Origin of the sequence: Salipaludibacillus sp. HK11 (genome assembly GCF_047795645.1) — a bacterium.
Classification (GTDB): domain Bacteria; phylum Bacillota; class Bacilli; order Bacillales; family Salisediminibacteriaceae; genus Salipaludibacillus.
The window spans coordinates 3517961-3979333 of the sequence record NZ_CP181045.1 but is presented as its reverse complement, the minus strand read 5'-3'; the positions used below and the strand labels follow the sequence as shown (position 1 = coordinate 3979333).

439 protein-coding genes, 18 tRNA genes, 12 rRNA genes, 1 other RNA gene, 4 pseudogenes and 5 other annotated features (2 of these 479 only partly in view) are annotated in these 461373 nt (G+C 38.9%); of the genes and pseudogenes, 193 read left to right on the top strand and 281 right to left on the bottom strand.

All coding sequences use genetic code 11. The features are described from left to right. Positions 1 to 644: the 3' portion of a polysaccharide deacetylase family sporulation protein PdaB gene (gene pdaB, locus ACM26V_RS18825; RefSeq protein WP_416148263.1), read on the top strand. It extends 124 nt beyond the left edge of the window; 644 of the gene's 768 nt are visible here — the last part of the coding sequence; its start codon lies beyond the left edge, outside the window; it ends in the stop codon at positions 642 to 644. Between the two features lie 39 nt (positions 645 to 683). On the opposite strand, the gene ACM26V_RS18820 is transcribed toward pdaB, so the two are convergent. Next, positions 684 to 1361 carry a KinB-signaling pathway activation protein gene (locus ACM26V_RS18820; protein ID WP_416148262.1) on the bottom strand — a complete coding sequence of 226 codons (678 nt, stop codon included), beginning with the start codon at positions 1359 to 1361 and terminating at the stop codon, positions 684 to 686. Between the two features lie 183 nt (positions 1362 to 1544). Between ACM26V_RS18820 and gerD the strand changes: the two genes are divergently transcribed. Then, the gene (gerD, locus tag ACM26V_RS18815; protein ID WP_416148261.1) at positions 1545 to 2195 is read left to right on the top strand and encodes a spore germination lipoprotein GerD; all 651 of its coding nucleotides are present in this window, start codon (positions 1545 to 1547) and stop codon (positions 2193 to 2195) included. A 66-nt stretch (positions 2196 to 2261) separates the two neighbouring features. On the opposite strand, the gene ACM26V_RS18810 is transcribed toward gerD, so the two are convergent. From ACM26V_RS18810 to ACM26V_RS18800, 3 genes are all read right to left on the bottom strand, one after another. Continuing rightward, a complete protein-coding gene (locus ACM26V_RS18810; protein WP_416148260.1) occupies positions 2262 to 3314 on the bottom strand; it encodes a P-loop NTPase in 1053 nt (350 codons plus the stop codon). Positions 3315 to 3436: 122 nt separating this feature from the next. After that, positions 3437 to 4156 carry an N-acetylmuramoyl-L-alanine amidase CwlD gene (gene cwlD, locus ACM26V_RS18805; RefSeq protein WP_416148259.1) on the bottom strand — a complete coding sequence of 240 codons (720 nt, stop codon included), beginning with the start codon at positions 4154 to 4156 and terminating at the stop codon, positions 3437 to 3439. Between the two features lie 66 nt (positions 4157 to 4222). Beyond that, positions 4223 to 4666, bottom strand: coding sequence for a DUF2521 family protein (locus ACM26V_RS18800; protein ID WP_416148258.1), 444 nt, complete (start codon positions 4664 to 4666; stop codon positions 4223 to 4225). Between the two features lie 315 nt (positions 4667 to 4981). On the opposite strand from ACM26V_RS18800, the gene ACM26V_RS18795 reads away from it, so the two are divergent. Beyond that, positions 4982 to 6805: a UbiD family decarboxylase gene (locus tag ACM26V_RS18795; protein WP_416148257.1), complete on the top strand. Its 1824-nt coding sequence runs from the start codon at positions 4982 to 4984 to the stop codon at positions 6803 to 6805. Between the two features lie 106 nt (positions 6806 to 6911). Here ACM26V_RS18795 and ACM26V_RS18790 read toward each other — a convergent pair whose 3' ends face one another. The 28 genes from ACM26V_RS18790 to tnpB all read right to left on the bottom strand — a co-directional run bounded on the left by ACM26V_RS18790 (position 6912) and on the right by tnpB (position 31911). Further along, entirely contained in the window at positions 6912 to 7895 is a 984-nt protein-coding gene (locus ACM26V_RS18790; RefSeq protein WP_416148256.1) for an acryloyl-CoA reductase, read from the bottom strand. 218 nt (positions 7896 to 8113) lie between these two features. Further along, entirely contained in the window at positions 8114 to 9553 is a 1440-nt protein-coding gene (locus ACM26V_RS18785) for an OmpA family protein (protein ID WP_416148255.1), read from the bottom strand. Between the two features lie 852 nt (positions 9554 to 10405). Further along, positions 10406 to 10531: a hypothetical protein gene (locus tag ACM26V_RS18780; protein WP_416148254.1), complete on the bottom strand. Its 126-nt coding sequence runs from the start codon at positions 10529 to 10531 to the stop codon at positions 10406 to 10408. Positions 10532 to 10547: 16 nt separating this feature from the next. Beyond that, entirely contained in the window at positions 10548 to 11165 is a 618-nt protein-coding gene (locus tag ACM26V_RS18775; RefSeq protein ID WP_416148253.1) for a hypothetical protein, read from the bottom strand. Positions 11166 to 11248: 83 nt separating this feature from the next. After that, on the bottom strand, positions 11249 to 13006 hold the full coding sequence (locus ACM26V_RS18770; RefSeq protein WP_416148252.1) for an OmpA family protein: 1758 nt from the start codon (positions 13004 to 13006) through the stop codon (positions 11249 to 11251). 191 nt (positions 13007 to 13197) lie between these two features. Next, positions 13198 to 13521: a hypothetical protein gene (locus ACM26V_RS18765; RefSeq protein ID WP_416148251.1), complete on the bottom strand. Its 324-nt coding sequence runs from the start codon at positions 13519 to 13521 to the stop codon at positions 13198 to 13200. Between the two features lie 304 nt (positions 13522 to 13825). After that, positions 13826 to 15250, bottom strand: coding sequence for a VWA domain-containing protein (locus tag ACM26V_RS18760; RefSeq protein WP_416148250.1), 1425 nt, complete (start codon positions 15248 to 15250; stop codon positions 13826 to 13828). A 135-nt stretch (positions 15251 to 15385) separates the two neighbouring features. Further along, positions 15386 to 16204: a hypothetical protein gene (locus ACM26V_RS18755; protein WP_416148249.1), complete on the bottom strand. Its 819-nt coding sequence runs from the start codon at positions 16202 to 16204 to the stop codon at positions 15386 to 15388. A gap of 415 nt (positions 16205 to 16619) precedes the next feature. Continuing rightward, positions 16620 to 17021 (bottom strand): hypothetical protein, encoded by a 402-nt coding sequence (locus ACM26V_RS18750; RefSeq protein ID WP_416148248.1) that lies wholly within the window; start codon positions 17019 to 17021, stop codon positions 16620 to 16622. 27 nt (positions 17022 to 17048) lie between these two features. Next, positions 17049 to 17501, bottom strand: coding sequence for a hypothetical protein (locus tag ACM26V_RS18745; protein WP_416148247.1), 453 nt, complete (start codon positions 17499 to 17501; stop codon positions 17049 to 17051). 66 nt (positions 17502 to 17567) lie between these two features. Next, positions 17568 to 17849, bottom strand: a complete 282-nt coding sequence (locus ACM26V_RS18740; protein ID WP_416148245.1) for a hypothetical protein — start codon at positions 17847 to 17849, stop codon at positions 17568 to 17570. Positions 17850 to 17871: 22 nt separating this feature from the next. Continuing rightward, positions 17872 to 19347, bottom strand: coding sequence for a hypothetical protein (locus ACM26V_RS18735; RefSeq protein ID WP_416148244.1), 1476 nt, complete (start codon positions 19345 to 19347; stop codon positions 17872 to 17874). Positions 19348 to 19401: 54 nt separating this feature from the next. After that, positions 19402 to 20142, bottom strand: a complete 741-nt coding sequence (locus tag ACM26V_RS18730) for a pilus assembly protein TadG-related protein (protein ID WP_416148243.1) — start codon at positions 20140 to 20142, stop codon at positions 19402 to 19404. A gap of 30 nt (positions 20143 to 20172) precedes the next feature. Further along, positions 20173 to 20571: a TadE/TadG family type IV pilus assembly protein gene (locus tag ACM26V_RS18725; RefSeq protein WP_416148242.1), complete on the bottom strand. Its 399-nt coding sequence runs from the start codon at positions 20569 to 20571 to the stop codon at positions 20173 to 20175. A 29-nt stretch (positions 20572 to 20600) separates the two neighbouring features. Next, on the bottom strand, positions 20601 to 20843 hold the full coding sequence (locus ACM26V_RS18720; protein WP_416148241.1) for a hypothetical protein: 243 nt from the start codon (positions 20841 to 20843) through the stop codon (positions 20601 to 20603). A 97-nt stretch (positions 20844 to 20940) separates the two neighbouring features. Beyond that, positions 20941 to 21885, bottom strand: coding sequence for a type II secretion system F family protein (locus tag ACM26V_RS18715; RefSeq protein WP_416148240.1), 945 nt, complete (start codon positions 21883 to 21885; stop codon positions 20941 to 20943). Positions 21886 to 21889: 4 nt separating this feature from the next. Next, complete coding sequence (locus tag ACM26V_RS18710; protein WP_416148239.1) at positions 21890 to 22819, bottom strand: type II secretion system F family protein; 930 nt, start codon at positions 22817 to 22819, stop codon at positions 21890 to 21892. Beyond that, a complete protein-coding gene (locus tag ACM26V_RS18705; protein WP_416148238.1) occupies positions 22816 to 24150 on the bottom strand; it encodes a CpaF family protein in 1335 nt (444 codons plus the stop codon). Before ACM26V_RS18705 ends, ACM26V_RS18710 begins: the two co-directional genes overlap by 4 nt. A 47-nt stretch (positions 24151 to 24197) precedes the next feature. Then, the gene (locus tag ACM26V_RS18700; protein WP_416148237.1) at positions 24198 to 25337 is read right to left on the bottom strand and encodes an AAA family ATPase; all 1140 of its coding nucleotides are present in this window, start codon (positions 25335 to 25337) and stop codon (positions 24198 to 24200) included. 3 nt (positions 25338 to 25340) lie between these two features. Next, positions 25341 to 26141: an SAF domain-containing protein gene (locus tag ACM26V_RS18695; RefSeq protein ID WP_416148236.1), complete on the bottom strand. Its 801-nt coding sequence runs from the start codon at positions 26139 to 26141 to the stop codon at positions 25341 to 25343. Continuing rightward, entirely contained in the window at positions 26134 to 27006 is an 873-nt protein-coding gene (locus ACM26V_RS18690; protein ID WP_416148235.1) for a hypothetical protein, read from the bottom strand. The genes ACM26V_RS18695 and ACM26V_RS18690 overlap by 8 nt, the downstream gene beginning before the upstream one ends. Positions 27007 to 27860: 854 nt before the next feature. Continuing rightward, on the bottom strand, positions 27861 to 28256 hold the full coding sequence (locus ACM26V_RS18685) for an Hsp20/alpha crystallin family protein (protein WP_416148234.1): 396 nt from the start codon (positions 28254 to 28256) through the stop codon (positions 27861 to 27863). Positions 28257 to 28697: 441 nt separating this feature from the next. After that, the gene (locus ACM26V_RS18680) at positions 28698 to 29147 is read right to left on the bottom strand and encodes a spore germination protein GerPE (RefSeq protein ID WP_416148233.1); all 450 of its coding nucleotides are present in this window, start codon (positions 29145 to 29147) and stop codon (positions 28698 to 28700) included. A 13-nt stretch (positions 29148 to 29160) separates the two neighbouring features. After that, positions 29161 to 29337, bottom strand: a complete 177-nt coding sequence (locus ACM26V_RS18675; protein WP_416148232.1) for a spore gernimation protein GerPD — start codon at positions 29335 to 29337, stop codon at positions 29161 to 29163. 1 nt (position 29338) lies between these two features. After that, positions 29339 to 29965, bottom strand: coding sequence for a spore germination protein GerPC (gene gerPC, locus ACM26V_RS18670; RefSeq protein ID WP_416148231.1), 627 nt, complete (start codon positions 29963 to 29965; stop codon positions 29339 to 29341). 32 nt (positions 29966 to 29997) lie between these two features. After that, a complete protein-coding gene (locus tag ACM26V_RS18665) occupies positions 29998 to 30219 on the bottom strand; it encodes a spore germination protein GerPB (protein WP_416148230.1) in 222 nt (73 codons plus the stop codon). 12 nt (positions 30220 to 30231) lie between these two features. After that, positions 30232 to 30453, bottom strand: a complete 222-nt coding sequence (locus ACM26V_RS18660; RefSeq protein WP_416148228.1) for a spore germination protein — start codon at positions 30451 to 30453, stop codon at positions 30232 to 30234. 285 nt (positions 30454 to 30738) lie between these two features. Continuing rightward, a complete protein-coding gene (gene tnpB / locus ACM26V_RS18655; RefSeq protein ID WP_416148227.1) occupies positions 30739 to 31911 on the bottom strand; it encodes an IS200/IS605 family element RNA-guided endonuclease TnpB in 1173 nt (390 codons plus the stop codon). A 163-nt stretch (positions 31912 to 32074) separates the two neighbouring features. Between tnpB and ACM26V_RS18650 the strand changes: the two genes are divergently transcribed. Next, positions 32075 to 32293 carry a spore germination protein gene (locus tag ACM26V_RS18650; protein WP_416148226.1) on the top strand — a complete coding sequence of 73 codons (219 nt, stop codon included), beginning with the start codon at positions 32075 to 32077 and terminating at the stop codon, positions 32291 to 32293. 80 nt (positions 32294 to 32373) lie between these two features. Here ACM26V_RS18650 and ACM26V_RS18645 read toward each other — a convergent pair whose 3' ends face one another. Further along, positions 32374 to 32808: a hypothetical protein gene (locus ACM26V_RS18645; protein WP_416148225.1), complete on the bottom strand. Its 435-nt coding sequence runs from the start codon at positions 32806 to 32808 to the stop codon at positions 32374 to 32376. 70 nt (positions 32809 to 32878) lie between these two features. Beyond that, positions 32879 to 33199, bottom strand: coding sequence for a DUF2325 domain-containing protein (locus ACM26V_RS18640; protein ID WP_416148224.1), 321 nt, complete (start codon positions 33197 to 33199; stop codon positions 32879 to 32881). Between the two features lie 203 nt (positions 33200 to 33402). Here ACM26V_RS18640 and ACM26V_RS18635 point away from each other — a divergent pair, with 203 nt between their 5' ends. The 5 genes from ACM26V_RS18635 to ACM26V_RS18615 all read left to right on the top strand — a co-directional run bounded on the left by ACM26V_RS18635 (position 33403) and on the right by ACM26V_RS18615 (position 38892). After that, on the top strand, positions 33403 to 34335 hold the full coding sequence (locus ACM26V_RS18635; protein ID WP_416148223.1) for a DMT family transporter: 933 nt from the start codon (positions 33403 to 33405) through the stop codon (positions 34333 to 34335). A 141-nt stretch (positions 34336 to 34476) separates the two neighbouring features. After that, on the top strand, positions 34477 to 35916 hold the full coding sequence (gene treP, locus ACM26V_RS18630) for a PTS system trehalose-specific EIIBC component (protein WP_416148222.1): 1440 nt from the start codon (positions 34477 to 34479) through the stop codon (positions 35914 to 35916). A 39-nt stretch (positions 35917 to 35955) separates the two neighbouring features. After that, positions 35956 to 37638: an alpha,alpha-phosphotrehalase gene (gene treC, locus ACM26V_RS18625; RefSeq protein ID WP_416148221.1), complete on the top strand. Its 1683-nt coding sequence runs from the start codon at positions 35956 to 35958 to the stop codon at positions 37636 to 37638. Between the two features lie 13 nt (positions 37639 to 37651). Next, positions 37652 to 38362: a trehalose operon repressor gene (treR, locus tag ACM26V_RS18620; RefSeq protein WP_416148220.1), complete on the top strand. Its 711-nt coding sequence runs from the start codon at positions 37652 to 37654 to the stop codon at positions 38360 to 38362. 32 nt (positions 38363 to 38394) lie between these two features. Beyond that, the gene (locus ACM26V_RS18615; RefSeq protein ID WP_416148219.1) at positions 38395 to 38892 is read left to right on the top strand and encodes a PTS sugar transporter subunit IIA; all 498 of its coding nucleotides are present in this window, start codon (positions 38395 to 38397) and stop codon (positions 38890 to 38892) included. Between the two features lie 87 nt (positions 38893 to 38979). On the opposite strand, the gene rnjA is transcribed toward ACM26V_RS18615, so the two are convergent. Both rnjA and ACM26V_RS18605 read right to left on the bottom strand, forming a co-directional pair. Continuing rightward, a complete protein-coding gene (gene rnjA, locus ACM26V_RS18610) occupies positions 38980 to 40644 on the bottom strand; it encodes a ribonuclease J1 (RefSeq protein ID WP_416148218.1) in 1665 nt (554 codons plus the stop codon). Positions 40645 to 40961: 317 nt separating this feature from the next. Continuing rightward, complete coding sequence (locus tag ACM26V_RS18605; protein ID WP_416148217.1) at positions 40962 to 41816, bottom strand: LysR family transcriptional regulator; 855 nt, start codon at positions 41814 to 41816, stop codon at positions 40962 to 40964. Positions 41817 to 41942: 126 nt separating this feature from the next. On the opposite strand from ACM26V_RS18605, the gene ACM26V_RS18600 reads away from it, so the two are divergent. Beyond that, a complete protein-coding gene (locus ACM26V_RS18600) occupies positions 41943 to 42527 on the top strand; it encodes an NAD(P)H oxidoreductase (protein ID WP_416148216.1) in 585 nt (194 codons plus the stop codon). Further along, complete coding sequence (locus ACM26V_RS18595) at positions 42528 to 43085, top strand: flavodoxin family protein (RefSeq protein WP_416148215.1); 558 nt, start codon at positions 42528 to 42530, stop codon at positions 43083 to 43085. A 335-nt stretch (positions 43086 to 43420) separates the two neighbouring features. On the opposite strand, the gene rpsI is transcribed toward ACM26V_RS18595, so the two are convergent. The 131 genes from rpsI to metG all read right to left on the bottom strand — a co-directional run bounded on the left by rpsI (position 43421) and on the right by metG (position 158113). Further along, positions 43421 to 43813 (bottom strand): 30S ribosomal protein S9, encoded by a 393-nt coding sequence (gene rpsI / locus ACM26V_RS18590; RefSeq protein ID WP_416148214.1) that lies wholly within the window; start codon positions 43811 to 43813, stop codon positions 43421 to 43423. A gap of 20 nt (positions 43814 to 43833) precedes the next feature. Continuing rightward, complete coding sequence (gene rplM, locus ACM26V_RS18585) at positions 43834 to 44271, bottom strand: 50S ribosomal protein L13 (RefSeq protein WP_416148213.1); 438 nt, start codon at positions 44269 to 44271, stop codon at positions 43834 to 43836. Positions 44272 to 44423: 152 nt separating this feature from the next. Beyond that, positions 44424 to 45200 (bottom strand): tRNA pseudouridine(38-40) synthase TruA, encoded by a 777-nt coding sequence (gene truA / locus ACM26V_RS18580; RefSeq protein WP_416148212.1) that lies wholly within the window; start codon positions 45198 to 45200, stop codon positions 44424 to 44426. A 14-nt stretch (positions 45201 to 45214) separates the two neighbouring features. Beyond that, positions 45215 to 46018 (bottom strand): energy-coupling factor transporter transmembrane component T family protein, encoded by an 804-nt coding sequence (locus ACM26V_RS18575; protein WP_416148211.1) that lies wholly within the window; start codon positions 46016 to 46018, stop codon positions 45215 to 45217. 2 nt (positions 46019 to 46020) lie between these two features. Then, on the bottom strand, positions 46021 to 46893 hold the full coding sequence (locus ACM26V_RS18570) for an energy-coupling factor transporter ATPase (RefSeq protein ID WP_416148210.1): 873 nt from the start codon (positions 46891 to 46893) through the stop codon (positions 46021 to 46023). Next, positions 46869 to 47708, bottom strand: a complete 840-nt coding sequence (locus tag ACM26V_RS18565; protein WP_416148209.1) for an energy-coupling factor transporter ATPase — start codon at positions 47706 to 47708, stop codon at positions 46869 to 46871. The genes ACM26V_RS18570 and ACM26V_RS18565 overlap by 25 nt, the downstream gene beginning before the upstream one ends. 257 nt (positions 47709 to 47965) lie before the next feature. Further along, entirely contained in the window at positions 47966 to 48328 is a 363-nt protein-coding gene (gene rplQ, locus ACM26V_RS18560; protein WP_416148208.1) for a 50S ribosomal protein L17, read from the bottom strand. Positions 48329 to 48391: 63 nt separating this feature from the next. After that, a complete protein-coding gene (locus ACM26V_RS18555; protein WP_416148207.1) occupies positions 48392 to 49336 on the bottom strand; it encodes a DNA-directed RNA polymerase subunit alpha in 945 nt (314 codons plus the stop codon). A 180-nt stretch (positions 49337 to 49516) separates the two neighbouring features. Further along, positions 49517 to 49909: a 30S ribosomal protein S11 gene (gene rpsK / locus ACM26V_RS18550; RefSeq protein ID WP_416148205.1), complete on the bottom strand. Its 393-nt coding sequence runs from the start codon at positions 49907 to 49909 to the stop codon at positions 49517 to 49519. A 23-nt stretch (positions 49910 to 49932) separates the two neighbouring features. Further along, entirely contained in the window at positions 49933 to 50298 is a 366-nt protein-coding gene (rpsM, locus tag ACM26V_RS18545; protein WP_416148204.1) for a 30S ribosomal protein S13, read from the bottom strand. A gap of 21 nt (positions 50299 to 50319) precedes the next feature. Next, positions 50320 to 50433, bottom strand: a complete 114-nt coding sequence (gene rpmJ, locus ACM26V_RS18540; protein ID WP_003322638.1) for a 50S ribosomal protein L36 — start codon at positions 50431 to 50433, stop codon at positions 50320 to 50322. A 47-nt stretch (positions 50434 to 50480) separates the two neighbouring features. After that, positions 50481 to 50699: a translation initiation factor IF-1 gene (gene infA, locus ACM26V_RS18535; protein ID WP_069657660.1), complete on the bottom strand. Its 219-nt coding sequence runs from the start codon at positions 50697 to 50699 to the stop codon at positions 50481 to 50483. 4 nt (positions 50700 to 50703) lie between these two features. Continuing rightward, on the bottom strand, positions 50704 to 51006 hold the full coding sequence (locus ACM26V_RS18530; RefSeq protein WP_416148202.1) for an RNA-binding protein: 303 nt from the start codon (positions 51004 to 51006) through the stop codon (positions 50704 to 50706). Positions 51007 to 51026: 20 nt separating this feature from the next. Next, positions 51027 to 51776 carry a type I methionyl aminopeptidase gene (map, locus tag ACM26V_RS18525; protein ID WP_416148201.1) on the bottom strand — a complete coding sequence of 250 codons (750 nt, stop codon included), beginning with the start codon at positions 51774 to 51776 and terminating at the stop codon, positions 51027 to 51029. Beyond that, on the bottom strand, positions 51773 to 52426 hold the full coding sequence (locus ACM26V_RS18520; RefSeq protein ID WP_416148200.1) for an adenylate kinase: 654 nt from the start codon (positions 52424 to 52426) through the stop codon (positions 51773 to 51775). Before ACM26V_RS18520 ends, map begins: the two co-directional genes overlap by 4 nt. A gap of 57 nt (positions 52427 to 52483) precedes the next feature. Next, entirely contained in the window at positions 52484 to 53776 is a 1293-nt protein-coding gene (secY, locus tag ACM26V_RS18515; protein WP_416148199.1) for a preprotein translocase subunit SecY, read from the bottom strand. Continuing rightward, entirely contained in the window at positions 53776 to 54216 is a 441-nt protein-coding gene (gene rplO, locus ACM26V_RS18510) for a 50S ribosomal protein L15 (protein ID WP_416148198.1), read from the bottom strand. Before rplO ends, secY begins: the two co-directional genes overlap by 1 nt. Before the next feature lie 27 nt (positions 54217 to 54243). Then, complete coding sequence (gene rpmD, locus ACM26V_RS18505) at positions 54244 to 54432, bottom strand: 50S ribosomal protein L30 (RefSeq protein WP_416148197.1); 189 nt, start codon at positions 54430 to 54432, stop codon at positions 54244 to 54246. 13 nt (positions 54433 to 54445) lie between these two features. Further along, positions 54446 to 54943, bottom strand: coding sequence for a 30S ribosomal protein S5 (rpsE, locus tag ACM26V_RS18500; RefSeq protein ID WP_416148195.1), 498 nt, complete (start codon positions 54941 to 54943; stop codon positions 54446 to 54448). A 26-nt stretch (positions 54944 to 54969) separates the two neighbouring features. Continuing rightward, the gene (rplR, locus tag ACM26V_RS18495) at positions 54970 to 55332 is read right to left on the bottom strand and encodes a 50S ribosomal protein L18 (protein ID WP_416148193.1); all 363 of its coding nucleotides are present in this window, start codon (positions 55330 to 55332) and stop codon (positions 54970 to 54972) included. 33 nt (positions 55333 to 55365) lie between these two features. Further along, complete coding sequence (gene rplF, locus ACM26V_RS18490) at positions 55366 to 55902, bottom strand: 50S ribosomal protein L6 (RefSeq protein WP_416148192.1); 537 nt, start codon at positions 55900 to 55902, stop codon at positions 55366 to 55368. Positions 55903 to 55932: 30 nt separating this feature from the next. Further along, entirely contained in the window at positions 55933 to 56331 is a 399-nt protein-coding gene (gene rpsH / locus ACM26V_RS18485) for a 30S ribosomal protein S8 (RefSeq protein WP_416148191.1), read from the bottom strand. Between the two features lie 28 nt (positions 56332 to 56359). Continuing rightward, positions 56360 to 56545: a type Z 30S ribosomal protein S14 gene (locus ACM26V_RS18480; protein ID WP_110611226.1), complete on the bottom strand. Its 186-nt coding sequence runs from the start codon at positions 56543 to 56545 to the stop codon at positions 56360 to 56362. 30 nt (positions 56546 to 56575) lie between these two features. Continuing rightward, positions 56576 to 57115 carry a 50S ribosomal protein L5 gene (gene rplE, locus ACM26V_RS18475; RefSeq protein ID WP_416148190.1) on the bottom strand — a complete coding sequence of 180 codons (540 nt, stop codon included), beginning with the start codon at positions 57113 to 57115 and terminating at the stop codon, positions 56576 to 56578. A 29-nt stretch (positions 57116 to 57144) separates the two neighbouring features. Further along, positions 57145 to 57456: a 50S ribosomal protein L24 gene (rplX, locus tag ACM26V_RS18470; RefSeq protein WP_416151915.1), complete on the bottom strand. Its 312-nt coding sequence runs from the start codon at positions 57454 to 57456 to the stop codon at positions 57145 to 57147. Positions 57457 to 57519: 63 nt separating this feature from the next. After that, positions 57520 to 57888: a 50S ribosomal protein L14 gene (rplN, locus tag ACM26V_RS18465; protein ID WP_416148189.1), complete on the bottom strand. Its 369-nt coding sequence runs from the start codon at positions 57886 to 57888 to the stop codon at positions 57520 to 57522. A gap of 44 nt (positions 57889 to 57932) precedes the next feature. Beyond that, positions 57933 to 58196, bottom strand: a complete 264-nt coding sequence (rpsQ, locus tag ACM26V_RS18460; protein WP_416148188.1) for a 30S ribosomal protein S17 — start codon at positions 58194 to 58196, stop codon at positions 57933 to 57935. Between the two features lie 20 nt (positions 58197 to 58216). Continuing rightward, a complete protein-coding gene (rpmC, locus tag ACM26V_RS18455) occupies positions 58217 to 58420 on the bottom strand; it encodes a 50S ribosomal protein L29 (RefSeq protein WP_416148187.1) in 204 nt (67 codons plus the stop codon). Next, positions 58410 to 58844: a 50S ribosomal protein L16 gene (gene rplP, locus ACM26V_RS18450; RefSeq protein ID WP_416148186.1), complete on the bottom strand. Its 435-nt coding sequence runs from the start codon at positions 58842 to 58844 to the stop codon at positions 58410 to 58412. The genes rpmC and rplP overlap by 11 nt, the downstream gene beginning before the upstream one ends. Before the next feature lie 2 nt (positions 58845 to 58846). Beyond that, positions 58847 to 59506, bottom strand: coding sequence for a 30S ribosomal protein S3 (gene rpsC, locus ACM26V_RS18445; protein WP_416148185.1), 660 nt, complete (start codon positions 59504 to 59506; stop codon positions 58847 to 58849). 2 nt (positions 59507 to 59508) lie between these two features. Further along, positions 59509 to 59850 carry a 50S ribosomal protein L22 gene (gene rplV, locus ACM26V_RS18440; protein ID WP_416148184.1) on the bottom strand — a complete coding sequence of 114 codons (342 nt, stop codon included), beginning with the start codon at positions 59848 to 59850 and terminating at the stop codon, positions 59509 to 59511. Between the two features lie 21 nt (positions 59851 to 59871). Next, on the bottom strand, positions 59872 to 60144 hold the full coding sequence (gene rpsS / locus ACM26V_RS18435) for a 30S ribosomal protein S19 (RefSeq protein ID WP_416148183.1): 273 nt from the start codon (positions 60142 to 60144) through the stop codon (positions 59872 to 59874). 63 nt (positions 60145 to 60207) lie between these two features. Then, the gene (gene rplB, locus ACM26V_RS18430) at positions 60208 to 61038 is read right to left on the bottom strand and encodes a 50S ribosomal protein L2 (protein WP_416148181.1); all 831 of its coding nucleotides are present in this window, start codon (positions 61036 to 61038) and stop codon (positions 60208 to 60210) included. 30 nt (positions 61039 to 61068) lie between these two features. Beyond that, positions 61069 to 61359 carry a 50S ribosomal protein L23 gene (gene rplW / locus ACM26V_RS18425; protein WP_416148180.1) on the bottom strand — a complete coding sequence of 97 codons (291 nt, stop codon included), beginning with the start codon at positions 61357 to 61359 and terminating at the stop codon, positions 61069 to 61071. Further along, a complete protein-coding gene (gene rplD / locus ACM26V_RS18420; RefSeq protein ID WP_416148179.1) occupies positions 61359 to 61982 on the bottom strand; it encodes a 50S ribosomal protein L4 in 624 nt (207 codons plus the stop codon). The genes rplW and rplD overlap by 1 nt, the downstream gene beginning before the upstream one ends. Positions 61983 to 62008: 26 nt before the next feature. After that, positions 62009 to 62638 carry a 50S ribosomal protein L3 gene (gene rplC / locus ACM26V_RS18415; RefSeq protein WP_416148178.1) on the bottom strand — a complete coding sequence of 210 codons (630 nt, stop codon included), beginning with the start codon at positions 62636 to 62638 and terminating at the stop codon, positions 62009 to 62011. 36 nt (positions 62639 to 62674) lie between these two features. Beyond that, positions 62675 to 62983: a 30S ribosomal protein S10 gene (rpsJ, locus tag ACM26V_RS18410; RefSeq protein WP_416151914.1), complete on the bottom strand. Its 309-nt coding sequence runs from the start codon at positions 62981 to 62983 to the stop codon at positions 62675 to 62677. 782 nt (positions 62984 to 63765) lie between these two features. Next, positions 63766 to 64956: an elongation factor Tu gene (gene tuf, locus ACM26V_RS18405; protein ID WP_416148177.1), complete on the bottom strand. Its 1191-nt coding sequence runs from the start codon at positions 64954 to 64956 to the stop codon at positions 63766 to 63768. Between the two features lie 115 nt (positions 64957 to 65071). Further along, positions 65072 to 67150, bottom strand: a complete 2079-nt coding sequence (gene fusA, locus ACM26V_RS18400; protein ID WP_416148176.1) for an elongation factor G — start codon at positions 67148 to 67150, stop codon at positions 65072 to 65074. 131 nt (positions 67151 to 67281) lie between these two features. After that, positions 67282 to 67749, bottom strand: coding sequence for a 30S ribosomal protein S7 (gene rpsG, locus ACM26V_RS18395; RefSeq protein ID WP_416148175.1), 468 nt, complete (start codon positions 67747 to 67749; stop codon positions 67282 to 67284). A gap of 62 nt (positions 67750 to 67811) precedes the next feature. Then, on the bottom strand, positions 67812 to 68225 hold the full coding sequence (rpsL, locus tag ACM26V_RS18390; protein WP_416148174.1) for a 30S ribosomal protein S12: 414 nt from the start codon (positions 68223 to 68225) through the stop codon (positions 67812 to 67814). A gap of 114 nt (positions 68226 to 68339) precedes the next feature. Continuing rightward, positions 68340 to 68588 carry a 50S ribosomal protein L7ae-like protein gene (locus ACM26V_RS18385; RefSeq protein WP_416148173.1) on the bottom strand — a complete coding sequence of 83 codons (249 nt, stop codon included), beginning with the start codon at positions 68586 to 68588 and terminating at the stop codon, positions 68340 to 68342. A gap of 83 nt (positions 68589 to 68671) precedes the next feature. Next, positions 68672 to 72283, bottom strand: a complete 3612-nt coding sequence (gene rpoC, locus ACM26V_RS18380) for a DNA-directed RNA polymerase subunit beta' (RefSeq protein ID WP_416148172.1) — start codon at positions 72281 to 72283, stop codon at positions 68672 to 68674. A 36-nt stretch (positions 72284 to 72319) separates the two neighbouring features. After that, positions 72320 to 75865: a DNA-directed RNA polymerase subunit beta gene (rpoB, locus tag ACM26V_RS18375; RefSeq protein ID WP_416148171.1), complete on the bottom strand. Its 3546-nt coding sequence runs from the start codon at positions 75863 to 75865 to the stop codon at positions 72320 to 72322. A 450-nt stretch (positions 75866 to 76315) separates the two neighbouring features. Beyond that, positions 76316 to 76930, bottom strand: a complete 615-nt coding sequence (locus tag ACM26V_RS18370) for a class I SAM-dependent methyltransferase (protein ID WP_416148170.1) — start codon at positions 76928 to 76930, stop codon at positions 76316 to 76318. Positions 76931 to 77161: 231 nt separating this feature from the next. Next, the gene (gene rplL, locus ACM26V_RS18365) at positions 77162 to 77521 is read right to left on the bottom strand and encodes a 50S ribosomal protein L7/L12 (RefSeq protein ID WP_416148169.1); all 360 of its coding nucleotides are present in this window, start codon (positions 77519 to 77521) and stop codon (positions 77162 to 77164) included. A 60-nt stretch (positions 77522 to 77581) separates the two neighbouring features. Then, positions 77582 to 78091, bottom strand: coding sequence for a 50S ribosomal protein L10 (gene rplJ, locus ACM26V_RS18360; protein ID WP_416148168.1), 510 nt, complete (start codon positions 78089 to 78091; stop codon positions 77582 to 77584). Between the two features lie 125 nt (positions 78092 to 78216). Further along, positions 78217 to 78362, bottom strand: a sequence feature (ribosomal protein L10 leader region). 40 nt (positions 78363 to 78402) lie between these two features. Next, positions 78403 to 79095, bottom strand: coding sequence for a 50S ribosomal protein L1 (gene rplA / locus ACM26V_RS18355; protein WP_416148167.1), 693 nt, complete (start codon positions 79093 to 79095; stop codon positions 78403 to 78405). Between the two features lie 125 nt (positions 79096 to 79220). After that, positions 79221 to 79646, bottom strand: coding sequence for a 50S ribosomal protein L11 (rplK, locus tag ACM26V_RS18350; protein ID WP_416148166.1), 426 nt, complete (start codon positions 79644 to 79646; stop codon positions 79221 to 79223). Positions 79647 to 79855: 209 nt separating this feature from the next. Next, positions 79856 to 80389, bottom strand: a complete 534-nt coding sequence (nusG, locus tag ACM26V_RS18345) for a transcription termination/antitermination protein NusG (RefSeq protein ID WP_416148165.1) — start codon at positions 80387 to 80389, stop codon at positions 79856 to 79858. Positions 80390 to 80455: 66 nt separating this feature from the next. Next, positions 80456 to 80650: a preprotein translocase subunit SecE gene (secE, locus tag ACM26V_RS18340; protein WP_416148164.1), complete on the bottom strand. Its 195-nt coding sequence runs from the start codon at positions 80648 to 80650 to the stop codon at positions 80456 to 80458. Positions 80651 to 80675: 25 nt separating this feature from the next. Further along, positions 80676 to 80825, bottom strand: coding sequence for a 50S ribosomal protein L33 (rpmG, locus tag ACM26V_RS18335; RefSeq protein WP_416148163.1), 150 nt, complete (start codon positions 80823 to 80825; stop codon positions 80676 to 80678). 300 nt (positions 80826 to 81125) lie between these two features. Beyond that, positions 81126 to 81782, bottom strand: coding sequence for an RNA polymerase sporulation sigma factor SigH (gene sigH, locus ACM26V_RS18330; protein ID WP_416148162.1), 657 nt, complete (start codon positions 81780 to 81782; stop codon positions 81126 to 81128). 138 nt (positions 81783 to 81920) lie between these two features. Next, positions 81921 to 82433, bottom strand: a complete 513-nt coding sequence (locus ACM26V_RS18325; protein WP_416148161.1) for an NYN domain-containing protein — start codon at positions 82431 to 82433, stop codon at positions 81921 to 81923. A gap of 1 nt (position 82434) precedes the next feature. Beyond that, positions 82435 to 83190, bottom strand: coding sequence for a 23S rRNA (guanosine(2251)-2'-O)-methyltransferase RlmB (gene rlmB / locus ACM26V_RS18320; RefSeq protein ID WP_416148160.1), 756 nt, complete (start codon positions 83188 to 83190; stop codon positions 82435 to 82437). Further along, a complete protein-coding gene (locus ACM26V_RS18315; protein WP_416148159.1) occupies positions 83183 to 83605 on the bottom strand; it encodes a Mini-ribonuclease 3 in 423 nt (140 codons plus the stop codon). Before ACM26V_RS18315 ends, rlmB begins: the two co-directional genes overlap by 8 nt. Before the next feature lie 3 nt (positions 83606 to 83608). Further along, on the bottom strand, positions 83609 to 85006 hold the full coding sequence (gene cysS / locus ACM26V_RS18310) for a cysteine--tRNA ligase (RefSeq protein ID WP_416148158.1): 1398 nt from the start codon (positions 85004 to 85006) through the stop codon (positions 83609 to 83611). Positions 85007 to 85021: 15 nt separating this feature from the next. Beyond that, positions 85022 to 85684, bottom strand: a complete 663-nt coding sequence (gene cysE, locus ACM26V_RS18305) for a serine O-acetyltransferase (protein ID WP_416148157.1) — start codon at positions 85682 to 85684, stop codon at positions 85022 to 85024. A 73-nt stretch (positions 85685 to 85757) separates the two neighbouring features. After that, positions 85758 to 85995: a binding site (T-box leader), on the bottom strand. A gap of 10 nt (positions 85996 to 86005) precedes the next feature. Then, the gene (gltX, locus tag ACM26V_RS18300; RefSeq protein WP_416151913.1) at positions 86006 to 87463 is read right to left on the bottom strand and encodes a glutamate--tRNA ligase; all 1458 of its coding nucleotides are present in this window, start codon (positions 87461 to 87463) and stop codon (positions 86006 to 86008) included. 94 nt (positions 87464 to 87557) lie between these two features. After that, the gene (gene ispF / locus ACM26V_RS18295) at positions 87558 to 88040 is read right to left on the bottom strand and encodes a 2-C-methyl-D-erythritol 2,4-cyclodiphosphate synthase (protein ID WP_416148156.1); all 483 of its coding nucleotides are present in this window, start codon (positions 88038 to 88040) and stop codon (positions 87558 to 87560) included. Beyond that, a complete protein-coding gene (ispD, locus tag ACM26V_RS18290) occupies positions 88037 to 88735 on the bottom strand; it encodes a 2-C-methyl-D-erythritol 4-phosphate cytidylyltransferase (protein WP_416148155.1) in 699 nt (232 codons plus the stop codon). The genes ispF and ispD overlap by 4 nt, the downstream gene beginning before the upstream one ends. A 25-nt stretch (positions 88736 to 88760) precedes the next feature. Beyond that, complete coding sequence (locus tag ACM26V_RS18285) at positions 88761 to 89858, bottom strand: PIN/TRAM domain-containing protein (RefSeq protein ID WP_416148154.1); 1098 nt, start codon at positions 89856 to 89858, stop codon at positions 88761 to 88763. Between the two features lie 199 nt (positions 89859 to 90057). Continuing rightward, positions 90058 to 91140, bottom strand: a complete 1083-nt coding sequence (disA, locus tag ACM26V_RS18280; RefSeq protein WP_416148153.1) for a DNA integrity scanning diadenylate cyclase DisA — start codon at positions 91138 to 91140, stop codon at positions 90058 to 90060. Further along, positions 91115 to 92521, bottom strand: coding sequence for a DNA repair protein RadA (radA, locus tag ACM26V_RS18275; protein WP_416148152.1), 1407 nt, complete (start codon positions 92519 to 92521; stop codon positions 91115 to 91117). The genes disA and radA overlap by 26 nt, the downstream gene beginning before the upstream one ends. A 167-nt stretch (positions 92522 to 92688) precedes the next feature. After that, positions 92689 to 95160, bottom strand: coding sequence for an ATP-dependent protease ATP-binding subunit ClpC (clpC, locus tag ACM26V_RS18270; protein WP_416148151.1), 2472 nt, complete (start codon positions 95158 to 95160; stop codon positions 92689 to 92691). Continuing rightward, complete coding sequence (locus ACM26V_RS18265) at positions 95157 to 96254, bottom strand: protein arginine kinase (RefSeq protein ID WP_416148150.1); 1098 nt, start codon at positions 96252 to 96254, stop codon at positions 95157 to 95159. Before ACM26V_RS18265 ends, clpC begins: the two co-directional genes overlap by 4 nt. A gap of 2 nt (positions 96255 to 96256) precedes the next feature. Then, a complete protein-coding gene (locus tag ACM26V_RS18260; protein ID WP_416148149.1) occupies positions 96257 to 96796 on the bottom strand; it encodes a UvrB/UvrC motif-containing protein in 540 nt (179 codons plus the stop codon). 21 nt (positions 96797 to 96817) lie between these two features. Then, positions 96818 to 97294: a CtsR family transcriptional regulator gene (locus tag ACM26V_RS18255; RefSeq protein ID WP_416148148.1), complete on the bottom strand. Its 477-nt coding sequence runs from the start codon at positions 97292 to 97294 to the stop codon at positions 96818 to 96820. Between the two features lie 852 nt (positions 97295 to 98146). Continuing rightward, entirely contained in the window at positions 98147 to 98875 is a 729-nt protein-coding gene (locus ACM26V_RS18250) for an MgtC/SapB family protein (protein WP_416148147.1), read from the bottom strand. A 1179-nt stretch (positions 98876 to 100054) separates the two neighbouring features. Further along, positions 100055 to 100171, bottom strand: a 5S ribosomal RNA gene (gene rrf, locus ACM26V_RS18245). Positions 100172 to 100252: 81 nt separating this feature from the next. Next, positions 100253 to 103209: ribosomal RNA gene (locus tag ACM26V_RS18240) — 23S ribosomal RNA — on the bottom strand. A 151-nt stretch (positions 103210 to 103360) separates the two neighbouring features. Continuing rightward, a tRNA-Ala gene (locus tag ACM26V_RS18235) sits at positions 103361 to 103436 on the bottom strand. Between the two features lie 15 nt (positions 103437 to 103451). Continuing rightward, positions 103452 to 103528: transfer RNA gene (locus tag ACM26V_RS18230), tRNA-Ile, on the bottom strand. A gap of 110 nt (positions 103529 to 103638) precedes the next feature. Next, positions 103639 to 105205, bottom strand: a 16S ribosomal RNA gene (locus ACM26V_RS18225). A gap of 152 nt (positions 105206 to 105357) precedes the next feature. After that, positions 105358 to 105433, bottom strand: a tRNA-Ala gene (locus tag ACM26V_RS18220). 9 nt (positions 105434 to 105442) lie between these two features. Further along, a tRNA-Pro gene (locus ACM26V_RS18215) sits at positions 105443 to 105519 on the bottom strand. Positions 105520 to 105534: 15 nt separating this feature from the next. Further along, positions 105535 to 105611: transfer RNA gene (locus ACM26V_RS18210), tRNA-Arg, on the bottom strand. A gap of 18 nt (positions 105612 to 105629) precedes the next feature. Beyond that, positions 105630 to 105718, bottom strand: a tRNA-Leu gene (locus tag ACM26V_RS18205). A gap of 36 nt (positions 105719 to 105754) precedes the next feature. Continuing rightward, positions 105755 to 105829, bottom strand: a tRNA-Gly gene (locus tag ACM26V_RS18200). 4 nt (positions 105830 to 105833) lie between these two features. Then, a tRNA-Leu gene (locus ACM26V_RS18195) sits at positions 105834 to 105918 on the bottom strand. A gap of 7 nt (positions 105919 to 105925) precedes the next feature. Then, a tRNA-Lys gene (locus ACM26V_RS18190) sits at positions 105926 to 106001 on the bottom strand. Positions 106002 to 106087: 86 nt separating this feature from the next. Then, positions 106088 to 106163: transfer RNA gene (locus ACM26V_RS18185), tRNA-Thr, on the bottom strand. Between the two features lie 23 nt (positions 106164 to 106186). Continuing rightward, positions 106187 to 106262, bottom strand: a tRNA-Val gene (locus tag ACM26V_RS18180). Between the two features lie 9 nt (positions 106263 to 106271). Then, positions 106272 to 106388, bottom strand: a 5S ribosomal RNA gene (gene rrf / locus ACM26V_RS18175). A gap of 82 nt (positions 106389 to 106470) precedes the next feature. Beyond that, positions 106471 to 109427 (bottom strand): 23S ribosomal RNA (locus ACM26V_RS18170). A gap of 283 nt (positions 109428 to 109710) precedes the next feature. Further along, positions 109711 to 111277, bottom strand: a 16S ribosomal RNA gene (locus ACM26V_RS18165). The 16S, 23S and 5S rRNA genes sit together here with 11 tRNA genes alongside, the layout of an rRNA operon. Before the next feature lie 660 nt (positions 111278 to 111937). Further along, the gene (gene lysS, locus ACM26V_RS18160; protein ID WP_416151912.1) at positions 111938 to 113416 is read right to left on the bottom strand and encodes a lysine--tRNA ligase; all 1479 of its coding nucleotides are present in this window, start codon (positions 113414 to 113416) and stop codon (positions 111938 to 111940) included. Between the two features lie 394 nt (positions 113417 to 113810). Further along, the gene (gene dusB, locus ACM26V_RS18155; RefSeq protein ID WP_416148146.1) at positions 113811 to 114803 is read right to left on the bottom strand and encodes a tRNA dihydrouridine synthase DusB; all 993 of its coding nucleotides are present in this window, start codon (positions 114801 to 114803) and stop codon (positions 113811 to 113813) included. 18 nt (positions 114804 to 114821) lie between these two features. Further along, the gene (locus tag ACM26V_RS18150; RefSeq protein WP_416148145.1) at positions 114822 to 115028 is read right to left on the bottom strand and encodes a helix-turn-helix domain-containing protein; all 207 of its coding nucleotides are present in this window, start codon (positions 115026 to 115028) and stop codon (positions 114822 to 114824) included. Next, the gene (folK, locus tag ACM26V_RS18145) at positions 114980 to 115510 is read right to left on the bottom strand and encodes a 2-amino-4-hydroxy-6-hydroxymethyldihydropteridine diphosphokinase (protein ID WP_416148144.1); all 531 of its coding nucleotides are present in this window, start codon (positions 115508 to 115510) and stop codon (positions 114980 to 114982) included. Before folK ends, ACM26V_RS18150 begins: the two co-directional genes overlap by 49 nt. A 6-nt stretch (positions 115511 to 115516) precedes the next feature. Next, complete coding sequence (gene folB / locus ACM26V_RS18140; protein ID WP_416148143.1) at positions 115517 to 115879, bottom strand: dihydroneopterin aldolase; 363 nt, start codon at positions 115877 to 115879, stop codon at positions 115517 to 115519. Positions 115880 to 115898: 19 nt separating this feature from the next. Further along, entirely contained in the window at positions 115899 to 116732 is an 834-nt protein-coding gene (folP, locus tag ACM26V_RS18135) for a dihydropteroate synthase (RefSeq protein ID WP_416151911.1), read from the bottom strand. A 50-nt stretch (positions 116733 to 116782) separates the two neighbouring features. After that, positions 116783 to 117640 (bottom strand): aminodeoxychorismate lyase, encoded by an 858-nt coding sequence (pabC, locus tag ACM26V_RS18130; protein WP_416148142.1) that lies wholly within the window; start codon positions 117638 to 117640, stop codon positions 116783 to 116785. Next, the gene (pabA, locus tag ACM26V_RS18125) at positions 117625 to 118221 is read right to left on the bottom strand and encodes an aminodeoxychorismate/anthranilate synthase component II (RefSeq protein ID WP_416148141.1); all 597 of its coding nucleotides are present in this window, start codon (positions 118219 to 118221) and stop codon (positions 117625 to 117627) included. The genes pabC and pabA overlap by 16 nt, the downstream gene beginning before the upstream one ends. Next, positions 118218 to 119672 (bottom strand): anthranilate synthase component I family protein, encoded by a 1455-nt coding sequence (locus ACM26V_RS18120; RefSeq protein WP_416148140.1) that lies wholly within the window; start codon positions 119670 to 119672, stop codon positions 118218 to 118220. The genes pabA and ACM26V_RS18120 overlap by 4 nt, the downstream gene beginning before the upstream one ends. Before the next feature lie 420 nt (positions 119673 to 120092). Beyond that, the gene (cysK, locus tag ACM26V_RS18115) at positions 120093 to 121025 is read right to left on the bottom strand and encodes a cysteine synthase A (protein WP_416148139.1); all 933 of its coding nucleotides are present in this window, start codon (positions 121023 to 121025) and stop codon (positions 120093 to 120095) included. A 90-nt stretch (positions 121026 to 121115) separates the two neighbouring features. After that, positions 121116 to 122003, bottom strand: a complete 888-nt coding sequence (gene hslO, locus ACM26V_RS18110) for an Hsp33 family molecular chaperone HslO (protein ID WP_416148137.1) — start codon at positions 122001 to 122003, stop codon at positions 121116 to 121118. A 41-nt stretch (positions 122004 to 122044) separates the two neighbouring features. Further along, entirely contained in the window at positions 122045 to 122812 is a 768-nt protein-coding gene (locus ACM26V_RS18105; protein WP_416148136.1) for a type III pantothenate kinase, read from the bottom strand. A gap of 301 nt (positions 122813 to 123113) precedes the next feature. Next, complete coding sequence (ftsH, locus tag ACM26V_RS18100; RefSeq protein ID WP_416148135.1) at positions 123114 to 125117, bottom strand: ATP-dependent zinc metalloprotease FtsH; 2004 nt, start codon at positions 125115 to 125117, stop codon at positions 123114 to 123116. Between the two features lie 69 nt (positions 125118 to 125186). Beyond that, positions 125187 to 125726, bottom strand: a complete 540-nt coding sequence (gene hpt / locus ACM26V_RS18095; protein ID WP_416148134.1) for a hypoxanthine phosphoribosyltransferase — start codon at positions 125724 to 125726, stop codon at positions 125187 to 125189. 58 nt (positions 125727 to 125784) lie between these two features. Further along, positions 125785 to 127185, bottom strand: a complete 1401-nt coding sequence (gene tilS / locus ACM26V_RS18090) for a tRNA lysidine(34) synthetase TilS (protein WP_416148133.1) — start codon at positions 127183 to 127185, stop codon at positions 125785 to 125787. After that, a complete protein-coding gene (locus ACM26V_RS18085) occupies positions 127169 to 127618 on the bottom strand; it encodes a threonine/serine exporter family protein (RefSeq protein WP_416148132.1) in 450 nt (149 codons plus the stop codon). The genes tilS and ACM26V_RS18085 overlap by 17 nt, the downstream gene beginning before the upstream one ends. Positions 127619 to 127630: 12 nt before the next feature. Continuing rightward, the gene (locus tag ACM26V_RS18080) at positions 127631 to 128389 is read right to left on the bottom strand and encodes a threonine/serine exporter family protein (RefSeq protein ID WP_416148131.1); all 759 of its coding nucleotides are present in this window, start codon (positions 128387 to 128389) and stop codon (positions 127631 to 127633) included. A 57-nt stretch (positions 128390 to 128446) separates the two neighbouring features. After that, a complete protein-coding gene (locus ACM26V_RS18075; protein WP_416148130.1) occupies positions 128447 to 129433 on the bottom strand; it encodes a serine/threonine protein kinase in 987 nt (328 codons plus the stop codon). Then, the gene (locus ACM26V_RS18070; RefSeq protein ID WP_416148129.1) at positions 129399 to 130133 is read right to left on the bottom strand and encodes a hypothetical protein; all 735 of its coding nucleotides are present in this window, start codon (positions 130131 to 130133) and stop codon (positions 129399 to 129401) included. The genes ACM26V_RS18075 and ACM26V_RS18070 overlap by 35 nt, the downstream gene beginning before the upstream one ends. Positions 130134 to 130234: 101 nt before the next feature. Beyond that, positions 130235 to 132715, bottom strand: coding sequence for a stage II sporulation protein E (spoIIE, locus tag ACM26V_RS18065; protein WP_416148128.1), 2481 nt, complete (start codon positions 132713 to 132715; stop codon positions 130235 to 130237). Positions 132716 to 133286: 571 nt separating this feature from the next. After that, positions 133287 to 133709: a S1 domain-containing RNA-binding protein gene (locus ACM26V_RS18060; protein WP_416148127.1), complete on the bottom strand. Its 423-nt coding sequence runs from the start codon at positions 133707 to 133709 to the stop codon at positions 133287 to 133289. Positions 133710 to 133784: 75 nt separating this feature from the next. Continuing rightward, positions 133785 to 134168, bottom strand: coding sequence for an FtsB family cell division protein (locus tag ACM26V_RS18055; protein ID WP_416148126.1), 384 nt, complete (start codon positions 134166 to 134168; stop codon positions 133785 to 133787). A 14-nt stretch (positions 134169 to 134182) separates the two neighbouring features. After that, positions 134183 to 134767, bottom strand: a complete 585-nt coding sequence (gene yabQ / locus ACM26V_RS18050) for a spore cortex biosynthesis protein YabQ (protein WP_416148125.1) — start codon at positions 134765 to 134767, stop codon at positions 134183 to 134185. After that, complete coding sequence (gene yabP, locus ACM26V_RS18045) at positions 134764 to 135057, bottom strand: sporulation protein YabP (protein WP_416151910.1); 294 nt, start codon at positions 135055 to 135057, stop codon at positions 134764 to 134766. Before yabP ends, yabQ begins: the two co-directional genes overlap by 4 nt. A gap of 90 nt (positions 135058 to 135147) precedes the next feature. Next, positions 135148 to 135411: an RNA-binding S4 domain-containing protein gene (locus tag ACM26V_RS18040; RefSeq protein ID WP_416148124.1), complete on the bottom strand. Its 264-nt coding sequence runs from the start codon at positions 135409 to 135411 to the stop codon at positions 135148 to 135150. Further along, a complete protein-coding gene (gene mazG, locus ACM26V_RS18035) occupies positions 135412 to 136908 on the bottom strand; it encodes a nucleoside triphosphate pyrophosphohydrolase (RefSeq protein WP_416148123.1) in 1497 nt (498 codons plus the stop codon). Positions 136909 to 136935: 27 nt separating this feature from the next. Further along, entirely contained in the window at positions 136936 to 138531 is a 1596-nt protein-coding gene (locus tag ACM26V_RS18030; RefSeq protein WP_416148122.1) for a putative polysaccharide biosynthesis protein, read from the bottom strand. A gap of 255 nt (positions 138532 to 138786) precedes the next feature. Continuing rightward, a complete protein-coding gene (gene spoVT, locus ACM26V_RS18025; RefSeq protein ID WP_416151909.1) occupies positions 138787 to 139326 on the bottom strand; it encodes a stage V sporulation protein T in 540 nt (179 codons plus the stop codon). A gap of 207 nt (positions 139327 to 139533) precedes the next feature. Continuing rightward, on the bottom strand, positions 139534 to 143082 hold the full coding sequence (gene mfd / locus ACM26V_RS18020; RefSeq protein ID WP_416148121.1) for a transcription-repair coupling factor: 3549 nt from the start codon (positions 143080 to 143082) through the stop codon (positions 139534 to 139536). 326 nt (positions 143083 to 143408) lie between these two features. Continuing rightward, positions 143409 to 143636: an anti-sigma-F factor Fin gene (locus tag ACM26V_RS18015; RefSeq protein ID WP_416148120.1), complete on the bottom strand. Its 228-nt coding sequence runs from the start codon at positions 143634 to 143636 to the stop codon at positions 143409 to 143411. 228 nt (positions 143637 to 143864) lie between these two features. Next, on the bottom strand, positions 143865 to 144425 hold the full coding sequence (pth, locus tag ACM26V_RS18010; RefSeq protein WP_416151908.1) for an aminoacyl-tRNA hydrolase: 561 nt from the start codon (positions 144423 to 144425) through the stop codon (positions 143865 to 143867). A 226-nt stretch (positions 144426 to 144651) separates the two neighbouring features. Next, a complete protein-coding gene (locus ACM26V_RS18005) occupies positions 144652 to 145287 on the bottom strand; it encodes a 50S ribosomal protein L25/general stress protein Ctc (RefSeq protein ID WP_416148119.1) in 636 nt (211 codons plus the stop codon). Between the two features lie 148 nt (positions 145288 to 145435). Then, positions 145436 to 146383 carry a ribose-phosphate diphosphokinase gene (locus tag ACM26V_RS18000; protein ID WP_416148118.1) on the bottom strand — a complete coding sequence of 316 codons (948 nt, stop codon included), beginning with the start codon at positions 146381 to 146383 and terminating at the stop codon, positions 145436 to 145438. Between the two features lie 42 nt (positions 146384 to 146425). After that, positions 146426 to 147787: a bifunctional UDP-N-acetylglucosamine diphosphorylase/glucosamine-1-phosphate N-acetyltransferase GlmU gene (gene glmU, locus ACM26V_RS17995; protein WP_416148117.1), complete on the bottom strand. Its 1362-nt coding sequence runs from the start codon at positions 147785 to 147787 to the stop codon at positions 146426 to 146428. Positions 147788 to 147935: 148 nt separating this feature from the next. Beyond that, a complete protein-coding gene (spoVG, locus tag ACM26V_RS17990; protein WP_416148116.1) occupies positions 147936 to 148226 on the bottom strand; it encodes a septation regulator SpoVG in 291 nt (96 codons plus the stop codon). A gap of 216 nt (positions 148227 to 148442) precedes the next feature. After that, positions 148443 to 149279, bottom strand: coding sequence for a pur operon repressor (gene purR / locus ACM26V_RS17985; RefSeq protein WP_416148114.1), 837 nt, complete (start codon positions 149277 to 149279; stop codon positions 148443 to 148445). Between the two features lie 76 nt (positions 149280 to 149355). Beyond that, positions 149356 to 150222 carry a 4-(cytidine 5'-diphospho)-2-C-methyl-D-erythritol kinase gene (ispE, locus tag ACM26V_RS17980; RefSeq protein WP_416148113.1) on the bottom strand — a complete coding sequence of 289 codons (867 nt, stop codon included), beginning with the start codon at positions 150220 to 150222 and terminating at the stop codon, positions 149356 to 149358. A 142-nt stretch (positions 150223 to 150364) separates the two neighbouring features. After that, positions 150365 to 150535, bottom strand: coding sequence for a small, acid-soluble spore protein, alpha/beta type (locus ACM26V_RS17975; RefSeq protein ID WP_416151907.1), 171 nt, complete (start codon positions 150533 to 150535; stop codon positions 150365 to 150367). Between the two features lie 213 nt (positions 150536 to 150748). Further along, complete coding sequence (locus ACM26V_RS17970) at positions 150749 to 151003, bottom strand: Veg family protein (RefSeq protein ID WP_416148112.1); 255 nt, start codon at positions 151001 to 151003, stop codon at positions 150749 to 150751. A gap of 146 nt (positions 151004 to 151149) precedes the next feature. Beyond that, complete coding sequence (gene yabG / locus ACM26V_RS17965) at positions 151150 to 152058, bottom strand: sporulation peptidase YabG (RefSeq protein WP_416148111.1); 909 nt, start codon at positions 152056 to 152058, stop codon at positions 151150 to 151152. Positions 152059 to 152109: 51 nt separating this feature from the next. Continuing rightward, complete coding sequence (gene rsmA / locus ACM26V_RS17960; RefSeq protein WP_416148110.1) at positions 152110 to 152985, bottom strand: 16S rRNA (adenine(1518)-N(6)/adenine(1519)-N(6))-dimethyltransferase RsmA; 876 nt, start codon at positions 152983 to 152985, stop codon at positions 152110 to 152112. Continuing rightward, on the bottom strand, positions 152985 to 153566 hold the full coding sequence (rnmV, locus tag ACM26V_RS17955) for a ribonuclease M5 (protein WP_416148109.1): 582 nt from the start codon (positions 153564 to 153566) through the stop codon (positions 152985 to 152987). Before rnmV ends, rsmA begins: the two co-directional genes overlap by 1 nt. Before the next feature lie 178 nt (positions 153567 to 153744). Further along, a complete protein-coding gene (locus tag ACM26V_RS17950) occupies positions 153745 to 154980 on the bottom strand; it encodes a ubiquitin-like domain-containing protein (RefSeq protein WP_416148108.1) in 1236 nt (411 codons plus the stop codon). A 220-nt stretch (positions 154981 to 155200) separates the two neighbouring features. Then, positions 155201 to 155968 (bottom strand): TatD family hydrolase, encoded by a 768-nt coding sequence (locus ACM26V_RS17945; RefSeq protein WP_416148107.1) that lies wholly within the window; start codon positions 155966 to 155968, stop codon positions 155201 to 155203. A 135-nt stretch (positions 155969 to 156103) separates the two neighbouring features. After that, on the bottom strand, positions 156104 to 158113 hold the full coding sequence (gene metG, locus ACM26V_RS17940) for a methionine--tRNA ligase (RefSeq protein ID WP_416148106.1): 2010 nt from the start codon (positions 158111 to 158113) through the stop codon (positions 156104 to 156106). Between the two features lie 111 nt (positions 158114 to 158224). After that, positions 158225 to 158503, bottom strand: a binding site (T-box leader). Positions 158504 to 158989: 486 nt separating this feature from the next. Between metG and ACM26V_RS17935 the strand changes: the two genes are divergently transcribed. Continuing rightward, entirely contained in the window at positions 158990 to 159274 is a 285-nt protein-coding gene (locus ACM26V_RS17935; RefSeq protein ID WP_416148105.1) for an AbrB/MazE/SpoVT family DNA-binding domain-containing protein, read from the top strand. 53 nt (positions 159275 to 159327) lie between these two features. Here the strand turns inward: ACM26V_RS17935 and rsmI are convergent, their stop codons facing one another. From rsmI to ACM26V_RS17885, 10 genes are all read right to left on the bottom strand, one after another. Next, positions 159328 to 160215: a 16S rRNA (cytidine(1402)-2'-O)-methyltransferase gene (gene rsmI / locus ACM26V_RS17930; protein ID WP_416148104.1), complete on the bottom strand. Its 888-nt coding sequence runs from the start codon at positions 160213 to 160215 to the stop codon at positions 159328 to 159330. After that, a complete protein-coding gene (locus ACM26V_RS17925) occupies positions 160181 to 160480 on the bottom strand; it encodes a GIY-YIG nuclease family protein (RefSeq protein WP_416148103.1) in 300 nt (99 codons plus the stop codon). Before ACM26V_RS17925 ends, rsmI begins: the two co-directional genes overlap by 35 nt. After that, positions 160470 to 161216, bottom strand: coding sequence for a tRNA1(Val) (adenine(37)-N6)-methyltransferase (locus tag ACM26V_RS17920; protein WP_416148102.1), 747 nt, complete (start codon positions 161214 to 161216; stop codon positions 160470 to 160472). The genes ACM26V_RS17925 and ACM26V_RS17920 overlap by 11 nt, the downstream gene beginning before the upstream one ends. 149 nt (positions 161217 to 161365) lie before the next feature. Further along, on the bottom strand, positions 161366 to 161731 hold the full coding sequence (yabA, locus tag ACM26V_RS17915) for a DNA replication initiation control protein YabA (protein WP_416148101.1): 366 nt from the start codon (positions 161729 to 161731) through the stop codon (positions 161366 to 161368). 15 nt (positions 161732 to 161746) lie between these two features. Next, positions 161747 to 162574, bottom strand: a complete 828-nt coding sequence (locus ACM26V_RS17910; RefSeq protein ID WP_416148100.1) for a PSP1 domain-containing protein — start codon at positions 162572 to 162574, stop codon at positions 161747 to 161749. A 1-nt stretch (position 162575) separates the two neighbouring features. Next, the gene (gene holB, locus ACM26V_RS17905; protein ID WP_416148099.1) at positions 162576 to 163568 is read right to left on the bottom strand and encodes a DNA polymerase III subunit delta'; all 993 of its coding nucleotides are present in this window, start codon (positions 163566 to 163568) and stop codon (positions 162576 to 162578) included. Between the two features lie 33 nt (positions 163569 to 163601). Then, positions 163602 to 163931 carry a cyclic-di-AMP receptor gene (locus tag ACM26V_RS17900; protein WP_416148098.1) on the bottom strand — a complete coding sequence of 110 codons (330 nt, stop codon included), beginning with the start codon at positions 163929 to 163931 and terminating at the stop codon, positions 163602 to 163604. Between the two features lie 126 nt (positions 163932 to 164057). Further along, entirely contained in the window at positions 164058 to 164696 is a 639-nt protein-coding gene (gene tmk, locus ACM26V_RS17895; protein WP_416148097.1) for a dTMP kinase, read from the bottom strand. A 3-nt stretch (positions 164697 to 164699) separates the two neighbouring features. Next, positions 164700 to 166202 (bottom strand): aminotransferase class I/II-fold pyridoxal phosphate-dependent enzyme, encoded by a 1503-nt coding sequence (locus ACM26V_RS17890; protein ID WP_416148096.1) that lies wholly within the window; start codon positions 166200 to 166202, stop codon positions 164700 to 164702. Between the two features lie 105 nt (positions 166203 to 166307). Beyond that, positions 166308 to 166532, bottom strand: a complete 225-nt coding sequence (locus ACM26V_RS17885; RefSeq protein WP_416148095.1) for a sigma factor G inhibitor Gin — start codon at positions 166530 to 166532, stop codon at positions 166308 to 166310. A gap of 292 nt (positions 166533 to 166824) precedes the next feature. Between ACM26V_RS17885 and ACM26V_RS17880 the strand changes: the two genes are divergently transcribed. Both ACM26V_RS17880 and ACM26V_RS17875 read left to right on the top strand, forming a co-directional pair. Beyond that, on the top strand, positions 166825 to 167946 hold the full coding sequence (locus ACM26V_RS17880; protein WP_416148094.1) for a YecA family protein: 1122 nt from the start codon (positions 166825 to 166827) through the stop codon (positions 167944 to 167946). A 537-nt stretch (positions 167947 to 168483) separates the two neighbouring features. Then, positions 168484 to 168606: a hypothetical protein gene (locus tag ACM26V_RS17875; protein ID WP_416148092.1), complete on the top strand. Its 123-nt coding sequence runs from the start codon at positions 168484 to 168486 to the stop codon at positions 168604 to 168606. Positions 168607 to 168946: 340 nt separating this feature from the next. Here the strand turns inward: ACM26V_RS17875 and rrf (ACM26V_RS17870) are convergent. The 11 genes from rrf (ACM26V_RS17870) to tadA all read right to left on the bottom strand — a co-directional run bounded on the left by rrf (ACM26V_RS17870) (position 168947) and on the right by tadA (position 179491). After that, positions 168947 to 169063: ribosomal RNA gene (rrf, locus tag ACM26V_RS17870) — 5S ribosomal RNA — on the bottom strand. A gap of 81 nt (positions 169064 to 169144) precedes the next feature. Further along, positions 169145 to 172101, bottom strand: a 23S ribosomal RNA gene (locus tag ACM26V_RS17865). Positions 172102 to 172384: 283 nt separating this feature from the next. Continuing rightward, positions 172385 to 173951: ribosomal RNA gene (locus ACM26V_RS17860) — 16S ribosomal RNA — on the bottom strand. Positions 173952 to 174365: 414 nt separating this feature from the next. Then, complete coding sequence (locus ACM26V_RS17855; protein WP_416148091.1) at positions 174366 to 174632, bottom strand: pro-sigmaK processing inhibitor BofA family protein; 267 nt, start codon at positions 174630 to 174632, stop codon at positions 174366 to 174368. 171 nt (positions 174633 to 174803) lie between these two features. Next, the gene (locus ACM26V_RS17850) at positions 174804 to 175019 is read right to left on the bottom strand and encodes a YaaL family protein (protein ID WP_416148090.1); all 216 of its coding nucleotides are present in this window, start codon (positions 175017 to 175019) and stop codon (positions 174804 to 174806) included. A 54-nt stretch (positions 175020 to 175073) separates the two neighbouring features. Continuing rightward, positions 175074 to 175670, bottom strand: coding sequence for a recombination mediator RecR (gene recR, locus ACM26V_RS17845; protein ID WP_416148089.1), 597 nt, complete (start codon positions 175668 to 175670; stop codon positions 175074 to 175076). A 210-nt stretch (positions 175671 to 175880) separates the two neighbouring features. Further along, positions 175881 to 176192 (bottom strand): YbaB/EbfC family nucleoid-associated protein, encoded by a 312-nt coding sequence (locus ACM26V_RS17840; RefSeq protein WP_416148088.1) that lies wholly within the window; start codon positions 176190 to 176192, stop codon positions 175881 to 175883. Positions 176193 to 176224: 32 nt separating this feature from the next. Further along, entirely contained in the window at positions 176225 to 177964 is a 1740-nt protein-coding gene (gene dnaX, locus ACM26V_RS17835) for a DNA polymerase III subunit gamma/tau (RefSeq protein ID WP_416148087.1), read from the bottom strand. Positions 177965 to 178306: 342 nt separating this feature from the next. Continuing rightward, positions 178307 to 178572: signal recognition particle sRNA large type (ffs, locus tag ACM26V_RS17830), an RNA gene on the bottom strand. A gap of 205 nt (positions 178573 to 178777) precedes the next feature. Next, complete coding sequence (locus tag ACM26V_RS17825; protein WP_416148086.1) at positions 178778 to 178942, bottom strand: YycC family protein; 165 nt, start codon at positions 178940 to 178942, stop codon at positions 178778 to 178780. A gap of 48 nt (positions 178943 to 178990) precedes the next feature. Further along, on the bottom strand, positions 178991 to 179491 hold the full coding sequence (tadA, locus tag ACM26V_RS17820; protein WP_416148084.1) for a tRNA adenosine(34) deaminase TadA: 501 nt from the start codon (positions 179489 to 179491) through the stop codon (positions 178991 to 178993). 224 nt (positions 179492 to 179715) lie between these two features. Here tadA and ACM26V_RS17815 point away from each other — a divergent pair, with 224 nt between their 5' ends. Beyond that, a complete protein-coding gene (locus tag ACM26V_RS17815) occupies positions 179716 to 180939 on the top strand; it encodes a YeeE/YedE family protein (RefSeq protein ID WP_416148083.1) in 1224 nt (407 codons plus the stop codon). Positions 180940 to 181097: 158 nt separating this feature from the next. Here the strand turns inward: ACM26V_RS17815 and serS are convergent, their stop codons facing one another. The 5 genes from serS to guaB all read right to left on the bottom strand — a co-directional run bounded on the left by serS (position 181098) and on the right by guaB (position 187496). Further along, positions 181098 to 182375, bottom strand: coding sequence for a serine--tRNA ligase (serS, locus tag ACM26V_RS17810; RefSeq protein ID WP_416148082.1), 1278 nt, complete (start codon positions 182373 to 182375; stop codon positions 181098 to 181100). Between the two features lie 102 nt (positions 182376 to 182477). Continuing rightward, positions 182478 to 182706: a binding site (T-box leader), on the bottom strand. A 43-nt stretch (positions 182707 to 182749) separates the two neighbouring features. Continuing rightward, positions 182750 to 183334, bottom strand: a complete 585-nt coding sequence (gene pdxT, locus ACM26V_RS17805) for a pyridoxal 5'-phosphate synthase glutaminase subunit PdxT (RefSeq protein ID WP_416148081.1) — start codon at positions 183332 to 183334, stop codon at positions 182750 to 182752. Between the two features lie 64 nt (positions 183335 to 183398). After that, positions 183399 to 184286: a pyridoxal 5'-phosphate synthase lyase subunit PdxS gene (gene pdxS / locus ACM26V_RS17800; protein WP_416148080.1), complete on the bottom strand. Its 888-nt coding sequence runs from the start codon at positions 184284 to 184286 to the stop codon at positions 183399 to 183401. 169 nt (positions 184287 to 184455) lie between these two features. Beyond that, positions 184456 to 185850: a D-alanyl-D-alanine carboxypeptidase family protein gene (locus tag ACM26V_RS17795; RefSeq protein WP_416148079.1), complete on the bottom strand. Its 1395-nt coding sequence runs from the start codon at positions 185848 to 185850 to the stop codon at positions 184456 to 184458. A gap of 188 nt (positions 185851 to 186038) precedes the next feature. Next, positions 186039 to 187496 carry an IMP dehydrogenase gene (gene guaB / locus ACM26V_RS17790; RefSeq protein WP_416148078.1) on the bottom strand — a complete coding sequence of 486 codons (1458 nt, stop codon included), beginning with the start codon at positions 187494 to 187496 and terminating at the stop codon, positions 186039 to 186041. Positions 187497 to 187673: 177 nt separating this feature from the next. Between guaB and ACM26V_RS17785 the strand changes: the two genes are divergently transcribed. The 3 genes from ACM26V_RS17785 (at position 187674) to ACM26V_RS17775 (ending at position 190251) form a co-directional block, all read left to right on the top strand. Beyond that, on the top strand, positions 187674 to 188618 hold the full coding sequence (locus ACM26V_RS17785; protein ID WP_416148077.1) for a YaaC family protein: 945 nt from the start codon (positions 187674 to 187676) through the stop codon (positions 188616 to 188618). 476 nt (positions 188619 to 189094) lie between these two features. After that, positions 189095 to 189295 carry a hypothetical protein gene (locus ACM26V_RS17780; RefSeq protein ID WP_416148076.1) on the top strand — a complete coding sequence of 67 codons (201 nt, stop codon included), beginning with the start codon at positions 189095 to 189097 and terminating at the stop codon, positions 189293 to 189295. A 230-nt stretch (positions 189296 to 189525) separates the two neighbouring features. Then, entirely contained in the window at positions 189526 to 190251 is a 726-nt protein-coding gene (locus ACM26V_RS17775; protein ID WP_416148075.1) for a TraR/DksA C4-type zinc finger protein, read from the top strand. A gap of 873 nt (positions 190252 to 191124) precedes the next feature. Here ACM26V_RS17775 and rrf (ACM26V_RS17770) read toward each other — a convergent pair. The 11 genes from rrf (ACM26V_RS17770) to dnaA form a co-directional block, all read right to left on the bottom strand. Further along, positions 191125 to 191241 (bottom strand): 5S ribosomal RNA (gene rrf, locus ACM26V_RS17770). 81 nt (positions 191242 to 191322) lie between these two features. Continuing rightward, positions 191323 to 194279 (bottom strand): 23S ribosomal RNA (locus ACM26V_RS17765). A 282-nt stretch (positions 194280 to 194561) separates the two neighbouring features. Continuing rightward, positions 194562 to 196128 (bottom strand): 16S ribosomal RNA (locus ACM26V_RS17760). Between the two features lie 515 nt (positions 196129 to 196643). Further along, the gene (locus ACM26V_RS17755) at positions 196644 to 197744 is read right to left on the bottom strand and encodes an HD-GYP domain-containing protein (RefSeq protein WP_416148074.1); all 1101 of its coding nucleotides are present in this window, start codon (positions 197742 to 197744) and stop codon (positions 196644 to 196646) included. 355 nt (positions 197745 to 198099) lie between these two features. Beyond that, complete coding sequence (gene gyrA / locus ACM26V_RS17750; protein WP_416148073.1) at positions 198100 to 200691, bottom strand: DNA gyrase subunit A; 2592 nt, start codon at positions 200689 to 200691, stop codon at positions 198100 to 198102. Positions 200692 to 200946: 255 nt separating this feature from the next. Then, entirely contained in the window at positions 200947 to 202857 is a 1911-nt protein-coding gene (gene gyrB, locus ACM26V_RS17745; RefSeq protein ID WP_416148072.1) for a DNA topoisomerase (ATP-hydrolyzing) subunit B, read from the bottom strand. Positions 202858 to 202992: 135 nt separating this feature from the next. Next, complete coding sequence (gene remB, locus ACM26V_RS17740; RefSeq protein ID WP_416148071.1) at positions 202993 to 203259, bottom strand: extracellular matrix regulator RemB; 267 nt, start codon at positions 203257 to 203259, stop codon at positions 202993 to 202995. Between the two features lie 4 nt (positions 203260 to 203263). Further along, positions 203264 to 204385, bottom strand: coding sequence for a DNA replication/repair protein RecF (gene recF, locus ACM26V_RS17735; RefSeq protein WP_416148070.1), 1122 nt, complete (start codon positions 204383 to 204385; stop codon positions 203264 to 203266). A 12-nt stretch (positions 204386 to 204397) separates the two neighbouring features. After that, complete coding sequence (gene yaaA, locus ACM26V_RS17730; RefSeq protein WP_416148069.1) at positions 204398 to 204610, bottom strand: S4 domain-containing protein YaaA; 213 nt, start codon at positions 204608 to 204610, stop codon at positions 204398 to 204400. Between the two features lie 325 nt (positions 204611 to 204935). Then, entirely contained in the window at positions 204936 to 206078 is a 1143-nt protein-coding gene (dnaN, locus tag ACM26V_RS17725; RefSeq protein WP_416148068.1) for a DNA polymerase III subunit beta, read from the bottom strand. Between the two features lie 211 nt (positions 206079 to 206289). Then, on the bottom strand, positions 206290 to 207648 hold the full coding sequence (gene dnaA / locus ACM26V_RS17720) for a chromosomal replication initiator protein DnaA (RefSeq protein ID WP_416148067.1): 1359 nt from the start codon (positions 207646 to 207648) through the stop codon (positions 206290 to 206292). Positions 207649 to 208322: 674 nt separating this feature from the next. Here dnaA and rpmH point away from each other — a divergent pair. The 13 genes from rpmH to ACM26V_RS17655 all read left to right on the top strand — a co-directional run bounded on the left by rpmH (position 208323) and on the right by ACM26V_RS17655 (position 220928). Further along, positions 208323 to 208460: a 50S ribosomal protein L34 gene (rpmH, locus tag ACM26V_RS17715; protein ID WP_416148066.1), complete on the top strand. Its 138-nt coding sequence runs from the start codon at positions 208323 to 208325 to the stop codon at positions 208458 to 208460. Between the two features lie 420 nt (positions 208461 to 208880). Next, positions 208881 to 209234, top strand: a complete 354-nt coding sequence (rnpA, locus tag ACM26V_RS17710; protein WP_416148065.1) for a ribonuclease P protein component — start codon at positions 208881 to 208883, stop codon at positions 209232 to 209234. A gap of 17 nt (positions 209235 to 209251) precedes the next feature. Next, positions 209252 to 209497, top strand: coding sequence for a membrane protein insertion efficiency factor YidD (gene yidD / locus ACM26V_RS17705; protein ID WP_416148064.1), 246 nt, complete (start codon positions 209252 to 209254; stop codon positions 209495 to 209497). Positions 209498 to 209615: 118 nt separating this feature from the next. Continuing rightward, on the top strand, positions 209616 to 210416 hold the full coding sequence (gene spoIIIJ, locus ACM26V_RS17700) for a YidC family membrane integrase SpoIIIJ (protein WP_416148063.1): 801 nt from the start codon (positions 209616 to 209618) through the stop codon (positions 210414 to 210416). Continuing rightward, positions 210413 to 211030: an RNA-binding cell elongation regulator Jag/EloR gene (gene jag / locus ACM26V_RS17695; RefSeq protein ID WP_416148062.1), complete on the top strand. Its 618-nt coding sequence runs from the start codon at positions 210413 to 210415 to the stop codon at positions 211028 to 211030. Before spoIIIJ ends, jag begins: the two co-directional genes overlap by 4 nt. A gap of 515 nt (positions 211031 to 211545) precedes the next feature. After that, complete coding sequence (mnmE, locus tag ACM26V_RS17690) at positions 211546 to 212922, top strand: tRNA uridine-5-carboxymethylaminomethyl(34) synthesis GTPase MnmE (protein WP_416148061.1); 1377 nt, start codon at positions 211546 to 211548, stop codon at positions 212920 to 212922. A gap of 37 nt (positions 212923 to 212959) precedes the next feature. Continuing rightward, positions 212960 to 214858 (top strand): tRNA uridine-5-carboxymethylaminomethyl(34) synthesis enzyme MnmG, encoded by a 1899-nt coding sequence (gene mnmG / locus ACM26V_RS17685; protein ID WP_416148060.1) that lies wholly within the window; start codon positions 212960 to 212962, stop codon positions 214856 to 214858. 32 nt (positions 214859 to 214890) lie between these two features. Beyond that, positions 214891 to 215607: a 16S rRNA (guanine(527)-N(7))-methyltransferase RsmG gene (gene rsmG, locus ACM26V_RS17680; protein WP_416148059.1), complete on the top strand. Its 717-nt coding sequence runs from the start codon at positions 214891 to 214893 to the stop codon at positions 215605 to 215607. A gap of 471 nt (positions 215608 to 216078) precedes the next feature. Further along, positions 216079 to 216942: a nucleoid occlusion protein gene (noc, locus tag ACM26V_RS17675; RefSeq protein ID WP_416148058.1), complete on the top strand. Its 864-nt coding sequence runs from the start codon at positions 216079 to 216081 to the stop codon at positions 216940 to 216942. A gap of 333 nt (positions 216943 to 217275) precedes the next feature. Further along, positions 217276 to 218037: a ParA family protein gene (locus ACM26V_RS17670; protein WP_416148057.1), complete on the top strand. Its 762-nt coding sequence runs from the start codon at positions 217276 to 217278 to the stop codon at positions 218035 to 218037. Next, complete coding sequence (locus ACM26V_RS17665) at positions 218030 to 218878, top strand: ParB/RepB/Spo0J family partition protein (RefSeq protein ID WP_416148056.1); 849 nt, start codon at positions 218030 to 218032, stop codon at positions 218876 to 218878. The genes ACM26V_RS17670 and ACM26V_RS17665 overlap by 8 nt, the downstream gene beginning before the upstream one ends. 177 nt (positions 218879 to 219055) lie before the next feature. Beyond that, the gene (locus tag ACM26V_RS17660) at positions 219056 to 220210 is read left to right on the top strand and encodes an aminotransferase class V-fold PLP-dependent enzyme (protein WP_416148055.1); all 1155 of its coding nucleotides are present in this window, start codon (positions 219056 to 219058) and stop codon (positions 220208 to 220210) included. Between the two features lie 10 nt (positions 220211 to 220220). Further along, positions 220221 to 220928: a DUF554 domain-containing protein gene (locus tag ACM26V_RS17655; RefSeq protein WP_416148054.1), complete on the top strand. Its 708-nt coding sequence runs from the start codon at positions 220221 to 220223 to the stop codon at positions 220926 to 220928. Positions 220929 to 220982: 54 nt separating this feature from the next. Here the strand turns inward: ACM26V_RS17655 and yyaC are convergent, their stop codons facing one another. Then, positions 220983 to 221609 carry a spore protease YyaC gene (gene yyaC, locus ACM26V_RS17650; RefSeq protein ID WP_416148053.1) on the bottom strand — a complete coding sequence of 209 codons (627 nt, stop codon included), beginning with the start codon at positions 221607 to 221609 and terminating at the stop codon, positions 220983 to 220985. An 86-nt stretch (positions 221610 to 221695) separates the two neighbouring features. Here yyaC and ACM26V_RS17645 point away from each other — a divergent pair, with 86 nt between their 5' ends. From ACM26V_RS17645 to rlmH, 26 genes and pseudogenes are all read left to right on the top strand, one after another. Continuing rightward, the gene (locus tag ACM26V_RS17645; protein WP_416148052.1) at positions 221696 to 222724 is read left to right on the top strand and encodes a hypothetical protein; all 1029 of its coding nucleotides are present in this window, start codon (positions 221696 to 221698) and stop codon (positions 222722 to 222724) included. Positions 222725 to 222804: 80 nt separating this feature from the next. After that, entirely contained in the window at positions 222805 to 223011 is a 207-nt protein-coding gene (locus ACM26V_RS17640) for a DUF951 domain-containing protein (RefSeq protein WP_416148050.1), read from the top strand. A 216-nt stretch (positions 223012 to 223227) separates the two neighbouring features. After that, complete coding sequence (gene ychF, locus ACM26V_RS17635) at positions 223228 to 224328, top strand: redox-regulated ATPase YchF (RefSeq protein ID WP_416148049.1); 1101 nt, start codon at positions 223228 to 223230, stop codon at positions 224326 to 224328. 216 nt (positions 224329 to 224544) lie between these two features. Continuing rightward, complete coding sequence (gene rpsF / locus ACM26V_RS17630; RefSeq protein WP_416148048.1) at positions 224545 to 224832, top strand: 30S ribosomal protein S6; 288 nt, start codon at positions 224545 to 224547, stop codon at positions 224830 to 224832. 27 nt (positions 224833 to 224859) lie between these two features. Then, on the top strand, positions 224860 to 225423 hold the full coding sequence (gene ssb / locus ACM26V_RS17625; RefSeq protein WP_416148047.1) for a single-stranded DNA-binding protein: 564 nt from the start codon (positions 224860 to 224862) through the stop codon (positions 225421 to 225423). Positions 225424 to 225470: 47 nt separating this feature from the next. Further along, positions 225471 to 225701: a 30S ribosomal protein S18 gene (gene rpsR / locus ACM26V_RS17620; protein ID WP_416148046.1), complete on the top strand. Its 231-nt coding sequence runs from the start codon at positions 225471 to 225473 to the stop codon at positions 225699 to 225701. A 460-nt stretch (positions 225702 to 226161) separates the two neighbouring features. Then, positions 226162 to 227100 (top strand): YybS family protein, encoded by a 939-nt coding sequence (locus ACM26V_RS17615; protein ID WP_416148044.1) that lies wholly within the window; start codon positions 226162 to 226164, stop codon positions 227098 to 227100. A gap of 12 nt (positions 227101 to 227112) precedes the next feature. Beyond that, on the top strand, positions 227113 to 229074 hold the full coding sequence (locus ACM26V_RS17610; RefSeq protein WP_416148043.1) for a DHH family phosphoesterase: 1962 nt from the start codon (positions 227113 to 227115) through the stop codon (positions 229072 to 229074). Positions 229075 to 229078: 4 nt separating this feature from the next. Further along, entirely contained in the window at positions 229079 to 229525 is a 447-nt protein-coding gene (gene rplI, locus ACM26V_RS17605; RefSeq protein WP_416148042.1) for a 50S ribosomal protein L9, read from the top strand. Between the two features lie 85 nt (positions 229526 to 229610). Continuing rightward, on the top strand, positions 229611 to 230975 hold the full coding sequence (gene dnaB / locus ACM26V_RS17600; RefSeq protein WP_416148041.1) for a replicative DNA helicase: 1365 nt from the start codon (positions 229611 to 229613) through the stop codon (positions 230973 to 230975). Positions 230976 to 231519: 544 nt separating this feature from the next. After that, positions 231520 to 232025 (top strand): annotated as a pseudogene (locus tag ACM26V_RS17595) (DoxX family protein). Positions 232026 to 232347: 322 nt separating this feature from the next. Then, on the top strand, positions 232348 to 233634 hold the full coding sequence (locus ACM26V_RS17590; RefSeq protein WP_416148039.1) for an adenylosuccinate synthase: 1287 nt from the start codon (positions 232348 to 232350) through the stop codon (positions 233632 to 233634). A gap of 268 nt (positions 233635 to 233902) precedes the next feature. After that, a tRNA-Lys gene (locus ACM26V_RS17585) sits at positions 233903 to 233978 on the top strand. Positions 233979 to 233997: 19 nt separating this feature from the next. After that, positions 233998 to 234072 (top strand) — tRNA-Glu (locus ACM26V_RS17580). Positions 234073 to 234200: 128 nt separating this feature from the next. Further along, a tRNA-Met gene (locus tag ACM26V_RS17575) sits at positions 234201 to 234277 on the top strand. Positions 234278 to 234401: 124 nt separating this feature from the next. After that, positions 234402 to 234477: transfer RNA gene (locus ACM26V_RS17570), tRNA-Asp, on the top strand. Between the two features lie 63 nt (positions 234478 to 234540). Next, positions 234541 to 234616: transfer RNA gene (locus ACM26V_RS17565), tRNA-Phe, on the top strand. A gap of 10 nt (positions 234617 to 234626) precedes the next feature. After that, a tRNA-Thr gene (locus ACM26V_RS17560) sits at positions 234627 to 234702 on the top strand. 463 nt (positions 234703 to 235165) lie between these two features. After that, entirely contained in the window at positions 235166 to 235873 is a 708-nt protein-coding gene (yycF, locus tag ACM26V_RS17555) for a response regulator YycF (RefSeq protein WP_416148038.1), read from the top strand. Between the two features lie 2 nt (positions 235874 to 235875). Continuing rightward, the gene (walK, locus tag ACM26V_RS17550) at positions 235876 to 237702 is read left to right on the top strand and encodes a cell wall metabolism sensor histidine kinase WalK (protein ID WP_416148037.1); all 1827 of its coding nucleotides are present in this window, start codon (positions 235876 to 235878) and stop codon (positions 237700 to 237702) included. Next, positions 237699 to 239051, top strand: a complete 1353-nt coding sequence (locus ACM26V_RS17545; RefSeq protein ID WP_416148036.1) for a YycH family regulatory protein — start codon at positions 237699 to 237701, stop codon at positions 239049 to 239051. The genes walK and ACM26V_RS17545 overlap by 4 nt, the downstream gene beginning before the upstream one ends. Beyond that, a complete protein-coding gene (locus ACM26V_RS17540; RefSeq protein WP_416148035.1) occupies positions 239038 to 239832 on the top strand; it encodes a two-component system regulatory protein YycI in 795 nt (264 codons plus the stop codon). The genes ACM26V_RS17545 and ACM26V_RS17540 overlap by 14 nt, the downstream gene beginning before the upstream one ends. 18 nt (positions 239833 to 239850) lie before the next feature. After that, entirely contained in the window at positions 239851 to 240645 is a 795-nt protein-coding gene (locus ACM26V_RS17535; protein WP_416148034.1) for an MBL fold metallo-hydrolase, read from the top strand. 178 nt (positions 240646 to 240823) lie between these two features. After that, the gene (locus ACM26V_RS17530) at positions 240824 to 242077 is read left to right on the top strand and encodes a S1C family serine protease (RefSeq protein ID WP_416148033.1); all 1254 of its coding nucleotides are present in this window, start codon (positions 240824 to 240826) and stop codon (positions 242075 to 242077) included. A 338-nt stretch (positions 242078 to 242415) separates the two neighbouring features. Further along, on the top strand, positions 242416 to 242583 hold the full coding sequence (locus ACM26V_RS17525; protein WP_416148032.1) for a CxxH/CxxC protein: 168 nt from the start codon (positions 242416 to 242418) through the stop codon (positions 242581 to 242583). Between the two features lie 244 nt (positions 242584 to 242827). After that, positions 242828 to 243307: a 23S rRNA (pseudouridine(1915)-N(3))-methyltransferase RlmH gene (rlmH, locus tag ACM26V_RS17520; RefSeq protein WP_416148031.1), complete on the top strand. Its 480-nt coding sequence runs from the start codon at positions 242828 to 242830 to the stop codon at positions 243305 to 243307. A gap of 127 nt (positions 243308 to 243434) precedes the next feature. Here the strand turns inward: rlmH and ACM26V_RS17515 are convergent, their stop codons facing one another. Both ACM26V_RS17515 and ACM26V_RS17510 read right to left on the bottom strand, forming a co-directional pair. Then, on the bottom strand, positions 243435 to 243530 hold the full coding sequence (locus ACM26V_RS17515) for a YjcZ family sporulation protein (RefSeq protein ID WP_416148030.1): 96 nt from the start codon (positions 243528 to 243530) through the stop codon (positions 243435 to 243437). Positions 243531 to 243664: 134 nt separating this feature from the next. Further along, on the bottom strand, positions 243665 to 244840 hold the full coding sequence (locus ACM26V_RS17510; protein ID WP_416148029.1) for a pyridoxal phosphate-dependent aminotransferase: 1176 nt from the start codon (positions 244838 to 244840) through the stop codon (positions 243665 to 243667). 265 nt (positions 244841 to 245105) lie between these two features. Between ACM26V_RS17510 and ACM26V_RS17505 the strand changes: the two genes are divergently transcribed. The 8 genes from ACM26V_RS17505 (at position 245106) to ACM26V_RS17470 (ending at position 254289) form a co-directional block, all read left to right on the top strand. After that, complete coding sequence (locus ACM26V_RS17505; protein WP_416148028.1) at positions 245106 to 245897, top strand: carbon-nitrogen family hydrolase; 792 nt, start codon at positions 245106 to 245108, stop codon at positions 245895 to 245897. A gap of 319 nt (positions 245898 to 246216) precedes the next feature. Then, positions 246217 to 246393, top strand: a complete 177-nt coding sequence (gene fbpA / locus ACM26V_RS17500) for a Fur-regulated basic protein FbpA (protein WP_416148027.1) — start codon at positions 246217 to 246219, stop codon at positions 246391 to 246393. Between the two features lie 220 nt (positions 246394 to 246613). Then, positions 246614 to 247120, top strand: coding sequence for a ferritin (locus tag ACM26V_RS17495; RefSeq protein ID WP_416148026.1), 507 nt, complete (start codon positions 246614 to 246616; stop codon positions 247118 to 247120). Between the two features lie 254 nt (positions 247121 to 247374). Beyond that, a complete protein-coding gene (locus tag ACM26V_RS17490) occupies positions 247375 to 248418 on the top strand; it encodes a fatty acid desaturase (protein WP_416148025.1) in 1044 nt (347 codons plus the stop codon). Positions 248419 to 248539: 121 nt separating this feature from the next. After that, a complete protein-coding gene (locus ACM26V_RS17485; protein WP_416151906.1) occupies positions 248540 to 249679 on the top strand; it encodes a histidine kinase in 1140 nt (379 codons plus the stop codon). A gap of 5 nt (positions 249680 to 249684) precedes the next feature. After that, positions 249685 to 250284 carry a response regulator gene (locus ACM26V_RS17480; protein WP_416148023.1) on the top strand — a complete coding sequence of 200 codons (600 nt, stop codon included), beginning with the start codon at positions 249685 to 249687 and terminating at the stop codon, positions 250282 to 250284. 153 nt (positions 250285 to 250437) lie between these two features. Continuing rightward, positions 250438 to 250668, top strand: a binding site (T-box leader). Positions 250669 to 250736: 68 nt separating this feature from the next. Continuing rightward, positions 250737 to 252419: an arginine--tRNA ligase gene (gene argS, locus ACM26V_RS17475; RefSeq protein ID WP_416148022.1), complete on the top strand. Its 1683-nt coding sequence runs from the start codon at positions 250737 to 250739 to the stop codon at positions 252417 to 252419. 160 nt (positions 252420 to 252579) lie between these two features. After that, positions 252580 to 254289: an ABC transporter ATP-binding protein gene (locus ACM26V_RS17470; protein ID WP_416148021.1), complete on the top strand. Its 1710-nt coding sequence runs from the start codon at positions 252580 to 252582 to the stop codon at positions 254287 to 254289. A 113-nt stretch (positions 254290 to 254402) separates the two neighbouring features. Here the strand turns inward: ACM26V_RS17470 and ACM26V_RS17465 are convergent, their stop codons facing one another. After that, positions 254403 to 256088: a BCCT family transporter gene (locus ACM26V_RS17465; protein ID WP_416148020.1), complete on the bottom strand. Its 1686-nt coding sequence runs from the start codon at positions 256086 to 256088 to the stop codon at positions 254403 to 254405. Positions 256089 to 256641: 553 nt separating this feature from the next. On the opposite strand from ACM26V_RS17465, the gene ACM26V_RS17460 reads away from it, so the two are divergent. After that, positions 256642 to 258117, top strand: coding sequence for a restriction endonuclease subunit S (locus ACM26V_RS17460; RefSeq protein WP_416148019.1), 1476 nt, complete (start codon positions 256642 to 256644; stop codon positions 258115 to 258117). 165 nt (positions 258118 to 258282) lie between these two features. On the opposite strand, the gene ACM26V_RS17455 is transcribed toward ACM26V_RS17460, so the two are convergent. The 4 genes from ACM26V_RS17455 to ACM26V_RS17440 form a co-directional block, all read right to left on the bottom strand. Beyond that, positions 258283 to 259716 carry an NAD(P)-binding domain-containing protein gene (locus ACM26V_RS17455; RefSeq protein ID WP_416151905.1) on the bottom strand — a complete coding sequence of 478 codons (1434 nt, stop codon included), beginning with the start codon at positions 259714 to 259716 and terminating at the stop codon, positions 258283 to 258285. Between the two features lie 539 nt (positions 259717 to 260255). After that, a complete protein-coding gene (gene tenI, locus ACM26V_RS17450) occupies positions 260256 to 260864 on the bottom strand; it encodes a thiazole tautomerase TenI (RefSeq protein WP_416148018.1) in 609 nt (202 codons plus the stop codon). 166 nt (positions 260865 to 261030) lie between these two features. Next, positions 261031 to 262068 carry an STAS domain-containing protein gene (locus ACM26V_RS17445; protein WP_416148017.1) on the bottom strand — a complete coding sequence of 346 codons (1038 nt, stop codon included), beginning with the start codon at positions 262066 to 262068 and terminating at the stop codon, positions 261031 to 261033. Positions 262069 to 262666: 598 nt separating this feature from the next. Further along, entirely contained in the window at positions 262667 to 263224 is a 558-nt protein-coding gene (locus tag ACM26V_RS17440) for a hypothetical protein (RefSeq protein WP_416148016.1), read from the bottom strand. A 218-nt stretch (positions 263225 to 263442) separates the two neighbouring features. Between ACM26V_RS17440 and ACM26V_RS17435 the strand changes: the two genes are divergently transcribed. Both ACM26V_RS17435 and ggt read left to right on the top strand, forming a co-directional pair. Next, a complete protein-coding gene (locus ACM26V_RS17435) occupies positions 263443 to 264228 on the top strand; it encodes an aldo/keto reductase (protein WP_416151904.1) in 786 nt (261 codons plus the stop codon). Between the two features lie 166 nt (positions 264229 to 264394). Then, the gene (gene ggt, locus ACM26V_RS17430) at positions 264395 to 266047 is read left to right on the top strand and encodes a gamma-glutamyltransferase (protein ID WP_416148015.1); all 1653 of its coding nucleotides are present in this window, start codon (positions 264395 to 264397) and stop codon (positions 266045 to 266047) included. Between the two features lie 65 nt (positions 266048 to 266112). Here the strand turns inward: ggt and ACM26V_RS17425 are convergent, their stop codons facing one another. Beyond that, entirely contained in the window at positions 266113 to 266295 is a 183-nt protein-coding gene (locus tag ACM26V_RS17425; protein WP_416148014.1) for a hypothetical protein, read from the bottom strand. Between the two features lie 170 nt (positions 266296 to 266465). On the opposite strand from ACM26V_RS17425, the gene ACM26V_RS17420 reads away from it, so the two are divergent. Both ACM26V_RS17420 and ACM26V_RS17415 read left to right on the top strand, forming a co-directional pair. After that, positions 266466 to 267533, top strand: a complete 1068-nt coding sequence (locus tag ACM26V_RS17420) for an ABC transporter substrate-binding protein (protein ID WP_416148013.1) — start codon at positions 266466 to 266468, stop codon at positions 267531 to 267533. Positions 267534 to 267538: 5 nt separating this feature from the next. Continuing rightward, positions 267539 to 269560 (top strand): iron ABC transporter permease, encoded by a 2022-nt coding sequence (locus ACM26V_RS17415; protein WP_416148012.1) that lies wholly within the window; start codon positions 267539 to 267541, stop codon positions 269558 to 269560. A 62-nt stretch (positions 269561 to 269622) separates the two neighbouring features. Here ACM26V_RS17415 and ACM26V_RS17410 read toward each other — a convergent pair whose 3' ends face one another. The 3 genes from ACM26V_RS17410 to ACM26V_RS17400 form a co-directional block, all read right to left on the bottom strand. After that, positions 269623 to 270405: a (2Fe-2S)-binding protein gene (locus ACM26V_RS17410; protein WP_416148011.1), complete on the bottom strand. Its 783-nt coding sequence runs from the start codon at positions 270403 to 270405 to the stop codon at positions 269623 to 269625. A 3-nt stretch (positions 270406 to 270408) separates the two neighbouring features. Continuing rightward, a complete protein-coding gene (locus ACM26V_RS17405) occupies positions 270409 to 271245 on the bottom strand; it encodes an ABC transporter ATP-binding protein (protein ID WP_416148010.1) in 837 nt (278 codons plus the stop codon). A 244-nt stretch (positions 271246 to 271489) separates the two neighbouring features. Next, positions 271490 to 272209 (bottom strand): 3-ketoacyl-ACP reductase, encoded by a 720-nt coding sequence (locus tag ACM26V_RS17400; RefSeq protein ID WP_416148009.1) that lies wholly within the window; start codon positions 272207 to 272209, stop codon positions 271490 to 271492. A gap of 158 nt (positions 272210 to 272367) precedes the next feature. Here ACM26V_RS17400 and ACM26V_RS17395 point away from each other — a divergent pair, with 158 nt between their 5' ends. Beyond that, complete coding sequence (locus tag ACM26V_RS17395) at positions 272368 to 272961, top strand: nucleotidyltransferase family protein (RefSeq protein WP_416148008.1); 594 nt, start codon at positions 272368 to 272370, stop codon at positions 272959 to 272961. Between the two features lie 42 nt (positions 272962 to 273003). Here the strand turns inward: ACM26V_RS17395 and ACM26V_RS17390 are convergent, their stop codons facing one another. Genes ACM26V_RS17390 through ACM26V_RS17380 form a run of 3 tightly spaced genes read right to left on the bottom strand, consistent with a single transcriptional unit; the run spans position 273004 to position 274971 of the window. Continuing rightward, positions 273004 to 273723 carry a hypothetical protein gene (locus ACM26V_RS17390; protein WP_416148007.1) on the bottom strand — a complete coding sequence of 240 codons (720 nt, stop codon included), beginning with the start codon at positions 273721 to 273723 and terminating at the stop codon, positions 273004 to 273006. Between the two features lies 1 nt (position 273724). Then, on the bottom strand, positions 273725 to 274597 hold the full coding sequence (locus ACM26V_RS17385; protein WP_416151903.1) for an ATP-binding cassette domain-containing protein: 873 nt from the start codon (positions 274595 to 274597) through the stop codon (positions 273725 to 273727). A gap of 5 nt (positions 274598 to 274602) precedes the next feature. Continuing rightward, positions 274603 to 274971, bottom strand: coding sequence for a GntR family transcriptional regulator (locus tag ACM26V_RS17380; protein ID WP_416148006.1), 369 nt, complete (start codon positions 274969 to 274971; stop codon positions 274603 to 274605). A gap of 41 nt (positions 274972 to 275012) precedes the next feature. On the opposite strand from ACM26V_RS17380, the gene ACM26V_RS17375 reads away from it, so the two are divergent. Continuing rightward, the gene (locus ACM26V_RS17375) at positions 275013 to 275444 is read left to right on the top strand and encodes a hypothetical protein (RefSeq protein WP_416148005.1); all 432 of its coding nucleotides are present in this window, start codon (positions 275013 to 275015) and stop codon (positions 275442 to 275444) included. A 409-nt stretch (positions 275445 to 275853) separates the two neighbouring features. Here ACM26V_RS17375 and ACM26V_RS17370 read toward each other — a convergent pair whose 3' ends face one another. From ACM26V_RS17370 to ACM26V_RS17360, 3 genes are all read right to left on the bottom strand, one after another. Continuing rightward, positions 275854 to 276642: a VanZ family protein gene (locus tag ACM26V_RS17370; protein ID WP_416148004.1), complete on the bottom strand. Its 789-nt coding sequence runs from the start codon at positions 276640 to 276642 to the stop codon at positions 275854 to 275856. 72 nt (positions 276643 to 276714) lie between these two features. Further along, on the bottom strand, positions 276715 to 277488 hold the full coding sequence (locus ACM26V_RS17365; protein ID WP_416148003.1) for an HAAS domain-containing protein: 774 nt from the start codon (positions 277486 to 277488) through the stop codon (positions 276715 to 276717). Between the two features lie 22 nt (positions 277489 to 277510). Further along, positions 277511 to 277837, bottom strand: a complete 327-nt coding sequence (locus ACM26V_RS17360) for a PadR family transcriptional regulator (RefSeq protein ID WP_416148002.1) — start codon at positions 277835 to 277837, stop codon at positions 277511 to 277513. Between the two features lie 286 nt (positions 277838 to 278123). Here ACM26V_RS17360 and ACM26V_RS17355 point away from each other — a divergent pair, with 286 nt between their 5' ends. The 6 genes from ACM26V_RS17355 (at position 278124) to ACM26V_RS17330 (ending at position 284493) form a co-directional block, all read left to right on the top strand. After that, positions 278124 to 279194, top strand: coding sequence for an inorganic phosphate transporter (locus ACM26V_RS17355; protein WP_416148001.1), 1071 nt, complete (start codon positions 278124 to 278126; stop codon positions 279192 to 279194). Between the two features lie 21 nt (positions 279195 to 279215). Continuing rightward, on the top strand, positions 279216 to 279959 hold the full coding sequence (locus ACM26V_RS17350; protein ID WP_416148000.1) for a phosphoadenylyl-sulfate reductase: 744 nt from the start codon (positions 279216 to 279218) through the stop codon (positions 279957 to 279959). A 5-nt stretch (positions 279960 to 279964) separates the two neighbouring features. Then, on the top strand, positions 279965 to 281104 hold the full coding sequence (sat, locus tag ACM26V_RS17345; protein ID WP_416147999.1) for a sulfate adenylyltransferase: 1140 nt from the start codon (positions 279965 to 279967) through the stop codon (positions 281102 to 281104). Then, entirely contained in the window at positions 281101 to 281712 is a 612-nt protein-coding gene (gene cysC / locus ACM26V_RS17340; protein ID WP_416147998.1) for an adenylyl-sulfate kinase, read from the top strand. Before sat ends, cysC begins: the two co-directional genes overlap by 4 nt. A gap of 147 nt (positions 281713 to 281859) precedes the next feature. Next, on the top strand, positions 281860 to 282486 hold the full coding sequence (locus ACM26V_RS17335; protein WP_416147997.1) for a precorrin-2 dehydrogenase/sirohydrochlorin ferrochelatase family protein: 627 nt from the start codon (positions 281860 to 281862) through the stop codon (positions 282484 to 282486). A gap of 273 nt (positions 282487 to 282759) precedes the next feature. Continuing rightward, positions 282760 to 284493 carry a methyl-accepting chemotaxis protein gene (locus ACM26V_RS17330; RefSeq protein ID WP_416147996.1) on the top strand — a complete coding sequence of 578 codons (1734 nt, stop codon included), beginning with the start codon at positions 282760 to 282762 and terminating at the stop codon, positions 284491 to 284493. A gap of 91 nt (positions 284494 to 284584) precedes the next feature. Here ACM26V_RS17330 and mgrA read toward each other — a convergent pair whose 3' ends face one another. Then, a complete protein-coding gene (mgrA, locus tag ACM26V_RS17325; protein ID WP_416147995.1) occupies positions 284585 to 285574 on the bottom strand; it encodes an L-glyceraldehyde 3-phosphate reductase in 990 nt (329 codons plus the stop codon). A gap of 213 nt (positions 285575 to 285787) precedes the next feature. On the opposite strand from mgrA, the gene ACM26V_RS17320 reads away from it, so the two are divergent. Further along, positions 285788 to 286135: an ASCH domain-containing protein gene (locus ACM26V_RS17320; protein WP_416147994.1), complete on the top strand. Its 348-nt coding sequence runs from the start codon at positions 285788 to 285790 to the stop codon at positions 286133 to 286135. A gap of 153 nt (positions 286136 to 286288) precedes the next feature. On the opposite strand, the gene ACM26V_RS17315 is transcribed toward ACM26V_RS17320, so the two are convergent. Next, complete coding sequence (locus ACM26V_RS17315; RefSeq protein ID WP_416147993.1) at positions 286289 to 287194, bottom strand: LysR substrate-binding domain-containing protein; 906 nt, start codon at positions 287192 to 287194, stop codon at positions 286289 to 286291. 366 nt (positions 287195 to 287560) lie between these two features. On the opposite strand from ACM26V_RS17315, the gene gdhA reads away from it, so the two are divergent. The 6 genes from gdhA (at position 287561) to rarD (ending at position 293679) form a co-directional block, all read left to right on the top strand. Then, positions 287561 to 288928: an NADP-specific glutamate dehydrogenase gene (gdhA, locus tag ACM26V_RS17310; protein WP_416151902.1), complete on the top strand. Its 1368-nt coding sequence runs from the start codon at positions 287561 to 287563 to the stop codon at positions 288926 to 288928. 222 nt (positions 288929 to 289150) lie between these two features. Further along, positions 289151 to 289828 (top strand): hypothetical protein, encoded by a 678-nt coding sequence (locus ACM26V_RS17305; protein ID WP_416147992.1) that lies wholly within the window; start codon positions 289151 to 289153, stop codon positions 289826 to 289828. A 107-nt stretch (positions 289829 to 289935) separates the two neighbouring features. Next, positions 289936 to 290136 carry a hypothetical protein gene (locus ACM26V_RS17300; protein ID WP_416147990.1) on the top strand — a complete coding sequence of 67 codons (201 nt, stop codon included), beginning with the start codon at positions 289936 to 289938 and terminating at the stop codon, positions 290134 to 290136. A 316-nt stretch (positions 290137 to 290452) separates the two neighbouring features. Continuing rightward, entirely contained in the window at positions 290453 to 291391 is a 939-nt protein-coding gene (locus ACM26V_RS17295) for a TRM11 family SAM-dependent methyltransferase (RefSeq protein WP_416147989.1), read from the top strand. 144 nt (positions 291392 to 291535) lie between these two features. After that, positions 291536 to 292453: a protease HtpX gene (gene htpX / locus ACM26V_RS17290; protein ID WP_416147988.1), complete on the top strand. Its 918-nt coding sequence runs from the start codon at positions 291536 to 291538 to the stop codon at positions 292451 to 292453. A 299-nt stretch (positions 292454 to 292752) separates the two neighbouring features. Further along, entirely contained in the window at positions 292753 to 293679 is a 927-nt protein-coding gene (rarD, locus tag ACM26V_RS17285; RefSeq protein WP_416147987.1) for an EamA family transporter RarD, read from the top strand. A 142-nt stretch (positions 293680 to 293821) separates the two neighbouring features. Here rarD and ACM26V_RS17280 read toward each other — a convergent pair whose 3' ends face one another. Beyond that, complete coding sequence (locus ACM26V_RS17280) at positions 293822 to 295003, bottom strand: dicarboxylate/amino acid:cation symporter (RefSeq protein WP_416147986.1); 1182 nt, start codon at positions 295001 to 295003, stop codon at positions 293822 to 293824. 19 nt (positions 295004 to 295022) lie between these two features. On the opposite strand from ACM26V_RS17280, the gene ACM26V_RS17275 reads away from it, so the two are divergent. The 8 genes and pseudogenes from ACM26V_RS17275 to ACM26V_RS17240 all read left to right on the top strand — a co-directional run bounded on the left by ACM26V_RS17275 (position 295023) and on the right by ACM26V_RS17240 (position 301657). Next, positions 295023 to 295367: a peptidylprolyl isomerase gene (locus ACM26V_RS17275; RefSeq protein WP_416147985.1), complete on the top strand. Its 345-nt coding sequence runs from the start codon at positions 295023 to 295025 to the stop codon at positions 295365 to 295367. 483 nt (positions 295368 to 295850) lie between these two features. Then, complete coding sequence (locus ACM26V_RS17270) at positions 295851 to 296438, top strand: hypothetical protein (protein WP_416147984.1); 588 nt, start codon at positions 295851 to 295853, stop codon at positions 296436 to 296438. Between the two features lie 351 nt (positions 296439 to 296789). Continuing rightward, a complete protein-coding gene (locus ACM26V_RS17265) occupies positions 296790 to 297215 on the top strand; it encodes a hypothetical protein (RefSeq protein WP_416147983.1) in 426 nt (141 codons plus the stop codon). Positions 297216 to 297398: 183 nt separating this feature from the next. After that, a complete protein-coding gene (locus ACM26V_RS17260; protein ID WP_416147982.1) occupies positions 297399 to 297707 on the top strand; it encodes a 3-isopropylmalate dehydrogenase in 309 nt (102 codons plus the stop codon). 77 nt (positions 297708 to 297784) lie between these two features. Then, positions 297785 to 298245: pseudogene (locus tag ACM26V_RS17255) on the top strand (SRPBCC family protein). A 307-nt stretch (positions 298246 to 298552) separates the two neighbouring features. Then, positions 298553 to 299611, top strand: a complete 1059-nt coding sequence (locus tag ACM26V_RS17250) for a hypothetical protein (RefSeq protein WP_416147981.1) — start codon at positions 298553 to 298555, stop codon at positions 299609 to 299611. A 317-nt stretch (positions 299612 to 299928) separates the two neighbouring features. Beyond that, complete coding sequence (locus ACM26V_RS17245) at positions 299929 to 300312, top strand: SecDF P1 head subdomain-containing protein (RefSeq protein ID WP_416147980.1); 384 nt, start codon at positions 299929 to 299931, stop codon at positions 300310 to 300312. Between the two features lie 170 nt (positions 300313 to 300482). Continuing rightward, positions 300483 to 301657 (top strand): annotated as a pseudogene (locus ACM26V_RS17240) (IS256 family transposase). An 854-nt stretch (positions 301658 to 302511) separates the two neighbouring features. Here ACM26V_RS17240 and ACM26V_RS17235 read toward each other — a convergent pair. After that, complete coding sequence (locus ACM26V_RS17235; protein WP_416147979.1) at positions 302512 to 303480, bottom strand: NAD(P)H-dependent flavin oxidoreductase; 969 nt, start codon at positions 303478 to 303480, stop codon at positions 302512 to 302514. A gap of 383 nt (positions 303481 to 303863) precedes the next feature. Here ACM26V_RS17235 and ACM26V_RS17230 point away from each other — a divergent pair, with 383 nt between their 5' ends. Next, positions 303864 to 304139, top strand: coding sequence for a phosphocarrier protein HPr (locus ACM26V_RS17230; protein WP_416147978.1), 276 nt, complete (start codon positions 303864 to 303866; stop codon positions 304137 to 304139). Positions 304140 to 304410: 271 nt separating this feature from the next. Next, the gene (locus ACM26V_RS17225) at positions 304411 to 306456 is read left to right on the top strand and encodes a methyl-accepting chemotaxis protein (RefSeq protein WP_416147977.1); all 2046 of its coding nucleotides are present in this window, start codon (positions 304411 to 304413) and stop codon (positions 306454 to 306456) included. 69 nt (positions 306457 to 306525) lie between these two features. On the opposite strand, the gene ACM26V_RS17220 is transcribed toward ACM26V_RS17225, so the two are convergent. Together ACM26V_RS17220 and ACM26V_RS17215 are read right to left on the bottom strand one after the other, a co-directional pair. Then, a complete protein-coding gene (locus ACM26V_RS17220) occupies positions 306526 to 307683 on the bottom strand; it encodes a serine hydrolase domain-containing protein (RefSeq protein WP_416147976.1) in 1158 nt (385 codons plus the stop codon). A gap of 91 nt (positions 307684 to 307774) precedes the next feature. Further along, the gene (locus ACM26V_RS17215; RefSeq protein WP_416147975.1) at positions 307775 to 308584 is read right to left on the bottom strand and encodes a uroporphyrinogen-III synthase; all 810 of its coding nucleotides are present in this window, start codon (positions 308582 to 308584) and stop codon (positions 307775 to 307777) included. 225 nt (positions 308585 to 308809) lie between these two features. Between ACM26V_RS17215 and ACM26V_RS17210 the strand changes: the two genes are divergently transcribed. Further along, positions 308810 to 309934, top strand: coding sequence for an NAD(P)/FAD-dependent oxidoreductase (locus ACM26V_RS17210; RefSeq protein ID WP_416147974.1), 1125 nt, complete (start codon positions 308810 to 308812; stop codon positions 309932 to 309934). Positions 309935 to 310028: 94 nt separating this feature from the next. On the opposite strand, the gene ACM26V_RS17205 is transcribed toward ACM26V_RS17210, so the two are convergent. The 3 genes from ACM26V_RS17205 to ACM26V_RS17195 form a co-directional block, all read right to left on the bottom strand. Further along, complete coding sequence (locus ACM26V_RS17205; protein ID WP_416147973.1) at positions 310029 to 310478, bottom strand: DinB family protein; 450 nt, start codon at positions 310476 to 310478, stop codon at positions 310029 to 310031. Positions 310479 to 310586: 108 nt separating this feature from the next. Continuing rightward, positions 310587 to 310772, bottom strand: coding sequence for an H-type small acid-soluble spore protein (locus tag ACM26V_RS17200; RefSeq protein WP_416147972.1), 186 nt, complete (start codon positions 310770 to 310772; stop codon positions 310587 to 310589). A 17-nt stretch (positions 310773 to 310789) separates the two neighbouring features. Continuing rightward, the gene (locus ACM26V_RS17195) at positions 310790 to 310975 is read right to left on the bottom strand and encodes an H-type small acid-soluble spore protein (protein ID WP_416147971.1); all 186 of its coding nucleotides are present in this window, start codon (positions 310973 to 310975) and stop codon (positions 310790 to 310792) included. 220 nt (positions 310976 to 311195) lie between these two features. Here ACM26V_RS17195 and ACM26V_RS17190 point away from each other — a divergent pair, with 220 nt between their 5' ends. Further along, entirely contained in the window at positions 311196 to 312197 is a 1002-nt protein-coding gene (locus tag ACM26V_RS17190) for a hypothetical protein (RefSeq protein WP_416147970.1), read from the top strand. A gap of 97 nt (positions 312198 to 312294) precedes the next feature. On the opposite strand, the gene ACM26V_RS17185 is transcribed toward ACM26V_RS17190, so the two are convergent. Beyond that, positions 312295 to 312645, bottom strand: coding sequence for a DUF4870 domain-containing protein (locus tag ACM26V_RS17185; RefSeq protein ID WP_416147969.1), 351 nt, complete (start codon positions 312643 to 312645; stop codon positions 312295 to 312297). 287 nt (positions 312646 to 312932) lie between these two features. Between ACM26V_RS17185 and ACM26V_RS17180 the strand changes: the two genes are divergently transcribed. Next, positions 312933 to 313304 (top strand): STAS/SEC14 domain-containing protein, encoded by a 372-nt coding sequence (locus tag ACM26V_RS17180; RefSeq protein ID WP_416147968.1) that lies wholly within the window; start codon positions 312933 to 312935, stop codon positions 313302 to 313304. Positions 313305 to 313413: 109 nt separating this feature from the next. Here the strand turns inward: ACM26V_RS17180 and ACM26V_RS17175 are convergent, their stop codons facing one another. The 5 genes from ACM26V_RS17175 to ablB form a co-directional block, all read right to left on the bottom strand. After that, positions 313414 to 314088, bottom strand: coding sequence for an SOS response-associated peptidase (locus ACM26V_RS17175; protein ID WP_416147967.1), 675 nt, complete (start codon positions 314086 to 314088; stop codon positions 313414 to 313416). 210 nt (positions 314089 to 314298) lie between these two features. Then, on the bottom strand, positions 314299 to 316275 hold the full coding sequence (locus ACM26V_RS17170; protein ID WP_416147966.1) for a hypothetical protein: 1977 nt from the start codon (positions 316273 to 316275) through the stop codon (positions 314299 to 314301). A gap of 113 nt (positions 316276 to 316388) precedes the next feature. After that, entirely contained in the window at positions 316389 to 317732 is a 1344-nt protein-coding gene (locus tag ACM26V_RS17165) for an ATP-grasp domain-containing protein (protein ID WP_416147965.1), read from the bottom strand. Then, complete coding sequence (locus ACM26V_RS17160) at positions 317719 to 317844, bottom strand: hypothetical protein (RefSeq protein ID WP_416147964.1); 126 nt, start codon at positions 317842 to 317844, stop codon at positions 317719 to 317721. The genes ACM26V_RS17165 and ACM26V_RS17160 overlap by 14 nt, the downstream gene beginning before the upstream one ends. Positions 317845 to 318126: 282 nt before the next feature. Next, positions 318127 to 318984, bottom strand: coding sequence for a putative beta-lysine N-acetyltransferase (ablB, locus tag ACM26V_RS17155; protein ID WP_416147963.1), 858 nt, complete (start codon positions 318982 to 318984; stop codon positions 318127 to 318129). 326 nt (positions 318985 to 319310) lie between these two features. Here ablB and ACM26V_RS17150 point away from each other — a divergent pair, with 326 nt between their 5' ends. Together ACM26V_RS17150 and ACM26V_RS17145 are read left to right on the top strand one after the other, a co-directional pair. Next, positions 319311 to 319469 (top strand): hypothetical protein, encoded by a 159-nt coding sequence (locus ACM26V_RS17150; protein WP_416147961.1) that lies wholly within the window; start codon positions 319311 to 319313, stop codon positions 319467 to 319469. Positions 319470 to 319550: 81 nt separating this feature from the next. Continuing rightward, positions 319551 to 319832 carry a hypothetical protein gene (locus ACM26V_RS17145; RefSeq protein WP_416147960.1) on the top strand — a complete coding sequence of 94 codons (282 nt, stop codon included), beginning with the start codon at positions 319551 to 319553 and terminating at the stop codon, positions 319830 to 319832. Between the two features lie 82 nt (positions 319833 to 319914). On the opposite strand, the gene ACM26V_RS17140 is transcribed toward ACM26V_RS17145, so the two are convergent. Then, positions 319915 to 320433 carry an acyl-CoA thioesterase gene (locus ACM26V_RS17140; protein ID WP_416147959.1) on the bottom strand — a complete coding sequence of 173 codons (519 nt, stop codon included), beginning with the start codon at positions 320431 to 320433 and terminating at the stop codon, positions 319915 to 319917. 107 nt (positions 320434 to 320540) lie between these two features. Here ACM26V_RS17140 and ACM26V_RS17135 point away from each other — a divergent pair, with 107 nt between their 5' ends. Continuing rightward, positions 320541 to 320876, top strand: a complete 336-nt coding sequence (locus ACM26V_RS17135; protein ID WP_416147958.1) for a CHY zinc finger protein — start codon at positions 320541 to 320543, stop codon at positions 320874 to 320876. A 41-nt stretch (positions 320877 to 320917) separates the two neighbouring features. Here the strand turns inward: ACM26V_RS17135 and ACM26V_RS17130 are convergent, their stop codons facing one another. The 3 genes from ACM26V_RS17130 to ACM26V_RS17120 form a co-directional block, all read right to left on the bottom strand. Further along, the gene (locus tag ACM26V_RS17130) at positions 320918 to 322366 is read right to left on the bottom strand and encodes a carbon starvation protein A (protein WP_416147957.1); all 1449 of its coding nucleotides are present in this window, start codon (positions 322364 to 322366) and stop codon (positions 320918 to 320920) included. A 145-nt stretch (positions 322367 to 322511) separates the two neighbouring features. Then, positions 322512 to 323261, bottom strand: coding sequence for a LytR/AlgR family response regulator transcription factor (locus ACM26V_RS17125; RefSeq protein ID WP_416147956.1), 750 nt, complete (start codon positions 323259 to 323261; stop codon positions 322512 to 322514). 124 nt (positions 323262 to 323385) lie between these two features. Further along, on the bottom strand, positions 323386 to 325125 hold the full coding sequence (locus ACM26V_RS17120) for a LytS/YhcK type 5TM receptor domain-containing protein (RefSeq protein WP_416147955.1): 1740 nt from the start codon (positions 325123 to 325125) through the stop codon (positions 323386 to 323388). A gap of 358 nt (positions 325126 to 325483) precedes the next feature. Here ACM26V_RS17120 and ACM26V_RS17115 point away from each other — a divergent pair, with 358 nt between their 5' ends. From ACM26V_RS17115 to ACM26V_RS17075, 9 genes are all read left to right on the top strand, one after another. Then, positions 325484 to 326179, top strand: a complete 696-nt coding sequence (locus ACM26V_RS17115; RefSeq protein WP_416147954.1) for a TVP38/TMEM64 family protein — start codon at positions 325484 to 325486, stop codon at positions 326177 to 326179. Positions 326180 to 326217: 38 nt separating this feature from the next. Next, complete coding sequence (locus ACM26V_RS17110; RefSeq protein WP_416147953.1) at positions 326218 to 327459, top strand: ABC transporter substrate-binding protein; 1242 nt, start codon at positions 326218 to 326220, stop codon at positions 327457 to 327459. Next, positions 327416 to 328336: an ABC transporter permease gene (locus tag ACM26V_RS17105; protein WP_416147952.1), complete on the top strand. Its 921-nt coding sequence runs from the start codon at positions 327416 to 327418 to the stop codon at positions 328334 to 328336. Before ACM26V_RS17110 ends, ACM26V_RS17105 begins: the two co-directional genes overlap by 44 nt. Continuing rightward, a complete protein-coding gene (locus ACM26V_RS17100) occupies positions 328333 to 329136 on the top strand; it encodes an ABC transporter permease (protein ID WP_416147951.1) in 804 nt (267 codons plus the stop codon). The genes ACM26V_RS17105 and ACM26V_RS17100 overlap by 4 nt, the downstream gene beginning before the upstream one ends. Before the next feature lie 23 nt (positions 329137 to 329159). Then, positions 329160 to 330164, top strand: a complete 1005-nt coding sequence (locus tag ACM26V_RS17095) for an ABC transporter ATP-binding protein (RefSeq protein ID WP_416147950.1) — start codon at positions 329160 to 329162, stop codon at positions 330162 to 330164. A gap of 21 nt (positions 330165 to 330185) precedes the next feature. After that, the gene (locus ACM26V_RS17090; protein WP_416147949.1) at positions 330186 to 330767 is read left to right on the top strand and encodes a CDP-alcohol phosphatidyltransferase family protein; all 582 of its coding nucleotides are present in this window, start codon (positions 330186 to 330188) and stop codon (positions 330765 to 330767) included. 140 nt (positions 330768 to 330907) lie between these two features. After that, positions 330908 to 331309: a rhodanese-like domain-containing protein gene (locus ACM26V_RS17085; RefSeq protein ID WP_416147948.1), complete on the top strand. Its 402-nt coding sequence runs from the start codon at positions 330908 to 330910 to the stop codon at positions 331307 to 331309. Positions 331310 to 331475: 166 nt separating this feature from the next. Beyond that, positions 331476 to 332093 carry an FMN-dependent NADH-azoreductase gene (locus tag ACM26V_RS17080; protein ID WP_416147947.1) on the top strand — a complete coding sequence of 206 codons (618 nt, stop codon included), beginning with the start codon at positions 331476 to 331478 and terminating at the stop codon, positions 332091 to 332093. 30 nt (positions 332094 to 332123) lie between these two features. Then, positions 332124 to 332486: a hypothetical protein gene (locus ACM26V_RS17075; RefSeq protein WP_416147946.1), complete on the top strand. Its 363-nt coding sequence runs from the start codon at positions 332124 to 332126 to the stop codon at positions 332484 to 332486. 96 nt (positions 332487 to 332582) lie between these two features. On the opposite strand, the gene ACM26V_RS17070 is transcribed toward ACM26V_RS17075, so the two are convergent. Then, positions 332583 to 334112 carry a BCCT family transporter gene (locus tag ACM26V_RS17070; protein WP_416147944.1) on the bottom strand — a complete coding sequence of 510 codons (1530 nt, stop codon included), beginning with the start codon at positions 334110 to 334112 and terminating at the stop codon, positions 332583 to 332585. A gap of 138 nt (positions 334113 to 334250) precedes the next feature. On the opposite strand from ACM26V_RS17070, the gene ACM26V_RS17065 reads away from it, so the two are divergent. Further along, the gene (locus tag ACM26V_RS17065; protein WP_416147943.1) at positions 334251 to 334427 is read left to right on the top strand and encodes a hypothetical protein; all 177 of its coding nucleotides are present in this window, start codon (positions 334251 to 334253) and stop codon (positions 334425 to 334427) included. A gap of 66 nt (positions 334428 to 334493) precedes the next feature. Here ACM26V_RS17065 and ACM26V_RS17060 read toward each other — a convergent pair whose 3' ends face one another. Continuing rightward, a complete protein-coding gene (locus tag ACM26V_RS17060; RefSeq protein WP_416147942.1) occupies positions 334494 to 335273 on the bottom strand; it encodes a helix-turn-helix domain-containing protein in 780 nt (259 codons plus the stop codon). Positions 335274 to 335411: 138 nt separating this feature from the next. Here ACM26V_RS17060 and ACM26V_RS17055 point away from each other — a divergent pair, with 138 nt between their 5' ends. The 5 genes from ACM26V_RS17055 (at position 335412) to ACM26V_RS17035 (ending at position 341011) form a co-directional block, all read left to right on the top strand. Next, positions 335412 to 336170, top strand: coding sequence for a sugar phosphate isomerase/epimerase family protein (locus tag ACM26V_RS17055; RefSeq protein WP_416147941.1), 759 nt, complete (start codon positions 335412 to 335414; stop codon positions 336168 to 336170). A 16-nt stretch (positions 336171 to 336186) separates the two neighbouring features. Then, positions 336187 to 337215 carry a Gfo/Idh/MocA family protein gene (locus ACM26V_RS17050; RefSeq protein ID WP_416147940.1) on the top strand — a complete coding sequence of 343 codons (1029 nt, stop codon included), beginning with the start codon at positions 336187 to 336189 and terminating at the stop codon, positions 337213 to 337215. Positions 337216 to 337260: 45 nt separating this feature from the next. Next, entirely contained in the window at positions 337261 to 338229 is a 969-nt protein-coding gene (locus ACM26V_RS17045; RefSeq protein ID WP_416147939.1) for a sugar phosphate isomerase/epimerase family protein, read from the top strand. Between the two features lie 18 nt (positions 338230 to 338247). After that, complete coding sequence (locus tag ACM26V_RS17040; protein WP_416147938.1) at positions 338248 to 339321, top strand: Gfo/Idh/MocA family protein; 1074 nt, start codon at positions 338248 to 338250, stop codon at positions 339319 to 339321. 322 nt (positions 339322 to 339643) lie between these two features. Continuing rightward, the gene (locus ACM26V_RS17035; RefSeq protein ID WP_416147937.1) at positions 339644 to 341011 is read left to right on the top strand and encodes an aspartate kinase; all 1368 of its coding nucleotides are present in this window, start codon (positions 339644 to 339646) and stop codon (positions 341009 to 341011) included. Between the two features lie 312 nt (positions 341012 to 341323). Here the strand turns inward: ACM26V_RS17035 and ACM26V_RS17030 are convergent, their stop codons facing one another. Together ACM26V_RS17030 and ACM26V_RS17025 are read right to left on the bottom strand one after the other, a co-directional pair. Continuing rightward, positions 341324 to 342127: a hypothetical protein gene (locus ACM26V_RS17030; protein ID WP_416147936.1), complete on the bottom strand. Its 804-nt coding sequence runs from the start codon at positions 342125 to 342127 to the stop codon at positions 341324 to 341326. Positions 342128 to 342895: 768 nt separating this feature from the next. Beyond that, positions 342896 to 345409 carry an N-acetylmuramoyl-L-alanine amidase gene (locus ACM26V_RS17025; RefSeq protein WP_416147935.1) on the bottom strand — a complete coding sequence of 838 codons (2514 nt, stop codon included), beginning with the start codon at positions 345407 to 345409 and terminating at the stop codon, positions 342896 to 342898. Between the two features lie 962 nt (positions 345410 to 346371). On the opposite strand from ACM26V_RS17025, the gene ACM26V_RS17020 reads away from it, so the two are divergent. The 6 genes and pseudogenes from ACM26V_RS17020 (at position 346372) to ACM26V_RS16995 (ending at position 352787) form a co-directional block, all read left to right on the top strand. After that, positions 346372 to 346938 carry a hypothetical protein gene (locus ACM26V_RS17020; RefSeq protein WP_416147934.1) on the top strand — a complete coding sequence of 189 codons (567 nt, stop codon included), beginning with the start codon at positions 346372 to 346374 and terminating at the stop codon, positions 346936 to 346938. 4 nt (positions 346939 to 346942) lie between these two features. After that, positions 346943 to 347113 carry a YvrJ family protein gene (locus ACM26V_RS17015; protein ID WP_416147933.1) on the top strand — a complete coding sequence of 57 codons (171 nt, stop codon included), beginning with the start codon at positions 346943 to 346945 and terminating at the stop codon, positions 347111 to 347113. 18 nt (positions 347114 to 347131) lie between these two features. Then, positions 347132 to 347389, top strand: a complete 258-nt coding sequence (locus tag ACM26V_RS17010; protein ID WP_416147932.1) for a helix-turn-helix domain-containing protein — start codon at positions 347132 to 347134, stop codon at positions 347387 to 347389. A gap of 194 nt (positions 347390 to 347583) precedes the next feature. Further along, positions 347584 to 348483, top strand: a pseudogene (locus ACM26V_RS17005) (aspartate kinase); the annotation flags it as partial. 1261 nt (positions 348484 to 349744) lie between these two features. Beyond that, positions 349745 to 351100 carry an IS1182 family transposase gene (locus ACM26V_RS17000; RefSeq protein WP_416147931.1) on the top strand — a complete coding sequence of 452 codons (1356 nt, stop codon included), beginning with the start codon at positions 349745 to 349747 and terminating at the stop codon, positions 351098 to 351100. A 319-nt stretch (positions 351101 to 351419) separates the two neighbouring features. Continuing rightward, entirely contained in the window at positions 351420 to 352787 is a 1368-nt protein-coding gene (locus ACM26V_RS16995) for a transposase (protein WP_416147930.1), read from the top strand. 415 nt (positions 352788 to 353202) lie between these two features. Here the strand turns inward: ACM26V_RS16995 and ACM26V_RS16990 are convergent, their stop codons facing one another. Next, a complete protein-coding gene (locus tag ACM26V_RS16990; RefSeq protein ID WP_416147928.1) occupies positions 353203 to 354660 on the bottom strand; it encodes an alpha-amylase in 1458 nt (485 codons plus the stop codon). 92 nt (positions 354661 to 354752) lie between these two features. Further along, positions 354753 to 355667, bottom strand: coding sequence for a homoserine O-acetyltransferase MetA (metA, locus tag ACM26V_RS16985; protein ID WP_416147927.1), 915 nt, complete (start codon positions 355665 to 355667; stop codon positions 354753 to 354755). A gap of 193 nt (positions 355668 to 355860) precedes the next feature. On the opposite strand from metA, the gene ACM26V_RS16980 reads away from it, so the two are divergent. The 6 genes from ACM26V_RS16980 to ACM26V_RS16955 all read left to right on the top strand — a co-directional run bounded on the left by ACM26V_RS16980 (position 355861) and on the right by ACM26V_RS16955 (position 360192). Next, complete coding sequence (locus tag ACM26V_RS16980) at positions 355861 to 356637, top strand: Cof-type HAD-IIB family hydrolase (protein WP_416147926.1); 777 nt, start codon at positions 355861 to 355863, stop codon at positions 356635 to 356637. A 153-nt stretch (positions 356638 to 356790) separates the two neighbouring features. Beyond that, positions 356791 to 356867 (top strand) — tRNA-Arg (locus ACM26V_RS16975). Between the two features lie 140 nt (positions 356868 to 357007). Then, complete coding sequence (locus ACM26V_RS16970) at positions 357008 to 357973, top strand: tyrosine-type recombinase/integrase (RefSeq protein WP_416147925.1); 966 nt, start codon at positions 357008 to 357010, stop codon at positions 357971 to 357973. Positions 357974 to 358164: 191 nt separating this feature from the next. Then, complete coding sequence (locus ACM26V_RS16965; RefSeq protein ID WP_416147924.1) at positions 358165 to 358344, top strand: hypothetical protein; 180 nt, start codon at positions 358165 to 358167, stop codon at positions 358342 to 358344. A gap of 26 nt (positions 358345 to 358370) precedes the next feature. Further along, the gene (locus tag ACM26V_RS16960; protein WP_416147923.1) at positions 358371 to 358553 is read left to right on the top strand and encodes a hypothetical protein; all 183 of its coding nucleotides are present in this window, start codon (positions 358371 to 358373) and stop codon (positions 358551 to 358553) included. A 679-nt stretch (positions 358554 to 359232) separates the two neighbouring features. Next, positions 359233 to 360192 carry a hypothetical protein gene (locus tag ACM26V_RS16955; RefSeq protein ID WP_416147922.1) on the top strand — a complete coding sequence of 320 codons (960 nt, stop codon included), beginning with the start codon at positions 359233 to 359235 and terminating at the stop codon, positions 360190 to 360192. Between the two features lie 64 nt (positions 360193 to 360256). On the opposite strand, the gene ACM26V_RS16950 is transcribed toward ACM26V_RS16955, so the two are convergent. The 3 genes from ACM26V_RS16950 to ACM26V_RS16940 all read right to left on the bottom strand — a co-directional run bounded on the left by ACM26V_RS16950 (position 360257) and on the right by ACM26V_RS16940 (position 362312). Next, entirely contained in the window at positions 360257 to 361618 is a 1362-nt protein-coding gene (locus tag ACM26V_RS16950; RefSeq protein WP_416147921.1) for a DNA cytosine methyltransferase, read from the bottom strand. 234 nt (positions 361619 to 361852) lie between these two features. Continuing rightward, positions 361853 to 362014 (bottom strand): hypothetical protein, encoded by a 162-nt coding sequence (locus ACM26V_RS16945; RefSeq protein ID WP_416147920.1) that lies wholly within the window; start codon positions 362012 to 362014, stop codon positions 361853 to 361855. A 10-nt stretch (positions 362015 to 362024) separates the two neighbouring features. After that, complete coding sequence (locus tag ACM26V_RS16940) at positions 362025 to 362312, bottom strand: hypothetical protein (RefSeq protein ID WP_416147919.1); 288 nt, start codon at positions 362310 to 362312, stop codon at positions 362025 to 362027. 1167 nt (positions 362313 to 363479) lie between these two features. Between ACM26V_RS16940 and ACM26V_RS16935 the strand changes: the two genes are divergently transcribed. From ACM26V_RS16935 to ACM26V_RS16915, 5 genes are all read left to right on the top strand, one after another. Continuing rightward, entirely contained in the window at positions 363480 to 364544 is a 1065-nt protein-coding gene (locus ACM26V_RS16935; protein ID WP_416147918.1) for a hypothetical protein, read from the top strand. A gap of 18 nt (positions 364545 to 364562) precedes the next feature. Further along, entirely contained in the window at positions 364563 to 365564 is a 1002-nt protein-coding gene (locus ACM26V_RS16930; RefSeq protein WP_416147917.1) for a hypothetical protein, read from the top strand. A gap of 191 nt (positions 365565 to 365755) precedes the next feature. Then, positions 365756 to 366112 carry a hypothetical protein gene (locus ACM26V_RS16925; RefSeq protein ID WP_416147916.1) on the top strand — a complete coding sequence of 119 codons (357 nt, stop codon included), beginning with the start codon at positions 365756 to 365758 and terminating at the stop codon, positions 366110 to 366112. A 71-nt stretch (positions 366113 to 366183) separates the two neighbouring features. Continuing rightward, positions 366184 to 366396, top strand: coding sequence for a hypothetical protein (locus ACM26V_RS16920; protein ID WP_416147915.1), 213 nt, complete (start codon positions 366184 to 366186; stop codon positions 366394 to 366396). Between the two features lie 199 nt (positions 366397 to 366595). Next, positions 366596 to 367027 (top strand): hypothetical protein, encoded by a 432-nt coding sequence (locus ACM26V_RS16915; RefSeq protein ID WP_416147914.1) that lies wholly within the window; start codon positions 366596 to 366598, stop codon positions 367025 to 367027. Positions 367028 to 367202: 175 nt separating this feature from the next. On the opposite strand, the gene istB is transcribed toward ACM26V_RS16915, so the two are convergent. Together istB and istA are read right to left on the bottom strand one after the other, a co-directional pair. Continuing rightward, on the bottom strand, positions 367203 to 367961 hold the full coding sequence (gene istB / locus ACM26V_RS16910; RefSeq protein ID WP_416147913.1) for an IS21-like element helper ATPase IstB: 759 nt from the start codon (positions 367959 to 367961) through the stop codon (positions 367203 to 367205). After that, positions 367958 to 369484, bottom strand: coding sequence for an IS21 family transposase (gene istA / locus ACM26V_RS16905; protein WP_416147912.1), 1527 nt, complete (start codon positions 369482 to 369484; stop codon positions 367958 to 367960). The genes istB and istA overlap by 4 nt, the downstream gene beginning before the upstream one ends. A gap of 57 nt (positions 369485 to 369541) precedes the next feature. Between istA and ACM26V_RS16900 the strand changes: the two genes are divergently transcribed. Both ACM26V_RS16900 and ACM26V_RS16895 read left to right on the top strand, forming a co-directional pair. Then, the gene (locus tag ACM26V_RS16900) at positions 369542 to 370855 is read left to right on the top strand and encodes a hypothetical protein (RefSeq protein WP_416147911.1); all 1314 of its coding nucleotides are present in this window, start codon (positions 369542 to 369544) and stop codon (positions 370853 to 370855) included. Then, positions 370845 to 371177 carry a hypothetical protein gene (locus ACM26V_RS16895; RefSeq protein WP_416147910.1) on the top strand — a complete coding sequence of 111 codons (333 nt, stop codon included), beginning with the start codon at positions 370845 to 370847 and terminating at the stop codon, positions 371175 to 371177. Before ACM26V_RS16900 ends, ACM26V_RS16895 begins: the two co-directional genes overlap by 11 nt. Before the next feature lie 50 nt (positions 371178 to 371227). On the opposite strand, the gene ACM26V_RS16890 is transcribed toward ACM26V_RS16895, so the two are convergent. Beyond that, a complete protein-coding gene (locus ACM26V_RS16890) occupies positions 371228 to 371917 on the bottom strand; it encodes a hypothetical protein (RefSeq protein ID WP_416147909.1) in 690 nt (229 codons plus the stop codon). A 121-nt stretch (positions 371918 to 372038) separates the two neighbouring features. Here ACM26V_RS16890 and ACM26V_RS16885 point away from each other — a divergent pair, with 121 nt between their 5' ends. From ACM26V_RS16885 to ACM26V_RS16790, 20 genes are all read left to right on the top strand, one after another. Then, complete coding sequence (locus tag ACM26V_RS16885) at positions 372039 to 372425, top strand: phBC6A51 family helix-turn-helix protein (protein WP_416147908.1); 387 nt, start codon at positions 372039 to 372041, stop codon at positions 372423 to 372425. Positions 372426 to 373537: 1112 nt separating this feature from the next. Beyond that, entirely contained in the window at positions 373538 to 375130 is a 1593-nt protein-coding gene (gene terL, locus ACM26V_RS16880; RefSeq protein ID WP_416147906.1) for a phage terminase large subunit, read from the top strand. Positions 375131 to 375151: 21 nt separating this feature from the next. After that, positions 375152 to 376492, top strand: a complete 1341-nt coding sequence (locus tag ACM26V_RS16875; protein ID WP_416147905.1) for a phage portal protein — start codon at positions 375152 to 375154, stop codon at positions 376490 to 376492. Positions 376493 to 376494: 2 nt separating this feature from the next. Then, positions 376495 to 377463: a phage minor capsid protein gene (locus ACM26V_RS16870; protein ID WP_416147903.1), complete on the top strand. Its 969-nt coding sequence runs from the start codon at positions 376495 to 376497 to the stop codon at positions 377461 to 377463. 55 nt (positions 377464 to 377518) lie between these two features. Further along, positions 377519 to 378094, top strand: coding sequence for a hypothetical protein (locus tag ACM26V_RS16865; protein ID WP_416147902.1), 576 nt, complete (start codon positions 377519 to 377521; stop codon positions 378092 to 378094). A gap of 78 nt (positions 378095 to 378172) precedes the next feature. Continuing rightward, positions 378173 to 378928: a hypothetical protein gene (locus ACM26V_RS16860; protein ID WP_416147901.1), complete on the top strand. Its 756-nt coding sequence runs from the start codon at positions 378173 to 378175 to the stop codon at positions 378926 to 378928. An 86-nt stretch (positions 378929 to 379014) separates the two neighbouring features. Beyond that, on the top strand, positions 379015 to 379149 hold the full coding sequence (locus ACM26V_RS16855; RefSeq protein ID WP_416147900.1) for a hypothetical protein: 135 nt from the start codon (positions 379015 to 379017) through the stop codon (positions 379147 to 379149). Then, positions 379142 to 379498, top strand: a complete 357-nt coding sequence (locus ACM26V_RS16850; RefSeq protein ID WP_416147899.1) for a hypothetical protein — start codon at positions 379142 to 379144, stop codon at positions 379496 to 379498. Before ACM26V_RS16855 ends, ACM26V_RS16850 begins: the two co-directional genes overlap by 8 nt. After that, positions 379495 to 379788 carry a hypothetical protein gene (locus tag ACM26V_RS16845; RefSeq protein ID WP_416147898.1) on the top strand — a complete coding sequence of 98 codons (294 nt, stop codon included), beginning with the start codon at positions 379495 to 379497 and terminating at the stop codon, positions 379786 to 379788. The genes ACM26V_RS16850 and ACM26V_RS16845 overlap by 4 nt, the downstream gene beginning before the upstream one ends. Then, on the top strand, positions 379788 to 380189 hold the full coding sequence (locus tag ACM26V_RS16840) for a hypothetical protein (RefSeq protein WP_416147897.1): 402 nt from the start codon (positions 379788 to 379790) through the stop codon (positions 380187 to 380189). Before ACM26V_RS16845 ends, ACM26V_RS16840 begins: the two co-directional genes overlap by 1 nt. Then, complete coding sequence (locus ACM26V_RS16835) at positions 380186 to 380698, top strand: hypothetical protein (RefSeq protein ID WP_416147896.1); 513 nt, start codon at positions 380186 to 380188, stop codon at positions 380696 to 380698. Before ACM26V_RS16840 ends, ACM26V_RS16835 begins: the two co-directional genes overlap by 4 nt. Then, entirely contained in the window at positions 380691 to 381080 is a 390-nt protein-coding gene (locus ACM26V_RS16830) for a minor capsid protein (protein WP_416147895.1), read from the top strand. Before ACM26V_RS16835 ends, ACM26V_RS16830 begins: the two co-directional genes overlap by 8 nt. 47 nt (positions 381081 to 381127) lie before the next feature. Next, positions 381128 to 381637, top strand: coding sequence for a hypothetical protein (locus ACM26V_RS16825; protein ID WP_416147894.1), 510 nt, complete (start codon positions 381128 to 381130; stop codon positions 381635 to 381637). Between the two features lie 52 nt (positions 381638 to 381689). Next, positions 381690 to 382067, top strand: coding sequence for a hypothetical protein (locus ACM26V_RS16820; RefSeq protein WP_416147893.1), 378 nt, complete (start codon positions 381690 to 381692; stop codon positions 382065 to 382067). A gap of 35 nt (positions 382068 to 382102) precedes the next feature. After that, the gene (locus ACM26V_RS16815; RefSeq protein WP_416147892.1) at positions 382103 to 382426 is read left to right on the top strand and encodes a hypothetical protein; all 324 of its coding nucleotides are present in this window, start codon (positions 382103 to 382105) and stop codon (positions 382424 to 382426) included. 77 nt (positions 382427 to 382503) lie between these two features. Continuing rightward, on the top strand, positions 382504 to 385551 hold the full coding sequence (locus ACM26V_RS16810) for a phage tail tape measure protein (RefSeq protein ID WP_416147891.1): 3048 nt from the start codon (positions 382504 to 382506) through the stop codon (positions 385549 to 385551). Between the two features lie 79 nt (positions 385552 to 385630). After that, positions 385631 to 386047, top strand: coding sequence for a holin family protein (locus ACM26V_RS16805; protein ID WP_416147890.1), 417 nt, complete (start codon positions 385631 to 385633; stop codon positions 386045 to 386047). 110 nt (positions 386048 to 386157) lie between these two features. Then, the gene (locus ACM26V_RS16800) at positions 386158 to 386340 is read left to right on the top strand and encodes a hypothetical protein (protein ID WP_416147889.1); all 183 of its coding nucleotides are present in this window, start codon (positions 386158 to 386160) and stop codon (positions 386338 to 386340) included. Between the two features lie 199 nt (positions 386341 to 386539). Next, positions 386540 to 387847 carry a hypothetical protein gene (locus ACM26V_RS16795; RefSeq protein WP_416147888.1) on the top strand — a complete coding sequence of 436 codons (1308 nt, stop codon included), beginning with the start codon at positions 386540 to 386542 and terminating at the stop codon, positions 387845 to 387847. Positions 387848 to 387939: 92 nt separating this feature from the next. Continuing rightward, positions 387940 to 388116, top strand: coding sequence for a hypothetical protein (locus ACM26V_RS16790; RefSeq protein WP_416147887.1), 177 nt, complete (start codon positions 387940 to 387942; stop codon positions 388114 to 388116). A 449-nt stretch (positions 388117 to 388565) separates the two neighbouring features. Here ACM26V_RS16790 and thrB read toward each other — a convergent pair whose 3' ends face one another. The 3 genes from thrB to ACM26V_RS16775 are packed head-to-tail and all read right to left on the bottom strand — an operon-like array spanning position 388566 to position 391875. Then, positions 388566 to 389516 carry a homoserine kinase gene (thrB, locus tag ACM26V_RS16785; RefSeq protein WP_416147886.1) on the bottom strand — a complete coding sequence of 317 codons (951 nt, stop codon included), beginning with the start codon at positions 389514 to 389516 and terminating at the stop codon, positions 388566 to 388568. Between the two features lie 2 nt (positions 389517 to 389518). Then, on the bottom strand, positions 389519 to 390577 hold the full coding sequence (thrC, locus tag ACM26V_RS16780; RefSeq protein ID WP_416147885.1) for a threonine synthase: 1059 nt from the start codon (positions 390575 to 390577) through the stop codon (positions 389519 to 389521). Further along, on the bottom strand, positions 390574 to 391875 hold the full coding sequence (locus ACM26V_RS16775; protein ID WP_416147884.1) for a homoserine dehydrogenase: 1302 nt from the start codon (positions 391873 to 391875) through the stop codon (positions 390574 to 390576). The genes thrC and ACM26V_RS16775 overlap by 4 nt, the downstream gene beginning before the upstream one ends. Positions 391876 to 392171: 296 nt before the next feature. Between ACM26V_RS16775 and ACM26V_RS16770 the strand changes: the two genes are divergently transcribed. The 8 genes from ACM26V_RS16770 to yidC all read left to right on the top strand — a co-directional run bounded on the left by ACM26V_RS16770 (position 392172) and on the right by yidC (position 403066). After that, positions 392172 to 393167: a Gfo/Idh/MocA family protein gene (locus tag ACM26V_RS16770; RefSeq protein WP_416147883.1), complete on the top strand. Its 996-nt coding sequence runs from the start codon at positions 392172 to 392174 to the stop codon at positions 393165 to 393167. 176 nt (positions 393168 to 393343) lie between these two features. Then, positions 393344 to 394990: a response regulator gene (locus tag ACM26V_RS16765; RefSeq protein ID WP_416147882.1), complete on the top strand. Its 1647-nt coding sequence runs from the start codon at positions 393344 to 393346 to the stop codon at positions 394988 to 394990. Next, positions 394990 to 396036, top strand: coding sequence for a hypothetical protein (locus ACM26V_RS16760; protein ID WP_416147881.1), 1047 nt, complete (start codon positions 394990 to 394992; stop codon positions 396034 to 396036). Before ACM26V_RS16765 ends, ACM26V_RS16760 begins: the two co-directional genes overlap by 1 nt. Beyond that, positions 396036 to 397454 (top strand): glycosyltransferase family 2 protein, encoded by a 1419-nt coding sequence (locus tag ACM26V_RS16755; RefSeq protein ID WP_416147880.1) that lies wholly within the window; start codon positions 396036 to 396038, stop codon positions 397452 to 397454. Before ACM26V_RS16760 ends, ACM26V_RS16755 begins: the two co-directional genes overlap by 1 nt. A 10-nt stretch (positions 397455 to 397464) precedes the next feature. Continuing rightward, positions 397465 to 397836: a response regulator transcription factor gene (locus ACM26V_RS16750; RefSeq protein WP_416147879.1), complete on the top strand. Its 372-nt coding sequence runs from the start codon at positions 397465 to 397467 to the stop codon at positions 397834 to 397836. Beyond that, the gene (locus tag ACM26V_RS16745; protein WP_416147878.1) at positions 397833 to 401096 is read left to right on the top strand and encodes an ATP-binding protein; all 3264 of its coding nucleotides are present in this window, start codon (positions 397833 to 397835) and stop codon (positions 401094 to 401096) included. The genes ACM26V_RS16750 and ACM26V_RS16745 overlap by 4 nt, the downstream gene beginning before the upstream one ends. Positions 401097 to 401909: 813 nt before the next feature. Then, positions 401910 to 402266 (top strand): hypothetical protein, encoded by a 357-nt coding sequence (locus tag ACM26V_RS16740; protein WP_416147877.1) that lies wholly within the window; start codon positions 401910 to 401912, stop codon positions 402264 to 402266. Then, positions 402218 to 403066, top strand: coding sequence for a membrane protein insertase YidC (yidC, locus tag ACM26V_RS16735; protein ID WP_416147876.1), 849 nt, complete (start codon positions 402218 to 402220; stop codon positions 403064 to 403066). The genes ACM26V_RS16740 and yidC overlap by 49 nt, the downstream gene beginning before the upstream one ends. A 158-nt stretch (positions 403067 to 403224) precedes the next feature. Here the strand turns inward: yidC and queF are convergent, their stop codons facing one another. Beyond that, positions 403225 to 403713 carry a preQ(1) synthase gene (gene queF, locus ACM26V_RS16730; RefSeq protein WP_416147875.1) on the bottom strand — a complete coding sequence of 163 codons (489 nt, stop codon included), beginning with the start codon at positions 403711 to 403713 and terminating at the stop codon, positions 403225 to 403227. Then, positions 403703 to 404365, bottom strand: a complete 663-nt coding sequence (locus tag ACM26V_RS16725; protein ID WP_416147874.1) for a queuosine precursor transporter — start codon at positions 404363 to 404365, stop codon at positions 403703 to 403705. Before ACM26V_RS16725 ends, queF begins: the two co-directional genes overlap by 11 nt. A 342-nt stretch (positions 404366 to 404707) precedes the next feature. Here ACM26V_RS16725 and ACM26V_RS16720 point away from each other — a divergent pair, with 342 nt between their 5' ends. From ACM26V_RS16720 to ACM26V_RS16710, 3 genes are all read left to right on the top strand, one after another. Then, positions 404708 to 405895 carry a class I SAM-dependent rRNA methyltransferase gene (locus ACM26V_RS16720; protein WP_416147873.1) on the top strand — a complete coding sequence of 396 codons (1188 nt, stop codon included), beginning with the start codon at positions 404708 to 404710 and terminating at the stop codon, positions 405893 to 405895. A gap of 177 nt (positions 405896 to 406072) precedes the next feature. Next, on the top strand, positions 406073 to 407722 hold the full coding sequence (locus ACM26V_RS16715) for a glutamine--tRNA ligase/YqeY domain fusion protein (protein WP_416147872.1): 1650 nt from the start codon (positions 406073 to 406075) through the stop codon (positions 407720 to 407722). Between the two features lie 245 nt (positions 407723 to 407967). Continuing rightward, complete coding sequence (locus tag ACM26V_RS16710) at positions 407968 to 408249, top strand: hypothetical protein (RefSeq protein WP_416147871.1); 282 nt, start codon at positions 407968 to 407970, stop codon at positions 408247 to 408249. Between the two features lie 17 nt (positions 408250 to 408266). Here the strand turns inward: ACM26V_RS16710 and ACM26V_RS16705 are convergent, their stop codons facing one another. From ACM26V_RS16705 to ACM26V_RS16695, 3 genes are all read right to left on the bottom strand, one after another. Then, positions 408267 to 408617: a PilZ domain-containing protein gene (locus ACM26V_RS16705; RefSeq protein WP_416147870.1), complete on the bottom strand. Its 351-nt coding sequence runs from the start codon at positions 408615 to 408617 to the stop codon at positions 408267 to 408269. Positions 408618 to 408682: 65 nt separating this feature from the next. Further along, positions 408683 to 409855 (bottom strand): M20 family metallopeptidase, encoded by a 1173-nt coding sequence (locus tag ACM26V_RS16700; protein ID WP_416151901.1) that lies wholly within the window; start codon positions 409853 to 409855, stop codon positions 408683 to 408685. A 104-nt stretch (positions 409856 to 409959) separates the two neighbouring features. Next, positions 409960 to 411504, bottom strand: coding sequence for an FAD-dependent oxidoreductase (locus ACM26V_RS16695; RefSeq protein ID WP_416147869.1), 1545 nt, complete (start codon positions 411502 to 411504; stop codon positions 409960 to 409962). 271 nt (positions 411505 to 411775) lie between these two features. On the opposite strand from ACM26V_RS16695, the gene ACM26V_RS16690 reads away from it, so the two are divergent. The 9 genes from ACM26V_RS16690 to ACM26V_RS16650 all read left to right on the top strand — a co-directional run bounded on the left by ACM26V_RS16690 (position 411776) and on the right by ACM26V_RS16650 (position 420420). After that, positions 411776 to 412543, top strand: a complete 768-nt coding sequence (locus tag ACM26V_RS16690; RefSeq protein WP_416147868.1) for an SDR family NAD(P)-dependent oxidoreductase — start codon at positions 411776 to 411778, stop codon at positions 412541 to 412543. A 146-nt stretch (positions 412544 to 412689) separates the two neighbouring features. After that, on the top strand, positions 412690 to 414153 hold the full coding sequence (locus tag ACM26V_RS16685; RefSeq protein WP_416147867.1) for a circularly permuted type 2 ATP-grasp protein: 1464 nt from the start codon (positions 412690 to 412692) through the stop codon (positions 414151 to 414153). Beyond that, positions 414143 to 415093 carry an alpha-E domain-containing protein gene (locus ACM26V_RS16680; protein WP_416147866.1) on the top strand — a complete coding sequence of 317 codons (951 nt, stop codon included), beginning with the start codon at positions 414143 to 414145 and terminating at the stop codon, positions 415091 to 415093. Before ACM26V_RS16685 ends, ACM26V_RS16680 begins: the two co-directional genes overlap by 11 nt. 36 nt (positions 415094 to 415129) lie before the next feature. Further along, on the top strand, positions 415130 to 415984 hold the full coding sequence (locus ACM26V_RS16675; protein WP_416147865.1) for a transglutaminase family protein: 855 nt from the start codon (positions 415130 to 415132) through the stop codon (positions 415982 to 415984). 253 nt (positions 415985 to 416237) lie between these two features. Next, complete coding sequence (gene coaA / locus ACM26V_RS16670) at positions 416238 to 417194, top strand: type I pantothenate kinase (RefSeq protein ID WP_416147864.1); 957 nt, start codon at positions 416238 to 416240, stop codon at positions 417192 to 417194. A gap of 351 nt (positions 417195 to 417545) precedes the next feature. Beyond that, entirely contained in the window at positions 417546 to 418268 is a 723-nt protein-coding gene (pxpB, locus tag ACM26V_RS16665; protein WP_416147863.1) for a 5-oxoprolinase subunit PxpB, read from the top strand. Between the two features lie 24 nt (positions 418269 to 418292). Beyond that, entirely contained in the window at positions 418293 to 419060 is a 768-nt protein-coding gene (locus ACM26V_RS16660) for a LamB/YcsF family protein (protein WP_416147862.1), read from the top strand. After that, positions 419060 to 420022 (top strand): biotin-dependent carboxyltransferase family protein, encoded by a 963-nt coding sequence (locus ACM26V_RS16655; RefSeq protein WP_416147861.1) that lies wholly within the window; start codon positions 419060 to 419062, stop codon positions 420020 to 420022. Before ACM26V_RS16660 ends, ACM26V_RS16655 begins: the two co-directional genes overlap by 1 nt. A gap of 17 nt (positions 420023 to 420039) precedes the next feature. Then, positions 420040 to 420420 (top strand): RidA family protein, encoded by a 381-nt coding sequence (locus ACM26V_RS16650; protein ID WP_416147860.1) that lies wholly within the window; start codon positions 420040 to 420042, stop codon positions 420418 to 420420. A 201-nt stretch (positions 420421 to 420621) separates the two neighbouring features. Here the strand turns inward: ACM26V_RS16650 and ACM26V_RS16645 are convergent, their stop codons facing one another. From ACM26V_RS16645 to ACM26V_RS16615, 7 genes are all read right to left on the bottom strand, one after another. Next, the gene (locus ACM26V_RS16645; RefSeq protein ID WP_416147859.1) at positions 420622 to 421992 is read right to left on the bottom strand and encodes a YjiH family protein; all 1371 of its coding nucleotides are present in this window, start codon (positions 421990 to 421992) and stop codon (positions 420622 to 420624) included. A 467-nt stretch (positions 421993 to 422459) separates the two neighbouring features. After that, complete coding sequence (locus tag ACM26V_RS16640) at positions 422460 to 423692, bottom strand: aminopeptidase (protein WP_416147858.1); 1233 nt, start codon at positions 423690 to 423692, stop codon at positions 422460 to 422462. Positions 423693 to 424570: 878 nt separating this feature from the next. Then, positions 424571 to 425491, bottom strand: coding sequence for an ABC transporter permease (locus ACM26V_RS16635; RefSeq protein ID WP_416147857.1), 921 nt, complete (start codon positions 425489 to 425491; stop codon positions 424571 to 424573). A 17-nt stretch (positions 425492 to 425508) separates the two neighbouring features. Then, complete coding sequence (locus tag ACM26V_RS16630) at positions 425509 to 426510, bottom strand: ABC transporter permease (RefSeq protein ID WP_416147856.1); 1002 nt, start codon at positions 426508 to 426510, stop codon at positions 425509 to 425511. Between the two features lie 187 nt (positions 426511 to 426697). Next, on the bottom strand, positions 426698 to 428392 hold the full coding sequence (locus ACM26V_RS16625; protein WP_416147855.1) for an ABC transporter substrate-binding protein: 1695 nt from the start codon (positions 428390 to 428392) through the stop codon (positions 426698 to 426700). A gap of 54 nt (positions 428393 to 428446) precedes the next feature. Beyond that, positions 428447 to 429439 (bottom strand): ABC transporter ATP-binding protein, encoded by a 993-nt coding sequence (locus ACM26V_RS16620; protein WP_416147853.1) that lies wholly within the window; start codon positions 429437 to 429439, stop codon positions 428447 to 428449. Then, entirely contained in the window at positions 429432 to 430448 is a 1017-nt protein-coding gene (locus ACM26V_RS16615) for an ABC transporter ATP-binding protein (RefSeq protein WP_416147852.1), read from the bottom strand. Before ACM26V_RS16615 ends, ACM26V_RS16620 begins: the two co-directional genes overlap by 8 nt. 707 nt (positions 430449 to 431155) lie before the next feature. On the opposite strand from ACM26V_RS16615, the gene ACM26V_RS16610 reads away from it, so the two are divergent. After that, positions 431156 to 432949 carry an LTA synthase family protein gene (locus ACM26V_RS16610; RefSeq protein ID WP_416147851.1) on the top strand — a complete coding sequence of 598 codons (1794 nt, stop codon included), beginning with the start codon at positions 431156 to 431158 and terminating at the stop codon, positions 432947 to 432949. A 219-nt stretch (positions 432950 to 433168) separates the two neighbouring features. Continuing rightward, entirely contained in the window at positions 433169 to 433687 is a 519-nt protein-coding gene (locus tag ACM26V_RS16605; protein ID WP_416147850.1) for a hypothetical protein, read from the top strand. 74 nt (positions 433688 to 433761) lie between these two features. Here the strand turns inward: ACM26V_RS16605 and bshB2 are convergent, their stop codons facing one another. Beyond that, positions 433762 to 434421 (bottom strand): bacillithiol biosynthesis deacetylase BshB2, encoded by a 660-nt coding sequence (bshB2, locus tag ACM26V_RS16600; protein ID WP_416147849.1) that lies wholly within the window; start codon positions 434419 to 434421, stop codon positions 433762 to 433764. An 87-nt stretch (positions 434422 to 434508) separates the two neighbouring features. Continuing rightward, positions 434509 to 434859: a YojF family protein gene (locus tag ACM26V_RS16595; protein ID WP_416147847.1), complete on the bottom strand. Its 351-nt coding sequence runs from the start codon at positions 434857 to 434859 to the stop codon at positions 434509 to 434511. A 341-nt stretch (positions 434860 to 435200) separates the two neighbouring features. Here ACM26V_RS16595 and ACM26V_RS16590 point away from each other — a divergent pair, with 341 nt between their 5' ends. Beyond that, positions 435201 to 437201 carry a methyl-accepting chemotaxis protein gene (locus tag ACM26V_RS16590; protein ID WP_416147846.1) on the top strand — a complete coding sequence of 667 codons (2001 nt, stop codon included), beginning with the start codon at positions 435201 to 435203 and terminating at the stop codon, positions 437199 to 437201. Between the two features lie 201 nt (positions 437202 to 437402). Continuing rightward, the gene (locus ACM26V_RS16585) at positions 437403 to 438356 is read left to right on the top strand and encodes an aminoimidazole riboside kinase (protein ID WP_416147845.1); all 954 of its coding nucleotides are present in this window, start codon (positions 437403 to 437405) and stop codon (positions 438354 to 438356) included. Positions 438357 to 438477: 121 nt separating this feature from the next. Here the strand turns inward: ACM26V_RS16585 and ACM26V_RS16580 are convergent, their stop codons facing one another. Continuing rightward, the gene (locus ACM26V_RS16580; protein ID WP_416147844.1) at positions 438478 to 438840 is read right to left on the bottom strand and encodes a response regulator; all 363 of its coding nucleotides are present in this window, start codon (positions 438838 to 438840) and stop codon (positions 438478 to 438480) included. Positions 438841 to 439068: 228 nt separating this feature from the next. Here ACM26V_RS16580 and ACM26V_RS16575 point away from each other — a divergent pair, with 228 nt between their 5' ends. Beyond that, positions 439069 to 439743 (top strand): uracil-DNA glycosylase, encoded by a 675-nt coding sequence (locus ACM26V_RS16575; protein ID WP_416147843.1) that lies wholly within the window; start codon positions 439069 to 439071, stop codon positions 439741 to 439743. 27 nt (positions 439744 to 439770) lie between these two features. Beyond that, positions 439771 to 440646: an NAD(P)-dependent oxidoreductase gene (locus ACM26V_RS16570; RefSeq protein WP_416147842.1), complete on the top strand. Its 876-nt coding sequence runs from the start codon at positions 439771 to 439773 to the stop codon at positions 440644 to 440646. A gap of 286 nt (positions 440647 to 440932) precedes the next feature. Here the strand turns inward: ACM26V_RS16570 and ACM26V_RS16565 are convergent, their stop codons facing one another. Further along, a complete protein-coding gene (locus ACM26V_RS16565) occupies positions 440933 to 441175 on the bottom strand; it encodes a hypothetical protein (RefSeq protein WP_416147841.1) in 243 nt (80 codons plus the stop codon). Between the two features lie 430 nt (positions 441176 to 441605). Here ACM26V_RS16565 and ACM26V_RS16560 point away from each other — a divergent pair, with 430 nt between their 5' ends. From ACM26V_RS16560 to ACM26V_RS16525, 8 genes are all read left to right on the top strand, one after another. Further along, entirely contained in the window at positions 441606 to 443780 is a 2175-nt protein-coding gene (locus ACM26V_RS16560; RefSeq protein WP_416147840.1) for an ATP-binding protein, read from the top strand. Between the two features lie 205 nt (positions 443781 to 443985). Then, entirely contained in the window at positions 443986 to 444660 is a 675-nt protein-coding gene (locus ACM26V_RS16555) for an NAD(P)H-binding protein (RefSeq protein ID WP_416147839.1), read from the top strand. Between the two features lie 43 nt (positions 444661 to 444703). After that, positions 444704 to 446533, top strand: coding sequence for a M3 family oligoendopeptidase (locus ACM26V_RS16550; protein ID WP_416147838.1), 1830 nt, complete (start codon positions 444704 to 444706; stop codon positions 446531 to 446533). A 22-nt stretch (positions 446534 to 446555) separates the two neighbouring features. Further along, positions 446556 to 447017 (top strand): DUF5327 family protein, encoded by a 462-nt coding sequence (locus ACM26V_RS16545; protein WP_416147837.1) that lies wholly within the window; start codon positions 446556 to 446558, stop codon positions 447015 to 447017. Between the two features lie 454 nt (positions 447018 to 447471). Continuing rightward, positions 447472 to 447774, top strand: coding sequence for a hypothetical protein (locus tag ACM26V_RS16540; RefSeq protein WP_416147836.1), 303 nt, complete (start codon positions 447472 to 447474; stop codon positions 447772 to 447774). 106 nt (positions 447775 to 447880) lie between these two features. Beyond that, the gene (locus ACM26V_RS16535) at positions 447881 to 448192 is read left to right on the top strand and encodes a hypothetical protein (protein WP_416147835.1); all 312 of its coding nucleotides are present in this window, start codon (positions 447881 to 447883) and stop codon (positions 448190 to 448192) included. Between the two features lie 137 nt (positions 448193 to 448329). Then, positions 448330 to 448701, top strand: coding sequence for a DUF423 domain-containing protein (locus ACM26V_RS16530; RefSeq protein WP_416147834.1), 372 nt, complete (start codon positions 448330 to 448332; stop codon positions 448699 to 448701). 138 nt (positions 448702 to 448839) lie between these two features. Further along, positions 448840 to 449604: a DUF2087 domain-containing protein gene (locus ACM26V_RS16525; RefSeq protein WP_416151900.1), complete on the top strand. Its 765-nt coding sequence runs from the start codon at positions 448840 to 448842 to the stop codon at positions 449602 to 449604. Positions 449605 to 449675: 71 nt separating this feature from the next. On the opposite strand, the gene ACM26V_RS16520 is transcribed toward ACM26V_RS16525, so the two are convergent. The 7 genes from ACM26V_RS16520 to ACM26V_RS16490 all read right to left on the bottom strand — a co-directional run bounded on the left by ACM26V_RS16520 (position 449676) and on the right by ACM26V_RS16490 (position 455968). Continuing rightward, complete coding sequence (locus ACM26V_RS16520; RefSeq protein WP_416147833.1) at positions 449676 to 450203, bottom strand: YsnF/AvaK domain-containing protein; 528 nt, start codon at positions 450201 to 450203, stop codon at positions 449676 to 449678. 166 nt (positions 450204 to 450369) lie between these two features. Then, a complete protein-coding gene (locus ACM26V_RS16515) occupies positions 450370 to 450867 on the bottom strand; it encodes a YsnF/AvaK domain-containing protein (RefSeq protein WP_416147832.1) in 498 nt (165 codons plus the stop codon). 188 nt (positions 450868 to 451055) lie between these two features. Next, on the bottom strand, positions 451056 to 451610 hold the full coding sequence (gene gerQ / locus ACM26V_RS16510; protein WP_416147831.1) for a spore coat protein GerQ: 555 nt from the start codon (positions 451608 to 451610) through the stop codon (positions 451056 to 451058). Positions 451611 to 451640: 30 nt separating this feature from the next. Further along, the gene (locus ACM26V_RS16505; RefSeq protein WP_416147830.1) at positions 451641 to 452072 is read right to left on the bottom strand and encodes a cell wall hydrolase; all 432 of its coding nucleotides are present in this window, start codon (positions 452070 to 452072) and stop codon (positions 451641 to 451643) included. Between the two features lie 252 nt (positions 452073 to 452324). Beyond that, entirely contained in the window at positions 452325 to 453068 is a 744-nt protein-coding gene (hemQ, locus tag ACM26V_RS16500) for a hydrogen peroxide-dependent heme synthase (RefSeq protein ID WP_416147829.1), read from the bottom strand. 215 nt (positions 453069 to 453283) lie between these two features. Beyond that, positions 453284 to 454021 (bottom strand): enoyl-CoA hydratase/isomerase family protein, encoded by a 738-nt coding sequence (locus ACM26V_RS16495; protein ID WP_416147828.1) that lies wholly within the window; start codon positions 454019 to 454021, stop codon positions 453284 to 453286. An 18-nt stretch (positions 454022 to 454039) separates the two neighbouring features. Continuing rightward, the gene (locus ACM26V_RS16490) at positions 454040 to 455968 is read right to left on the bottom strand and encodes an FAD-dependent oxidoreductase (RefSeq protein ID WP_416147827.1); all 1929 of its coding nucleotides are present in this window, start codon (positions 455966 to 455968) and stop codon (positions 454040 to 454042) included. Between the two features lie 486 nt (positions 455969 to 456454). Between ACM26V_RS16490 and pta the strand changes: the two genes are divergently transcribed. Further along, positions 456455 to 457432, top strand: a complete 978-nt coding sequence (pta, locus tag ACM26V_RS16485; RefSeq protein ID WP_416147826.1) for a phosphate acetyltransferase — start codon at positions 456455 to 456457, stop codon at positions 457430 to 457432. A gap of 129 nt (positions 457433 to 457561) precedes the next feature. On the opposite strand, the gene ACM26V_RS16480 is transcribed toward pta, so the two are convergent. Further along, on the bottom strand, positions 457562 to 458122 hold the full coding sequence (locus ACM26V_RS16480) for a CBO0543 family protein (RefSeq protein ID WP_416147825.1): 561 nt from the start codon (positions 458120 to 458122) through the stop codon (positions 457562 to 457564). Positions 458123 to 458355: 233 nt separating this feature from the next. On the opposite strand from ACM26V_RS16480, the gene ACM26V_RS16475 reads away from it, so the two are divergent. Both ACM26V_RS16475 and ACM26V_RS16470 read left to right on the top strand, forming a co-directional pair. Continuing rightward, entirely contained in the window at positions 458356 to 458487 is a 132-nt protein-coding gene (locus ACM26V_RS16475) for a hypothetical protein (RefSeq protein WP_416147824.1), read from the top strand. Between the two features lie 142 nt (positions 458488 to 458629). Further along, the gene (locus ACM26V_RS16470) at positions 458630 to 458809 is read left to right on the top strand and encodes a hypothetical protein (RefSeq protein ID WP_416147823.1); all 180 of its coding nucleotides are present in this window, start codon (positions 458630 to 458632) and stop codon (positions 458807 to 458809) included. 70 nt (positions 458810 to 458879) lie between these two features. On the opposite strand, the gene ACM26V_RS16465 is transcribed toward ACM26V_RS16470, so the two are convergent. Further along, positions 458880 to 460727, bottom strand: coding sequence for a DNA ligase D (locus ACM26V_RS16465; RefSeq protein WP_416147822.1), 1848 nt, complete (start codon positions 460725 to 460727; stop codon positions 458880 to 458882). Positions 460728 to 460833: 106 nt separating this feature from the next. Between ACM26V_RS16465 and ACM26V_RS16460 the strand changes: the two genes are divergently transcribed. Further along, on the top strand, positions 460834 to 461373 hold the 5' portion of the coding sequence (locus tag ACM26V_RS16460) for a Ku protein (RefSeq protein WP_416147821.1). The gene runs 303 nt beyond the window's last position; 540 of the gene's 843 nt are visible here — the first part of the coding sequence; the start codon lies at positions 460834 to 460836; its stop codon lies off the right edge, out of view.

Sequence of the window (461373 nt, the reverse complement as noted above, 5' to 3'; positions counted from 1 at the left end):
ATGACGGCGATGGACCTGTCGCAATTCATCGAGTCGAGGCCGAGCGACCAGAATTGGCACTTACTTTTGACATTAGCTGGGGCGAACAGCAACTTGATCCCATCCTTGAAATTCTCGAAGAAAAGAAAGTAGAACAAGCAACATTTTTCGTCTCAGCCGCTTGGGCAGAACGACACCCTGATCTTTTGCAAAATATCGTTGATGCTGGATTTGAAATCGGTAGCCATGGTTACCGTCATGAACATTACACTAGTTGGGAAGAAGATCAGATAAAAAAAGACATTCAGCAGGCACACAACATTCTATCAGAATTGACAGAGAAATCTCCACAGTATTTGCGTCCTCCCAATGGCAGTTTTGACAAACGAGTTTTAGAAGTAGCCGATTCTTTGAATTACGATGTCATTCACTGGAGTATTCATTCACACGATTGGGAAAATCCTGGAGTTGACGCCATCGTCGAAAATACGACGACGAACATCTCCAACGGCGATATCTTGCTTTTTCATGCCTCTGACTCAGCAAAACAAACACCAGAAGCCTTACCGTTGGCATTGGATAAACTAGAAAAAGACGGTTATTCATTTGTTTCCATCTCTCAATTAATGACAGGGGTAGAAATGGATGCAGAAGAAATTGACTAAAATATAATTATACCTTTCCGCTAAAAAAACTCAGTCCGATTATTTACGGGACTGAGTTTTTTTATTTCTTGTTTGCTGATTCGCTTGTCTTTCCTTCTCATTGACTGCTTCTACTCCCGGTTGCTTGCCATTAGGTTGCCTGTGTAAATGATGCAAGACAAGGATTTGCCACGTATTTGCTACGAGTAGCGGGACAATCGCCGTAAGTAGAAACGTATAATCATTTTCTCTTAAGGCCGGGATCCACTCAATTAGTGTAACAACTACGATAAAAAAGACCGTAGGAATAAACGCTGATCGATTCGTGTCTTTACTTTTAATTGCAGCGACAATCAACCCGTAGCCTAGCAACAATAATGGAAATATTGCATAGCCTAACATCGACTCCCCTTCACTTGCAAAGAAAAAATGCCTAAAAAACATTAAGTCAAAGAGAGCAAATGCGATAAGTACGACTTGAACTTTATTCCATAGCTTGACCGACTTAAAAATTCCTAAGCCAAACCGATGAATCGTTAAGTAAGCAAAAAACCCCATTTGTGCAATGACAGTCCAAATAGCTGATGTGATAATCACCATAGCCACACCGCCAAAACTAAGGTTACTCAAATCATTCATATGTGTTTGCCAGTCCAAAGTCATTCCAATGATAAAACCAGCAGTTGTTCCGATTAAAAACGTTGAATAAAATAAAAAAACGACTTTTCTAGAGTTCACTTGTTTTTCCTCCCACTACGTTTCATCCATCGCTATTGTATCAAAGTTTTAATTTATAACGCCAGTTTTTTGCAAGTAATTCTAGAAATTCCACTGAATATGCCTTATTACGTACCAAACTGAATAAAAAACCCCTCCAACTCTCATATTAAAGATAGTGAACTGAAAAGGGGACGATTGTATATGAAAAAAATAGCAATTATTATTATCATACTGCTTTTTCCATCATCTATTACCGGTTGTGGTGCCCTTGAAAATACGGAAGCATCCCAGCCCGAATATGAAAAGACGAAGGAAATGGTTGTTGATATGCTACAAACAGAAGATGGCAAAAAAGCGATACAGGAAGTTTTGAAAGAAGATAAAGTGAAAGAGCAACTCCTTATGGAACAGGACTTTATCAAGGATACTATTGAGAAAACTTTGGCTTCTGAAGAAGGTAAAGAATATTGGCAAGAAGTACTGAAAGATCCTGAATTTGCAAAAACATTTGCTGAAAGTGTACAAAAAGAAAATGAAAAATTATTAAAGGATTTAATGAAAGATCCTGAATATCAAGGGATGATGATAGATATTTTAAAGGACCCTGAGATGGAAGAACAGTATGTAGAGCTTACGAAGTCAAAGGATTATCGAAAAGAAATTACCACCATCGTGACCGAGGCGATGGAAAGCCCTCTCTTTATTGCGAGAGTTAACAAATTATTGACTGACATTGCCAAACAGGAGTTGCAAAGTCCTGAGTCTGGCGAAGGGGGCGGCGGTGGAAGTGAAGAAGATGAAGGTGGAAAAGAGGAAGGTGGATCTGAAGAAGAGGATGAATTAGGGTCCTAACTCAATGAAACACCATTGAAAAACCCCGTTCAGAATGGTTTTCTCCACTCTAAACGGGGGTTTTTATTATTCTTCTGTTTTCTTGATTATTTTCTCTGCCATCTCTGTGTAAATCTTCCCGATAGGATGATTTTGATCGTAAACAGATGGTGCAAAGTTTTCTTTATCAATCTCAGGCTGACCTAATGGGATTCGCGAAAGGATTTCTGTTTGCAATTCTTCTGCAAGCTTATCTCCTCCACCTGTACCAAAGACATACTCTTTTTCATTTGTTAATTTACTTTCAAAATATGCCATGTTTTCCACCACACCTAGAATTTCATGCTCCGTTTTCAATGCCATCGCCCCTGCTCTTGCAGCGACGAACGCCGCAGTTGCGTGAGGTGTCGTCACAACAATTTCCTTCGAATGAGGAAGCATCGAATGAATATCTAATGCAACATCGCCTGTACCAGGAGGTAAATCTAACACTAAGTAGTCTAATTCATCCCATTCAACTTCATTGAAGAAGTTATTCAACATTTTCCCAAGCATTGGGCCACGCCATATGATTGGGGAATTATCTTCAACAAAGAATCCCATGGAAATAACTTGAACATCAAAACGAGTCACAGGGTAAATGCGTTGCCCTACTACTTTCGGCCGCTCTTCAATTCCCATCATATCAGGAACACTGAAACCATAAATATCTGCATCAATAATTCCTACTTTTTTTCCTTGTCGAGCTAATGACGTAGCAAGGTTGACGGATACCGTTGATTTTCCTACGCCACCTTTTCCACTAGTAACAGCAATAAATGTCGTATTCTTGTTATCGAGAAGCGACTTGCCTTCTTCATCCTCTTGAGTCCCTGCACCGTGTTTTTCCAATTCTTCGTCGGACAACTTCTCGAAACGAAGGCCAACGGAATCAGCACCGGCACCTTTGATTGCAGTAACTACTTCCTGTTGTAACTGCATTTGTTCAGCAGTTCCAGGTTGCGCAATCGCCAGCTTCAAACTCACGAGCTTTTCTTTAATTTTCACTTCTTTGACCGCATCTATTTCCAACAACGGCTTTTTCAAATGTGGGTCTTGAACAGATTCTAACGCCTTTAACACTTCTTCTTCTGTTAACATGGAGACACCATCCTTTATATAATCATTTATGTATTTGTTTTCCACTACACTACGTGGATATTATAACATACATTAACCCTGGTTATGTTGATCTAGGTCACACTCCAAAGAGAAAAGAAAGCCTATCCTGCTTCATCAGGAAAAGGCTCGTTGTTTGTATATCTTAACAGTCCATTGTATATGGAGGCTGCGATTTTTTGTTGATAATCCTCTGTCGCAAGTGCTGCTGCTTCCTCGGGGTTGGAAAGAAAGCCAACTTCAACGAGAGCTCCTGGAATCGCTGCTTGCTGAATGAGATAAACATTGTGAATCGGCTTTGCTAGCCGTGTCGTGTTCTCTAAATTTCTTACTAGTTCATTTTGAACGTGCTTAGCTAACGCTTCATTCTCTTCGATGGCGCGATTATAAAACGTTTGTGCCCCGCTCCATCTTGGCTCCCCAATGGCATTTAAGTGCAGGCTGATGTAGAAATCAGCATCCGACTCATTTATTAGGCTAACTCGTGCTTTTAAATCCTCCACCTTACGAGAACGGACTTGTTTCGTGTCAGAAGCGGCCAAATCCTTATCTTCTTCCCTTGTCATGACTACCAATGCTCCCGCTTCTTGCAAAAAATCGCGAAGATGGAGGCTAATTTCAAGGCTAACGTCTTTTTCTAATAGTCCCGATTTTGAGCTTGCTCCACCATCGATACCTCCGTGCCCCGGATCGAGTATCATCATTTTTCCTGAAAGTGGCAATCCATAACCTGTTGAATCTTCCGTTGTTATAAACAAAGGAGTTAAAACCATACCTACCGCAATGATAAAGGCTATCCCAAGCAATCCCCACCATTTTTTCATCTTGTCCCCTCCTTGCCTGTACTATATATATGGGACAATGGGAAAAATATGTGTGAATTACTTGCTCTAATGAAGTTTTAACTGATATCTTTTCTTTCCTTCATCAAAACCTTGGCGCCACCATTCGTAAATATAGCCTGTAGCTACATCTTTATAAACGTTTGCTTGCGCTTCATCCAAATTCAACCAAGCAGTAAATTGCGCTACCGTCTGATCAATTTGTGCATTAATTTCTTCCGGACATCGTTGCATAACCTTATATTCCGATTCACCATAATAACCAAAACGAGCAAATTCTGCACCTAACAGGAACGTATCAATTCCCATATCAAGGCAAAAATCCTGCAAGTAAAGTTGCGAAACTGTCTCTTCTCCCTCATGAGCGAAAAATCGTCGCTGAACATCTTTTTTCATGTCGTTTATCGATAACGTGCGGAGCATGCTCCGTTGATATTTCCATTGTTTCTCTTTACGTTTTTCTCCTAGTGTAAAATCGACATTCATCCCCATTCGAGCACTCCTTTGTGATACAAATTCATACCCTTAGTGTTGATGGAATGAGCTTTTTCATAAGGACAAATATATGGTATCAGAGGGAAGAACCAAATTAGGATGTTTCAGCATAGAACCTTTGTTTTTGTGCAAAGAGTGACAGAAATCCAGCATAAAACGTAACGTTTGTGCAAACACAACACTTTTTTGTGCAAAAAGCCTCCATTTCAGCATTTTTCCCTAAAATGACGTACAATAGTTGATATATACGACTTAAATTAACTAATAATGTACGTTTTCATACAAATTTACAAAGATTGGAGTCCTTCATTTATGTACCGTCACCTGGAAGAATGTATTATTGATCTGGAAAAACACGGTCACCTGATTCGTATTAAAGAAGAGGTCGATCCTGACCTTGAAATGGCAGCGATTCATTTGAAAGTGTATCAAGCGCGTGGTCCTGCATTGCTTTTTGAAAATGTGAAGGGATCGAAATATTGTGCTGTTTCCAATTTATTTGGAACTGTCGAGCGTAGCAAATTTATTTTTCGCAAAACATGGAACTCCGCGCAAGATGCAATCGCAGTCAGAAATGACCCGATGAGTGTTATTAAACACCCATTAAAAAATATTAGTACAGGATTTGCTGGAGCAAAAGCATTGCCACTTAAGGGGCGCTCATACAAAGGGAAAGAAATTAATATATCAGACATTCCGCAAATTAAATCTTGGCCGATGGATGGCGGTGCATTTATCACTCTGCCTCAAGTGTATACAGAAGATCCTGACAAATCAGGAATCATGAATTCCAATTTAGGGATGTATCGTGTCCAGCTAAGTGGGAATGACTATAATGAAAATGAAGAAATCGGCTTACATTACCAAATTCATCGTGGAATTGGCATACACCAAAGCAAAGCAGTAAAAAAAGGTGAGCCACTGAAAGTAAGTATCTTCGTTGGTGGACCTCCTTCGCATACATTAGCTGCTGTCATGCCGCTTCCTGAAGGATTGAGTGAAATGACCTTTGCCGGGTTACTGGCTGGACGTCACTTCCGTTATAGCTACATCGATGGTTATTGCGTGAGTCATGATGCTGACTTTGTGATTACGGGCGACATTTATCCGAATGATACGAAACCAGAAGGACCGTTTGGTGACCATCTCGGTTACTACAGTTTGACGCATGAGTTTCCAGTGATGAAGGTGCACAAAGTATATGCCAAGGAGAATGCGATCCTTCCATTCACCGTCGTCGGTCGTCCTCCACAGGAGGATACGTCTTTCGGTGCAGTCATTCACGAAATGACTGGTGAAGCGATAAAGCAAGAAATTCCAGGTGTACAAGAGGTACATGCCGTGGATGAAGCAGGTGTTCATCCGTTATTGTTTGCAATTGGTAGCGAACGTTATACGCCATTTGAAAACGCAAAACGACCTGCTGAAATTTTAACGATTGCAAATCGAATTTTAGGTACGAACCAACTTAGTTTAGCTAAATTTCTTTTTATAACTGCTGAACAAGACGAGCCGCTTGACACACACAAAGAAGCAGATTTTTTAGCATATATTCTTGAACGTCTCGACTTACATCGTGACCTTCATTTCCAAACGAACACAACGATCGATACGCTTGATTATTCAAGCAAAGAATTAAATAGCGGAAGCAAAGTGGTTATTGCTGCTTACGGAGATAAAAAACGCGAATTGTGTACGGATGTTCCAGACGTCTTAATGAATGTATCAGCATTCAGCAATGCACAACTCGTCATGCCAGGTGTTATTGCATTGCAAGGACCTGAATTTAAAGATGAAGCAACTACGGAACAACAAATGCAAAAGCTATCTGACGAGGTGCAAGCAAGTGGCACGCTTGATTCTTGTCCCTTAATTATTGTCTGCGACGACAGTTCCTTTATGAGTAAAACGATCAGTAATTTTCTGTGGGCGACGTTTACACGAAGCAATCCGTCACATGACATACACGGCGTGAACAGCTTTTTCAAAAATAAGCATTGGGGCTGCGACAACATGATTATCGACGCTCGCATCAAACCACATCATGCTCCACCTCTAGTCGAAGATCCCACAGTTGACCATAGGATTGAGCGTTTCTTTGCATATGGCGCTAGTTTGGGTGACTTGAATGTGTAAAGAGTTGTCATTGGATAAGATTTTTTTGGATGTCAAAATAATTTTCAAAAACAAGTAAATAAAAAGCCCTCCTAGGCAGAGGGCTTTTATCAATGTTTTAGTTCACTTATTCAAATGTAACGAGCGTTCTTCCCTTCATTTGACCGGCTAATAATTTCGGGAACACTTCCGTTAACTCGTCTATGCCGACTTCATTAGCAATTGACTCAAGATTGTCTAGTTTAAGGTCTGTTGCTAAGCGATTCCACGCTTGCTTTCGCTTCGGCATGTCACATGTGACCGAATCAATTCCTAGCCAATTGACACCTCGTCCGATAAATGGAATCACATTTGTTTCTACATCGCTGCCTGCCGTAAATCCACTTGTCGCAACAGATCCGCCTCTTTTCAGCGTGCTCAGGATATAAGCGAGAGTTTGCCCACCTACGGGATCGACTGCACCCGCCCATTGTTGAGCACGAGTTGGTTTATTTTCAGAGGAGGTTAACTCTTCGCGACTTATCACATTTTTTGCACCCAACTCATATAAGAAGTCGTGCTCCTCTTTTTTGCCAGTGCTCGCTGTTACGTCGTATCCTCGTTTCGCTAACATTGCAACAGCAAGGCTACCAACGCCTCCAGTTGCTCCAGCTACAACAACAGGTCCACTCTCCGGAGTCAACCCATTATCCTCTAACCTTTGAATCGAAAGTGCTGCTGTTAATCCAGCAGTTCCGAGTATCATTGATTCTTTTAATGTTAGTCCGTCTGGAAGCGGGACAACCCAATCAGCGGGAACACGAGCAACTTCACTGAAACCGCCATGGTGACCTGTTCCTATTTTATAACTCGTTGCGATTACCGCATCGCCATCCTTGAAACGTGAATCCTTCGACGAGACAATCGTACCTGCCAAGTCTATACCTGGAATTAACGGATAGAAATTAGCTAATTGGCCTAATTGACCGACGATTGCATCTTTATAATTCACACTCGAATAGGATACTGCTATTGTCACTTCCCCTTCTGACAGCATCGACTCTTCCCACGTCTCCACTCCAGATGTAAGGTTATCATCTTCTTTTCTAATTACAAATGCTTTAAAACTCATTTGATATTCCTCCTTCAAATCGGTTGAACCAATTTGATTTTATTTGTAGATTTTCTATTGTTCACTTAATCACAAATAGTCAGCTGATAAGTTATTCAACGTCACAAATTCAACCTTTATTAGCCCTATACATCCATAATACTTAATTTATCGTTAAAAGTAAAAAATTAAAAGGATGATAGGATCTTAAGCTTTGTTCTCCTATCATCACAACTATTCTAATCGTTCGGATTAATAACAATCTCTACGCGACGATTTTTTTGTCTACCCTTAGAGTCCTCGTTAGACTCCACCGGTTGTGTTTCACCATACCCATGTTTTTCGATACCCAGGGATCCGATATCTCCATTCTTCTCGAGATAATTTTTCACTGACTCGGCTCGCTCTTCAGATAATCCCATATTATAATCTGGATCACCCTCATTGTCTGTATGACCGTTGATAAAAACTGTTGTACCTTCAGCCAATTCCTCTAGAATCTCGATAATCTCTGAAAGTACTTCTTCTGCATCCTCTTTCAACTTGCTTTCATCATAATCAAATAATACATCGTCAGGCACCTGGACTTTCGTTTCATCACCATAAGCAGTTACCATCGCTGACTCTGGAGCAGTCACACCAGGTACATCTGGGTGCAATATCATCTCTATTTTATTTTCACCGTCATCACTTATGACATGTTCCCCTGTCATTTTTTCGAAGCCCTCACCATAAATCAGTTCCGAATTATTGCTTAAAGTATGCAAGCTAGATTGCCAAGAACTCAATTTAATGTATCCCTCTTCCTTTAAATCTAAATAACGAGTCGTTAAGTAAAAGGTGCCATCAGGTTCAACCCTTGTACGAAAATTACCTCCTATACTTAATTGAGGCAAGTGTGAATCAGGTCCTCCGTAGTACATCCCATCTAGAACTGTTCCTTCGAGTAAATTCGTCTTACCTTCTAGATAAAAATACTTGTGATCATTTGTCACTTCTACGTCAATCCATACTTCCGTTTCACCATAGTCTTCAGGTACTTCTTCTCTGTCTGGCGCAGTTATTTGAAATTCCGTTAATTCGTCCTCAAAATAAAAAACCTTAGAGAGCCTAGCCCTATGCAGAATATTATCGGATCTGATTTCCTCACGTTTATATGTAAGTGGGCCTCGGATGTTCTCACCAGATTCACCATAAATTTCGTCTAAATCACCATATTGAGAGGTTGGACTTACCGTTATTTCAATCTCATAAAACCCTTGATCGCTAGCTGGATGATTAAACTCAAACAAGAAAGATCCATCATGATTCACATTTTCTCGATCAAAAACCCCCATTGGAGCTCGAATTCTAAATGGATTATTATACATCTGCCCATCGATAGTGTTTCCTTCTAGAAGATTACTCTGACCGTTTACAACAATTTTATCATCTGTAATCTCAACTGAAGCTTCCATCATCACCTCTTCCGTAAATTCCTCTACAACTTCCTCGTTCATATTCTCTTCATTATTTAGGTTTTCTTGATTCGTTTCCTGTTTAATTTCATAGATGTCATTCTCATTTTCTTGTTCATTTTCATCTTCGTTTTGTATTGACTCGGTCTCCAATGACTCTTCATTATTTGAACACCCAATCACTAGTGCTAGAAAAAGTAATATATAAAGTTTCCGTATCAAAGTACTCACCCCATTAGATAATCTGAAAATCATTTTTATTTCGTTTGTCTAAGTAGAAGCTATCGACAGCAATTTTGAGAAAAATAAATTTCTATCTTCTTATTAACCTTTAGCTTTATTGTCGTTTCTCTTACTTTCATTTTCTTTAACATCTTCCCCTTTGATAATTCTCCATCCCCCTGTAAATATTAAATTAAAAAAAATAAAAATAAATATGGCTGCTATTTGAGAGCGCATTTGCGTGATTTCCACCCCATAAACTTGTTCACTAAGTTGTATTGAAGCATAAGATGCACCGGCTGAGACGAATGTTCCGATAATTAGAAGAACGCCTATTAGATTAAATATCCTCTTATGTTCAGTGCCCTTCCCTCCCCATATCGCTTCAAAAAACTCTTTGCGATATATATGGAATCCAAGTTGAAGAAAGGTATAATCCGAGGAGAGCGATTCCTAAAAATGTAGTTTCTCCAAAATCCCTCCAAACGCTGACAAAAAGCAAACCACTACCAAGATAGCAACATATAAGTATGTAGAGGTTTATCCAACCAATAAATTCCCATTTTTTCATTATATATCCATAAACTGTCCACAATACCATCGCACCAAATAGAATCACGCCGACCTTTTGGTATACAGAGGGCTCATCAACTTCCCCCGCAACAAACGTAGTCCAGCAAGAGGAATAATTAAAAAACTTGAGAACAATTTACTGGCCTGCTCCAATTGTTTAGGAATATACCTTTTCTCCTTCATGATAACCCTCCATTAATTAAATAACCCACCTTTTAGTGAGTAGAAATCTCCACTTAAAAATACTTAGAATTACTCATTGAAATAATATTAGAAGTGCTAGTTAATTTCGTTGTTTTCCAAATTATTCTCTAGTGCTAATACTTCTACTTCATTTCCATTATTTTTTTTTGAACACTCGGCTAACAGCACAAATAAGATAAATATGAATCGATTAAAATTCATTACTTCATTCTTATTTTCATGATTTTAAGTTAATCTCACCTTTGGCCATAGTCCAAAATCCAGAAAAAAACAAATTTAAAAATATACTAACAAAAATACCAGCAAAGCTATAGCGGAGTTGCGAAATTTCTTCACCATATAAGCGCACGCTCGCTAACATTGCTCCATATGAGCTACCACCTGCAATCAATGCTGCTAGACAAAACACGCTAAAGATAAGAGGAAATAATTTTTTATTTCCTCCGCGCCCCCACATTGCATCAAAAAATTCTTTCCGGTAGATGTATGGAATGATAGTAGAAGAAAGGTAGATGATAAGAAACAGGACACCGATAGAACTAATTGCTCCAAAGTATCTCCAAATTCCAACTAAAAGCAAACCAGTCCCCACATGGTTGCAAATAATACAATGAAGTTGAACCCAACCAATTATTTTCCACCTATTCATTATTCTTCCGTAAATTGTCCATAGAATGAGTAGGCCGACCAAAATGAGACTTGCTGAGCCATAGATAATTGATGGCTCAGGATTCGTAGTAGCAAGTGCTCCCCCAATAATAGGCAAGAATAACATCGCCCAAAATCCATGAAGAGTTGCCTCCGCTTCTTTAGCAATATATTTTTTTTCCCTCATTTAAAATCCTCCATTAATTAAACAATCCTCCAAAGAAATTACTACGGTATCAGGCCCTAGTGATTTTAATAAACACCTCATCATTAATGCTGTTCAATCCACACCTCGACTCTCCGATTTTTCGCACGACCTTCTTCCGTCTCGTTATCTGCTGTCGGTCGCGTTTCACCAAAACCTTCTTTCGTAAATGTCACATTATTCAATCCATCTTCACCTTCAAAAAATTCTTTCACCGCTTGCGCTCTTCGTTCAGATAACCCTTGATTGTATTCCGCATCCCCTTCGCTATCTGTATGACCATGGATATCTACATCTGCTCCTTCTAACTTAATCAGTGCATCCGTTATCTCATCCAAAACGTCCTCCGCTTCTGGTTTTAATGTATCGTCATCATAGTCAAATAAGAATGTCTCATCGATTTCAAGCATGACAAATTCGTCCTCTTCTTCAATGACAACTGGCTTGCCTGGTAATGCAAATTGATCGGCTATTTGTCCTAATACCGATCTGTAATTATGCTCATTTTCTACTGTTAATCTCTCCATTTCAATGTCTCTTATCCTATTAATACTATCTTCTCTCTCACCTTTTTTATCGTTTAGAAACCTTCTTAATGGACTATCAATATAGTCATCACTTGATAGTTTCTCTATAATTCGATTTATTTTCAACGACTCGATTGATTGACTAGCTCTCCAACTGTTACTAAATCCCGTGATATTTAGGTCATTGTCCCTTTTAAGCAAAAATGCAGCCCTCTCTTCTTCTACTTCCCACTTGTCCCAATCATAGGAAAATTCACTTGTTCTAGTTAATCCTTCTTCCACCTCTTCTTCAGAGGATCCTGGAATATAAATCCCTCCACCGAATTCAGCGACTTTTTCCAAAACTCTCTGATCACCCTCACTTACATTAATACCAATCACGTTCAAGACCATATCTGAATCAGCCTTGCTCCACACGTCTTCGAACTCTTCAAACAGGTCACTGTCACAGGAACCTATACTATTCGTGACAAGATAAATAACATTTGTATGTTCTTCTGATGGATAATCTGCAAAATCTTCTATCGCCACTTCCAACGCATACGATAGCGACGCTTCTCCACCAATAGAGACCTCACTCAAGGCATCGGGCAATTTACTATAGTGCTTATATTCACCAAATTCGTATATAAGCTCCGTATTTTCACATTCAGATTCCCTTCCTCCTGTTGTACGAACCCCAAACTGAGATCTAACAGGCCTAGGGAGCGCCAAAGCCAAAGTCTCAATTGATTGTGTAGCAATAGCCATTTCATCTTCACTCAATTGTTCACCTATATTTAATACGGTAAGAACATTCAAATGATCTTTCATCATATACCAGACACCCTCAACGTCCGAATCAAATTCCCCCAATTCGTATTTTTCGATTAGATCATCTGTTGCCATATACTCTTCCATTGTTAAATACAACAAAGCTTCCCAATAATATTGCATTTCCACCTCTGTTGCATCTTGTAAAGAAGGAAGCCTATCTTTAACAACCTCCATCATTTCTTCTTCGTCCTCATCTCGATCTAAATGAGCTAATTCGCCCTCTCCATAAGCGATCACATCTTCATAGGTTTCTGGTTCTGACGGTGCTTCAGCAATGAACGGATTCCCACCATCATTTGCTTCCGGCAAATCGTTTTCAGAAGACGATTCGTCAACATCTTCTGAAACATTATTTTCATTCTCACTATTCGTATTATTTTCTACATCGTCATTTTCGTCTCTTTCACATCCAGCTAAAAAGAATGTGATAATACACATAAGATATAGAACTGATTTTTTTACACTTATAGAATAAGTCATCGGAATGCTCCTTAAATAGTTTTTATTCTCTTTGCCAATTTCTTCAGCTGTGACATGACGGAGGCATTTGCACCGTCTTTTAATCTAGCTAATCTAGCAAATATGAATATCTTCTTTAATATCTTTATAACGAACAATCAGATAAAAGGTTCCCACTCGTTTAGATTAAATGTTGTTTCATATATTAGTCATCATTTAGACCTGTAATCTTGAGCTCGCCACTCAGGATTTTTGAGTTTGATAACGAGAGGATGCCAAAATACGATAAAAAATAGGGCAAAAGATATAAATCCTAAAGACATCATCACATTCATAACTTCAAGCCCACCTGTAGCTTCCCTTAGTTGCATACTTCCATAAGAAGCTGGCATGAAAGTAAAAGTTAAAATGGTAATTGTAATGAACGTTAAATTCGTAAATTTTGAGTCCCACTCAGGATAACTAAGGGCTATGACACCCCAAAATACAGGAAACATGAAAAAGCACATTGTTATTAATTTCAAGTTAGGTCTCATAATGTCCTCCAAAAAAATCTTTAAAACGATCTAACTATAAATTTATATGTAAAAGAAGCAACCGCGCTGATCTAATACCAACAGAGTTACTTCTCAATTACTGCTTATTAGGAAGAGCCTAATCAGCTTGCTTTATTCCAATTATCACCTATACTCTCACTTCTAGCGTTTTCTTAACACCATTCTGAATCCTGTTTGTGATTGTCTACCCGCATGAAGAAAAATGCCAGTTGCGATGTGTGGCTTTTCATCGTATTGTTCTTTGAAAGAACTTAGTTTCCAGCTCTACGATCTTGGATCTCTATCAATCTGTCTCTTGTTCCTCGTATAATTCTTCCATTTGCTCTCGCATTTTACTGTGATTTTCTTTATTATCGTCGTAAAGTAGCCCATAAACTTCTTCACCCATATCATAGATTGCTCTATAGCGATCATTTACCATATCATAGGCTTTCTTTCGTTGTTCTTCAGTTAATTTTTCACCTGATTTTAAATAACTCATTATTTCTGAACCAGAAATTCTTTCGTCTTGTATTTTTTTTCTCCAACTGTTGCGCTCTTCGATTATTTCATTCGCTTGTTCGCCTCTAGTAACAGATATTTCAGTGCCCATTTCTCCCTTCCACTGCAACCAAGCACTCGCCATTTCGTTTCCTCGGCTCAGTTCTTCTTTTAACTGATCTTGGTCATCCGCCACTGCGTATACACCCTCCGCCGCTGATGCCATATCCTTCAACTGTTGTTGTTCATCACTTGGTACATCGAATCCAATAATGTTCACAATCGGCATAATCTCAGATTGACCTAATTCCTCTGCCGCCTTAACCGGATCCCCACCGCACGTTTCAATCCCATCACTAACAAGATAAATGAGATTCGTGTTCTCTTCGCCACTTAAGTCTTGATAGTCCTCATGGGTATCTTCGACTGCTTTCGCTATTGGCGTCCATCCATTCGGGAAAAACTCCTCCAAAGTTTCCCCAAATGCCTCCTCCTCGTACGGTTGGAGGTCGTACACTCGATCCACCCGTTCACATGAGACTTCTTGACTTTCTCCAATATGCCCATATACTCGTAGCGATACATTTGCCTCTTCTGGCAACTCCTCCACAAACTCAGTGATCGCTTCTTTCGCTATGTCCATCTTAGGCGTTCCATCAATTTCTTCACTCATACTCCCACTTGAATCAAGAAGAATTTCTACGTTTAAATTCTCTTTCATCTCGTATCGAGAGTCCTCCTCCACTTCCGGAGTTCCAAATGACAACTGTTCCCAACGATTAATGAGTTGTCTTGGATCAGGATAATTTGCTGCATACAAACTCACTACTTGATATATGTAATTTTCCAGTTCTTCTTCACTTGCTTCTTCATGCAGAGACGGTAAAGCATCAACTTCTTCCATAAACGCTTTATTATCTTCACTAAACGATTCACCCTCGAATTTCCCCACTGGAAAATCCATCACTTCTTGAATATTGTTCGGGAGGAGTTCTGCATTCATATCAACTAATTGAAATGTTTCTTCTTCATAGTTGTTTTCGGCGATCTCGTTAATTTCGTTGTTTTCAGAATTATTTACTTCTTTGTTTTCGTTGTTTTCCAACTGATTTTCTGTCGCTGAATCTTCTATTTCATTTTCTTCTGCTAATTGATTATTTTCATTTGAACACGCTGCTAACAGGACAATTAAGATTAATATAAATCGAATAACATTTCGTTGCTTCATTTTCTTGCCTCCTCAGAAACCCTCTATCGTTATAACTCACTATAACCACTCAACTTACTATCTCTTTCAATATTGTTTTCATATCCAATCTTTCTCATTTGAATAAGCTCTTTTACTCTCTGATCCATATATTTACTAGTTCCTTAATAATTGCATGTTCTGAGAATATTTTTCTCTTTCGACTTCATTTCTTTTCTGAATAAATTCTTTCACTCTCGCTTCTACCTCACTTTGTTGTAAAGGTGGTACATCTTTTTCAAATTTTTCAACAGAAGTTTTAAGGGGATGAAGTACTATACTCTTTATGGATTCTTTCAATAGCTTTTCAGACTTAGTTAAATATTGTAAATCAGATCCAACGTATGATTCCTTATTAACAGTAATCCAATTTAAAAGGTTTTTCCGTGAACTTGTTGTATAATCCATTAGTAATGCTTGTTTATAAACTGTTTCAGCAAACTTATTTTCTAGAAAGTTCATATTTTGCGAGATTTCGAGTGTCAACACACTAGTTTTTTTTACTAGATCAATTTTTTCATCCATTTCTTTTCGGATTTGATCTAACTTTTCTTGCCCTTCCTGATGATAAGAGAATGCATTATAAATTTGTAATATTTCTTCTTGTACCTTTACATCGAGTCCATTTATCAACTTGACACTACTTAACAATTTCGTCATTTCATGAGGAAGTTTATCTTCTTTTTGTCTCATTAAATCTAGTTTTGGTGCATTTAACAAACTACTTGTGAAGGGTAATAAGATACCCGTAACTCTTTTGGCTAGATTTCTTTCAACAACGCCCCCTTGGTTATCTAATACCAAGGCATCTGTCGGTTTATTAAACCGAAAATATTGAATAAAGGAATAAGTACTCTCATCTAATTCCGTTTCATAACTAAATAGTTGATGAGTTTCGAGAAATTTTTTATGTTTTTTTATACTACTTTTAAACATGATCATCCTCCAAAAATAATTTTGCACTCTTAAATAAATTGGCAGCTCCATCTACAACATTTTTATTAGTTAATGGTCAAGGTTTTGATAAGATTTTGGAGATTTCCCCCTTCGTGAGCCAAGACTGCTTCAATTATTTAACTAGAATGATAATGAAGAACATACGAAAAAACCGCTTTTTACCGATTTTAAAAGCAGTTATTATCAATTCTCATACAGGTTTGTTTCTTATATTGGCTAAATAAGGGCAGAAAAAGTATAAAAAAGGAGTTTCTGAAACAATTGTCTGCCCCTTTCTAAATCTCCATTTAAAAAGCGAATAAGCGGAATTTGACCCATCATTAAGAAGGCATTTACACTACTTAGCGCAATCATCAACATATAAAATCTATGTAAAAATCGAAAGTTACAATTCCTAAACCCCTAGTTGTTCCTTTTTTTCTAACGCTCGCCATACTTTATCCAAGGTATCTTCCAACTGTCCTTTACCAGCCAATAAGACTGCTTCAGCTTCTTTTTTGTTGTCATATGTAAGGATCCACTGACCTTTAACTAGAAGACTTCCCAAGGTTTCTGTTGTTTCTTCATCCGTGTGCTGGTCGTATTCCAACGTTACTTTGTAATCTGAATCGCTTTCTTTCACAAACTTCGGTTTCTTTGAACGAAACGTCCACTGATCAAATAAGTACGCATGCTTTTGAAATGTCCAAGCCGCCTTTTCGTCAAGCCAATCCAGATGAATCACAAGGAGATATTGTTCGCTTTCTTTCCGGTCAATGAGGGATTCTATGTTTAAGTCATAAATAGGTTTAGACATTTTCAACCTCCAATCAATGATTTTCTGTCATTTAAAACCATAGCGAAAGTAAGCATCCCTAGAAAACTCCTTCAATTCTTGGACAAGTAACTTCGCTGATTTTGTAACAGCTTCTTGCGCCATGTCTTCCTGTTTAAATTGCAATCGATACTTCCCTGTTATAAGAAAATCAAGCATCGTATCCAGTACTTCATATTCTCCTGTAAACTCACTCAAATTTTCACGTCTTTGATTTGTGTCAGCCAATTTATCTAATTCCATAAATGACATGAAATATTTCCCTTTACTTTTAGAGAATAATCTGGGAAACGTCCGGTCAACAGAAAGAAATTGCTTCTTGTAATTCACGGCAAGACTGATAGCCATTTTTTCAAAATCCTTGTTCTCAAACTCAATTTCATTGACAACTACATAGGAATATTCTCCCCCCTGCCTCCGCATTTCCTTCGTGGTAATTTCAAATAATCCTTTGACCCTCATCCTCCGCCCCCTCCCTTTCATTCTTCACCTTTCCATTGTCATGGCCTTCTAAAAATCGCTCCCATATTAACTTCTTGCAATCGCTCCTAGAATAAGGATAGATATGACAGTTATGAATGATTGTAAGTGTGTTTTTTTATCAGTTTTTCCAGTAGATATACTGATTTGTGCTAAAACCGCTACATAAAAACCCGATATTATTATTAAAACAGTAGACCACCTGTAAATTGGGTTGCTCACCAGGATATGGTCTACCTTTCCACCTGTAACCCAAAAGATTAAGAGAATTCCTGGTATTAATATTGCAACTATAATAATTTGAATCATCGTCCATTTTTTTTTATTCAATTTCTAGCACCCGCTTTTAAGTTTATTTTGAATAATACTTTTTCTCCATCTGTTTTTCGATTTCTAGATGCTCTCCTACTTTCAATTCCTCTCCCTTTAATTTTGATTTGAAAAAGGAATCCGTATGAGAACTAATAAAATCAATAGTGAAATTAAGACCAAACATTTCTGAATTATTCCTATTTCCCATAGACATTTTTATATTACCAATTTTTTTAGCTACACTGAAAAGTGGCCCAAACACTGCTCCTACCGCCGCCCCAATTAAGAAATTCGACATTTCGAAACTCCCGGTATTAAAATATCCTCTGAATAGCTCCATAGTTCCAAAAACTCCTCCACTATATGCTGCCCATCCAAGTTTTCCCCCTAATGACGTAAAAATATAGCCTTTTGCAAGGCCGAATGTTAGTGCTGAAGCAACACCTGTAAATAAAGAATCCGTTATTACTTGACTGACAGGTTTTTCTATCCCTAATACATAAAAGTTAATACCGTCTATAATTAAAGATGCCGCTATGCCTCCAAAAAATAGCTTAGCCGCTCCTCCTGCTACTGTTTTTGCAAAACCTAATGCTCCCAACTGTTTCATGCCTAAGTGAACATTTCTTAACCACATCATTTGTAATCCACCTCGGGCCCAAATAAATGCTTTGCCCAAAGCCTTTGCTCCTGCTACAATTCCTCCCATACTTTGAGCAACACCGCCTAACAAGCCTCCTCCTGCTGCCCACAAAAAGGAATGACCCCAGTTAAATGAGTCCGATCCTCCGTTTATTGCGAAGTATATACCAGCAAATAATGCTGCACCTCCAATAGCTACTAATGCAACAGGCCATGTAACAAGTCCAATTAGAACAATTCCTACTGCGATGGCAGCAACACCAAGAACAGACACAATGGTTTTAACTAGGTCCTGTCCCAAGTCTCCAAGAGAATCCCATTTGTCGGCGATCCATTCTCCCGCTGAGTTCAGCCAATCAAGTGAGCTTTCCCATAAGCTACTAGTTTTTGCCACAGTATCATCCCATAATTCCCCGGCATTTTCCATACCACGTTTACCTTGTTCTTTCATGAAGTCCCAAGTTATTTCTCCCCCGTTACGAATACCGTCCCAAGCTGTCTCAAAACCGTCCCTAAGACTCTCTCCTAAATCTCCCCAAAAACCTCGGTCTTTGTCGTCACCGTTTGGATCAGAATGATTTGGATCAGGGTTGTTCGTGCCTGGACCTCCGGGGTTTGAACCTTGCTCAGGAATACCTCCAGGGATAAAGCCACCTGGTGCATCTGGCCCCCAATTTCCACCGCCTGATCCGTTACCGGATGTACCGCTTGTCGCATCCGTATCAACAAGACGAAAAGGCTCCTCATCAGGCATGATAAACCCATCATCGTCATCTGAAGCATAGGATGCATGTGTGAAGGACAAAAGTGTTCCTAACATGATCACGATAAATATGCTTATAGTCCATTTATACTGCTTATGAAACTGTATCAAATTTCATTCCTCCCTTCTTCTATTCTCTTCTTCTCTCCGTTATTAAGCTAAAGGTTACATTCCGCCTGTGCAGCGGCTCGGCATAAACTCAAATCCCGGAATACCACCGACATCCGCTGCCGCTTCAGCAAAAATATCATTGTTCAGTACATCTTCCTTATCAATGGTGACATAATCCGGATTACGTTTAGTGAATACCTGAATTTTGAATTCATTGTCGTAAGGAAAGCGAACGACAATATCATTGTTTGATTCATGAACCGCCCCGTTTTTTACTGCGAAGTAGATTGCTGCCTCTTCAATCTCATTCCATTCATTGGATATCCCATAACAGGCAATAGCAGTCACATCCCCATCATCATCAAAAAAGAAATCCAATGCCTCTTCAAAGTCTATATCTGCTGTTGGGTCGTTTAGACGATCGACGATGGAATCCGGAATATCTAAATCATCAATAATATTCTCTAGATACTCCTCTTCATCAAATTCCGGAGGATCTTCTTCTTCATCAATATCTGCTAGAAAGTCCTCTTCTTCATCTTCTAATAAGTCTCCTATTTCTTCCTCGAGATCCTCTAAACGATCCACCACTTCTTCTAGCAATGCCTCTCGTGAAGCATGACGAGCTTCTTTTGCCGCAGCAAGAACTCCGGAATCGGCTCCCGTCTGACTTACACGTTTATTTGCAAAGGTTGTAAACAAGTCAAAAAACATAAAGGCCATAAAAATAGAAGCCATCAAAATAGCCATAATCATGATCAAAGTACTTCCTTGTTCGTTTTTCAAGACCTTCATTACCCTAACCTCCCTGTCCCATCCTTTGCACTAAATGTCTTCTTCTTCGCCTTCATACGGCATCGTGGCGTTAGAAGTTATAGTTTGTTCAATATTTTTAATAAACGGCATTTGTATAACCGGTACTTTTGTTTCTACCGTAATGGTTACTTCCTCTCCATAAGAGGAAGACCCTAAAGACATTTCAGGTTCATTTACAATATCCAATCCATATGCAGACCGCTCTATCACCGTTCGGTAGTCGCCGTTTACAGAGGCTGTTCTCGCACCATCCCTGGCTGCTGCTTCAGTGACCACAATGGCATAAGCAACTAGCGCAATTTGCCAGATCAATAAAAATGATAAAATAATGAGAGGAAAGATGGCCACAAACTCAATTGTCTGTGACCCTTTTTCGTTTTTTACATAACGTTTGCATATTTTTTGCATCTTCGTTCAATCCTCTCCTATTAAGAATTTTATCCTTCACCTCCACCACCAGAACCAATCTGTTCAACAAGGTTACCAATTGTGTCAATTATTCTTTCAGCGATATCATTTCCACCATCAGCTTGAAGGTATGTGACAATAGCCGAAATAAACACAATAACCAGCAATCCTAGTGCTACCCATTCCAGAGATAGTGCCCCTTTTTCTTCTTGGAGGGTATCCATAACTTCTTCCTTTTTCTGAACCCACAACGTATAGATTTTTTTAAACATAATAAATCTCTCCTTTTTAATGTAATTTGTCTCTTTGTAACATAGTGTTTTTAAGAAAATCTAATATGAAAATAGACGAAATTGAATTGCCAAAGATCTAATTAAAGAAAACATCCAACCCGAAGGCACCAGGGTTATACATTAAATTCAGTACCATTAAACCTACAATAAGTAAAAGTACCGATGGCGCAACAAAAAATGTTGTTACTAATGTGATTTGCGGACTTGCTTTTGCTGCTTTTTCTTTTGCCTTATATCCTCGTGTTTGACGTAAATCACTTGCTTGAACGTTAAAGGTCTGAGCAATTGGCACCCCCAATTCGTCGCCTTGAATCAAAGAATGAACAAGATTTTCTAATTCCTTGGATGTATTTCGATCTAATAACTCCTTAAATGCTTTCTTCCTCGGAACCCCTAGGCTTGTCTCTCGTGTATACCGACTTATTTCTTCACTGAGCGGACCTTCCATTTTACTCGAAACTTGCCTTAACGCTCCTTCAAGAGAAGCGCCCGCTCTTAAAGAGATACTTACAATATCCATAAAGTCTGGCATAGAGGCACTTATGACCTCTTGTCTGTCTTTCGCTTTGTATCTTATCCATAGATTTGGAACTAAAAATCCTAGAACAGGCATAATAATCAGTGCAAGATTTCCATAGGGCATGCCTATAAGCTGATATGGCCAAAATATAATCAACGAACCAAAACCAAGTACGTAACGAAGACCATAAAATTTTTGTAAATCCAATCCTAATGGATTACCCGCATAGGTCAAAAAACGCTCATCACGATCTTCTTTTGCAAAAAATGGATACTTCATAGCTGTTGGTCCCACATATTCCGCTCCCTTTAACAAAGGCCCTGATATCCGCTCACCAAAAGAGCGCTTATGTCTTTTTTTCTTTCCGCCATCACCTACATATGAAAAGAACTTTTGCTTTTTAGCTACATAAATCCATATATATATAAATCCAAGTAAGATGAACAACAGTATGGAACCTATAAAGAGTGAGACTAATGTTAGTAAGGCATCGTCATTCATAACATCACACCCTTATTCTTGTAATTTGCTTTATCATGAAATAAGCGACAAGCTGGAGGCTAATAAAAACTACTAGTAAAACCAACCCTAATGCAGTGAACAACGGATTTAAAAATCCAGGAATGACCATGTTCATGATAACGGCCATGAAAACTGGAAGAAGTGGAAGTATAAGGGCGATGTATTTCGACTCCGCTGTTATCGTGGTTATCTCTTTATTTACTCTCGCCCGTTCTTCCAATGTTTCCGCCATCATGCTTAGAACTTCAACGAGATTCCCGCCTACTCTTCGTTGAATAGAAATCGTATTGACAAATATTTTTAATTCTTCACTTGCAATCTTCTTTGTGAGCCCATTCATAACTTCATCAAAATTACTCCCCAGGTTCAACTCCTGATTCATCTCTTGAAACTCCCTTTTGGCTGGGTCCGGCAGTTCCTTTTCAACAATACTAATGCCTTGATGAAGCGTCATTCCAGCTTTTACAGCATTACTCATCATCCGGCATATTTCCGGAAGCTGTCTATTAAACTCGACAGACCGCTTGCTTTTTCTCGAGTTCAAGAAAAATTTCGACCCAATCCAAACGAGAAAATACGCTAATACCACATCAAGTGGAAAGAGCAATTGAAGAATAAAATGATTCATTAACCATAGAGCAGCAAAAAGTGACAGACAGATCGCTACATATTCCGAAGCTTTCATCGATAAATCAGCTTGTAAAAGCCGTTCTCTCAGAGACTCAGACAATTCAGACCTGTCAAACTTGTCACCAAAAAGGTAAATGAAACTCCTCCGTTTCTTTTCATCCTCATTTTCAAACCATAATTGGGCTCGTTTGGCTGCTTTCTGAGATTGAAAGCTTTGCCAGTAAAAATAGCAGGCTATGAAAAATGTAAGCAACATTCCACTCATTGATAGAAGTATCATCATGATAAGCACCTCTTGTTAAACAACGTTTCATCGAGTTCAATGCCGAATCCTTGAATTCTATTATAGACATGCGGAACGTAGCCAGTAGCTTCGAAATTTCCTATTACTTTTCCATCATCACTTGTTCCTTTTCTATTAAAATGAAAGATATCTTTTATCAGTACTTCACCATTTTCTTCCACTACTTCAGAGATTTTAACAAGTTTTCGACGACCATCAATGAGCCTTTCACTTTGAACAATAATGTCTAATGCTCCTACAAAATATCCTCGGATAACATCAACAGTTAATGGGAGACCAGACATGATAACCATGGCTTCCAACCTTCCGAGTGCATCTTTCGGAGTGTTGGCGTGGACAGTAGTAAGCGATCCTTCATGACCTGTGTTCATAGCCTGAAGCATATCAATGGCTTCCGTTCCCCTTACTTCTCCGACAATGATCCGGTCAGGCCTCATTCTCAACGCATTCTTTACAAGGTGTCGAATCCCAATCTCTCCTGAACCTTCCATGTTTGCTGGTCTTGCTTCCATGCGGACAAGATTCTCGTAGCCAAAACGTAATTCTGCCATATCCTCAATCGTTACAATCCGTTCTCCACTTGGAATGGCTGCAGACAACACGTTTAGTAGCGTAGTTTTTCCACTTCCTGTACCACCTGATACGAGAATGTTGCATTTCGCTTTTACTAGAGCTGTTAAAAACTCCCCCATAATGGGATGGAAAGATTCTAATTCGATAAGTTCTCTCATAGAAAATGGATCGGCTTTAAATTTTCTTATAGAAATGACAGGTCCATCTAAACTGACAGGTGGAATGGCTGCGTTCACTCGACTTCCATCATGAAGTCGTGCGTCAACCATCGGTGAACTTTCGTCAATTCTTCGACCTAAAGGTGCAATTATTCGGTCAATAATATGACGTATATGCTCTTCATCTTTAAACCTTACACTAGTCCTCTTTAATTTCCCCTTACGCTCAATGAAGATTTCATTAGGACTGTTCACCATAATCTCGGTTATATCATCTTGCTGTAGGAGAGACTCCAGCGGACCATAACCGACCGATTCATTTATAAGCTGATTGATAATTTCGTGCATGACATTCGCAGGAATTATAACACGCTCTTCTTCAATCATTTTGGAAATGAGTCGTTCTATCGTATATTTTCTTTCCTGAGGATCTAATGTCGTAATAGACTCTAGATCAGCTTCTTTAATGAGTCTATCTTTATAATGTCGGACCCATTTATCTACTTCATCTTCCTGTATAAGACTCGTTTTCGCATTAGTGCTAGTATTTCTTTGTTTCACTTTTTGGACCCAAGACATTTTTTCCACCTGCCTTATTTAAAAATGTTATAACATTATTAGTTCCTTTACTTTTTGATGATTGGTACTATTTGTTTCTCCACAAATCTATCGATATCTTTTGTAACTTTCGACTTTGCCTTTTTTCCGTTTGGTAAGAAAAAGGGGATACCCATATTTAGCATTGGTTGAATCCCATAGTAATCAGCACGAATATTGCCTTCCACAGGGATGTCAATGATTTTTTTTACGTCTGCTTCCGTCATCTCATCTTTTTTCCCTGTGCGATTTAGAATTAGAGATAGTCCTTGTTTTTTACCTATTTGAAAGCGATCGAATAAAGCAAGACTATGCTTCAAAGCTCGAAGACTTAGGCTATCAGGTGTAACAACGTAATAAATGTGGCTAGCTTCGTTTAAACCAGTGAAGCTTAATGACGATACTTGGCTTGGCATATCAATCAAAACGTAGTCATAGTGTTCTTTCAAGACACGAATCATTCTGGAAATTAGTTCATCTTCCATTTCTTCTGCCTGTTCAGGGTTTGATGGCCCAAGAATCACATCTACACCCGTTTCTTCATGTGTCACTGCAATGTTATGAATATGATGGATCGCTAGTTCCTCTAGTACTGGCTTCAAATCATAATAAGATCTCTGATGGTCTAACCCCATCAAAACGTCTATCCCTCCAAACTGGGCGTTTAAGTCCAGAAGGGCAACTTTTTTATCATGCTGAGTTTGAAGACATTGAGATGATAGTGTGGCAAGAATACTCTTACCGGCACCTCCTTTAGAACTATAAAATACGAGCACATTTCCTCTTGAGTTGAAACTATCACCTGTACTTGCCAACAACATCTCCTGATTTAGCTTGTCATGAAGATGGTTTATTATATCAACAACCCGTTCGTCTTCCTCCTCAGGCAATAAGACGTCATAAATACCAAACTTCATTAAGTCTCTCACTTGATCGAATGACTTTTGTTTAGTGAGAATAATAATGTACGTTTGAGAGGCAGTCCATAACGTGGATTCCATCTCCACAAATGCTTCATCTACAAATATAAGATTGTAACCTTGTTGAAGAAATTCTTCACTCCAATCGTTTTCCGACACTGCGATCATCTGTTTTTTTTCAAGATGATCGCAAAGTTTTTGACGAGTCTCTTCGTCTTTCGTTATGATTAACGCGCGTAGCTCAGTCATTGTCTACTCATCCTCATCTTCATCGTTATCTTCGTTAACGTCCTCACCCAATTCATTAGAATCGCCTTCTTCATTTGATTCTTCTCCCTCAGGCTCTCGATCATTATCTTCTAGGTCTTCAACTCCCTCGGATTCTCCGATTACTTCCCTATCTGGTAATTCTTCTTCAACAGTATTTTCCTCTTGACCTGGTTGTTGAACTTGGTTTGATAAAAGGATTCTTATAGAATCTGCTGTGTTTTGGAAATGTATAAACTTTTCTGCCTCTATAATTGGTAGAGAAATTTTAATGTTGGATAGTTCTTCTCCTATCTCTTCCCTTTGAATCACATCCACCTGTTTAAACAATCTAGTTGTCGTAAGAGCCGAATCTTCAGGCGTATAGGTTACAATGATGTCGATTGTATCACCCGCAGCTACAGGCTGATCTAGTACGACGTTGCTTGTGGCATTAAGCCATACTATACGATGATTTTCAGGAATCTCAGTAGCAGTGCGTAAAATGTTCGACGTGAGCAAATCTCCGTCTTGAAGATTCACGATTGAAATCGCTCCCTCTAGCTCACTCATATCTCGTACAAATGACCCAAGGTTCTCCACTTGTGGGATTTCAACCCAATCAATCATATCTTCAGTTATTTCCGAGTAAGTTTGAATATTGCTAGCTGCAACTGCTACTTCTGTTCTTTCACCGAGTGAATCTTGAGCTGCTCTTATTTGGTCTAAAACCAGAACACTTGTAATAATCGCTAAAATAAATGCAACAATTAGAAATATCATTGCTTTGCGTTTCGCATCAATCATGTACCTTCAACTCCGTCTTTTGTTCATTCACTTTCTCTTCTCTTTTGTTCCCTTGTTCAATCATTGGTTGAATAAACTGTATATAAGGTAAATTTGCTGGAACACTATATTGTTGGATATCTAACATTTCTAAATATTCATCAACTTGAAAGGCATCGTGGGTTAGATTTTTTTTTGCCCCATATAAAGGAGCGTCTTCCGCTTTCACGATCATTTTCGATAAACAATGAGAAATAGGGCCGCTATCACTGGTTATCCACTCTCCTATTTTTGGGTTATAATGATGCAAATAATAATCTTTATACTCTTTTGAAGGCTTGAATACCCACTTTTTTCTCTGAAGTATAGATGGTTTTTTAAAAGGCGTGATCATCCATAGAGAGCTCGTTTGTATGATCTTATTCACCTCATCTCGAACTTCTTTTGAAGCATTTACACCTTCTCTATAAATAGTTAAGAGACGTTGATAGTTATGGATAATGAGATAACTATCTAAAAATGCTACCATTGGTCGCACACTCACCGAGATTAAATCCACTTCAGGGAGAAGCCAGTTTCTTATCCTTAATAGTTGATCCATCTTAGTTACATCAGGATCAAACAAATACAAAATGACGTTCCGTTCCCCTGTCTCAGATTTATTTTTTCGGTAATTTTGAAAATATTCTAATTCCCCTTGCAAATTATTTTGTTTGAGCTTCAATTTTCTTTTAAAAATGGAAGGGACATTGTTTTCTATATAATCTGAAATACTGACACTACTTCTCACCTCATATGATGGCTTTACTGTCAATTGAGTATTATTCAGTAGCTCTTCCCCTAATCTTTCTGTCATTCCAATCGTCTCGTCCAAAATTAAATCCATTTGACAACCGCCTTTAATTCGTTTGATGAAACAGGTTTTTTTAAGTTTATTTCGGATGGTTTTTCCTAATTTAACAGTCCTTAGTTTTGCGTTTCATTTATTATAACTATTTGTAATGAGATAGGTATTCTCACCTTTGGTTAACTTGTAAATGGCAATGGCTATTTTACATAATTCAGTTGTACAATCAATAAGGTAAGAAGATAACAGAACACACTAACATGTAATAAAATACCATGTTTTTGTCCTTTAGGCTAATCTCCCTATACCTTTCAATTAGGACAATATTTATAGGTATGTTAAATAAAATAATGTAATTTTTTAGTGATTTCTGTTAATTTTAAAGTGATATAGTCGTTAGGACCTATTATCGAAAAATCACTTTTTTTGTACTTGTTTCATTCTAAATTCCTTAGTCTTACGCCTTCTACAAACTTTTCTTAAACCAAAATAATTAAGTAACATTACATTTGTCAGTTACTTTCTATTCATTTTTTAAACCATTTTTACACTATAACTATAGTATTAACTAGTCATTTTCATGATTATAAGCTAATAAAGCCTGTCATATCAGTATTATCCCCACTTTAAGAGGATTGACGTTTTATGTCGAACAGGTGTAATTCGTCCTTTTCCCAACGAAATTAAAATAGATTTATTGCCTAGTTTTATTCAATATTTAGAAATAATTCTACCAAGTTTATAAATGCCAATCCTGAATTCAGCCAATTTCGCGCTTTTTCATCAATAGAAAAAACCTTCACTCGATCGTAAGATCGCTCAAAGGTCTTTCTTCCATTAACGTTGTGATAAAAACTAACTTATCATCGCTCACACCGTTGTTTTGACTAACTTCACTCGTCATCTCGAATGACTACTCCATTATTGCTTTTCTTATCTGTAATTAATCGATATAAATGAACCGTTAATATCCCTCGTTTAAACGTAGCATCGCTTTTATCTTGACGAACCAAGTATGGTAGTTCCATGATACGTTTAAATTCGCCTTGATAAACTTCTTCTTGCGTTATGCGAAATCCCTTGAATTCAAGCCGAGAAGTCCCTCTCACTTCTAGCGTTCTTTCATTAATAGTCAGATCGATATCTTCTACATTTTGGATACCAGGTAAGAAAATCGCGCATATTACTTCATTTTCAGACTCATATACATTTGCTCTTGGTTGCTGAACCATCCCATTAAAAAAACTATTAAAATTACCTAGAAAATCATCTTCAAAGAATTTTTTCAAAGGTTTGTTCCATTCATGTGAGTAATAATCCAAAACATTTCACCACTTTCAAGTTTGAAGATTATGTTGTTCAAAAATGACTATTCAGAAGTGTTTTATCTACTCAAACCCCGCTAGATTTATCCCCTACTTCCTTTTCTTCTCCTCGCTTCGGCTCAAACCCCGCTAGATTTACTCCCTACTCTCTTTTCTTCTCCTCGCTTCAGCTCAAACCCCACTAGTTTTACCCCCTACTTCCTTTTCTTCTCCTCGCTTCGGCTCAAACCCCACTAGTTTTACCCCCTACTTCCTTTTCTTCTCCTCGCTTCGGCTCAAACCCCACTAGTTTTACCCCCTACTTCCTTTTCTTCTCCTCGCTTCGGCTCAAACCCCGCTAGTTTTACTCCCTACTCTCTTTTCTTCTCCTCGCTTCAGCTCAAACCCTACTAGCTTCACTCCCTACTACTTTTCCTTCTCATCGGGATCGGCTCGAACTCCACTAGCTTCTCCAACATCGGAAGTGGAAGTGCCGCTCCTTCCATCAGAGTCATTTAGCAGTTGCCTGATATGCTTTATTCTTGCTTCTGCATTAATCGTTTCCGTTGAGCCGATGTGCAATACACTAGATGTTGAGACGCTAATCACATCAATATGATTGACATTAATAATGAATGATTCATTGTATTTATTAAAGTTGACTGAGCGATTAATCGTCGGCTCAGGTAAAGGCTTCGTAAATATTGGAAAAGCATCTAAATTACCCTCGTCAGAATAAAATTGTTCATACTTTCGCTGCACCGCTAATACTTTAGTACGTGGTGTGATATGACGTGTGTCACCTACTTCAAAAATAGAGTTACTTAATACATCTCTCACCTTGATCGTTTTGACGATTGATGTTCTTTTATACAATTTAGTAAACTCCTTACGTACGGGCCAGTGGAACAAATGGGCCGATAATTAAAGATTCCGGTGGTGTATCAAATACAGATGATAAGGCAATAGAATCCGCATCACCAACTAAAAATATAGAGGAACTCGCTACACCTAAAACACGAACATTATCTACACTTATTTCTTTATTTACGACTGTAAAATTCATTTTAAGGTTCGTTCTCCTTTCGTGGTAATTGTCTAATAAATTCTTCGTATGTTTTGTGAATATCTTCTTTCATTTTTCGAGTCGCCATTTCCTGAGTTTTTAATAAATCATCTGAGTTCAAACCATTCAGATTAATTTGACTTAAATAATGACGTATTCGGTTATCTACCTGCTTTCTAATATCTTCTATAATATACTGACGATACTGGTTATCTATTTGATAATTATTTTGTTGTTCAATATATGCAATGTCTTGGTAACATTCTTCGTTAAGATACTCATGAACTCTCTCTTGTATTCCCTCAAAAACTTGGGAGTTTTGTTGATTACTTTGTGGGGAATTTAAACCCTGATTATTAACTGCAAAGTCCTCAATCGAACTCCCACTGCCATTATTAGGAGTTATCCCAATATTCAAGGTTCCTTCTAACTTTTCAACTTTTAATTGATCAAATTTATACTCGATTTTTTCAATAGTAGAAGTTTGTTTCTCCTCTTTTAAACTGTTAATTTGATTTTGCAGTTGCTGAATGTTTGCTTCTAATTTACCGATTTTTTCGTTCTGTGCATTTAGATGTCCATATAGTTGTTGGATATGTTGCGCCATATTTGGATTGTTATAATTCATTCACCCTCCTCCTACATGACATCATTTTTTTCCTAGCTAATACCTGTCGGCGGAGTTAACGGGACAAACGGGACAGATGCATCGTCTGGTGCGTCCCCTGCTTCTGGTGCCGGTTCTGTAAAACCACCAGTATTATAAAGATTTGCTGAGGGGGTAATGCTACCTGCACTTCCAATTTGTAAAACAGAAGAGTTACTTATTCCATTTATTCTTAAGTTGTGTATTGTGATATGTTGATTAATATGGAAATTCATTTGGCTCTCCTTTTATATAACTGAATTTATATTTGAATCAGCTAGATCACTGTCATACGTGTTTGTTGAACTGTAGTTGTTTCTTACTCTTAAATTATCACCAGTATTAAAAGAACCCGCTCCAGCAAATGTTTTTGCTGTACTCGTCGGTGCAACGTTAAAAATATCTCCAATATTAAAAATACCATTACTACCAATACTAATTACTTTTACTGCGCCTACAATTGCTGGCATAAACATCACCCTTTTTCCCATTCAGTCACTTTATAATAGCCTATGTTTCTTTCTCATACATGTTCATGTTCTATAAAAAAAATCATAAGAACGTATCACGTGCTCCGTTCTAGGATCGCGAAATTACTAATAAAAATCACTAACCTCTGACTGTGTTTATGCATACGTTAAATAACACAGTATCTTTTGGAGAGTTTATCATTGAACTACCCGCCACTTAACTGCTCTTGCGAACTGTTTGAAGTGGGGGATTCCTAAGAACACCTTCGTAACCGAAAGTTTTGATTAGGCTAGCCCCGTCGCACCGACGGTTAGAAGCCTTATAGCTTCATGTTTGAGATTTAATCCTGCGTTCATATCGCGGTCGTGATGCATGCCACAAACACACGTCCACTCACGCACATTCAGATCTTTCACGTCTTTGTTTTTATAGCCGCAACGTGAATAACGTTGTGAGCTAGGGAAGGTTTTGCTCACTTCCACCACCGTCTTCCCGTACCATTTAGCTTTATATTTCAACAGGCTCTTAAATTGAGACCAAGATACATCAGCGATTGATTGAGCTGTTTTCTTATTTTTCATCATGTTCGATACTTGCAGACTCTCCATTCCGATAATATCGTGGTTTTTGATGATATCCGTCGAGGTCTTATGCAAGAAATCTGTCCGCTTGTTTTCAATCTTTTCGTGAATTCGAGCGACCTTGATTCGTTGCTTGTTCCAGTTGCTAGAACCAATAACTCGCCTTGATAGAACTTGTTGAGCCTTTGCTACCTTTTGTTCTAACGACTTAAAATAACGATGGTTTCTATATCTTGTTCCATCTGCAAGGATAGCGAAGTCTTTTAGTCCTAGATCAACGCCTGTACAGGTGTTTGTCTTCGGCATCTCAACGACGTCTGTTTCAGCTAAGATTGACACAAAGTACTTACCACTTGGATTGCGTCGTATGGTCACATTTATGATTCGCCCATCCACGTCACGACTTTTAGAAAACCGAACAAGACCAAGCTTCGGCAACTTGATGTGTTTACCTAAAATAGCGATATTTCCATTGGTGTGCTTCGTGACATAGGACTGTATCTTGTTCTTTTTACTTTTAAACTTAGGAGCTTTGTTTTGTTTTTTATAATACCTTTGGTAAGAATCAGCGAGGTTTTCAACGGACTTTTGCAAGGAAATACTATCCACTTCTTTTAAAAAAGGGTAATGCTCTTTTAATTGGCGAACCGCCTTAACTGACGCGTATTTGTTGAAAAACTCTCCTTTCCAGTTATTTGAAGGGAGATGACCGTTTTGCACCATCTCTTCGACGATGTACCAGTAAGCGTCTTTTTGCTTCTGCTTACTGAGGAAGAAATTGAACACGAATCTTGAACAACCGAGCGTTTTATGAATGAGCTCGACTTGTTTCGGATTAGGAAAAATACGAAATTTGAACGCTTTTTTTACTAACATGACATCACCTCATTTGCGAACGTATGTTTCAATCATATCATGAGGTGAGTCTGTTGGCTATCGCCAACCGCCATGGCTAAAAGCCCTTCTCGCGATGGAAGAGGGAGTCTTCTGGCGGAAAACGATAAAAAGTGATGAATAACTACAGAAAAGGGGGATAACTATGCCTTCAATTGTATATGGACCATTCAAAATAAATTCTAATAATGGCGTTCTTAATTTTGGTGACACACTGAATATTTCACCTAAATCAACAACGAAAGCAGTAAGTGGATCAGGCGGTGGGAATACGGGGGACTTCATCATCACCAATAACGGAATAAATTTAAATAATACGTTAGATCCAGATGTTTCTGATCAAAATATCGCCGGTCTCGCTTAATAAAAAAAGATCTTTCTCGATTGCTTTTACCTCACGGTGCGATCGAAAAAGATCCTTTTTTTGTCCTCATAACGTCTCCACTATTTCCACTGAGAAAATTGAAACAACTTTGTCATATCGCCATCTTCCATGCAGTAAATCAAGCATGCCCAAGATCCGGTGAAAGTTTCATTTAAGACTTCCCTAAGTTCAATTAAAAATTTCGGGTCCTCCTTTGTTGCGGACGATAAGAACACCCACGCTTCATTTTGAGATTGGTTTTCCCCTAAAAATATGTACGTGTCTTTCAGTACAAGCGATCTGTAGAAATCACAAGTTTGTAATTTCGAAACAATTTGAATCGTATAATCGGTAATAGCAGAGATTCTTACTAAGAAGTCCCCAGAAGAAGAGAATACTTCTGTGACACAAGGGTGGCACTCCTTATATATAACATTTAATGCGTCTAGTTTACCGTACTTTTTTTGCACAATAATATGGTTCATTAAGCGATTAATTAACGCTTGAATCGTCATTTTCTTCTGCGTTCCAATAGTAGTTGCATGATAGTTTTTTTACGCATTTTATCACCCTTGGGAAAATTTATTACTGACTATTTTTTAAAAATGGGCATTGCTGACAGGCTTCTTCACAGGAATATATCGTTTTTGATATTGCACACCAAGATCGTCTTGAATAGCAAATCGGTATTTTTCTTTTTTCTGCACGTCCTTTTATCTTTTTTGCCAAATTATGATTAATAAAGTCTGTAAGAATAAGGATGAGGTCAATATTTTCCGGAATTTCCTTTTTGATCGTTCTCGTTTTTTTACCATCAATATGAACAATGTTGTCGAAACCGATGTTTTCAAGATGTTTAGGAATAGCCCCTAGTTGATCCCCACCATAAATTAATAAAGACGCCATATTATTCAAACCTCCCTCGCTATTATGATAATGATAATCATTATCATTTGATTAAAGTATAATCTACCTCCTCTCTTTTTTCAATCCTAATTTTTGAAAAACTTGTTAGTTTATTTAACAATCTAAAAGTTATCCTCATTTAGCACATAAATTTCACGTTATTCCTCACCCTAGTCAGATAGAGAAAAAGGGAGGATAACTCAATGAAACTGAGAAAGAATAAATCTTTTGCTCATCTTTTCATTCTTTTGGGTGCGTCCTTTTGGGGTGTAACTGGACTCTTCGTCGAAAACCTGTACCAATTTGGCTTCACACCTTGGCAAGTAGTATCTGTTCGCTTAACGATATCGAGTCTTATTTTATTCGGTGTACTTGTCGCAATCGGAAGACGTTACTTAAAGATTAAATTGACCCACCTTCCATACTTTATTGGTTTAGGCGTAATAAGCATCGCTTTATTTAATTGGTGCTACTTTGAAGTGATGAATAGAGCTTCCCTCTCGATTGCTGTCATATTTGTTTACATTTCCCCGATATTCACCGCTATCATCGCCAGTTTATTATATAAAGAGAAAATCACTTTTCAAAAAGGTGTCGCGATTTTCTTTACGATTCTTGGTTGTGGATTAGTGATTGAGTTTTTTCCGATCGGTGGAGTCTCCGTTAATGGTTTTACGATCGTTCTCGGTACGCTTTCTGGTTTGTTTTGTTCTTCCTTCAGTATTATTGGAAAGGTAATAGGCGGAATGTATCATCCGTTAACACTTACCGTCTATTCATTAATTTCCGGTAGTGCATTTATGATTCCAACAAGTTCTATATGGGAGCAACGTGAATTATTTATGATCCAAGAAGTATGGCTATATATTTTAGGATTATCAATTTTCTCGACGATCTTTGCCTATCTTCTTTTCACACTAGGACTTTCATATATGGAATCGAGTAAAGCGTCTATTTTATCTTCATTTGAACTAGTCGTATCTGCAATCGTCGGTCTCGTATTACTAAATGAAACATTAACCAGATGGCAGGTTTCCGGGTTCGCCTTCGTTTTTTTATCTTTATTTCTAACCGTTTTTTCTTTCCGCAAAAAATGGCTCAAACGCTGCTTCTACAAAGAAGCGCCCATCAAATAATCTTCCTAACTTAAAATTTCTTATTGACACACTTGTATATACAAGGTTACAATGAAAACGTAAACAAAACTTGTATATACAAGATGACCGATCGGAAGTAAGGAACTACTATTACTGATAAAAGACAAGGAGGATAACAAAATGAGTAAATTTACGGATCCAGCTAAGGAATTACTGGAACACATCGGGGGTAGTGACAATGTTTCTGTTGTCACACATTGTGCAACAAGAATGCGCTTCGTGCTCAATGACCCTGACAAAGCGGATAAAGAAAAAATTGAAGAAATTGATCTCGTCAAAGGTACCTTTACAAACGCAGGACAATTTCAAGTAATCGTTGGTAACGATGTCGCTTCTTTTTATAATGAGTTTACGAAAATTGCCGGTGTTGGCGATACGTCAAAAGATGAAGCGAAAGTTGCTGCTAAACAAAATATGAGTTTTATCCAACGAATGATCTCTCACCTTGCTGATATCTTTACACCACTTATTCCAGCACTCGTCGTCGGCGGTCTTATCTTAGGTTTTAGAAACGTTATCGGTGAAATCGGCATGATGGGTCCAGACAATAACTTAACATTAGTCGAGGTTTCTCAATTTTGGGCTGGTGCCCATGAGTTCTTGTGGTTAATTGGCGAAGCGATATTTCACTTCTTACCAGTCGGGATAACCTGGGCGATTGCAAGAAAGATGGGAACAACACAGATTCTTGGTATCGTATTAGGTATTACGCTCGTTTCTCCTCAACTCCTTAATGCTTACGGCGTTGCAGGTGGAGAATCTATCCCGTTTTGGGACTTTGGTTTCGCCCAAGTCGATATGATTGGTTATCAAGCACAAGTGATTCCAGCGATCTTCGCAGGTTTTGTCTTATCTTATCTTGAATTGGGCTTACGAAAAGTAATTCCGAATGTGATTTCAATGATCTTTGTTCCATTCTTTGCGCTCATTCCTGCAGTGCTTATCGCACACGTCGTTCTAGGTCCTATCGGTTGGACAATCGGCTCTTGGATCTCTGAAATTGTCTATTCAGGATTGACTTCTACATTTGGCTGGTTATTTGCGGCGATCTTCGGTTTTGCTTATGCACCACTTGTTATTACAGGTCTGCATCATATGACCAATGCAATTGATTTACAATTAATGAGTGAATTTGATGGGACGAATCTATGGCCAATGATTGCCCTATCGAATATTGCACAAGGTTCCGCCGTTGTTGCGATGATCTTCTTAAATAAAAAAGACGAAAAAGAGCAGCAAGTTTCTGTCCCAGCCGCAATTTCTTGTTATTTAGGTGTTACCGAACCTGCGATGTTTGGGATTAACTTAAAATATACCTTCCCATTCTTAGCTGCAATGATTGGTTCTTCGATTGCAGCGATGATTTCAGTAGGTGGTGGTGTTATGGCTAACTCTATTGGTGTTGGTGGTATTCCAGGATTTCTTTCGATTCAATTTCAATTCTGGATCATTTTCTTCATTGCAATGGCTGTAGCAATTGCGGTTCCATTCTTCTTGACCATTGCACTATCAAAAACCAAAATGGGTATTAATGCATACAAACGTCTCGGGAAAAAATAAAATATAAACAGAGCATAATGACATAGGTAGGTGTTCAACATGAATCAACGATGGTGGAAAAAAGCTGTTGTTTATCAAATTTATCCAAAAAGTTTTAACGATACAACGGGAAATGGGACGGGTGACATTCAAGGAATTATCGAAAAGCTAAGTTACTTGAAAGAACTTGGCGTCGATGTTCTTTGGTTAACGCCAATTTACGATTCGCCACAACGAGATAACGGCTATGATATTCGTGACTATTACAACGTTTACGAGCAATATGGCTCAATGGATGATTTTGATCAACTTTTAGAAGAAGCCCATAAGCTCGATCTAAAAATTATTATGGATATCGTCATTAACCATACATCAACAGAGCATGAATGGTTCCAGCAATCGATGTCTTCTAAAGATAATCCTTACCGAGATTTTTATATTTGGAAAGATGGCGAAAATGGCAATAAACCAACTAATTGGGGCTCAAAATTTGGAGGATCAGCTTGGCAATACGATAAAACGACTGGGCAATATTATTTACACTTGTTTGATGTTACCCAAGCTGATTTGAATTGGGAAAACGAAGCGATGCGGAAAGCTGTCTATCAGATGATGGATTTCTGGCTTAATAAAGGAGTCGATGGTTTTCGCCTTGACGTGATCAACTTAATTTCAAAAGATCAGCAATTCCCGGACGATGATGGTAGTGTCTCTCCTGGAGATGGACGGAAATTCTATACGGATGGACCGAGGGTTCACGAGTTTTTCCGAGAGATGAATCAGCAAGTCTTCTCGAACTACGATATTATGACCGTCGGTGAAATGTCGTCAACAACGATAGAGAACTGTATTAAATACACGAATCCTGAGCGAAAAGAGCTAGACATGTCGTTCAACTTTCACCATCTAAAAGTAGATTACCCGAATGGGGAAAAATGGACGAAAGCCGATTTTGATTTTCTTGAATTGAAACGGATCTTATCCACTTGGCAAACCGAAATGAATAAAGGTGGAGGCTGGAATGCACTGTTTTGGTGCAATCATGACCAACCCCGTGTCGTGTCAAGATTTGGCGACGATGGACTGTATCATAATTACTCTGCAAAAATGTTAGCAACGACGATGCATATGATGCAAGGAACTCCTTACATTTATCAAGGAGAAGAGTTCGGAATGACAAATCCTGCATTTGATGATATTAATCAGTATCGCGATGTCGAATCGCTTAACATGTACAACGAAAAGAAAGAAGCAGGCATGACAGACAGAGAGATTATTGAAATACTCAAGCAGAAATCACGCGATAACTCAAGGACACCAGTTCAATGGGATTCTAGTAAAAATGCTGGATTTAGTACAAATACACCATGGATTGCTACCGCAAAAAATTATAAAGAAATAAATGCGGAACAAGCAGTTGCTGACGCAAATTCAATCTATTACCATTACCAGAAATTAATTAAACTTAGAAAAGACTATGATATCATCACTAGTGGAGACTATCAGTTGCTTTTGGAACAGGATAATGATATTTTTGCCTATATACGTAGCAACGGCACAGAGAAACTACTCGTGATTAGTAACTTTTACCCGGAAGAAACAACCTTTATACTCCCGAATACAGTTGACTTAGAAGGATATACACAAGAGTGCTTATTGTCGAATTACCCTGATTCACCAGATGACATTCAACAATTTAAACTAAGACCGTATGAATCGATTATTTATCATTTTACAAAATAAATGGGGATGCTGAATGAAAAACAAGTATTTATCAATTTACGACGACATTGCTAAACAGATTACAATGGGGGAATTTGAACCTGACACCTTTCTCCCTTCCGAAAATGATATGACAGTGCTATATGATACTTCAAGAGAAACGATCCGAAAGGCGTTAAATCTCTTGTCGCAAAATGGTTTTATACAAAAAGTTAGAGGCAAAGGGTCGATTGTGATAGACATTAATAAATTTGATTTTCCTGTATCCGGTCTTGTCAGTTTCAAAGAACTTTCGCAAAAAATGACTGATGTTAGAACAATTGTTCATGAATTATTTCTAGTAAAACCTAATGCGTCCATTAAACGTCAGTTAAATATGACTAGAAGTCAACCTGTTTGGCAAGTAGCAAGAGTTAGGGAAATTGGCGGAGAAAAAATAATCTTAGATAAAGATTATCTGATGGAAGAGTTCGTTCCTGGATTAACAGAAGAAATTTGTACTGACTCGATTTACGACTACATTGAAAATGACTTACATTTAACAATTAGTTTTGCAAAAAAAGAAATTGTTGTTGTTGAACCGACCGATGAGGACCGAGATTTACTTGACCTTGATGGCTTCCATAATGTCGTTGTCATCAAAAACCACGTCTACTTGGATGATGCTACTCTATTTCAGTACACAGAGTCTAGACATCGACCTGACAAATTTCGCTTTGTAGATTTTGCCCGTAGAAACCATTAGTCATAAATACTTTTTTACAAAGGAATGATTTGATGCTTAAAAAATTATTTGGCAAAAAGGAAACTGTCGTCGAACGGATCACAACACCAATTAACGGAAATATCGTAGACATTACGGAAGTTCCGGATCCAGTATTCTCTCAAAAAATGATGGGTGAGGGAATTGCCATTGAGCCTAGTGACGGAGAAGTTGTAAGTCCAGTCGATGGAGAAGTAGTCCAGGTTTTCCCGACGAAACATGCTGTTGGGTTAAAAACAAAATCTGGTCTAGAATTACTCATCCACATTGGCTTAGAAACTGTCAATTTAGATGGCGAAGGATTCGAAGCTTTTGTAAAAGCTGGTGACAAAGTAAAGCGTGGAGATACATTGGTTAGCTTTGATCTTGACATCATTAAAGAAAAGGCTACAAGTACCATCTCACCTTTAATTATCACAAATATGGATGAAGTTGTTGAAAGTGTCGAGAAAGTGTTACAAGACTCTGCAAAAACTGCGGAAACAGAAGTGCTTACTGTAACGCTTAAATAGTTAACTAGACTTAAAGTAAATCGCAACAAACGTAAAACAACACAACGGAATAAAAATCCCGGGGTGTTGTTTTTTGTTATCTTGTGTTTAATTTTCCATAATAATTGGGAGAATGATTGGCCTACGTTTTGTTTTCGCATATAAAAATGGTGCGAGCAGACTTGAAATTTCATTCTTAATTTCAGATCTCTTGGTTGTTTTCTCTTCCATTAATTCATTCAGACGAACACTTACCTTTCGTTGGGCTTCATGAATTAAATCTCCAGATTCACGCATATAGACGAATCCACGAGAAATAATATTTGGTCCAGCAGAGACCTTATACTCTTCCATGTTTATCGTAACAACGACAACGACAAGACCTTCTTCTGAAAGAACCTGTCGATCTCTGATAACAATGTTGCCAATATCGCCAATTCCACTTCCATCAATATACACGGATCCTGATGGAATTTTCCCTGCAAGCCCACCTTCATTCTTATCAAGCGCTAGCACTTCTCCATTATCCATGATATAACAGTTTTCTTCTAAAACATCGCATTCGACAGCTAATTTCACGTGTTGTTTCAACATACGATATTCCCCGTGAATCGGTAGGAAGTATTTGGGTTTCATTAATCGAAGCATAAGTTTCTGTTCTTCTTGTCCACCATGCCCTGATGAGTGAATATTATTTAATGAACCGTGGATAACTTCTGCACCCATTCGGTACAATTGGTTAATTGTTTTATTGACGCTTAACCCATTCCCTGGGATTGGTGATGCAGAAAAGATGACCGTGTCCCCAGGAATAATCTCAATTTGACGGTGTGTACCAAAAGCAATCCGAGATAAAGCTGCCATCGGTTCTCCTTGGCTACCAGTACATAGGATGGTTACTTTCTCTGGTGACATTCTATTTAATTGCGATGACGTAATAAATGTGTCTTCAGGTGCTTGAATATACCCTAATTCTAATCCGATTTTTATTGCGGATTCCATACTTCGTCCAAAAACAGCCACTTTACGACCGTATTTAACTGCCGCTTCGACAGCTTGCTGTAGTCGGTAAATATTTGATGCAAACGTCGCAAAAATAATTCTTCCGTCAACAGAGCGGAAAATTTGATCAATATTCTCGCTTACCTTACGTTCAGATAACGTAAACCCTGGAACTTCGCTGTTTGTACTATCAGATAATAAGCAAAGAACACCGTCTTCACCTATTTTGGCCATTTTCGACAAATTTGCTTGGTCTCCAACCGGGGTAAAATCAAATTTAAAATCACCCGTATGAACGATGCTACCAGCAGGAGTTTTCACAACGATACCGTATGAATCAGGAATACTGTGTGTCGTTCTAAAAAATGAAAGAGATGTTTTTTGAAACTTTACAATCTCATCTTCTTTAATTTCTCGCAGATCTGCTTGGCGTAATAAGCCGTGTTCCTCTAACTGATTACCGATTAGAGCCAAGGCTAATTTCCCTCCGTAAACTGGCACATTTAATTGACGTAGTAAGTATGGGATACCTCCAATATGATCCAAGTGACCATGAGTGATAAAAATCCCTTTTACTTTATCTGCATTCTTAACTAAATACGTATAATCCGGGATAACTAAGTCAATCCCTAATAATTCATCGTCCGGAAATTTCACTCCGGCATCAATAATAATAATTTCGTCTTGAAATTGCACTCCGTACATATTCTTCCCGATTTCGCCCATTCCTCCGAGGGCAAAAACCGATGCTTGATGATTTTTAACTTTCATAATGTATAGTCTCCAATTTTAATTTTTGTCTTTTTCTAATATGATTTACGAACTTGTAATTGCCTTTTGTATTATTCTTATAAGATATTAACTGATCCACTATCCTCCTTTGATTTTTATGGTGCTTCTAACCATTATCGCCTTTATAGAAATACATATATACTATGCAGGTTGTCCCATAAATTTATATTTTAATGTTCTTACGGTTAATTATACACTATTTGAACTAATTGCTAGTTGTTTCTGGAGAAAATAGGGATCAAAGGATGGAAGATCACTACGAGACTGTTTTTTTCTTTGCGAATTTCGCTCTGTTGCTATTCTTCCCATTTTTTCACGAACTCAAGAAACTCTTTTAAATTGGGAGATAACCACTTATCAGAATGAACTGCAGAATAAATCCCTATTTTCTGATGTTTATCTCGTAAAGATCTTCCGTCAAGTTCTTGCTTTTCTATTTCGTCTTTAACAACAAAAGTTGGAAGAATGGAAGAGCCAAGACCACAGATTACGCATTTTTTAATCGCCTCAATGCTTGGAAGCTCAATTTTATGAACATTGTTCGTATTTGTTTTCAAGTAGTTCTCAACAATCGGGCGCCAACTGCATGAATATTCTGTGACTAGCATTTTTTCTGAAAGTGTAGAATTGTAAGAATTAACAGCTTTTATGACAGACAGCGATTCGTTTCTTAAGTTAGTCGCTGTTAATCTAGATGGCTTCCAGTCGTGGGTTTCAACTAATAATGCTGCATCAATGTGTCCCTTCTTTAATTGCGCTTCTAGGTTATCGTAATGGAGAGATTTTAATGTTAGTTCTACTTTTGGGTACTTTTCCGTAAAAGACAAAATGATTTCCGGTAGCCAGTAGATCATCAATGATTCACTTGCACCTATCGTGAGTTGACCAGTTGGTCCCTCATCGCTTATTACTTCTTTCGATTTGGAATATAAGCTAATTATATCCGAGGCATAAGGAAGAAAGCTCTTTCCGGCTTGTGTCAGAGAAATAGTCTTTCCCATCCGGTCAAATAAAGGCTTTTCTAGTTCCCGTTCTAATTCTTTCACATGGGCTGTCACAGATGATTGAGCATATCCTAATTCATCTGCAGCTTTCTTAAATCCTCCTGCCTCGACAATGGTACGAAACGTTATCAGATGTCGAAGTTCCATTATTCTCCCCCTATTATCATAAATACTGAATATAATTATCAAAACTATCTATTTTACTGATTTCATATTCTATTTTAAACTTATATTAGAGCTTCTTCAAGTACATTTAAAAAGGGGTAATTTAAAATGAAGGTACTTACGATTGTTACTCATCCAAGAACAGATTCATTAACTCATCAAGTAGCCAAATACTTTATTTCCGGTCTGAAAGAGGCGGGACACGAAACAGACGTTATCGATTTGTACCGTCACGACTTTAATCCAATCCTTACAGAGAAAGATGAGCCGCAATGGAATTCTCCACATCAACACTATTCTAAAGCTGTACATGTTGAAATGGAGCGAATGAAAAATTATGATGGATTGGCTTTTGTGTTTCCGCTTTGGTGGTGGAGTATGCCTGCCATGATGAAGGGATATATTGACAGGGTATGGAATTACGACTTTGCATACGGGCCTAATAAGCTTCACCACGAACATGTCCTTTGGCTATCCCTTGCCGGTGCACCAATAGAAAGATTTAAAAAAAGAAAATACGATCAAATGATGGAACATTATTTTAATATTGGCCTCGCTGAATATTGCGGAATTAAATCTTCTAGATTCGAACTGTTATATGAAACGATACGTGTCACCGATAACACCGCGCAAATCCTATTTGATAATGCCTTCAAATCTGGCTTGCATTATGCTGAAAGGAGAGATAATTAGATGAATATTATGGCAATATTAGGAAGTTCGAGAAGAAATGGAAATACAGAATATTTAGTTGATCGTGCCTTAAGTGGTGTGGCTTTTAAAAAGAGATTTCTACTTGATTATCAAATAAATCCAATTATTGATAAAAGGCATACCTCAGAAGGATTTTCCAAAGTTGATGATGACTACGAAAGGTTATTTGCAGAATTTATGAAACAAGACATTATTATTTTCGCAACACCATTATATTGGTTTGGGATGTCTGGCCAATTGAAGCTCTTCTTTGACAGGTGGAGTCAATATATGAGGGATGATAAATATGATTTTAAACACTTAATGAGTAGAAAAAAAGCATATGTTATCGTTACCGGGGACAATCCCAATCCAAAAATAGCTGCTCTGCCTCTTATACAGCAGTTTCAACATATTTTCACTTACACAGGTGTTCAGTTTGCGGACTACATCATTGGCCAAGGCAATAAACCCGAAGAGATAAAAAACGACTCGTTTTCCTTACATACCGCCACTTCTTGGAATAAGGAATTCACCGAAGTGACAAAACTAAAGTAAAAGACGAAAGAGTAGCTTCTCTTAAAATCTGTCAAGACCATCATCTAGTGAACCGTTAGTAGAAAAGACAAAGCGCGATCTTCTCTTATGTATGATCGATAGGGGAGATCGCGATCTTTATCTTAAGTATGTAATCTCGTTTCTCGTTTTTAAAAAAACCTTTGTTTCGTCACTAAATTTCCAGAAATACGACATTTCAATGCTATTCTAGACCATTCATCGCACCTTAACAGTAGCTTTTTAACAAGCCAATAATTAACCAAAACAAATAAAAAACTCTTTTTAATCCAAAAAACCCCCAACCATAATGGCTGAGAGTCTTTGAGACGTTGTTATTAACGCTTTGAGAACTGAGGAGCACGACGTGCACCTTTAAGACCGTATTTCTTACGTTCTTTCATTCTAGAGTCACGAGTCAAGTAACCTGCTTTTTTAAGTGAATCCCGGAATTCTGGATCTGCTTTAAGAAGCGCGCGTGCAACACCGTGTCGGATTGCGCCTGCTTGACCTGTGTAACCTCCACCGTCTACATTTACAAGGACATCATATGTGCCCTCTGTTTGAGTTTCATTAAGTGGTTGTTTAACAATAACTTTTAATGTTTCAAGGTCAAAGTAATCGTTGATGTCTCTCTTGTTGATCATGATTTTACCGTCTCCAGGTACTAGACGTACACGAGCAACGGAGTTTTTACGACGACCTGTTCCATAATATTCAACTTGTGCCAAGAAAATTCCCTCCTTCTATATTAACCGCGTAATTCGTAAACTTCTGGCGTTTGTGCTTCATGTGGGTGCTCGCTTCCAGCATACACATTTAGTTTTCTGTAAATCTGGCTACCTAAAGGACCTTTAGGTAACATTCCTTTGATTGAAAGCTCAATTAATCTAGCTGGCTTTTTGGCGCGCATTTCACCAGCAGAAGTTGCTTTCAATGAACCTGGATATTGGCTGTGACGGTAGTACATTTTATCCGCTAGCTTATTTCCAGTTAAATGAATTTTCTCTGCATTAATGATGATCACATGATCACCTGTATCCATATGTGGTGTAAATGTTGGTTTATGTTTCCCGCGAAGAAGGCTAGCAACTTCAGTCGAAAGACGACCTAATGTTTTACCTTCTGCGTCGACCACGAACCATTTGCGTTCAATTTCACTTGGTTTTGCCATATATGTCGTACGCATGTTTGTTTCCCTCCTAATAAAAACTATCCAATGAATTTCCTACATTTCAACGATTCGTATCCGTACCCGGGGCTAGTGGGTATAGAATACCATAGACCATCATATAACATCTGATACGTGCTGTCAACAGTATGTTACACCCGAATGCGTTGTTATTGAATTTTTTTTAAGTAATCTTCTATTTTTGTCTGCTCATAAAAAACGTGTGATAAATATAATCCGCATGCCGGCGCTGTTATTCCTGCAAGTGCTCGATTTTTCGCGTGTATGATGTCGATTATTTCGTTTGCTTGCCGCTTTCCTTGGCCAACCTCAAGGATCGTTCCTACCATCACTCGAACCATTTGATATAAAAACCCACTGCCAATAAATCGGAAAGTCCAATCATCCCCATCATTGTTAATCTCAATTGCATAAATCGTACGAACTTTATCGACGACATGAGTTTTTGGAGATGAAAAACTAGTGAAATTATGAGTTCCAATTAAATGAGTTGCAGCTTTATTCATAGACCCGAGATGTAATTTTTTCGGTAAGTGATGTTCGTAGTGACGTTTAAACACATTGCGCTGTGAAGATGTATTTACGAGATATACATATTCTTTACCTACAGTGTCGTACCGTGCGTGAAACGTCGCTGGGACGTACTGACAGCACGTGACATGGATATCATCAGGCAATAGGCTATTTAACGCACTTGGCCACCGTTCTTCAGGAATGGATAGGTTTGTATCAAACTGCACAGGTTGGCGAATTCCATGGACGCCGGCATCGGTTCTTCCAGAAGACATCGATGGCCAGGAGTCTGCTTTATGAATCTTTCGAAGCGCTCTTTCAACTTCTCCTTGTACGGAGCGGTCATTTGTCTGCCTTTGATAACCATGGAACTGAGCTCCGTCATAAGATATCGTTACTAAGACTCTTTGCATAAGCTCTCTCTCCCTTAGTCGATGATTTGAAAGACAATGGTAAGCATGGCGAATATCACAAATATCCCCACTCCAATGGAGTCAATCGATTTCCATGATAGAACTCTAAATTTGGTACGTCCTTCTCCCCCGCCATAACCTCTAGCTTCCATTGCAGTAGCTAAATCCTCTGCCCGTTTAAAAGATTGCACGAAAAGTGGGATCAAAATTGGGATTAGTGATTTCATTCGTTTCCATAATGACCCTTCTGAAAAATTTGCTCCGCGCGCCATCTGAGCTTTAATGATTTTCGAGGTCTCCGCAAGTATTGTTGGTATAAACCTGAGAGAAATCGACATCATCAACGCCAATTCGTGCGTTGGAACCCTGATCTTCTTCAGAGGTTTCATCAACAATTCCATCCCATCTGTTAAATCAATCGGTGTCGTTGTCAACGTCAACAGAGACGCCATCATTACTAACAGGAAGAGCCGTAGAGCTATCAGACTTCCCTCAATGAGTCCTCCTGAATAGATAGTCAACCAAGGCCAATCAACAAGAATCGTCCCTTCTCGTGTCATAAAAAGGTGCAATATAAAAGTAAAAAAGATTAAGATAGCAATAAATCTCATCCCTTTTATGTAATAACGGAAAGGAATTTTAGCAAGAATAAACGTGGTACCCGTCAATAATACGGCCAACGATAATATGACTGGGTGGCGACTAATAAATAAAAAAATCATAAATAAAAAAATTGCTAGCAGTTTTGCTCTTGGGTCTATTTTATGAACAATTGATTTTCTTGGGACGTATTGACCAATAATCACGTTATCGAACAAGGTTAGTCACGCCCCTTTTCTTGTAGAAAAGTTAAAATACGTTCGACAGTCTTATCGTTCGTGAAAGCGGCAGTATCTATCAATTTTCCCGATTGAGCTTGTAGTTCTGTTAGCAAATGAACCGACTCTGGAACCGATAGCCCAACATTTTCGAGCCTTTCCTTATTAGCATAAATTGCTTCTGGTGTGCCACGATCAATTACAGTACCCTGGTCCATTACAAGAATTTCATCAGAGTAACGTGCCGCATCTTCCATTTGGTGTGTGACGAGAATAATCGAGCGGTCTTCTTTTTCTTGATACCACTGGTAGAAAAGTTGCATCATTGTTTCTTGTCCTTCAGGATCAAGTCCAGCTGTTGGTTCGTCCAACACAAGTAGCTCAGGGTTTAAAGCGAGAACGCCTGCTATAGCTACTCGACGCATCTGTCCTCCACTCAGATCAAACGGTGAACGGTCAAATAACACTTCATCAATACCGACATCAACCAGACATTTTCTTGCTAGACTTTCTGCTTCTGTCTTTGAAAAACCAAAGTTCATCGGTCCGTACGCAACGTCTTGAAGAACCGTTTCATGAAACAACTGCTGTTCTGGAAATTGAAAGACCATCCCTATGTGACGGCGCAAAGTATAAAGTTGCTTCTGCTTTGTCTCGTGACGTATCGTCCAATGACCAATCGTTAATGACCCTTCTGTTGGTTTTAATAGACCATTAAAGTGTTGGATCAACGTTGATTTTCCCGACCCTGTATGTCCAATAATTGAAGTGAACTGTCCACTAGGAATCGTAACATCTATACAGTCCAATGCATTTTTTTCAAATGGCGTATTTTTCATGTACGTGTACGTTAAGCGATTGGCTTGTATTTGCATAATGACGAGACCAACTCCTCATGAGATAACACACCCTCCGGTAAAGGGACGTCATGTCTTCTTAGCTCATTGGCAATTTGTACAATAAACGGAGCCCTTAGTCCAACTTTACCCAGAGATGCTTCATCAGTAAATATCTGATTCGGAACCCCTTCATGTACAATGGAACCTTCAGCTAAAATGATAATCCGATCACTCAGTAGCGCTTCGGTTACATCATGTGTAATCATGATGATTGAAATGTTCTCCTCAACTCTCAACTTCTCTAATATTGATAATACTTCTTTTCTACCAGTAGGATCAAGCATGGATGTAGCCTCATCTAATACAAGTACTCTTGGACGAAGGGCTAGTGCACCAGCGAGAGCTACTCGTTGCTTTTGACCACCGGATAGCCGGTGTGGCTCTTGCTTTTCTAATCCACTTAGTCCTAGTTTATTAATACTGTTATACACTCGATCTCGCATATCTTCGTATGGAACACCTGCATTTTCCAACCCAAAGGCAACATCATCTTCTACAGTCGGGGCTACAATTTGATTATCTGGATTTTGAAAAACCATTGCAACGTTCCTGCGAATATTTATCCATTCATCAGCAGTCTTTGTATTTATACCACAAGCGACCACATCACCCTTAGAAGGGACATTAAGAGCGTTAAAAAACTTTGCCAAAGTAGACTTACCTGAACCGTTATGGCCTAATATTGTCAGCCACTCCCCCTGCTTAACCGTTAATGAAATATCATTTAACACATAGGGGCTCTGCTCATGGTAACGAAAAAAGAGATTATCAACTGTAATTTCATTTGCCATTATAGATAGACCTCCCTATTTAAACAGACTAAGTTCGAGCTATCGGCAACTTTTTCTTCTACCCATTTTTTTTGTGTGCACAGCTAGCGCTCTTAAAAACTACGGTAACTCTAGTTCCCTTTCTTTCTAAAGGGTGCAGTCTCACTCGTAAGCCCGGGCAGCACTACTTAAAAAAAGGTACAAAAAAAGGGCATAGAACCAGAATCTGTTGCCAGACCCGGTGTCTCGCCCTTTGATGAAATCATAATGTCATGAGTTTATACTAGCTCAATAATAGCCATCTCTGCACCGTCACCACGGCGAGGTCCTAGCTTAAGAACTCTTGTATATCCACCTTGACGATCATCGTAGCGCTTTGCTACATCATCAAAAAGTTTTTGAATAGCATCTTGTCCTGTTTCTGTATCAGCAACTTCTTTACGAACAAAAGATGCAACTTGACGGCGAGCATGTAAATCTCCACGCTTACCTAAAGTGATCATCTTTTCAGCGATTGAACGAAGTTCTTTAGCCTTTGGTTCTGTTGTTTCAATGCGCTCGTTAATGATTAGATCAGTGGTTAAGTCACGGAATAATGCTTTACGAGCACTGCTGTCGCGACCTAATTTTCTGTATCCCATGTTGGTCCCTCCTTCTCAGGTGAAAATCTATCTATATTCAATTTGAATATTCGTATAGATAGTTTATTCTTCGTCTCGAAGCCCAAGACTCAGTTCTTCAAGTTTTTCTTGAACCTCTTCTAATGATTTACGTCCAAGGTTACGAACTTTCATCATATCTTCTTCAGACTTTTGCGTTAGCTCTTGTACGGTGTTAATTCCTGCACGCTTCAAGCAGTTGTAGGAACGAACAGACAAGTCTAATTCTTCAATCGTCATCTCAAGAACTTTTTCTTTTTGGTCTTCTTCTTTTTCAACCATAATCTCTGCATGTTGTGCTTGATCGGTTAGACCAACAAAGATATTTAAATGCTCAGTAAGAATTTTCGCGCCAAGTGATACTGCTTCTTCAGGGCGAATACTTCCGTCTGTCCATACATCCAACGTCAATTTATCAAAGTTGGTAATTTGACCAACGCGTGTGTTCTCAACTTGAAAGTTTACACGAGTTACTGGTGTGTACATGGAATCAACCGGAATAACCCCAATTGGTAGATCGTCTGAGTTATTTCCTTCAGCAGGAACATAACCTCGACCACGATTGGCAACTACTTTCATTTGAAATTGAGCACCTTTAGAAAGAGTCGCAATATGAAGATCCGGGTTTAAGACTTCCACGTCACTATCATGCATAAAATCAGCAGCAGTGATAACTCCTTCTCCTTGAGCATCAATTTCCAACGTTTTCTCTTCTTCTGAGTAAATCTTCAATGCAAGTTTCTTAAGATTGAGAACAATAGATGTGACATCTTCAACCACACCTTCAATAGTAGAAAACTCATGTAGTACTCCGTTAAACTGGACGCTTGTTACAGCAGATCCAGGTAAAGACGAAAGTAAGATACGACGGAGAGAATTTCCCAAAGTCGTTCCATATCCGCGTTCAAGGGGTTCTACGACAAATTTTCCATAGGTTGCATCTTCGCTCATTTCGACAGCTGCAATTTTCGGCTTTTCTATCTCGATCATAAACAAACCCTCCTTCAAAACGTCGAAACCCCGGTTGTGATTTAGGCACAACCGGAATTCCTCATTGGGCACACCTCGACCTGTCACGAAACCGTCAATACATTTCTGTATCCATTTACATGGATCTAGGTTCTTACACCATTATTGACACGGGTATGATTATTCATACCTCTGATGCGACTATACTCTACGACGTTTTGGTGGGCGGCAACCGTTATGCGGAACCGGTGTGACGTCTTTAATCATATTCACTTCTAATCCAGCAGCTTGAAGTGAACGAATGGCAGCTTCACGTCCAGCTCCAGGACCTTTAACTGAAACTTCAACAGACTTCATCCCGTGCTCCATTGCAGATTTAGCTGCAGTTTCAGCTGCGGTTTGCGCTGCGAATGGTGTAGATTTACGTGAACCTTTAAAACCAAGAGCTCCAGCACTTGCCCAGGATATGGCGTTCCCTTGTGGGTCAGTTATCGTTACGATCGTGTTATTGAAAGTAGAACGAATGTGTGCAACTCCGGACTCAATATTTTTGCGTTGGCGACGCTTTGCACGAGTTGTTTTTGGTTTAGCCATAATCAAACATGACCTCCTTTACTTTACTTTTTCTTATTCGCTACAGTCCGACGAGGACCTTTACGTGTACGAGCATTATTCTTAGTCTTTTGACCACGGACTGGTAGTCCGCGACGATGACGAACACCGCGATAAGATCCGATTTCGATCAGACGCTTAATATTTAAAGAAACTTCTCTACGAAGGTCCCCTTCAACTTTAATACCGTTAACTACTTCACGAACTTTTGTTAATTCATCTTCAGTTAAATCGCGTACGCGTGTGTTTTCAGAAACACCAGCTTCTTTCAGAATATGACTAGCTTTTGACTGGCCAATTCCGAAAATGTACGTGAGTGAGACGACGACTCGCTTATCACGAGGAATGTCGACACCTGCAATACGTGCCATGCTTTTACACCTCCTATGTTTTTACCCTTGCTTTTGCTTGTGCTTAGGATTTTCGCAAATTACCATGACGGTACCTTTTCGGCGAATAACTTTGCATTTCTCGCAAATCGGTTTCACTGATGGTCTTACCTTCATGCTTTCTACCTCCTTATAGTGCGGAGTGACTATCATAACTTGTTGATTTATTTATATCGATACGTGATACGACCACGAGATAGGTCATACGGAGATAATTCTACAGTAACCTTGTCCCCAGGTAAAATTCGAATAAAATGCATGCGGATTTTACCTGAAACATGGGCCAAGACCTTATGTCCGTTTTCTAGTTCAACACGAAACATCGCATTAGGAAGCGGCTCAATGACCGTTCCTTCTACTTCAATTACATCTTCTTTGGCCATGAATTTACTCTCCTTCCTTCAGTAAATTATCATCAATATATGTTGAAATTGCAAACCGCAATTTAGCATTGGTTACACGGCCCGTTTCGATAATGCTATTCTTGACTTCCGGAGCAATGATATTCGTTCCTTCAATGTGTAGAACGTTCTTCCGTTTTGCTCGGTCAACTTTCCTTTTATCCCCGTCAGCAATATGGACAAAACGTTCATCCAACACGTCAATAACAAAAGCGAATTGATCTTTGTCTCTTCCGTTCAAAATTCGCACAAGTTCTCCAACTTGTGGATTTGAGTCAGGATCTTTCATTTGATGACCACCTTCTAAGTTCATTGGGCTTTTGTCAAAATTTTATATCCTGTATCAACAATAGCAATTGTGTGTTCGAAATGGGCACACATTTTTCCATCAGTCGTCACTACGGTCCAATTATCTTTCAATGTCCGTACATGTCGGCTTCCAGCGTTTACCATCGGTTCAATAGCTAAGACCATTCCTTCTTTCAGTCTTGGCCCCTTTCCAGGCGGGCCAAAATGAGGAATTTGTGGGTCTTCATGTAGACTTCGACCAACACCATGACCGACATATTCTCTCACTATTGAAAACCCTTCGGCTTCCACATAAGTTTGAATTGCATGAGAGATATTAGATAGTCTTTCACCTGGCTTGGCTTCAGCAAGCCCTCTATAAAGCGACTCTTCAGTGACTTCAAGAAGCTTACTCGTCTTTTTATCAATCGTCCCCACAGGATACGTCCATGCCGAGTCCCCATGATAGCCTTGATAGTTGGCACCAATATCAATACTGATAATGTCGCCATTTTCAAGAACGTGGTTTCCCGGAATTCCGTGTACCAATTGATCATTCACTGAAGCACAGATACTTCCAGTAAATCCATTATATCCTTTAAAAGATGGAATCGCATCAAACGATCGAATAAATGTGTCTGCAATTTGGTCTAATTCTATCGTTGTGATTCCAGGCTTAATATGTTTTTGAAGTTGTTGGTGAGTCAAAGCAACGATTTCTCCTGCATGACTCATGATATCCAGCTCACGCTGAGTCTTACAAATGATCATTGATGGCTTCCTTTCAGAAACTCGTCAAGATCTTCAAAAACCTTCTTAATGTCTTGTTGACCATCAATGTTTCGCAGGTAGCCCTTTTCACTGTAGAAATCAACTAAAGGTTTTGTTTGTCCCATGTTAACTTCTAAACGCTTTTCAACCGTTTCAGGCTTATCATCTTCTCGTTGAATCAAGTCACTTCCGTCTTTATCACATTTTTCTTTTACTGCTGGAGGATTATAAATCTCATGGTAAGTAGCACCACATGTAGGGCAGATCCACCGACCAGTGAGACGTTTAGTTAGATCCTCTTTTGGTACTTTAATATATAATACATGGTCCAATTGGCGATCAAGACTTTCCAAAATATCTTCAAGTGCTGACGCTTGGGCAACAGTCCGAGGAAATCCATCAAGTAAAAATCCGTCTTTACAGTCATTAAGACTTAAACGCTCTTTAACAATTCCAACAGTAACTTCGTCTGGAACAAGATTACCCTCATCCATAAACGCTTTGGCCTTTAGACCCAACTCCGTACCATTTTTAATAGCTGCACGAAACATGTCTCCTGTTGAAATGTGCGGAACGCCATACTTTGCGACGATTGTTTCTGCTTGTGTTCCTTTTCCTGCACCTGGAAGTCCCATTAAGATTAAATTCATCTTTTTCCCTCCATCGTTCTAATCTTCAATCAAAGGCAAAAGGGAGAATGCTCCCTTTTATTTAATAAAACCTTTATATGATCGTTTAATTAGTTGACTTTCAATTTGCTTCATCGTGTCTAATGCTACACCAACAACAATCAATAATCCCGTACCTCCAATTTGTATAGCTGGAGGAAGACCCGCGACTTGTGTGAAGAAGACAGGTATAGTTGACACTGTTGCCAGGAATAGAGCTCCGACGAATGTCAAACGATAAAGGATACGAGTAATATAGACTTGCGTTGTTTTACCGGGACGGATGCCAGGAATATAGCCACCTTGTTTTTTAAGGTTATCTGCCATTTGTTCTGGATTAACCTGAACAAATGTGTAGAAATACGTAAACCCGATAATTAACGCCGCATAGGCAACAAGGCCAAACGGTTGTGTATAATCAAAGTTCGTTGTAATCCAACCAGCTATCGCATTGTTATCTCCGAAAAATCCAGCCACTGTTGGCGGAAAGATAAAGAGAGACATTGCGAAGATAACTGGAATAACCCCGGCTGAGTTAACCTTCAACGGCAAGTGAGTCGATTGACCACCCTGCGGTTTTCCAGCAACCAATCTTTTAGCATATTGAACAGGAATTTTTCTGAGAGCTTGCTGTACAAAAATTACTCCTACAACAATCGCTATAAGTGCCAAGAGTAATAATAGTACGGTAACGATGTTAATAAACAAGGCATCTCCTGCGTCTTCGAATTGAGTCACATAAATTTGATTAACTCCATTCGGAATCCCAGCAGCAATCCCCGCAAAGATCATTATCGAGATCCCGTTTCCAACACCATTAGCAGTAATCTGTTCACCTAACCAAAGTAAGAATGCAGTTCCTGCTGTTAGGCTTAGTGCAATTAGTAAGTACGTCGATACACTTGGATCAGGAACGAGTCCTGTAAATAAGTTATTAAATCCAATCGACATACCTAACGCTTGAATAAACGCAATCCCAATCGTACCGTACCTCGTTACTTGTGCTAACTTTTTGCGACCTGCTTCCCCTTGCTTAGCCCATTCGGCAAACTTAGGAACGACATCCATCCGTAAAAGTTGTACGATAATGGATGCGGTAATATACGGCATAATCCCTGTTGCAAAAATGGAGAAGTTCTCAAGTGCTCCACCGCCAAAAGTATTTAAAAAACCAAAGGCATTCATTTCTCCACCAAAATCTAAAACATCTGCGTCAACACCAGGTGCTGGAATATGTGCACCGATGCGAAAGACGATCAACATCATTAAGGTGAAGAAAATCTTTTTCCTTAAATCACCAACACGAAAAATATTGGAGATTGTCTGAAACATTAAACCACCTCAGTCGTTCCGCCGGCAGCAACAATCGCTTCCTTTGCTGATCCTGAGAATTTATGAGCTTTCACTGTGAGTTTACGCTCAAGTGAACCATTACCCAAAACTTTAATTCCATTTTTACTATTTTTCACTGCACCAGTCTCTACAAGCAATGCAGGTGTAACTTCAGTACCTTCGTCAAATAGATTCAACGTGTCAAGGTTCACGATCGCGTATTCTGTACGATTCGGGTTCTTAAATCCACGTTTAGGTAAGCGACGGAAAATCGGCATTTGACCACCTTCAAAACCTGGTCGAACACCACCGCCTGAACGAGCGTTTTGACCTTTGTGACCTTTACCAGCTGTTTTACCATTACCGGTACCAATCCCTCGTCCTTTACGCTTACGTTCTTTACGTGATCCTACCGAAGGTTTTAATTCGTGAAGTTCCATATTGACACCTCCTCAACTGTTTATCGATTACGCTTCTACTTCCTTCACACTGACGAGATGGGAAACTTTGTTTACCATTCCGCGCATTGCGTCGTTATCTTCTTGAACGACAGTGTGATTAACTTTACGAAGACCTAAAGTCTTCACAGTAACGCGCTGATCTTCTGGACGTCCGATCAGGCTTCGTGTGAGGGTAATTTCAATTTTCTTTGCCATGCCAAATCCCTCCTTAACCTAGCAACTCTTCTACAGATTTGCCGCGTAGTTTTGCAACCTGCTCTGGACTTTTCAAACTCTCAAGCCCTTGGATTGTTGCACGTACCATGTTAATTGGGTTGTTAGATCCCAAGGATTTAGATAGGATATCGCCGACACCAGCCAATTCTAATACCGCACGAACTGGTCCACCAGCGATAACTCCAGTACCTTCTGATGCTGGTTTTAATAGTACATTTCCAGCACCAAATTCTCCATTGATTTGGTGAGGGATTGTAGTTCCTTGGATTGGTACGTGAATCATGTTTTTCTTGCCTTCTTCAATTGCCTTACGGATTGCTTCAGGTACTTCAAGTGCTTTACCCATTCCGAAGCCTACGTGTCCATTTTTATCTCCAACGACAACGAGTGCTGCAAAGCGGAAACGACGTCCCCCTTTAACAACCTTTGCTACTCGGTTGACGTTTACAACTCTTTCTTCAATCTCCAATTTAGTTGGATCGATACGCAATGTATTTCCCTCCTTTTTCGCCTTGATTAAAACTTCAGACCTGCTTTACGAGCACCATCTGCTAGTTCTTGTACGCGACCGTGGTAGAGGTAACCGCCACGATCAAATACTACGGATTCATGACCCTTTTCAAGGGCTCGCTTTGCCACAAGTTCGCCAACTTGACGTGCTGCTTCTTTGTTCCCGCCATTGTCAACACTAAGTTCTTTATCTAAGCTTGAAGCACTTGCTAATGTTACTCTTGCAACATCATCAATTAACTGTGCATAAATATGCTTAGTAGAACGGAAAACATTCAAGCGAGGACGTTCAGCAGTTCCTGTGATCGAACGACGAACGTGGGCGTGTCTTTTCTTACGAACCGCGTTCTTGTCAGTTTTCGTGATCATCGAACGTCATTCCTTTCTTTCCGTTATTAGGGTTTATTTCCCTGTTTTACCTTCCTTGCGTCGTACATATTCGCCTTCATATCGTACACCTTTACCTTTGTAAGGTTCTGGTTTTCTTGTCGAGCGGATGTTTGAAGCAAGTGCACCTACGCTTTCTTTATTGATACCCTTAACGGTAATTTGCGTATTTGTCGGTACGTCAATTTCCAAACCATTCTCTTCAACAAATTCTACTGGGTGAGATAGACCAACATTTAAGATTAACTTATTTCCTGTCTTTTGTGCTCTATACCCAACACCTACAAGCTGAAGTTTCTTTTCAAAGCCTTTCGTAACACCTTCAATCATGTTGTTGATGATGCTACGAGTAGTACCATGAAGTGAACGATGTTCTTTATGATCAGAAGGACGCTCAACTGTGATCGTGTTATCTTCTTGTTTTACAATCATAGCGTGGTGAAGTTCTCTTTGAAGCTCACCCTTAGGTCCTTTAACTGTAATTGTAGTATTGTCGATTTTCACTTCTACTCCAGAAGGAATCTCAACTGGTTTTATACCAACTCGAGACATGCCTTACACCTCCATTCTGTTACGTTCTTATTACCAAATATAAGCGAGTACTTCTCCGCCTACTTGTTGTTGACGAGCTTCTTTATCAGTGATTACTCCAGTTGAAGATGAAATAATCGCAATTCCTAATCCACCTAGTACACGTGGAAGTTGATCTGCCTTCGTGTAAACGCGTAAACCTGGTTTACTGATTTTCTTAAGTCCAGTGATAACTTTTTCGTTATCTGCACCGTACTTAAGGAAAATACGAAGAATTCCTTGTTTACTGTCCTTAATATATTCATAGTCGCGAATAAAACCTTCACGCTTCAAAATATCAGCTAGTTCTTTTTTTAGGTTTGAAGCTGGAAGCTCCAAACTTGTGTGACGTACTGTATTTGCATTACGAATACGCGTAAGCATATCAGCAATAGGATCTGTCATGGTCATCGTATTTACCTCCTTCCTTTAAACGGAATTACCAGCTAGCTTTTCTTACGCCCGGAATTTGACCTTTATGTGCAAGTTCTCGGAAGCAGATACGGCAAAGTTTAAATTTGCGGATGACACTGTGAGGGCGTCCACAGCGTTCGCAACGAGTGTATTCCTGTACGTTAAACTTCTTCGTACGCTTCTGTTTCGCGATCATTGATTTTTTCGCCAAGGTCTTCACTCCTCTCTTTTGGCAAACTTTTTATTTTTGAAACGGCATGCCCATTTGAGTGAGTAGTTCACGCGCTTCTTCGTCACTATTAGCAGTTGTTACAATGACGATATCCATTCCACGAACTTTGTCTACATTGTCATACTCAATTTCAGTAAAAATTAATTGTTCTTTAATTCCCATTGTGTAATTTCCACGACCGTCAAATGCTTTTTTAGAAACACCTCGGAAGTCACGTACACGTGGTAAAGAAACAGAAATTAGCTTATCTAGGAAATCATACATACGCTCACCGCGCAATGTTACTTTTGCACCGATTGGCATACCTTCACGAAGTTTAAAACCCGCAATGGATTTCTTCGCTTTTGTAATTAATGGCTTCTGACCTGAAATAAGTGTAAGCTCTTCGACAGCTTTATCAAGAACTTTTGAGTTCTGAACAGCGTCACCGACACCCATGTTAATAACGATCTTCTCCACGTGTGGAACTTCCATCACGGAAGTGTAATTAAATTTGTCAGTTAATACAGGAGTAATCTCCTTATTGAACTTTTCCTTCAAACGACTCATTGAGTGATCCTCCTTTCAGCCACTGGCCCTTACTTATCTAGAGATTCGCCAGATTTTTTCGCGATACGTACTTTTTTACCTTTTTCTTCTTTATAACCAATACGGGTTGGTTCTCCCGTTTTAGGGTCGATTGGCATCACGTTTGAAACGTGAATTGGAGCTTCCTGATTAAGAATTCCACCTTGTGGATTTGATTGGGATGGTTTCGCATGTTTTTTTACCATGTTTACGCCTTCCACAAGCACACGGGAATCATTCGGGTATGCTTCAAGGATTTTACCTTCCTTGCCTTTGTCTTTGCCAGTGATAATTTTAACGTTATCGCCTTGTTTGACATGCAATTTTGGTTGAGACATGAGGGCACCTCCTCTTAAGACGTATATTTCTGTTCATTTGATCTATCATTAAAGTACTTCAGGAGCTAAAGAAACAATTTTCATGAACTGGTTTTCACGAAGTTCTCGTGCAACTGGTCCGAAGATACGTGTTCCTCTTGGTCCTTTATCGTCACGGATAATCACCGCTGCGTTTTCATCAAACTTAATGTAAGAGCCATCTTTACGACGAGCGCCAGTCTTTGTACGAACAATGACTGCACGAACAACTTCACCCTTCTTGACAACGCCACCAGGTGTTGCTTGTTTGACAGTACAGACAATAACGTCTCCAATATTAGCTACTTTACGCCCGGAACCTCCGAGAACTTTAATACAAAGTACTTCACGCGCTCCTGAGTTATCGGCAACTTTTAAACGGCTTTCTTGCTGGATCATAGACTTCTTTACCTCCCTTCAGGTAAGCAAACATATACTTGAAGTTAAACGATGACTGATTCTTCAACAATTTCGATGATACGGAAACGCTTGTCTTTAGATACCGGACGAGTTTCCATGATTTTTACAACATCACCTAATTTAGCTGAGTTATTCTCATCGTGCGCTTTAAGCTTTTTAGAATATTTTACACGCTTTCCATAGAGAGAGTGTGTTTTATACGTTTCGACAACAACTGTAATGGTTTTGTCCATCTTATCAGATGTTACTCGACCAACATAGCTTTTGCGATTATTACGTTCTTCCACTGTGCAAACCTCCTCTCAGCCTATTCGTTCGTGATTCCGAGTTCTCGTTCACGTAATACTGTTTTTGCACGAGCAATACCTTTTTTCACTTCGCGAATACGGGCTGGATTATCTAACTGCCCAGTCGCAAGTTGAAAGCGAAGATTGAAAAGTTCTTCTTTCAATGTCTTCGTTTTTTGTTCGACTTCTGCAGTGGTTAGGTTGCGAATCTCATTAGCTTTCATTTGCGTCACCACCCACTTCTTCACGTTTTACAAATTTCGTTTGAATTGGTAGCTTGTGTGAAGCTAAACGTAATGCTTCGCGAGCTACTTCTTCTGATACACCTGCTATTTCAAATAAAATTTTCCCTGGTTTTACTACAGCAACCCATCCTTCAGGCGCACCTTTACCGGAACCCATCCGAACTTCTAAAGGTTTAGCCGTATAAGGCTTATCGGGGAAAATTTTAATCCATACTTTACCTCCACGTTTCATGTAACGTGTCATGGCAATACGTGAGGACTCAATTTGACGATTTGTGATCCACGAAGCTTCAAGAGCTTGTAAACCATATTCACCGAATGATACTTCTGTTCCACCCTTCGCACGACCGCGCATCTTACCACGGTGTTCGCGACGGAATTTCACACGTTTAGGCATTAGCATGATTATTTTCCTCCTTCCTCTTGGTTCGTTCCTTTCGTTGGAAGGACTTCACCTTTGTAAATCCACGTTTTTACACCAAGTTTACCGTAAGTAGTGTCTGCCTCAGCAGCACCATAGTCAATGTCAGCTCTTAATGTGTGTAGTGGAACAGTTCCTTCGCTATATGATTCATCGCGAGCGATATCAGCACCACCAAGACGACCAGAAACTTGCGTTTTGATCCCTAGTGCGCCAGATCGCATTGTGCGTTGAATAGTTTGTTTCATCGCACGACGGAAAGAAATACGATTTTCTAATTGACGAGCAATATTTTCAGCAACAAGCTTTGCATCAAGATCTGGTCTCTTGATTTCGTTGATGTTAATGTGTACTCGCTTACCGCTTAATTGATTTAGAGCTTTACGTAATGCTTCGACTTCAGATCCACCTTTACCAATAACCATTCCTGGTTTGGCAGTGTAAATCGTTACGTTCACACGACTAGCCGCACGTTCGATTTCGATCGTGGAGACTGAAGCTTCACTTAGACGCTTCTCCAAGTATTCACGAATTTTAATATCTTCGTGAAGTAGGTCAGCATAATCTTTATCAGCGTACCATTTTGACTCCCAGCCGCGAATAACGCCTACACGAAGTCCATTAGGATTTATTTTTTGACCCACACTTATCCCTCCTTCTTTTCTGATAGAACGAGCGTAATATGGCTCGTACGTTTGTTAATTCGGCTCGCACGTCCCATAGCACGTGGTCGGAATCTCTTTAATGTAATACCTTCGTCTACAAATACTTTACTAACAACTAAATTGTCAGGTTCCATTTCATAGTTATGCTCTGCGTTCGCAATGGCTGAGTTCAAAAGTTTCTCCACTACTGGAGATGCTTTTTTAGGTGTGAGTTTCAAAATTGAAACTGCTTCACCGACTGCTTTACCACGGATCAAGTCTACAACTAAGCGAACTTTGCGAGGAGCAATACGCACTTGTTTTGCAACTGCTTTTGCTTCCATGAATAGTACCTCCCCTCTTTATTAACGTCGTGTTTTCCTATCGTCTGCATGACCTTTATACGTTCGTGTTGGTGCAAATTCACCAAGCTTATGTCCAACCATATCTTCAGAAACAAATACTGGTACATGTTTACGACCGTCATACACTGCAATTGTGTGACCAATGAATTGTGGGAAAATCGTTGAGCGACGTGACCAAGTTTTAATAACTCTTCTGTTTTCCGTATCCATCGCTTCTACTTTCTTCATCAAATGATCATCGACAAAAGGTCCTTTTTTCAAGCTGCGACCCATAGTTGTACCTCCTTCTTCATGATTGACTCACGGTTCCTATCAGAGAACCGTATCGCAATCGCGTTATTTTTTACGTCGACGCACAATATATTTATCCGTGCTTTTATTCTTTTTACGAGTCTTATAACCAAGAGTTGGTTTACCCCATGGTGACATCGGCGACTTACGACCAATTGGAGCTTTACCTTCACCACCACCGTGTGGGTGATCATTAGGGTTCATAACAGAACCACGAACAGTTGGTCGTTTACCTAACCAACGTGAACGGCCGGCTTTACCGATCGTCACAAGCTCATGCTCTACGTTACCAACTTGACCAATTGTCGCACGACAAGTTGCTAAGATTAAACGCGTTTCACTTGAACGCAAACGAACAAGAACATAAATGCCTTCTTTACCTAAAACTTGTGCTTCAGCCCCAGCAGAACGTACTAACTGTCCACCTTTACCAGGTCGAAGTTCTACGTTATGAATAATTGTACCTACTGGAATGTCTTTTAGTTCAAGTGCGTTACCTACTTTGATATCCGCATCTTTACCAGACATGATCATTGTGCCTACTTTAATATTTTTAGGAGCAAGAATGTAACGTTTTTCTCCATCCGCATAGTTTACAAGTGCGATATTCGCAGAACGGTTTGGATCATACTCAATTGTAGCAACGCGGCCTGGAATTCCATCTTTGTTGCGTTTGAAATCAATAATTCGGTATTGACGTTTGTGTCCGCCACCTTGATGACGTACTGTCAATCTACCTTGATTGTTACGTCCACCTCTACCATGTAGTGGAGCTAACAAGGATTTTTCCGGTTTATCTGTTGTAAGGTCTTCGAAATCTAAACTAGTCATAAATCGTCGACCATTTGTGGTTGGTTTATACTTTTTAATAGCCATCAGTTTTTCCCTCCTTCACTTATAAATTTTTTACGCGCCTTCAAAGAACTCTAGTTCTTTGCTGTCCGCTGAAAGTTGAACAATGGCTTTTTTGCGCTTGCGAGTATAGCCTGAATGACGTCCAAAACGCTTGAATTTACCTTTGTAGTTCATTGTATTTACTTTAACTACAGTCACACCAAAGATTTCTTCAACTGCATCTTTAATTTGTGATTTATTTGCTCGAGGATCAACCTCAAACGTGTATTTCTTATCAGCCATTAAATCCGCTGTACGTTCTGTAATGATCGGGCGCTTAATGAGATCTCTAATATCTGCCATTATGCAAGCACCTCCTCTACCTGTTTGACAGCATCTTGAGTAATGATTAGCTTCTTATGGTTAAGAAGATCGAGAACATTAACTCCGTCTGCTGTTACAAATTTTACTCCCGGAAGGTTACGAACAGATAAAGCAACGGCATCGTTGTAATCTGCTGTAACAACAAGTACTTTTGCATCTGCTGATAATCCAGCTAAGACTTGCTTTATTTCCTTTGTTTTTGGTGTTTCTAGACTCAATCCTTCCAATACGTAAATGTTTTCATCATTTACCTTAGAAGAAAGAGCTGATTTTAGCGCTAAACGACGTTGTTTCTTAGGCATCTTATAGCCATAGCTGCGAGGTGTCGGACCAAATGTAACACCACCACCTACCCAAATCGGGGAACGGATTGTACCGTGACGTGCACGTCCAGTTCCTTTTTGTCGCCATGGTTTTTTTCCACCGCCGCGAACTTCTCCGCGAGTTTTTGTTGAATGTGTACCTTGTCGTTGAGATGCTTGTTGCATCACAACTGCTTCATATAGAACACTTTCATTTGGAACAACGCCAAAAACGTTGTCTGAAAGTTCAATATCGCCTACTTGCGAGCCAGCTTGGTTAAACAAAGTAACTTTAGGCATCTGGGCTCCTCCTTTCTTCTTCAATATTAGTCAGCTTTAACCGCTGATTGAATAGTTACGAAACTTCTTCTTGCTCCAGGTACATTACCTTTTACGAGAAGAATGTTATTTTCTGAATCTACTTTTACAATTTCGAGGTTCTGAACGGTTACTTGTTCTCCACCCATGCGTCCAGGGAGCAACTTACCAGGGCGTACGTGGTTTGGATCAACAGGACCCATTGAACCAGGACGACGGTGATAACGTGAACCGTGAGTCATTGGCCCTCGAGATTGGTTATGACGCTTAATAGCACCTTGGAAACCTTTCCCTTTTGATTTCCCAGTTACATCGACTGAGTCTCCTTCAGCAAATGTGTCAACTTTGACTTCTTGACCAATTTCATAGTCCGCTACATTCAATGAACGGAGCTCTTTAACGAAGCGCTTAGGGGTTGTCTTCGCTTTTTCTGCGTGACCTTTTGCAGGTTTGTTTTGTCTGTTTTGCTTTGTATCAGAAAACCCTAATTGGATCGCTTCATAGCCTTCACCTTCAATAGTTTTCTTTTGAAGAACAACGTTTGGTTCAGCTTGGATCGCAGTAACCGGAATTGCCTCTCCAGTTTTAGAGAATACTTGGGTCATACCTAATTTTTTACCTAAGATTCCTTTGGTCATGAGTCACACCTCCTATAATTCTTTTCATTTTATTATTTATAGTTTGATTTCAATATCAACGCCTGATGGCAGATCTAATCGCATTAAAGCATCGACCGTTTGTGGTGTTGGCTCAACGATATCGATTAGACGCTTATGAGTACGCATCTCGAACTGTTCGCGAGAGTCTTTGTACTTGTGCACCGCACGAAGAACTGTGTAGATAGATCTTTCTGTTGGTAGCGGGATTGGACCGGATACCGAAGCACCTGATCGTTTTGCCGTATCAACAATCTTCTCTGCAGATTGATCAAGAATTCTATGATCATAAGCTTTTAATCGAATGCGAATTTTTTGTTTTGCCATTTGAATACCTCCTTTTTCGCCCATTTTTGGAAATAGACTTGCTCCTCGGAAATTTTCACACACCGCCCCATGGCAAAGGGGCCTGGCGTGTCAGCAACCTCCCGGATCAACGCCTGTCAGTGACCAACATTAGATATTATACACGAATGGAAATGTGTATGCAAGTTTTTTTATAATATATATGTCGTAATCACACTTTGCCTATTATACAAGGTTGTATCAATAATATCAAGAAGTAATTTCACAAGAATAATTTGGGTTAATAGTAGACGTTAAGTTAACTTAAAACACTCTTAATTAAGTGCTTTTAGGAAATAACTATGCATCTATGATTTCAACTTTCTTTACTTCTATCATCAAAACACTTCACACTATAACCTACTAGATAATTGTATGAATGATTTTGCGTATATTTGTCATTAATATAATTCAAGTGATCGGTTCTGGTTACTTCTTTGTTTGCTTTCTATTTGAAGCGGACTACCTAACGATGCTTTTTAGCTGGTTTCATATGTTACATATTATATAATCTCTTATGGTTATAATTTGCTTCTGCTTTATTCCCCTTTTCTTACTCGCTTACTGTATAAGTTCCTTTGTCTTGTTTTTTATTTTCTCTTACTCTACTCGCCTACTACACAAGTTCTCTCTTCTTCTGTTTTATCTTTTCACCTCAAATGACAATCCGATTTCGGTTTCGATTTCTCCATAAATAAAAAAGGCTGACCCAGTGGATGATACATCCAACGGATCAGCCTTTGAAATTCGCTTACAATCAAAGATTACTCAGTAATTGTTGCAACAACACCAGCGCCTACAGTACGTCCACCCTCACGGATAGAGAACTTCGTACCTTCTTCGATAGCGATTGGAGCAATAAGTTCAACAACCATTTCTACGTTGTCACCAGGCATAACCATTTCAACGCCTTCAGGCAAATAAGTTACACCAGTTACGTCCGTAGTACGGAAGTAGAACTGTGGACGATAGTTAGTGAAGAATGGAGTGTGACGTCCACCTTCTTCTTTAGATAGTACATAAACTTCTGCTTTAAATTTAGTATGTGGAGTAATTGTACCTGGCTTAGCAAGTACTTGTCCACGGTTAATATCATCACGAGCAACACCACGTAGTAGTGCTCCAATGTTGTCACCAGCTTCAGCATAGTCAAGAAGCTTACGGAACATCTCAACACCTGTAACAGTTGATTTGCTAGACTTCTCTTCAATACCGATGATTTCTACTTCGTCACCAACATTTAATTGGCCACGCTCAACACGTCCTGTAGCAACAGTACCACGGCCAGTGATTGAGAATACATCCTCAATTGGCATCATGAAAGGCTTATCCTTGTCGCGGTCTGGAGTTGGGATGTAATCATCTACTTGCTGCATTAACTCAAGGATTGCTGCTTCGTGGTCAGCATCTCCTTCAAGAGCTTTAAGAGCAGAACCTTTAACGAAAGGAATGTCATCACCAGGGAAGTCATACTCAGAAAGGAGATCACGAACTTCCATTTCTACTAATTCAAGTAGCTCTTCATCGTCTACTTGGTCAGTCTTGTTTAAGAATACCACGATTGATGGTACACCAACTTGACGTGAAAGTAAGATGTGCTCACGAGTCTGTGGCATTGGGCCATCAGCAGCGGATACTACTAAGATTGCTCCGTCCATTTGCGCAGCACCTGTGATCATGTTTTTAACATAGTCTGCGTGTCCTGGGCAGTCAACGTGTGCGTAGTGACGAGAATCCGTTTCATACTCAACGTGTGCAGTGGAAATTGTGATTCCACGCTCGCGCTCTTCTGGTGCTCCGTCAATCTGGTCATATGCCATTGCAGTTCCCTTACCTGATTTTTTGTGTAGCACGTGAGAGATAGCTGCAGTTAATGTTGTTTTACCGTGGTCGACGTGTCCAATTGTACCAATGTTGGCATGTGTTTTGGAACGATCAAATTTTTCTTTTGCCATGATCGAAATCCTCCTTATGTTTATAAATATTTTTATTTTTGTAGAAAGATGAAAAATGTTACTTCTTCACCCTTCCAAGCTTACAACAAAATTTTCTTAGAAACAATCTTTCCTACTATTGTCCTGAAGTTTTCTTAATGATTTCTTCACCAATACTCTTCGGAACTTCTTCATAGTGGTCAAAGTGCATGGAGTACTGTCCACGACCTTGCGTGTTAGAACGTAGAGACGTGGCATAACCGAACATCTCAGCCAAAGGAACCATTGCACGAACTGTTTGCGCGTTTCCTCTAGCTTCCATTCCTTCTACACGTCCACGACGAGATGTAATGTCACCCATGATGTCACCCATATACTCTTCTGGAATAACAACTTCTACTCTCATGAGTGGTTCAAGTAAAACTGGTTTACATTTGTTTTTAGCTTCTTTGAAAGCCATAGAGGCTGCTACCTTAAACGCCATCTCGTTAGAGTCAACGTCATGATAAGAACCGTCATATAATCTTGCTTTTACATCGATAACTGGGAATCCTGCAAGCAGTCCATTATCTAGTGATTCTTTTACTCCGGCGTTAACTGAATTAATATATTCACGTGGTACAACCCCACCGACTACATTATCAATAAATTCATATCCAGCGCCTTCTTCGTTAGGTGTAAATTCAATCCATACGTGACCGTACTGACCTCGTCCACCTGACTGTCGAACAAACTTACCTTCACATTTGGCCTCTTGGCGAATTGTTTCGCGGTAAGATACTTGCGGTGCACCAACATTTGCTTCCACTTTAAACTCACGCTTCATACGATCAACAATGATATCAAGGTGAAGTTCACCCATACCAGCAATGATTGTTTGACCCGTTTCATCGTCCGTGTGTGTTTTAAATGTTGGATCCTCTTCTGCAAGTTTAGCTAACGCCATACCCATCTTATCTTGGTCAGCTTTTGACTTTGGTTCAACTGACAAAGAAATAACTGGATCAGGGAAATCCATGGACTCAAGAATAACAAGATTCTTTTCATCGCATAAAGTATCACCTGTTGACGTATCTTTAAGACCAACACCTGCTGCAATATCACCAGAGAAACATGTTGGAATTTCTTCACGGTGGTTCGCATGCATTTGAAGAATACGTCCCATTCGCTCACGTTTACCTTTTGATGAGTTACGAACATACGATCCTGATTCAACTTTCCCAGAGTACACTCGGAAGAAAGTCAGTTTACCAACAAATGGATCAGTTGCTACTTTAAAAGCTAAAGCAGCGAAAGGTTGATCGTCGCCAGCTTTACGAGTAACAATCTCCTCTGTTTCTGGAACATGCCCTTGAATAGAAGCAACATCTGTTGGTGCAGGAAGATATGCAATAACTGCGTCTAGAAGCAATTGCACCCCTTTATTTTTGAAAGCAGAACCACAAATAACTGGGTAGAATTCCACATCACACGTCGCTTTACGGATAGCCGCTTTAAGCTCAGCTTGTGAAATTTCTTCTCCTTCTAGATACTTCATTGTAAGATCTTCATCTAATTCAGAAACTTTCTCGATAAGAATTTCACGATGCTCTTCCGCTTGAGCTTTGTACTCATCCGGAATTTCGCGAGCTTCTGTTCGTGTCCCTAAATCATCAGTATAGAAGAATGCTTCCATTGTAATAAGGTCAATGATTCCTTCAAAATCATCTTCAGCACCAATTGGTAATTGAATAGCTGCTACATTTGCACCTAATCTATCTTCTAGTGTCCCTAGAGAATAGATGAAATCAGCACCTAATTTATCCATCTTGTTTACAAAGACAATACGAGGAACACCGTATGTTGTTGCTTGGCGCCACACTGTTTCTGTCTGTGGCTCAACACCTGATTGTGCATCAAGAACTGTTACTGCACCATCTAGTACTCGAAGTGAACGCTCAACTTCAACTGTGAAGTCCACGTGCCCTGGAGTGTCGATGATATTAATTCGATGCCCTTCCCATTGTGCTGTTGTTGCTGCGGACGTAATTGTGATACCACGCTCTTGCTCTTGGTCCATCCAGTCCATCTGAGAACCACCATCGTGAGTTTCACCAATTTTATGAATGCGGCCTGTATAGAAAAGAATTCGCTCAGTCGCAGTTGTTTTTCCGGCGTCAATATGAGCCATGATCCCAATATTTCGGGTCTTTTCTAAGGAGAACTCTCTTGCCATTGGTAATTTCTCCTTCCTATTTGTCAAGATGTTAGTTGTATTAATCAGGTGTTCAAATCAAAAAGTCATTTAATGACTCTTTAGATTGAACCCTGTATTTCAAGACAATTATATAATGAATTTGCTTAGTTTTACCAGCGATAATGAGCGAATGCTTTGTTAGCTTCAGCCATTTTGTGAGTATCCTCACGCTTCTTAACTGCTGAGCCTGTATTATTCGCTGCATCCATAATCTCATAAGCTAAACGTTCTTCCATCGTTTTCTCTCCACGAAGACGTGCATAGCTTACTAACCAACGAAGCCCTAAAGTCGTACGACGCTCAGGTTTTACTTCGATTGGTACTTGATAGTTTGCACCACCTACACGGCGTGCTTTTACCTCAAGTACTGGCATGATGTTTTTTAAAGCTTCTTCAAATATTTCTTGTGGATCATTACCTTTTTCACGAACAATATCAAATGCTCTATATAGAATAGTTTGCGCTTTTCCTCTCTTACCATCAACCATAATACGGTTAATGAGACGAGTAACTAGCTTCGAATGATAAATCGGGTCAGCTAGAACGTCTCTGCGAGGAATAGGTCCTTTACGAGGCATTGAAATCCCTCCTTTCAGATTTTATTCGAGTCTGTTAAACATACTCAATTGTAATTTAGTTACTACTTTTTTGTTCTTTTCGTTCCGTACTTCGAACGACCTTGCATGCGTTTTTCAACACCTGCTGTGTCAAGAGCTCCACGTACGATATGATAACGAACACCCGGTAAATCTTTCACACGTCCGCCACGAATAAGTACAACACTGTGTTCTTGAAGGTTGTGCCCAATTCCTGGGATATATGCCGTAACTTCGATTTGATTTGTCAAACGAACACGTGCATATTTACGAAGTGCCGAGTTTGGTTTCTTTGGTGTCATCGTACCTACACGAGTACAAACTCCACGTTTTTGTGGTGAATCCTCATCTGTTTGTACTTTTTTGAAACTATTGTATCCTTTGTTTAAAGCTGGAGAGTCGGATTTCTTTCCTTTTGATTGACGACCCTTTCGCACTAATTGATTAATTGTAGGCATGGTTTTTCCTCCTCTCTTTAATGAAATAGCAAGCCCACTGGTCCAGGTGGTTCATAAATGGCTAAAAGGAAAGCTCTCACCAATAACGACGGATCGTTATTGGTAAAAACTATTTTACTTTTTAATAGCTACGATTGCTGCATTTACGTCGATCCCACATGCTTTCCCAAGTTTTTTCATAGAATCAACCGGATGAACGGAGACCCCTTTTCCTTGGGCAATCATTAAAGCTTTTTCCAAAACTTTACGATCGGCATCTTCAGCAACAATCAGTTCTTTAACCTGTTCGTTTTCCAGTGCTTTTAATGTCTGCTTCGTGCCTACGACTTTATTAGCTGCCTGGGCTACTTTTTCATAAGACATTTGTCATCCTCCAAAGCATCAGGTATTTGGCACACTTTGATATAGTATCACCATGATTGTTGCTTTGTCAACAATTTTTTTGATTATTCGTTAACTGTCACTTCTCCAATGGGCCCTTCTTGCTTAGGATCTTCTTTATCTGCTGCTGACATTTGGCGGTACCGTTGCATCCCTGTACCTGCTGGGACCAATTTACCGATAATGACATTTTCTTTAAGTCCGACGAGTTCATCACGTTTTCCTTTGATTGCTGCATCTGTAAGAACTCTCGTCGTTTCTTGGAAAGAAGCGGCTGATAAGAAAGAGTCAGTTTCCAATGAAGCTTTAGTAATCCCTAATAGTACTGGACGACCAGAGGCTGGACGACCATTTCGGAGCAAAATATCACGATTTGCTTCAGTGAATTGGTGAATTTCCACAAGTGATCCTGGTAAAACTTTTGTATCACCAGCATCAATGACGCGAATTTTTCTCATCATTTGTCTAACCATTACTTCAATGTGCTTATCACCAATTTCTACCCCTTGCATACGATAAACTTTTTGCACTTCTCTGAGAAGATATTCCTGAACGCCTTGAACACCCGAGACTACTAATAATTCTTTAGGATCTATTGACCCCTCAGTAAGTTCTTGACCAGGCTGGACTTCGTCTCCTACATTTACTTTAAGCCTTGATCCATATAGAGTAGGGTAATTTCTTGTTTCAATTGCACCTTGAACGACAATTTCTTTCTTGTCATTCACATCTTTGATTTCAGTTACTTTACCTACAATTTCAGAGATAATCGCCAAACCTTTCGGGTTACGTGCTTCAACAACCTCTTGAATTCTCGGTAAACCTTGTGTGATATCGTTTCCGGCTACCCCACCTGTATGGAAGGTACGCATTGTTAACTGGGTACCAGGTTCACCAATTGATTGGGCTGCAATAATTCCAACAGCTTCGCCCACTTCAACTTCTGTTCCAGTAGCTAGGTTTCGACCGTAACACATCTTACATACACCATGATTTGTATCACAGGTGAAAGCAGATCGAATAATAACCTTCTCTATACCAGCGTCTTCAATGATTTTCGCCATTTCTTCATTAATATCTTGGTTTCGTTCAACGAGAACTTCTTTTGTCTTTGGATGATAAAGACGTTGGTAAGATACACGACCAACCAATCTGTCATAAAGACTTTCAATCACTTCATTCCCTTCTTTAATTGCTTTGACTTCCAAACCACGGTCTGTACCACAGTCATCCTCTCGAATGATGACGTCTTGGGCAACGTCAACTAAACGACGTGTTAGATAACCTGAGTCGGCAGTTTTAAGTGCTGTATCCGCTAGACCTTTACGAGCACCGTGAGTAGAAATAAAGTACTCTAGCACTGTTAACCCTTCTCGGAAACTGGACTTAATCGGAAGTTCAATAATGCGACCAGATGGATTGGCCATCAGTCCTCGCATACCTGCAAGTTGTGTGAAGTTTGATGCGTTACCTCGGGCCCCAGAGTCACTCATCATGAATATTGGGTTCGTCTTATCCAACGTGCCTAAAAGCTTTGTCTGAATAACGTCTTTTGACTTACTCCATATTTCAATCACTTTGTCATAACGCTCTTCTTCCGTGATTAAACCACGACGGAATTGCTTCATGACTTTCTGAACTTTTTCTTCCCCGTCATCAAGGATGTCTTGTTTGTCTTTTAATACGACGATGTCAGATACCCCAATGGTAATTCCAGCTCTTGTAGAATGATAGAACCCTAAGTCCTTCATTTTATCTAACATGACAGAGGTTTCTGAAATCTTAAATTTCTTAAACACTTCTGCAATGATATCTCCTAAAAAGCCTTTTTTGAATGGAAGAACTAGATCTCTACTTTGAATCTCTTTCTTTATGTCGGTTCCCTTAGGTACAAAGTATTTATCTGGCGTTTCAATTTCCAAATTAAATGTTGATGGTTCGTTTATATATGGAAAAGAATCCGGTAAAATTTCATTGAAAATTATTTTACCTACAGATGTGACAATCATGTGGTCTTCAAACTTTTCTTTAAAATTTGATTTATTTAATGATAATACTGGAACAGCAATTCGAGTGTGCAAGTGAACATAACCGTTTTGAAGTGCTGTTAACACCTCATCCGGCCCATAGTAGACCCCACCTTCACCAATTGCACTTTCTCTTTCAAGCGTTAAGTAATAGTTACCTAGTACCATGTCTTGAGATGGTGTAACAACCGGTTTACCATCTTTAGGATTCAATATATTTTGTGCTGCAAGCATTAATAGTCGAGATTCTGCTTGAGCTTCCGCTGATAGTGGAACATGAACCGCCATTTGGTCTCCATCAAAGTCTGCGTTGTACGCTGTACATACGAGAGGATGAAGCTTAATAGCGCGGCCTTCAACTAACGTTGGCTCAAAAGCTTGAATACCAAGTCTGTGTAATGTCGGTGCACGGTTTAAAAGAACAGGATGTTCTCTAATCACTTCTTCAAGAACGTCCCAAACTTCTGGGTGCACTCGCTCCACTTTTCGTTTTGCGCTCTTAATGTTGTGAGCAAAGCCTTTTGCGACAAGCTCTTTCATAACAAAGGGCTTGAAAAGCTCTAGTGCCATTTCTTTAGGCAATCCACATTGATACATTTTCAAGTGAGGACCTACAACAATAACAGAACGACCTGAGTAGTCGACACGTTTTCCTAGTAAATTTTGACGGAAACGCCCTTGCTTCCCTTTTAACATGTGCGAAAGAGACTTCAATGGACGGTTTCCTGGTCCTGTAACCGGACGACCACGTCGTCCGTTATCAATCAGAGCATCTACCGCTTCTTGAAGCATTCGCTTCTCATTCTGAACAATAATGTTCGGCGCTCCTAAATCCAACAATCGCTTAAGACGATTGTTACGGTTAATTACGCGACGATACAAATCATTCAAGTCGGAAGTGGCAAAACGCCCTCCATCTAATTGAACCATTGGACGAAGTTCTGGTGGAATAACCGGAAGGACATCCAAGACCATCCAAGAAGGATCATTGCCTGAATGACGGAACGCTTCAAGTACTTCCAGACGTTTGATTGCTCTAGTACGACGCTGTCCCTGAGCTGTTTCCAGCTCTTCTTTTAGAAGAGTCGCTTCTTTATCCAAATCAATATCTTCTAATAGTTTTCGGATAGCTTCTGCACCCATTTTTGCGTTAAAAGAACCGCCATATTTCTCTCGATACGTTCGATATTCTTTTTCAGAAAGTAATTGTTTTACTTCTAGCGGTGTGTCACCAGTCTCGGTCACAACATAAGACGCAAAGTAAATTACTTCTTCTAATGACCGTGGAGACATGTCTAGTACAAGTCCCATTCGACTCGGGATCCCTTTAAAATACCATATATGGGAAACAGGAGCAGCTAATTCGATATGTCCCATGCGCTCGCGCCGAACTTTCGATCGTGTTACTTCTACTCCACAACGATCACATACAACACCTTTGTACCGAACTCGTTTGTATTTCCCACAATGGCATTCCCAGTCCTTTGTAGGTCCGAAAATGCGCTCGCAGAACAAACCGTCTTTTTCAGGTTTAAGTGTACGATAGTTGATCGTTTCAGGCTTCTTCACTTCTCCTCTAGACCAGGAACGAATTTTATCTGAGGATGCAAGACCTATTTTCATATACTCAAAATTATTCACATCGATCAAGGGGCTAACCTCCCTTTCATCATTCAAGTTCTTCCGTTAACCGTTTGATTCTCCACTTTGCTCCAAGTTTAGATTCAACTTGTCATTCGATTGATCATCATCATCGTCCATTTCAAGCATATCAATCTCTTCATCGTTACTCGAAAGCATTTTCACGTCCATACCAAGGCTTTGAAGCTCTTTAATTAGAACCTTAAATGACTCCGGAACACCAGGTTCTGGTACATTTTCACCTTTGACAATCGCTTCATATGTTTTCACACGTCCGATTGTGTCATCTGACTTTACGGTCAAGATTTCTTGCAAGGTATACGCAGCACCATAAGCTTCAAGTGCCCATACTTCCATTTCACCAAATCGTTGTCCACCAAATTGCGCTTTACCACCCAACGGTTGTTGCGTGACTAAAGAATAAGGTCCTGTAGAACGAGCATGAAGTTTATCATCAACCATGTGAGCAAGTTTGATCATATACATGATCCCAACAGATACTCGGTTATCAAATGGTTCACCTGATCGACCGTCATACAAAACAGTTTTTCCATCTCTTGACATGCCTGATTCTTCAATCGTGCTCCATACGTCTTCCTCTCGAGCACCATCAAAAACTGGTGTCGCAATATGGATGCCAAGTTTTCTTGCTGCCATTCCCATGTGCAGTTCAAGAACTTGCCCAATGTTCATACGAGACGGAACACCTAGTGGGTTAAGCATAATGTCAATTGGCGTGCCATCTGGCATATATGGCATATCTTCTTCAGGAAGGATTTTGGAAATAACACCTTTGTTTCCGTGTCGTCCAGCCATCTTGTCACCTTCGTGAATTTGACGCTTCTGAACGATATATACACGAACAAGCTGATTCACACCAGGAGGTAGCTCATCGCCGTCCTCACGGTTAAATACCTTCACATCAAGTACTATGCCATCGCCACCATGCGGTGATCGTAAAGAAGTATCTCGAACTTCACGGGCTTTCTCACCAAAGATAGCGTGGAGAAGACGCTCTTCAGCAGTTAACTCGGTTACCCCTTTAGGTGTAACTTTACCAGCAAGGATATCTCCGTCCTTCACTTCAGCACCTACACGAATAATTCCACGTTCATCCAAGTTCCGCAGTGCATCTTCCCCTACGTTTGGAATATCACGAGTAATCTCTTCAGGCCCTAATTTCGTGTCTCGAGCTTCTGATTCATATTCTTCAATATGAATAGATGTATACACGTCATCCTTTACAAGGCGTTCACTTAAAATGATCGCATCCTCGTAGTTGTATCCGTCCCATGTCATAAAACCAACAAGGACATTTTGGCCCAAAGCCATTTCTCCTTTTTCCATGGAGGACCCATCGGCAAGAATTTCACCTTTATCAACAATCATTCCTTCACTTACGATAGGACGTTGGTTATAACAAGTCCCTTGGTTAGAACGATCAAATTTCGTTAAATTGTATCGTTGAATGTCACCTTCTACTTCATTACCATTTACTTCTTCAATGACACGTACTTCAACAACTTTCGAAGTCACTCTTTCGACACGACCTTTGTTACTTGCGACGATCGCAGCACCAGAGTCTTTTGCCGAAACATATTCCATCCCTGTACCCACAAGTGGTGAACGTGGCTCAAGAAGTGGAACAGCTTGACGTTGCATATTTGCACCCATTAACGCACGGTTTGAATCATCGTTTTCCAAGAAAGGAATACATGCTGTAGCCGCTGAAACAACTTGTTTAGGAGATACATCCATATAATCGACTCGATCTTGAGGAACGATAATGTTTTCCCCACGGAAACGGCAAATGATATTTTCTTCAGTAAATGAACCATCTTCTTCTAGCTTAGCATTTGCTTGAGCTACAACATAAAGATCCTCTTCATCTGCTGTCAAGTAATCAACTTGAGTGGAGACTTTCCCTGTGTCATGATCCACCTTGCGATAAGGTGTCTCAATGAACCCAAATGGATTAACCTTTGCGAAACTTGATAAAGAGTTAATCAAACCAATGTTTGGTCCTTCAGGAGTTTCAATTGGACACATACGACCATAGTGAGAATAATGAACGTCACGCACCTCAAAACCTGCACGTTCACGAGTCAAACCACCGGGTCCAAGAGCCGATAAACGACGCTTGTGTGTTAATTCAGCAAGTGGATTTGTTTGGTCCATAAACTGAGAAAGCTGTGAGCTTCCGAAGAACTCTTTTATCGACGCGATGACTGGCCTAATGTTGATCAAGGCCTGCGGCGTGATCATGTTTGCATCTTGTATCGACATACGCTCACGCACGACACGCTCCATACGTGAAAGACCAATACGGAATTGGTTTTGTAGTAGTTCACCAACCGAACGAAGTCGGCGATTCCCTAAATGGTCAATATCATCTGTATTTCCAACACCATGAAGGAGGTTAAAGAAATAACTAATTGATGAAATGATGTCAGCAGGAGTAATATTTTTAATTGATTTATCTATCTGGCCGTTCGCAATTACTTTAATTGTCTGGTCTTGCTCAGACGGTTTCTGAGAATAAATTAAGATTGATTGAATCTCAACGTCTTCATCGTCAATTACCCCACCCTGAAGGTTAAGATGACGGAAACCTACATCATTTTCTAAATAAGGAAGTAATTTATCGAGTAAACGTCGGTCAATTAAAGATCCAGCTTCAGCTAAAATCTCACCAGTTTCCGGATCTACTAATGTTTCAGCTAACACTTGATTAAATAAACGGTTCTTTATATGGAGCTTTTTGTTCATTTTATAACGACCCACATTTGCTAAATCATATCGCTTTGGATCGAAAAAGCGAGACACTAGCAAGCTCCTTGCACTTTCTACTGTCGGAGGTTCCCCCGGGCGTAGACGCTCATAGATTTCCAGGAGCGCTTTTTCAGAATTGTCGGTATTATCTTTTTCTAGTGTATTACGTAAGTATTCATCTTCTCCTAGTAAATCAATGATCTCTTGATCAGTGCCAAATCCAAGCGCACGTAATAAAACCGTTGCAGGAATTTTGCGCGTACGATCGATTCGAACATACACGACATCTTTCGCATCGGTTTCAAGTTCCATCCAGGCTCCACGGTTAGGAATGACCGTTGTTCCAAAGCCTCGCTTTCCGTTCTTATCTATCTTCTGACTAAAATACACACTTGGTGAACGAACAAGCTGTGAAACAATGACACGCTCTGCACCATTTATAACGAATGTACCTGTGTCAGTCATGAGAGGGAAATCTCCCATAAACACTTCTTGTTCTTTAACTTCGCCCGTCTCTTTATTAATAAGACGAACCTTGACGCGAAGTGGCGCAGAATATGTTACATCTCGTTCTTTTGATTCATCTACAGGGTACTTTGGGTCTCCTAAGTTATAATCGATAAACTCAAGAACTAAGTTTCCTGTAAAATCTTCAATTGGTGAAATGTCTTGAAACATCTCGCGTATACCCTCATCAAGAAACCATTGATAAGAAGCTGTTTGAATTTCAATTAAGTTCGGAAGATCCAGAACTTCATTGATTCGCGCATAACTTCTTCTCTGGCGGTGGCGTCCATACTGAACTAGTTGACCTGTCAACTTATTCACCCCTCAAACCTAACGTTTTTATCATCAAAAGGACCGCAGGAAATTGTGCGTTATCCTTTGACAGATACGTAATTGGATCTTTCTTTTCTTCTATTACTCCATTTCTTTTCGGGAAAAGAGAGTAATGTTTTTAAACAAAAAAGGATTTCTTAGAAGTATTATAGAATGTCTTATTAAATACGTAGTAAAAAATCTTAGAAGTTACATCCTAATTCTTTCAAAATAAAAATAACTAAAAAAGGGTTACCTAACCTTTTATCTTATCATGCATAAAAGATGTTCATAGTTTGTCCAATTCACCCTTTTTTTAAACAATTAAATTTATCCATCTTTACTTCTCACTCCAAAAAATGCCACGTAATCTAACCTTTTAGTAATATTAGAGCATAAAAACCCTATTATCATTTTCATGTTCATACGCATTAAACAACACTATCACAACTAATCGCTCGAGTCAATCTTTTTTCCACGGAAGATCAGATAACCTTTTTGTTTGTTTTCAACTGTCAGTTCAAAACCTAGTTCTTCAAGTTTTTGTTTCGTTGAAGCAGCACCTTGTTTCTTCTGAATAACAACCCATAATTCTCCATGATTCATTAACATTCGATCCGCTTGTTCATAAATTGCAAACACTACATCTTTTCCAGCTCGAATCGGAGGGTTCGTTAAAATTGCAGCAAACGACCCTTCTTTGAATCCATTTAATAGATTGTTTTGTGAAATAGATACGTTACTTACTTTGTTTAACTGTGCATTTTGTTGAGATAGAAAAACAGAACGTTCATTAATATCGACCATGACAATATGACGTTCAGAATAATTGTAGGCTAGACTTATTCCAATCGGCCCCCACCCACATCCAACATCAGCAATTTTCCCTTCTACCTCAGGTGACCGGAATGTTTCAATCAGTAACCTAGTTCCATAATCAAGTCCTTCTCTTGAAAAAACTCCTCGATCAACTTGAAATGTGAAAGAATGATTCAGTATGTTTTCACTTATTTTTTTTTGTGAGCTTTTTGTCGTTGGTTTCTCTGAATAATAGTGGTCAGACAAGATTCATCTTCCTTTCTATGTCTTTTTGAACACTTTATCCTACATAATACAGATGATATACCGTTATAAACTTATTTAATGTATTAGAAAAACTTGGCTCGTCGCCAAGTCCTTCAAGGCGAAAGCCTTAGTTTATCTTATACTTTAATCCTTTAGCAAAGTTAAATATTCTTAAAGTATAAAGAAAACTCGCTTTGTGTACCAAAGCGAGTTTCCCAAATTTATTTGTAATTACTTAACTTCTACAGAAGCTCCTGCATCAGTAAGTTTACCTTTGATTTCTTCAGCTTCTTCTTTATTTACGCCTTCTTTAACTGGAGCTGGAGCACCATCAACAAGTGCTTTTGCATCCTTAAGACCAAGACCAGTGATTTCGCGAACCACTTTAATAACACCAATTTTAGCAGATCCAGCAGATTCAAGAACTACGTCAAATTCAGTTTGCTCTTCAGCTTCTTCAACAGCGGCACCTGCTGCTGCAACTGGAGCTGCAGCTGTAACGCCGAATTCTTCCTCAATTGCTTTTACTAAATCATTTAATTCTAATACTGACATTTCTTTAATCGCGTCGACCATTTCTTGCTTTGTCATGATTAAATTCCTCCTATTAATAATAGTTATGCTGTTAGGCATTTATTTTTTATCGTGTGCTTACGCACCTTGCTCTTCTTGTTCTTCTTTTTGTTCTGCAACGGCTTTTGTAGCCAATGCAAAGTTACGGATTGGAGCTTGCATAACATTAAGCAACATAGACAATAGTCCATCGCGGGATGGAAGAGTTGCTAATGCTTTCACTTCCTCTAGAGAAGCTACGCGACCTTCAATAATTCCTGCTTTTAATTCTAACGCTTCATGCTTTTTCGCAAAATTGTTTAAAATCTTTGCTGGAGCAATCACATCGTTGTTACTGAAAGCAATTGCAGTAGGGCCGACAAGTTGTTCGTCGATTCCTGTCAATTCAGTTGCTGCAGTAGCACGACGGACCATAGAGTTCTTGTACACTTTAAAGTCTACATCCGCTTCACGAAGTTCCTTACGGAGTTCTGTTATCTCAGAAACAGTCAACCCACGATAGTCAACAACAATTGTTGATTGACTATCATTAAGTTTCGCTGTAATCTCATCAACAACTTTCGTTTTCTTTTCAATCACTGTGCTCATTCTGACACCTCCCATTGAAGAATTCCATACCGTTTGCGAGCTATTATTAGGGGAGCTAAACTCATCGCCCTTATAAAACGAAAGCATTCGCTCCCTTATACTACCAACAACCATGATGTATGATCTGTTAATAATAAAAAGCCCCCGCGCATAGACACGGAGGCAGTATAATCTATTCCCTATGAATCATAGGTCTTCGACGCTACAAACCTCGGCAGGCAATTAAGCCACATTTGGCACCTACTGTCTACGGTATGATCAATTAAATTTACAAAATTAAGTGTAACTTCCTTTACAAAGGAAGTCAATTATTATTTATAGCTAGATACATTCACTTTCAAGCCAGGGCCCATTGTTGAAGCAAGAGAAACATTACGTAAGTACGTTCCTTTTGCAGCAGAAGGTTTCACTTTTACTAATGTGTCCATCATAGCTTTAAAGTTATCAACTAGTTTGTCATTATCAAATGACGCTTTACCAAGTGGAACATGAAGGTTCCCAGATTTATCAACACGGTATTCTACTTTACCTGCCTTGATTTCGTTGACAGCTTTTTCGACGTCAAAAGTTACAGTCCCTGTCTTCGGGTTAGGCATTAACCCTTTAGGTCCTAATACTCGTCCTAGCTTACCAACTTGAGCCATCATGTCTGGAGTTGCGACAACCACATCAAAGCCCAACCAACCTTGAGTGACTTTGTTTATCATGTCTTCTTCTCCAACGAAATCTGCTCCTGCAGCTTCCGCTTCTTTCGCTTTCTCTCCCTTAGCAAAAACAAGGACTGATTGTGTTTTCCCTGTTCCGTGAGGAAGAACGACCGCTCCTCGGATTTGTTGATCTGCTTTCTTAGGATCAACACCTAATCGAGCTGCTAGTTCAACACTTTCATCAAAGTTAGCAGTTGCTGTCTTTTTCACTAGTTCAATCGCCTCTTCAGCGCCATAAAACTTTTCACGATCAATTTGCTTTAGAGCATCTTGATACTTTTTTCCTTTATTAGCCAATGTTGTTTCCTCCTTATTGTGGTTTTAGCGGTTAGACCTCCCACTAATAAAGGTTGCGACCCCGACAGACAGGCAAGGATATTTATCCTTTACTCGCAACCTCCATCTTCCTGCATGGGATGAAATTAGTCTTCAATAACGATTCCCATGCTACGGGCAGTACCTTCTACCATACGCATCGCAGCTTCTACATCAGCTGCGTTTAAGTCAGGCATTTTTGTTTCCGCGATTTCTTTAACTTTATCACGTTTCAGTGTAGCAACCTTGTTTCGGTTAGGTTCACCAGAACCACTTTCCAGTCCAGCTGCCTTCTTGAGAAGAACGGCTGCAGGTGGAGTTTTTGTGATAAATGAAAATGAACGGTCTTCAAATACCGTGATTTCTACAGGGATGATTAAGCCCGCGTCTTCTTGCGTACGAGCGTTGAATTCCTTACAGAACCCCATGATATTAACACCTGCTTGACCTAATGCGGGCCCAACTGGTGGCGCTGGATTCGCTTTCCCAGCAGGAATTTGTAATTTAACTACTTTTATGACTTTTTTAGCCACGCGACACACCTCCTTAAGTCCGTGATGTGGTATACCGAGCGTTTCCGCTCTCCCACTCAATTGCGCATACTATCGCCCTATTAGCAGCAGTGATAGTATAATCCCTGCATTTTTGCAGGAAAAAACGTGAACATCATGTCCACGTTAATTAACAACATTCAAATTTTATCACTTCAGTGACAAGATAGCAAGAAATTTTTCTAACTGAATTAAAGTTTCTCTACTTGATTGAATTCTAGCTCAACTGGCGTTTCCCGGCCGAACATGTTGACGTGTACTTTTAATTTTTGTTTTTCCGCAGAGATACTTTCGATTGAACCTATGAAATTTGCAAATGGTCCTTCTTTTACTTTCACAGATTCTTTCAATTCAAAATCAACTTCTGCTCTCGGTGTTGCAACACCCATTTGACGTAAAATTGATTCAACTTCTTCTGGAAGGAGCGGTGTTGGCTTAGCTCCACCACCTGAGGAGCCAATGAAACCTGTAACACCCGGTGTGTTTCGAACAACGTACCACGAGTCATCGGTCATCACCATTTCCACTAGGACATAACCAGGGAAAATTTTCTTCGTAACTTGTTTTGATTTACCATCTTTAATTTCAGTTTCTTCTTCTACTGGAACGAGGACTCTAAATATTTTATCCGCCATTCCCATCGATTCTACTCTTTTTTCTAAGTTCATTTTCACTTTATTCTCGTAACCAGAATAAGTGTGAACGACATACCAATTATTCTCCATGATTGATCAGGACTATGATGTCCTTCCCTCCTCTAACGGAAACATATTTTCATTTTATAAAATTAATTATCCAGTAATTAGACGAATAAGAGCTGAGATCCCAAGGTCTGAAATAGCGAAGAAAATCGCCATAAAAATTACTGTAGCCGATACAACTATCGTGTATTTCGTTAATTCTTTGCGGTTCGGCCAGGACACCCGCTTCATTTCCGTTGACACTTCTTTTATAAACTTAACCGGTTTTTTTACTGCTTCTGCCATGTTACACACACCTCCAACCTATTCACTACTTTGCTTCCAAATGTGTTGTATGCTTTCCACATGTACGACAATATTTATTTATTTGAAGTCGCTCAGAACGATTTTGAACGGTTTTCGTCGTCGAGTAATTTCTTGAATGACAATGATCGCAAGCAAGGACCACTTTCTGTGACATAGCGAATCCTCCCTTTTTATTACCTAGACACTTTACATACTAGTAAAATTTATCATAATGATAGCTTTGATGTCAATGGCACGCCCTATTTAGTATAGTCATCCAAGTTACTTTTCATAATAAAGACTTAATATTCACAGCAAAGAAAACTAGATTGACTATAAAGTGACCTTCCACTAAGTTATGCAGGCTTCAAAACGAAACAAGATTAGCTCCGACCTTCCCCACATTACTCACATATCGGTTCCGGTTAAACGATGTAATGCGTAAAAAAACAGGGATTATCCCTGTTTTAGATATCTATGATAATTTGACACCACGTAATTCTACATATCTTTCGAGCTTTCGTTTTACTCTTTGCAAGGCATTGTCTATTGATTTCACATGCCGATCAAGATCTTCAGAGATTTCTTGGTAACTTCTGCCGTCTAAATAATGCATTAACACTTTGCGTTCCAAATCACTCAAAATTTCTCCCATTTTCAATTCAATATCATCAAATTCTTCTTGATTAATTAGAAGTTCTTCAGGATTACCTACTTTTGAACCACAGATGACATCTAAAAGCGTTCGATCAGATTCCTCATCATAAATCGGCTTGTCCAAAGATACATATGAATTTAACGGGATGTGCTTTTGACGCGTTGCGGTCTTAATTGCGGTAATTATTTGTCTTGTTATACACAATTCTGCAAATGCTTTAAATGAGGATTGCTTGTCGCTTTGAAAGTCACGAATGGCTTTGTATAAACCAATCATCCCTTCTTGTAAAATGTCTTCATGATCCGCTCCTATCAAAAAATAGGATCTTGATTTTGCACGAACAAAGTTCTTGTATTTCGTAATCAAATACTCTAGTGCCGCACTATCGCCTTCTCGCACGTATTCAACGAGACTTTCATCTTTTGATTGGCGAAATTTTTCATGTAGTCCATTCTCGATGAGGTTTACAGCCACCGCAATCCCTCCAACCCTCTCTTTTTCTCATGGTGAAAAAGCTAGTTACTTTCATTTCAACAATGAAAGCGTAACAATAAAAGAATTGTCTAAATATAACATATAGTATACAGGAAGAAATTCACAAGCGTCAAGCAGTCATCTATCTCCGCGACGCCATTTTTCAAAAATTTCTGCCATTTCTTCTGTTATAGGGAGTTTGGTTTTCGTTTTTGCTTTTTTTGTCTGTAATACCTCTTTTTCAATACCTCGTTCAATTTGTTTCATTTCTGTAAGAAGTTCTCTAGCAGATTTTCGATAGGCTCCACTCGCAAAGATGACCCTTTGTTCAACAAAATCTGAGGTCGCAACGTAGATTTGTCTGTCGATTCGCTTTAACTCTATGACCATTCTTTCGATTCGCTCATCTGCGGTCTCTTTTTCACGTGTGTAAATAATATTCAAATCATAGTTTTGATAATTCTTACCAAGGCCCACAACCATATGAGCATCAAATATAACCGTTACTTCCGTTCCAGTATATGCTTGATACTCAGCCATTTTTTCAACTAGAAGATCTCTTGCTCCTGCTAAGTCTGTCATTTGGAGTTCTCTTAATTCCGGCCAGTCTCCAATGATGTTGTAGCCGTCCACTAACAACACCTTTCTCATACTAATTCAACTCCGCAGAAGGGCGTCGCCTAAGTACCTCGTACATTAACAAGCTCGCAGCTACGGAAGCATTCAAGGAGGTCACTTTGCCCATCAATGGGATGCGCACGAGAAAATCACATTTTTCTTTTACAAGTCGGCTTATCCCTTTTCCTTCGCTGCCAATAACAAGACAAACACCCATATCGACGTCTACTTTTCGATAATCATCTTGACCTTCGGCATCCGTTCCAATAAACCATAAATTATCTTTCTTCAGCTCGTCCATCGTTCGAGCTAAATTTGTTACTCTAGCAACTGGAACGTGTTCAATTGCTCCCGCCGAAGCTTTCGCAACTGTTGATGTTAATCCAACTGCTCGACGTTTAGGAATAATCACGCCATGAGCACCTGTTGCATCAGCAGTTCTTAAAATCGATCCGAGGTTATGTGGATCCTCTAACTCATCTAACATTACCAAAAAAGGTGCCTCACCCTTTTCAGCCGCTTTTCCCAGCATTACCGATATGTCTTGGTAATCATATGCTGCGATTGAAGCGACAACACCTTGGTGGTTTGAAGTGGATACCAGTTGATCGAGTTTCTGTTTTGGCACGAATTGAACTTGAATTTGTTTTTGTTTCCCCAGTGCTACCACAGTTGTCATTTGACCTTTTTGTGATCCTTCTGCGATCCAAATTTTATTGATTGTAGTACTTCCTTTTAAAGCCTCTATTACTGGGTTTTTTCCATATAAAAAATCTTCATTTTCAGCCATTTTCCTCCTCCTTTCTTTCAATGATGGCAAAACTTTTAGCAATGATTTCGTCCATCCGGCTTTCTTCCTCAGTAACGTATAAAAAACCAATTAACGCTTCATAAGCTGTACTGTAACGATATGTTGCACCATCGGTGTTTTTCGGAATAGTACCTGATTTCGCATTTCTACCTCTTTTGACAACACTTACTTCTGAGTCAGTTAGGAATCCATCGTCCATTAACTGTCGTAAGACGCGCGCTTGCGATTTAGCTGATACATATTTCGTCGCTTCTTTGTGCAATTTGTTAGGGCGCACTTGGCCCTGGGAAATCAGGCGATAACGAACATACATATCTAGTACCCCATCCCCCATATAAGCCAAAGCGAGCGCATTTAACTGTTCAGGCTCACGGATCACTTCATTCAATTTCATTTGCTATCCCCTCTTCCAACGGGTGCCTTGAGGCGTGTCTTCTAGGATAATATCTTTTTCTTTAAGTTCGTCTCGGATTTTATCTGCCCTCGCGAAGTCACGATTTTTTCTTGCTTCGATTCGTTCCTCAATTAATTTTTCAACTTGTTCGTCTAATAATGACTCTTCACTAAGTTGAAGTCCGAGGACAAACGCCATATCGTCAAATTTATCGAGAAATGCTTGCAGTATTGTTGAAGTCGTATGTTTCTCTTGCAGATATTGATTTGCAACTCTGACTAAATCAAACATAATAGAAACAGCATTAGCACTGTTGAAATCATCATCCATCGCTTCAATAAAACGCTCTTGATGATCTTTAATTTCCGTCAACCATTTTTCTGATTCTTCCCCCAATTCAGCCGTTTCCGCTAATCGATGGGTAATATTCAAATACGTAGTTTTTATTCGCTCTAAACTACTCGCCGCACTCGTTAATTGATCATCACTAAAGTTAATCGGACTCCGGTAATGCGCATTTACAATAAAAAACCGCACGACATCTGGCGAAAATTGGCGAATAATATCATGAACGAGAATGAAATTCCCGAGTGATTTTGACATTTTTTCATTGTCTATATTAATATAACCATTATGAATCCAGTAATTAGCCATTTTCTTGTCATTTAAGGCTTCCGATTGCGCAATTTCATTTTCGTGATGAGGAAACGATAGGTCTTGCCCACCGGCATGGATATCAATCGTATCTCCAAGGTATTTTTTCACCATAGCTGAACATTCAATATGCCATCCTGGTCTTCCTTTTCCCCAATTACTGTCCCATGAAATCTCCCCTTCTTTGGCTGTTTTCCAAAGAACAAAATCCAAGGGATCTTCCTTTTTTTCACCTACTTGAACGCGTGAACCTGATTGTAGATCATCAATTGATTGATGTGAGAGCTTTCCATAACCATCAAATTTCCTCGTCCTAAAGTAAACATCCCCTGATGATGCATAAGCATAACCTTTCTCTACAAGCCTTTCAATAAACTCGATAATTTCAGGCATTGTATCGGTCACTCGCGGATGTTCGTCAGCAGCTTTAACACCTAATGCTCTTGTATCTTCATAGTAAGCCTCAATAAACCTCTCGGCAATGGTCGTCACGTCTTCGCCCATTTCCTCTGCAGCTTTAATAATTTTGTCGTCTACATCCGTGAAATTAGATACGTATTGAACATCGTATCCACGATATTCAAAATATCGTCGAACCATGTCAAAAACAACTGCTGGACGAGCGTTTCCTATATGAATGTAGTTATAAACCGTTGGACCACACACGTACATTTTAATTTTTCCTTCTTCCATTGGTTGGAAGAGTTCTTTTTGTCTAGTCAATGTGTTATATAGCTGGATCGCCATATCGATGTTTCCTCCTCAATATTTCACTTCTTTTTCTTTTTGAACGTTTTTCAGCTCTTTTAACTCTTTTTTTACACGAATAAGATCTTGCTCCAATGCACGAAATTTGTCCGATACTGGATCAGGAAGATTGATATGATCTAAATCGTTTTGCACTTTCACTCCATCTTGAACAACAATTCTTCCTGGAATACCAACAACAGTTGAATTAGGTGGGACTTCTTTTAACACTACTGAACCCGCACCAATTCTTGAATTTCTACCTATCCTCATCGAACCGAGTACTTTAGCTCCTGTGGCCACAAGGACATGGTCTTCCAATGTTGGGTGCCGCTTACCTTTTTCTTTTCCTGTACCGCCTAACGTTACTCCTTGAAAGATTGTTACATCATTTCCTATCTCACATGTTTCTCCGATAACAACGCCCATCCCATGATCAATAAATAACCGTTGACCAATTTTAGCGCCTGGATGTATTTCAATTCCTGTGATGAAGCGACTAATTTGAGAAAAAAAGCGTGCTAGAAAAAATAACTTTTTATTCCACAACCAATGATTTATTCGATGAGACCATACTGCATGAACTCCTGAATAATTTATCATCACTTCCAAACGATTTCTTGCAGCTGGGTCTTGCTCTAACACAACATCTACATCATTCTTCAACGTTTTAAACAAAAGAAAGCCCCTCCTTTCCGAAAATGGAGTTATAAAAAGTAAATAAAAAAAGCGTCTTTGTGCCCTAAAAGGACACAGAGACGCTTTTTAGCGCGGTTCCACTCTGTTTGAGCAATGTGTCATACAATGCTCCGCTTTGAAAGATAACGGTCTTTCATCCGCCGTTCCTACTAAGGGAAATCAACTAACCCGTTTGGATATGGACTCAGAGGGGCATTTCAAAAGGGATCTTATTTAAGTCACTTTCAGCCTTGGTGACTCTCTCTTTAAAAAAGAATACCCTTTTTACTTATCCTCATCAACGTTCCAACATATTATTTTCTATTTCAATAAATAATCTACTCGTTTATTTATAACTTCCCGGCCCAATAATGCGATCGTCTGAGGTAAATCAGGTCCATGCATTTGTCCAGATACTGCTACACGAACAGGCATAAATAATTTTTTACCTTTATGTCCTGTCTCTTTTTGCACAGCTTTAATCGCCTTTTTCACTTGATCTGGGGCAAAAACTTCAAGCTGGTTTATTTTCTCTTTGAATGCTCGAAGTACTTCTGGCACTTGTTCTTCTGCGAGAATTTCTTTTGCTTCTTCATTATAATCGATTTCATCTCTAAAGAACAACTCTGTTAACTCAATAATTTCAGCTCCGTAACTCATTTTCTCTTGATGGAGAACTATTAAGTCATATGCCCACTGCTTTTGCTTATCAGTCATAAGCTCAGGTAAACGACCTGCTTTGATTAAATGAGGAAGCGCAAGCCAAACGACCCTATCTTCATCTGCTTCCTTCATATATTGATTATTCATCCACGCGAGTTTTTGTGTATCAAAAACTGCTGGTGCTTTAATTACCCGCTCTAAACTAAATTGATCAATCAACTGATCTTTTGTCAAAATTTCCTCTTCGCCGCCTGGAGACCAACCGAGAAGCGCAATAAAATTGACGATCGCTTCTGGCAAGTAACCTAGATCGCGGTATTGCTCTACAAACTGAATGATTGATTCATCTCGTTTGCTCATTTTTTGCCGATCGTCGTTTAATATTAAAGACGCGTGAGCAAATTTAGGCGCTGTCCAACCGAATGCTTCATATAATAAAACTTGTCTTGGCGCATTCGATAAATGTTCTTCGCCACGGATGACATGAGTGATTTCCATTAACTGATCATCAATAACAACTGCAAAGTTATAAGTCGGAATACCATCTTGCCTAACAATGACAAAATCACCTATTCCTTCAGACTCAAACGTTACTTTCCCTCGGACCGCATCGTCTACAACGATTTCTTGCGTTTCAGGTACAAGAAAGCGGACAACTGGTTTACGACCTTCAGCTTCATGGGCTTGTTTTTGCTCATTTGTTAAATGGCGATCTCGACCGCTGTATTTCGGAGTTTCTCCACGAGACCGCTGCTCTTCACGCTCCGCTTCAAGTTCTTTCTCCGTCATATAGCAATGGTACGCCTTCCCGTCTTTAATTAACTGGTCTACATGATCTTTGTAAATATCTAGCCTCTCCATGCTTTGATATGGAGCGTGTGGTCCTCCTTGGTCGACGCTTTCATCCCATTCAATACCTAACCACTTTAAACTTTCCATTAATTTCTCTGTTGCTGTTTCTACGTTTCTAGCTTGATCTGTATCTTCAATTCGAACGATAAATTTTCCATTTTGATTTCGAGCAAAAAGATAGTTAAATAGCGCAGACCGCGCTCCACCTATATGCAAATGGCCTGTCGGACTTGGAGCAAATCTCACTCGTACTTGTTGGCTCATCATTTGACACCACCCATTCATTTTGTTCATTATTTTTTTATTCTATCATTTTCTAGTTTTTTTTGAACAATATATTAGATAAAATTGCATTTTCTCATGAATCGTTTGCGTTTATCAATAAAACTACAGCTTGTGATGCAATTCCTTCTTCTCTACCAGTAAATCCTAATTTTTCAGTCGTCGTTGCTTTTACATTGATTTGAGTTGCTTCCGCTTCAAGCAAAGACGCAATCCTATCCTGCATCAATTGAATATACGGAGCCATTTTTGGTTTCTCTGCCATGATCGTACAATCGAGATTTCCAAGCTGATAACCTCGTTGTTTAACGAGACCCCATACGTGAACAAGCAACTCTGCAGAATCTAGATCCTTATATTTTTCATCAGTATCTGGAAAGTGTTTTCCAATATCTCCCTCACCGATCGCCCCTAAACAAGCGTCAGCAATTGTATGTAACAAGACATCTGCATCTGAATGTCCTAATAAACCTTTGTGATGAGGAATATCAATCCCACCTAGAATCAGGCGTCTTCCTTCTACTAATTGATGAACATCAAATCCTTGTCCAATTCTCATTTGTTTGACTCCCCCTTCCGCTTCTGGATAATCGCTTCGGCAAATAACAAATCTTCAGGCGTCGTTACTTTGAAATTTTCATAATCGCCTTCAACAATCGCAACTGGAAGGTTTAAATTTTCCATTAAGCTAGCATCATCTGTCACAGCGAACTGGTTTTGAATTGCTAGTTGGTGCGCATGAATAATCTCATCAAGATGAAAAGCTTGTGGGGTTTGAATAGACCACAAGCTAGAACGATCAACCGTTGCAGTAATTTTGTTTTTTTGAACTTGTTTAATCGTATCTTTGACAGGCACGCCTACCACCGCTCTTCTATCTTGCTCCAAAGTAGCAATCAAACGATGAACCGTCTCAATACGTATAAATGGTCTAGCACCATCGTGAATAAGTACAATTGGGTTGCCTTGAATAGCCTTCAACCCCTCATAAACACTTTGTTGACGCTCTTTCCCACCAGTGACAATTTTCCCTACTTTTGTTATCTCGTAATCTTCAATCAGTTTCTTTATAACCTTTACCTCTGATTCATTAACAGACAAAATAATTTCTGAACATAGAAGATCCTCCTCAAACACACGTAACGTGTGAATAAGGAGGGGAACTTGATCTATCATTAAAAATTGTTTGTTCTTACCTGCATTCATTCGCTTACCCTGTCCAGCTGCCGGGATGACTACATGATAGTTATGCATAATAATACCGTTCCTTTTCTTCGGTCTAAAGTGCTTTTTCCAACAGTTTCGGTTTAGCAAATATCATCCGTCCTGCTGATGTTTGTAAAACACTTGTGACAACAACATCGATATTTTTACCAATATAATTTCTGCCTTCTTCTACTACAATCATTGTACCATCATCTAAATAAGCAATCCCTTGTTTTTGTTCTTTACCATCTTTAATAACTTGAACTTTCATTTCTTCTCCTGGCAGAACAACAGGTTTTACTGCATTTGCTAGATCGTTGATATTTAACACATCAACCCCTTGCAAATCACATACTTTATTTAAATTAAAATCGTTTGTTACAACATAGCCATTCATCACTTTAGCAAGTTTAACAAGCTTACTATCTACCTCATGAATATCTTCAAAATCACCTTCATAGATCTCGACACCTACAGCTAATTCTTTCTGAATCTTATTCAAGATATCTAGCCCTCTTCGACCGCGATTTCTTTTTAAGACATCGGAGGAATCAGCAATGTGCTGTAATTCTTCAAGAACAAACTCAGGAATGATTAACGTTCCTTCTAAGAAACCGGTTTGACATATATCAGCGATTCGCCCATCTATAATCACACTAGTATCTAAGATTTTTAATTTCCCACGCTCATATTCATGTTCGCCATCTTCATTTTTCTTAGAATCTTTAGGATTTTTCGGGCCTGGAAATAACCCCATAATTTCGTCTCTTTTTTGGAAACCGACTTGAAATCCTAAATATCCAAAAAATAATGTGAGGATTAACGGGAGAATGGAACTTAAAATCGGAATCTCGACATTATTTAATGCAACAGTAATTAAGAATGCAAGCATTAGTCCAATTACTAGCCCTAGGGTGCCGAAGATAAGGTCTGTAACTGGAAACTTAATCAATCTTTCTTCAATTAAACGGATAAAATTCAATATATTATCCACAAACCAATAAAGTGATATATATAGTATAAGTGCGCCTAAAATGGCACCGGTATAGCCGTTAATAAACCAATCTGGTGCAGTATTAAAACCAATTACTTGAATAAGTTCAGGAATATAAATATACCCAATAGTACCACCAGTAAACAATATGACCAACTGTATGATTTTTCGTAGCATACACTTCACCTCCTTTAATCATTATAGACAACTGTACAAATTACAAACATAAAAAACTAAAATTCACAAAAAGTTACACATTCATTTATATTCAAACAATACCACCGAGATTTATAATTGTCAATTATAGTAAACGTTCAATTATATCGTCCTTATATCTATACGTCAATAGTTGATTTATTTCGACACGCTCGTTCGTTTAAATATGTCTATCAATAAATAGTTGTTCTTGAATTCTTGTTAACCCATCTTTGATCTTCTTAGCTCTCGCTTCTCCTATTCCATCTACCTCATCTAACTCCTCAATGGTGGCACGCAAAATATGCGACAACTCTTGGAATTTCCCGACTAAATTTCTGACAACAATTGGTGGAATTCGTGGAATTTTATTCAGAATTCGATATCCACGAGGACAAACTGGTTGTTCGGGTAAATTAGTAATTTTACCGTGACCGAGTAATTTGACAATGACTTGGTCATCTAACAATTCATCTTTAGACAGACGCTTAAGTTTTTTTAATACATTTTTAGGGTCTTGCTTTGCATCTTTCATATAATCTTTGATAAGTAGTGTTGCCTCATCCTCTGTATTTAATACTAGTTCTTCTAATTGCATGGAAATGAGCCGTCCTTCGTTTCCTAACTCATTCACATAGTTCAAAATTTCAGTTTTAATCCTTAGCACCATTTCAATTCGATGCATGACTTGGGAAACTTCTTGGAATGTAACCAATTCCTCAAATTCCAGAGCCCCCAGGTTAGTTGTACTTTGATCAAGTACCGATTTATATTTTTCTAATGTCTGAATCGCTTGGTTTGCCTTGGTTAGAATCACACCTATATCTTTAAGAGCATAACGATATTCTCCTTGGTATAGAGTAATTACATTTCTTCTTTGCGAGATCGAAATAACTAAATTACCAGTTTGCCTTGCAACACGTTGTGCCGTCCGATGACGAATCCCCGTTTCCGTTGATTCAATCGTATTTTCAGGTACTAATTGCGTGTTAGCATACAATATTCGGCCGCCATCTTCACTTAAAATAATAGCACCATCCATTTTTGCTAACTCATATAAATAAGCAGGAGAAAAATCACTGTTGATAAAAAAACCACCATCAACTAAAGACATCATTTCGTTATTATACCCTAGTACAATCAGACCTCCCGTATTAGCCCGAAGGACATTATCGATCCCTTCTCTTAAGGCTGTTCCTGGTGCCACAAGTTTCAGTACAGTACTTATAAAGTTTGTATCATAATTCGAACGTTGGTGATCCACTTGACACCCCTCCTAACGAGACTTTAATTGCTTCACTAACATTTTCGACCCCAATTACTTCAATTCCATCTGGAAAAGTCCACCCGCCTATATTTCTTTTCGGGATGATTACTCGTTGAAAACCAAGTTTTACCGCCTCCATCACTCGTTGCTCGATACGAGCTACGCGACGCACTTCACCAGTGAGTCCCACTTCACCAATAATCACATCAGCAGGCGCTGTCGGGACATCACGAAAACTTGAAGCGATAGATACGGCAATAGATAAATCTACGGAAGGCTCATCTAAACGAACACCCCCAGCAACTTTCACATATGCATCATGATTTTGCAGCATCAAACCGACTCTTTTTTCAAGCACAGCAATAATTAATGAAATTCGATTATGGTCTAAACCTGTCGCCATCCTTCTCGGATTGCCAAAACTTGTTGGTGAAATCAACGATTGAATTTCAACGAGAACTGTTCGCGTCCCCTCCATTGAAGCGACAATGGCTGATCCTGCAGCTCCGGATGAACGTTCTTCAAGAAAAATTTCTGACGGATTTAAGACTTCCTCTAATCCGAGTTCTTTCATTTCAAAGATACCGATTTCATTTGTCGAACCAAACCGATTCTTTACTGCTCGAAGTATTCGGAATGTATGATGTCTCTCCCCTTCAAAATAAAGCACACAGTCGACCATATGTTCTAATATTCTCGGACCTGCAATCGATCCTTGTTTCGTTACATGACCGACTAAAAAAATAGCAATCCCTTTAGTTTTTGCAATTCTCATAAACTGAGAAGTAGACTCTCTCACTTGTGAAACACTTCCTGGTGCACTCGTCACCCCATCAAGATAAACAGTTTGAATCGAATCAATAATCACAACAGCAGGGTTCAACTCTTCAATCACTTTTTCAATTAAATCAACATCGGTTTCCGCTAATACATATAGCTCGTCATTTCCAATCCCTAATCGATCTGCTCTTAACTTCGTTTGTTTAACAGATTCTTCCCCTGATATATAAAGCACACGCTTTTTATTCTCAGAAAGAGTCGCCGATACTTGTAAAAGGAGGGTAGACTTACCAATACCCGGGTCTCCCCCAACTAAAACCAAAGACCCTGGTACAACTCCGCCACCAAGCACACGATTTAATTCATTAATATGAGTGCTAATTCGCTGTTCATTTGTCCGTTCAATTTTCGTTATTGGTTGAGGTTTTGCAACGTATTCTCCTGCCGAAGTGACAAAGCTTCGTTTTTGGCTTGCGGATTCTGCCTCAATTTCTTCTACTAAAGAATTAAAACTATCACAGCCTGGGCATTTCCCCATCCATTTCGTTGATTGATATCCGCAATCTTGACAAACAAATTTTGTTTTTCGTTTTGCCATATAATCGTCTCCTCTTTGATGATCCTATCCTTTATTTTAGCAGAAAGATTCTATTATGGAAAAAACAAAAAAATTTCCCTCTCGGATCGATCTTTTAAACAGAAAAAGGAGAAGCCTGGTGCATTCAGTGACTTCTCCCCATTCTTATTTATATGTTCCTTTTTTACTTAAATTTCATTTCTTTCTTTTTCTTTACTATTCTCATTCTTTTTAGACGTCACAACATATTCACCGTCTTTTAAGCTTATCTTCACTGATTGTCCTTTTTTAATGTTTCCACGCAGAAGTTCTTCTGACAATCGATCTTCCACTTGTTTTTGCAATGCACGACGAAGAGGACGGGCACCGTATTCAGAATCAAAACCATCATCGGCAATTTTCATCTTCGCTTCTTCTGATAATTCAAAATCAATATCCTGCTCAGACAGACGCTTTTTTAATTCATTTGCCATCAGCGAAACAATTTGCTGGATATGACTCTTCTCGAGGGAATGAAATACAATGATTTCATCAATACGGTTTAGGAACTCGGGACGGAAACTTTTCTTCAATTCCCCCATGACTTTCCCTTTCATATCTTTGTAACCCTCTCCATCTCGTTGTGCAGTAAACCCAAGGTTTTTTTCTTGTCTCAACGCACTTGCCCCAACGTTCGATGTCATAATGATCGCTGTATTTCTGAAGTCAACTCTACGGCCCTTTGAATCGGTTAAAAATCCATCTTCAAGTACTTGAAGCAAAATGTTAAACACTTCAGGGTGAGCCTTCTCTACTTCATCTAGAAGGATAACAGAATACGGCTTTCGGCGAACTTTCTCTGTAAGCTGCCCTCCATCTTCATGACCGACATATCCTGGGGGGGAGCCAACCAAACGACTCGTCGTGTGTTTTTCCATATACTCTGACATATCAATACGAATAATCGCTTCTTCATCACCGAACAAGGATTCCGCTACAGCTCTAGCCAATTCCGTTTTACCAACACCTGTTGGACCAAGGAAAATAAATGAGCCAATTGGTCGTTTCGGATCCTTCAACCCTGCCCGCGCACGTCGAACTGCTTTCGAGACTGCTTTTACGGCTTCTTCTTGACCAATAACTCGGTTGTGAAGGATATCTTCCATTCGTAAAAGACGATCCGTTTCCTCCTCGGCTAGTTTACTGACAGGAATTCCTGTCCACGTCGCTACAATAGAAGCTATATCTTCTGTTGTTACTTCAGAATCTTCCTGACCTTGTTTTTCTTTCCACTGATCTTTCATTTTCTCAAGCTCTTCGCGAAGTTTCTGTTCTTTATCACGAAGCGAAGCTGCTTTTTCGAACTCTTGACTTTGAACGGCTGCATCTTTCTCCTTACGTAAGTCATCCAAATTTTGCTCTTTTTCTTTTAAGTTCGGTGGTGCCGTATAAGAGCGTAAACGAACTTTCGACCCTGCTTCATCAATTAAGTCAATTGCTTTATCTGGTAAAAATCGATCGGAAATATAACGATCCGATAACTCTACGGCAGATTTGACTGCCTCATCAGTAATCGTTACACGATGATGTGCTTCATACCGGTCTCTTAACCCTGTCAAAATTTGTATAGACTCCTCAACGGTCGGCTCATCAACTTGAATTGGTTGGAAACGACGCTCAAGTGCCGTATCTTTTTCGATATATTTTCTAAATTCATCAATTGTTGTTGCACCAATGCATTGTAATTCGCCTCTTGCTAGAGATGGTTTTAAGATGTTCGATGCATCAATCGCACCTTCAGCGCCACCAGCACCAATCAACGTGTGTAACTCATCAATAAACAATATCACATTATTTGCTTGGCGAATCTCTTCCATAACTTTCTTCAGACGGTCTTCAAACTCTCCACGATATTTTGTACCAGCGACAACTGTCCCCATATCAAGTGTCATAACACGCTTACCACGAAGGGTTTCTGGTACTTCATTATCAACTATTTGCTGAGCTAATCCTTCAGCAATCGCCGTTTTACCAACACCCGGTTCACCGATTAGTACTGGGTTATTCTTCGTGCGCCGACTAAGAATTTGAATGACTCGCTCAATTTCCTTGGCACGGCCGATAACTGGATCAATTTGATCTTCTTTTGCAATCGCCGTTAAGTCTCTTGCCAAGCTATCCAACGTCGGTGTGCTAGCATTAGAGCTACCACTGCCTGCTGCTTGCTGTTGACTGTTTGCAGATTCATTGGAACCTAATAGTTGTAACACTTGTTGCCTAGCTTTATTTAAACTTACTCCCAGGTTATTTAACACACGAGCAGCTACGCCTTCTCCTTCACGGATCAAACCAAGAAGAATGTGCTCCGTGCCAACATATGAGTGACCAAGCTTTCTTGCCTCATCCATTGATAATTCAATCACTTTTTTCGCTCTTGGAGTATAATGAATTTGCTTTGAATTTTCCTCGCCTCTACCAATAAGATTTTCAACTTCAGACTGGATTTTTTCAGCTCCTAGTCCTAATGCCGTCAAAGCCTTAGCTGCAATTCCTTCTCCTTCGCTAACTAACCCTAACAAAATATGTTCTGTACCTATATTACTGTGCCCTAACCTTCCTGCTTCATCTTGTGCTAATGCCAATACTTTCTGCGCGCGTTCAGTAAATCTTCCAAACATCATGCCTCTCCACCTCCGTCAAATAATTCACTACTACATTCTAATTTAAATCTTTCGCGTATTAATGTTGCTCTTCGTTGGTCACGCTGTTCTGCAGTAAGACTCTCACCTGCGTACTGTTGCAAAAATCCAGGCTGCGTCACAATCATCAATTCATTTAGAATATTACCTTTTATGTCTTCAATTAACCCCATATCAATTCCCATTCTCACATCGGATAATCGTTGCATCGCTTCTTTTGACTCCATTCGCCGACTATATGCAAGGATTCCATAGGAGCGATATATTCTGTCTTCCAACTGAATTTGCGACTGTTGCAGGAGCGTCTCTCTTGCTGAACGTTCATGAGCAATCAATTGCGTAACAACACTCTGAAGGTCATCGACAATATCTTTTTCTGATTTCCCCAAAGTCATTTGGTTCGAAATTTGAAACAGATTTCCTAGTGCTTCACTACCTTCACCATATATGCCCCGAACTACCAATCCCAGTTGGTTAATAGCAGGTAATATTCGATTAAGTTTCTTCGTCAAAACAAGTGCTGGTAAATGCATCATTACAGAAGATCTCAATCCCGTTCCTACATTGGTTGGGCAACTTGTTAAATATCCGCGATTCTCATCAAATGCAAAATCCATTTCTCCTTCTATCCAGTCATCCATTCCATTGGCAAACTCTAACCCCTTATCTAGTTGAAAGCCAGACAACAAACATTGAATTCGAAAGTGATCTTCTTCATTAATCATAATACTCAATGATTCGTCTTCACTAAGGAGGACGCTACCTGCTTTCGATTCATTCGATAGCGTTGGACTAATTAAGTGCTTTTCTACCAAGACTTGTTTTTCGTTTTCAGCTAACTCATTCATTTTTAAAAACTCTAATTGTCCAAACTCCCCATGTGTTTTTCCTGTAAATGTTCGATCGACTTGATCGTTAATTTTAGCTAACTGTTCCTTATTGGCTGCCATCGGAAACGGGATACTTTGCAAATTCCGCGCCAATCTGACTCTACTACTAATAACAATATCTGCGTCAGGTCCTTGATTTTTCATCCAAGGACTTATCGCCTCGTTCATAAACGATTCCAAAGACATGATTACGTCCCCCCTTTTCCTTGCAAGTTATTTTCTAAGGAGCGAATCTGATCCCTTGTTTTTGCAGCTTCTTCAAACTCTTCTTCCGCAATTAGTTTCTTTTGCTGTTCTTTTAAATCCTCAATTTCACGATGAATGTGTAAATCTTTTCCCTTACGCTTTGGAATTTTGCCAGAGTGTGTCGCATTTCCTCCGTGAATTCTTCGAAAAATTGGATCAAGTTTCTCTTCAAAACTTCGGTAGCACTCCGCGCAGCCAAATTTCCCGATCTCCGCAAACTGTTGATAAGACATACCGCAGTTAGAACACTTTAATTCTGGCTGTATTTTTTCATATGATTTGTTCGTCGTTGATGAAAAAGGCTGATCATCCTCCAACAATCCTGATAACAATTGGTGGATCGAGAAACTATTAGAACCTGGAATATATTCCCCTTTATCCTTGGCACAAATTTCACAAATATGAAATTCTGTTTTCTCGCCATTAATAATTTTTGTGAAATGCAGACTAGCTTGTCGCTGTTGGCATTCTTGACAGAGCATCAGAACCTCCTCCTTCTATTGTTATCTTTCCTTCCATTCTTTATATTTTAGTGTAGATAACATTGCCTTTAAAATATTTGCTCTCAACTCATCCCTGTAAGGAAGTTGGATAGAAATCACTTCGCGGTCAATAACACTTTGCATAAGGTTAGCTTCTCGTTTTGTGATTGCATCCTCTTCAAGTAAACGAATAATCATATTATTCGCTGCTAATTGCGGAATTTCATTTCCAACTAGCTCAATCAACTGATCATATAATGCAAGCTGGTTATCAGCTTTGACTCTAATGATCCGAATGTATCCGCCGCCTCCACGTTTACTTTCTACCATGTAACCTTTTTCAACTGTAAAACGTGTGCGTATAACATAATTTATTTGGGAAGGAACACAATCAAATTGTTCTGCTAATTCACTTCTTTTTACTTCAATCAGTTCTTGCCCATTTCCTGAGATCACTTGTTTCAAATAGTGTTCTATAACATCCGATATATTTCTCAACGCATCCCCCTCCTTTACTACACAAAGTAGATGCAACTATTACCTGTTTCAAAAATTCAATAACATCTAAATTAATTCATCGAGGCTTATGTAAATCATTTTATATGATGCATAGCGATACATTTACTACCTCTTCAGACTTGCAAATTTGTCAGCAAGTAAATTTTACTGACTTTGACTATATTTGACTTTAACTACATTATATCTTTTTTTACGAATGGTGCAACTATTTTGTATCAATATTTTCGTCATATATACAAAGATGAATGCAATCGTATTTCAATCGGAATTTTTTGTATATTCGAGAACTAATTTCACACTCTCTTTTTTATATTCCACAATTAATCGATATTCAACCATAAGTTTTTATATAAATTTTACTTATTTGCTTTGATAACTCATGTGTTTCAATAATCAAAAATCAGTACTTCGCTTACAGCGGGCTCGATATTTTTTTTATGCATTAGAAAGGTTGAATTTTTGCCTCTAAAGTGAAATTTTCACTTCTAGAATTAATTATTTTTTCTGATTCGACAGTATTAGTAAACTTAGAACTTATATAGACTTATCTTATTAGTCTTCTTGATATATATGCGTGAGGTAAATTCGATGCTTCTGTTATTGATGTTTAGTTATTTTGAATATGCCAAAGTTGCAATATTAAGGTAAGCCGTAAGGGCATACATTTATTTTAAAGGAACGAACGACACTCATTCTGGATTTATAATGTCGTTCGCCATTTATCAAGGTAGGTGTTGTCTGCTTTCATGATGGTTCTTCAGTAAGAGCTCGAAGGTTTTTACATCTGTTGGGGTAAGAGGAACTATAAGTCAATTTCCTATTTTCGTCATATTACCAAGTTTCATGTGAGTTTTTTTCCACCCTTATTTTTTTCACAAATGGGATTCGATGTAATTTGTCAATCACTTTATTCATACCACTCTCTTCTTTATATTCTATAATTAATTGGTATTCAACCATCGGATTTCCATCAGATGCAGTTTTTTTCTTTGATTTAATACCTTTTGGAAACATTTCCTGTTCCTCAAAAATTCTCATCACTTTATTTAGTTCGGCTGTTTCTTCTTCAACCACAATGGTAATCTTATTTCTTTCTTGTTGCATGCCAAAACGAAACGTGATTCTCCCTAAAAACAATAAACTTAAAATAACAATAATCGTAGCAACCATGGCGGCAACATACATCCCAGCTCCAACGGTTAAACCTATCGCTGCCACAACCCAAATCGATGCTGCTGTTGTTAATCCTCTTACCGTGTAACCTTGAACAAGAATTGTACCTGCCCCTAAAAAACCAATCCCGGAAACAACATAAGCGGCTAAACGAGAAGGGTCAAATGTGACTACATCTTGATTTTCTGCAATATAATCTTGAAATCCATAAAAAGCTAACAGCATAATTAAACTTGACCCTACACTTACTAATAAATGCGTTCGAAATCCTGCCGGATGATGGTGAAACTCTCTCTCAATCCCCACCAAACCACCAAGTATTGCAGCAAGCAATAGCCGACTCGTGATTATTACTAACTCATTTTCCATAAACATTGACCACTCCAAACTTACCACCTCCTCATTTTATTTTCGTGAAAAATCGTGCTTAAATATGAAGTCAAGAAGTTTATTATATGCCTTTTTACTCTCAAGGTAACTACCCCATCTTTGGAATTTAAAAACTATCATAACTCTTTTTTTATGTGTGTGGCAAGTATTTCCTATTTAACCTCATTGGTAACGATTTATTAATAAATGCAGAACTACTACTAGAGATCGCCTTTTAAATTCAATCTAATTAAAGGTTAGTGAATAGCTATAGTGTAAGTACTTTGCTGTGTTTATTAGACGGCAACATCAATAGATAAAAATATTCTTACCTGTTTTCTCTTTCTCAAATATAGGAGAGTATCTAGATTTTAATGATAGTGGCACTTTATAAAACTTCATTATATGCGTTTTGGTTTAACTTTTAACAACAGTATATTTAGTTATTTACTTCTCTAGTTCTTCATGAATAATAATATCATTAAATAATCTCAATAAATTTCTTTGTCAAGAAACCTAACGCAAATTAACTTAACTCTAATAACATAAGTTATGATAGTAAAAAGAACAAAAGGAGGGGTAAAAAATGAAGAAAATTAAATTGTCCCTATATACGGAAGAAGAAATTCACTGGGCTATCTATCAAAACAAACAAGCAATAAAGAATAGGAAATAGTATTGATAAATGTTTTGGAAGTAAATTTTATTAACGTGAGAAAAAAGCTTTAATAGTAATGCGAATGCTAACTCGACCACTCGCATTACTTTTTAATATTTTTTTATTCAGTCAATGTCTTCATTAAATTTTTCAAGGGAATAGGTGGCTTTCTATTCCCCCCCCAGTCTCTCTGGTTCATATTCCTTCGCCTTCTATCTTTTACGTCATACAAAATAGACATCCTCATTTATAAGAAGGTTTTTTCATTTCCCAGTTGCGTCCTACTTTTAAGAGGGAAGATTCCCTAATTATGGGCGATTTTGTGCCTCGCGGCGAGTTATTTTGGGGTGCATTGGTCACAAGCAGTGATGACTTGTGCCCCTTAGTGAGTCATTCTGCAAAACAAAGGTCACTTTACTTGTCACTCGCTTGTTTCCTCCTCGTGCCCCTCTTCTTTTTTCCTTGTCCTGCTAACTTCAGTTCCCACCATTTAAAACACAAAAAAGACACCCTCAAATATGAGAATGTCTTTCTTCTTTGCCCAGCGACGTCCTACTTTCACAGGGGGAGATCCCCCAACTATCATCGGCGCTGGAGAGCTTAACTTCCGTGTTCGGCATGGGAACGGGTGTGACCTCTCCGCGATCGTCACTAGACATATGAAATTGATCGGTCATATTGACCTCTCAAAACTGGATAACGATGGTATATGAATGAATCGTCTTCGAATCAAAGCATTGGTTAAGCCCTCGATCGATTAGTATCTCTCAGCTGCGCATGTCGCCATGCTTCCACACGAGACCTATCAACCTCATCTTCTCTGAGGGATCTTACTCACTTGCGTGATGGGAAATCTCATCTCGAGGGGGGCTTCATGCTTAGATGCTTTCAGCATTTATCCCTTCCACACGTAGCTACCCAGCGATGCTCCTGGCGGAACAACTGGTACACCAGCGGTGTGTCCATCCCGGTCCTCTCGTACTAAGGACAGCTCCTCTCAAATTTCCTGCGCCCGCGACGGATAGGGACCGAACTGTCTCACGACGTTCTGAACCCAGCTCGCGTGCCGCTTTAATGGGCGAACAGCCCAACCCTTGGGACCTACTTCAGCCCCAGGATGCGACGAGCCGACATCGAGGTGCCAAACCTCCCCGTCGATGTGGACTCTTGGGAGAGATTAGCCTGTTATCCCCAGGGTAGCTTTTATCCGTTGAGCGACGGCCCTTCCATACGGTGCCGCCGGATCACTAAGCCCGACTTTCGTCCCTGCTCGACCTGTATGTCTCGCAGTCAAGCTCCCTTATGCCTTTGCACTCTACGAATGATTTCCAACCATTCTGAGGGAACCTTTGGGCGCCTCCGTTACTCTTTAGGAGGCGACCGCCCCAGTCAAACTGCCCACCAGACACTGTCCCTGAACCGGATCACGGTTCGAGGTTAGAATTCCAGTACAGCCAGGGTAGTATCCCACCAATGCCTCCACCGAAGCTAGCGCTCCGGTTTCCAAGGCTCCTACCTATCCTGTACAAGCTGTACCGAAACCCAATATCAAGCTACAGTAAAGCTCCATGGGGTCTTTCCGTCCTGTCGCGGGTAACCAGCATCTTCACTGGTAATATAATTTCACCGGGTCTCTCGTTGAGACAGTGCCCAAATCGTTGCACCTTTCGTGCGGGTCGGAACTTACCCGACAAGGAATTTCGCTACCTTAGGACCGTTATAGTTACGGCCGCCGTTTACTGGGGCTTCAATTGAGAGCTTCTCCCGAAGGATAACCCCTCCTCTTAACCTTCCAGCACCGGGCAGGTGTCAGCCCCTATACTTCGCCTTGCGGCTTCGCAGAGACCTGTGTTTTTGATAAACAGTCGTTTGGGCCTATTCACTGCGGCTCTCTCGGGCTTGCACCCTAATAGAGCACTCCTTCTCCCGAAGTTACGGAGTCATTTTGCCGAGTTCCTTAACGAGAGTTCTCCCGCGCGTCTTAGAATTCTCTTCCCGCCTACCTGTGTCGGTTTGCGGTACGGGCACCAGTTTCCTCGCTAGAGGCTTTTCTTGGCAGTGTAGGATCAGGAACTTCGGTACTAAAATTTCCCTCGCGATCACAGCTCAACCTTAAGACAAGCGGATTTTCCTACTTGTCAGCCTCACTGCTTCGACGCACATATCCATCAGTGCGCTTACCCTACCTTCCTGCGTCCCCCCTTCACTCAAACGGAAACGTGGTGGTACAGGAATTTCAACCTGTTTGCCATCGCCTACGCCTTTCGGCCTCGGCTTAGGTCCCGACTTACCCTGAGCGGACGAGCCTTCCTCAGGAACCCTTAGGCTTTCGACGGAGGGGATTCTCACCCCTCTTTTCGCTACTCATACCGGCATTCTCACTTCCAAGCGCTCCACATGTCCTTCCGGTCATGCTTCAGCGCCCTTGGAACGCTCCCCTACCACAGACACCCGAAGGTGTCTATCCATAGCTTCGGTGATACGTTTAGCCCCGGTACATTTTCGGCGCAGAGTCACTCGACCAGTGAGCTATTACGCACTCTTTCAATGATGGCTGCTTCTAAGCCAACATCCTGGTTGTCTAAGCAACTCCACATCCTTTTCCACTTAACGTATACTTTGGGACCTTAGCTGATGGTCTGGGCTGTTTCCCTCTTGACTACGGATCTTAGCACTCGCAGTCTGACTCCCGAGGAGTAAGTCATTGGCATTCGGAGTTTGACTGAATTCGGTAATCCTGTAGGGACCCCTAGTCCAATCAGTGCTCTACCTCCAAGACTCTACCCTCGAGGCTAGCCCTAAAGCTATTTCGGGGAGAACCAGCTATTTCCGAGTTCGATTGGCATTTCACCCCTACCCACACCTCATCCCCGCACTTTTCAACGTGCGTGGGTTCGGGCCTCCATCCAGTGTTACCTGGACTTCACCCTGGACATGGGTAGATCACCCGGTTTCGGGTCTACAACCACGTACTCATTCGCCCTATTCAGACTCGCTTTCGCTGCGGCTCCGTCTCTTCAACTTAACCTTGCACGTAATCGTAACTCGCCGGTTCATTCTACAAAAGGCACGCTGTCACCCGTTACTTTCCCGAAGGAAAATCATAGGGCTCCAACTACTTGTAGGCACACGGTTTCAAGATCTCTTTCACTCCCCTTCCGGGGTACTTTTCACCTTTCCCTCACGGTACTGGTTCACTATCGGTCACTAGGGAGTATTTAGCCTTGGGAGATGGTCCTCCCAGATTCCGACGGGGTTTCACGTGTCCCGCCGTACTCAGGATACACTCCGGAGGAGTGAACGTTTCGACTACAGGGCTTTTACCTTGTCTCGCGGACCTTTCCAGATCGCTTCGCCTACGCTCACTCTTTGTAACTCCGTATGGAATGTCCTACAACCCCAAGAGGCAAGCCTCTTGGTTTGGGCTGTTTCCGTTTCGCTCGCCGCTACTCAGGAAATCGCATTTGCTTTCTCTTCCTCTGGGTACTAAGATGTTTCAGTTCCCCAGGTCTGCCTTCTCACACCCTATTGATTCAGATGTGGATCTTATCCCATTACGGATAAGGGGTTCCCCCATTCGGATATCTCCGGATCAAAGCTTACTTACAGCTCCCCGAAGCATTTCGGTGTTCGTCCCGTCCTTCATCGGCTCCTAGTGCCAAGGTATTCACCGTGCGCCCTTTCTAGCTTAACCATTTTAAATCAATGGACGTGTTGCTCGGTCTTTCTTGGCTTTACATTCTAAGACACTCGGTTCACTCTTCCATGAATCCGAAGATTCATTTCTGTGTCAAACCGGTGATTCATTCATTTATCGTTATCCAGTTTTCAAAGGTCAAAAAAATTGGTGGAGCCTAGCGGGATCGAACCGCTGACCTCCTGCGTGCAAAGCAGGCGCTCTCCCATCTGAGCTAAGGCCCCCAAAAAAATCCAATATGGTGGGCCTGAGTGGACTCGAACCACCGACCTCACGCTTATCAGGCGTGCGCTCTAACCAGCTGAGCTACAGGCCCATATTGAATAAATAATATAATAATTTGGATTTGAAAGATTGACCTTTCAAAACTAAACAAAAAAGCCAAAGCAAAGTTCGATTCAATAAGTTGAGCTTAGAGCTCCTTAGAAAGGAGGTGATCCATCCGCACCTTCCGGTACGGATACCTTGTTACGACTTCACCCCAATCATCTGTCCCACCTTCGGCGGCTGGCTCCAAAAGGTTACCTCACCGACTTCGGGTGTTACAAACTCTCGTGGTGTGACGGGCGGTGTGTACAAGGCCCGGGAACGTATTCACCGCGGCATGCTGATCCGCGATTACTAGCAATTCCGGCTTCATGCAGGCGAGTTGCAGCCTGCAATCCGAACTGAGAATGGCTTTATGGGATTGGCTTGACCTCGCGGTCTTGCAACCCTTTGTACCATCCATTGTAGCACGTGTGTAGCCCAGGTCATAAGGGGCATGATGATTTGACGTCATCCCCACCTTCCTCCGGTTTATCACCGGCAGTCACCTTAGAGTGCCCAACTGAATGCTGGCAACTAAGATCAAGGGTTGCGCTCGTTGCGGGACTTAACCCAACATCTCACGACACGAGCTGACGACAACCATGCACCACCTGTCACTCTGTCCCCCGAAGGGGAAAGGCTAGTCTCCTAGCTGTTCAGAGGATGTCAAGACCTGGTAAGGTTCTTCGCGTTGCGTCGAATTAAACCACATGCTCCACTGCTTGTGCGGGCCCCCGTCAATTCCTTTGAGTTTCAGCCTTGCGGCCGTACTCCCCAGGCGGAGTGCTTAATGTGTTAACTTCGGCACTAAGGGCATCGAAACCCCTAACACCTAGCACTCATCGTTTACAGCGTGGACTACCAGGGTATCTAATCCTGTTTGCTCCCCACGCTTTCGCGCCTCAGCGTCAGTTGTAGGCCAGAAAGTCGCCTTCGCCACTGGTGTTCCTCCACATATCTACGCATTTCACCGCTACACGTGGAATTCCACTTTCCTCTCCTACACTCAAGTCTCCCAGTTTCCAATGACCCTCCACGGTTGAGCCGTGGGCTTTCACATCAGACTTAAGAGACCGCCTGCGCGCGCTTTACGCCCAATAATTCCGGACAACGCTTGCCCCCTACGTATTACCGCGGCTGCTGGCACGTAGTTAGCCGGGGCTTTCTCGTGAGGTACCGTCAAGGTGCCGCCCTATTCGAACGGCACTTGTTCTTCCCTCATAACAGAACTTTACGATCCGAAAACCTTCATCGTTCACGCGGCGTTGCACCGTCAGGCTTTCGCCCATTGCGGATGATTCCCTACTGCTGCCTCCCGTAGGAGTCTGGACCGTGTCTCAGTTCCAGTGTGGCCGATCACCCTCTCAGGTCGGCTACGCATCGTTGCCTTGGTAAGCCATTACCTTACCAACTAGCTAATGCGCCGCGGGCCCATCTCGTAGTATGAGGATTGCTCCCCACTTTTACATTCGAATCATGCGATTCAAATGGTCATCCGGTATTAGCTCCGGTTTCCCGGAGTTATCCCAGTCTACAAGGCAGGTTGCCCACGTGTTACTCACCCGTCCGCCGCTCATTCCACAAGCATCACCCCGAAGGGATCTGCTTGCTTCCTGCGCTCGACTTGCATGTATTAGGCACGCCGCCAGCGTTCGTCCTGAGCCAGGATCAAACTCTCCGATAAAGTATGATGACTTTTCATCAAGTTTGATGTCCATGACATCAAAACCAAACTTTCGTCTGGCGTTTCTTGCTTGGTGTTACTTTGACGGGATATTTTAATATATCCCACTTCGCTTGGCTTTTTGTTTAGTTTTCAAAGGTCAAAATAAATTTTGGTGGAGCCTAGCGGGATCGAACCGCTGACCTCCTGCGTGCAAAGCAGGCGCTCTCCCATCTGAGCTAAGGCCCCTTGTGAAAATGGTCGGGAAGACAGGATTCGAACCTGCGACCCCTTGGTCCCAAACCAAGTGCTCTACCAAGCTGAGCTACTTCCCGATTTTTTGGAAATAATGGTGCGCCCTGAGAGATTCGAACTCCCGACCTTTTGATTCGTAGTCAAACACTCTATCCAGCTGAGCTAAGGGCGCATCTATATTTATTTAAAATGGTGCCGAGAGCCGGACTTGAACCGGCACGATAATTACTTACCGCAGGATTTTAAGTCCTGTGCGTCTGCCAATTCCGCCATCCCGGCAAGGACTTTCTATATTTTAACTATTTATAATAAATTTGGAGCGGAAGACGAGATTCGAACTCGCGACCCCCACCTTGGCAAGGTGATGTTCTACCACTGAACTACTTCCGCATTATGGTACGGGTGAAGGGACTTGAACCCCCACGTCCGAAGACACTAGATCCTAAATCTAGCGCGTCTGCCAATTCCGCCACACCCGCATAAAAATGGTGAGCCATGAAGGATTCGAACCTTCGACCCTCTGATTAAAAGTCAGATGCTCTACCAACTGAGCTAATGACTCGCAAGTTTTCAATGATAATTACTTACGATTAATACATTTTTTGTTACCTTATTTCTTGCATGAATCGTCTAACAAATCAATGGAAATGGTGCTGGCCAGAGGACTTGAACCCCCAACCTACTGATTACAAGTCAGTTGCTCTACCAATTGAGCTAGGCCAGCAAATGTTATTTTCAACAAAATAATGGTGGAGGATGACGGGCTCGAACCGCCGACCCCCTGCTTGTAAGGCAGATGCTCTCCCAACTGAGCTAATCCTCCATAACATTTGCCCAGCGACGTCCTACTTTCACAGGGGGAGATCCCCCAACTATCATCGGCGCTGGAGAGCTTAACTTCCGTGTTCGGCATGGGAACGGGTGTGACCTCTCCGCGATCGTCACTGGACATATAAAATTGATCGGTCATATTGACCTCTCAAAACTGGATAACGATGGTATATGAATGAATCGTCTTCGAAATAAAAACATTGGTTAAGCCCTCGATCGATTAGTATCTCTCAGCTGCGCATGTCGCCATGCTTCCACACGAGACCTATCAACCTCATCTTCTCTGAGGGATCTTACTCACTTGCGTGATGGGAAATCTCATCTCGAGGGGGGCTTCATGCTTAGATGCTTTCAGCATTTATCCCTTCCACACGTAGCTACCCAGCGATGCTCCTGGCGGAACAACTGGTACACCAGCGGTGTGTCCATCCCGGTCCTCTCGTACTAAGGACAGCTCCTCTCAAATTTCCTGCGCCCGCGACGGATAGGGACCGAACTGTCTCACGACGTTCTGAACCCAGCTCGCGTGCCGCTTTAATGGGCGAACAGCCCAACCCTTGGGACCTACTTCAGCCCCAGGATGCGACGAGCCGACATCGAGGTGCCAAACCTCCCCGTCGATGTGGACTCTTGGGAGAGATTAGCCTGTTATCCCCAGGGTAGCTTTTATCCGTTGAGCGACGGCCCTTCCATACGGTGCCGCCGGATCACTAAGCCCGACTTTCGTCCCTGCTCGACCTGTATGTCTCGCAGTCAAGCTCCCTTATGCCTTTGCACTCTACGAATGATTTCCAACCATTCTGAGGGAACCTTTGGGCGCCTCCGTTACTCTTTAGGAGGCGACCGCCCCAGTCAAACTGCCCACCAGACACTGTCCCTGAACCGGATCACGGTTCGAGGTTAGAATTCCAGTACAGCCAGGGTAGTATCCCACCAATGCCTCCACCGAAGCTAGCGCTCCGGTTTCCAAGGCTCCTACCTATCCTGTACAAGCTGTACCGAAATCCAATATCAAGCTACAGTAAAGCTCCATGGGGTCTTTCCGTCCTGTCGCGGGTAACCAGCATCTTCACTGGTAATATAATTTCACCGGGTCTCTCGTTGAGACAGTGCCCAAATCGTTGCACCTTTCGTGCGGGTCGGAACTTACCCGACAAGGAATTTCGCTACCTTAGGACCGTTATAGTTACGGCCGCCGTTTACTGGGGCTTCAATTGAGAGCTTCTCCCGAAGGATAACCCCTCCTCTTAACCTTCCAGCACCGGGCAGGTGTCAGCCCCTATACTTCGCCTTGCGGCTTCGCAGAGACCTGTGTTTTTGATAAACAGTCGTTTGGGCCTATTCACTGCGGCTCTCTCGGGCTTTCACCCTAATAGAGCACTCCTTCTCCCGAAGTTACGGAGTCATTTTGCCGAGTTCCTTAACGAGAGTTCTCCCGCGCGTCTTAGAATTCTCTTCCCGCCTACCTGTGTCGGTTTGCGGTACGGGCACCAGTTTCCTCGCTAGAGGCTTTTCTTGGCAGTGTAAGATCAGGAACTTCGGTACTAAAATTTCCCTCGCGATCACAGCTCAACCTTAAGACAAGCGGATTTTCCTACTTGTCAGCCTCACTGCTTCGACGCACGTATCCATCAGTGCGCTTACCCTACCTTCCTGCGTCCCCCCTTCACTCAAACGGAAACGTGGTGGTACAGGAATTTCAACCTGTTTGCCATCGCCTACGCCTTTCGGCCTCGGCTTAGGTCCCGACTTACCCTGAGCGGACGAGCCTTCCTCAGGAACCCTTAGGCTTTCGACGGAGGGGATTCTCACCCCTCTTTTCGCTACTCATACCGGCATTCTCACTTCCAAGCGCTCCACATGTCCTTCCGGTCATGCTTCAGCGCCCTTGGAACGCTCCCCTACCACAGACACCCGAAGGTGTCTATCCATAGCTTCGGTGATACGTTTAGCCCCGGTACATTTTCGGCGCAGAGTCACTCGACCAGTGAGCTATTACGCACTCTTTCAATGATGGCTGCTTCTAAGCCAACATCCTGGTTGTCTAAGCAACTCCACATCCTTTTCCACTTAACGTATACTTTGGGACCTTAGCTGATGGTCTGGGCTGTTTCCCTCTTGACTACGGATCTTAGCACTCGCAGTCTGACTCCCGAGGAGTAAGTCATTGGCATTCGGAGTTTGACTGAATTCGGTAATCCTGTAGGGACCCCTAGTCCAATCAGTGCTCTACCTCCAAGACTCTACCCTCGAGGCTAGCCCTAAAGCTATTTCGGGGAGAACCAGCTATTTCCGAGTTCGATTGGCATTTCACCCCTACCCACACCTCATCCCCGCACTTTTCAACGTGCGTGGGTTCGGGCCTCCATCCAGTGTTACCTGGACTTCACCCTGGACATGGGTAGATCACCCGGTTTCGGGTCTACAACCACGTACTCATTCGCCCTATTCAGACTCGCTTTCGCTGCGGCTCCGTCTCTTCAACTTAACCTTGCACGTAATCGTAACTCGCCGGTTCATTCTACAAAAGGCACGCTGTCACCCGTTACTTTCCCGAAGGAAAATCATAGGGCTCCAACTACTTGTAGGCACACGGTTTCAAGATCTTTTTCACTCCCCTTCCGGGGTACTTTTCACCTTTCCCTCACGGTACTGGTTCACTATCGGTCACTAGGGAGTATTTAGCCTTGGGAGATGGTCCTCCCAGATTCCGACGGGGTTTCACGTGTCCCACCGTACTCAGGATACACTCCGGAGGAGTGAACGTTTCGACTACAGGGCTTTTACCTTGTCTCGCGGACCTTTCCAGATCGCTTCGCCTACGCTCACTCTTTGTAACTCCGTATGGAATGTCCTACAACCCCAAGAGGCAAGCCTCTTGGTTTGGGCTGTTTCCGTTTCGCTCGCCGCTACTCAGGAAATCGCATTTGCTTTCTCTTCCTCTGGGTACTAAGATGTTTCAGTTCCCCAGGTCTGCCTTCTCACACCCTATTGATTCAGATGTGGATCTTATCCCATTACGGATAAGGGGTTCCCCCATTCGGATATCTCCGGATCAAAGCTTACTTACAGCTCCCCGAAGCATTTCGGTGTTCGTCCCGTCCTTCATCGGCTCCTAGTGCCAAGGTATTCACCGTGCGCCCTTTCTAGCTTAACCATTTTAAATCAATGGACGTGTTGCTCGGTCTTTCTTGGCTTTACATTCTAAGACACTCGGTTCACTCTTCCATGAATCCGAAGATTCATTTCTGTGTCAAACCGGTGATTCATTCATTTATCGTTATCCAGTTTTCAAAGGTCAAAGCACGGCAATTATGTGCTGGTCATTCTCTTCTTTCTTCCATTAGAAGAAAAGAAGTCTTGAGAGTATAACCTCTCAAAACTAAACAAAAAGGCCAAAGCGAAGTTCGATTCAATAAGTTGAGCTTAGAGCTCCTTAGAAAGGAGGTGATCCATCCGCACCTTCCGGTACGGATACCTTGTTACGACTTCACCCCAATCATCTGTCCCACCTTCGGCGGCTGGCTCCAAAAGGTTACCTCACCGACTTCGGGTGTTACAAACTCTCGTGGTGTGACGGGCGGTGTGTACAAGGCCCGGGAACGTATTCACCGCGGCATGCTGATCCGCGATTACTAGCAATTCCGGCTTCATGCAGGCGAGTTGCAGCCTGCAATCCGAACTGAGAATGGCTTTATGGGATTGGCTTGACCTCGCGGTCTTGCAACCCTTTGTACCATCCATTGTAGCACGTGTGTAGCCCAGGTCATAAGGGGCATGATGATTTGACGTCATCCCCACCTTCCTCCGGTTTATCACCGGCAGTCACCTTAGAGTGCCCAACTGAATGCTGGCAACTAAGATCAAGGGTTGCGCTCGTTGCGGGACTTAACCCAACATCTCACGACACGAGCTGACGACAACCATGCACCACCTGTCACTCTGTCCCCCGAAGGGGAAAGGCTAGTCTCCTAGCTGTTCAGAGGATGTCAAGACCTGGTAAGGTTCTTCGCGTTGCGTCGAATTAAACCACATGCTCCACTGCTTGTGCGGGCCCCCGTCAATTCCTTTGAGTTTCAGCCTTGCGGCCGTACTCCCCAGGCGGAGTGCTTAATGTGTTAACTTCGGCACTAAGGGCATCGAAACCCCTAACACCTAGCACTCATCGTTTACAGCGTGGACTACCAGGGTATCTAATCCTGTTTGCTCCCCACGCTTTCGCGCCTCAGCGTCAGTTGTAGGCCAGAAAGTCGCCTTCGCCACTGGTGTTCCTCCACATATCTACGCATTTCACCGCTACACGTGGAATTCCACTTTCCTCTCCTACACTCAAGTCTCCCAGTTTCCAATGACCCTCCACGGTTGAGCCGTGGGCTTTCACATCAGACTTAAGAGACCGCCTGCGCGCGCTTTACGCCCAATAATTCCGGACAACGCTTGCCCCCTACGTATTACCGCGGCTGCTGGCACGTAGTTAGCCGGGGCTTTCTCGTGAGGTACCGTCAAGGTGCCGCCCTATTCGAACGGCACTTGTTCTTCCCTCATAACAGAACTTTACGATCCGAAAACCTTCATCGTTCACGCGGCGTTGCACCGTCAGGCTTTCGCCCATTGCGGATGATTCCCTACTGCTGCCTCCCGTAGGAGTCTGGACCGTGTCTCAGTTCCAGTGTGGCCGATCACCCTCTCAGGTCGGCTACGCATCGTTGCCTTGGTAAGCCATTACCTTACCAACTAGCTAATGCGCCGCGGGCCCATCTCGTAGTATGAGGATTGCTCCCCACTTTTACATTCGAATCATGCGATTCAAATGGTCATCCGGTATTAGCTCCGGTTTCCCGGAGTTATCCCAGTCTACAAGGCAGGTTGCCCACGTGTTACTCACCCGTCCGCCGCTCATTCCACAAGCGTCACCCCGAAGGGATCTGCTTGCTTCCTGCGCTCGACTTGCATGTATTAGGCACGCCGCCAGCGTTCGTCCTGAGCCAGGATCAAACTCTCCGATAAAGTATGATGACTTTTCATCAAGTTTGATGTCCATGACATCAAAACCAAACTTTTGTCTGGCGTTTCTTGCTTGGTGTTACTTTGACGGGATATTTAAAATATCCCACTTCGCTTGGCTTTTTGTTTAGTTTTCAAAGGTCATATCATTTTGCCTGCCCATAAAATAAATTAAATAATATTAGCTTTTATTTTTTATTTTTTGAACAACCTTTATGAGTTAATGTCGTTTTTGGCGACTCAATAAATATACCATCTTTATCGTTCCCCGTCAACAACTTTTTATAAAACATTTAAATTGTTTTTTATTAAGCTATTGTCCTGTTTGGAGCGACGCCTAATAATATACCACGATTTAAAAAGATAATGCAACACTTTTCATAAAATAAATATTAATTTTATAATTACCTCTATGAACACTCCCCTCTATTAGGAAAGTGCCCTCTCAGCTTTTTATGATAGCCTCCGCAAATATCCTTATACAACCTTTTCAACATCAGCTCTTCACCTAAACTAATTAGTAAATTATTTACCGTAACTTCATTATAACGACCGTCAATATCTCGCACAACATATTTAGATGAATTTGAAATCTGAAGACTCTTTCTTTAAACAAAAAAACTCTGCCCATATAAATAAGGTACAGAGTTTTGTTACTACACTTTACTTTTCATCTTGATTAGCTCCACGCTGACGCATTTGCGGGAATAATAAGACATCGCGGATCGACTGCGAATTTGTCAACAACATCACAAGACGATCAATTCCAATCCCTAACCCTCCCGTTGGAGGCATGCCGTATTCAAGAGACTCTACGAAGTCTTCATCCATCATATGAGCTTCTTCATCACCCTGCTCACGTTCAACTAGTTGCGCTTCAAATCGCTCACGTTGGTCAATTGGGTCATTTAACTCTGTAAAGGCATTAGCATGCTCACGCCCTACAATAAACAACTCAAAACGATCTGTAAATCGCGGATCGTCTTCATTCTTCTTCGCTAACGGAGAAATGTCTAACGGGTGACCGTATACAAATGTTGGTTCAATCAACTTCTCCTCAACGAATGTCTCAAAAAATTCATTCACTACGTGTCCATACTTCATTGTTTTTTGAACTCGTACTCCGTGTTTTTCAGCTAGTTGATGGGCTTCCTCATCAGACATTTCAGTCCAAAAGTCTACCCCCGTGTGTTCTTTAATCGCATCAACCATGTGGATTCTTTTCCATTTAGGTTCTAAATCGATCTCTTTCTCCCCGTACTGAATTTTTGCGGTTCCTAAAACTTCTTTAGAAATATGTGCAACAAGATTTTCCGTTAAAGCCATGATGTCTTCGTAATCTGCGTATGCTTCATACAATTCTATCATCGTAAACTCGGGGTTATGTCGAGTTGATATTCCTTCATTACGGAAGACTCGCCCAATTTCGTATACTTTCTCCAGTCCACCTACAATCAATCGCTTCAAATGAAGTTCAATTGCAATTCGCATGTAGAGAGTCATGTCTAATGCGTTGTGGTGCGTAACAAAAGGTCTGGCTGAGGCCCCTCCAGGAATAGAATGCATCATTGGTGTTTCCACTTCAAGATAGCCATTGTCATCTAAATAACGGCGCATTGATTGTAGAATTTTACTTCGCAAGACAAAAGTATCTCGAACTTCTGGGTTGACGATTAGATCCAAATATCGCTGACGATATCGCTGTTCTACATCTTTTAATCCGTGATATTTATCTGGTAGTGGTCTGAGTGACTTTGCTAAAATTTGTAGGTCTTGAGCTTTAACAGAGAGTTCTCCTACTTTGGTTTTAAAAATAACGCCAGTAATACCAACGATATCACCGATGTCCGCACTGGTGAACAAGTCATACTTTTCGTCACCAACTTGATCCTTCCTAACATAAATTTGCATTTGACCAGATAAATCTTGAATATGAGCGAAACCTGCTTTTCCTTTTCCTCGTTTCGTCATCATACGACCAGCAATTGTTACTGGGATATCTTTATCAGCTAGCGCATCCTTCTCAATCTCTTCATATGTTTCTGTAATCGTCCTCGCATCATGAGAACGCTCGAAACGTGATCCGAATGGATCAATCCCTAAATCACGAATATTATTTAACTTTTCACGACGTACTTGCATCTGATCTGTGCCATCAAATTCTTGAGTCAACTCTATCATCTCCTATTAAATTTAGTTTTGATTGCCCTTAGTAAAAACATGTATGTATATTCTTATACAAAACGCACAATTGCTCCTATGTTTACTTTAAAGGAGCAGAGCCTAAAAAACAAATTGAATTTTGCAATAGCAACGAATCAGTCTTATCCGGCTTAACACGCTCCCTGTTACTTCTTTTTTAGTATAGACTTCTACTGAATGACTCAATCTATCATAATCATCTTGGGAAATTCGTATTAACAGATTATGAAGATCAGCATTCATAACTTTATTTTTGAAGAAAACTGTCAGTATACTACTGACAGTTTCAGATAATCTCAATGGTATTATAAAATAGTTCACTTTTATAGTAAACTTATACCTTTTGAACTGCTTTTTCCCTAAGAATACCAGATAAATCTGTAAGTGCTTCAGCCATATCATCCCGAGTAGACAACTGGTTTATGACATCACGAACACGTGCTGAGCCGCTAAGACCTTTAATGTACCACGAAGCATGTTTCCGCATCTCCCTCACCGCGATAGCTTCACCCTTGAGCTGAACTAACCGATCCATATGAAGAATACAAACGTCCATTTTTTCCTGCGGGGTTGGTTCAGGAATGTTATCGCCTGTTTTCAAATAGTGAATCGTACGGTATAACATCCAAGGGTTACCGAGAGCGGCACGCCCGATCATGACTCCATCAACACCCGTTTCATCCATCATTCTTTTTGCATCTTCTGGTGTCTCAATGTCTCCGTTTCCAATAACAGAGATATTAACTGCTTCTTTCACTTGGCGGATAATATCCCAATCGGCCTTCCCCTCATACATTTGGTATCTCGTACGTCCGTGGATTGAGACCGCCTTTCCTCCTGCCGCTTCAACAGCCTTTGCATTTTCAACAGCATAGATATGGTCGTCATCCCAGCCTGTCCGCATTTTCACCGTTACTGGTTTATCCGCCAAACTTACTGCATAGGAGACCATTTCATATATTTTATCGGGATCTAGTAACCATTTGGCCCCTGCATCAGACGAGGTTATCTTTGGAACTGGGCACCCCATATTAATATCAATAATATCAGCGTTCGTCTGTTTATCGACTACTTTTATCGCTTCACCAAGTGTTTCTTTCGTTGCACCGAATATTTGTAAACTCAATGGTTTTTCCCTTTCATCTACGTAAAGCATTTTCAGCGATCTTTCGTTTTTATGAAGAATAGCTTTATCACTAACCATCTCTGCACATACGAGACCAGTTCCGAATTCCTTAGCAATTAGACGAAAAGCTACGTTACAAACTCCTGCCATTGGCGCGAGAACAACTGGGTTGTTCATCGACACGTCACCTATTTTTAACATCAGCTTTCACCTCTAATCTCATTTAATAGATGTCAGCTCATCGTACGTGACATTCAACTCTTTTGTCACACGTTGTAACAAACTTTCTTCTGGTTTTCGGGTTCCACGTTCAATTTCCCCTAAGACAGACACAGAGACACCGAGCATTTTTGCCAAATCCTCTTGCGTATAGCCTTTTAACTTTCGAAACGCGCGAATCCTTCTCCCCCAAATGAGCTCTTCCATTTACGTACACCTTCTTTATCGGTTAGTTGATTTATATACTCATCAATGCTTCGGCCAGCATTCAACCGTAAGTGAGGCTCCACTTCTTTTAATGGTAATAATACGAATCCCCGCTCCAACATACGAGGATGCGGTACTTGTAGTGTTTCCAATTGTATATTTTCGTCGTTCAATAGTAAAATGTCAAGATCAATTGTCCTTGGTCCCCAAGTCCCTTTTCCCACACGACCACCCATTTGTTCTACCTTTTGTGTAACTTTTAGTAGCTTTACCGGGTCCAGTGACGTCTCAAACTTCACAACCATATTTAAAAAAGCAGGCTGATCTGTAACGCCAACGGGATCTGTTTCATAGATCGATGACGCTTTAACTATCGAGATATCTGTTTCTTCTTCTAGTTTAACAATTGCATTCTCTAGGTGACTTTCTCTATCACCTTGATTTGACCCTAGGGCAAGGTACCCAATCGTCTCTTTTGTCATGGCGCCTTAACCCCGCTCCCTTCTAATCTCAACTGCAACGTGATCATAATGGCCAGGGATAGGCGGATCTGGTTTGATCACTTTCACAACACAAGCCTCAATCACTTCAAAGCGATCGAGTAACTCACGAGCTAACCGATGAGTAAGAGTTTCAACTAACTTGACTGGTTCTCCTTCAATAATTTCTTTAGCGACTTTGTACACAGTCGCATAATTAACGGTTTTATCAAGATCGTCGCTAACACCCGCAGGCTTTGTATCTAATTCCAACGTCACATCTGTAACAAAACGCTGTCCTAGTTTATTTTCTTCGGGAAATGCCCCGTGATAACCGTAAAATTTCATACCATGCACATAAACTTTATCCATCGTGCATCCGCCTCCTCTTTTACATCGTTTGACTTAATGGGATATCGCCTTTGCCAATCATCGCATCCATCATTTTTGCCATCCGACTCATCTCTAAGACATCGTGCACTCGAATCATCTCACAACCCTTTTCAATTCCTAGACATACTGTCGCACCTGTTCCTTCCACTCGTTCATTAACTGGAAGCTCCAATGTTTTTGCGATCAGTGACTTTCTTGATGTCCCCAATAAAACTGGGTATCCAAGTGTTGTAAACTCTTCAAGGTTGCGCATTACTTGAATATTATCTTGATACGATTTAGCGAAACCAACTCCAGGATCGAGAATAATTCGTTCATCACGTACACCTGCTTGATGACAAAGGTGAATACTCTCTGCAATATCTGCTTTCATATCTTCAATAAGGTTTTTATAGTCTGCATTTTCTCGGTTATGTGTAAGGACAATAGGTACATCATAGTGTGCAGCAACCGACGCCATGTTCGGGTCTGCCTTACACCCCCAAACATCATTAATAATATTTGCACCTGCCTCGATCCCTCGTTCAGCAACCCCTGCTTTATACGTATCAATCGATATTGGGACATTAACAGCATTTCTTACTGCCTTCAGTGGTTCGATAACACGACGCAGTTCTTCTTCCTCTGAGATAGAAACTGCACCTGGGCGTGTTGACTCTCCACCGATATCAATCAGATGAGCCCCTTGTAATATCATATTTTGTGCTCTTTCCGCCGCTTTTATCGCTTCTTTATAAATACCGCCATCAGAAAACGAATCGGGAGTCACATTCAATATCCCCATTACGAAAGTCTTTTTTGAAAAATCCAGCCGGTATTGATCCCATTCCATCAGCGTAGTTTTCGCCACATTGATCACCTTTTTCAGTTTGAGTTGATATCTTAAAGTTCTTGTTTACTCCATAGACATGAAGCCTGTTGTTGATATTGTTCGTTTGCCCAACGGAACCAATTCCCTTTATTTCCTGGGAAAACCTTAGATTCCCATTGGTTTATTGGAACAAGTCCTTGAACAGAATTCGTCACCATCACCTCATCAGCATCGATAGCCATTTCTACTGGGTACCTTCCCATTTCTACAGAAATTCCTTGTTTTTCAGCAAGAGCAATTAAAAACTGGCGGGTAATACCATTCAAGCATCCGCAAGATAAATCAGGTGTAAATAATTTCTCGTTTTTCAACCAAAAGATATTTGAAACGAGACCTTCACTAAGGACATTCTCTGCCGTCAAAAATATCCCTTCTTCACCTGGAGCATCCCCTAATTCTCGTTTCCCGAGAATATTATTTAAATAGTGGTGAGACTTTAAGCGAATTTCTCCTTCAGGTGAATTTCTTCGTATCGTTAGCGTCCTAGCTTTTTTTTCCGTGTTGACTGCTAATGATAAAGGTTTTACGTATATGATGGTATTAGGTTGCTCATACTGGTCTGTCGACAACCCAATATTTCGTTCTCCAGCAGAAACGTTCCAACGAAAATAAGCATCTTCCATATTATTTAATCGAAGTAGTTCTTCAATAATTTCTTTTGTTTCATCTCTGTTATACTTCGGCATGTTTATGTTCATCGTTTCCGCACTTTCAGTCAACCGTTGAAAATGGTCATCCAATAAAAATGGATGACCTTTATATGTGCGAAACGTTTCAAACAATCCTAATCCATACATAAACCCGTGGTCAAAAGGCGATATTTGTATATCTTCTTTTTTCGTAAAAGAACCATTTATGAAGAGGTACATGCACGGTCATACTCCTTATATAAATCTAGGAAATTTCTCAATAATCGTTTACCAACGTCCGTCATAATTGACTCCGGATGAAATTGAACCCCTTCAATCGGCAATGTCTTGTGACGCAATGCCATAATCTCTCCTTCTTCTGTTTCTGCGGATATTTCAAAACAATCTGGCAACGTCGACCGCTTCACAATTAAAGAATGATACCTTGTTGCTACAAATGGGTTTTCAATGTTTTCAAAGATACTTCGACCATCATGATTCACTTCCGATGTCTTTCCATGCATCAATCGTTCTGCTCGAACAACATCACCACCGAAAACTTGCCCAATCGATTGATGACCTAAGCACACACCGAAAATTGGGATTTTCCCCGCAAAAGCTTTAATTGCTTCCATGCTAATTCCAGCCTCATTCGGACTACAAGGCCCAGGTGATATCATTAAGTAATCTGGCGACATCTCTTCTATCTCCGCTATGGTTACTTGGTCATTACGGCGAATCACCAATTCTTGTCCCATTTCTCCTAAATATTGCACGAGGTTATACGTGAATGAATCGTAATTATCAATCATTAAAATCATACTTTATTCCTCCTCTGCTCTTCTTCACTCAACTCTGTCGCTTTCCATAATGCTTTTGCTTTCTTTAATGATTCTTTATACTCTGCTTTCGGGTCAGAGTCAATAACAATGCCTGCCCCCGCCTGCACATGACCTATGCCATCTTTGACCACCATTGTTCGAATCGTAATGTTTAATTCCATATCTCCTTGAAAACCAATCCAACCAAATGATCCGGTGTACGCCCCTCTTCTAACAGGTTCTAATTCCTCAATAATTTGCATTGTGCGGATTTTCGGAGCTCCTGTAATCGTCCCACCAGGAAAAGTCGCTGCAATTACGTCGAGAGCGTCGAGTTCTTTATTTTTTTTACCTTTGACATTTGAAACAATGTGCATCACATGGGAGTACTTTTCAATTACCATTAGTTCATCGACTTCAACAGAACCGTATTGACAGACACGTCCCAAATCATTTCTCTCAAGATCGACTAACATGATGTGTTCCGCTCGCTCTTTTTCATTATTTAGCAATGTCTTTGCGAGCGCTTGATCCTCTGCTTCATTGTTACCTCTTGAACGGGTACCAGCAATCGGTCGAGCATTTACGTCATCACCTTTGACTTTTACGAGTAATTCCGGAGAAGCACTGACGTATTGTATATCTGGCATATGCATGTAACCCATATAAGGAGAGGGATTTATTCTCCTAAGGCTCTGATAAATATGAATTGGCTCCGTGTAGAGGGAACGGGATTCACGAACAGACAAGTTGACTTGGAAAACATCGCCCGAGCGGATATACTGTTGCGTCTTTTCAACAGCCTCTTTAAAGGCGTCTTCATCGAACGATCTTTTAACCTCGCTACTTTCTCTTTTTTCTAAAACTGATTCTTTTTCTTTGTTTCGATCAACAGATGGATTACTTTTTTTGGCTTCTCGCCATCGCAAGATCATCCGCGAAATTTTTTTATTACTCAATAAAATATTTTCGTCTGGAACAATCACGATAAACCATATCGTCTCTTGATGATGATCTATGACATATATCTCATCAAACGCAAGTAAACAGAGATCGTTAGTGTCCAAATCATCCTGCGAACCTTCTGGGATTTTTTCAATTTCTCTAATTAAATCATAACTAAACTGTCCAATTAGACCCCCTTGAAATTCCGGAAGCTCAGGGTTCGCTTCCATTTGATAGGAAGAGAGCCAATCTCTTAAAGACGACAATAACGGACCATCAAAATACTCATTATCATCGCTCGTCGATACAGTCATATGCTTATTTTTACCCTTGATGACAGCCCAAGGTGTTAATCCAATGATCGAATACCTTCCACCTCGACCACTTTCAAGTAAAACATGATGTTGTTCATTTGCTGATAAAGACGTATATGTTTGAAACCAATCAATTGTTATTTCTTGTAACTTCATTTCTTTGCCAAAAGATTTTCGTTTAGTTACTGTCATTATCAAGTCACCTCACGCTAACTCTAACGTTTCATTTCTTCCACTCATTATACGGTGCTTACAAAGAAGTCGCAATAATAATAACAGTTCTTATTGAAAACTAAAACAAGCAATCGCTAGTGATAGTGATTCCTTTTCTACTCTATATAAAGCTTGAGATGGAGAAAACTTGTGACATTGGGCGGTTAAAATTTGGTTCATTGTTTATCAGAGTGCTAGTATACTTAGTCTTTGGCACAACTTACCCCCTCTTGTTACCTTTCTTCGCTTTTCCCTCTTCCTTTAGGGCGCATTAGTCACATTTAATCCCAACCCAGAAATAAAAGATTGCCTCGAAAGTAGTGAACACAGCCAAACTCTATCTTTTCTAGTTCTATAAACAAAAAAAGAGCCGATTTAACATCGACTCTCCCGAAATTTTTACTCTTCTTCTTCAAACTGGTATAACGGCGTGCTCAAGTAACGCTCACCATTACTTGGAATGACTACTACTACTTTTTTACCTTTACCTAATCGTTTTGCTACTTCCAACCCTGCATAAATCGCAGCGCCTGAGGAAATACCACCTAATATACCTTCTTCTCGGGCAGCACGACGAGCATACTCGAAAGATTGCTCTGCTGATACAGTCATTACTTCATCATAAAGATCCGTATCTAAGATATCAGGAATGAAGCCAGCACCAATTCCTTGAATTTTGTGCGGTCCTTTTTTCCCACCTGATAAAATCGGAGAATCTGAAGGCTCAAGGGCAATTAACTTCATATCTGGGAATTTCTCTTTGAGAACTGATCCTGCACCGGTGATTGTTCCACCTGTACCAATTCCAGAAACAAATGCATCTAATTGATCGCCAACTTGCTCAAGTAGTTCTTTTCCTGTAGTTTCACGATGAACTTTAGGATTTGCTTCATTTTCAAATTGCTGTGGCATGAAATAACCATGCTCTTTTTGCAATTCACCAGCTTTTTGGATTGCGCCTCCCATACCGGCTGGACCTGGCGTTAGTACAAGTTCAGCACCATATGCACGTAATAAATTGCGTCTCTCCATACTCATCGTTTCAGGCATTACTAGTATCGAACGATAGCCTTTCGCAGCTGCTACCATTGCCAAACCGATCCCTGTATTTCCACTAGTAGGCTCAACAATTGTATCACCTGGCTTTAGCGTCCCCTTTTGTTCTGCATCTTCGATCATTGCTAATGCAATTCGGTCTTTAACACTACTTCCAGGATTCATAAATTCTAGCTTTAAGTAGACATCCGCATGCTCATCTGTAACAAGTCTTTGAAGTTTCACCAAGGGCGTTTCACCAATTAAATCTGTAATTGAATTTACAACTTTTGACATGTTCATTCTCCTCCTTAAAACCAAGTAATTTCATTGGATTAATTTAGATTAATCATACCAACAATGTAGAAGACGGTCAAGCAAAAATGGTTATTTTTGTTTTAACTTATCTTCCAATAGCTCTTCAAGCTCTTTTTTTGAAAATACATACACTTCATTGCAAAAATGGCACGTTGTTTCTGCGCCTTCGTCTTCATCAATCATCGCTCGGATGTCTTCTTCCAACAATCCATAAATTGCATTCACCATTCTTTCTTTTGAACAGTGACATTGGAATGCCGTTTCTACCTTTTCTACTAATCGATAATTCCCTTTCCCTGTTAGTTTCTCTACAATCTCCTCAGGTGTATGGCCCTCCTGAATCAATGTAGAGATGGGTGGGATTTGTTTCAACCGTTGTTCAATGTCATCAATCGTTTTGTCTGATGCTCCTGGCATCATTTGCAAAATAAATCCACCCGCACCTTCGACAACATCTCCCTTGCCAATCACGACTCCAAGCCCAACAGAAGATGGTGTTTGCTCAGAAGAAGCAAAGTAATATGTGAAATCCTCGGCAAGTTCTCCAGAAACAATAGGTACACTACCTGTAAAATAATCTTTCATTCCTAAATCCTTTACTACAGATAAAGTCCCTTGATTTCCTACTACTGCTGAAACATTTAGTTTGCCACTGTCTTTACGTTCTGGATCAAGGCTCTTCTCGGTCACATACCCTCTCGCTGTACCATCGGCATTTGCGTCAACAATAATTGGACATGCTGGCCCATTTCCTTCAACTTTAATCGTTAATTTTTCTTTCCCTTTGAGCATTGTGCCCATCATCGTACCTGCAGTAAGTGCACGACCTAACGCAGCAGTTACCGTTCTCCATGTCCCTTGTCGCTTGGCCGCTTCTTTCACCATTTCAGTCGATTGAATTGCATATACTCTTACCGTATCCTCATAAGCTAATGCTTTAACTAAATAATCCTTCATTTCTTCTTAACTCCTTTTACTATCGGTCATTTCAGACTCGTTTAATTTTTATTTCGATCGTATACCAACTGTAAACCTTTTAAAGTCAACCACTCGTCTACGTGATCAATCAGATCTGTCTCTTGAGCGATAACATTTGCCATCTCACCGGTTGCAACTACAGTTGGTTCGTTTTTTATTTCATGTTTCATTCGCCCAACTATTCCTTCTATTTGACCAACAAATCCATAAAGAAACCCCGATTGCATAGCATGAATCGTATTTTTACCGATGACACTTTTCGCTTTTATCGTCTCTATTTTTGGTAGCTTTGATGCACGTTTGTAAAGTGCTTCCATAGAAATGTCCATGCCAGGAGCAATAGCCCCTCCAACATATTGTTTTTTTTCATTGATATAACAAAAAGTTGTTGCAGTTCCCATATCAATTATAATTAAAGGCGCACTAAATTGATGAATACTAGCAACAGCATTGACAATTCTATCTGATCCGACTTCTCTTGGATTTTCATAAAGTATATTTAATCCCGTTTTGATCCCAGGACCAATAAACATCGGTGTAAAGTGAAAATATATTTGACACATTGTTTTTAAACATTGATCCATCGTTGGAACGACAGACGAAATAATCCCACCGCTAACATCTTCAAGATTCAACCCCTCGAATTGGAAAAGATTGTTGATTAATATTCCGTATTCGTCCACGGTTTTAAAAGTGTCTGTTTGAACTGTCCAATTATACTGCAGTTCTCCAAGATCATATACCCCTATAGCGATTTTCGTATTCCCAACATCCATAACAAGATTCATTCACTTTCCCACCTTAAAATAAGCGTCTTTTAACAGTTGCTTTTGTTATTATAATCTTTTTATTCAGATGAATTGAACTTCGTGAGACTCGAACTTACCGGCTGGATGAAGTTCCTTGAAAATGCAACTCCCCTTGCTTTTACGAACGCCTAAATAAAGTATTTCTATGTAAAAAGGGTGTCCAAAGCATCGTATCAACCACGACATCAACCAATTATTAGTGAATCATTCAAACAACGAACAATTTTCTAATAGTGATTGATGACCAGTATGCAGACACATGCAAGACACCCTCAATTATTTACTCATCTTTTTTTCTATCTTCATTATCTTTGTTTTCTGTTTCACCATTTGACTCGGTTCCTAAGAAATCAGCCATCGCATCTTTCTCTTTCTTACTTTGGATATTAACTTTAACATCCTCATCCTTAGACTTCTTTTCCCCGTTCATCTTTTTCGTGTAATGATGATCGTCAGGAAGTTTTCCGTCTTCAATAAGTGAACGAATTTGTTCTGCATCCAACGTTTCAATCTCAAGAAGCGTTTGGGCAACTAGTTCGAGACTCGCTTTGTTCTCTTCAAGAATTATTCGGCACCGCTCATGTGATTCTTTTAGAATACGCTGAACTTCTAAATCAATTTCATAAGATATTGCCTCACTAAAGTTTTGTTCACTGTTCATGTCACGGCCTAGGAACACTTCTCCTTGACCACTACCAAATTGAATTGGTCCCAGTTTATCGCTCATTCCATATTCCATAACCATCTTACGAGCAATGCCAGTCGCTCGTTGGAAGTCATTATGAGCACCTGTGCTCACTTCATTAAACATCACTTCTTCAGCAACACGTCCCCCAAGAAGGCCGACAATCTTGTCAAGAAGTTCAGGTTTCGTCATGAAGTAACGGTCTTCTTTCGGTAACATCATTGCATATCCACCCGCTTGACCACGTGGAACAATGGTTACTTTATGAACTAAATCTGCACTTTCCAATTTGACACCAACAACTGTATGTCCAGCTTCATGGTGTGCAACAATACTGCGTTCTTTTTTAGAAATGACTCGGTTCTTCTTAGAAGGACCTGCAACAGTTCGGTCAATTGCTTCCTCAACAGATTCCATATTGATTTTTGTCAGATTTGTACGAGCAGCCACAAGTGCTGCTTCATTTAATAAGTTTTCCAAGTCAGCACCTGAGAAACCAGGTGTACGTTGAGCAATCGCTTTTAAGTCTACATCATCTTCAAACGGTTTCCCTTTAGCGTGAACATCGAGTATCGCTTCACGGCCTTTTACATCAGGACGTCCAACCATAATTTGTCGGTCAAAACGACCCGGACGTAACAATGCAGGGTCAAGAATATCTGCACGGTTTGTCGCTGCAATCAAGATTATTCCTTCATTCACACCGAAACCATCCATTTCAACAAGCAATTGATTTAATGTTTGTTCTCTCTCATCGTGTCCGCCACCTACACCAGCACCACGACGGCGACCGACTGCGTCAATTTCATCAATAAATATAATACAAGGTGCATTCTTCTTCGCATTTTCGAATAAATCACGAACTCGTGACGCACCGACACCAACAAACATTTCAACGAAGTCCGAACCACTGATCGAGAAGAACGGAACTCCAGCTTCCCCGGCAACAGCTCGAGCAATCAATGTTTTACCTGTACCTGGTGGTCCAATGAGAAGAACCCCTTTAGGAATTCTAGCACCAATATCTGCAAATTTACTTGGTTCTTTCAAGAAATCGACAACTTCAATTAATTCCTGCTTTTCCTCATCTGCTCCTGCTACATCTTTGAAACGGGCTTTCTTCTTATCTTCGCTCACAAGTTTCGCTTTGCTCTTTCCAAAGTTCATGACTTTACTTCCGCCACCTTGTGATTGGCTCAACAGGAAGAAAAATAAGATGAAAATAATCACAAATGGAATAACGGCTACAAAGAAGTTCACCCATCCACTTGGTTCTTCTGCTTGATCAAAGACCAATTCATCAATACCTTGTTCACCTGAAGCAGTGACAACTTCCTCTAAGAATACCTGAAGATCTGGAACGTTAACGGTGAAGTATACATCCTCTTCAGCACCTCTAAGTTGTCCTCTCGCTGCATATACATCTAATTTCGGTTGAATCGATAAAGATTCAATATTATCATTTTCTAGTTCTTCACGGAATTCATTTAATGACATCTCCGTTGTCTCGTCTGGATCAGCCTGAAAAATGCTAACAATCCCTACAATAACCAAGAATATCAATAAATAAAATATCGTATTTCGAAATATTCGATTCATCCTGAACCTCCTCCCACGTCAAATACACTTAGGTTATACTATCATACAAATGTAACCAATCACAATCAATTAACTCTGATAAATTTCAGGTTTCAAAACTCCTACATAAGGGAGGTTCCGATAGCGTTCAATATAGTCCAAACCATATCCTACGACAAACTTGTCCGGTATAACAAATCCACTAATATCTGGATAAATATCGACCGTTCGTCCTTCCGGTTTATCTAACAGCGTTACAATCTTAACTGATTTAGCTTTCCGGTAATGAAAAAGCTTCACCAAATAACTCAGAGTTAATCCGCTATCAATAATATCTTCAAGCACTAGAACATCGCGACCTTCTACCGAAGTATTTAGATCTTTGACGATTTTCACTTCTCCCGAGGAAACTGTTTCGTGACCGTAGCTAGATACGTCCATTAAATCATACTCAAGATGAACATCCATTTTTTGAATTAAATCCCCCATAAATGGGAGAGATCCCTTGAGAATTCCGACAACTAAAGGAAACCTACCTTCATATTCTTCCGTTAATTGCGTTCCTAATTCAGAAATTTTCTTTTGAATTTCTTCTTCCGTAATCAGTACCTCTTCAATGTCTTCTCTCATAATTAGTTCATGAGCCTCCTAAAATATATGAATATTTTATCGTTTGCTTTCTGATCACCTATGTATGAATATCATACGTCATCTGAATAACACGAGTTGACGTTTCACCAACCACCGCTTCAGCTGATCGTTTCAAAAACGGGACCCATAATATTATATCATGACTGTCGGTTACAATGGGCCAAAGATCACGATCTCTTTTGGGAATTTTGCCATCAATAAACAAATCTTTAAGCTTTTTTGTCCCTTCTCCCCCTAAATAAGACATACGGTCTCCTTTTTTTCTTGAGCGAAGGATTAATGGTAGCGTGACTTTATCCAGATCGAGAGACAAGCTTCCGTTCCCATGAGGGGTTTTCCAGTCTTTTATAGACTCATGCAAAGTTAGTTTACCACGAGGTAAATTTACAACTCCTGGAATTTCTAAAACCTCTGTTACGATCACATCGTCTTTTCGTTCAGATACATACGTGCTGTTTGAAAAAATAATTTGTTCATAAGAACGTTCAACCAACATTCTATCTGGTAAATGAAGGATGGAGGAAGGATTTTTTTTCTTCAAAAGATCTTGAATTGCTTTAATATGGTGCCTATCTAATAGCAACTTCTCGGACCCTGAAAGATAATTTAATATTAGTTGAATGACTCTTCTTTGTAAAGCGTGATGAATTTCTAGAAACTTTTGCTGATTTATTGACAGGAAATTTGTTTCTTTGCAATCAATCACCTCTTTTAAAGCTGCTTCAGATTGCAATTGCATCCATTGGTCCTCTTCCGCGAACACCTCTGATTGAAATTGAAAAATTTCATGCACTTTTGGATTTTCTTGTTTCATAAATGGAATCAGGGACTTTCGGATCCTGTTTCTTTGATAGTTACCTTCTTGGTTCGATAAATCTATCCTAAAAGGAACGTCGTGTTCCTCGCAATAATCAATCAAATAAGATTTTTCCACACATAGAAATGGACGAATAATTAGACCTTGGGAAAACGGACGTTTAAGTGGAATTCCCTTTCGTCCAGTTAAACTTCCACGAATTTGCCGCATTAACATCGTCTCAATTTGATCATCTCCATGATGGGCTAGGACGAGTTTATCTGCCTTTATTTTGGGCATCATAGTTTCAAACCATTCATACCGACAAAGTCTTGCTGCTTCTTGTGTTCCTAGCCCGTCTAACTCTTTACGTGCCTTGACATCCGGCTTATGCAGATAAAAAGAAATTCCTTGAGATCGACAATATCCTTCAATAAATGCAGCATCCTTGAGCGAATCTTCGCCTCTCAGTCCATGCTCGACATGAACAACCGTTAACAAGAGACGAGCTGTCGACTGTCTGTTTTGAAAAAACTTTAACATCGCCATACTGTCTGGCCCACCAGATACAGCAAGCATTAAATGATCACCCGACTGTATTAACTCGTGTTTTGAGATGAAATCATCAATGACCTGTTTCATATCTATTTCCTATCCCTTTCCCAAATGAAAAGATTGATAAGGCCAAGACAAGTCCTGCTGCAATTGCTCCGGCTTGCAGCATTGTTTCCACACCATATTCAAGCCCTTGAAGATAGTCACCATCTACAAACGCAAGCATTGTAAAATAGGCTCTACTACCAGGAACTAGGGGGAGAATACCTGGTATAGACAAGGTTGTAACGGGAATTTTTATTTTTTTAGCCAACAGATGGGCAATGGTTGCCGCAGTTAAGGAAGCTATAACAGTCGAGAAAATGGCACTCCCACCAAAATTAATTCCTGTTTGAAGTACAAACCACGTGACGACTCCAATTCCACCACCTAATAGAAGTGCTCGTTTTGGAACACTGAAAATGACCCCGAATCCAATAATTGCTGCAAACGTTATAAATAATTCAATGATAAGATCCATAATGAGCCTCCTTTACATGAACAGCGAAATCGATAATGCGATTCCGCTAGCAATAGATAGTGACGTTAACAAAGCTTCAACTCCTCGACTCATCCCCGCTAATAAGTCACCTGATAACAAATCCCGGACCGCGTTTGTCAATGGAACCCCAGGTACAAGTGGCATGAGTGAGCCAATAATAATTTGATCTAAACTCACCCCTAAACCTATAAAGACAAGGAGGATCGCGATAGAACCACCTATAAAAGCGGCTGCTAACTCAGCTGCAAACCTGACCTTTAAATATCGTTCGAATTCGACAAGTGTCACACTTGCGACAACTGCAGCAATATATGCTGGTAATAAATCCTGTAATCCGCCACCGAATAAGTAAGAAAAACCACTCCCAGCAACGCCAGCAGCAAGATGAATCAACCAAATAGGATAATGAATTGGTGCTTTGTGAATTTCTTTAAGTCGCTCATTAGCTTCGTCGACAGTCAATTCCCCCGCAGTGAATTCTCGTGAAACTTGATTCACCTCAGCTACTTTATTTAAGTCTTGCATCCGATCGTCAATCCTGACCATTTGCATTAAATCTTCTTTTCCTTTCCTCTCTTCAAATGAAAGGAATATACCTGTAGTCGTTGTAAAGCAATGCACATTTGTAAAACCAGAAGCCCTTGCCATTCTCTCCAACGTCTCTTCAACACGATACGTTTCAGCACCATATGTCATCATGATTTCACCTGCCAACAGGCATATATCCATGACTTCATCTGCAGCTTTCATCCACTTCGCCTCCAATCATCTTGGCGATCTTCTATTTCAATCATCCAGTCGATTCTTTTATCCCACCAAGTATAGAATATATACTACAAGAAGAAAAGAGGCAAAAATGGTTGTTTCTAAGACCCCTCTGTATTTCATTTCTTTTCCGGATTGTTTTTGCTGTTTCATTAATGATCCCGTATTATTTGTGTTATAAATATTTCTTTTTTTCACTCTCGACGGTGCTGTCTGTTTATTTTCCGTTTGCAACACCTCCATTAAGTCATTTTTCATCTGATAAGCGTTGGCGTAACGTTGTTCAATCCCTTTACGAATTACTTTATCGAAAGGTAAAAGGATCGGTTGTTGCTTCATTTTCTCCAATAACTGCATTTTTCCATCACTCCCCACCTTTTGAAAACGACTTGAGTAACCCTTGTTCATTATTAACATCGCAACGGAAAATAGATCATAGCTAGGTTCTGCTTTCCGATCACCTAACCCCCAATAGCCTCGATCAAAAAACTCGGTATACTCTTTAATTGAACGACCAATTTTCGTCATTCCTCCGACATCAATCCACCTTACATTGTGGTGGTTTGTCACAATTAAATTTTCTGGTTTTAAATCTCCAAAAACCCAACCAGATTCGTGTAACTTTGCTAAGTCTCCTAGTAATTGAATCAGAAAAAGTCCAATCCACTCACTACCTTTTTGTTTGACGAAAGGAAGAAACGGTTCACCCTCTATATATTCCATCACATAAAACGATGTCGAGCCATTGGATAAGGAAACGTCATCCATGTCGATAAAAAAAGGGCCAAGAGAGACCCCTTCGACCTTTGAAACCTCCCTTAAGGCTCGGACTTCCGATGAGATTGACATAGATTCTCGAGCAACTTTGATCGCCACTAATTGATCTATTTTTTTGGCCAAGTAGACTTTACCAATCGCACCTTCTCCTATTAGTCTTAAAATCCGGTAGTGATTTCCATGCCAGCGACCCGTGATATTTTGTCCAGGGTGAAAGCTACATACCTGCTTCTTCGATGTCGGCTCTCTCATCACTCGTAGACCCTTTCTTCATTCGCTTGGAATAGACTTTAATCGCTTCCATAATTGCAGGGCCAGTTGGAGTCACCCCAGAAGATGACATCTTTTTAAAAGCACCCTTTAACGAATCTAATTCAGGTGTCCAAGATAGTATTTTTTCTACTTGTTTTCTTTTCCCAGGAAATGAGTACAGACAGAAATGGTTATCTCCTGACCGAGAACGAAGACTTATTGACAAATCTAGTAAAGCTTCTTGCACCCTTGGTATCTTGTTTTTCATACTTGCGCTCGTATCTACGAGGATAAGTATATCAAGGCTCGCTGTCTCTCCCAATTCATCAACGACTTCTGTAAGTTCCTCTCTTTTCTCCGGTTCAAGATCTTCTATTTCTTGCTTCGTACCGAGAATTTGCTGAATTTCTCGGTTCACTACTCCATGGATCGTCTGTGTCATCGCTTTTTTTGTGACCATTTGCACAGTTTGTGAGAGCTGTCTTGCATAAACAATCTCACTCATACCACCGCCAGTTCTCGCAATATGCTCAACTTCTGTCATTCCTCGTTCATCTTCATCTCCTTCATCCATAATGCCAATCACGTTTACCGATAACCCATCCTCTTTTGCTAGGGCAGACATCGCTATTGGATCTTCACCTGCATTGGAACACCCATCTGTGATCAATAAAATCTGCCTTATTGTTGCACGACTCATATAGCACTCTCCTTATCTTGTCTATAGAAAGCTTTTACTTTCTAATAGATTTTCTACTATCTTTTACAAGATTCAGAGGTCTTATACATCGTGAGTCGTTACTACGCCCAGTTTTTTGTAGGAATCGAAATTGTTGCCCACTTCGGAGCAAAGTGATCGACTTTTGCAACTAACACGGTCATGTCGTCATGAATATCTCCGCCACACTCGCGTATCATCCGTTCCATGATTAAATCGGCAATTTGTTGAGGATCGGTTGGTTTTATTTCTCGAATCATCCGCTTCATCCAAACATCGATATTTTCAATCTGAAGAGGTGCCTCATAGATACCATCACTCATCATAATTAACCAATCACCCGCTTTAAGTTGCTCTGAGACAACATCAACATCGACTTCTTTGATCATACCAATCGGCAAATTACCTGATTCGACTGCAATAACTTGTGTTCCTCGTTTGATATAACTTGGCGTTGAGCCTACTTTTAGAAACTTCGCTTGCCCATCTTGTAAGTCAACTATCGCTAAATCCAAGGTCGAAAATACTTCCTCGCTGGACCGAAGAGATAATACAGAATTAATAGATTTAATTGCAACTGTTTCTCCGATGCCTGAATGCAGGATTCGTTTTAACAAATCAATTGTCTCTTGGCTTTCAATATGGGCTCTCCTTCCATTTCCCATCCCATCACTGATCGCCATCGCGTATTTCCCTTCCCCTAATTCCATCGTTGAATAACTATCGCCAGATACCCACTTCCCTCCTTTGGCCGTATGAGCAACACCTTCTTCAATTACAAACGCTTTTGTTGAACCAAATAGTACTTTTGCTTCAACACCAGAATCAGATAACAAGTCTACATGCTTCACTACCACTGCTTCATCTAATATGTTCGATAATAATGGTGCTACGACTTTTTCGGCTTCATTATATTGATTCGATGGCAAAATCACCTCTAAATCGATATCACCTGGCTCCAAACCATAAATTTCTACTAGATCTACATCTACCCCTATTTCGATCAACGCTTCTTTTATTTCTTCTTCTTGTTGGTCATGGACCTTCTTTTCTCTTTGAATGTCTCGAGCAAAATCTCCCATCACTTGCGAAACGCCGATTAGTTGATCGGCAACTAACTTCCTACTTTCAATCAACTGGTGCTTCAACCTATCTTCCACATCTCTCTCTATTAATTTTTCTTGCACGACTTTTATAACTCTACTATCAACAAGACAATGTTTTTTCCACCCCACTAAAAGAGCTCTACTTTTCACCTCACCATTTATTTCGCACTCTTTCATAATTTCCTCCATGTAGGAGTAAGTTTTTTCAAAATCTTTAGACCAACACTGCGTCTTCTTCACACACATTTGACACGTATTTTCCGTCACATCACTTAAGAACAAATCTATTTGTTTTTCCTTTTCAGCTTCTCCTTCTTTATTTTCATTAAAAGTGAAACTACGTGAGAGGCTAAGAAATAAATCAGAAAACTGCTCAACTTTACCGGCAGTAATATCCCTAATTTTCCGCAAATACTTCTGTTGTTCTTGTGCATGCTCCGGTGTTCCAGGTATGTAGCTAGATAACTTTTCCGTCCATGCTTTTGGTGTCATAAAAAACAAGGCAACTGCAAAAAGACTTTCGTATAAAGTAATTTGAAGTGGCGCTTGGTTATCTGCATACATAGCCATCAGTAGACTTGCAACTATCAACCCCGCTGCCACTGAGATTTTCTTTCCTTCTTTTAAAAGTCCCCCTAACAAACCAGAAAACGCAAGCAGACTCATTGAGAATAAGTGAGCTACGTTCGCCAAGGAGAGAATTAACCCCATAATCACTCCTACCGTAGATCCAATCGTAGCACCACCCACAAAAGCGAAAATCAACACAATGTAACGAGCGACGATGTGCTCGATTGAAAGCTGAAATACAAGCCAACCTACCGTCCCAGTCAGTAACGATCCCAATAAAATGACGAGGCAAACGACTTCTTCATGTTTCAAAGTCATATGTCGGCGCCTTTCTAGAAATAATGGAACGCTTTGAAAGAAAATCAATGTAATTACTAAGGCCAAAGCTCCTTCTACTGATGCGGTCAATCCATGATATAGAGAATGTTCTCCTTGAATGACGAGACTAGAATATCGTGTCATTGCGACAGTTGCAAACACAGTAATTGGCAAATAAACCTCCTGCTTATCAACCTTCTGCATGACACTCTGTAATAAAAAGTAAACGAGGATAGCAACCGTTGTATGACCTGCATACGAAAAAGATAAACTTGTCGATCCTGCAATAAGCGCAAAAGCTGCCGGCAATGTCATATTCCTTTTCCACTTGAAAATAACAGCTAAGAATGGAATCGTAAACGGTAATAGTTGTAGCAAAATGACCGCTCTCCCAAGTAAAAAGCCAATTCCTATTACCATAAGCAAACGTTGCCAGGTAGTGAACTTCTTCGTCGTATAGGTTTTCTCCCTATTAAAATTCTTATTTTTTAACCAATTCCATGTATTTGCATCTCCCAAGGACGAAACAGCTTGTCCACTCATTTTCATTAGAACACTTCGATCCATCATGTTATCACCACTCCTCCTGTCAAAAGTTCGTCCTCCTATTAAAACATGATAGAGATACATAATTTGTCAAATAACAAGAGTGAACAAAAAAAACTCTTCGACCAATATCTACGGAAAACGTCTGTGGATCAGAAGATGATACACAATGCTCGATCACTCGTCCAAGACCTAAAATATTGACCCATCAAGTTAAGGATCAATTGGAGCCGCTTTTATCAACGTTATCGTGTTTTATATTCGATTGGATTAACCAAATAAGCTTGTCTATTTTTTGTCACTTTATACGGTTATACGGTGTTTTCTTTTTCATATTTTAATTTTCGGCAGAAATTGAAATATTTTCGATTAGCTACATCGATTTTTAGCTTTTCTTATTACCTTTTTCAAACATAAAAAAACTTGGCTTGTCGGTAAGTCCTTCATAGCGAGAGCCTTAGTTTATCTTATACTTTATTCCTTTAGCGAAATTAAACATCCTTAAAGTACAAAAAAAGCCTCACTCCAAATCGCCTTCGCGATAAGTTAATGATGGCTCATTCTAAAACTATATTTATCAGCACAACAGCAAGCTTTAATTTCGTTTGGAGTTTCGACCTCCACGCTTCGCTTCTGTATTACGTTTCAATGATGACAATCTTTCTTCACTATCTTTTAAGAAACGACTCATTTTATCTTCAAAAGAAGCAGGTCGCTGATCTCTTGGCTTAGACTTCGTAGATTTACGTGGCTGACGTTTCTCTAATGATTTGGAGTTCGTTTGTTCTTTCGCTTTTCTAATAGAAAGACCAACTTTCCCGTCTTTCTCCACATTCAAGACTTTAACAGTCACTTCATCACCAATACTTAAAAATTCATTGATGTTTTTCACATAACTATCAGCAACTTCACTAATATGAACAAGTCCTGTGGATCCACCCGGCAATTCAACAAAAGCTCCAAAATTAGTTATTCCAGTCACTTTCCCTTGATATTTGCTGCCTACTTCAATGGACATTGTTAAAGAAGCTCCTCCTTCATGGACCTCGAAATATATAATTTTTTATATGATACCGATTGAGCGAGCTCTGCGTCAATCACTCGGCGTCCCAGATCGAGGTAGTTGAAACAGCGTTTCTCCAGGTTTAGTTAGAAAGAAATCTCTTCGCGCTAACTCAGCGATGTACTCGGGATCATGCAACCATTCAATTTCCTGCTTCAGTCTCACCTCTTCTTTCTCTAGGTGAACGAACTCTTCTTCCATCTGCTCAATTTGAGTATTTTGTGCTTGAATTGATGCTTGTTGTTGGAAGATAGTAACACCGACAAATGAAAGGAAGATAACGGCACAGAATGTAAACACAGACAAACGGCGAATCAATCCTTTTCGTCGTCTTCTTCGCTGTTCCTCTAACAACGCTTGTCTTTCCATGTACTCGGATGTTAATTGACGAATTTTCTTATTGCCTTGTTCCATTCTATCACCTCTCCTCACTTGTTTTTTCGGTTATATGAAATACGCTTTAGTAAGTTATTTATTCTGTTTACGATTATAGTTCGCTGCTTTATAAAAGGTTGTCCAATCTTTCTGTCAACATATTTTACCATAAGATAAATAGGTTTAAAGACCCAATAAATAAAAGTTGATACAATTATCCAACATGTTGTTACTACAATCATACTTAAGCGATACAGTAGTTTCAATAATCCTTTTGTCGGGTTTATTACAAATGCATAGGTAATACGAACTAATATGTGAACCAATCGATTACCTGTATAAAGAAGTTGTTCTAATATTTTTCGATATGTTCGCTCAAATAATGCACGGTATATTGCATAACCAAGAAGTACAGCGAGCACTAAATAGAAGCGCACCTCTCCGTGATTCATAAACAACAGTACGCCGAAGTATATGAGCGCTTGAGCAATCCAAAATAGAAAATCATTAATCATTCTTAACCAGGTAAAAGATGTTCTCTTTCCTAATATTCGCTCATACGTATCCAAAGATCCCGCTAAACCGATCCCCATCAGTGTACTTGCAAGCAAGGAAGCCATTTGAACATCTAAGCTCACTTAAATAACTTCCCAAACAACCCTTTAGACTTCTCGCCGTCGTGCTGGTCCAAATACACAAGATCATCGATTCTGCCTTTAATTGAAACCTGCCCTTCATCTACGTCCAAGTTTATCATTTGTAAATTATGACCGCGAATTGATAAAAAACCCATCTCCGTTTCTAAGAGAAATTCTTCACTGTCAAAACTCTCAACATGCTTGACTCCTGTAATTTCCAGAACCTTTCGGGAATTGAGAACAAGTTTATGCTCTCGATTTTTCCCCCCAAGCCCTGGGCCTGGCTGCATATAGTCATATGATCGCTCCATCCCCATCCTCCTTCTAAACATCTTTATCCTAACTGTATGTCCAAGGAGGAATAAAAAGAACAAGCTACCCTAGTCATTATTAATTTTCTCTTCTGATAAAATAGTATAAAAAGTCGCAGCATCTTCTTTTTTCGCCTTTTCTTCAATCCTATCAATGCGAAGATTTACGTGTTTTTGACCGAATAACACGTCTAATTCATCACCTAATTTCACTTCAGTACCTGCTTTTGCTTTTTGACCATTGATTTTTACTCTGCCTTGATCAGCAACCGCCTTAGCCATCGTTCGTCGTTTGATCAAACGTGATACTTTCAAATATTTATCTAACCGCATTTATATTCCCCCCTTATTGTTCTTTTCTTCTTCTTTTGCTTTATCCCAGAGAGCATTAAGTTCAACTAATGATTGTTCATTAAATACATCTCCCCGTTCGTCTATTGCTTGCTCGATATATCGGAACCTCCGAGAAAATTTTTCATTTGTCTGCCTTAATGCTTCTTCTGGATCAATCTGATGGTAACGAGCCAAATTAACAAATGCAAACAAGACATCACCAAACTCTTCGACAGCAGTATCATAAGATCCTTCTTTCATTTCGTGCAACCATTCAGCAATCTCTTCTTGAAGCTTCATCCACATTGGCGCTTCTTCTCCCCAATCAAAACCAACCTTTGCCGCCTTCTTTTGCAATTTGAAGGCTTTTAGAAGACTAGGTAGTGTCGCTGGAATACCATCGAGTGCTGAAACCCGAGCATCTTCGTATCTACCCGCTTCACTTTTTTCTTGCTTTTTAATATCTTCCCAATTTGAAACGACTTCATCTTCATTATCAGCATGACCATTTGCAAACACGTGAGGATGCCTTCGCACCATTTTCTCTGTCAATCGTTTGATCACGTCTTCTACGTTAAAATAGCCATTGTCTTCACCAATTTGCGCATGGAGGAGTACTTGCAATAACACATCGCCAAGTTCTTCGACAAGGTGCTCATCATCTTGTTCGTCGATCGCTTCTAACAATTCGTACGTCTCTTCAACAGCATATTGCTTTAATGATTCATGCGTTTGCTTTCGGTCCCACGGACAGCCGTTCGGGCCTCGCAGCGTCTTGATGACTTGACGAAGTTTAGAAAAATCACGATACAACAGTTCTTCACTTTGCACAGGTGGGAGATACACAGCCGTTAAATTACTTAGCGTCGCTACACGATCTAGATCATAAAGTGGAACATATTCAATCGATTCCTGTTCACTTCCAGCGGCGGTAACTACCACCACTTCATAATCATCAGGCAGACGCTCCATCAATGCTAATTTAACTTCAGAAGCACTTAATTGATCATACACTTGTCCGATAATAACATGCTGAGTTAGGATAAGGTTTTCAGGTTGAATCGTTACCCCATCAACGAGCTGGAACCCTTCAATCGGATCAATCTTCAAAGCGCTAAACATCGCATCTAAAAAACTTTGTCCCCCTTCAACAACGACATCAACTTCGTCTGTTTGCTGTAATAAACTTTGAACAGTAGCCTCTGCTACCATTGGGTGTCCTGGAACTGCATAAACAATCGATGTTTTTTCAGCGACTTCTTCAAGTAGTCTCTCAACAATTTTTTTGTAGACATCTTCAAATTGATCATGATCCTCATAAATAAAATCAAAACTAGTAAATCTCATTCCTTCCAATCTTAAATCTTCTATCACTGGATGATCCTCTGTTCGGACAAACATGTGATCACGATTTTCCTTCAACTTTCGATAAACTCCTAAGGGCAACTGATTAATATCCCCCGCACCTAGGCCAATGATATGTATCGTTTTATTCAATGCGTGTTCCTCCCTTTAGTCTGTGATTTATTTAGCTCTATAAGGAAACCAACGTCCAATTTTCGGTAGGTGATCCCATTCTTGTTTCGTGAACAGACGAAAGTAATAAATAAGCCATAAATAGATCGCTGCACCAAGACTCGCAGATGATAATGAAAGAATCGCCTCTGCTCCTCGCCCATTTGGCAAAAGCCTTTCCATTCCTGCTTGATAAATACTTAGGAATACAATCATTCCAAAAAGACTTAACAACCATTTCCACCAAAAATGGAAGGATTCAGGTTTCCAAAGTGACAAGCGGATGAGTACTCCGAGTGAAACGAGAGCCATAATAACAAAAGGCATTACTGATGCTAAAGCGGCTCCAAAAATTCCGTAAGCTGGAATGAATGCAAAATTAAACGAGATCTTTAGTAAAATACCGCCTATCAATATATATACAGACACAACAGCTTTTCCTACAGCATGAAGCAAACCTGCAACCGTCATAAATATCGCACCAAAGAAAACAACCGAGGTTATTAATTGTAACGTCATCGTACCTTGATAATCAGTGAACATCATTTTGTTTAATGACGGCATGATCATTACTATTCCCATTGCAGCTGCACCACCAAACACAAAACACACCTTAACCGAGCGACGAATTTCTTCTTTCGCATCAAACAGGCGACCAGCCTCATATGCGCGAGCAATATGTGGGATTGCGGCATACGAAAACACTGTCGTAATAACTGCACCGAATTGTATAAGTGGCCAACCACGATCATAAACTCCTTTTTCGATGGCTGCCTTAGCCATCGACCAGCCACTTGACTCAAGTAGCCGAAAAATCATCAAGGAATCAATTAGTTGAAAAATTATCAAAGCCATTGCACTGATTGAAACAAATGTACCTGCTACGAGCAAGGTCTTCAAGTCTTTCCACCAACCATTTGGCAAAGACCAGTTAAATGACTTTACTAAAAAGATATCGCGGTTTTTCTTCCACATCACGTAAAGAACAGTCACCCCTGCTAAACTGCCAAAAGATGCTCCAATTCCAGCCGATGTCCCCGCTAAGTAAGGGTTGTTTCCTTGCATCGCCCAAATAGCAACGACTAAAATGACAGAGACTCGAATCACTTGTTCAGCAACTTGTGAAATAGCTGTTGGAATTAATTCGCCTACTCCTTGATAAGCACCTCTGCCAATCGCCAGAAATGGAATTAAGAAAAAAGGAGCAGCCATCCATCTAACCGCTAGTGCTAACTGGGCATCTCCCATCATCTCGGCAATACCATCTGCAGTTGCAATGATGATAATCCCTAGACTTGCATGAATGAAGAATAAACATAGAAAAAGAAATGTCAATCTTTGCATCATGTATGACAAATCCCCTGGTTTATCTCCGTCATTAGCAGCTACTATTTTTGCGATGACAAGTGGAAAGCCATAAGCTCCCAACACGAACACAACGCCATATAATGGATAAACTTGTTGATATACATAGAAACCAATATCCCCTGTGATGTTTTGATAAGGAATTTTGTACACAGCGCTTAACAACTTGACCACGAACGCTGCTAGCGAGAGATACAATGCTCCCCTTAACCATGTTTGCTTTTGACGACTCTCTATCATGATTAATTTCCTCTCTATACCTAATAATCCCTTGTTATTATAGCATGTTAGAACCCCTCCATCATTAAAGCAGCACCTACAATTCTATGTAGGTGCTACTTTTACCTTATATTTGGTTTGCTATGCTAAGTATCCCAGCTTTTCTCCTCCCTTTCGTGAAAATTCTCGACAGGTCTCGTCGAGCGGGTTCATAGCTGCAGTCTAACGAAGCAAGAGAGAAAAATAAACATCAATCAACTTTTACCAGAGTATTTGTTACTGCTCCATTTGCCTTGCTAGAAAACCAGCCGCCGTTTCTGACAGCTTTTCTTCGACATCACCAACTTTGCCGCTCCCTTTACTTAATAAAATAACAGCACCAATCGGATCTCCATTCGCAATAATTGGAGAAATGCAATAACCTTCGATCGATTCGCTCATCTCTCCAGCAATTGTATACTCTCCTTGTTTCGATTGAATAACAGTATTCCTTTCTTCCATCGATTTTTCTACAATTTCTCCAATTGGTTTATTATGATATTCTTTTTTAGACCCTCCAGCCACAGCAATAAACGTATCTCTGTCGGCGATGAGGACGATATGATTTAAACTATCGTAAAGAGCTTCCGCGTATTCCTTTGCAAAATCCCCTAGTTCAGAAATAGGTGAGTATTTTTTTAAGATTACCTCACCATCCCTATCGACGAAAATTTCTAATGGATCTCCCTCTCGTATGCGAAGAGTTCTTCTTATTTCTTTTGGAATTACCACGCGACCTAAATCATCAATACGACGAACGATGCCTGTTGCTTTCATCACATATATTGCCTCGCTTTCTTTGTTTAATCTAAGATGTCTCGAAACATTTTACATGGATCAGAACCTTGTCCTTATTATTTGATTTAATAAAAAGAACTATTCACCAATTCAAGAATAAAGTTCTCTAATTTCCTATAAAACGCATTTGTAGCACCTATGATTTCCCATAGGTGCTACATTTCATAAAGCTTTTAATGAAATAACTTATACATTCGCTACTTCATCTTTTTTGACATCTTCTAACTTTGAAAGAACTTGTTCGAGAATTTTCATGTATTCGCCATCTTCTAACGACTTTGTTTTCAGATGAATCGCAAGTTGACTCCCTATCATCGACAAATGTAACTTCGGTGATATTTTATTTACAACCGTAAATAACTTGGCCCCATCTATTCGGTCCGTCGCCTCTTCACTAAAAATCACCTTGCATTGTTGATTCTTCTCAGATATTGATTCTACCTTCTCTTGTTTTGATAGCAACTTGATTTTCGATACAGAAAAAAGATAACTGACCTCCGCTGGATAATTACCGAAACGATCGATCATCTCATTTTGTAAATCCAATAAATCACGCTGAGAGCCAAGCATTTTAAATCGTTTGTACATATGAATTTTCTGCTTAGAATCAGGAATGTATGAGGCAGGAATATAAGCATCCACTTTCACATCTAGTTCAATTTCCGGTTCAACTTCCTGTTTTGGCTCACCATTTCTCTCAATCGACTCTTTTCGTTCATCGATTGCATCTTTCAACATTTGTGAGTAGAGGTCAAAGCCGACCGAAGCGATAAACCCATGTTGTTCCGCACCTAATAAATTTCCTGCTCCGCGAATAGACAAGTCACGCATGGCAATTTTAAACCCTGACCCAAGTTCGGTGAATTCTTTAATCGATTGTAGACGTTTTTCAGCTACCTCTGTGAGCACTTTATCTCGCTGATGAGTGAAGTAAGCATAAGCGACTCTATTCGACCGTCCGACTCGTCCTCTAAGCTGATAGAGCTGAGAAAGACCCATTCGATCTGCATTATGAATAATCAACGTGTTCACGTTTGGAATATCTACTCCTGTTTCAATAATCGTCGTCGTTACGAGAACCTCTGTCGTTCCTTCAAGGAAATCTAGCATCACCGTTTCCAACTCACCTTCGGTCATCCGACCATGAGCAAACTTGACATTCGCTTCAGGGACAAGCGTGGAAATTTTATCGGCCATCGATTCAATATCCTCTACGCGATTATATAAAAAGTAAACTTGACCCCCTCTAGCCAACTCACGTTCAATCGATTCTCTAACGAGAGATTCATTATATTCCACCACATACGTCTGCACTGGGAAACGATTCTCCGGTGGCGTTTCAATAACCGATAGATCTCTGACACCAAGCATCGACATGTGGAGAGTCCTTGGAATCGGAGTCGCTGTTAATGTCAGCACGTCGACATTCGCTTTCATCCGTTTAATCTTCTCTTTATGCGTTACACCAAAGCGTTGCTCTTCATCAACAATCAACAAACCTAAATCCTTAAACGTAACGTCTTTAGAAAGAAGTCGATGCGTTCCAACAACAATGTCACAATGACCGTTTTTCAGCTCATCTGAGGTTTGCTTCATTTCTTTCCGAGTGCGAAATCTGCTCAATAAACCAATGTTGACAGCAAAATCTTGAAAACGTTCACGAATCGTTTCGTAATGCTGTTGCGCCAAAATTGTCGTCGGAACCAATAATGCTACTTGCTTTCCATCCATGATTGCTTTAAAAGCTCCACGAAGGGCTACTTCTGTCTTCCCATAACCGACATCACCACATAATAGCCGATCCATCGGTCGTTCTAGCTCCATATCGTGTTTGATTTCTTCGATCGATTGGCTTTGATCTTCAGTCTCTTGGTATGCAAATGATGCTTCAAATTCCTGTTGCTCAGGGCCATCTTTTGCAAAGGCATGCCCTTTGCTTCGCTCTCGCTCTGCGGATACTTTGATCAAGTCTTCAGCAATATCCTCAACAGAAGACTTCACCTTTTTCTTCACTTTTTTCCAGTCACTTCCACCTAATGCATATAACTTTGGATCTTTATTTTCAGAACCAACATATTTTTGCACTTGATCTATCTGTTCTACAGGTACATAGAGTTTGTCATTACCAGCATACGATATGTGCATATAATCTTTATGAATATCCCCGACTTTTAACGTATCGATACCTAAGTACTTTCCTATCCCATGATTAACATGAACTACCCAATCGCCAACTTTTAGTTCAGAATAGCTTTTAATTCGTTCGGCGTTTGATAGTTTTCTACGTTTGGGTCTTCGTGTTTTTTTGGTGAAAACTTCTTCCTCGGTAATAACGATTAGACGTTGTAAAGGAAGTTCAAATCCTGACATAAAGTTTCCAATTGTAATTTGCGCCTGCCCTTTGACTGGAAGGTATTCACTTCCAACAATGGCAGCTTCAATCTCGTAATCTTCTAACACCTGTTTCATTCGTTTAGCGCGGTCTTCATTTTCACATACAAACGATATCGAATACCCCGCTTCTTTCCAACGAACAATTTCATTTTTAAGTAAATGAAGCTGACCATGAAAATTCTGCATTGTTTTGCTTTGAATATTTACAATATTTTGAGGGTTTGTTGTAGGAACATGACGTAAAAATAAGCTTAAGTAAATCATCGGTGCTACGGAATTCTGAAGAATATCCTCCCATGATTGAGACATCTGTAAGTCAGAAACTGCACCACCTTGAGAAAGCATCGTCGTCTGCCAGTCTGCTTCTTCTCTTTCTAGGCTTTGCACCATTTCTTGGACCCGACTGATCTCATCAACAAAAACAGCCCCTTGCGCTGGAATGTAATCAATCAACGTATGGTTCTTCTCGTAGTACATTGACATATATTTGTACATTACATCGAACATTGTACGTTCTTTAAGCCAGTCAATCTCAGCCCCTACTTGCTCTGCTAACTTTTCTTTAACAACTTCATTTTTTATCTTTTTTAAACTCACCGCTAATTGTTCTTCCAACTTTGCCGCGCCTCGTTGAAAATGTTCTTCGTCTAGTAATATTTCTTTAGCCGGCCCTATTGTCACATGTTTTTCTTGTGAGATCGACCGTTGCGTCTCCACGTCAAAGAAACGGATTGAATCAACTTCCGTATCAAATAATTCTATACGAATAGGGTGTTCTTCTGTTAACGGATAAACGTCAATAATTCCTCCTCGTACACTGAGATGCCCAGGTGCAGAAACCATTTCAACCCTTTGGTATCCCATTGAAATGCATTGATTTAACATAGATGATAATTCTAATTCCTCACCGCATCGAAAGGTAATTTGTCGCCCTTCCCACATGGCGGGCGGGGGGAGTAATCGTCTAACTCCGGCAATCGGTGAAATCACAATTGCTTCCTTGTTTGACGTCCATCGATTAAGCGCCTCGAGCCTTTGTCCTCTCATCTCCGGACTAGCAACGGCTACCTCAGAAGAAATCAATTCATTAACTGGATATAAAAAGACATGCTCTTCACCTAAAATCGTAACAAGATCATCAAATAACTTTTGCGCCTGAAATAAATTATGAGTAACGACTAACTGTGAGTGTCCCGTTTTCTTGTATATGGCCGCAAGCATCAACGAACGCGCTGAACCTGTTAGACCAGAAACCATCTGTTCAGATAAGTTTGCTTCAAGACCTTCGACAATACTGGAGACATCATCACCATCATAAATTGTTCTAATTAACCCTTCCAAGGTCTTCCCCACCTTCTTGTAAATCATCTTTTAGTTTTTCATTATCCAAAAAAGTCTTCACATTTATCTATTTTATCTAAATTACAATCACTTTTTCTACCAGAAACATGCGATAATTTTTCTATTGCAAACAAAGTCTACTTTTACTAACACACTACGTCTCTTACGTCTCTCTAATTAATAAAGCTAAATACTAATTGAAAAGCACAAGACGCTTTTAAGATAACGTCTTGTCTAATAGTTATAATAAGTGAAATAATTACTATCCTTTTAACTTACTAGAAAAACGCTTTGGCGAAACTTGCCAAAGCTTGTCGAACCTCATTTTAGTGAAGAAAGGATTCTTGTTCATGGTAAGTCGGATGGTCTTTTAATGTTTGTTCGCAGTCTTCACAAATGGTTCGTATGTGAACATGACCTTCTTTATCATATTCAATCATTTCTTGCTTATCTTGTTCATTCAATTGCTCGAGTCCTAGCTGTCGAGTATCCACATTAGCTTCAATCGACCCTACCTTCTGTTGACAATGCCGACAATAATAATGTACAGACATTTTTGTCCCCTCCTTATCAAACACAAGACTGTCCATTTAGTATGAACAAGCTTCGATTGAAGTATTCAAGGGTACTTACAAACCAGTAAGGTCTTTTCGTGAAATTTGTTGATATTTTAATGTTAGAGAAAGGATCGAATGGTCCTTCAATAATCAAATTACCGTTCATTCGAGTGACACTAGAAATTTAATCAACATTCTGAATTAAAACAGCTATTTAGTATCACTCTACTGATTAAAGTCATTCATGACTTTCAAGAAATCTTTTTCTGTCCATGCTTCCACAGCTTTTGCTGCTTTTTCTAAGGACTCCTCAACGTTTTGTCGATCATCTGGTGGAAAAGTACCTAACACATAATCAGGAACTGACATGCCAGGATCTGGGCGCCCGACTCCAATTCGGATACGATTAAATTGATCGGTCCCTAAATGTTGAATGATCGAGCGCACGCCATTATGTCCCCCGTGACTTCCCTTTTGCCGCAAACGAATTTTACCAGGGGGTAAGTCTAAATCATCATAAACGATTAATAAATCTTCTTGATCAATCTTGAAGTAATTCATAAGCGGCACGATTGATTCCCCAGACAGATTCATATACGTAAGTGGTTTAAGTAAAAACACTTTCTTTCCGCCAGCTCGTGTAAATCCGTAGGATCCTTTGAATTTCGCCTGATCCAATTCAATTTTTAATCGTTCCTGACACTTATCAATCACCTCAAAGCCTACATTATGCCTTGTACGTTCATAATTTTTCCCTGGGTTACCGAGTCCGACGACGAGCTTCATTGGTACGTTCTCTCCTTCTTGATCTTCTGCCCTCCGTTGGAAAAGCTTCTTAAATAACATCATATTCTCTCCTTGCATGATAATGTGACATTTCTTATTATACTGCAATTTGCCTTGAAAGTTAACTTCCTATTTGGAGAAGTTAATGATGCTAAGCCCATTTATGTCTAGCAAGAAGTCATATGTTTAAAGGGTATAACCTATACGGTTATACCCTTTATTTTAATTATTTATCTTCCTCTGACTCTTCATCTTTCTCAGCACCAACCAATTCAGGCTCGGCAGCTTCCTCTGTTTCTGGCTCTTCAGGCTCCTCATCTGGAGGTAGAACTGCAACAACGACTTCTTCCGGATCATTGTTAAATTCAAATTTAGCTCCACTTTTAAGGTCTTTTACTTGAAGCGAATCATTCACATTAAGTTCAGATACTTCAACTTCAATTGAATCTGGTAAATTAGCTGGTAAAGCACGGACAGATAGCTCATAAACTGCTTGCTGTAAAACTCCGCCGTCTTTAACACCAACTGAATCACCCACGACATGAACAGGAACATCGGCATCCATTTCCTCTTTCATATTCGCTGCATAGAAGTCTACGTGAACAACATCATTTTTAATGACATCATATTGTAAGTCGTAAATCATTACATCTGTTTGCGTGCCCTCAATATCAAGCTTAAAAACACCTGTTTTTCCTTCTGAACGAAGTGTTTTAATAAATGCAATTTGATTCACGGCAACCGGTTTATTACCAAATGCTTTTCCGTATACTACAGCAGGGATCTTCCCTTCTGAACGTATTTTAGATAATTTCGACCCTTTTAAATCTTCTCTTACTGACGCTTGTAAAACTGTAGCCATATCCATTCACCTCATCATTTTTTGGGGTATTCCTATGTTTTTCCCAACGAAAGTTGGATTGAAACCTGTTATTATTCGGGAGCGTAAGTGGCCTCACCTAAACCTTTAGAAACTTCATGAATCTCTAGTATATAACAAATGTACTATCTTAATCAAATAAACGGCTAACAGATCGCTCTTCGTGAACATACATAATCGCTTTGCCGAGCAATGGTCCAACCGATAATTGCGTTATTTTATCAATTATCTTCTCCTCTGGAAGTCGAATCGAATTGGTTACAACAAGTTCTTTTATTTTAGAGGATTCGATTCTTTCAATAGCTGGTCCTGATAAAACGGGGTGAGTACTACATGCATATACTTCTTTTGCCCCTCTCTCAATCATCGCGTTTGCTGCCAATGTCATCGTACCAGCTGTATCAATGATATCATCAATGATGATTGCTGTTTTACCTTCGATATCACCAATGATATTCATTACTTCCGATACATTCGGCTTCGGGCGTCGTTTATCAATAATCGCAATCGGCGCTTTGAGACGATCAGCCATCTTTCTAGCCCGCACAACTCCACCATGATCCGGAGAGACTACTACAATATCGGAAAGGTTTTTCTCTTCAAAATAGCTTGCTAAGATCGGCACGCCAACAAGCTGATCAACTGGAATATCGAAGAACCCTTGAATTTGTGTTGCATGAAGATCCAATGTAATAACACGTGTTGCTCCAGCAGTTTCCAGAAGATTTGCAACTAACTTCGCCGTAATCGGTTCACGAGAGCGGGCCTTTCGATCTTGGCGAGCGTAGCCATAATAAGGCAAAACAACGTTGATGTTATTTGCCGACGCACGTTTCAATGCATCAATCATAATTAATAATTCCATAATATGCTCATTTGCTGGAGAACTAGTAGACTGGATTACAAAAATATCACATCCACGAATACTTTCTTCAATATTAATTTGAATTTCTCCATCACTAAATCTTTGCACCGAACTCTTTCCCATTTCGATGCCGATTTCCTTAGTAATCTCATGCGCTAATGTAGGATTCGAATTTAGTGTAAACACCTTTAAATTGCGATCATTGTACGGCATTGTGTTGATAACCTCCATTAAAATTTACTTTCTTCGTGTGTATTACTTTTTCTTTACATAACCTTCTTTATTCGACTGACGCTCGCGAGCAATAGCTAATGATTCTTGCGGGACATTATCAGTAATCGTTGATCCAGCCGCTACATATGATCCTTTTCCAACCGTTACTGGAGCAATCAAATTAGAATTGCAACCAATAAAGGCACCATCCTCTATTTTCGTTAAATACTTTTTCTCACCGTCGTAGTTAACCGTAATCGAGCCGCATCCAACATTAACACTTGCGCCTATTTCCGCATCACCCAGATAACTCAAGTGAGAAGCTTTGCTGCCTTGTCCCATTGACATTTTCTTCAATTCTACAAAATTTCCTACACGAACGTGATCTGCTAATGTTGTTTCAGGACGAAGATGAGAAAACGGTCCGATCGCGACCCAATTTCCTACTAAGCTAGAATGAACAACAGACTGTTTAACTACTGTCTCGTCACCAATCTTGCTATTCTTCACCTCAGTATGAGGACCAATCTGACAACGCTCACCAATAATCGTTTCCCCTAACAAGACTGTTCCTGGATGTAGCGTTGTATCTTTACCTATTGTAACATCTGGAGAAATGTACGTTTGCTCTGGATCAATGAAAGAAACACCTTCACGCATCCATTTTTCATTAATCCGTTTTTTCATCCATTTTTCTGCTTGACTTAATGCTACTCGGTCGTTGACACCTATCGTTTCATGAAAGTCCTCTGTTTGATAGGCAGCTACAATTTCACCGTCTTTTTGTAAAATTTCAATCACATCTGGTAAATAGTACTCCCCTTGAGTATTATTATTACCTACTCGCTTCAATGCTTCAAAAAGCGTTTCGTTATCAAAGCAATAAGTCCCCGTATTAATTTCTTTGACCTGCTTCTCAACTTCTGATGCATCTTTTTGCTCAACTATTTTCTCTACTGTTCCTGCGGAGTCTCTCAGGACACGGCCATATCCCGTCGGTTCATTTGTATATGCCGTTAGAATCGTTGCTTTTGCGTTTGTCGACTCGTGGTGTTCGATCAGTGCATCCATCGTTTCTCTAGTAAGTAACGGGGTATCTCCACACACGACCATCGTAATCCCTTGTTTATTTTTCAACATTTGTTCAGCTTGCATCACAGCATGTCCCGTTCCCAGTTGTTCGGCTTGCAAGGCATACTGAGTCCTTTCACCAAGATGACCTTTCACTTTTTCGGCTCCATGTCCGACAATTGTCACCATTTCATCTATCTGACATTGTTCAAGCTGATCTACAATGTGTTGAACCATTGGTTTACCACAAACAGGGTGAAGTACCTTATATAGGTCTGATTTCATCCTTGTTCCTTTTCCAGCTGCTAATACGATTGCAAATCGCTTTATCATTTAATAACCTCCATGGCCTGTTTTTCCATTACGAATATATCTCATATTAGTGTTTATTTCAAGATAATAGACAATAAATCATCGATAAGTTAAAAAAAATAAACCCAGCCTATAAATATTCAAGGCTGGGCTAGTTAAAAATAAATAATTATGACGCTCCTGCTTCTTCATACGATTCTACCTTGTCACCAACTCGATCATACTCTGTTAACACTGCCGATTGAATCTTCTCACGAGTTTTCGATGAAATTGGATGAGCAATGTCCCTGAACTCTCCATCTGGTGTTCGCTTGCTCGGCATTGCAACGAACATGCCATTATTGCCGTCGATGACTCTAATGTCATGAACAACAAACTCCTCATCGATGGTAATAGATGCGATTGCTAGCATACGACCTTCCGTATTTACACGGCGAAGTCTCACATCTGTTACTTCCATATCTGCCACCACCTTTTTGCAATGAAATACCTTCTTACTTAACTCGATTCGCTATAAATTGGAATAATCCTTCTTTTTTGAATAAAAAAACCTTAAAAATGTAATCGCTTAAATATATTTATCAAATTTAACGTCATCCAGAATTATTCATAAAGCATCTAAATACAAACAAACCGCAGCCTCTTTTATCGATTAGCAACGGTTTGTTCATTTTATTCAGTTATCTTTTGCAAACAGACTTTGAAAAATATTCCCACGTTCCACTTCAATAGCTTTATTCTTTACATCTACATGGGAAAGCTTCGTCAATGACGTATAATCACCCACAAGTTTTTCTTCTTCATGAACAGCTTCAGTCAACACACCAACCCCTGCAACCGTTGATTGGAATTCTTCAACTAAATCCATCATACCGCGAACTGTCCCGCCAGCTTTCATAAAATCGTCAACGATAAGTACATGAGACTTCGGTTTCAAACTTCTTCTTGCTAGTGACATCGTTTGAATTCGTTTCGTTGAACCTGATACATAGTTAATGCTCACGATTGATCCTTCTGTAATCCGTTGCTCATGTCGGACGATGCAAACTGGCACGTGTAGGTGAGCTGCGACTGCATAAGCTAATGGTATTCCCTTCGTAGCCATTGTCATGACAGCATCGATTTTTTCAGCCCGGTAATACGAGGCAAAGATCCTTCCTAATTGCTGCGAAAGAGACGGGTCTCCGATAATGTCCATCATATATAAATATCCACCAGGAAGCAGCCTACTTGGGTCTTGTAATTGACTACAAAGACGATCAACCAATTGTTCAGCTTCTTCAAGGTCAACAGTCGGAACAAACGTCACTCCACCTGATGCACCGGCTGATGTTGCCAATCTGCCTAGTCGTTTTGTTTCAAATACTTCCTTCACAATACCGATATCTTCACTAATCGACGATTTTGCCGATTCATAGCGCTGTGAAAAAAACGTTAAAGGAATCAGTTGGTGTGGATGAGATAATAAATATTGGGTCATATCCACTAAACGACCACTACGTCGATACTTCATACGGCACCTCCAGTAAATCCGAATATTATAAACGTAATATATCATTTTTATACGGATCTAACAAGAAGTACAGTAATTATATTTGATATCTACTTCCTAAAAGACGAACAACAAACACATCATCCATGAAACCTTTTAAACCATTATAAAGTCTATATGCTTTTGTTTCACTACTAGTCAGTGAAAATACAGTTGGGCCGCTCCCACTCATCACAGTTCCTTCTGCACCAAATTGAATCAAACGTTGCTTTATATTTTTTACTTCTGGAGCAAGTTCAAATGTTGCGGTTTCCATTACATTTTCTAGTTTTTTACATATACCTGAAAAATCTCCAGTTTCGATAGCTTCTTTCATCCCTTGAGTATCAGGATGCTTCATTTTATTTAGGTCAAGTCGTTGGTATATGTCCTTTGTCGAAACACCTAATGACGGTTTCGCTAACACAATCCAGCAAGGTGGTGGTGTAGGAATAAACGTCAACGTTTCTCCACGCCCCTTGGCTATTGCAGTACCCCCATGAACACAAAAGGGAACGTCTGAACCAATCGTTAGACCAATCTCAGCCAACTCCTCTAGAGAAAGTCCTAAAGACCACATCTCATTTAAACCTCTTAATACAGCAGCAGCATCTGTGCTGCCACCGGCTAAGCCAGCTGATACAGGGATATGTTTATCGATATTTATCGACACCCCACTTGTTATTGAGTAGCGATCCTTTAATACTTTGGCCGCTTGATACGCAAGGTTATGCTTATCATTCGGAACATGTCCAATATTAACTTCTATATTTATCTGATCTTCTTTTATGAGAGAGAGTTGTATCCTGTCAGCTAAATCTACAGTTGTCATAATCATTTCAACTTCATGATAGCCGTCGCCCCTCTTTCCGACAACATCAAGCGTTAAGTTTATTTTTGCTGGTGCTTTTACCACCTTTATCATGCTACCACCTGCTTCTTTAAGTTCCATACCTTTTCTTTATTCTAGCATTTGTTCACACTAGATAATACCTTGTTTTATGACATAAGAAAAGACCAGAGTTATGGACTCTGGCCAAATAAGTGCCGCAATGGGGTAAAGTTGTCTAGCTTTTTAATCGACCTTCAGCTAGTTCAATGGCTCGTTTCACCATATTACCAGCATCTCGCGAACGTATACCGCCCCAGCCTTCCTGTTTAACGGTATCATAAAAGCCGAGTTCTTTTGCCAGTTCCTCTTTAAACTGATCTGACATAACCCCTCTTCTTCTACTCATCGGCAACCTCTCCTTTATAACCATTGCGACAAGTATAGCTTCCCCCACGACAATAAGATTTACGTTAGAAATAATTGGTTCCACAAAGGCAAATGATAACTAGACACCAACAAAATTGTTTATACGTTCAACCTAAAAAAACGATTACCCAACAAACAATCAACACTAAAAGTGAGTGATTAGATCATTTGTTGAGTAACCGTAGTATTTCTATTATGCTTCTTTTGGGATTTCATCTCGCATTGTGAGCTTGACTGTTTCCGTCAAGACGTCTGTGTAGCTATAAGAAAGTCTTTCTACAGAATGTTCATTACGATCTAGTTTCACTGTGAAAACAGCTGGATAGATTCCCTCTAAGAGACCAGAACGTTCAATCATTTTCTTTCTTCCACCATTTGCTTGGACTGTTACTTTCTTTCCTACATTGGCTTCAAGAATTTTTTTGATTTCCAATAATGTTTTTGCCATTCCACCACACCTCACTTAGAAATAAGTATAGCACAGACTTGGACACAAGTCAAATCAAATCTAAAATTATAACAATGCTGTTTGTCTGTGTCAATACATTTTTCATTATTTTTCATATTCGTTAGGCTGACCCATTTACCTCCGAATTATGTGAGAATGTCATGGTTGTTTTTATTGCCTTCTTCTTCTTCATTTGGATTGTCATAAAAAGGAATGCCACGTCTTAATGAGCCGATTGTCTCCAATCCACCAAGTCCTTTTTCGCCTGATAACGTCGTCTTAAGAATATCCCACATGCTTAGCTGTTCGGAATAAGGTGTCAAACTAACTTTGGCGACAACATACACAGGATCTAACGCGTGAATATTCACGCGCTCAGGGGAACTAGCAAAGTTTGCTCCTGATTTAAGAATCGATTGAAAATGGGATTGGCATGCACCTGCAAAAATCATTAAATGGTCCTTATAAGGAATTACCTTACGCGCCTCACGAACCGTATCCGCAAAATTTTTTGAATTCCGATACGCCTTTAGTTCTGATTTAGATCCTCTTGACTTGGTATATGCATCGTGTCCTGTAATAACAAGCAAATCAGGTCGCACCATTTCAACTAAGGAAGCGACCTGCTCTGCCATCTCATTTTCAGGGAGATGAACCCCATACACAGGAACCCCTAATCGGTCATAAACAGCTGTACACTTCTTTAAATATAAAGGATCGCCGTCAAGATGAAGCACTCTTCCAGGCACTTCAAAATAGGCGTTTTTTTTTGTGTAACCTGACGTTATATCGTAATCAGTTTTTTCTCGAACCAGTTTTCTTTCCTGGCGAAACAAATGGTAACAACTTTCTTCTTGTAGCTTTTGCTCTCGCTTTCTAATTTTCCTATCTTCTTCTTCAATTACGGTGAGATCATCTAAAGGCGCATCTGCCACAAGTCGAACTTCCTCTCCGAAGAGCTCTGCCTCCCCCCCATGAATCCGATGCACACGAAATAAGACATCACAATCATATGACAAACGTCCGACGATTTGACCGGCTTTGATCTCAGTCATTCATCACGCCTCCTTCTACGCTACTTTATGCAAGAAGGCGGTCACATGCTACTAACGTTTGTCTCCATAAAATCTGTTACATATTTGAGCAAATTCGTTTATTGATAGAGATTCAGCTCTTCTTTTAGGATCAATATCCATCTTCGATAACATATCTGCAACTTGAGATTTAAGGAAGGACTCTTCAAAAAACTTTGCCAAATTATTCAGTAATGTTTTTCTTCGTTGTACAAATGAGGCTTGCACAATTTCAAAGAAAAATGACTCATTTTTTACATCAACTGGTGGTGAACTTCGTTTCGTTAATCTCAAAATCGCAGAATCAACATTTGGTTGAGGAACAAAGACTGTTTTCGGAACAGTGAAAATAGTCTCTGCCTCGGCATAATATTGAGCAGCAATCGAAAGTGATCCATAAGCTTTTGAGCCAGGTTTTGCTGCGATCCTTTCCGCTACCTCTTTTTGTAACATAACAACAATTACTCGAACTGGAACCTTATCTTCTAGTAATTTCATCAAGATAGGTGTCGTCACATAATAAGGTAAATTGGCTACAACAGCCAAGTCTTGTCCTTCTTCGAAAAATTCATCAATCTCATTTTTTACATCTGTCTTCAATACATCTTGATGCATGATTTTCACATGCGGATAAGGTGACAATGTTTCCGCAAGAATTGGTATTAATCGTTGATCGATTTCGTAAGCTAAAACTCTCTCGGCCACTTTAGCCAACTGCTCTGTTAGAGCTCCAATTCCAGGACCAATCTCAATTACACCAGATTTTTCTGACAGATTTGCAGCCCGAACAATCTTAATAAGAATGTTTGGATCGATTAAAAAATTTTGTCCAAGACTTTTTTTAAATGAAAACCCGTATTGATTCAATATTTCTTTCGTTCGTTTAGGTGTTGCAATGTCTTTGTCCATTAGCTGCGTAACTCCTTTTCCACCTTTTCGGCTGCTCTCTGAAATTCCTCTTTTGTCACGCGAAATTGTTTTAGACGTTTATATAACTGTTTACCATTTGTGTAGCCAATATTTAATTCATCGCCTAGCCTTTCTCGCTTTTGCTTTGCGGAACTGCCGGCAATCAATCCTAGATGAATCAATTCCTCTTTCGTTATCTCTTCCACACTGTGAATACCTTCATGTTCTACAAACGAAGATTTTGCAGCCATTAGAGCTTCTCGAAGATCTCCTTGATTGGCATGTTCAATCCCAATTTTATTTCTACGGTAATCAATCGCCGCATCCTTTGCTAAGAACGCATGTTTACATCCAGGGACGTATCGATCGATTGTTTTACGGATTTTCTCACCAGGATAATCTGGATCTGTAAACACGATTACACCTCTTCTTGATAAAGCAAACCGGATTTTTTCCAACGTTCGTTCGGAAATAGCTGAACCGTTTGTTTCGATCGTATCACACGTAAACGACCGTCTTAACGTGTGAGTATCATTCTTCCCTTCGACAACAATCATTTCTTTTATTGTATCCCGTTCCATAAAACTTACCTCTCTCACTAACAATAGATTCGTGGGACCTTTTTTGATTGTCCCTAAAAAAACAAGAATATTTCAAGATATTTGGAACCTTTTTTGAAGTTACTACGTCTAATAGTATAAAGAATAAATAGAAAAAAGCACAGAGGCAATCTCCCCTGTGCAAGATACATAACATTTGTTAATCTAATACCCTAATTTCAACAGACTTGCGCCCAAAAGCACGGACCTTATCTTTATCTGGGATAAATATATCAATTTTCCGACCTTTAATAGCTCCACCTGTGTCTCCAGCTGTGTAGGTACCATAACCTTTCACTTCGACAGTTGAGCCAAGTGGAATGACACTTGGGTCGACGGCAATGACATTCGCACTCGGGTTAGCACGCAAATCAATTCCTGTAGCCGTTACGCCAGAACATCCATTACAAAAAGCTGTGTATGAAGTAGCTGTGAACGTTTGCCAAGAGCCACCAGAACTTGTTGACGAACCAGAAGACGTAGAAGACGAATTTGATGACTCCGACGGGCTTGATCCCCTTGATACTGTTGGCGTTGGTTCTTTTGTACCAACAACAACAATTCTGTCTTCACTCTCCGTAACAACTTCTTCTTTTAGAAGTTCTCGAGAGACTTCTTCTCCATCTTCCAAAACGACTTCGTAATGTCTTTCAATTCTGCCTTCTTTTCCTTGCTCTTTCACTTGTTCAGAACCTTGTTCTAGCGACGAATCATTTTGAGTTACCGTCCCGTAGTCGACTTTTTCTTCCACAACATCGGTCACCTTTTCCACGCGAACAATGTTAACTTCTACTTCCTCAAGAATTTTTTCTTCTTCAGCAGGTTCCACGCGATCCAAATCGCCTAACTCAATATCTTCTGATTCTAATAAATCAGCAACTGTTTTTGAAGTGGTCCAAACCTTTTCTTCTTCACCTTCTAATTGCAAGGTAATTTGAAAAGCAGATTCAAACGTCACTTCCGTAGTTAACGCTTCTTCTAAAGACGGTTCGATGAGATCATGTTCAGATACTTCTATGTCCAATTCATCCATAAATTCTCCTACCGTTTCAACGGTAGTCCAAACCGTTTGTTGATCGTCATCAATATGAGCAACAATTTGCTGCGCAGGTTTATACTCTATAGTCATTGCTTCTCTGATCGCTGTGTCTGCTGATGGTTCGACTAAATCATGTCTCCCCATATCAATATTCTGTTCTTCCAACACCTCTTTAACTGTTGATGCGTGAGTAAATACAGATATCTCTTCATCATCCGCGTTTACGATTACTTCTGCCTTTGTCACTTCATAAATCGCAAAAGTTAAAATACTCATCAATGTTATTAGTCCGACGCTGGAAACGGCCAGCTTTCTCAATGAAAAACCTGAGATAAGCTGCTTCATCCATAGTATCATGGTTGAACCCCTCCTTCACGAAACCGAATTATACGCTGTCCCTCCCTCAGTGTCAATAAATAAATTGTGAATACTTTCCATGCCATTATGAAACCTATGGTCTTAAAAGGAAAGATATTCTTCTCGACATTGATACTTTATGTAAGAGGCGGACAATGTAGAACTTCGGACAAGCATAGAAGGTACGACACGGTTCGTCGACATTAATTATCTTTTTATGTCAGCTAATCCCGAAAAGTTTTTTTGCATTTAAGCTTGTTTGCTTTGCAATATCTTCGTAACTGACTTCTCTAAGCTCTGCAATTTGTTCAGCAATCAGTTTCACATAACCAGGTTCGTTTCGCTTTCCCCTAAATGGGTGAGGTGCTAAAAAGGGCGCATCGGTTTCAATAAGAAGTCGTTCCAAAGGAACCTCTTTCACTACTTCTTTCGGACGTATTGCATTTTTAAACGTTACCGGACCTCCAAATGAAAGATGAAAATTCATCTTCAAGCATTCTTGGGCAATTTCAATACTTCCACCGAAACAATGCATGATCCCTCCCACATCTTCAGCTTTTTCTTCTTTTAGAATATCAACAATATCTTGATGAGCTTCCCTATCATGAATAATGATCGGTAAATTGACTCGCTTCGCTAAATGAATTTGCTTTCGAAACGCTTCTTTCTGTACGTCTTTCGGTGACTTATCCCAATGATAGTCCAAGCCGGTTTCCCCAATTGCAACCACTTTAGGATGAGATGCTAACTCTTCAATCCAATTGAGATGCTCTTCTGTTAAGTCAATCGCATCGACCGGGTGCCATCCTACAGCTGCATACAAAAAATCATGAGTTTCGACGAGATTTATCGCTTTTTTTATTGTTTTTTCGTCAAATCCAACAACAACCATGTTCTCTACTCCCGCTTCTTGTGCACGAGCAATCACTTCTTCAAGGTCATCTTCAAACTGCTCAACATTCAAATGTACATGTGTATCAAATAACATAATCTCATGTCCTCTCCTTTTTTTAATTAAGGCTACGTATAGGTAACATTTATGATAGAATCTCCGACATTCAGAAGGCCTAGCTATAGAAATGCCTTTCCATCTTAAAAGTCGGAAAGGCATTTTATTTAATATTTATTTCACCTGTGAACCATTTGGTAAATCTGATGCAACCGTAGCTAATGTCAACTGATTTCCAGTTGATCCTGCCAAAATCATTCCCTGCGATAATTGCCCTCGCAGTTTTACTGGTTTTAAGTTGGTCACACAAATGACCTTCTGTCCCACTAGGTCATCCGGCTGATAATGCTCCGCAATACCTGAGACAACTTGTCGTTTTTCGTAGCCTAAATCTAATTGAATTTTTAATAATTTATTTGTTTTTTTGACTTTTTCACAAGCAATAATTTCGGCAACTCTTAAGTCTACTTTTGAAAAATCATCAATCGTAATTTCATCGACTTCTGGAACATCCAAGTTTAGATCTTGTTGGGGATCCGAACTTCCTTCATTGTCCGCAACCACCGTCCCCCCCATCATTTTGACGATTTCCGCTACTTCCTCCTTGAAGTCTAAGCGAGGGAAAAGCGGTATTCCTTTTGACACAACCTTTGTATTAGCAGAAATTTGACCAAATGTTTTCAACGATTCCCATGTTGTTAGTTCTTCACTAATTCCAAGCTGACTCCATATCTTTTTCGGTGTAGCAGTCATAAATGGTTGCAACATGATTGAGACTTGTCGGAGTGATTCAGCAAGATGATGCATCACAGACCCTAATTGATCTTTCGCCGTTTCATCTTTCGCTAAAATCCAAGGCTGCGTTTCATCAATATATTTATTTGTTCGGCTAATCAACTGACCTATCGCGGCCAACGCAACAGAAAATTGCATTTCTTCCATTGCTGTCTCTACTTTATCAACAGTTGCTTCGACTAAGTCTACAAGCGTTTCATCATAAGGAGTTGCATTTTTTACGTAATTTGGAATCGAACCGTCAAAATATTTGTTAACCATCGCTATCGTGCGATTAAGCAAATTGCCTAAATCGTTAGCTAAATCGTAATTGAGACGATCGACAAATCCTTCAGGAGTAAATACACCATCAGAACCGAACGGAACTTCACGTAATAAGTAGTAACGTAAGGCATCTAACCCATAGCGATCTATTAATGGAACAGGGTCAACAACATTGCCCTTCGACTTCGACATCTTTCCATCTTTCATTAAAAGCCACCCATGACCAAAAACTTTCTTTGGAAGTGGTAGGTCAAGTGCCATCAACATAATAGGCCAATAAATCGTGTGGAATCGTACAATTTCTTTTCCAACAAGGTGTACATCTGCCGGCCAGTATTTTTGATAATTTGTATCGTCTTCACTACCATATCCAAGGGCAGTAATATAATTGGATAGCGCATCAATCCATACATAAACGACATGCTTTGGATCTTTATTGACTCTTACACCCCAGTCAAATGACGTACGAGAGACAGCAAGATCTTCAAGACCCGGTTTAATGAAATTATTAATCATTTCATTTTTACGAGAATCAGGTTGGATGAATTCCGGATTTTCTTCATAAAACTTAAGTAAACGATCAGCGTATTTGCTCATTCGGAAAAAATAAGACTCCTCAAAAACTTTTTCCACTGGGTGTCCACTATCTGGACTTTTACCACCGATAACGTTTCCGTCTTTATCACGCTCTACATCCTCAAGTTGAAGTGCTGTATAAAATGTTTCATCAGAAATAGAATACCAACCTTCATATTCTCCAAGGTAAATATCCCCCTGCTCTAACAGTTGATCAAATATTTTCGCAACAATCTTTTTATGACGATCTTCAGTCGTACGGATAAAATCATCATAAGATATATCTAGTTTATTCCATAAACTTTGGATGCCTGCCACGACCTCGTCAACAAACTCCTGCGGATCAATCCCTTTATCCATCGCTTTTTGCTCGATTTTTTGCCCATGTTCATCTGTTCCCGTCAAGTACCTTACATCATACCCTCTTAATCGTTTATACCTGGCCATTGCATCACCCGCGACCGTTGTGTAAGCGTGACCGATATGCAATTTATCACTAGGATAATAAATCGGGGTCGTAATATAAAATGATTTCTTTTCACTTGCCATTTCTATTCCTCCTCTTATTACATATATTTATTATGAAATTTTCTCTTGAACGGAATCCATTCTTTTTACCCTTAACTCTCAAAAATACGACAAAAAACTCCCGTCCGCAAAAATTGGGACGAGAGTTAACCTCACGTGGTACCACCCAGATTTATTAACCACAGCGCTGAGCTGCTAGTTAACCTCTAAGATGCTGCATATAAACCGTAAAATCGGTTTGCAACAAACTGTGTAACGGCCAGCACCGTGTTTCTTTCACTTAAAAAATTAAGCTCAAAAAACAGTCCCTCACAAGACCATCTTCGACAATTCCACTTATGCTGGTTTTCAGCTTTTGCCAGCTCTCTGTCTATAAGCATCCTTATCTACTCATCCCATCATCGGAAACTTGGTTATTCATTCGTATGCAATAGTATTCCCATTCTTCAAAATATACATAATCTACCCGTTTATGTCAAACCTAGAACGATGATTATATTTTATTAAAAACTGTAATTTTGTTACATTATTACCTTAAACGGGTAAGGTATTCATACATTAGCTTTTCTTACTTGAAAATTAGTTTAAAAATGTCGTAAAAAGGGAGAGGGTCGATCAAAAAATTAATCAATGTTCATGTCCATTTTTGTCGAATTTATTTTTTGTGCAAACTGATTCATCGTAAATGAGGAAACTTCAGTCATATTTTCATTATCTCTCGAACACTGATATATCAATATCTATCGAACTATTTAAAATTATAACTATGATTCAGGACAATTTTAATTGACTTCTTTTGGAAGACTTGGTATTCTAAGTTTAAGAGAATTTTGTCGAATCTTGACAAGATGCATTTTTAAAATAGACAATAACAACAAATGGAGAGGAGCATATCTCATGAAATCTACAGGTATTGTTCGTAAAGTTGATGAATTAGGAAGAGTAGTTATTCCAATTGAATTACGCCGCACGTTGGACATCGCAGAAAAAGATGCGTTGGAAATCTATGTTGACGATGACCGTATTATCTTGAAAAAATACAAGCCTAATATGACTTGCCAAATTACTGGTGAAGTATCTGATGATAATTTATCAATTGCAAATGGTAAAATCATCTTGAGCCCAATAGGCGCGAAAGAAATTATTAATCAACTTGAAGATTATATTACGAAACAAGGTTAATTATCCTTGAATACAAGGTTCCATAGGCTGTCAGAAGCCTTATGGAACTTTTTTTATTCATTCACATGATATGTCTGGTAGACGTCTCTTTTAGGCATGCCTCTGTCCTTTGCTACTTGCTTAATCGCCTCTTTTGATGATTGTCCTTGATCGATGTAAGCCTGCACGTGCCCATCGACTGTCAATCCTTCAAACCATGGTAATTCTTCCATTGCTGACCTCTCTTCTTCACTAGCCCCCTCGACAACAACGACGCACTCTCCTTTAATACCATATTCATCAATCCATTCTTGCAGTTCATGAACCGTGCCCCGCAAGATCGTTTCATAATGCTTCGTCAACTCCCTACAAAGTGCTATTTGACGATTACCGAACACACTCTCTACCGTTTTTAACATTTCCTTCAGTCTATGAGGCGCCTCATAGAATATCAATGTCGACGAGTGTCCACGCCACTGGTCTAATTGTTCTTTGCGATTCTTTTTATGTCGATCAAGAAACCCGACAAATGTAAAAGACTCTGTCGGCAAACCCGACGTAATTAACGCTGTTACAGCAGCATTGGCACCCGGCAAGGCAATAACGGGTAGCGTTTCTTCTATAAATCGTTTCACTAAATCTGCTCCAGGGTCAGAAATGGCAGGCATACCAGCATCGCTAACTAGCGCCACCGTTTCACCTGAAGCGACACGATTTACAAGTTCTTGCTCTCGTTCGCGTTTATTATGCTCATGATAGCTGATTAGCGGTGTATCTACCTCAAACACGTGACACAACTTCTTGGAATGGCGCGTGTCCTCTGCAGCAATCACATCTGCTTGTTTTAATATATCAACTGCTCGAAAAGTCATATCTTGCAAATTTCCGATTGGAGTAGGAACGAGATAAAGTGCCCCTACAGCTTCTTCATTTTGTTTCGGAAAGCTCCGCTGTTCCTTCATCACTTTCGTCCCCCTTTTTCTTGATTAATGTTTCTTTTTGTTTGCGGCTCATTCTTTTAATTACGATTTCTCTTCTTAACGCTTCACTTTTCGTTTCAAGGTGCTCCTCATATACAAGCGAAAATGGCCCGCGTCCTCTCGTATACTTGGCTCCTTTATCGTCCTCATGAACTTTTAACCTTCGCTTCACATCGATTGTGTAGCCTGTATAAAACGTTTCGTCCTTGCAGCGTAACATATACACATAATGATTTTTAACACTCATAGTGGTCTTTAAACTCCTTCGTATAGTGTTGACTATCTTCATATACTATCCACGGCGGTAACGTGTTCAAGCCAGGGTTTCCTTCTCGCACTGCTTCAATTAACACCATGTTGGCCTGTTTATCTTTTTTCGGGTGAACGTATTGAAGTCGTTTTGGCTCTAAACGATACTTTTTCATCGTTGCGAAAATTTCAACAACCCGCTCCGGACGATGAACCAATGCTATCCGAGCTTTTTGCTTCATCAATTTAGCTGATACTCGAATCACGTCATCTAATGTACAGGCAATTTCGTGCCTAGCAAGAGAGACATGTTTATTTTCATTCTTCCCTTTTTCCGACGTGACGGAGAAATAAGGGGGATTACACGTTACGACATCATAGCTTTCCCAAGTTACTTGGGTGTCTAGTGCCAATAAATCTGCTTCAATGATCCGAACTTGCTCATCAATATCATTCTCTTTCATCGTCCTTTTTGCCAACTCAACTAAGAGAGGTTGTAACTCTACGCCATCAATCTTCGCTTTTGTCCTCAACGTCATCATCAATGGCACAGCTCCATTTCCAGCACAAAGATCGATGATTTTGCCGTTTTCAGATGGAATAGGAGCAAACTTAGCTAACAATACTGCATCCATTGAATAGGAAAAGACATTGCTTCTTTGAAAGATCGTCCGCTGTCCTCCCGGCATATAGTCCAGCCTTTCCTCTGTCGTTTCATCCGTATACTTCATCATCCACTCCCCTAATAATGGGTCATCGTAAAATGATGCCCTATATTCACTCTAGTAAAATCCATCTTCACACACGTATGTGAGAAGATGCAACAACCATTTATGTACTTCAAAAAAAGCCTTCCCGCTATGCAGGAAGACTTCGCCAATCCTCATTTTTTATTTAAAAACGAAAGGCAGAACAGGCAATCTCCTTCTTTACGAATACTTCCATAATGTAAATTACAAATATGAAACCCTTCTTCATAAAGCCGCGCAAGATTATCATAACCTTCTCCAAAACCTGGTTGGATTCTATCTTTCATTTCTTCAGTATCAGATGAGGAAGACATTGTTCTTTGTTTTTCTTCCGCTTCCCTCGTGATCCGCTCACGCAAATGGTCATTTTCCATTTGCAAATGGGTGTTTTCCTCTAAGAGCATCGCTAATTGATCCTTAAGTTCCCCTAACTCATGGTGAAGACCACCAATCCGCTCTTCCATTTGACTAACGCGAGTAAATATTTCATTCTTATTCACGATTCCCACACCTCATTATTTCGTGGTTTCCGCGGCTATCGCCCCTTGTTCCATGAGCTCATCCAGAGTAAATTCAACCACCTGTGACGATTCAAAAATCTCAACCTGTACGAGTCTTTCCAACATATTCAAGCCAACAACTTTGCCTCTTCCATAACTCGTATCCATTTTCTCATTCACATCAGGCAACTCTTTCTTAGCCGATTCATACATGTCATTTTCATACTTCAGACAGCACATCAAACGGCCACATAAACCTGAAATCTTTGTTGGATTGAGAGACAAATTTTGATCTTTTGCCATCTTAATAGAAACTGGTTCAAAGTCCCCTAAAAATGTCGAACAGCACAACATTCGACCACAAGGCCCAATTCCACCAAGCATTTTCGCTTCATCACGAACACCGATCTGGCGCAATTCAATCCTCGTACGAAAAACAGAAGCCAAATCCTTCACTAGTTCTCGAAAGTCTATTCGACCATCCGCAGTGAAATAAAACAACACTTTATTTCGATCAAACGTATATTCGACGTCTACAAGTTTCATCTCCAAGTTATGCTCAGTGATTTTTTCCTGACAGACACTAAAAGCTTTTTGAGATTCTTTTTTGTTCTCTTGGACGATAAGCTTGTCTTTTTCCGTCGCTAGACGAAGAACGTTCTTCAAAGGTAGAACCACGTCTTTCTCTTCTACTTCCTTCACTCCAATCACTATTTTGCCGAATTCAATGCCACGCGCTGTTTCGACAATGACGTAATCATGAAGTTTTATATCAAAATGATCCGGAGAAAAATAATAAATTTTCCCGGCTTTTTTAAATCGAACACCGACTACTTGATGCACGTTATCCCTCCTGTAACCTAAGGAGCAATTGCTCCATTAATAGCTGGGGTGCGGTATTTGCATCCAATCGACGCTTCGCATCCATCACCGCCTGGAGGTTAGTTCCCAGCTTGCTTTGTGACAACTTCAACGCTTGATCCTGAAGCTTGTCTTCTTGATCAATATAAACAATCTGATCCGTCTGATCAACTTGCATACGAATCACATCCCTATACCATAGCATCAGTAAATCAATGCCGAGCTGCACATCTTTTTTATCCTTGAAAAAAGGTATCCACTCTTCCTGCAGCGTAATGAATGCGTACCTCGGACGCAAAGAAAGATCATCTATTAATTGTATCACTTTGTTTCTCGCTTGTGCAATCCAATCCTCTTGGCAAAGTTGAAGGGCTCCTTGTAAATCCGAAGTAATTCGCGATACTACAAGGGCATCTTTCTCATTGATCCCGTCATTTACCAGCTTTTTTACAAGAAGTTCTGATGAAAGAGGGGCAAATGATAAAATTTGTGACCTGGAAACAATCGTCTTTAATAGACGATGAACCTGTGTTGTCACAAGTACAGCGAGCGCGTCTCCCTCCGGTTCTTCCAGAAACTTTAACAAACTATTTGCCGCAGAATCAGTCATTTTTTCTGCTTCCTCAACAATATATACTTTTTTCCCTGATTCAAGACCACGCATGCTAAACTCTTTTTTTAAATCTCGAATTTGATCGACTTTAATAGATGCACCATCTGTTTCAATCACATGTATATCTGGGTGATTTCCCGAATCAATCCTCTTACAGTCACGGCAGGATTGGCAAGGTTCAACGCCATTGTTATGATGGCAAAAAAATGATTTTGCCAAAAGCATCGCAGTTTCTTTTTTTCTCGTACCTCGACCACCTTCAAAAACATACGCATGCGCTAAGCGATCTTTCGCAAGGCTGTTCGTCAGCATTTTCACAATTGTCGGTTGTGTATTTTCTAATTTTTCCCAATTTGTCATCATCGATACTCCTCGGATTGCCTCTTTGCCTTTTCGTTAAAACTTTTCAAACTGCTCCACTGGGAGGATAAATACCGTTGCTCCTCCAACCTGCACTTCAACAGGATAAGGCACATACGAATCTGCATTTCCACCCATCGGTGAAATTGGTGCGACTAGTTGTTCTCTCGACTTGCAATTATCTTTAATAATTTCTAGTACATGATCGACATCTTTATCTTTCACACCGATCATAAACGTCGTGTTCCCTGCCTTTAAAAAACCACCAGTACTTGCCAGCTTCGTTGCTTGATATTCTTTATCGACCAATGCATCTGACAAACGGTTACTATCTTTATCCTGAACAACAGCCATAATCAATTTCATTGTCATTGCCTCCTCATGGAAAAATAATATATTAAAATAAATGATAACAGCTTATTCATTCTGTCTAGCTTGAGCGCAACCCGCGCTTTTCTTTCTATATTGTATTATAACAAGAAATAAATGTTCTTACGTTGTTTTTTTCTCCATAAAGGCTTGAATCTCCTGCAAACTTTTCGTCAAAACATCTCCAATTTGCTCAGACGCATCAATTGTATGGATTCTTTTAGGTTCTCTCTCTTGAAGATGGAGGTATGCCTTTCTAACCTTGTGATGAAACGCAATCGACTCTTGATCAAGACGATTAAATTCCCGTCCTTTATGTTCTGCTATTCTTGCTAGTCCCACTTCTGGTTTCACATCAAAATATAACGTAAGATCCGGCATCATTCCTTCCGTCGCAAACAGGTTTAATTGAAGGACTTCGTCGATCCCAATCCCTCGAGCTACCCCTTGATAGACGAGACTGCTATCAACAAATCGATCGCAGAGAACAATCCCGCCTTTTTTGACATGAGGTATTACCGTTTCCACCAAGTGTTGTCTTCTTGCAGCCGCATACAATAGCGCCTCTGTTCGCGCATCCATCTCCGTGTGGAGTGGATCAAGAATCACATCTCTCACCTTTTCAGCAATCACACTACCTCCTGGTTCACGTGTCGCAATTACCTGCATACCATCTTGTTCAAACTTTTCTTTCACCTGTTGAAGAACCGTTGTTTTTCCCGCTCCTTCTCCACCTTCAAATGTGATGAATAATCCACTCATACATCAATCTCCTCTATCTATAAAAATAGTCATCCCTTGCTGAATCCAATTCGTTCCTGTTTGAAAGAAAGCACCTTCTTGTACAAGGTGTTTCAATTTGCTGAGATGAGTCGATCTAATTCTCTCACCTTTTAGAATCAGCGGAATCCCCGGAGGATAAGGTGTGATTGTCTCTGCTCCTACAAAGCCTTCACATTTTTCCCACGGTTGCCGCTGCACTGCTAGTTGCTTCATGTCTTCAAATGAAAAAACTAATTCAGTTGCATGAAGTTTATTAGCCTGTTCTTGTAATATCGGCTGTTTAAAAAAATTGCATTGCTGTTGTTCCGATAAACAAAGAATTTTCTCTAACCTAGGCACCCACTCTTTATCGTCAATTGCCTCATTATACAATGGAAGTGTAAGTAGAAGGTGTTGGGGCGATACGAGTTCAGGATAAACCGCTTCTTGTTCAAGACGCTTCTGCCACTCATATGCTGCCCCCACATAAGGCGTGGCAAATGCAACCTTCAAGGGATCTTGTAGATAATTTCCCGTTATCTGAGCAGATCGCTTCCACCCCGGTCCACTTACTAATTGATTTTTAAACTTACTAATGTTCTCCGTTATCTGCCACCAATCGGATAATGTTAACGATGCAAGATACGCCCGTGCAACATCAAGTGAAGCCATTAACGGATAAGACGGACTACTCGATTGAAGCATCCGCAAATAGTTCCTGAGCTTTACTTTGTCGACTTTTTGACTGTTTATATGTATATATGAAGCCATCGTCATCGCTGGTAGAACTTTATGTGCTGATTGTACGACGATATCAGCTCCTGCCTTCAAAGAACTTCTCGGCCACACCGCATCGCCATCATCATGAATCAAGTGTGCTCCATGAGCCTCATCAACACAAACCATCATCCCTGCCTGGTGAACGAGCTCGACATGACGCGCTAGATCTTGACCGTATCCCTCGTACGAAGGATGAGTTAAAAAAACAGCTTTCGCTTCAGGATAGTTTATCACTCCGTATTCTAGTGTCTCACGGGCAACACCTAGCGCCAAGCCGAGATGATCATCCCATTCTGGCTCAAGAAACACTGGTCGTAAACCCGCTAGCTCCAAACCATGAAATACAGACTGATGGCTATTACGCTGGACAAGTACCGTTTCACCACGTTCGGCAACAGTCATCATCATCGCAATATTGCCAACCGTTGAGCCCCCAACCAAAAAATGGGTCGCTTCCACCTGATATAAATCTGCCGCCAAATGTTGCGCTTCTGCAATGATACCCGTTGCTCCATGCAAATCATCCAAACCACTTATCTCCGTTTGGTCAATCGTTAAAATTCGTTCAAATGTTGCCTTCGCTGCCTCCAAAAATACTTGTCCATTTTTATGTCCTGGTACGTGAAAGGAATATGGTGAAGATTGCTGATGTTGATAAAGTCTTGTAAATAGAGGCGTCTTCGTTTGATTCATTCCAACCCAACTTTCAACCGATATATTCTCCATTATAACGAATCATTTACGACTTTACCTTAATAATTAAGAACTCTCAACCATTCAACTAACGCTAGCACTTTCTGAACGATCGCAATCCAAATAAAAAAGACAGGTTCACTTTGGAACCTCCCCCGTTTTATTTACATTCAATGAATCTCTAACTCTTCGTAACTTACGAACATACATCGAATACTGCGGATCACCTACATCGACATCGACAAGCTCCCCCTCACAATTGCTACAAATAAATAAATCAAGCAGATGAATTCCCTCTTCTGATGATGAGGAACAAATCAAGCAATCTTTTAAAGTCTTATTCTCATTTAACAACCGATTCATATCGTCAGCACCTCCTACTCACAGTATGTCCGAGCGAACATCTATTTAACCCTGACCTAAAGACCACGTGCTTTACTATATGCAGATAATACTGTCCTTGTTCCGCTGAAAATCTCCCATCAATCCGACAACACCTTTGGCGAAAAATCTAGTATCTATTTTATAAAACATGCTGTTACTTCTTCTCAGTCGGTTTTAACACAACCAAAATGGTTAATAATGTAAAGAGTGTTCCAATCAAGTTGATAGTTCGCTATTCTAATCATAATATTACTAGACGGGAGTTGATATCATGTTGAAAAGCCAAAGAAATGATCCTTGTCCATGTGGAAGTGGCAATAAATATAAGAAATGTTGTGGAAAAAATAACGTCGTTACTTTCCCCACCCACATTATAGAAAATGAACTAAAAGTAATCCAAAACGAGATTTTTGATTTCACCATGCAAAACTACGAAAAGGATATCGAAGACTTGTTTCATGAATCATTTCATACCTTGTCAGATATTGAAAAATTGAACTCATCACTCGCTTTTTTATCGACAATATGGGCCGTCTTCCATGAACCATTCGGGCAAAATGGTAAAACAATTTTTGACGACTATTTAAATCGGAACATTGCCAAAATCAAGCGAACACAAACTAGACATATTGTCAGGGAATGGAAAGGACTAAAACCCTCTGTTTTCCGAGTAATCAAGGATCACTCTGATGACCTGCTTGTTGAAATGAAAAATATCGTTACAGAAGAGATCGTCTTTGTTACGTTGAATGCAGAAGAGATTTTTATGAAAGACCAGTTTATTATTGCGTATTCTTATAAAATAAACTCCCAAAAACACGATGTTTTTATTAGTCATCTTTCAATACCGGCTGCACTAAGTATAGAAACAGAGGTGAACATAGAGAAAAGTTTAGCTGTTATGAATGAGTTGATCGATAAGCCAATAAATTTAGAAAAGTATATTGAAGAATACTTCACTGAATTTTTACTAGATGTACTTGTACTCCCAGCATTAGCAGACGATTTTACAGATTTACCTAAGATAGAAGGTCTTAACTGGCATGATCCTCGCCACGAACTCGTTGCAATTCACTTGGCGAATCATATGCAAGACGAGTATCAAAAAGAAGTCATCACTATCGCTCAGATGCTTTGGTTCGTTTACTGTAAAAAAGTTGATCCTCAACCGAACAAACTCGGTTTATATGCTGGTGCCATCGAGTATTTAATAAATGAGTTTAATATCGGTAAAATAAATTATTATACACAAAAAGCTTTAGCAAAGAAATATGCTGTCAACTCGTCAACTTTATCAATTCGAATTAGAGAAATTCGCGAAGTCCTCTCAGACGAAATGGAAAGGTTTGACCAAATTGGTATAGATGAGTTTAAAGAGGACATCAAATTTTAAATATTAAGTATTCGCAACATCACTAGGAGAAAGTTTTATCTATAATGCTATGGAGTGTAGTGGAAAAAACAAAACAAATTCATAGGTGAAGTTCTTAATCGGACAATCGCTCAATGCCTATGCCTTGCGTTTCCATTCGTCCGTCGAGATCTTTTATTCCTATTCCAAACCAACTCCCTGAGTAGATTACTTTGGTGATGAGTCAGAGTCCCAAGAATATAAAAAGCAGACATTTATGGAATGAACATAAACCTGTACTAGTACGGCTACGAGAATGGTCTAGGTATCGTTTTATCTCCTACCTTACGCTGGTATAAATATGCGACATGAACACCTTCAATATTTGATATATCATAATAGTAATATAATCGATAAAGACGTAGCTTTATAGTCATAAATTTAAATGGTTCAATGAGAAAGTTTACGCTTCTGAAGGAATTATTTATTATATTTCAATGTTATAAAACCTCACGCTATTTAACTGTACTTAAGAAACTTAGGTTATGATATAAAAAAGCACAAAAGGAGGGATATAAATTGAAAAAAATTAAATTGTCCCTATACACAGATGAAGAATTACATTGGGCATTATACCAAAACGAGCAAATGAAAAATAATACCGAATATAACGTTGTAAATACCCTTAAAAATCTTCGTTAATTTCTTAATACTTTCTACTTTTCAAGAGACTGTCCCAAAAGAATTTTTGGTGACAGTCTCTTTATTTATGGGAAAATGGGGAGTTTGATAGTTTTGTTCATATCAGGGCACAAGAGCCAACTTATTGTGCCTTTTAGCGTGTCTTTCTGGAATGCAAAGGTCACAAGTCATGACATCTTCTCCCCATTAGCGAATCATTCTGCTATAGAAGGGCATTTTACGTCTCACTCGCTTGTTTCCTCCTCGTGCCCTCTTCGTTTTCCTTGTCCTGCTAACTTCAGTTCCCACCATTTTAAACACAAAAAAGACACCCTCAAATATGAGAATGTCTTTCTTCTTTGCCCAGCGACGTCCTACTTTCACAGGGGGAGATCCCCCAACTATCATCGGCGCTGGAGAGCTTAACTTCCGTGTTCGGCATGGGAACGGGTGTGACCTCTCCGCGATCGTCACTGGACATATGAAATTGATCGGTCATATTGACCTCTCAAAACTGGATAACGATGGTATATGAATGAATCGTCTTCGAATCAAAGCATTGGTTAAGCCCTCGATCGATTAGTATCTCTCAGCTGCGCATGTCGCCATGCTTCCACACGAGACCTATCAACCTCATCTTCTCTGAGGGATCTTACTCACTTGCGTGATGGGAAATCTCATCTCGAGGGGGGCTTCATGCTTAGATGCTTTCAGCATTTATCCCTTCCACACGTAGCTACCCAGCGATGCTCCTGGCGGAACAACTGGTACACCAGCGGTGTGTCCATCCCGGTCCTCTCGTACTAAGGACAGCTCCTCTCAAATTTCCTGCGCCCGCGACGGATAGGGACCGAACTGTCTCACGACGTTCTGAACCCAGCTCGCGTGCCGCTTTAATGGGCGAACAGCCCAACCCTTGGGACCTACTTCAGCCCCAGGATGCGACGAGCCGACATCGAGGTGCCAAACCTCCCCGTCGATGTGGACTCTTGGGAGAGATTAGCCTGTTATCCCCAGGGTAGCTTTTATCCGTTGAGCGACGGCCCTTCCATACGGTGCCGCCGGATCACTAAGCCCGACTTTCGTCCCTGCTCGACCTGTATGTCTCGCAGTCAAGCTCCCTTATGCCTTTGCACTCTACGAATGATTTCCAACCATTCTGAGGGAACCTTTGGGCGCCTCCGTTACTCTTTAGGAGGCGACCGCCCCAGTCAAACTGCCCACCAGACACTGTCCCTGAACCGGATCACGGTTCGAGGTTAGAATTCCAGTACAGCCAGGGTAGTATCCCACCAATGCCTCCACCGAAGCTAGCGCTCCGGTTTCCAAGGCTCCTACCTATCCTGTACAAGCTGTACCGAAATCCAATATCAAGCTACAGTAAAGCTCCATGGGGTCTTTCCGTCCTGTCGCGGGTAACCAGCATCTTCACTGGTAATATAATTTCACCGGGTCTCTCGTTGAGACAGTGCCCAAATCGTTGCACCTTTCGTGCGGGTCGGAACTTACCCGACAAGGAATTTCGCTACCTTAGGACCGTTATAGTTACGGCCGCCGTTTACTGGGGCTTCAATTGAGAGCTTCTCCCGAAGGATAACCCCTCCTCTTAACCTTCCAGCACCGGGCAGGTGTCAGCCCCTATACTTCGCCTTGCGGCTTCGCAGAGACCTGTGTTTTTGATAAACAGTCGTTTGGGCCTATTCACTGCGGCTCTCTCGGGCTTGCACCCTAATAGAGCACTCCTTCTCCCGAAGTTACGGAGTCATTTTGCCGAGTTCCTTAACGAGAGTTCTCCCGCGCGTCTTAGAATTCTCTTCCCGCCTACCTGTGTCGGTTTGCGGTACGGGCACCAGTTTCCTCGCTAGAGGCTTTTCTTGGCAGTGTAGGATCAGGAACTTCGGTACTAAAATTTCCCTCGCGATCACAGCTCAACCTTAAGACAAGCGGATTTTCCTACTTGTCAGCCTCACTGCTTCGACGCACATATCCATCAGTGCGCTTACCCTACCTTCCTGCGTCCCCCCTTCACTCAAACGGAAACGTGGTGGTACAGGAATTTCAACCTGTTTGCCATCGCCTACGCCTTTCGGCCTCGGCTTAGGTCCCGACTTACCCTGAGCGGACGAGCCTTCCTCAGGAACCCTTAGGCTTTCGACGGAGGGGATTCTCACCCCTCTTTTCGCTACTCATACCGGCATTCTCACTTCCAAGCGCTCCACATGTCCTTCCGGTCATGCTTCAGCGCCCTTGGAACGCTCCCCTACCACAGACACCCGAAGGTGTCTATCCATAGCTTCGGTGATACGTTTAGCCCCGGTACATTTTCGGCGCAGAGTCACTCGACCAGTGAGCTATTACGCACTCTTTCAATGATGGCTGCTTCTAAGCCAACATCCTGGTTGTCTAAGCAACTCCACATCCTTTTCCACTTAACGTATACTTTGGGACCTTAGCTGATGGTCTGGGCTGTTTCCCTCTTGACTACGGATCTTAGCACTCGCAGTCTGACTCCCGAGGAGTAAGTCATTGGCATTCGGAGTTTGACTGAATTCGGTAATCCTGTAGGGACCCCTAGTCCAATCAGTGCTCTACCTCCAAGACTCTACCCTCGAGGCTAGCCCTAAAGCTATTTCGGGGAGAACCAGCTATTTCCGAGTTCGATTGGCATTTCACCCCTACCCACACCTCATCCCCGCACTTTTCAACGTGCGTGGGTTCGGGCCTCCATCCAGTGTTACCTGGACTTCACCCTGGACATGGGTAGATCACCCGGTTTCGGGTCTACAACCACGTACTCATTCGCCCTATTCAGACTCGCTTTCGCTGCGGCTCCGTCTCTTCAACTTAACCTTGCACGTAATCGTAACTCGCCGGTTCATTCTACAAAAGGCACGCTGTCACCCGTTACTTTCCCGAAGGAAAATCATAGGGCTCCAACTACTTGTAGGCACACGGTTTCAAGATCTCTTTCACTCCCCTTCCGGGGTACTTTTCACCTTTCCCTCACGGTACTGGTTCACTATCGGTCACTAGGGAGTATTTAGCCTTGGGAGATGGTCCTCCCAGATTCCGACGGGGTTTCACGTGTCCCGCCGTACTCAGGATACACTCCGGAGGAGTGAACGTTTCGACTACAGGGCTTTTACCTTGTCTCGCGGACCTTTCCAGATCGCTTCGCCTACGCTCACTCTTTGTAACTCCGTATGGAATGTCCTACAACCCCAAGAGGCAAGCCTCTTGGTTTGGGCTGTTTCCGTTTCGCTCGCCGCTACTCAGGAAATCGCATTTGCTTTCTCTTCCTCTGGGTACTAAGATGTTTCAGTTCCCCAGGTCTGCCTTCTCACACCCTATTGATTCAGATGTGGATCTTATCCCATTACGGATAAGGGGTTCCCCCATTCGGATATCTCCGGATCAAAGCTTACTTACAGCTCCCCGAAGCATTTCGGTGTTCGTCCCGTCCTTCATCGGCTCCTAGTGCCAAGGTATTCACCGTGCGCCCTTTCTAGCTTAACCATTTTAAATCAATGGACGTGTTGCTCGGTCTTTCTTGGCTTTACATTCTAAGACACTCGGTTCACTCTTCCATGAATCCGAAGATTCATTTCTGTGTCAAACCGGTGATTCATTCATTTATCGTTATCCAGTTTTCAAAGGTCAAAGCACGGCAATCATGTGCTAGTCATTCTCTTCTTTCTTCCATTAGAAGAAAAGAAGTCTTGAGAGTATAACCTCTCAAAACTAAACAAAAAGGCCAAAGCGAAGTTCGATTCAATAAGTTGAGCTTAGAGCTCCTTAGAAAGGAGGTGATCCATCCGCACCTTCCGGTACGGATACCTTGTTACGACTTCACCCCAATCATCTGTCCCACCTTCGGCGGCTGGCTCCAAAAGGTTACCTCACCGACTTCGGGTGTTACAAACTCTCGTGGTGTGACGGGCGGTGTGTACAAGGCCCGGGAACGTATTCACCGCGGCATGCTGATCCGCGATTACTAGCAATTCCGGCTTCATGCAGGCGAGTTGCAGCCTGCAATCCGAACTGAGAATGGCTTTATGGGATTGGCTTGACCTCGCGGTCTTGCAACCCTTTGTACCATCCATTGTAGCACGTGTGTAGCCCAGGTCATAAGGGGCATGATGATTTGACGTCATCCCCACCTTCCTCCGGTTTATCACCGGCAGTCACCTTAGAGTGCCCAACTGAATGCTGGCAACTAAGATCAAGGGTTGCGCTCGTTGCGGGACTTAACCCAACATCTCACGACACGAGCTGACGACAACCATGCACCACCTGTCACTCTGTCCCCCGAAGGGGAAAGGCTAGTCTCCTAGCTGTTCAGAGGATGTCAAGACCTGGTAAGGTTCTTCGCGTTGCGTCGAATTAAACCACATGCTCCACTGCTTGTGCGGGCCCCCGTCAATTCCTTTGAGTTTCAGCCTTGCGGCCGTACTCCCCAGGCGGAGTGCTTAATGTGTTAACTTCGGCACTAAGGGCATCGAAACCCCTAACACCTAGCACTCATCGTTTACAGCGTGGACTACCAGGGTATCTAATCCTGTTTGCTCCCCACGCTTTCGCGCCTCAGCGTCAGTTGTAGGCCAGAAAGTCGCCTTCGCCACTGGTGTTCCTCCACATATCTACGCATTTCACCGCTACACGTGGAATTCCACTTTCCTCTCCTACACTCAAGTCTCCCAGTTTCCAATGACCCTCCACGGTTGAGCCGTGGGCTTTCACATCAGACTTAAGAGACCGCCTGCGCGCGCTTTACGCCCAATAATTCCGGACAACGCTTGCCCCCTACGTATTACCGCGGCTGCTGGCACGTAGTTAGCCGGGGCTTTCTCGTGAGGTACCGTCAAGGTGCCGCCCTATTCGAACGGCACTTGTTCTTCCCTCATAACAGAACTTTACGATCCGAAAACCTTCATCGTTCACGCGGCGTTGCACCGTCAGGCTTTCGCCCATTGCGGATGATTCCCTACTGCTGCCTCCCGTAGGAGTCTGGACCGTGTCTCAGTTCCAGTGTGGCCGATCACCCTCTCAGGTCGGCTACGCATCGTTGCCTTGGTAAGCCATTACCTTACCAACTAGCTAATGCGCCGCGGGCCCATCTCGTAGTATGAGGATTGCTCCCCACTTTTACATTCAAATCATGCGATTCAAATGGTCATCCGGTATTAGCTCCGGTTTCCCGGAGTTATCCCAGTCTACAAGGCAGGTTGCCCACGTGTTACTCACCCGTCCGCCGCTCATTCCACAAGCGTCACCCCGAAGGGATCTGCTTGCTTCCTGCGCTCGACTTGCATGTATTAGGCACGCCGCCAGCGTTCGTCCTGAGCCAGGATCAAACTCTCCGATAAAGTATGATGACTTTTCATCAAGTTTGATGTCCATGACATCAAAACCAAACTTTCGTCTGGCGTTTCTTGCTTGGTGTTACTTTGACGGGATATTTAAAATATCCCACTTCGCTTGGCTTTTTGTTTAGTTTTCAAAGGTCAGAATGTTTTAAGTCGTTTTTGGCGACTCAATTAATATACCATACATTGATTAATCAAGTCAACAACTTTTTAATTTTCTTCGCTAAATTGTTTGTCTAAGTGACTTGCTCATTTGCGACAGGAATAAATATACCATGTGGAGGAAATTGAGTCAACACTTTTAAATAAAATAAATGAATTCTTTTATTAGGTTCATTTATAATTAACACGTTCATCCTACTTAGTGACTTTACCAAATAACCTTGCAACTAACCCTCAATAATGAGTCATACTTTATCGAACGATTAATAAGTCCGTAAAGATAAGGGCGACAATACCCGGAACACCAAGAAATCCAGAGACAGAAGCAGTGAAAATATTAATCGGTAAGTGGTAATCGAATAAAGTTCCAAACGTATTTAAGAAAAAAAGTAACAAAGCTCCTACCAAAAGTCGAATCGCTCCGCTTCCTAACCACTTTATTGATTTAACAGGAGCCCCAACAATAAGTAATAAAAAAACGAGAGCGGCAAGTAAAGATAAAACAACAATAGGTTCCATGTGTGTAACATCTCCTTTATTTTAATAACCAACCAAACCATTACTTAAAATTGAAACGATTGACGCCTGTCCATTCTTTTTTGGTCTAAAGAGGGTTCGGTTTAATGTATGTCCACACAATGATAAAAAGAACCAATTATCGCATCGTTAGCAGCTTAATAAAAATATTCTTTAAGAAAAAGTTGTCTGTCTAGCTCTTGCTTCTCTTAATAAAAATAAATACTTTGCCCTTTCTAAACGGACGATACTTTCGACATCTCCACCGTAATGAATCGAATTTTTTAGATACGATTCCTGTTGGTCGGCTTTATCTTTTATATGGTCTAATGTGGTAATCAGTTCTTCATCACTTTGCCGACGAAGTTTCCTCTTTTTTTTCTTTAACATCTGATATCACACCTTATCGTTGTTTTTGTGGAATTTCGCACTTCCAATAGTTGATTAGATTTCACGCCTGCCTTCAATTGCTTTGGATAAAGTCACTTCATCGGCATACTCAAGATCTCCGCCAACAGGAAGACCGTGTGCGAGTCTAGTTACTTTAATACCAGTTGGTTTAATTAGACGAGAAATATACATTGCGGTTGCTTCCCCTTCAATATTAGGATTCGTCGCAATAATCAATTCTTGAACAGTGTCATCTTGGAGTCGTTTTAATAGATCGGCAATATAAATATCTTCGGGACCTATCCCATCTACAGGTGAGATGGCTCCGTGTAAGACATGATAAAGACCACCAAATTCCTTCATTCTTTCCATAGCAATGACGTCTTTTGATTCTTGTACGACACATATCATCGATTGGTCTCTTGACTGATCATCACAGATGCGACATGGATCGGTATCTGTAATATGATGGCATATCTTGCAATAAGTCAGTTCCCGTTTTGCATTAACAAGTGCTTTGGCAAAGTCCAGTACATCTTCTTCTCTCATATCTAAAACGTAAAATGCTAATCTCCCTGCTGTTTTGGGACCGATGCCCGGTAACCTCATAAATCCTTCTATTAATTTGGAAATTGGTTGCGGGTATTGCATAGGTGATGGTCCTCCTCTATCTTTTTTGAAACTTTTGCATGTTTATAAATCAAACAGTAAGCTGTTCACAATGATTAATACTATAGAAAAGACTTGGTATGATCACCAAGTCTTTTCAACATCAAATGAGCAGTCCATTTAAGTAATTTTAACTTTACTACCATAACAATAAAGGATTCACTTCTAATACAAAACTCTTTTTGTATAACACTACATCATTCCAGGTATATTCATCCCTTTAGTGTATTTACCCATTCTCTCATTTACTAGTTCATCTACTTTTGTAATTGCTTCGTTTGTTGCCGCCAAAACTAAATCCTCTAACATCTCAACGTCATCTGGGTCGACTGCTTCTTCATTGATTTGAATATCAAGAATACGCTTGTCGCCACTCGCGATCACTTTAACCATACCGCCACCTGCTGTAGCTTCAATCGTTTCATCCTTTAATTTGTCTTGCTCCTTTGCCATGTCTTTTTGCATCTTTTGCATTTGCTTCATCATATTACCCATGTTCTTCATTGTATGATCTTCCTCTCTTTTATTGAAATTAATTAATCTTTTATCTCCAGTAAATCTCTGCCGACTAATTTAACAGCTTCATCGATCAACGGGTTCTCGTTTTCTGGTTGTTCAGAATTCCCTTCTCCGGATGATCCATCGCTTCCACCTTGCTTTTGCTCTTTTACGAACGCTTCCTTTACTTGCTCCCATTGGGAAACTAACAACGTTAGCATTGTCATATCTCGCTGTAAAGCAGTAGTAGCCGCTTCCTCTACCATTTCACGAAATTTGTCATCGACCATGTCGCGATGCATCTCGTTACGGAAAGCCAACACAAACTCACCTTCGGAACACGCCACTGGTTTGCAATCATTTAGCCAAGCTGAGGCAGGAACACTCTTTTGTTTCACTAATTCAATAATTTGCCCCCAACTAGAAGAAATTTCCTGAAGTTGTGGCTTCGTCGCATTGTGAAGCATCTCTTTCACTTTATTCACATAAGCTCGACTCTTTGCATTATTAGGTGATTGTCTCGTTTTAGGTCTGCTCTGCTCAGTACTTTGAGTATTCTTTTGATTTACCGACGTTCCTTGCGTTTGCATTTTTACTAACGTCTTTTCTAACTCTTTCACTTGTTTTTGTAACGTTTTAATCGTTTCGTTTTCTTCTAGCGAAACAGTAGCTCCATCTGTAGTAGACGCTGGCTTCGCTTTTTGACAAGCCTGTACGATAAACATTTCTAAAAAAACTTGAGGATGACTCGCCCACTTCATTTCATGTTGAAAATGATTGAGTCGATCCATCATTGCAAAAATCCACGCTTCATCAAGTTGATTAACTACTTCTTGAAAAGTCTCGTCACCAATGATTCGATCTTGCGACTCATCAAGTTGAGGTGCCGCTTTGACCATTAAAATGTCTCTGAAAAAGAAAATTAAATCTTCAATAAACCGATTAGCATCTTTTCCTTCTTTCATTAGTGTATCAATTGCAGATAGACCATCTCCAACTTGACCAGAATAAATCGACTGCACAACTTCATGAATCAATTGTTGTGATACCGCACCGATAATTGATAATACATCGTCAGCAGTAACCGACTCATCAGAATAAGAGACTGCTTGATCCAACAAGCTTAATGCATCCCTCATACCTCCCCCAGATGCTCTTGCAATAAGGGATAGTGCATCTTCATCTACCCGCATTTCTGTCGCAGCAATAATTTCATGCATTCTTTCAATCATTGAGTGGGCAGATATTCGTTTGAAATCAAAACGTTGACACCTTGAAATGATTGTTAACGGAATTTTATGTGGTTCTGTTGTTGCAAGAATAAAGATCACGTGCCTTGGTGGTTCTTCTAACGTTTTTAACAAGGCATTAAATGCTCCAGTTGAGAGCATATGCACTTCGTCAATAATATACACTTTATAACGCGCTGCACTTGGGGCAAACTTAACTTTATCTCGAATGTCACGAATTTCGTCGACCCCATTGTTGCTCGCCGCATCAATTTCTATCACATCAACAATGCTACCATCCTGTATCCCCTTACACGTATTACATTGATTACAAGGTTCATCGACTGGCGCTTGTTCACAATTAATTGCTTTTGAAATAATTTTCGCCGCACTTGTCTTTCCTGTCCCACGAGGACCTGTGAAAAGATAGGCGTGAGAGAATTTGTCTTGAAGCAATGCGTTTTTCAATGTTTTCGTAATGTGCTCTTGCCCGACCACATCTGTTAACTGTCTTGGACGCCACACACGATATAAAGCTTGATAACTCATATCTCTCAACCTTCCTTCTTCCACTAACCTCTGACACACACATCCGATATTTTAATAATAATAAAAAAAATGCTCATCTATTCAATTCATTCTTATTATACCGATTCATAGCAGTTTTTTCAAAATGAATCTGCTATAAATCAAATGAAATTGTTGAATTTATTTAAATCCGTAAAAAATGACTGCGAAAACAATTAGATAAACTTGGCTTGTCGCCAATTCCTGCAAGTCGAAAGCTTTAGTTTATCTTATACTTAATCCTATAGCGAAGTTAAACATTCTTTTAGTACAAAAAAAGCCATCCAAATTGGATAGCTTATAAAGCAATATAAAAATTAAATGCCGTGCACCTTTCTTCGATCACAACTCCCCAAGCGTTACCTGAGCAGTTTGCTCGAACCAGGCAACTCCGCGGCACACGGAATGACCCACTTACTGCTGCTTCCTTCCGGACCTGACAGGATTCATAGGATTCCATTGCGCGGAACCCGGTTGTCAACACCACTTACTCAGGGCAGACCAAGAGAAGTTGTAACCTCAGAAAGGGATTCGGCCTCGCTATAGCGGATTGCGAGTACAGGGCACCGCTACCTCCCCGCTTAGCACGACAAAGTTAATAATAAATTTAGGCGCCAAAACAGCGACGCAAATATTAGTATAGTGGTTTTTTAGTATAATTGCAATAGATACTACCAAAACGAATCGTAACAAATTTACCCAAATAATAAATCGATCTATTTATCAAAATATATCTTTGATATAAACCATCTAACTTAGATATCTCCATATTCTATTTTAAATAGTTTTTACACTTTATTCTTTCCCTTCATCGCTTTCTTCAGATCCTTCATTCTCTTCAACCAACTTTAATTTTTCCATTAAGATATGAGGGGGTGTATGCATGACATGTTCTAAAGGCATCTTCAATTTTTTGGATATCATTTGCGCAGTTTCCAATGATATTTGATTCGGTCTCATATTTATCCCTCCATTTTTTATGTTTGATGATTAATCAACTATACCCATCTATCGTTCAGAACTAATCCTATTGTTTTTTTTCGCTACTCGAATTTTCTGAAAAAAAGCTGTTAACAAATGTCCTGTCTCTTCAGCAAGTACGCCACTTTTCACAGGACATCGATGGTTGAACCGAGGTTCATCAAGAAGATTCATCAACGTCCCACAGCACCCTGCTTTCGAATCTAATGCGCCATAGACGACTCGATCTATACGTGATTGAACAATAGCCCCTGCACACATCGGACAAGGTTCGAGCGTCACATACAATGTGCAACTCTCCAATCGCCAGCTCCCTACAGCACGACACGCCTCTTCAATTGCTAAAAGCTCCGCATGAGCAGTTGCAGATTGATTTTTCTCTCGATGATTATGCCCTCGGGCAATTACGTCTCCATTCTTAACGATCACAGCACCAATTGGGACTTCCCCTAACTCTTCCGCTTTCTTAGCTTCTATAATAGCTTCCCTCATATAATAAATATCCTCTTGCTCCTTTATTGTATCCATTCACTCACACCCTTTTTCTTTCACCCCAGCAAGAAAATTGTACGATGTTTTTCACTTTAAGGCAAATCGATACAAGTTTATTACGCTAAATTTTGCTCCATTTTGTACAGTTTTCTTCACATTTACTACAACCACAAAAAAACATAATTGAATCAATAGTTTTTCTATCAAATAGGGAATAACTAAAGGGCAATGAAAGTTTGAAATCAAAGGAGTGTTCTTTTGTGAAATCAAGCCACCAACAGTCAAACACAACACCTATTTATAAAAATCTCCAAAATACCTTAACGATAATAGGCATAATACTAGCACTACTTATCGGATTCTTCTCATACCAATATTCAGGAACACAATACGTTGTATTATTTATTACTGGAATATTAATAGGTTTTACGTTGTTTCATGCTAGATTTGGTTTTTCTTCTGTCTACCGGCAAATCGTTGAAGATGGAAATACAGAAATGCTTCGCGGCCATATGCTCATGCTTGGGGCTTCAGCTACTTTTTTTGCACCAATTTTTATCTTTGAACTAGGTTTTTTTGGATCTTTTCCTGCTCCAGCTTTGTCACCGATTAGTTTTGGACTTATTGTTGGTTCGTTTCTTTTTGGATTTGGTATGGAAGTAGGTAGTGGCCTAGCCCCAGCATCTTTATATAAAGTCGAAGGTGGAAGGACAGCAATGATCTTTACGCTGTTTGGATTTACTGTGGGCGCTACATTGGGAGCCGCACACTTTGGGTTTTGGAATGAAACCCTTCCTTCTGCTTCGCCTTTCTCACTGGCTACTGATTCCCCTCTTGGTTATTCTGGAGCTTCGGTGTTGCAAAACTCTGTCTTCGCTTTCATTGCTTTTGGGAGCTATTTGTACAAAAAAAAGAAAAGACCACCTGCGCTGCCATCTATGCCTTCAGGTACAAATTGGAGGCAAATTCTTTTTGGGTTCTGGCCTCTATGGATCGGTGCCTTAATCCTTGCAGCTTTGAATGCCCTCACACTCCTTATTCGTGGAGAACCATGGGTACTTACCGCCGCATTTAGTCTTTGGGGCTCAAAAATCGCGATGTTCTTCGGCCTTGATGTTAATACGTGGGGTTACTGGGGAGCACAAGAAGACTTTCAGTCGCTTCACTCATCAGTATTTGAGAGTTCTACTAGTGTCCTGAACTTCGGAGTCATCATTGGTACATTTATCACCCTTACTCTTGGTGGTTTGATCCGCTTTGCGAAAATTTCTTTTCGCATCTGCCTGATTGCACTAATAGGTGGTACCTTGATGGGCTACGGGGCTACACTTGCATTTGGTGCAAACGTTGGTGCTTATTTTAGTGGTATAGCTTCATTCAGTCTTCATGCATGGATATGGGCTATCTTTGCCATTACTGGTGTTTATGTTGCTTATTACCTTGAAAAAAGATTTGATTTTAGACGCGTTCAATCAAAAAATTAAAATCACTTTTTTTATAAATCTGTGTAAAAGAAAGACAGCTTTGTGAAAAATACTGTGCTTCGGATTTTTCAACTCTTCCAATCGGTGACCAATACATTTAATTTTTGTAGCTAAACGGAAATAAAACCCCTTCACAAAGACGAAGGGGCTACTAATTTCTATTTTTTAATTGTATCTTTTCCGCCCATATATGGACGAAGTACTTCAGGTATTTCAATAGAACCATCTTCTTGTTGATAGTTTTCTAAGATAGCTGCAACCGTACGTCCAATCGCAAGACCAGATCCATTAAGAGTATGAACATACTCAGCTTTTGCTTTTATATCTCGTTTAAATCGAATATTTGCACGCCTTGCCTGAAAAGATTCAAAGTTACTACAAGAAGAAATTTCTCGATACGTTCCGTTACTCGGGATCCAAACTTCTATATCATATTTTTTCGCAGCAGTGAAACCTAAATCTCCTGTGCACATATTCAAGACACGATACGGTAATTTAAGAAGTTGGAGAACTTTTTCCGCCTGTGACGTTAATAGTTCCAACTGTTCATAAGAGTCTTCAGGTTTTACGAAGCGGACAAGCTCAACTTTATTAAACTGGTGCTGACGGATCAGTCCTCTTGTATCACGACCAGCAGATCCCGCTTCAGAACGGAAACAAGCACTATAAGCCGTATAAGCCTTTGGTAAGTCTTCAATCGGCATAATCTCATCTCGGTGCATGTTCGTCACTGGTACTTCGGCAGTAGGAATAAGAAAATAATCTTCTTCATGTATTTTAAATGCATCCTCTTCAAATTTAGGTAACTGCCCCGTACCTGTCATACTGTCACGGTTGACTATGTACGGTGGCATCACTTCCATATATCCATGTTTGTCTTCGTGCAAATCCATCATAAAGTTTATTAATGCCCGTTCCAATCGAGCACCCAGCCCTTTATAAAATACAAAACGGCTTCCTGTAACTTTAGATGCTCGTTCGAAATCCAAGATATCAAGCTCTGTGGCGAGATCCCAATGTGCTTTTTCTTGAAAAGAAAAGCTTCGGATATCTCCCCATGTACGTACTTCTTCGTTATCTTCTTCATCAGCACCAACAGGAGCACTTTCATGAGGGATATTCGGGATTGTTAATAAAAGATGATTCAATTCTTCATCAACTTCTCGCAAACTCTCATCAAGTTTCTTAATTGCTCCAGACACTTGCTGCATCTCTTCAATAACAGAACTTGCATCCTTTTTCTCTCGCTTCATCTGAGATATTTCCTGGGAAACCTTATTACGACGGCTTTTTAACTCTTCTACTTCTTGAATCGTTTCCCTACGTTTTTCGTCTAACGCCCCGAACTGGTCTAGAGCTGAAATATCCTCATTACGTTCCGCTAACTTCCCTTTAACTTCATCAAATTGATTTCGTAACAATTTTACATCTAACATCTAATAAACCTCCTTTAGGTTTTGGAAAAAATAACTAGAAAAAGCATAATAATAGGAGTCTTGGTCCTACATATAAAAAAACTCCCGTCCCTGAATGAGTCATTCAGGGACGAGAGTTACCCGCGTTGCCACCCTGGTTAAAATGAGCCAACATTCTCTCATTTCCACCTTATTCTTATTAACGGTTAAGATCCGAACCAGTCTACTTTACATTCCGAGTTCAACTGATTTGCTCAAGGATGGATTCACGAGTCGTTTCCACCAGTTTACAGCAGCCACTGGCTCTCTAAAGAAAACAATTATCGATACTAGTTCCTATCTTCGCAAAAATATTAAAATTTGTATTCTTAACATACCGAATTTTTTATAAAAAATCAAGCATGTAATGCTGGCTCTCGAACCATTTTCACAAAATATTGATGCATTCGGTAATCATCTGTTAATTCAGGGTGAAATGAGCAAGCTAAAAATGGTCCTTGCTGGGCTGCAACAATATCTCCATCATACGTAGCTAATACGTCTACAGATGGACCAACCTTATTGATAATTGGCGCACGTATAAATACTGCCTCTATATCTTCACCAATCCGGTTCATATTTAATCGTGCTTCAAAACTTTCCCGCTGACGGCCAAAGGCATTTCGTTCGACTGTCATATCCATCACGGATAAATGCGGTTCTGTTTGTCCAACGATTTCGTTAGCCATTAAGATTGCACCAGCGCATGTCCCAAAAACTGGTTTACCGTTTTTAGCAAACGCCTTTAACGGTTCAAAAAATCCATATAGATTAATTAACCGGCGCATCGTTGTACTTTCTCCACCCGGAAAAACAAGACCATCTATATGATCTAACTGCTCCGCTTTTTTTACGATTGTTACATGGACATCAGGCGCTTGTAATGCTTTTACATGCTCTCTTACGGCGCCTTGTAACGCCAACACACCAATGTTGATCATGATGTCTCACCTCTTTCGTCAAACCATTCTTATTGGGTCATTTATCGGAAGAAAAACTTAAAATTTACCATCCACGCTCTTGCATACGATCCTTTTGTTCAATGGAAGATATTTCAATACCTTTCATCGCTGGTCCTAAATTTTTAGATAGCTTAGCAATCAAGTCATAGTCTTGATAGTGTGTTGTTGCTTCAACAATTGCTTTCGCAAACTTCCCTGGATTTTCTGACTTAAAAATACCTGATCCTACAAAGACACCATCAGAACCTAATTGCATCATTAAGGCAGCATCTGCTGGAGTTGCGATCCCACCTGCGGCGAAGTTTACAACTGGTAGTCGACCGTTTCGCTTAATATCAAGCAATACTTCGTAAGGCGCTCCTAAATTCTTTGCTTCAGTCATAAGCTCGTCCTCAGACATGCTAATAACTTTATTAATTTGTCCTTGGATAAGTCGCTGATGACGAACCGCTTCAACAATATTTCCAGTCCCTGGTTCACCTTTCGTACGAAGCATAGAAGCCCCTTCACCGATACGACGAGTCGCTTCTCCAAGGTCTTTAGCACCACAAACAAAAGGTACTGTATAGTCACGCTTGTTCAAGTGGTACACTTCATCTGCTGGAGTTAATACTTCACTCTCATCAATGTAATCGACACCAAGCGATTCTAAAATACGAGCTTCAACGATATGACCAATACGTGCTTTGGCCATGACTGGGATCGACACAGCATTTTGGACTTCCTCGACAATTGATGGATCAGCCATACGGGCTACTCCACCTTCTGCGCGAATATCGGATGGTACACGTTCAAGTGCCATAACCGCTACAGCACCAGCCTCTTCAGCAATTTTTGCTTGCTCTGCGTTCACCACATCCATGATGACGCCACCTTTTTGCATTTCTGCCATACCTCTTTTTACGCGATCCGTTCCTACATGTTTTTCCATGATGATGATCCCCCTTTATTTATTACGCTTTATTTTGGTAGATAAAGATGTTTTTCATACCAAAGCATTCATACAATCCATTATAACGAAAAAACCTATTCGATTGGTAGGAATTTATCCATTAAATTCAGAAATAGTTTTAAAAGATGTATTTTTACTTATCTAATCCTTAAAACCAACCACGAACTGTCTCAGCAACACTCGTCCAAATGCCAGAGAAGAAGTCACCAATTCCTTTCATCGTTAATGAAAACCAACCCGCTCTCTCTACTTCACCTGTCGTAACGATATCTATAGAAGTAACTCGATCGTCTTGTCCAGGTAAATATGATATCTCGTTGTCTCCATCATAATCAATCACAAGTTGACCGACAACCATTCCAGGCTCAATCGGGGCTTCTAACTCACCATTTTCACTCAGTTGAGCTTCATCTAATTGAACAGAATAGGAATATGAGTCTATATCATCCTCATGAATAACCATGGAAATAGCTTCTGTAGAAGCAATCGTGACTTCCTCTTCTTTCCCTTTTTTAACAGGGAGTGTTTCATAATCATCCAGCGTCATATCAGCTGGAAAAAGTTCTTGCACAGAAAAGTTTTCAAATCCCCAATCCATCAGTCGGGCTGTTTCATTAAAACGTTCTACTTCAGAATCCGCTCCCATGACAACACTCACTAATCGTTGTCCATCTCTTTCAGCGGTTCCAGTAAACGTATAGCCTGCTGCATTCGTATGCCCTGTCTTTAGTCCATCTACATCTTCATTATCTAAATCAGGTAATTGGGTTCCTTCGATCATCCAATTCCAATTTTGCATCGTTATTGCATCATCGGTACCTTCTCTGAAAACTTTCTCAGCAATACTTGCCGATTCAAGAACCTCAGGATAGTCATTAACTAGATGAAAAGCGAGAACAGCCGTAGCATATGCTGACATGTAATTGTCTTCATTCTGCCCTGTTCCTTCTGGATGATTGCCATCTTCCAAAAGTCGATTCGGTAAGCCCGTTGAATTTACAAATTGAAAGTCTCCTAATTGTTCTTCAGCAATTTCTGCTAAACTACCTTCGCCAGCTTCACGAAGCGTTGTCCCCATGCCTAATTCGGTACCTCTTTCATTCATTTTTTCAACAAATGCGCCTTCAGAACCCGAAATTAATTCAGCTAAAGCCATCGTTCCTGAATTATTCGAATAAATTGCCACTGAATCATACAGTTCTTCCACCGTATAATCTGCATTAATTCTCATTGGTACGTTTGACAGTCCTGGTCTATGAGATAAACCTGCCAAATATTCACTAACAGGAACAATCGTGTCCCATGAGATATCTCCATCATTTATTGCTTCTAAAATAAGATATTCACTCATCATTTTCGTCATACTTGCAGGTGGCAAAGGTACTTCTGCATTTTGTTCGTATAAAATTCTTCCACTCTCTGCATCGACCAAAATAACGGTATCTACATTTGGTTCATAAGATGCTGACGCCGTTCCAGTAAAAGTAAAAACACCGGAAAAGAACACCATTAATATGAGCATCCAAACACTAACTTTTTTCATGAAATCCACCTCTCCCCATCCATCTTTCTTATCTATATAAACACGTAACCTGTGATTTCTTTTTTATTCACCACGCCCTTATCTCAGCAAGGAACAAACGTCATTTTACCACAACTTATCCAAAAAAAATAGATAGGGGAGTCCCCTATCTATAGTAGTATTTTCTACCATAAGTTCAGATACGGCATTTATATTGAGTAATTCGGTGATTCTTTCGTAATTTGTACATCATGAGGGTGGCTTTCCCTCAAGCCAGCTCCGGTAATTCGTATAAACTCAGCATCATTTTGTAATGACGTGACATTCGCTGTACCACAATAACCCATACCAGCGCGTAAACCACCGATCAATTGATGAATTGTATCTTGCAACGGTCCTTTGTAAGGTATGCGCCCCTCAATTCCTTCAGGAACTAGTTTTTGCTCATTTTCTTGGAAATAACGGTCCTTACTTCCTTTTTCCATTGCCCCGATAGAACCCATCCCTCGATACACTTTAAATTGGCGCCCTTGGAAAATTTCACGATCTCCAGGACTTTCTGTCACACCAGCGAGAATACTTCCAAGCATGACAGCATGTCCACCAGCAGCTAATGCTTTTGTGATTTCACCAGAATATTTTATACCACCGTCAGCAATGATTGGAATGCCATGTTTCCTTGCCTCCGTCGCACAGTCATATATTGCAGTAACTTGCGGAACGCCAATTCCTGCCACTATCCGAGTAGTACAAATTGATCCAGGACCAATCCCAACTTTAATAATGTTTGCCCCTGCTTCTATTAAATCTTTTGTTGCTTCTGCAGTCGCTACGTTTCCAGCAACAATATTCAAATCAGGGTACAGCTCTCGTATTTGACGAACTTTTTCAATGACACCTCGTGAATGACCGTGTGCAGTATCAATAACAAGTACATCAACTTCTGCATCAACAAGAGCTTTCGTTCTGGCATCTGAATCTGCGCCAACACCAACAGCTGCTCCTACGAGGAGACGCCCTGATGAATCTTTGGCTGAATTTGGAAACTCAATTGCTTTTTCAATATCTTTAATTGTAATGAGTCCTTTTAATTTCCCATCATCATCAACTAATGGTAATTTTTCAATGCGATGTTTCTGTAGCGTCTTTTGCGCTTGTTTCAATGTCGTTCCAACTGGCGCTGTCACAAGACCTTTGCTAGTCATCACATCTTTAATTGGAATCGAATAGTCTTCAATAAAACGAAGGTCGCGATTTGTAATAATACCAACAAGTTTATTATTTTCATCGGCAATCGGCACACCAGAAATTCGATATTTACTCATTAAGTGTTCTGCATCAAACACTTGGTGATCTTCTGTCAAATGGAAGGGGTTCGTAATGACACCACTTTCAGACCGTTTCACGCGGTCAATGTTCTCTGCTTGCGCTTCAATGGACATGTTCTTATGAATAATACCTAGTCCGCCTTCACGGGCAATTGCAACCGCCATGCTCGCTTCTGTTACCGTATCCATCCCAGAACTAATAATTGGAATGTTCAAATGAAGCGTATCGGACAATTTTGTTTTTACTGAAACGTCCCGCGGCAGAACATCTGACATCGCAGGAGACAACAATACATCATCAAATGTTAAACCTTCTTTTTGGAACTTATTTTCCCACATGTACCCATTCCCCTTTCACATTTACGAAAAAATATTATTAGTAGATTAACAATAGGACAAACTACTGTCAAGGTTAGAAAATTAGTTTAATAATTCAGTCTATTGGTAAGTGTATATTTATATGGAAATACCCATCCTAAAATACTCACATAAAAATAGACAGAAAGGACGTGTATTGTGGAGCAAGAGCCATCATTTACAACCATATTTCAATCAACACCACACGTAAAAAAGTATTTAAAACAAAAATATCAATATTTTTCGATTGGAAACCCTTCTGAAAAAGCATTTCAAAATAGTTATTCATTTGTCTATTATATTCAAATTGGAAACCATTATTTTCAACAAGGAAAGCAGGCCCCGATTGCTATTAAACCGATGTTACTTTTTTACGGATTAAGTCACTGGCTTAAGGCTGCTCTTTTAACTATTGACACTGATTATCCTTCGACTACACAAGTTCTTGCTCACGGCTTGTCCACGCGAAAGCGTAAGAAACAAGGATACCAGTTTCTTTCAGACGATGTTCGTATTCAAAAAGATGGATTCTTTCCCTATTTGTCAGAAGTTCTGTTTCATGTGAAACAATTAACGGGTGAAAAACTTACGATGCGCAAACTGCTATTTAACTTACCAGAAATGCAACCTATATTAAAAACGTTAGTCGGTGAAACCGGGTTAGTCCGATTAAATCGAATCAATGACGATCATTTTACTATATTAATGATTAAGTTAAAACAATGGAACGATCCAATTCAAAGTTGGATTAGGCAGCTTTCTTCCGACGTTCACAACGAACTATCATCACAACAGATTGACGAAGAAATTCAATTATCATTTAAACCACCTAATCGAAATGATTCGCTTTTGTTCAGACATGGCATTGACCAACACTTATACGCTCCAGTTGAGCGGTCGTTAATCATTAACCTTCCAGAACTTCTCATACATTACGCTTTATTGTATCAACTTAGCATGATTTGCCGTTATGAAGCAGAGTGGTGGGGGGAGCTTATCTATTCTTTTTCAGCAGACGACTTACCTATTATCACTAATTACTTGCATACGTCACAATTAAAATGTCCATGGCTATTACATTCATTTTTTCTCGGTGAAAACTAACTTAGCGCTTATTTTATATAGCATTTAGTTAACATTTAAAATAAGTAAAATGCAAGTTGTCAATATAGTTTCCTTTTGCTTTTAACGAATTCTTATATTGTAAAATTGCTGGGCAAGATATATACATTTATAACGCTCAATGATAGCTTCGACTTAACCAACATTCAACATTTCCCACAAAAAAGCAATTTTGTTTAGATCTAAAATAAAAGTATAGTTAATTTCATTATACTCGTAAAACAATGCACTGTCGAAGTGTTCTTTTATTTATTCGCGAATGTATTTTTCAATACATTCCTTTATAAAGGGTAAACTTGGCTTGTATGATCGTTTTTTTATTTGGTAATTACTACTTTTAGGTGATTTATTAAGGTTTCATTAAAAGAAATTAACCGATGATCTACTAAATTTTCTAACACAAATGAATACTCGTTAATGCAAAACAATAAATAATAAAAAGTGGGGAGTTATTTAATATGAGCACGCATAAAACATTTGCAAGAAAAAAACCAACGATAACGTACTCACCCAAAAATGAAGAGGTCACATTTTCTTCGGGTGGACAACATGTTCAAGCAGACTTATTCGATAAAAATACAGAATTAAAGGACGTAAGTGTCGATGTATCTAAAGGTCAATTTCATCAACATAATGAAAATAATTCTTTTAAGAATTAGCATTTAATAGTTGTTTTGATTATATCTAAATTCGTGACAGTGGAGTAGTAATCGGCTTGTCCTCTTTTTACTAGCAACACTTTTCTGGATATAAATTATTTGATAATTATTGGAAGGTCATATCTTGCTAAAGATCGGTTTAGCACTTTCCAAAATATTTGCAGTGAATTCCTTCAAGATGAAGGCAAACTACTACTGAAAACAACTTTATAAAATGGGGAGGTGCAACATTGTTAACGAATCAACAACTACAAGCAATAAAATCAAATTTGATACAAACAAAAAATGATTTACAAACACGCTTAGACCCACAACATTATGGAAGAGAACTTGAATTTCCTAAAAACTCGGTCAGTGAATTATCAAATAATGATAATCACCCTGGAGATTTAGGAACAGAATTATTTGAAAGAGAAAAAGACATTGCTTTAAACGAGCACAGTGAACACCTTTTACAAGAAATCGACAAATCATTAAAGGAAATAGACATTGGGAAATACGGTAAATGTGAAATTTGTAGTGAACAGATCCCTTATGAGCGGTTAGAGGCAGTTCCTACTGCTCGACGCTGTATGGAACATACAGAGCAAAACAAAATCACCAACAATCGACCAGTAGAAGAAGACGTCCTCTCGCCACCATTCGGAAAATTCGATTACGATGAAAGTAAACGTAATGAAACATTCTTTGATGCTGAGGATTCATGGCAAGCTGTGAGCGTATATGGAACGTCAGAAACACCTTCTGACTTCAGTAATAATGAGAATAAAGATTATAATAACATGGTTGTCGAATCAGAGGAACCAGTAGGAATAGTTGAAGAAGTAGAGGGCGTTCTCACAGCTGATATTGAAGGGAATTATTCAGGAGTAAGTGTCGATCACAAAAAATATGAAAAATATTTAGATGAAAATAATGTAACATCCGTATTAGATGAAAATAATGAAGAAGAATAATTACAGATACCCTATTCCTTAAATATTTGAATAGGGTGTTTTTATTGTAACTGTACCAATTCTTCATTTCCCTCAAGACATACATATATTCGGTTATCGATATTTTTCCACGACTTATTTACATCTTGTGACTCTCAACGAGCAGTCTTTTAAAGGTAAGGGGACACAAGTATTGTCGTCTTATTACCCTTAGCTAGCTTTTCTAGAATGGTAAGGTCACAAGCTGTGGCATCTCGTTACCTTAAACGTGCTATTTTGAAAAAGTAAGGGTACAAGTGATAGTATCTTGTCACCCTTAGCTAGCTTTTCTGAAATGCATTGGTTACAAGCTGTCGCGTTTTGTTACCTTAAACGTGCTATTTTGAAAAAGTAAGGGCACAAGTGATAGTATCTTGTCACCCTTAGCTAGCTATTCTGGAATGCATTGGTTACAAACTGTCGCGTTTTGTTACCTTAAACGTGCTATTTTGAAAAAGTAAGGGCACAAGTGATAGTATCTTGTCACCCTTAGCTAGCTTTTCTGAAATGCATTGGTTACAAGCTGTCGCGTTTTGTTACCTTAAACGTGCTATTTTGAAAAAGTAAGGGCACAAGTGATAGTATCTTGTCACCCTTAGCTAGCTATTCTGGAATGCAAAGGTCACAAGTAGTGGCGTCTTGTGCCCCTTGGTGTGTCTTTCTGGAATAGATCGGTCACAAGTCATGACATCTTCTCCCCATTAGCGAGTCATTCTGCTAAAGAAGGGCATTTCACGTATTTCTCGCTTGTTTCCTCCTCGTGCCCTCTTCGTTTTCCTTGTCCTGCTAACTTCAGTTCCCACCATTTTAAACACAAAAAAGACACCCTCAAATATGAGAATGTCTTTCTTCTTTGCCCAGCGACGTCCTACTTTCACAGGGGGAGATCCCCCAACTATCATCGGCGCTGGAGAGCTTAACTTCCGTGTTCGGCATGGGAACGGGTGTGACCTCTCCGCGATCGTCACTGGACATATGAAATTGATCGGTCATATTGACCTCTCAAAACTGGATAACGATGGTATATGAATGAATCGTCTTCGAATCAAAGCATTGGTTAAGCCCTCGATCGATTAGTATCTCTCAGCTGCGCATGTCGCCATGCTTCCACACGAGACCTATCAACCTCATCTTCTCTGAGGGATCTTACTCACTTGCGTGATGGGAAATCTCATCTCGAGGGGGGCTTCATGCTTAGATGCTTTCAGCATTTATCCCTTCCACACGTAGCTACCCAGCGATGCTCCTGGCGGAACAACTGGTACACCAGCGGTGTGTCCATCCCGGTCCTCTCGTACTAAGGACAGCTCCTCTCAAATTTCCTGCGCCCGCGACGGATAGGGACCGAACTGTCTCACGACGTTCTGAACCCAGCTCGCGTGCCGCTTTAATGGGCGAACAGCCCAACCCTTGGGACCTACTTCAGCCCCAGGATGCGACGAGCCGACATCGAGGTGCCAAACCTCCCCGTCGATGTGGACTCTTGGGAGAGATTAGCCTGTTATCCCCAGGGTAGCTTTTATCCGTTGAGCGACGGCCCTTCCATACGGTGCCGCCGGATCACTAAGCCCGACTTTCGTCCCTGCTCGACCTGTATGTCTCGCAGTCAAGCTCCCTTATGCCTTTGCACTCTACGAATGATTTCCAACCATTCTGAGGGAACCTTTGGGCGCCTCCGTTACTCTTTAGGAGGCGACCGCCCCAGTCAAACTGCCCACCAGACACTGTCCCTGAACCGGATCACGGTTCGAGGTTAGAATTCCAGTACAGCCAGGGTAGTATCCCACCAATGCCTCCACCGAAGCTAGCGCTCCGGTTTCCAAGGCTCCTACCTATCCTGTACAAGCTGTACCGAAATCCAATATCAAGCTACAGTAAAGCTCCATGGGGTCTTTCCGTCCTGTCGCGGGTAACCAGCATCTTCACTGGTAATATAATTTCACCGGGTCTCTCGTTGAGACAGTGCCCAAATCGTTGCACCTTTCGTGCGGGTCGGAACTTACCCGACAAGGAATTTCGCTACCTTAGGACCGTTATAGTTACGGCCGCCGTTTACTGGGGCTTCAATTGAGAGCTTCTCCCGAAGGATAACCCCTCCTCTTAACCTTCCAGCACCGGGCAGGTGTCAGCCCCTATACTTCGCCTTGCGGCTTCGCAGAGACCTGTGTTTTTGATAAACAGTCGTTTGGGCCTATTCACTGCGGCTCTCTCGGGCTTGCACCCTAATAGAGCACTCCTTCTCCCGAAGTTACGGAGTCATTTTGCCGAGTTCCTTAACGAGAGTTCTCCCGCGCGTCTTAGAATTCTCTTCCCGCCTACCTGTGTCGGTTTGCGGTACGGGCACCAGTTTCCTCGCTAGAGGCTTTTCTTGGCAGTGTAGGATCAGGAACTTCGGTACTAAAATTTCCCTCGCGATCACAGCTCAACCTTAAGACAAGCGGATTTTCCTACTTGTCAGCCTCACTGCTTCGACGCACATATCCATCAGTGCGCTTACCCTACCTTCCTGCGTCCCCCCTTCACTCAAACGGAAACGTGGTGGTACAGGAATTTCAACCTGTTTGCCATCGCCTACGCCTTTCGGCCTCGGCTTAGGTCCCGACTTACCCTGAGCGGACGAGCCTTCCTCAGGAACCCTTAGGCTTTCGACGGAGGGGATTCTCACCCCTCTTTTCGCTACTCATACCGGCATTCTCACTTCCAAGCGCTCCACATGTCCTTCCGGTCATGCTTCAGCGCCCTTGGAACGCTCCCCTACCACAGACACCCGAAGGTGTCTATCCATAGCTTCGGTGATACGTTTAGCCCCGGTACATTTTCGGCGCAGAGTCACTCGACCAGTGAGCTATTACGCACTCTTTCAATGATGGCTGCTTCTAAGCCAACATCCTGGTTGTCTAAGCAACTCCACATCCTTTTCCACTTAACGTATACTTTGGGACCTTAGCTGATGGTCTGGGCTGTTTCCCTCTTGACTACGGATCTTAGCACTCGCAGTCTGACTCCCGAGGAGTAAGTCATTGGCATTCGGAGTTTGACTGAATTCGGTAATCCTGTAGGGACCCCTAGTCCAATCAGTGCTCTACCTCCAAGACTCTACCCTCGAGGCTAGCCCTAAAGCTATTTCGGGGAGAACCAGCTATTTCCGAGTTCGATTGGCATTTCACCCCTACCCACACCTCATCCCCGCACTTTTCAACGTGCGTGGGTTCGGGCCTCCATCCAGTGTTACCTGGACTTCACCCTGGACATGGGTAGATCACCCGGTTTCGGGTCTACAACCACGTACTCATTCGCCCTATTCAGACTCGCTTTCGCTGCGGCTCCGTCTCTTCAACTTAACCTTGCACGTAATCGTAACTCGCCGGTTCATTCTACAAAAGGCACGCTGTCACCCGTTACTTTCCCGAAGGAAAATCATAGGGCTCCAACTACTTGTAGGCACACGGTTTCAAGATCTCTTTCACTCCCCTTCCGGGGTACTTTTCACCTTTCCCTCACGGTACTGGTTCACTATCGGTCACTAGGGAGTATTTAGCCTTGGGAGATGGTCCTCCCAGATTCCGACGGGGTTTCACGTGTCCCGCCGTACTCAGGATACACTCCGGAGGAGTGAACGTTTCGACTACAGGGCTTTTACCTTGTCTCGCGGACCTTTCCAGATCGCTTCGCCTACGCTCACTCTTTGTAACTCCGTATGGAATGTCCTACAACCCCAAGAGGCAAGCCTCTTGGTTTGGGCTGTTTCCGTTTCGCTCGCCGCTACTCAGGAAATCGCATTTGCTTTCTCTTCCTCTGGGTACTAAGATGTTTCAGTTCCCCAGGTCTGCCTTCTCACACCCTATTGATTCAGATGTGGATCTTATCCCATTACGGATAAGGGGTTCCCCCATTCGGATATCTCCGGATCAAAGCTTACTTACAGCTCCCCGAAGCATTTCGGTGTTCGTCCCGTCCTTCATCGGCTCCTAGTGCCAAGGTATTCACCGTGCGCCCTTTCTAGCTTAACCATTTTAATCAATGGACGTGTTGCTCGGTCTTTCTTGGCTTTACATTCTAAGACACTCGGTTCACTCTTCCATGAATCCGAAGATTCATTTCTGTGTCAAACCGGTGATTCATTCATTTATCGTTATCCAGTTTTCAAAGGTCAAAGCACGGCAATCATGTGCTAGTCATTCTCTTCTTTCTTCCATTAGAAGAAAAGAAGTCTTGAGAGTATAACCTCTCAAAACTAAACAAAAAGGCCAAAGCGAAGTTCGATTCAATAAGTTGAGCTTAGAGCTCCTTAGAAAGGAGGTGATCCATCCGCACCTTCCGGTACGGATACCTTGTTACGACTTCACCCCAATCATCTGTCCCACCTTCGGCGGCTGGCTCCAAAAGGTTACCTCACCGACTTCGGGTGTTACAAACTCTCGTGGTGTGACGGGCGGTGTGTACAAGGCCCGGGAACGTATTCACCGCGGCATGCTGATCCGCGATTACTAGCAATTCCGGCTTCATGCAGGCGAGTTGCAGCCTGCAATCCGAACTGAGAATGGCTTTATGGGATTGGCTTGACCTCGCGGTCTTGCAACCCTTTGTACCATCCATTGTAGCACGTGTGTAGCCCAGGTCATAAGGGGCATGATGATTTGACGTCATCCCCACCTTCCTCCGGTTTATCACCGGCAGTCACCTTAGAGTGCCCAACTAAATGCTGGCAACTAAGATCAAGGGTTGCGCTCGTTGCGGGACTTAACCCAACATCTCACGACACGAGCTGACGACAACCATGCACCACCTGTCACTCTGTCCCCCGAAGGGGAAAGGCTAGTCTCCTAGCTGTTCAGAGGATGTCAAGACCTGGTAAGGTTCTTCGCGTTGCGTCGAATTAAACCACATGCTCCACTGCTTGTGCGGGCCCCCGTCAATTCCTTTGAGTTTCAGCCTTGCGGCCGTACTCCCCAGGCGGAGTGCTTAATGTGTTAACTTCGGCACTAAGGGCATCGAAACCCCTAACACCTAGCACTCATCGTTTACAGCGTGGACTACCAGGGTATCTAATCCTGTTTGCTCCCCACGCTTTCGCGCCTCAGCGTCAGTTGTAGGCCAGAAAGTCGCCTTCGCCACTGGTGTTCCTCCACATATCTACGCATTTCACCGCTACACGTGGAATTCCACTTTCCTCTCCTACACTCAAGTCTCCCAGTTTCCAATGACCCTCCACGGTTGAGCCGTGGGCTTTCACATCAGACTTAAGAGACCGCCTGCGCGCGCTTTACGCCCAATAATTCCGGACAACGCTTGCCCCCTACGTATTACCGCGGCTGCTGGCACGTAGTTAGCCGGGGCTTTCTCGTGAGGTACCGTCAAGGTGCCGCCCTATTCGAACGGCACTTGTTCTTCCCTCATAACAGAACTTTACGATCCGAAAACCTTCATCGTTCACGCGGCGTTGCACCGTCAGGCTTTCGCCCATTGCGGATGATTCCCTACTGCTGCCTCCCGTAGGAGTCTGGACCGTGTCTCAGTTCCAGTGTGGCCGATCACCCTCTCAGGTCGGCTACGCATCGTTGCCTTGGTAAGCCATTACCTTACCAACTAGCTAATGCGCCGCGGGCCCATCTCGTAGTATGAGGATTGCTCCCCACTTTTACATTCGAATCATGCGATTCAAATGGTCATCCGGTATTAGCTCCGGTTTCCCGAAGTTATCCCAGTCTACAAGGCAGGTTGCCCACGTGTTACTCACCCGTCCGCCGCTCATTCCACAAGCGTCACCCCGAAGGGATCTGCTTGCTTCCTGCGCTCGACTTGCATGTATTAGGCACGCCGCCAGCGTTCGTCCTGAGCCAGGATCAAACTCTCCGATAAAGTATGATGACTTTTCATCAAGTTTGATGTCCATGACATCAAAACCAAACTTTCGTCTGGCGTTTCTTGCTTGGTGTTACTTTGACGGGATATTTTAATATATCCCACTTCGCTTGGCTTTTTGTTTAGTTTTCAAAGGTCAGAAAATGTCACAATCTGTTTGTTGCGACTTATATATCATATCAAATGATCACTTCGCCGTCAACAACTATTTTAATATTTGGTAAATTGATTTTGCTAAGTAAAGAATTAATCTTTTTTCAGCAACGTTTTACAATATACCATATATAAAAGAACCAACGCAACAATTAATTGGCATGACAATATATTTCCATATCAAAAAAGAGAATCCATTTGTAAACACTAGGAATCTCTTTCCTTATTTCAAAATCACGAAAAATATTTCTGAATAAATATTTCCAATAACTCTCTTTCATTCACTAATTATATGCAGAGAAACTGCGACAAGTATATTCCCATTATCAATTGTGCTAAAAATTGATCTAGGCATAACATCAAACTTCTTCATAATCTAATGGCAACTCTTCTTCTATAAATATTTCTGGATTTTTTTCTAAATTAAAATTGTTTTCTCCATCGATTTTGACAATCGGTCTAGTCGGATATTGCACATTATGATAAATTACCTCACCAATCATGCCGTTATTTAATCTCACCTTCCGGCCAATTGATAAGTCTAACATAAGCTGGATAAAATGATTTAACAGTTTGTGGTCAAGTTTTCCGAACTCATCAATTTTCAGGGATTCTATTACTTTATAAGGTGACTGCTTAATTCGATAATTTCTTTCTGATGTCATCGCATGAAATACATCAGCTATTGCAATGATTTTTGAATAGAGGTGAAGTTTATCCTCCTTAACATGAAGAGGATAGCCACTGCCATCCTCTCTTTCGTGATGCTGGATGATACCTAACAATGCACTTTTTGAAAAACCCGGAACATCTTCGATCATTCTATAACCTAAAATAGGATGCTTTTTTACTTCCTCAAATTGTTCAGCAGTTAATGAGCCCTTTATGTTAAATACGTTTAATGGAAGTTTAGACATTCCACAATCAGATAGTAAAGCTGACAAACCCAGCTGAATAATCTCGCCGTTATTTATACCAGTACTTTTCCCAAGTAAGTAGCTAAACACACTGACAGCAACCGAATGAAAATATATATAATCTTGTTTTGACGAGTAATGATGTAGTTGCATTAGTTCATCTTTTGTTGGTTCTATTTCATATAAGGGCAAAAATACTTTCCGCACCGCAAAGGCATCGACCTTTGTGCCACCTTGCCAATCTATGAAGAGTTTCTTATATTGTTGCACCGCATTCAAATATCGATCCATAAATGAATTCTTATGTATTGTCTCGGAATTACTGTTAATTTTTTCATCACGAATAACGTGACTCGGTTTAAACACTTCCCCATTAACAAGTTTCGGCTCAACGAATACATTATCTACTAAGAAGATATTTAACACTCGTATATGTTCATCTGTAAGAACTGTATTTTTCCTTATTAGTGGTGTATTGGATTTTTTCCATACATCATTTGTTAGAATACACCCTGGCTTTAATTCTTGTATTTTCACATTCATTTTGATGGCTCCTTTTATCTTGTTACTTCTATTGGAAAGAATAATAGGACAAAAGTCAATGCTTTCTCTTAAATTGATTAAATTATCATAAATTCTAAATGACTCAACTAACGTTTACCGGCGCCAAACCCTAAAATATAGTTTAGAAAGTTCCAAACACCTCCAAGAAGTAGCAAGCATCTTCTGTCTAGTAATTGGATGCACTAAAAGGTATTTACAGAAGCATTGCCGTTAAACATCTAAAGAATCCAGTTGGAAAAGCAATTACTTAGTATCCCACAGTGACAAGTGAGCCCGCGCCTACGATCATAAAAAAGAAAAGACCTGGAAGACTAAACTTCCAGGTTTTGTTTTTCTAATTTTCCTCTATTGGATCATTTTCATCTTTTTCGTCGTTTTCATCACTCTCTATATTTTCTTCAGTTAATTCTTCTTCCTCTGATATTGATATGCTATTGGTTTCAGAGTCATTGTTTGTTACTTCTTTCATTTCTCCTTCAATTTCCTCGTCAACTTCATCGACATCATCGACATTTACGCGAGCAACGGTCGAAACAAATTCTTGATCGGCAACACGAATGAGTCGCACACCTTGCGTACTTCGTCCCGTTTGTGAAATTTCGCCAACATGCATACGGATAATTACACCATTTGTTGTAATGACCATTAGATCATGATCATCTGCTACAACTTTTAATGATATAAGTTCTCCGTTTTTATCAGTAATATTACATGTTTTGATTCCTTTACCTCCACGCGTTTGTTGACGATATTCTTCAATTGGCGTTCGCTTACCAAACCCTTTTTCCGTAACGATCAAAATATCATGCCCGGCTTCTATAATATCCATCCCGACAACTTCATCGTCCTTCTTAAGGTGAATCCCTTTTACACCAGCTGCCGTTCTTCCCATTAATCTCACATCATTTTCATGGAAACGAATCGACATCCCTTTCCGTGTTCCAGCGATTAACTCTTTAGAACCATCGGTAAGTCGTACTCCGTGCAACTCATCATCCTCACGCAATTTGATTGCAAACAATCCACCGCGGCGTATTTTAGAAAAAGCTTTAAGTGCTGTACGCTTTGATACACCGTATTTCGTCATGAAGAATAGCGATTGTTCATCGTTAAAATCAGAAATAGGAATGACGGTACTTATATATTCATCCTTTTCAATTTGCAGAAGGTTAATAATCGGAATTCCTTTTGACGTGCGCTTTTGTTCAGGAACTTCGTAACCTTTCATATGATACACTTTTCCTTTGTTTGTGAAAAACAACAAATGATCATGGGAATTTGTCACAAACAGATGACGCACAAAATCTTCGTCGTGGGTTCCCATCCCCTGTACACCACGCCCACCACGCTTTTGACTACGATACGTAGAGACTGGTAACCTTTTAACATACCCATGATGAGAAACAGTTATAACGACGTTTTGGCGTGGAATAAGATCTTCATCTTCCATGCTATCTTCACCAAATGTGATCACCGTACGACGCTCATCACCAAATCTATCACGAATATCAATTAACTCTTCGCGAATAATTTCAAGTACTTTCTCTTCATTAGCTAGGATTGCTTTAAGTTCAGCAATTTTGTTCATTAATTCTTCATATTCTGTTTCTATTTTATCTCGCTCTAACCCTGTAAGGCGTTGGAGACGCATATCTAAAATTGCCTGAGCTTGATCGTGCGTAAGTTCAAACTTTTCTATTAAACCATTTCGAGCAATTTCCGCCGTTTGAGACCCTCGAATCAAAGCGATAACTTCATCTAAATGATCAAGTGCAACGCGCAGTCCTTCAAGAATATGCGCTCTCGCTTCGGCTTTTCTCAGTTCAAATTCCGTTCGCCGGCGTATGACGACTTTTTGGTGCTCAAGATAATGATAAAGAACTTGCTTCAACGAAAGCACTTGGGGACGTCCATTTACAAGTGCGAGCATATTGATACCAAAGCTTGATTGAAGAGATGTTTGCTTATACAAATTGTTTAATAAAACATCTGCATTTACATCACGACGACACTCAATAACAATTCTCATACCAGTACGGTCGGATTCGTCACGAAGATCTGTAATACCATCTATTCTTTTATCACGAACAAGTTCAGCGATTTTTTCAATTAAACGCGCTTTATTAACTTGATATGGGAGTTCATTGACAATGATTCTTGGTTTCCCATTTACCTCATCAATTTTTGCTTTTGCTCGAATAATAATTGATCCTTTGCCAGTTTCATAAGCGCGACGAATTCCTGAAACACCTACAATTTCTGCTGAAGTTGGAAAATCAGGTCCAGGAATATGTTCCATCAATTCAGCAACTGTAATCTCTGGATCTTTGCTTAAAGCAAGGACCCCATCAATTACTTCTGATAAATGGTGTGGAGGAATGTTTGTTGCCATACCAACGGCAATACCTGATGTACCATTCACAAGTAGATTAGGGAATTTCGCTGGCATAACAATTGGTTCTGTCTCTGAACCATCGTAGTTCTCTTGGTAATCAATCGTATCTTTGTTAATATCTCTAACTAATTCCATTGATATTTTCGACATTTTTGCTTCTGTATAACGCATTGCTGCTGCCGCATCACCATCAACAGAACCAAAGTTCCCATGTCCATTGACGAGCATATAGCGATAACTGAAGTCCTGTGCCATCCGAACCATTGTTTCATATACAGCTGAGTCACCATGAGGGTGATACTTACCTATTACTTCACCTACGATACGAGCAGATTTTTTATAAGTTTTATCAGCAGTAATTCCCAGTTCGTTCATTGCATATAAAATACGACGGTGAACCGGCTTCAACCCATCTCGAACATCAGGAAGAGCACGACTGACAATAACACTCATCGCATAGTCCATGAACGATGTTTTCATTTCCTGACTTATATTAATTTCTTTTACTTTAGATTCTTCTTGATCAGACATTCCTTGTACCTCCGTTCACCAAATTCCAACTGACCCCACTAGCCTTTTCAATGCATAGATCCATATCGGCTTGTAAAAAGCAAGTAATCGCTTATTGCATATAATTTTATTTATGTATGGATATAGCAAAGATTAAAATCAATCTTCGTTTTAGTATTACTTATTTTATCTTCCTTCGAATCGCATGACGTCTTAGTCGATTGAAGTATCAACCATGCAAGTTGATTCTCTGCATGGTTGAACTTCCTGCTAAATTTATATATCTAAATTCTTTACGTAATGGGCATTCTCATGAATGAAATCTCTTCGTGGTTCCACACGATCACCCATTAGCGTATCAAATACTTCATCTGCTAACATCGCATCGGTTAAAGTCACTTGCAAAAGCGTCCTCATGGATGGATCCATCGTTGTTTCCCACAATTGAGTTGGATTCATTTCCCCAAGACCCTTGTAACGCTGAAGTCCAGGTTTTGGTGATGCTGATAATTCAGCAAAAATACGGTCCTTCTCTTTATCATTATAGGCGTAATGAATCGCTTTACCTTGTTGGATTTTGTATAGCGGTGGTTGTGCAATGTATATATACCCTTCTTCAATAATCGGGCGCATATAACGATATAAAAACGTTAATAATAGCGTACGAATATGGGCACCATCAACATCAGCATCCGTCATGATAATAATTTTATGATATCTTGCTTTAGAAATATCAAATTCTTCGCCAATTCCAGTACCAAGTGCTGTGATCATCGCACGAATTTCATTGTTTGAAAGAATTTTATCTAATCTCGCTTTTTCAACATTAATGATTTTCCCTCTTAGTGGTAATATCGCTTGGAAATGACGATCTCTACCCTGTTTAGCTGAACCACCTGCTGAGTCACCCTCAACGACGTATATTTCACTGATAGAGGCATCTTTTGTTGAGCAGTCTGCTAGTTTCCCTGGTAATGAGCTAATTTCTAATGCCGATTTGCGTCTCGTTAATTCACGCGCTTTTTTAGCAGCATCTCTTGCTCGTGATGCCATTAAACCTTTTTCAACGATCTGCCTAGCTATTGTTGGATTCTCGCCCATGAATTTAGACATGTGCTCTGAAAATAACGAATCCGTTATTGTTCTTGCTTCACTATTTCCAAGTTTTGTCTTCGTTTGTCCTTCAAATTGGGGATCTGGAATCTTAACTGAAACAATCGCTGTCAATCCTTCACGAACATCATCACCAATTAAATTGGCGTCAGCTTCTTTAAACAATCCATTTTTTCTTGCGTAATCATTGATAACTCTAGTCAGCCCAGTCTTAAATCCAGATTCATGTGTACCGCCTTCATGCGTGTTGATATTATTAGCAAATGAGTAAAGATTACTTGAAAACCCGTCGTTATACTGCATCGCTACTTCAACTGAGATACCTTCCTTTTCTCCTTCAATAAAGACTGGAGGCTCGTGGAGAGCTGTTTTTGTTCGATTTAAATGTTCAACAAATGACTTGATTCCACCTTCATAGTAATACTCAGCTGTTTTTCCACCTTCACGCTTGTCCTTAATGTAAATACGGAGACCTCGGTTTAAGAAAGCTAACTCACGTAAACGGGTTGCAAGAATATCGTACTCATATTCGGTTGTTTCAGTGAAAATCTCTTCATCCGGTTTAAAGCGAATAATCGTCCCCGTTTTATCCGTGTCACCGACCACTTTTAAATCAGCATCCGGAATTCCACGAGTAAATTCTATTAAATGTTTTTTTCCGTCTAAATGAACTTCTACTTCTAAATGGCTTGAAAGAGCATTTACGACAGAAGCCCCTACACCGTGTAATCCACCGGAAACTTTGTAACCTCCCCCGCCAAATTTACCACCTGCATGAAGGACAGTCATGATTACTTCTACAGCTGGACGACCCATTTTTTCATGAATACCTACAGGGATCCCGCGACCGTTGTCTTCAACTGTAATCGAATTATCTGTTTCGATTGCTACATGGATTTCATCACAGTGTCCGCCCATTGCTTCATCAATGCTATTATCGACAATTTCCCAGACGAGATGATGAAGCCCTCGTGAACTCGTCGATCCGATATACATCCCAGGGCGTTTTCTAACGGCCTCTAAACCTTCTAATACTTGAATTTGACTTTCATCATAGGAATGTTCCAATGTCACTATTCTTCACCTACACTTCTCCTAGCAAATAATTGCTAAGTATTCTAAATCGATGTCTCTTAATAAAAGGAATTTCACTTTAAATCTTTCACTCTCGTTAGATAATACTGTTCAATTAGCTGTACTTGACTGCATCTATTCTTCTTCAGAGACAATCGTTGATGTTTCTGCTCGCCGTTTTAATGTATGAGAGGAAATAGGAGATAAATAAACGTCATCTTCGGTAATTACGAAAGATTTCGGAGTGTCCTCTGTTACTTTCACCGTTGATTTTTGTTTCTTTTTATATTTTAAGAATTCTTGATTTTCGACAGATGAACTATAGCTATGATGATCAACAATGGCCACGATTCTGTCTGCATTTAAAACCATGTCTCCGCCTAAATGGATAAACAACATCATCACCTCAATCTTTTTGCTGAATGTTTCCCTCTTCTACATAAAATGTATCAGCATCCCTCAACATTTCATGATCAAGTCCGTCAACGCTTGTTGTCGTGACAAATGTCTGCACTTTTCCTTTAATTGTATTTAATAAGTGAGTTTGTCGATAATCATCTAACTCTGACAATACATCATCCAACAGTAAAATTGGATACTCCCCTGTTTTTTCTTGAATCAATTCAATTTCAGCAAGCTTTAACGACAATGCCGTTGTTCTTTGTTGTCCTTGTGAACCATAAGTTTGAATGTTTCGTCCATTTACAAAAAAGGATAAGTCATCTCGATGTGGACCAATTAATGTTGTTCCTCTCTGCATTTCACGCTCTTCAACTTTTGCATAATTATCTTTTAACGCTACCATCATTGTTGTCAAATCCATCTCTTCTGATACGTTACAGGAAGGGACATATACAATTTTCAAATGCTCTTTTCCACGACTAATTTGATGATGGATTGGTTCCGCCCAAGATTGCAGTTTATCGAGAAAAGCATATCTTTTCGTTATGACATGTGCCGCTGATTGCAACAATTGTTCTGTCATGACCCCAAGCATAGCTTGATCTGCTCTCACTTTCTTTTGTTGAACATCTTTTAACCACTGATTTCGCTGCTTAAGTATCTTATGGTATTGAGAAAGATGATAGAGGTAAATGGAGTGAATTTGTCCCATTTCCATATCGAGGAAACGACGTCTAACTTGCGGACTCCCTTTCACTAATGTGAGGTCCTCAGGGGCAAACATGACAATATTACAATACCCTATATAGTCACTAAGACGCTTTTTTTCAATATGGTTAAGTTTTACTTTCTTTCCTTGATTAGAAAACACCACTTCCATGTGAAGTGGTCCATTTCGGTTTGTTAAGTGACCTTCGACTTTAGCAAATGGTTCATCCCAGCGAATTAGCTCCTTATCTCTAGGAGTTCTGTGTGACTTAGCCATAGCCAATACATAGATAGCTTCGACGAGATTCGTTTTACCTTGAGCATTTTCACCAAGAATGACATTAACTCGATTTTGAAAGGTTAGTGTTCCTTGAGCATAGTTCCGATAATTTTTTATTGTTAGTTGATCTATGTGCAACGTAATCCCTCTTTATCGGTCATCTCTGGTAATCATAAAGGTACCGTGATCTTGGATGGTCACTTGGTCACCAGGGTAAAGCTTACGTCCACGCCTATTTTCTTCTTCATCATTTACCCAAACGGGAATTTCAGCCAAGAACCATTTTGCTTGTCCACCTGAATCAATTACTGCTACTTCTTTCAATGCTTGGCCAAGTGTAATAAATTGGTCTTTGATCTTCATTTGCTCTTCCAAGATGAGATCACTCACTTTCTAAAAATAACTTTTTATCTAGGGAAAGGATGGCTATTTCCGATATAACTATCAAGGTAAGTGTGGTAACCACTACAACACTTATTCCTTTATTTCTACGCACACAAATTCTATCACTCTACATTGTACTAAAAACTTTCAATAAACGCCAATCGAATTATAAAATGATTTTAAAAGTAGTGAAATACTTCACCACAAATAAAGCAGCATCAATGAATTTTCAAAGAGCTGCTCTATTATTTCGATTTTTAAAGTAGATAAGAAAATCAAGATGTTTGTAAACTTATTTGAATAATTAGTAAGTACGAACAGGTGAGAATAAATGGAGCATATGATCTCTTTCAGCTGGTCTCATCACAAACGGACTCATTGCACCTGTGAAATCAATACTCACTTCTGTTGATTCAATAACTTTTAAAGCATCAATGATATTTTTACCGTTAAATGAAATCCTCAATTCTTCTCCTGTGTATTCAAGACTTTCAACATCCTCTGTTACTTTTCCTACTTCCGGTGTAACTGAAGTAATCTCCAATTGATTATTCTCAATTGTTTTAACATTCACTACATTATTTTTCCCTTCCTTCGACAGTAAAAGGGCGCGCTCAATGGCATCAAGTAATTTTTTTGCAGTTAGCTTAACTGTCGTTTTCGAATGTGTAGGAATCATATTTTTCGTTGCTGGGTAATTTCCTTCTAACAACCGAGAGAAAAATAATAAATGTGTTGATTTAAACAGAATTTGGTTATCTGTCACGATAATGTCAATCCAATCATCTGTATCATCAATAATTTTATTTAGTTCATTGAGGCTCTTTCCTGGAATAACGACGTTCGAAAATTCTAAATCTATTGTATTCGTTTCTACCTCTGCTTGACGCATTGCTAACCGGTGACTATCTGTTGCAGTGCAAGTGAGTTGTCCCTTCTCTAGCGACCAATGAATTCCCGTTAATATTGGTCGTGTTTCCACTGTTGATACAGCAAATGCGGTTTGCCGAATAATACTTTTTAATAAATCTTTTGGCAATTTAAATGAATTTTCTTCTTCAATTTCTGGCAATCGTGGATATTCTTCAGGGTCAAGACCATTTAAGTTAAATACAGAAGATCCTGATTTTAATTGGGTGACTAATTGATCTCCAACCATAATTTCGACTGTATCTTCAGGTAGTTTTTTAACAATATCAGCGAAAAAACGAGCTTGAAGAACAATAGACCCTTCGATTTCTAAATCAACAAGTTGATGGTCACCTTCTTCAGTTGGAATAAAAGATTCTATCGAAATATCAGAATCACTGCCTGTTAATGTCACACCATCATGTGAAGCCTCTATTTTGATACCAGTTAAAATTGGAATCGTAGTTCTAGAAGAAATGGCTTTTGAAACGTTCTGAACACTTTGTACAAATCGATCTCGTTGAATACTAAATTTCATTGTTTTTGTTCCTCACTTTCAGAAATGAATTTTGCTAGAATGTTTTGTTCTAAATAACAGTACATATATATTTTTTATTAATTATTTATAGAAGTAATCGTAGTAAGGCCTGTGAATATGTGGATAACTAATATTTAGCCAGTTGTACCAAGTTATCCACCTGTGGACAGGTTGTGCATAAGATTACTGGAGTTATTCACATTTTTTACAGCTACTTTTTTAATTCCTCTTTTATTTCTTGAATTTGTTGCTGTAATTCCTGTTCAGTTGCAAACAATTTTTCAATTTTATGATGAGCATGAATGACTGTTGTATGATCTCTACCACCAAATTCAGTACCTATTTTAGGTAAAGAATTATCTGTTAACTCACGTGATAAATACATTGCAATTTGTCGTGGATATGCGACAGTTTTGGTTCGTTTCTTCGCTTTTAAATCATCAACTTTCACCTGGAACGCTGCAGCAACACATCTTTGCACATCTTGAATTGTTATTTTTTTAGGTTTCGAATTCGGAATAATATCTTTTAAAGCTATTGCTGCGAGGTCCGCATTCATATCCTGGTTAATTAGAGATGAATACGCAACAACCCTTATTAATGCCCCTTCTAGTTCACGTATGTTTGTGTCAATTTGATTGGCAATATAATGCATGACTTCGTTCGGAATATCTAAATTATCTGCCTTTGCTTTTTTTCTTAGGATAGCAATTCTTGTTTCTAAATCAGGTGGTGTAATATCGGTAATTAATCCCCATTCAAACCTTGATCGGAGACGATCTTCCAATGTTGGGATTTCCTTTGGTGGACGATCACTTGATATGACAATTTGTTTCCTTTCCTCGTGAAGAGAATTAAATGTATGGAAAAATTCTTCTTGCGTTTGTTCTTTTCCAGCTAAAAACTGAATATCGTCAATTAATAGCACATCAACGTTACGATATTTATTTCTAAAATTGACTGCTTTGTTATCGCGTATAGAATTAATAAACTCATTTGTAAATTTTTCTGAAGACAAATAAACAACTTTTGCTCCAGGGTTATGATCCATTACATAATGGCCGATTGCATGCATTAAATGAGTTTTTCCTAGCCCAACACCACCATAAATAAATAGGGGATTGTATGCTTTAGCAGGTGCTTCTGCGACAGCGAGTGAAGCAGCATGTGCAAAACGATTACCACTACCGATGACAAATGTATCAAAAGAATATCTAGGGTTAAGCATATGTTTAGGTATGTTTTCGATTTCTTGAGCTTGAGGTTTTGGCCGTTGTTTCCCTTTTTCAAATAATTCTAGATCATCCTTTTTGTCATCTTGCGGTAAAATAAACCGGGCTTCGAGCTCAGCTCCGGTTAATTCGTTCAATGTTTCAGTGATAATACCAAAATAACGATTTTCTAACCAATCTCTCGCAAATTCATTTGGAGCAATGACGGTAATCGTATTCGAACTTTGATCTATCGAATCAGCTTTCGTAAATTTAAACCACGTATCATAACTAGGTTTACTTACTTTTTCTTCGATTTTTGTTAAAGCTTGTTCCCATAAATCATTTAAATTTTCCAATCTTTGACCCTCCCTTGCCAGGTGCTGTCCCATAACAGTATAGCAAATCCGATGATAAATTCGCTTTTTGTACAACGAATGTATAACTGCAATGAATAGCAATGAATAAATATAATTACTAGTCTAATGTGGATAAGTATATATATAGGTAGTAATGCATTCTGTTAACTATATTAACAACTATGTGGATAAACCTATACAGATGGTTGAACAACTATCCACAAAGTTGTACACATCTGTGGATAGTTTTTATTTTACCACAGGTTCTCCACGATAAAAATCAAGAATATAATAACAAACAAAAAGAGGAAGGACAACGACTAGAAAATGTTATCCACATGATTCAAGGGGTTGTGTCTAAAACTTGTCCACAACACAAGATAATGTGTAAAACTTGTGTTGGTCGTTGTGGAAAGGTGTAAAAAATTGGCGAAAGTTGTCCACAAGAGAGTAAGAAAAAATATTTTTGTAATTTTTCTATTGACTGGATAACTTTAAAAATGGAATGAAAATTAAACGATTGTGATCCGGGCTTGACATTAGTGTGTGGGTCTCATATAATTTACAGGAATGTCAATCTCGTCGTTTAAATTTGTGAAGAAAACTTGTAACGTCGAGTTTATTAGATTGAATTGCGATTTTGATGAAATGATCAACCTCAGGAGGTGGAATAGATGGGTAAACCAACATTTAATCCAAATAACAGAAAGCGCAAAAAGAATCATGGTTTTCGTGCGCGTATGGCTACAAAAAACGGTCGAAAAATTCTTTCGAATCGTCGTCGTAGAGGAAGAAAAGTATTGTCCGCGTAATGAGACCACTGTCTGATCAGTGGTCTTTTTTAATGATCATAGTGTAAATAAATGATGTTAAAGGGATCTAATTTCAGATAGAAGAGAATGACGAGAAACCAGATCAATTCTTAATCTTTCATAATAAGAGAGAGTAGTGATCTGGTTTTTCTTTTGTACATATTATTCATTTTTAATAGAATTGGTTTGAATTTTCGTAGGTTGGACAAGATGAGAAAAAATGCTCTTTTAGTCTATTATGCGTTTGTTAACTCGTTTAGAATTGAAATAAAGATAGAATGTTTCCAATTTCTCTATAAATGATATGTTTTTAAATTGTTCGTAGAATATATGGCGATTTAAGCGAAAGTTCTTTATAATATAGATTGGGTTTGTCTTTGGCGGCCTGTTCAAGGCAGACCACTTAGATGAGGTGCAGGAATGAAGAGGCAGTACAGCTTGAAAAAGAATGAAGATTTTCAAAATGTTTTCAAACATGGGAAGTCAGTTGCAAATCGTCAATTTGTTGTCTATCAGTTGGTAGGTGATGAGAAGGCATCGATTCGTTTTGGTTTATCTGTAAGTAAAAAAATAGGGAATGCAGTGATGAGAAATCGGATAAAAAGATTAATGAAAGAGATATTGCGAGAGCTATCTCCAGAAATGTATCAAAACCGTGATATCGTCATCATTGCTAGAAAACCTACTGCGGATATGGATTATTATCAAATGAAAAAATCACTTACCCATGTGATGAAAGTGGCCAAGCTTTTTCGAAAAAAATCCCATGTATAACCTTGAGGTGGAATAACATGAAATCGATAGCAATTGGAATCTTACGCTTTTATCAAAAATGGATTTCAAGATTTACTCCGCCAACGTGCCGGTTTTATCCGACATGTTCTCATTATGGTATTGAAGCAATTAATCGTTTTGGTATCCTAAAAGGAAGTTGGTTAACGATACGGAGGATAGTAAAATGTCATCCCTTTCACCCTGGTGGAATTGATCTCGTCCCTGATAAATCAAAAAATAGCATAAAGTTAGAAGAAAAGTAATCGTTATTTCGGTTGTTCTATCGAGGTTTATAAACTAGTAATATAGAATGAAAATTGATAAATCTTGATAGGGTGACGTTTTATATATTCTTGATAGGAAGAGATAGGAGGACCTAGAGTGGCAAGGAAATTAGGTTTAATTGGATTACTAATTGGATTGATGGTCGTAATGACCGGTTGTTTTAGCATTGATCAACCGATTAAGGTTGAAAATGATGGTTTTTGGGATTCCTTTTTCGTATATCCACTGTCATGGCTCATTACAACCATTGCAGAAGCGTTAGGGAACAGTTACGGTTTGGGGATTATTTGTGTTACTATTATACTTCGAATAGTAATTTTACCCTTAATGATTAAACAAACGAAGAGTACGAAAGCAATGCAAGCATTGCAACCTCAAATGAAAGAAATTCGTGAAAAATACAGTGCGAAAGATCAGGCAACACAGCAAAAATTACAAAAGGAAACAATGGCGCTTTTCCAGGAGCATAGCGTTAACCCTCTTGCTGGTTGTTTACCGATTTTTGTTCAAATGCCAATATTAATCGCTTTATACCATGCGATTATTCGAACACCGCAAATTAATCCGGATGTGGATCCGACGTATACAGGCGCTCCACAAGACTTTTTATGGTTTGAATTAGGAAGTGCAGATCCGTATTTTATCTTACCGCTTGTTGCGGGTGCAACAACATTTATTCAACAAAAAATGATGATGGTGCAAGATAATCCACAAATGAAAATGTTGTTGTATATTATGCCAATTATGATCATTGCATTTGCAGCATTTTTCCCATCGGCATTGGCACTTTACTGGGTAATCGGTAACTTATTTATGATTGTTCAAACTCACTTTATTACTGGACCGAATGTTGGAAAGGTTAAAGATGCTAAAACAGGGGGAGCGAATAAGAAGTGAAAAAAGTGACTGTATCAGGGAAAACGATAGATGAGGCTGTGGAGTTAGGCTTGCAAAGACTTGGAGTAGATAAAGATCAAGTAGAAATTCAAGTGATCGAAGAACCTCAAAAGGCTTTCTTAGGATTAATTGGTGGCAAACCTGCTGTTGTAGAGATGAAGGTTAAGCCTGAACCGATAAAAGAAGCAATTCTTTTTTTACGGGATACAATTGATAAAATGGGAATTTCAGCTAGCGTGGAAAAAGAAGAACGTCATGAAGGAATTTACTTGAACATTTCAGGAGTAGATATGGGCGTCTTAATTGGCAAACGCGGTCAAACTTTGGATTCACTTCAATACCTTGTTAATCTAGTAGCCAATCGGCAGTCAGAAAATTATCTCCGCATTCATCTTGATGCAGAAGGATATCGTGAGCGACGAAAGGAAGCCCTTGAAACATTGGCTGAACGTCTCAGCAGTAAAGCGGTGCGCACCAAACGTGAAGTACGTTTGGAACCGATGAACGCTCATGAACGAAAGATAATTCATACTGCGCTGCAAAACGTAAAAGGTGTCTCCACATATTCTGATGGAGCTGAACCTCATAGACGAATTGTCGTTGTACCAAAATGATTCAGTCAACTTAGATAAACGACGCAAAATAATTTACAGAACCAGGTTGCATCGGATTAATACTCTGATGCAACTTTTTTTGTACTTTATAGATCCTTCTCTTATTTTTAAGTTATCCACATTTTTTTAAAAAATACTTTTTTAAAATGATTATATTAAATATATTGCCTTTTAGAAACTATCCACATGTGGGTAAAAAAACTTATAAATATCGGTGTTTTTTATATTTATGTGGATAACTATCTATAAAATGGACGATAAGAGAAATGATTCCCTTTCTTATGTTACATTTTTATGGTATTCTGTTCATTTGTAATCAAGAATTAAATTCAGATAATAATTGACAATTATTTCTATTATAATTTTATAGAAGAGATAGCATTTTAATGGGTTTCATTAATGTTGATAAGTTGTTGTAATTACTGAGGATGTAAAACGCTTTTCGTGAGTAAAACAATTTATATAACATATCAACAAGAATATAAACAGATTTTATTATGAAAGGAGGATGACTTATGGAGATGGATACAATTGCAGCGATATCGACTCCAGTGGGCGAAGGAGCTATTGGGATCGTTCGTATAAGTGGTGATGATGCGATGGAAGTAGCAGACCACATATATAAAGGGAAGTATCATTTAGTCGATGTAGCAAGTCATACGATAAATTACGGTCATATTTGTGATCCAAAATCAGGAGAGATTACAGAAGAAGTGATGGTGTCTGTTTTAAAAGCACCGAAAACGTATACGAAAGAGAACATGGTGGAAATCAATTGTCACGGTGGTCTTACTTCTGTTAACCGCGTTCTTCAACTTGTTCTGAATGAAGGTGCACGACTTGCAGAACCAGGTGAATTTACGAAGCGAGCTTTTTTGAACGGAAGGATTGACCTTTCTCAAGCTGAAGGTGTTATGGATTTGATTAGAGCAAAAACTGATCGTGCAATGAATGTAGCAATGAATCAAGTGGAAGGTAAGTTATCTAAGCGAATTCAAAAGTTGAGACAAACATTGCTTGAAACTGTGGCTAATGTGGAAGTGAATATTGATTACCCCGAATTCGATGCAGACGAAATGACATTAGAAATCCTTCAAGAAAAAGGGACTTTTGTAATAAATGAAATTGATCGTCTTTTGCAAACTGCCGAGCAGGGGAAAATTCTTCGTGAGGGCTTATCTACTGTTATTATCGGTCGTCCAAATGTCGGAAAATCCTCCTTATTAAATAGTCTCGTGCATGAAAATAAGGCGATTGTTACAGAAGTTGCTGGAACGACGAGAGATGTCATTGAAGAGTATGTGAATGTTCGTGGTGTTCCATTAAGACTTCTTGATACAGCGGGAATCCGCGATACGGAAGATATTGTTGAAAAGCTCGGTGTGGAGAGGTCGCGTAAAGTAATTAAAGATGCCGAGCTTGTCCTGCTCGTGCTAAACTATAATGAACCGTTGACAGAATCGGACAAGGAATTATTCGAGTTAGCAGAAGATCATGATACGATTATCATCGTTAACAAAACTGATTTAGAAGATAAAATTAACATGGATAAAGTGCGTGATTTAGCAGGAGGCGGACCTGTCGTAGGTACATCTCTTCTTAGAGATGAAGGTGTTGACGAATTAGAAGTTGCAATTAAAGATATGTTTTTCCAAGGTAATCTCGAAACAGGAGATATGTCATACGTCTCTAATTCCCGACATATCGCCTTGTTGAACCAAGCGAAAAAGGCAATAGAAGATGCTCTAAAGACAGTATCAGACGGGATGCCGGTTGATTTGGTGCAAATAGATATTACGAAATCATGGGAACTACTTGGTGAAGTTATCGGCGATAGTGTTCATGAAAGTTTAATTGATCAGTTATTTGCGCAGTTTTGTCTTGGTAAATAGAATGTCGAGTTTTGATAATAAAAAGGAGGAATCTACGATGAGTTACCATGGTGGAGATTTTGATGTCATCGTCATCGGAGCGGGTCATGCAGGAGTTGAGGCTGGGTTAGCATCGGCGCGTATGGGTGCAAATACGTTGATGTTAACATTGAATTTAGATGCAGTCGCTTATATGCCTTGTAACCCTTCCGTGGGTGGTCCGGCAAAAGGGATTGTTGTAAGAGAAATGGATGCATTGGGCGGCGAGATGGCGCGTAATATTGATAAAACTCACATTCAAATGCGTATGCTAAATACAGCAAAAGGCCCTGCGGTTCGCGCATTGCGAGCACAAGCGGATAAATTTTCTTATCAGCACGAAATGAAACAAACAATTGAAGAAACAGATAACTTATTGCTTCGTCAAGGTATGGTTGAAAAACTTATCGTTGAAGATGGAGAAATCAAAGGAGTCATTACACAAACGGGTGCGGAATACCATTCGAAAGCAGTCGTCGTAACGACTGGAACCTACTTGCGTGGAAAAGTTATACTCGGTGATCTTTCATATGAAAGTGGGCCAAATAATATGCAACCATCTGTGAATCTTTCTTATCATATGCAAGAGTTAGGTTTTGAGATGGTTCGATTTAAAACGGGAACTCCTCCTCGTGTCAATGGACAGACGATTGACTATGATCAAACGGAAATTCAACCAGGAGATGATCAACCAAGAGCATTTTCATTTGATACGACAAAATTTATTACTGATCAGTTACCTTGTTGGTTGACTCACACGAATAGTGAGACACATGACTTGATTAATAATAATTTAGATCGTTCACCAATGTATTCTGGAATGATTGAAGGAACAGGGCCTAGGTATTGTCCTTCTATTGAAGACAAAGTGGTACGATTCAATGATAAACCACGGCATCAAATTTTTCTTGAACCAGAAGGTCGAAATACGAAAGAAGTTTATGTTCAAGGGTTGTCGACAAGCCTTCCAGAAGATGTCCAACATAATATTCTGAAGACAATCCCAGGTTTGCAAAATGTGAAAATGATGCGACCAGGTTATGCGATTGAGTATGATGCAATTGTACCTACGCAACTATGGCCATCATTGGAAACAAAAAAGATTAGTGGTTTATTTACTGCTGGACAAATCAATGGTACGAGTGGCTATGAAGAAGCGGCAGGACAAGGGTTAATTGCTGGTATTAATGCAGCAAGAAAGGTTCAAAAAGTAGAACCGCTGATCCTAGAGCGTTCTGAAGCGTATATTGGTGTGTTGATTGATGATTTAGTGACGAAAGGAACAAATGAACCTTATCGCCTCTTAACATCACGAGCAGAATACCGTTTGTTATTGCGCCACGACAATGCAGATCTTCGTCTCACAGAAAAAGGATATCAAATTGGGTTGATTTCAGAAGATCGCTATCGTCGATTTACGCTAAAGAAAGATGCGATTGCAGCTGAAATCAAGCGATTGGAAAATACGATGATTAAAGTAACAGAAGAAGCGCAACAAATTATGGAAGAAAAAGGTGCCTCAGCTTTGAAAGAAGCTTATCATGCTGATGTGTTGTTAAAGAGACCTGAGTTAACTTATGCTGATTTAGTTAAATTAACCCCAGCAGACAAGGTTCTTGATGAAGATGTTGCTGAACAAGTGGAAATCCAAGTGAAATATAAAGGATATATAGCAAAACAACTCGAACAAGTAGAAAAGGTCAAAAAAATGGCTGAGAAAAAACTTCCTGAAGATTTAGATTACATGGCTATTAAAGGAATTGCTATGGAAGCGAGACAAAAGCTTTCCGAAGTTCGGCCATTGTCAATGGCACAAGCATCTCGAGTTTCAGGTGTGAATCCAGCAGATATTTCTGTGTTACATGTCTATATGCAACAAGGAAAACTTCAAAAAGTTAATTTAGCTGAAATAGTGTGATGAATGTGTCGCAATGAGAGGTGATTAGTGAAATGAATGAAGAAGTGTTTCGTGTATCCTTAGAAAAAAAGGGGATTACGTTAACAGATGTTCAAATGAATCAATTCGAACGTTATTATGAAGTATTGGTCGATTGGAATGAACGAATGAATTTAACGGCGATTACTGAGAAGAAAGATGTATATTTAAAACACTTTTATGATTCTATCTCAGCTGCATTTTATGAAAAATTTCATGAACCAATTCGTGTTATTGATATTGGAGCAGGGGCTGGTTTTCCTAGTCTTCCTTTGAAAATTTGCTTTCCTCAAATCAATGTGACGATTGTTGATTCTTTGAATAAGCGAATTACTTTCTTACAAGCACTTGCTGACCATTTGAACCTTAAGGGTGTTTCTTTTTACCATGAACGAGCAGAACAATTTGCAAAGAAGAAAGAACAGCGTGAACAATTTGATCTCGCAATATCTCGTGCGGTTGCTAGGTTGCCGGTTTTGACGGAATTGTGTTTACCATTTGTAAAGAAAAACGGTCAATTTATCGCAATGAAGGGATCTGGGGCTAGCGATGAGTTAGCGCAATCAAAGAAGGCAATCACGATGTTAGGTGGAAGATTAGAGAACAAGTACGATTTCCAATTACCGATGGAGGGTAGTGAGCGGTCCATCATTGTTATTCGAAAGGAAAAAGCTACACCAAAATCTTATCCAAGAAAGCCAGGAACACCAAACAAGCAACCTCTTGTCTAGTTATTAAAGCTACACGTACACTTACTTGACTATATAATAGTAAAGCCACCATAATTTATGGTGGCTACTACGCTTTATAATGTTTTAAGTGAAGATATCACTGTTTAAACTGATACATATTGATGTTAAAAAACTGCAATATACCATGTAACAAACATTTATATGTAATTTAGTTATTTTTTTATAGAAGAATTGTCCAATCTCACGTATACTATATATGCGAGGAAATTTTAGCAGTATGTACTTATTTATATATCGATCTTCATATTGATTGTTTCACGTGAAACAATTATGGTTCAGTGACAAGTAATATCATTTCTTTATTCTAAGAAGACGAGTAATGAAAATCTGCTGCTACATCGATTATGAGGTAGTTGATAAAGAATCAAGTTCATTGTATGGTTCAGAGTGATTTTCAACGTTTGTTTTTTCTTGGGAAATAAGAGGTAGTTTTCTGAAGGTGGTGCCACCATGAAACAATCATTTTCAAAACTTTTTGGTTTAAATGAGAAAAACGAAGAAGAAACAGAGGGAAATGAAGAGAGTATTAAAATTCAAAACGAAGAAGTTAAACAAATTGCTATTATTGATATTGTTCCAAACCGCTATCAACCAAGAACAGTCTTTGTGGATGATAAAATCAATGAACTAGCGCGGACAATTCAAACCCATGGAATTATTCAACCTATTGTAGTACGAGAACGTAACGAGAAATTTGAAATAATTGCAGGGGAAAGACGTTGGCGAGCAGTCACAAAGCTTGGCTGGGAAACGATTCCTGCTGTTATTAAAGATTTTGATGATACGAAAACAGCGTCCGTTGCATTAATAGAAAACTTGCAACGAGAAGGCTTAACAGCGATTGAAGAGGCAAAAGCTTATTCCAAATTACTTGAGCTACATGGGTTGACTCAGGAAAGTTTAGCTCAGCGGCTTGGAAAAGGTCAGTCGACGGTAGCAAATAAATTAAGATTGCTCCATCTTCCTACTTCTGTTCAGGATGCCCTGTTAAACCGACAAATTTCGGAACGTCATGCGAGAGCGCTAATTGGATTAAAAGATCTGGACAAACAAGAAAAATTACTTTCTCGGATTATTGAAGAAGAATTGAATGTTAAACAAACAGAAGAAGCCATTAGAAAATTAACAGAAGACGAGGGGCTCACTAAGAAAAAGAAACCTTTTCGTAAGGCTGTTTCAAAGGATACTAGGTTAGCTATGAATACTATCCGTAAATCAGTTGATATGGTAGCTCAAACTGGAATGACAATTAACACAGATGAAGAAGAGCACGAGGATTATTTTCAGTTTACAATTCGAATTCCAAAGAAGTAATTTGAATAAATACAATAGAAAAAGCCGTATTCGCATACGTAGCGACTGCGGCTTTTTTCTATCACTTTGGCACTGCTAGTCAACATTTAATAAAGTAAGTCACAATTGAAAGATATTGAACGAAGTCTTTATATGTGATTAAAGATTCTATTCCGCTTTAGTAGACTGAAATACTAAGAAAATAATGGCACTTTATAAGGCTAAGGTAGTGAAAAATAATTTTTTACGATTCGTTTTAATCTATGATTCATTTTTCATGATAGAATAAAAGAGAAGGATCATTTGTATAAATATGACGATAAAAATTAAGTATGTAGTTAGGTAGGTGACAAGATGGGGAGAGTCATAGCCATCGCTAATCAAAAAGGCGGGGTAGGTAAAACAACAACATCAGTCAATTTAAGTGCATGCCTCGCCCACGAGGGTAAAAAAGTTCTTATTATTGATATCGATCCACAAGGGAATACGACTAGTGGCATCGGGATTGATAAAGGAGATGTCGACGAATGTATTTACAATGTACTTGTTGAAGATCAAAAAGCAAAAAATGTCATTGTTCCAACAGCAGTAGAAAATTTATTTATACTTCCATCAACGATTCAATTAGCGGGCGCGGAAATTGAATTAGTACCAACAATATCTCGCGAGGTGCGATTAAAGCGCGCAATAGATTCAATTAAAGCAGATTATGATTACTTAATTATTGATTGTCCACCATCATTAGGATTATTGACTATCAATTCATTAACAGCAGCTGATTCTGTACTGATCCCTGTTCAGTGCGAGTATTACGCACTTGAAGGATTAAGTCAATTACTGAATACTGTCCGCCTAGTACAAAAACATTTGAATCAAGAATTGGAAATTGAAGGCGTTTTGCTCACGATGCTCGATGCAAGAACTAATTTAGGTATTCAAGTGATCGAGGAGGTAAAAAAGTATTTCCGAGAAAAGGTTTTTCAAACCATTATTCCGAGAAACGTTCGATTAGGAGAAGCACCGAGTCATGGAAAGCCGATCATTACATATGATCCTAAATCCAGAGGAGCAGAAGTATATTTAGAGTTAGCAAAGGAAGTGATGACTCATGGCTAGAGGGCTAGGAAAGGGAATTGGAGCTTTTTTTCCTGAAGCTTCGGAAGAGGTGGAAGACAAAGTTCAGGATGTCAAGATTGCGGACCTTCGACCTAACCCTTATCAACCAAGGAAAGTATTTGAGAAAGAAGCCATCGATGAATTAAAAATCTCTATTGAACAACATGGTATTCTACAACCATTAATTGTACGTAAAAGTATTAAAGGTTATGAAATTGTTGTCGGTGAACGTAGATTTAGAGCTGCCAAAGAAGCTGGATTAAATGTTGTTCCTGCCGTTGTTAAAGAGCTAACCGAAGATGAAATGATGGAAATTGCGTTGATTGAGAATTTGCAACGTGAAGACTTAAATCCATTAGAGGAAGCAAAAGCATATCAAAAATTAATGGAACATTTGCAAGTGACTCAAGAAGAACTTTCAAAACGGTTAGGCAAGAGTCGTCCTCACATTGCTAATTATGTTCGGTTGTTACAATTACCTCAAATTGCACAACAATACTTATCTGAGGGTAAATTATCTATGGGGCATGCACGTGCCTTGTTGGGATTGAAAAATCGTAATCAGTTGACATCGTTGATCCAAAAGGTATTAAAAGAGCGAATGAGTGTGCGTCAGTTAGAAGAATGGATTCAACGCACGAATGAAAATGTTTCACGTGGAACATCTAAAAAAAGCTTATCACCATTCTTAAAAGACAGAGAGTCATCTTTAAAAACATACTTTGGCACAAATGTACAAATTAAAAAAGGACGGAATAAAGGTAAAATTGAAATTGACTTTTTTACTGACGAGGATTTAGAACGAATTCTTGAGTTAATTCATCAGTCGGAAGAAGAATAAGATACTGTCACACCAATTAATATGGTCGATAGCCTAAAAATAAAGATGATTTTCCATTGATGGGGGATCGTCTTTTGTTTTTTGTTTCGGTAAAATAGAAGATAATATAGTCACATCCTCTAAAGGATGTGATGACACAGTGATAATACGGTGAAAAAATGTTAGGAGAGGAAATATATGATTTATTTCGATCAGGCAGCGTCAAGCTTTCCAAAGCCAACTACCGTGGCTTTAGCTATGACTGAAGCAGTAAATGAATATGCAGCTAATCCAGGCAGGAGTGGTCATCATTTAGCTCAACGTGCAAATAAGGTAATTGAGGAAACACGTAAAAAATTACAAAAAATGTTCCGAAATGAATCGACGAATCGTATTATTTTTTCATTGAACGCAACAACGGCTTTAAATCAAGCGATTGAAGGAATATCATGGGAAAGTGGAGATCACGTGATTGCGACATCGTTTGAACATAATTCAGTAAGACGTCCGTTGGAACGACTAAAATTAGAGAAAGAAATTGAAGTTGACTATGTGAGACCTGGAGAAAATGAGAGTGAGTGGACCTCTATAATTTCAAGGAAGTTGACTGAAAAAACTAAACTTGTGATGGTCACGCATGGGTCAAATGTAACTGGCGAGATCATTCCAATTGATCTAATTGGAAAGTTGTTGAAAAAACACAAAGCAATGTATTGTGTTGATGCGTCACAAACTGCGGGTGTATTACCGATTAACATGACCGAAATGAATATAGATTTATTAGCTTTTCCTGGCCATAAAGGCTTAATGGGCCCACAGGGTGTTGGTGTTCTTCTTGTGAAAAATCACGTAACTTTGAGACCAATAAGTGTAGGTGGGACAGGAAGTTATTCAGAAGATCGGAAACAACCGAAAGTATGGCCAGAAGGTTGGGAAAGTGGGACCTTAAATACTCCTGGAATTGCTGGGTTACTCAAAGGGATGGAAGAAGTTGAAAAAAAGGGACTATCTAAAATTTTTGAACATGAAAAAATGCTAGCTTTTCGTACCATAAATGGATTAACTAAGGTGGAGGGTGTTCGAATAATTGGTCCTAAAGGAGAAGAAGATCGCTTAGGGGTTGTGGCATTTTTTATAGAAGGTATAGATGGTCAAGAAATTGCAATGATTTTAGATCAACATTATGATATAGCAGTTAGAGCGGGATTACATTGTGCTCCGATGACACATGATTTGTATGAAACGACAGATAAAGGTGTCATTCGCGTTAGTTTTGGATTGTATAATACGGAAAGCGAAGTTGATAAATTTTTAGTAGCAATTAATGAGATAAGGGATGGATTATTAGAATAGGAGAATACATATGGTTTTATTTGGGACGATTGTGAATGGTTTAGCGATCGTATTAGGAGCATGGTTGGGCGTTCGCTTGAAGCATTTTCCTTTTGAAATGAAAGAAACAGTAATGAAAGCAATTGGTTTAGCTGTTATTGTTCTTGGATTTACGATGGCGTTAGAAGGACAGGAGTTTTTACTTATTATTTTCAGTCTCGCAATCGGAGGAGTGTTAGGAGAACGTTGGAACATTGAAGGGAAGTTAAATAGGGCAGGGAACTGGTTAGAACGGAAAATGAAGAGACAAACGGAAGGGAAATTAGCGGAAGGGTTTGTTGCTGCAACACTGTTATTTGTCGTTGGGGCAATGGCGATCATAGGCGCACTAGACAGTGGATTTAGGCAAGACCATTCCGTATTGTTAACAAAATCAATGCTCGATGGATTTTCATCAATTGTCTTTGCTGCAACAATGGGGATCGGTGTCATGTTTTCCGCTGTACCCGTCGTATTGTATCAAGGCTCGATTGCATTGGCAGCGACGTTCATTGTTAAATGGTTACCTGAAGAGTGGTTGGACTTGGTTATTAGCGAAATTACCGCAGTTGGTGGAATCATGATAATTGGAATTGGATTAAACTTGCTAGGTATTCCGAAAATAAGAATTGCAAATTTGTTACCTGCAATTATTCTTACAGTCATGCTGGTTTTAATTTACAGTCAGTGGTTTAACTGAATAATAGAATAAGTTAAGTCGGAATTAATGCGTGTACTATAAATAGTACACGCATTAATTATTTTGTGGAAGTTTCTTTTCGCTAGGACTACGCAATACGTTTTGCCTATTTTCAAGCCAACAAGCAGAACGCCAGAGTGCTCTTGACATAGAATCAGCCATATTCATGACCAAAGATAGTCGGGTGTTCTGTAAGACGAGCATTTCCATATAACCAGAGACATTAACAATTCCAGTTAAATGGATGTTACCAATCGGTGGAAGGTTTTTTCTGACTGCCACACCTGGAAATACTGGACCGTTGCTAACCGTCATAAAACCAACGCTTTCGGTCCGACCTAAGCAAGCATCAATGGCAATAATCCAAGGTTGATTCAGATCTTGATTAATAGTATCAATGGTTTCGTGAAGGTTTTTCGCATGGACAGGCGAGTTTAGTGATCCATAAATAGAGAAAATTGGGCAGCGTTTTTCCAGTAGTTTTGATCCAATAAGTGGACCGAGTGAATCACCTGTTGAACGATCACTGCCAATACATACAACCGCAATCGAAGGATTTGGTGATGTAGGCAAAAAAGAAAATATCGCTTTTGACAACTGTTGTACTGCTAAAGGTTCATCAAGGTGGACTCGATAAGAAGGTTGATACTTTTCTTGAAAAACTTGTCCTAAAACCATCATATAAACCTCATTTCTAAAATAGTAGTAACAGTATACGAATCAAAATGAATATCTATACGTCATAAATTAGAAAAAGAGGGATGATTTTGTGGATATCAGGGTTGAAATGGATGTTTTTGATCATCGGTACAATGATCGGGGCAGGATATGCTTCAGGTAGGGAGTTATGGGAATTTTTTGGATATGAAAGTGGACTTGCCATTCTGTTATTTGCGTTACTGTTTTTTGTTTGTTGTTATGTAATCATGGACATTAGCCATAAACAAAAATCAGAACACTATATCCCCGTATTAGAGAAACTGATGGGTAAAAGGTTAACCAGTTTGTATGATAGCTTAATTGTTTTGTACTTGTTTTCAACAACAGTAATTATGATTGCTGGTGGAGGAGCAACACTAGAAGTACTGCACATTCCTTATTGGTATGGAGTGATGATTATTTCAGCATTGCTAATTATTCTATTTGTTTGGGGACTAAATGGGATGACGTCAATGAACTCAATTCTTATTCCGATATTAATTTTATTTCTTGTTGGTACACTTCTCGTGTTTCAATATACAACAGGTTTTAATGATGATTTTGCTCTGAATAAGCAGTCAAATTGGCCATCTGCTTTTACGTTTACAGCACTAAATATCTTGCCGCTAGTTGCTGTTATTGGTGCAATTGGTAAAAAGATTGCTCATCGTGGGGAGATATGGATTGCCAGTATAGGAAGTGCAACCATATTGGGGGTTGTATCGTTATTATATAATCAATCATTGATTACAGTTGCACAAGAGGTGATGGTTTATGAAATTCCTTTGTTTGCAATTTTGCAAAATTATCCTTATTTTATGGTGTTAATTATGTCTGGATTGTTGTGGGGAGCTATCTACACGACAGCTGCATCAGGATTGCTAGGGCTGTGTACACGGTTTAAGGCTTATATTAACGTGCCGTTTTGGCTGTTGTCGTTCATGTTCATTATATTAATGATTCCACTGACGACAATAGGTTTCTCGAAATTAATTAGTATCTTATATCCTCTATATGGTTTAGTGAATCTTTATATATTAGCTGCGATCATGCTTTATCCGATCGTACATAGATTCGATGACAAGGCAACAATTTAATAGATAGAGAGACTGGAGTACTTGAAGCATTATCATGTATAATAAAAATACTATATACGTAGTAGAGGGGGAGAAGAATCATGAGTGAGAAGTCTTATGAACTTTTTGATGTAGTAGAGATGAAGAAATCTCATCCATGTGGAGAAAATAAATGGAAGATCATTCGTATGGGTATGGATATTCGAATTAAATGTCTAGGATGTAACCATAGTGTGCTAATTCCAAGAAAAGAATTTTCCAAAAAAATGAAGCGAATATTGGAAAAATCACCAGAAGCAAATAAGTAGAGCCCTTTCACCGATAAGGAAAAGGGCTTTGTTTCTGTACATTGAAACTTGAATGTTGTGTGGTTGCCATTTGGCTGATAAGTCTTTATAATTAATAAGGATGTAATTAGAATGATAAAATCTATTAGGAATTAAAGTTAGAGTAAAGAAAAATCTGTGTCTCGGTTTTTTAAATAGAGACATACAGAGTTTTTTACCATAAAGGGAGTATGATGTATGGCATTAACAGCTGGAATTGTTGGTCTTCCGAACGTCGGAAAATCCACATTATTTAACGCAATTACTCAAGCGGGAGCAGAATCAGCGAATTATCCATTTTGCACGATTGATCCGAACGTGGGAATCGTTGAAGTACCTGATACGCGATTAGATACTTTAACCAAATTAGTAGTACCGGACAAAACGGTACCGACAGCATTTGAATTTACCGATATCGCAGGAATCGTTGAAGGTGCAAGTAAAGGTGAAGGGCTAGGAAATAAATTCCTTTCTCATATTCGTCAAGTCGATGCTATTACACACGTTGTTCGATGTTTTAATGATGATAACATTACGCACGTTTCTGGAAGTGTTGATCCGCTTAGAGATATTCAAATTATAAACTTAGAGTTAATTTTAGCTGACTTAGAAACGGTTGAGAAACGAATTTCTAAAGTTGAGAAGATGGCAAGGCAAAAAGATAAAGATGCTATGGCTGAGTATGAAATACTGACAAAACTTCAAGCTGCATTCGAAGAAGAAAAACCAGCTCGAAGTGTGGAGTTTACAAAAGAACAGGCTAAGCACGTAAAAGGCTTACACTTACTAACATGGAAGCCAGTTTTGTATGCTGCAAACGTTAGTGAAGACGAGTTATTAGATGCAGAGGCGAATCCTTATGTCCAACAAGTAAAAAAATTCGCTAAAGAGGAGAACTCGGAAGTCATCGTCGTTTGTGCCAAAATTGAGTCAGAGATTGCTGAACTTGATGGAGATGAAAAGGACGAGTTTTTGCAAGACTTAGGCATTGAAGAATCAGGATTAGATCAACTAATTAAAGCGGCATATAACTTGCTCGGCTTGGAAACGTATTTTACAGCAGGAAAGCAAGAAGTACGTGCGTGGACGATTAGCCATGGAACAAAAGCTCCCCAGGCGGCGGGAGTAATTCATACAGACTTTGAACGAGGATTTATCCGTGCTGAAGTGGTTTCTTACGATGACCTTATATCAGCGGGATCAATGAGTATAGCAAAGGATCAAGGGAATGTTCGCTTAGAAGGCAAAGAATATATTGTTAAAGATGGTGATGTTGTTCACTTCCGCTTTAACGTATAATTTGCATTCTTCCATGAGGAGAAAAGTAGTCAATAAAAGTATTCATAGAAAAACTGACCTTCAGAGGTTGGTTTTTTTCTTGTTTATCTCAATCTAACCTTGTGCCTAACTAGAAGTTCTGCTATAATTAAAACTTGCGAGCAAAAGGAAATAGATGCTTGCTCCTTGCTCTTTTCAATTAAGAAGAGGGCCTAGACCAAAAGGAGGTGACAGAATATGCGCAAATATGAAATTATGTACATTGTACGTCCGAACTTGGAAGAAGCGGCGACGAAAGAATTGATCGAGCGTTTCAACAAGATTTTAACGGACAACGGCGCAGAAGTGACTGAAACGAAAGAAATGGGTAAGCGACGTCTTGCTTATGAAATCGAGGATTTCACTGAAGGTTTCTACGTTTTACTTAAATTAAACGCAGAAAAAGTAGCGCTTGATGAATTCAACCGTTTAAGTTCAATCAATGATAACATTATACGTTCACTTACTGTACGTGAAGAAGAATAGAGATAAAGGTTCCGAGGAGGAGTTCGGATGATTAACCGTGTCGTTTTAGTTGGACGTCTAACTAAAGACCCAGAATTACGCTATACAGCCAACGGAATTGCAGTTGCATCTTTTACACTAGCTGTAAATCGCCCATTTTCAAATGCACAAGGACAGAAGGAAGCAGACTTCATCAACATTGTGGTTTGGAGGAAGCAAGCCGAGAACGTTGCTAACTATCTGAAAAAAGGTAGCCAAGCTGGCGTAGACGGACGTATTCAAACGCGTAGCTTCGATAATAACGAAGGACGTCGTATTTTCATGACTGAAGTAGTTGGTGACAGCGTTCAGTTTCTAGAACCTCGTGGTTCGGGTGGAACTGGCGGTGGTGGAAACCAATATGCAGGACAGGGTGCTGATCAAGCTAGCTCTGGTCAGCGAAATGACAATAACGGTTTTCCAAATAATCCGAATCCAAACTCCGGACAAGGTAGTCCTGCTCAAGGAAATCAGAATCAACCAAATCAAGGCGGTCAAGGGAATCAAAATGATGATCCGTTTGCTAGTGATGGAAAACCGATTGATATTAATGATGATGACTTACCGTTTTAAATTGATTTTGAATTAGTTATAAAATTTAAATTGAAGGAGGGATATTTATGGCACGACGTGGTCGACCAAAGCGGCGTAAAGTTTGTTACTTTACAGTAAATAAGATTACTAAAATTGACTATAAAGATACAGGGTTATTAAGCAAGTTTGTCTCTGAGCGTGGAAAAATTCTTCCTCGCAGAGTAACTGGAACTTCTGCAAAGTATCAACGCCAATTAACTCGCGCAATCAAACGATCTCGTACAATGGCTTTATTGCCGTTCGTTACGGGCGAGTAATTTAATGAAACACAGTAGCTAAAGAGCTACTGTGTTTTTTACTGTCTTATTTTCTAATAGAATAGGTAAGTTGAAAGTACTGTTTTTCAGAAGGTTAGCTTCATTTTAATACATAATTATGGATGACTGAGTAACTTAGGTCTTTGTATGGATGGTACTATTTTTATTGACCGGATTGCTTTTTTTAGAGGAAGTTAAATACTTAAAAATCCATTCAATTTCTCGTCCGTGGAAAGGGAGCGGAAATTTTCTATTCGATTAAGAAGATAAATCGCAATCCTGAAATGCCATCTTTTCAATATTCTGAGCTAATGACTCAATCATTTTTTTAGATCCTCTGTTTAGTAATGGCTTAGTGAAAAAAAAGCTAAGGCAAATCAATGAATTTTTGTTGTTTATCAGTTGTTCATGCTAAAATATAAATTGACGGTTTTTAAATGGTGAAATGAGGGACGAATAGATGGAAGATAGATCTAGATTAATGAAAGAGGGAGCATTTTATTTAGGGGGATATATGTTGCTAATTCTCCTAGTTATATTAGTTCCTGTCATTGGGCTAATTAGCTTGTTTTTATTATCAATCCCTTTTATATTTTTTACAAAAAAGCACGGTCTGTTGGCTGGTGGGACATTAGCGGTGCTATCATTTTTATTACTATTTGTCATACTAGGACCCTTCTCATTGCCATTGTCACTTGCATTTGCTGTGAGTGGTGTCGTGATTGGTGAATGTTACCGTCGAAAAAAAGATGCTTTTGGAGTATTGTTAGGCGGGGCTTTAAGTTATATCATTGCATTTGTGGTTATCTACGTTGGAAGTATCGTCATATTGGATGTAGATCCGGTTGAGAGCTTTCAGGAAGTAATGATCGAATCGACAGAAATGGCAGATGATTTGCTATTTTTAGTCGGGGATGATGGTGATGCCGCCTTAGAAATAGCATTAGAATATATTGAGGGCTTAACATTGATAGCGCCAGCATTAATAATTATGATGGGTGTCATATTTGCTTTTATAGTACAAATCATTGCTGGTTTTTTGTTAAGAAAACAGAAACAGGATGTTGTTCGATTTCCGCCACTAAGAGAGTGGGGTTTTCCGAAAGCTTTTATATGGTATTATTTATTTACCTATATTTTCATATTAATAGGTGTAGAAGAAGGAAGCCCTATGTTCACTGTTTTAGCTAATCTTACGCCAATTTTAGATATGGTTATGGTGATTCAAGGGTTTGCTCTAGTTTTTTATTATTTTTATCAGAAGCGATTGAACGTTGCGATTCCCGTAATTCTCGTTGTGATTTCATTTCTTTTTCCTATTTTCCATCATATCGTAAGAATCTTAGGTATAATTGATTTAGGTTTTGACTTGAGGAAGCGGATGAATGCGCTAAAGTAGGAGTTGTGAAGAATGCCGAAATCTCTGTTAAGAAAGTGGCATGGTTATCACGTCATTGCCCTGTTGAGCGTTGCTGTGATATTTATAGGAATATTAACGTATTATCAATGGCAAATAGGTCTCTTAGGGTTTGTCGGTTTAGGGTTCGTTCTTTACTTGATTATTCGAGCAAGATTAGAGTTCGAAAGGGAACTAACTGAATATATATCTACCATAACTTATCGGGTAAATCATGCAGGAGAAGAAGCGATGAATCAATTGCCGATCGGTATTCTCCTATACAATGAGAATCATGATATTCAGTGGAACAACCCTTATTTAACAAAGTTAGCCGATAAAAATGTACTAGGAGAGCAGTTGTCAATTTTTTCTAAGCAACTCATTAATGAAGTGGGGGATGGGAAAAAAAGATTCCTAGTAGAAATGCGTGACGAAAAGTACCGTGTATTTCATTACCCTGATGAAGGTTTGCTGTATTTTATCAATGTGACGGATGAACAGGAATATAAATATTTATTTGAACGTGAAAAAACGGTGGTTGGACTAATTTATTTGGATAACTATGATGAAGTTACACAAGGAATGGACGATCAAATCCGTAGCAAATTATTAACACATGTAACAGATTCATTGAATCAGTGGTCCAAAAAGTATGACATCTTTATCCGTAGAACCGCTTCGGATAGATTTATTGCTGTTTTCAACGAAGGTACTCTAAAAGCATTAGAAGAGAATCGTTTTACCGTACTTGATGAAATTCGTGATAATACAACGAAAGAAAAAGTGCCGTTAACTTTGAGTGTAGGGATTGGCAGTGGTGAACCCTCATTGAAAGAGCTTGGCAGTTTAGCTCAATCTAGCCTAGATTTGGCTTTAGGGCGAGGTGGCGATCAGGTGGCTATCAAAGAAAAGAATGGTAAAGGAAGATTTTACGGTGGCAAGTCCAATGCAATGGAAAAACGCACAAGAGTACGTGCTCGAGTGATTTCTCATGCAATTCGTGATTTTGTAAAAGAAAGTGACAAAGTATTTGTAATGGGGCATAAAAATCCCGATATGGATTCAGTTGGGGCTGCAATTGGTATGTTAAAAATTGCCGAAGCAAATGGGAAAGACGGATTTATCATTTTGAACCCTAATGAAGTAAATCTAAGCGTCCATAAATTACTGGAAGAAATAGAAGGTCATAATGATTTATGGGCCCAATTTATCACTCCTGAAGAAGCTAGAGAAGAAGCGACAGATGATACATTGATGGTTGTCGTTGATACCCATAAGCCATCGTTAGTGATGGATCCAAAGTTATTGGAAAAAATGGATCGAACAATTGTGATCGATCACCATCGACGTGGAGAAGACTTCATAGAAGATGCTGTCCTTGTTTATATGGAGCCTTACGCTTCATCGACAGCGGAGTTAATCACAGAGCTACTAGAATACCAACCTTCGCGACCTAATTTAGGTGTCTTAGAATCAACTGCTTTGTTGGCTGGCATTGTTGTCGACACAAAAAGTTTTGCTATTCGTACAGGATCACGTACATTTGATGCGGCGTCATACCTTCGCAGTCGTGGAGCTGATACGACCCTCGTGCAAAAACTATTGAAAGAAGATTTTGATCAATACGTAAAGCGTTCAAAGTTAATAGAAAAAGCATATATTTATCCTGGCGGAATGGCAATTGCTAGAGGATATACAGAAGAAACTTATGGTCAAGTACTGATTGCACAAGCGGCAGACACATTATTAACTATGAATAATGTCGTTGCATCATTTGTGATTTCTAAACTAGAAGACGGCCGTATAAGTATTAGTGCTCGTTCTCTTGGTGAAGTGAATGTTCAAATTATCATGGAAATGATGGATGGTGGCGGACATTTAACAAATGCAGCTACACAGATAGAAGGTTCAACCATTGAGGAAACAGAAGAAACGTTGAAAGAGAAAATTGATGAATATTTCAAAGGGGGATAAAACGATGAAAGTAATTTTTCTAGATGATGTAAAAGGAAAAGGGAAAAAAGGTGAAGTGAAAAACGTATCTGAAGGATATGCAAGAAATTATTTATTAAAAAATAACCTTGCAGTTGAAGCTAACAAGGGTAATATGAAATCACTTGAGAAGAAACAAGAGAGTGAAGGTCGTCAAGTGGAAAAAGAACTGGAACGTGCAGAAAAATTCAAATCTGATTTGGAAAACTTGACGATTGAATTGACTGCTAAGGCTGGAGAAAATGGACGATTATTTGGGGCTGTGACTAACAAACAAATTGGCGAACGTTTGAAAAAAATGGATCTGAAAATTGATAAGCGAAAAATTGAGATGGATGAACCAATTCGTTCACTTGGTTACACGAATGTAAAGGTAAAGGTTCACCCTAAAGTAACAGCCACATTAAAAGTACATGTTGCAGAAGAAAAATAAATGAGTGCGGTGTTGGAATTTTGGTTCTGACATCAAATCCGCTCAAATTGCATTCAATTTATGCGGGAAATGAGGGAGTATAATCATGTCTGACTTATTTGCCGATCGAACACCACCACAAAATATTGAAGCCGAGCAGGCGGTGCTAGGAGCAATCTTCATTGAGGATCAAGCTCTCGTCACCGCCTCTGATTGTTTAATTCCTGAGGACTTTTACCGGCCTGCACATGAACGGATTTTTACGGTAATGCTTGACCTCTCTGAAAAAGGAGAGCCGGTAGATATCGTCACGGTAACTTCGGAATTACAAACCAAGAAGTGGCTAGAAGAAATTGGCGGCGTGTCATATTTAAGTGATCTAGCCAATGCAGTACCAACTGCGGCAAATGCAAGGTACTATAGTGAGATCGTAGAAGAAAAATCATTATTACGTAGATTGATTCGAGTAGCTACAAATATTGCATCTGAAGGTTATGCAGCTGATGAAGATGTAGATTCAATTTTGAATGATGCGGAGAAATCGATTCTAGAAGTTGCTCACAAAAAAAACTCAGGAGAATTTGTCGATATTAAAGATGTACTAGTTGAGGCATTTGATAAAATCGAAATGCTTCAACACACAGCTGGTGATGTAACTGGAATTCCAACTGGATTTACAGAATTAGACCGAATTACAGCTGGATTTCAGAAAAATGATCTAATCATTGTGGCAGCTCGTCCATCGGTTGGTAAAACAGCATTTGCATTAAATATTTCGCAAAATGTCGCAACCAAAACAGATGAAAATATCGCTATCTTTAGTCTCGAAATGGGGGCAGACCAGCTTGTTATGCGTATGCTCTGTGCTGAAGGAAATATTGATGCTCAAAGACTTCGTACTGGGAAATTAGAGGATGAAGACTGGCAACGTTTAACGATGGCAATGGGGAGTCTATCTAAAGCGGGAATTTTTATTGATGATACGCCAGGTATTAAGGTGAAAGATATCCGGTCAAAATGCCGAAAGTTAAAACAAGATCGTGGTCTTGGTATGATAATGATTGACTATATGCAATTAATTCAAGGGGATGCTAGAAGTGGCGAGGGAAGACAACAAGAAGTGTCGGAAATTTCCCGAGAATTAAAAGGACTGGCTCGTGAATTGGAAGTACCTGTTATCGCATTGTCACAACTTTCTCGTGGGGTAGAATCACGTCAAGATAAGCGACCAATGATGTCGGATATTCGTGAATCAGGAAGTATTGAACAAGATGCAGACATCGTAGCATTCTTGTACAGAGACGACTATTACGATCAAGAGTCAGAGCAAAAAGATATTATAGAAATTATTATTGCAAAACAACGTAATGGTCCAGTCGGAACTGTCGAGTTGGCATTTATCAAAGAATACAATAAGTTTGTTAACTTAGAGCGAAGATTTGATGAAGGCGATATGCCTCCTGGTGCATAATATGTTTGTTTCCTATCGCAAAACTATAATTTTTAGCAGAAAATTAAAACAAAAATGTTTAAGTAATTGCACCGTATTTGCGGTGCTTTTTGTATGTTTTAGCAAAACGGTTTTGATTGTTATTTTATTTAAATAGGATGGTTATTTTTCTAATAACCAAAAGTGAAAATAAACCTGTTACCGCAAAAAAATATTAAATAGATGACAAAAGGTATACAACTCCAAAAGCGATTCAACCTTTGTGCATATGTTCACAAATTGGTCATTAGATTGCAACGAACTGTTCACAGTTACAACGGTCACGGTCGAGGAATCCATATTATACTAAGACTATAGAAAGTTAGTTAGTGGTCACACACATTAGAAAAACTTGGCTAGTCGCCGAGTCCTTCATGGCGAAAGGCTTAGTTTATCTTATACTTTAATCCTTTTGCGAAGTTAAACATTCTTAAAGTATACAAAAACAACCAGCATTCATTTTTTTTGATACAAGTGATCAACCAACTCTCTATAAAAAACTTACATTTCTGAGGAGGAATGAATCATGTTTATGGAATTCTTACGAAATAACAAGATTGCAGCCGGAGTTTTAACAATTTTAAGAGTATATATTGGATGGCAGTGGCTTACTGCTGGCTGGGGAAAAGTAACAGGTGGTTTTATGCAAGTGGTTATTTAAATGGTGTTGTTAACAACGAAGCGGTCATTGAACAGTACCCAACGTATCATGCATTTATTGAAAATTTCGCTTTACCAAGTGCTGATGTTTTTAGTTTCATGGTCGCATGGGGCGAATTACTCGTTGGACTTGGCTTGATTGTCGGCATATTAACAACAGCAGCCGCATTCTTTGGCATCATGATGAATTTTGCTTTTATGTTCGCCGGTACGGTTTCTTCTAATCCATGGCTCGTATTGCTCACAATCTTTATTCTTGCTGCTGGATACAATGCAGGTAAGTTTGGTGGCGACCGATGGGTGATTCCATATATCCGCACTGTCATTTTTAAAGATAAGTTTACACCATTAGCTAATAAACAAGTCGCATAACCTGGTATAATAAAGTTTGAAGTAAAGTAACGCTCCTTGTGATTTGCGGGAGCGTTTTTTGTTGAGTAATGTATATAATGACTTCAGCCTTATAGCCGCATATGAAGATATCATATCCTTTCAATAACCTTAATAATTTTGAAAAAATCTATAAAACAAGGGAATAAACGAATGAAAATATAATATATGCTAATATTGTTCGGGATATAGTTGACTACAGTAGCTTTAACTGATAAACTAACGTTGGTCGATTTGATAAAAACAAATGATAGAAATATCAAAAAAATACATGAAAGTAAATACACTTGGAGGTGCTCGATTCATGCCATCAGTTGTTGTGGTAGGTACGCAATGGGGAGACGAAGGAAAAGGAAAAATTACCGATTATTTATCAGAACAATCAGAACTAATTGCCCGTTATCAAGGTGGAAACAATGCAGGTCATACAATTGTATTTAATGGTACGACGTATAAATTGCATCTAATACCATCGGGGATTTTTTACAAGGATAAAACTTGTGTTATTGGAAACGGAATGGTTATCGATCCGAAAGCTCTCGTTAAGGAATTGGCATACTTGCACGACAAAGGTGTGGACACGAGTAATCTTCGTATAAGCAACCGAGCACATGTGATCCTTCCATATCACTTAAAATTAGATATCGTTGAAGAAGAAAGTAAAGGTACAAACAAGATCGGTACGACTCGAAAAGGTATTGGTCCAGCATATATGGATAAAGCGGCTCGTGTTGGTATACGCATCGTTGATTTGTTAGACAAAGAAACATTTAAGGAAAAACTTGAGGTAAATCTTCGCGAAAAAAATCTTTTATTAGAAAAGGTTTATGAAGTCGAAGGATTTAAAATTGAGGACATCCTTGAAGAATATTATGAATATGGGCAACAATTCGCTCATCTCGTAGCGGATACATCTGTCATTTTAAATGATGGACTAGATGCAGGGAAGCGTGTCCTTTTTGAAGGTGCTCAAGGGGTAATGCTTGATATAGACCAAGGAACATATCCATTTGTTACCTCATCTAACCCGATTGCAGGAGGCGTCACGATTGGTTCAGGTGTTGGTCCATCAAAAATCGATCATGTTGTAGGTGTTTCTAAAGCATACACGACTAGAGTCGGAGACGGACCTTTCCCAACTGAATTAAATAATGAAATTGGTGAGAAAATCCGCGATGTAGGGAACGAATACGGAACAACTACTGGACGACCACGACGGGTAGGTTGGTTTGATAGTGTTGTTGTCCGTCATGCTCGCCGCGTCAGTGGTATTACTGATTTATCTTTAAATTCAATTGATGTCCTTACGGGGATCGAATCATTAAAGATATGTGTTGCCTACAAATATCGTGGTGAAATCATGGAAGAATTTCCTGCTAGTTTGAAGGTTCTCGCTGAATGCGAACCTGTGTATGAAGAACTTCCCGGTTGGACGGAAGATATTACAGGGGTGAAGTCGTTACATGATCTCCCTCGAAATGCCCTCTTCTATATCGAAAGGATATCTCAACTGACAGGCATTCCGTTAACTATTTTTTCTGTAGGTCCAGACCGCACTCAGACGAATCTCATTCGCGGTGTTTTTGCATAAAACTAATAAATTTTGCGACTAAAAGGAGAGCTCTGCAATTTTTTTTGCAGAGCTCTTGATTTTTACTGAGAACTTCGTTAAAGTAAGATAGGTTCAGCAAAGGAACTAAAAAATATTTCGCTTTTTATAAAAAGATGTTGTCTTTCTTTTTATTAAGTGTTATGATTTATCTTGTCGCCGAAAAGGTAATCAATAATTGATTATTACTTTGACTTTAAAGAAAAGCATTATCCGTAAGCATCGTGATTAGACATCATTGAAAAGCTGCGAGTCATTAGCTCAGTTGGTAGAGCATCTGACTTTTAATCAGAGGGTCGAAGGTTCGAATCCTTCATGGCTCACCATTTTTTATAATATAAACACGGCCCGTTGGTCAAGTGGTTAAGACACCGCCCTTTCACGGCGGTATCACGGGTTCGAATCCCGTACGGGTCACCAAAAAAAAGATATTGACTTTATTAATCTAATCAAGTATAATTAATTCTGTTGTCCCTCATACTAAAAAGGAAACAGTTAGTCATTATCAAAATTAAAGAAAGTGACATTTCTTTGATATATAATATTAACGCGGGGTGGAGCAGTCTGGTAGCTCGTTGGGCTCATAACCCAAAGGTCGGTGGTTCAAATCCGCCCCCCGCAACCAATTTTAATCGTTTTATCTTGTATAAGATGGATTAAGTATAAAAGTAGTAAAACTATGATAAATACATATTAAATCATCTGGGGATCGTTCTTAGAAATTATATTTTAACAATTTAGTAATTGAAGGTCCCGTGGTGTAGCGGTTAACATGCCTGCCTGTCACGCAGGAGATCGCGGGTTCGAATCCCGTCGGGACCGCCATTTTATTTTTGAAAAATTAGACAATTTATTATACAAAGTGCAGAAGATATTTTACATTATTCTGGCTCAGTAGCTCAGTCGGTAGAGCAACGGACTGAAAATCCGTGTGTCGGCAGTTCGATTCTGTCCTGAGCCACCATCTTTTGAGTGCTGGCCTAGCTCAATTGGTAGAGCAACTGACTTGTAATCAGTAGGTTGGGGGTTCAAGTCCTCTGGCCAGCACCACACATAGTTAAATTATTACCTTTCCATAGTAATGGATAGGTTTTTTTGTTGTTTTAGAAGAATAAATCCTAATAAAAAATAAAATAGAGTTATCTTGTAGCCCTAATTGGCGGAGAGATTCCTCAACTAAGATTTTCGCATTTTTGGACCTTTTAATGAATAAGATGAGGTTTTAACAATTTTAAACGGTATGGGAGAATACATTGTTAGATATTTTCTTTTGATTATAGGGTAACGTAGGAGTATATGCTTTTAAAAATCCTTTAAGAAAGTAGTCGAAATTTGTTAGAAAACATCATTTCCTAGGAAATAACCGTTTGAAAATGAAAAATACGGATATTGATTCTTTTAATTATCTAAATTTAAGTGAATTTCAATAAACTTCCTGTTCTAAGGCTAGAGATGTGAAAATCCTATGTGATAGAATAGAAGAAGTGAATCACAAAGAGGAGCTGGTCAGAGAATGGATAAGAAAAAAATTCTAGTAGTTGATGATGAAAAACCGATTGCGGATATTATAAAATTTGGTTTAGAGAAAGATGGATTTGATGTAGTGTGTGCGTATGATGGGAACGAAGCACTTGAAAAAGTGAAAGAATACGTGCCAAATTTAATTTTATTAGACATCATGCTTCCATTTAAAGATGGATTAGAAGTGTGCCGTGAAGTTCGAAAAACGTATGATATGCCAATTATTATGTTGACAGCGAAGGATTCAGAAATTGATAAAGTATTAGGGTTGGAATTAGGTGCCGATGATTATGTGACAAAACCGTTTAGTACCAGAGAGTTAATAGCTCGTGTAAAAGCGAACCTTCGAAGAAACGAAAAAGTCCAAGAATCTGACACAGAGAAGAAAAATATTGAAATTGGCCCGTTACTCATTCAACCGGATGCTTATATGGTAACAAAGCGAGGAGATCAGATTGAATTAACTCATCGTGAATTTGAGTTAATTTATTACCTTGCTCGTCATATTGGACAAGTTATGACACGAGAGCATCTGTTACAGTCTGTATGGGGATATGATTATTTTGGAGATGTTCGCACCGTCGATGTAACTGTTCGGAGGCTTCGTGAAAAAGTTGAAGATAATCCAAGTAGTCCTGCGTGGATTGTGACACGTCGTGGAGTTGGATATTACTTACGGCAGTCTGATCAGGAGAATTAATTATGAAAAAAATTCGCCTTTATAAATCAATCCACGTAAAAATTGTGGTGATTTACGTGTTATTGATTCTGATCGCGATGCAAGTCATTGGCGTGTATTTTACTAGACAGCTTGAAGAACAACTTATAGAAAATTTTAATTCAACTCTAAACGAAAGAGCTGATCTTGTTGCCTTAAATGTCGGGCAGGAGATGATGAGAGAGGAAGAGGAAGAAGAGATTCCGCTTAAATCACGAATTGATCTTCTACTGACGCAACTGTTTAATATGGATAATGTCGATGTACAAGTCATTGATCAGCAGCAAATTGTCATCACTGCAACAGATAGTGCACACCAAATTTATGAGGGACAACGAACGACGAAATCGCGTGTCAAACAGACATTGGCTGGAATTGACGATCCAGGGGAGATCTTACTTAATACGAGTACAGGTCAACCAACACAAGTTTTTGCTGTTCCTATAGAAACGGAAGAAAGTCAAATTATTGGAGTAATATATATTGAAGCATCGATGGGTGAGATTTATGACCAGATGCAAGAAATAAATCAAATTTTGTTAACAGGAACTGTTATTGCACTTATATTAACTGCTGCTTTAGGTATTTTTCTGTCGCGAACAATAACAAGGCCGATCGTAGATATGAAAAGACAGGCAGTAGTCATGGGGGAAGGCGATTTCTCTAGAAACGTACGAGTCTATGGATACGATGAAATCGGACAACTGGCATCGACTTTCAATGAACTTACGAATAAGCTTGAAGATGCAAACGCAACGACAGAAGGTGAAAGAAGAAAGCTATCATCAGTCTTGACACATATGACTGATGGTGTTGTCGCAACAGATAGTAAGGGTAAAATTATTCTTATGAATCGTCGTGCAGAAGAAATGTTAGGTCAAAGTCAAGAGAAAGCTATGGACACAGAAATTATGAAAATGCTAAATTTAGATAAATTTATGAGACTTAATGACCTTTATAGGATGGTAGACCCGATTTTATTAGATTTCGACAACGTTCAAGAAGAAATAATTCTTGAAGCTCATTTTTCTGTTATTGAAAAAGAAAATGGCGAAGAAAATGGTTTAATCGCCGTTCTACATGATGTGACTGAGCAGGAAAAAGTCGAGGAAGAAAGACGGGAATTCGTTGCGAATGTTTCTCATGAATTGCGAACACCTCTTACTTCAATGAAAAGCTATTTGGAAGCATTGGCGGATGGCGCGTTGGAAGACCCTGAAGTCGCACCGCACTTTATTCAAGTTACTTCCAATGAAACAGAGCGGATGATACGTCTTGTTAATGATTTATTACAGTTATCAAAGATGGATAGCAAAGACTATCAAGTGATTATGGGAAGTATTAATGCAACGACTTTTGTTAATCAAGTTATTGATAGATTTGAGATGGCTACTAAAAATCAAGATATTCAATTTATCCGGCGCATACCTGATAAGAGTATTGCTGTGAGCGGTGATCGTGACAAATTAACACAGTTACTTGATAATATTGTATCAAACGCAATTAAGTACTCCCCTGAAGGTGGAAAAATAACTTGCACACTAAAAACCGAAAAAGAACGAATCGTGATAAGTGTTAAGGATGAAGGGGTTGGGATCCCGAAAGATAATCTTTCTCATGTATTTGATCGTTTCTATCGAGTCGATAAGGCTCGTTCAAGAAATCTAGGTGGAACAGGCTTAGGATTGGCCATCGCTAAAGAAATTGCTGAGGCTCACGGAGGTAGTATTTGGGTTAGTAGTGAGTGGGGAAAGGGAACAATGTTTTCATTTACTTTGCCTTATCATAATGAAGAGAGGGATGGGACATGATTATAGAAAATATAAAAACAGCCATCCTCTGGATTCTTATTTTAACAAGTGTTGGATTAACTTGGGAGATTTGGACATATACGCCTGCTTATAATGAGCTAGAAGAGTCTGGGGAAGGTTATGTGGAAATTGAAGCTATTGGCGATTCGCGTAGCTTGTTAGATGTTCTTTATCCAAATGAAGTTCTCGTTCATAATGAAGAACAGATATATCTTATACACCCCACCAAAGAAAACTATGAAGAACTGGATGATCTACTAGAGTCGGTTAATATTGAATTTATTAATCCTGTAGCAGAACCTTCATCTAGAGCACCTTCGTTGGATAGGTTTTACAATGGGATTGAAATTGTTTTTGATCAAGCAATTAAAGGTGATTGGCTAAATCAACTGTTTACTGTTGAAGAAGAAAATATCCCGATCGAGTATGTTAATCGCATCATATTTATGGAAAATAATTATGGTGACGAAGTAAGGTTACAGTTCGTGGACACTGAAAACGAAGAAATATATGAGTCTGCTAGGTCTATATCAAAGACTGATTTGGAAGCTTTTTATAATGACACTGAAAATGATCGTGCATCTGTTGAAAAAAAAGTTTTTCAACAGAAAGATAATAGCGAATTCCAACCAGTTCGCTATGTGGTGACAGAACCGATGACTTTGAGGAAGTTTACTTATGAATCTCAAGATCTGTCCGTTCAAGCTTTTTCACAAATTCTTTTTCCAGAGCCGGAGTTTGTAAGGCGTATTCCTCAAGGCAGACAAGGGGAAACATTCACGGATGGAAAACGAATGATGACAATCCAAGAGAGTGGATCGATATTAAAATTTGAACGACCGGATAGCGGAGGTCAACAAACGCCAATGTTAGAAGACGGGTTGGAGTTTATTAATAGCCATTCTGGGTGGACAGGGGACTATTACGCAGAGCGATGGAGAGAATCTAGTGCTACAGGTGAAGCAACGTTTCGTCTCCATGTAGGTGGCTTTCCCGTGTTAGGTTCAAATATGAACGACGATCAATTGTATACTATTCATGTGTCGCGTGCAGATAGTAATCAGATTACCGAGTATACTCGACCTATGTTTAAATTAGGAGAAAATCCATTTGAAATTGAATCAAATGTCAGATTACAACCTTTTGATGTACTTGAACAACACATTTTTGAGAATGAGATTTTTGATATGGATTCTGTAGAAGATATAAAAATAGGACATAACATGATTCGTGAACGCTCTTTTGCCACTTTTGAACCAGCTTGGTATGTGAAGGTTCGAGGAAGATGGACACAGGTAGATATTTCGTCTGAGTTGTCTCAAGGGGGAATAGAAAATGGATTGGAGTAGAGCGAAGATGATCTTCATTGTAACTTTCCTATGCCTAAATCTGTTTCTAGGTTATCAATTACACGAAAAGCAAGAACAAGCAAAACTCAATGCCATGACGCATGCAACAATACAGGAGCGTTTGGAAGATAACCGGATTGAAGTAGAAATAGAAAATGCAGAAGAAGTGAATGAAGGTGCACCAATTACTGGGACTGTTCGACAGTTTCAAGAAGAACTGTTTGAAGAACTCTTTGGAGAAACTCTTGAACGGCAGACGCTTACATTAATAGATGATACTACCCTGCGAGCTGAGTTTGAAAATCCATTTTCGTTAAATGCTGCCAATTTAACAGCTACCGTTAGCGCGTTTTTGCAGCAGTTTGTCTATGAAGGCGAAATGTATCAAATCGCTAAATATAATGAAGAAGAGCAGTATATTGGCTTATATCAGACATATAGAGATAGGAAAATTGACCAATACGAGCGAGAAGATTTCCATCTGAAGTTGTATGTCACAGACGACTTAGAAGTCGATTCCTATGAGCAAACCTTTATAACGGTAAACGAACAGGAAGGTCGTGAACAAGAGTTGTTGTCTCCATTAAAGGCTTTGGAAACATTGATGAACGATCACTATATTCCACCAGATACAGTTATTGAAGAGCCCGAACTCGGTTATTATAGTTTGATTCAGTTAGAGGCAAACTTTCAAATGTATTCCCCTGTGTGGAGATTCAAAGTTAATGATGAATATTATTTCGTCGATGCACTTAACGGAGAAATTCAAACGATTAGTTAAGTGGGAGAGGATAAATATATGAGTTTAAAGTTTAGTGTACTGGCCAGTGGAAGTACAGGTAACGCAATTTATGTGGAGACAGAAAAGCAAAAATTACTTATAGATGCAGGTCTTAGCGGCAAAAAAATTGAGCAATGTTTTATGCAAATTGGCGTATCTCCTGCGGATTTAGATGGAATCTTAGTCAGTCATGAGCACAGTGATCACATTAAAGGAGTCGGAATTCTTGCACGAAGGTTCAAGATTCCGATTTATGCAAATGATAAAACATGGAACGCGATGGAAAAAGGAATTGGTGTTATTCCACTAGATCAGAAGTTTACCTATCAACGGGGCGAAGTGAAGTCGTTTGCTGATATTGAAGTTGAATCTTTTGGTGTCTCACACGACGCCGCTGATCCTATGTTCTTTTCATTTCATCACGGTGGAAGACAACTGACAATATTAACGGATACTGGTTATGTCAGTGATCAGATGGTGGGAATTACGAAAGGTTCAGATACGTTGATCTTCGAATCAAACCATGATACAGATATGCTCAGGATGGGAAAGTACCCGTGGACAATTAAACGACGAATACTCGGAGATGAAGGGCACGTATCCAATGTTGATGCAGGAATTGCTTTAGCAGATATATTGAGAGAATCAAAAGCTGATGTGTATTTAGCACATCTTAGTCTTGATAATAATATGAAAGACTTAGCTCGTATGACTGTGCAACAAACGCTTGAGGCACAAGGTATTGAGGTTGGGCGACAAGTAAAGTTGTATGATACTGATCCTGTCGTACCAACCCAATTGAAGGTTGTATAAGTAGGATTTAGGGTTTATAACGTTTATCTTTTCTTTTTGTGGGAAATTATATGTATATATGAAAGAACATCACATTTAATTCAAAATGATAGACGTTAGCCATAAAAATGACTAAAATGAGTAGAAAATAATGAAAAAGGTCAACTTTGTTATCTTGTTATTAAAGGGGGGGACAAATATGGGCTATTATGATAATCACTCGCCTTCTTCGATCGAGAAGCGTTCCGTGAAAAAAAGAACAAACCGATCACGTTCTGGACTCGTAGGCTTTATGGGTGCGGTACTTGGTGCACTGATTGTAGTGTTTTCAATCCCACTACTGGCTAATAACGGTTTTCTTCCTTATGAAGTAGTTCCAAAAAATGAATCGTCTACTGATCAAGAAGTAATGAGTAATGATGATGTTGAAGAAGATCAATTGGCTTCAGAAACATTGAATTTACAAACAACTTCTGAAGTGATTGAAGCAGCAGGGAAAGTTTCTAATGCAGTTGTCGGCATTGTGAATATGGAGCAGTCTTCTGGATTGTTTGGAGAAGGATTTGCTGGCGGAACAGGTTCAGGAGTTATTTACAAGATTGATGGAGATCGTGCTTTCATTGTAACGAATCAACATGTTGTTGAGGGAGTGGGGCGTGGTTCTAGTAATCTTGATGTGACTCTTAATGATGGTTCACGTGTCTCTGCCGATGTTGTAGGTGGAGACGATTTAACCGATTTAGCTGTTTTGACAATTGACTCTGACGGGATCGAGACAGTTGCAGAATTCGGAAATTCTGATAGTTTGCAAGCTGGTGAACCCGCAATAGCAATTGGTAATCCACTGTCATTTGAAGGTTCTGTGACGTTAGGTATTATTAGTGCAGTGGAACGTAGTATACCTATTGACTTAACAGGTAATGGACAAACAGATTGGAATGCAGAAGTTCTTCAAACGGATGCAGCTATTAACCCAGGAAACAGTGGAGGGGCATTGCTAAATATTCAAGGAGAAGTAATTGGAATTAATTCAATGAAGATTGCTCAGCAAGAAGTGGAGGGAATCGGTTTTGCGATCCCATCTTCTATTGTGTTGCCGGTCATTGAGGATATAGAGGAATATGGTGAAGTCCAGCGACCACAAATGGGAATCATGCTTCGTTCACTACAAGAGATTCCAAGCATGCACTGGCAAGATACACTAGGTTTGCCAGAGGATATCAAAGGTGGCGTTTATGTCGAAGGTGTTGAACCGAATACACCAGCAGACCAAGCGGGCTTACAAGAAGATGATGTTATCACTAAATTGAACGATAAGGAAATTAATGACTCTCATGATTTACGTCGATTCCTCTATACTGATGTTAGTATAGGCGAAACAATAACAGTTACTTTCTATCGAAATGGTGATGAACAATCGGTTGAACTTACATTAGATAAACAAGTTTTCTAAACTAATCAGGAGGGAGAATCAATCCCTTCTGATTTTTAATATTTGATGAGAGTGTATAATAGTAGTAAAAGTCTGTAAAAATTTTATCTGTTGGTATAATAGCGGTATCGCATGTGGATGGTTACAAAAGTAGAAAACTGAGGTAACCTATTCTAAAAACTAAAGTAGGCATGGTGGAAAATTATTATTTATTAAAACAACAGATTATAATGATTTTGAGAGGCAGTAATTTTATTAAAAGTTATTCACAAAAGAATGTGGATAAAATTAGTATTAAGATTGGACTAATGTTTTTTTATTGTGAAGATAGATAAATTAACTGAGAGTGAGGGATAAAAATGATTTATAGTTGTTATGAGCATGCAGAAGAAGCAATTGAAGAAGCCTTAGAAGACGGGGGATTACCACCGATTTTTGAAAAAATGTCACCTGAAATAACTATACAAAGAAAATGTTTCCTCTGTAAAAAAAATGCGGTATACCAAGTGACTCCACTTTCATCATAACTGTGGATAAGCCAGTAGACAATCGCAATATAATCACTCCTTATTAGAAAGTTATCCACAGAAAAGAGTGAAACAAAAGGAATGATTACATAAAGAAATTATTTTCTCCACAGTGAACAAACCTTAAGAAACTAATAAAAGTAATATTTATTATTCACATTTTATCGTCTTGCAAAAGCTATAAGAGTATAGGTTGTGTATATGTGGATAAGTTTTGGGGATAACTCTAAAAAAGGAGCGGAAAATGAACATTTCGATTATTGCCGTTGGTAAGTTAAAAGAAAAGTATTTAAAGCAAGGAATTGATGAGTACATAAAGCGTTTATCATCATATACCAATATCCATATGATTGAAGTATCAGATGAGAAAGCGCCTGACAACATGAATGAAGCGGATATCAAGCAAGTAAAGGAGAAGGAAGGTGAGCGAATTTTAGCGAAAATTAGTGCGGATACCCATGTCATAGCTCTCGTTATTCAAGGAAGTAAATGGAGTTCAGAACAGATGGCAAAGGAATTAGAACAATTAGCAACTTACGGGAAAAGCAAAGTTGCTTTTATTATTGGAGGATCGGTTGGACTGAGCGATACGGTTCTACGACGAGCTAATTCGCAATTATCATTCTCAAACATGACGTTTCCACACCAACTAATGCGTTTAATTTTAACTGAGCAAGTTTATAGATCATTTCGTATCATTAAGGGACATGCGTACCATAAGTAAACACTATGAAAATGTAAGAACACGAGGAAATTGGAATTGAGCTGATGATGCATCTTTAGCGAAGAAATAGAACTGGAGAGAAAAAATTGAAGGGTGCCAAATAGACACCCTTTTATTCAATTCCTAATTAATATCCTGAATATGAAGCTCCGATAATAACTAGAAGGATAAACAACACGACGAGTAACGCAAAGCCTGACCCTAATCCTTGAGTATGAGACATTACACATACACTCCTTTTTCATTCATTGTGGAATAACCCACTTAAAATTAATGTATGCAAAGGGAAAGAAATGAGATTGGACTTTTGCTGATATTTTCTTAATGTTTATTTTTGTTCTATTTCAAAGTTAAGTTTTAAAACAGGTCAAGTTTTCTAATTCTTAAAGCAGCTTCACGTAGTCGGCTTTCAGTTGCTATGAGCCCAATGCGAACAAACCCTTCCCCGTATTCTCCGAAACCAATCCCTGGTGCGACTACAACATGGGCTTTTTCCAAGAGAATGTTTGCAAAGTTTTGTGATGTATACCCGCTTGGAACAGCAAGCCAAGCAAAAAATGTTCCAGACGGCGCCTGAACATCCCACCCAGCATCGACTAATTGATTAATCAACACATTACGCCTCATTTCATATGTCTTAGCCAGTTTAAGAACATCATCTTGGGGACCGAGGAGTGCATGTGCGGCTGCTTGCTGGATTGCCCCAAATATGCTCATGTACATATGGTCTTGAATTAAATTAATATTTTCAATGACAGAAGCATTACCAACAGCAAATGCTACACGCCAACCGGCCATATTAAATGTTTTCGATAAGGTATACATCTCAATTCCGACGTCTTTTGCCCCATCAGACTGCAGAAAACTTCTTGGTTTTTCCCCGTCAAAACCAATTGCAGCATAGGCGAAGTCATGGCAAACACAAATGTTGTGTTTTTTAGCAACTGAAACCGTTTCATCAAAAAAATCTTTTGTAGCCATTGCAGCGGTAGGATTATTTGGATAGTTTAGAAACATTAATTTAGCCTGATTGAGCGTAGACTGATTTAATTCATCATAGTTTGGAAGAAAATTATTTTTCTTTTGCAGCGGCATGAACGCTGTTTTTGCATGTGCTAAGGCTAAGCCAGAAAGGTAATCTGGATAACCAGGATCTGGAAGTATTGCGAGATCACCTGGATTCAACAGGCACTGGCTTAATTCAACGAGCCCTGTTTTAGAACCTGACAGAATTGCAACTTCACGTTCAGGATCAAGATCGACATCATATTCTCGCTTGTAGAACTGACTGATGGCATCTTTAAAAAAAGCTTGTCCACGAAAAGGAGAGTATTTGTGATAGACTGGATTTGAAGCAGCACGTTTTACTTCTTCGACTATGTGCGGCGGTGTTGGAAGGTCAGGGTTTCCTTGCCCTAAATTAATAACGTCATGACCATCGTGCATTAACTGCTGTGCTTTTTTTACGAGATTTGCGAAAAATTGTTCTGGCAAGCGTTGTAAAGCAGTTGAAGGTTTAAAATTAATTTCCATAAGAATATGTACACCTCAAATTTCCTATTATGTGTTAACAATGATAGTGAATGTGGCGTATTTTGTAAAGGTTATAATTATATAATTCTGAATCTTGACATAACAAGATTCTAGTGTCATAATTTCCTCATTTCATAAATAGGAAAGTATATAAAATTTTGGCTAGAAGATCCTTTGTTGCTAGGGTTACTATCTGATAAAAACGTCTCCATACAAATATGTAATTTGTTCAGTAGACTTTAATTATGCAAAGGAAGTGTAGTGCGTGAGTTTAAATATTGCATTAATTCAAATGAATATTGCGTTCGGTGATCCTATAAAGAACTTTAATAATGTAGAGAGTCGAATGAAACAGGCCGTTCGTGAAGGAAACGTAGATGTGATTGTTCTACCGGAGTTATGGTCGACGGGATATGATTTAACTTCTTTAGACAAGATTGCCGATGTAGAAGCGAAAAAAAGCATGGCTTTCCTTTCAAAGTTGGCAAAAGAGTACAATGTTAACTTAGTAGCTGGATCTGTTGCGAAAAGATCGGAAGAAGGTTTTACTAACACGATGCTCGTGATTAATCGCAACGGAGATCTAGTTAAAGAGTACAGCAAAGCACACTTGTTTCGATTAATGGACGAAGAAAAATATCTTGTTCAGGGGAATAGTGACGGTCTCTTTCAACTGGAGAATGAGTTATGTGCAGGAGTGATCTGTTATGATATACGTTTTCCTGAGTGGATTCGTACCCATATGCTTGATGATACGAAGGTGTTATTTGTAGTCGCTGAATGGCCGAAACCACGGATTGATCACTGGAGGGCATTATTAATTAGCCGGGCAATAGAAAATCAATGTTACGTAGTTGCTTGTAATCGGGTGGGCGAAGATCCAAATAACGAATTTGGAGGTCATTCGATTATTGTAGGACCATGGGGAGAAGTAATCGCAGAAGCTGAAGAAGAAGAAACGATTTTATTTGGAAAAATTGATATGGCTGAGGTGGACAGAGTCAGACAGACAATTCCAATTTTTACAGATCGACGTACAGACCTGTATCGTCTATAAACTGATGTCATTTTAAAAACAGGAACCCTTTTGTTAGGATACCTGTTTTTTTAGTGTGCTTTTCATCTCTTTCTTAATGACTTGTTTAATTCGAACAGTTTTGACAAGATGATGAACTTCTAAAATGTCTTTGTATGAGACGTAGCGAACTGGAATGACAAAGAAGCACTATAAACATACAATTATCGATAGTTTGACAATTTAACTTGAAATTATTACATGTAATATATATAATGATAATGATTATCATTATCATTTGATTGATGTTTAGGAGAATAATTGCTTCGTTTTCTTAATCACATAGTTGGGGTGAGGTTGAATGAAAGAGCTCAAGGGTATAGATTTCAATTGTCAACGCGATTGCATTATAGAGACACTTTTGGATAAAGGCGTTTATAAATGTAGGGATTGTCAATTGTATGAATGTTCAACTTCAACGTTAAAAAAGTTATTAGAAGAAAAAAAGAAGACTCCAAAAGATGAAGGGGGACTATGATTTTTTGAAGGTAAGCGTTAAACAATAAAAAGAATTTCAGAAAAATCCTCACTAATAAATTTTCGAATCTTCCACATTGCCATGGTTGAATACTTTGTATTTAAATGGCAAGAGAGGAATCAGTTAGTGTATGATTAGGCATAGGTATACGTATAATGTTATGCTTAGTTTAAAGTAAGATCGTTAAGAAACTATAAAATCTAAAGGGTTGGTGATTAATATGGTCACGAAAGAGTTAGCTAAAGGATTAAATGATCAAATGAATTATGAATTTTATTCTGCACATGCGTATCTCGCTACAGCAGCTTATTGTTCCGGTGAGGGGCTCGATGGTTTTGCAGATTTCTTTCTAACACAAGCGGAAGAAGAACGATCTCATGCGATGAAATTTTACAATTTTATTAATGATTTAGGTGAGAGAGCGATAATAACTAGTATGCCAACACCTAATAATGACTTTTCATCTGTTTTAGATTCCTTTGAAAAATCACTAGAACATGAAAAAGAAGTGACAAAGCGAATTTATAAGCTTGCTGACATGGCTTTAGACCAACGTGAGCATGCAACGATGACATTCTTAAACTGGTTTATTGAAGAACAAGTCGAGGAAGAAGCAACATTTGATAACTTGATCCAAAAGCTTCAGCGAATTGAAAATGATAGCAACGCCTTTTATATGTTGGAAGCTGAGCTTGGTAAGCGAAGATTTGATGCGAGTGAAAACTAGGAACGTAATGTTATAAATTTTAAAAGCAATGGAGTGTGCGACTTGCTCACTCCATTGCTTTTTTTGGCCTGAAATAATGGGAGGAAACAGTAATGATATTATCACAATACTTATATGACATTTGTCATACTCATTTTTTGACGTTTATGACTTACTAGGTTGTCTGAGATTTATTACAATTCATATTATAGAATGATGAAATCATGAATTGTAAAATAAAAATAGTGACACATGAACTTAGGAGGCTCGTTTTTATGAGTAAATCAAGTATTGCGCAGTTAAAAAAAGAGGTCGCTCCATATGCAAAAACAGATCAAAGTGCTAGTATAAAACAAGTATTAAATACAATTGTTCCATTAATAATGTTATGGTATATCGCGTATTTAACTCTTTCCATATCTTATTGGATTACCTTACCAATTTTGATTGTCACAGGTGGATTTTTGGTGCGGACGTTTATTATCTTTCATGATTGCTGCCACCAATCATTTTTCAAAAGTCGAAAAGCGAATGATATATTAGGGACAATCACTGGTGTTTTAACTCTTGTTCCTTATGAACAGTGGAAAAATAGTCATAATACTCACCATGCAACGAGTAGTAACTTAGATAAACGAGGAACTGGTGACATGTGGCTATTGACTGTTGATGAATACAAAGAAGCATCCAAATGGACAAAGTTAAAGTATCGAATTTATCGTCACCCAGTCATGATGTTGGGTATAGGTCCAATTGCCGTATTTATGATTCAATATCGTCTAAATACAAAAGGAGCAAAACGTAAAGAAAGAATCAACACATATGTGACAAATCTTTCTATCGTTGGTTTATATACTATATTGGGCTTAATCATTGGTTGGCAAACACTTTTTATTATGCAGTTTCCAGTGTTTCTTGTATCTGGGATGCTAGGGATTTGGTTATTTTATGTGCAACATCAATTTGAAGACTCTTATTTCGAGCACGATGATGAGTGGAGTTTTGTTCAGGCAGCGGTAGAAGGAAGTTCCTATTATAAATTGCCTAAAGTGTTGCAATGGATATCTGGAAACATTGGTTTTCACCATGTGCATCACTTAAGCCCGAGAGTTCCGAACTATCACTTGGAAAAGGCACACGAAGCAGCACCACCTTTGCAAAAAGCGACAACAATTACGCTTGCTACAAGTTTCAAGTCGCTCAGCTACCGGCTATGGGACGAACAGTCAAAAAGATTTGTTTCGTTTAAACAGGCAAAGAAAATCCTGCACTCGTCTGTTGATAATTTAAAGGAACAAGAAAGTATCAGAACTAATTAATCAGTGAAATTAAGCGCGACCGATAAAAGGGTTACGTCAATCTTTTAGGGGTAACACTCCTGTCTGATTGACGTTTCATTTTGTGCTAAACTATCAACAAAGAAGTTTGAAGAAACGAGGGATGATAAGGATGGTAGAAAAATGGAATTGGAAAGTTCGCAAAAACACCGGGCTCAGTCCCTATGTTTGGGTAGTTTTTTACATCCTCCCTTTTTATTTTATTGTTCAAGACTCATCTACACCTGAAATCAGCCTTGGGGTTGCGATGGTTCTTGGTTACTTTCTTTGTTACGTGTTGTCGTTTGCCTCTCATGGATGGCTTGTCTACTTAGGTGCAAGTTTGCAAATAGCAATATCAACCGTGATGAGTTTACTGTTTGGTTACATATATTTCTTTTTGTTTCTAGCCTTTTTCATCGGTACATTAAGAAAGTGGTCTGCCTTCTTGACTTTATACATTATTCTACTAGTTGCCACATTCGCTACAAGTACATATGGTTTCTTCTTTCACACCAGTGTATTTATCACGCAACTACCTTTTGTTTTTCTGAGTATGATTGCGGTGATTCTTCTACCCGTGAGCACATATAATAAGAATAAAGAAGAGAAACTTCAAGGGCAATTAAAGGATGCGAACAAAAGAATTTCCGAATTAGTTAAGCTAGAAGAACGACAACGAATCTCACGAGATTTACATGACACTCTCGGTCAGAAACTTTCATTAATTGGATTGAAAAGTGATTTGGCAGCAAAACTGATTAATAAACAGCCAGATAAAGCTAGAGATGAAATAAAAGATGTGCAAATAACAGCAAGAACTGCCTTGAAAGAAGTGCGTGAACTGGTGACGGAGATGCGTGGAACGAAACTAGAAGATGAAATTCAACGAGTCGAACAAATATTACAAGCGGCTAATATTGAGTTTAAATTTGAAGGATCATTGCAATTGCCAAATACGTCGTTGATCGCAGAAAATGTTGTCAGTATGTGTGTGAAAGAAGCAGTTACCAACATAGTTAAACATAGTGGAGCTTCATCTTGTTCGATTATAGTTGAACCAGGGGATACGGGCCTTGCTGTAAAAGTTTATGATAACGGTATTGGGATAGGCGCGACGAAAGACCGTAAAAAAAAGAGCGGGATAAAAGGAATGAAAGAAAGACTCGAATTTGTAAATGGAAATCTTGATATACATGCCGAAAATGGCACCACACTTGTAATTAATGTTCCTGGGGATCATCAAAATAAAGACAGGAGGTAGGAAAGATGATTCGAATTGTCATTGCTGAAGATCAGAAAATGCTATTGGGGGCTCTTTCTTCACTCCTTGATTTAGAGGAAGATATGACTGTCGTAGGCAGTGCAGCCAATGGTGAAGATGTGGTAACTTTGGTTCGTGAGCAAAAGCCGGATGTTTGTATTATGGATATTGAAATGCCGAAAAAAAGTGGACTAGATGCAGCAGAAGAGTTGAAAGGCGAAAGCGACTGTAAATTCATGATCTTAACGACGTTTGCTAGGTCAGGTTACTTTCAAAGGGCCGTAAAAGCTGGAGTGAATGCATATATGTTAAAGGATAGTCCAAGTGAAGAACTTGCAAGTGCGATTCGAAGCGTGATGAATGGTCGACGAATTTATGCACCAGAACTTGTGGATGAGTTTTATAGTCCGCAGAATCCTTTGACTGATCGGGAAAGTGAAGTGTTAAAGTTAATGTCAGAAGGTAAAAGTACAAAAGAAATAGCTAATCAACTTTACCTCACGAACGGTACTGTCCGAAATTATATTTCCTCTATTCTTGAAAAACTTGAAGTGAGCAATCGTATCGAAGCAATCACTGTGTTCAAAGAAAAAGGCTGGTCTTAGTATGCTGAACATAGAAATCCTAGCACCTGCGTAGCATAAATGTAGGTGCTAATTTTATTTACTAGCTAGTAAGTCAGTAAAAAACTTTAGCATCTCTTCTTGATTATCAATAAAATCGTGATATGATTAAAAATAATATTTTAATATTATAAATAAACATCGATGACAAAGAGAGTAGTGATCTGGGGTGGCTTAGCGAATTGGGGATGGTGGGAGCCCGATACCAAGCAGATCATGAACCGCACTTTGGAGATGCTTTCTTGAACAAGTACGAAGTAGGGAGAGCCGGGATGAACCTCGTTAGCAATGCCAAGTGGTTTCTATCGGTGGATAGAAGCAATTAGAGTGGTACCGCGGGATTATATTTATACTCTCGCCTCTTTCAATATGAAAGGGGCGGGAGTTTTTTGATGTTTGCCCCTAATGTGGAAATTACAATAGGAGGTAAAGTGATGAAGGTAAAAGATGATGTAGCGCAGTTGATTGATAAGAAATTAGAGGGAAAACTGGAGCGTAGAAAAATCAATATGATGATTGAAGAGCCAAAACATGACCATATGGGAGACTTAGCATTTCCATGCTTTGAATTGGCAAAATTGTTTAGAAAGTCACCAGTAATAATTGCAAGTGAGCTCGCAAATAAGTTATCAGCAGCTTATATTGAGAAAGTCGAGCCGGTTGGTGCATATGTAAATATATTTTTGAAAAGAAAGGAAGCTACAGCCCAAGTTATCTCAGAGGTCATAGAGTTTAAGGATCGTTTTGGTGATGTTGAACTAGGTCAGGGTGATACTATTACGCTTGATTTTTCATCACCAAATATCGCTAAGCCTTTTTCAATGGGACATTTAAGGTCCACGGTCATTGGTTATTCACTTTCATTAATCGCCGAAAAATGCGGCTATAAAACAGTAAAGATCAATCATATAGGTGATTGGGGTACTCAGTTTGGAAAACTAATTACTGCTTATCGGTTATGGGGAAACGAGACCGAGGTAAAGCAAGAGCCGATTAAAGAGTTGTTGAAACTGTATATTATGTTTCACGAAAAGGCAGAAGATGATCCAGACTTGAATGATCAAGGACGTGAGTGGTTCAAGAAATTAGAAGAGGGTAATGAAGAAGCACATGCTTTATGGGAATGGTTTCGAGAAGAATCACTTAAAGAGTTCTCGGAAATATATCGAAAACTAGGAATTACGTTTGATTCGGAACATGGGGAAGCCTTTTATAACGATAAGATGGAGCAAGTGGTAGACCTTTTGCAAAATCAAGGAATCCTCAATGAGTCGGAAGGGGCACATGTCGTCCCACTAGAAGGTCTGCCACCTTGTTTGATTAAGAAGCAGGACGGATCAACACTCTATGCAACTCGTGACTTAGCGGCAGCAATATATCGTCAAAAAACGTATGGTTTTACCAAATCACTTTACGTCGTTGGAAATGAGCAAAGTCTGCATTTCCAACAGTTATTCGCTGTTCTATCAGAAATGGGCTACAGTTGGACGGAAGGAATGGCTCATGTTTCGTTTGGAATGATCTTGAAAGAAGGCAAGAAAATGTCTACTCGTAAAGGGAAAATTGTCTTGTTAGATGAAGTTCTGAAAGAGGCTGTATCTCTCGCTATGAAAAATATTAATGAAAAAAATCCCAGTCTTGAAGAAAAAGAGGAAGTCGCACGTCAAGTAGGTATAGGAGCAATTATCTTTCATGACTTAAAACATCATCGTCTTAACGATATTGAGTTTTCCCTTGAGGATATGCTTAGGTTTGAAGGAGAGACCGGGCCGTACGTTCAATACACGCATGCTAGAGCATCGACGCTTCTACTCAAAGGTCAGTTTGTAATAACAAATTCGAGTGGCATGATCGAAGATGACCAAGCATGGCCTATTGTGAAACAGCTTATGGCATTCTCAGATGTAATTAAACGTTCTTTTGAAACGTACGATCCGTCACAAATTGCCAAGTACGTCGTCGAACTTTCAAGGGTGTTTAATCAGTTTTATGGATCGGTTAGAGTGTTGGACGATTCAGAATATATACAAGCTCGATTGTCTCTCGTTTATTCGGTTAAAATCGTCTTGAAGGAAGGTTTAAGGTTACTAGGATTAAAAGCTCCTGAGAAAATGTGACGTATCTTCTAATTTGGCAAAATGATTAAATACTATTGTAAAATGTAATAAACAACGATACAATTGATAATGAATATCATTATCAATTGTATCGTTATGAATATCTCTATTGACTGAATATATTAATATATTCAGTCGTTCGTTTAAAGGAGGAAATAGATTGATAGCTCGTTTTTTTTCATATTATAAGCCTTATAAAGGTCTGTTCATTCTTGATTTTTCGTGTGCTGTATTCGTCGGACTTTTGGAACTGTCGTTTCCATTGGTTGTCAATCAAGTGATTGATAGGTTACAACATGGTGAAAGTTGGACCGTCATTTTTTGGATGTGTGTTGGTTTACTTTTCATTTACATGTTAAATACGTTTATGCATTACATTGTCACCTATTGGGGTCATATGTTAGGGATTAACATTGAAACCGACATGAGAAGGAAGTTGTTTGAACATTTGCAGAAGCTATCCTTCGGTTATTTTGATAATAGCAAAACGGGACATTCCATTTCTAGGTTGACAAAAGATCTTGAAGAAATAGGTGAAGTCGCTCACCACGGTCCTGAAGATGTGTTCGTTGCGATCATGACACTAGTAGGTTCCTTTGCAATTATGATGACGATAAATTGGCGACTTGCCGTGATGATTTTTATTCTCGTTCCACTTATTGTCGTGTTTGCAATTTATTTCAACAAAAAAATGACTCATACGTTTAGGCGAATGTTCAAAGATGTGGCAGATATTAATGCTAGAGTAGAGGATAGTATCGGCGGTATTCGTGTCGTTAAAGCCTTTGCTAATGAAAAATTTGAGCAAAAGCAATTTGCCCAAAATAATGACCGCTATCGACTTACCAAGTTAGCTTCTTATAAAATCATGGCTCAGAATGTGACAGCCAATTATATGCTTATGAGACTTATCACATTGCTGACACTTTTGTTTGGAACATGGTTCGTCATATCTGGAGACTTAACGTTTGGAGAGTTTGTGGCATTTATTTTAATTTCAAATATTTTAATTGGCCCAATCCAGAAGATTAATGCAGTCATTGAAAGCTATCCGAAAGGGATTGCTGGTTTCAAAAGATATACAGAAGTACTTGATATTGAACCGGATATTCAAGATGCAAAAGATGCTTTAGATATAAATGTAATCGGAAATATATCATACCAAGATGTCACGTTTGGTTATCAAGGTCTTGAAAAAGTACTCAATCATATTAATTTGAACATTCATGCAGGAGAAACAGTTGCATTTGTAGGACCTTCGGGAGCAGGAAAAACAACCTTGTGCAGTTTGCTGCCGAGATTTTATGAAGTCGATGATGGAACAGTCATGGTCGATGGAGTTGATATCCGCAAGGTTAAAATGGAATCGTTGCGCAGCCAAATCGGGATTGTTCAACAGGAAGTATTTTTGTTTTCGGGGAGTATTAAAGAAAATATTTCATACGGAAATTTGAGTGCCACGGACGAAGAGATTATGGAAGCTGCTACTAAAGCAAGGCTAGCTGATTTCATTTATAATCAACCTGATGGATTAGAAACACTTATTGGTGAACGTGGTGTTAAATTATCTGGTGGTCAAAAACAACGCTTGTCGATTGCACGTATGTTCTTGAAAAATCCACCCATATTAATCTTGGATGAAGCAACTTCTGCTCTAGACACAGAAACAGAAATCGCTATTCAAAAATCGTTGACAGAGCTGTCTAAAGGCCGCACTACGCTTGTTATTGCGCATAGACTAGCAACGATTAAAAATGCAGACCGGATTGTAGTTGTCACACCAGAAGGCATTGCTGAACAAGGAAACCATGACGAATTAATCCAATCTGAGGGTGTGTACAGTCGTCTACATTACGCACAGTTTGGCTAGATGAAGAAATTAATTGTACAGTAGTTTGCATTTTAGTTCCCTAGTGTTTCTAAACCGGCTATTTTAGTAGTCACAAATAAAACCCTCACCAAAGTGCTGGTGAGGGTTTATTGTTATTTTTCTTCTTTCTCTTCATGTTTCACTTCTTCGTCTCCATTTTCACCTTCAATTACCCATTCATCTTCATTTTCATTTATAACGTCATCTTGAATCCTGTGCTCAGTCCGTAGGTCTTCTAACGCGGCATAGATGCGCTGACGCTCCATCGGTAACGAACCATCAGACAGTTCTGTAAACAACGCTTTGATCAGACAATATATCATAAACAACATAATAATCATAAACGGAAAACCACCAACAACAGCTGCAGTCTGTAATGCGGCTAACCCACCAGACAATAGTAATACGGCTGCAAAGGCACCTTCCAATACCCCCCATGTTACACGCAATTGAATCGGGGGATTCATGTTTCCTTTTGATGTTAGCATTCCGATTACGTAAGTCCCAGAATCGGAAGAAGTTATGAAAAAGACGGTTAAGGAAAGCATCGCAATAACGATAAGCAGGTTTGCAAACGGAAACCCTTCAAGCATTGCGAAAAATCCAAGTGCCTCGTCTTGTAAAACGACGTCAAGAATACTTGAGTCAGGAATAAAGTGCTCTCTAAACAGCGCAGTTCCACCGAAGACACTGAACCACACCATACTAACGACCGTTGGTACGAGTAAAACACCAATTGAAAAACTACGAATTGTTCGCCCTCTAGAGACACGAGCAATAAATGAGCCTACGAAAGGGGCCCATGAAATCCACCAAGCCCAATAGAAGATTGTCCAAGCATCATACCAACCGTTTGTCCCTTCTCCTGCTGCATCAATACCAAACGACATTGATAATAGATTTTGTAAGTAAGAGCCGGTTGAATGCGTAAAAGCATTCAAGATAAAAAGCGTAGGCCCCAAAATTAACACAAACAGTAAAAGTAATCCTGCAACACCAAGGTTGATTTGGCTCAACCACTTAATTCCTTTATCAATTCCCGTTGTCGTTGAAATTATTGCTAAAGTTGTGACGATAACAATGATGACGAGCCAAAGGGCCGTGTTATTTGGAATTCCGAGTAGAGTTTCTATTCCTCCACCAATTTGCATGACACCAAGTCCAAGTGACGTAGAAATACCAAAGAGCGTTGCAACAACACCAATAATATTTACGGTATTTCCCCATCCACCGTTCAAGTTATCTCTACCGAGAATTGGTTCTAATGTTGAACTTAACAGCATCGGCAATCCTTTTCTGTAAGTGAAATAAGCTAATGATCCAGCTACTACAGCATAAATAGCCCAAGGGTGCAGTCCCCAGTGAAAGAATGAATATTGCAAAGCCATATGGATGGCTTGTTCTGTTCCGCCTTCGCCCATAGCTGGCCAATCGTAGTGATTAATTGGTTCTGATACACCCCAGAATAATAGACCAATACCCATACCTGCACTGAATAGCATTGCAAACCAGGCAGGAGTCGAATACTCCGGTTCCTCACCATCACCACCTAACCTAATTTCACCGAGAGGACTAATTATCAGGAAGAGTGTAATGATTAAGAAAACACTGCCTCCAAGGATAAACGTCCAACCTAAATTTGTTACGATCCAAGCAAAAGTATTGTCCATATATACATCGAAGTCCGGTAAAAGACTTCCAACTAATACAAATGTAACGGCAAAAATAAGCGAAATCATAAAGACAGGTGTTTTTAACGAGTCACGAAATGAGGTCAATCCTTTTGGTTTTGCTGACATATATATCCTCCTTAACGATAATTTAGCTCAATTGATCCAGCCATAGAAAAAATAATGTGAAAATGAAAATTGAAGAAAAACTGCGTAAAATCAACTTTTTTGCAGGAAAAGATACTGTTTAGAACACTATCATAATGCAAGTCATTAAACAAGTTAAGTATAGTTCTAAATACCTTAAACCTAGTCGAAAAGAAGTATATTATTACATATATCAACAAAAAAACACAATAAAGTCTATTATTATAGTTATTAATACCTAGTAAAACAACTTCAGATCTAATAGGTTTAACACAGTTAGAGTTAAGTAGTTCTGGTCCAACATTCGACCCTCGAATTTACATTGCTCCGCCTTTCGGTCATTGGTTATACTAGTCATATAGGAGAGCCCATACCATAGAAGGGACAAAAGTAATATATGGTTAACCAAGAGGTTTTTCATAAAAAATATGGAATATGCGTAACTTATCATTTGACGATGGAGCTACATAATTAGTATTTCACACAATTAACTTTTTTATAAAAGTAAGGCTAGAAACGTTTGGGGTGGTTAGTAATGAATAACAAACAAAGAGAGCAAATACCAGAAAAAAAAGTATTTGAAGAAGCAATCGTACCAGAATATGAGCAGCCATATGAGATACCTAGCAATTGGGCTTGGACAAAGGTAGGGAGGCTATCAACGATTATTAGGGGTGTCTCTTATAAAAAACATCAAGTTACGAATTATTTATCAGATGAAGATGCCTTTATTATAAGAGGTGGTAATGTCCAAGATGGTCACCTTGTCAATAAAGCAGATAACGTGTATGTATCTAGAGAACTCGTGAAAGAAGAACAGTTTGTAAAACAAGGGGATGTCGTCATTGTTTCTTCGACGGGGAGTTCGAAGGTGATTGGAAAACCAGCGCTGATTACTAAAACGGAACCAGCGATTAGCTTTGGTGCTTTTTTAACGATGTTAAGACCTAATCAAGCAGTAGATCCGAACTACTTTGGTTTGTTTTTTCTGTCTCATTTATATAAAGAGAGAATTGTTTCGTTAGCAAAAGGGAGTAACATAAATAATATTAAAAAAGACCATCTAGAAGGATTAAATATTCCTTTGCCAAACATCTCTGAACAAACAAGAATCGCACAAAAAGTTGAACGTTTGTTTCGGAAAATTGAAGAAGCAAATCGATTAATTGATCAGGTTGAAAAAACGTTCGATTTTCGGCGCGCGGCATTATTGGATAAAGCTTTTCAAGGCAAGTTGACAAGGGAATGGAGACAAGAATACCTAGCAGTAGGAACTACCGATGATTGGATTGAGGAGATAAATCTTCTAGGAAAGGGTGAACAAACAAAAAAGAAAAAAGAAGCAGTCTTCGCTGATCTTTCGGATGTCCCTTTTGATATACCCGTAGGATGGAAATGGATCAAATTTCAAGATTTAGTGAAAGAAATGAAATTAGGCTTAGTGAAAAGCAGTAAAGAACAAAGTTCACAGGCTCAACACTTATATCTTAAAATGAATAACATAACCAACAGAGGCGAGCTTGATTTAATAAAAACGACACGAGTTGATCTTGAGGAAGATAAACTCGACGGATTTAAGTTAGAGGAAGGAGACTTTCTTTTTAATACAAGGAACAGCAGTGAGCTTGTAGGGAAAAGTGCAATTTATGATATCAAAAGTGAAGAACCTGTGCTGTTTAATAATAATATTTTAAGAATAAGGTTCCATCATGGCATAAATTCGAGACTAATTAATTACTATTTTAATTCTTTTACCGGTAAAGCAATGCTTAACACGCTAAAAAGTTCGACAACGAATGTCGCAGCAATTTATGCGAAAAACCTCAATAAAATGATAATCCCTATTCCGCCTCAAGAGGAACAGGGGAAAATTGTAGGAATTATCGACCGTATTGTCGAGCATGAAAAACAAGTAAGTATGTGCACGTATCAACAACAGAATTTAGATGCATTAAAACAGAGCATTTTAAATAAAGCTTTCCGTGGTGAACTTGGAACGACGAGCGAGTGATCACATGATAATTATTGTAATATCAGCAAAGGACGAACATGTTTTCAGCATATTTCAGGAAATTTGTGCATACGACGCTCATATTTTAGCATACTCCCACCAAGTTTGTGCATACGAGACTACATAACTCCCTGTCTTTTTATTGGTATAAAACGTAAAATCTTGTTAAGACTTAAGTGCTTTCTTTCCTATCCATTCACCGGTGAATTCCGTCTCACTATAAGTAAAGAAGTTCCCTAATATCTCATCTCGGTCATCGAGAAATAGTTGATCTGATACAGCTGACACCAATTTCGGGATGCCAAACCTCATACCTGAAAGAGCAGATGCGGAAATACCACAACTAATCAAAGCAGAATAATTGAAAGCAAAAAGACCATATACACTTTTTTTGTCCTTTTCAGCGCGACTTAAAAAAGCAAATCCGGGGCTAAGGTACGGGTGTGCATCGAGCACTGGACTAGCTAACTCTCTCGGAGCTTTATAGAAATCCCCCCAGCGAGCGATATGACGTTCAATCAACTTTAACTCAGGTCGTAAAGCGGGATCCGTTATTAGACCCGTGCTTATAACAAGAAAATCAAAGTTAAAGGTACCTTGAGGAGTTGTTACTCTTGCACCGCCTTCATCATTGGTGTCGACATCGAGCCATGGAGAACCTAAGTGAAGGTCAAAGCCAGGCCATGACGTTGCACGTTCAAATGTATCGTTGGTAGGTGGCTGGTTATGCTTAAAAAAATGGGCAATAGTTGCGTATTTATCCGCATCTTTCAGAGCATGAAAACGTTCGATCATACCTGAACTCTCCATTTGACGAATAGGGTTTATCCGAGGGAGTTCGTTACGGCGGACAAAGACATGAGCTTGTTCGACGCCTGCTGACAAGGCAAAATTTGCATTATCAAACGCGGAGGCTCCACCACCCAAAATGGCGATTTTTTCCCCCTTAAGTTTTTCAAAATCAATGGTTTCAGAAGTATGTGAATAGAGATGACTAGGTAAATTCTCAGTGATCATAGAAGGTACATGCCATTCGCCACCACCTTGGATGCCAGTTGCAAGGATCACTTTGCGTGCCAATAGTACTGGTGATGGTGCAGCAGGTCCCTCAATGTGCAGTCGGTGAATCCCTTCTTCAACAGGATCTATTAACTGGAGCTTCACTTCATTCATGACAGGAAGGTTAAGAACTTCGCGATACCATCGCAAATAATTCATCCAGTCACCCCGTGGAATTTTATCTACTGCTTCCCATCCTTTTGGTCCGAATTGTGATTCCCACCATGAACGGAAGGTTAGAGAAGGAATTCCTAGATCAATAGAAGTAAGCTGCTTAGGTGTTCGCAGAGTGACCATACGCGCATACGTTTCCCAGGGTCCCTCTAGACCTTCCGGATTTTCATCGATGACGAGAATATTGGATACTCGCTCACGCAAAAGACCGAATGCCGTTCCTAAACCACTTTGGCCACCACCAACAATCACTACGTCATAGACGTGACCATCAGGATGATCGATTGAGCGACACCAATCATCTCCCCCGAAAGAAAGATAGGAAAGATCGGTTTTCACTTGTTCGTTTAAATCCTCTAAGCTCATCATGAACCCTCCCTTTCCAATTCGCATTAATAAGATATTTTTTCAAGTATTCTGTGATAAAAAGTAACGTTGTCTAAGATTATATTATCACTCGCAATAAAACTATGTCATGTTCAACGTAACCGAAAATGGAACAGTAGATTAGTTATATTGACTGATGCATCTAATTATTTCGCTTTAGAAGTGAAAAGGGAAAACATACACATGAGCAAATATTAAGGAGAACTAGGATGAGCAACAAAAGCTTACAGTTATAAAGCGTAAGTATGTCAGTGTTAGGAGATTTTACAAGGATTATGTTCTACGGTTTTGCATTTGATCGAACAAAGCTTTTTATTAATAAATTGTTGGAATTTCAAACGTATCGAATTCTGCTGTGATGATTCTCCACAGAAGATACATTGCGTTGTTTGGCCGGGATGCCAGCGCCCGTGCCTAGAAAAGGTAGTTTTAACGGTTTCCCTCCTTAATTTGTTTTCAACAATTCCACCTGGGGATAAATTAACAGATCCTAGGAACATAGCTTCTCCAAATAAAATTTATAATTCCTGTTGCTGATATGCTTTGACGGATTCTACAGGATTAGATGAACTAAAAACCCCGGACATCACTGCGAATCCACTTGCTCCTGTCGCTAAAATTTCTTTAACATGATAAGGTTGAATTCCTCCGATTACAATTACTGGAACAGTTACCTGCTCTATAATCTTAGCTAGTTCGAGTAATCCTCTTGGCTGCTTCCCTGGCTTGCATGTGCTAGTGTAAATATGCCCGAAAAGAAGGTAGTCAGCGCCTTCATTCTCTGCCTCTTTCGCTTCTTTGAGGGAATGTATCGACTTTCCGATTCGGATCTCAGGATATGTTTTTTTCACTACTGGCACGTCAAGACTGTGATAGGCAAGTTGAACACCTGCTGCGTTCGTGGCTTTAGCAACATCTACTCGGTCGTTTACGATGATTTTGGAGGAGGGGACGCCACAATCTAGAAGAAGGTTAATAATTTTGTATAACTCTGCTGCTGTTTTCCTTTTTTCTCGTAAATGAATGTAATCTACATAGGGAGCTAATAAGGATACCTTATTTACTATCTCCTCTACAGAGTGAAGACCATCCGTTATTATGTGAAATTCCACTCGTTTATTTTCCATCACCATCAACTCCCTTTATTATGCTAGCATTTGTCAATTTTTCATTACTCTTTGATATCCAATGCTACTGAACGTAAAAGTTACCATTGTCAACGCATAAAAAATGTCGGTGCTTTATAAAAAGAGCACCGAATTCCTTATTCTAATGAAAACTGACCAAGACAACCTACAAAAGCTGCTTACCTTCTTGCGAGAGGGCATACATAATCGCGTGCTTCAAGGTGGAGTAACTACTGATATTTGATTCACTCGAATTGAAATCAGCTTTCGTCATCTCAATGCTCAGTTTTGGGGAAATCCCTACCAAAATACTCTTTGACCCTAAAAGCGCGGTAGCTTGCGTCATTTTCAGAATTAACGAAATCATATACTCATCGACGTCTTCGCTGATTCCAGTCATATCTAAGATGACATACTTCGCTTTATATTCAGGCAGTTTATCCAACGTTTTTTGAAGTAATTCATCGGCTCGTATCTCATCGTACGTTCCCATTAACGGGATGACGACAATACCATCAAGAACAGGAATGATCGGAGAAGAAATTTCACTTACTAAATCCCTTAATTCTTTCGTGCGCTCGTCAACCATTTTTTCCAGTTTATAGATTTCATGTTGTTCCTGGTGTCGTGTCAGTTCATGAATGTTTTGCTTTGGTGTCATTTTAGAAGGAGAGAATCGATATTCACTATATTCAGCTCCTTCAAGTTGACTTTTTACCATAGTATACCAAATATTTTGCTCGGATAAATTTGTAAGAAGACCTGCAAAGTGCCCTGCTAGAAACGAGGATTCTTCTTTTCTACCCTGTTTTTTATTTACGCGGTATTCCCAAGAATCTTTAATTTGCAAAACGGCAGTATTGTTTTCAGCCGAATATTCTTTTAACGTAATATGTCCCCAGCCGGCAGCACGATAAACGCGTAACAGCGTTTCAAACATACCGTTTATCTCATCCGTTTTGAAAAAATCACTGACAATCTCACCCATCCGATATCCCGCTGTTTCAAGCACCAAGTCTGCCACCTGACAGCCTGAAATTTCTTGAATCGTATCAAGAAAGCTTTTCATGGCCGTCTCAACCCACATAACCATTGCAAATTGCCCTGAGAACCGCATGTTGCCACTCTCTTGTTCCCACTCAATATCAATTCCGTAAACTTCTTTTTTTAGATTTTCTAATTCTTCTTTATTAGAAAAGTCCATCCAATCCCACCCCTTGTAAAAAAAGTTTTAAAAGAACTAGATAATAGTTTTATAAAATAAAAAATGGCTATATTAATCTTCTCTAGGAACTAATCAGTCTTTTCTGCGACAAGAAACTGTATTTTCAATTATCAATATCATTAGCTCAGAATAATTAAAAGTATGGGTTAAAAAAAGGGGGACGAGACTCTACCTTCCGTACAACGAAGTACTTACATTACGAGGTCCCGACTAAATCGAGCACCGTAGTGAGTTTCGTGGAACTTTCTAACCAGCTATTTTGATTCTGAACAAGAGGATACTCATTTAAATTAATTAAGTAAATTATACCGTTATTTCAAAAGAAAATCAGCAAAATCATAGTTACCGATCAATCAATAACATATGTCATTGAATTAATTTCATCCTTCTAATCCCTTGTCGGCGAAGATATTTAAGAGATAAAAAGGTGTCCCCCCCAATTTTTCATTGGTCATAATGAATTCTGCATTTTTGAACAAATCTCAAATTATTTACAAATACAAAAAGCACCGTTAAAAAATTCGGTGCAGTTAGTGGGTTTTCATTTGCGATTCCTGTTAATATTTAGTCGCCATCTTTATAATATATTCTGATCGATTTTATTTATAGTGATTAATACAGAATGGCCAAAATTTTCAATAGACTTATAAACGATCATTGCGGTAACTAGACTACCAATTGCAGGTAAAAAGTTCCCAAATAGACCAAGCTTTGTTCTTATTCTAACACTACCTAATATGACCTTTCTTGAAGTCTCCACTTTTTTCTTTGTTTCATCAAGATGATTTACCATTTCACTCTCTAACTTCAATCTAAGATCGCTTTCATTTATTTGATATAAGAAAGCTAAATCACGTATCACTTGCTCATTAGCTTTTCGAATGTACCTGCTATCAGTCACCATAGACATCGTTTCATTTACAACCTGGCTAGGGATGAGCGCAGTTCCAGTTGTCACTGCAGTAAAAATCCATGAGCTTAAATCAAATGCAGATGACGTAAGAAAAGATTTCAACATACTTTTCTTTGCAATATTTTTAACAACTGATTTCTGTTCTTGAAACGTTGGATTGGCATTAGTTCCACGGAAAAGATTAACCTTCATCCGTTTTTCGTCGTCATGTGTGACTCTCATTGAAACACCCCCATGTCTAAGTTTATCATGAAAATAGCCTCTTAATATATTTTCGCAGAACAACACCTATCAGATATCGTCATTATCTATAAAACGGTAAGCGTTTTCCTTTATTTAATTCTAATTATAGTCCAAAATAAGAAATATAACGGTAAAGGAGAGTGAACAAATTGACGAATAACTTACAAAGTTATACGACATTACATAATGGTGTAAAGATGCCATGGTTTGGTTTAGGTGTATTTGAGGTTGAAGAAGGGGAAGAAATTGTTGCCACTGTGCAAAATGCTCTTGAAGTCGGTTATCGTAGCATTGATACAGCGGCCGGTTACAATAACGAAGAAGGTGTTGGACGAGCAATAGCAGAATCAGCTGTTCCTCGCGAAGATATCTTCGTAACATCAAAGCTTGCTAATCCTGATCAAGGGTATGAAGCAGCACTCGAAGCTTTTGAAGTAACAATGAAAAAATTAGGATTAAATTATCTCGATTTGTACTTAATACATTGGCCACTTCCTGCTAAAGGCAAATATAAAGAGACGTGGAAGGCGTTTGAAAAGCTATATAAAGACGGTCGTATTAAAGCGATTGGAGTTAGTAATTTTAAAGAAGCACATTTAGAAGATTTAATGGCTGACTGTGAGATTAAACCGATGGTAAATCAGGTAGAATATCACCCACGATTAACGCAAAAAGAATTAAAAGTCTATTGTGAAAAACATCATATTCAATTGGAAGCTTGGTCACCACTTATGCAAGGAAGGCTTCTGAAAGAGCCTGCGTTAGTAAAAATTGCAGAAAAATATCAGAAGACGACTGCTCAAGTGATCTTGCGATGGGACTTGCAAAACGAAGTGATTACAATACCAAAGTCTGTCAAACCTGAACGTATCGCTGGAAACGCAGATATCTTTAACTTTGAACTAAGTGAAGAAGATATGATAGAAATTAACAACTTAAATGAGAACAAACGAATTGGACCAGATCCAGATGAATTTAATTAATAATGAAAGTTGCCAGGCACTTAAAGTGTCTGGCATTTTTGATTACATAAAGTGACTCATATTTATGGCGAAGCAGAACAGGACATCTATTTACTATTGTCAGAATATAGTGTAAATTTATACTCAATGATTATTTTTGTACTGATTATAAGGAGTTGTTACATAAATGGGAAACAAACAGGAAACCGGACGTCCAACAGTTATGGCTCCAAAAGCTATGGTAACATCCCCTCATTATCTAGCATCTCAAGCAGGTGTAGATATCTTAAGAAGCGGGGGAAACGCTGTAGATGCTGCGATTGCTATTGCATCGACTTTAGCTGTTGTTTATCCTCATATGAATAGTATAGGCGGAGACAATTTTTGGTTGATTCATAATAGCAAAACGAAAGAAACACATGGACTTAATGCTAGTGGTAGAGCTGTCAATAAAGCAACGATCAAATATTATAAAGAACAGGGATATATGAAAATTCCCGCAAGAGGTTACCTATCAGCAAATACAGTTCCTGGAGCTGTTCATGGATGGGGAGAGGCCCATCGTTATGCCGCAAGCGCTATGTCTAAAACGTTAAACTGGAACGAACTTTTTTCAGATGCGATCAACTATGCAGAAAATGGATTTGCCGTAACACCAAGTCAAAACCAATGGACCGAAACTAATAATGATAAAAGTGATCAAGAGTTCAGGGATCTAGGAAGATTTGAAGAGTTTTCGAAAATTTTTTTAAAACAAGGGAACTTGCCATATAATTCGGAGGAATTATTCAAACAACCAGATTTAGCTGTATCGATGAAAGAGATTGCTAAAAAGGGAGCAGAGACTTTTTATCAAGGAAATATTGCCGGAAAAATTGTCGAGGACGCTAAACAGAAAGGTGGTATGATAACTGCTACTGACCTACAAAACCATACCTCTACATGGGTTAAGCCAATCACTACATTATATAGAGATTACACGGCGTATAATTTGCCTCCGAATACGCAAGGATTTGCGTCACTATCAATTTTAAATGTCCTGAATCATCTAGATTTACAAGAAGTAGAAGAGGGATCATTTACATACTATCACTATATTATTGAGGCAACAAAAGCTGCATTTAAAGACCGGGATACATGGCTTTCCGATCCTGCATTCGTAGATATTCCACTAGACGATCTGCTGTCACCTAAATATGGGAAGCAAATTGCGGGAAAGATCCAAAAAAACGAAGATATTGTCATGAACAATCGACTTGATCCTAAAGGTGATACCGTTTCATTTAGTGTTGTTGATAATGAGGGGAATGCGGTATCAGTTATTCAAAGTATTTACCATGATTTTGGTTCAGGTATCATTCCTTCAGGAACCGGAATTCTCTTGCAAAATAGAGGTAGTTTTTTCTCTTTGGATGAAAATCACGTGAACTCCTTACAGCCTGGGAAACGAACATTCCATACACTAAATCCAGCGATGTTATTTAAAGGGGATAATCCATATCTTGTTTATGGCACGATGGGTGGAGAAGGACAACCGCAAACTCAAGCAGCTCTTATTACGAGGGTAATTGATTATGGATTTAGTGTTCAAGAGGCTATTGAAGCACCGAGGTGGTTGTATGGAAGAACGTGGGGTGCTGCAAGTAATAGTTTGAAAGTAGAAAGTAGGATACCGCAACATGTTATAACAAAATTACAAAAAATATACCCGGAATTAGAGAAGCTAGGAAATTGGGAAGATACGATGGGACATGCTGGAATGATTTTAATAGATGATAAAACGAACATGAAACATGGAGGAGCAGACCCAAGAGGGGACGGAGCTGCTATCGGATATTAAAGATATTCAGGAACTATGGAAAGCCAATAAATGAAAGAAGCATGCTCACATTTTTAAAATGGCATCTATTGTACTTCAACACTTCCAGTTACTTCACTATTATTAGATAATTCTGCAGAAGCTTCAAATTCATCGCTTGCAAAATAGATATTACCATCAACAGTTAACGTATAGGAATTGGTAATATTGCGGTCTTCGCCTTGATCATATAAAGCTAATTTTCGAGCGATCTTAACTCTATAAGGCATTTAATGGTGATCAGGGAACGTTAACTGATCTATCGTTAGGTGTCTTTATTAATTTAAAGAATAATATCCTTCCTTTTTCATAAAATAGGTTGACTATCTCATCCTAATTGATTACCATTATCATTGGGAATGATAATTGTTCTCAATAAAACTTCGGAGGTAACCTAGACATGAAACGTTTGTATTTATTATTAATTACTTGTTCACTTTTATTTTTGACCGCTTGCGGTGGTGTAAGTGAAAACGCAAATAACGAAGAAAATAATGAAATTGAAAATAATGAAATAGAGAGCAACGAAGAAGAAGCGGATACATCAGAAGAAAATGCCACAGAAAACGAAGTGCCAGAAAATTCAGAAGCTACTTATCCACTAACGATCGAACATGAGGTTGGCGAAACGACATTAGAAGAGAAACCGGAAAAAATTGTTGTCTTAGAATGGGTTTATGGGGAAAATTTATTAGCATTAGGTTTAGAGCCAATTGGTATGGCTGATATTGAAGGATACAATGCTTGGGTAAATGTGGAACCAGAACTTTCGGAAGAGGTCGTTGATATTGGTACTCGACAGGAACCAAGCCTTGAAGAAATTGCTAGACTTGATCCAGATTTAATCATAACAGCATCGTTCCGACATGAAGGGATTCAAGATCAGTTGGAGAATATAGCACCTACGTTGATGTTCAACCCATATCCTGAAGAGGGAGAAGATCAATACGAAGAGATGGTATCAACCTTTGAAACGATGGCAACAGCGTTAGGTGAAGAAGAAAAGGCGGAAGAAGTTCTCGCTAATTTAAATTCTGCTTACGATGAAGTTGCTGCAGGATTAGAACAAAATGGTAATGATGGTCTTGATTTTGTCCTCACTCAAGCTTTTAGTGCAAATGAGACCGCAGCCCTTCGATTGTTTACTGATAATGCAATGGCTGTTCAGATTGTGGAAAATATTGGATTATCCAATGCTTTTGATGCAAGTGATTTCGAGTTGTATGGTTATACTGAAACTTCAGTGGAAAGTTTACAACCATATCAAGATGCACATTTTATCTATATCGTCCAGGACGATGATAATGTATTTGAAAATCAATTAGCTGGAAATCCAGTGTGGGAAGGGTTATCATTTGTTGAAGAAGAAAGAACCTATGGTTTACCAGGAGATACATGGGTATTTGGTGGACCACTAGCTGCAGAAGTTTTCGCAAAGGAGATACTTCATCTATTTAGTGAGGAGTAATATCATTGCATACATTGTTAAAAGCTGTTCTCATCTTTGGAGGGGGAACAGCTCTCTTACTTTTATTTTCACTTTTACATATTCAACAAGGTTCCGTTGACATTACGGTCCAGATTATTATCGAAGCTATTTTTAAAGACGGCAATGATTTGGAACATGAAATTATCCGGACGCTTCGGTTGCCGAGAATTGTCGTTGGTGTTATGGCTGGGGCTGCACTTGCTTCAGCGGGTGTCTTATTTCAAACATTAACGAAAAACCCATTAGCATCGCCAGCAACATTAGGGGTAAATGCAGGAGCTTATTTCTTTGTGATTCTGGGTGCAGTATTTCTTCCAACTGGTATCTCAGTAAATGGATTTTTTCTTGCATTTGCAGGTGGGTTGATTGCGGCAATTCTTGTATTTGCTATATCTGGCGGAAGTCGTGCAACTCCAATACGGATGGCACTTGCAGGCATGGTCTTAACGTTGACGTTCTCTGCATTCACTTCAGCAATTCAAATATTTTTTGAATATGAGACTGCTGGGTTATTTTTATGGGGCAACGGTACGCTTGTTCAAAACGACTGGAGCGGTGCACGCTTCATGGTTCCAGGAATTCTCGCTATCTTAACTTTCTTACTGTTTTTCTCGAAAAAATTTGATGTTCTTTTTATTGGTGAAGAACACGCGAAGGGTTTGGGAGAAAATGTCGGCTTAATTCAATTTATTATGTTCATAGGAGCTGTTACATTAACGGCTATAAGTGTTAGTGTTGTAGGTCCGATAGGATTTATTGGGCTTATTGCACCACACCTTATTAGACTTATGGGGTTACAAATACATGGTTGGTTATTAAGTGCTTCGATGTTATGGGGAGCAGTGATATTGGTCGGAGCAGATGTCGTTGGAAGATGGATTGATCCATCTTTAACGGAACTTCCGGTAGGTTCAGTGACTGCTCTAATAGGTGCGCCTTGGCTAATCTGGCTAATCTGGAAGCACCGTGGAACATTCTTCCGTATGTCGAGTAAAGAAGGGTTGAGTGGTAACTCTTCTAAAAATAATATACCATACAGTGTCATTATTGTTGGTGTAAGTATTTTTACAGTGTTAGCTATTATCTTTGGAGTTAATGTCGGAAGCCAAGGGATTGAAATTCAAAATACGTGGCTTGCTTTAACTGATCCAGAAGAAACGTCTCTGCGGTCTCTCATCATCGATTTAAGACTTAGTAGAGTTCTTGTTGCACTCGTTGCCGGCATGCTTCTCGCTATTAGTGGTTTATTATTTCAAGGGGTTCTTCGCAATCCGTTAGCAGATCCTTCCGTCATTGGAGTGACTTCAGGTGCTGGCGTAGGTGCAATGACGATTTTATATGTACTACCAGCTTTATCGGTTGCTTGGATTCCCGTTGGCGCGATTATTGGCGCTTTTATTGCAGTTGCAATCGTGATGGTATTATCATTTAAAACAAATTTTCAGCCTGCTGTCATGGCATTAATGGGGATTGGAATTTCTGCAGTAGGGTCCGCTATTATTCAAATTTTGATCGTACGGTTTAACCTTAATGCTGCAGTTGCCTTAACTTGGTTATCGGGTAGTACCTATGCGCGTGGATTTCACGAACTTCAATGGTTTTTAATAGGACCACTTATCATCGTTGTACCAATAGCATTTTATTTGATTAGGCAGATTGATTTTCTAGCGTTGGGCGATGAAACGGCTATTGGCGTAGGGTTAAACGTTACTTTCACACGTTGGTCTATGATCTTTCTTGCGACAGTCATTGCCGCATGTGCTGCGGCGGCAGCGGGAACGATCGGTTTCGTTGGACTTGTTGCCCCTCATATGGCAAGAATGCTTGTAGGGCATAGTAATAGGAGAATATTCCCAGTAAGTTTGCTTTTAGGTGGAGGGTTCCTTGTTTTTGCTGATGCCTTAGGTCGCTTAGTACTCGCACCTAAGGAAATACCGTCCGGAATTGTTGTGGCGCTAATCGGTGCTCCGTTCTTTCTATGGTTAATGAAGCAAAAAAAGGTGTAGATGAAGAGCAGAGAGGCTGGTCCAAAAATGATACTTTGGGACCGGCCTCTCTTTAACAAAACCTATTGCTTTTTTATTAATACGTCATACTTCTCCTGTCGCTTTGCAGGCGTAAGTCTTGGGCAACTATAACAATAGTTGCCACTCAGTTTAAAGTACAAGCAACAAGCAGCTTTCGTTTGCATCGGTACAGCTGCATTCTTAGGGTTTGCGATTTCTAAGCTTCTGTAAGGAAAGGGATTCTTCTCTTCCAGAAACACATGTGCAGGAGCTGTTTCTTTCATGTACTCCCAACTCGATGTGATAGTTTCAGCCATAACCTCACTTTCAAACTTCGAGACTTCCTTTAAAAAATACGGAATACTTTGAACGAGTTGGCCCCACAACATCGACGACTTTATTTCACAAACATTAGCAACTGTATGAATCATCGGACTCAAGTAATTCTGATAGAAATCATGCAACTGCACATTTTTGTCGCCGTTGTCTTCGGGGTGAAATGCTACCATTTTGACAACATAGTGTATCGAGGGTTCTCTGCTTGCTTCGTTTTTTAAATATAATATATCAATATCCCAATCTTGTTCGAGCGTTATTCCTCGTGAGATACACCAATGAACAAATGCAACATATCTACCGAGACGACTTGCCCAAAAGGTACCAACCACATCAAAAGAAGGAGCATCTACTGCAATCGCGTACCAATTGCAATAGGATTCTACACCATTTCGTGTGCGGAATGAAGAGGTGTGAAGGCTATATTGAGAATGTTGGTTCATTTCACCCGATCGAATTCCGAATATTTTACGTTGTTCCTCACTGACAATTTCATTAATATGTGGCATACGTTACACTCCCAACAAATCTCCCGCTGCATTTTTTAGTGGGGGTGCCTCTTCTTCTTGTAAGAGATTGTAGGTAATACAAACTGGTTTATCGGTGCGGGGATCTCTGCCAATATACGCATCAATATGAAAAATTTCTTTTAGCACTGGTGGGCAAATAATATGATACGGGTCCCCATTAAAAAGAAGCTGTCCGTCTTTAAGTGCGATTAAATGATCAGAAAAGCGGGCAGCATGATTAATATCATGAATGACCATAACAATCGTTCGACCTTCTTCACGGTTTAATCGTTCGAGTAATTCTAGTACTTCCATCTGGTGCGCCATATCTAAGTAAGTTGTTGGTTCATCTAAAAATAGTAATTCTGTTTCCTGAGCAAGTGCCATAGCAATCCAAGCACGCTGGCGTTGACCGCCGGATAAAGCATCGACTGGACGATCACGAAATTCAATTAAATTAGTATTTTTAAGAGCTTCGTTTACCGCTTCTCTATCCTTCTTCGTAAAGCGTTGTAACCCATTTTGATGTGGATATCGACCATAGGACACAAGTTGTTCGACTGTGAGCCCTCCTGGTAATTCCGGTGCCTGTGAAAGGATTGCGAGTTTTTTAGCAACGTCTTTAGTTTTCATTTTATGAATATCTTCACCTTGTAAGTATGCAATGCCATTATGTGGCTTTTTAATTCGGGAAATAGCTTTAAGAAGCGTTGATTTTCCACATCCATTTGGTCCGATAATGGATGTTATTTTTCCTTCAGGAATCTCAACATTCATTTCTTTGACAATTACGTTTTTGTCGTAAGCAACAGACAACTCATGTGCAGATATATAGGACATAGAGAAAAATCCCCTTCCAATCTTGTTTAAGTAATAATGATAATCGTTATCAGTTAAATTATAACGGTCTCATCTATGAAATGCAACGACAATTTCATATAAATGTGTGTGAAAGGAGAAGTATTTTATTGAAAGAAGCCCGTAGCTTTTTGGAAATTTAATAAAAAATTAAAGAAAGGACTAAGATTAAGAAATATCCTAACCTCAGCCCTTATTAAAAAGTTTTAATATATTTTTTCAGTGTTTAAAACGGATTTGTTCCCCACTGAGCGGAAGTCTTGATAAATGTGCGTTGCTCTAGTTTTAGTAGGCTAACCATATATTCCGCTAAGTCCTCTGCTTGGGTATATTTTTTAGGATTTCGTTTGTCGGAACCTTTTCCGCGGACTAAGTCAGTTTCAACAAGGCTTGGTGTCAATACACTGACGCGAATGTTGTTGCGGCGAACTTCTTGCATGAGTGATTCACTTAAACCGATCACGGCGAATTTTGATGCGCTATAGGCACTCGATCCAGCTGTCCCTTTTAATCCTGACATGGAAGAAATATTGATAATGTCCCCGTGATTTTTATTGATCATATCAGGTAGGATAGCTTTCGTGACGTGAACTGTTCCCATGACATTTGTATCAAGTACTTTTTTCCATTCATCGGTGGAAGTTTCTTGAAAATTGCCGTACGTTCCAACTCCTGCATTGTTGATCAGAATATCAATATCACCTAAGTGATCGCGAATGTTTTTGACTGCTCGCTCCACGTTACTTTCTTGTGATACGTCTGCAACGGCAGTGACGAAGGTTGCACCAAGATCGGTTAATTCTTTTCGAATTGATTCAAAGCTTTCTTCGGAGCGGGCGATAAGCCCAAGTTCCACGCCTTCCTTTGCGAGCGCAATCGCTGTTGCTCCACCAATGCCTCTACTACCGCCTGTAATGAGTGCTTTCTTTCCTTGTAATGATTGCATAACGACCATCCTTTCGAATAAATATTTCTCTTATATCTATTCACCTAAAAGCTCTGAAAGAAACATCATCTGTTGAGGGGAATTTTTAACTATCAACCCTTAAACAGTGCTTATGTTAAAATAGAACGAACATTCGATTCAGGGCGGTGGTTATTATTATGAAAAGTGAAGAGGACGTTATTCAATTAGTTAAAGAAGATCAATGGATGATGGGAATACTTACAGTGGCAAACTCACTAAACCTTCCGGATTGGTGGGTGTGTGCAGGTTTTGTACGAACAAAAATTTGGGATAAGTTACACGGATATCACGAAAGAACACCTTTGGCGGATGTTGATGTGATTTATTTTGATAGAGGCAACGTCAATAAATCAGAGGAAAAGAAGTTAGAAAAGCAACTTACTGAAATTCTTCCAAATGTTCCGTGGTCCGTTAAGAATCAGGCGAGAATGCACATGATTAATAACCTTCCACCCTATATATCTTCTGTCGATGCGATAGCGAAGTTTCCGGAAACAGTAACAGCATTAGGAGTGAAGCTAGATAAAGATGAACGAGTTGTTCTGACAGCACCTTACGGGATTGAGGATGTAATTGATATGGAAGTAAGACCAACTAATTTTTTCAAAAGAACGAATGAACGTATTGATGTTTATGAACAGCGAATGATGAAAAAGAACTGGAAGGCAAAGTGGGATAAGGTAAACGTGCACCATATTGAGAGCATAAAAAGGGAGCGTGCTAGAAGTTGACTTAGCTACGCTCTCTATTGAATTTGTAACCTGCTAATTGCTTTACTCTACTTTAATCGGAATTCTTTTTGTTGTTGCTCGAATGATCCATAGGCCGATAGAAATGAAGATTAGTGCCCCGATGAAAGAGATAGGAATTGCTAATTGTGACATGTTCAGGTTCAGCCATGAAGCCCAAGGATGAGATGCTTCGGCTTCCCACAAAACATCGGTAAGAGTTGTGAAGACTAGGGCTATAGCAATAAAGCCCATGCCACCCCAACCACCATACCGGTAAAAGCCAACGCCAATTAACCAACCAGCTACATAGTAAGAAGTAAGAATCAGACTGAATGCAATGACAGGTATGAACCAGTCAGATTGAGTGTTCAAGAACGTGGACGTGTTGATATCGGATAGGAAATTTACGTAAGACCCGATAAAAAATAGGATTGCGGCAACGATGGCAATAATAATCATCATTACAATAGCCATTCCCACTGCAGCTATTCCTGTCCCTTTAAAATAATCTTTCCGAGTAATCCCCTGTCTGACATAATAGGAAAGAAAAGCAAACACGGAAATGATCCCACAGACGAGCATAAATATTTTGGCTGGTTCAAAAGCAAACGATAAAAAACTCATTTCGTTGACGTCTGCATCTGGCAGGAACCAGAGCACACCAAGATAAAGTATGAAGATGATGGGCAGAAACCACATCGCCCATTTCATTTGTAGTGAGAATAAGTCGATGCCTAATTTTGATGCTGTTTTAGAAATCATATTATTCCTCCTCCCTTGTTAAATGAATAAATAATTCTTGTAGTGATACTGGGCCTATCTCGAGGCCAATTTGATCGGCTTCGAATTGTTTCGCATCTGATATCTCACCGTAAACCATTACAGACCTTGTATCTCCTAGTTGCTGTGTATTTAACTTCTCCATTTCGCTGGTAAAGGTATCAACGTTCTTAGATGCACCAGTGATCGTTGCCCCTCGGCTAATCAATGCTTCGAACGATTCATGAAGCAAAAGTTTCCCTCGATCAAGGATTAACACGTCGTCAAATAAATAATCCATTTCTGATACGAGGTGAGTGGACAAAATCATTGTGCGCGGATGGCGAGATTGTTCATCCAACAATTCTTTATAAAACAACTCCCGTGTTGGAGCATCCATGCCAAGGTAAACTTCGTCAAAAATTGTAATGGGACTGCGGTTAGCGAGGCCGAGTGTCACATTTAAAGCAGATTGCATACCACTTGATAATTCTTTAATAGGCTTATCTAACGGCAATTTAAAGAGTTTAATAAGTTTATCTGCATATTCCGGGTCAAAATTCGGGCGATAACGCTCGGCTGCTTCAAGATAATCTGTTATTGGCTCATACTCATCTGCATAATCTGTTTCATGAGTGAACGACACGTGCGGCATCATATTTGCATTTTCAAACGGAATCTCACCAGCGATAGTGATTGTGCCTTCCGTTGGTTCCTGATAGGAAGCTAATAACGAAAGGAAGCTCGTTTTTCCAGCGCCATTTCTGCCAATTAACCCATAAATTTTTCCGTATTCAAGTTTAAAAGTTAAGTCTTTTAGTGCTTCGAATTTTTTATATTTCAAACTTATCTGGTTGACATCTACATCGTAATTCATCATGATCACGTCCTTTTTAATTTATTAATTAATGCGGTTATTTCACTATTTGACAACCCTAATTTATCAGCTTCTTGAATCATTGGTAGTACAAATTCCTCTGCGAACACCTCTTTGCGTTGTTGGAGTAGCTTTTCTTTTGCACCTTCAGCGACGAACATCCCGACACCTCTTTTCTTGTAAATAATTCCTGCTTCTACGAGTAACGTTATACCTTTTGAAGCCGTCAGGTGATTCACCTTATAAAAATGAACGAGTTGGGTTGTTGAAGGGATCTGATCATGTTCCTTTAACTGGTCGTTGACAATTTGGTCGGCCAATCGATCTTTGATTTGTAAAAAAATTGGTTTTTTATCGTTAAATGATTTACTCAATGGGAAATCACCACCTCTTTATGTTATATGGTTATATAGTTATGTATATAACCATAATAGATAAAATTATTTTTGTCAATGGGCAAGATGGAAATGAGTTTCTTGAAGACTTATATGGTGGGGGAGTAGTGGTAGGTATGATTGTGAAGAGGAAAAATAGCTCAAGCGGACGTAACTTGAGCAGTTACTCTGCATATCTGCTAAGGAAACTGTTCAAGTTGCTGCCTCTTGAGCAGTTACTTGAGTGTGATTCGGACAAGATAGGAGATTTGAAATGGGAAGCGGTCCGAAAGAGAGAGCTATCCGGACAGATAGAAAAATGGAAATGGGAAAAGGTCCGATCCAGAAGACAATTCAGACCGAGGTTTTTTTCAGGTACATTTTTTAAAATCGAGCTCCTATTTCCCGTGCAGAAGTATTATTCAAAGACAGAGGAGGAGTTTGAAAATGAAACAAACGAAGAATATTCTTAATGGCGAGTTAGCATTTTCAGAAGAAAAAGATATGTAAATGTTGAGCAAATATGCTAAAAAAGGCTGGTTGTTTGACAATTTTAGTTTTGGTGGTTTTTGTTATAAGTTAGTCAGAGGTGAACCGCAACAGCTCCAAAGGGAACAAAACCTATTTACTCAGATACCGAAACACTCGTTCAAAAGTATGAGAAACAGAAAAAATTCTTTTGCAAAGGTGCTCTGATATCTTTCATTCTAATGATTACTTTGGACTTGTTATTATTGATAATGGACGCAACAGTGATATCGATTGTTGTCCTTGTTTTACAGATGTTAGCAGTTGTTGTGTTTGTTTTTACAGCAATGCCGTGCGTCGCATACGTAAACAGGCTGAGGAAACTTTATAAGGCTAGGTAGACATGCTCCCTTCCTAGCCCAACCATTTCGAAACTATTTTCTTTAACCAGCCCATACTTATGCCAAAAATCCCGCCTGCAGTATCTAAGATGACATCTTCAATCAATCCCGATCGTGAAGGGATAAAGGTTTGCCGGTATTCATCAAGAGCAGCATAGGCAATAACGGTGACAAGGGAAACAATAAATGAAGCCAATGATTTGTCGCTTAATTTGTACATCGCTAAGAATACGAAAAACCCAAGCAGAGCAAATAAGAAAAAGTGCGCAGACTTTCTTAGAAAGAAATTCATTAAGCCATCGACACCGTGTGTTTGAAGGTTCACTGTGGAACCGGCATAGGTAATATCGATTCGTTGTAATAACCATCTGATTTGCTCCATGGAAGCTTGATTTCTCAAGATTTCAATGACAGTGTCGCTTTTAAACAAGAATAAAACTGTAGCAAAAAAGAAGAAGATCATACTTGTATACACAAATGTTTTGACGACTTTTTTAGCTGTACTCTCGGAGGATTTGAATAATCGAAAGAAAACGATGGCAACGATCACAGCAAGAGCACCGATGAAAATAAGTATGATAAGTGGGTAGCTTGCTACGACAGAAATTGCCCGATCGGCGACGAGATTGACTCGTTCCATGATTGAGCTAATCAATCCTCTCAAACTATTTTGATCGGACACCCGGTCCAAAATGGGACTGATATCTTGCTGTTCAGACGTTTGCGAAGATGCGATAAAAATCGTTGCCATGACGATTATAATTGGGATAAAATTTATGATGAAAAACTTCGAATATTTCATTATTTCCCCCTAACACCAACGGCTTTTCTATTTATCTAATAATATCTTAAATTAACGATCCGTCAACCTCGGTTAATGGTTTGGTGATTCTTCCTTCGTGTTTTTAAATGAAATATAAATATAAATCGCGATACTAGCATAGCTGATAAACAATCCAACCGTCATCTGTGTCATTTCTTGCATCGTTGAAAAACCAAGTAAGTATTCAGGCAAGAACAATAAGATTAAAAGAATTGGAAGGACAGCTGTCTTTGCCCACCAAGAGATTAAAAGTACTAATATAACTGCTAAGCTTGCAATGATGATTGTCCCCGTAGTTCCAAAATGAATCACTGGTGTTTCAAGTGATCGATTTAAGTAAATCAATCCGATAAACAAACCCATGTGTAACGTTACGACGGGGAATAACACCATTATTTGTTGTGAATTAGAAAGTCCTCGACCAGAAATAAATTTGAAGGAAGCAAAGGTGGTCACAATAAAAATGAGGGCAATCGCTAAGAAACCAAATAGCTCGAGAAGCGAGTAAGAAAGGTTTCCATTAACAAGGTCACCGATAATTTTAAAAGAAAAACCGCCCAAAATAATGAAAGGAATATACTTAGCCCACCCCTTGACATCAACTGTCATTTCACTAGACAATTGATTCATATAGTCTTTAGGTGAATCACCAATAATTTTATCAATTGGTTTTCCGTTTCTTTCAGCCTCAAGCAAATGAACTTCTAATTGCTCTACGATATCGTCAATATCTTCTGATTTTTTCCCACTTGAAAACAAATAAACGCGCAAATCTCCGAGAAATGTTTTGCTTCGCTCTGACAGATCCTCATGAAATTGTGTCATAAAATCAGCTCCTTAAAATTAATTATTTTGCTTCATGGTTAATAACTCTGTTCACATTGCTTTGTACATAGTCCCAACGTTCGATAAAATTTATTAATTCCTGCTCTCCTTTATCAGTTAAAGAATAATACTTCCTTTTCGGTCCTGCTGTGGATTTTTTATACGTCGAGGAGACGAGCTCTTCTTTTTGCATGCGGATCAGTAACGGATAGATCGTGCCCTCGCTCAATGAGTCGAAGCCATATTTCTCCATCTTCTCAGCCAATTCATATCCATATACTTCGTTATCTTTAATGATTGCAAGTAAACAACCATCAAGAATACCTTTCATCATCTGAGTTGTAGACAAATGATTCACCTCTTCCTTTATCTTGCATTACAAGGTATACAAGAAGTGTAATATATTATGTCATGTAATGCAAGGTAGTGATTGGATAATTTATTCAATTTCTGATTTCGGAATTGTGTTTAAATCGCTAATACAAAGGGATTTCATAGCGTTGTCAAAAAAAATCAGCCTATTTTTATAGTATTCCTGTTGACCTTTTCTCCGTATCATTATATAATTCCAAGTAAATCAATAGGTTTTATGAAAATTGTAAGGATTAAGTTTATTCGCTAAGGGGGTGTGAGTGATGATATTGGCATATATAACGATAGCAATTGCTTTGTTTTTTGCGATGAATATTGGTGCAAGTGGCGCCGCAGCTACAATGGGGCCTGCTTATGGGAGCGGTGCAGTCAAGCAAAAGAGGCTCGCATTGCTTATTGCTGGAATAGGGGCTTTGTTAGGTGCTGTCATTGGTGGAGGTGAAGTCGTCAAAACCGTTGGCGAAGGAATTATCCCTTCAAGCGTATTTTCATTGGAAGTGGCTCTAGTTATTTTGCTATCTGCCACTCTCACACTCTTCTTGGCGAATATGATTGGCATTCCATTGTCAACAAGTGAAGTGACGATTGGTGCAGTCGTTGGAGTTGGAATCGCCTTTCAAGCACTGAATGTTAACAATGTCCTTTTTATTGTTTCGTTCTGGCTAATCATTCCAATAGTTGCTTTTAGTGTATGTTTTATTTTTGGGAAAATCATTCAAGTATTAGAGCGTCGATGGCCACAACTGACCGGTAAGGGTGTTTGGAAAAAATGGTTAGCAGCTTTACTAGTCTTTACTGGATTCGTTGAAGCCTTCTCAGCCGGCATGAATAATGTCGCTAATGCGATCGGTCCACTTGTTGGAGCTAGTTTAATTGAACAAACTTCAGGTATTTGGTTGGGTGGAATCTTCGTAGCATTAGGAGCTTTATTGTTTGGTGGAAAAGTTTTAGAAACAAACGGTAAAAAAATTATTAACTTTTCGCTGCTTGAAGGCACGGCCGTATCGGGAACCGGAGGCGGACTTGTAATCATAGCTTCAATATTCGGTATTCCAGTACCATTAACGCAAGCGACAACTTCCGGAATTGTTGGGATTGGTTGTGCTAGAGAAGGGTTTCAACTATGGCAAAAAGATGTGATTAGAAAGATAGTTAAAGTTTGGGTCGTTTCTCCAGTCCTTTCTTTGGTAATGTCGTATAGTTTGATTCATGTTTTCTTACACCCAAATCCATATATGATTGTTATTGTCATCGCGATTATCGTAGCGACAATGGGATCTTTGAGTTTATATAAATCTGTCAAGTTAGAGCAACAGACTATTCATGAATCATAAAGATAGAAAGGGAGTCCTGATATGACTGAGCAAATCAAAAAAACGCCTTATCAAACGTTTACCGACAGTGACTATCGTTTTTACCAAGAAAAATTGAAACATGCAAAAGCGGAAGAAGTCATTGAGTGGGCCTATGAATTATTTAACGACGACCTTGTTTACGCCTGTAGCTTTGGTGCAGAAGGAATTGTCCTTGTTGATATGATTGCTAAAATCAAAAAAGACGCGCGTATCGTGTTCCTTGATACTCATGTCCATTTCAAAGAAACGTACGAATTGATTGAAGATGTTAAACAAAAATATCCAGATCTCAACATTGACATGGTTCAGCCAGATTTGACGCTTGAAGAACAAAAAGAAAAACATGGCGATAAATTGTGGCAAAGACAGCCAGATTTATGTTGTGATATTCGCAAAAATAGACCCTTGAGGAAAGCTTTACAAGGAAATACAGCATGGCTTTCAGGATTACGAAGAGAGCAGTCGCCCACTCGAGCAAATACGGAGTTTGTCAATCAAGATAATAAATTCGAACTCATTAAAGTGTGTCCGCTTATTCATTGGAGTTGGGATGATGTATGGGAGTATATTAAGGAAAACGAACTTCCTTATAACCCACTTCATGATCAAGGTTATCCAAGTATTGGCTGTGAACCATGTACTTTTGCAGTGAAAAAAGGAGATGACCTACGAGCAGGACGCTGGTCTGGCATTGAAAAAACAGAGTGTGGCCTTCATATGAAACCAAAATCAAGCAAGGAGTGATCGACATGACAAAGAGCCTTCCTCATGGAGGAACATTAATTAATCGCACAAATGAAAACTTAGACTATTCAGGAATTACAACAGAGATCGAATTAGACAAAACAGGTTTATCTGATTTAGAACTCATTGCAAATGGTGCTTATAGCCCGTTAACAGGATTCCTCGGACAAGAGGATTATCAGAAAGTCGTTCACGAAATGCGTTTATCAAATAATCATATTTGGAGTTTGCCGATTACATTACCTGTAACGAAAGAACGCGCAGCTTCCCTTGAAGAAGGACAATCTGTTCGCCTTACTTATAATGGGGTAACTTACGGCGTGCTTGAATTAACAGAAATATATTCTCCGGATCAAGAGACAGAAGCAATCCAAGTATATAGAACAAAAGATCTCGCCCATCCAGGCGTTAAAAAAATGTTTGAAAGAGGAGATACGTATTTAGCTGGACCAATAACGCTAGTACGTACAACGGATAAAGGGGAATTCTCAACGTTCTATTTAGATCCAGCGAAAACCCGTGAAACCTTTGCAGAAAAAGGTTGGGAGAAAGTAGTTGGATTTCAAACAAGAAACCCTGTTCACCGTGCTCATGAATATATCCAAAAAGCAGCATTAGAAATTGTTGATGGACTATTTTTGAATCCACTTGTTGGTGAAACGAAGGCAGATGACATCCCAGCTGATGTTCGTATGGAAAGTTACCAAGTGTTACTGAAAAATTACTATCCGGAAGATCGTGTATTCCTTGCCGTATTCCCAGCAGCAATGAGATATGCAGGACCTCGTGAAGCGATTTTTCATGCGATGGTTCGTAAAAATTACGGCTGTACACACTTTATTGTCGGGAGAGATCACGCCGGTGTAGGTGATTACTATGGAACGTATGATGCGCAGGATATTTTCCGTCAATTTACGGAAAGTGAGCTAGGAATTCTACCACTATTCTTTGAGCATAGTTTCTACTGTAAAAAGTGTGGGAACATGGCTTCAACGAAAACATGCCCACACGGAGTAGAAGATCGTGTTATTCTTTCTGGAACGAAAGTACGCGAATTATTAAGAAACGGCGATACACCACCACCAGAATTCAGTAGACCAGAAGTAGTTGAAGTACTGATTAAAGGAATGAAGGTGAACGCATGAAAAATACAGAAACAGCGTCAAACATCCACTGGCATAGTGCCGCAGTAACAAAGAAAGAACGTCAACAGCTTCATAATCATAAAAGCTGTACAATATGGTTTACTGGGTTATCTGGTTCTGGAAAGTCAACCCTTGCAAATGCTGTCGATCAAAGGCTCTATCAGTTGGGGGCAAAAACCTATGTGCTAGATGGGGATAATGTTCGTCACGGATTGAATAAAGACCTCGGGTTTAAGCCAGAAGATCGAGAAGAAAATATTCGGCGAATCGGTGAAGTATCTAAACTGTTTGTAGACAGTGGGAGTATCGTTCTCACAGCTTTTGTATCTCCTTATCGTCAAGATCGAGATCTTGCTCGGGAAATGGTTGAAAAAGACGAGTTTATCGAGGTGTTTGTGAAGTGTCCTGTAGAGGAATGCGAGAATAGAGATCCTAAAGGCCTCTATAAAAAAGCAAGAGCAGGTGAAATTCCAGAGTTTACTGGCATTAGTGCTCCATATGAAGAGCCGAATCAACCAGAACTGACGATTTCTACCGATCAAGCATCAATTGAACAATCAGTTGAAACGATCATTGACTATTTGAAACAGAAACAAATTATCGCTTAGAAGACATGTTACTTATGTAGGTCATAGCGAAGTTGAGACGGAGGTCTCAACTTCGCTATTTAACTGTTCCCTATTTGAATTTGATCCCTTTGGGCAAAAGATTCAGCTTTCATGGTACAATACATCCAGAATATAAGAAGGTACATTTTGACGAAAGGACATGATCGAATGAGTAGCCCCTTCGTTCTCCAATTAAATAACAAACCTTGCCTAGTTATCGGGGGAGGAAAAATCGCTGAAAGAAAAATAAACCATCTTATAGCTGAAAAGGCGGCAGTTACCGTCATAAGTCCTACGTTAACCGATCACCTTAACCAACAAACCAACGATTTTACATATATGAAGACGTCTTTAGTAGAGTCTGATCTCAAGCAAGAAACGTGTGAGCGACTAGGTTTGACTTGGAGAAGCTTTTTCTTAGTAGTTGTCGCGACGGAAGTGACACCTTTGAACGAAATGTTTGCGAAATACCTCAACAAATATGTAGTGCTAATTAATGTTGTTGATAGTCAGGTGCTAAGTAGTTTCTTTTTTCCGGCAGTTTTGGATCGTGGACATTTAAAAATCGCCATAACGACTTCTGGAGCAAGTCCAATTTTGGCAAAAAAAATTAAACATCACCTTTTAGAAATGTTTGGCCCAGAGTACCGTGACTATACCGAATACTTAGCAAATATACGAGCTGACTTACATGAAAGTGAACCAGATGCAAAAAAGCGGAAGCAGATATTGGAAGACATAACCGAATTTCCAGCACCAAAAAAGTTTGATTGAATTTACGACAATTATACTAAACATGTTTTTGTTTAGTATTTAAGCAATCTTTTGATCAATGAAAATTAGGAGAGAGTCGTTAGGCCTTTTCTCTTATTAATTATGATTAGATAACAAGCATATGGGAGAAAAATATAACTTGCGAACTAGTTTGAATTTACTTATAATGAAAGAAATGATCGGTTGAAAATGTTGTTGACAAAAATGATAGCGTTTACTTATTAGAGTTTTCATAAAGTGTGTAGTTGAAGAGTTAGGAACGGAGGGGATCTTATGGAGAGGTTATGGAAAAGCGGAGCGATGAATAAAATCAGGAAAGGTTCATCGGTTAACGTTCTATGGAAAGATGCGTCGATCCGTAGAAAAATGGTAACAATTTTCGGAATCATCTTATTTATTTTCTTGGTAGGTTTGTATTTTACTTTTTCTGAATTAAACAATGTCGAAGATGACTTAATATCGTTTGAAAAGCGGTCTGAAGGTGCTCTTGTTATGAACGATGTAGGGGCAATTATTCGCGCAAAATATATACAGGCTAGTGACTATGCTCGAACAGGAGAGTACGATCAAGAGGAATATGAGGAAAGAAATGAAACACTTTCTGAACATATTTCATTAATGAACAATCAATTTCAAACGGAAGAGCAGCAAGGGCTCTTCAATAACATCTTAAGAAACAATAATATGATGGATCAAACGTTTGGTTTGATGATAGAAACAGACGACAATGATAATTATGTGGGACAATTAGCACGAATTCGAAGTGATATTGTTGACGACGCTTTAGAACTATCTAGTTTGGTATATGATGATATGCTTGTCGCTAGAGATCAAGCAAACCAGTCGGTATTTATGACAAAGGTGATTAACATCATTGCGATAAGTGTCTCGTCTATCCTTGGTTTTATACTAGTCTTTTTCTTTAGTAGAAGCGTTTCAAAGTCAATTCGTTCTGTCATGTCAACAACAAAACAAGTTAGCCAAGGTGACCTAACAACAAATGAACTCTCTACTCAATCTAAAGACGAGCTAGGAAGTCTAGGTTTGTATGTGAATCAGATGGTAGCAAGTCTTCGTGATTTAATTGAAAATATTTCGAAAACATCAGAACAAGTTGCCGCTTCATCTGAACAACTTCATGCTAGCTCTGAAGAGACGAGTAAAGCGACCGAGAGTATTGCAGTCTCGATTCAAGAAATTGCATCAGGTTCAGAGACTCAAGTGGATACGGTAGCAGAATGGATTCAAACGACTGACCAGATTTCTGGGCAGATGGGGACGATATCGAACCATATAAACGGCATGAATGAAGGGTCGGCAAAGACGAAGAAACAAGTGGAAAGCGGAACTTCAGTGATTCAGAGAGTTGTTGAACAAATGGGGAAGATCAATGAATCTACCCAAACGACATCAGAAAAAATTGAGTTACTTGGCGAAAAATCTAGCAAGATTGGTGATATGATTCATATGATTACCGATGTTGCCGATCAGACCAATCTTCTAGCGCTAAATGCTGCTATTGAAGCTGCTCGTGCTGGAGATCATGGTAAGGGATTTGCTGTTGTTGCAGATGAAGTTCGTAAATTAGCAGAAGTCTCCAATAATTCTGCAAAAGATATTCGTTCACTCGTCGAAGAAATTCAAACAGTAATTAAAGATTCAGTTATTTCTATGGAACATGGAGAACGCACGGTATCTGAGGGGACAGCATTGGTTGAAAATGCTGGAGAGTCCTTTCAATCTATATCAGAAGCAACAACTAATGTTCACATTCAAATTAGAGAGATGTCTCAATCTGTTCAAGAAGTGTCGTCTCAGACGGCGATAATGCTTGAAAAAGCTGAGAAAATGAGAGTGATTGCTGAAAATAATTCTGATAATACACAAACTGTCGCATCTTCTTCAGAAGAGCAGAATGCAACAATGGAGGAAATATCAGCCTCAGCGGAAATATTGACTGAGATGGCAGAAAATTTACAACAATCTGTTCAACGATTTCGAATGTGATATAAATAAAAACGGACGATCGAATGCTAAGTAATAGAACAAAAGAAAAAGGGTTCTGCCTTTAACCAAGGCGGAGCCCTTTTTATAAGCACTACTGCAAGATATTATCTATCTCCTTTAATTCTTCTTCAGAGAAATCTAAATTGTCCAATGTCGCTACGTTTTCTTCAATTTGACTAACTCGACTGGCTCCAATTAATGCCGTCGTGATATGACCGCCTCGTAAAACCCAAGCAAGAGCCATTTGTGCAAGAGACTGTCCTCGTTTAGTAGCAATGTGATTCAGTTTTTGAATTTTTGCGACCGTTTCATCAGTTATTTGGTCTTCTTGTAAGAAACTATCTGATCGGGCGGCGCGAGAATCAGCAGGTATACCACCAATGTATTTATTCGTAAGCAAACCTTGAGCTAATGGACAAAATGCGATTGATCCAACGCCGTTTTTCTTTAGAACCCCGCGGAGTCCATCTTCCACCCAGCGGTTGAACATCGAATAGTTAGGTTGGTGAATCAATAATGGCGTACCCAGTCGATCTAAGATTTTAACTGCTTCATCTGTCTGTTCTGCACTATAACTTGAAATACCAACATACAATGCTTTTCCTTGTTTGACAATTTGATCAAGTGCGCCCATTGTTTCTTCTAATGGGGTGTTAGGATCTGGTCGGTGAGAATAGAAGATATCGACATAATCAAGACCCAATCGCTGCAAACTTTGATCTGCACTAGCAATCATATTTTTCTTAGATCCCCATTCACCATAGGGGCCATCCCACATATGATATCCCGCTTTTGAGGAAATGATCATCTCATCTCGATAAGGTTTAAAGTCTGTCTTCATTATTTTGCCAAACATTTCTTCTGCAGAACCTGGTGGTGGTCCATAATTATTTGCTAAATCAAAGTGAGTAATACCTAAATCAAATGCTCTTCTAAGCATTTTTCTACCATTTTCAAAAGAGTCTACGCCACCAAAATTGTGCCAAAGACCTAGCGAAATTGCCGGAAGTTTTAACCCTGAATTTCCGGTTCGATTGTATGTCATTTTTTCATAGCGATTATCATTAGCTATGTAAGGCATGTATATTTCCCCCTTCTCGTGCTAGTTTCTTAGCAAACTATCCTTATCCTAAATGTCTGAGAAAACGCTAACATTGCTAATTATACACAGCAAAAAACTAATATGAAAGCAATTCGATTTCATATTTAGTATAAATGTTGTCATCTGTAAAATGACTTTAACGGTACTTTTGGTATAAACTAGAGAAAGAATAGATAAGAGGGGGATATAAAAATGATAGAAAACGAATTACCACCAAAAACCTGTGAAATAGACAGACTGATTACGAAGCCAGAAGATGTTGAAAAAGCTCTAAAGGGAAGAAAGACAGCGACGAGAAGGAACGGCAGGTATGCTGATCCAGGAGAAATCATGGTGCTTAAAGGCAAATCATTTAAGGTAGACCGTGTATATCAACAGACTTTGGGCGATGTTACAGACGAAATTGCCGTTCAAGAAGGATATGAAAACCTTGAGGAATACAAAGACTCTATCTTATCATTTCATCCTGGAATGCCATGGTTACCTGATATGAAGGTCTGGGTTCACGAGTTCAGTTCAGTAGAAAACGCTAAAGGTTAATAAAATCCCTCCCTTTATTTCACACATTAGATAAAAAGGGAGGGATTTTTGTTTTTTTGGCCGTTTCACTACTTTTTCATTTTGAGCCCAGTTCTTCATCGAGTAATCTATTTCATTCGAAACACCTATATATTACGATCCAGGTGAGTCATATTATTCTTTAAATTCACTTAATCGACCAAAGAATTCTTGAATGAACTCGTAAAATAGTTGCTCTGTTGGGAGAAGAACGCGCTCTTTAGGTGTAATGACACCAACAGTCCGCGTCACATTAGGCTCAATCAATGGTATTTTTACAGTTGAACGGGATAGACTTTCGACTAAGGTGACCTCAGGCATAAGTGTGACCCCTAGACCCGCAGATACGAGCCCTTTTAGTGCATCGATATCGTCCCCTTCAAATGCGATTTGCGGTTGAAAACCAACGTTTTTGCATGCTTTAATTACGATATCGCGAAAAACAAAACCCTCTGGTAATAACACGAATGGATCGTCTTTTAATTCACGTAACCTAAGAGATGTTCGGTCTGCAAGTGGATGATGAATCGGTAACAAGGCAACAACGTTTTCGGTGAACAGTATTTTTCTATTTACTTTCTTTTCTTCTAACGGTACAGGTCCAATTAATGCCATATTAAAATCGCCTTTGGCAACACCGTCGATTAGGTCATTGTAAAGACCTTGTTTTAGTTGAAATTTAGCTTCAGGATAATACATTCGAAACGACGAGATTGCTGATGGTAATGTATGGGCAGCTAAACTAATTGGAAATGCGATGCGTATCGTTCCTTTTTCAGGATCTAAATACTCCTTCACTTCTCGAGTTGCATCATCGATGACATTCCTTGCATGTTTAATTCGTTCCAGAAATATTTTACCAAGTGGGGTTAATTTTACTCTTCGACCTTCTCTAATAAATAAATCGACACCTAATTCGTTTTCTAAATTTACAATCTGTCTACTGACGGCAGATTGGGCAACATGTAAAGCGTCTGCCGCTTCTGTCATATGCTCCCTTGTTGCTACTTCTATAAAGTAGTTGATCTGTCTCAATTCCATTTATACCCCTCCAAAACCAAACGATCTCAATAAAGCATTAAAACTATCGACTCTTGATATTGATTAGATGAGTTAATTAATTATAAAATACAGAAAAGTAAGAATCTATATAAAACAAGAATTAATCATAAATTACTTTAAAAAGGTTTAACTTCGCTAAAGGATTAAAGTTTAAGGTGAACTAAGGCTTTAGCCATGAAGGACTTGGCGACAAGACAGTTTTATAATAAATGACATTCTATTTTAAGCTGATCAATAAAAAGAAATGTACACAATCACAAGCATCGATGAAAAATCGATGAACAATAAGATTAATTGAGAATTATAAATAGATCGACCGAGAGGGAGCTGGGGAACTTGAAAACAATGGAGAGAGTCGAACAAACGCCGGAAGTCGTGAATTATGTTGATCGAGTTTATCAAACTGTTAAGGAACGTAACCCAAATGAACTAGAGTTTCATCAGGCAGTAAAAGAAGTTTTCGATTCGTTAGTGCCGGTACTTGTGAAAAATCCCACGTACATGAAACAAGCAATTCTAGAAAGAATCGTTGAGCCAGAAAGAACTATCTCTTTTAGAGTACCATGGGTAGATGATCAAGGAAATGTTAAGGTAAATCGCGGTTTCCGTGTTCAATTTAATAGTGCAATAGGTCCTTACAAAGGTGGACTGAGGTTTCATCCATCTGTAAACGCTAGCATTATTAAGTTTCTAGGTTTTGAACAAATATTTAAGAATTCATTAACTGGTCAACCTATTGGTGGAGGAAAAGGTGGAGCTGATTTTGATCCGAAAGGAAAATCAGACCTTGAAATCATGCGTTTTACACAGAGTTTTATGTCGGAATTGAGTAAATATATAGATGCTGATGTCGATGTGCCAGCAGGTGATATTGGTGTTGGTGCGAGAGAAATAGGATATATGTTTGGCCAGTACAAAAAAATGCGTGGTGGATTTCAAGCTGGTGTGCTAACGGGAAAAAGCATTGATTCTGGTGGAAGTCTGGCTCGAAAGGAAGCGACGGGATATGGAACAGTTTACTTTGTAGAAGAAATGTTAAAAGACAAGGGCATGAGTTTCAATGGAAGTACCGTTACGGTATCAGGATCAGGAAATGTCTCCATTTATGCAATGGAGAAAGCAATTGAATTTGGTGCGAAAGTGGTTGCTTGTAGTGACTCAGGTGGTTACATCTATGATGAAACCGGCATTGACTTGTCTACAGTCAAACGACTGAAAGAGGTTGAAAATAAAAGAATTAGTGAGTACGTGATGGAACATCCAAACGCACACTATTTTGAAGATTGCTCTGGTATTTGGTCTGTTCCATGTGACGTAGCGTTACCATGCGCGACACAAAACGAACTGGATGAGACTGCTGCGAAAATTTTAGTAGCCAATGGTGTATTTGCGGTCGGCGAAGGTGCTAATATGCCATCTACACACGGCGCAGTTGAGATCTTTTTAAATAGCAATGTACTTTTTGCTCCTGGGAAGGCAGCAAATGCAGGTGGAGTTTCCGTTTCGGCACTAGAAATGGCGCAAAATAGTGCGAGAATAGCTTGGACTTTTGCAGAAGTCGACGTGAAACTACAAGAAATTATGAAAAATATTTACCGAAATAGCATGAAAGCGGCGGAAGATTACGATGCTCCCGGAAACCTCGTCGTCGGGGCAAATATTGCTGGATTTATAAAAGTGGCAGATACGATGATCATGCAAGGTGTTATTTAACATAGATAACTTTATATGGCACACAAAAAACATCCGGAACTTCTGGATGTTTTTTGTACTTTAAGAATGTCTAACTTCGCTAAAGGATTAAAGTGTAAAATAAACTAAGGCTTACTAATGTGGAAGCTTGTATAATCTAAGTTTTAAGTAGATGTGTACTGAAACATTTGAAGGTGGATATCCGTATAGAGGTATCGTGATACTACGAAAGGGGAAAAGGTTTTGGCTAGCTACCATTTTGTATACGAAGTTCCATCAGAAACATTATCGAAAAAGAAAATTCCTGTGCTAGATTCAGAAGGGAATGTTGTGTTTTCTTTGCAAAGGTATGTGAGAAATGTAAAGGATTGGGTTTCAATATGGAGAAGTGAAAAATTAGTAATGAATGTCGGGGTAAAAAATAAAGAAAATGATACGTTTTTATTAACAGATACTGCAGGGCGTGTTATGTATATGTTAAAAAAAATTATGGGGAAAGTTAATGACTGGGTAGTAGGATGGAAAAAAGAGAAGACGACAGTCAATATTGCAATGAAAGATAATAGTAATAATTTAATCATGTACATTGAAAACATTTGGCTATCACGAGACGAATTCACGATATATGATCCTGCAAGAGAAGTGACAGAACCAATTGTTGCAACAACTGAGATGGTCAAAAATACGAGAAAGCTATCTTTTACTGCGAATGGTGAAACGTATGAGATAAAAACATACATTAAAAACGTTCATGAAGTGTTTTTCTATAAAGGTGACGAACTTATCGCAAGTATGGATTGTAACCCGAAAGAAACGATTAAAAGGAATTATATCTATATTTATCAGCAAAAGCTAGATGATAAAATGTTCGTCTGCTTGTTGCATGTATTTGATAGAGCTTTCGGAAATACATATGACTAAGCGAAGAAAGTAGCACGATGCACGATGTATTTAATAATGCATTTTTGATTAAGGAAATATATGGTATAGTAAATTATAAGAATTACTGTTTGAAGGAGGAGTTAGACATGGATTTTTGGTTTTATATTGTTATTATCGTTGCCATTTATTATCTATATATCGGTTATGAGAGTAAAAAGAAATACAAATACAAAGAGCGAGAGTTAAGGGTTGAGGAACGTCGTATTGAGTTGGAAAAGCTCAAGATAGAAAAAGGAATGCAGTCAGATGACATGGAAGAATCAATTGAAATAAAAGAGGAACGTTAGGAGAATCTAAGTAGTGTTTGGATGTTGCTTATTACTAGTATGCTTATTCTTCAAATATTGTCGCTTGAAAGCACCTAGTGAAGGTGATGTTAATGTGTATGAATATTGCAGGATTGGTGTTATGTTATGTAGTATGAATCTTCAGCATGGTTGGAATATATTATATTTTCTACCTGATGACAACGTTGGTAAAAAAGGCCGCCTGAAAACTGAGCATGAGAGATACCAATAATATCTCTATTCCGTTTGCCACGTAATAAGTAATATTAATAATTGATTAGAAAAGTGTCTAGTTAGTGCAAAGGGTGACGAGTGAATGAGTTTGAACGAAAAATCAATATATACGTATTCTTACAGACCCGAAGAGTTTCAATTGTGTAAGTTGGAAATGCGTGCATTCTTTGGGACTGATTCGGCCTCAGGTACGATAGAGAGTTCGATTCAGGTTGATCCAAGCCGAAGTCCTTTCATGAAAGAGCGTTTAGATGTTTTATTGGAGTGTCACTCCGTCGAGGAAGTGATAGAGAATCTCGATCAACTTCCAATAAATGAGAAGACGTTCAAAGTCGTGTTTGTAAAAAATCCGGCTAATGATAAATGGGCATTTACTGAAAGACGATCAATTGAACGAAAGATCGGTTTAAAGATGGACGGGGAAGTAGACTTGGAAAAACCACAACAGTTATTTGGGATTACTTATTTAAATGGAATGTGGTTGTTTGGACAGCTATTTATGAGTACTTCAATTTGGTTAAGCCACCATAACAAGCCACACGGCTATTCCACTGCTTTGAGTCCACGGTTAGCGCGAAGTATCGTCAATATCGCTATTCCAGATCCAACAGGTGTGAAGGCAATTGATCCATGCTGCGGAATTGGCACTGTCCTTATTGAAGCAAGTTCGATGGATATTACAATAGAGGGAAGTGACATCAATCATAGGGTAGTGTATCGCGCAAAAGAGAATCTCGCTCACTTTGGCTATGAAACCGATGTTGTCTTAGCTGATATGAAGCAAACCAAAGAAAAATTTGATGTAGCTATCATTGATATGCCATATAATTTATGTTCCGTTGTTTCAGATGAAGAGCAACTGCAAATGTTCCGAAGTGCTCGAAATTTTGCGAAAAGAGTTGTCATAGTTACAATAGATCCAGTCGATAATATTATTATTGATGCAGGGTTTTCAATTGTAGATCGATGTAAGGCAGGTAAAAACCACTATTTCTTCCGAGAAGTACTAGTTTGTGAATAAGTCTTTTAATCGTTTTATTGTGAAGTTAATTTTTTGTTTGAGGGATATATTGTAAAATACACGAAAATCGAGCAAATCTCTCTACTATCTTTTAAAAACATGTTAAAATATATGAGTATATCATTGAAAATGGAGGCATATTAAATGGGTAAACGAGTTTTATTATTTATACTAACAAATATTTTGGTTATGACAACACTTGTAATTGCTTGGACACTTATTACAACATTTACAGGCATCGACCCATCGATTAGAGATGCTGGTGGAACTGGTTTAGGGATTAATTATACATCGCTGATGGTCTTCAGTTTGCTAATAGGTTTCGGGGGAGCTTTTATTTCTCTCTTGATGTCACGTTGGATGGCAAAGAAGATGATGAAGGTCAAAGTATTAGATCCAGATGGTCAATTATCAGCAGCAGAGCGCTCTGTCGTTGAGAAAGTTCATCGTTTTTCTCGCGCGGCTGGGTTAATGCATATGCCAGAGGTTGGAATTTATCAATCTGCTGAGGTAAATGCATTTGCAACTGGTCCTTCAAAGAAAAAATCACTCGTGTGTGTTTCAGTAGGTTTGCTTAATAATATGGATGAAGATGCGGTAGAAGGTGTTATCGCTCATGAAGTTGCTCACGTAGCGAATGGCGACATGGTTACAATGACCTTACTTCAAGGTGTGGTAAACACTTTCGTTGTATTTTTCTCAAGAATTGCTGCGATAGCAGTCTCACGTTTTGTTAAACCTGAATTGCAATTTGTCGTACAGTTTGCAGCGATTATTGTTTTTCAAATTGTATTTTCGATTCTTGGAAGTATTATCGTTAGTGCATACTCACGCCACCGCGAGTATCATGCAGACCGTGGAGGCGGTGACTTAGCTGGGCGAGACAAAATGGCCCATGCACTTCGTTCGTTGAAAGCACATGTGAATCGTGCGTCAGTGAAAGATCGCACCGACGATTCAGCAATTCAAACGATGAAAATTAGTGGTAAAGGTAGTATGATGAAGTTATTTTCATCTCACCCTGATTTAGATGACAGAATTGCACGTTTAGAACAAAGATAAAGCTTAGGTTTTGGAGAAAAGACTTTAGTATACACTTAAGTAACTCCAGTTTTGGTGGAGAAAACTTAAATGAATACGCCAAATAAGAGACCAAATCACATAGTGATTTGGTCTCTTATAATTAGTGATATTTCAATGTTTTATGTAAAATTATCATACGAAATAACATTGGAAATAGTACACTAATTAGTTGAGTGACAATTGCTATTGTCCTTTGATTAAAATGGTATTTAAATCTGAATGTAGAAAAGATGAATTCGACAAGCGAGTAATGAGACGTGTAGGAAGTAGGTATAGGATTGGAATTAAATAACGAAAAAGATGGTGTTGTGTATGCCACTTTTTCTTTTATGATGTGGGGTCTCACTCCGATTTACTGGAAACTTACCCAACATATTTCTCCAGGAGAGATTTTAGCACAGCGAGTTATTTGGTCGTTTATTTTTATGATTGTACTTTTAATCTTTTTAAGGAAATGGAAGTTATATGTTAAGTTCGTAAAAGAAATTCTAAAGAAGCCAAAGTTATTTTGGTCACTTTTACTTGCTTCTGTTCTGATTAGTTCAAACTGGGGTATCTTTATGTGGGCTGTAATTGAAGGGAAAATAGTAGAAGCGAGTCTTGGTCAATACATAAATCCTATAACAAGTATGTTAATCGGTGTAATCGTACTAAAAGAAAAGTTAAGTAGTTCTCAAGTTCTTGCATTTGTTTTAGCAGGAATGGGGGTTTTAACATTAACACTTCATTATGGTGAGATCCCTTGGATTTCACTTAGTCTAGCTCTTACTTTTGGGTTTTATGGTTTAGCTAAGAAAATGATTAAAGCAGATTCGACAATAGGTTTAGCTCTTGAAACGATGATGATTACTCCTATTGGATTAGTATTTTTGACATACTGGATGCTTCAATCTGAGATTCAATTTTTCGATTCTGTTTCAACAAGTTTACTCTTAATAGGTAGTGGTGCAGTAACTGTTTTACCACTATTATTCTTTACGATGAGTGCCAAAAAAGTAACACTATCTTTGCTTGGAATTCTTCAATATATTGCACCGACAATAGTACTGATAACTGGGGTTTTTCTTTATGGCGAAACGTTATCACAAGCGCATTTAATTGCATTTACCTTCATTTGGTCAGCTCTAGCTATTTATATGTTTTCTTCCATTACAAAAAAAGGTAAAAAGAGTGAAGTACATACAAAAAGAAAGATGGGAGCATAGAGGTTGTCAAGAAGTATACTTTCAGAAACTTTAGTTTAACAAGGCAATGAAAGAACGAAACGCTTGGGCATTTGAATGTCCAAGCGTTTTGTGTATCTATTTATACTAATTTTTAGTAGCTAGTTAAGGTATTCAGCAACCCCTAATTGCTTTTCTTTTCTGTTTTATTAATAACTGAAGTTCCTACTAGATCTCCAGTCACGTTTAACGCAGTTGCACCCATACCAATTATTACGTCAACTGCAGCGAGAAGTGCGACAGCTTCCATTGGTAAGCCCAATTGAGCGAATACAGTCGCTATCATGACAATTCCTGCCCCAGGTACTCCAGCAGTTCCAATAGAAACCAGTGTTCCGATTAGGACGACTTGAAGGATGGCTATAAACGAAAGTGGTTCACCAATGACGTTGGCAGCAAACACAGTAGAAACTGCAATTCGAATGGCAGCACCATCCATATTCATTGTCGCACCAAGAGGCAAACTAAAACCGTATAAACTTTTCTTCAAATCAAGGTTTTTCGCTGCGTTCAATGTAAGTGGTAATACACCAGTACTACTTTGTGTGACGAAGGCTGTAATCATTGGTGTACGAGCTTCATTAAAAAAGACAGCTGGCTTAATTTTTGCAAGAATCAGTAAGAGAATGTACAGGGCTAGATGTACGAGTATGGCTATATACAAGACTAGGATGAAGTTCCCTAATGATAGAAGAGTGTCGAGTCCTTGATTGCCGATTACGTTAGCGATGATCGCAAATATCCCGATTGGAACGTACTGGAGGATCGCTTTCATTACAATGAGCGTCAATTCGTTAAGTGCATCAAAAACGTGATAAAGGCGATTGCCCATCTCATTTAATTTGTTGGAACCTCTCATAACTGCCAATCCTATACCAAATGCGAGCGAAGTAAAAATAATGCCGAGTAGATTCATCTCGGCGAATCCACTTATGATGTTATCTGGGACAATACTCAATAGCACTTCGATGATGCCAGGGTTCTCTGGCACTTCCATGTTTTCAGTACCTGTAAGTGTTGTCCCTTGACCAGGATTAAACAAACTTGCGACAGTAAGCCCGACAGTGATGGCAAAAGCTGAAGTGATCGCGTAATAAAGAAACACCTTTCCACCCATTCGTCCTAAATTGCTCGCACTAGTCTGATTAACTCCAACGATTAGTGTGAAAAAGATGAGTGGTACAATGATAAATTGAAGTAAGTTCATTAATAGATCACCGAGTGGGGATAGGGCAGATGCATTTTCTCCAAATATTACGCCAACTGCGACACCTAATATAAGGGCGATGGTGATTTTTTTTATCAATTTTGTATTATTATTATTTTTGGTAGTTTTAATTTTATCGGCTTGTAATTCATCAAAATTGAGTTTTAGTGAAATTGAAAATGTGCCTAATAATGTGCAAGACAAAGTTGATTCCAATTTAAAACTTCAATCAATCACTGATGGTGGGAAAGGAAAATATATTGTTTTTCATTCAATTGGAGATGTAGAAACTGATTTAGAAACACAAGGAGATACTGTAAAAATAAAGTTTAATGTAACCAATCTGCAAGATGATGTTGTAAAGCAAAATACATACTATTTAACGACAGGAGCAGAACACGATGTAATAGATGTTCTGGTGAATGGTGAATCAATACCTTTTGATAACGCAACAACATTTTAATAATCAACGGGGCAATTCTGTATTGGATTGAATTTAATATAATTTAAAAACAAAGGGAAGCCTTATTAAGCTAAAGGGGTGCAATAGTGTAAAAGGCTACCGCTGACTATGTTCTACGGGAAGGATGATATGAATTGTGATTAGTTTTTTTAAGAATAATTTTTTGAGGATTTTAACAACGATAATAATATTACTTTTATTTTACTTATCATCAACTAATTATCTACTACACTATTTAGCAATGGTCTTGGTAGTGGTTACTCTAATAACATTTTTTATTATGCAGAACTACTTGGATAAAAAATAAATAATTTCAATGAAAAATAGCTTTGATTAGAATAAAGGACATTGTTGCACTAACGAGAGCAATAGTTTAAGCACCATACCGTCTGTTATGGCGCTATTGAAGAGGTTTATAAAAAAGTATGCTGGTTTGCATAGTAAAAGAAGCACTTCAAGTTGGAAGGAGTACTAAAAGACACTATGACTAAAAAAAATATAAATATTGTACTTTCTTTTATACTAGTTAATGGGATATACCTTGTTTTGCATAATGGACATTTTTTACTGGTGTATGTGGGTATTTCAGGAATATACCCGTTGTTTTTCCTCAATGCTATGTTCTTAGTGTTGATCACAATTTTTACGCACTTCACTAAGGTTTCTAAAATTATTTTAAACTTCATCGCTCTATTCTTTATCTTCAATTTCCTCGTCTTTTGGGCTTATGACTCATTGTTCGGACCTACTTATTTCACATTAGTATCTAACGATGGAAACATGCAAATTACTGTTGAGTATACGGATAATTCATTTAAAGATATACACCTAGCAATGAATCTTTATGAAACAACTAGCTTTTTTCCGCACAAGTTAAACGATGATAAAATAGGTGTGATGGTTGTGATGAATCAAGCAGACGGGCGGCCGTTTCCTTCTTATCTAGGACTTGAAGATGTTCATTGGACCGAAAATGGGCAGATTCACTTACCTGTTTGGCGCGAACAAGTCACGTTAAACGTCAATAACTCAAGTTCGATTAGCGGTGGTGAGCCACTCCATTTACAATAAGTTAACGGTGAAATATTTACTGTTAATTGTGGTTATGTTTGTCACTGTATAACCGTGGTATTCTAATCCTATTACTGGTCTTTTAGCGATTAGAGGATTGATAGTCTATCCGTTTTATGTAATAATTCTAAACTTTTTTGGATGACAAGTGATGGTAAAACGATTAAGACTGTCTAAACAATATAGATTGTGCAGGATTGCACTTAAACAAACGGGTAAGCGATAGTGGAAGAACCGTAACGCCTGTTATGGCGCTATTGGGGAGTTTAGCAAAATAAGACTTCATTGCTTTTCAAGTGTCAGGAGTGAAAAGAAGAATTGAAGTAACAAAAATAATCTAAGGAGGGTTTTATGCATCCAGCAGAGATTATAGAGTTAATGGTTGTAGGGGGAGTCATTGCAGCAACCATAATCACTACACTATTTTTAAAAGGTAAATGGCGAAAAAAAGGATGGTCTTTAGCCTTAGTCGTTCTTTTAGCATACTGCGTATTTTTTATTGCTCGCCCTTATTGGATTGATGCACAAATTGAGAAAAAAGTTGAAATGTTAGAGCCATATTTAGAACAACAGTATCCGAATGACGAATGGATGATTACAACGGTTCCTCATCGAGAAGATGGTTACAAACACCTTAACCCCTATAATATTGGGGTAGTTTTCGAAAACGAGCCCGAAGTTACTTATCATTATTGGGTAGATAAGAATAACATCTATCAAATTAGTTATTCGACAAATAAAAGTTTAGACGAATTAAAGTATAAAGAAAGTAAATAAGCCAATGTTTTAACTACATTGTGGTTATGCTCTGTTTTACTAACGGGAGCAATACTTTAAGAAGCTTTTGGTGTTGTTGCTGAGCTAAGAGAGCTTTAATTGAAGAAGAGTTTTCATATATAAATAGACCTAATTGAACAGTTGATTCATAAACAGATAATAGAAATAAGTGGAGGTGATTAATTGATTATTTTTTTCGAGATACTTCTTGTCGTTTTTGTTGTTACGGCAAACCTTATCGGGTTCCTCGTCTTCAAAAAGAGTAAAAACCTATACTTAGCAGCATTGGTTATTTTGGTGCTAGCTGTATTATTTGGAGCAATTATGTCCATTTTGGTTTTTTCGATTTTGAAAGATGCCTTTGCGGCAATTTCAGGTTTAAACCTTGCTCTCTTTTTATTTTATAACAGTATGTTCGTCTTACTTTTCGCCATTGTAGTGTCGATAATTAAAAAAATTAAAAAGTATTTACAGGAACCAGAGCAATGGTAGAAATCACGACTGTCAAATTGACGGTCTTCTCTTATGGTGCTAACGTGCAGTAAAGTTGAAAAAGGAAAATAAGGGGAATGTATATCCCTACTATTAAAAACACGCAATTCATAAGAGCACCTGTGGAAGTATGCTTTGACCTTGCAAGAAACTTAGATATACATACTAAAACCACTGCTAGAACAAATGAAAAAGCTGTGGATGGTGTTGCTGAAGGGTTACTAGAAGAAAGTGATACTGTCACTTGGGAAGCGACTCACTTTGGTATTAAACAAAGACTTACAGCTAAAGTCACACATATGAAAAGACCTAACGAGTTTGTAGATATAATGCTGAAAGGGGCTTTCAGTTCCTTCACTCATACACATCAATTTGTTGAAGAGACAGGAGGAACCCTAATGATAGATATTTTTGATTATAAGTCCCCTTTTAGCATTTTTGGCGTGATAGCTGACAAGTTGTTCTTGGAGAATTACATGAAAAATTTATAATTTTTCGTGCTAAGGAACTAAAAAGAATTGCTGAAAATACCGAATAGCTTATTAAACAAACGGGGTGGCGATAGCTTAAGAAGTTGTCATTGCTCTTTTCCAGTATAGGGAAGAACCCTTCAATAAAAGGTAAACAATTTATATATAGCTTTATAGGGGAATATGGATTAAATATATAGCAATATTCATTTGGTAACACTCTTTTCAGAAAGATTATTGCTTTCATAACAATGATGCAGGATTTCAATTAGATTATTTTATTTAGAAATACGTGAAATTGTTAAAAAAGGGTAGCTGTTTAATTTTCATATAATTAGGGAAAGAAATCATGAACAATAAAGGAGGTTATACATAATGAAGAAATTTACTACAATAGCTGGACTTGTTACTGCAGGTTTACTAATAGGTGGATGCCAAAATTCCGAAGATAATTCAGAAGGACAGAACACCGAGGCGGAGGAAGAAAGCAATGCAGATGAAAATGGAAACGAAGAATTTGAAACAAAAGACAACGCTGACGAGAACGATAACAATGAGAATGGCAATAATGAGAGTACACAAGAAGATTCTATTAATGAAGCTAACGAGAATGATACGGATGCTTATACTGGAACGCAAGAAACTCCTACTTACTTAATTGGTTCACAATATATTGAAGCAGAAGTTGACGACATTGTTCAATTTTATACAGCGTTTTCTATCAATCGAGATGGAGACCAGCAACTGTCACAAGAAGATAGTTTAGAGATTTCTCTTAACGACGGAGATCTTTCTGAACAAGATATTCTTAGCTCATACGCAGATATTTCTGTAGAGTGGCCGACCCTTCATTTATATTTTAATGAAGACGGAAATGAATTATCAGCAACCACGGCGCAATCGGGCTTGTTTTACGACTCACTGTTTGGAATTAGTGATTTATATGGAATTGAAGAAGTGTTATTTTTTAATCCAGATGGAGAAAATGACATTATTGTGGCTGAACGGGGAATTACTGAGCCGATCATTGTTCAAGACGAAAGAGGTCTAACTCGCGGTTATTATACGATCTACGATGAAGATTTAGAGGAGACGCTGTTTCTAGCTGGAGGGGATTTAGAGGAGCAAGTGGAAGATGATAATGGTGAGCCTTTATCCTTCCCTGAGACGGTGGAGGCGATGCATTCGGTAGATCGTGAAGACGCTTTTTACTCTTCTGCGATTGTAGAGGGAATAGAAATCGTCAACTCTTCAATGGAAAACGGTATTGCTACAGTTCAATACACGATGGAGGAAGAAGTCGTAACGGAAGCAGATCGAATTGTGTTTGAGAGCGCAATACAGCTCGCAGCACTTGACTTCCATGCTTGGGAAGTCCTTTTGACCAATGATACTACGGAAGAAAGGATCAATTATCCATTAGTAGGTCAATAAATAGAGTAAAGGCAAATAGTCTTCTATATAGAAGTTCTATTTGCTTTTTAATATGTAAATGAATTAAAGGATTGTAGGGTGAACGTCTTTGGAAATTCTGGAGATACCTTCAAGGAACCAGAAGAAAAGTTTACGACCTCAATATAGTTTTTATATAAATGAATTACCGCAACAATTTAAGTTTGTGAAAAATGACACTTAAAGTAACGGGGTGCGTTAGTTATACAAGATTTCGCTTTCGTTATGGTACGAACGGGGAGAAGTGTAAAAAACAGGATTTCAATTTTTTTTAATCTATATAAAGAGGAGGTAATAAAATGAATAAAATTATTAACTATTTATTTGTCGGGGGTGCAATGTTATTAATTTTAACAGGCTGTATGACCTCAGAGAGTGGGGAGGTTACTATACAAAATGCAGATGGAGAAGTGTTAGCAACTACTTCTGATTTTGCAAAAGCTGGCTTGGAATATCAGAAGCAGACCGAACAATACGCAATCGCATTGACTTTTAAAGATGAAAATATGTTAGAAGAAATAACAAAAAGTCATATTGGGGAAGAAACTAATTTCTATTTAAATGATGAATTAATATCCTCTCCGAGAATTAACATGGCTATTACTGGTGCGGATTTTATTATTGCAGGTAATATTGACGAGAAAACTACGGAGCAGCTTGTTGATACAATTAATAACCAATAAGAAGAAGATGTTAGAATGTTAATCCGCTAACGAAGGTGATACTTTAAGAAGCTTTGGTGTTGTTGCTGATGACGTACAATAGTTTGTGTAAGAAAGATGTTTAAGACGAAAAAGAGGTAGGGTATCCTCATTGTTAACGACTAAATCAACTGAGAGGAGATGCCCTACCTATGAATACTAGTATAGGACAAGAATCACTAGAAAATCAACTAGATAATATGGTGCGTGACTTCGTCAAAGAAAAACTAGAAGTCATCATGAAAGAAGAAATGACAAACTTCTTTGATCACGAACATCCGGAGTTAAAAAACGCAAAGAATGGTCACTACAAGCGTCAATTGGATACGAAGTATGGTCGAATCGATCCTTTACATGTCCCACGTGACCGTGATAATGCTTTCCAAACGGAGATGTTCCAGCCTTATGAACGCCACCAAGCATGGTTGGGAGAAACGATCATTCAAATGTATCAAAAAGGCATGAGCACGCGAGAAATCAGCCATTTCCTTGATCGTATTTTAGGTCATACCTATTCGCCAGCGACGATCAGTAACATCACTGACGTCGTGGCAGAAGATATCGAGTCATGGCAACAACGGGAGCTTCAAAAGCGTTATTCCGTCGTCTATTTAGACGGAACGTATCTCAAGCTACGACGAGATGATGTCGCCAACGAAGTCGTTTATGTCGTTGTTGGTGTGACCGAAGAAGGGTACCGAGAAATCCTTGGATTCTATGTCGGTGGGAAAGAAAGCGCGCTTGGTTGGAAGGAAATCCTCCTAGATCTCTATGAAAGAGGCGCAAAAGAGATTCTCCTCGGGATCTTTGACGGGTTACCTGGTTTAGAAGATGCCATGAAAGCTGTTTATCCAAAAGCGGATGTCCAACGCTGCGTCGTGCATAAAGTTCGAAATGCCCTTCATGTAGCACGTAAAAAGGATCAATCGGCCATGGCGGAAGACCTCAAACCAATCTACCAGGCAAACACGAGAGAGGAAGCTGACAAGTGTTTTCAAGCCTTCAAAGAAAACTGGGCAAAGAAATACCCGAAAGTCGTTCAATCATGGGAACGTGACCTTGATGTTCTTCTGACTTTTCTTCAGTATCCCTCATCTATTCAGCCGATGATTTATACCACGAACATCATCGAACGAACGATGAAAGAGATTAAGAAGCGAACCAAAACAATGAACAGTTTGCCGACAGAGAAAGCTGCAGAAAAGATCGTTTACCTTCAATCCGTTGAATACAACGAGAGATGGCCCAGCGGAAATTAAGAGGTTTCAGCACGGCTCAACCGGTTTTACAAGAGCTATTCAAAAAGCGTTATGGAACAGAAGACTAAGAGGGGATACTGGAAATTTTTTCAGGTGTGGGCCCCCGCGGGGGCCCACACCTGAACCTCCCCCTCCTAGTGCTGAGTGATACCCTAAATAAATTACACAAACTTATTGACACTACCTTGTTGCTACGAAGGGGATGTTACTTGTAAAAGTGGTATTCAGATTTGTAGGTAAAATTATGAAGGAGGTAGTACATGGAAAATACTCTACAATATAAAAATGTTAAATCTTATATTAAGGTATTATTGTTAGTCTTAACAATTTTATCAACGAGCTTTGTCATCTGGGCAGGCTTCACTGACAGACAGTATATATTTCCGTTCTTATTAACCCTAACACTGTTTTTCTCTATAAGTAATTTACAGCTTATTAATGAAAATACTAAAAGAAGAAAATTGTAGGGGCTTATTTATAGTTTCATGTCTGTCAATTGTATTAGCATTTGCAAACTTAATAGTTGGAGGATGATGAGTTGGAACCGAAAAAATTCTTCAACAAACGGGTAAGCTTTAGTTAAAGATGAAATAATTACATTTAATCCTAAAGAACCGACTACTCCTGTGTAGTTGGTCCTTTTACATGTATCTTTATTGGTTACTTAATTTCCACTAATTCAACACCATATTAGATAGATAAATAGTAGCTACTTTAGCATACAAAATAATTATAGTACGATATTTCGTGGTCCAATTAGAGACGGAATTAATGAAAAACCTTGTTATATCAATAAAAATTACTAGTCCAATTAGCTATCTATTTGGACTAGTAATTACGGTTATATTTGTATTTTTCTCCTCACGAACGGAACTACTTACTCAAAAAGAGTCTTCCCTTTTTATATTTATTAACTTGGACCTTAGTTAGAAACAGCAGCACTTATGTCACTATATTCAAATTTAAGTTTATCAATGATTGTTTTCACCGGTAAAATATCGTTAATTTCATGAACTCTCGCACCACTAAATACAAGCCCCTCTTCTGCATCGCCATTTTGAGATTTTAACAAGGAATCCAAGATACAATATCGATGGGAGCATTTTTTTAAACATGTGTAACATTTATCGATTTTGACTTTTTTGTTGTCACTGATACTATCTGTAAATGCATTTCTAATTGCTCGGCCATCTAATCCGACGACCGACTTTATTAACGTTGTGTCGCCTTCTTTACTGTGAAGAAATTTATTTTTAAACGAATCTGGAGCATCACACTCTGGACTTGCTACGAATCGTGAACCCATTTGAACCCCAGAAGCACCCAATTCTATTGCTTTTTTTATGTCGCTCCCGGTAAGGATTCCACCCGCAGCAACTACTGGAATCTCAACAGCTTCTACAACTTCAGGTAGAATATCGAAAAGTGGTCGATCTGTTCCTAAGTGACCACCAGCTTCAAATCCTTCAACAACTACGGCTGATGCGCCTAATCGTTGTGACATCTTTGCTAGTTTACCTGAAGAGACAATAGAAATGACTGGTGTATTGTATTCTTTTCCCCAAGAATACATATCTCTAGATATCCCAGCACCTGAAATAATGAAATCAACTTTCTCTTCAAGTGCTGCTTTCATCGTTTCAGCAAAGTCTGTCATGGCATAAAGAACATTCACACCAATATAACCTATTCCGTTAGTTAATTCTCTTGCTTTTCTAATGTGGCCTCTCATTTCGTCAATAGATATCCCTGTTCCAGAAATAGTCCCTATTCCGCCAGCATTTGCTACTGCTGCCGCTAAGCTACTTAATGATATACCAACACCCATTCCCCCTTGAATAATTGGCACTTTAGGTTCCATCTTTGCAATTTTTAATTGTGGAAAATTCATTGAAATCCCCTCATTTCGTCAGTAGTGAACCCTTTTAAGCTTCCCCAAACTCAAAATGTGTTCTGTTATTAATTGTATCAATGACAATTGACATGAACAGTGACATCTGTCATCTAGATCTACTATTTAGTTTGACAAATTTGTGACTAGATATAAGGTAATTGTCAATATTTTTATAAACATAAATCTAATTATTTCATTTTCTTTCTAGTGAATGATAATATAAATATTAATAAGTTAATATTAGAGGAAGCGTTTAATTCACACAATAATATGCTATGGCATAGTTACAACTAAAATAAATTTGTAACTTAAATTATAAGTAAATTGATTCTTTGATATACAAAACTACATAAATAGTATTTTATATAGGGAGGTTGAAAATGATTAAAAAAATTTATCTTGTTATTGATAAAACAGGAATCCATGCACGACCTGCAACGATCTTGGTAAGTGAGGCAAGTAAATTTAAGTCAGAAATCTTGATTAACTATCAAGCGAAACAAGCAAATGTCAAATCGATCATGTCGTTAATGTCGTTAGGTATCCCTCAAGGTGCAGAAGTTACAATTTCATTTGAAGGTGTTGATGAAGAAGAGGCGTTCTCACATATAGAGAGCGAAATAATAGAGTCAAAGTTGTGCGAAGTAAAAGTATAAGTTTTAAAGGCTGTCCCTAGTGATAGTCTTTTTTGTACTTTTCTAATATTTTATTTCAAGAATAAAACTAAAGGTATTGTTAAAATGGCGTAAACTCGAAAGCGTATCCATCGAAGGGGGATCTACACCCTCATAAAGAGAGCTATCTTCTGTTAACAAAAGTCTGAGATGTTCAACACTCGCTAAGTAATAAAGTGGTTAAAATACCTGTCGTAAATAGTCGTAAAATAGACTATAATTTAAAAATCGCAAAAAAAAGAGGTGTTAACAGATGTTTGGAAAGAGTAGTATTAAGAAAAAAATATTAGTTTTTGTGCCATTAGCAATTGTAGCAATTATTATTTTATCATTTTTTAGTTATTCCTTTTCAAAAACGGAATTGGAGTCACAAATAACAGCTAAAATGAATCATTTATCTGGTGAAGTGATCAATGACATTGAGGCCCAACTCATTAGTCATCAACGATTAGGAGAATCAATGAGTTCGATTGCAGGAGCTAGTGGAACGAACCTTGAACAAGAAGATTATCAAGCGCTATTCGAACGGCTTCTTCCACTTAACGAGGATACTTTTGGTATGGGGGTATGGTTTGAACCATTTGCTTATGACGAAGAAGTGGAGTACTTTGGTCCTTATGGGTATAAAGATGGAGAGAACGTCGTTTTTACTGACGAATACGAAACTTCTGAATATGACTATCCAAGCCATGATTGGTATACGATAAGTGCTGAATCGGGGGAAGTCGAATGGACGGAACCTTATTTTGACGAAAGTCTGGACACGACGTTGATTACAACGAGTATTCCTTTTTTTGATGAAACAAATTCACTTTCTGGTGTGATTAGTAGTGATATTGATATTGGAAATGTTCAAGAAATGGTTGGCAACGTTGATACAGGTACTAGCAGTGGATGGGCTTTTTTATTGGGGGCTGAACAACAGTTTCTTGCTCATCAAGATGAGGGGAGTATCCTTACGACTTCACTGGAAGAGGACAATGAATTAAACTCTCTTCATGAAGTGATTGAACAGGAACCAGAAGCAGGAAGTCATAATCTTGATTTAAGTAGTGGATCAGCACATATTTATTATGAGCAAATACCAAGGACAGATTGGACGCTTGGGATCGTTATTCCAGATCGTGAGGCATATGCTTCAATGAACGATCTGCTAAGTCAAATTATTATCGTTTCAATTGTAATTATTGTCTTATTTATTGTCATAGGGTATGTCATTGCAAGAAAATTAACGAAACCTATTGAATTACTAAATGGGGAAGTAAGTAAGGTTGCTGAGGGAGATCTTAGCGGACATATAGAAGTGAAAACGGATGATGAAATTGGTCAGTTAACGGAGAGCTTCAACCATATGGTAGATAATATTAGAGAATTAGTTGATTCAGTAAAATCGTCCATTGGAACAGTTGGAAATTCTACTGAACAGTTGAGCGCAGTAGCAGAAGAAACGACTGCGTCTAGTGAAGAAATTAGCAAGGCGATCAATGAAGTAGCTGAAGGTGCTACAGATGCGGCTAGTCATGCAGATACGACAAACCAACAAACCGTGTCTCTATCAGACCAATTATCAAGATTAGTTGAACAAACGAATCAAATTACGGGTCACTCACAAGAAGTTCAGATATTAAACGACCGAGGTATCGAACAAATGAAAGGATTACGAATGAAATCAGATGAATCTCGGGAAGTAGTTCATTCTCTGGAGGATGTCATTCAAGGGCTTTCGAAAAAAATGATGGAGATCGACGAGATTATTGAGACGATTAACAATATATCCGGACAAACAAATTTATTAGCGCTTAACGCTTCGATTGAAGCAGCAAGAGCAGGAGAACATGGAAAAGGTTTTGCGGTAGTTGCGGACGAAGTTAGAAAGCTTGCTGAAGAAACTTCTGCTGCAACAGAAAACATTCGTTCAACAATTCAAGGGGTCCAACTTGAATCAGAAAATGCTGTAGCAAGAATAGCATTATCTAAAAAAATTGCTGATGATCAAAATAATGTAGTTGATGAGTCTGCGAAGGCATTTGAAATGATTTCTAATAAAAATTTAAATATGACTGAAGCGATTGAAGAAATGGTGAAAGATATTGAGAATATAGATTCCTTTAAAAATAACGTTGTCGAATCAATTCAACATATTGCTGCGATTTTAGAAGAAAGCGCTGCGTCATCAGAAGAAGTAGGAGCTTCAGCAGAAGAACAGCTCAGAGCATTAAAGACAATTACCGTATCAGCAGAAGATCTACAACAATCTAGTGAAAACTTAGAAAAAATAATCCAAAGATTTAAATCGTGACATACTAACGGACTACCCTTAATATAGAGGGTAGTCCGTTTTTGTAGTTAATAAAGAACCTAGTAAAAGTTATAAAGCACCATATATAACATTGCGTAACCTTGGTTGATGATAAGCTTCGAAGTTCGGTAACATTTGTTGCATGTAAACAGCAGACAGTTTTTCTTTCGGATCAATCAGTACCCATGTTCCAGCAAGACCAGACCATCCAAATTCACCGAGGGAACTAGTTATGCCTCCTAAAGTAGGGTCCATCATAACTCGAACACCTAATCCGTAACCATATCCTGAAAGGTAGGGCCAGTTATATTGAGGGAAGTGCTCAGGCGCTAAGTGGTTTGTTGCCATTAAATCAAGCGTTTTTTTACCTAAAATACGGATTCCATCTAATTCTCCACCATTTGCTAAAGTATGAGCGAAACGACTGTAATTATCAAGGGTTGATAATAGCCCTGCACCGCCACTTTCAAATTTAGCTGTTGGTTCGATGTATTTATCCATATCTGAGTTTTTAATTAAATGTCCATTATCATCTCGGTTGTAAAGACTACAGAGGCGGTGTTTTTTATGAGCGGGGATTCGGAAAAATGTGTCATGCATTGCTAGTGGCTGAAAAATCTCATCTTGCAAAAATTCCCCAAATGGTTTGCCTGATAAAACTTCAATTAAAGCTCCTAAAATATCATGACTAAAACCATAACGCCATTGTGATCCTGGATCAAAGGCTAGAGGAACTTGAGCTAATGCTTTGCAAGCGCTTCTTAAACCAAAGTTTTCGTCTTGTTTTGTTAATGTTGATATTGCGACTTGGACTTGTCGTTCTGTTTCGTCATTATTCCCATTATATGTTAATCCAGAGGTCATTGTAAAAAGGTCCTTGACCATAATAGATCTTGAAGCAGGTGAAACATAGATCTCTCCTTTTTCATTCCTCCGGTGTACTTGAGGATCTTTAAATTCTGGCAAATAGTTCTCAAGTGGGTCATTCAATAAAAATAATCCACGCTCGTATAACATAAGAGCGGCAGCACATGTAACTACCTTCGTCATTGAAAAAACGCGGTAGATAGTATCTGATGAAATTTCTATTCCGGATTGGATGTCCGCCAATCCAACATACTCTTCAAATACTTTTTCACCTTGATGAGTTACTGACAAAGCACAACCAGCAGGACCCTTCTCTACAAAATCTTTTAATAGTGGTTGGATGTTATGTAATTGTTTCAACCTTATCGTCTCCTTTTGTTTGCGTTTTCATTTTATTTTAGGAGACTGTCAGAATCGAGTCTCCTAAAATCCCAATCAAGTGTTTATATATTCAGTTGCCTTCTTTCTCATAATAACTACTTAACTCTTTCACCATCGCGCCCATTCTTTCTAACTCTGGTTGGACAATTCGTTCAATGCCTTCATCATGTAAAGCTTCTGCAGTGACTTTTCCAACGGCAACAGCTAAAGTGTGTTTGCTAAACGCATCTCTCACATCGTTTACTAATTTTTGCTCTTTCACATACTTGAATAGAGAGCGAACTTGAATAGCGGCAGTAAAACATACGGCATCTAGGTCACCTTTTATTAATTCCTTGCAAAATAATTCGACTGTTTCAAGTTCAGGATCAACGTGTTTATAAGGAAGGACTTGCATAACTGTCGCTCCTGATTCTTCTAAATAGGAAATGAGAGAAGGAGCATTTTCTCCGTGCAGTTGGACCATAACACGTTTCCCTTTAAAGTCGAACGATTTTAAAGATTCGATCAGCCCATTAACTGTGCCGTCATCATCTTTTGCTTTTGGATTAACACCATTTTTTTTCAAAGCAGCAAAGGTCTTATATCCTCTAGAACCGACATGAGATTCACTGATTATCTGTAAAAATGATTCTTTCATATTCATTTCTTCTGCTAAATCAATCAGAGTATTCGCACCAATACCAGTTGTGAAAATCATCCAATCAAACTTTTCTTGAACAGCCCTTTTAAGGTCTTCTCTGACTTGTTTGTCATTCAAAAACACAGTACCTTGAAGAGAACGAACGAGTGGAATTCCTTTATATTTCTTGATTAAATTACTCATTTCATCTGTTTTTCTTGAAGCGGCAAGAACGACACGCTTGTTATCTAAACTCATAGTTAATCGCTTCCCTTCTTTTTCGAATTTAATTCTAATGGAAAGTATGGAAATTTATTGTTTTTTATACCTTGTTCTCATTTTACCACGGTAAAACAAAATGGTCTGCATGTTCCTGTTTTCTAAATCAGAAATGTTGTTACATGTTCTTTCCGTGCACCTTAAGGGAAAGACTGTTAGAATAAGGTGTATTGAAATTAACGAAGATGAAAATAGGTGTTGTTATTGAAATCGTATATTGTAGTAGGCGCGGGAATTCTAGGGGCCTCAACAGCGTATCATATAGCAAAAACAGGTGCCCACGTCACGGTTGTCGACCGTGAAGATCCTGGTCAAGCAACAGGAGCGGCTGCAGGGATTATTTGTCCATGGCTAACGAGAAGGCGGAATCAAGCATGGTATCAACTCGTGAAAAATGGTGCAGCGTTCTACCCGAGTTTGATTGAAGAATTGCATGCATTAGGAGAAACGGAAACGGGTTATGCCAATGTTGGTGCAATTCGCCTCCACAAAGATGAGAAAAAACTAGAGCAAGTACTTCAGATTGCGCTAAAAAGAAAAGGGTCCGCTCCTGAAATGGGGGAAGTAAAAAAGCTGTCTCCTGAAGAGGCTTGTGCGTTATTTCCACCATTAAATTCCTCTTACGGAGCTATTTACGTTAGCGGTGGAGCCCGTGTCAACGGCAGTATGTTATGTGGTTCGCTTATTCGTGCTGCGAAAGCTTATGGGGCTAAGGTCATTCACGGGGATGCGTCACTTATCGAAGAAGGGCAAGTCATTAAAGGGGTGCAAGTAAATAATGAAAAAAAATATGCTGACGAAGTGATTGTGACGGGAGGGGCTTGGGCCAAAGAATTGTTGAAACCTCTTCGCCTGCATTTTTTCCTCAGACCACAAAAGGCGCAAATTGTCCATGTCGATCTTCCCGGGGCAACGACTGATGAGTGGCCGGTCGTCATTCCACCTGGAAATCATTATTTGCTTACTTTTGGAGGGAGTCGTCTTGTCGCGGGTGCTACGCACGAAGATCACGCAGGTTTTGATCCACGAGTGACTGCAGGGGGCGTTCAAGATGTTTTAGAAAAAATGCTTGAAACTGCGCCAGGGTTAAAGGAGAGTACATTAGTCGAAACACGTGTCGGTTTTCGGCCGATTACACCGGACTCTGTTCCGGTTATGGGGGCGTGGCCGCCGTATAGTGGTTTACTCATTGCCAATGGACTAGGCGCATCTGGGCTAACAGCTGGGCCGTACCTTGGCAGTCAGCTAGCCAAATTGGCACTAGGTGAGACATTAGATGTTGATTTAGAGGATTATGATTTGGCGAAAGCGATACAAGTGATGGAGTGAGAATGACTGTTGGAGAAAAGGAGTATCCGTTTCCAGGTGAAGTATTCATAATCAAAAAATGGGCTAAGGAGTTAACTCCTTAGCCCGTTTCTTCTTACTTTTTCACAAACATTGGCAAATCAGTATATCCCATTTCACGAACATAAACGAAAAGGTTTCCTTTATGATTAATTTCGTGATCAATGGCCACTTCTAACAACTTACCTGCTGGAACTTTCATTCCCATCGTATCAGAAAGATCGATTGTCTCCTCAAGAGCCTCATCGGTTAGGGATTCAATCAATTTGACAGTCTCATCGGTGTAGAGCTCTGCAAGTTTACTTAATGCTACATCTTGGTTATCTATCTGTTTTGGTGCCTGTTTTGCAGCTGCTGAAGCCAGTCCATAAAAAGATGTAAGCATGTGAGTAACCAACTTTTGGGCAGGCATAGATGTTGGAGTCGGTTGATACTCGTAATGCTCTTTATCAATTTTTCCAATTAATTCATTCGTAATGTGGCGGTGAGATAAGAAATAATCTTTGTAATGACTACTGTTAGACATGTTAATTCCCCCTATTTAAAAAAACAATCTACGTCCAAAACTAGAGGAATGTCTAAACTCTGTCAAGAAAGGAGTCTTATTTATCAAAAAATCTTAAAAATATTTTAATTAACTTAATTCCATTTCCACTAACCGGCTAATTTCAACATCAAATTTATGCTGTCTATTGTCTAAAGGGAATATTCTTGCTGTGTCATTATTTACATGTTGAATATAGACAGATTCACCCTCATAGGTAACGTTTTTCATGTCTGGCGACTGAGATATTTCTTCTGCACGTTGTTTATTCATCATTTTACCTCCTTTCCTCATTATGGTCCTTCTTCGATAAGACCTTCTAAATCAACTTTCTGCTGGTGATCCATTTCATCTAAGGGGAAGATGACGGCAGTTTGCGTTCCGTCATCTACTTCTTCAATATAAACTGGGAAACCATGGTAAGAAACGTTAATCATATTCGGTGATTCAATGATTTCTTTTGCACGTTTATGGTCCATAACGACCTCCTTGGAAAGTCTCAACCGTATTTTCTGCCATCGCAGGTAGAATATTAGTGGTGGATTTTGGGAGGTGGTATTGCTGCAATTGGTCAATTAATATCGATATTTGTGTCCTGTAAAAACAAAATTGGACGATCATTACGTAAACGAGTGATATTCTCTTAGCTGATTTCATACAAATGACCAAGGTATGAAATACAAGTTAGAGGGGGGTTAAATGATGTCAGTTATACAGTTACTTATGAAGACGTTACCGTTTTTATTTTTCAGAATTATGGTATATGGTCTTTTTATGTTGGTCTCATTTATCTTTTTAGGTATCATTTTGGCAGGGAGTATTTTTTTGTTTAACATGTTTGAGTTTGCCGCTGGATTTTTCATATTAATTATTGTTGTTTCGTTCTTTTCTGTGTTGGCAGTTCTTCGTTTTTTGGAAAGGTACGTTTTGTATATGGTGAAAGTCGGCCATATCTCTGTTTTGACAGAATTAATAAGAAATGGAGAAGTGCCTGATGGCAAGGCTCAGCTCTCGTATGGTAAGGATCAAGTGGTCAATCATTTCGGGTCAGCTAACGTATGTTTTGTTGTCGACAAGCTTGTCTATCGGGCGGTAAGACAAATTCAGCGCTGGTTATTTCGTATTGGGAATTATTTTAGTTTCGTCCCCGGTGCGAAAAATATCATGGCAATCGTAAGCAGAGTGATGAACATTAGTTTGCGATACATTGATGAAGCAGTATTAAGTTATATCATGATTCGCAAAAAAGAAGGTGCAGAGGAGACTGTTTGGAAATCAGCCTGTGACGGTGTTGTTTTGTATGCCCAAGGGTGGAAAAAAGTTTTAGTGACAGCGGCAGGGCTCGTAGTTTTTATTTATGTATTAAATATTACTGTTTTCCTTGCAAGTGTGTTTCCGCTAATGGCGCTAGGTTCAGCTGTTGCGTCGAATGCTGAAGCGGCATCATTTTTAGGTTTTATCGCAGTTGTAGGTGCGTATGTGATTACTACGGCAGTAAAGCGAGCACTTATTGATCCAGTATGCACGGTAGCGATGATTCGTTCCTACCAATTGAACATACAAAACCTTGAGCCGAGCGTTGATTTACACGCTAAACTGTTAAAAGTATCATCAAAATTCAAAGAAATGTTTCAGAAATCAAAAGAGAAAGAGTCTACATCGAAAGCTGAAATTCCAGAAACACCTCCATCAACTACGTAATCATTATTTATCCCTGAGACAGGGAAACAAAAAGGAAATGAGCTTCGATATAGCCCATTTCCTTTTGTGATTTATCACAACGATTTAGTTAATATAATTACTTCTTTAATTGATCTTCAGCTAAATCCCCTACAATTGGAAACTTAAAGCGCTCACCTTTGTATGCTTTGTACATTGTGACGATCCACAATATAACCATGAGAGGTGATAGTAAAAATTGAGCAACTGCACCGAAAAATGGGATAAATCCAATAACAAGGTTAATTATAGCTAATCCACCGAAGAGAAAGGTAGATTGAAATGCGTGAAACCGAATGAATTGGTTATCTTTTTCAATAAAAATTAAAATAATACCAGAAACAAATGACCCTAGGTATGCGAGAAGACCACCTATATTCTCGTCTAAACCGGTGGAACTTTTACTTGTAGTAGTTTTTTCTTGTTCCATGAAAGTACCTCCTTATGTGATTGAAAATATGTGTTATTTCGCCATAAGCTTACCATATCTATAAGATTTTTTTACATTATTTGATAAAAAGAGTTAAAATTAACTATGATTTTCCGCCATATTTGACATCCCTATACATAAATATGACTAGATATTTATTAAGGAATCTAGGTAATATTTTAATGAAACAAATTAATTTTAAATTAGTAGGTTTCATTTTGTTAGCTAATGGTTATATATAAGTAGTGCGAAAGTAACTAAAACAATTTATTTAAGGGGTGTACAACATGCATGAAGTAAAAATGATCGATAAACAAAATAAAGTTATTGGAGTAAGTTGGATTGGTAAGGTATCGCCTGAGGATATTCGTGAAGCTAACGAAAAATTGGAAGTACTTATCAAACCTTTGAATCAATTCGATGTTTTGGTAGATATGAATGAAATTACTGTTTTATTGCCAGAAACACAAAAGGAGCTTGTTAAACACCAAGAGTGGCTTTTGAAAAGTGGTATGCAACGAGCGGCAGTGGTCGTAAGTAGTAACATTGCAAAAATGCAGCTGAAGCGAACGGCAAAGGAATCAAGTCATGCGAAAGAACTACATTTTGAAAGCCAAAAAGAAGCATTAGAGTACTTACTTAAAACGCCTGTAAATTGAAAAATTTTAAAAAGCTTAGCTAAGTTATTTCTAGCAAAGCTTTTTTTTGGTTTTAATTTTATCCTTGTTAAAATTATGAGGAAGCATTAAAGGGATCTTTATTGCTGAATTAACGAATTTCTTCTTTGATTAGATCTGGACTATCATTTCTCGAAGAATTTACCTTCTGTGACACAGGATATGCTGTCATTTCATCGGCTGGAAATGGTGCTAATAGGTGCTGAAGTTGGCTAGTTTCTTTCTGATTAGGGTCGAGCCACGAAGCTTCGTCTTCTTGCCTCAAGATGACTGGCATGCGATGGTGGATTTCTTCAATCATAGCATTTGCTTCCGTTGTAATGATCGTGCATGTGAATACTGGTTCGCCGGAGGGAGGATTCCACTTTTCCCACAAACCAGCAAATGCAAAGTACTCACCACTTTTCAAGGTTATTCTGAATGGGTGCTTTTCCCCGCTGATTTTTTTCCATTCATAAAATCCATCAGCAATAATTAAACAACGTTGCTTTTGAAAAGCTTTTTTAAAACTAGGCTTTTCAGCCAGTGATTCTGCTCTTGCATTCATCAGCTTAAAGCCAATCTTTTCATCTTTGGCCCAAGGAGGAATGAGCCCCCATCTTAAATGGCCCAAACGCCGTCTCTCCCCATCATGAATCACGGAAAGAATAGGTTGACTTGGAGCAATATTAAACGATGTTTCCATTTGTTCTGGTACAAAGTCCTTCATGATCTCAAATCGATCAATTAATCCCTTCGTTGTGGTGATGGTAAATCGTCCACACATTTTCGCACCCTCCACTCATTCATTTTCATTTTGTTGTGTTTATTATAAACGAACTTAATTTTTTTTCAAAAAAACTATTGTATATTGTTGGTCCTAAGCAGTATAGAATGCAAAAAAGAAAAGATACTGCACAAGACGATATGGCTTGAGCATTATCAAAGTAAAATAACAAAACCTGACTTGAGAATTTCTCAAGCCAGGAATTATTTATTACAGATCAACCCAAGTATATTTCTCTCCCCAGCTTTCACGAGCGAGTGTCTCGATCTTTTCGATTTCGGCTTTATCAACGGCATAAGCATCACCTTGCTCATACTGATTATAATGAAACGCATATAACCGAGCGACGAACTCGTGCATTAGTAAGGATGACTCGCCTGGAATTTCACCGTGACCGTAAACAGTCGGTTCAATCCCTTGCCCCCAAACTTGTGAGCCGTCGTTGTTTGGATTGTAGAAATAGATGCGGTACTTTCCGTCAGGGTCTTTTGCTACACGTTGAATGGAAACAGCATGAAGTCCTAACATTTGACCAAAAGTGTTAGTGATGAAGATTCCAACTGGGTTTGGATAAATCATTTCATACCCCTCGTTATATTCAGGGTGATGGGTCGAGTAAAACAAGCGTGCGAACCCAGAAAAATCAGCAACGGAACCTGTCATCGGATCGATAACTGAACTAAACCCTCGGTTTACCCAATTGCCGTAAAATGCAGGGTTAACCCACTTATGAACATCGTCCCCCCGGAATCCTGACCTTCGTACCATTTCACCGTAAATACGATCCATATGAGGTACTAACACTAAAGATACAGGATCTAGTTCTTCGTGGAGGTCGTCAACAAGTCCTTCTCGTAAATTTTTTGAATGAATCGTTTGTCCTTCAAAGGTAACGTCGATGTCCCCATCTCGAGCAGCGCGAGGGATCAATTCTAGCAAATGACCTGCTGCATGAAGCGACCATAAACTAATACCGCGAGCAGTTTGGCAAGTCGGGTTCATGCCTTGGCCCACGCCGAGAGGTTGCCCCAACACACTGATGACACCTGCGACGAGGATATCATTTGCAGAGATACCTTCATTACCATTGATTGAGCTTAACAATATTTTTCGAATATCAGGCTGCAAATCCAACTCAATTAGTCGTCGAATTCCAGGGATAACTGGATTTGACGATAGAATCCCTCGTTCCAGCATGAGGGCAAGTCCATAGAGAGATTGCCGCATTGGAGGATGAATGGCGACTTTAATTAAATCGCTCACAGTGGAGATGTTTTCGTCGAGACTGGCGACACCTTTTTGATTTAAGCCAAGCGCCATAGCTAGTAGGTCTTTTTTCTCGCGGTTCAAGTATCTTACGAGAACGACATGGTGGTCAGAAACAAGCCCTGTCGCATGCATGGATTTCGCAAATAATCTAGCTTCTTCTTTTATTTCTTTTTCTGATGCTATTTTCAAACGTTTTCGGTAGTCACAAGGCTCACCTACATCCTTACATAACTTTGCGGGCCCGGAAATAGCTTGGTAATAACGTTTGATTGCTTTTTTATCCTGCGCATTTAAATTGTTATTGTCGAGAAGTTGTTTGGCGTCGTTAATCATAGTAGTAATACGATTAACCATAATAGGTCGCTGTGCGACAAGCCCGTCGATCTCGTCAATTAACGTACTAGATATCGATGAAAGTGATAGTTCATCTGCCAAAAATTTAAACAATGCTTCGGCACGATTTTTTTCTTTACTCTTGCCCTCAATTCTTGCTGCTTCCGTTTCTTCAGGGAAAAGAATATCAATATTTAATGCCATAACAGAATCTAAGAATTCTTTTGCTTTCTCTTTAGGGACGTTCTCATTCTCGTGATTTCCTTTCGCAAGTGAAACCATACGAAGCTCACTCAAAATCTCAACAATCGCAGTCATGCCAGTAGCCATTAAGGAGCCAGATACGAGGCGAGGTTCTAATTTCGAAGGCTCAGCCCAGGGACCCCCTTCAAACACTCCGGCCGAATCAAATCTGTCCGCATATTGATAGAGGAACCTCATTCCCTCTTCCTCTTCCATCACCTTCGCTGCGGCTTGTAGGACATCTGATTGATACATACTTTTAGCATAAGGGAACGCTTCTTCCATCGTTGTAAGTGTTTGCGTAAATGCTTCGGTTGTGGTCGTATCTATCTCTAAACTCACATTGCATTCTCCTTTCCATCGGTTATTAAATTTTGCATATACTTTAGGTATCCTAACGAACTAATCTTTACTCACTGTAGCTTCATCATATAGGCAGTTGCGCATCTTCAAACCTACATAAAGAAATCATGATCGACATAATCAGTTAAAGGTTGTTTCACATGTTCGCTATCTTCGTTGTAAAAGAAAACTGTGCCGAGATGATTTCCATAACCTTCTAGTTCTTGAACTTTATTATTGGTAGGTCCGTGCAACGTATGTTTTTCAAAACCAGGGTGATCCTCTAAATCGTTTGGAATGTTTATTCCTGTAATATAATTTGACTTTGGATAAACGAGAAAGCTTCCAGCGTGGCCAATAAAACTTTTCTCATCAGGAAAAATTCCTTTTAAATCATCCTCAGTTGTGTTCGGATCGCTGCAAAGAATATGCGCTTCATAAGGATTAAACCCGTAAGTTTTTTTAATTAAATCAAAAATATGACCGCCAGGAATCCGATAAGCAACCTCACCAAAATAAAGAGTTCCGTCGTTTGAAATGAAGAATTCAGGATGAATAATGCCGTGGTCAATATCAAATGCATCTACGACTTTTTGGACCTCTTCACGAATGGCAGGACGAAGTGCTTCAATTTCTGGTGAAGGTGGCGCCATCATAGAATAGCCAAATACGACATACTCCGTTATGTTTAGAAATTGAAGTTTTCCACCTTGAATGAAGCCTTCACAAGAAACTTCCACTCCTTCTAAGTGACTTTCCATCAGACATGGGAAATTATCATCAGAAAGCTTACGATTAATATCATCTTCTGAACGAATAATTCGGTGTCCGGCAGCACCAGCTTTATTAAGCGCCTTTACATGAATAGGATCTGGATCGTCTTCGTAGTGACGCAATAACGAGCGATTCACACGTCGGAAGAAGCGAAGAACATCCTCTTTTGAATCTCCTTCTTCAAAAACACCAACCTTTAATCCTCCCATATGAGCACGTCGTTTCATCATCGCTTTATCTCTAAACAGAATAGAATGGTCAAACATTTGCCGGTCATTGCGAAAATGCGCATTCAGAGCTCCGGCCCATTCCACTGTCTCTTCAAAAATAGGAACAGCGTGATCAACATCCTGTTTAGTTAAGATGTCGTGCAACTGCTTAGCTTGTGTATAAATTTCCTCGTAACCAAGCTCTCGGTCAAACTCCCATTTCGTAAATGGGATATTATGATCAGTTGCATAGTCTTCAAATTCAGGAAGACTGACAACCATATAAGGACGATCCATATGGTCAAGTGCTTCAATTGATGGAAGACTCCAACCTATAAGTGCAATCTTTTTTTGATTGTCTCTCTTTTGGCGACCTAAGAGCTTAGGTCCTGTTCTTTGTTCTTGTAACAGTTTGCGATCTTGCTGATCATTTACTTTAAATGATAGATCTTCTAATCGTTCAGTTTGCGGCATGCTTGTCCTTCCCTTCTCGTTCACGAATATTGCGGACATTTTCGTAATTGTCCTTATCCATCTCACACCTTTCATGATCTTCAAAAAAGATGGTATTTATTCTTTCAGTCATGAATTAAAAAATGGAAATAATCGGGCACAAAGAAGCTTCGGTAAAGAAGAGGAAGGTGAAGTGAGAATCATAACTTAAATCAATAAAAACATAATAAAAACATAAAAAAACTTGTCTTGTCGCCAAGTCTTTCATGGCGAAAGCCTTAGTTTATCTTATACTTTAATCCTTTAGCGAAGTTAAACGTTCATAAAGTAAAAAAGAACGATAAAATCGTCCTTTCAATCATCAAACATCTTAATTTACAAATAACGCCTCAAAAAAACGAACTCAGCAAGAGAGTCAATGTATATTTTTGTACCATATATTCATATTTTCTATACTACCGCAGATATTGCTGTTTTGGATCATGCGACCGCCGAATTTAAAGCCATGTTTTGCATTTACGATATTCATCCCAACTGACATGGATCGGGAATAGGAAAACAACGTGCGTACTCCCATTTTTTTCAACCTAGGGACGAGATGAGATACTTGGTAAGAAAGAAGTTTTTTGCTACGATGTACTCGGTACGTAGCACAATCAGACAATTCTGCTGCGTGATAAGGAGTTAATATTTCGGCAGAGCATGCACTGACAATTTTCCGATCATGTTCTACAACTAAAAAATAAACCTCATCATCCATCATTTGTTTGATGAATTCAGGTTCATTCATCGGGGTTGGGTATGACTTAAATATCGTTTTGTACAGTGAGGACATTTGATCTGCATCTTCTTTTACAGCCCACCTCATATAATAACTAGTAGGTAAGTGAAATTGATGGGTAAGCCCTTCGCCTTTTTTTCGATTGACGATTCGGAAGACATCTTTTTCTCTTTTAGAAAAATGTGATAGGTTCCTTTCTGGATAAAGGAAGAGGGCGTAAATATGAGCGTCGTCACCATTAAAAAATGATTCTATCATACCTTCATACCTTGTTGTGTATCGATGGATCAGAGATTGTTCAGAAAGTTTAACGTAAAAAATCAGCTTATCACACTCATATTTTTCACCGAGCTGTTTCACTGATTGAATAAATGGTTCAATTTGATCTTGCAAAGGTAGTTTGTAAACCTTTAGTCGTTTACTTGTAGGCTCAAAAAGAACCGAAGTTCCAAACATGGCCATAGTAAAAGAGTGGTCCTTCAATGTATTCATGGAAAATCCGACTCCCCCTTCAAAAATATCGTATGAAACAAAAGCGTAAGCTGTTACCTTTCAACGACACGAGCTGTCTCTTTTGCATAACTAGAGTTTCGACGTTTCAATCAATGTGTCGAAGTACATCTAGATAGTCGCGTACATAATAGATAAGCAGTGCAAAGTAAACTTTATCACCTTCAAAGAAACATATTTATTGGGACAAAAAAATATGCTAAAAATTAGGTGATCAAGCCATCCCCTCTTTTCCAACATGTGTATGTTTGAAAATTGTTTGTAAGGGAATCTCTTGGACTAAGACATAAAAAAAGGAGTTTTTTCTTATGAGTGATGATTTCAAAAAAGAAGAAAATGTGGAAAGAAGAGAAGAACCATCACGGGTTGGGGCAACTTTAATTAAATATGGTTTTATTACAATCATTACACTAATTGTTTTGTATTTTATCGCGAATTACCTTATCCCATTGCTACCTGGTCAGTAACATTAGTTTGGTAGGATGAAAAGCCATCATTAATAGAATATAAGAATACCGTTCATTATTACATCAAAGGAGTTTATTTATATGAGTGACGATTTCAAAAAAGAAGAAAAAGTAGAAAGAAGAGAAGAACCATCGCGGGTTGGGGCGACCTTAATTAAATATGCATTTATTACCGTTCTTACGTTGATTATTTTGTTCTTTATCGTGAATTACCTTATTCCACTATTCCCAGATGGTAACGGAGGTGGCGGTGAAGGAAATGGTAATAACGGAGACAGTACCATTAACGTCGAAATTGATAGTGACGCAAACAGCGAAGGGAACGACGGAGGAAATAACGCAGGAAATGAAGAGGAAAATTAACTGAGTCGACAATGTAGCAACATAAATAATTATCCAAATAAAAAAGCTGTTGATTCCAACAGCTTTTTATTTAGTTCTGTAATCAATCATTCTCCCACGGTTTTAACTCAGAGAGAATTTTCGCGAATTTCTTACTCTGATTTCGTCCCTCTTTTCGAACCTTCGATCTTTGTGGTGCAGTGTCATGGAGAAATATCTCTTCATCGGATTCTGGTATGACCTTGGGTACATGGCAAGGGTTACCGTCTTCATCCAATGCAACAAAGGTCAAAAAACTAGTGGCGGCAAGCCGACGGTCTCCCGTTAGTAAGTTTTCAGCAATCACTTTTACAAATATTTCCATTGAGCTTGTTCCCGTCCAAGTGACATGAGATTCTAAACAAACGGAGTCTGTTTGCCGAATCGGGTGTAGGAAGTCAACCGAATCAATGGAGGCAGTGACACATTCAGCCCGACAGTGTCGTGAAGCTGAGATGGAAGCAACGTCGTCAATATCTCTCATCAACTTTCCGCCAAAAAGCGTGTTATGATTATTCGTATCTTGCGGGAAAACCCGCCCCGTTTTTATAACTTTTGAATGTTTACAGGGTTTATCAATCATAGTGGTTCATCCTCCTGGAAAATGAATAAATAGATTTTTAACAGTATACCATCGACTAGTGATTTATGAAATAAATGACGCATTACGAGGGTATGGGAGGGAAGTTTATGAAACAGAACAATATTGAAGTAAAAGGTAAGCTCGTTGACAATGAAACGCGTTGTGAACATTACCATTCAGAGCGAGACCGAATCGCAATCAAATTCAAGTGTTGCAACACGTACTACTCTTGTATTTACTGTCACGAGGAAAGGACGAATCACCCAGTTGTTCGTTGGGAGAAGATTGATTTCAAGCAACAAGCTGTTCTTTGTGGGTCTTGTGGTATAGAGATTTCAATTGATGATTATTTACATACACCGGAGCACTGTCCAACGTGCAAACTTTCATTTAATCCAGGTTGCAAAAATCACCATCACTTTTACTTTGAAATTGATAGTTGAAAAAGAAAAGTCTAGCCACAAAGGCTAGACTTTTAGAGAATTTAAGCAATTTTGTCGACATTTGCATCGACTTCAATCTGTTTTGTTTTCAACTCGTTCTTTAATTTTTTTGCGAAAAGCACAATCACAATCACAATCACTGTTCCAACTGCCGCACCAGCATACGATAAAGGCATTGATAAACCAAAACCAATTTGTGCATTAAGAATATACGTGAAGGTGACCATAGTCATGAATGCAGCAGGAATACTAGAAATCCAGTGGTTCTTCTTTTGCAAACCTAGATACATCGCACCAACCCAAAGAGCGATCATCGCAGTCGATTGATTTGCCCAAGAGAAATAGCGCCACAAGATCGTGAAGTCCATTTGCGTTAAAGCGATAGAAATAATAAATAATGGAATCGCTATAAGAAGGCGACTTTTAATCTTAATTTGCTTGAATTTAAAATAATCGGCAATGATCATTCTTGCACTTCGGAAAGCGGTATCACCAGAAGTGATAGGAAGAATAATAACACCAATCACTGCCAAAGTTCCTCCAATTCCACCAAGCATCATCATCGAGACGTCACTAACAATTGCAGCAGGTCCGCCTTGGGCAATAAGTGCACTCAAGTCAGTTCCGTAAAATAAGCTCATTGCTGCTGCAGCCCAAATCATTGCGATTACAGCTTCAGTAATCATCATTCCGTAAAAAATCTTGCGACCATCTTTTTCACTTTGTGTTGTTCGAGAGATAATCGGTGTTTGTGTCGCGTGAAAGCCAGAAAGTGCTCCACAAGAAATCGTTAAGAACAATAATGGAAAGATCATTAAACCATCTGGATGCATGTTTGTAAGAGTCATCTCAGGAATAGGAGCGCCGGTGAAAATCAAGCTTCCACCAATACCTAATGCACTAATAAGAAGTAACCCTCCAAAAATCGGATAAATTCTTCCAATAATTTTATCGATCGGAAGCATAGTTGCGAATAAATAGTATAAGAAAATTAGGCCAATAATCATACTTATCGTGACCCATCCAGGGACCATATTATGAATGAGAGCGGCAGGGGCCGTGACAAAAACCGTACCGACTAAGAGTAACAAAAGTACTGAAAAGCCGTTGACGACATGTTTCATCACTTTTCCAAGGAACTTACCTGCGAGCTCAGGTAAATGTGCGCCACGGTTACGAATAGAAATCATTCCTGTTAAATAGTCGTGAACAGCTCCTGCGAATATGGCGCCGACTACAATCCAAATGAAGGCAACTGGCCCGTAAAGAGCACCCATGATTGGACCGAAAATTGGTCCTACGCCGGCAATGTTCAAAAGTTGAATCAATGAATTTCGCTTTGTGCCCATTGGGACATAGTCGACTCCATCACCTTGATTCATAGCTGGAGTGATCCGGTTATCTTTCACTCCAAATACTTTCTCAACGAATTTTCCGTAAGTAAAATAACCAACGATTAAAATAGCAATAGCAAGTAAAAAAGTAATCATAGGTATCCACCTCTCTATAATTGATAACGCTTTCAACATAAGGATTATTATACTTGTTAGATTATAGAAGAAGCTTCATATTTATTATCATGCTTTATTTTGAAGGTAACATGCTAAATATACCGACTAAGATGCAAAGGTAATGCTAAATCTCCAAGCGAAGACGCAATTTTTTTACGTAATGGCGGCTAACAGGAATTTCTTCCTTCACATTTAATAGTTTAAGTTGATAGGCACCATGGAACCAAGGAGTCATTTCTTCGACTTGCTTTAAATTTACAATAAACCCTTTATGCGTGCGAAAAAAAGAGTGGTCAGCTAGTTTCTCTTCAATGTCCTTTAAAAGATATCGTGTAACAAACTCCTTTCCGTGACTTATTACCTTGGTTACATTACCGTCACGGTATATATAATCTATTTCTTTTGGATCAATATAATGAATTGTCTCATCTTCTTGAACAGCAAGTTTCCCAAGACCTTCATTGGAATAAGGGCGCTTTCCGTTTTGCTCACCCTCGGCCGAAAATGCCTTTCGAATTCTCTTAATCGCATCGAAAATTTGTTCTTCATCAAAAGGTTTTAATACATAGTCTAAAGCGTCAACGCGGAAAGCTTTTACGGCAAAATCAGGGTATGCTGTGGCAAATACAATGAATGGAACTTTTTTTAATTTTTGAATGGTACAGGCTAATTCTAACCCATTTTTGTCGCCCATTTCGATATCTAGAAAAAGTGCATCTGGCTCTAAATGGATAATTTTTTCTAGGGCTTCTTCAGCGGATTGCGCTTCTCCAATGACATTAAAGTCAGGATATGTTAATAGTAAATGGCGTAATTCATCTCTACTAAATGGCTCATCATCTATTAATAACACGCGAATTTTGTTTTTGACCATATACACTAACTCCCTTCTTGATTAAGTGAAATATAATTTTTACATGGAATCGAAATTATTGCCTGCAAAAAGCAGTTGTAAACAACAGCTGGCTCACGCAAAGATTTGAGTTGATCTGTAATACCTATTTAACATTGACTAGAAAAAAAGATATCGTTGTGCCTTTTTGTGGTTCACTACTAATTCGTAAACCAGAATCAGGTGATATCATATCTGACAAACGGCGATGGACATTATAAACGCCAATTCCGGAGCCTGTTTCAGACTCAACAGTCTGTTTTGTTAATGTCTTTAATCGTTCGGAAGGAATGCCTTTCCCATTATCACTAATGGATACACAGATGCCGTCTACTTCTTGTTTAATTTGTATCCGAATTAGTAACGGTTCTAGGCTTGACGTTCTACCATGTTTGATTGCATTTTCTACAAGCGGCTGCATGGTCAGTGATGGGACTTGTTGACTCAATAGCGATGGGTCAATATCCCATGCCACGTCTAAAGATCCAGAAAACCTTGCTGATTGAATCTCCAAGTATGACGTGATTTGTTTCACTTCTTCACTTAACGATGACCAAGCTTTGTTAGTTCCAGCTAAGTTTTGCCGAAAGAAATTTGACAAGGAAAGGAGAAGTTTCCTTGCTCTTTCAGGATCGGTCCGTATCATTGATACAATGATATTAATCGTATTGAACAAGAAGTGAGGGCTGACCTGTGCCTGCAATGCCTTAATCTCTGTTTCTTGGGTAATTTTTTTCAATTCTTCGACGTTAGCCAACTCAAGTTGATTGCTTAATAATCTGGCCAAACCATGAATCAATTCTTTTTGCAGATCTGTTATTTCTTTCTCTGATCGAAAATAGAATTTAAGTGTTCCAATTATGTCATCTTTTTCCTTTAACGGTACGATCATAGCAGCCTTAATACTAGGTGGAAGTAGGTCTTGATCTTGAATTTCCTGTTGAATCCCAATGAATGTTTCACCTGTTTCCAATACTTGCTTTGTCGCTGCCGTTTTTATTTTATTGCCTTCTAAATAGAAGTCTGCTCCGGTTCCTTGATAACTTAAAATATTTTCTCGGTCGGTCATAGAAACAGCAGATGCCTTTACTTCACGTAAAAGGATCTCACAGGTCTGTGTGGCTGAATGTTGCGATAATCCGCGTCTCATATAAGTAATCGTGTGTTCGGCAATATTGAGCGCGCGCCCTGATTGAACAGCTGCCATTTTCTCTTCTTCTTTGATAACACTGCGGATAATAAGTACGAAAACTGAAGCACCAATACCGTTAGCGACAATCATCGGCATACCAATAAGCTCCACAAGTGCGAAAGCTTGATCGTACGGTTTTGCGACGAGAAGGATGATTGCCATTTGAATGGTTTCACTTAAAGCTCCGATGATAAAAGTCAAAGTTAAAGATATATTCGTGCCTTTCTTGACGAAACGATGGGCAATACCGGCAATAATCCCAGCAATGATTGCTGAAACTCCACAGGCTAATCCGGTAAATCCACCTAATAGAAAACGATGACTACCAGCGATTAAACCGGCTCCAACGCCAACTCTCCATCCGCCAAGTAAACCAGCAACAACGACACCGAGGACACGGGAGTTAGCAATCGCTTCATCTTCAGCAAGACTTGATAATCCCATCGTGTAATTACCTGCTTCTGCGGAGATGACGACACCAGTATAGGTTCCAATGATGCCAAAGAAACCGAATAATAATGTGACGCTAATTCGTTGAGATATGGTGACGTTATGGTCGTCAATTACACGCCGAAAAAATGGAATTCGTGTCATCACAAATGCTACCATCACAATAATACCTAAGCGTTCAAGCATAATCACAAACAATTCCATGGATTTCCCTCCAAGATATAAAAGTTTACTTTCTTTCAAGAGAGAACGTTATCTTCAACTATTAAATCGACTTTATAACTTTTAGAAGTCGCTGTCTAGTCGCGATGTTTTTATCTAGTGTTGTGAGAGCTATAAAACGAATTTTACCTATTTCACTCTTTCTATAAGTTTGCAGATAGTAAAGAATAAGCCAATTCATGATAAAATAGATAACACAATATAATTGAAATTATTTGAAATCTGAGATACCTCAGTCTGTATTAGGTTAAGTGAATTCTACTACAAACGAAGATTTGGTTATATATAAAATGATCATGCAGGGATGATAGTAGCAAGGTGACTAATGGAGGAAAAGTGGATGAGTAAAAAGAAAACATCAATTATGAAACTAATTATTTTAGTTGGTGCCATCGCCATCGTCTTATTGATTGGATGGCAGACTGGTTTAATCAATCATCTACAAGAAGTAGAAACGATGCAACGATTTTTCAATGATTTTGGCTTGTTAGGATACGGGATTTATATCCTTCTCTTCATTGCAGTTGCAGTATTTATGCTACCTGCCTCGGTAATGACGCTTGTAGCAGGGGTTACATTCGGTCCGTTTATCGGGGGAATGTTAGCGATGATAGGCGGAACATTAGGGGCAGCTACAGCATTTCTTGTTTCAAAATATCTAGCGAGAGCAATGATTACCAATAGATTCAAAGGGAATAAAGTTTTTGAAAACATCGATAAACAAGTAGAGAAGAATGGCGTCAGCTTCTTGATTCTGACTAGGCTTGTCCCGATATTCCCATATAACTTGCAAAATTATGCTTACGGATTGACGAGATTGCCATTCGTAAAATATACAGTTATCTCTTTCGTTGCGATGGCTCCAGGCTCATTTATTTATGCATATATGGCTGGTCAAATTGTTCGAGAGGGCATATCTCCTTTTCTTATGCTTCAATTTAGTGGAGCGGGAATCACTCTTTTCTTACTCTCTCTTATTCCGAAATACCTTGCTAAGAAAAAAGGAATCGATATGCATGATTTGAAGGCTCGATGAATGACATGGAAAACTCAGTGGTGGGAATTGTTTACTAAATGAATAATTGGAGTGTGAACCTGTTTATGGAAAGAATTAAATGGATGTTAAGTATAGTGATTGTTGCACTTGTAGGCTGTAACACAGAACAAGAAGCAAACCAGTCAGATCGAGATTTAAGTAGTGCCGATTGGGAAGAAATCGTTTCTGAAGCAGAAGGGACCGAAGTAGGCATTTATATGTGGGGTGGAGACGATGGCACGAATCAATACATAGACGACTATGTGACTCCTACCCTGAAGGAAGAGTATGACATTACATTGAATCGTTATCCAATGGATGCACCGGACTTTCTGTCTAAATTAATGACAGAAAAGCAAGCAGACCAAGACAAAGGCACGGCAGATATCCTTTGGATTAACGGGGAAAACTTCAGAAATGCGAAAAATAATCAGTTACTCTATGGTGATTTTGCTTCAAATCTTCCTCACATGGATGAATACATTGGTGAAGAAGCACCATTTGTACATATGGATATGGGGACGGAGATTGATGGACATCAAGTTCCGTGGGGAAACGTTCAGTTCGCTTTTCAATACAATAAAGAGATGGTCGATGGCAATCCACCAACTAGTATGGAAGAATTAATTCAATGGTCCATGGACAATCCTGGGCAATTTACATATCCGAACGTAAACGATTTTACTGGCAATGGATTTCTTCGGCATCTTTTATACGACGTTGCGGATGATCCAACAGAATTAGAGACATTTGATGAAGGATGGCTAGATGAGAACGCAGATGAAATTTGGGAGACGTTAAATGCATTCAAAGATTCCCTATGGAGAGATGGTCAAACATATCCGGAATCACTTTCGCAACTCGATCAATTATACGCGAATGGTGAATTGGCATTTACAATGGGATTTAACGAACATCGAGCAGAAAGTCTTGTTGAAGAAGGGATTTTTCCCGAGTCGACAGAGACGATTGTTTTAGAGCCAGGATCGATTAGTAACTCTCACTATTTAAGTATCCCATTTAATAGTCCAGAACCAGCCGGAGCGATGGTAGCAATTAATTTTATGATTTCTCCTGAAGCACAAATAAAGAAATTGGATCCGAGTATGTGGGGGGAGGGGACAGTACTTGATACGTCGCGACTAACATCCGAACAAACAGATGAAATGGAGACGTATATCGGACCGTCCGTTATCGAACAAGATGACATCCTCGCTGAGCTTGATGCAGACTATCATGATTGGATTCAAGAGAACTGGGAACGAGAAGTTGTTCAATAATAAAAGTAATAAAAGTCGACTCAAGCCATATCTTTTTTTGCTACCTGCACTTTTGGTTACGGCATTATTTGTTGGTCATGGACTTTTTATGGCTGCCAAAGAAAGCTTTGTTACAGACGGAAATGAGATTATTTTTCATTATTATGTAGAGCTTTGGAAACACGATACGTTTTTGTATTCGCTCCGAGTCAGTGTATGGGTCGCTTTTATTTCGACGGCGATATCACTTGTTATCGGATTGTTAATAACGAGAGTAATGTTTCGACTTTTTAGTCGCGACGGTTGGAAGTTCATTGCATGGTTCCCTATGCTAATTCCTCATTTTGTCGCAGCATACATTTGTTTTTTGCTGTTTGCGCCAAGTGGCTGGCTTTCTTCCGTATTTTTTCAAATTGGGTGGCTGGAGAGCATGAGTCAATTCCCAGTGTTCGTAAATGATCCGTTGTATATTGGAGTGATTTTCACCTATATTTGGAAAGAGATCCCTTTTGTTGTGCTAATGCTCCTTCCTGTTTATCAAGAAATGGACTTACGTTTCGAAGATGTTAGTCGTACTTTAGGTGGGAATAAGTGGTCCGTTTTTAAAACAGTTGAATTTCCGTGGGTTTGGCCAATATCATTGGAAGTTTTTCTGATTTTGTTTGTGTTTATTCTCGGTGCATTTGAAGTGCCAGCTTTGCTCGGAGTCACCTATCCAAAAATGATCCCAGTACTCGCGTATGAATGGTTTTACCAAGGACAGTGGGCAAATCGTCCACTTGCTCAGGCGATGATGATTTGCATGTCTGTCGTAGCCTTGATTGCAGCGGTCCTGATTCTAACTTTTACGCAACGGTGGCGAGCGAAGTGGGCGACATCAAGGGGTGATGACGAATGAGTATGAAGCGAAAAAATTTTCTACAGCTTGTTTTAATTAGTTTGTTCGTGATCATTTTTATCGCTCCAGTGAGTCTAATGTTTTTCAAGAGTGTCAGTTTTGCATGGTCTTGGCCAGACTGGATCCCTTCGCAGTTCGATCTTCGAGCTTGGCGAGTCGTGTTTTCTGATGTAATGATCTATCAGTCCCTGTTGAATACGATCGTGATCGGATTGGTTGTTGTCGTGTTGAACTTTATCATTGCGATTCCAGCGGCTTACGGATTAAGTCGTTACAAGTTCAAAGGAAAAGCATTTATTGAATCAGCATTAATGCTATCGATTTTAATTCCTGTCCTAGCGATCGCAATGGGGTTGCACGTATCGATGATTAGACTCGGCTTGACTGATCAGATTAGCGGGGTGATCTTGATTCATTTGTTACCGACTTTACCATATGCGGTTCGAGTCTTAAAAGCGGGCTTTGATAGGCTGCGACACGAATGGGAGGAACAAGGTTCAGTATTAGGCGTGCGGCGGCGTACCGTTTTTTGGACGGTGATGGTACCGTTGATGACGCCTAGTATTCGGAGTGTGGCTGTATTAGTGTTTGTCATCTCATTGAGTCAGTATGTGTTGACAGCAATTATTGGCGGCGGGAGAGTCTCGACACTTCCGATGATATATTATCCGTTTTTTACGAGCGCCAATGAAGCGGTAATTGCTAGTTTTTCTGTGCTCTTTGCGCTAATGCCGATCGCGTTTCTAATCGTATTTGAAATTGCACTTAGAAGCTATTTACGAGTGATCAAACGGCCATAACGGAAGGGGGAAGGTGTCCATCCATGTTCATACAAGTCGACAAACTTAACAAATTTTTTTCAGAAACGCCCGTATTAAAAAACGTGAGTTTTGGATTAGAAAAGGGGCAAATCATCAGCATAGTTGGACCATCCGGATGTGGGAAAACAACATTTTTGCGATGCATAGCAGGGCTTTCCTTTAGTACGACTGGAAGTATTTTTGTTGATGACATCGATATCACCAACGTAAAAACGGAAAATCGGCCAGTCGTTCTCATGTTCCAACAACCGCTATTGTTTCCACACTTAACAACTTTAGAGAACGTCACTTACGGCCTCAAGTATGGAAAAGCGAAAGTATCTAAAAAAGACCGGATTGAACAAGGACTATCGATGTTGGAAAAAGTCGAGCTTGTTCCATTCGCAAATCGCTATCCTAATCAGCTTTCGGGTGGACAACAGCAACGAGTAGCGCTTGCAAGAGCATTGATTTTAAATCCTAAATTGTTGTTACTAGATGAACCATTTAGCAGTTTAGACCCATCGTTACGCACCACGATTCGGTTATGGGTTCGTGATTTTCTCAAAAAAGAAGGAGTTACGGCGCTGTTTGTCACGCATGATCGTGAAGAGGCGATGATGATGGGCGACCAAGTCGCAGTCATGAATGAAGGTTCATTTCAACAAATCGATACACCTGACAAAGTCTATCAAAAACCAGGTAACTCGACAGTTGCAGAAATGTTCGCAGAAGGATTAAATGTAAACGACCAATATCTCGCTGCCGATCAACTAAGTTTGGCTCCACCCAGGAATCTAACTGAAGAAGTGATGGAGACACTAGATGCAGTGATCGAGCACAAAATATTAAAATATGGCTATTCATTCTATCAAGTTCAAGTTCCCGCTCTTAAACAGCGCGTCGTTGTTCAGTCGAAACTGTCGTTTGAAGACGGAGAGAGAGTTATACTGTACTATAAAAAATCAAACTTACTTTCTTTTCCACAGAAAGATTCACAAAAGGAAAATCAAGCTATAACAGAGTAGAAGTAAAAGGATGTGTCAATCTTGTTAGATACGAAAGCTCGTCACCTTGTAGAGCCGGCAATAGACAAAGCGGCTATCCTATTTTTAAAATCAGGTCTAACAGCTAATTTTGTCACTTGGGTGGCATTTATTATCGGTGTGACATCAGGTATATTTATATATATCGAGCAACCTATATTGGCATTAATTGTTCTTTGGGTATCGGGCTTTCTCGATGCTGTCGATGGCACAATGGCACGCCAAACGAAAACAACACCATTCGGAACAGTTCTCGACGTGAGTTTTGACCGGCTTGTTGAGATCAGTGTCATTCTTGGCTTAGCTTTCCGTTATCCTGAATCCATGTGGGTGTTGCTAATATTAAGCGTATCAATTATTTATGCGATGACGATATTTTTAACAGTGGGAGCAGTTACTGAAAAAAATGGGATGAAGTCTTTCTATTATCAGCCAGGTTTAGCGGAGCGAACAGAAGGATTTATCCTTTTCTCGTTAATGATTATTCTTCCTAATTATCTACTTATCATCGGTCTTGTATTTATTGTAGTAGAAATCTTCACGTCTCTGCAACGATTGAAAGAGGCACGAGAGATCTTAAAGTAGCAGGCGAATTTGCGGAAACGGAAAGGTTTGTAACGGTATATTATATGCCACAGCTCAATAAAAAAAATTAATTGAAGTGATTACTGTATGTTATAATGGCGGTGGTTTATTGGAATCATCATATAAGAGGGGGACTTGATATGAAAAAACTTACATTTTTACTTGTTTTATTGTTAGGTATTGTTTTAGTAGGCTGTTCGAATAACGATGCAAATACAGGAAATATGAACGAAATGAGTTCAGAAGATTTGCAGACTCATTTAGAAGAGGACGGGATGGATGAAGAGACGTATTATATCGATGTACGTGAGGAAGATGAGTTTGCCGAAAGTCATGTTGCCGGATTTATTAATATTCCGATGGATGACGTGATAGAGGATGCGTCCATCTTACCTGAAGACCAGGAGATCCTGATTTTATGCAACACGCAAAATCGCAGTATTCAAGTCGGTGAAGCTATGATTGAGCAAGGGTTTGATGCTTCAGATATATCGATCGTTATGGGTGGAATCGCTTCATATGAAGGCGAAAAAGTAGAGTAACTTACTTGAACGACCGAAAAGTCTCAGAAAAAAACGAACAAGTTAGTATGCTTCTCTTTTCTCGAATGGATAAACCACTCGAGAAAAGAGTTTTTTGTGTATAATTGAGTGTGGAAAAGGATAGTTATTCATTAAATCAACGTAAAGTAGGTAATGGAGGTTAGTGATGACATTATTATTTGTAACTGCAAATCCTAAACAGACGAGTGAGTCCTATGGCCTGCAATTAGCAGAGTCCTTTTTAGCTGACTATATGAAACAGAAGCCAGATGAACCAGTTGAACGATTGGATTTATTTGAGGTCGAGATTCCAGCACTTAAACGTGAAGCACTTTCGATGTGGGAAAAGCAAGGGAAAGGTGAATCAATGGCTTTGGATGTCGTTACGAACCCATTCGTAGAACAATTCTTGCAAGCAGATCGGATCGTGATTGTCACACCGCTTTGGAACATGAGTTTCCCACCACAAGTGAAGGCATACGTCGATCATTTGATTATTCCTGAAAAAACATTCCGCTTCACAGATAAAGGAATCGAAGGATTGATGCAGCATAAAAAGATGGTCCATATCCAGTCACGCGGTGGCGTGTATTCAGAGGGGCCACTTCAGAAGTTTGAACACGGCGAAAGTTATTTGCGGACGATTTTTAGCCTAATTGGGCTGAAAGATTATCATCACCTTTGTATTGAAGGGACCAGTACATTCCCAGACGACGTTGAGAATCGATTGGAACGATCGAAGGAGCAGGGACGCGATTTAGTGAGAGAATTTGCAATAGACTGATGGATTTCAAAGTTTGAGGAGGCAAGGGAATTGAAGGTATTATATAAAGCTTTAAGCAAACCGATTAAAATCAATGTTCTTGCTGCAGGAGTGGGAAAAACGAAGTTGTTTTTAGATGCCGAAGAAAAGATGTCATTTTCAGAAGCAATTATTCCAGTTGCTGAAAAAAGTCGCTTAAAAGAAAATGTTGAACGACACGGGGAACTCTACGATGTGCTAATTTTTACAGAATTAACGAATCTTATAGGTTATGGGTTTATTAGTGATGAGACCCCTCCACAAGAAGCAGTAGCAGCAATTGATGCAGGTGAAGTTGAGTTCGAGGAAGTGGAAGAAGATCAAGCAACAAGAACCCGAATTCTTTATTTTGAGGAAAGACCAGATGATTTTTAGTGAAAGCACCAGCATTACTGCTGGTGCTCTCTTTTGTGCAGCTTCATTCTGACTAGTCTCTAGCTAACTTCAACGTGCAGTTGTTTTTCCTTATCACTACCAATCCTCTTTCTCAGGAATTTGATGCTTCTCTTTCCCTTCTTTTCGAAGTGAACGGAAAATAGCGACGGTCATAAAGAGCATAATAATCATGAAAGGAAATGAAGTAATCGTGGCTGTTGCCTGAAGTCCTTCAATTCCTCCGCTTAATAAAAGAACAGCAGAGATAGCTGATATTAATAACCCCCAGATAATCAACACGTAACTCCGTGGGTTCATACTTCCGCTTGAAGAAAAAACTCCCAACACATACGTAGCAGAGTTAGCAGATGTAATGAAAAAGATGATGATTAATAAGAGACCAGCAAAACCTAGCAACCCTCCAAAAGGAAGCTGAGATAGAACGAGAAAGAAGCCTGCCTCCGGTTCATCAAGAACCGCTTGTGCAAGGTCAATATTTTCAAACATTTCATAGTAAAGTCCGGAGCCCCCAAAGGTGACGAACCATAAAATAGTCACAAGTGTAGGGACAAATAAGACGCCAATAATAAATTCTTGCAATGTACGACCTCTTGATATTCGTGCGATAAATGTTCCAACAAACGGACTCCAAGAGATTACCCACGCCCAATAGAATAACGTCCAATCCTGTACCCACTCACCTTCAGAATATGGTGTTGTTTGAAATGTCATTTGCATAAATCCTGTCGCATACTGTCCAAATGTTTTGGAGAAATGCTCAAGAATGAAAACAGTGGGGCCAAGTAGTAACCCGACAAGCAAAAGCACCCCAGCTAGCGACAAGTTACCAATACTTAATAATCTCATCCCCTTATTTAGTCCAGAAACAACCGATATTAGAAAAATAATTGTCACTACTGAAATAATCATTAGTTGCATCATCGTGCCATTATCCCAACCAAAAACATGGGAAAAACCAATTCCAACTTGCATAGTACTTAATCCAAAAGAAGTAGCAATACCTACAGTAGTAGCTACAATCGCAATAATATCGATGGTTTTTCCGATTGGTCCACGAATTCTATCGCCAAGAATAGGATAAAATGTTGAACTGATTAATCCAGGTAGATCTTTACGAAATTTAGCAAAAGCTAGACCAAGAGCAACGATTGCATAAATTGCCCACGGATGAAATCCCCAATGAAACACGCCATACAAAAGCCCTTGCTCAGCAGCTTCTTGTGATTCACTCTCAACCCCAGGAGGTGGTTCTACGTAATGAGACATTGGCTCACCAACACCCCAAAATACAAGTCCAACCCCCATTCCAGCAGCAAATAACATCCCTAGCCAAGTAAAGTAGTTATACTCTGGCGTATCCACTTTCTTGCCTAGTTTCATATGACGATATGGCCCAAATCCGAGGTAAAAACAGAATCCCAAGAAAAAAGCAGTAGAAAGGATGTAAAACCAACCGAAATGCTGAATCATCTGTGTCATCGTTGATTCCATTGCCTGCTCCATCATTTCAGGAGCTATCAATCCCCATAAAACAACTGAAAATATAAGTAATCCGGAAATCGTGAAAATCATTCCAGATTTTCCACGTTTATAAGTATATGGCATAATAAAAAACCTCCACAACCCTCCTGTTACCTGAGAGGAAGAAAATTAAACAAATAATTCCATAATAAATCTAAAAAATAATGGAAGGGTATGATGAGTAATCTGGGACATCTCGAATTGTTGTTAAGGTTTAGCTAAGTGATAGAAAGCAAAGGAGAAGGGTCACAAGAAGAAGCACCTTGTGCCCTTAAACGAGAGAAAGCAAAGGAGAGGGGGCACAAGAAGAAGCGTCTTGTGCCCCTAAGCGAGAGAAAGCAGAAGAGAAGGGTCAAGAGGATAGAACTTGTGTACCTAAAGAAAGAAAAATCAGAATGAAGGTAACAAGAAGCATGTACTCGATAAAAACCTCGCAAAAATTTACATTGAAGCATCTTTTCATCATTAAGACATCTGTTGTCGGCGAAATTGCCCAGGGGATTGACCAAAATGTTTTTTGAAGACGCGGTGAAAATAAGGGTATGTACCAAACCCGCAATTTTCCGCAATATGTTCTAATGTCATTGACGAGTATTGCATTTGGTTAAGTGCAGTCGCGAGGCGGATCTCTAGTGTATATTGAATTATCGTTTGATTTGTATGTTCTTTAAATAAATGAACCGCACGAGAAACGCTCAAACTAACTTGGTCGGCCACATCGTCGACTCTTAATGATTCCGTAGCATGTTCTTCAATATAGCGCATCATTTGCGTAACGATAAACGGGCGATCAACCTTGTGAGAGGTCTCATGAATGGACTGTTCCATTGTCAGGCAAAGCGCCTGAAGAAGATACTGCGACAAATCAGGGTTTTTCTCCTGTTTCGGGCGTCGTTCTTCAATCGTTAAATGTCGCCAGAGGCTGAGAAGCTTTTCATCAAGTTGGATACGAGTTGTTGTAGGCAACTGAGATTGCGAACACCAATCAGAAATCCATGAACCTTCACAGAAGATATGATAATCAATGCTGTCCTGGTTACCTGGTGTAAAAATCCCATATAAATCACCGGGTTTTCCGAAGAAAAGATCGCCTTTTTCAATCGAATATGTTTTATGGTTAAGTGTAATTGTCGCTGTTCCCTCTATTTGTAATCGAAATAAGTAACTTGTTAGGGCGGATTGGCTCTGGTCTTGATACCCTTTTTTATGATGCGAATAACCACAATAACCAATTTTAATTGACATAATTAGACCTCCCGCAAAACTTAAAATAGCAAAATAGTACATGTTTTTATTATATAATCTATTATTTTTTAAAACAAGGAAAGGTATGATAAAGAGGAATGATAACGCTTGTGCTACTATAAAAAGGATGGCGATCGTATGAGACAACCAAAAATTGCAGTACAATTGTATACTTTACGGGAGGAAATGGAGAACGATCCAAAGCAAACACTTCGTACAGTTGCCGATTTGGGATTCGATGGTGTTGAGTTTGCAGGATACGGTGGACTATCGGTGGAAGAAATGAAAGAAACGATTGACCACCTTGGCTTGAAAGCAGCATCGAGTCATGTGCCTCTTGCTGTATTAAAGGAAGATTTAGTTGGTGCAATTAAAGAACAAAAGATTTTAGGAAGTAAGTATTTAGTCGTTCCGTTTTTAATGGAAGATGGGCGATCCGAAGAAGACTACCAAGCACTTATTGCCTTTTTGCAAGAAGCAGGAAAGACGTGCAAACGAGAAGGGATTAGACTCTGCTACCATAATCATGACTTTGAATTGGACGTCCTACCAACTGATGGGAGACAAGCGTTGACAGCGATTTTCGATGAGACAAATCGAGATGACGTGATGACAGAACTAGACGTTTATTGGCTCAAAAAAAGGGAGGAAGATCCGCTCGAATGGGTACAACGCTATAAAGGGAGAACCCCACTCGTTCACTTGAAAGACATGACTACAGATGATGAGAAATTTTTTGCTGAATTGGGGACAGGCGGTGTAGACATAGAAGCAATCACCAAGTTGGCAATGACACAACCGATTGAATGGTGGGTTATTGAGCAAGATGTTTCTAGAAAGAGCCCATTGGAAAGTATCGCAATAAGTATGAAATACCTAAAACAAATCACAAAGTAACTTGGAGGGAATAAATATGACAACATTAAAAGTAGGCGTTATCGGATGTGGAAGTATTGCAAATTTTCGTCATTTACCAGAATATAAAGCGCAAAAAAATGTCGAAATCGTCGCAGTTTGTGACATCGTTGAATCGAGGGTTAATCAATTCGCAGAGAAATACGGTGCGAAGGCGTATACAAATTATCAAGAGCTATTAAAAGACGGTGAAATAGACGCAGTGAGTGTGTGTACACCAAACACGCTACACGCACCAATGACTATTGCTAGTCTCAAAGCTGGCAAGCACGTGCTTTGTGAAAAACCAATGGCAACGTCAAGAGAAGAAGCGGAAGAGATGATTGAAGCAGCGAAGAAAGCTGGGAAACAGCTAATGATTGCGCACAATCAGCGATTTGTTCCATCACACAAGAAAGCACGTCAATTAATTGCCTCAGGCGAAATCGGTAAAATCTATAGCTTCCGTACCGCATTTGGCCACGGTGGTCCAGAAGGTTGGAGTGTAGACGGAAAAGATAGTTGGTTCTTCGACAAGAAGCAAGCATTCATTGGAACGATGGGCGATTTAGGTGTCCATAAAACGGATTTGATCCGCTACATTCTCGGCGAAGAAATTGTCGAAGTCGGTGCTTTTGTTGAAGCGAATGCAAAGGAAAATAGTGATGTTGACGATAATGCTGTCTGTGTCCTAAAAACAGAAAGTGGAACGATTGGTACACTTGCAGCGAGTTGGTCATATGTCGCTAGTGAAGATAATGCGACGGTTATTTATGGAGAAAAAGCAGTCATTCGTTTGGAAGATGATCCAAAGTATTCCATGGTTGTCCAGTATCAAACGGGTGAAGTCGTAAAGTATGAACTTGGTGGTATTCAATCAAATGATGGAGATGGTCAGACTGGTAGTGACGTGATAAATAACTTTGTTACGTCAATTGAAAATAACGATCATTCTCCTGTTTCTGGGGATGAAGGAATGAAGTCATTAGCCGTCGTGTTAGCGGCTTTAAAATCAAATGAAGAGAAGACCATTGTAAAAATTAAGTAATCTCGATTTTTGAAAAAAAGATTTAAATGGAAAGGGTGTTGAGAGATGAAGTTAGGTGTGTTTACGGTGTTGTTTGGAGATTTGTCGTTTGAGGAGATGTTGGATACGGTGAAGGCGTCTGGGGTTGAGGCGGTCGAAATCGGAACGGGTGGTTATCCTGGAGATGCTCATTGTAATATCGACGAGCTACTTGAAAGTGAGGATGCGAGGAAAGCTTATCAGAAGGAGCTTGATGACCGCGGCATGTTTATTAGTGCGTTCAGTTGTCATGGGAATCCGATTACTCCTGATAAGGCATTTGCTAAAGAATCAGACGAAGTGTTGCGTAAGACGATTAAGCTGGCGTCATTAATGAATGTGCCGGTAGTAAACGGGTTCTCTGGGACGGCTGGAGATCATGAGGGGGCGAAACAACCAAATTGGCCGGTTTCGCCTTGGCCAAGTGAATATTCGGACATTCTGAAGTGGCAGTGGGAAGAGAAGCTTGTTCCATACTGGAAAGAAATCGGTCAGCTTGCGGAAGAACATGGTGTGAAAATTGGTCTTGAGCTGCACGGTGGCTTCTTAGTTCACACGCCATATACGATGCTTAAATTGCGAGAAGCGACGTGTGATGCGATTGGTGCTAATTTAGACCCAAGTCATATGTGGTGGCAAGGAATTGATCCGGTTGCGGCGATTAAAATTCTTGGGAAAGCAGGAGCGCTTCATCACTTCCATGCGAAGGATACGTACATTGATCAGGATAACGTGAACATGCACGGGTTGACGGACATGCAGCCGTACACGGATGTGCAGTCGCGGGCGTGGACATTCCGCTCTGTCGGTTGTGGGCACAGCATAGAGGAATGGTCAGAGATGATGAGTGCATTGCGCACGTATGGGTACGACTATGTTGTGAGTATCGAGCACGAAGACCCAATTATGTCGATTGACGAAGGCTTTTCTCGTGCGGTAAAAAATCTAGAGGATGTCATCATTCGTGAGAAACCTTCTGACATTTGGTGGGCTTAGTAGAAAGGACTGAAAGATATGGAATCGACATGTACAATTGCTGTTGTAGGTTTTGGTGGCATGGGTGGCCATCATGTTGAACATTTAGAAGAGATAGATGCCTTTGAAGTGGCGGGTATTTATGATATCCGTCCCTCACAAGAAGACCTCGCTCGTGAGAAAGGGCTGCACGTTTACACGACATTCGAGGATGTGTTGGCCGATAAAAAAGTAGACATCGTCTTGATTGCGACGCCGAATCATCTTCACAAGGAAATCGCGGTCAAGTCGATGCGTGCTGGAAAACATGTTATTTGTGAAAAGCCTGCGACGATGAATAGTGAAGAGATGGAAGAGATTATCGACGTCGAGAAGGAGACGGGGCAATTGTTCGTTGTGAACCAGAACCGTCGCTGGGATGAAGACTATTTGGTCGTGAAGAAGCTTCATGATGAGCGGGCGATTGGCGATGTTTTTCATGTAGAGTGTCGCGTGCATGGTTCTCGTGGTATTCCTGGTGATTGGCGCCAAAAAAAGCAGTTTGGCGGTGGAATGCTGCTCGATTGGGGCGTGCATCTCGTCGACCGCGTTCTCTTGATGTTCGATGAAAAGGTGGAGGACGTTTATTGTACGTTTAGTCACGTGCGAAACGATGAAGTCGACGACGGATTCAAGTTAACGCTTACATTTGCAAGTGGGAAGACGGCATTTCTTGAAGTTGGGACATACAATTACATTAACCTTCCCCTGTGGTATGTCAACGGTACGCGAGGGTCAGCGGTGATTCATGATTGGTCGATGAAAGGCGAAGTGGTTCATCTAGAAACTGATGAACAAAAGGACGCCAAACCGATTTCAGCGGGTGCAGGCCTAACAAAGACGATGGCGCCTCGCTATGATGACGGGACTGTTCGTCACCAGCAACTGCCGCGAATTGATTCAAATATTGAAGACTTCTACTTGAATGTAAAAGATACAATCGATGGTAAAGCAGATATTCTTGTGAAAAATGAAGAAGTCCTTCGAGTCATGCGGTTACTCGAAACTGCCATCGAATCAGATGCGACGAGACAAGTTGTTGGTTTTGAGAAAGATGTTAAAGTAAGAGAATAATATGTTTGCAGGTGCTACCATCGTGATATGGGGCACCTTTTTCATGTTTTGGCTGGCTTATCGGTTCGATTTCACCGTGAAGGGCGCGCAAACGTGATATCAAACATTAATTTTGTTTAAGTGAGGATTCTGCGCAAAAGGGATACTCAAATTATATTATATGAGACTATATAAATAGGTTCGTGTATATTTTTCAAATATTCATAACGTTCCTATTGCCGAGAACCGTCGATTCTAGTATACTTATTTTACAATTCTACCTAAGAAAAACAAATGTCTTTTTACAGAGGACATAAAAGGTATATAAAGGAGTTTTTGAACGATGAAAGTGGTTAAGTTTGGCGGAAGTTCATTAGCAAATGGAACGCAATTTAAAAAAGTCGCACAAATCGTTATTGCGGACAAGGAGCGACGTATTGTCGTTGTCTCTGCTCCAGGAAAGCGATCGGCTGAAGATATTAAAACAACAGATTTACTAATATCGTTAGCGAATGAAGTAACGAACGGTGGAAATGAAAGTGATGCTTTGCACCTCGTCCTAAGGCGATTTGCCGATATTGTCGAAGAACTTGAGTTAGAGAGCGAACTTATAACTGAAATTGAACGACAATTACTAGATTTAATCACGACTTATCGAGACGATAAAGATCGGTTATTTGATGCGTTGAAAGCAAGTGGAGAAAATCAAAATGCTAAACTTGTCGCTGCGTATTTTAGAAAACTAGGCGAAGAAGCGCATTACGTGTCACCAGAGGAAGCGGGAATTATCGTAACCGATCACCCGGGAAATGCACGGATATTACCAGAAGCTTATGAAGAATTAGAAAAACTTAGAGATCGTTCAGGAATTTTGGTCATCCCAGGATTCTTCGGGGTTTCAAAAATGGGGAACATTGTAACATTTCCACGAGGTGGGTCTGACATCACTGGTTCGATTGTGGCAGCTGGAGTTGGTGCCGATTTGTATGAGAACTTTACCGATGTTAACTCGATTTATAGTGTTAACCCAACACTCGTTAGTGAGCCACACAAAATGAAAGAAATAACGTATCGAGAAATGCGCGAGTTAGCCTACTCTGGTTTTTCGGTTTTTCACGACGAGGCTTTGCAACCCGTTGTGAAAAAGAAAATTCCAGTACTTATTAAAAATACGAATGATCCTCAAGCAACAGGGACACAAATTGTTGCTGATCGTGTGTTAGATGGGTTAGCCGTTGTTGGGATTGCAAGCGATGAAGGTTTTTGCAGCATTAATCTAACAAAATATTTAATGAACAAAGAAGTAGGGTTTGGGCGAAAGTTGTTAGAAATTCTTGAGGGCGAAGAGATTTCGTTTGAGCACACGCCTTCTGGAATTGATAATATGTCCGTTATTATCCGATCTCATCATTTACAGAACGGGAAAGAGGAGCGGATTTTACATCGGATTCGCACAGAATTATTTGTTGAGGAAGTCCATGTTGAACGAGACCTAGCGATCGTTATGGTTGTCGGTGAAGGGATGGCTAAGGCGGTGGGAGTTGCTTCTATGGCGACAGCGGCCCTATCCAATGCTGGCGTCAATATAAAAATGATTAATCAAGGATCATCTGAAGTGAGTATGATGTTTGGCGTCAATGCAAGCCAAGCCGATTTAGCGGTACAGTCCTTGTATCATGCGTATTTCACGCCAACGACAGTAAACCAGTAGTGATAGTTTGATAATTAGACAACGTCAAAAAGGATGTGAAGATTTTCTTCACATCCGTTTTTCGTACGTGAGTTATTGTTTTGAAATATAAACAGAGACAGACTCACCTTTGACGTTAAATTTTCCATACCCATTATCGTCAACTTTCCTGAACGCGGTCTTTTCCCACAAACATTTTTTTATGACCATCCTCGCCGGTAGAAACAATAATGTATTGAAATAACTGGAACTGAGAGAATAGCTGAAAAATTTTAAGCTTTTAATAAAATGAAATACGTTTGCCTTTTTTGGGGCGAACATTAAGTTAATTACTTAGTTTTCTTCTATGCTTAAAGTGCTAGCCATGGCTAAACTTTTTTCAATTAGCTCCTCGGTTTCAATATCTTTAGGATAAGTAAAATTGACCGCATACCTAATGTTCGGTTCAACCTTCACAAGTCTGTGAATCACATATTCTCTACCGTCTAAACGTTCGTTATGACGATCATCTTCTCCATATGTCCCTTCGACCTTTAAATAATAGTTAAAAGATTCTTTAAGTGATGGGTAGTTAGCTAAATCTATGTCCGTTACCTCATGGGGTTTAGAAGTGTCATTAGGGGAACTTTCCATCACTGCATAATTATTTTCTTTTAGCTCATCCGGTTCTAGTGGAGGTTCGTAACTGGTGACAACCTTTGTAATATCATATTGAACTTCACCAAAAGGATGCTGAACAATTTTTTGATAGCAATTATCTGAAAGATCACTCGTCAGCGCTTCATCCCTCCCATCATTTTTATTTGGGAGATCAAGATAATTTTCTTGTCCAGAAGGGCAAGACTCGAAAGCATTCTTTGAAACGATTCGAAACACTTCCGTTTCAGTAATATAAGGGTCTCCAACATCTTCTACTGTAATCATTTCTGATTCTAATATTTTTATGGAGAATTCGTCTGTCAACTGATGTGTCTTAGTCGGTTGAGCTTCGCCATTAATGATTAAATGATCATCTGATTCTTTCACATTATCTCCTTTATCACTTGACGTCGATGATTCTTCTATCTCTTCTTCTGAACAAGAAATCAACATAAAGGTTAAAATCAATAATAGTAGTAAACTTAAATTTTTGTACATATTACAGCCTCCAATGCTAAAGTTAATTACCTCACTGTTTATTATTTCACACATAAGCTATTATTCAAATATTTTTTGTCATTAACGGTTGAGTAAAGTTCATAATTCATGTATTGAATAAAGTCAGAAGTTCAGAATATCACGGTGGTGATAGTAGGGAAATTTGCTCGATTTCGGGGGGCAATGCTTCATCTATTGGTTTCCATGAAGATGGATCCTAGTTTTTTAAAATCAACGATCAAGAGGAGTAGAGTCAAATTTTTAGCATTAATCTTAGCTGATTTTTTCTCTTTGTTTGTAATCGTCATCTAGTGAGCTTCATGGCTTTGTAAACAAGTGTAATCAAAGTGAAGGCTGTCCCAAGACAAATTAAGGACTTGTTGGATGCCTTGAGCTGATTGTCTATCTCTCTTACAGATAATTGGCAGTCTTCCTTTCTCGCGGTTGATATCTTACCGATACACTCGATGAGCTTCATCTTATAAATCAATTCACGTATGATAGGAGCCGAACGGATACGAAATGGTTATAACTCAGGACCGTCATGCATTGGATCTATAAAAGGGATCATCTCTGTTTTGGATTGAAAATGATAATCTTTGATATCTACATGCTATATGCCTGCTAAAATAGGTGCAGAATCTGAAATATAAATGTTAATATATTTATATTCAAATCTATTGATAAATGTGGAGATATGATTATTTATAAACAAGAAAGAGTCTTTTCTAGATAAGACTAGAAAAGACTCTTAACAAACATTTTAAATTAATCATCATTAATTTTAAAATATGCACCAATACCTGCTGGTCCAAAACCAATATAACCTTTAAGTCCCTTCCTTACGCGCAAATCATAACCTAATGAAATTAAAGACACTTCGGTACCTAAGGTAAATGACACCCCCATAATATCAAAATCCTTGCTTACCTCAAACTTCTGTAAAGATACTCTTGTTGTTGCTTCAAAACCTGAAGGACTAGCATTGAAATTAATGTCTGCAGTTCCCATTTCCATTCTCGCATGAACGAAATCATCAAATCCACCTTCAATAAGATTAGCACTAAGGGATAATCCATATCTCTGTTCAAAATCAGGCTCATAATCGAAGCTAGAGTTGTTGGTAAGATTTAATACATCTCCATAAAATCCTTCTGATTCCTCTGGTGATTCATGTTTAAAAAACAAATATTCTTGACTAGCATAAAAAACTTGTTCTAAAATTAGAGGATTAGTTATCTGAATACCTTCTCCTAATTGAGGGTTCGGATCATAAGTTTGAATTGGAGAAAGCTTAGTTATAGCATTAACAGTCGCCATGGCTATATTAGTCAAATTATTTGTTAGCGTGGTAACATCTCCAGTGTTGTCAATAAACCCTTGTTCAACGAGTACAGCAGGCATGTTGGTTTCCCTAATCACATGATAAAAGTCACCATTTTGCCCTTGTCTTGTTTTTGCTCCTCTATTATAAAAATAAGTAGACAAATTATTTGTAATGTCTATTGCATGTTTTCTTCCTACTCCACCGTACAAGCTGTTATCATATACACTATAATACACCTCAGACCCTCGTCCTCCACCAGCATTAATATGGTTGGAAACAAATAAGTCGGCTCCCCATTGTTTAGCCATATCGGTCCTTTGTTTTAAAGAGATAAACACATCACTCTCACGTGATAATCGGACGTTATACCCTGCCTCTTCTAGTGCGTGTTTTTGGATCAGAGAAATATCAAGATTAAAGTCTTTTTCAAGGAATCCGTGTCCTACAGCCCCTGTATCAGATCCACCATGTCCAGGGTCAATAAAGACTTTAAACACGCCTTTAGTTGATCCATCTGACGAATCACTATCATCATTTGGTGGTTCACCGTTTGAAGCCGAAAGAGCATCCCAAGTTCTCAAGCCAACAACACCATCTGGTTGAAGGCCTCGATCATGTTGAAAAGCTACTACTCCACTTTCAGTATTAGGACCATAAATACCGTCAGCATTTCCTACAGAATAACCAAGGTAGTTTAATCTTTCTTGAACATATGTTACGTCAGCACCAGATGAACCATTTGATAATAAATTTCCCGGATATAAACGATCGCCATGATGAGGATTCGATACTGGCGTGCCATTAAACATCAAATTCCATGTTTCGGGGCCTACAATCCCGTCCGAATCTAAATTATTGTTTATTTGAAAATTGGTAACACCTTGTGTAGTCATTGGTCCGTAAATGCCGTCAGGTGTTCCAACGTTAAAGCCAATGTTGTTCAATCTTTCCTGTACACGTTGAACATCTGCACCACTGGAACCGTTGGTTAATAGTATTCCAGGATAAGGATTTTTTATATCTGTCGTTGAGTTACCAAATAAAACATCCCAAGTTAATCTTCCCACTATCCCATCTACATCTAAATTATTAACAGATTGAAATTGAATTATCGCATATTCTGTATTTGACCCAAAAATACCATCTACGCCACCTACATGAAAATTTTTACTATTAAGTTGTCGTTGAATCGCAACTACATGATCTCCAGTAGATCCGTTTGACAACAAATAATTGGGATAAGGCGTGTGATTTTCATAGTCGACTGAAGCATTCATCAAAAGAGGCCACGTTTCTTGTCCAATGATCCCATCTACTGATGTATTCATATTTTCTTGGAAAGACTTTACGGCATCTTCTGTCATTTGACCATAGATCCCATCTACTACTCCAACGAAATAACCCAAGCGATTTAGCTGAGTCTGAATTAATTCAACTTCTTTGCCAGATGACTCAATCATAATTAGATAACCAGGGTATGGAAGGTCAGAACTAGGACCATCAATTGTGTCCATGAAAAGGCTGTCCCATGTTACTTGTCCGACTATTCCGTCTACTTTAAGGTGATTATCACTTTGAAAACTTTGAACAGCTGATTGCGTACCGCTACCATAAATTCCATCTTCAACGCCTGCATTGTAATCAAGTTTGTTTAATTGTTGTTGTATGATTTTCACATCTTCCCCAGATGAACCCACCGATAGAAGGTTTCCAGGATAAGGTGTATTTCCAGAAGAATCACTACTAAATAATTTATCCCATGTTAATTTTCCAACAATGCCATCATCGTTTAGATTATTTGCACGTTGAAATTGCTTTACCCCACTTGTAGTAATAGGACCATAAATACCATCAGCAGTGCCTACATTAAAGGATAGAGAATTTAATCTTTCTTGTACTTCTGTGACCTCTTGTCCACTTGAACTTTCAAATAACAAAACACCAGGAAATTGCATATTAATTCTCCTCTCATTCTTTTTATTAGTTACGAAGGAAGGAAAACAGTCGCCATGCCTTCCTCACAGCGTACTGTCTGTTTCGTATACTAGATAAAGTGAAAAATAAAAGGGAAATAACAACCTGTAATTTTATTTTTAGAATTATATGAAGTATTTAAAGCACGTCTCTAATCAGTCGGAGGATGTAGTTTTAAAATCAGTTTTTCCATCTGTTTTTTATGTGCAATTCAATCTATCTTTATTAAATTTACAAAAAATAGATTTGAACAATCTATTTAATGAATTATCAACCTTTATTATAAAACCATAAAATGAATATAAATAAACCCCCTTTAATCAAAATATTAAAAAGGACCGGTACAAATTTTGTCTGTGTGTAGAATCAAGCTCGACAACAGACCCCAATTTTTTAATTGTATTTCTATACAAATATTTGAGTTTTCTTTTTTGATGAACCAATAGAAGCATTACAGATATCGGTATAGTGGTAAGGATATTGAGATAGAAAACTCAATTTCCGAAAATAATACTTGTGTTGCCAGCCTGATTTTCCATTAACTTGGTTACCACATTAGCACAAACAAATAAGTGAAAGGATTTAGGTGAATGGTTGAGTGAAATATGTTTAATGAATTAATTGCATTACAGATCTTATAATAACGACAACTGATATAAAGAACGTAATCAAGCCATTCTTTGATAAAACAAATAATGATACTAGTAAAATTATTAAAAGTATATTTAAGTCATGTAAGGTTAATGTTTTAACATCAGTTTAAGATATTGCCGATAAATTAGTTTTCATAATGAATTTAGCCATTCAATAAGTGTCACTAATGTGATATATTTGTTATAATATAAAGCGAACATATGTTTCGTTTTGGTTGTGATTAATTCCCTTTTTTACTCTTTTATAGTATATAAAGTATAAATATAATAGGGGGATGATACTAATTGTTATGTCAAAATATTTTAAAACTGGTGTCGATAATCGTAAAAAAAAATTGGTCATGAAATTTTTGGCTTATGATGAGCATTATAATCTTTTGGTTAATACTATTAAGCACCCATCTGTTAAAAACAAAGAACAACTTAATTTAGCATTCCAAGATTATTACACTGAGATTAGGATAATAAGATATCTAGCAAACGCCTTTTATTTCAATTCTATTAATTTCGATAAAAGAGAACGACTATACAACTTTAGAAATACACTAGCTTTAGATAAAAAAGATGATGAAGGATTAATTTGTGTTGATAGAATATCAAGTGATGAGTATTTAGTGAATAATGAATCCTTTGGAAATGGTGACCTTTTTGAAGGATTAGAAAGGGAGGGTGTAATTAAAGGGTATCAGAAGTTAACAAATCGACAAAAATTTATAGTTACTGCAAAGTATAAACATGAAATGAAGGAAGAAGAAATTTCAAACCTATTATCTATATCGCAACAAGCAATATCTAAAAATCATAAAAAGGCTCTACTTATAATTAAAAACGCTATATTTAATGAGGAAAGAAGGTAATCGTATGACTAATGAAACGACATTGATAATGGAAATGATAAGTAACTTTGGTTTTCCTATTATTCTCTCAGTCTATTTGTTATTTCGTTTTGAGAAAAGGATGATTTCACTTGAAGAAAGTATTGAGAAACTGAATATCGTTGATAAAATAATTGAGGATAGAGAAAATAATTAAGTTTAAGGAGTAGATTACATGAATTGTTGCGTTCTTGAATTAATTAAGGAGGTACAATATGACGACAGTAAAAGAGAGGCAGCTATCAAACAATTAATCACTATTTTTGAACCAAAAATCAAAAAATCGTTAAATAACACGTCGTTTCAAAACAAATCAGATTTAGAGCAAGAGCTTGTTTTAAAAATGATCGAGATAGTTGATAAATATGAAGTTGATAACACTATAAATATCTTTGATTATATTTGTATAGATAATTCGCAAAATAATGTATAATTAATTCTGTATGAGTCTAGATATCATAAGTGTCTACTTCCGCATAAAATAGAATTTCGCCTTCAGATGTAAGCCCAGGTATGAAAAATCAAGATCAAAGTAAAAATAAATGGCAAGGCTAAAAGCTTATACCGTCTAAAAACGGTGGAGTTTGACCACGCTTCTTTAACTTAAATTGAAACACAGTATACTTAGGAAATGCACGGATATTACCAGAAGCGTATGAAGAATTGGCAAAACTGAGAGATCGACAAGGCATTTTGGTCATTCCAGGGTTCTTCGGTGTTTCAAAAATGGGTAACATTGTCACGTTTCCACGAGGTGGATCTGACATTACTGGATCAATTGTGGCAGCTGGAGTAGGTGCCGATTTATATGAGAATTTTACTGACGTCAATTCGATTTATAGTGTTAACCCAACACTCGTAAGTGATCCACACAAAATGAAAGAAATTACGTATCGAGAAATGCGTGAGTTAGCCTATTCTGGTTTTTCGGTGTTTCATGACGAGGCTTTGCAACCTGTTGTGAAGAAGAAAATTCCAGTACTTATTAAAAATACGAATGATCCTCAAGCAACAGGGACACAAATTGTTTCTGATCGTGTGTTAGATGGATTAGCAGTTGTTGGTATTGCAAGTGATGAAGGTTTTTGCAGCATTAACCTCAGAAAATATTTGATGAACAAAGAAGTTGGGTTTGGGAGGAAATTGTTAGAGATTCTTGAGGCGGAAGAGATTTCATTTGAGCACACGCCTTCTGGGATTGATAATATGTCCGTTATCATTCGATCTCATCATTTACAGAATGGGAAAGAGGAGCGGATTTTGCATCGCATTCGCACAGAATTATTTGTGGAGGAGGTTCATGTCGAACGAAACCTAGCAATCGTGATGGTTGTCGGTGAAGGGATGGCCAAGGCGGTAGGAGTCGCTTCTATGGCGACAGCGGCCCTATCCAATGCTGGGGTCAATATAAAAATGATTAATCAAGGATCATCTGAAGTGAGCATGATGTTTGGCGTCAATGCAAGTCAAGCGGATTTAGCGGTACAATCTTTGTATTATGCGTATTTCACGCCAGTAAGCCAGTAGTTATAATTGGACGACGTCAAAAAGGATGCGAAGATTTTCTTCACATCCTTTTTCGTGGTTAATGTTTTGAGAAATACACAGATAAATTATAAGTGTACCTAATCCATTGAAATACATTTATATCAACATTTTTGAGGAAACCCAGTGAATTTGGGTGTGTTAAAATCGTTAATTTCTTTCTTACGCACCCACTCTTATCAAGTCTTTGCAAAGAAATAACTGTATTTATCAGAGTAGGATGCCTCTTTCATGGCTTCGCTTTCCGCGGTGAAGTCGTCAAGCCGCTTCGGGCAAATGCCCTGCAGGGTCTTGTCAGGACTTCCAATACCGCAGGAGTCTTGCCATGAAAGAGTCATCCCTAGTGTTTATAGTCGGAAAAGCCCTCTAACCTGCAAGGTTTATGGGCTATATTGCGATCATCCTTTGCACGTAACTGCGTAAAAAGAGCCGGTAACCCTCATAACAATCAGTATTTTTAGTTATTCAGTATCCCTTAATTAGGGTCTACTGAATAACATAGGTCTTTACAAAGATTCTTGGTTTTTTATCAGAGTAGGATGCCTCTTTCATGCCTTCGCTTTCCGCGGTGAAGTCGTCAAGCCGCTTCGGGAAAATGCCCTGCAGGGTCTTGACCGGACTTCCAATACCGCAGGAGTCTCGCCATGAAAGAGGCATCCTTCGTGTTTATAGCTGGCAAAACTCTTTAACGTGCAAGGTTTTTGGACTTATTGCGCTCATTCCTTTGCACCTAACTCCAATAAAATAGGTGGAAACCACTGTCACAATCAGTATTTTCAGTTATTCAGTAGCACCTAATTATTACTTGGAATTTTATGCACCAAAAAAGCACCAGCAAGATGCTGATGCTTAAAATTTGTTAATTTTCTTAAATAAACAAGCTGTTTAATATAAACTAAAAAATCAATTTATATTAAACATACAGGTAAAATCATGCATTTTCTTATTTGAAAAATGACTTTTTCTATCGCGCTTCTTAATTTTAGCATCTGTCGCAAAATTTGTTACACGCTGTCCAGGTGAAAATTTGTCAAATTTTGTCACATTGAGAATCGACGGTCTGCTGTGTGCTGATGCGTCTCTAAAATTTTTTATATATTTTAGCAAATCATATGAGTGAATTTCATAATTTAGAGCCCTTGCGTCCCAAGGAGTTTGAGACACAAAAAAGGAAGTACCTCCCCAAGTCCTGTATAATGGTGGTTGACCAAAACAACCAAAAAGACTGGAGGAAATACTCCCTATGGCCATTATACGACAAACGAGCTTATTTAGCATTCAAGACTTATATGAGATGGAACCTACCCAACGTTATGAATCGATTATTTCAGCGATAGATTTAGATGCGATCCACGATGAAATAACCAAAAAATCCCGACTTGGTGCACCCGTAGAGCTGAATTATGCGGCAATGGTTATTTCTATGTTTGTACGAATCGTTGAGCGCATTCCAACGATGAAGGACTTAATAAAACGTTTGAATGATGACTTTATATTTAAGTTGAATTGTGGTTTTCTTGTGTCTGACAATACTCCCTCTGAAGCTGCCTATTCACGACTTATAACGAAACTGGATGACTCTATTGTTTTAGAGGAATCACAAGAGAAAGTTGTTCTTCAAGCCATGGCGGAAGGCTTTATTATGGATGACACGGTCGCTATTGACGCCACCCATTTTGAAGCACGTGATCAAGCACCACCAAAAGAAGAAAAGCCAAAAGCAGAACCTAACAAGCGTGGGCGCAAACGTAAAGACGAGCGAGAACAATGGCTGATGGAACAAGCAGAAAAGGAAGCAAATCTTCCACTTTTCGAAAAGAAAATAGAAGCTCAGTTGGATGTTCCTTTACATGAGTTACGTTCGGAAGTTCCTCAAGACCCTAAATGGGGTGTAAAGAAGAACAGCGAAGGAAAAAATGTCTTTTGGTACGGCTACAAAGGTCACTTAGCTGTTGGTACATCCAGTCAATACATTTTACAGTCCCTTTTTTCTTCTGGCAGTTTGAATGATGGAAAAGCAGCTATTCCTTTATTAAAGGGAGTGGATGAATGCCTATCCTTGCCTTCTTTGGCCTACCAGACAATGGACGCAGGCTATGACTACGCCCCTATTTATGAACAAGTTCATCGAATGGGAAACCAATCTGTGATTGCTTATAATAAGAAAAATGAAGCAGAACCCATCGGGTTTGATAAACACTTTGCCCCAACCTGTTTTAGGGAACATTCCTATCGTTATGATAGTTTTGATGCCAAGTATGAAACGTTGAAATACACAAGTCCAAAAGAATGTAGCGACTGTCCTTTAGCTAACGAAGGCATTTGCCAAAAGGTTTATAAAGTAAAAATCACGACAGACCTCCGAAAATATACAGCACCAGCACGTGGTTCAAAAGCATGGAAACATCTATCCAAACGCCGCTCAGCAGTAGAACGCGTCAATGCTTATCTAAAGGAATATTATCAACTAGACAATGTACGTTATCGAACGGGAAAACGCGCAAAAGTTCATTTTGACATCGTCACGCTTATTTATAATGCATCAAAATTAGCAAGTGATCGTATCAATTTACTGTTAAATCAGCAACAAGCTGCTTAAAGAAATTTTTAAAAACGACATTATTAAAATTCTGCAGGTCTTTGAATTTTTAAAAAGGTGAATTATGAAATTGATTCATATGCATAATCAAACTTCTTTTTATTAAATTTGTTTTTTTCATAATAAAGATATCTTGAATTTTGTTATCACTCACAGCAAGCAACTCCAATTGATTAATTAATTACTTACAATTGAGTCAATTTCATAATTCAGAGCCCTTGTGGCCCAAGAGATTTAAGAGACAAAAAAAGGAGTACCTCCCCAACTGTCGAATTTAGTAAGTAGCGAACAAACTAATTTGACTGGAGGGAAGACTCCTATGTCCATTTTACGACAAGAGAGCCTACTAAGTATAGATGTTTTATACGATTTAGAACCTACCCAACGTTACGATGAGTTATTTTCAACACTGACCACCGGTCCTATTGTACTCATGGTGCTCAAAAAATCACGTTTGGGTCGCCCTGTAAAGCTGAATTATCCAGCGATGATCCAATCGTTGATTATTCGTTATGTGGAAAGAATTAGTGAAGTAAAACTCTTAGTTAAACGCCTGAAAGATGACATTCAGTTTAAAAGAGATTGCGGATTTGGTGTGGCAGACGCAATTCCTTCGGAAGCTTCTTACTCCCGCATGGTAAGTGAGATTAAAGCTTCTTCTGTACTGAAAGATATCAACCATCAACTCGTCCATGAAGCTATAGATGATGGGTATATTTCGGACTTCAATGTGGCCATTGATGCGACACATATCGAAGCGAAAGATAAAGCCCCTTCCAAAGAAAAGAAAGATGATACACCGAAACCCGAGCCGAAAAAACGCGGCTGTAAAAACAAGGAAGAACAATCGGCATGGCTCAAAGAAAAAGAAGAATTTGAAGCTTCTCTTCCGGTTTATAAAAAGAAAATCGAAGATCAATTGGACATACCTTTTGACAACCTTGAAGATGAGATCCCTCTCGGTCCAGAATGGGGCATCAAAAAGAACAGTGACGGTAAAAATGTTTTTTGGTATGGCTTCAAGGGTCATATCGCCGTTGAAACAAAGAGTCAATTTATTCTCGAATCTCTCATGTCTAGCGGTAACTTAAATGATGGTAAAGCTGCGATTCCGTTATTAAAGGGCATTCAAACGCATTTTCCTCATTTTCAGATGAAACACGTGACGATGGATGCTGGCTATGATTATCCAGCTATCTATGAACAGGTTCATCGGATGAAAGGCTATTCGATTATAGCTTATAATAAGCGGAATGAACCGGAGCCACTTGGCTTTGATAAACACTTTGCCCCAACCTGTGTGAGAGAACATTCTTACCGATATGACAGCTTTGATAAGAAGTACCAAACATTAAAATTTACCCAACCAAAAGAATGTGGAGAGTGTCCACTCGCTCATGACTCGCTATGTCAAAAGGTCTTTAAGATAAAAATGGATACAGACTTGCGGAAATATAGTGCTCCAGCAAGAGGTACTGAATCATGGAAGACGATCTATAAAGAACGAAGTTCCTCTGAACGAGTGATTGCGTATCTAAAAGAACAATTTCAACTAAACAATATACGATACCGAACAGGAGAAAGAGCGAAAGTTCATTTTGACTTTACTACACTTGTTTACAATGCCATGAAACTCGCAGGATTACGACTGAAAACAAAGAGAAGCCAAGGACAGAAAGCTGCTTAAAGGTATACAAAATTTTTGATCGTTGATGTTGAAAATCTGTGAGACGCCTGCAGGAAGAGCAATAGCTGAAGATCCATCGGGGCGGTTTCCCCCGATTAGCTGAAACATTGCCTGCGGCAAGCGAGCAAGTTTTCAACTATCAACACTAGCTTTTAAAGTGACGATTTTTTAAAAGAGTACTTTTGATATTCTGCGCTTCTGACTTTATTCAGAAAATGCATTATGAAATTGACTCAATTATAAGTTACTTATATTTTATTCACAAGATTTTAAATTACAAAAATAAAAAGTACCAGCAAGATGCCAATGCTTTAAATTTGTTAAGAATTTTGTAATATTAATTATTGATTAAAAGTAAAAAACCTCTTCTCTGTAAAAGCAGGAAAGAGGTTTTGATTTGTAATATAAAGATATATTATTGTTTTGCAATATATACAGAGACAGATTCACCTTTGACAGTAAATTCTCCATACCCATTATCGTCAATTACAATAGTATCCTGGGAATTGTTTGTTAAGTCGATCCAGGTTTCCTGAGCACGTTCTTCGCCAACAAACATTTTTTTATGGCCGTCCTCACCGTTAGAAATAATAACAGCGCATCCGGAATGATCGATGTCTTTATCACCGAGACGAACCCAACCAATCGTATTTTTATGATCGAAATAATCGTGTTGTTCACCGTACGCGTATTGGTTTCGTGCGTCTAATAAAGGATCAATTATCTCCTTTTTTCCTTGGATAGGATCATCTCCACTTATGCCAATGTAATCTCCGTAAAACAGACAAGGATATCCGTCTTTACGTAAAAGGATGAGTGCATAGGCGAGAGGTTTGAACCAATCTCCTATCCATGACTCTAATGATTCACCAGGTTGCGAATCATGATTATCGACAAACGTGACCGCATTCATCGGATGTGCTGCGACGAGCGTATCGTCAAACATACCTCTCATATCGAAATCACTTTTAGCCAGCGAAGCCTCGTAAAATCGATAGTGAAGACCTACGTCGAACAAATCAATTTGATAATCAACAGATTCGAGAAAACTAGAGCATGCTTCTAAATCTGGATTCCAATATTCACCGACGAAATAAAACTTCTCACCAAATTCTTCACGTATATCCGAAATAAATTCGTCAAGAAATTGATGATTGATATGCTTAATCGCATCGAGCCTAAATCCATTACATGCGGTTACTTCTGCGAACCACTTCCCCCAATGTATCATTTCTGTCCGGACTTCGGGATGGTGGTAATCAATATTCGCAAACATTAAGTAATCATAGTTCCCAAATTCATTGTCTACGTGATGGTTCCAACGTTTATGGTCTCCTAAAATACGATAGATGCCGCGGACAGATCGCGATTCATCATAATCTGTCCCATTAAAATGATGGAAATTCCACTGGAAGGACGAATGAACTCCAGCTCTACCAGGGAACGTAAATTTTGTCCAGCCTTCAATTTCAAACGGTTCTGAAACTACTTCGTGTCGATCATCAGCATCAACTTCTACAACCTCAAACGTTTCCGTTTCATCAGCCCCAGCAAGGTGGTTCATAACAACATCGGCATAGATTCTAATATTGTGCTGATGACAAGCTTGAATCCCTTTAATTAATTCATCCTTCGTACCATACTTCGTTCTCACTGTATTTTTCTGATCAAATTCGCCCAAGTCATAGGCATCGTAGATTCCATAGCCATTATCAGCTTGAGAGGTACCTTTTGTGGCAGGAGGAATCCAAAGAGCGTTTATCCCATGTGATTCAAGTTCCGACGCAAGTAAAGTCAGTCTATTCCAGTGGTCGCCATCGTTGATCAAATGCCATTCAAAGAACTGCATCATCGTTTGATTCCGTTTCGTCATGATGAAACTCCTATTCTACGCAGAATTTAACGTAAGTTTCCCAATTTCGTTCGAACTTAGTTTGTGAAATTCTCCATAAAACCAACTTAGATTCACTTCCATTCGAATGGCGTTTGTTGGTAAACGTAATAATTGAGCCAGTTCGAAAAAAGAAGGTGTGCATGTGAGCGCCAGCGGTTCATTGGTGCCACATTTGGGTCATTGTTCGGAAAATAATGGGCAGGAATACGGACATTTAAGCCACGGTCTAAATCACGTTCATACTCTTCCTTGAGAGTGACCGTGTCATATTCTAAGTGACCAGTAGCCATAATGTGCTTACCGTTTTTTGACATTATTAGAAAAGGCCCAGCTTCTTTAGACGTAGCTAACAACTGTAAGTCTTCATGGTTGTCCAATTCCTCGGCAGAGATATTCGTGTAACGAGAATGTGGAGCGATGAATTCGTCGTCAAAACCTCTGAGAAGTTCAATTTTTCCCTGTCCATTAAAAATTTTGTGTCGAAAAATGCCCGAACATTTTTCACTTAATGGAAACTTATCAATCCCATAGTGATGATATAAGGCCGCTTGGGCGCCCCAACAAATATGCAAATTGGAGGTGACATTTTCTTCTGCCCAATCCATGATCTGAGCCATCTCATCCCAATACTGCACCTCTTCAAACTGAAAGTGCTCAATCGGAGCACCAGTGACAATCATGCCATCAAATTTGCGGTGACGAATACTTTCAAAATCTGTATAGAAATCAGCCATATGCGATTTGCTCTCATTCTTAGGTTCATACGTGACAGTTTTTAGAAAAGTAATGTTTAACTGCAGTGGTGTGTTCCCAAGCAAGCGCAATAAATGAGCCTCGGTTTTTTGTTTGTCAGGCATCAAATTTAAAATCACAATATTTAATGGACGAATCTCCTGAGACTCCGCCCGTTGATCTTCCATGATAAAAATATTCTCTTTTTCAAGTACTTGCCTTGCAGGTAATCGTTTTGGTATTTTAATTGGCATAAGGAACCCCTCCGCTACTGTGTGCGAACGTTTAGAATTTTTAATAAGCTTTATTATAACAGTTGAAAGAAAATCTACAATGGTTTTGCATCATATAATGGCGAATGTATTAAAATTCACGTATAATAGAGTAATTGTTGCATAAATGGACCGACTACATAAATGAACGAGGAAGTGAAGGTGAACGGAAAAGATGAACAAAAAATTGATTTTCTTCGATATTGATGGAACGTTACTAGATCACGAAAAAGAATTGCCAGCTTCAACAGAAGAGGCAATTGAAAAATTGAAACAAGCAGGGCACCATGTCGCGATTGCTACTGGACGAGGACCTTTTATGTTTCCAGATCTACGCAAAAAACTAGGGATATCTACATACGTTAGTTTTAATGGTCAATACGTTGTTTTGGATGAACAACCGATACATAAAACAGTCTTAGACAAAAAAGAGTTGATTCGTCTTACCGAAGAGGCTGTTAAAACGGATCATCCTGTCGTATTTATGGATCATAAAGATATGAAAGCGAACATTCCATTCCACGACCATATTCAATCGAGCATGGGCTCTTTGATGTACGGGCACCCAGATTATGATCCTTCCTATTTGGATGGCAGAGATATTTATCAATCTTTATTATTCTGCACCGCTGAGGAAGAAATGAAGTATGTAAAAGAATTTGCCAATGCTTTTGATTTTATTCGTTGGCATGAATTCTCGATGGACGTGCTCCCAAAAGGTGGCTCAAAAGCTGAGGGGATTGAAGCAATCGTTACGAAGCTCGCGATGAAAAAGGAAGATGTATACGTGTTTGGCGACGGTCCTAACGATATTGAAATGCTTGAGTTTACACCAAACAGCGTCGCAATGGGCAATGCCGTACCAGCAGCCAAAGAGGCAGCCAGCTTTGTTTCAAAAGATGTAGATGATGACGGAATTGCGTACGGACTGAAGCACATGGGATTGTTGTAGGGCAGGCCAATAGGTAGAGGCTAATCGTGATAATGATAGTGATTGATTAGCTTCTACCAAACATGTCCTAACAAAAATAGTGCAATACCTAAAATTACCCCTTTGAAACTCAGCTTATTTCCTATATAATATGACAAGTGAGAAATTCGATAGGACTCTGTAGCTCAGCAGGATAGAGCAGCCGCCTCCTAAGCGGCAGGTCGGAGGTTCAAATCCTCTCAGGGTCACCAATTTATACCCTTTTAACCGTTGGTATGACAAGGTTTTGATGGTCTAGGGAGCACGAACAGGGGTTGAACCTTGAGGTAGAAGCCCTAAAATACTCCTTACGTAAATCAACTTCTAATACAGGATATTAGGAGGGTGTTTTATGACAAAGAAATTAGGACTATTTGATGTATCACTAGAAACAGAAATAGGGAAACCAAAAGATGAAAAGACCGTTGTGAAAGGGACAGATGCTAAATTTGCCTTTAAAACGATTGCTCGACAAATGGAATTAAATGGTTTACGACAACGCACCATACAGGACTATCAGATGAATTTTGATAAGTTCCTCCACCTCACTAAGACAACCTACTTAGAAGAAATTAATACAGATACCATCTATTTATGGTTAAGTAGTATAAATGTCTCTCCACAAACTAAATTAACTCGCTTAAAATGCATTAAAGCAATTCTCGGAAAATGCTTCAATAATGGTTGGTTCAAGACAAAATTTTGGTTAAATATTCAGATCAAAGTGGACAAGCACGTTAAAAAAGGTGCAGATAAAAATGACTTAAATTTGTTGATCTCACTACTCGATACATCAACCTTCATTGGATTGAGAGATGCAGTAGCGATCCTCACTTTACAAAAAACAGGTATAAGGATTTTTACTCTTGGTGAGATAAAAGAGTCACATATTGACTTTCAAGATAAATCATTGATCCTTGGTGGCGATGTGATGAAAAATCATAATCATATCAAGTTACCGTTAGATGATAAACTGATTAATTTATATCAGATATTAATAAATTTGAATCACAAAATAAGAACATATTACATGCAAGATAATGAATATTTATTCATAGGTAGAAGAGGAAAACGTATTAATAATAAATCCTCTAACAATACAATTTCTAGACAACTGAGTAAATATTCGCAACGATACAACTTAGACAATATTAATGCTCATGCAATTAGACGATCCTACGCTAAAAACCTTTATGATAAAAAAGCAAGTGTTGCTTTAATTAGCAAAGCATTGGGACATGCTAACTTATCCGTCACGACACAATATTTAGATTTAGAGGTCAATGAGGTCGCTGAAAGTTTAAGGGATTATTTGTGAAAAAAAGAAAAAGCGACTCCTTTTCAAATATCACTTAACTTATTTGGGTTATAAGTTAAGTGATTCATATTACTTATAAGTAATATTTACCAAATTGTTCTTCTTTACATATACACTCTCAATTTATATATTTATAATTAAAGAGAAGTGTTATAAGTGAGTCAGAAAATATATATTATCGAGGTGAGGTCATGGGAAAAGTATATATAAAAGGCTGTCCATATGAAACTTCCGAAACAGAAGATAAGCATATTTTTAAGGATGTTTCAGATAATGTATTAAAAGTAAATTTTTCATTTAGTAAAAACAAAAAAGACAATGAAAAAGCCGAAGAAGCTCTAAGAGTTTTTTTTACAGAGATATTTTCATAATATCCAGAGAAATGAGGTAGGATAAAATGAAAGTGATTAAAGAAGTACAAACAGAGGATTGTATTTTAGTCTTTGTTGAGCAACCTCATAAACCGAAAGATGAACAGGAAGCAAGAGAATTTAAAGAAAAATTTTATTATAATCTTGCTAAACTTCTGCTCAATGAAGAACTTTTGAGACAAAAAAGGAAGAAAGAATTGCTTAATTGAGCTAACAGGTTCGTTCCCTATCGCAAACAATAAAAATGTAACAAAAAAATGACTACTAAATTGGTATACAATTTAGTAGTCATTTTTTTGTTATATAAATTTCACCTAATATGCATGGAACAGGCAGTATAACAGTCTAGTAAAATTAAACAGTTTATTCTATATTTTATAAGTGTTTATGAACTGAGCTATTTTTTATGCGAAAAGCACCACAAAATAAAGTGCAATTTAATATACATTAATATCAAGTCTTTTATGAAATCGATTGAATCCCTCTTTTTAAAAATTGTTTTGACAACGATGATTTTATTTTTCTTCGCAACATAAAGCCTATCCGCAATCACATCGCCCCATATGAAAATCATTAACTCTAAAGAATCCAATCATATAGTTAAATAGTAATGTTATTGAAACTTAAAGTGACAATACTATTAGTCTATATATATTACAAAAAAAACATAAAAATAAGTATTTAATCACAAAAGACTTTTACAGTCTCTAGTTATCTGTTAATATTTACTAAAGAACGTTACTTAAGACGGAAATGTAAAGGTAGTGAATTTACTTGTGAAGAAAGGAGTGCAAACAAAGGATTGTATTTTGGTCTTCGTTGAGCAAGTTTAGTAAAATGATTTAAAAGTTCTAATAGATTAATTATTTTTAAAAAAGGATGATACATATGACAACTGAAAATATTTGTGAATATTTAAGAAAAGAAGCGGTAAATCAATTATTTGCAATGAATAGCTTCAACAACTCATGGCCTAGTTGGGAATCTGTTATTAGCGAACGAATAAATCATTTAAGTGCTACTAATGTAGTAGATTTAGGGGATAATCTAGCAGATATTTTTAAGCTTACTGGAGTTGCAGGTCGAACGCAATCGGATGTATCAGGTGCAGGAAATGCTTGGGAAGCTTTAGTGTGTTGGTATTTAAATTTATGTTTGATAGGTAGCCGAACTGTAGTGGTAAAGCAAAAAAAATCTTTGATTCCAGAACCCATTCGTCAGTCTTTAACGGTTAGTTATGGTTCATTCCCATCAGGAACGGAGTCGGACTTGATTGCTATTACATTCCCTAACAAGCCAGATTATTTGGAAGATAAACATGGCATAACGATTAGAGATAATGAAGGTTCTTTAATTCCAACATCTGTAGGAAGAAACTCGAAATTTAATTATAAGCCATTAGTGGATGCACTCTTTGAAAGAGATTTTAGTGATTGTGAAATAGGTGTAATTCAGTGTAAGACTAACTGGAATGACAATGCCCAAATTCCAATGTTATGGGATATGATCTATGCCTCTAGAGGATTTAGAAGGCACTCTATTTCTGTCGGGACCTCCACATTTTCGATAGATGACTTGGACAAGTTCACATATTCTTTTGTAACAGTTCCAACTGTTGATAGAAGTGGCATTAATTCTAACAGCACTTGTGTTAAGAGAGTGCAAAATTTATCTGGTGGAAATTATTGGGGGCACGCTTCAATTCCGTCTGTTGCAAACTCACTCAAAGATATTTTTGGAAGGAATTTTAGTTCAGCATCTTCTGAAAGTTTGATAAGAAGGCTTAATTCAGAACTAGAAAAATTGAGTGGAGATTATTCTTATTTTAACTTAAATAATGATAATTAAAATTAGAGATTTAAGTAAATAAATTTTAGTTGACATTGATTTAATTTACCAAACTAAATCGCCACTATACTAATGTATAGTGGCGATTTTTGGATTTCTCTAATGCTTTTTTTATTTCAAGTCCAATGGCTTTAGCTAACAAGGGGGGAACTGCGTTTCCCACTTGAGTGTACTGAGGAACTTCTACCTTTCTTCGTGATCCACCTGTAGTTCTTTTTCCCAAAAATTCAAAACTATCATCAAAAGATTGTATTCTCGCCATTTCTCTAACCGTAGGTATTCTATTTTCAAAAGGAGTTAAATAATCATCAGGCAATGTAACCATTGTAGGAGAAGTGGTTTCTTCATTTAGTCTGAAACGGTTACTTTTTTTAGTTAATAATGCGTTCATCATTTCATCGTTTATATTGCCTACTGAAAAATTGTGAATTATTTCCTCCTCATTATACAATCCGGCTAGTTTATTTATGCAATTTTCAAGTAGAAGAGGGTATTTCAAAATGTTAATACCATCTTCTCTAATTCTACGCATTACCAAGGACGAACTTTCACCTTGTTTAAAAAGTGAAAAACGTTCTTTTACTAAGTTGCTATGCAATGATAAATCATGGTTAAGAATTTTTTTATCATACTTTAGGGAACGTCCAGAAATATGGCTTGTCCGACCATGTTGCGAATTTTTTTGATAATCAGAATTTATGTAGTTTAATTGATTTTTTATAGTTTCATCGACAATCAAATCAGCTATTGCATCTAGTACACAAATTTTGTTATCCTCATTTGGCGTAATAGGAGTTGGATACGAAGGTGGTTCTTCACCTTCTAAATAAGCTAAAAATATAACTCTCTTTCTTCGTTGCGGAACGCCATAGTCCGATGCATCTAAGATTTGGGGTTGTAATGTATTATATCCTATTTGTAAAAATTCCTGATGTAAGATATCTGGTACTAAAGATTTAAAAGGATATTCTGTACCTGTTACACCAACGAAACCATCTAAGCGAGTATCCATAAATCCTTCTACATTTTCCATAACTACAAATTTTGGTCTTATATCGTTAATAATTCTTAAATATTCTTTAAATAGTGTATTTCGGGGGTCGTCTTTGTCTCGTCTACCTGCACGACTAAAACCCTGACACGGTGGTCCACCAAAAATTGCATCTATTGTAGGTTTAGGCTTATCTTTAAAAATTTTTAAATTATTAATTGCTTCACTAATTTCTTCTGAAGGTAAATCTCTGATATCAGTTCTTTGGAAATGTGTATTTTTACCATGTATTAATCCCAATTGTTTATGTCTATTAACATATGTTTTTTCTACATCTACATTTATATCTGAAGAGTAAACAATATGAAAACCAGCTTGTAACAGACCTTCACTCATTCCTCCAGCTCCGCAAAATAAATCTATAGCATATGGCATTATGTTCACCTCATTTTATTGGATAGTACCATTATCTAATAAGTTGTCCCAAAAATCCAGGTCTTTTTTAAAAGAAATTACTAAATATATTTATTCAGAGAACTTGTATGTAAATTTCCCTCTTATATTTGTATTTAGGTAACTAGAATAGGTTATCAATATGCGTACAGAATGTAAAGAGATTGTATTCCGCTCACTACACAATATGGATTAAAAATAAAAGAGAAACACCACTCAATTTTGAGTGGTGTTTTCTCGTTCACATTTAACGGACTCTCGATAATCCTTCACATATCTTATTCCTGTTTTTACAAACACCCCTCCTACTGCACAATAAGTCAGTTTAATGAACAACCCTACAACCATCCCCACTTTTGTTAATAATACAAATTCCATTTAATCCCTCCTATAAGTAGTTACCTACAGCAAGTTTTGGCTTTGTAGGTTGTTGTTCCACTCTCTCTACAATCTCTCGTAGTGGCTGTTGTGGCTTCTCTGGCGAGGTTGTAGGAGTGATTCTTTGGGCTAACATCTCCTTTACTAATCCAGAAAATGAAGCAGATGATTCAAGGGCAAATCTGAGTAATTCCATTTGTCTTGGACAGTTTTTATTGAATGCACATCCTTGAGTGATGTAATCTCCTTTGTTTTTTGCGATCAATTTTTGAAGGGTCTCATCAACGTTTTTGCTCATGACCTAATCAATCCCTTTAGAGATTTTTTTGAAATACATATGTAATACATCTTATATTCTGAAGAGACACCTTTGATTCCTTTTTCTTAAACATTAAGCAAAGTGAGGATTTTACTTTAAATAATTGTAGGGGATTTCATCTTTTCAATTCACGATTGCAATCAACTTCTTATAGTATATAAGTCTGCAAATTATGATTATTAATAAAACCTTTTACAATCAATTGTCCAACAGGTGTAGGACGTACTAAATAGATATATATAAACACCCTTTTAAACAGGTGCAATAAATAACAGAGTGGTTAATTTTCTGGATTTGTTTATCTTCCCTCGTCTTGCTTAATCTTCTTCTGCATGAAAAAACCATCGACAATTTGTTAAGTTTCCATCGGTTAATCCTCCATTTGTCGGAGTTGATTCATAAGGGGTTTTGAGAGTTGTGTTTAATCTATATATTACTTACCTTTTAAAGTTGTTTAAAAGGTTTCTTGTCGATGGTTAGGGGGTGAGGTTCGAGTTTAAAAGTTGTTTTAAAGGTTTATTTTTATCGTCAGTCAGAAACATAAGACTTTAAAAGGTTTGTGTTGGACAGAATTTCTATAGATTTAGAAACAAATAAAAAAGTTTTCACTAAAACGTATACAAAACCGCTTTGAAAGCCACTAATAATTAGATAGAGATATTCTATATATCTTTTTTTATAAAAACTAACAAATTAAATTGTTGAGAAAGGAAGATAAAATGAAAAAGTTAATTGAGTGGCTTAGTTACAGATTTGTCAGTGAGCAGAAAATGTTTAAGCAATTAGAGGATTCACACAAAGAATTACAGACATTAGAATTGCAGTCTATACATAGAGAATTAAAAGACAACAGTAAAAGATAAAATTTTTCGAATTACATGTAGGTTATGTACTTTGTCCACCATCTTTTTACAAGTAAGGAACACCTTGTAAAAACCTAGCCACAAAGTACCAAAAGGCTTAGTTAAATTAAATAAGTCATAATCACACGAGCAACGGTCTTTTTGTTGCGAAATGTAACGACTGGCTCTATTACGAATGAGTTAGGAATATATATAAATTGAGGAAAGATTAACTTTCAAATATATCTTTATTAGAAAGTAGATTTTTCCTCAAAAATAAAAAGTGAATTGGAGTAGTTTTAGAATGGAAAGATTTACACTTGAAGAAATAATAATGAAACTTGGGAGTGAGGGGATGATTAAACAGTTTATTTCCAAAAAAGAAACCTCTAAAAAGAAAAAAGGTAGTGTTGATGGAAAGTATACTAAGCAGCTAATGGAAAAACTGGATTGTAAATGGACTTCAATAACAGTTGAAGGAAAAGGTGCTGAAAGGATTTTTTTGTGCGAAGGAATAAGAGAGGTTGAGAAAGAACGTCAAGATGGAAGAAAAAATAATGGGGCAGTAATTCCTTATGAATATGAGATTAACAGTTTGGTGCTTGACTACATATTAAAAAAGCAACCAAAATCAATGTCTTTGAACAAATGGTTAAATGAAACTGAATTAGCAGATATAAGTTTTACGACAGCTTATCACAATGGATTTGCAAGAAAAAATCATTTTGAATCTTTGAAAGAAAAAGATGAAAGTATAACCGATCAAGATTATGTAATGTTGGAGCATTTTATAAAAACAGAAGTCAACACACTTAAAGGAAATATCAAATCAGTATTCAAGAAATTAGAAAGAGCAAAAATCATCATGCACACTGTTGAAATGATGGGATGTACTTCACAAAAAGAACATAGAAAAATAACAGATGAAGAAATGATTCAAATTGGCTTAATCAAGAGAGAGTTATTTGCAAAACATAATCTTGAGCCAAGTGAACTTTATAAAGATAAGGATGAAAGAGTTATTGATTATTGGACTGACTACAAAATAAGATTAAAAAACGAATTAGAACTGTTATACATATATGAAAGTCATGGGTGCTTCCTACAAGCAAAAGATGAAACGATTGAAACATACTTAGATAATCTGGTGGAAGATGAATTGTTTTTCTGTTACGGATTAAGTGAAATCAATATGATAATGATGGTCAGCAATTTCAAAAATTACTACCACGACAACTCAATAAAAAGAGCAGAGAGTAGACAAAGAAATGTGGCAAATAGATGTGATCATAGTTGGATTAATCAAAGAAAAGTGCTTGAAGAATATGCGCCAATGTGGGAAAAATTATTAAATTTCTATAAATTATAAAAAAAGGGATTAATTAAAATGAATATGAAAGAAATGATCAAAAATTATCAAGAGAATCAAGATAGAGAAATCATCGACAAAATTCTCAATTTAGTCGACAAGGATTTATTACATTTTAAATATGATGGTGGGGAGCCAATAGATGTAAATGGGATTGTTTATGTTGCTTATCGCATTAGAGCGAAGATTATGCAACATTGTTTTAAGGCAAGGAATCAAAAAAATATATATGAAGCAAGTCAAAAAGATAGAGAGGATTACAATGGATTATTTTGTGAAGAAGGAGATAGTTGGGTCAGTGATTTGTCGGATAATTTATGGTTGGGAGTAGATACAGATGAACTAAAAGCGTATAACTTTAAATCTGTTTTTGAAAATGAGAAAAAATTAAGGGAGTATTATGGATCACAAGCAGATGATTTATTTCATCTCTGTAAAAAGTTCACCAAACTTAACAAGGACAGCGATGAATTTAAGCAAGATTTGAAAGAGAGCAGAGATGAGTTATTGCCATTATTTATAAAAGGTTTGGAGCACGCTTTAGTTAGAGTGGATGCGGAAAGAAATAAAAAAGAAATCGTGAAATACATAAACATTGCAATGTTAACAAAATACATCGAGTACCAAATGGAACTAAATGGGACTAAGAGGATCGTCAAAGGAGATACTAGTATATATTTAAAACCAAAGTTTAGTGAGGACTCAGAAAATCAAGCGTGGATGGTTATTCTGGATAAAAGCTTAAAATTTATTAAGGATGAATGGTTTGAGGTTGAATTAACTAAAAATCAAAAGACATTTTTAAAAGAATTACATAAAATTGTAAGAACTGAAATTGAAAATGAAAATGTAAATGCTTTTTGGTGGAATGCAGACAGCACTCCTAAATTAAACAAAATCGAAATGGCAAAAAGGATGAATATGAAGGAATCTAATTTAAAAAATACATTAAAACGCATAAAGGATAAAGTCCATGCTGATTGGGATCAAACTTGGAATGAGTATAAAAATATTGGGTAAATAGTTAACGTGTTTCGTTACCTATCACAAATCAGTCATTTTCTCGCTCCTTCTTATTTCGTATTTTCTTTACTTTACATAAATCCTATAATTATAAAAAACTATTTTTTCTTTCAAATAATATATTATAATAGATAAAAACAGGCATATATTCATTTAAAATTTACATGCCTTACCAAAGGGTGATAAAAATGACGGACATTCTAAATTTTGAAAAGTTAAAAATCCGAAAAATGTTAAAAGAAAAATATGAGAAATACGGAAAAATTAAAAAAGAACACAAAACTGGGATAGAAATTTTTCTCACGGTCATTAAATTTTCCCATGATTACATGCAAGAAAAATATGACGATCCCCTAGAAATGATAGCTCCAAAATCCAAGACAATAGATTTGTTTAATGACAACGAAGATTATTTTCAAAAAGCATTAATTAAAATTACGGACTACTGGGAAATCGATTTCAATAATACCAACAATCTCTTTTGCCAATTTGAGACTATCCAAGACATATGTGTTTTTGTCGAAAAAAATCATAAAGCGACCTAGACCCTTCTTACTACTAAATCTATTTAAAATGTTATATTAGATATAAATTATAGAGAAGGAGTGGTATAGAGATGTCAGAAATAAACAAAGCTCTTCGTAATGTTGAAAATATGAAAGAAGTTGGGGTAGCTGTAGGTATAGCGCTTGGGGATGCAATAAGGAAACACCCTAAAGAGGCATTAGTTATAGGAGGGGTATTAGGGGGTCTTTATACCCTGAGAAATAAAAAAATTAAATTCAAACTTAAAAGACCAGATTTAGACATTGAATTTGAAACAGAATAAATTATTTTAAAGGAAATAGTATCGTTTTTACATATATTTATTTTATGAATAAGAGCATTAATTACAACTTAATAAATTATTTAAAGCATTTGTCAAATGGCAGATGCTTTTTATATTGGATAAAAGTTATTAAGTAAAAGGAAATACAATAATAAATATACATTGGAATGTACATTAAAAACAAAGGGGTTTGTTTAAAATGAAAAAAAATAAAGTATTAAATTTAGAAATGGAAAATGGAATAGAGTATAAATTTGAGGTTGATCAAGCAGATTTAGCGAGATTCTTTACATATGTGGATGAAAATAAAAGTATTGACTTATGTAATGTGCATGCTGAATGGGTTTTGATTGATCCCGATAATATCAACGATATTAATGTTGTTGATTTTGATGGTAAGGTTATTTTTAACTTGAAACCAGATGATAGAGTCGAAATGTCAGACGAAGAATATAATTTAGCCGAGCAAGTAGCATTAGAGATGGAATTAAAATATCGCAAAATATGGGACTTAGCAAGAGAATTAGAAACGGAATATCCTTTTATGGATATTGATTTAGATTTTAATAGCGACAGTGAAGGATTTAAGCTCTTTGCACAAGGGTTGTTGAAAAATGGCGAAAAGGAATAAATTGAGCGTCCAAGACGTTATTGATATAAAGCGATTGTTACAGGTGTTTTTGTCAACATAATATTGAGCCACAGCGATCACTTTAAAAGTGAGCCACTTGTCATCTTTGTCCACCCATTAATGGGTAGGATTGGAAGTTGGGAGGGGCAACCCTCTCCCAACTTTCGCATGTTCTTTAGCCTCCTTCATTCTGTTTCATACTTTGCCTAAAACGATATGATTCGCCATTTAATAAATGTATATGTGATCGATGAGTGAGTCGATCTAAAAGAGCTGCTGTCATCTTGTCATCGCCAAATAAACTCGTCCATTCACTGAATTCTAAGTTGGTTGTAATGATGACACTCGCACGTTCATATCGACTGGAGAAAAATTGAAATAATAGCTCTGATCCTACCTTTGAAAAGGGCACATATCCGAGTTCATCTATAATGATCACATCTAATTTGAGCCACTTCTTTTCGAGAGCATTTAGTTTATGTTCTTCCTTTGCCATCAATAGTTCTTCTACCAATTCTGATGCTGTTATAAACTTGACTTTGTATCCATTTTGAATCATTTCAATACCTATTCCTGTTGCTAAATGAGATTTCCCTGTCCCACTGTTACCAAGGAAAATGATATTCTCTTTTTTTTCTACGAAATCACCTTGGCCTAACGTTAAAAATCGGTTTCGGTTTAAGCTGGGCATTAAACTAAAGTCATAGGTATCTAACGTTTTATGAACGGGAAAAGTAGCTTGTTTAAGTCGTCGTTGTTTTAAATTTTCTTCTCGTGTTTTCACTTCCAAATCTAATAAAGCTAACAAGTACTCTTCATAACTAAGGTTCCGCTCTTCAGCCTCTCTTGCGAGAGATTCGTAGTTTTGAGCGATCGTAGGCGTTCTTAATTGTTTCGTCATATGCTCCAGGAGTAACGTTGTTGTGGCCATCATTTCTTCCCTCCTGTCAGTAAACCGTATTGTTCTACGTTCGACTTTTGAACTTTATAGTCTAGTAAACTCGTAGGCGTTTTTTCTCTTGAAAGGTCATGAATGATCACGCCCTCATTTGTAAGTTGTTGAATCATATCGTGAACCACCTCATAGCGAAATACGTGAGTCTTCTCAGCTTCGATTAAAGCTTGAGTTAACTTGGGCAAGCCAATCTCACGATGTAAGAGGAGAAGACGGATGAACTTTTGATCTCCAATCGCTCCTTCTTGTTCTCTCATCTTACGATGATACCGTTTGAATACGTCTGGGATCTCAGAAGAGTGAAAGGCGTGTGCATCTCTTATTGCCCGCGGCTTATTAAGTAGAGCGTCAAGATAATGATCAAGATTCGTAAACATTTGATTTCGTTCATAAGATCGAGAATGTTCTGCGATCACTTGATTTTGAGCCACTATGATCACCTGATCGACAAAAATTTTTGCCCAAACAGCTTTTCCGACAAATTGACATGGAACAGAGTATTGATTGGTCTCAATTGTAACTAAAGACGTTTTATTCACCTGACATGATACCAACTTACACGCTTCAAAAACCTGATCAGGAAGGGCCTGTAGATAACCTTTTTCTTTCTCCCACATTTGAGCCACAGTCTCTTTGGAATTTGGAACCATGGTCCTTTCTGATTCCTTTAAACACCATTCTTTCAAGGAATCATTTAACTCTTCCATTGATTGAACTGCCGGAAGTGGAACGAAGGCATTTCTTCGAATATAACCAACCGTCCCTTCGATTCGTCCTTTTTCATTTCCAGAACGAACATTACAAAACTCTGATTTAAATAAATAATGGGCTTGTAGAGCGAGAAATGTCTCTTGCTCTATGCGATCTCTTCCTTTTAAAGTTTTTTGTACTGCCGTTTTCAGATTGTCATAGAGTCCTTCTGTTGGTATTCCTCCAAAGAATTCAAAGGCATGAACAAAACCATCGAGAAAGGCTTCTTGTTTCTCGTGAAGATAGGCCCTAACAAATCGCATGCGACTAGCGGATAACTGAATACAGAAGAGATAAACCCGTAGGATTCGGCCTTGAAGAATAATATCAGCTTCACCCCAGTCAAATTGAAATTGATGTCCCAGTTGAAATTCCAAAGGAATAAATACTTTTTGAAGTTTCTTTCTACGCTTAGCAACCACTTTTCGAATATTAGATGCCGAGCCTTTAAATGCATACTCATCAACGAGTCTCTTATAGATTCTAGCTGCCGTATGTTTTTGTTTCGCCCAATGCTTCAAATCATCTTCTAGCCACTGATCGATGATTGGCAATACTCGTTTCGTTTCATCTGAATATTGTTTGGATCCATAGATTCTTTGTCTATTAATCGCCGTGGGGAGTTCTGATTGATTAAGATATTTACTTACGGTATTCCTTGAAATACCAAGCTTTTTTGCGATGCTTCTTTCCGATAAACCTTCAACCTCTTTTAAATATTTGATATTATAATATTGAGCCATATCAATCATCCTTTTCTTCCTCTCAGTATGAAGTAGTTTGGTCACTATCTATCATAAGAGAGATTATTGAAATTGGAAATTGTGTGGCTCATTTTTCATGTGATCGAAACACCTAAAAGTGGCTCAAAATTAACTTATCAAAAACAACAGGCAGCAAAATTAACTCATAAGGAAATATCTAAATTGTTTGGTGTCGCTAGGACAGCTATAACTAGGATTAATAGCGGTGAGCGATGGTCTGAGATTCAAATTGACGAAAATGGAAATTGCAGAATGGAAGAAATAGCTCCAGAAAACTTCCCTGTTTATGTAGAGAAAGAGGACGAAACTAAAATTACTAAAATTGATGATAAAACAACAGAATATAGATTACAATTTTTGGATGATTACTTTGTGAAAAAAATTAAAGATAATGGTAGATCAAGTATTGTGACACAATTCGAGGTATCAACACCTAAATCAAGACGTTTTATCGGGTCGCTCTGGAAAAGTTATGGATGGCTTTTTAATAATGAGAATGATGATTTTATGTCGATGATTATGTTTAGTGTGACAAAAAAAGTAATGACATTTAAACCTATTAACAGTGATTTTGAGTGGTCAAAGGTTGTAATTAGTGGAACGAAGGAAAATACGATTATGCATGACAATATTAATAAAATTATAAAAACAGATTTACACAATTACGCTAATAAAATTAATAACAGTTACAAGGTTGAGATAGATGGCGAAGCAGAGTGGTGCAAACCAGTGACAAAAAGTTTGGATGAGGTCGCCAGTACAGAAGATGGAGATTTCCCTTTAATGGATGAATTAGGTGAGGAAAGCAACCTGTTTTACATACGTAATGATTATATAGGAAGTCATTTTTTAGATTGGTTTAGAGGTGAGCATGACAAAGTATTGACAGCAGGACAGATAAGATACTTAAATGTGATGAAGCTGTTTCAAAGGGACAGAAATGATGATTACACAATCCCATATAATCAGTTGCCAAATGAGTGTAAACCTTACACTGAGTCAGCAATTGATCATAACAGACAACGGTTAAAAAAGCGTGTTGAGGATGCTTATGATCAAGTGCCAAAATTGAGTTTGAGAGAGATGAATTATATGAAGGAGATTAACTTTTTTGAGTCGTTTATGGAGATCGTTGAGATTGAAGATGAGCGTATAGATGAACAGAATGGATTATTAGAAGAATGGATTAAATCAAGAGTGGATAATGATTTTTTGAGTAATCTTTTATTTGAAATGGATGCTGATGATATTGTAGCAATTAATTCTTCAAAGAGGATTAAAAACAAAGATTTATATAAAATTGTTGGATTAGTTGAAAATAGAATTGCTTCTTTAAGGAGTTTATTAGATGAAAAATAAGAAGATTATTTGTGATAATTGCAATCATAAATTCGAAATAAAAAAAATGAAGTCTGAGAAAATGGGCGAATATAGAGGGAATATAGTTGAGTTTAATTTTTTCAATTGTAGGAAGTGTTCACTTAAATATTTTGTCAGTGCCGACTATAAAGAGATCAATGATTTGATCACTAAGTATCGACATAATCAGATGACGATGCATATGTTGGATACAGTGAGAAATCGTGAAGAGAAAAAAGTTTTATCGGATGAGAATAAGAGGTTGCAAGATGAAGCTAGGGCATTGACTGAAATGTTAAAAGGAATGTTCTCGTGGAGTTAATAATACTGATGTTTAATCTATACAAAGGGGAATGAAGATCCTCTCCCCTTTTAATTGTCTTCCAACTCACTGAGTGCATTAAATAGTGCATCGAAAAAAAGAGAAATTAATTCTAAGTAATGCTTGTTGAAGTCTTCTGTTAAGCATTTAACATTATACCAATTCTCATTATTAATAGAAGGATCAACTGCTGCAAATTTTTTAAATGTTACAAAAGGGAGTGCTTTTAAATCATTATACTGTTTTTGCTTAATTGAAGCTGAGTCATTGTGAACAAAGTAGTTCCTTAGAGAGTTGTATTTAATAAATTTCTTCATGGTATTCTGATCTATGCCTATCTTAATATTATTTACATTTTTAATATAAAAAAAGTATTTTTGTGTCCCACTATAGCTTATGTCTACTAATCTAATATTGGTTGAAGTGTTCTCTTCAACATTTTCAGCAATGGTTTTTAATTCTGATTCCATAAATGAGTATAGCGAAATAAAAAGTGATTTTCTGAGAATTTGTGGATAATGTTTATTAAGAGATTCGTATTCATCCATAAACATATGTTCATAAAGTTCTTGTTTATGTTCAGGGTCGGTTATATGATGAGATTCTTTATTAAATCGTTCTTCAAGAGAAGATTTTTGAGATTCAATACTGTCTTCCATAGTTTCGATGTAATTGTGGAAATCTTCTATTTTCAAATCGAAAAATACCTTGTACCATTTCCATCTCATTGTGTTATTCATAAAAGCCCTCCTAAGCATTATTTGTTTACCTAATAATAACATGAAATACAAATTTTGATTAGTAAATCCAAACAAATATGAACATGTCCCAAAAGTTTCAAAAAGATAAGAGGTGAAAAATATGCCAGACAAGAAATTAAGAGCAATTGAACTTTTAGCGCAGAGAAACATAACTGTTAAAGCAATCGCAGAAGAACTACAAGTAAGTCGAACTACAATCTATGCATGGTTAAAAGATGCTGAGTTCAAGGCAAAATTAGAAGAAATGAATAGGCTAAGAGATGCTTATCTAAAACAAGAACTAAAGGATAAAGCGGAGGACTACATAAGAGCACTCGAAAAACTTGGTAACAACTCTAAGAATGATATGGTCAAACTAAGAGCGTTAGAGAATTTGTTGATGCACTCTGGTTGGAATCAGACACAAGAAGTTACTGTTAAAACAGATGAATCAGAATCAAAGAATGCGATGATCCAACTCTTAAAACAGAAAGAAAACAAAGAATAATCTTGAAAGTTTTATGCATTTTTAAAATTATAAATCACGTTGTAAAAACATCAAAAGCCTGTTATATCAACGATGTATAAAAAGTGTATACCATATAATTTTATCGTAATAATCAAAACCCTATTGTAACAAGGTTTACACACGATATTTATAATACTTTATTACATCAAATGATTATTTTACGCAATAAAGTATGAATGCCATATACATTAAATGAATAAATTAATGATGTATGAATCAATGTAAAAAAAGGATTTTCTCGTTTTTGATAAGAAAAAAATCTCGTTTACGAAAAAGGGTTTTTCTCGTTTTAATAAAAAGAATTTCTCATTTATAACAGGATAAAATTCTCGTTTTATCAAGACTAATTTTCTCGTTTTAAACAAAGAATAAATCTCATTTTATGAATTAGGTTTCTTTCGTTTTCTCGTTTCTGATTTGTATCTGTATCCTTAATCCAATTGCTACGAGTACATTTATAAGCAACAGTACAAATAGTACACACGCTAAATAGTAAGGTAGCAACCAATAGATACATGAGGATACAGACACACATATCATACACACAGCAGGTATACACAAGGTACATAGTACACACATGCATGAGTACACACACATAAACAGGTGTACTACACACATGATGGTACGTATATAGGTATAACACATACAAGGTACACACAACACACGCAGGGTACACAGGCACATAGCAAGCACACACAACAGGGTACATAGTACATTACACAAGGTACATACATACAGTACATATGCAATAGATGAGTAGTACAGACAAGTGTGGTGTAGTGCGTACAAATTAGAATGTGGACAGTGGACAAGTAAAGTGAGCATACGTCAGGACACGTAAATATAGTGATGGAAAAAAACGGAAGTGGATCAAAGGGGGTGGGGGTAGATACTTTGAGATGGTGAGATTGTGGGGGACTACACCTCAAACATTTTCGGACTATTTTTTAACTTTCGACCCCCCCAACCCAATCAAACCAAAGCCATCTGAAAACAGTCCTCTGTACAGTTTTTCCTTAAACCCCCTTGCTTTTCCTGTAGGAGGGTTGTTTTGAGTTGGCTTATTTTGCAAAAGGAGGAATCAGATTTAATTGAAAGTTAATGACCAAGAATTATTAATTAAGCATCTTAAATTACATTTTACCGATGATGAAATTACAGCACTTATCGAACAATATCCGTTAACTGGTAAACATGGATTACGTCAGATGCTAGGTGAAATTGACATCGCCTACTTTGCACAAGCATATTTCCCAAAATATTTTTCTAAAAAATTCTGTCAGTTTCATGATACTTTGATGGAAGAATTAGATTGGCTACTTAAAAATGAAGGAAAACGGATGGTTGTAGGCGTCCCAAGAGGATACGGAAAATCAACTTTATCAAGTTTCTTGTTTCCGCTTAATATTCTCTTATATAAAAAATTACAATTTATTTTAATTGTTTCCGCAACAGAAGATACTGCAATTCCATTTTTGAATATGATTAAAGATGAGTTAACTTCCAATGATGCAATTATTGAAGACTTTGGAAAACTTAAATCATCTAAAAAATGGGCTTTTGACGAAATATGGCTCAACAATGATACATGTTTGACAATTCGTGGGATTGACGGTTCGATAAGAGGGATTAGATACAAAGAGCATAGAGCGCAATTAATTTTGTGTGATGATCTCATTAAAGATAAAGTGGCTGAGTCTGATAGTCAAAGGCAACAATTAGCGAATACATATAAAGATTCTCTGTTAAATGCAGGGGACGAAAATACTCGTGTCCTAGTTGTAGGTACAGTCCTGCACCAAGAAGATATTTTATCCGAACTTCTCTCACCAGAAACCACTGGATATAAACAATTATTTTTCCAATCTATTTTAGAGTGGGCAGAGCGATCTGATCTGTGGGCAGGTTGGCGAAAACTTTATACTTCACTAGAAGACAAGAATCGTGAGCAAACTGCTCATGATTTTTTTATTGCAAACAAAGATGAAATGTTAAAAGAGACGAGAGTTTTGTGGGAAGAAAAATTTGATTACTATTTCCTAATGAGGAAACTTGTCGATGATGGTGAAAGTTCATTTTATAAAGAAATGCAATGTCAGCCAAGAGGATCAGATAATTACATTTTTAAAGATATTCAATACTGGGATAGCCTACCAGACTTAAATGATTGTAATTTAGCAATGTTTGTCGATCCTGCTATGGGAAAACGTAATGGAGATTATTCAGCCATTACAATTTTAGCAAAGCACAAAGTCACAGGATATAAATATGTGGTGGATGGCACAATTAAGCGGATCACACCAGATAAATTAATTGATTTGATCGTAGAAAAAGTAAAGCAATATGACAGTTTAGATGTCTTGGCTTTTGAAAGTGTACTTTTCCAAGAATACATATTGAATGATCTAAAGAAACGATTAAAAGATGAAGGTATTTATCATGTTCGTACCAAGCCAGTGAAACCGAGAACGAACAAGGAAGTTAGAATTATGCAACTGCAACCAGACATTGCAAACGGAGTTATAAAATTTAATAGAGATAGTCAAGAGTACAATTTACAGATTAAAGATTGGAATCCTAAAGCACGACATGACGATGCACCAGATAGTCTTGCAGGTGTTTGGGAAATTATAGAAAAAGTTAAAAAACCAAAACGAATAGAACCTAAACCATCTTGGTTATAGGTTATTTAAGGATGTGAGAAATTGGAGATAAATTTTAATGACAATCGCCATTTACGATATAAAAAATATTGGGACATTTTCAGAAATGAACCCAGTTTTAAAAAGCCTAATGAAAAATACGTTCCTGTTGCACTTGGTATGGAAATTGTAAAGCTATATCGTGACTTAGGATTTAGTAAAGGCATAGCTGCAAGTGTAAAAAATGATAATGATGTAAACATAGCACTAGATCGTTTAATTTATGAGAATGATTTCAATTCACTATTGAGTGAAGCTGGATTAACGGTTGGAGTAAAAGGTGATGTAGTATTAAAAAACTATTTAGATGAAGGCAAAAGTAAAATATCTTTCATACAACCCGAATATTACTTTCCAGAGTTAGACCCAAGAAATCAAAGAAAGATCGTCAAAGAAACTATTGCGTTTCCAGTTGAAGAGGATGATGAAACTTTTTTATATAGTGAAATATATGAAAAACGAAACGGTGAATATTGGTGTATTAGTAAGAAGAATTATTTTACGGATAATGACATTGGTGCAGAAGTGATGAGTGAACATAGTGAGGTAAATACTCAACTATTAGAGTCACCATTGACACATGTGCCATTCAGTAGAAATGACGGATCGTTGTTTGGTTATTCCGTTTTATTTGGGATTGAACCGCTATTAGAAGAATATAATTGGCGTTGTTCTCAGATCAGCATCATTATGGATAAGTTTACTTCTCCTAATATTATCGCTAGTGCAAATATCTTAGATGATAATTATCAATTTAAGATGTCAGATGGTGGAATCATGATCCCAATGGAAGAAGGAGAAGTGAAACCAGAATATATGACTTGGGATAGTCAACTTCAAGCGAATTTTGAATACATAGATCAAATCATTATGAAAGCAATTCACTTTCTTTCACCATTAAATTCAAATTTATATGGTTTAACCAAAGAAAGTGCCAATAGTTCTGCTTTATCAATCAAACTTAAAGCTTTTCGAACATCTCAAATTATAGAAAACTCATTAACTTATTGGCAAACAGCAATTAAAAAAGTTTTGCTACTAGCTCAACAGTTAGACGTTATTGCAGGAAATGGTAATTATAATCCACAACTACCGAACGTTGAATTGTCTGCCAGTATGCCAGAGGATTCCTATACTCAAAGCCAAGAGGAACAATTGAAAGTTGTTGCAGGTGTCACCTCTATAAAATCATCTATTGCTAGACTAAATCCACATTACAGCAAACAAGAAATTGATGATGAATTTTTAGAGATTATAAATGAAGAAAATGAACGTCAGCGTTTATCTTTTATGGAAAACGAAGTAAATTATGATGTTGTTGACACTGACACTGTAGGTGAATAATCATGATCGACTTTACAGATGAAGAAATAGAAACTCTTAGCATCACTGACATTAAAGATATTGAAGAGTTAGATAAAGAAACGCAAAAACTCATTATGAAATATGTTATTGGTTACGGTTTGATTGTTGGCTTATTACAGAAACAGATAAACAGAAGATTGACAAAACGACAATTAAATAAACTGTCGAATGATATAGATAAGGTTGTTTTGGGTCTTAATACTGACACGCTTAAATATCTGAAAAAAACGTATCCTCTTTATTATTTATTGTCTCTTCAAAACATTGATAAGTCATCATCTTTTTTACTAGGTGTTGATGTCATTGAAGGTGCAAGTAGCGCAATACATAAAAGAGCATTGAAACGAGCGACTAATGATCTGTATAGGGATTTAGCAAAAAACACTCGTTTCATGGGTAGAGAAGCCAAAAAGATTATAAGGTCAAACGCACAAGAATTATTAGTTTCGATGATTGAATCGGGTGAAAGTTATATCACTGTTAAAAAGAAATTAACTGATCAGTTGAAGAAAAATGGAGTTAATAGTTTTGTCGATAAAGGTCGAAAAAATTGGAAGATCGATAAGTATGCCGATATGGTTGTTAGAACAAAATCTCGTATTTTACATAATGAGGGAACAATCAACAGATTAAAAGATTATCGAGAAAAATATCCCGATGAAGAAAATTTTGATCTGATCCAGATCAGCGATCACAATGCAGAAGATTGGTGTAGCTTTTACGAAGGGAAGGTATTCTCGATCACTGGCAACAGCAAAACCTATCCAAGTATTGATACTTTACCAAATCAAAATTTTAAGACACTACATCCTAACTGTAAACATGTATGGCTTTCATACATGCCTTCTGTGCGTGGTCAAGGTGAGGTTGTCAGTGAAGAGTATCAGAGTATCAGTGTTAAAGAGTTAAATAAAATCGAGTATGAATCTCGTAAAAAGTCACGAAATTAAAAAAACCTAATCCGAGGACAAAACCTCGTAAAAAGAATGTGAAGGAGTTTTTAAGATGGAAGAAAAGGAAGAATTGTTGGGCGAAGTTGAAAAAGTCGAAGAAGAAGTAGTAGAAGGTAAAAGCGTACCCTATGAGCGTTTCAAGGAAGTCAACGACAAATATAAACTCGTTAAAGACGAATTGGAAACGGTAAAAGCAGACCTAGAAGCATTAAAATCAAACAATTTAACAAACGAACCTAAAGTAGAACCAGTTGTTCAAAAAGTCGAAGAAGTTGTTGAAGAAGTTGAAGAAGTCCTAGAAAACCCCAATCCTTTAGAGGAAAAAGTGACTCAATATGAAGAAATGTTTAATCAAATGTTGGTGACAAAATTGGAAAGTGTACCAGAGGAATATAAAGATTTAGTTCCAGAAGGTGACACGACATTCAAATTGAAATGGATTGATTCAGCCATTGCAAAAGGTTTGTTTTCCAAAAAAATTCAAAACTTTGGCAATCAAGGTTCTAATCCGTTAAAAGTCGCAACAGATGTAACGAAGGAAAAATTTAAGAAAATGAATGCTTCCGAGAGATCAAAAATTTATAAAGAAAATCCAGAATTGTATAAGCAACTAAAATCACAAATGTAAATGTAAGGTAGCAAAAGCAAAAAAAATTATATGAAATGCACTAGCTACACAAAAAATTATAAAAAGAGGTTATTTAAAATGCAAACAAAATTATCAGATTTAGTATCACTACAGGTATTCGCAGAGTCAGTAAGAGAAAAAATGGGTGACAAGATTCGTCTATACTCTCTATCTTTTGTTCAAGGTTTCGGAAGTGAGCAAGCAGGAACAATCAGCGTTAACAAGTATAAATATGTTGGTGATGCAGGGATCGTTGCCGAAGGTGAAGCAGTTCCGATGGCTCAACTTTCAGCATCCACTGAAAATCTACAAATCAAAAAAGCGGCTAAGTCAGTAAATATCACAGACGAAGCTATGAGAGGTAATTTCTCAAATCCTGCAACAGAAGCAGAAGATCAGTTATCTAAATCAGTATCAAACGGTGTAGAAAAAGAAATGTTTACAGCATTATCTACTGGTGCAACTCTTGTTCATGCATCAACAGGCAACCAGTTAACAGCAGTTGAAGCATTATCCGCAGTTGCTAAGTTTGGCGAAGATCAAGATGAGGATATGACTATCCTTGCTAATGCTAATCAGCTTGTAAATATCGAAACTGACAAAGCATTTATTGACGGAAAATTGAATGGTATGGAAGTTATTTACTCTAACAGAGTTAATGTTGGTGAAGCATTCATCGTTAAACAAGGTGCTCTAGGACTTTATCTCGCTAAAGAGGTACAAGTTGAAGAATCAAGAGATGTTACACACAAATCAACACTAATTAGTGCTGACGCTCATTTTGCAACTCATGTACGTGACGAGAGCAAAGTAGTAAAAGTAACATTCGCTTAATCCTTTTACATAGGTTTTGAGATTAATAGGTGGAACTGAGTAACTTATAGAGTTACTCAGTTTTATTGAAAGAAGGAGGATTATAAATGCTTTTATCACATTATGTTGCAAAGTTAAAAGAAGCAGAAAGAAAAGTTAAAGAAAAAGCTGAGAAAGCCAAGGAAAATAAAGTAGATAAAAAGCCTTCCGTACGTAAAAAGAGGGTGAAGAAAAATGATTAATATTCAAAATGCTAATACATACTTTGATATGCACATGGAAGCTAATAAATGGTTTACATTAGATGATCAATCAAAAGAAACGATGTTACAAAAAGCTGAATCTTATATTGATAATGCTTTCGATTTACGTGATGGCACTAAAGATACTATTAATTATAAACATGCTATCTATGAGCAAACAATATTCATGCTAACTTTCGATAGAGAACGACATAAGTTGCAACGTGAAGGTGTAACGATGTTTAAGGTTGATGATTTATCATTTCACATGACAACTTCACTCATTTCTCCTGTCGCACATTTATTTTTAAAGAGATTCATCTATAAAAAGGTGGGTAGGATCACATGATGACAATATATCAAGAATGTACTATTTATGAAGTTGCTCGTGATGGATATGGAAAACCCATTAAAAAAAATGCCAAAACTATTAAATGCCGAGTGAAAGAAAACTATCAGCTTGTAAAAAATAGATCAGCAGTTGAGGTTGTCAGTAAAATGGAAATTATGACTTTTGATGATATAACAATCAATCCAGATTTTAAAGTTGAGTTTGAAGGATTGGAGTACACTATCCTATCGACAAAATTAACAAGAAATACATTGGGGGAGGTCGTAAAAAGGGTGGTGTATGTCTAATGGCTAAAGAAATGAGCATGGAACAATTTGCAAAAGAATTACTTCGTCTGGAAAAGGTTGCAGTAAATAATATTGAAAAAAAAGTAACAATAATTGCAGAGGATTTAGCGAGTGCTTCACAAAGACTTGCCCCATTGGTTGAAGGTGGACTGATGGAAAATGCAACAGTTGAACCTGCAAAAAATAATGGCAAAGAGATCATTGCTAAAGTTGGCTATAACAAAAAATATGCTTTAGTTCGACACGAGGGTTTTTACAACCTTGGCGAAACTTCACGAAGGAAAAGCGGTTTCGATGGGATGAGTGTAGGACGTAAATTTTTAGGAAATCCTGTCACCGTTTACTCTGATAAATATATGCAATTTATTATGGATGCCATGATTGCGAGTGGTAAATCATGAATGAGTTAAATATTCCGTTCGGTCTTTGTTCAATCACATATGGAGATATGCAACTTCCGTTTATAGCAGATGAAGCAGTATTTACAGCCATCCCAATCTATCAAAATATGTTTGGTGGCGTGTTAAATGCTACTCAAAATTATATTTTAATAGATTATCAAGTGTCATTTACTGTGAGTATTGACAGTGAAAGCTACAACACCTTAAAACTCCACATGCCTACGCTTCAAAAACATAAACATGGGTTATATGATTCGGCTAGTAACGTTGATATGACAGGAAAACAACTTGTTATTCATCCAAAAATTAACGATACAAGGGACTACGATATTTGTATTTGGGAAGCTTATATTTCACCAAAAACAGAATTTAAACGTACTTTTAAAAAGGATGCTGACAAATTTGAGATTACTTTTAAAGGTAAACGAGTTAATGATCATAATGACCCTAATCTGATTGAATCGTATTTTTTCATTGGTGATTGGTTGAAGGTGATCAACAATGAGTAATTTATTAGAGGGTGTAAGAGATTTTCTGTCAGCAAATATAAAAGAAATCAATTTAACGTTTGGAGAAAACTTGTTTATTAATTTTTATCCAGACGATCCAAAAACAATTGTTAGTGTGATTGATCTAGGTGGTGCACCTCCATCTTTATATTTTCCGACCAGAGAAAAAGTTGTGGAAATTAAATTTAGAGCAGTAGATCAATCAGATGGTTATAAATTAGGAAGTGAGATTTTTGATCTAATCCACTCGAAAGAAAACTATTACTTTGGTGATCTTAGAGTCTTACATAGTTTAGCTAGGACAGATGTTAATTATCTGTTTCAAGATAAAAATGATCGGTCAGAATTTTCAATTGAAATAGTTTTTTTGATTCAGAATTAAAATATTTAAATATAACAAAAAAGAAATGAAAAAAGGAATGATTATAAATGAGTAATGAAATTAAAGTTGGTTTTGGTTTAGCTGATATCACTGTAGACGGTCAAGACGTTGGGCTACAGGGTGACGGAGCAGTTTTTACAGCAGAACCGAAAATGTTGGAAATAGAAACGTATGAGTTAGGTACTTGGGATTACTACTTGGAAGGTTGGGACGTAAAATTAAAAGTCAGCTTTCAAGAAGAGAATTTTGCTAAGTTGAAAATGGCGTTACCTGCACTAGATGACGTTAAAGACGGAACGGATACTGTAGGTTTACAAGATGGACGATTACATCAACGCATGAGAGATAAAGCAGTTGAAATCCTTGTTCATCCTCGAAGTGCAGAAGTAGGAGATACAAGCATGGACATAAAGATTTTCAAGGCAATTCCAGTTGGTGCTTTTGAGCGAAGTTTTTCGAAGGACGTAGTTAGTTACGAGGTTGAGTTCCACGCATTACCTTTGACTGGCGATTTATCTAAAGGTGGAAATTTCTTTCTTATCGGTGAAGAAGCTTAATATATTTTAACTATATTAATATAATAAAAAATAAAATAAAGGGGTTTTAAAAATGCAAGATACAGTAAAAATTAATTTCAATGATGAAGAATTTGAGGTCAAAAAGATTTCAATTCGGCAAATTCCTGCACTCGCAAACACATTAAATGATCTACCAACTGTTTTTAAGGATGTTTTCATGACTAGTGATGGGGAAGCACAGGATTTAGATACAGCAAAAATGATTGAGTTAGCACCTAGTTTGATTTTTCAAGCGGGTGAGACACTTCCTCCATTTTTGGCTGTAGCGACTAAAATTGATCTTGAAAAAATTTATGATGGTGGGATCGATGATCTCATTTTACTAATTCAAGCGGTTTTGCAAGTGAATAATTTTGAAACGATTGTTGGGTACTTAAAAAACTTCAAGATGTCGACTCAGAAGAAGTAAACGAGTCGACAAAACCAGTTTCAAAAGAGAGTATCATGACTCAAATACAAAGATCAATGCTTTCAATTGTGCATCTATATGCGAAAGAATATGGATGGACGAGAGAGTATGTCTTGGACGAAGTATTTTTTGACGAGCACATTTTACAAGAAAAAATAATATTAGAAAGTCAAAAAGATGAATGGTTAATGCAGAGTACGATTGCTCTTTTACCTCAATACGAAGAAAAAGATAGGATTGCATTTATTGCTCAATTATCAGATAGAGAGAAAGATATAACTCCTATTAAAAAAGATGTCACTTTAGAAGAAACAAAGGAAGCAATCAAACGAGCAAAACAACAATTAGCTAGCATGTAAAAACTACATATCAGAAAAGGGAGTGTCCAATTTTTGGATGCTCCCTTTTTTTTGTAGATAAAGGAGTGAATAATTATATGTCACAGCAATACAGTATAGTTGCCAATATTATCGCCAAAACAGGCGAATTTACAAAAGCAATGAATGATGCGAGTCAAAAAACTAATAGTTTTGCAAAAGACTTCGCCACAAAAACACAAAACATTGGTCAAGGCATGATGAATGTTGGAAGCAAATTAACTAAAAGTGTCTCTTTACCGTTAGTCGGATTAGGAGTCGTTGCAGTAAAAACTTTTGCCGATTTTGATGACTCGATGAGAAAAACACAAGCATTACTCGGAGATAATTTAGGTGGGACGGTCAAAGAACAAGAGAAAAATTTACAAATGCTCACTGATGAAGCAAAGAGAATGGGTAGTACAACTGCTCATAGTGCTTCAAGTGCGGCTGATGCAATGGGTTATATGGCATTAGCAGGATGGGATACAACCCAAATCATGGCAGGAATTGAACCTGTCTTAAACTTAGCATCTGCATCTGGAATGGATTTAGCAACTACGTCCGATATCGTTACAGATTCAATGAGTATGTTTGGAATGAAAGCCGAAGAAGCAGGTCGCATGGCTGACGCATTAGCTTCTGCCAGTAGCAAGTCTAATACAGATGTTACTCAACTAGGCGAAGCACTTAAATATGTAGGAGCAAATGCATCTGCATCGGGAATGGACATTGAGCAAACTTCCGCTTTCTTAGGAATCTTAGCAGACAATGGTTTAAAAGGGTCTGTTGCAGGAACAACTTTAAACTCAGTTTTGAGAGATATGAAGAAGAATGCTGAGGGTGGAGCAATATCATTTGGCGATCAGTCAGTAGCAATATATGACTCAAATGGAAATATGCGAGATATGACAACGGTTATGAGCGAAGTAATCGATGCTACCTCACATTTGAGCGATGAACAACGAGACTTTGCATTATCACAAATATTTGGTGCAGAAGCTATGAAAGGTATGAATATTCTTCTTGGTGAAGGGTCAGATGCAGTAGGCGATTTAGAAGAACAACTAAGAAATTCTGAGGGAACTGCGAAGACGATGGCAGAAATCTTAGAGGGAGGACTAGGAGGGGCATTTCGAGGACTAAAATCAGCAATGGAAGCAGTATTTATCGCATTTGGTGAAACACTTAAACCATTTTTTATTGCGATTACAGATTATGTTGCAGATGTCGCTCGAAAATTTGCCGATTTAGACGATGGAACTAAAAAACTCATAGTTATCTTTGGTGGAGTCATTGCTATTATCCCTCCATTAATTTTTGGTTTTGGTCTAATTGTAAAAAGTCTTGGAATTATAATGGGTGTTTTAGCAACGGTTAACGCACCATTTATTATACTTATTGGACTGATAGGAGGTTTAGTTTTTGCCTTTAAAGATCAACTTTGGGGAGTTTTACAAAAAGCAGGTGAGTGGTTTCAACCACTTTTAGATGCGTTTAAATATTTAACAGGTGGTTTTGACAAATCGATTGAGGATGCTAGATTTTATGGGACTACCATTGAAGATTTAATTGGATCAAAAGCCATGCGGATCGTTGAGTTGTTCAATGAAATGAAAAGCAAGGTTTTAGAGGTCTGGAATCAGCTTAAAGATATCATTGTGCCGATTGTCGAAAATATAAAAACTAATGTAGTGCAATTTCTTGATCAATTGAAGCAAAAATGGCAAGAAAACGGAGAACAGATCGTTGGTCGAATTACTGAAACCTATAATGCGATCATGGATATTATCCGACCAGTTCTAGCAGATATGATTAGTTTCATACAAGAAACGCTCTTAAAAATTAACCAATTTTGGGATGAAAATGGTGCTCAAATTTTAGATGCGGTGACAAATGCTTTCAACGGTATTATGACGGTGATTAATTTTGTGATGCCATTTATTGGATTTATCATCGAAACGGTGTGGAACTCTATAAAGGGTGTTATCGATGGAACGCTCACATTTATTATGGGGATAGTGAAGGTTTTTTCTGGGTTACTAACAGGCGATTTTTCCAAAATGTGGGAAGGTATCAAAGACATGTTCTTTGGTGCAATAAAAGCAATTTGGCATTTCATGGAATTAAACTTCATGGGACGAATAGTAATGCTCGTCAAAAATCTTGTTAAACTTGTTGTAAATTTAATCAAGAGCAAGTGGACTTCTATCACGCAATTATTTAAAAGTGGGGGAGAGGTCGCAAGTAAGATTATTGATACATTGAGAAGTTCAATTTCAAAAATTTGGAATAGCATTAAAGATTTCATTGTTCGTGTCGCAACTGACATTTGGAACAGTATAAAATCTCGATTCGACTCAATTTTTAAAACTGTATCTTCAATTACAACAAATATCAGAACTACTATATCTAATATTTGGAATACGATAAGAACAACCATTACAAATGTCGTAACTGGTATTTTAAATAGTGTCCGAAATAATTTCAACAATATTTTAAGCTCAGCAAGGTCTATTTTCTCAAGCATCCGTACTGCCATGACAAATCCGATCCAGACAGCGAGAACAATAATATCTGGAATCGTAGATAGGATTAAAGGATTCTTCACTTCGATGAAATTAAAGTTTCCTTCCTTGGACATGAAATTTATCACGAGTGCGAGGGATACAATAAGTACAGCAATTAACCGAATTAAAGGTTTCTTCTCTAATTTGAGATTAAAATTTCCGAGTATTTCAATGCCTAAACTACCAAAATTTACGATGACAGGTAGCTTTGGTCTAAAACCTCCGAGTGTTCCTAAACTAGGAATTAGTTGGAATAAAATGGGTGGTATCTTTAATACTCCTACGATCTTTAATACAGCTAATGCAGGATTACAAGGTGTCGGAGAAGCAGGAGCAGAAGCGATATTACCGCTTACCAAATCTGTACTTGGTACAATTGGTGATAAAATCTTTGCTAATATTAGTGGTAAAACTGGTGTAGTAAATAACCATGAAGTCAATTTTAATAATGAGTATACTTTTAATGTTGATGGGGATATGTCAGATCAAGATATGAAGAAAATAGCTAATTATGTAGCAAAACAACAATTATCTGGTTTGAAGAAATTGGGTAAGTAGAGTTAAGTCAATTGATCGATGAGGACACTTACGACACAAAAAGGGAGAAAAGAAATTTAACAAAAGTAGATGATAAAAAATGGATAAATTATTAGGAGTATCAGCACTATTAGGTGTACCCTTAGCATTTTTGTTTGGTGGGTGGCTACCGATAATGTCAGTTTTGGTAGTTATGATTTTTTTGGATATCATAACAGGGGTAACTAAAGGGTTTTATGATAAGAGATTGAGAAGTTTAAAAATGTCGCAAGGAATGATAAGGAAAGCAATGATATTTGTTGTCATCATTATCGCAAATATGATTGATGTGGCTATGTTTGCAGGAGTTCCTGCTACAAAAACAGCAGTTATATTATTTTACATAGCAATGGAAGGTTTGTCGATCATGGAAAATATTGGTCAAATGGGAGTCCCATTGCCAGATGTGATTAAAAATCATCTTGAACTTTTAAAAAGTAAAGGGAAAAGTAATGACCAAAATCAAGACCAGAAATAATGTGCTCTACATTGCCATATGGTGATGTAGAGTTTTTTTTATTGTTATAAATAAACTATTGACATACAATTGTGATAATAAAATTAAATGGTTGAGTATGGAGGATTTTCATGAAAAAGGCACAAAGTTTTAGGTTGGAAGAAGAGCAAGTAAAACAATTAGATAAATTGGTTGACTATTACAGATTAAATTATCAAGATGCTGATTTTGCTGTAAGAATATCAAAAGCAGAAGTGTTACAGCATTTGATCAAACAAAAGTTTAATGAGTTAAATAATGATGGTAAATTATAAAGAGAACGAAGAAAATTGAGAATAAACCATAACAAATAAACGCACTCATTTAACAAATGAAGTGTTTTTTTATTTATAATAACCACAATACATAGACAAAATACGTTAAATTAGATATATTTACCATATCACAAAATAATTTATTTATAGATGTTGAATTAATTTAGAAAAATTAAAGCATACCATATTGGGGGGTACTATGTATTATAAGGAATCTTTGGAATATAAAGCGGAAACAATTCAAAATCAAAATACAAGGGAATATTTTGACGAAGTGCTAAGTTCATATCATAATGGAAATTATAGGTCAGCGGTAGTCATGTTATATTCAGTTGTGGTATGTGATTTGATATATAAATTAAACGAATTAAAAGATAGATATTCAGATGCAACAGCCGAAGGTATCTTGACAGAAATAGAAAGTATTCAAGAGAAAGAACCTGAAAATTCTAAATGGGAAACTAGATTAATTGAACTAGTAAAGGGAAGAACCAACTTATTTGAAACAAATGATAAAGTAAATATTGATTATCTAAGGAAGCAAAGACACCTTTCGGCACATCCTGTGTTAACAACATTTGATATTCTTCATAAACCAAGTAAAGAAACTGCTAGAGCATTAATGATGAATATGTTAGATGGATTATTGATTAAATCACCTTTATTGTCTAAAAAAATCATCGGAACATTTCTCGAAGATCTCAAGATGATTAAAGACGATAAAATGACTGATGAACAATTGAGTAAGTACCTAAATAATAGATATTTTGACAAATTAAATAAACCGACTGAACAGAAACTTTTTAAAGATCTTTGGAAGTTCTCTTTTAAATTAGACGATGAAGATTCAGAAGAAAATCGTGAAATTATATTTAGAGCATTAAGGACGTTTTATTTAAAGAACATTCCTGTTTTTAATGAATTAATTGAATCTGATAAATCCTATTATAGCGATATAAAATATACTAATTCTAACATAATTATGATATATACATCTTTTTTGTCGTTATATCCCAAAATTTATGTAAAAACTGAAGAACAATTGAAGGCGGTACTTGAAAGAAAATCAGAAAATGATTTTAATGTTTTTACACAAAGTGTTTTTCTTTCAACATCACTGGAACAACACTTTATAAATATTAAAGATAGATTGTATGGAAATGGTATTGTAGTAAATCCAAGAATATGTTTATCCTCAAGAAATTTATTATTTTTTCTTTCACAACAAGATGATATTTTAGCAAAATTTTTAGATTTATTAATAGAAATATTTAGGAGAAGTCATTCGTTTGATTTAGCAAATGTTAATTTTGAAGAATATATACTTGAATATGGTGCTTATTTTAGTAAAGTACAGTTAGAAGAAATTTTAAGTGCAATTAATTCTAATGATCAAATAAATGAAAGAAGAAGAGCATCCATAGATAACAAAGAATTAAAAGAAATTATCGAAGAACGTTATAAAGGTGAAATTGATTACGAACAATATCCAAATTTTGAGTGTTGAATGTAATTGAAGTAAATGAAACAAAATAATTCACTATATTAGCAGGAAATACCTTCTTTTTATTAAATGTTAAATGAATAGGAAGGGAATTAATGAGAAAACCATATAATTATGCTGTAAGACGTACTTCTAGATACATTGCTAATAGTTCTACGAGGAATTTAAATAATCACCGTAACCTCTCTAAATATCGACCACTTACGTTAATAGAGTTAATTGGAGGTATTTTAGCGATAGGTTTCTGGATATTCATATTTTCGCAGATATAAAATCATTGGGGTGCTATTTGTTCTGAAAAAATATTTTTATTGGTGAGATCATATACATTATAAAATCGCAATCTAACTGTAATTCCAGACAAATTTTCTAACTAAAATAGGTGTTTAATTCTCATTTTTTATAGCTTGAACTACTTTCATAAAAGCATTATAATTGAGTAGAAGTTGATTTACGAACCGAGTTCGGGTAATTTGTTCAACTCCCTAACGCTTAAACCCTTGGTATCAAAGAGCTCAGCAGGATAGAGCAGCCGCCTCCTAAGCGGCAGGTCGGAGGTTCAAATCCTCTCAGGGTCACCATACATAAATGTTTAACTTCCTTGATATAATCAGGGGAGTTTCTTCGTTTTATAAGAAGTGCTCTCAAAAAACGCCCCCTTCATTATCGAAGGGGGCGTTACTCGTTCTATTTAAATCTCATAACTTCTTTAATCCTATAGTCAGCGCATCTCAGAAGAGCTACTGCTGCTTTTAAGTTGGTTTGAGGATGTAATTGTCTCTGAAACAGTCACGCCTTCTCGATCAACCTCAAGCATTTCCACACGGTGCTCGTTAAAGTGACCGCGAAGTTGTAGTTTTACTTCTTTTCCACTGCCTTTTGGAACAAAAAACAAGATGATTGGGCCAGCACCACTAAGTGTTGCGCCATAAACAGGCAACTCTTCTGCAAGTTTCACAGCTTTTTGCCATTCAGGAATGTTTGGCATGCGGTAAGGACAATGGAATAAATCTTTGTTCATCATTCTTCCAGCTAATGCCCAGTCGTTTTGCAAAATCGCTGCGACAAGCACGTTACTAATACTGCTTGCTTCAACTGCTTCTTTATGAGTGAACGCCTCTGGTAAAGCGCTTCGTGATTCTTTCGTACTCAATTCGTATTCTGGAATGACAGCGACTAAATCAATATCAGGTATGCCAGCATGGACGATGTTTGTTTCATCTTCGCGATGGCTTCCGATAATTAACCCGCCGTAAATCGAGGGAGCAACGTTATCTGGGTGACCTTCATAAATACTAGCCCAACGTGCTTTTTCATCGCTGGATAAGTCTAACTCCAATAGCTGATTGGCTAGTTCAATACCAGCAACAATTGCTGTCGCACTGCTTCCAAACCCCCGTGCAAGTGGAATGTCACTTTCCATTTCTACCCTTGTATCTGGTAACTCACGATTATATTCTGTAGCAATCCAAGCCGCAATTTGATAAATCAAGTTGTCTTTCCCGGTTGGAATACCATTTAAATTGTCGGACGTAACAACAAATATCCACTCGTTACTGCTTTGCACGTGTAACGTTAAATAACGGTTTAAAGCCATTCCGATTGAATCAAAGCCAGGACCTAAATTAGCTGTGCTCGCAGGAACACGAATGGAGAATTGATTTTGTTTCATGATTATTTCACCCGACCTAACATGTGGTCAATAACCACTTGCTCATCGTTTGGTAGTGCAACAGGTTGAATGGGTGCAGTATTCATCGCAGTGTCTGGATCTTTTAATCCATTTCCAGTCAAGACAGAGACAACGCGAGACCCTTTCTTAATTTCTCCTGTTTTCAGCTGTTTCATTAACCCAGCAATAGATGCTGCCGAAGCTGGTTCGGCGAAAACACCTTCTTCACGAGCTAATAGTTTATATGCTTCAACAATTTCTTCATCGGTAACAAAGTCGATTTTTCCAGATGATTCCTCTGAAGCGCGAACCGCTTTGTCCCAACTTGCAGGATTACCGATGCGAATCGCTGTTGCCAACGTTTCAGGATCATCGATGATTTGATTTCGAACAATTGCTGCGGAACCTTCTGCTTCGAATCCACGCATTTGCGGAAGTCCAGTACCTTTCGCTTGATGGTACTCTTGGAATCCTTTCCAATAAGCGGTGATATTTCCCGCATTCCCAACTGGAATTGTTAAAACATCAGGTGCTGATCCTAGTGCATCGCAAATTTCAAATGCCGAAGTTTTTTGCCCTTCGATTCGAAATGGATTCGTCGAATTGACAAGTGTAATCGGTGATTGTTTCGCTAAGCTTTGCACCATCTTTAGCGCATTATCAAAGTTCCCTTTGATTTTGAAGATTTCTGCACCATATACAACCGCTTGAGCGAGTTTTCCAGCGGCAATTTTACCATCCGGAATGACGACGAGGCAACGTAATTTTGCTTGTGCAGCATAAGCTGCGGCCGCAGCTGAAGTATTTCCAGTAGACGCACACATAATTGCTTCGCTACCAGCTTCTTTCGCTTTGGCGACAGCCATAACCATACCGCGGTCTTTGAAAGAGCCTGTAGGATTTGCGCCATCATATTTTACGTGTAACTCAATATCTAATTTCTCAGACAGATGTTTCAAAGGTAACAGAGGCGTGTTGCCCTCCTGTAAAGAAAGCATCGGAGTATTTTCATTAACCGGTAAATATTGTTTATATTCTTCTAGTAATCCACGCCACATCATTTTTTCATTTCTCCTTCCACACGGTAGCTACTTTTAACTTCGACTACCACATCTATATCGTTTAGTTTTTCTATAACTGTTTCATAATTTTTCTTTGTTACAGCATGTGTGACGAGAATAATTTCTGCTAATTTCCCCTGATTTAAAGGTACTTGTAGGATTTTCTCCAAACTTACACCTTGCTCGTCAAATAACGTTGTGAGTACAGAAAAGGTTCCGGGAACATCTTTTGCATGGATCCGTAAAAAATATTTTGAGAAAATCTCATCATCGGTCTGTAATTTTTTGTTGAACTGCGGAATGACAACGCTATTGCCATTAACGCCTAGTCGTTTATTTTTCAACACTTCAACCAAGTCAGAAACAATCGCAGTCGCTGTCGGAAGCTGACCGGCACCTGGACCGTAAAACATGGTTTCACCAACGGCTTCACCATATACATACACCGCATTATACTCGTCATCCACGGAAGCGAGTGGGTGTTCATGAGGAATTAGCGTCGGTTGGACACTGACTTCAACTTTGTCACCACTTCGATTGGCAATTCCAACGAGTTTCATTGTATAACCAAGTTGGTCAGCATAATTTAAATCTTGAGTTGTCACTTTGGTAATTCCTTTGACAGAAACATCATCGAGATCTAAGTTCATTGAAAACCCTAGGGTACCAAGGATAGAAATTTTTCGTGCAGCATCGAGACCTTCCACGTCTGCCGTAGGATCAGATTCTGCATAGCCTAGTGCTTGCGCTTCTTGCAGTACCTCATCAAAGAGTCTACCTTCTTTCGTCATTTTTGTTAAAATATAATTGGTCGTTCCGTTTACAATACCCATTATTTTTGTAATTCTATCGGAAGCAAGTCCTTCTACTAACGTTCTTAAGATTGGAATTCCACCAGCGACACTAGCTTCATAAAATAAGTCGCAGCCTTGTTTGTCAGCAAGTTGAAGTAATTCGCTACCGTGAACAGCCATTAAATCTTTATTCGCAGTGATCACGTGTTTCCCATTTTCTAATGCATGACGAATATAGCTGCGTGCATCTTCAATTCCACCCATCACTTCGACAATGACGTCAATATCTGGATTATCTAAAACTTCTTGTGGATCTAATGTCAATTGTTCAGGCGTTACCTTCACTTGACGCTCTTTGTTAAGATCATTGACAAGAATTTTTTTGATGCTCACACCACAACCTAATTGGTGCGCTAATTTATCTTGATGGTCTTGAATAATTTGTAGGACACCTGTCCCTACTGTTCCAAAACCAAGTAGTCCAATATTCATCTGTTTTGTCATTTCCCACCACTCCTAAAGCGTCTCTGATTAACGCACATATGTTTTTGTATACAGGACATTATAGAGAGGTTTTCGCAATAAAACAACCGTTTTAGCGAAATAATCAAATAATTCTCAAAGAAAGATAAACCATCACCAATGACCGCGTTTGCATTCAGAAAAATCTGTCAATTATGCGTTATTTAATTAAAAAGTCTCTTTGTGCTTCTGTTTTTTTTGTATTATTGTTCAAGTTAAGTTTAAATGTAATAGTACACATTAAATATAACAAATTTTCATTAATAAAGGAGATAAATATGATTAAATACGGAGTAATTGGAACAAATTTTATAACAGATTGGTTGATTGAAGCTGGAAAAGAAGTTAATGATTTTCAACTAGCAGCAGTCTATTCAAGAACAAAGCAACGGGGAGAAGAATTTGCTGAGAAACACAACGCTCCTCATGTTTTTACGAATCTTGAAGAGATGGCAAAAAGCCCCATGATTGATGCCGTATACATTGCCAGTCCAACTGCTTTTCATGCCGAGCAAGCAATACTATTTTTGAATCACGGCAAGCATGTTTTGTGTGAAAAACCGATTGCATCACATAATCAAGAAGTTGCGGAGATGGTTCGTACCGCTGAGAACAATCAGGTAATCTTAATGGAAGCAGTCAAAAACACGGCATTGCCAAACTTTCAACAACTTAGAACAGCGATTGATAAGATCGGACCGGTTAGACGAATGGTGACGAGTTACTGTCAATATTCATCACGTTATGATGCTTTTAAAGAAGGAAAGGTGCTAAATGCGTTTGATCCAACATTTTCAAATGGAGCATTGATGGATATCGGCTTGTACTGTGTCTATCCAATTATCGATTTATTTGGAAAACCTGATAGTATCAAAGCATCCGGCGTGAAGCTTTCATCTGGAGTAGATGGTGAAGGGACACTTCTATTAGCCTATCCTGACATGGAAGCTGTTGCGATGTATTCAAAAATCACACAATCGCATTTCCCATCAGAAATACAAGGGGAGAAAGGAACAATTGTGATCGATCATATTCAAAAACTGGAAAAGATCAACATTCACTACCTTGATGGACAGGTCGAAAAAATAAGTCTACCGCAAAACAACGCGGACATGAGTTATGAACTTCAGGTATTTCATGAAAAAATAAGCGGGAAGAATGAGTCATCACAAATCAATTCATTAGAAACATCCCTGCAAACAGCAAACGTGATGACCGAAGCGAGAGACCAACTTGACGTGGTTTTCCCTGCAGACGAGAGTCGAATGAAGTAACAGAAGTAAACATCCGAGACCAATATTAGATCTATGTGAAATAGCCCCATGCATATTAATTTTGCGTGGGGTATTTTATATTGTTTTGTCGTTTTTTGGTTGAGATACATGTATAATCGATGTAACTAACGTCGTGAACAAAGTGGCAATTTTTTAGTGAGGTGTGACAAATCAAAATGATGAAAAAATATCAAAAAATGATGTATGACCGGTTGCAAAAAACGATTACCGACTGGAAAAAGCGAGAGTACGTATATGAGTATGAATTATTTCGTTTTTTTCACAGTATAAAAGGTACGGCTGGAACGATAGAAATGAGAGCTCTCTCTCAAGAAGCGGGGAAAGTTCTCCTATTAGTAAATGAAAAAAGTGAAGATAAATGGAAAGAAGATGAGTGGGGATCATTTGTTCAACGATTGGAAGGTTTATTTCCTGAATTTCAAGTTGAAGAGAGGTCGTCTAATGCAGCAACTCAGGTAGAGTCAAACAGTGATACTCTTATTTCCAGTCAAGAGGAGATCCCATTCATTCTCTTAATAGATGATGATGTCGAATTTGTTACATTCTTAAAAGATTTTCTTGAAGAAAATGGCTTTCAAGTGGTAATTGCTCTGACGGGAGAAAAGGGTCTCGAGTTATTTTATAGTATGAAACCGAGTATGATTATCATCGATTATGTCCTGCCAGATATTGAAGGAATCTCTGTACTCGCTCGAATTATAGAGAAAGCACGACAAGATTTCACTCCAGTGATGATGGTTAGTGCCTATACCTCAAATGAAAATAGAAGAAGAGCCTATGAACTAGGCGCTCATGATTTCATTGGTAAACCGATCGAAAAAGATATTTTTATCCCTTTTATCAACAATCGTATGCTTTCAAGGGAACACATTCTCACGCAAATTGTGCAAGATGAACTAACAGGTGCGTTTAACCGTAAGTTTCTTGCGAGTGAGCTTGCCACTCAGATGCAACTACTTAAGCGAGGGATAAGCAGTGTTTATTCGTTCTCTTTGGTGGACTTGGATCATTTTAAAAAGGTTAATGATACTCATGGTCATCAAGTGGGAGATGAAGTATTAAAGGTCTTTGTAGATACTTTTGTGAAAATAAAAGATTTAGAAGATACAATTAGTCGCTATGGAGGAGAGGAATTTGCTGTTGTGTTGCCGAATAAGACTGCGGAACAGGCGATGGAGACAATTTCTCGTTGGCGCGACGAGTTTAGCCAAGTAGAAATTCAGACGGAAACTGGTCATTTATCTGTCAAATTCTCTGCTGGAATTAAGGAAGTGAACGACTCAAATCTTCATAGGAAAGTTATTATCGAACAAGCAGATAAAGCACTATACTATGCGAAAGATACGGGGAGAAATCAATCATCTGTCTATGAAGAAACACTAGAGAAACTGAAAACAAAAGATGAGGTGACGCTTATCATTGTCGACGACGATCGAATGGTTCGAGAAATGTTGATTCATCACTTTACAAAAAGACAGGCGATCTCCTCGCGTCCAATTAAGATAAAGGCCTATCCAGATGGTCTTGCGTTTCTGGAAGACTCTTGGTATGAAGTAAATCAGCAGTATGTCATTTTACTTGATGGTGTCATGCCAAAAATGGACGGAATCGAAGTGTTACAAAAAATTAGAGAAACATATGGAAACGATAACATTATCGTTTCGATGTTGACCGCCCGTAAAGGTGAACTTGAAGTCGCACGTGCTTTAAATATAGGAGCGGATGATTATATGTTGAAGCCTTTTAATGTTCAAGAAATCGCAGCGAGGTTGGACCGTTTAATTGAAAGAGTGTATAACTGATGATTCAAGTCGCATTATGGACGGCAGGGTCACTGTTACTTATTCAGTTGCTTTTGCTAGTTTATATTCTTATTAGTAAATCAAGTCAAGCTCGCTTCGAAAAAAAAGTTGAAGATGTTCAATTGAAAGTACAGGCGAAATATCTTTCTTATATTAGTGGAGATGCGGCAATTGAACCAAGACTTCCTAAATCCGAAAAGATTCATGTGGAAGTGTTAGAAAGATTGTTAAATGGAGTAGCAGACAACACTGCGAGTCCATTTGAGAAAAAGCGAATTCAAGAGATAGCTCAAACACATTTATCAACGATCTATCAAACAAAGTTAACTGAAAGTAGTTGGGCAGATCGTATAAATGCACTTTATTTCATTGAAGAGTTCATGCTAATAGATCTCAAGGAAAAGGTATGGGAACACCTCCTTTCCTTAAGACATGAAGATGAAGAGTACAGACAGACGTTAAAAGTTCTCGCATCGCTCCAAGACGAACGAATGATTAATTATATTGTCCAGCAAGGCGAAATTCCTATAGGCTTGACGAAGGAGTTGTTCCGTAGATTTACACCCAACTCTTTTCATAGACTACTAACAGAACTAGAAAAAAAAGATCAGTTAGTACCTGAGTCAATAGAATTGGCATTTATAGACTATTGTGGAGAGTCTGGGAACTATGAATTTTTATCATTTATTGAGAAAAAAATAGACGATTCACGGAAAGAAGTTCGACTAAGAGCCCTTCGTAGTTTATGTCAGTACCAATATTGTACGGATACAACTTGGATCCGTCGTTTTTTTGTTTCAGAGCAATGGGAAGAGAGAATGTACGCTGCAAAATTGACAGGAATTATGACTTTAACAGAATATAATGATGATCTGGTTTTTCTTGCAGGTGATCAGATTTGGTGGGTTCGATTTGCAGCTTGTGATGCGATAAAAAAGGTTCCCGATGGAGAAATATTATTGGAATATATATCTACTCATCATGAAGATACTTACGCAAGGGACATGGCACAACAAACATTAACGATGAGAGAGGGGCACCTATAATGAATGAAGGAATGTCTTTGGCTATTCAAATTATAGCGCTGATCATCATTGTTTATATGTTGCTTGTTGGATTCACCTATGTTGTCTTATTTGCAATTGGCAGTCCGCGAGTAAAGCGAGAAAGTAAGTTGAATCGAAAGGAACAAATTGAAGGTATCTCGATTAATAAAGATACATTTCCCGTCTCGGTGCTTGTACCAGCTTTCAATGAAGAAGTTGGAATCATTAGCACGGTTCGCTCCATGTTGGGGCTAGATTACCCGCAATTCGAAGTGATTGTGATTGACGATGGATCGAACGACTCAACGAGCGAAAGAGTCATTAAGCAATTTAATATGGAAAAAATCGATTTAGCGATGCGGAAATATGTGCAAACAGAACTCATTAAAAGTGCATATCAATCATCGCTTTATCCACACTTATTTTTAGTTCAGAAGGAAAATGGAGGGAAGGCTGACGCTCTTAATGTCGGAATTAACTTTTCACGGTACCCTTACTTTTCAGCCGTAGATGGGGACTCGATCTTGGATCGGGATGCCTTATTAAAAACGATGAAGCCGATTATTGACTCCAATGGATTGGTTACTGCAACAGGTGGAACAGTAAGAATCGCTAACGGATCGACGATCAATCATAGTGAAGTTGAAAAGATTTCACTACCGAAGCAACCACTCGTTATAATGCAAATTATCGAATATTTTAGAGCTTTTCTAATAGGTCGGTTAGGTTTGAGTCGGATGAATATTCTCCTTATTATTTCTGGTGCTTTTGGAGTTTTTGAGAAAAGTAGAGTCATAAAAGTAGGTGGCTACAATTCAAAAACGGTCGGAGAAGATATGGAGTTGATTGTTCGGATACATCGTTCGATTAAAGATGAAAAGTCCGATCAACGAATTGAATATATTCAAGACCCCGTTTGCTGGACAGAAGCACCGTCTACGCTTGCGTCACTTCGTTCTCAGAGAAAACGATGGCAAAGAGGTTTGGCAGAAACACTATGGACACATAGAAAAATGATGTTTAATCCGAAATACAAAGGGGTTGGACTCTTTTCAATGCCGTATTATTTATTCGTAGAATTATTAAGTTCTGTCTTTGAACTGTTAGGTTATTTTGTGATTATTTTTGGGCTGCTCTTTTCATTTATTTCAATTGAGGTCGCAATCGTGATGTTTCTCGTTACGGTTATGTATGGTTCTTTACTCTCAGCTTTAGCGGTGTTACTAGAAGAGTGGACATACCATAAGTATCCTGATTTAAGGAGTGTCGTCATCTTATTTATTTGGGCATTGACTGAGACGTTTTGGTATCGACCGCTCTTGGTATGGTGGCGATGTGAAGGGTTAGTTCATAGCTTACGAAAAAAATCAGATTGGGGAAATATGAATCGAAAAGGTATTTCGAACGATGAAAAGTAGGAGGCACTTTATGAAAAAAATACTTGTAGCAGACGATGAAGAAATACTTAGAATGCTCATTGTCGATACATTAGAAGACGAAGGTTTTGACATTGACGAAGCTGAAAATGGCGCGGAGGCGCTAGCAATGCTTGAGAAAGGTAATTACGATCTTACCATTCTAGATTATATGATGCCAGAAAAAACAGGAATTGAAGTTGTGAAAAGTCTATCTGATGAAGTGAAGAAAAGTACGAGATTGGTCATGTTAACAGCCAAGGCGCAAGCGAAAGATAAACAAGAAGCAATAGAAGCAGGAGCTGATTATTTCATGGCCAAACCATTTAGTCCGTCAGAGTTAGTAGTGATGATCAAGCAAATTTTTGCGGAAGGGCTGAAATGAGTGTGTTTAAAAGTATCCGATCCACATTTATTGTCATTGCGGTTATTTTATCATTTTTGCTAACGCTGTTAGGGACGACATATTATTTTCATCTAACCTCTGTTTTAGATGAATTGGAGCTTGAAAGACAACAGATCCACGCTAAAGCAAATCTCGTCAATGATATGGAAGATTCCTATAATGATATGGTCTTTCGTTCAAGAGGATATTATGCATATAAAGATGAAAGGGAATTGAACCGTTTTTATAGCAGCAAGAGGGAATTCAAAAGTCATTTGGATGAGTTTGATGAGTATGCAGAGTCAGAGCAAGAGAGAATATTATATGAAAATTTGGTTGCTTTTGTAACAGAATTTGAAGAGAATACGGTTCCAACAGCAATTTTTTATGTAGAAAATAATGATTATGAGAGTCTTCGGATGCTTGCTAATAGTGGAGTTACCGACACTATTAATGAATTTCTCACTTTTACGAGAGCGACCGAAGTAGAGTCAGCCGAACGAATGGATGAGATATACGATCAATCTATTAATACAGCCAACCAGTATACATTAATGACAATGGGTTTAAGTGCAGTAATTATCATTCTATTGATGGTATTAGGGGGCTATTTATTAAGTAAGGTACTAAGGCCAATCGAGCACTTAAAACAAGAAGTCAATGCGTTAGCGAATGGAGAAGATGTCTCTGTATCCCATAATATGGAAAAAAGACAAGACGAGATAGGGGAATTAAATCAATCTTTTTATGAAATGGCGCAAGTGATCCAAGGAAAAGAGGAAGAATTAACGGCACAAAATGAAGAATTACAAGCGCAGCAAGATGAAATTAACGATAGTCAAGAGCAAGTTAATTATTACATTGCTGACATCGAAAATATGACGAAGGCAATGAATCAGTTTTCTCTCGTAACGTCGATTGATAAAAATGGCGTATTCACCTACGTAAATGAAAAATTCACTATTTCTACTCAATATAAAGAGGAAGATGCAGTAGGGAAATCTTTTAAACTGTTGCAAGTGAGCAAAGAGGACCATGTTTTTTTTCAGAAAATAAAACAAAAAGTGCAATCAGGTTCGATTTGGAATGGTGAAGTCCGTTTTAGTAAAAAAGACGGGACGAATATATGGTTACAAATGACGGTTGTTCCGTATGTAAATGAATATGGTCAACCCTATCAGTATATTGCGATTGGATTAGATATTACAGGATCGAAGCAGACCCAGCATAAATTAAAGGATTCACTCAATCAAACTGAGAAAACGAAAGATAAATTAGAACGTTATAATCAATTAAATCATGCCATGTCATTGAACTTAGGGAAAGAAAATTTTGTTTCTACTGTTTTCAGTTATATAAATAAATTATATGAATTCGATAAAAGTGTAATGATGATCTTAGATGAACCAATATACCAAGCAATGGGCCTCACGGAAACGTCGATTGCCGATTTTATCGACCGGGATCATACTGAATTACTAGCAAGATTAAAAAGTCAAAATCACATTACTGTCACTAGAAATGCGACGGTAGCAGAACAAGGTCTTGTACCAGAAAAAATTGATGCTTTTGACTATTATACGACGATTCGAAATGCAAATGGTGAGGCAATGGCTATCTTTGCAGCGACAAAGGTTGGAAGACCGGTCAGTGAAAAGGACCTTGTGGAGATCGATGGAATTATGAACAGAGTCTCGATTGCGTTAGAGAGAGTACTTATTTATGAGGAAATGGAAGACTCTAGAAAGGTGAACCAAGATATTATTAACAATATAAATGAAGGCATTCATTTTGTTTCCAACGATGGTGAAATGATTCAGGTTAATGAAAAGATGTTTGAGATGGTTAGCTACAAAGAGGGTAGAAACAAGAAGCAGGTTACTAAAGATAAGTGGATTAAAGCATTCACTAAAAAAATTGTCGATCCTGAGATAACTGCTGACTTCTTTAATAAATCGATAGAAAAACATTATTTTGGAGGAATGAATCATCAATATATTCTCGATGATAAAAACGGAGAAAAGGTTGTCGAAGTATATGCTTCGAGCGTTTTTAATGATGATCAAGAACGCGTTGGAACTATTTTTGTTCATAGAGATATTACGAATGAACATGAGCTCGACCAAATGAAATCAGAATTAGTAAGCACTGTTAGCCATGAACTTCGAACCCCTTTGTCGAGTGTATTGGGGTTTACAGAATTATTATTGAAAAAAGACTTAAAACCAGAAAGACAAAGAAAATATCTTGATACTATTTACAGAGAAGCGAAACGATTAACGAACTTGATAAATGATTTTCTTGATCTTCAGCGCATGGAATCAGGGAAGCAAAAATATGAGATGACCACTTGTTCGCTAGATAGTATCGTTATGGATGTGATGAATAACTTTAAACATGTGAATACGCACCAACTTTCATTTGTAGATGAGTCGGTCTACGTAAAAGTGAAAGCTGATTTTGAAAGACTAGAGCAAGTATTAACAAACCTGATTAGTAATGCAGTTAAATTTTCTCCTGATGGAGGGAATATCACGGTAAAAATGCAAAATGAAAACAACCAGATGGTTGTCAGCATCGAAGACCACGGATTAGGGATTCCACATGAAGCTGTCGATAAATTATTTAGTAAATTTCATCGAATTGATCAAACTGATCGAAAAAAAATTGGTGGAACTGGCTTAGGACTAGCAATAGCAAAAGAAATCATTGATCAGCATGGTGGATCGATTTGGGTGGAATCAGAAGAAGGCACCGGCTCTACTTTTTATTTTAGCTTACCACTACTAGAGGAAGTTTCTATGGAAGGGAGTACGAAAATTGGCATAAATCCATCTAATAATCTACCTGGAACAGTGATGATTATAGAAGATGATACTAGCCTTGCTCTTCTTCTATCTGAAGAATTAAAGGCGAATGGTTTCCGTGTGATTCATCATTATGATCCACAAAATGCATATGAAGATATTGTTCGACTCGATTTAACGGCTGTCGTAGTTGATCTTATGCTTGGTGATGACATGGATGGCTGGGAACTGATTCAAACGCTCAAATCGAATCAAAAAACAAAGAATTTACCAATTATCATCTCATCGGCTCTTGATAGATCTGATGAAAAGGTTGAACTATATCAAGTAAACGAGTATTTAACGAAACCATATCCACCTGATAAATTATCAACGGCATTATTACAGTTTGTAAAATCCCATCACAATCAATCTGGTGAAGTGCTTTTTCCTAGTGATGACGGAGAAGAGTAAGTATTTTTTCAAGCCAAGCTGATTTAATGTACAAGGGGACTCCTCTTGTACATTATTTTTTGAATCACAGGTTACTTAGACAGTACAAGAAGTAGTCGCTTGTGACCTAAGGCGAGTGGAATTAGGAAAGACGGGTCACAAGAGGAAGCGTCTTGTGACCTAAGGCGAGTGGAATTTGGAGGGAAGGGTCACAAGAAGGAACGTCTTGTGACCTAAGGCGAGTAGAATTAGGAAAGAAGGGTCACAAGAAGGAACGTCTTGTGACCTAAGGCGAGTAGAATTAGGAAAGAAGGGTCACAAGAAGGAACGTCTTGTGCCCCAAGGCGAGTGGAATTAGGAAAGAAGGGTCACAAGAGGAAGCGTCTTGTGACCTAAGGGAGGAGGAATTAGGAAGAAAGGGTCACAAGAAGGAACGTCTTGTGACCTAAGGCGAGTGGAATTTGGAGGGAAGGGTCACAAGAAGGAACGTCTTGTGCCCCAAGGCGAGTAGAATTAGAAAGGAAGGGTCACAAGAGGAAGCGTCTTGTGCCCCAAGGCGAGTAGAATTAGGAAAGAAGGGTCACAAGAAGGAACGTCTTGTGCCCCAAAGCGAGTAGAATTAGGAAAGAAGGGTCACAAGAAGGAACAACTTGTATCCCAAAGCGATCCAGACTAGAAAAGATGCGGCACTTCACTATTAGAAGCATTGCCATCCAAAAGCACCACGCCAGCAACAAGATATCCAATTGTCATCGAATAGCCTTTGACATTTGCAACTATTTCAACGATAATAATTTTACTAAACTAGAACGTTACAAAAGGAGGTGAATGCAGATGATGTTTGAATTCTCACATGATTTAATCCCTGTACTTATCACAGTTAGTTTATACATGACGTTTGCTGGCGCACATTTGATCGAATTTATGGCTCATGAATCGTCAGCCGCCAATCGATCGATGACCGAAAAACAACTACATTCTTGGCGTAATCTGATGGTTCCCGAGAAAATGCTCCAAGATCATCACATTAAGAGACATACATGGATCACACGTATCATGAAACGTAAAGAGGGACCTGAGGATGATTCCGACTATTCATCCTTCTCGATATCAGTACTAACACAACTTCGAGGAGGATTCATGTGGGAAAAAAATCTGTATTCACTAGGCTTTCAAAATATAGTGCGTTAATTGTAATAGGAGGTTTGCTGCTCCTTGTTTTCAGTGGCTGTCAAGCTAGTTTCGAACCAGTTGACGCCGACACAGCAGGTGTGTTTAACCACTACATCATTTATCCAATTTCATTCTTGATCAAATTCCTGGCTGGCATTTTCAGTGGAAATTACGGTTTATCGATAGTTTTCACGACGCTGTTGATACGATCAGCGCTCTTGCCACTAATGATGAAGCAATACAAAACACAAATGTTAACGCGTGAAAAAATGGCTATTATTCAACCAGAAATGAACGACTTGAAAGAGAAATACAAAGATAAAAAGTCAGCAGAAGACAAGCAAAATATGCAAAAGGAAATGATGGAACTTTATCAGACGCATAACTTCAATCCAATTACGTCGATGGGTTGTTTGCCTATGTTGATCCAATTTCCAATATTGATTGGCTTCTACCAAGCAATCATGCGCACCCCAGAAATTGCGGAGCACAGTTTCCTTTGGTTTAACCTTGGAACAACCGACATGATCTTGCCATTTCTCGCTGCTGGAGTTTATTTTTTCCAGTTTAGAGTTTCGCAAAAAGGGATGCAATCTTCAGTTTCGCCTACGGGTACGAACGCTGCACAACAAAAGCAGATGGCAATGCTCGGGTACCTCACACCAATTCTTATGGGGGTATTTTCATTCAATGTTGCCGCTGCCTTACCGCTATACTGGACGGTAGGTGGTTTGTTTCTCATCTTCCAAACCGTCCTATTTAAATGGATGTACCGTGAAAAGAAACCAGCATTAAAACCAGCCGTCGAGACAGATTAATTACTAAAAACACCTGCAGGAGCTGGTCGACAGCACTTTGCAGGTGTTTTTTTGTCGATAAGATTGAACGCGAAAAAACCTAATGAAATACGCTGCCTAAATTCGAAGCAACTAAAGCAGCATCACATCCACGCTATAACGTCTCTGAAATATACTAACTACCGATGGTCAACGTGCTCTGGATATAAGTCATGCTGGAGCAAGCGACTTTCAGCAAAATTGACCCACTTCGTTTCTGGTTGACCGTAATTGACATACGGATCAATCGAAATACCACCACGAGGTGTAAATTTACCCCAGACCTCAATATAACGCGGATCCATTAATGCCACTAAATCATCGAGGATCGTATTCATACAATCTTCGTGAAAATCCCCGTGATTTCTAAAACTAAATAAATATAGCTTCAACGATTTACTTTCAACCATTTTTTCATTAGGAATATAACTAATATAAATCGTTGCAAAGTCAGGCTGTGCTGTTATTGGACAAAGGCTCGTGAATTCAGGACAATTGAATTTCACGAAAAAATTCCGATGTGGATGACGGTTTTTAACCGATTCAAGAATGGATGGATTGTAATCCATGCTGTATTCCACTTGTTTATTTCCCAGTAAATGAACTTCATTTTCTCGGTTATGAGACATAAGATGTTTCCTCCTTTTCAGTGACTTTTGTTTCTTTTTTCAGCCACTTGACTGTTAAGTATATAAATGGTGTATCTCCTAAAGCGATCACAAGTTTGACGAGGTACTGAGTAACCATCATCGTCAATAATGCGCCTAACGGCATCGTTCCAGCGAACGCAATCGTGACAAAAATTGCGGAATCAAGCAATTGGCTTGTTAACGTGCTACCATTGTTTCGAAGCCATAAATGTTTACCGTTCGTCAATTGCTTCAGTTTATCGAATAAGTGGACATCGAATAGTTGAGAGATAAAATAGGCAACTAGAGAAGCGGCAACCACACGCGGAACTGCACCTAAAATCATTTCAAACTCCGCTTGCATTTCCCAAAACCCAGCAGGAGGTAAATGAACCGCTCCGAAGAAGAAGACGAGCATTAGTAAATTCGTAAATAATCCAATCAATACAACTTTTTTTGCTGTATTTTTTCCAAAAACTTCAGAAATCGAATCTGAGATCAAGAAAGTCAGAGGGTATGTTAAAATCCCCGCTGTTAAAACGATCGATCCCATCGAAAATAGCTTTGTGGAAACCACATTAGACACAAACAAAGCTGTAAAGAAAATTCCAGCTAGCAAAATTAATTTATCTTGTTTCGTCAACGTGACCACCTCGTTTTATCCCAAGAGTCACAAACGAATCTTCAGCTAACATCGTTTTACAATTTAACCGATTGTAAGCCACTTTCCATCTTTTCATACAAACCACATCCTAGTTTTAGTTTTTATAGCGGAGGATGGTTACGAACTCCGCTCAACCGTATACTTTAGCACATTTTGATCTAAAAGGTAAGCAAACTAACCTAAAAATAATACTATGTTAGCTATTTTTTTAAAATTACCGAGCCAATGTTATAGCCCACTGCAAGGATTAACGAAAACCGTTATCGTCATCCATTTCAATTACTAATAAATTTCGGTATGATAGACAAGACGGAATGGAGGAACGGATCTATGGAAACGACAATTAAAGTCATAAAGGCGCAATCAAATAAATATCAATCAGGCTATCCTTTGCTAATGAAGGAAGCACTCGTAAATCCACACGTGTTGAAAACGCCAGGGCAACATTTAAACGTGGTCGATGAGCAAGGCGTATACATAGGCAAAGCATACTATGGTCTGCAAAACAAAGGGGTTGGTTGGATTGTTACCAACAAAAAAGATCAAGCGCTCAATCAAACCCTTTTTGACGAAAAAATAAGTAAAGCAGTCGAACAACGAACCGCCTTTTATGATGACCCGGACACAACTGCTTTTCGCGTTTTTAACGGTGAGGGCGATGGGATTGGTGGAATAACAATTGATTATTTCGACGGATATTACTTGATTAATTTTTATAGCGAAGGCATTTATCAATTTAAAAATAACGTCGTTGAGGCAATCTCAAAAAACACGAATTTTCAGGGGATTTATGAGAAGAAACGTTTTGCAACTGACGGAAAGTATCTTGACGATGATGATTTTGTCACGGGGGATCGCGGAGAATTTCCGTTAATTGTTCAAGAAAATGGTGTTAATATTGCTGTCTATTTAAACGAAGGGGCAATGGTGGGGGTATTCCTCGATCAACGGGATGTAAGAAAAGCAATTCGTGATCGTTACGCATACGGAAAGACAGTGCTTAATACATTTTCTTATACGGGTGCGTTCTCAATCTTTGCGGCTTTAGGGTCTGCAGCAAAAACAACTAGTGTCGACTTAGCGAATCGCAGTTTACCGAAGACGATCGAACAATTTGCGCTAAATGAATTGGATTACCAAGAACACGAAATTTATGTGGAAGATGTATTTAAGTTTTTCAAACGAGCTGTTAAGAAAGAAAAGCGTTACGATACTGTGATTCTTGATCCACCTAGCTTTGCTCGTTCAAAAAAAACGACCTTCAGTGCTGCAAAAGATTATAAGGACTTATTAAAACAAGCAATTGCAATCACAGAAGATGATGGGGTTATCATTGCATCGACAAATCATTCAGCTGTTAGTCGCAAAAAATTCCGCGGATTTGTCGATAAAGCATTCACTGAATTAGGACTTGGTTTCAAAATCATCGAGAACTATTCGTTGCCAGATGATTTTCGTGTGCACCCTGCCTACCCTGAAGGCGATTATTTGAAAGTGTTGTTCATTCAAAGAGTATAGAGTGTGAAGAAGAGGGAAAACACTTAGCAAAAGAGTAACCGATATAAACAAATTATCGGGCCAAAATTAGAAAAAATCTCAAACTAACTACAAACTAGTCTTAGGACATGGATATCCGGGGATATTTATGATATAACGATTAATAGTAGAAATAAGCTTGCAGAAAGGTGGTTCCATATGACTGAAAATACAAACAGCTCAGCAAATTTTATTAAACATATTGTAAAAGAAGATTTAGCGAAAGGGACCCATCAAGAAATCGTGACTCGATTTCCTCCTGAACCTAACGGCTATTTACATATTGGCCATGCCAAATCAATCGTATTAAATTTTGAATTGGCTCATGAGTTTAAGGGGAAGGTTAACCTTCGTTTTGACGACACAAATCCATCAAAAGAAGATCAGGAATTTGTTGATTCAATTAAAGCAGATATTGAATGGCTAGGATACGAGTGGGACGGCCTACATTTCGCTTCGAATTACTTCGATGAAATGTATCGTCAGGCAGTCTTACTTATTAAGAAAGGTCTCGCTTATGTGGAAGACTTATCTCAAGAAGACATCAGAGCATACAGAGGAACATTAACAGAACCTGGAAAAGAGAGCGAATCTAGAAGCCGTTCCGAGCAAGAAAATCTCGATCTGTTTGAAAAAATGAAAAATGGCGACTTTGCAGATGGTGAAAAAGTTCTTCGTGCAAAAATAAATATGAGCTCACCTAATATTAATATGCGTGATCCTGTTATTTATCGTATTTCTCATGCAACTCACCATAACACAGGCGATACGTGGTGTATTTATCCAATGTACTCGTTTGCTCATCCGTTAGAGGATGCGATTGAAGGCGTAACGCATTCGATTTGTACACTAGAGTTTCAAGATCAACGTCCACTTTATGATTGGGTAGTTGAACAATGTGACATTGAAACAACTCCGAAACAGATTGAATTTGCTCGGTTAAGCTTAACCAATACGGTTTTGAGTAAGCGAAAGTTGAAGCAACTTGTTGATGAAAATCATGTCGATGGTTGGGATGATCCACGGATGCCAACGATTTCTGGACTTCGCCGTCGCGGATTTACTCCTGATTCAATTAAAGTGTTTTGTCGTGAAATCGGTGTTTCAAAAGCGGATAATCTTGTTGACGTAAGAATGCTAGAACATTTTCTTCGTGAAGACCTGAAGTTAAAGGCACCGAGAACGATGGCAGTGTTGCATCCAATTAAAGTTGTCATTACTAACTATCCAGAAGGTCAAGTGGAATGGCTAGATGCAGATGTTAATCCAGAAAACTCAGAAATGGGCACGCGTAAAATAGCCTTTTCCCGTGAAATTTATCTTGAACAAAGTGACTTTATGGAAGACCCACCGAAAAAATACTTTCGATTATTTCCTGGGAATGAAGTACGTTTGAAACATGCGTATTTCATTAAATGTAACGAGGTTATTAAAGATGACGATGGGAATGTGATCGAACTTCGTTGTACGTATGATCCAGAAACGAAGAGTGGTAGTGGTTTTACTGGGCGTAAAGTGAAAGGCACACTTCATTTTGTAGAAGCAACACAAGCTGTTGAAGCTGAATTTCGCCTATATAATTCTCTCATCGAGGATGATCGTGAAGGAAATGATTTTCTCGATTTTGTTAACTCTGACTCGCTTGAAGTTGCGAAGGGGTTTGTCGAGCCAAACATGGCGGACGCAAAGCTAGAAGATAAGTTTCAGTTTTTCCGACATGGCTATTTCAACGTCGACTCAAAGCACTCGACAAAAGATTTACTCGTATTTAACAGAGTTGTTGAACTTAAAAGTTCTTTTAAGTTATAAAATCTATGCAAGAAAAAAACACGCCAGTTGCTTCAAAGCAACTGGCGTGTTTTTTCGTCGTTATTTCGGGAAGTTGAACCCTTTTCCGTGGCAAGCGAGTTGTGGTATCAAAAATCAACACTATTCTTTACTGTCATCGGGAAATAAAGGAAATAATGCACTTTATTAGGAACATTTGTAGAAGCTATTTACTTTATCTAGTAATCCTAATAATGTTAAAAGAAATTAGGAGAGGGTGATAGTTTATGAGGATGGGAAGTTACATAGTATTCAGTATTGCTATGTTAGTATTAGTTATTCTAGCTGTCGTAGGCGTAGCATCTGCAGCAAGTGATTTGGAGACGAATAAGGTACCGCATGAACATTCAAAGAATGTAGAAACTGTAACTAGAGAGGAAGAATACGAAAAAGAAATCACAGACCCGTATATTAAAACAGCCTTGGACCCAATCTCTAAATGGACGAAAGAAGTACAATTCGGGTTAATAATCTCGTTAGCAGAGCCTGAAATAAGGCTTAGCGGATAGTAAGCTAAGAAACAGTTCTACTTTTGAAAGTCTTTTATTGCGCGGGTGATAGCTTCACTGTAATCATCTGAAATAAAATGAATGCCGTAAATAAAACGGTCATGGCTTTTGTTTGTCCAAACAATGTAACCAATTGGTTCAATTAGATGACCGGCAATATCTACTTCAAAGGTGATTTCAACTTCGTTGTCTTTTGGTAGCTCAAGATTTGTATCTAATCGAAGGCCGCCATGACTAATGTTCTGAATAACCCCTTTGCCACGAGAAGATTGAAAATTTTTCCCGCGAATCCGACTGATGTAGAAACTCGTATCTAGTGGGAGAGCAAACTCAAATCTAAACGGATCTTTACGGTTAAATCTTCTCATGATATGTCACCTCATCATTAGCGATAGATTGATGTAAGTATAAGTTAAGTTTATTTCTTGTCTATTCAGTCACGTTTTTGCGTTTGAAACTCCCTTGAGATTTGTTCAAGAAGCTCGGGATTTGTTGCAATATTATATCCGGTCAGAGCAAGAGCTTTTGCACCGAGGATCATTCCTTGAAATCCTTCGTTACTTAATGCGGCTTCTCTAAATTCATGTGTGTGGGCGCTGATCGGCTGACAAGATATTTGAATAAATGGGTGAATCGCAGGGCAACGATGACTAACATTCCCCATATCTAATGAACCTGTACCATCCTCGTGCTCTAGGATATCACCTTCATCGATGCCTAGTTCTATTAATTGCTTCGTAAAGGTATCGGACAAAGAGGAATTAGTGATCATTTCGTCGTAAGAATACTCATAGTTAGAAACCTCTACCCGAGCACCTGTAGCTAGAGACGCACCTTTCGCACATTGCATCACTTTATCTGTGACCTCATTTAGCAAAGCCCTTGTTTTTGCGCGAACATAAAATTGAGCAACGGCATAGTCTGGAACAATATTTGCTGCTTGACCTCCTTCGGTAATAATGCCGTGAATCCGGACATCGGACGATACATGCTGGCGCAAAGCATTGGTGCCATTGAATGTTTGAATCACTGCGTCCAAAGCGTTGATACCTTGCTCTGGTGAAGCGGCGGCATGCGTGCTCTTACCATAAAAGGCAAATTGAATCGCATCCATTGCAAGCGAACTACCACTTTTTACATAGTGTGAAGCAGGATGAGCCATCATGGCAACATCTAACTCGTCAAACCAGCCTTCTTTCGCCATCGTTACTTTGGCGCCTTTGGTTTCTTCAGCTGGTGTACCATAAACATAAATTTTGCCACCTGTCTCATGCAATATGTTTGCTAAACCAATAGCAGCAGCGATCCCTTGCGTTCCAATTAAATTATGACCACATGCATGTCCAAGATCTGGTAATGCATCGTATTCGCACATAAATCCAATCTGTGCACCCGGTTTACCCGAATCGTACACCGCTTGAAATGCGGTTGGCTGACCGACAATCCCAGTAACGACAGTAAATTGGTACTTAGCCAATGTTTCAGAGAGAATACGGGAAGCATTTTCCTCCTCATTTCCCAGCTCAGGATTATTCCCAATGTACTGACTAATCTCGTAGAGTGTATCGCGCAACGAGTCAATCGTTTCTGTGATTTGTTGTTTCAACATCAGAACTTCCCCTTTATTAATAGATTAATAGTTTAACCTTAAAATGATGAAGTTAAACCCCATCATTTATATTTGAAAAAAATTTGCTGCTAAAGAGTTACTTAAAAGGTTTCATCTATCTGAAGAGATTCTAGAGGTTCATCGGCAGGACCTTCTATAACTGAACCATCATAGCTAAACCTTGAACCGTGACACGGGCAATCCCATGTCAGTTCTCCATTGTTCCACTCTACCTCACAGCCCATATGCTTACAAGTCGTATCAACAACATGAAGCTTTCCTTGCTCGTCACGATAAGCCCCTGCCTTGCTCCCATCTTTTGAAACAACCGCAGCTTCACCGATTTCGAATTCTTCTAATTTTTTCTGAGATGGTTCGAGCTTGTCAACGACAAAGTGCTTTGCTACATCCATATTGTGTCGCAAAAATTCTTTCATGCTCGGGTCAATCAGAAACCGATTTGGTTCAAATAAGTACATATCGTCCGTTTCCTTCCCAAGCACATAGTCACGCATAATCATTGCCGCTCCAGTTCCACTTGTCATGCCCCATTTTCTGAATCCGGTAGCTACAAATGAATTCGGATAAGCATCGGTTAAGATACCAATGTACGGAATATGGTCGAGTGTATAGATATCTTGCGCAGACCAACGGTACGGAAACGATGTTGATGCAAAGATATCCGTTGCAAACGACTCCAAGGCTTCATAATGGTGCATCGTCGGTTCACCTTGCCCTACCTTGTGGCCATCCCCAGCAACGAGTAGATGGGGTTTGCCATTAATTGTCGCTGTACGAACCGATCTAGTTGGCGTATCGACGCTCAAATACATCCCTTCAATCCTCTTGCTTTCCGCTGCTACGATATAAGACCGTTCAACATACACTCTTGAAAAAAAGTAATTATCTCCATCGTAAAATGGAAAGTGAGAACATGATAAAACGTACCGTGCAGTTATGTTGTGACCATCGCGTGTTTGAATAATTGGAGTTTGTCCCTCACTCATATTAACTACAGGTGTCTCTTCATAAACTTTTCCCCCAAGTTTTTTAAACTCGGCTAATAAAAATGACAAGTAGTGAAGTGGATGAAATTGTGCTTGATTTTTCATTGCAAGTGCAGAATCAATCTCCAAATCAAAGGGGACTTTATTTAAGGTTTCATGAGGAATGTTTAACTTTTCGTAAGCCCTTTTTTCCTTATTTAACTTTCTTGCGGATTTTTTTGATATCGCATAAAGAATGGCGTCATGTTTTTCTAAATCACAGTCAAGTTCATTGTCACGGATGATCTTCTCAATGAATTCTCTTGCTCGTTCATTGAAATCAAAATATTGTCGAGCGCTTTTTTCCCCAATATGGTTAATGAGTTCATCGTATATCAACCCATGTTGTGAGGTGATTTTTGCCGTAGTATGACCGGTCGTTCCCTGGAAAACACGATCTGCTTCTAACAATGCGACGTCGTATCCTTCTTTAGCGAGTAAATAAGCGGTAGTGATCCCTGTAATACCCCCACCAACAATAGCGACGTCTGTTTCGATGTTCTCTTTTAAGGGGACAAAGTCGTCAAACTTAGTCGAAGCAATCCAATAGGATGATGGAACTTTAGGCAAACGTGAAGAGTGATTTTCTGGCAAACTCATACTATCCCTACTTTCTTCTTGGTACATTTCACTTGTTCTATAGGGTATGCGAATGTAAGTTATTTATTCATATTTTGATGTTTTCCGACAGCTACATCTCATATTTAGCGTTAAATCGTTAATAATCGATTCAAGTAAGGAGAAAGATTTGTTTAAAAGCAGGATTTAGCAGATGTAAAAGTAAATACTAGAAAGAGGAACCAAATCTATTTATCGATAGGCCTGGATTTGAAGTAGCGAAGTTGGGTAGGCCTTACAAGGAGGAAGCAAAATGGATATGAAGGGATCTACGTTTGTCGTGGCCGGAGGAGCTTCGGGACTCGGTGAAGCAACCGTTCGTTTGCTTGTTCACTATGGTGCATTAGTGATCATTCTTGATCAAAATGAACTAAGAGGACGGTCTGTACAAGAAGATATAGGCTCGCGTGTTTGTTTTGAAAAAGCAGATATCAAATCTGAATATCAAGTGAGGAAGAGTTTGGAACGAGGGCTTGATCGATACGGAGATATCCATGGAGTTATAAATACAGCTGGTATTTTTCACACAGAAAAAATTTTAAAAAAACAAGGCACACACAGTTTGGATGTTTTCTCTGAAATCATCCAGGTTAACTTGATTGGAAGTTTTAATTTAACCAGATTGGCAGCAGAGATTATGCAAGATAATAAACCGAACGATGAAGGGGAAAAAGGGGTTATCATTAATACGGCATCTGTCAGTGCTTTTGAAGGACCATCTGGTCAGCCGGCTTTCAGTGCTGCATCAGGTGGGATTGTTTCCATGACTCTTCCATTAGCAAGAGAACTAGCGACCTATGGCATTCGGGTAATGACGATTGCACCTGGAGTGTTTCATACACCCATGCTTGAATCTCTCCCGAAACAAAGCCGTGATGAACTAGAACAACACGCACAATTTCCAAACAGAACGGGCGCTCCCGATGAATACGCACTTTTAGTTAAATCAATCATATCCAACCCGATGCTAAATGGAGAAACGATTCGACTTGATGGAGGACTACGCCTACCAGCCGAGTAATCATTGAAAAACAGAGATATTTATCCAGTAAATATGCTAAAAAAATATTTGCTCGAAAATTGTTTCATTGAGGACAACATAAGGGAATAAGAAAAAAGTAGCAAAAAAATTCAGAAAATTGTATTCTAAAATAAGGGGGGCTTTTTATGCTGAAAAACTATCAAACTTCTGCATTCTATGATGAAATGATGAGCAGAGACACAATTGCTAGACCTCATTATGAAAAGTTCCACCATATTTTACAAACATTCACAACAGATGAACTCTATGAAAAGCATGAGATGGCGCAACAAAGTTTTTTGCGTCAAGGTATTACATTTACGGTATACCACGAAGAGGGTGGGACTGAGAGAACGATGCCCTTTGATTTCGTTCCAATCATCATTCCTAACGACCAATGGAAAGAGATTGAGATAGGATTAAAACAGAGGGTAAAAGCACTTAATTTATTTTTAGAAGATGTATACAATGAAGCTGAAATATTAAAAGACGGCGTTATTCCGCGTGAATTTGTCGAAGATAACCCATACTTTTATGCGAAACAAGCATCAGGACTTCAATTAGCAAACGATAATCATATTTTTTTGGCAGGAATTGATTTGATTCGAGATCAAGAGGGAGTTTACAGGGTACTTGAAGACAATCTAAGAAATCCCTCGGGAATGTCTTATGTCTTTCAGAATCGTTTTGTGATGAGAAAAGTGTTCCCGGAGTTTTTCTTTAAACATTCGATAAAAACGTTAGAACATCAAACGTCTTATCTTAACCAAACATTACTTAGTCATGTGCCAAATAATTGCATTAATCCGACTAACCCAGTTGCCGTTTTATTAACAGCTGGAATATTTAATTCAGCATACTATGACCACTTGTTTCTAGCTCAGCAAATGGGAATTGAACTTGTCGAAGGTCCTGACTTACTTGTTAAAGAAGACGTTGTATATATGAAAACAATTCGAGGCTTGAGCAGAGTCGACATTATTTACCGTCGAATCGATGATGATTATCTAGATCCTCTTGAGTTCATGGAAGAATCAGTTATAGGTGTTCCAGGGCTGATGAATGCAAATCGAAAAGGGAATGTGGCAATTCTGAATGGAGTAGGAAATGGCGTGGCGGATGACAAGGCAATCTATGCATTCGTTCCAGATATGATTCGATACTATTTAGATGAAGAACCATTGATTCCTAATGTAGATACGTATTTTTTAAGAGACCGTAAAGTAAGAGAAGACGTTTTGGCTCGTTTGGATGAACTCGTCGTGAAAAATGTCGGTGCATCAGGTGGATACGATATGTTGATTGGCCCACAAGCTTCAAAAGAAGATATTGAGAGATTTAAAGAAAAAATAGAAGAATCACCTGAACAATATATTGCGCAACCGACGATACAATTATCACGCGCTCCTGCATTTCAAGATAACCGCTTCTACCCATGTCATGTTGATTTAAGAGTATATGTGATGAATGGAGAATCAACGTATGTTTTACCAGGTGGGTTATCAAGAGTGGCGTTAAAAGAAGGATCACTCGTTGTGAACTCATCGCAAGGTGGCGGCGGAAAAGATACTTGGGTACTTCAAGAGGAGGAAAAGGGACATGTTAAGTAGAGTAGCTGAAGGTGTTTATTGGATGGCTCGGAACATGGAACGAGCGGAAAATAATGCCCGCGTATTAGAGGCCCGTCTCATACATGCCCTAGAAGTGTCAAATAGCGAAGCAGTGGCAGATACAGATTGGGAATCGGTAGTGGAAATCTGTTCGTCTTATGAAGAGTATAGCGAAGTATATGATGATCTCCTTCCTGAAACGGTTGCTCATTTCGTCTCATTTGATAAAGCGAATATTAATTCGATAGTTAATTGCATAGAATATGCCCGTAACAACGCTCGGTCGGTTCGAGAAATCATTCCTCAAGAACTTTGGGAAATTTTAAATGATGCGTATTTAACTATTAATAATCAAAACTACTCGTATTGGTCGATGAAAAAGATTTATGCTTTTCTGCAGTCAATAAAGACTCTCTCTTTTACTGTTCAAGGAGCAATTGAGTCTTCTATGCTTCGAGAAGAAGCATATACTTTCTTGAAAATTGGGAAATGGCTAGAAAGAGCGGAAAAAACGGCGAGAATCCTAAATGTCGTGTGCGAAATTACAAAAGGGGAAGACGAAGCAATTCAAGAGGATCATTACTATTATTGGCTTAGTGCACTACAATTTGTAAACGGGCATGATGCATATTTAAAAAAATATCCACCCACGATGGAATCGAGAAAAGTTCTCCATTTTCTTATTTCGTATCACCAATTTCCGCGTTCCATCGAGTATTGTATCGACCATGTAAGAGAAGCGGTCAAAGAATTAGAAGGAGGCAAGGTGTCACATTACTCAGAGGACCTATTTGATACACTTGACTATATGAGTAATGAATTTACAAAGATTAAATTTCAACAGATGTCTTCCGAGGAAATCGGACCGTTTTTAGATAGATTTCAAAATGACTGCAATCGAATCGGATATGTTTTCTCGAAAACATATTACTTGGTTTGAAAATAGCAAATTGGAGTCACGAAGAGGTGAAGAAACTTGAAATATCAAATTGATCATACTAATGTTTTTCAATATGAAACTCTTGTTGACCAGAGTTTAAATCATATTCGCCTCAAACCGAGGACGGATGAGTGCCAACGGTTACTATCGTATCGACCTGAAATCACTCCGGTAACGTTGACGAAGGAACATGTTGATTTATGGGGAAACCATGTCGAAACTTTTTTCATTGCCGAACGGCATCAAGAGCTAATTGTGAAAACAAGTTCCGTCGTTAGTATCCAGAAGAGTCCGTTTATTCGCATGGTACAGTTTTCACCAGAAATGGAAAAGATCTTTAACTCAGATTTGTTCCATCAACATTACTTAGCGGCATTAAGTGAAACGAATTACACGATGTTATATAAAAACCAAATTGAAGAAGTAAATCGAATCATTCCACAGTCAAGTAATCCTGTTGAATATGCAATAAATGTCATGGATTATGTGTATAGAACGTTCACTTATGATGGTGAAGCAACAGAAGTATTTACGAAAGCACATGAAGCCTTTGATTTGAAGCGCGGGGTTTGTCAAGATTTAACCCATATCATGCTTGGTATATTAAGATCGAAGGGTCTTCCGGCGCGTTATGTAAGTGGATATTTATATGTGGAAGATGACTCCGCTTTAGTTGGTGATTCAGCAACCCATGCTTGGGTAGAAGTGATGATTCCTGGCATCGGGTGGGTAGGCTTAGACCCGACGAACAATATTGAAGCGCTAGAACAACATATTCGCATTGGCATAGGTCGAGATTACCAAGACATGAGTCCACTCCAAGGAATATATCGCGGAGGAAAACACACACTTGATGTGAAAGTAAAAGTACAGTTATTGGAACAAAATTAAATTAGCAGCAAGGTAATGTAATTGGGTGAACTAGTGCGTCGGAAAAATGGTCAGAAGCCTTTTTGGGGCTTCTGATCAGTATAAAAGCTTCCAATGTTTAAATAGTATGACGATCAATTCTGTAAGCGTATTTATATTTGAGTATCTTGTCAAAGACACCGCCGATAAAACGTGTTAAAATATACGCATACATTATCACAATAGTGTGAATAGGAATAATCATTTAAGTTATTTAGATTGAACGAGGTGCGTTATGTCGATGGGAACTCTAGAAAATTTAACTCCTTTTATGACCTTTTCCAAAGAAGAGTGGGCAAATCTCCGCCAATCTTCTCCAATGGAAGTAACACCAGAAGAAATAGAACGACTCAAAGGGGTTAATGATGTCATCAATATGCAGGAAGTAGCAGATATTTATTTGCCATTAACCCGCCTAATTAGTCTCCATGCAAATGCCTCACAGGAATTGTACCGAAACAGATCGATATTTTTGCGCAAACAGGAAAAGAAAGTTCCTTTTATCATAGGAATAGCTGGAAGTGTCGCTGTAGGAAAAAGTACGATTGCTAGAGTGCTGCACACACTTCTTTCGAGATGGGACAATCATCCGACGGTTGATTTAGTGACGACAGATGGCTTTCTTTACCCAAATGCAGAGCTTGAGAAGCGGGGAATCATGAACAAAAAAGGGTTCCCGGAAAGTTATAATGTCCATGAGTTGTTACAATTTTTATCGAAACTGAAGTCTGGACAGCCAAAGGTAGAAGCGCCCGTCTATTCACATCTTACATACGACGTTCTGCCAGGAGAAAAACAAGTAGTTAGTCAATCAGATATTGTCATCATTGAAGGAATAAATGTTCTCCAACCTCCAAAGAGAACCAGTAATGATTACGGAGATCAAGTGAATGTTTCTGACTACTTTGATTTTTCGATTTATGTCGATGCAGCAGAAGAAAATATTCTTCACTGGTACGTTGAACGGTTTAAAACATTAAGGGAAACGGCTTTTAAAAACCCAGCATCATATTTCACAAAGTACGCTGAACTAAATGATCAAGAAGCCTATCATACTGCGAGTGACATTTGGGAGCGGATCAACCGAAGAAATTTACATGAAAATATTCTCCCAACACGGCACCGAGCTGACTTAATTCTAAAAAAAGGTCCTCACCATCTCGTCAGTGAAATTAAGATGAGAAAGGTATAGAGACCAGCGTTGATTAAAACACCCGCCAATTTTACAACAATCGGCAGGTGTTTTTGTATTTCGAGTCTTTTAGCTGGTCAATATCTTTGCCATGGGTGCTTTTATGCTTAAAACTTAGAGACGTTTGCACAAGAATAGAAGTTTTTTGCTGAAATTGAGTACTCCTTTGCACAAAAATAGAGGTTAAATGCTGAAATTAGCTTTTGTTAAAGAAAAAAAGCTAGAATGTTTGAATAAGTACATCATATAAACAAACAAGGAGAAAGAGATGAATATTTAGTTACATTGCGACCCATGTTTGGTCCTGATTTGTTATAATAAGACAAACCTTTAAATATAGAGGAGGTTGAAATGTTTACATCCTGTTCACCTTTAGGTGACTGTGCCGTTCGTTTCACGTTTGGAGAAAAATTAACAGCAAAGACAAACGACCTTGTGATGAAGGCTATTCAGCAAATAAAGTTAGCTAATCTTCCATACATTACTGAAATGGTCCCCGGGTATGTTACGCTTACTGTTTACTATATACCAAGTTTTTCTCCACCTTTTGATACTGTGATCCAAGAATTAAAAAATAAAATGGAACATATCGGAGAAGGAAATATACAAGAGTTAAAATCGAGACAAGTTACTTTGCCTGTGTATTATGGCGGAGAACAAGGTCCTGATTTGAATGATGTAGCAAGCTATCATCAAATAAATGAACAAGAACTAATTGAAAGACATGTTGCATCGCGTTATCGCGTCTATATGATTGGTTTTGCACCTGGGTTTCCTTATTTAGGAGGTTTAAATGAAACTATTGCTACGCCAAGACGGAAAACTCCGAGAAAACAAGTTTCAGCAGGTTCTGTTGGAATCGCAGGGCCGCAAACTGGAGTTTACTCTGTCAATTCTCCAGGAGGGTGGCAAATTATTGGTCATACGCCTGTAAAGCTATTTGACGAAAAGAAGCAGCAACCGACACTTCTAAAAACAGGTGACCACGTGACGTTTAAATCTGTCTCAAAAAAAGAGTATGACGAGATTTTTCAAGCATGTAAAAGAGGAATTTATCAACCACATATCGAGTGAAGACGTAGATAGGGGAGGGAACTTATGACAGCAATTACGGTCGATTTAAACAGCGATATCGGCGAGAGCTTCGGCCTTTATCAAATGGGACAAGATGAAGAGGTGCTTAAATTCATTTCTTCAGCAAATATTGCCTGTGGATATCATGCAGGAGATCATAATGTCATGAACAAAACCGTTAAGCTAGCAGTAGAAAGAGGCGTTGCGATTGGTGCCCATCCGGGACTACCTGATCTTGCTGGTTTTGGCAGACGTTTTATCGATGTCACACCTGATGACGTGTATAATATGGTTATCTATCAAGTCAGTGGGTTACAAGGGTTTGTTCAAATTCATGGTGATTCGCTTCACCACGTGAAACCCCATGGTGCCCTTTTCCATATGGCTACGAAGGATCCTATTATCGCCAAGGCGGTTGCTACAGCCGTTTATGATTGTGATCCTTCACTCATTCTTTATGGATTAACTGGAAGTGAGTTGGTTCTCGCTGGAAAAAATAAAGGGCTTCGAGTAGCCGAAGAAGTATTTGCTGATCGTACGTATCAACCCGATGGAAGGTTGACACCACGCTCAGACCCTCATGCGATTATCGATGACAGAGATGAAGCGATGTCAAGGGTGTTGCGCATGGTTACGCAAGGGATGGTTACGGCAGTTGATGGGACGGACATTCCGATCAAAGCGGACACAATCTGCGTTCATGGAGATGAGTCTCAAGCTCTCGAATTTGTAAAAGGACTACGGCAATTATTTATCGAACATACTATATCTGTGAAAGCTGTGAGCCATTGATGAAACCAATCTTGAAAATAGAAGAGCCAGGATTACATACAACAATTCAAGACTCAGGGCGATTCGGTTTCCAGAAAGACGGAATTGTCCCAGCAGGCCCTATGGACCCTTATGCCTTTCGGATGGGAAACATGCTCGTTGGGAACTCTTGGGATGAAGCGTCGATTGAGATGACGATGGTAGGCCCAAGCGTATTGTTTCTTGAAGATAGTGTAATAGCCATTACGGGAGCAAACTTATCCCCTACTGTGAATGAGGAAAAAATTCCAATGTGGGGCAGTTTTCACGTGAAAAAAGGGCAGGAATTGCGTTTTGGTAAACCGAAATACGGTGCAAGAGCTTACTTATCAATTGCCGGAGGCATTCAAACTGAGAAAGTACTCCATAGTCGATCCACTTACACGAAAGCGAAACTCGGGGGATTAAGGGGAGAGGCATTGGATACTGGAGATGAATTACCAGGGTTTGTATTTTCAGAAGAGGTGTTGGTGAATCGTAAAGGAAAATTAATCGCAGAGAATTTGCGTCCGTTTTACCAAGCTCACCACAAGGTTCGTGTGATTCCTGATGAGCAGGAGGTCTATTTTACAAAAGAAGCGATTGAGACATTTTATTCGACCCCATATAAAGTAACGCCTCAATCTGACCGTATGGGATATCGTATCCAAGGAAAGAAGCTTGATCACCGAGATTCAGCAGAAATATTATCGGATGCGGTCGCATTTGGGTCGATTCAGGTTCCGAGTGATGGTGATCCAATTGTTTTGATGGCGGATCGACAAACAACTGGTGGGTACCCTAAAATTGGGACAATCATCTCGCATGATCTCTGGAAAGTAGCCCAGCTTTTGCCGGGACAAACATTATCATTTCAAAGAAGCACCGTTGAAGAAGGCCATCGCTGGCTTGAATATGAAAATAATCTCTTCAAAAGACTAAACATGGCTGTACAACAAAAATAATGAAAGGATGATTTATAATGAGTAAGAAACCAATCCAAACAAATGAGGCACCATCCGCAATTGGACCATATTCTCAAGCAGTACAAATAGGAGATATCGTCTATACATCTGGTCAGATCGGGCTGGATCCCGAGACTGGCGAAATGGTGGAAGGTTTAGAAAATCAGGCGCATCGTGTTATGAAAAATGCCAAAGCGGTTCTTGCGGCTGCAGGTTGTGACATGAATGATGCCGTCAAAACGATGATTTTCATGCAGAACATGGATGATTTTGTGAAGGTAAATGAAATTTACGCTTCTTATTTCGAGGAACCATATCCAGCGAGGAGCGCGGTCGAAGTGGCACGCATGCCCAAAGGTGCATTGGTCGAAGTTGAAGTAATAGCAAAAAAGAAGTAACAATAGTGGCTGCATCTACTCTTTGATTTGGGTAGGTGCCTTTTTGTGTTTGGGGCGAGTGGGTGCACTTGAGCAGGTAGCTGGTCAGAGGAGGAAAGAAACTGCCCAAGTAAGAAGCACTTGAGCATTAAGCATGGCTACCTGTTACGCAGAAAAAAATCCCCCTACGCCGGCTAACGACCGAAGCAGAGAGATGAAATACTAAAAAATGATATGGGCGACAAGGACAATAATCGGTAATGTAATCAATGTTCGCTCAATGAAAATAATAACTAAATCAAAGAAATTAATTGGTATTTTTGAACCTAACAAAACTCCACCGACTTCAGATAAGAAAATCAGCTGCGAAACAGATAAACAAGCAATGATAAACCGTGTCATCTCGCTCTCAATTCCACTTGCAAACAGAGCTGGAAGGAACATATCGGCAAATCCAACGATGATCGTCTCCGATGCCGCGGCAGCCTCTGGAACTTGCATCAGTTCAAGGAGTGGGACGAAGGGCATTCCAAGCCAAGTGAAAACAGGCGTGGTTTCTGCAACGATAACAGCAATCGTACCAAATGCCATTACGACTGGAGCGACCCCGAGCCACATATCAAGGACATTCTTTCCACCATCTTTAAAGAACTTTCCTACATTTGTGTTTTGGTCAGCACGCTGTTTTGCTTTTTCAAACCCGAATTTCACCAAACCGAATGATTGCTTTGAGTAAGACTCAGGTAACGTTTCATCCAGCTGATTAGTTTGTCCATTAGCGTAATCGTCGGACTTACGTGAGAGTGGTGGAATGCGCGGCATAATCAAAGCTGCGATAACACCTGCAAGGATAACAGTTGCATAAAATGGAAGAAACATATGCTCTAAGTCTAAGTATTCAATGATAACGAGTGAGAATGTAATCGACACCACTGAAAAAGTCGTACCGATAACAGCAGCTTCTCGTTTTGAATAAAATCCTTCTTCATATTGCTTATTCGTTAAGATAACTCCAATTGTTCCATCGCCGAGCCACGATGTTAATGAATCGACCGATGAACGACCTGGTAACGTGAATACAGGACGCATCAATTTAACAAGTAAACTACCAAAAAACTCAAGTAATCCAAAATTCAACAATAGTGGCAAGAACAATCCTGCAAATAAGAAAATCGCAAATAATAATGGCAATAAATCACCTAAAAGAAGTCCGCCCGTATCAGCTGAATGAACGGCTTCAGGACCTAATTCGAACAAGGTCATCACAGCAAGAATCACTGCGACAAACCTTACAATGAACCAAAATGGTGATACATCAAACAGATTTCGCAGAAATAGTTTCTTATCCATAAAGTGTGGACGAAATCCTTTATGAATAAGCGAACCTAGAAAACTAAGGATGATGATAGCAGTCATAATAGCAGGGAGTACTTCAATGAGCATTCCTTCCAAGGCACCGGATAGTAACGCAACTGGAATAGTAAAGCCTTCTTCAGTCGGAACGGGAGTCATAAATAAGCCAACTCCAATGATAGAAGGGATTAAAAACTTCCAAGTGGCTGTTGGAGATAATTGATTTGTATGATCAGACATAATATTCACCTCATATAATATTTATAGTATTATAATTAAAAACATTCATTAGTTACTATTTTATCGATGGTTAAGATTGTAACCATAGTCATGTTAGTAAGAGAAGAATGATTTATCATTATTCAACAAAAATAATTTTAATTCATATCAGTGAATAAATCAATAGTTAATTTGAATATTTATTCTAAAAAAACGATTTTTCTTGTTGCTAGAATAGTTCTGTTAATTAGCGACGGTGTTATTGAAGAGGAACTGTATAAATTGGAAAGGTAAGGGTTTTGACTTTGGAATTCTTCAACTCTTGTTCATGATCTTTGGGAAAATAAAGAGATTTCCATTGCATAAATCATTGTATAAATACAATGATTTCCAATTAGTTATAAATTTTTATCTACTCAAATTCTTTTAAATATAAAACCGATCAGGTATACCTAATCGGTTTTAATAGGAGAAGGTGCGATCATTACTTAAACAGCCCATTCCCCGTTTTTGAAAACAGGTTCTTTCGTTCCGTCTTTGAGTTCGCCTTCGATATTCATTTCGCCTGACCCTATCATAAAGTCTACGTGTGTAATACTTGTGTTTAAACCAACTTCTTTTAACTGTTCTGAGGACATTTGTGCACCATCTTTTACACATGTAGAATAGGCACTTCCAAGTGCAATGTGATTGGATGCGTTCTCGTCGTATAACGTGTTATAGAAAAGAATTCCTGATTGAGAAATAGGTGAACCGTGTGGGACAAGAGCTACTTCGCCGAGACGGCTAGCTCCATCATCTGTAGCTAGCAAATGTTTCAGTGTTTCTTCGCCTTCTTCTGCTTTGAAATCAACAACCTTACCATCTTTGAATGTCAACGTGAAGTTGTCAATCGTATTTCCACCAAAGTTCAATGGTTTCGTATTTGAAACGGTACCGTTAACCCCGTCCGCTTTCGGTGCAGTAAAAACTTCTTCTGTTGGCATATTAGCAATAAAGTGAACGCCATCTTGACTTGGACCACCGCCGCCTAGCCAAATATGGTTTTCAGGAAGTTCAATTTCAAGGTCCGTTCCTGGTGCGGTATAATGAAGTTTTTTATAGCCTTTATTTGTTAAATATTCAGCTTTAGTTTGTAAATTTTGATCGTGTTTTTTCCACTCAGCAATCGGGTCATCTGTGTTAATTCGAACAGCTTCAAACATCGCTTCCCAAAGCTTTTCTTCTTGTTCTTCTTCTTTAACATCAGGGAATACTTTGGCGGCCCAAGCTTTTGCTGGAGCTGAAATAACGAGCCAACTGACTTTATCTGATTGAATATATCCGCGGAATTTATCCATTGCTTGCCCTTGCGCTTTATTAGCAGCAGCGATTTTTTCACTGTCCACGCCTTTAAGAAGGTCTGGATCCGTCGCCTTGATCGTCATAAAAGCGGCACCATCTTCAGCCATGGCTTCAAATCCTTTTGCTTTCCATTGAGGAAATTGCTTGAAAGAATCAAGGGGGGCCATGTCATAACGAATACGGTTTAAGTCGTCGTCGTTCCATTCAACATGAACATTTTTTGCTCCAGCTTCATAAGCTTTTCTAGCAATGGTGCGAGTGAAGTCTGCCGAACTGATCGGGGAATTAATAACGAGAGTTTGCCCCTTTTGAATGTTGACACCAACTTTTACGGCGAGTTCTGCATATTTATCAATTTTCTGTTCTAATCCTTGCATAGTCATCTCCCTTTCAATTCAAATGTCCTCCTTATTTTAACAGTTTTATTTGAGTTTTGAAACTTCGAGGGGCGAAATTTCTTTAGGGGAGTGGGTTTCGGCATTTAGTACCCCATGAGAGCTGGGATGTGGAGAGAAGGGTAACAAGAGGAAGTATCTTGTTACCCATGAGAGCTTGGATCAAGAAGGAAAGGTAACAAGAGGAAGTAGCTTGTGACCCATGATAGCTGGGATGTGGAAAGAAAGGTAACAAGAGGAAGTAGCTTGTGACTCATGAGAGCTGGGATGTGGAGAGAAGGGTAACAAGAGGAAGTATCTTGTGACCCATGAAAGCTTGGATCAAGAAGGAAAGGTAACAAGAGGGAGTAGCTTGTGACCCATGAAAGCTGGGATGTGGAAAGAAAGGTAACAAGAGGAAGTAGCTTGTTACCCATGAGAGCTGGGATGTGGAGAGAAAGGTAACAAGAGGAAGTATCTTGTGACCCATGAAAGCTTGGATCAAGAAGGAAAGGTAACAAGAGGAAGTATCTTGTGACCCATGAAAGCTGGGATCAAGAAAGAAAGGTAACAAGAGGGAGTAGCTTGTGACCCATGAGAGCTTGGATCAAGAAGGAAAGGTAATAAGAGGAAGTATCTTGTGACCCATGAAAGCTTGGATCAAGAAGGAAAGGTAACAAGAGGGAGTAGCTTGTGACCCATGAGAGCTGGGATCAAGAAAGAAAGGTAACAAGTAAGAAGCAACTCGGCATCCCCATGCAATCTCAAGTATGAAAAAAACCAAACAACACAAACAAAAAAATCAAACTTGATTTGAATAAAAATCACTCAAGTTTGATTTTTTTTATGATACTATTTTTTCCTTACTATCCTAAAGAAACTTAACTTTTCATTTTTGGATCTAGTGCATCTCGCAATCCGTCACCAATCATATTAAAGCCAAGCACGACCACCATAATCGATAAACCTGGGAATAATACGGTCCATGGAGCACTTTGTATAAATTGTCGTGAATCGGAAAGCATTTTTCCCCACTCAGGTGTTGGTGCCTGGGCTCCGAGTCCAAGGAACCCTAAAGCAGCAGCCTCCAATATTGCTACACCAAAGCCGAGTGTTGCTTGAACAATGATAGGAGCTAAACTATTTGGGAGGACGTGATGGAAAAGAATTCTACCATTCTTCATGCCTTGAGCTCTTGCGGCCATAATATACTCTTCTTCCCTTATCGAGATAACTTTTGAGCGGACAAGGCGACCGAAAATAGGAATGTTAATTATTGCGATCGCAATTAATGCATTTTGCAATGACGGACCAAGGATAGCAACGATGGCAATTGCCAATAAAATGCTAGGAAAAGCTAACATAATATCAAAAATTCGTGAGATCAGCATGTCGACCCAACGACCGAAAAACCCTGAAATAATTCCTAGAAGTGTACCGAATATTAGCGCACCAGTTACCGCGAAAAAACCAACCATTAAGGAGATTCTTGCGCCATACACGATACGTGTGAAAATATCACGCCCGAGGTCATCTGTTCCGAACCAGTGGGCCAATGATGGACTTTGAAGACGAACATCCGCATTAATTGTATTGAAAGCATACGGAGTTAATAGTGGTGCAATGAGAGCAACAATAATAAAGAAAGCAATAATAAAGAATCCAATTACAGCTAATTTATTTTTTTTCAATTGCCAATATGCTTCCTTCCAAGGTGTCACTACTTCAACTTTTCCTATTTCGGGATCGTTCTCTTCAGGACCTCGCATTGGCTTATTATGTGTCGGAGTTACAGTTTCCATGATTTATCCCCCCTTTATTAGTATTTTATTCGAGGATCGATGTAACTGTAGAGCAGGTCTACAACTAAATTAATCAGTACAAACATAAATGCTACGACCAAAATGCCAGACTGGATCACAGGGTAATCCCGAGTGCCAATCGCTTCGAAAATATAACGTCCAACTCCAGGCCAACTGAAAATCGTTTCAGTCAATATTGCTCCTCCAAGGAGTGTACCTGTTTGAAGTCCGACGACAGTTAGGACAGGGATGACAGCATTTTTAAATCCATGACGATATATAACAGAAATAGGTCGAGAACCTTTTGCTTCAATAGTACGAATAAAGTCAGAACGCAAGACCTCAAGCATACTAGATCTGGTCATCCTAGCAATAATGGCCAGTGGAATTGTACCTAAAGCAACACCAGGTAAGATAAGGTGCTTAAAGGATGTCCACAATTGATCTGTGCGACCATTAATAATTGAATCTAGAATATTAAAGTTTGTTATCGATTCAATGGGATCACGAGGATTTCCTCTGCCAAACGCAGGAAGCCAACCTAATTCCTGTGCAAAGATCCACTGTTGCATAAGTCCGAGCCAGAAGATTGGCATGGAAACACCAATGAGGGCAATGACCATAGCTAAGTAGTCAAACCAAGAATTTTGTTTCCAGGCACTAATAATTCCAGCGTTAACCCCTACAAAAGTTGCAAAAATCATTGCGAAAATCGTAAGTTCCATCGTAGCAGCTAAATGTGACCAGATTTCAGAGGAAATAGCTGTATTTGTTCGAAGTGATGTACCTAAATCACCTTGTAGAAGGTTGCCCATATATTGGAAATATTGCACAAAAAACGGATCGTTTAAGCCTAATTGTTCTTCTAAATTTGCTACGGCTGTAGCGGTTGCTTGATCTCCTAAGATGACCTGGGCAGGATTTCCTGGAATAAGATGAATGATTGAAAAGGTAACAATGGACATTCCAAGCAAAACGGGAATAAGCATAAGTAATCTTCGGACTGTATATGCAAACATAAAGTTCACCCCTAACTTCCATCAACATATGTAAAAATAAACGAGTTTGAAAACGAAAAAATACAAGCAACAATTTTTATTTTTAAAAGAAAAGAGAGCGAGAGAGCCCTCTTTTCAAAATAGCCTCGTTACAGGTTTTTTTTATGATGTATCAACATACATATTGTAGTGATTTAACGAGTTTTACTTATTCTGATAATTCAACATTAGTTAAAGCTTCACTTGTAGATAAGTGAGGAACATAGTTTTGAACACGGTCAGTTCCTGCTAAAACAGGAGTAGAGTGAACCAAGTTAATCATTGGAGCATCTTCATGAATAAGAGCTAGCGCTTCTTCATAAAGTGCTGCACGCTCCTCCTCATCAACGACACTTCTTGCTTGTTCTAATAAATCGTCAACATCGGTATTAGAATAGAAGGTTTGGTTATTTTCCGGAATTGTTGCTGTAGTAAGAAGGTTCCCTAAGAAATAATCAGAGTCACCGTTTGTACCAGACCAACCGAGCATAAATACATCCTGAACACCAGTCTGTATTTCTTCTAAATAGGTCGCCCATTCCATCGAAACAATTTCTGATTCTAAACCAATATCGGAGAAGTTAGCTTGCAATACTTCTGCGGCACGTTCAGCATCTGGCATGTAGGGACGAGCAACAGGCATCGCCCATAAATCAAATTCGAAACCATCTGGATATCCTGCTTCTTCTAGAAGTTCTATAGCACGTTCAGGATCATAGGCATATGGTTCAATATCGTCATTATAGCCAAGGTATGCTGGTGGAAGAGTATTTTTAGCAGGTACTGCTAAGTCGGCATAAAGTAAAGATATCAATGTCTCTTTATCAACGGCATGGTTCATTGCCTGACGAACAAGAGGATCATCGAAAGGTGCTTTATCTGTATTGAAGCCCAAGTAACCAACGTTATTCGTTTCACGTTCAAAAGCTTGTAGTCCAGGTTCATCTTGGACCATTGCATAGTCATCAGGATTTAGACCATCCATAATATCTATCTCGCCAGACCGAAGCGCTGTTAGACGGGCGGAGTTATCAGGAATCACTTGGAAAATGACTTGATCAAGTTTCGGTAAACCTTCCATCCAGTAATCCTCATTTTTATCTAATACTATTCTGTCATCCCTATCCCAGCTTACAAACTTGAATGGTCCAGTTCCAACTGGATTTTTGTTAATTGCAGGACCGTGCTCTTCTAAAGCTGCAGGCGATGTCATCGCAAAGTAGCTCATCGCGATATTTTGTAAGAAAGCACCAGAAGGATATTTTAATACAAATTCGATTTCATGATCATTAATGACATTAATTTCATCAATAATGTGATTATCGTCGCCTTTGAAACCACCGAATTGGTTACCGTAAGTCGTGTAGGCATAGCCATCATCAGCAAAGCCAAACTCACTATCTGGATCAGACCAACGATCAAAATTTGTTACGACAGCATCTGCATTGAAGTCAGTGCCATCATGGAAAGTAACACCTTCTTCTAGATAAAAAGTAAATGTAAGGTCGTCGTCACTAATGTCCCAGTCATGTGCTAAACTTGGCTCAACTTCAAATGAATCTTCATTAAACTTAAGTAATGATTCATAGATTTGAAGAGTGATCCGAGAACTTTCTCCGTCGGTAACACTCGCGTAATCAAGACTTTGTGAATCCCCACCTCTTGCAAAAATCAAGGTTTGGTCTCCAGAAGAAGTCTCGTTGTCCCCTTCTTCTTCATTCTCATTATTGTCGTTAGCTTCGATATTATTATTCTCATTTCCTTCATTTTCTTCCCCGTCAACATGGTCATTGTTGCCACCACATGCGGCAATCCCAACAACCATTGCTAATAAAAGAAGAAGCAACCATAAACTCTTTTTCATTTTGTTTCCCCCTTTAAATTTATGAAACTATTTCCATTTGTAATCTTGTCACTGTTACTGGTTAGAATTGGTTTCCTCACCCTCATACAAGTGACAAGCTACAAAGTGATTAACGGATACCTCTTGAAACTTAGGTCTAACAGAGCGACAAATATCCATACATTCAGGACATCTTGTGTGAAAAGCACATCCTAGAGGGGGATTCGAAGGACTAGGAACATCGCCTTCTAAAATAACCCGTTCGTGTTTAATGTCAGGATCAGGATTCGGGATCGCCGATAGTAGTGATTTTGTATAAGGGTGCAACGGCTCATCATAGAGTTGTTGATTGCTTGTAAGTTCAACCATTCTTCCTAAATACATTACGCCAATACGATCACTAATATGTTTCACGACACTCAGATCGTGGGCAATAAATATATAGGTAAGACCATACTTTTCTTGCAGGTCTTCCATTAAATTAAGAATTTGTGATTGAATTGACACATCCAGAGCCGAAACAGGTTCATCACAAACAATAAGTTTTGGATTCACGATAAGCGCACGTGCGATCCCAATGCGCTGTCGCTGTCCACCACTAAATTGATGAGGGTAACTAGCAGCTTGATCTCCGCGTAATCCAACAATTTCGAGAATTTCTTTTATCTTTTGTTTTCGTTCCGTTTTATTACCAATCCCGTGAATTAGCAAAGGTTCACCAAGGATTTTTTCGACCTTATGTCTTGGATTTAATGAAGCGTAAGGGTCTTGAAAAATAATTTGCATATCCCTCCGCATTTTGCGCATTTCTTCAGAACTCAGTTTTGTGATATCTTTTCCTTCAAATAGAATTTCGCCATCCGTTGGTTCAATAAGACGGAGCAATGCTTTGCCTGTTGTGGACTTACCACATCCAGATTCACCAACAATCCCTAACACTTCTCCTTGATAAACCTCGAACGACACTTCATCGACTGCTTTTAAATCACCAACTTTTCGTGATAAAACACCGCCAGTAATTTCAAAATATTTTTTTAATTTCTTGACTTCTAATAAAGGTTTAGACATGTTGAATACCTCCTTCCTCTGCATAGAGGAAGCAACGGCACGAATGCCCCCCACTTAACGTCAGAAGTTCAGGATCCTCTTGGTAACAGCGGTCAAATACTTCGGAGCAGCGTGCAGCAAATCGACATCCGTTTTTAATTGAGCCTGGCTTTGGAACATTTCCTGGAATAGAATAGAGGCGCTCTTCTCGTTCATGCACCTTCGGTAGAGAGCGAATCAGTCCTCTGGTATAAGGATGCTTGGGTAATTTTAAAATCGTCCGAACATCGCCTTCTTCAACAACTTTGCCAGCGTACATGACACACACTCGATCACACATCTCCGAAACTACTCCAAGGTCATGAGTGATTAATAAAATGGCAGTACCTTTTTCACGGTTTAACTTTTTCATCAATTCTAATATTTGCGCTTGAATTGTCACATCCAAAGCGGTGGTAGGCTCATCAGCTACGAGCACCTCTGGGTCACAGGACATGGCGATCGCAATCATGACTCGTTGTCGCATCCCACCAGATAATTGATGTGGATATTCATCTACAATTTGTTCTGATCTAGGAATACCAACAAGATTCAACAAGTCAATGGCCTTTATTCTAGCTTCTTTTTTTGATAAATGTTGATGATTATTTAAAGCTTCCGTTATCTGAAAACCAATTGTAAAAAGTGGATCTAAAGATGTCATTGGTTCTTGAAATATCATTGCTATTTTATTTCCACGAATTTGTCGCATTCGTTTAGAGTTTACTTTAACGAGGTCTTCTGTAATTTCATCGGTGGAATGCTGTTGCCTAAATAAAATGTTCCCTCCGACAATTCTCCCGGGGGGACTAGGAACTAGGCCCATAATCGATAAGGAGGTAACGCTTTTCCCACAGCCTGATTCACCAACAATGCCTAGCACTTCTCCTCCATTTATGTAGAAACTAACATTGTCTACAGCAGGGATTTCTCCACGATCAGTAAAGAAATGAGTTTGTAATTGGTTTATTTCAAGAACAGGTTTTTTCATGAGGACCTCCATAGGCTTAAGAAAGTAGCGGTGCTTTTGAAGCATTTCAACTTAAAAAAACTAATAATTCTAACTTTTCAGAATATTATCCTTGAGTAGAAGAATACTATAATTTGTAAAAAAATCAATACCTTTTTAGAAAATTCTATAAATTAAGATAACTTAATTCGGCAGACTTCTAACATTCACAGGGAAAATTGGATATTTCGAAGAATGAAATAGTCATTATATTTATATATATAATATGCAAGTGGTGAATAACCGATTTTGCTTAGATATAAAATATTCTGTTGATTGTCAGAATCTAATCCTCAGAAATAAAATTAAGATGAACTGTAGTAAATTCGAGTTGGTTTACATACGTATATAAATTCGAATTGCTTAAAAATCAGCTAAGTGATTTAAAATATGCTTAATTATGTTAGAAATTGGGTAAAGGTTAATAAGTTAAATCTCTAAAACCTTGTAAATATGAAATAATCATTGAGTTGAACAAGCTATATTCTATAAACTAAAGATGACTATTTTCCCATTTAAATTTATGTTTGTATTAGTTATGATGATCGTTTATGCGCTTTTCACTAAGAAAAGATTAAATAGACAGTTGCTAATTAGCAACTCTTAATAAAAGAGAGGATTGACTGGTAAAAATGAAATCATTCTTATATCAACACAGATTTATGTTGTTTTGTTTAAGCATCCTATGGTTGAAAACGTATATTGTCTCTAGTTTGACGTTCCAATTGACAATGAATCAAGTGATTGAAGCGATTGTATTTGCAGTTAACCCTCTCGCATTTTTATTAGTTATTTTTAGTCTAGGATTACTTTTAAAGACGAAATATCAACGACCTTATTATTTTACTGTGAGTCTTATTTTGACTATCATATTATATTCCAATGCGGTTTATTATCGTGAGTTTTCTGATATTATTACTTTACCTATGCTTGTGATGAGTGGAAACATGGGAGATTTGAGTACGAGTATCGTAGAATTGATCCAATGGTATGATGTATTTTTCTTTGTAGACATTATCATTGTTGGTTACTTGATGATAAAAAAACCAAATTTCTTTACTGTTAAAAAAGCACCTTTTCGTCAATCTAAATCAAAGTATGCGATTATCACAGTTGTTGTTGCAACAATTGTTTTGGCAGGACAAATTGATACAACAGATCACAGGACACATTCATTTAACCGTGATCATGCGATTAAAAGTCTAGGAGTCTATAATTTTTACGTGTACGATGCGTATCTTCATTTGACGACGAACTCACAAACTGTTTTTGCGGATAAAGATGATTGGGAGACGATTCAGGAACATGTTGATGAATACGCAGTTGACCCTAATTCAGAAATGACAGGAATCGCAGAAGACATGAATGTCGTGACGATCTCGATGGAATCTGTGGAGAGCTTTGTAATCAATGAGACTGTAAATGGAGAAGAAATTACGCCGTTTTTAAATGAGCTAATCGATGAGAGTTTTTACTTTGATAACTTGTATGACCAGGCGGGACAGGGAAAGACATCGGATACAGAATTTATGATGAATAATTCCCTATATCCACTAGGTCGAGGTGCAGTGTTTCACACACATGATGAAAATCAGCTGACGCCACTTCCGCGCGCCTTGCAGGAAAAAGGATACAAAACTTCTGCATATCATGCAAATGACATTACCTTCTATAATCGGGATGTGATGTATGAACAATTAGGTTATGACAAGTATTATGATATAGAGTTCTACGATGTAACCGATGAAAATTCTGTCGGATGGGGATTGAAGGACATTGATTTTTTTGAACAATCAATGGAAGCACTGACAGAATCACCTGAGCCCTTTTATGCAACGTTTCTGACATTAACGAACCACTTTCCGTATGAGCTAGATCCAGAAGACCATTTTATAGATCCATTTGATTCAGAAAGTGACATCGTCAATAGATACTTTCCAGCCGTTCGTTACACGGATGAAGCGATACGCATTTTATTTGAGGAAATGAAAGAAGCTGGTTTATATGAAAATACGATGTTTGTCATATATGGTGATCATTACGGAATTGCAGAAAGCCATTATGAAGAGTTGTCTAGTTATTTAGGTTATGAAGTGACGGATGATGAAGCGACAAAGCTTGACCGTGTTCCGGTAATTATTCATATTCCGGGTATGGAGGATAAAGCAGAGACAATTGAGACGGTTTCTGGTCAAATAGATGTGATGCCAACAGTATTGAACCTTCTAGGGATGCCAGCAGACAATCATATGATGTTTGGGCGAGACCTTCTGTCTGAGGATAAAGATGATTTTGCGGTTCAAAGAGATGGTTCAGTCATTACTGATGAAAATATTTATACGAAAGAAACGTGTTTCGACGCGACAAGTGGAGAAGTTTTACCCCCAGAAAATTGTATAGATACAATGGAACGAGGAGAGAATGAATTGTTCTACTCCGATAAAATCATCTATGGAGATTTGTTACGTTTTGAAAATAACTAAAATGAGCGCTATTGAATTTCAAATTCAATAGCGCTATTTCCACCTTATCTACCTCCTCTCTAAGAGATAAGATGAGAATTAAGTTAAAACAGGCATGTTAGTTTCATTTTTTCATAAAATATGGTATATTAATCTATTATTATCCATAGTCGGAAAATCAAAAGTAATTAAAAGCAACATAAAAAGTCAGATCATCGATTTACTAAGGAGGTGTAGGTGATGGTCAGACATTCAAGTCCATTCGGAGGTAGATACTCTCGCTACGTATTGTCCATTTTATTATTCGGTTTGCTTGGTCCTGTCGTCCTGTCTCAATGGGGAGTACTTTACAGTTTTCTTAGTGTTTTATTTGCTGCTCTCATTACGATCGGATATGATAGGCTCATTTTCCAAATTGCGAAACAAAAATCAACTAAAATAGTTCGAGAACAATGTAGTCTCATTGTTCATGCAATGAAACCTGGGTCTGAACGGAAAGGGTTTCTTGTTATTACCGAAAATTTTGTACTGTTCGCACCGAACTGGAATAAAATTAAAACTATTTTAGATACAGAACAAATTGTTAGGCATGAATTTAATGGGCATCATGTTGAGTTAACTGTTCGTTTTCCAAACAAACACCGTATGTTCCAATTCTACGTTTCATCACCAGAAAGAACGAAACAAATGCTTACAGAAAAGAGTGGGGAATCGCTGCCGTATAAGTACGATAAAATGGAAAGCAATAAAATGGTATAACAAAAGACCCGAGCTTTAGTAAAAGCAAGGGTCTTTTCGTTGTTGGATTCAATTACATATCACTTCCTGCAAAATTATAGAGGATATGTCCAAAATCGTTCAAGCATCATTTGCTTCCGGAAGGTTTCATCCTCTTCCGTCAGCTGTTTTTTCATCGCTTCGACTACACCTGCAGTTTGCGTCTGATGAGCTTCAATGACATTCATTTTCTGCTCGAAATAAGGAGACACGTCAACTACAACATCTGGTTCGCCGATAAAGTCTTCACAGCCTTCAGAAAAAGCTATAGCATGGACGGTCGGACGGTCTTCTTCTGATAGGCTCTGAACAGCCTGAATTACTGCTGCACCAGTAGCATCGTGATCGGGGTGAACCGCATATCCAGGATAGAATGTAATAATTAACGAGGGATTCACCTCTTTCACTACGTCAAGTATCCGACTCTGTAAAGCATCCTGATCCGTAAATTCGACCGTTTTATCACGCATCCCAAACTGTCTTAAATCCTCGATGCCAAGAAGACGGCATGCTTCTTTTAATTCGTTATTTCGTATTTGCGGGAGCGTTTCCCGATTAGCGATGAGTGGGCGCCCCATATTTCTGCCCATCTCACCAAGCGTCAAACATGCATATGTGACAGGAGTTCCAGCTTGAGTGTGAGATATAATTGTCCCGGCCACACCAAATGCTTCGTCGTCAGGATGGGGGAAAATAACAAGAACATGTTGTTCCATCCAATCACTTCCTTTATATTAAGATTTTTTTGAAAATGTTTAAATGCTGTTGAGTTCCAACGCCTCATGCCCCCCCTTTCCTTTATACTATTTTGGGAAGGGGGTTTTACTTAATTCCAATGCAATGGCTAACTTGCCCGAGGAATCGTGTCCAGCGAAAAGTAGTCGGTTTTCCTCATCAAGTTCAAAATCAGTTAATCCTTCCGCATAAAGCCAACCCTGCTCTGTCTCTAATCCGATTCGGAAAGGGCCTTTACCGGTGATTTTTCCGTGCAAAAATACGAGCTGAACATTTCTAATAAATGTTCCGGCAGAGAAAAATGATTGATCTTTATGAGTGGCATAAGCGCCATTTGTCGTTTCCAAATGAATATATAATGATTCGCCAGCAAGCTCGGAAAGCATCTCTTGAACGTGTTGTCGATCAATTGGTTTCATAGGTCACATCCTCCTTTAATAAATTGGCTATTTAACTAATAATAACAAAAATCAATCCTTTATTCGCAGGGTGAGGATTGAGAAACAATGCCTATTATACAAGATTCGTTGTTGATTGTCGCTTAAGCCAATTTATAGTGGCATCCTGTTCGTTTACTTTCACGCATATTTCTTTTAAATGTCTCAAACAATGATCTCTTGCTTGTGAACGTGAATGTAATAAAAAGGGAAAATATAGTTCTATATAATCACTTTTTAAAAATATATTGTGATTTATAATCTTTTCGTGGATAATATAGTGAAATTAGTAACAAAGTCTTAATGATAAAGAGGTGTAAGGAGTGCTTAATTCAGTAAAAGGAAAATTCGTCATCTTCACTAGTGGACTTATTATTTTCACGATGTTATTGACGTCAATTATTATTTATTCTCAATTAAGTGATGGAATTCAACATTCCGTTGAAGAAGATGCAACTTCCACTGTGCAAGATGTTGAACGCTTTATTCAGACTTATTTAGAAAAATATCAGTTGACTGTTTCCATGCTAGCCGAAGATCCACGAACAATTGATTTTTTAGAAGGTAGCGATACAGTAGCAGAGCAAAACGCAACATGGAACAGTTTAGTATCTAGTTATGAGTCATTTATGGATAGAGAAGCAGGTGCGCAATTAACCTATATAGGTACAGGGGAAGGAGAAATGGTCAGCACGCCACAAGTTGATCTACCGGATGATTTTGATCCAAGAGAACGCCCTTGGTACCAAGACGCAATAAGTGAACTAGGAGAAGTAATTTGGACAGCTCCTTATATTGATATAGATACGGAGGAACTGGTAATCACAGTCGCGCAATCAGTTTCAGCAAATAATAACGACGAAATTCTCGGAGTTCAAGCGATCGATTTATCATTAGATGAAATGGTGTCATTATTAGAGACAACAGAAATAAGTAATCAGGGAAAGCTGGCGCTAATTGATGAGGAGGGAATCATTATTGCTCATAGGGATTCTTCTCAGGTTGGCGAAGCGGTATCTGAGGACGAGCAACTAGCTCTAATAGTTAACTCTGAAGATGTCGTTGGCAAGGTACAATCTGGCGGAGAGACGGCTTATTTCAACGAAGTCGATGGATATGGGTGGAAAGTTGTTACTGTCTATGAAGACAAAAACTTATTTGCAGAATTAACTAATACGAGAAATACATTCATTATCGTGTCAATTGTAGCCATAATCATTGCGTTTATTACTTCTTATTATGCCACAAGTAAATTAACTAATCCGATTCGGAAATTGAACGTGAAAGTAAAACAAATGGCAGATGGTGATTTTTCTACTGACTTGAATGTGAGAGGGGAAGATGAAATTAGTCAACTCGGTCTGTCAGTAAATCATATGAGTAAAGAGTTGCGAGAACTGATCGCCTCTATTCAAGGATCAGCCAATGAATGCAAGGGAATGGCAGAAGAACTTAGTGCTGTCTCTGAAGAAACGTTGGCGACTAGCGATGAGATGTCTTCTGCTGTAAATGAAGTAGCCGAAGGGGCATCGAAACAAGCGGAAGACCTTGAAGAAGCGAACCAACAAATGCAAAAGTTGGCAGATCAAGTAGATCAAGCATCAGAGCAGACAAATCAAATGAATGATCTATCAGTCGATATGAAGAAGGCGAATCAACAAGGATTAACACAAATGAAAGTGTTGGAAGACCGGACGACAAGTACGCGTGACGTATTTTCCAAAGTGGACGGAGCGGTTAAGGAATTAACAAATAAAGTATTAGATATCGGTGGTGTAGTTGGAACCATATCCGATTTTGCTGACCAAACAAACTTGTTAGCCTTGAATGCAAGTATTGAAGCAGCTCGTGCCGGTGAACATGGGAAGGGATTTGCAGTTGTAGCGGATGAAGTTCGTAAGCTTGCTGAACAATCGATAAATGCTACCGAAAAAATCCGCAATTCACTAGCAGAAGTTGAAGGAGAAACGAGAAGAGTTGAAGAGTCAATGAAGGAAGCGAATCTCATGAGTAATGACCAAAAAAATGCCGTTGATGATACTCACAAATCGTTTACTTCGATTGTTAACTATATTGAAAACCTGACGATTTCTTTAGAGGCTTTGACGGTTGATTTAAAAGGAGTTAATCATCAAAAAGAGCAGATTGTAGAAACGATGGCTAGTATCGCACACGTTGCTGAAGGTGCTGCTGCTACAGCCGAAGAAGTATCTGCTTCCTCTGCTGAGCAAACAAAAGCAATTGAAACAGTTGGAACAACGTCAGAACACCTCAATGATTTAAGTTCAAATCTGCAAGGGAAAACAAATCGTTTCAAAGTATAGCTCACAAAATAAATAAAAAAATGATAGGAACAACGGATCTTGATTAAGCTGAGATCCGTTGTTTTTTGTTATTAAACTGAGTGAAGTTAACACTTTATGACGAGATTTTCGCCTATCATTGTTGATTCGAGGTGGAGTGCGTATAATAGAAGACTAAGGATCAAACGAAATACTTACATAGAATGTTGAGGGGGAATTATAATGAAACAGGGAATTATTAGTTTGGGGGAAGCCCTAATTGACTTCATACCATTGGATGATAATAATGAAACCTTTCAGAAAAATCCAGGAGGAGCACCTGCAAATGTCTCTGTCGGCTTAGCAAGACTTGGTGCAAAATCAACATTTCTTGGAAAGGTAGGCGATGATGTACTTGGTCGTTTCCTAGTTGAAACATTGGCTAATTATGGTGTGGATACGTCATCAATGAAGTTTACCAAAGACACAAAGACAGGCGTCGTATTTGTCACACTTGATCAAGATGGGGAGCGTAGCTTTGAGTTTTACATCGATCCAAGTGCAGACCGATTTTTAGAAGAAAATGAGGTCGACGAGGTATTGTTCGACAATCATAATTTACTTCACTTTGGATCTATCAGTTTAATTAGTGAGCCTGCTAAATCGGCGACAAAAAAAGCTGTCAAAATAGCAAAAGAAAAAGGAATGGTCATATCTTATGATCCAAACCTTCGTTTAGGTCTTTGGGAAAGTGAAGAACAGGCTAAAAGAGTAATACGAAGTATGCTTGGAGAAGCTGATGTTTTGAAAATATCCGAAGAAGAGCTGGAATTTATTACAGGAGAAAAAGACATTGAACAAGGCGTTGAAAAACTCACTGAATTTAAAATTCCATTAATTTTTATCACGTTAGGATCTGAAGGAAGTTATATTTTTCTAAAAGGTCAAATGCCTATTAAAGTAGAGGCAATGAAAGTCAAAGCTGTTGATACAACAGGAGCTGGAGATGCTTTTGTGTCGGGAATCCTTTACCAACTTCATTTACTCGAAAAAACAGTGTCTGATTTAACAACAGAAGAAGTGGACAAGATGGCACGATTTGCTTCTGTGTCTGGCGGTTTAGCTGCTGCGACAAAAGGTGCAATGACCGCTCTACCGACATTGGGAGAAGTGGAGCAAAAGATAAGAAACTCTTAAGAATGCCACCCCTAATCTCGTCTTCAGTAAGTTTTGGAAAAATATTATCGGGGTGAAAAAATGGTAATAAAAAAGTAGCCCCTGATTAGGCACTACTTAGGTTGGAATTTTTTTATAAAAATTATCTACTTAAAGCTTTTTCTAATGCTTCTTTTATTCGATTTTGATCGAATGGCTTAACGATGAAATCAATTGCGCCTTTTTGAATAGCATCGACCACCATGTTTTGTTGTCCCATAGCCGAGCACATTAGGACTTTTGCTTTAGGGTCTATTTGTTTTATTTTTTGAAGGGCTTCTATACCATTCATTTCAGGCATAGTAATGTCCATTGTCACAATATCTGGACGATGCTCTTCGAATAATTCGACTGCCCTTAATCCGTTTTCTGCCTCGGCTACTACTTCATAACCTGCATCCGTAACCATTTTTTTCAACGTCATTCTCATAAAAGCAGCGTCATCGGTAATTAATAATTTAGCCATTTGTTGTATCCTCCTGTTTATCGATTGTTCATCGTAAGTTTGTTTTGTCTTTAAAATATAGTATGAAAGTTTGATAAAGTCAATCTAAATATACAAACTAAAGTCCCTATCATTATTACATAAATGACAAGAATATTAAAGGGGGAGTTTTCATTAACGGGAGAAATTTAGTTCGATATAAGGATTGTATGAGAAGGATTAAGCAATTGAAAAGAGAGGGGAGCTTTTATGATACCGTTGAAAAACAATTGGAAAGACCAGTTGCAGGATGAATTTGAAAAGCAATATTATTTGCAACTTCGAGAATTCTTGAAAAATGAATACGCAGAACACAACGTTTATCCGCCAATGAATGATATATTCAATGCTTTACATAGCACCGATTATGACATGACAAAAGTAGTCATAATCGGTCAAGATCCTTACCATGGACTTGGTCAAGCTCACGGTTTGAGTTTTTCTGTTCAACCGGGAGTCAAGGTTCCTCCTTCGTTGAAAAATATTTATAAAGAGCTTCATGCTGACTTGGGAGTTGCAGTTCCAGAACATGGTTACTTACAGAAATGGGCAGAGCAAGGGGTTCTGTTGTTAAACAACGCATTGACAGTCAGGGAAAGTATGCCTCAATCACATCAAGGAAAAGGATGGGAAACGTTTACCGACCAAGTCATTCAACGTTTAAATGAAAGGGAAAGACCAGTTGTGTTTATCTTGTGGGGAAAGCACGCACAAGTGAAGGGACGACTTGTGACAAATGGGCATCATTTCGTGATTCAATCACCTCATCCTAGTCCTTTTTCAGCACATAGAGGTTTTTTTGGAAGTCGACCGTTTTCAAAGGCGAATCATTTTCTGAAAAGTATTGGCGTCGAAGAAGTGGATTGGCAGCTGCCTACTGAGTGAGGATAAACTAAGAGGAGTGAGATAACTATGACTAAAAAAACGATTGGTTTTATCGGCACAGGCGTAATGGGGAAAAGCATGGCCCGCCATTTAATGAAGGTTGGTCACGAACTGTATGTTTACAATCGTACAAAACAAAAAGCGGAAGATTTGATAGCAGATGGAGCCATATGGTGTGATACGGTGGGTGATTTAGCGGGATCAGTTGACGTCGTAATAACGATCGTAGGTTATCCTCAAGATGTCGAGGAAGTATACCGAGCGAAGAATTGTATTTTCGAACGCGCAAGACAGGGGACTTACCTTATAGATATGACGACATCGAAGCCAAGTCTTGCTATCGAAATTTTTGACGAGGCAAAAGAACGAGGCCTCCACGCTCTCGATGCTCCAGTTTCTGGAGGCGATATTGGTGCCAAGGAGGCTGAATTAACAATAATGGTTGGCGGAGAAGTGGGCGCATTTACGGAAATAGAGCCGATTTTTCAATTAATGGGGACGAACGTCCGTCGCCAAGGTGAAGCGGGAGCGGGTCAATTCACGAAAATGGCTAACCAAATTGCGATTGCAAGCACGATGATGGGGGTAGCTGAAGCTATGGCATATGCAAAAAAAGCCGGACTCGATCAAGAAAATGTGTTGGCCTCAATTGCAACGGGGGCAGCAGGAGGATTTTCAATGACAAATCTTGCTCCTAAAATGATAAAAGCAGACTTTGCCCCTGGTTTTTACATGAAACATTTCATTAAAGATATGAATATCGCGATTGAATCTGCACAAGAAATTGGCTTAAATACACCAGGACTTGTCGTAGCAAAAAAATTGTATCAAGAACTTGCAGGTGAAGGAGAAGGCGATTCAGGAACACAAGCGCTGTATAAGTACTATATGATGAACGGATAAATCGTTAACGAACCGTTGAGGTGCAATTCGATTTCGCTACAAATTGACGCTCTAACAGTTACTAGCGCCCTGAAGAAACAGGGGTGCCATATAAAAAGAAAGCTTTAGAGAAATTCTCTAAAGCTTTCTTGTACGTGTGCCCGGCATGTCTAACTTTGCTAAAGGATTAAATTATAAGATAAACTAAGGCTTTCGCCATGAAGGACTTGGCGACAAGCCAAGTTTTTCTAATGATTGAACGTTATGCTATAACCTAAACGTGCTAGTTCTAGCGTCCACTTAAAACTTACTTTTTATCGAATTCTACATCATTTCCCATAGACCTTAAATATTGCTGAGCAGATTTCCACGTCTCAAAGCGTTGCTCATTGTGCTCACTTATCCAACTCTCCGTATTAAAATAAACATCTTCATTATCACTTGTTAGTTCATCCTCGATTTCCATGAATAACATTTTCTTATCGTATGTAGCTTTCACTAATACACCACTTACAGAATGATGAAACATACCTGTATATACTTTTGCCATATTAAAACACCTACTCTCTTTCTCTAATTATAACAAAAAGAACACTGAAGAGCTGAGTCTTTTGAAAATTTACTTAGTAAAATTAACTAAGTGCCCGAAATATTTACATGTCCTGCGGAGGCTCGTGCTCCGCACGTGAAAAAAGGGGGGATTATTCTGAGTTAGTGCCGCAATCATAAAAAGGCAATACAAATTCCCTCTTTACAAACAATTTAAACATAGATATGATGATTTGATGCGAATTACTATATCATTTCGTTTAAAAAATCGTTATAATAAGTCTGTATGTTTTATGCGAAAAATGTCGTAAATGCTCGACAGAACAGAGATATTACGCAGATTACTAGATAGACATAAAAATAGATGCAAAACTTATAGACAAAATTTATACCGAGAAAATTAGATAGATATATATAAGGGGAATCAAATAATGTTTCATACATTAAGGTCAAAACTACTAATATTTTTTATACTGATTGCCTTTGTTCCAATGATAGCAGTCGGTTTTATAGGTTATGCAGGTCAAAAACAGGAATTAACTGAACGTGTAGAACGGTCTTTAGCTATGCAAAGTTCGAGTATGGAAGCAGAAATATCTCGCTTTTTAAGAGAAAGAGTAAATGATATTGAATACTTATCACGCAACCCTGTGATTATGGATTCATCTAGCTCATTGTTAGAGATTAGAAATCAAATGTATTATTTTCTAGACATTCATGATATTTATTATGATACTTACCTAGTGAATGACGAAGGCGTCGTGCTAGGTGATACTAAGAATGAAATCGTCGGTCATGACATAAGCGAACGCCCTTGGTTTGCTGAAGCAATCAAAGGAAATACAGTGATGTCTGATATTTATGTGTCACCGATAGTAGATGAACCGGCTCTCGTAGTTGCTGCACCGATACACGATTCAAATCAGAATGTGTTAGGAGTAATTTCGTCTTCTTTTAACTTGAATACTCTGAATAAAATGTTAAAAGGTTACACGTATGAGCAAAAAGGCTTAGCTTGGGGTGGGGATGTCTTTTTATTAAACAATGAAGGAGATGTCATTTCCCATCCCGAGCAGGATCAAATATTCAATGTGAATTACTTTGATAATGAAGATATTTCGAAAGAATCACTAGATCAACTTGTGCTAGATGAGGAAATTGCTAATTTAGTGGAAGGTGAGGTTCAATCTTTCTCAAAAATTGAAGCTCTCCCGTGGTTTGAAAATGAGTGGTATATAGGCTTATCGGTAGAAGAATCTGAGGTTTACGCTTCACTAAATGACTTTCTAGTAAGGTATCTCATATTCTATGCAATTGTACTTTTACTTCTGACATTTGCAGTGTATCGATTATCAAATTATTTAGTTCAACCGATTCAGAAGCTTGTAGAAACGACGAAAAGTTTTGCCTCTGGTGACAACCAAAATCGAGAGTACGTGAATGCTTATGAAGAAGTCGAGTATTTAAACGCGACGTTTGACCATATGACTACCCAACTTGAACAAAGAGAGAATGCTCATAAGAAGTCAACGATGGTTTTAGAGGCAACTGACAATGGTGTATTTGCCATCGATCGTGAAACGAAGCGTATTACCTTATTTAACCGAATGTGCGAAGATGTCTTTCAAAGAGATAAAGAATACGTTATTGGTACGGAGATTGATGAGGTCATGACTCATTCAAAACCATTCGCTGCATTTGTTAATTGTGCGGACTTAACTGATCTTTTGGATGATCCGGATGGATGTGGCCAATTTGAAATTGACTGCACGAATGATGTTGGAGAAGAAAGAACCTATTACTTAAGCGCGTCGAGCTTGTCGACTGTAGAAGATGAGACGACTAAAGGTGAAATGCTGATCGTCTTTTATGATTTGACCGAGAAACGTCAGATGGAAAGAGAGCTCATTCGGTCAGAAAAATTAAAGATTGCCGGTGAAATGTCAGCGGGTTTTGCACATGAAATTCGGAACCCATTAACGACAATTAAAGGATTCATCCAATTGTTTAATGAGCAAAGTAATGACGAAAATCGACGCTATTACCCATTAGTAATTGAGGAAATAGACAGAGTCAATAAGATTATGAATGAATTGTTGAATATTTCCAATCCAAGTCCAGATGAAGAAAAAACGAAAGTAAATGTCGAAAAAATGCTTAGCGATATTATTGTTTTAAAAGAATCTCACATGAGAAATAACCATATAAAATTGGAAACATTTTTTAATGGCAAGTTGCCAAAAATTGAAGTGATTGGGAATAAACTAAAGCAAGTTTTTAACAACCTGATTCAAAATGGAATCGAAGCAATGCCGGATGGTGGACAATTGAATATCCGTACTTCGATCGTTGGTAGTGAGGGACAATCCGAGCAGCAAAACCTCGTTGTCCAAATAGAAGACAGTGGAATTGGTATGGGAAAAGCGGATATGGAGAAATTAGGGACACCATTTTTTACAACAAAAAAAATCGGTACAGGACTAGGTTTAACGACAAGCTATCGTATCATTGAGAAAATGAACGGAGCGATTAACGTATCCTCGGAAATTGGAAAAGGTACAATATTTACGGTTTACATTCCTGTAAAAATAATGGAAAGAGTATAAAAGGAAAATTTGCTTTTAATTTTACGTATAAAACAGATCTTCGGCATTAGTTGCCAAGGTCTGTTTTTTTGAATTGAAAGTAAGGCAACGGAAGATTAGCTGTTGAGGGAAATTAGCTACCTTGTACAGGGGTGTGTTGTTTTCCTTTTAGGGGTCATCCGTGGTACATTTAAATTACAAAATGAGAGAAAAAGAGGTGTTCGAGTTGAAAAAAGCATTGATAGCAGGAGCAACAGGACTCGTTGGTAAGCATGTCGTAAAAGAGCTAATAAACAGTCAACATTATGATGAAATTCATATTTTAACTAGAAGAAGTAGCCCGTTTCATAAACATCCTCTTGTTCAGGAACATCTTGTGTCATTTGATGAACTAGATGAAGTTGATGACGTCTTTCAGCACGTCGATGATGTCTTTGTGACACTAGGGACAACGATGAAACAAGCAAAAACACAAGAAGCCTTTATAAAGGTCGACTATACGTATCCGGTTAAATTAGCTGAAAAGGCTGTAAAGCACGGTGTGGAAAGATTTCTGATTGTTACAGCGATGGGCGCGAGTCGAAATTCTCGATTTTTCTATAATGTCGTCAAAGGCACGCTTGAAGAACGTTTGATTAACCTGGAAATACCATCATTACATATTTTTCGTCCATCGCTTTTACTTGGAGAACGGTATAAAGTGCGCACTGGAGAAAAATCTGCAGAGTTGCTTAGCAAACCACTATCCTTCCTGATGAGAGGTCGATTGGAAAAATATAAACCTGTTAAAGGTTCAACGGTTGCAGCAGTAATGCACGAAGTTGCTCAACAAAATAGTAATGGTTTTCATATATATGAATCAGATCAAATGAATTATTTAGGGGATATTTTAAAAGCGTAAGCGGAGGGAAGGAAAGTTATAACAGTTGAATTAATTTTCTTTGATGGAAGCTAGCAGCCAATCTAAAAAGCGAGGTTTTATCATGGCTCAAAAATATAGTCAAGTATGGAACTTGGACACGATTTTTCCCGGAGGAAGCAAGTCAAAGGAATTTCAACGGTACTTGGAAAATGTTGCGAGTGAATTGGCTCAATTTCAGGGCAATTTAGACAAAGTGCAGCTGGAGAATAATGCAGATGTCGCGGTTTGGGCGTCGTTCGTCAATGAAGCGCAAGAAGTCGGAAAGAAGGCTCGTGAAGCGGGGGCATTTATTAGTTGTTTGACGGCTCAGGACGTTAATGATGATCAGGCGAAGTTGCTGGGTGGAACGGTGAAGCAGTTGGCGGCGAAGTATGCGTCAATTATGACGTCGATTGATGAGCAGTTGCTTGCTTTTGATGAGCGGCAATGGAATGAATTTGTTGCGCAAGAGGATATGAAGCAAATTTCATTTAATTTAAATGAGCGTCGTACAAATGCGGAGGAGAAACTTCCGGCAGACAAGGAGAAGTTGATTCAAAGTTTATCGATTGATGGGTATCAAGCTTGGGGCGATATGTACAATGTGATTGTTGGCCGCATGAAAGTGGAGATTGAAGAAGATGGCGAGACGAAATCGTTGTCTGTGGGTCAGGCGTCTAATAAGCTTTCAGATAAAAATCGTGATGTGCGAAAACATGTATTTGAGCGCTTCGAAAAGGCGTGGGAGAATGAATCGGAGCTTTTTTCCAATACATTGAATCATTTAGCTGGTTATCGTTTAGAGATGTACGAAGCACGTGGATGGGAAGATGTATTGAAGGAGCCGCTTGAGATTAATCGAATGAAACCGGAAACGTTAGATGTCATGTGGAAAACAATAACGAAAAATAAGCAAGATTTTGTTGATTATATGGACCGTAAAGCAGAGATTTTAGGCTTGGAGAAGCTTGATATTTACGATATAAGTGCGCCATTAACTGAAAATGTTGCAGAAGTGAGTTACGACGACGCGGTGGAAATCATCGTTGAACAATTTGGCACGTTCAGTCCGAAGATGGCTGCATTTGCTCAGATGGCGTTTGATGAACGGTGGATCGAAGCGGAAAGCCGTGACGGAAAACGGCCTGGTGGATTTTGTACAAGTTTCCCGGTGAAAGAGGAGTCACGCATTTTCATGACATATGATGGATCAGCATCGAACGTGGCGACGCTCGCTCATGAACTTGGGCACGCGTATCATCAGCATGTCATGAATGATTTACCGCAGCTTTCTCAGCGTTATGCGATGAACGTCGCTGAAACAGCATCGACGTTTGCTGAAATGATTGTCGCAGATGCAACGGTGAAAGCGGCAAAAACGGATGAGGAAAAAATTCAGTTGTTAGATGATAAGTTGAATCGTAGTGTGGCGTTTTTTATGAATATTCATTCGAGATTTTTGTTTGAATCACGTTTTTATGAAGAGCGCAAAAGCGGACTGGTTAGCAAGGAGCGTTTGAATGAATTGATGGTTGAGGCGCAAAAAGAGGCTTATTGTGATTCTCTCGGTGAGTATTCACCAAGTTTCTGGGCGTCGAAGTTGCACTTTCATATTACGGGTGTCCCGTTTTATAATTTCCCATACACGTTCGGCTATTTATTCAGTATCGGGATTTATGCCAAGGCTGTCGATGAAGGATATGCGTTTGAGCAAAAATACATTGATCTGCTTCGTGACACTGGACGTCTAGAGGTGGAGGAGTTAGCGAAAAAGCATTTAGATGTCGACTTAACGAAGCCTGAATTTTGGCAAGCCGCTATTGACTTTTTGAAGAAAGATTTAAATATGTTTATGGAATTGACGAAGAAATAAATCAAAAAAAGGGGAGAGGTCAATGGATATCCCTGCAAAGCTCGTAATTCGAAAAATGGATAGTGAGTTGGATAGACTGAAAGAGAAGTTGGTCGAGTCGGGTTCTAGTTCTAGTTCCTCTGCTGGTTATCGCGAGCATGTACATGCTTTGAAGACATATTGTGATTTGTTGTTGGATTCGGAATCAGATGTGGATTCTGGCAGGTCACGTTTGAAGACTCCGGTCAATGTACAACATGCTTCTGTTGAGGATGTGAAGGCGCGAATGTCAGAAGGTCTCGTTGATAAAAAGTCGGCGTCTTCTGGGTCTGTATCAGGGATTGGTAGTGGTGCTCGATCAGGGTCAGAGGCAGGTTCTCGAGTTGGGGACAAGCGTTCACCTGAAGCGGCCGGTGGTGCTCAAGGGGCTTCTGCTAAAAGCAGTAGTGATACGATTTATGATGAAGGTGACAATCCGAATAGTGATAGCTTGTTTGATTTTTAAAGTGATTTAGAGGTTCGTTCTCCAGGCGGGGGACGGGCCTTTTTTGAATGGCTTGGGTGTAGGAGGAAGGAGGCTGAGCCGTTTCGGGGGCAGGTATGGAAAGATGAGTCACAAGGAGAAGCGTCTTGTGACCCATGGCGAGTGTATTTTGGAAAGAAGGGTCACAAGGAGAAGCGTCTTGTGCCCTATGGCGAGTAGATCTGGAAAGGAAAGGTCACAAGGAGAAGCGTCTTGTGACCCATGGCGAGTGTATTTTGGAAAGAAGGGTCACAAGGAGAAGTGTCTTGTGCCCCATGGCGAGTGTATTTTGGAAAGGAAGGGTCACAAGGAGAAGCGTCTTGTGACCCATAGCGAGTGTATTTTGGAAAGGAAGGGTCACAAGGAGAAGCATCTTGTGACCCATGGCGAGTAGATCTGGAAAGGAAGGGTCACAAGGAGAAGCATCTTGTGACCCATGGCGAGTGTATTTGGAAAGGAAGGGTCACAAGGAGAAGCGTCTTGTGCCCTATGGCGAGTAGATCTGGAAAGGAAAGGTCACAAGGAGAAGCGTCTTGTGACCCATGGCGAGTGTATTTTGGAAAGAAGGGTCACAAGGAGAAGCGTCTTGTGCCCTATGGCGAGTAGATCTGGAAAGGAAAGGTCACAAGGAGAAGCGTCTTGTGACCCATGGCGAGTGTATTTTGGAAAGAAGGGTCACAAGGAGAAGCGTCTTGTGCTTATTGGTGAGAGTGTTCAACTGCTTGCCTATGAACACTAAAGTAAAATCGACTAACGTATTCCTTTCGAACCTTACCCATACATAATTAAACCAAAAACCGCCATACTAACATCAATGCTAAGTATTCAAAATGGAGGGAAGAGAATTGTTACAATTCAATAGTGGGAATGTAGGTATACCGATCTTTGTTCGACCCTCAAATAGCGAAAGTAATGCCGGCAATGCCAAGCTGAATGAAGATCGCTATGAAATGTTTGTAAATGGAGAATTTGTTGGAGAGCACACGTTGTTCGCAGAAAAAGAAGAGGCGACAGACATATCAGATTTCCTCGACAAGCAAGGATTTCATGATGTGCAAATGGATGTTGAAGGTGATCATATCTTAATTCATTGCGCCAATGAATCAGAAGCAAATGATGTTGAAAGTGCAGTGAAAGTGTTTATTCACAATCGCTAGTGGATAGTCGCAGTGTAAAGGGATTGCCTCATGTCGACGATAAGAAGGAAATCCCTTTTCTGATTGTTCCAAGGTATGGTATGCTTTTCCGTATATCATACATACTGATGAATGTTTTGATTGAAAGGGGTAAAACGATGAAATTATTTTTACTATTAGGAAGTTTAAATGCATTTTTGTTTGTCGCCTTGGGGGCATTTGGTGCTCATGCATTAAAAGACCGCTTGGAATCAAACGGGTACTTGCATACATTTGAAACAGGTGTTCAATACCATATGATTCACGCGTTGGCTCTCATTGCTGTAGCGATTTTAACGAGGTATTTGTCAGCAACAGGGCTTGTTCATGGAGCGGGCTGGGCATTTCTGATCGGGATTATTTTGTTTTCCGGAAGTCTTTACGCATTAAGCCTAACGGGTATCAAAGTTCTTGGTGCGATAACACCGATCGGCGGAGTCGCATTTCTCGTTGGCTGGGTACTTTTGTTTATTGCAGCATGGCAAGAATAAGAACGCTAAGCTCCTATCTGAAAAAGCATGATCTCTTCATTCAAAAAATGAGGAGGTTGTGCTTTTTTTGTTGAAATTTAATAAACTAAATGTTATTGTGTTTATATTAAAATAAACATAGAGAGGTTTTGTTTGCTTATTCATGATTATCAACGATTTTGGGAGGCGACCGTTGAAGAGCTTTCGGATGGATATATTTATGAGAAGACAGAGGATGAGTATGTTTGTCTCCTTTGCAATCATCGATTAGAAGGCGGTGTGATTTACCAAAGAGGTGACAAGTTACTAGAAGCAAAAAAAGCCATTATTCATCACATCAATGAAAAGCATGGTTCAGTATTTGATTATTTAATGAAAATGGATAAGAAATACACAGGACTGTCTGAGCATCAAAAAGAATTGCTGAATTTTTTCCAACAAGGCCTAACGGACAAAGAAATAGTGCAACAGTTAGGTGGAGGCAGTACCTCAACAATTCGAAATTATCGCTTTAAATTCAAGGAAAAAGAAAAGCAAGCAAAGGTATTCTTAACAATTATGAATACACTTAAACAAGAGAAGGGATCGAATCAAGATAATTTCGTTCCGTTTCATAAGGGGGCAACAATGGTCGATGATCGCTACGCAACTACGCTTGAAGAGAAAGAAAAGGTGTTGCATACGTATTTCAAGCAAGGTTTAGACGGTCCTCTTGATAGTTTTCCGAAGAAAGAGAAACGGAAAATTAGTATATTACAACACATCTTAAAACGTTTTGACACTGATAAAATATACACAGAGAAAGAAGTAAATCAGATTCTTGAATTGGTCTACGACGATTTTGCGACTATAAGGCGTTATTTTATTGAGTATGGCTTTATGGAACGAAAACAAGATTGTAGCGAGTATTGGATAAAAAACTAAAGGTAAATGATCAACATCAAAGGGGAGTACCGTTAGAAAACAAGAAGGGCATGAGAAAGCAGGTCATGCCCTCAGTAATATTCCATATCATTTACTTTTACATCTGCTCCTTCTTTTTTCTCGATGTATGCTTTTTCTTTTTTTACCATTCCTTTAACTTGCTCTATTTCCTCTATTTCACGTTTTGACAGAGAAACTTCATTCACTTTAACCGGATGTTTAGATATTTCAATCTCTTCTTCCTTTAATGGAATCCTAAATTCCTCCTCATCTCCTGCCTCAACCACCATTTCCTCTCGCCTAATTGGGACAGTAAATGTTTTTTGTTGTTCTGATACCTCTTTATGAACCTTTATGTCACCTGTCTGTACTTGATTTTTCGATATGTCTAGCTGTTCTTCTTTTAGACGGATTGTTTGGTTTTTGGTTTGCGATGCTTCTTCTTTAGGTGTGTTTGGCTCTCCTGAATATAATCTATACAGTTTATAACTGATCCCTCCTAAGGCTGTACCTAGAAATAAACCCTCGAGAAGAGAAATATTTAATACCAAACTAAAAACCAGACCAATGACAGCACCAATTAATATATACTTACTCATAGGGACCTCCTAAGTATCATTTCTTCCAAGTGACATTTAGAGCGTCGTTTTTTAAAAAAGTTCGAGTTTTCCAGTAAGCTTTAATGAAAGTGATTAGGATTAAAAAGAAGATGACTAAAGGAGGATATACCACCTTTATAGTCACCTGTTAAATCATCAGAGCAAGTTATTCTTCTTTCTTTGTGTCTTCATCTGCTTCAACGTCTGCTAGTCCTTTTGTGTTGTATTCGGCAACTTCTTTATGGGTGACGTCATGAATCGCTTCATTTTCTTCAATCGAGCGCTTATGAGCAGAAACTTCACCAGTGACAACGGTATGCTTATCGACATCAACCTCTTCTGCTGTAACTGGTATATGAACTGTTTCTTCTTCTGTGATTGGTTCCTCTGTTGGTTCATGGTTAACAGCTCTTTGTTCAATGACTACTTGGTCGTGAGAAACAGGAACATTTACTGTTTGTTCTTCTTCAACGATATCTTTGTGAAGAACGACTTCCCCAGTTTCCATACGCTCTTTGTCAATATCTAACTCTTCTGCACGAAGATCCATGTGTGCATTGTCTTTTGCAAATTCAGTATCTGCGACCCGATCTGCTTCAGGTTTATTCTTGCGGTTTTTCTGACGCGATTCTCCATTTCCACTAATCCAATCAAAAAAGCTCATGATAAAATCACCTCATAAATAAATTTTAAAATGGTGGTACAAATCTTATCATTGCCTAACTATAGAGGACTATCCTTGGTATAAAATGAGTATAAATTTTTTGAAAAGAGCTACCTTAACAATAATACACAAAAAAAGCCTAGAGAAAACTCTAAGCTTTTAATTATAAAAATATGGTATTCAGATGATTACCTCGGAGAATAGGTGGCTAACGACTGGCCTGTATCGAACTCATTAAAAGGATAATCATATTCGATTTCGTCATCGAAAGTGACATAATCCAAATTGACCATTAGCAGTAAGTACCGTTTATCCGTTTGTGGATCACTGAGAATGATATGGTCCCGTCCAGCGGCCTCAATAACGCCCTTAAAAATCTTTGCATTCCACTTTTCATTGTTCTCATACGTCATGTAAAAGGTTCCAACTCGTTGGCGATTGAGTCTAAGGATATTTTCAATATACGATTGCTCAATTGGTAGCATACCAGGCATGTCGGGCATCGTTGGCGGTCCTTGTCCTTGTTGTGCAAATTGTGGTGGGGGCGGCATTGGCGTTCCGGGTAATTGCTGCGACGGTTGTTGTGGTTGTTGATATGCTTGTGGTTGCTGTTGCATAGGCATTTGTGGCATTTGTTGATTATTAGGGTACCCACCGAGCTGCTGCCCCTCTGCTGAATTGCCATATCCATACCCATAACCTCCACCATATCCTGCCGGTGGAAATCCTTGTTGTGAATTCATGTAATCACTCCTCTAAATCAATCAATTTGTCTAGTACACGGTGTAAACGGAAGGGCATTCACTTTCCAAAGGTGAATAAAAACAATGTAGTTTATACCTGCCTGAATTCCACTGTCCCCACCATTGTTCTGGGCAAGGACCATCGGGCCTGAAAAACCAGAGATCAAATTCACCAGGAACGTAGCGTTTCCCTTGGACGAGCTTCCTCGCAAGACGTTTATCTCGTTCGCGAGCCTTTTGGTAAAAGTATCCTTTTTGTGTTGCTTCAAAACCCCCTGGGGATTGAAAGACCATCCTGTTCACATTACGAATATCTTCAAAATCTAGACAATCTGCCCGAACACGATTGACCATAACATTTCCAGCGCTCAGCATGCCTTGTTCCCCTTCGCCTTCCGCTTCCGCGCGCATTAAACGTGCTAATAAATCAATATCTTGCTCTCTTGCTTTTATAACAGCCAACCATACACCTCCTTTATGGCAAAACGAAGCGTTGTACGTCACAAAACACTGGCATTTCGAGCATCATCACTACTGAGTGACTACCACCCATGCTAATGACATTGTATGTAGCAAGCTATTAGGCTATGACAACAAATAGCACCGTTAGAAAAGAGGACAAGAAGAATAGAACTGAGCTGCAACTCTCTAGGTTGTTTTAAATAAAAAAAACCTGACCGTATTCCGGCCAGGGTACATTTCATCAAAGTTTATTTAAATGTATAAGAAAGGTTTGATCTTATCATCATCAAGCAAGCTGCCGACATAGAACGTTCCAAACTCACCATAACGAGCACTCACTTCGTCAAAGCGCATTTCGTAAACGAGTTTTTTGAATTCCAAAGGATCATGAGCGAACAAAGTAACGCCCCATTCCCAGTCATCAAGGCCAACGGAACCGGAGATAATCTGTCGTACCTTTCCTGCATAACTACGTCCGATCATACCGTGGCTGCGCATCATCGTTTGACGATCTTCCATCGGAAGCATATACCAATTGTCATCACCTTGACGGCGCTTATCCATCGGATAGAAACAGATATAATCCCATTTTGGTAAAATTGGTTTCAAACGTGCCTGAATTTCTGGGTCCTGATCCGGATCTTTATCATCAGCTAAATAATTGCTTAATTCAACGACAGACACATACGAATAAGCTGAAACAGTGAACTCAGCAAGGCGTGTTTTGTTAAATGCAGTTTCAAGCTCACTCAACTCATTCATTGTCGGGCGCAACAGCATAATCATGAAGTCCGCTTTTTGACCAACGATCGAAAAAACACCGTGACTTCCTTCAAATTTAGATTGCGTGACGTCCCATTTTGCGATTAACTTCATGAATTCAGCGATAATCGTTTCCCGTTCATCTGAAGAAATTTTCTTCCATTCAGCCCAATTCATCTTGCGAAAATCATGTAATACGTACCAACCATTCAACGTTTTTGCTGGCTCAGCCATTATATAACCACTCCATTTCATCTTCTACTGTTTCTTTTAAAATGACTCGACGCAACCTGACATCAATGTCATTTCAGACTCTCTTTATTATACAAGCCTATCCGAGAAAAACCAAACAGCAAGCATTTCACGTTATTGAGACTGCGACAAGTAGAGTGGCGGTTCCGACAGATAACAAATTCGATAAAATTCGCGATCGAAACTCTTCCCGTTTATTAACCCCTTTTTAAAAACGACTGAACCGCCTGCAAATGAGCTTCTGACTTGCCGGCTACTCGCTGGCCTTCCACTTCAGCGTGAAGGACATCTTGCAACGTTCCTTCAAACCCAGTCTTCATGTTTTTCTTCATCCAACCATAGGCAGGAGAAGGTACCTGTTTCAACGCTTTTACAAATTGACTAGGGTCGCCGATTTGCGTAATTAACCCGATTCGAAGCGCTTCATCTGCTGTGATTGGCTGACCTAATCCAAGTTCGATCGCTTTTGCTAACCCGACCAGCCGTGGTAGAAAATACGAAGCTCCCGCATCCGGGGTTAAGCCAATCTGCAGAAAGCTCAACGCGATTTTTGCATCGGCAGTAGCGACACGGAAATCGCAAGCTAGCGCTAAGCTAAGGCCGGCGCCGACAGCGGTTCCGTTCACATATGCCACGATCGGCTTTTCGATTTCGTTCATGAGCACGACGAGTTTGTTGTAGGTGCGCGCCAGATATTCGCCATGATCGAAGCTTTCCATTTTGTCGACGGGGATGCTTTTTAAGTCGGCACCACTCGAAAAAGCGCCCTCGCTCCCGGTAAACAGAATTACTTTGACGGTGTCGTCACGACGTGCCTCTTGAAACGCGTTGAACAGGTCTTCGTGCATCTCTTCGTTGATTGCATTGCGGACGTGTGGGCGATTCATCATTAGCGTCGCCACGCCGTCCTTGACTTCATATGAAACAGTCTTCATCGTTAATCCTCCCATAAGTTATAATTTCCGCGCTAGAATTGCACCGTCGTGAATCGCCTTTTTAGCATCTAACCCAAGCGCATCTTTCGCACCACCGATGATGTGAACCGACTTGCCTTGATCTCTAAGCGCGCCGACCAATTCATCATTAATCAATTGTCCAGCAGCTAACACGACCGAATCTGCCACCACCGTTTTATCCTCACCGTCAATCGTAAACGACACCGACTGATCGTCGACGTGTTGATATGTTTCGATCCCACCAATCATCTTGATGCCTTGGCGTTTCAGTTCCATGATCGTCGCCCACCTTGTCGTCTTGCCGATCCCGCGCGCAAATGATTTGCTTCGCTGCAACAACGTGACCGATTCAACCCCTTTTCCTTTCAAAAATAACGCCAAGTCGCAGGCAATCCCGCCGCCACCAACAATGATTACGTTGCTTCCAGTTTCAGCTATTCCTTCGAACACATCGCGGTAGGAAAGGATGTGTTTTGAGTTGACACCAGGTATCTCAGGCATCCTGGGTACGATTCCTGTCGCAAGGATCACGTCATCCGCCTCTTTAACGAGGGGGGAATCTGCTGTAAGCCGCAAGCCGAGGCGTACCTCGACGCCTAATAAATCAAGCTGAATCCGATAGTAACGTAGTGTTTCATAAAACTCTTGTTTACCAGGGATTTGTTTCGAATAGTTGAGCTGACCACCAATTTGCGTTTTTTCATCGACTAATGTGACCGAGTGTCCACGTTCTGCTGCAACCCTCGCTGTTTCCATTCCAGCAGGACCAGCGCCAATAATTAGCAGTTTCTTCGGTTTATCGGTTTCGATCATGACCAACTCTGTTTCTCGACCCGCTTCTGGATTGACGAGACACGTTGCGGCTTTGCCTTCGAAGACATGGTCAAGACATGCTTGGTTACAGGCAATACATGTATTCACCTCGTCATATCGCTCGGCTTTACCTTTTGTAATAATTGCAGGATCGGCCAGAAACGGGCGGGCCATTGATACGAGTTGGACGTTTCCTTCTTTGAGGATAGTGTTCGCATCCCTCGGATCATTAATTCGGTTACTCGCAACAACGGGGATCGTGACGTGACTAGCAATGCTTTCGGCAACAGGAACAAACGTCATTCGCGGCACCTTCATTGAAATCGTCGGTACGCGTGATTCGTGCCAGCCAATGCCGACATTGATCACATCTGCGCCAGCATTTTCAACTTCCTTCGCCCATTGGAGCGTTTCCATTTCTGTTGTGCTTCCCTCGATAAAATCTTTCCCGGACATGCGAAACAAAACAGGGTAGTCAGGTCCGACCGCTTGCCTTACCGCACGCATAATCGCAAGCGGAAATCTAAGCCGATTTTCGAATGAGCCACCCCACTGGTCGGTGCGCTTGTTCGTGACAGGGGAGACAAATTGGTTAATTAAATAACCTTCCGATCCCATGATCTCAACCGCATCAAAGCCAGCCTTTTTCGCGCGCCTGGCACCTTGGGCAAAGTCATCAATCGTTCGTTCGATTTGCTCATGCGTCAACGCGACAGGTTGATCCGGGTTAATCGGTGACTGGAGGGGAGAGGGGGAAACGGGATCGAGCCCTGTCATCGCCTTGTATGCATAGCGACCGGCATGAAACAGTTGCAACGCAATTGCACCACCTTCGTCATGCACGCCTTGCGTGAGCGGCTTCCATCGCTCGACGTCCTTCTCTTGATAAATCGTCATGAAATCACGTCCGCCACTACCCTCAGCATTTACGGCAGCACCTCCAGTAACAATCAGGCCAACGTCATGTTTCGCGCGAAGCTTGTAAAACTCGGTTAGTTTATGAATCCCATTTTCCAACCCTTCGATTCCTACATGCATCGATCCCATAATTACTCTTGTTCTCAATGTCAATTGATTGATTTTCAGTGGTTTATACACTTCTTCACAACCCATAAGATCCTCCTTTTTGAGAAATATTGTAAATGGTTTTGCTAGATAGCTAGACCGGTAATTGTCACATGGTGAAGTTTTGTTCCTCTCCTTTGCCGGCGATTAGAAGAAATTCGGAAAAAATTGTGTCTTGTTTGTTCAAATTTAAATGCTAACTTTTGTTGGAATTGTGTTCAATAACAGCTACTTACAAATTAATGAGTGACTATTCATTCATTATACTGAAGGGGGGCAAGTAAATGCAATTGTAAATTCGTCATAACTCAATTTTTGGCCAAAATCAGTATTAACAACGATGTCAGAAATTGTTGTATGACAACACTGTTTTAGTGAGAAAATTGATTAGTTAGTTACTTTTTGCATCATAATAATGGAAAGAAAAAATGTAATTCTGAAAATTAGAACTTTGTCAAAAGTGGGCCAGACGTTTTATTTTTGGACGAAGAAAGAGTATCCTAGTAGGTAGAGAGTAATAAAGGAGGAGTTCCTGTGAGCGACATGTTTACAGCGATAGCAGAAAAAGTTCAAGCACATAATCCATCCATCGTTTTTCCAGAGGGAACGGATGAAAGAATTCTAGAGGCAACAGTGAGGTTGAAAGCAGAAGGAATACTTAGTCCGATTTTAATCGGTGATCAACATGAGATCGAAGCCAAAGCGGAGAAGCTGAAATTAGATGTTTCCAACTTAACGATTTACAATCCAGAAACATATCCTGGATTTGATCAACTAGTTGAAGCTTTTGTGGAACGCCGTAAAGGGAAGAATACGAAAGAACAAGCAGAAACAATTCTTAAGACACCGAACTATTTCGGAACAATGCTCGTCTATACGGGGGAAGCAGCTGGACTTGTCAGTGGAGCTGCTCACTCGACAGGTGATACCGTGCGGCCAGCTTTACAAATCATCAAAACGAAGCAAGGCGTGAAAAAGACGTCTGGTGTGTTCGTGATGGTGAAAGGCGACCAACGCTACATATTCGGTGATTGTGCTATTAACATTTCACCTGATAGCAATGACATGGCTGAAACAGCATTGGAAGCAGCGAAGACAGCGAGAGTGTTCGGAATTGAGCCTAAAGTTGCGATGCTCAGCTTCTCTACTAAGGGATCAGCAGTAAGCCCTGAAACAGAAAAAGTCGTCGAAGCTACTAAAATTGCGCAAGAGAACGCCCCTGAGTTAACATTGGACGGGGAATTTCAATTTGATGCTGCATTTGTCCCAAGTGTCGCAGCGAAAAAGGCACCCGATTCTCCATTAAAGGGGCAAGCAAACACATTCATTTTCCCGAGTCTCGAATCCGGGAACATTGGCTACAAATTAGCTCAGCGCCTCGGTAACTTCGAAGCGATTGGCCCAATTTTGCAAGGTTTGAACCAACCAGTCAACGACTTGTCACGCGGATGCAACGCGGAAGATGTTTACAAACTCTCACTCATCACCGCCATGCAAGGCATCACAGAATAATCATCATATTTTCGAACACCGCTGCCACAATTTATTTTGTGGCAGCGGTGTTTTTTGTTTTGGTGGTCATTTTTTGGCTTAATTGGATAGATGAGGGTGAGGAGTGCACTTGAACAGTTAGCGAGGTATTTATTGTTTTCCACTCTTCCTCTCGATTTGCTTCATTTTTTGTATTAACCACTTAAAAAAGACACCTATAAATACATAGATTGGAAACGAATAAATATGCTCCCAACTATATATTTCATATATTTGTAACCAGACTAACAAAGGTTCCAGAGCAAATGCAAAAACGAAAGAAGCAATAGTGATAGCAATTAAATATGACTTCCAAGGGGTGAAAAACTGGTATACAACCATATAAATAATTGGAAGATGTACTTCATCAATCTCAAAAATAGAAGGTGCTACTGGGATTATACTGTTAGGATAAGCCCATAAAACGTAGGAGACACCCAAAATATCTAAAACAAGGGCTGTGGTTGCCGTAAATAAACCGAATGTGACAATTTCAACAATTCTTGTTTTATCGACAACAATCAACCAACCAATGATAAATCCTATCATCGTAAGGAAGAGGAACCACCAATTGAATGTAAAAACCGTTTCGCTCAACCAATACTCCCATTCTAGCTCCTTAGTTTGCTGGCGCATTTTAATAATTTCTACCCATAACATTTTATTATTCATATAAAGATACACTCCACCTATTTTTTTATAGCTTGTGTGTGCTCGCTTTAATTTATGTAAGGGAAGGCAGTTGATTAAAAGATCTTCAGCTTCTAAATCAGTATCCGCGTAAGGGGTACTGCATAAAATCATATATTTCAATGAAAGCGAACTGCAAATTTCAGTTCGTTATTTCTTTCTGTATTAGCCTATTAAATGGGATATTATGTTAAACTAACGATTAAGAGGAGTGATTGTCAGTGCTGATACTCGGTTTTATTGCTATTTTTGTCACCTTATTTTCAATAGAAGCGAAACTAAGAAAATCAAATAAACAAAATGATGAAATAATTGATTTGTTAAAGGAAATGAATGAAAAGCAATAATTTGATGTGGAACAAACGTTAGGGGAAACTTGTTAGCTTTTGACTCATTGTGCTAGTGACTTACGCTAAATTCTTAAAATTTTGGAACAATACATATGCGATCCACGTGTGCTTTGAAGTGTTAAAAAAGGAGGTATAAATAATGTTTGAAAATGTTAGCATTATCAATGTATTCTACCAAGTAATGGCTATTGCAATACCAATAGGAATAATTTTTATGATTGTGTCCCTTGTGCGAAGAAGTAAAGCGGACAAAGATAGATTAAAAAAACTTGAAGAAAAAATGGGCGATATAAAAGAAAGAATGAATGAAAATAATTAGCCAATAGAGTCACTACCATTATTGAACCCGTAATTCTCTTTTTTTGTTCAAAAAGAAAGAGGACGCTAATTTAATCTTTAACTACCGCGTCTAGCTGTTTCAATACCCGTCCCAACGCCACCCGATTGTCCACTTGCCGAAGTGTACGAAACGGATCGCCTCTTTCCTTCAGACGTTCCATCACAGCAGGCAACGAAAACTGCTGCGGGGATAATGTATCGGTAACTTCCTCCCAGTATAGAGGTGTTGCAACGAGTCCATCTTCTGTCCCTCGTGGGGAGTAAGGCGCGATGATTGTTTTCCCCTTGTCGTGTTGAATATAGTCAAGGTATAGACGATTACCGCGATTTTTTTTCAAACGTTCTGTGGTGAAAGATTGCGGATTTTGTTCACAAAGAAAGTTGCAGACAAACGACGTAAACCGACGTGTTTCCTCATAAGAAAACTGATTTACTGGCAAAGGTAAATACACTTGCAATCCCTTCCGACCCGAAGTTTTCACAAAACTTATCAGCTTTAACTCATCAAATATTGCTTTCATCTTCAAAGCCGCATCGATCGCTAACGGAAACGCTTTTCTTGATGGTGGATCTAAATCAAACACAATCTCCGTTGGATTAGAAGTATCAACCGTCTCAAACGGAAGATGAAATTCTAACGCAAGTTGATTGCCAAGCCAAAGCAACGTCTCAATATCGTTACAGAGAATGTAATTGATCTCGTTCTCATCTGATATTGCTGTTTTCACAAAATCAGGTGCGTAATCAGGGCAATTTTTTTGATAAAAATGTTCGCCGCCCGAACCATGGGGATATCGAATTAATGTAAGCAAGCGATTTTTCAGATGTGAAAGAAGCTGTGGCGCAACCATTTGCAAGTAGAGCAAGTAACTGTCCTTTGTGAAAGCTACGCTCGGCCAAATCGGTTTATCGAGACTAGTCACCTCAACATTATCAGGAAAAGGCATCAACTGACGGTGCATCGTGTCCCATGTACAATCAGCAGGAGTAACTTCCAATTGAAACGACGAAAATCTTGGTTCACGTAAGTGTTTCCCATCAAATGCGATGCAGGCGACCTCCACGCATATCGAAGCGGGAAGTTCCCAACTGCCGTTATCCGTTTTCGTTCCATTTTTTTGAAACAGTGCAATCAATGTTTTCTCCTCATCCTCTTTAAAGCCGTGACGAAAGTGAACGATATTAGCAAGCGTTCCTTGATAATAAATAGCACCAGTAAAATAGCGATTGCTCGGATCAAATTTCGTCAAAACCACCGTAACAAACTTCCAGAGTTTCTTTTTCAACCAGTCAGTACTTCTTGTTCCAGTTTTCCAACGACTCGATTTCCGTTTCGCAATGGCTCCTTCTCCTTCGTTTAAGCAAATGTTTTGCCACAATTTGTAAAACGAACGGAAAGAATCGATCATTTGCAAGCAGCGCGGGTCTGATGAATTAACGGACATCGGAAGCTTCGCCTTCTTAGACAAAGCTTTAAGCCGTTGCTTTCGTTTTGATAGCGTTTCATCGACAGTATCTGTACCTTCCACACGCAACAAATCAAAGATGACATAGTGGCAGGGAAGCGTTTTCGAGTAGGTATAAATTACCGATTGTTGCCCCATTCGACTCCTCCGTTGTACCGTAGCGAAGCGACTCGTAAACGAATTCTCCAGATAAACAAGTTCCCCATCAAACGTAAGAGGAAGGTACCCCTTTATTGATTCATACATTTCTTCGCAAAAACCAATGATTTCCGGAAACGTTCGATTTAAAGTTCTTCCTGACATGCTGAATAAGCTTGGCGTCTTTCCTTCCCAAACGAGCAGGCAACGAAAGCCATCATATTTTGCTTCATACAACCATCCCGTTTTTACAGGGAAATCCTCAACAGCTGTTAGCTTCATTGGTTTTATCACATCATTTTCTCCTTCCTAGTCGAAACCTTGTTTTATTCTTTCCGAACAATGAGTGAATAATCAGCCGAAAAACATTGCACATTAAGAAAAAAAGCAGGTGACCAACATGCATACAGTCTGGAAAGGAAGTATCAGCTTCGGGCTAGTAAATATACCAGTAAAGCTTCATACTGCAACAGAGAACAAGGATATTAAGCTGCGGCAAATCCATAAAGAATGTCATACACCAATTTCATATGAAAAGACATGTCCTGGGTGTGAAAAGGAAGTTAAGAACGAAGATATTGTCAAAGCGTATGAATATGAAAAAAATAAATTTGTCGTACTCGATAACGAGGACTTAGAAAATTTGAAGAAGGCAAACGAAGATAAATCAGTTGAGATTATTGATTTCGTTAAACTCGACGAAATCGATCCAATTTACTTTGAGAAAAGTTACTTTCTCGCTCCTGATACTGGTGGGGGAAAGGCATATTTGTTATTGAAGCAAGCGTTAGAAGAATCAGGGAAAATCGGAGTCGCTAAAATAATCATCCGCTCAAAAGAACAATTAGCAGTCGTGAGAGTGTATGGCAAAACACTGCTAATGGAAACGATCCACTTTCCAGATGAAGTACGAAACGCAGGCGATGTCGCGATTCCTGAA

Coding starts and splice junctions, on each gene's coding strand:
- spoVT (WP_416151909.1), bottom strand. CDS start 139,326: ATGAAAGCAACAGGCATCGTTCGTCGTATTGATGATTTAGGTCGCGTG.
- ACM26V_RS17850 (WP_416148090.1), bottom strand. CDS start 175,019: ATGTTAAAGAAAAAAAAGAGGAAACTTCGTCGGCAAAGTGATGAAGAA.
- ACM26V_RS16890 (WP_416147909.1), bottom strand. CDS start 371,917: ATGAATAACACAATGAGATGGAAATGGTACAAGGTATTTTTCGATTTG.
- ACM26V_RS18750 (WP_416148248.1), bottom strand. CDS start 17,021: ATGTCTAAACCTATTTATGACTTAAACATAGAATCCCTCATTGACCGG.
- ACM26V_RS17400 (WP_416148009.1), bottom strand. CDS start 272,209: ATGCAATCATTACAAGGAAAGAAAGCACTCATTACAGGCGGTAGTAGA.
- ACM26V_RS17970 (WP_416148112.1), bottom strand. CDS start 151,003: ATGGCAAAAACATTATTGGAAATCAAAAAAATTCTTGAAGCCAATGTA.
- ACM26V_RS17950 (WP_416148108.1), bottom strand. CDS start 154,980: ATGATACTATGGATGAAGCAGCTTATCTCAGGTTTTTCATTGAGAAAG.
- ACM26V_RS17945 (WP_416148107.1), bottom strand. CDS start 155,968: ATGTTATTTGATACACATGTACATTTGAATGTTGAGCAGTTTGAAGAT.
- ACM26V_RS17515 (WP_416148030.1), bottom strand. CDS start 243,530: ATGTCTCATACTCAAGGATTAGGGTCAGGCTTTGCGTTACTCGTCGTG.
- ACM26V_RS17375 (WP_416148005.1), top strand. CDS start 275,013: ATGTATATAACCATAATAGATAAAATTATTTTTGTCAATGGGCAAGAT.
- ACM26V_RS17840 (WP_416148088.1), bottom strand. CDS start 176,192: ATGAAGAACATGGGTAATATGATGAAGCAAATGCAAAAGATGCAAAAA.
- ACM26V_RS18595 (WP_416148215.1), top strand. CDS start 42,528: ATGAATATTATGGCAATATTAGGAAGTTCGAGAAGAAATGGAAATACA.
- ACM26V_RS16770 (WP_416147883.1), top strand. CDS start 392,172: ATGATTAAATACGGAGTAATTGGAACAAATTTTATAACAGATTGGTTG.
- queF (WP_416147875.1), bottom strand. CDS start 403,713: ATGTCTCATAACCGAGAAAATGAAGTTCATTTACTGGGAAATAAACAA.
- holB (WP_416148099.1), bottom strand. CDS start 163,568: ATGATGACAAATTGGGAAAAATTAGAAAATACACAACCGACAATTGTG.
- ACM26V_RS18800 (WP_416148258.1), bottom strand. CDS start 4,666: ATGGGGATGAATGTCGATTTTACACTAGGAGAAAAACGTAAAGAGAAA.
- ACM26V_RS17525 (WP_416148032.1), top strand. CDS start 242,416: ATGATTTATAGTTGTTATGAGCATGCAGAAGAAGCAATTGAAGAAGCC.
- pabA (WP_416148141.1), bottom strand. CDS start 118,221: ATGATTTTAATGATTGATAATTACGATTCATTCACGTATAACCTCGTG.
- ACM26V_RS16705 (WP_416147870.1), bottom strand. CDS start 408,617: ATGAGAAGATTTAACCGTAAAGATCCGTTTAGATTTGAGTTTGCTCTC.
- yyaC (WP_416148053.1), bottom strand. CDS start 221,609: ATGATGGTTTTAGGACAAGTTTTTCAAGAAAAGTATCAACCTTCTTAT.
- ACM26V_RS18555 (WP_416148207.1), bottom strand. CDS start 49,336: ATGATCGAGATAGAAAAGCCGAAAATTGCAGCTGTCGAAATGAGCGAA.
- ACM26V_RS17100 (WP_416147951.1), top strand. CDS start 328,333: ATGAGTATGAAGCGAAAAAATTTTCTACAGCTTGTTTTAATTAGTTTG.
- glmU (WP_416148117.1), bottom strand. CDS start 147,787: ATGATAAAGCGATTTGCAATCGTATTAGCAGCTGGAAAAGGAACAAGG.
- ACM26V_RS17395 (WP_416148008.1), top strand. CDS start 272,368: ATGAAAAGTGAAGAGGACGTTATTCAATTAGTTAAAGAAGATCAATGG.
- guaB (WP_416148078.1), bottom strand. CDS start 187,496: ATGTGGGAAAATAAGTTCCAAAAAGAAGGTTTAACATTTGATGATGTA.
- tenI (WP_416148018.1), bottom strand. CDS start 260,864: ATGGAAAATAAACGAGTGGAATTTCACATAATAACGGATGGTCTTCAC.
- ACM26V_RS16745 (WP_416147878.1), top strand. CDS start 397,833: ATGAGTGTGTTTAAAAGTATCCGATCCACATTTATTGTCATTGCGGTT.
- ACM26V_RS17250 (WP_416147981.1), top strand. CDS start 298,553: ATGAAGAAATTTACTACAATAGCTGGACTTGTTACTGCAGGTTTACTA.
- ftsH (WP_416148135.1), bottom strand. CDS start 125,117: ATGAATCGAATATTTCGAAATACGATATTTTATTTATTGATATTCTTG.
- ACM26V_RS17095 (WP_416147950.1), top strand. CDS start 329,160: ATGTTCATACAAGTCGACAAACTTAACAAATTTTTTTCAGAAACGCCC.
- metG (WP_416148106.1), bottom strand. CDS start 158,113: ATGGCAAGTGAAAAGAAATCATTTTATATTACGACCCCGATTTATTAT.
- ACM26V_RS17355 (WP_416148001.1), top strand. CDS start 278,124: ATGATATTGGCATATATAACGATAGCAATTGCTTTGTTTTTTGCGATG.
- ACM26V_RS18710 (WP_416148239.1), bottom strand. CDS start 22,819: ATGATGATACTTCTATCAATGAGTGGAATGTTGCTTACATTTTTCATA.
- ACM26V_RS16750 (WP_416147879.1), top strand. CDS start 397,465: ATGAAAAAAATACTTGTAGCAGACGATGAAGAAATACTTAGAATGCTC.
- ACM26V_RS17045 (WP_416147939.1), top strand. CDS start 337,261: ATGAAGTTAGGTGTGTTTACGGTGTTGTTTGGAGATTTGTCGTTTGAG.
- ACM26V_RS17615 (WP_416148044.1), top strand. CDS start 226,162: ATGGAAGATAGATCTAGATTAATGAAAGAGGGAGCATTTTATTTAGGG.
- secY (WP_416148199.1), bottom strand. CDS start 53,776: ATGTTTCAGACAATCTCCAATATTTTTCGTGTTGGTGATTTAAGGAAA.
- ACM26V_RS17425 (WP_416148014.1), bottom strand. CDS start 266,295: ATGCCTTATAGAGTTAAGATCGCTCGAAAATTAGCTTTATATGATCAA.
- dnaN (WP_416148068.1), bottom strand. CDS start 206,078: ATGAAATTTAGTATTCAACGAGATCGATTTGTACAAAGTGTTCAGAAC.
- truA (WP_416148212.1), bottom strand. CDS start 45,200: ATGCAAAGAGTCTTAGTAACGATATCTTATGACGGAGCTCAGTTCCAT.
- rnpA (WP_416148065.1), top strand. CDS start 208,881: ATGAAGAGGCAGTACAGCTTGAAAAAGAATGAAGATTTTCAAAATGTT.
- ACM26V_RS18810 (WP_416148260.1), bottom strand. CDS start 3,314: ATGTTAACAGAAGAAGAAGTGTTAAAGGCGTTAGAATCTGTTCAAGAC.
- rsmI (WP_416148104.1), bottom strand. CDS start 160,215: ATGAAGGAACAGCGGAGCTTTCCGAAACAAAATGAAGAAGCTGTAGGG.
- ACM26V_RS17120 (WP_416147955.1), bottom strand. CDS start 325,125: ATGGAATTGTTTGTGATTATGCTTGAACGCTTAGGTATTATTGTGATG.
- ACM26V_RS18315 (WP_416148159.1), bottom strand. CDS start 83,605: ATGAAATTGAATGAAGTGATCCGTGAGCCTGAACAGTTAAATGCGCTC.
- rplF (WP_416148192.1), bottom strand. CDS start 55,902: ATGTCTCGAGTTGGTATAAAACCAGTTGAGATTCCTTCTGGAGTAGAA.
- rpmJ (WP_003322638.1), bottom strand. CDS start 50,433: ATGAAGGTAAGACCATCAGTGAAACCGATTTGCGAGAAATGCAAAGTT.
- purR (WP_416148114.1), bottom strand. CDS start 149,279: ATGAAGTATCGACGTAGTGGTCGTTTAGTGGATATGACCCAATATTTA.
- serS (WP_416148082.1), bottom strand. CDS start 182,375: ATGTTAGATGTAAAATTGTTACGAAATCAATTTGATGAAGTTAAAGGG.
- ACM26V_RS17640 (WP_416148050.1), top strand. CDS start 222,805: ATGAGTGAGAAGTCTTATGAACTTTTTGATGTAGTAGAGATGAAGAAA.
- gltX (WP_416151913.1), bottom strand. CDS start 87,463: ATGAGCCAACAAGTACGAGTGAGATTTGCTCCAAGTCCGACAGGCCAT.
- ACM26V_RS18570 (WP_416148210.1), bottom strand. CDS start 46,893: ATGCAAATACAAGCCAATCGCTTAACGTACACGTACATGAAAAATACG.
- treR (WP_416148220.1), top strand. CDS start 37,652: ATGAAAAACAAGTATTTATCAATTTACGACGACATTGCTAAACAGATT.
- ACM26V_RS17205 (WP_416147973.1), bottom strand. CDS start 310,478: ATGTCTAACAGTAGTCATTACAAAGATTATTTCTTATCTCACCGCCAC.
- ACM26V_RS16690 (WP_416147868.1), top strand. CDS start 411,776: ATGGATATGAAGGGATCTACGTTTGTCGTGGCCGGAGGAGCTTCGGGA.
- ACM26V_RS16605 (WP_416147850.1), top strand. CDS start 433,169: ATGGTCAGACATTCAAGTCCATTCGGAGGTAGATACTCTCGCTACGTA.
- ACM26V_RS17900 (WP_416148098.1), bottom strand. CDS start 163,931: ATGAAATTGATTATGGCTGTTGTTCAGGATAAAGATAGTAACCGTTTG.
- ACM26V_RS18675 (WP_416148232.1), bottom strand. CDS start 29,337: ATGAATTTTACAGTCGTAAATAAAGAAATAAGTGTAGATAATGTTCGT.
- rplM (WP_416148213.1), bottom strand. CDS start 44,271: ATGCGTACGACATATATGGCAAAACCAAGTGAAATTGAACGCAAATGG.
- ggt (WP_416148015.1), top strand. CDS start 264,395: ATGGGAAACAAACAGGAAACCGGACGTCCAACAGTTATGGCTCCAAAA.
- ACM26V_RS16695 (WP_416147869.1), bottom strand. CDS start 411,504: ATGAGTTTGCCAGAAAATCACTCTTCACGTTTGCCTAAAGTTCCATCA.
- secE (WP_416148164.1), bottom strand. CDS start 80,650: ATGGCAGAAGCAGTAAAAAAACCGGTTAAGTTTATAAAAGAAGTGTCA.
- rpsM (WP_416148204.1), bottom strand. CDS start 50,298: ATGGCACGTATTGCAGGTGTCGACATTCCTCGTGATAAGCGAGTCGTC.
- folP (WP_416151911.1), bottom strand. CDS start 116,732: ATGGAATGGGATCAATACCGGCTGGATTTTTCAAAAAAGACTTTCGTA.
- cysS (WP_416148158.1), bottom strand. CDS start 85,006: ATGGCGATCCAGCTATATAACACATTGACTAGACAAAAAGAACTCTTC.
- ACM26V_RS18005 (WP_416148119.1), bottom strand. CDS start 145,287: ATGGCTACAGTTTTACAAGCGTCAGTAAGAGAAGATTTAAAAGGGTCG.
- ACM26V_RS17370 (WP_416148004.1), bottom strand. CDS start 276,642: ATGAAATATTCGAAGTTTTTCATCATAAATTTTATCCCAATTATAATC.
- ACM26V_RS18265 (WP_416148150.1), bottom strand. CDS start 96,254: ATGTCTTTGGAATCGTTTATGAACGAGGCGATAAGTCCTTGGATGAAA.
- pdxS (WP_416148080.1), bottom strand. CDS start 184,286: ATGGAAAAACATGTAGGAACGGATCGCGTAAAAAGAGGTATGGCAGAA.
- ACM26V_RS18615 (WP_416148219.1), top strand. CDS start 38,395: ATGCTTAAAAAATTATTTGGCAAAAAGGAAACTGTCGTCGAACGGATC.
- tadA (WP_416148084.1), bottom strand. CDS start 179,491: ATGGATACAATAAAGGAGCAAGAGGATATTTATTATATGAGGGAAGCT.
- dnaB (WP_416148041.1), top strand. CDS start 229,611: ATGTCTGACTTATTTGCCGATCGAACACCACCACAAAATATTGAAGCC.
- map (WP_416148201.1), bottom strand. CDS start 51,776: ATGATCATTTGTAAGACTCAGCGTGAGCTGGATATCATGAGTCATGCA.
- ACM26V_RS16470 (WP_416147823.1), top strand. CDS start 458,630: ATGTTTGAAAATGTTAGCATTATCAATGTATTCTACCAAGTAATGGCT.
- rplQ (WP_416148208.1), bottom strand. CDS start 48,328: ATGGGATACAGAAAATTAGGTCGCGACAGCAGTGCTCGTAAAGCATTA.
- hpt (WP_416148134.1), bottom strand. CDS start 125,726: ATGAGAGAAGACATTGAAGAGGTACTGATTACGGAAGAAGAAATTCAA.
- walK (WP_416148037.1), top strand. CDS start 235,876: ATGAAAAAAATTCGCCTTTATAAATCAATCCACGTAAAAATTGTGGTG.
- ACM26V_RS16620 (WP_416147853.1), bottom strand. CDS start 429,439: ATGTCTAAACCTTTATTAGAAGTCAAGAAATTAAAAAAATATTTTGAA.
- ACM26V_RS18665 (WP_416148230.1), bottom strand. CDS start 30,219: ATGAATTTCCATATTAATCAACATATCACAATACACAACTTAAGAATA.
- ACM26V_RS16870 (WP_416147903.1), top strand. CDS start 376,495: ATGATCGACTTTACAGATGAAGAAATAGAAACTCTTAGCATCACTGAC.
- ACM26V_RS16980 (WP_416147926.1), top strand. CDS start 355,861: ATGAACAAAAAATTGATTTTCTTCGATATTGATGGAACGTTACTAGAT.
- ACM26V_RS17270 (WP_416147984.1), top strand. CDS start 295,851: ATGACTAAAAAAAATATAAATATTGTACTTTCTTTTATACTAGTTAAT.
- ACM26V_RS16805 (WP_416147890.1), top strand. CDS start 385,631: ATGGATAAATTATTAGGAGTATCAGCACTATTAGGTGTACCCTTAGCA.
- ACM26V_RS18635 (WP_416148223.1), top strand. CDS start 33,403: ATGAAACTGAGAAAGAATAAATCTTTTGCTCATCTTTTCATTCTTTTG.
- ACM26V_RS17660 (WP_416148055.1), top strand. CDS start 219,056: ATGATTTATTTCGATCAGGCAGCGTCAAGCTTTCCAAAGCCAACTACC.
- ACM26V_RS18285 (WP_416148154.1), bottom strand. CDS start 89,858: ATGCTACGAAAAATCATACAGTTGGTCATATTGTTTACTGGTGGTACT.
- spoIIE (WP_416148128.1), bottom strand. CDS start 132,715: ATGATGGATCGAAGTGTTCTAATGAAAATGAGTGGACAAGCTGTTTCG.
- ACM26V_RS16795 (WP_416147888.1), top strand. CDS start 386,540: ATGTATTATAAGGAATCTTTGGAATATAAAGCGGAAACAATTCAAAAT.
- ACM26V_RS16740 (WP_416147877.1), top strand. CDS start 401,910: ATGATGTTTGAATTCTCACATGATTTAATCCCTGTACTTATCACAGTT.
- treC (WP_416148221.1), top strand. CDS start 35,956: ATGAATCAACGATGGTGGAAAAAAGCTGTTGTTTATCAAATTTATCCA.
- ACM26V_RS17780 (WP_416148076.1), top strand. CDS start 189,095: ATGAGCACGCATAAAACATTTGCAAGAAAAAAACCAACGATAACGTAC.
- treP (WP_416148222.1), top strand. CDS start 34,477: ATGAGTAAATTTACGGATCCAGCTAAGGAATTACTGGAACACATCGGG.
- ACM26V_RS17420 (WP_416148013.1), top strand. CDS start 266,466: ATGAAACGTTTGTATTTATTATTAATTACTTGTTCACTTTTATTTTTG.
- yidD (WP_416148064.1), top strand. CDS start 209,252: ATGAAATCGATAGCAATTGGAATCTTACGCTTTTATCAAAAATGGATT.
- ACM26V_RS16850 (WP_416147899.1), top strand. CDS start 379,142: ATGATTAATATTCAAAATGCTAATACATACTTTGATATGCACATGGAA.
- ACM26V_RS17670 (WP_416148057.1), top strand. CDS start 217,276: ATGGGGAGAGTCATAGCCATCGCTAATCAAAAAGGCGGGGTAGGTAAA.
- ACM26V_RS16550 (WP_416147838.1), top strand. CDS start 444,704: ATGGAAGCTAGCAGCCAATCTAAAAAGCGAGGTTTTATCATGGCTCAA.
- hslO (WP_416148137.1), bottom strand. CDS start 122,003: ATGAAGGATTATTTAGTTAAAGCATTAGCTTATGAGGATACGGTAAGA.
- recR (WP_416148089.1), bottom strand. CDS start 175,670: ATGCAATACCCGCAACCAATTTCCAAATTAATAGAAGGATTTATGAGG.
- ACM26V_RS17610 (WP_416148043.1), top strand. CDS start 227,113: ATGCCGAAATCTCTGTTAAGAAAGTGGCATGGTTATCACGTCATTGCC.
- ACM26V_RS17495 (WP_416148026.1), top strand. CDS start 246,614: ATGGTCACGAAAGAGTTAGCTAAAGGATTAAATGATCAAATGAATTAT.
- tmk (WP_416148097.1), bottom strand. CDS start 164,696: ATGAGTGGATTATTCATCACATTTGAAGGTGGAGAAGGAGCGGGAAAA.
- lysS (WP_416151912.1), bottom strand. CDS start 113,416: ATGCAAGTACGTCGTGAAAAGTTAAATAATATTCGTGATTTAGGGATT.
- ACM26V_RS17975 (WP_416151907.1), bottom strand. CDS start 150,535: ATGAGTAGAAGAAGAGGGGTTATGTCAGATCAGTTTAAAGAGGAACTG.
- bshB2 (WP_416147849.1), bottom strand. CDS start 434,421: ATGGAACAACATGTTCTTGTTATTTTCCCCCATCCTGACGACGAAGCA.
- ACM26V_RS17465 (WP_416148020.1), bottom strand. CDS start 256,088: ATGTCAGCAAAACCAAAAGGATTGACCTCATTTCGTGACTCGTTAAAA.
- ACM26V_RS16720 (WP_416147873.1), top strand. CDS start 404,708: ATGGAAACGACAATTAAAGTCATAAAGGCGCAATCAAATAAATATCAA.
- ACM26V_RS18385 (WP_416148173.1), bottom strand. CDS start 68,588: ATGTCTTATGAAAAAGTAGCCCAGGCAGCTAATAAAGTCGTAGGCACG.
- ACM26V_RS16545 (WP_416147837.1), top strand. CDS start 446,556: ATGGATATCCCTGCAAAGCTCGTAATTCGAAAAATGGATAGTGAGTTG.
- remB (WP_416148071.1), bottom strand. CDS start 203,259: ATGATGTTGTTTATCCATTTAGGCGGAGACATGGTTTTAAATGCAGAC.
- folK (WP_416148144.1), bottom strand. CDS start 115,510: ATGACAAAAGAGACGATTGGGTACCTTGCCCTAGGGTCAAATCAAGGT.
- gerQ (WP_416147831.1), bottom strand. CDS start 451,610: ATGAATTCACAACAAGGATTTCCACCGGCAGGATATGGTGGAGGTTAT.
- rplL (WP_416148169.1), bottom strand. CDS start 77,521: ATGACAAAGCAAGAAATGGTCGACGCGATTAAAGAAATGTCAGTATTA.
- ACM26V_RS18055 (WP_416148126.1), bottom strand. CDS start 134,168: ATGGAACAAGGCAATAAGAAAATTCGTCAATTAACATCCGAGTACATG.
- ACM26V_RS18780 (WP_416148254.1), bottom strand. CDS start 10,531: ATGAATTTTAATCGATTCATATTTATCTTATTTGTGCTGTTAGCCGAG.
- rnmV (WP_416148109.1), bottom strand. CDS start 153,566: ATGGAACGGGATACAATAAAAGAAATGATTGTTGTCGAAGGGAAGAAT.
- ACM26V_RS17020 (WP_416147934.1), top strand. CDS start 346,372: ATGTCAAAATATTTTAAAACTGGTGTCGATAATCGTAAAAAAAAATTG.
- ACM26V_RS17110 (WP_416147953.1), top strand. CDS start 326,218: ATGAATAATTGGAGTGTGAACCTGTTTATGGAAAGAATTAAATGGATG.
- ACM26V_RS18745 (WP_416148247.1), bottom strand. CDS start 17,501: ATGAGGGTCAAAGGATTATTTGAAATTACCACGAAGGAAATGCGGAGG.
- ACM26V_RS18000 (WP_416148118.1), bottom strand. CDS start 146,383: ATGCCGTACAATGATCGCAATTTAAAGGTGTTTACACTAAATTCGAAT.
- ACM26V_RS16660 (WP_416147862.1), top strand. CDS start 418,293: ATGACAGCAATTACGGTCGATTTAAACAGCGATATCGGCGAGAGCTTC.
- rnjA (WP_416148218.1), bottom strand. CDS start 40,644: ATGAAAGTTAAAAATCATCAAGCATCGGTTTTTGCCCTCGGAGGAATG.
- ACM26V_RS18765 (WP_416148251.1), bottom strand. CDS start 13,521: ATGAGACCTAACTTGAAATTAATAACAATGTGCTTTTTCATGTTTCCT.
- ACM26V_RS17350 (WP_416148000.1), top strand. CDS start 279,216: ATGACTGAGCAAATCAAAAAAACGCCTTATCAAACGTTTACCGACAGT.
- ACM26V_RS17890 (WP_416148096.1), bottom strand. CDS start 166,202: ATGGAGAATATATCGGTTGAAAGTTGGGTTGGAATGAATCAAACGAAG.
- istA (WP_416147912.1), bottom strand. CDS start 369,484: ATGATTGATATGGCTCAATATTATAATATCAAATATTTAAAAGAGGTT.
- ACM26V_RS17315 (WP_416147993.1), bottom strand. CDS start 287,194: ATGGAATTGAGACAGATCAACTACTTTATAGAAGTAGCAACAAGGGAG.
- gerD (WP_416148261.1), top strand. CDS start 1,545: ATGAAAAAAATAGCAATTATTATTATCATACTGCTTTTTCCATCATCT.
- ACM26V_RS17880 (WP_416148094.1), top strand. CDS start 166,825: ATGTTGAAAAGCCAAAGAAATGATCCTTGTCCATGTGGAAGTGGCAAT.
- ACM26V_RS16645 (WP_416147859.1), bottom strand. CDS start 421,992: ATGTCTGATCATACAAATCAATTATCTCCAACAGCCACTTGGAAGTTT.
- ACM26V_RS17085 (WP_416147948.1), top strand. CDS start 330,908: ATGAAAAAACTTACATTTTTACTTGTTTTATTGTTAGGTATTGTTTTA.
- ACM26V_RS17025 (WP_416147935.1), bottom strand. CDS start 345,409: ATGCAATTTCCTGGTGTTTTGTTATTTGAAAGTTCAAGTGGACAAGAG.
- ACM26V_RS17000 (WP_416147931.1), top strand. CDS start 349,745: ATGGCCATTATACGACAAACGAGCTTATTTAGCATTCAAGACTTATAT.
- ACM26V_RS17435 (WP_416151904.1), top strand. CDS start 263,443: ATGCCATGGTTTGGTTTAGGTGTATTTGAGGTTGAAGAAGGGGAAGAA.
- ACM26V_RS17885 (WP_416148095.1), bottom strand. CDS start 166,532: ATGAATCGGTTGTTAAATGAGAATAAGACTTTAAAAGATTGCTTGATT.
- ACM26V_RS16540 (WP_416147836.1), top strand. CDS start 447,472: ATGGCGAGTGTATTTGGAAAGGAAGGGTCACAAGGAGAAGCGTCTTGT.
- ACM26V_RS17190 (WP_416147970.1), top strand. CDS start 311,196: ATGATGTCAGTTATACAGTTACTTATGAAGACGTTACCGTTTTTATTT.
- yycF (WP_416148038.1), top strand. CDS start 235,166: ATGGATAAGAAAAAAATTCTAGTAGTTGATGATGAAAAACCGATTGCG.
- ACM26V_RS17195 (WP_416147971.1), bottom strand. CDS start 310,975: ATGGACCATAAACGTGCAAAAGAAATCATTGAATCACCGAATATGATT.
- ACM26V_RS18600 (WP_416148216.1), top strand. CDS start 41,943: ATGAAGGTACTTACGATTGTTACTCATCCAAGAACAGATTCATTAACT.
- ACM26V_RS17165 (WP_416147965.1), bottom strand. CDS start 317,732: ATGCCGCAAACTGAACGATTAGAAGATCTATCATTTAAAGTAAATGAT.
- rpsR (WP_416148046.1), top strand. CDS start 225,471: ATGGCACGACGTGGTCGACCAAAGCGGCGTAAAGTTTGTTACTTTACA.
- metA (WP_416147927.1), bottom strand. CDS start 355,667: ATGCCAATTAAAATACCAAAACGATTACCTGCAAGGCAAGTACTTGAA.
- ACM26V_RS17015 (WP_416147933.1), top strand. CDS start 346,943: ATGACTAATGAAACGACATTGATAATGGAAATGATAAGTAACTTTGGT.
- ACM26V_RS16530 (WP_416147834.1), top strand. CDS start 448,330: ATGAAATTATTTTTACTATTAGGAAGTTTAAATGCATTTTTGTTTGTC.
- ACM26V_RS17440 (WP_416148016.1), bottom strand. CDS start 263,224: ATGAGAGTCACACATGACGACGAAAAACGGATGAAGGTTAATCTTTTC.
- ACM26V_RS17410 (WP_416148011.1), bottom strand. CDS start 270,405: ATGCCACATATTAATGAAATTGTCAGTGAGGAACAACGTAAAATATTC.
- ACM26V_RS17480 (WP_416148023.1), top strand. CDS start 249,685: ATGATTCGAATTGTCATTGCTGAAGATCAGAAAATGCTATTGGGGGCT.
- ACM26V_RS17920 (WP_416148102.1), bottom strand. CDS start 161,216: ATGATGAAGTATACGGATGAAACGACAGAGGAAAGGCTGGACTATATG.
- ACM26V_RS16760 (WP_416147881.1), top strand. CDS start 394,990: ATGATTCAAGTCGCATTATGGACGGCAGGGTCACTGTTACTTATTCAG.
- ACM26V_RS17135 (WP_416147958.1), top strand. CDS start 320,541: ATGAAACAGAACAATATTGAAGTAAAAGGTAAGCTCGTTGACAATGAA.
- ACM26V_RS16970 (WP_416147925.1), top strand. CDS start 357,008: ATGACAAAGAAATTAGGACTATTTGATGTATCACTAGAAACAGAAATA.
- ACM26V_RS17215 (WP_416147975.1), bottom strand. CDS start 308,584: ATGAGTTTAGATAACAAGCGTGTCGTTCTTGCCGCTTCAAGAAAAACA.
- pxpB (WP_416147863.1), top strand. CDS start 417,546: ATGTTTACATCCTGTTCACCTTTAGGTGACTGTGCCGTTCGTTTCACG.
- tilS (WP_416148133.1), bottom strand. CDS start 127,185: ATGAAACAGGTCATTGATGATTTCATCTCAAAACACGAGTTAATACAG.
- ACM26V_RS16965 (WP_416147924.1), top strand. CDS start 358,165: ATGGGAAAAGTATATATAAAAGGCTGTCCATATGAAACTTCCGAAACA.
- ACM26V_RS18080 (WP_416148131.1), bottom strand. CDS start 128,389: ATGAAAGCTGCAGATGAAGTCATGGATATATGCCTGTTGGCAGGTGAA.
- ACM26V_RS16765 (WP_416147882.1), top strand. CDS start 393,344: ATGATGAAAAAATATCAAAAAATGATGTATGACCGGTTGCAAAAAACG.
- ACM26V_RS16930 (WP_416147917.1), top strand. CDS start 364,563: ATGAATATGAAAGAAATGATCAAAAATTATCAAGAGAATCAAGATAGA.
- ACM26V_RS16615 (WP_416147852.1), bottom strand. CDS start 430,448: ATGAAAAAACCTGTTCTTGAAATAAACCAATTACAAACTCATTTCTTT.
- argS (WP_416148022.1), top strand. CDS start 250,737: ATGAAGGTAAAAGATGATGTAGCGCAGTTGATTGATAAGAAATTAGAG.
- ACM26V_RS16655 (WP_416147861.1), top strand. CDS start 419,060: ATGAAACCAATCTTGAAAATAGAAGAGCCAGGATTACATACAACAATT.
- ACM26V_RS17040 (WP_416147938.1), top strand. CDS start 338,248: ATGGAATCGACATGTACAATTGCTGTTGTAGGTTTTGGTGGCATGGGT.
- ACM26V_RS18795 (WP_416148257.1), top strand. CDS start 4,982: ATGTACCGTCACCTGGAAGAATGTATTATTGATCTGGAAAAACACGGT.
- ACM26V_RS17140 (WP_416147959.1), bottom strand. CDS start 320,433: ATGATTGATAAACCCTGTAAACATTCAAAAGTTATAAAAACGGGGCGG.
- ACM26V_RS17390 (WP_416148007.1), bottom strand. CDS start 273,723: ATGATTTCTAAAACAGCATCAAAATTAGGCATCGACTTATTCTCACTA.
- ACM26V_RS16625 (WP_416147855.1), bottom strand. CDS start 428,392: ATGAAAAAGAGTTTATGGTTGCTTCTTCTTTTATTAGCAATGGTTGTT.
- rplD (WP_416148179.1), bottom strand. CDS start 61,982: ATGCCTAAAGTTACTTTGTTTAACCAAGCTGGCTCGCAAGTAGGCGAT.
- pabC (WP_416148142.1), bottom strand. CDS start 117,640: ATGTACCTCTTCATAAATGGTTCTTTTACGAAAAAAGAAGATATACAA.
- ACM26V_RS16715 (WP_416147872.1), top strand. CDS start 406,073: ATGACTGAAAATACAAACAGCTCAGCAAATTTTATTAAACATATTGTA.
- rplN (WP_416148189.1), bottom strand. CDS start 57,888: ATGATCCAGCAAGAAAGCCGTTTAAAAGTTGCCGATAACTCAGGAGCG.
- cysC (WP_416147998.1), top strand. CDS start 281,101: ATGAAAAATACAGAAACAGCGTCAAACATCCACTGGCATAGTGCCGCA.
- ACM26V_RS17935 (WP_416148105.1), top strand. CDS start 158,990: ATGAAATCTACAGGTATTGTTCGTAAAGTTGATGAATTAGGAAGAGTA.
- ACM26V_RS16835 (WP_416147896.1), top strand. CDS start 380,186: ATGAATGAGTTAAATATTCCGTTCGGTCTTTGTTCAATCACATATGGA.
- gerPC (WP_416148231.1), bottom strand. CDS start 29,965: ATGAATTATAACAATCCAAATATGGCGCAACATATCCAACAACTATAT.
- rpmD (WP_416148197.1), bottom strand. CDS start 54,432: ATGGCAAAGAAAATTGAAATTACCCTCACACGAAGCCTGATCGGACGT.
- ACM26V_RS18040 (WP_416148124.1), bottom strand. CDS start 135,411: ATGCGGTTAGATAAATATTTGAAAGTATCACGTTTGATCAAACGACGA.
- dusB (WP_416148146.1), bottom strand. CDS start 114,803: ATGTTAAAAATAGGTGACGTGTCGATGAACAACCCAGTTGTTCTCGCG.
- ACM26V_RS17365 (WP_416148003.1), bottom strand. CDS start 277,488: ATGACACAATTTCATGAGGATCTGTCAGAGCGAAGCAAAACATTTCTC.
- fbpA (WP_416148027.1), top strand. CDS start 246,217: ATGAAAGAGCTCAAGGGTATAGATTTCAATTGTCAACGCGATTGCATT.
- ACM26V_RS17230 (WP_416147978.1), top strand. CDS start 303,864: ATGATTAAAAAAATTTATCTTGTTATTGATAAAACAGGAATCCATGCA.
- ACM26V_RS17490 (WP_416148025.1), top strand. CDS start 247,375: ATGAGTAAATCAAGTATTGCGCAGTTAAAAAAAGAGGTCGCTCCATAT.
- ACM26V_RS16935 (WP_416147918.1), top strand. CDS start 363,480: ATGGAAAGATTTACACTTGAAGAAATAATAATGAAACTTGGGAGTGAG.
- ACM26V_RS18705 (WP_416148238.1), bottom strand. CDS start 24,150: ATGTCTTGGGTCCAAAAAGTGAAACAAAGAAATACTAGCACTAATGCG.
- ACM26V_RS17320 (WP_416147994.1), top strand. CDS start 285,788: ATGATAGAAAACGAATTACCACCAAAAACCTGTGAAATAGACAGACTG.
- ACM26V_RS16680 (WP_416147866.1), top strand. CDS start 414,143: ATGTTAAGTAGAGTAGCTGAAGGTGTTTATTGGATGGCTCGGAACATG.
- ACM26V_RS18695 (WP_416148236.1), bottom strand. CDS start 26,141: ATGATTGATGCGAAACGCAAAGCAATGATATTTCTAATTGTTGCATTT.
- ACM26V_RS17105 (WP_416147952.1), top strand. CDS start 327,416: ATGATTGGATTCAAGAGAACTGGGAACGAGAAGTTGTTCAATAATAAA.
- ACM26V_RS16960 (WP_416147923.1), top strand. CDS start 358,371: ATGAAAGTGATTAAAGAAGTACAAACAGAGGATTGTATTTTAGTCTTT.
- ACM26V_RS16490 (WP_416147827.1), bottom strand. CDS start 455,968: ATGGGTTGTGAAGAAGTGTATAAACCACTGAAAATCAATCAATTGACA.
- ACM26V_RS16650 (WP_416147860.1), top strand. CDS start 420,040: ATGAGTAAGAAACCAATCCAAACAAATGAGGCACCATCCGCAATTGGA.
- ACM26V_RS17825 (WP_416148086.1), bottom strand. CDS start 178,942: ATGAGACCGAATCAAATATCATTGGAAACTGCGCAAATGATATCCAAA.
- ACM26V_RS18770 (WP_416148252.1), bottom strand. CDS start 13,006: ATGACTTATTCTATAAGTGTAAAAAAATCAGTTCTATATCTTATGTGT.
- ACM26V_RS16570 (WP_416147842.1), top strand. CDS start 439,771: ATGACTAAAAAAACGATTGGTTTTATCGGCACAGGCGTAATGGGGAAA.
- ACM26V_RS16520 (WP_416147833.1), bottom strand. CDS start 450,203: ATGAGTAAGTATATATTAATTGGTGCTGTCATTGGTCTGGTTTTTAGT.
- ACM26V_RS18060 (WP_416148127.1), bottom strand. CDS start 133,709: ATGTCCATTGAAGTAGGCAGCAAATATCAAGGGAAAGTGACTGGAATA.
- ACM26V_RS18760 (WP_416148250.1), bottom strand. CDS start 15,250: ATGAAGCAACGAAATGTTATTCGATTTATATTAATCTTAATTGTCCTG.
- ACM26V_RS18150 (WP_416148145.1), bottom strand. CDS start 115,028: ATGGAAGAGCTCATTTGGGGGAGAAGGATTCGCGCGTTTCGAAAGTTA.
- ACM26V_RS17185 (WP_416147969.1), bottom strand. CDS start 312,645: ATGGAACAAGAAAAAACTACTACAAGTAAAAGTTCCACCGGTTTAGAC.
- ispE (WP_416148113.1), bottom strand. CDS start 150,222: ATGATAAAGGTGGTAAAAGCACCAGCAAAAATAAACTTAACGCTTGAT.
- rplB (WP_416148181.1), bottom strand. CDS start 61,038: ATGGCTATTAAAAAGTATAAACCAACCACAAATGGTCGACGATTTATG.
- ACM26V_RS17405 (WP_416148010.1), bottom strand. CDS start 271,245: ATGTCCTATATATCTGCACATGAGTTGTCTGTTGCTTACGACAAAAAC.
- mgrA (WP_416147995.1), bottom strand. CDS start 285,574: ATGCCTTACATAGCTAATGATAATCGCTATGAAAAAATGACATACAAT.
- ACM26V_RS17125 (WP_416147956.1), bottom strand. CDS start 323,261: ATGGTCAAAAACAAAATTCGCGTGTTATTAATAGATGATGAGCCATTT.
- gyrA (WP_416148073.1), bottom strand. CDS start 200,691: ATGTCTGATCAAGAAGAATCTAAAGTAAAAGAAATTAATATAAGTCAG.
- ACM26V_RS16925 (WP_416147916.1), top strand. CDS start 365,756: ATGACGGACATTCTAAATTTTGAAAAGTTAAAAATCCGAAAAATGTTA.
- ACM26V_RS18520 (WP_416148200.1), bottom strand. CDS start 52,426: ATGAATTTAATCTTAATGGGACTTCCAGGTGCAGGAAAAGGAACACAA.
- ACM26V_RS17055 (WP_416147941.1), top strand. CDS start 335,412: ATGAGACAACCAAAAATTGCAGTACAATTGTATACTTTACGGGAGGAA.
- ACM26V_RS16995 (WP_416147930.1), top strand. CDS start 351,420: ATGTCCATTTTACGACAAGAGAGCCTACTAAGTATAGATGTTTTATAC.
- yabG (WP_416148111.1), bottom strand. CDS start 152,058: ATGACTGAGATCAAAGCCGGTCAAATCGTCGGACGTTTGTCATATGAT.
- rpmG (WP_416148163.1), bottom strand. CDS start 80,825: ATGTCACAGAAAGTGGTCCTTGCTTGCGATCATTGTCATTCAAGAAAT.
- ACM26V_RS18640 (WP_416148224.1), bottom strand. CDS start 33,199: ATGGCGTCTTTATTAATTTATGGTGGGGATCAACTAGGGGCTATTCCT.
- ACM26V_RS16845 (WP_416147898.1), top strand. CDS start 379,495: ATGATGACAATATATCAAGAATGTACTATTTATGAAGTTGCTCGTGAT.
- ssb (WP_416148047.1), top strand. CDS start 224,860: ATGATTAACCGTGTCGTTTTAGTTGGACGTCTAACTAAAGACCCAGAA.
- ACM26V_RS17265 (WP_416147983.1), top strand. CDS start 296,790: ATGCATCCAGCAGAGATTATAGAGTTAATGGTTGTAGGGGGAGTCATT.
- ACM26V_RS17445 (WP_416148017.1), bottom strand. CDS start 262,068: ATGGACTTTTCTAATAAAGAAGAATTAGAAAATCTAAAAAAAGAAGTT.
- rsmA (WP_416148110.1), bottom strand. CDS start 152,985: ATGGACAAAGACATTGCAACACCTAAACGAACGAAAGAAATATTGAAT.
- ACM26V_RS17175 (WP_416147967.1), bottom strand. CDS start 314,088: ATGTGTGGACGATTTACCATCACCACAACGAAGGGATTAATTGATCGA.
- ACM26V_RS16990 (WP_416147928.1), bottom strand. CDS start 354,660: ATGACGAAACGGAATCAAACGATGATGCAGTTCTTTGAATGGCATTTG.
- thrB (WP_416147886.1), bottom strand. CDS start 389,516: ATGAAACAAAATCAATTCTCCATTCGTGTTCCTGCGAGCACAGCTAAT.
- ACM26V_RS17300 (WP_416147990.1), top strand. CDS start 289,936: ATGGATTTTTGGTTTTATATTGTTATTATCGTTGCCATTTATTATCTA.
- ACM26V_RS16560 (WP_416147840.1), top strand. CDS start 441,606: ATGTTTCATACATTAAGGTCAAAACTACTAATATTTTTTATACTGATT.
- ACM26V_RS18565 (WP_416148209.1), bottom strand. CDS start 47,708: ATGGCAAATGAAATTACAGTTGATAATCTCTTTTTTCGTTACCATGAG.
- rpsK (WP_416148205.1), bottom strand. CDS start 49,909: ATGGCTAAACCAAAAACAACTCGTGCAAAGCGTCGCCAACGCAAAAAT.
- ACM26V_RS17655 (WP_416148054.1), top strand. CDS start 220,221: ATGGTTTTATTTGGGACGATTGTGAATGGTTTAGCGATCGTATTAGGA.
- cwlD (WP_416148259.1), bottom strand. CDS start 4,156: ATGAAAAAATGGTGGGGATTGCTTGGGATAGCCTTTATCATTGCGGTA.
- ACM26V_RS16710 (WP_416147871.1), top strand. CDS start 407,968: ATGAGGATGGGAAGTTACATAGTATTCAGTATTGCTATGTTAGTATTA.
- cysK (WP_416148139.1), bottom strand. CDS start 121,025: ATGTCAAAAGTTGTAAATTCAATTACAGATTTAATTGGTGAAACGCCC.
- ACM26V_RS17485 (WP_416151906.1), top strand. CDS start 248,540: ATGATAAGGATGGTAGAAAAATGGAATTGGAAAGTTCGCAAAAACACC.
- ACM26V_RS18755 (WP_416148249.1), bottom strand. CDS start 16,204: ATGTTTAAAAGTAGTATAAAAAAACATAAAAAATTTCTCGAAACTCAT.
- rplE (WP_416148190.1), bottom strand. CDS start 57,115: ATGAGTCGTTTGAAGGAAAAGTTCAATAAGGAGATTACTCCTGTATTA.
- htpX (WP_416147988.1), top strand. CDS start 291,536: ATGGGTAAACGAGTTTTATTATTTATACTAACAAATATTTTGGTTATG.
- ACM26V_RS17030 (WP_416147936.1), bottom strand. CDS start 342,127: ATGTACAAAAATTTAAGTTTACTACTATTATTGATTTTAACCTTTATG.
- ACM26V_RS17540 (WP_416148035.1), top strand. CDS start 239,038: ATGGATTGGAGTAGAGCGAAGATGATCTTCATTGTAACTTTCCTATGC.
- ACM26V_RS16815 (WP_416147892.1), top strand. CDS start 382,103: ATGACTCAAATACAAAGATCAATGCTTTCAATTGTGCATCTATATGCG.
- ACM26V_RS17060 (WP_416147942.1), bottom strand. CDS start 335,273: ATGTCAATTAAAATTGGTTATTGTGGTTATTCGCATCATAAAAAAGGG.
- ACM26V_RS16480 (WP_416147825.1), bottom strand. CDS start 458,122: ATGAATAATAAAATGTTATGGGTAGAAATTATTAAAATGCGCCAGCAA.
- dnaX (WP_416148087.1), bottom strand. CDS start 177,964: ATGAGTTATCAAGCTTTATATCGTGTGTGGCGTCCAAGACAGTTAACA.
- rpsF (WP_416148048.1), top strand. CDS start 224,545: ATGCGCAAATATGAAATTATGTACATTGTACGTCCGAACTTGGAAGAA.
- ACM26V_RS17925 (WP_416148103.1), bottom strand. CDS start 160,480: ATGAGTGTTAAAAATCATTATGTGTATATGTTACGCTGCAAGGACGAA.
- ACM26V_RS17150 (WP_416147961.1), top strand. CDS start 319,311: ATGAGTGATGATTTCAAAAAAGAAGAAAATGTGGAAAGAAGAGAAGAA.
- ACM26V_RS16790 (WP_416147887.1), top strand. CDS start 387,940: ATGAGAAAACCATATAATTATGCTGTAAGACGTACTTCTAGATACATT.
- ACM26V_RS16810 (WP_416147891.1), top strand. CDS start 382,504: ATGTCACAGCAATACAGTATAGTTGCCAATATTATCGCCAAAACAGGC.
- ACM26V_RS17665 (WP_416148056.1), top strand. CDS start 218,030: ATGGCTAGAGGGCTAGGAAAGGGAATTGGAGCTTTTTTTCCTGAAGCT.
- infA (WP_069657660.1), bottom strand. CDS start 50,699: ATGGCCAAAGAAGATGTAATTGAAGTAGAAGGAACGGTCATTGAGCCG.
- ACM26V_RS16580 (WP_416147844.1), bottom strand. CDS start 438,840: ATGGCTAAATTATTAATTACCGATGACGCTGCTTTTATGAGAATGACG.
- ACM26V_RS16915 (WP_416147914.1), top strand. CDS start 366,596: ATGAAAAAAAATAAAGTATTAAATTTAGAAATGGAAAATGGAATAGAG.
- mnmE (WP_416148061.1), top strand. CDS start 211,546: ATGGAGATGGATACAATTGCAGCGATATCGACTCCAGTGGGCGAAGGA.
- ACM26V_RS16920 (WP_416147915.1), top strand. CDS start 366,184: ATGTCAGAAATAAACAAAGCTCTTCGTAATGTTGAAAATATGAAAGAA.
- ACM26V_RS17235 (WP_416147979.1), bottom strand. CDS start 303,480: ATGAATTTTCCACAATTAAAAATTGCAAAGATGGAACCTAAAGTGCCA.
- ablB (WP_416147963.1), bottom strand. CDS start 318,984: ATGAATACATTGAAGGACCACTCTTTTACTATGGCCATGTTTGGAACT.
- ACM26V_RS18075 (WP_416148130.1), bottom strand. CDS start 129,433: ATGAGAGAGCCGACATCGAAGAAGCAGGTATGTAGCTTTCACCCTGGA.
- ACM26V_RS16865 (WP_416147902.1), top strand. CDS start 377,519: ATGGAAGAAAAGGAAGAATTGTTGGGCGAAGTTGAAAAAGTCGAAGAA.
- spoVG (WP_416148116.1), bottom strand. CDS start 148,226: ATGGAAGTAACAGATGTGAGACTTCGCCGTGTAAATACGGAAGGTCGT.
- rpsS (WP_416148183.1), bottom strand. CDS start 60,144: ATGGGTCGCAGCTTGAAAAAAGGACCTTTTGTCGATGATCATTTGATG.
- ACM26V_RS17010 (WP_416147932.1), top strand. CDS start 347,132: ATGAATTGTTGCGTTCTTGAATTAATTAAGGAGGTACAATATGACGAC.
- ACM26V_RS17080 (WP_416147947.1), top strand. CDS start 331,476: ATGACATTATTATTTGTAACTGCAAATCCTAAACAGACGAGTGAGTCC.
- ACM26V_RS17225 (WP_416147977.1), top strand. CDS start 304,411: ATGTTTGGAAAGAGTAGTATTAAGAAAAAAATATTAGTTTTTGTGCCA.
- pdxT (WP_416148081.1), bottom strand. CDS start 183,334: ATGATCAACATTGGTGTGTTGGCGTTACAAGGCGCCGTAAGAGAGCAT.
- ACM26V_RS17245 (WP_416147980.1), top strand. CDS start 299,929: ATGAATAAAATTATTAACTATTTATTTGTCGGGGGTGCAATGTTATTA.
- nusG (WP_416148165.1), bottom strand. CDS start 80,389: ATGGAGAATAATTGGTATGTCGTTCACACTTATTCTGGTTACGAGAAT.
- rplP (WP_416148186.1), bottom strand. CDS start 58,844: ATGCTAATGCCTAAACGTGTGAAATTCCGTCGCGAACACCGTGGTAAG.
- ACM26V_RS18120 (WP_416148140.1), bottom strand. CDS start 119,672: ATGACAGTAACTAAACGAAAATCTTTTGGCAAAGAAATGAAGTTACAA.
- ACM26V_RS17130 (WP_416147957.1), bottom strand. CDS start 322,366: ATGATTACTTTTTTACTTGCTATTGCTATTTTAATCGTTGGTTATTTT.
- ACM26V_RS17460 (WP_416148019.1), top strand. CDS start 256,642: ATGAATAACAAACAAAGAGAGCAAATACCAGAAAAAAAAGTATTTGAA.
- rplW (WP_416148180.1), bottom strand. CDS start 61,359: ATGGCAGATATTAGAGATCTCATTAAGCGCCCGATCATTACAGAACGT.
- fusA (WP_416148176.1), bottom strand. CDS start 67,150: ATGGCAAGAGAGTTCTCCTTAGAAAAGACCCGAAATATTGGGATCATG.
- ACM26V_RS18105 (WP_416148136.1), bottom strand. CDS start 122,812: ATGAATCTTGTTATGGATGTTGGGAATACGAAAATCGCTATAGGGGTA.
- ACM26V_RS16840 (WP_416147897.1), top strand. CDS start 379,788: ATGGCTAAAGAAATGAGCATGGAACAATTTGCAAAAGAATTACTTCGT.
- yaaA (WP_416148069.1), bottom strand. CDS start 204,610: ATGAAGATCAAAGACCAATTTATTACACTTGGCCAAGCATTGAAAGAA.
- ACM26V_RS18660 (WP_416148228.1), bottom strand. CDS start 30,453: ATGCCAGCAATTGTAGGCGCAGTAAAAGTAATTAGTATTGGTAGTAAT.
- ACM26V_RS18775 (WP_416148253.1), bottom strand. CDS start 11,165: ATGAGGGAAAAAAAATATATTGCTAAAGAAGCGGAGGCAACTCTTCAT.
- ACM26V_RS16565 (WP_416147841.1), bottom strand. CDS start 441,175: ATGGCAAAAGTATATACAGGTATGTTTCATCATTCTGTAAGTGGTGTA.
- ACM26V_RS18605 (WP_416148217.1), bottom strand. CDS start 41,816: ATGGAACTTCGACATCTGATAACGTTTCGTACCATTGTCGAGGCAGGA.
- ACM26V_RS16800 (WP_416147889.1), top strand. CDS start 386,158: ATGAAAAAGGCACAAAGTTTTAGGTTGGAAGAAGAGCAAGTAAAACAA.
- rlmB (WP_416148160.1), bottom strand. CDS start 83,190: ATGGCTGAAAATGAAGATTTTTTATATGGAAAAAACCCAGTAATAGAG.
- ACM26V_RS17295 (WP_416147989.1), top strand. CDS start 290,453: ATGAGTTTGAACGAAAAATCAATATATACGTATTCTTACAGACCCGAA.
- gdhA (WP_416151902.1), top strand. CDS start 287,561: ATGGAGAGAGTCGAACAAACGCCGGAAGTCGTGAATTATGTTGATCGA.
- ACM26V_RS17545 (WP_416148036.1), top strand. CDS start 237,699: ATGATTATAGAAAATATAAAAACAGCCATCCTCTGGATTCTTATTTTA.
- ACM26V_RS17330 (WP_416147996.1), top strand. CDS start 282,760: ATGGAGAGGTTATGGAAAAGCGGAGCGATGAATAAAATCAGGAAAGGT.
- rplI (WP_416148042.1), top strand. CDS start 229,079: ATGAAAGTAATTTTTCTAGATGATGTAAAAGGAAAAGGGAAAAAAGGT.
- rplR (WP_416148193.1), bottom strand. CDS start 55,332: ATGATCACGAAAACTGACAAGAACGCGGTTCGTAAGAAAAGACACGCC.
- rsmG (WP_416148059.1), top strand. CDS start 214,891: ATGAATGAAGAAGTGTTTCGTGTATCCTTAGAAAAAAAGGGGATTACG.
- ACM26V_RS18725 (WP_416148242.1), bottom strand. CDS start 20,571: ATGCAAAAAATATGCAAACGTTATGTAAAAAACGAAAAAGGGTCACAG.
- rpmH (WP_416148066.1), top strand. CDS start 208,323: ATGGGTAAACCAACATTTAATCCAAATAACAGAAAGCGCAAAAAGAAT.
- ACM26V_RS16940 (WP_416147919.1), bottom strand. CDS start 362,312: ATGAGCAAAAACGTTGATGAGACCCTTCAAAAATTGATCGCAAAAAAC.
- ACM26V_RS18325 (WP_416148161.1), bottom strand. CDS start 82,433: ATGAGAAAGGTGTTGTTAGTGGACGGCTACAACATCATTGGAGACTGG.
- ACM26V_RS17455 (WP_416151905.1), bottom strand. CDS start 259,716: ATGAGCTTAGAGGATTTAAACGAACAAGTGAAAACCGATCTTTCCTAT.
- ACM26V_RS18030 (WP_416148122.1), bottom strand. CDS start 138,531: ATGATAGAGAGTCGTCAAAAGCAAACATGGTTAAGGGGAGCATTGTAT.
- ACM26V_RS16585 (WP_416147845.1), top strand. CDS start 437,403: ATGAAACAGGGAATTATTAGTTTGGGGGAAGCCCTAATTGACTTCATA.
- ACM26V_RS16885 (WP_416147908.1), top strand. CDS start 372,039: ATGCCAGACAAGAAATTAAGAGCAATTGAACTTTTAGCGCAGAGAAAC.
- ACM26V_RS17180 (WP_416147968.1), top strand. CDS start 312,933: ATGCATGAAGTAAAAATGATCGATAAACAAAATAAAGTTATTGGAGTA.
- rpsL (WP_416148174.1), bottom strand. CDS start 68,225: ATGCCTACAATTAATCAATTAGTGCGAAAGGGTCGTCAATCAAAAGGA.
- ACM26V_RS18790 (WP_416148256.1), bottom strand. CDS start 7,895: ATGAGTTTTAAAGCATTTGTAATTAGAAAAGAAGATGATAACCTTACA.
- ACM26V_RS16575 (WP_416147843.1), top strand. CDS start 439,069: ATGATACCGTTGAAAAACAATTGGAAAGACCAGTTGCAGGATGAATTT.
- ACM26V_RS18645 (WP_416148225.1), bottom strand. CDS start 32,808: ATGACGATTCAAGCGTTAATTAATCGCTTAATGAACCATATTATTGTG.
- rlmH (WP_416148031.1), top strand. CDS start 242,828: ATGAACATTTCGATTATTGCCGTTGGTAAGTTAAAAGAAAAGTATTTA.
- pth (WP_416151908.1), bottom strand. CDS start 144,425: ATGAAGCTCGTCGTCGGACTCGGTAACCCAGGGAAAAATTATGAACGT.
- ACM26V_RS17050 (WP_416147940.1), top strand. CDS start 336,187: ATGACAACATTAAAAGTAGGCGTTATCGGATGTGGAAGTATTGCAAAT.
- ACM26V_RS16820 (WP_416147893.1), top strand. CDS start 381,690: ATGCAAGATACAGTAAAAATTAATTTCAATGATGAAGAATTTGAGGTC.
- ACM26V_RS17855 (WP_416148091.1), bottom strand. CDS start 174,632: ATGGAACCTATTGTTGTTTTATCTTTACTTGCCGCTCTCGTTTTTTTA.
- ACM26V_RS18700 (WP_416148237.1), bottom strand. CDS start 25,337: ATGACTGAGCTACGCGCGTTAATCATAACGAAAGACGAAGAGACTCGT.
- ACM26V_RS17145 (WP_416147960.1), top strand. CDS start 319,551: ATGAGTGACGATTTCAAAAAAGAAGAAAAAGTAGAAAGAAGAGAAGAA.
- ACM26V_RS18085 (WP_416148132.1), bottom strand. CDS start 127,618: ATGGATCTTATCATTGAATTATTTATAACGTTTGCAGCAATTATTGGA.
- ACM26V_RS18260 (WP_416148149.1), bottom strand. CDS start 96,796: ATGCTCTGTCAAGAATGCCAACAGCGACAAGCTAGTCTGCATTTCACA.
- ACM26V_RS17590 (WP_416148039.1), top strand. CDS start 232,348: ATGCCATCAGTTGTTGTGGTAGGTACGCAATGGGGAGACGAAGGAAAA.
- ACM26V_RS16630 (WP_416147856.1), bottom strand. CDS start 426,510: ATGTTTGCATATACAGTCCGAAGATTACTTATGCTTATTCCCGTTTTG.
- ACM26V_RS17755 (WP_416148074.1), bottom strand. CDS start 197,744: ATGAATGTGAAAATACAAGAATTAAAGCCAGGGTGTATTCTAACAAAT.
- ACM26V_RS18720 (WP_416148241.1), bottom strand. CDS start 20,843: ATGTTTAAAAAAATCTATACGTTGTGGGTTCAGAAAAAGGAAGAAGTT.
- ACM26V_RS17535 (WP_416148034.1), top strand. CDS start 239,851: ATGAGTTTAAAGTTTAGTGTACTGGCCAGTGGAAGTACAGGTAACGCA.
- ACM26V_RS17385 (WP_416151903.1), bottom strand. CDS start 274,597: ATGAATTACGATGTAGATGTCAACCAGATAAGTTTGAAATATAAAAAA.
- ACM26V_RS16950 (WP_416147921.1), bottom strand. CDS start 361,618: ATGCCATATGCTATAGATTTATTTTGCGGAGCTGGAGGAATGAGTGAA.
- rplJ (WP_416148168.1), bottom strand. CDS start 78,091: ATGAGCACAGTGATTGAAAAGAAAACGAAAGTTGTTGATGAGATTACA.
- ACM26V_RS16595 (WP_416147847.1), bottom strand. CDS start 434,859: ATGAAACCAATTGATCGACAACACGTTCAAGAGATGCTTTCCGAGCTT.
- rpmC (WP_416148187.1), bottom strand. CDS start 58,420: ATGAAAGCTAATGAGATTCGCAACCTAACCACTGCAGAAGTCGAACAA.
- rpsH (WP_416148191.1), bottom strand. CDS start 56,331: ATGACCATGACAGATCCTATTGCTGATATGCTTACGCGTATTCGTAAT.
- ACM26V_RS16895 (WP_416147910.1), top strand. CDS start 370,845: ATGAAAAATAAGAAGATTATTTGTGATAATTGCAATCATAAATTCGAA.
- clpC (WP_416148151.1), bottom strand. CDS start 95,160: ATGATGTTTGGAAGATTTACTGAACGCGCGCAGAAAGTATTGGCATTA.
- rplV (WP_416148184.1), bottom strand. CDS start 59,850: ATGGAAGCAAAAGCAGTTGCAAAACAAGTGCGTATTGCTCCTCGCAAA.
- ACM26V_RS18715 (WP_416148240.1), bottom strand. CDS start 21,885: ATGAATGACGATGCCTTACTAACATTAGTCTCACTCTTTATAGGTTCC.
- ACM26V_RS17070 (WP_416147944.1), bottom strand. CDS start 334,112: ATGCCATATACTTATAAACGTGGAAAATCTGGAATGATTTTCACGATT.
- ispF (WP_416148156.1), bottom strand. CDS start 88,040: ATGAGAATTGGACAAGGATTTGATGTTCATCAATTAGTAGAAGGAAGA.
- ACM26V_RS18730 (WP_416148243.1), bottom strand. CDS start 20,142: ATGAAGGTCTTGAAAAACGAACAAGGAAGTACTTTGATCATGATTATG.
- folB (WP_416148143.1), bottom strand. CDS start 115,879: ATGGATAAAGTTTATGTGCATGGTATGAAATTTTACGGTTATCACGGG.
- yabP (WP_416151910.1), bottom strand. CDS start 135,057: ATGCAGCCAGGCCCAGGGCTTGGGGGGAAAAATCGAGAGCATAAACTT.
- coaA (WP_416147864.1), top strand. CDS start 416,238: ATGTCGATGGGAACTCTAGAAAATTTAACTCCTTTTATGACCTTTTCC.
- ACM26V_RS16855 (WP_416147900.1), top strand. CDS start 379,015: ATGCTTTTATCACATTATGTTGCAAAGTTAAAAGAAGCAGAAAGAAAA.
- thrC (WP_416147885.1), bottom strand. CDS start 390,577: ATGATGTGGCGTGGATTACTAGAAGAATATAAACAATATTTACCGGTT.
- noc (WP_416148058.1), top strand. CDS start 216,079: ATGAAACAATCATTTTCAAAACTTTTTGGTTTAAATGAGAAAAACGAA.
- ACM26V_RS17035 (WP_416147937.1), top strand. CDS start 339,644: ATGAAAGTGGTTAAGTTTGGCGGAAGTTCATTAGCAAATGGAACGCAA.
- hemQ (WP_416147829.1), bottom strand. CDS start 453,068: ATGGCTGAGCCAGCAAAAACGTTGAATGGTTGGTACGTATTACATGAT.
- ACM26V_RS16825 (WP_416147894.1), top strand. CDS start 381,128: ATGAGTAATGAAATTAAAGTTGGTTTTGGTTTAGCTGATATCACTGTA.
- ACM26V_RS17510 (WP_416148029.1), bottom strand. CDS start 244,840: ATGGAAATTAATTTTAAACCTTCAACTGCTTTACAACGCTTGCCAGAA.
- rpsJ (WP_416151914.1), bottom strand. CDS start 62,983: ATGGCAAAACAAAAAATTCGCATTCGATTAAAAGCTTATGATCATAGA.
- radA (WP_416148152.1), bottom strand. CDS start 92,521: ATGGCAAAACGAAAAACAAAATTTGTTTGTCAAGATTGCGGATATCAA.
- ACM26V_RS17530 (WP_416148033.1), top strand. CDS start 240,824: ATGGGCTATTATGATAATCACTCGCCTTCTTCGATCGAGAAGCGTTCC.
- ACM26V_RS16755 (WP_416147880.1), top strand. CDS start 396,036: ATGAATGAAGGAATGTCTTTGGCTATTCAAATTATAGCGCTGATCATC.
- ACM26V_RS16495 (WP_416147828.1), bottom strand. CDS start 454,021: ATGAAGACTGTTTCATATGAAGTCAAGGACGGCGTGGCGACGCTAATG.
- ispD (WP_416148155.1), bottom strand. CDS start 88,735: ATGCATAACTATCATGTAGTCATCCCGGCAGCTGGACAGGGTAAGCGA.
- rplO (WP_416148198.1), bottom strand. CDS start 54,216: ATGGAACTTCACGAATTAAAACCTTCGGTAGGATCACGTAAAGAACGT.
- ACM26V_RS18650 (WP_416148226.1), top strand. CDS start 32,075: ATGCCTTCAATTGTATATGGACCATTCAAAATAAATTCTAATAATGGC.
- ychF (WP_416148049.1), top strand. CDS start 223,228: ATGGCATTAACAGCTGGAATTGTTGGTCTTCCGAACGTCGGAAAATCC.
- ACM26V_RS16955 (WP_416147922.1), top strand. CDS start 359,233: ATGACAACTGAAAATATTTGTGAATATTTAAGAAAAGAAGCGGTAAAT.
- ACM26V_RS18690 (WP_416148235.1), bottom strand. CDS start 27,006: ATGGATTTAATTTTGGACGAGACGATTGGAATGACAGAAAGATTAGGG.
- ACM26V_RS17160 (WP_416147964.1), bottom strand. CDS start 317,844: ATGACTGAAAGAATAAATACCATCTTTTTTGAAGATCATGAAAGGTGT.
- ACM26V_RS17200 (WP_416147972.1), bottom strand. CDS start 310,772: ATGATGAATAAACAACGTGCAGAAGAAATATCTCAGTCGCCAGACATG.
- tnpB (WP_416148227.1), bottom strand. CDS start 31,911: ATGTTAGTAAAAAAAGCGTTCAAATTTCGTATTTTTCCTAATCCGAAA.
- rplC (WP_416148178.1), bottom strand. CDS start 62,638: ATGACCAAAGGAATCTTAGGTAAAAAATTAGGTATGACCCAAGTATTC.
- ACM26V_RS16635 (WP_416147857.1), bottom strand. CDS start 425,491: ATGGAAACTGTAACTCCGACACATAATAAGCCAATGCGAGGTCCTGAA.
- tuf (WP_416148177.1), bottom strand. CDS start 64,956: ATGGCAAAAGAAAAATTTGATCGTTCCAAAACACATGCCAACATTGGT.
- mnmG (WP_416148060.1), top strand. CDS start 212,960: ATGAGTTACCATGGTGGAGATTTTGATGTCATCGTCATCGGAGCGGGT.
- ACM26V_RS16685 (WP_416147867.1), top strand. CDS start 412,690: ATGCTGAAAAACTATCAAACTTCTGCATTCTATGATGAAATGATGAGC.
- rpsG (WP_416148175.1), bottom strand. CDS start 67,749: ATGCCTCGTAAAGGACCTATTCCTCGCAGAGACGTTCTAGCTGACCCG.
- ACM26V_RS16830 (WP_416147895.1), top strand. CDS start 380,691: ATGAGTAATTTATTAGAGGGTGTAAGAGATTTTCTGTCAGCAAATATA.
- ACM26V_RS16775 (WP_416147884.1), bottom strand. CDS start 391,875: ATGACAAAACAGATGAATATTGGACTACTTGGTTTTGGAACAGTAGGG.
- ACM26V_RS17115 (WP_416147954.1), top strand. CDS start 325,484: ATGAGTAAAAAGAAAACATCAATTATGAAACTAATTATTTTAGTTGGT.
- ACM26V_RS16640 (WP_416147858.1), bottom strand. CDS start 423,692: ATGCAAGGATTAGAACAGAAAATTGATAAATATGCAGAACTCGCCGTA.
- ACM26V_RS16515 (WP_416147832.1), bottom strand. CDS start 450,867: ATGAGCTTTTTTGATTGGATTAGTGGAAATGGAGAATCGCGTCAGAAA.
- ACM26V_RS18070 (WP_416148129.1), bottom strand. CDS start 130,133: ATGAGTCGTGCAACAATAAGGCAGATTTTATTGATCACAGATGGGTGT.
- istB (WP_416147913.1), bottom strand. CDS start 367,961: ATGATGGCCACAACAACGTTACTCCTGGAGCATATGACGAAACAATTA.
- ACM26V_RS16860 (WP_416147901.1), top strand. CDS start 378,173: ATGCAAACAAAATTATCAGATTTAGTATCACTACAGGTATTCGCAGAG.
- sat (WP_416147999.1), top strand. CDS start 279,965: ATGACAAAGAGCCTTCCTCATGGAGGAACATTAATTAATCGCACAAAT.
- ACM26V_RS16945 (WP_416147920.1), bottom strand. CDS start 362,014: ATGGAATTTGTATTATTAACAAAAGTGGGGATGGTTGTAGGGTTGTTC.
- ACM26V_RS18530 (WP_416148202.1), bottom strand. CDS start 51,006: ATGAAAGATCCTGACTCAAATCCACAAGTTGGAGAACTTGTGCGAATT.
- ACM26V_RS17795 (WP_416148079.1), bottom strand. CDS start 185,850: ATGAAAAAAGTTAGTGTTTGGATGCTCATATTAATGGTGTTCTTTTCC.
- ACM26V_RS18015 (WP_416148120.1), bottom strand. CDS start 143,636: ATGTCTGTACATTATTATTGTCGGCATTGTCAACAGAAGGTAGGGTCG.